At 63.6% G+C, this 360,043-nt stretch carries 292 protein-coding genes, 7 tRNA genes and 7 pseudogenes; 204 read left to right on the forward strand and 102 right to left on the reverse strand.

The window, feature by feature from the left end; genetic code table 11:
• Nucleotides 1-53 precede the first annotated feature (53 nt).
• On the reverse strand, nt 54-932 hold the full coding sequence (locus tag AB4Y34_RS11150; protein WP_368716054.1) for a hypothetical protein: 879 nt from the start codon (nt 930-932) through the stop codon (nt 54-56).
• A 728-nt stretch (nt 933-1,660) separates the two neighbouring features.
• Between AB4Y34_RS11150 and AB4Y34_RS11155 the strand changes: the two genes are divergently transcribed.
• The 4 genes from AB4Y34_RS11155 to AB4Y34_RS11170 all read left to right on the forward strand — a co-directional run bounded on the left by AB4Y34_RS11155 (nt 1,661) and on the right by AB4Y34_RS11170 (nt 5,672).
• Complete coding sequence (locus AB4Y34_RS11155; RefSeq protein WP_368716055.1) at nt 1,661-2,680, forward strand: beta-propeller fold lactonase family protein; 1,020 nt, start codon at nt 1,661-1,663, stop codon at nt 2,678-2,680.
• 81 nt (nt 2,681-2,761) lie between these two features.
• Nucleotides 2,762-3,760 (forward strand): sterol desaturase family protein, encoded by a 999-nt coding sequence (locus AB4Y34_RS11160; protein WP_176382030.1) that lies wholly within the window; start codon nt 2,762-2,764, stop codon nt 3,758-3,760.
• 210 nt (nt 3,761-3,970) lie between these two features.
• Nucleotides 3,971-4,804, forward strand: a complete 834-nt coding sequence (locus AB4Y34_RS11165; RefSeq protein ID WP_176382028.1) for an EI24 domain-containing protein — start codon at nt 3,971-3,973, stop codon at nt 4,802-4,804.
• A gap of 19 nt (nt 4,805-4,823) precedes the next feature.
• Nucleotides 4,824-5,672, forward strand: a complete 849-nt coding sequence (locus AB4Y34_RS11170) for a competence/damage-inducible protein A (protein WP_368716056.1) — start codon at nt 4,824-4,826, stop codon at nt 5,670-5,672.
• Nucleotides 5,673-5,849: 177 nt separating this feature from the next.
• On the opposite strand, the gene AB4Y34_RS11175 is transcribed toward AB4Y34_RS11170, so the two are convergent.
• On the reverse strand, nt 5,850-6,314 hold the full coding sequence (locus tag AB4Y34_RS11175) for a rhodanese-like domain-containing protein (protein WP_368716057.1): 465 nt from the start codon (nt 6,312-6,314) through the stop codon (nt 5,850-5,852).
• A gap of 456 nt (nt 6,315-6,770) precedes the next feature.
• Between AB4Y34_RS11175 and glnA the strand changes: the two genes are divergently transcribed.
• From glnA to AB4Y34_RS11195, 4 genes are all read left to right on the forward strand, one after another.
• Complete coding sequence (gene glnA, locus AB4Y34_RS11180) at nt 6,771-8,186, forward strand: type I glutamate--ammonia ligase (protein WP_176108159.1); 1,416 nt, start codon at nt 6,771-6,773, stop codon at nt 8,184-8,186.
• 199 nt (nt 8,187-8,385) lie between these two features.
• Nucleotides 8,386-9,528, forward strand: coding sequence for a nitrogen regulation protein NR(II) (gene glnL, locus AB4Y34_RS11185; protein ID WP_018435399.1), 1,143 nt, complete (start codon nt 8,386-8,388; stop codon nt 9,526-9,528).
• Between the two features lie 36 nt (nt 9,529-9,564).
• Entirely contained in the window at nt 9,565-11,103 is a 1,539-nt protein-coding gene (gene ntrC / locus AB4Y34_RS11190) for a nitrogen regulation protein NR(I) (protein WP_176382024.1), read from the forward strand.
• A gap of 140 nt (nt 11,104-11,243) precedes the next feature.
• Nucleotides 11,244-13,361, forward strand: a complete 2,118-nt coding sequence (locus AB4Y34_RS11195) for a prolyl oligopeptidase family protein (RefSeq protein WP_368716058.1) — start codon at nt 11,244-11,246, stop codon at nt 13,359-13,361.
• Between the two features lie 51 nt (nt 13,362-13,412).
• Here the strand turns inward: AB4Y34_RS11195 and xth are convergent, their stop codons facing one another.
• Nucleotides 13,413-14,189: an exodeoxyribonuclease III gene (gene xth / locus AB4Y34_RS11200; protein ID WP_368716059.1), complete on the reverse strand. Its 777-nt coding sequence runs from the start codon at nt 14,187-14,189 to the stop codon at nt 13,413-13,415.
• A gap of 260 nt (nt 14,190-14,449) precedes the next feature.
• On the opposite strand from xth, the gene AB4Y34_RS11205 reads away from it, so the two are divergent.
• Nucleotides 14,450-14,526, forward strand: a tRNA-Met gene (locus tag AB4Y34_RS11205).
• Nucleotides 14,527-14,671: 145 nt separating this feature from the next.
• Here AB4Y34_RS11205 and AB4Y34_RS11210 read toward each other — a convergent pair.
• Nucleotides 14,672-15,373: an aspartate/glutamate racemase family protein gene (locus AB4Y34_RS11210; protein WP_176382020.1), complete on the reverse strand. Its 702-nt coding sequence runs from the start codon at nt 15,371-15,373 to the stop codon at nt 14,672-14,674.
• A 163-nt stretch (nt 15,374-15,536) separates the two neighbouring features.
• Between AB4Y34_RS11210 and AB4Y34_RS11215 the strand changes: the two genes are divergently transcribed.
• On the forward strand, nt 15,537-16,838 hold the full coding sequence (locus tag AB4Y34_RS11215; RefSeq protein WP_368716060.1) for an amidohydrolase family protein: 1,302 nt from the start codon (nt 15,537-15,539) through the stop codon (nt 16,836-16,838).
• Between the two features lie 74 nt (nt 16,839-16,912).
• Here the strand turns inward: AB4Y34_RS11215 and AB4Y34_RS11220 are convergent, their stop codons facing one another.
• The 4 genes from AB4Y34_RS11220 to fixL form a co-directional block, all read right to left on the reverse strand.
• Nucleotides 16,913-19,018: a M3 family metallopeptidase gene (locus tag AB4Y34_RS11220; protein ID WP_368716061.1), complete on the reverse strand. Its 2,106-nt coding sequence runs from the start codon at nt 19,016-19,018 to the stop codon at nt 16,913-16,915.
• 325 nt (nt 19,019-19,343) lie between these two features.
• Nucleotides 19,344-20,207 carry a bifunctional methylenetetrahydrofolate dehydrogenase/methenyltetrahydrofolate cyclohydrolase FolD gene (gene folD / locus AB4Y34_RS11225; RefSeq protein WP_176108183.1) on the reverse strand — a complete coding sequence of 288 codons (864 nt, stop codon included), beginning with the start codon at nt 20,205-20,207 and terminating at the stop codon, nt 19,344-19,346.
• 439 nt (nt 20,208-20,646) lie between these two features.
• Nucleotides 20,647-21,291 (reverse strand): oxygen response regulator transcription factor FixJ, encoded by a 645-nt coding sequence (gene fixJ, locus AB4Y34_RS11230; RefSeq protein ID WP_008922736.1) that lies wholly within the window; start codon nt 21,289-21,291, stop codon nt 20,647-20,649.
• Complete coding sequence (gene fixL, locus AB4Y34_RS11235) at nt 21,288-23,804, reverse strand: PAS domain-containing sensor histidine kinase (protein WP_217710116.1); 2,517 nt, start codon at nt 23,802-23,804, stop codon at nt 21,288-21,290. The genes fixJ and fixL overlap by 4 nt, the downstream gene beginning before the upstream one ends.
• A 275-nt stretch (nt 23,805-24,079) precedes the next feature.
• Here fixL and aceE point away from each other — a divergent pair, with 275 nt between their 5' ends.
• The 3 genes from aceE to lpdA all read left to right on the forward strand — a co-directional run bounded on the left by aceE (nt 24,080) and on the right by lpdA (nt 30,089).
• Complete coding sequence (aceE, locus tag AB4Y34_RS11240; RefSeq protein WP_368716062.1) at nt 24,080-26,785, forward strand: pyruvate dehydrogenase (acetyl-transferring), homodimeric type; 2,706 nt, start codon at nt 24,080-24,082, stop codon at nt 26,783-26,785.
• 20 nt (nt 26,786-26,805) lie between these two features.
• On the forward strand, nt 26,806-28,185 hold the full coding sequence (gene aceF / locus AB4Y34_RS11245; protein ID WP_368716063.1) for a dihydrolipoyllysine-residue acetyltransferase: 1,380 nt from the start codon (nt 26,806-26,808) through the stop codon (nt 28,183-28,185).
• Between the two features lie 131 nt (nt 28,186-28,316).
• On the forward strand, nt 28,317-30,089 hold the full coding sequence (gene lpdA / locus AB4Y34_RS11250; protein WP_368716064.1) for a dihydrolipoyl dehydrogenase: 1,773 nt from the start codon (nt 28,317-28,319) through the stop codon (nt 30,087-30,089).
• Between the two features lie 325 nt (nt 30,090-30,414).
• Here lpdA and AB4Y34_RS11255 read toward each other — a convergent pair whose 3' ends face one another.
• Nucleotides 30,415-30,990 carry a phasin family protein gene (locus AB4Y34_RS11255; RefSeq protein WP_013089827.1) on the reverse strand — a complete coding sequence of 192 codons (576 nt, stop codon included), beginning with the start codon at nt 30,988-30,990 and terminating at the stop codon, nt 30,415-30,417.
• 778 nt (nt 30,991-31,768) lie between these two features.
• On the opposite strand from AB4Y34_RS11255, the gene pbpG reads away from it, so the two are divergent.
• Nucleotides 31,769-32,983 carry a D-alanyl-D-alanine endopeptidase gene (pbpG, locus tag AB4Y34_RS11260; RefSeq protein ID WP_368716065.1) on the forward strand — a complete coding sequence of 405 codons (1,215 nt, stop codon included), beginning with the start codon at nt 31,769-31,771 and terminating at the stop codon, nt 32,981-32,983.
• 154 nt (nt 32,984-33,137) lie between these two features.
• Here the strand turns inward: pbpG and AB4Y34_RS11265 are convergent, their stop codons facing one another.
• Nucleotides 33,138-33,971, reverse strand: a complete 834-nt coding sequence (locus AB4Y34_RS11265; RefSeq protein ID WP_018435412.1) for an IclR family transcriptional regulator — start codon at nt 33,969-33,971, stop codon at nt 33,138-33,140.
• 179 nt (nt 33,972-34,150) lie between these two features.
• On the opposite strand from AB4Y34_RS11265, the gene AB4Y34_RS11270 reads away from it, so the two are divergent.
• Entirely contained in the window at nt 34,151-34,873 is a 723-nt protein-coding gene (locus AB4Y34_RS11270) for a (Fe-S)-binding protein (RefSeq protein WP_176108189.1), read from the forward strand.
• 121 nt (nt 34,874-34,994) lie between these two features.
• Nucleotides 34,995-36,410 carry a lactate utilization protein B gene (locus AB4Y34_RS11275; RefSeq protein WP_368716066.1) on the forward strand — a complete coding sequence of 472 codons (1,416 nt, stop codon included), beginning with the start codon at nt 34,995-34,997 and terminating at the stop codon, nt 36,408-36,410.
• Nucleotides 36,411-36,500: 90 nt separating this feature from the next.
• Here AB4Y34_RS11275 and AB4Y34_RS11280 read toward each other — a convergent pair whose 3' ends face one another.
• A complete protein-coding gene (locus AB4Y34_RS11280; RefSeq protein WP_368716067.1) occupies nt 36,501-37,007 on the reverse strand; it encodes a hypothetical protein in 507 nt (168 codons plus the stop codon).
• 277 nt (nt 37,008-37,284) lie between these two features.
• Between AB4Y34_RS11280 and AB4Y34_RS11285 the strand changes: the two genes are divergently transcribed.
• The 10 genes from AB4Y34_RS11285 to iscX all read left to right on the forward strand — a co-directional run bounded on the left by AB4Y34_RS11285 (nt 37,285) and on the right by iscX (nt 44,522).
• Entirely contained in the window at nt 37,285-37,524 is a 240-nt protein-coding gene (locus AB4Y34_RS11285) for a hypothetical protein (RefSeq protein WP_176379974.1), read from the forward strand.
• A gap of 155 nt (nt 37,525-37,679) precedes the next feature.
• Nucleotides 37,680-38,177: a low molecular weight protein-tyrosine-phosphatase gene (locus AB4Y34_RS11290; protein ID WP_368595179.1), complete on the forward strand. Its 498-nt coding sequence runs from the start codon at nt 37,680-37,682 to the stop codon at nt 38,175-38,177.
• A 197-nt stretch (nt 38,178-38,374) separates the two neighbouring features.
• A complete protein-coding gene (iscR, locus tag AB4Y34_RS11295) occupies nt 38,375-38,905 on the forward strand; it encodes a Fe-S cluster assembly transcriptional regulator IscR (protein WP_013089819.1) in 531 nt (176 codons plus the stop codon).
• Between the two features lie 83 nt (nt 38,906-38,988).
• Entirely contained in the window at nt 38,989-40,212 is a 1,224-nt protein-coding gene (locus AB4Y34_RS11300) for an IscS subfamily cysteine desulfurase (protein ID WP_176108193.1), read from the forward strand.
• Between the two features lie 72 nt (nt 40,213-40,284).
• Nucleotides 40,285-40,698, forward strand: a complete 414-nt coding sequence (iscU, locus tag AB4Y34_RS11305) for a Fe-S cluster assembly scaffold IscU (protein ID WP_013089817.1) — start codon at nt 40,285-40,287, stop codon at nt 40,696-40,698.
• A gap of 81 nt (nt 40,699-40,779) precedes the next feature.
• Nucleotides 40,780-41,103, forward strand: a complete 324-nt coding sequence (gene iscA / locus AB4Y34_RS11310; RefSeq protein ID WP_129959361.1) for an iron-sulfur cluster assembly protein IscA — start codon at nt 40,780-40,782, stop codon at nt 41,101-41,103.
• Between the two features lie 138 nt (nt 41,104-41,241).
• On the forward strand, nt 41,242-41,769 hold the full coding sequence (gene hscB, locus AB4Y34_RS11315) for a Fe-S protein assembly co-chaperone HscB (protein WP_176379972.1): 528 nt from the start codon (nt 41,242-41,244) through the stop codon (nt 41,767-41,769).
• A 181-nt stretch (nt 41,770-41,950) separates the two neighbouring features.
• A complete protein-coding gene (gene hscA, locus AB4Y34_RS11320) occupies nt 41,951-43,822 on the forward strand; it encodes a Fe-S protein assembly chaperone HscA (RefSeq protein WP_368716068.1) in 1,872 nt (623 codons plus the stop codon).
• A 145-nt stretch (nt 43,823-43,967) separates the two neighbouring features.
• Nucleotides 43,968-44,309: an ISC system 2Fe-2S type ferredoxin gene (fdx, locus tag AB4Y34_RS11325; protein WP_013089813.1), complete on the forward strand. Its 342-nt coding sequence runs from the start codon at nt 43,968-43,970 to the stop codon at nt 44,307-44,309.
• Nucleotides 44,310-44,324: 15 nt separating this feature from the next.
• A complete protein-coding gene (iscX, locus tag AB4Y34_RS11330) occupies nt 44,325-44,522 on the forward strand; it encodes a Fe-S cluster assembly protein IscX (protein WP_008922031.1) in 198 nt (65 codons plus the stop codon).
• Nucleotides 44,523-44,634: 112 nt separating this feature from the next.
• On the opposite strand, the gene AB4Y34_RS11335 is transcribed toward iscX, so the two are convergent.
• The 5 genes from AB4Y34_RS11335 to AB4Y34_RS11355 all read right to left on the reverse strand — a co-directional run bounded on the left by AB4Y34_RS11335 (nt 44,635) and on the right by AB4Y34_RS11355 (nt 51,461).
• On the reverse strand, nt 44,635-45,384 hold the full coding sequence (locus AB4Y34_RS11335; protein WP_368716069.1) for a glycine zipper 2TM domain-containing protein: 750 nt from the start codon (nt 45,382-45,384) through the stop codon (nt 44,635-44,637).
• A gap of 343 nt (nt 45,385-45,727) precedes the next feature.
• Nucleotides 45,728-47,269 (reverse strand): lysine--tRNA ligase, encoded by a 1,542-nt coding sequence (gene lysS / locus AB4Y34_RS11340; protein WP_176379968.1) that lies wholly within the window; start codon nt 47,267-47,269, stop codon nt 45,728-45,730.
• A 135-nt stretch (nt 47,270-47,404) separates the two neighbouring features.
• Nucleotides 47,405-48,509, reverse strand: a protein-coding gene (gene prfB / locus AB4Y34_RS11345) for a peptide chain release factor 2 (protein ID WP_013089810.1) whose coding sequence is annotated in 2 segments (ribosomal slippage) — nt 47,405-48,427 and nt 48,429-48,509 — 1,104 coding nt in all. Because the reading frame shifts where the segments join, the coding sequence is not laid out codon by codon here.
• A 110-nt stretch (nt 48,510-48,619) separates the two neighbouring features.
• Nucleotides 48,620-50,326: a single-stranded-DNA-specific exonuclease RecJ gene (recJ, locus tag AB4Y34_RS11350; RefSeq protein WP_368716070.1), complete on the reverse strand. Its 1,707-nt coding sequence runs from the start codon at nt 50,324-50,326 to the stop codon at nt 48,620-48,622.
• 16 nt (nt 50,327-50,342) lie between these two features.
• Nucleotides 50,343-51,461 (reverse strand): regulator, encoded by a 1,119-nt coding sequence (locus AB4Y34_RS11355; protein WP_368716071.1) that lies wholly within the window; start codon nt 51,459-51,461, stop codon nt 50,343-50,345.
• A 306-nt stretch (nt 51,462-51,767) separates the two neighbouring features.
• Between AB4Y34_RS11355 and AB4Y34_RS11360 the strand changes: the two genes are divergently transcribed.
• From AB4Y34_RS11360 to ftsB, 9 genes are all read left to right on the forward strand, one after another.
• Nucleotides 51,768-53,021, forward strand: a complete 1,254-nt coding sequence (locus tag AB4Y34_RS11360) for a lipoprotein-releasing ABC transporter permease subunit (RefSeq protein WP_368595172.1) — start codon at nt 51,768-51,770, stop codon at nt 53,019-53,021.
• Nucleotides 53,014-53,769, forward strand: a complete 756-nt coding sequence (gene lolD, locus AB4Y34_RS11365) for a lipoprotein-releasing ABC transporter ATP-binding protein LolD (RefSeq protein ID WP_368716072.1) — start codon at nt 53,014-53,016, stop codon at nt 53,767-53,769. The genes AB4Y34_RS11360 and lolD overlap by 8 nt, the downstream gene beginning before the upstream one ends.
• A gap of 137 nt (nt 53,770-53,906) precedes the next feature.
• Nucleotides 53,907-54,695, forward strand: coding sequence for a TatD family hydrolase (locus AB4Y34_RS11370; RefSeq protein ID WP_176108202.1), 789 nt, complete (start codon nt 53,907-53,909; stop codon nt 54,693-54,695).
• A 113-nt stretch (nt 54,696-54,808) separates the two neighbouring features.
• Nucleotides 54,809-57,439, forward strand: coding sequence for a DNA internalization-related competence protein ComEC/Rec2 (locus AB4Y34_RS11375; RefSeq protein ID WP_368716073.1), 2,631 nt, complete (start codon nt 54,809-54,811; stop codon nt 57,437-57,439).
• A 117-nt stretch (nt 57,440-57,556) separates the two neighbouring features.
• Nucleotides 57,557-58,360 (forward strand): alpha/beta fold hydrolase, encoded by an 804-nt coding sequence (locus AB4Y34_RS11380; protein WP_176108204.1) that lies wholly within the window; start codon nt 57,557-57,559, stop codon nt 58,358-58,360.
• A gap of 143 nt (nt 58,361-58,503) precedes the next feature.
• Nucleotides 58,504-60,165 carry a CTP synthase gene (locus AB4Y34_RS11385; RefSeq protein ID WP_176108205.1) on the forward strand — a complete coding sequence of 554 codons (1,662 nt, stop codon included), beginning with the start codon at nt 58,504-58,506 and terminating at the stop codon, nt 60,163-60,165.
• On the forward strand, nt 60,162-61,016 hold the full coding sequence (gene kdsA, locus AB4Y34_RS11390; RefSeq protein ID WP_368716074.1) for a 3-deoxy-8-phosphooctulonate synthase: 855 nt from the start codon (nt 60,162-60,164) through the stop codon (nt 61,014-61,016). Before AB4Y34_RS11385 ends, kdsA begins: the two co-directional genes overlap by 4 nt.
• A 215-nt stretch (nt 61,017-61,231) precedes the next feature.
• On the forward strand, nt 61,232-62,515 hold the full coding sequence (eno, locus tag AB4Y34_RS11395; protein ID WP_176379959.1) for a phosphopyruvate hydratase: 1,284 nt from the start codon (nt 61,232-61,234) through the stop codon (nt 62,513-62,515).
• Nucleotides 62,516-62,628: 113 nt separating this feature from the next.
• Nucleotides 62,629-63,066 (forward strand): cell division protein FtsB, encoded by a 438-nt coding sequence (gene ftsB, locus AB4Y34_RS11400; protein WP_368716075.1) that lies wholly within the window; start codon nt 62,629-62,631, stop codon nt 63,064-63,066.
• Nucleotides 63,067-63,161: 95 nt separating this feature from the next.
• On the opposite strand, the gene AB4Y34_RS11405 is transcribed toward ftsB, so the two are convergent.
• The 3 genes from AB4Y34_RS11405 to AB4Y34_RS11415 form a co-directional block, all read right to left on the reverse strand.
• Nucleotides 63,162-63,524: a hypothetical protein gene (locus AB4Y34_RS11405; RefSeq protein ID WP_176379958.1), complete on the reverse strand. Its 363-nt coding sequence runs from the start codon at nt 63,522-63,524 to the stop codon at nt 63,162-63,164.
• Nucleotides 63,525-63,728: 204 nt separating this feature from the next.
• Complete coding sequence (hslO, locus tag AB4Y34_RS11410) at nt 63,729-64,679, reverse strand: Hsp33 family molecular chaperone HslO (RefSeq protein WP_176108210.1); 951 nt, start codon at nt 64,677-64,679, stop codon at nt 63,729-63,731.
• A gap of 63 nt (nt 64,680-64,742) precedes the next feature.
• Entirely contained in the window at nt 64,743-65,267 is a 525-nt protein-coding gene (locus AB4Y34_RS11415; RefSeq protein WP_176379956.1) for a gamma carbonic anhydrase family protein, read from the reverse strand.
• 273 nt (nt 65,268-65,540) lie between these two features.
• On the opposite strand from AB4Y34_RS11415, the gene AB4Y34_RS11420 reads away from it, so the two are divergent.
• From AB4Y34_RS11420 to AB4Y34_RS11465, 10 genes are all read left to right on the forward strand, one after another.
• Nucleotides 65,541-66,443, forward strand: coding sequence for a ferritin-like domain-containing protein (locus AB4Y34_RS11420; RefSeq protein ID WP_368716076.1), 903 nt, complete (start codon nt 65,541-65,543; stop codon nt 66,441-66,443).
• A gap of 72 nt (nt 66,444-66,515) precedes the next feature.
• Nucleotides 66,516-67,400, forward strand: a complete 885-nt coding sequence (locus tag AB4Y34_RS11425) for an alpha/beta fold hydrolase (RefSeq protein ID WP_368716077.1) — start codon at nt 66,516-66,518, stop codon at nt 67,398-67,400.
• A gap of 175 nt (nt 67,401-67,575) precedes the next feature.
• On the forward strand, nt 67,576-68,406 hold the full coding sequence (locus AB4Y34_RS11430; protein WP_368716078.1) for a 3',5'-nucleoside bisphosphate phosphatase: 831 nt from the start codon (nt 67,576-67,578) through the stop codon (nt 68,404-68,406).
• A gap of 113 nt (nt 68,407-68,519) precedes the next feature.
• Nucleotides 68,520-69,155, forward strand: a complete 636-nt coding sequence (locus AB4Y34_RS11435) for an L-threonylcarbamoyladenylate synthase (protein WP_368586061.1) — start codon at nt 68,520-68,522, stop codon at nt 69,153-69,155.
• A gap of 56 nt (nt 69,156-69,211) precedes the next feature.
• Entirely contained in the window at nt 69,212-69,874 is a 663-nt protein-coding gene (locus tag AB4Y34_RS11440; protein ID WP_176108214.1) for a site-2 protease family protein, read from the forward strand.
• 6 nt (nt 69,875-69,880) lie between these two features.
• On the forward strand, nt 69,881-71,083 hold the full coding sequence (locus AB4Y34_RS11445) for a tryptophan--tRNA ligase (protein WP_176108215.1): 1,203 nt from the start codon (nt 69,881-69,883) through the stop codon (nt 71,081-71,083).
• Between the two features lie 28 nt (nt 71,084-71,111).
• Nucleotides 71,112-71,714 carry a class I SAM-dependent methyltransferase gene (locus AB4Y34_RS11450; protein WP_368716079.1) on the forward strand — a complete coding sequence of 201 codons (603 nt, stop codon included), beginning with the start codon at nt 71,112-71,114 and terminating at the stop codon, nt 71,712-71,714.
• A 43-nt stretch (nt 71,715-71,757) separates the two neighbouring features.
• Complete coding sequence (dapA, locus tag AB4Y34_RS11455; protein ID WP_176379951.1) at nt 71,758-72,675, forward strand: 4-hydroxy-tetrahydrodipicolinate synthase; 918 nt, start codon at nt 71,758-71,760, stop codon at nt 72,673-72,675.
• Nucleotides 72,676-72,798: 123 nt separating this feature from the next.
• Entirely contained in the window at nt 72,799-73,938 is a 1,140-nt protein-coding gene (gene bamC / locus AB4Y34_RS11460; RefSeq protein ID WP_176125664.1) for an outer membrane protein assembly factor BamC, read from the forward strand.
• Nucleotides 73,939-73,945: 7 nt separating this feature from the next.
• A complete protein-coding gene (locus AB4Y34_RS11465; protein WP_368716080.1) occupies nt 73,946-74,719 on the forward strand; it encodes an MBL fold metallo-hydrolase in 774 nt (257 codons plus the stop codon).
• 149 nt (nt 74,720-74,868) lie between these two features.
• Here the strand turns inward: AB4Y34_RS11465 and AB4Y34_RS11470 are convergent, their stop codons facing one another.
• Nucleotides 74,869-75,567: a Bax inhibitor-1/YccA family protein gene (locus tag AB4Y34_RS11470; RefSeq protein ID WP_018417558.1), complete on the reverse strand. Its 699-nt coding sequence runs from the start codon at nt 75,565-75,567 to the stop codon at nt 74,869-74,871.
• Between the two features lie 269 nt (nt 75,568-75,836).
• Here AB4Y34_RS11470 and ndk point away from each other — a divergent pair, with 269 nt between their 5' ends.
• The 17 genes from ndk to AB4Y34_RS11555 all read left to right on the forward strand — a co-directional run bounded on the left by ndk (nt 75,837) and on the right by AB4Y34_RS11555 (nt 95,381).
• Nucleotides 75,837-76,262, forward strand: coding sequence for a nucleoside-diphosphate kinase (ndk, locus tag AB4Y34_RS11475; RefSeq protein ID WP_008923116.1), 426 nt, complete (start codon nt 75,837-75,839; stop codon nt 76,260-76,262).
• A 218-nt stretch (nt 76,263-76,480) separates the two neighbouring features.
• A complete protein-coding gene (gene rlmN / locus AB4Y34_RS11480) occupies nt 76,481-77,632 on the forward strand; it encodes a 23S rRNA (adenine(2503)-C(2))-methyltransferase RlmN (protein WP_368716081.1) in 1,152 nt (383 codons plus the stop codon).
• Between the two features lie 213 nt (nt 77,633-77,845).
• Nucleotides 77,846-78,973, forward strand: a complete 1,128-nt coding sequence (locus AB4Y34_RS11485; RefSeq protein WP_368716082.1) for a helix-turn-helix domain-containing protein — start codon at nt 77,846-77,848, stop codon at nt 78,971-78,973.
• Nucleotides 78,974-79,058: 85 nt separating this feature from the next.
• Complete coding sequence (gene ispG / locus AB4Y34_RS11490) at nt 79,059-80,375, forward strand: flavodoxin-dependent (E)-4-hydroxy-3-methylbut-2-enyl-diphosphate synthase (RefSeq protein WP_368716083.1); 1,317 nt, start codon at nt 79,059-79,061, stop codon at nt 80,373-80,375.
• 21 nt (nt 80,376-80,396) lie between these two features.
• Nucleotides 80,397-81,737 carry a histidine--tRNA ligase gene (gene hisS / locus AB4Y34_RS11495; RefSeq protein ID WP_368716084.1) on the forward strand — a complete coding sequence of 447 codons (1,341 nt, stop codon included), beginning with the start codon at nt 80,397-80,399 and terminating at the stop codon, nt 81,735-81,737.
• A 66-nt stretch (nt 81,738-81,803) separates the two neighbouring features.
• Nucleotides 81,804-82,433 carry a tetratricopeptide repeat protein gene (locus AB4Y34_RS11500; protein WP_176379946.1) on the forward strand — a complete coding sequence of 210 codons (630 nt, stop codon included), beginning with the start codon at nt 81,804-81,806 and terminating at the stop codon, nt 82,431-82,433.
• Between the two features lie 78 nt (nt 82,434-82,511).
• Nucleotides 82,512-83,657, forward strand: coding sequence for an outer membrane protein assembly factor BamB (bamB, locus tag AB4Y34_RS11505; RefSeq protein WP_176108225.1), 1,146 nt, complete (start codon nt 82,512-82,514; stop codon nt 83,655-83,657).
• A 467-nt stretch (nt 83,658-84,124) separates the two neighbouring features.
• Entirely contained in the window at nt 84,125-85,462 is a 1,338-nt protein-coding gene (gene der, locus AB4Y34_RS11510; RefSeq protein ID WP_013089777.1) for a ribosome biogenesis GTPase Der, read from the forward strand.
• A gap of 175 nt (nt 85,463-85,637) precedes the next feature.
• A complete protein-coding gene (gene hfq, locus AB4Y34_RS11515) occupies nt 85,638-85,874 on the forward strand; it encodes an RNA chaperone Hfq (protein WP_006051315.1) in 237 nt (78 codons plus the stop codon).
• A gap of 58 nt (nt 85,875-85,932) precedes the next feature.
• Nucleotides 85,933-87,120 carry a GTPase HflX gene (hflX, locus tag AB4Y34_RS11520; protein ID WP_368716085.1) on the forward strand — a complete coding sequence of 396 codons (1,188 nt, stop codon included), beginning with the start codon at nt 85,933-85,935 and terminating at the stop codon, nt 87,118-87,120.
• Nucleotides 87,121-87,169: 49 nt separating this feature from the next.
• Nucleotides 87,170-88,576, forward strand: coding sequence for an FtsH protease activity modulator HflK (hflK, locus tag AB4Y34_RS11525; protein ID WP_368716086.1), 1,407 nt, complete (start codon nt 87,170-87,172; stop codon nt 88,574-88,576).
• Between the two features lie 15 nt (nt 88,577-88,591).
• Nucleotides 88,592-89,497, forward strand: coding sequence for a protease modulator HflC (hflC, locus tag AB4Y34_RS11530; protein ID WP_176379943.1), 906 nt, complete (start codon nt 88,592-88,594; stop codon nt 89,495-89,497).
• 43 nt (nt 89,498-89,540) lie between these two features.
• A complete protein-coding gene (locus AB4Y34_RS11535) occupies nt 89,541-89,732 on the forward strand; it encodes a DUF2065 domain-containing protein (protein ID WP_176108229.1) in 192 nt (63 codons plus the stop codon).
• Nucleotides 89,733-89,950: 218 nt separating this feature from the next.
• Nucleotides 89,951-91,102, forward strand: coding sequence for an ATP phosphoribosyltransferase regulatory subunit (locus AB4Y34_RS11540; protein ID WP_176108230.1), 1,152 nt, complete (start codon nt 89,951-89,953; stop codon nt 91,100-91,102).
• Between the two features lie 220 nt (nt 91,103-91,322).
• The gene (locus AB4Y34_RS11545) at nt 91,323-92,669 is read left to right on the forward strand and encodes an adenylosuccinate synthase (RefSeq protein WP_368716087.1); all 1,347 of its coding nucleotides are present in this window, start codon (nt 91,323-91,325) and stop codon (nt 92,667-92,669) included.
• Nucleotides 92,670-92,687: 18 nt separating this feature from the next.
• Nucleotides 92,688-93,260 (forward strand): phosphoribosyltransferase, encoded by a 573-nt coding sequence (locus tag AB4Y34_RS11550; RefSeq protein WP_013089770.1) that lies wholly within the window; start codon nt 92,688-92,690, stop codon nt 93,258-93,260.
• Nucleotides 93,261-93,494: 234 nt separating this feature from the next.
• Complete coding sequence (locus AB4Y34_RS11555; protein ID WP_176379942.1) at nt 93,495-95,381, forward strand: potassium transporter Kup; 1,887 nt, start codon at nt 93,495-93,497, stop codon at nt 95,379-95,381.
• A gap of 153 nt (nt 95,382-95,534) precedes the next feature.
• On the opposite strand, the gene AB4Y34_RS11560 is transcribed toward AB4Y34_RS11555, so the two are convergent.
• Nucleotides 95,535-97,886, reverse strand: a complete 2,352-nt coding sequence (locus AB4Y34_RS11560) for a Tex family protein (protein ID WP_176379941.1) — start codon at nt 97,884-97,886, stop codon at nt 95,535-95,537.
• Nucleotides 97,887-98,160: 274 nt separating this feature from the next.
• Between AB4Y34_RS11560 and AB4Y34_RS11565 the strand changes: the two genes are divergently transcribed.
• The 3 genes from AB4Y34_RS11565 to AB4Y34_RS11575 all read left to right on the forward strand — a co-directional run bounded on the left by AB4Y34_RS11565 (nt 98,161) and on the right by AB4Y34_RS11575 (nt 101,852).
• Nucleotides 98,161-99,168: a hypothetical protein gene (locus AB4Y34_RS11565; RefSeq protein ID WP_368716088.1), complete on the forward strand. Its 1,008-nt coding sequence runs from the start codon at nt 98,161-98,163 to the stop codon at nt 99,166-99,168.
• A gap of 148 nt (nt 99,169-99,316) precedes the next feature.
• Nucleotides 99,317-99,535, forward strand: coding sequence for a DUF465 domain-containing protein (locus AB4Y34_RS11570; RefSeq protein WP_013089766.1), 219 nt, complete (start codon nt 99,317-99,319; stop codon nt 99,533-99,535).
• Nucleotides 99,536-99,599: 64 nt separating this feature from the next.
• On the forward strand, nt 99,600-101,852 hold the full coding sequence (locus tag AB4Y34_RS11575; protein ID WP_176379940.1) for an ATP-dependent DNA helicase: 2,253 nt from the start codon (nt 99,600-99,602) through the stop codon (nt 101,850-101,852).
• A gap of 201 nt (nt 101,853-102,053) precedes the next feature.
• On the opposite strand, the gene AB4Y34_RS11580 is transcribed toward AB4Y34_RS11575, so the two are convergent.
• Together AB4Y34_RS11580 and AB4Y34_RS11585 are read right to left on the reverse strand one after the other, a co-directional pair.
• The gene (locus tag AB4Y34_RS11580) at nt 102,054-102,302 is read right to left on the reverse strand and encodes a hypothetical protein (protein ID WP_035491217.1); all 249 of its coding nucleotides are present in this window, start codon (nt 102,300-102,302) and stop codon (nt 102,054-102,056) included.
• Between the two features lie 231 nt (nt 102,303-102,533).
• The gene (locus AB4Y34_RS11585) at nt 102,534-103,787 is read right to left on the reverse strand and encodes a cupin domain-containing protein (protein WP_368716089.1); all 1,254 of its coding nucleotides are present in this window, start codon (nt 103,785-103,787) and stop codon (nt 102,534-102,536) included.
• A gap of 32 nt (nt 103,788-103,819) precedes the next feature.
• Here AB4Y34_RS11585 and AB4Y34_RS11590 point away from each other — a divergent pair, with 32 nt between their 5' ends.
• Nucleotides 103,820-104,362 (forward strand): peptidylprolyl isomerase, encoded by a 543-nt coding sequence (locus AB4Y34_RS11590; protein ID WP_129959440.1) that lies wholly within the window; start codon nt 103,820-103,822, stop codon nt 104,360-104,362.
• Here the strand turns inward: AB4Y34_RS11590 and AB4Y34_RS11595 are convergent.
• The 4 genes from AB4Y34_RS11595 to AB4Y34_RS11610 all read right to left on the reverse strand — a co-directional run bounded on the left by AB4Y34_RS11595 (nt 104,342) and on the right by AB4Y34_RS11610 (nt 110,854).
• On the reverse strand, nt 104,342-105,757 hold the full coding sequence (locus AB4Y34_RS11595) for a hypothetical protein (RefSeq protein WP_368716199.1): 1,416 nt from the start codon (nt 105,755-105,757) through the stop codon (nt 104,342-104,344). The genes AB4Y34_RS11590 and AB4Y34_RS11595 overlap by 21 nt on opposite strands.
• Nucleotides 105,744-108,431 carry a DNA mismatch repair protein MutS gene (mutS, locus tag AB4Y34_RS11600; RefSeq protein ID WP_368716090.1) on the reverse strand — a complete coding sequence of 896 codons (2,688 nt, stop codon included), beginning with the start codon at nt 108,429-108,431 and terminating at the stop codon, nt 105,744-105,746. The genes AB4Y34_RS11595 and mutS overlap by 14 nt, the downstream gene beginning before the upstream one ends.
• 107 nt (nt 108,432-108,538) lie before the next feature.
• Nucleotides 108,539-109,837 carry a lysophospholipid transporter LplT gene (gene lplT, locus AB4Y34_RS11605; protein WP_368716091.1) on the reverse strand — a complete coding sequence of 433 codons (1,299 nt, stop codon included), beginning with the start codon at nt 109,835-109,837 and terminating at the stop codon, nt 108,539-108,541.
• A 213-nt stretch (nt 109,838-110,050) separates the two neighbouring features.
• The gene (locus tag AB4Y34_RS11610) at nt 110,051-110,854 is read right to left on the reverse strand and encodes an inositol monophosphatase family protein (RefSeq protein ID WP_176379936.1); all 804 of its coding nucleotides are present in this window, start codon (nt 110,852-110,854) and stop codon (nt 110,051-110,053) included.
• Between the two features lie 335 nt (nt 110,855-111,189).
• Here AB4Y34_RS11610 and AB4Y34_RS11615 point away from each other — a divergent pair, with 335 nt between their 5' ends.
• Together AB4Y34_RS11615 and cysE are read left to right on the forward strand one after the other, a co-directional pair.
• Nucleotides 111,190-112,020, forward strand: a complete 831-nt coding sequence (locus AB4Y34_RS11615) for an RNA methyltransferase (RefSeq protein ID WP_368716092.1) — start codon at nt 111,190-111,192, stop codon at nt 112,018-112,020.
• Between the two features lie 262 nt (nt 112,021-112,282).
• The gene (cysE, locus tag AB4Y34_RS11620) at nt 112,283-113,125 is read left to right on the forward strand and encodes a serine O-acetyltransferase (RefSeq protein ID WP_176379934.1); all 843 of its coding nucleotides are present in this window, start codon (nt 112,283-112,285) and stop codon (nt 113,123-113,125) included.
• A 45-nt stretch (nt 113,126-113,170) separates the two neighbouring features.
• On the opposite strand, the gene AB4Y34_RS11625 is transcribed toward cysE, so the two are convergent.
• The 4 genes from AB4Y34_RS11625 to AB4Y34_RS11640 form a co-directional block, all read right to left on the reverse strand.
• The gene (locus AB4Y34_RS11625; protein WP_176379933.1) at nt 113,171-113,968 is read right to left on the reverse strand and encodes a UDP-2,3-diacylglucosamine diphosphatase; all 798 of its coding nucleotides are present in this window, start codon (nt 113,966-113,968) and stop codon (nt 113,171-113,173) included.
• A 63-nt stretch (nt 113,969-114,031) separates the two neighbouring features.
• Complete coding sequence (locus AB4Y34_RS11630; RefSeq protein ID WP_013089755.1) at nt 114,032-114,526, reverse strand: peptidylprolyl isomerase; 495 nt, start codon at nt 114,524-114,526, stop codon at nt 114,032-114,034.
• A gap of 138 nt (nt 114,527-114,664) precedes the next feature.
• Nucleotides 114,665-115,246 carry a peptidylprolyl isomerase gene (locus AB4Y34_RS11635; protein ID WP_176379932.1) on the reverse strand — a complete coding sequence of 194 codons (582 nt, stop codon included), beginning with the start codon at nt 115,244-115,246 and terminating at the stop codon, nt 114,665-114,667.
• A gap of 50 nt (nt 115,247-115,296) precedes the next feature.
• On the reverse strand, nt 115,297-116,088 hold the full coding sequence (locus AB4Y34_RS11640) for a tetratricopeptide repeat protein (RefSeq protein WP_176125686.1): 792 nt from the start codon (nt 116,086-116,088) through the stop codon (nt 115,297-115,299).
• A gap of 250 nt (nt 116,089-116,338) precedes the next feature.
• Here AB4Y34_RS11640 and cysS point away from each other — a divergent pair, with 250 nt between their 5' ends.
• From cysS to AB4Y34_RS11670, 6 genes are all read left to right on the forward strand, one after another.
• Entirely contained in the window at nt 116,339-117,736 is a 1,398-nt protein-coding gene (gene cysS / locus AB4Y34_RS11645; protein WP_368716093.1) for a cysteine--tRNA ligase, read from the forward strand.
• Nucleotides 117,737-117,783: 47 nt separating this feature from the next.
• A complete protein-coding gene (locus AB4Y34_RS11650; protein ID WP_368716094.1) occupies nt 117,784-118,887 on the forward strand; it encodes a DNA-3-methyladenine glycosylase in 1,104 nt (367 codons plus the stop codon).
• Nucleotides 118,888-119,015: 128 nt separating this feature from the next.
• Complete coding sequence (locus tag AB4Y34_RS11655; protein ID WP_090800690.1) at nt 119,016-119,987, forward strand: acetyl-CoA carboxylase carboxyltransferase subunit alpha; 972 nt, start codon at nt 119,016-119,018, stop codon at nt 119,985-119,987.
• 53 nt (nt 119,988-120,040) lie between these two features.
• Nucleotides 120,041-121,513, forward strand: a complete 1,473-nt coding sequence (tilS, locus tag AB4Y34_RS11660; RefSeq protein ID WP_176379929.1) for a tRNA lysidine(34) synthetase TilS — start codon at nt 120,041-120,043, stop codon at nt 121,511-121,513.
• Nucleotides 121,514-121,928: 415 nt separating this feature from the next.
• Nucleotides 121,929-123,179 carry an aspartate kinase gene (locus tag AB4Y34_RS11665; RefSeq protein WP_018435472.1) on the forward strand — a complete coding sequence of 417 codons (1,251 nt, stop codon included), beginning with the start codon at nt 121,929-121,931 and terminating at the stop codon, nt 123,177-123,179.
• A gap of 180 nt (nt 123,180-123,359) precedes the next feature.
• A tRNA-Ser gene (locus tag AB4Y34_RS11670) sits at nt 123,360-123,453 on the forward strand.
• Between the two features lie 133 nt (nt 123,454-123,586).
• Here the strand turns inward: AB4Y34_RS11670 and AB4Y34_RS11675 are convergent.
• The 3 genes from AB4Y34_RS11675 to AB4Y34_RS11685 form a co-directional block, all read right to left on the reverse strand.
• Nucleotides 123,587-124,771, reverse strand: a complete 1,185-nt coding sequence (locus AB4Y34_RS11675) for a porin (protein WP_368716095.1) — start codon at nt 124,769-124,771, stop codon at nt 123,587-123,589.
• Nucleotides 124,772-124,867: 96 nt separating this feature from the next.
• Nucleotides 124,868-127,303: a TIM-barrel domain-containing protein gene (locus AB4Y34_RS11680; RefSeq protein WP_368716096.1), complete on the reverse strand. Its 2,436-nt coding sequence runs from the start codon at nt 127,301-127,303 to the stop codon at nt 124,868-124,870.
• Between the two features lie 19 nt (nt 127,304-127,322).
• Nucleotides 127,323-128,609 (reverse strand): MFS transporter, encoded by a 1,287-nt coding sequence (locus tag AB4Y34_RS11685; protein ID WP_368716097.1) that lies wholly within the window; start codon nt 128,607-128,609, stop codon nt 127,323-127,325.
• A 460-nt stretch (nt 128,610-129,069) separates the two neighbouring features.
• On the opposite strand from AB4Y34_RS11685, the gene AB4Y34_RS11690 reads away from it, so the two are divergent.
• The 6 genes from AB4Y34_RS11690 (at nt 129,070) to AB4Y34_RS11715 (ending at nt 136,138) form a co-directional block, all read left to right on the forward strand.
• On the forward strand, nt 129,070-129,417 hold the full coding sequence (locus AB4Y34_RS11690) for a hypothetical protein (protein ID WP_176379925.1): 348 nt from the start codon (nt 129,070-129,072) through the stop codon (nt 129,415-129,417).
• A 182-nt stretch (nt 129,418-129,599) separates the two neighbouring features.
• Nucleotides 129,600-131,516: an extracellular solute-binding protein gene (locus tag AB4Y34_RS11695; protein WP_368716098.1), complete on the forward strand. Its 1,917-nt coding sequence runs from the start codon at nt 129,600-129,602 to the stop codon at nt 131,514-131,516.
• 49 nt (nt 131,517-131,565) lie between these two features.
• The gene (locus AB4Y34_RS11700) at nt 131,566-132,603 is read left to right on the forward strand and encodes a microcin C ABC transporter permease YejB (protein ID WP_176126412.1); all 1,038 of its coding nucleotides are present in this window, start codon (nt 131,566-131,568) and stop codon (nt 132,601-132,603) included.
• Entirely contained in the window at nt 132,603-133,709 is a 1,107-nt protein-coding gene (locus tag AB4Y34_RS11705; protein ID WP_368592691.1) for an ABC transporter permease, read from the forward strand. The genes AB4Y34_RS11700 and AB4Y34_RS11705 overlap by 1 nt, the downstream gene beginning before the upstream one ends.
• A complete protein-coding gene (locus AB4Y34_RS11710) occupies nt 133,706-135,337 on the forward strand; it encodes an ABC transporter ATP-binding protein (protein ID WP_368716099.1) in 1,632 nt (543 codons plus the stop codon). The genes AB4Y34_RS11705 and AB4Y34_RS11710 overlap by 4 nt, the downstream gene beginning before the upstream one ends.
• Before the next feature lie 135 nt (nt 135,338-135,472).
• The gene (locus AB4Y34_RS11715) at nt 135,473-136,138 is read left to right on the forward strand and encodes a C40 family peptidase (protein WP_368716100.1); all 666 of its coding nucleotides are present in this window, start codon (nt 135,473-135,475) and stop codon (nt 136,136-136,138) included.
• Between the two features lie 112 nt (nt 136,139-136,250).
• Here AB4Y34_RS11715 and AB4Y34_RS11720 read toward each other — a convergent pair whose 3' ends face one another.
• Nucleotides 136,251-137,195, reverse strand: coding sequence for a patatin-like phospholipase family protein (locus AB4Y34_RS11720; RefSeq protein ID WP_368716101.1), 945 nt, complete (start codon nt 137,193-137,195; stop codon nt 136,251-136,253).
• A gap of 489 nt (nt 137,196-137,684) precedes the next feature.
• On the opposite strand from AB4Y34_RS11720, the gene gltX reads away from it, so the two are divergent.
• From gltX to AB4Y34_RS11755, 7 genes are all read left to right on the forward strand, one after another.
• Nucleotides 137,685-139,094, forward strand: a complete 1,410-nt coding sequence (gltX, locus tag AB4Y34_RS11725; RefSeq protein WP_176108256.1) for a glutamate--tRNA ligase — start codon at nt 137,685-137,687, stop codon at nt 139,092-139,094.
• A gap of 119 nt (nt 139,095-139,213) precedes the next feature.
• Nucleotides 139,214-139,289: transfer RNA gene (locus AB4Y34_RS11730), tRNA-Ala, on the forward strand.
• A 189-nt stretch (nt 139,290-139,478) separates the two neighbouring features.
• A tRNA-Glu gene (locus tag AB4Y34_RS11735) sits at nt 139,479-139,554 on the forward strand.
• A gap of 90 nt (nt 139,555-139,644) precedes the next feature.
• A tRNA-Asp gene (locus tag AB4Y34_RS11740) sits at nt 139,645-139,721 on the forward strand.
• Nucleotides 139,722-139,782: 61 nt separating this feature from the next.
• Nucleotides 139,783-139,858 (forward strand) — tRNA-Glu (locus AB4Y34_RS11745).
• A gap of 80 nt (nt 139,859-139,938) precedes the next feature.
• Nucleotides 139,939-140,015 (forward strand) — tRNA-Asp (locus AB4Y34_RS11750).
• 150 nt (nt 140,016-140,165) lie between these two features.
• Nucleotides 140,166-140,630: a GNAT family N-acetyltransferase gene (locus tag AB4Y34_RS11755; protein ID WP_176379191.1), complete on the forward strand. Its 465-nt coding sequence runs from the start codon at nt 140,166-140,168 to the stop codon at nt 140,628-140,630.
• Between the two features lie 47 nt (nt 140,631-140,677).
• Here the strand turns inward: AB4Y34_RS11755 and AB4Y34_RS11760 are convergent, their stop codons facing one another.
• Nucleotides 140,678-141,580: a helix-turn-helix domain-containing protein gene (locus AB4Y34_RS11760; protein WP_176379192.1), complete on the reverse strand. Its 903-nt coding sequence runs from the start codon at nt 141,578-141,580 to the stop codon at nt 140,678-140,680.
• 182 nt (nt 141,581-141,762) lie between these two features.
• On the opposite strand from AB4Y34_RS11760, the gene AB4Y34_RS11765 reads away from it, so the two are divergent.
• Nucleotides 141,763-142,164 (forward strand): gamma-glutamylcyclotransferase, encoded by a 402-nt coding sequence (locus tag AB4Y34_RS11765; protein ID WP_176379193.1) that lies wholly within the window; start codon nt 141,763-141,765, stop codon nt 142,162-142,164.
• Between the two features lie 131 nt (nt 142,165-142,295).
• On the opposite strand, the gene aceB is transcribed toward AB4Y34_RS11765, so the two are convergent.
• Together aceB and AB4Y34_RS11775 are read right to left on the reverse strand one after the other, a co-directional pair.
• The gene (aceB, locus tag AB4Y34_RS11770) at nt 142,296-143,888 is read right to left on the reverse strand and encodes a malate synthase A (protein ID WP_176379194.1); all 1,593 of its coding nucleotides are present in this window, start codon (nt 143,886-143,888) and stop codon (nt 142,296-142,298) included.
• 77 nt (nt 143,889-143,965) lie between these two features.
• Nucleotides 143,966-144,784 (reverse strand): haloacid dehalogenase type II, encoded by an 819-nt coding sequence (locus tag AB4Y34_RS11775; RefSeq protein WP_368716102.1) that lies wholly within the window; start codon nt 144,782-144,784, stop codon nt 143,966-143,968.
• A gap of 162 nt (nt 144,785-144,946) precedes the next feature.
• Between AB4Y34_RS11775 and AB4Y34_RS11780 the strand changes: the two genes are divergently transcribed.
• Nucleotides 144,947-145,849 carry a LysR family transcriptional regulator gene (locus tag AB4Y34_RS11780; protein WP_368716103.1) on the forward strand — a complete coding sequence of 301 codons (903 nt, stop codon included), beginning with the start codon at nt 144,947-144,949 and terminating at the stop codon, nt 145,847-145,849.
• A gap of 127 nt (nt 145,850-145,976) precedes the next feature.
• The gene (locus AB4Y34_RS11785) at nt 145,977-146,411 is read left to right on the forward strand and encodes a universal stress protein (RefSeq protein WP_018435495.1); all 435 of its coding nucleotides are present in this window, start codon (nt 145,977-145,979) and stop codon (nt 146,409-146,411) included.
• A 270-nt stretch (nt 146,412-146,681) separates the two neighbouring features.
• On the opposite strand, the gene aceA is transcribed toward AB4Y34_RS11785, so the two are convergent.
• The 3 genes from aceA to AB4Y34_RS11800 all read right to left on the reverse strand — a co-directional run bounded on the left by aceA (nt 146,682) and on the right by AB4Y34_RS11800 (nt 150,693).
• Nucleotides 146,682-147,986, reverse strand: coding sequence for an isocitrate lyase (aceA, locus tag AB4Y34_RS11790; RefSeq protein WP_026228698.1), 1,305 nt, complete (start codon nt 147,984-147,986; stop codon nt 146,682-146,684).
• 400 nt (nt 147,987-148,386) lie between these two features.
• Nucleotides 148,387-149,997, reverse strand: coding sequence for a DEAD/DEAH box helicase (locus AB4Y34_RS11795; RefSeq protein WP_368716104.1), 1,611 nt, complete (start codon nt 149,995-149,997; stop codon nt 148,387-148,389).
• 426 nt (nt 149,998-150,423) lie between these two features.
• Nucleotides 150,424-150,693 carry an acyl-CoA-binding protein gene (locus AB4Y34_RS11800; protein ID WP_368716105.1) on the reverse strand — a complete coding sequence of 90 codons (270 nt, stop codon included), beginning with the start codon at nt 150,691-150,693 and terminating at the stop codon, nt 150,424-150,426.
• A 166-nt stretch (nt 150,694-150,859) separates the two neighbouring features.
• On the opposite strand from AB4Y34_RS11800, the gene tsaB reads away from it, so the two are divergent.
• Genes tsaB through AB4Y34_RS11820 form a run of 4 tightly spaced genes read left to right on the forward strand, consistent with a single transcriptional unit; the run spans nt 150,860 to nt 154,188 of the window.
• Complete coding sequence (gene tsaB / locus AB4Y34_RS11805; protein ID WP_176379199.1) at nt 150,860-151,696, forward strand: tRNA (adenosine(37)-N6)-threonylcarbamoyltransferase complex dimerization subunit type 1 TsaB; 837 nt, start codon at nt 150,860-150,862, stop codon at nt 151,694-151,696.
• Nucleotides 151,693-152,187 carry a ribosomal protein S18-alanine N-acetyltransferase gene (rimI, locus tag AB4Y34_RS11810; protein ID WP_176368941.1) on the forward strand — a complete coding sequence of 165 codons (495 nt, stop codon included), beginning with the start codon at nt 151,693-151,695 and terminating at the stop codon, nt 152,185-152,187. The genes tsaB and rimI overlap by 4 nt, the downstream gene beginning before the upstream one ends.
• Nucleotides 152,174-153,160: a uracil-DNA glycosylase family protein gene (locus AB4Y34_RS11815; RefSeq protein ID WP_176379200.1), complete on the forward strand. Its 987-nt coding sequence runs from the start codon at nt 152,174-152,176 to the stop codon at nt 153,158-153,160. The genes rimI and AB4Y34_RS11815 overlap by 14 nt, the downstream gene beginning before the upstream one ends.
• Nucleotides 153,157-154,188: a DUF1853 family protein gene (locus tag AB4Y34_RS11820; protein ID WP_368716106.1), complete on the forward strand. Its 1,032-nt coding sequence runs from the start codon at nt 153,157-153,159 to the stop codon at nt 154,186-154,188. The genes AB4Y34_RS11815 and AB4Y34_RS11820 overlap by 4 nt, the downstream gene beginning before the upstream one ends.
• 6 nt (nt 154,189-154,194) lie before the next feature.
• Here AB4Y34_RS11820 and thiD read toward each other — a convergent pair whose 3' ends face one another.
• On the reverse strand, nt 154,195-155,001 hold the full coding sequence (thiD, locus tag AB4Y34_RS11825; protein WP_368716107.1) for a bifunctional hydroxymethylpyrimidine kinase/phosphomethylpyrimidine kinase: 807 nt from the start codon (nt 154,999-155,001) through the stop codon (nt 154,195-154,197).
• A gap of 61 nt (nt 155,002-155,062) precedes the next feature.
• Nucleotides 155,063-156,370 carry a lysophospholipid transporter LplT gene (lplT, locus tag AB4Y34_RS11830; protein WP_176108269.1) on the reverse strand — a complete coding sequence of 436 codons (1,308 nt, stop codon included), beginning with the start codon at nt 156,368-156,370 and terminating at the stop codon, nt 155,063-155,065.
• 218 nt (nt 156,371-156,588) lie between these two features.
• Here lplT (AB4Y34_RS11830) and alr point away from each other — a divergent pair, with 218 nt between their 5' ends.
• The 3 genes from alr to AB4Y34_RS11845 all read left to right on the forward strand — a co-directional run bounded on the left by alr (nt 156,589) and on the right by AB4Y34_RS11845 (nt 159,470).
• Entirely contained in the window at nt 156,589-157,659 is a 1,071-nt protein-coding gene (alr, locus tag AB4Y34_RS11835) for an alanine racemase (RefSeq protein ID WP_176379202.1), read from the forward strand.
• A 3-nt stretch (nt 157,660-157,662) separates the two neighbouring features.
• Complete coding sequence (gene radA, locus AB4Y34_RS11840; RefSeq protein WP_176379203.1) at nt 157,663-159,039, forward strand: DNA repair protein RadA; 1,377 nt, start codon at nt 157,663-157,665, stop codon at nt 159,037-159,039.
• A gap of 152 nt (nt 159,040-159,191) precedes the next feature.
• Nucleotides 159,192-159,470 (forward strand): DUF2866 domain-containing protein, encoded by a 279-nt coding sequence (locus tag AB4Y34_RS11845; protein WP_176108271.1) that lies wholly within the window; start codon nt 159,192-159,194, stop codon nt 159,468-159,470.
• 10 nt (nt 159,471-159,480) lie between these two features.
• Here the strand turns inward: AB4Y34_RS11845 and AB4Y34_RS11850 are convergent, their stop codons facing one another.
• Nucleotides 159,481-160,536 (reverse strand): CaiB/BaiF CoA-transferase family protein, encoded by a 1,056-nt coding sequence (locus tag AB4Y34_RS11850; protein WP_176379204.1) that lies wholly within the window; start codon nt 160,534-160,536, stop codon nt 159,481-159,483.
• Nucleotides 160,537-160,660: 124 nt separating this feature from the next.
• Nucleotides 160,661-162,616 carry an ATP-binding cassette domain-containing protein gene (locus tag AB4Y34_RS11855; RefSeq protein ID WP_368716108.1) on the reverse strand — a complete coding sequence of 652 codons (1,956 nt, stop codon included), beginning with the start codon at nt 162,614-162,616 and terminating at the stop codon, nt 160,661-160,663.
• Between the two features lie 152 nt (nt 162,617-162,768).
• Here AB4Y34_RS11855 and AB4Y34_RS11860 point away from each other — a divergent pair, with 152 nt between their 5' ends.
• On the forward strand, nt 162,769-163,248 hold the full coding sequence (locus AB4Y34_RS11860) for a glutathione peroxidase (protein ID WP_013089718.1): 480 nt from the start codon (nt 162,769-162,771) through the stop codon (nt 163,246-163,248).
• A gap of 11 nt (nt 163,249-163,259) precedes the next feature.
• Here the strand turns inward: AB4Y34_RS11860 and cls are convergent, their stop codons facing one another.
• From cls to dapC, 6 genes are all read right to left on the reverse strand, one after another.
• On the reverse strand, nt 163,260-164,747 hold the full coding sequence (gene cls, locus AB4Y34_RS11865; protein ID WP_176379206.1) for a cardiolipin synthase: 1,488 nt from the start codon (nt 164,745-164,747) through the stop codon (nt 163,260-163,262).
• Between the two features lie 281 nt (nt 164,748-165,028).
• Nucleotides 165,029-165,913 carry a 50S ribosomal protein L3 N(5)-glutamine methyltransferase gene (gene prmB / locus AB4Y34_RS11870; RefSeq protein WP_176124959.1) on the reverse strand — a complete coding sequence of 295 codons (885 nt, stop codon included), beginning with the start codon at nt 165,911-165,913 and terminating at the stop codon, nt 165,029-165,031.
• A gap of 14 nt (nt 165,914-165,927) precedes the next feature.
• Nucleotides 165,928-167,067 (reverse strand): succinyl-diaminopimelate desuccinylase, encoded by a 1,140-nt coding sequence (gene dapE, locus AB4Y34_RS11875; protein WP_176379207.1) that lies wholly within the window; start codon nt 167,065-167,067, stop codon nt 165,928-165,930.
• 128 nt (nt 167,068-167,195) lie between these two features.
• A complete protein-coding gene (locus AB4Y34_RS11880) occupies nt 167,196-167,561 on the reverse strand; it encodes an ArsC family reductase (protein WP_018435509.1) in 366 nt (121 codons plus the stop codon).
• A complete protein-coding gene (gene dapD / locus AB4Y34_RS11885) occupies nt 167,561-168,388 on the reverse strand; it encodes a 2,3,4,5-tetrahydropyridine-2,6-dicarboxylate N-succinyltransferase (RefSeq protein ID WP_176379208.1) in 828 nt (275 codons plus the stop codon). Before dapD ends, AB4Y34_RS11880 begins: the two co-directional genes overlap by 1 nt.
• Before the next feature lie 62 nt (nt 168,389-168,450).
• The gene (gene dapC / locus AB4Y34_RS11890; protein WP_368716109.1) at nt 168,451-169,671 is read right to left on the reverse strand and encodes a succinyldiaminopimelate transaminase; all 1,221 of its coding nucleotides are present in this window, start codon (nt 169,669-169,671) and stop codon (nt 168,451-168,453) included.
• Nucleotides 169,672-170,044: 373 nt separating this feature from the next.
• On the opposite strand from dapC, the gene AB4Y34_RS11895 reads away from it, so the two are divergent.
• From AB4Y34_RS11895 to def, 5 genes are all read left to right on the forward strand, one after another.
• Entirely contained in the window at nt 170,045-171,094 is a 1,050-nt protein-coding gene (locus AB4Y34_RS11895) for a DMT family transporter (RefSeq protein WP_368716110.1), read from the forward strand.
• 179 nt (nt 171,095-171,273) lie between these two features.
• Nucleotides 171,274-174,792, forward strand: a complete 3,519-nt coding sequence (gene smc / locus AB4Y34_RS11900; RefSeq protein WP_368716111.1) for a chromosome segregation protein SMC — start codon at nt 171,274-171,276, stop codon at nt 174,790-174,792.
• Between the two features lie 113 nt (nt 174,793-174,905).
• A complete protein-coding gene (locus tag AB4Y34_RS11905) occupies nt 174,906-176,222 on the forward strand; it encodes a cell division protein ZipA C-terminal FtsZ-binding domain-containing protein (protein ID WP_368716112.1) in 1,317 nt (438 codons plus the stop codon).
• Between the two features lie 167 nt (nt 176,223-176,389).
• Nucleotides 176,390-178,453, forward strand: coding sequence for an NAD-dependent DNA ligase LigA (ligA, locus tag AB4Y34_RS11910; RefSeq protein ID WP_176379213.1), 2,064 nt, complete (start codon nt 176,390-176,392; stop codon nt 178,451-178,453).
• On the forward strand, nt 178,453-178,986 hold the full coding sequence (gene def, locus AB4Y34_RS11915; RefSeq protein WP_368716113.1) for a peptide deformylase: 534 nt from the start codon (nt 178,453-178,455) through the stop codon (nt 178,984-178,986). Before ligA ends, def begins: the two co-directional genes overlap by 1 nt.
• A 96-nt stretch (nt 178,987-179,082) precedes the next feature.
• On the opposite strand, the gene AB4Y34_RS11920 is transcribed toward def, so the two are convergent.
• The 3 genes from AB4Y34_RS11920 to map are packed head-to-tail and all read right to left on the reverse strand — an operon-like array spanning nt 179,083 to nt 184,529.
• Complete coding sequence (locus AB4Y34_RS11920; RefSeq protein ID WP_368716114.1) at nt 179,083-181,029, reverse strand: pseudouridine synthase; 1,947 nt, start codon at nt 181,027-181,029, stop codon at nt 179,083-179,085.
• Nucleotides 181,030-181,035: 6 nt separating this feature from the next.
• The gene (locus AB4Y34_RS11925) at nt 181,036-183,615 is read right to left on the reverse strand and encodes a [protein-PII] uridylyltransferase (protein WP_368716115.1); all 2,580 of its coding nucleotides are present in this window, start codon (nt 183,613-183,615) and stop codon (nt 181,036-181,038) included.
• Between the two features lie 29 nt (nt 183,616-183,644).
• A complete protein-coding gene (gene map / locus AB4Y34_RS11930) occupies nt 183,645-184,529 on the reverse strand; it encodes a type I methionyl aminopeptidase (RefSeq protein ID WP_309235153.1) in 885 nt (294 codons plus the stop codon).
• A 482-nt stretch (nt 184,530-185,011) separates the two neighbouring features.
• On the opposite strand from map, the gene rpsB reads away from it, so the two are divergent.
• The 16 genes from rpsB to AB4Y34_RS12010 all read left to right on the forward strand — a co-directional run bounded on the left by rpsB (nt 185,012) and on the right by AB4Y34_RS12010 (nt 201,287).
• The gene (gene rpsB, locus AB4Y34_RS11935) at nt 185,012-185,764 is read left to right on the forward strand and encodes a 30S ribosomal protein S2 (RefSeq protein ID WP_013089705.1); all 753 of its coding nucleotides are present in this window, start codon (nt 185,012-185,014) and stop codon (nt 185,762-185,764) included.
• A gap of 217 nt (nt 185,765-185,981) precedes the next feature.
• Nucleotides 185,982-186,863, forward strand: a complete 882-nt coding sequence (gene tsf, locus AB4Y34_RS11940; RefSeq protein WP_176108287.1) for a translation elongation factor Ts — start codon at nt 185,982-185,984, stop codon at nt 186,861-186,863.
• 222 nt (nt 186,864-187,085) lie between these two features.
• Nucleotides 187,086-187,799, forward strand: coding sequence for a UMP kinase (gene pyrH / locus AB4Y34_RS11945; RefSeq protein ID WP_013089703.1), 714 nt, complete (start codon nt 187,086-187,088; stop codon nt 187,797-187,799).
• Nucleotides 187,800-187,896: 97 nt separating this feature from the next.
• Complete coding sequence (gene frr / locus AB4Y34_RS11950; protein WP_013089702.1) at nt 187,897-188,457, forward strand: ribosome recycling factor; 561 nt, start codon at nt 187,897-187,899, stop codon at nt 188,455-188,457.
• A 61-nt stretch (nt 188,458-188,518) separates the two neighbouring features.
• Entirely contained in the window at nt 188,519-189,301 is a 783-nt protein-coding gene (gene uppS, locus AB4Y34_RS11955; protein ID WP_176108288.1) for a polyprenyl diphosphate synthase, read from the forward strand.
• The gene (locus AB4Y34_RS11960; RefSeq protein ID WP_176379216.1) at nt 189,295-190,116 is read left to right on the forward strand and encodes a phosphatidate cytidylyltransferase; all 822 of its coding nucleotides are present in this window, start codon (nt 189,295-189,297) and stop codon (nt 190,114-190,116) included. Before uppS ends, AB4Y34_RS11960 begins: the two co-directional genes overlap by 7 nt.
• Before the next feature lie 11 nt (nt 190,117-190,127).
• Complete coding sequence (locus AB4Y34_RS11965; protein WP_176124973.1) at nt 190,128-191,333, forward strand: 1-deoxy-D-xylulose-5-phosphate reductoisomerase; 1,206 nt, start codon at nt 190,128-190,130, stop codon at nt 191,331-191,333.
• 7 nt (nt 191,334-191,340) lie between these two features.
• A complete protein-coding gene (rseP, locus tag AB4Y34_RS11970; protein WP_176379217.1) occupies nt 191,341-192,735 on the forward strand; it encodes an RIP metalloprotease RseP in 1,395 nt (464 codons plus the stop codon).
• Nucleotides 192,736-192,802: 67 nt separating this feature from the next.
• On the forward strand, nt 192,803-195,115 hold the full coding sequence (bamA, locus tag AB4Y34_RS11975) for an outer membrane protein assembly factor BamA (protein ID WP_176108292.1): 2,313 nt from the start codon (nt 192,803-192,805) through the stop codon (nt 195,113-195,115).
• An 89-nt stretch (nt 195,116-195,204) separates the two neighbouring features.
• Nucleotides 195,205-195,726 carry an OmpH family outer membrane protein gene (locus tag AB4Y34_RS11980; RefSeq protein ID WP_026225318.1) on the forward strand — a complete coding sequence of 174 codons (522 nt, stop codon included), beginning with the start codon at nt 195,205-195,207 and terminating at the stop codon, nt 195,724-195,726.
• A gap of 85 nt (nt 195,727-195,811) precedes the next feature.
• Nucleotides 195,812-196,924, forward strand: coding sequence for a UDP-3-O-(3-hydroxymyristoyl)glucosamine N-acyltransferase (lpxD, locus tag AB4Y34_RS11985; RefSeq protein ID WP_176379218.1), 1,113 nt, complete (start codon nt 195,812-195,814; stop codon nt 196,922-196,924).
• A 185-nt stretch (nt 196,925-197,109) separates the two neighbouring features.
• Nucleotides 197,110-197,574 carry a 3-hydroxyacyl-ACP dehydratase FabZ gene (gene fabZ, locus AB4Y34_RS11990; protein WP_176108294.1) on the forward strand — a complete coding sequence of 155 codons (465 nt, stop codon included), beginning with the start codon at nt 197,110-197,112 and terminating at the stop codon, nt 197,572-197,574.
• Between the two features lie 100 nt (nt 197,575-197,674).
• Entirely contained in the window at nt 197,675-198,463 is a 789-nt protein-coding gene (gene lpxA / locus AB4Y34_RS11995; RefSeq protein ID WP_176108295.1) for an acyl-ACP--UDP-N-acetylglucosamine O-acyltransferase, read from the forward strand.
• A gap of 3 nt (nt 198,464-198,466) precedes the next feature.
• Nucleotides 198,467-199,636 carry a lipid-A-disaccharide synthase gene (lpxB, locus tag AB4Y34_RS12000; RefSeq protein ID WP_368716116.1) on the forward strand — a complete coding sequence of 390 codons (1,170 nt, stop codon included), beginning with the start codon at nt 198,467-198,469 and terminating at the stop codon, nt 199,634-199,636.
• Nucleotides 199,633-200,382, forward strand: coding sequence for a ribonuclease HII (rnhB, locus tag AB4Y34_RS12005; RefSeq protein WP_176379220.1), 750 nt, complete (start codon nt 199,633-199,635; stop codon nt 200,380-200,382). Before lpxB ends, rnhB begins: the two co-directional genes overlap by 4 nt.
• A 116-nt stretch (nt 200,383-200,498) precedes the next feature.
• Nucleotides 200,499-201,287: a TrmH family RNA methyltransferase gene (locus AB4Y34_RS12010; protein WP_368716117.1), complete on the forward strand. Its 789-nt coding sequence runs from the start codon at nt 200,499-200,501 to the stop codon at nt 201,285-201,287.
• Between the two features lie 57 nt (nt 201,288-201,344).
• On the opposite strand, the gene AB4Y34_RS12015 is transcribed toward AB4Y34_RS12010, so the two are convergent.
• Nucleotides 201,345-202,160, reverse strand: a complete 816-nt coding sequence (locus tag AB4Y34_RS12015) for a pyruvate, water dikinase regulatory protein (protein ID WP_013089690.1) — start codon at nt 202,158-202,160, stop codon at nt 201,345-201,347.
• 493 nt (nt 202,161-202,653) lie between these two features.
• On the opposite strand from AB4Y34_RS12015, the gene ppsA reads away from it, so the two are divergent.
• From ppsA to AB4Y34_RS12030, 3 genes are all read left to right on the forward strand, one after another.
• The gene (gene ppsA / locus AB4Y34_RS12020; protein WP_176108300.1) at nt 202,654-205,056 is read left to right on the forward strand and encodes a phosphoenolpyruvate synthase; all 2,403 of its coding nucleotides are present in this window, start codon (nt 202,654-202,656) and stop codon (nt 205,054-205,056) included.
• Between the two features lie 117 nt (nt 205,057-205,173).
• Nucleotides 205,174-205,629 carry an NfeD family protein gene (locus AB4Y34_RS12025; RefSeq protein ID WP_176379223.1) on the forward strand — a complete coding sequence of 152 codons (456 nt, stop codon included), beginning with the start codon at nt 205,174-205,176 and terminating at the stop codon, nt 205,627-205,629.
• A gap of 147 nt (nt 205,630-205,776) precedes the next feature.
• Nucleotides 205,777-206,724: an SPFH domain-containing protein gene (locus AB4Y34_RS12030; RefSeq protein WP_176379224.1), complete on the forward strand. Its 948-nt coding sequence runs from the start codon at nt 205,777-205,779 to the stop codon at nt 206,722-206,724.
• Between the two features lie 102 nt (nt 206,725-206,826).
• On the opposite strand, the gene smpB is transcribed toward AB4Y34_RS12030, so the two are convergent.
• On the reverse strand, nt 206,827-207,273 hold the full coding sequence (gene smpB / locus AB4Y34_RS12035; RefSeq protein ID WP_013089686.1) for an SsrA-binding protein SmpB: 447 nt from the start codon (nt 207,271-207,273) through the stop codon (nt 206,827-206,829).
• A 100-nt stretch (nt 207,274-207,373) separates the two neighbouring features.
• Here smpB and AB4Y34_RS12040 point away from each other — a divergent pair, with 100 nt between their 5' ends.
• Entirely contained in the window at nt 207,374-207,811 is a 438-nt protein-coding gene (locus tag AB4Y34_RS12040) for a type II toxin-antitoxin system RatA family toxin (RefSeq protein WP_013089685.1), read from the forward strand.
• The gene (locus AB4Y34_RS12045; protein ID WP_018435533.1) at nt 207,808-208,140 is read left to right on the forward strand and encodes an RnfH family protein; all 333 of its coding nucleotides are present in this window, start codon (nt 207,808-207,810) and stop codon (nt 208,138-208,140) included. The genes AB4Y34_RS12040 and AB4Y34_RS12045 overlap by 4 nt, the downstream gene beginning before the upstream one ends.
• A gap of 70 nt (nt 208,141-208,210) precedes the next feature.
• Here the strand turns inward: AB4Y34_RS12045 and AB4Y34_RS12050 are convergent, their stop codons facing one another.
• Nucleotides 208,211-209,197 carry a DMT family transporter gene (locus AB4Y34_RS12050; protein WP_368716118.1) on the reverse strand — a complete coding sequence of 329 codons (987 nt, stop codon included), beginning with the start codon at nt 209,195-209,197 and terminating at the stop codon, nt 208,211-208,213.
• A 98-nt stretch (nt 209,198-209,295) separates the two neighbouring features.
• Between AB4Y34_RS12050 and AB4Y34_RS12055 the strand changes: the two genes are divergently transcribed.
• The 5 genes from AB4Y34_RS12055 (at nt 209,296) to AB4Y34_RS12075 (ending at nt 214,984) form a co-directional block, all read left to right on the forward strand.
• Entirely contained in the window at nt 209,296-209,442 is a 147-nt protein-coding gene (locus AB4Y34_RS12055; protein WP_368716119.1) for a hypothetical protein, read from the forward strand.
• 51 nt (nt 209,443-209,493) lie between these two features.
• Complete coding sequence (gene guaB, locus AB4Y34_RS12060) at nt 209,494-210,954, forward strand: IMP dehydrogenase (RefSeq protein ID WP_176368962.1); 1,461 nt, start codon at nt 209,494-209,496, stop codon at nt 210,952-210,954.
• Between the two features lie 6 nt (nt 210,955-210,960).
• A complete protein-coding gene (locus tag AB4Y34_RS12065; protein ID WP_368716120.1) occupies nt 210,961-211,680 on the forward strand; it encodes a hypothetical protein in 720 nt (239 codons plus the stop codon).
• Between the two features lie 215 nt (nt 211,681-211,895).
• On the forward strand, nt 211,896-213,479 hold the full coding sequence (gene guaA, locus AB4Y34_RS12070; RefSeq protein WP_176368964.1) for a glutamine-hydrolyzing GMP synthase: 1,584 nt from the start codon (nt 211,896-211,898) through the stop codon (nt 213,477-213,479).
• A 221-nt stretch (nt 213,480-213,700) separates the two neighbouring features.
• Nucleotides 213,701-214,984 (forward strand): tyrosine-type recombinase/integrase, encoded by a 1,284-nt coding sequence (locus AB4Y34_RS12075; protein ID WP_368716121.1) that lies wholly within the window; start codon nt 213,701-213,703, stop codon nt 214,982-214,984.
• Between the two features lie 1,820 nt (nt 214,985-216,804).
• Here the strand turns inward: AB4Y34_RS12075 and AB4Y34_RS12080 are convergent.
• Nucleotides 216,805-217,074 (reverse strand): DUF1488 family protein, encoded by a 270-nt coding sequence (locus AB4Y34_RS12080; protein ID WP_368716122.1) that lies wholly within the window; start codon nt 217,072-217,074, stop codon nt 216,805-216,807.
• 150 nt (nt 217,075-217,224) lie between these two features.
• A pseudogene (locus AB4Y34_RS12085) lies at nt 217,225-217,404 on the reverse strand (integrase); the annotation flags it as partial.
• Between the two features lie 260 nt (nt 217,405-217,664).
• Between AB4Y34_RS12085 and AB4Y34_RS12090 the strand changes: the two are divergent.
• The 6 genes from AB4Y34_RS12090 (at nt 217,665) to AB4Y34_RS12115 (ending at nt 224,299) form a co-directional block, all read left to right on the forward strand.
• Nucleotides 217,665-219,308, forward strand: coding sequence for a fatty acid--CoA ligase (locus AB4Y34_RS12090; protein WP_368716123.1), 1,644 nt, complete (start codon nt 217,665-217,667; stop codon nt 219,306-219,308).
• 36 nt (nt 219,309-219,344) lie between these two features.
• The gene (locus AB4Y34_RS12095; RefSeq protein WP_368716124.1) at nt 219,345-219,809 is read left to right on the forward strand and encodes a MaoC family dehydratase; all 465 of its coding nucleotides are present in this window, start codon (nt 219,345-219,347) and stop codon (nt 219,807-219,809) included.
• Nucleotides 219,810-219,855: 46 nt separating this feature from the next.
• A complete protein-coding gene (locus AB4Y34_RS12100; RefSeq protein WP_368716125.1) occupies nt 219,856-221,562 on the forward strand; it encodes an alpha/beta fold hydrolase in 1,707 nt (568 codons plus the stop codon).
• Nucleotides 221,563-221,627: 65 nt separating this feature from the next.
• Complete coding sequence (gene phaP / locus AB4Y34_RS12105; RefSeq protein ID WP_368716126.1) at nt 221,628-222,050, forward strand: TIGR01841 family phasin; 423 nt, start codon at nt 221,628-221,630, stop codon at nt 222,048-222,050.
• Nucleotides 222,051-222,176: 126 nt separating this feature from the next.
• Nucleotides 222,177-222,980, forward strand: a complete 804-nt coding sequence (gene phaZ / locus AB4Y34_RS12110) for a poly(3-hydroxyalkanoate) depolymerase (RefSeq protein ID WP_368716127.1) — start codon at nt 222,177-222,179, stop codon at nt 222,978-222,980.
• Between the two features lie 140 nt (nt 222,981-223,120).
• A complete protein-coding gene (locus AB4Y34_RS12115) occupies nt 223,121-224,299 on the forward strand; it encodes a DUF445 domain-containing protein (RefSeq protein WP_368716128.1) in 1,179 nt (392 codons plus the stop codon).
• A 13-nt stretch (nt 224,300-224,312) separates the two neighbouring features.
• Here AB4Y34_RS12115 and AB4Y34_RS12120 read toward each other — a convergent pair whose 3' ends face one another.
• Nucleotides 224,313-227,084: a LuxR C-terminal-related transcriptional regulator gene (locus AB4Y34_RS12120; RefSeq protein ID WP_368716129.1), complete on the reverse strand. Its 2,772-nt coding sequence runs from the start codon at nt 227,082-227,084 to the stop codon at nt 224,313-224,315.
• Nucleotides 227,085-227,350: 266 nt separating this feature from the next.
• On the opposite strand from AB4Y34_RS12120, the gene AB4Y34_RS12125 reads away from it, so the two are divergent.
• The 4 genes from AB4Y34_RS12125 to AB4Y34_RS12140 all read left to right on the forward strand — a co-directional run bounded on the left by AB4Y34_RS12125 (nt 227,351) and on the right by AB4Y34_RS12140 (nt 231,529).
• On the forward strand, nt 227,351-228,310 hold the full coding sequence (locus tag AB4Y34_RS12125; protein ID WP_368716130.1) for an FAD-binding protein: 960 nt from the start codon (nt 227,351-227,353) through the stop codon (nt 228,308-228,310).
• A 14-nt stretch (nt 228,311-228,324) separates the two neighbouring features.
• On the forward strand, nt 228,325-230,109 hold the full coding sequence (locus tag AB4Y34_RS12130; RefSeq protein WP_368716131.1) for an acyl-CoA dehydrogenase C-terminal domain-containing protein: 1,785 nt from the start codon (nt 228,325-228,327) through the stop codon (nt 230,107-230,109).
• Between the two features lie 59 nt (nt 230,110-230,168).
• Nucleotides 230,169-230,930 (forward strand): OmpW family protein, encoded by a 762-nt coding sequence (locus tag AB4Y34_RS12135; RefSeq protein WP_368599509.1) that lies wholly within the window; start codon nt 230,169-230,171, stop codon nt 230,928-230,930.
• Nucleotides 230,931-231,085: 155 nt separating this feature from the next.
• Nucleotides 231,086-231,529: a hypothetical protein gene (locus tag AB4Y34_RS12140; protein ID WP_368716200.1), complete on the forward strand. Its 444-nt coding sequence runs from the start codon at nt 231,086-231,088 to the stop codon at nt 231,527-231,529.
• A 47-nt stretch (nt 231,530-231,576) separates the two neighbouring features.
• On the opposite strand, the gene AB4Y34_RS12145 is transcribed toward AB4Y34_RS12140, so the two are convergent.
• The 4 genes and pseudogenes from AB4Y34_RS12145 to AB4Y34_RS12160 form a co-directional block, all read right to left on the reverse strand.
• On the reverse strand, nt 231,577-231,912 hold the full coding sequence (locus tag AB4Y34_RS12145; RefSeq protein ID WP_368716132.1) for a hypothetical protein: 336 nt from the start codon (nt 231,910-231,912) through the stop codon (nt 231,577-231,579).
• A complete protein-coding gene (locus tag AB4Y34_RS12150; RefSeq protein ID WP_368716133.1) occupies nt 231,909-234,236 on the reverse strand; it encodes a nitric-oxide reductase large subunit in 2,328 nt (775 codons plus the stop codon). The genes AB4Y34_RS12145 and AB4Y34_RS12150 overlap by 4 nt, the downstream gene beginning before the upstream one ends.
• A gap of 434 nt (nt 234,237-234,670) precedes the next feature.
• Nucleotides 234,671-234,966, reverse strand: a pseudogene (locus tag AB4Y34_RS12155) (ATP-binding protein).
• A 14-nt stretch (nt 234,967-234,980) separates the two neighbouring features.
• A complete protein-coding gene (locus tag AB4Y34_RS12160; RefSeq protein ID WP_368716134.1) occupies nt 234,981-235,373 on the reverse strand; it encodes a histidine kinase dimerization/phospho-acceptor domain-containing protein in 393 nt (130 codons plus the stop codon).
• A 240-nt stretch (nt 235,374-235,613) separates the two neighbouring features.
• Between AB4Y34_RS12160 and AB4Y34_RS12165 the strand changes: the two genes are divergently transcribed.
• A complete protein-coding gene (locus AB4Y34_RS12165) occupies nt 235,614-236,132 on the forward strand; it encodes a TetR/AcrR family transcriptional regulator (RefSeq protein WP_368716135.1) in 519 nt (172 codons plus the stop codon).
• A 38-nt stretch (nt 236,133-236,170) separates the two neighbouring features.
• Here the strand turns inward: AB4Y34_RS12165 and AB4Y34_RS12170 are convergent, their stop codons facing one another.
• On the reverse strand, nt 236,171-237,115 hold the full coding sequence (locus AB4Y34_RS12170) for a LysR family transcriptional regulator (RefSeq protein ID WP_368716136.1): 945 nt from the start codon (nt 237,113-237,115) through the stop codon (nt 236,171-236,173).
• Between the two features lie 527 nt (nt 237,116-237,642).
• Between AB4Y34_RS12170 and AB4Y34_RS12175 the strand changes: the two genes are divergently transcribed.
• A complete protein-coding gene (locus tag AB4Y34_RS12175; RefSeq protein ID WP_368716201.1) occupies nt 237,643-238,350 on the forward strand; it encodes a response regulator transcription factor in 708 nt (235 codons plus the stop codon).
• Here AB4Y34_RS12175 and AB4Y34_RS12180 read toward each other — a convergent pair.
• Together AB4Y34_RS12180 and AB4Y34_RS12185 are read right to left on the reverse strand one after the other, a co-directional pair.
• Complete coding sequence (locus AB4Y34_RS12180; protein ID WP_368716137.1) at nt 238,344-239,363, reverse strand: AraC family transcriptional regulator; 1,020 nt, start codon at nt 239,361-239,363, stop codon at nt 238,344-238,346. The genes AB4Y34_RS12175 and AB4Y34_RS12180 overlap by 7 nt on opposite strands.
• A gap of 134 nt (nt 239,364-239,497) precedes the next feature.
• Nucleotides 239,498-239,869, reverse strand: coding sequence for a response regulator transcription factor (locus AB4Y34_RS12185; RefSeq protein ID WP_176365831.1), 372 nt, complete (start codon nt 239,867-239,869; stop codon nt 239,498-239,500).
• A gap of 257 nt (nt 239,870-240,126) precedes the next feature.
• Here AB4Y34_RS12185 and AB4Y34_RS12190 point away from each other — a divergent pair, with 257 nt between their 5' ends.
• The 9 genes from AB4Y34_RS12190 to AB4Y34_RS12230 all read left to right on the forward strand — a co-directional run bounded on the left by AB4Y34_RS12190 (nt 240,127) and on the right by AB4Y34_RS12230 (nt 251,016).
• Nucleotides 240,127-240,999: an enoyl-CoA hydratase-related protein gene (locus tag AB4Y34_RS12190; RefSeq protein ID WP_368716138.1), complete on the forward strand. Its 873-nt coding sequence runs from the start codon at nt 240,127-240,129 to the stop codon at nt 240,997-240,999.
• Nucleotides 241,000-241,089: 90 nt separating this feature from the next.
• Nucleotides 241,090-242,319, forward strand: a complete 1,230-nt coding sequence (locus AB4Y34_RS12195; protein WP_368716139.1) for a CaiB/BaiF CoA transferase family protein — start codon at nt 241,090-241,092, stop codon at nt 242,317-242,319.
• Between the two features lie 43 nt (nt 242,320-242,362).
• Nucleotides 242,363-243,112: an acetoacetate decarboxylase gene (locus tag AB4Y34_RS12200; protein WP_368716140.1), complete on the forward strand. Its 750-nt coding sequence runs from the start codon at nt 242,363-242,365 to the stop codon at nt 243,110-243,112.
• Between the two features lie 75 nt (nt 243,113-243,187).
• Nucleotides 243,188-244,336: an acyl-CoA dehydrogenase family protein gene (locus AB4Y34_RS12205; protein WP_368716202.1), complete on the forward strand. Its 1,149-nt coding sequence runs from the start codon at nt 243,188-243,190 to the stop codon at nt 244,334-244,336.
• Between the two features lie 18 nt (nt 244,337-244,354).
• Nucleotides 244,355-245,287: a 3-hydroxyacyl-CoA dehydrogenase NAD-binding domain-containing protein gene (locus tag AB4Y34_RS12210; protein WP_368716141.1), complete on the forward strand. Its 933-nt coding sequence runs from the start codon at nt 244,355-244,357 to the stop codon at nt 245,285-245,287.
• 61 nt (nt 245,288-245,348) lie between these two features.
• The gene (locus AB4Y34_RS12215) at nt 245,349-246,902 is read left to right on the forward strand and encodes a phospholipase D family protein (protein ID WP_368716142.1); all 1,554 of its coding nucleotides are present in this window, start codon (nt 245,349-245,351) and stop codon (nt 246,900-246,902) included.
• A 126-nt stretch (nt 246,903-247,028) separates the two neighbouring features.
• Nucleotides 247,029-247,763 carry a TrkA family potassium uptake protein gene (locus AB4Y34_RS12220; protein WP_368716143.1) on the forward strand — a complete coding sequence of 245 codons (735 nt, stop codon included), beginning with the start codon at nt 247,029-247,031 and terminating at the stop codon, nt 247,761-247,763.
• Entirely contained in the window at nt 247,760-249,511 is a 1,752-nt protein-coding gene (locus AB4Y34_RS12225) for a SulP family inorganic anion transporter (RefSeq protein WP_368716144.1), read from the forward strand. The genes AB4Y34_RS12220 and AB4Y34_RS12225 overlap by 4 nt, the downstream gene beginning before the upstream one ends.
• A gap of 176 nt (nt 249,512-249,687) precedes the next feature.
• The gene (locus AB4Y34_RS12230; protein ID WP_368716203.1) at nt 249,688-251,016 is read left to right on the forward strand and encodes a DUF2252 domain-containing protein; all 1,329 of its coding nucleotides are present in this window, start codon (nt 249,688-249,690) and stop codon (nt 251,014-251,016) included.
• 39 nt (nt 251,017-251,055) lie between these two features.
• Here the strand turns inward: AB4Y34_RS12230 and AB4Y34_RS12235 are convergent, their stop codons facing one another.
• Nucleotides 251,056-256,587: an AAA family ATPase gene (locus AB4Y34_RS12235; protein WP_368716145.1), complete on the reverse strand. Its 5,532-nt coding sequence runs from the start codon at nt 256,585-256,587 to the stop codon at nt 251,056-251,058.
• Nucleotides 256,588-257,154: 567 nt separating this feature from the next.
• Between AB4Y34_RS12235 and AB4Y34_RS12240 the strand changes: the two genes are divergently transcribed.
• The 10 genes from AB4Y34_RS12240 (at nt 257,155) to AB4Y34_RS12285 (ending at nt 268,012) form a co-directional block, all read left to right on the forward strand.
• Nucleotides 257,155-257,817 (forward strand): response regulator transcription factor, encoded by a 663-nt coding sequence (locus AB4Y34_RS12240; protein ID WP_368716146.1) that lies wholly within the window; start codon nt 257,155-257,157, stop codon nt 257,815-257,817.
• 33 nt (nt 257,818-257,850) lie between these two features.
• Entirely contained in the window at nt 257,851-260,451 is a 2,601-nt protein-coding gene (locus AB4Y34_RS12245) for an ATP-binding protein (protein ID WP_368716147.1), read from the forward strand.
• A 306-nt stretch (nt 260,452-260,757) separates the two neighbouring features.
• Nucleotides 260,758-261,711 (forward strand): 3-hydroxyacyl-CoA dehydrogenase NAD-binding domain-containing protein, encoded by a 954-nt coding sequence (locus AB4Y34_RS12250; protein WP_368716148.1) that lies wholly within the window; start codon nt 260,758-260,760, stop codon nt 261,709-261,711.
• A gap of 245 nt (nt 261,712-261,956) precedes the next feature.
• Entirely contained in the window at nt 261,957-262,397 is a 441-nt protein-coding gene (locus AB4Y34_RS12255) for a hypothetical protein (RefSeq protein ID WP_368716149.1), read from the forward strand.
• Nucleotides 262,398-262,416: 19 nt separating this feature from the next.
• Entirely contained in the window at nt 262,417-262,713 is a 297-nt protein-coding gene (locus tag AB4Y34_RS12260; RefSeq protein WP_176365842.1) for a hypothetical protein, read from the forward strand.
• A 49-nt stretch (nt 262,714-262,762) separates the two neighbouring features.
• On the forward strand, nt 262,763-263,023 hold the full coding sequence (locus tag AB4Y34_RS12265; RefSeq protein WP_368716150.1) for a hypothetical protein: 261 nt from the start codon (nt 262,763-262,765) through the stop codon (nt 263,021-263,023).
• 3 nt (nt 263,024-263,026) lie between these two features.
• A complete protein-coding gene (locus AB4Y34_RS12270; protein ID WP_176123046.1) occupies nt 263,027-263,314 on the forward strand; it encodes a YtcA family lipoprotein in 288 nt (95 codons plus the stop codon).
• Between the two features lie 19 nt (nt 263,315-263,333).
• The gene (gene mdtN / locus AB4Y34_RS12275; RefSeq protein ID WP_368716151.1) at nt 263,334-264,392 is read left to right on the forward strand and encodes a multidrug transporter subunit MdtN; all 1,059 of its coding nucleotides are present in this window, start codon (nt 263,334-263,336) and stop codon (nt 264,390-264,392) included.
• 9 nt (nt 264,393-264,401) lie between these two features.
• Nucleotides 264,402-266,528 (forward strand): FUSC family protein, encoded by a 2,127-nt coding sequence (locus tag AB4Y34_RS12280; protein WP_368716152.1) that lies wholly within the window; start codon nt 264,402-264,404, stop codon nt 266,526-266,528.
• Nucleotides 266,525-268,012: an MdtP family multidrug efflux transporter outer membrane subunit gene (locus tag AB4Y34_RS12285; protein ID WP_368716153.1), complete on the forward strand. Its 1,488-nt coding sequence runs from the start codon at nt 266,525-266,527 to the stop codon at nt 268,010-268,012. Before AB4Y34_RS12280 ends, AB4Y34_RS12285 begins: the two co-directional genes overlap by 4 nt.
• A 92-nt stretch (nt 268,013-268,104) precedes the next feature.
• Here the strand turns inward: AB4Y34_RS12285 and AB4Y34_RS12290 are convergent, their stop codons facing one another.
• From AB4Y34_RS12290 to AB4Y34_RS12305, 4 genes and pseudogenes are all read right to left on the reverse strand, one after another.
• A complete protein-coding gene (locus tag AB4Y34_RS12290; RefSeq protein ID WP_368716154.1) occupies nt 268,105-269,484 on the reverse strand; it encodes a glutamate decarboxylase in 1,380 nt (459 codons plus the stop codon).
• Nucleotides 269,485-269,607: 123 nt separating this feature from the next.
• A complete protein-coding gene (aspT, locus tag AB4Y34_RS12295) occupies nt 269,608-271,299 on the reverse strand; it encodes an aspartate-alanine antiporter (RefSeq protein WP_368716155.1) in 1,692 nt (563 codons plus the stop codon).
• Nucleotides 271,300-271,656: 357 nt separating this feature from the next.
• Nucleotides 271,657-272,067: pseudogene (locus AB4Y34_RS12300) on the reverse strand (hypothetical protein); the annotation flags it as partial.
• A gap of 7 nt (nt 272,068-272,074) precedes the next feature.
• Complete coding sequence (locus AB4Y34_RS12305; protein ID WP_255214966.1) at nt 272,075-272,203, reverse strand: hypothetical protein; 129 nt, start codon at nt 272,201-272,203, stop codon at nt 272,075-272,077.
• Between the two features lie 587 nt (nt 272,204-272,790).
• Between AB4Y34_RS12305 and AB4Y34_RS12310 the strand changes: the two genes are divergently transcribed.
• The gene (locus AB4Y34_RS12310) at nt 272,791-273,408 is read left to right on the forward strand and encodes a response regulator transcription factor (RefSeq protein WP_368716204.1); all 618 of its coding nucleotides are present in this window, start codon (nt 272,791-272,793) and stop codon (nt 273,406-273,408) included.
• A gap of 61 nt (nt 273,409-273,469) precedes the next feature.
• Here AB4Y34_RS12310 and AB4Y34_RS12315 read toward each other — a convergent pair whose 3' ends face one another.
• The gene (locus AB4Y34_RS12315; RefSeq protein WP_368716156.1) at nt 273,470-273,859 is read right to left on the reverse strand and encodes a response regulator transcription factor; all 390 of its coding nucleotides are present in this window, start codon (nt 273,857-273,859) and stop codon (nt 273,470-273,472) included.
• A 426-nt stretch (nt 273,860-274,285) separates the two neighbouring features.
• On the opposite strand from AB4Y34_RS12315, the pseudogene AB4Y34_RS12320 reads away from it, so the two are divergent.
• From AB4Y34_RS12320 to AB4Y34_RS12340, 5 genes and pseudogenes are all read left to right on the forward strand, one after another.
• A pseudogene (locus AB4Y34_RS12320) lies at nt 274,286-274,678 on the forward strand (PAS domain S-box protein); the annotation flags it as partial.
• On the forward strand, nt 274,661-276,130 hold the full coding sequence (locus AB4Y34_RS12325; protein ID WP_368716205.1) for a PAS domain S-box protein: 1,470 nt from the start codon (nt 274,661-274,663) through the stop codon (nt 276,128-276,130). The pseudogene AB4Y34_RS12320 and the gene AB4Y34_RS12325, both read left to right, overlap by 18 nt.
• Nucleotides 276,131-276,161: 31 nt before the next feature.
• Nucleotides 276,162-276,614, forward strand: coding sequence for a response regulator (locus AB4Y34_RS12330; protein WP_368716157.1), 453 nt, complete (start codon nt 276,162-276,164; stop codon nt 276,612-276,614).
• On the forward strand, nt 276,611-278,164 hold the full coding sequence (locus tag AB4Y34_RS12335; RefSeq protein WP_368716158.1) for an ATP-binding protein: 1,554 nt from the start codon (nt 276,611-276,613) through the stop codon (nt 278,162-278,164). The genes AB4Y34_RS12330 and AB4Y34_RS12335 overlap by 4 nt, the downstream gene beginning before the upstream one ends.
• Nucleotides 278,165-278,251: 87 nt before the next feature.
• Nucleotides 278,252-279,460 carry a PucR family transcriptional regulator gene (locus AB4Y34_RS12340; protein WP_368716159.1) on the forward strand — a complete coding sequence of 403 codons (1,209 nt, stop codon included), beginning with the start codon at nt 278,252-278,254 and terminating at the stop codon, nt 279,458-279,460.
• Between the two features lie 353 nt (nt 279,461-279,813).
• Here AB4Y34_RS12340 and AB4Y34_RS12345 read toward each other — a convergent pair whose 3' ends face one another.
• Nucleotides 279,814-279,939 carry a hypothetical protein gene (locus AB4Y34_RS12345; protein ID WP_368716160.1) on the reverse strand — a complete coding sequence of 42 codons (126 nt, stop codon included), beginning with the start codon at nt 279,937-279,939 and terminating at the stop codon, nt 279,814-279,816.
• Nucleotides 279,940-280,794: 855 nt separating this feature from the next.
• Between AB4Y34_RS12345 and AB4Y34_RS12350 the strand changes: the two genes are divergently transcribed.
• Genes AB4Y34_RS12350 through AB4Y34_RS12360 form a run of 3 tightly spaced genes read left to right on the forward strand, consistent with a single transcriptional unit; the run spans nt 280,795 to nt 282,754 of the window.
• Nucleotides 280,795-281,259, forward strand: coding sequence for a hypothetical protein (locus AB4Y34_RS12350; RefSeq protein WP_368716161.1), 465 nt, complete (start codon nt 280,795-280,797; stop codon nt 281,257-281,259).
• Between the two features lie 9 nt (nt 281,260-281,268).
• Nucleotides 281,269-281,961: a protein mobD gene (locus AB4Y34_RS12355; protein WP_368716162.1), complete on the forward strand. Its 693-nt coding sequence runs from the start codon at nt 281,269-281,271 to the stop codon at nt 281,959-281,961.
• Complete coding sequence (locus tag AB4Y34_RS12360) at nt 281,954-282,754, forward strand: hypothetical protein (RefSeq protein WP_368716163.1); 801 nt, start codon at nt 281,954-281,956, stop codon at nt 282,752-282,754. Before AB4Y34_RS12355 ends, AB4Y34_RS12360 begins: the two co-directional genes overlap by 8 nt.
• 268 nt (nt 282,755-283,022) lie before the next feature.
• On the opposite strand, the pseudogene AB4Y34_RS12365 reads toward AB4Y34_RS12360, so the two are convergent.
• The 4 genes and pseudogenes from AB4Y34_RS12365 to AB4Y34_RS12380 form a co-directional block, all read right to left on the reverse strand.
• A pseudogene (locus AB4Y34_RS12365) lies at nt 283,023-283,856 on the reverse strand (DUF932 domain-containing protein).
• Nucleotides 283,857-284,849: 993 nt separating this feature from the next.
• The gene (locus AB4Y34_RS12370; protein WP_176379811.1) at nt 284,850-285,107 is read right to left on the reverse strand and encodes a DUF4242 domain-containing protein; all 258 of its coding nucleotides are present in this window, start codon (nt 285,105-285,107) and stop codon (nt 284,850-284,852) included.
• Between the two features lie 57 nt (nt 285,108-285,164).
• Nucleotides 285,165-288,788: an adenylate/guanylate cyclase domain-containing protein gene (locus tag AB4Y34_RS12375; RefSeq protein WP_368716164.1), complete on the reverse strand. Its 3,624-nt coding sequence runs from the start codon at nt 288,786-288,788 to the stop codon at nt 285,165-285,167.
• Nucleotides 288,789-289,120: 332 nt separating this feature from the next.
• Nucleotides 289,121-290,491, reverse strand: a complete 1,371-nt coding sequence (locus AB4Y34_RS12380; RefSeq protein WP_368716165.1) for an FAD-binding oxidoreductase — start codon at nt 290,489-290,491, stop codon at nt 289,121-289,123.
• Between the two features lie 2,424 nt (nt 290,492-292,915).
• Between AB4Y34_RS12380 and AB4Y34_RS12385 the strand changes: the two genes are divergently transcribed.
• The 8 genes from AB4Y34_RS12385 to AB4Y34_RS12420 all read left to right on the forward strand — a co-directional run bounded on the left by AB4Y34_RS12385 (nt 292,916) and on the right by AB4Y34_RS12420 (nt 304,314).
• The gene (locus AB4Y34_RS12385) at nt 292,916-296,044 is read left to right on the forward strand and encodes a PAS domain S-box protein (RefSeq protein WP_368716166.1); all 3,129 of its coding nucleotides are present in this window, start codon (nt 292,916-292,918) and stop codon (nt 296,042-296,044) included.
• Nucleotides 296,041-297,801 carry a sigma 54-interacting transcriptional regulator gene (locus AB4Y34_RS12390; RefSeq protein ID WP_368716167.1) on the forward strand — a complete coding sequence of 587 codons (1,761 nt, stop codon included), beginning with the start codon at nt 296,041-296,043 and terminating at the stop codon, nt 297,799-297,801. Before AB4Y34_RS12385 ends, AB4Y34_RS12390 begins: the two co-directional genes overlap by 4 nt.
• Before the next feature lie 271 nt (nt 297,802-298,072).
• The gene (locus AB4Y34_RS12395; protein WP_368716168.1) at nt 298,073-298,369 is read left to right on the forward strand and encodes a hypothetical protein; all 297 of its coding nucleotides are present in this window, start codon (nt 298,073-298,075) and stop codon (nt 298,367-298,369) included.
• 14 nt (nt 298,370-298,383) lie between these two features.
• Nucleotides 298,384-300,078, forward strand: coding sequence for an AMP-binding protein (locus tag AB4Y34_RS12400; protein ID WP_368716169.1), 1,695 nt, complete (start codon nt 298,384-298,386; stop codon nt 300,076-300,078).
• Nucleotides 300,075-300,737: a hypothetical protein gene (locus tag AB4Y34_RS12405; protein WP_368593964.1), complete on the forward strand. Its 663-nt coding sequence runs from the start codon at nt 300,075-300,077 to the stop codon at nt 300,735-300,737. The genes AB4Y34_RS12400 and AB4Y34_RS12405 overlap by 4 nt, the downstream gene beginning before the upstream one ends.
• Before the next feature lie 258 nt (nt 300,738-300,995).
• Nucleotides 300,996-301,835 carry a sulfite exporter TauE/SafE family protein gene (locus AB4Y34_RS12410; protein ID WP_368593963.1) on the forward strand — a complete coding sequence of 280 codons (840 nt, stop codon included), beginning with the start codon at nt 300,996-300,998 and terminating at the stop codon, nt 301,833-301,835.
• Between the two features lie 782 nt (nt 301,836-302,617).
• Entirely contained in the window at nt 302,618-303,001 is a 384-nt protein-coding gene (locus AB4Y34_RS12415) for a hypothetical protein (protein ID WP_368716170.1), read from the forward strand.
• A 293-nt stretch (nt 303,002-303,294) separates the two neighbouring features.
• Nucleotides 303,295-304,314 (forward strand): PQQ-binding-like beta-propeller repeat protein, encoded by a 1,020-nt coding sequence (locus AB4Y34_RS12420; RefSeq protein WP_368716171.1) that lies wholly within the window; start codon nt 303,295-303,297, stop codon nt 304,312-304,314.
• Nucleotides 304,315-304,782: 468 nt separating this feature from the next.
• Here AB4Y34_RS12420 and AB4Y34_RS12425 read toward each other — a convergent pair.
• From AB4Y34_RS12425 to AB4Y34_RS12435, 3 genes and pseudogenes are all read right to left on the reverse strand, one after another.
• A pseudogene (locus AB4Y34_RS12425) lies at nt 304,783-305,207 on the reverse strand (IS5 family transposase); the annotation flags it as partial.
• A 76-nt stretch (nt 305,208-305,283) separates the two neighbouring features.
• Nucleotides 305,284-305,583, reverse strand: a complete 300-nt coding sequence (locus tag AB4Y34_RS12430) for a group II intron maturase-specific domain-containing protein (protein WP_368716172.1) — start codon at nt 305,581-305,583, stop codon at nt 305,284-305,286.
• Between the two features lie 347 nt (nt 305,584-305,930).
• Complete coding sequence (locus AB4Y34_RS12435) at nt 305,931-306,275, reverse strand: hypothetical protein (protein WP_176379229.1); 345 nt, start codon at nt 306,273-306,275, stop codon at nt 305,931-305,933.
• A 163-nt stretch (nt 306,276-306,438) separates the two neighbouring features.
• Here AB4Y34_RS12435 and AB4Y34_RS12440 point away from each other — a divergent pair, with 163 nt between their 5' ends.
• From AB4Y34_RS12440 to AB4Y34_RS12490, 11 genes are all read left to right on the forward strand, one after another.
• Nucleotides 306,439-307,038 carry a 2'-5' RNA ligase family protein gene (locus AB4Y34_RS12440; protein ID WP_368716173.1) on the forward strand — a complete coding sequence of 200 codons (600 nt, stop codon included), beginning with the start codon at nt 306,439-306,441 and terminating at the stop codon, nt 307,036-307,038.
• Between the two features lie 514 nt (nt 307,039-307,552).
• Nucleotides 307,553-307,951 carry a DnaJ family domain-containing protein gene (locus tag AB4Y34_RS12445; protein ID WP_368620749.1) on the forward strand — a complete coding sequence of 133 codons (399 nt, stop codon included), beginning with the start codon at nt 307,553-307,555 and terminating at the stop codon, nt 307,949-307,951.
• Nucleotides 307,948-308,679, forward strand: coding sequence for a tRNA adenosine(34) deaminase TadA (tadA, locus tag AB4Y34_RS12450; protein WP_368716174.1), 732 nt, complete (start codon nt 307,948-307,950; stop codon nt 308,677-308,679). The genes AB4Y34_RS12445 and tadA overlap by 4 nt, the downstream gene beginning before the upstream one ends.
• A gap of 26 nt (nt 308,680-308,705) precedes the next feature.
• The gene (ldcA, locus tag AB4Y34_RS12455; protein WP_368716175.1) at nt 308,706-309,632 is read left to right on the forward strand and encodes a muramoyltetrapeptide carboxypeptidase; all 927 of its coding nucleotides are present in this window, start codon (nt 308,706-308,708) and stop codon (nt 309,630-309,632) included.
• Between the two features lie 319 nt (nt 309,633-309,951).
• Nucleotides 309,952-310,665, forward strand: coding sequence for a GntR family transcriptional regulator (locus AB4Y34_RS12460; protein ID WP_368716176.1), 714 nt, complete (start codon nt 309,952-309,954; stop codon nt 310,663-310,665).
• A 368-nt stretch (nt 310,666-311,033) separates the two neighbouring features.
• On the forward strand, nt 311,034-312,515 hold the full coding sequence (locus AB4Y34_RS12465) for an NCS1 family nucleobase:cation symporter-1 (protein WP_368716177.1): 1,482 nt from the start codon (nt 311,034-311,036) through the stop codon (nt 312,513-312,515).
• A 55-nt stretch (nt 312,516-312,570) separates the two neighbouring features.
• Nucleotides 312,571-313,365: an aspartate/glutamate racemase family protein gene (locus AB4Y34_RS12470; RefSeq protein WP_368716178.1), complete on the forward strand. Its 795-nt coding sequence runs from the start codon at nt 312,571-312,573 to the stop codon at nt 313,363-313,365.
• A 210-nt stretch (nt 313,366-313,575) separates the two neighbouring features.
• The gene (puuE, locus tag AB4Y34_RS12475; RefSeq protein ID WP_018435546.1) at nt 313,576-314,526 is read left to right on the forward strand and encodes an allantoinase PuuE; all 951 of its coding nucleotides are present in this window, start codon (nt 313,576-313,578) and stop codon (nt 314,524-314,526) included.
• Nucleotides 314,523-315,044 (forward strand): 2-oxo-4-hydroxy-4-carboxy-5-ureidoimidazoline decarboxylase, encoded by a 522-nt coding sequence (uraD, locus tag AB4Y34_RS12480; RefSeq protein WP_176379236.1) that lies wholly within the window; start codon nt 314,523-314,525, stop codon nt 315,042-315,044. The genes puuE and uraD overlap by 4 nt, the downstream gene beginning before the upstream one ends.
• A 67-nt stretch (nt 315,045-315,111) precedes the next feature.
• Nucleotides 315,112-316,122, forward strand: a complete 1,011-nt coding sequence (gene alc / locus AB4Y34_RS12485; protein WP_368716179.1) for an allantoicase — start codon at nt 315,112-315,114, stop codon at nt 316,120-316,122.
• Nucleotides 316,119-316,631, forward strand: coding sequence for an ureidoglycolate lyase (locus tag AB4Y34_RS12490; protein ID WP_368716180.1), 513 nt, complete (start codon nt 316,119-316,121; stop codon nt 316,629-316,631). Before alc ends, AB4Y34_RS12490 begins: the two co-directional genes overlap by 4 nt.
• 95 nt (nt 316,632-316,726) lie before the next feature.
• Here the strand turns inward: AB4Y34_RS12490 and AB4Y34_RS12495 are convergent, their stop codons facing one another.
• The 4 genes from AB4Y34_RS12495 to uraH all read right to left on the reverse strand — a co-directional run bounded on the left by AB4Y34_RS12495 (nt 316,727) and on the right by uraH (nt 320,323).
• Nucleotides 316,727-318,073: a type II toxin-antitoxin system HipA family toxin gene (locus AB4Y34_RS12495; protein ID WP_368716181.1), complete on the reverse strand. Its 1,347-nt coding sequence runs from the start codon at nt 318,071-318,073 to the stop codon at nt 316,727-316,729.
• The gene (locus tag AB4Y34_RS12500; protein ID WP_008920757.1) at nt 318,070-318,336 is read right to left on the reverse strand and encodes a helix-turn-helix transcriptional regulator; all 267 of its coding nucleotides are present in this window, start codon (nt 318,334-318,336) and stop codon (nt 318,070-318,072) included. The genes AB4Y34_RS12495 and AB4Y34_RS12500 overlap by 4 nt, the downstream gene beginning before the upstream one ends.
• A 269-nt stretch (nt 318,337-318,605) precedes the next feature.
• Nucleotides 318,606-319,799 carry a urate hydroxylase PuuD gene (locus tag AB4Y34_RS12505; RefSeq protein ID WP_176379241.1) on the reverse strand — a complete coding sequence of 398 codons (1,194 nt, stop codon included), beginning with the start codon at nt 319,797-319,799 and terminating at the stop codon, nt 318,606-318,608.
• Between the two features lie 170 nt (nt 319,800-319,969).
• On the reverse strand, nt 319,970-320,323 hold the full coding sequence (uraH, locus tag AB4Y34_RS12510) for a hydroxyisourate hydrolase (RefSeq protein ID WP_184227198.1): 354 nt from the start codon (nt 320,321-320,323) through the stop codon (nt 319,970-319,972).
• Between the two features lie 499 nt (nt 320,324-320,822).
• Here uraH and AB4Y34_RS12515 point away from each other — a divergent pair, with 499 nt between their 5' ends.
• Nucleotides 320,823-322,211, forward strand: a complete 1,389-nt coding sequence (locus AB4Y34_RS12515) for an 8-oxoguanine deaminase (protein ID WP_368716182.1) — start codon at nt 320,823-320,825, stop codon at nt 322,209-322,211.
• A gap of 81 nt (nt 322,212-322,292) precedes the next feature.
• On the opposite strand, the gene AB4Y34_RS12520 is transcribed toward AB4Y34_RS12515, so the two are convergent.
• Complete coding sequence (locus AB4Y34_RS12520; protein ID WP_018435555.1) at nt 322,293-323,225, reverse strand: LysR substrate-binding domain-containing protein; 933 nt, start codon at nt 323,223-323,225, stop codon at nt 322,293-322,295.
• A gap of 272 nt (nt 323,226-323,497) precedes the next feature.
• Here AB4Y34_RS12520 and AB4Y34_RS12525 point away from each other — a divergent pair, with 272 nt between their 5' ends.
• The 4 genes from AB4Y34_RS12525 to AB4Y34_RS12540 all read left to right on the forward strand — a co-directional run bounded on the left by AB4Y34_RS12525 (nt 323,498) and on the right by AB4Y34_RS12540 (nt 328,424).
• Complete coding sequence (locus AB4Y34_RS12525; RefSeq protein WP_368716183.1) at nt 323,498-325,096, forward strand: ABC transporter ATP-binding protein; 1,599 nt, start codon at nt 323,498-323,500, stop codon at nt 325,094-325,096.
• A 93-nt stretch (nt 325,097-325,189) separates the two neighbouring features.
• A complete protein-coding gene (locus AB4Y34_RS12530) occupies nt 325,190-326,296 on the forward strand; it encodes an ABC transporter permease (RefSeq protein ID WP_176108324.1) in 1,107 nt (368 codons plus the stop codon).
• Nucleotides 326,297-326,336: 40 nt separating this feature from the next.
• Nucleotides 326,337-327,266 carry an ABC transporter permease gene (locus tag AB4Y34_RS12535; protein ID WP_368716184.1) on the forward strand — a complete coding sequence of 310 codons (930 nt, stop codon included), beginning with the start codon at nt 326,337-326,339 and terminating at the stop codon, nt 327,264-327,266.
• A 63-nt stretch (nt 327,267-327,329) separates the two neighbouring features.
• Nucleotides 327,330-328,424 (forward strand): BMP family ABC transporter substrate-binding protein, encoded by a 1,095-nt coding sequence (locus tag AB4Y34_RS12540; RefSeq protein ID WP_368716185.1) that lies wholly within the window; start codon nt 327,330-327,332, stop codon nt 328,422-328,424.
• Between the two features lie 113 nt (nt 328,425-328,537).
• Here AB4Y34_RS12540 and AB4Y34_RS12545 read toward each other — a convergent pair whose 3' ends face one another.
• Entirely contained in the window at nt 328,538-328,747 is a 210-nt protein-coding gene (locus AB4Y34_RS12545) for a dodecin (RefSeq protein ID WP_176125571.1), read from the reverse strand.
• A gap of 247 nt (nt 328,748-328,994) precedes the next feature.
• Here AB4Y34_RS12545 and AB4Y34_RS12550 point away from each other — a divergent pair, with 247 nt between their 5' ends.
• Both AB4Y34_RS12550 and AB4Y34_RS12555 read left to right on the forward strand, forming a co-directional pair.
• Nucleotides 328,995-329,936 (forward strand): NAD(P)-dependent oxidoreductase, encoded by a 942-nt coding sequence (locus AB4Y34_RS12550; protein WP_368716186.1) that lies wholly within the window; start codon nt 328,995-328,997, stop codon nt 329,934-329,936.
• A 93-nt stretch (nt 329,937-330,029) separates the two neighbouring features.
• Nucleotides 330,030-331,622 (forward strand): ABC-F family ATPase, encoded by a 1,593-nt coding sequence (locus tag AB4Y34_RS12555; RefSeq protein ID WP_176379248.1) that lies wholly within the window; start codon nt 330,030-330,032, stop codon nt 331,620-331,622.
• A 102-nt stretch (nt 331,623-331,724) separates the two neighbouring features.
• Here the strand turns inward: AB4Y34_RS12555 and AB4Y34_RS12560 are convergent, their stop codons facing one another.
• From AB4Y34_RS12560 to AB4Y34_RS12570, 3 genes are all read right to left on the reverse strand, one after another.
• Nucleotides 331,725-332,501 carry a uracil-DNA glycosylase gene (locus AB4Y34_RS12560; protein WP_368716187.1) on the reverse strand — a complete coding sequence of 259 codons (777 nt, stop codon included), beginning with the start codon at nt 332,499-332,501 and terminating at the stop codon, nt 331,725-331,727.
• A 152-nt stretch (nt 332,502-332,653) separates the two neighbouring features.
• Nucleotides 332,654-332,857 carry a DUF1289 domain-containing protein gene (locus AB4Y34_RS12565; RefSeq protein WP_090800501.1) on the reverse strand — a complete coding sequence of 68 codons (204 nt, stop codon included), beginning with the start codon at nt 332,855-332,857 and terminating at the stop codon, nt 332,654-332,656.
• A gap of 124 nt (nt 332,858-332,981) precedes the next feature.
• Nucleotides 332,982-334,283 (reverse strand): Nramp family divalent metal transporter, encoded by a 1,302-nt coding sequence (locus AB4Y34_RS12570; RefSeq protein WP_176379249.1) that lies wholly within the window; start codon nt 334,281-334,283, stop codon nt 332,982-332,984.
• Between the two features lie 533 nt (nt 334,284-334,816).
• On the opposite strand from AB4Y34_RS12570, the gene AB4Y34_RS12575 reads away from it, so the two are divergent.
• The 5 genes and pseudogenes from AB4Y34_RS12575 to AB4Y34_RS12595 all read left to right on the forward strand — a co-directional run bounded on the left by AB4Y34_RS12575 (nt 334,817) and on the right by AB4Y34_RS12595 (nt 339,089).
• Nucleotides 334,817-335,917: a polyamine ABC transporter substrate-binding protein gene (locus tag AB4Y34_RS12575; protein ID WP_368716188.1), complete on the forward strand. Its 1,101-nt coding sequence runs from the start codon at nt 334,817-334,819 to the stop codon at nt 335,915-335,917.
• Between the two features lie 168 nt (nt 335,918-336,085).
• Nucleotides 336,086-337,174 (forward strand): annotated as a pseudogene (locus AB4Y34_RS12580) (ABC transporter ATP-binding protein); the annotation flags it as partial.
• Nucleotides 337,171-338,103 (forward strand): ABC transporter permease subunit, encoded by a 933-nt coding sequence (locus AB4Y34_RS12585; RefSeq protein ID WP_176379252.1) that lies wholly within the window; start codon nt 337,171-337,173, stop codon nt 338,101-338,103. The pseudogene AB4Y34_RS12580 and the gene AB4Y34_RS12585, both read left to right, overlap by 4 nt.
• The gene (locus AB4Y34_RS12590) at nt 338,100-338,918 is read left to right on the forward strand and encodes an ABC transporter permease subunit (protein WP_176108333.1); all 819 of its coding nucleotides are present in this window, start codon (nt 338,100-338,102) and stop codon (nt 338,916-338,918) included. Before AB4Y34_RS12585 ends, AB4Y34_RS12590 begins: the two co-directional genes overlap by 4 nt.
• A gap of 45 nt (nt 338,919-338,963) precedes the next feature.
• On the forward strand, nt 338,964-339,089 hold the full coding sequence (locus AB4Y34_RS12595; RefSeq protein ID WP_255208739.1) for a hypothetical protein: 126 nt from the start codon (nt 338,964-338,966) through the stop codon (nt 339,087-339,089).
• 27 nt (nt 339,090-339,116) lie between these two features.
• On the opposite strand, the gene AB4Y34_RS12600 is transcribed toward AB4Y34_RS12595, so the two are convergent.
• Nucleotides 339,117-340,607 carry a flavin-containing monooxygenase gene (locus AB4Y34_RS12600; RefSeq protein ID WP_368716189.1) on the reverse strand — a complete coding sequence of 497 codons (1,491 nt, stop codon included), beginning with the start codon at nt 340,605-340,607 and terminating at the stop codon, nt 339,117-339,119.
• A 211-nt stretch (nt 340,608-340,818) separates the two neighbouring features.
• Between AB4Y34_RS12600 and AB4Y34_RS12605 the strand changes: the two genes are divergently transcribed.
• Nucleotides 340,819-341,487: a TetR family transcriptional regulator gene (locus tag AB4Y34_RS12605; protein ID WP_368716190.1), complete on the forward strand. Its 669-nt coding sequence runs from the start codon at nt 340,819-340,821 to the stop codon at nt 341,485-341,487.
• A gap of 93 nt (nt 341,488-341,580) precedes the next feature.
• Here the strand turns inward: AB4Y34_RS12605 and AB4Y34_RS12610 are convergent, their stop codons facing one another.
• From AB4Y34_RS12610 to AB4Y34_RS12620, 3 genes are all read right to left on the reverse strand, one after another.
• Complete coding sequence (locus AB4Y34_RS12610; RefSeq protein WP_368716191.1) at nt 341,581-342,765, reverse strand: tetratricopeptide repeat protein; 1,185 nt, start codon at nt 342,763-342,765, stop codon at nt 341,581-341,583.
• A 179-nt stretch (nt 342,766-342,944) separates the two neighbouring features.
• Nucleotides 342,945-343,625: a PspA/IM30 family protein gene (locus AB4Y34_RS12615; protein WP_018417715.1), complete on the reverse strand. Its 681-nt coding sequence runs from the start codon at nt 343,623-343,625 to the stop codon at nt 342,945-342,947.
• Between the two features lie 459 nt (nt 343,626-344,084).
• Complete coding sequence (locus AB4Y34_RS12620) at nt 344,085-344,747, reverse strand: hypothetical protein (RefSeq protein WP_368716192.1); 663 nt, start codon at nt 344,745-344,747, stop codon at nt 344,085-344,087.
• 558 nt (nt 344,748-345,305) lie between these two features.
• Here AB4Y34_RS12620 and AB4Y34_RS12625 point away from each other — a divergent pair.
• Nucleotides 345,306-347,807, forward strand: coding sequence for a penicillin-binding protein 1A (locus AB4Y34_RS12625; protein WP_176379257.1), 2,502 nt, complete (start codon nt 345,306-345,308; stop codon nt 347,805-347,807).
• Nucleotides 347,808-348,213: 406 nt separating this feature from the next.
• Here the strand turns inward: AB4Y34_RS12625 and AB4Y34_RS12630 are convergent, their stop codons facing one another.
• Genes AB4Y34_RS12630 through AB4Y34_RS12640 form a run of 3 tightly spaced genes read right to left on the reverse strand, consistent with a single transcriptional unit; the run spans nt 348,214 to nt 354,086 of the window.
• Nucleotides 348,214-349,788, reverse strand: coding sequence for an efflux transporter outer membrane subunit (locus AB4Y34_RS12630; protein WP_368716193.1), 1,575 nt, complete (start codon nt 349,786-349,788; stop codon nt 348,214-348,216).
• A gap of 24 nt (nt 349,789-349,812) precedes the next feature.
• Nucleotides 349,813-352,941, reverse strand: a complete 3,129-nt coding sequence (locus AB4Y34_RS12635; RefSeq protein ID WP_368716194.1) for an efflux RND transporter permease subunit — start codon at nt 352,939-352,941, stop codon at nt 349,813-349,815.
• Nucleotides 352,938-354,086, reverse strand: coding sequence for an efflux RND transporter periplasmic adaptor subunit (locus AB4Y34_RS12640; RefSeq protein WP_368716195.1), 1,149 nt, complete (start codon nt 354,084-354,086; stop codon nt 352,938-352,940). The genes AB4Y34_RS12635 and AB4Y34_RS12640 overlap by 4 nt, the downstream gene beginning before the upstream one ends.
• 217 nt (nt 354,087-354,303) lie before the next feature.
• Here AB4Y34_RS12640 and AB4Y34_RS12645 point away from each other — a divergent pair, with 217 nt between their 5' ends.
• Nucleotides 354,304-354,921 (forward strand): TetR/AcrR family transcriptional regulator, encoded by a 618-nt coding sequence (locus AB4Y34_RS12645; RefSeq protein ID WP_368716196.1) that lies wholly within the window; start codon nt 354,304-354,306, stop codon nt 354,919-354,921.
• A 77-nt stretch (nt 354,922-354,998) separates the two neighbouring features.
• Here AB4Y34_RS12645 and AB4Y34_RS12650 read toward each other — a convergent pair whose 3' ends face one another.
• Nucleotides 354,999-355,211, reverse strand: coding sequence for a hypothetical protein (locus AB4Y34_RS12650; RefSeq protein ID WP_368716197.1), 213 nt, complete (start codon nt 355,209-355,211; stop codon nt 354,999-355,001).
• 266 nt (nt 355,212-355,477) lie between these two features.
• On the opposite strand from AB4Y34_RS12650, the gene AB4Y34_RS12655 reads away from it, so the two are divergent.
• A complete protein-coding gene (locus tag AB4Y34_RS12655) occupies nt 355,478-356,545 on the forward strand; it encodes a LysR family transcriptional regulator (RefSeq protein ID WP_176379262.1) in 1,068 nt (355 codons plus the stop codon).
• 31 nt (nt 356,546-356,576) lie between these two features.
• Here AB4Y34_RS12655 and AB4Y34_RS12660 read toward each other — a convergent pair whose 3' ends face one another.
• From AB4Y34_RS12660 to AB4Y34_RS12675, 4 genes are all read right to left on the reverse strand, one after another.
• Nucleotides 356,577-356,807 (reverse strand): DUF2795 domain-containing protein, encoded by a 231-nt coding sequence (locus AB4Y34_RS12660; RefSeq protein ID WP_176379263.1) that lies wholly within the window; start codon nt 356,805-356,807, stop codon nt 356,577-356,579.
• Between the two features lie 192 nt (nt 356,808-356,999).
• The gene (locus tag AB4Y34_RS12665; protein ID WP_176379264.1) at nt 357,000-357,254 is read right to left on the reverse strand and encodes a hypothetical protein; all 255 of its coding nucleotides are present in this window, start codon (nt 357,252-357,254) and stop codon (nt 357,000-357,002) included.
• Between the two features lie 215 nt (nt 357,255-357,469).
• Nucleotides 357,470-358,807, reverse strand: coding sequence for a C45 family peptidase (locus tag AB4Y34_RS12670; RefSeq protein ID WP_176379265.1), 1,338 nt, complete (start codon nt 358,805-358,807; stop codon nt 357,470-357,472).
• Between the two features lie 153 nt (nt 358,808-358,960).
• On the reverse strand, nt 358,961-360,043 hold a 1,083-nt coding region (locus AB4Y34_RS12675), incomplete at its 5' end, for a ClcB-like voltage-gated chloride channel protein (RefSeq protein ID WP_368716198.1).

Consider the following 360,043-nt stretch of genomic DNA (forward strand, 5'->3'; position numbering starts at 1 on the left):
GATGATCCTCAGGAAGCTGAGGCTTTTTTACGCCGCTGTTCTGGCCGCTTTGCTCAACCGCTCAATCGCTGTCGAATACCAGCCGTGAGGGCAAGCGCCGTCCAAAACGAATTATTCAGACCCGACTCATTATTCGCCGAGCCAAGTGAGACTTCGCCTGTCGCGATGGGGGCCGCGACGGGGGTAGCGCCCGCTCCCCCGGGCACAAATGCGCTTTGCGACAGATCCGTCGTGGTGCTGGCATTGGCGCCCAGCGCGACGCTATTGTCGGCGCTCGCGTTTGCGTTGCTGCCGAGCGCGATCGCGCCGGCTCCCGCTGCCGTTGCGCCGAAGCCGATTGCGCTGGCGTAGGCGCCGCTCGCCTGCGCAGCGACGCCGAGGGCGATGGCGCCGACACCGCTGACGAGGGTGTTACTACCAAGCGCGACGCTCGAGTCCGCCAGTGCCGAGGCCCATGCTCCGGCGGCAAGCGAGTTGGCGCCTCCGGCCTGCGCGACATAGCCGAGCGCGGTCGATCCGACGCTGGTTGCCGTGGATTGGGAGCCAAACGCGGAGGCGGCCGAATTCGCCGCCATTGAACCGGAGCCCGTTGCGACCGAGTCGACACCGAGCGCCGACGCGTCCAGACCGACCGCGGTCGCGCGTTCCGCCTGCGCATTCGCATAGGGCCCAAAGGCGCTTGCGCCTTCGCCTTTTGCGGAAGAGGAGAGACCCACGGCGACTGCGCTGTCGCCCTGCGCCGTGGCGCCTGCCCCTACCGCGAGCGCGCCGTCGTTTTGCGCGTTCGCCTGCGAGCCGATCGCCAGCGATGAGTTGCCGCTTGCGATGGCCTGTGCGCCTATCGCGACCGCGGCGTCGGCGGGCGCGCTGGCCGTGCCTACCTCGACGGAATCGACGCCGGCGCCGTTCGCTTCCGTGACGCACAGGGCCACCGCTATGGCAACACCCGCAGTACGTCGAACTGCTCGGGCGATGCTTTTCTGGCGCGCGGAAGCACGGTGTGTTTGCAGGCAGGCAGTTTGCGCCGCTGCGACATTTCTTTGAGATGTGGTACGGCCAATTATAGAAATGTTCTTGTTAATCAATTTAAAATCCTCCGCATTATTTCAGTTCGTGGCGTGTGGTGCGTAATTCGAGATTGGCGTGACGTTATTGCCCAGGTAAGTTTGAAAATCTCGAAAATAAAAACGCTGGCCATTGGTGAAGCTTGCGCTATTTGGTCGAGCGCGCGTCGTCCCCGCGTTATACGCGTGGTTCCCACGGATGAGGCGCTGGCGGGACGACGCGCAGGAAGAATTCTCCGACGCCCGCGCGCAATTCAGATATCAGCGAACTCCGAAATTCAATTGGGCTAAAAAATATATTAATACAGGTAGATTTATTGACGCGAAAAAAAGCATATTCCTATTGTTTTGATTATTGCTTTGGGCGATATTGGCGTGTGGCTGATGCATGATTGATTCTGGCAAGGAGAGCACATTGATTCCTCACTCGAAAACCCGCGGCGCGAGCATCAAACGGGACGTGGCAGACGAACTTTCCCGCGCGCGGCCGCACTTCATCGCATCCGTCATTTTTCGCTCGTCGCCCGGTGACTTACGTCAACCGCTCGGACCGGCAAACGTTCTACAATGACCGTTGTTCTCCGAAGCGAGTTTTCATGCGTAAATTTCTTCTTCCCGGCTTGACTGCCACGTTCGCCGCAACTGCGGTGCTGGTCGCCGCCGCAGGCTTTTTTTCTCCGGCGGCGCACGCCAATAACGTGATCGTGCTCAATTCCGGTGAGGCCACGCTGAGCCTGATCGACGAGAACAGCCGCCAGGTCATCGGCACCGTGCCCACGGGCAAGGAACCGCATCACCTGATGGCCACGCCGGACAATTCCTCGCTGATCGTCGCCAATTCGGTGTCGAACAGCCTGATGTTCGTCGATCCGAAAACGGGGCAGTTGCAGCGCTGGGTCGAGAACATCGAAGATCCCTATCAAATCGGTTTTTCGCCGGATCGCAAGTGGCTCGTCACTACGGGCTTGCGGCTCGACCGCCTCGACATCTACCACTACGACAACCAGAAAAACCAGATGACGCTGGCTTCACGGCTGCCGCTCGCGGTGATGCCCAGCCATATGGCGTTCACGAATGACAGCAGGACGGTGTTCGTTTCGCTGCAGATCTCGGGCGAACTCGCCGCCATCGACCTGCCCACGCAAACCGTCAAATGGAAGATGAAGGTCGGCAAGGTGCCCGCGGGCCTGTGGATGACGCCGGGCGAAAAGTACCTGCTCGTCGGCATGACCGGCGAGGACTACGTCGCCGTCGTGGATTGGCGGAACCAGAAAGTCGTCAAGACGATTCACACGGGCAAGGGCGCTCACAACTTCCGCTCGCTCGCCGACGGCAAGCATGTCGCGGTGTCGAACCGCGTCGCTAGCACGATCAGCATCATCGACGAAGACACGCTCACCAACGTCGGCGATATCACCGGCCTGATGCCGGGACCGGACGACATGGAGCTTTCCGCCGACAAGCGCTATCTGTGGGTGACCTTCCGCTTCGCGAAGCACATTGGCATCATCGATCTCAATACGCGCAAGCTGGTCCAGACGATTGCGGTCGGCCGCTCGCCGCATGGCATCTATTTCTTCAACCGCGCGCCGGTCACGGCGCCGAACGGTGCTTGAGGGGTCTCAGGGGTGCCTGGGAGCAACGCAGCAGAGCCCCGGCGCCACGAGCCACCAGGGATGAAGTAACAGGCCAGCATCATGTTCCATCTGATTTTCTCGACACTCGACAGCTTCGTTTCAGCCACGCAGACGTGGCTGTACGTCGACGTGGTACAGCCGCTGCTGTTCCGGTTCAATCTGATGGACTACGACGAGGACACGTACGACAGCCTGTACTGGGTCATCGTCGGTGTGCTCGAGGTGCTCGCGATGTACGCGATCCTGCGTCCGCTCGAGGCGCTGCGTCCGGTCGAGCAATGGGAGAACCGCAAGGCAGTGCGGGTCGACGTGCTGTACACGTGGATCGCCAAGCTCGGCATTCTGAATCTTTTCTTTTTCTTCGCACTGCAGCCGTTCTTCGACAACGTGCAAGGCTGGCTCAGGCTTCACGGCATCGCGAACCTGAACTTCGACAACCTGTGGCCCGGCGTGACCACGCAGCCGCTCGTCACGTTCGTCATGTATCTGTTCGTGCTCGATTTCGCCGGCTACTGGTATCACCGCGGGCAGCACCGCTTCGGCGTGTGGTGGGAACTGCATGCGGTACACCATAGTCAGCGGCAGATGTCGCTTTGGTCCGACGATCGTAACCATCTGCTCGATGATTTGCTGCAGGCGTCGTTCTTCGCGGTGATCTCGCTCGCGATCGGTGTGCCGCCGTCGCAGTTCGTCGTGCTGGTCGCGATCACGAACCTCGCGCAGAGCGTGCAGCACGCGAACATCCGGCTGTATTACGGCTGGCTCGGCGAGCGGCTGCTCGTCAGTCCGGCGTTCCATCGCCGTCACCACGCAATCGGCTTAGGTCATGAAGGGCTCAAGCACGGCTGCAATTTCGGCGTGCTGTTCCCATGGTGGGACATGTTGTTCCGCAGCGCGTCGTGGAGCCGCGACGTGGAGCCGACCGGTATCAGCGATCAGCTCGAAGGCCGCCGCTATGGCGATGGCTTCTGGGCGCAGCACTGGTTCGCCTTCGTGCGCATCGCGCATCGCCTGGTATCGAAGCGCCGCGCAACCGGCAACGACACCGCTGCCGTTTGAGTCCTTTCAGAGTCCATTCAGAGTTCAGTCTGAGTCCATTGCGAATCCTCTCGAGCACGCGCTCCGCCCCGCCGCCCACTTCCGTCGGCGGCGTGTCGCTTGGTTTATGCTGTGCACGTTCGTGCGCACCTCCAGTGCCCCACCAGCATGCCAGGCCGGCGCGCGGCGCATTTTTCCTGTCCATCGTTCCGTTCGCAGGCATTGGCTCGCATGAATGATCTGTTGCGCTCGTTTGGGCGTGCACTCGCAAGCGCGGTGCATCCGCGCATGCTCTGGCTGACCTTCAAACCGTTTATCGTCGCGACGGTCGGCTGGGGCTTGCTCCTGTGGTTCTTCTGGCAGACGGTGACCGGCGCGACCCGCACGTGGCTCGACGACTGGTCTTTCACCGCCACGCTTTATCATCTGTTCGACGTGCTCGGTTTCTCGACGCTGCACGCGGTCATCGCGCCGTTCATCGTAATTGCAATGGCGATCCCGTTGATCGTCGTCACGGTGCTGCTGCTGATCGCCATGCTGTCGATGCCGGCCGTGATCCGCTTTCTCGCGGCGCGCCAATTCGCCGGGCTGGAGATACGCCGCGGCGGAACATGGTACGGTAGCCTCGGTCAGGCGCTCTGGACCACGCTGCTGTGTCTCGTGCTGCTGATCGTCACGTTGCCGCTGTGGCTCGTACCGCCGTTCTTCGCGTTGATTCCTCCGCTGCTGTGGGGCTGGCTCACGTATCGGGTGATGACCTACGACGCGCTCGCGTTGCATGCGACGCGCGACGAGCGGCGCGAACTCGTGCGGCGCCACCGCTTGCCGCTGCTGCTGATCGGTGTCGTGAGCGGCCTGCTAGGCTCGCTGCCGACGCTGCTGTGGGCGTCGTCGGTCTGGCTGGTCGTGCTGTTCCCTGTGATTACCACGGTGACGATCTGGATTTACGCGTTCATCCTGGTGTTCTCGGCGCTATGGTTCGGCAACTACTGCCTGCGCGCGCTGCAGCGTATGCGGGCGGAAGCGTCTGGCGGCGCGCGCGAGGTCGCGCCGGTTCCCTATTGATCAAACGAAAGAGGCGGCAATGGCATTCGGCGTCATCATCATCGGCGATGAAATCCTGTCGGGCAGGCGCGTCGACAAGCATCTACCGAAGGTCATCGAGTTGCTCCGGGCGCGCGGGCTGTCGCTCGGCTGGGCGGAGTACATCGGCGACGATCCGGAGCGCATCACGGCGACGCTGCGTCGGACGTTCGCGTCGGGCGACATCGTTTTCTCGACGGGCGGCATCGGCGCGACACCTGACGACCACACGCGCCAATGCGCAGCGGCCGCGCTCGGCGTGCCGCTCGAGCTGCATCCGCAGGCCGCGAAGCTGATCCAGGAGCGCATCCGCGACATGTATCCGGCGACTTCAACGACACCGCTGGATCTGAACTCGCCCGAGAACCGGCATCGCCTGAACATGGGCACGTATCCGCAGGGCGCCGACATCATTCCGAACGGCTACAACAAGATTCCGGGTTTTTCGATCCGCCAGCACCATTTCGTGCCGGGTTTCCCGGTGATGGCCTGGCCGATGATCGAGTGGGTGCTGGACACGCAGTACGCGCATCTGCATCACACCACGCCGCACGCCGAAAAGTCGCTGCTGGTGTTCGAGCTGCCGGAGTCGCGCGTAACGCCGCTGATGGAGAAAATCGAGCGGGATTTTCCTGGCGTGCGGGTGTTCAGCCTGCCGAGCGTCGGGGATGCGGAGCGCGGCGGCGTGTATGCGCGGCATCACATCGATCTCGGGGTGAAGGGTGAGCCGGAAGCCGTCGCCGCGGCTTTCGTGAAGCTGCGCGAAGGGGTGCATCTGCTCGGTGGCGACATCGTCGAGCCTGAAGTCGCGGCAGCGGCGGCGGCCGCCACGCGTAAGCCGCGAAGCTGAGAAGGCGACAGCGGTTCGCGCCTGAGGGTCGGGTTGGCGCGAGCCGCGACATCGCAGTGTCACAACCCGCGCCGACGATGCAATCAGTGCATGGTCGGCGCGTCCTGTTTTCGATTAGCCTGCCTCAGCCCCGCTAGACCGGACTTGCGCATGTGACGACAGTGCGCCAGTCCGCCATCAGGCGCCGATCCACGGCAAGCCGCGAAAACACCATCCCGACACCGTCTTCCGATGCCCCTGGCCGTCCTTGTCGCCTTCGAAGCCTTCCAGCAGGTCGTACGCCTTCGTGAAGCCGGCCTGGGTCGCGGCGATCGCGGCGAGCTTCGAGCGCGCGGCGCTGCGGCACAGGAACAGGACGGGCGTGTCGGGCGAGGCGACCTGCGCGAGTTGCTGCATGAACTCCTGATTGGGCACGGCGCCCGGATAGCGCGTCCATTCGACATGCGCGTATTGGCCATCACCGATCACCGGCCGGCCGACCCAGTCGAGTTCGGCGCGGGTACGCACGTCGACGAGACACGTGCGCGGATCGAGTTCCAGCAATTCGAACGCCTCGGCCGGCGATACCGCGCCCGCGTAGGGCAATTGGTTCTCGGCGCGACGGGCGTCCGCCTTCGCGTAAAGCTGTTCGAGCGTGCTCATGAGCGTCAATCTCCTTCGGACCAAATGATCATTCTAGCGCGCGGCAGGCACCGCGCAGACCTGGGTAGACTGGGCGTCGTGGGGGCAATCGGCGGGCGCTGCCCCAATCTCGATGCGCAAATATGGTGCACTTTCGTCGGAATGCACCAAAATGGAAGATAACGCGATTTCCAAAGCGGTGAATGCACGAAATTGGTGCACAAGGATGCTCGGGCGTTTCCTTGTAGCGCAGCCCGCGCTCCGCGCGTAGCCCGCACACGTAAGCGCAGTAACGATGTGCGCCGAATTGGCTCATCGCGGGACCAGAGGTGGCACATTATCTGCTTTATTGGTGCCGATCGATTGGTCCCGCAGAATTTTCCGCCTGCGACGCCGTATAAGTGGACGTTCCGGGACGGGTCAGCTAGATTGGGCGGCGGCTGAAATCCGCCGAAATTGTTAATCAGGAGATAGGTTATGAGTAAATCCGTGGCCGACGTCGTTCAACTCGTCAAAGACGAAGACGTCAAGTTTGTCGACTTCCGCTTCACCGACACGCGCGGCAAAGAGCAACACGTTTCGGTGCCGGTGTCGGCATTCGATGAAGACAAGTTCGAAAGCGGCCATGCGTTTGACGGTTCGTCGATTGCCGGCTGGAAGGGCATCGAAGCATCGGACATGTTGCTGGTCCCGGACGCGAACACGGCCTTCATCGACCCGTTCTTCGAAGAATCGACCCTCGTGCTGACCTGCGACGTCGTCGAACCGGCTGACGGCAAGGGCTACGAGCGCGACCCGCGCTCGCTCGCAAAGCGCGCCGAAGCGTACCTGAAGAGCTCGGGCCTCGGCGACACCGCGTACTTCGGTCCGGAACCGGAATTCTTCATTTTCGACTCGGTCCAGTGGAATACGGACCAGTCGGGCTGCTTCATCAAGATCGGTTCGGAAGAAGCACCGTGGTCGTCGGCGAAGGAATTCGAAGGCGGCAACACCGGCCACCGTCCGGGCACCAAGGGCGGCTACTTCCCGGTCGCGCCGGTCGACACGTTCCAGGACATCCGCTCGGAAATGTGTCTGCTGCTCGAACAGATCGGCATTCCGGTCGAAGTGCACCACCACGAAGTGGCGGGCCAGGGCCAGAACGAAATCGGCACCAAGTTCTCGACGCTCGTGCAGCGCGCGGACTGGCTGCAGCAGATGAAGTACATCGTCCACAACGTCGCGCACACGTACGGCAAGACGGCGACGTTCATGCCGAAGCCGGTCGTCGGCGATAACGGCTCGGGCATGCACGTTCACCAGTCGATCTGGAAGGACGGCCAGAACCTGTTCGCGGGCAATGGTTACGCAGGTCTGTCGGAATTCGCGCTGTTCTACATCGGCGGCATCATCAAGCACGCTCGCGCGCTGAACGCGATCACCAACCCGGGTACGAACTCGTACAAACGTCTCGTGCCGCACTTCGAAGCGCCGGTCAAGCTGGCTTACTCGGCTCGCAACCGTTCGGCATCGATCCGTATTCCGCACGTGTCGAACCCGAAGGGCCGCCGTATCGAAACGCGCTTCCCGGATCCGCTGGCGAATCCGTACCTGTGCTTCTCCGCGCTGATGATGGCGGGTCTGGACGGCGTACAGAACAAGATTCACCCGGGCGAAGCTGCCGACAAGAACCTGTACGACCTGCCGCCGGAAGAGGATGCAAAGATCCCGACCGTGTGCGCCGGCCTCGACCAGGCTCTCGACGCACTCGACGCGGACCGCGAGTTCCTGACGCGCGGTGGCGTGTTCACGGATTCGATGCTCGACGCGTACATCGAACTGAAGACGGGCGAGCTGCAACGCTATCGTCAGTCGGTGCACCCGATCGAATTCGAAATGTACTACTCGCTGTAAGCGGCGATGGCGCTTCGCCCTTCACGCGGCGAAGCGCTTTGCCCGACGCTCGCGATCGGTCACGAAGGGACGGCGGCGCCGTCCCTTTTTCGTTAGGCCGTACGCACGGCCGGCCGCGCGCGGGCGACATGCATTGCGACGAATCACCAACAGGCCGCACTCCTGATTTATCACCATCTCCTACCGGCCACATTGCAAGATGGTTCTCAAGAATCTGATCAAGGCAAGGAAAGGACACGAACAGACGCTGTCGGATGACGTGCAGCTCGTGAGCTCTGGCTTGCTGCCAGGCTTCGAGGCGTTGCCCACCGTCGTGCTGGTGCTCGAGAAGCGCACGCTGCGCGTCGCGTTCGCGAATCCGTCGGCGGAGTCGATGCTGGAGATGTCGCGCAAGCAGCTCACGCAGATGGCGTGGCCGGACATCTTCTCGAATGCGGACGAACTGGTCGCGACGATCACCGCGATCGCCGCGCACCGTTTTCACGCGACGCATCTGGACGCCGTGCTCGAGCGTCCCGGCCACGAGCCGCTGCACGTGCATGCGATCGTCGGCTTTCTGGAAAGCGCGCAGGACTACGTGTTGCTCGAACTGTTCGAGAACGAGCGGCATCTGCGCACCGACCGTGAAGAGCGCATCAACGACCTGACGGCCGTCAACAAGCATCTGATCCGCAATCTCGCACACGAAATCAAGAATCCGCTCGGCGGCATTCGCGGCGCCGCGCAACTGCTCGAATTCGAACTCGGCGAGCGTCAGCGCGACGAGTTGCGCGAGTACACCCAGGTCATCATCAAGGAATCGGACCGCCTGCAGACGCTGGTCGACCGCCTGCTCGAACCGCACCGTCATCCGCATATCGTCGGCGACGTGAATATTCACGAGGTGTGCGAGCGCGTGCGTCAGGTGATTCTCGCGGAATTTCCGCGCGGCCTGACGATCGAGCGCGACTACGACGTCAGCGTGCCGGATCTGCGCGGCGACAAGGAGCAGCTGATCCAGGCGCTGCTGAACATCGTGCGCAATGCGGCCGAGGCGTTGCGCGAGCGGATCTCGCAGGGCGATGCGCGCATCGAGTTGCGTACGCGCATCGCGCGCAAGGTCACGATTTCAAAACGCCTGTGCAAGCTGGCATTGGACTTGCATATCGTCGACAACGGCCCAGGCATTCCGGAAGAGATTCGCGACCGCATTTTCTATCCGCTCGTATCGGGGCGCGAGGACGGCAGCGGTCTCGGTCTAACGCTTGCGCAGACCTTCGTGCAGCAGCACGAGGGTCTGATCGAGGTGGACAGCCGGCCGGGCCATACCGAGTTTCAGATTCTGCTGCCGCTCGACCTCTAGATACCACAAGCACCTCAAGACTTCTGACCGAACCATATGAAGCCGATCTGGATAGTAGACGACGATCAATCAATTCGCTGGGTGCTCGAGAAAGCGCTGGCGCGCGAGAACTTCGCGACGCGCAGCTTCGCCAACGTGCGCGAAGCGTCCGCCGCGCTCGATCACGACAGCCCGCAGGTGCTGGTCTCCGATATCCGCATGCCCGGCGGCTCCGGGCTGGAGCTGCTGCAAACCGTCCGCGACAAGGTGCCAGGCTTGCCGGTCATCATCATGACCGCGTTCTCGGATCTCGATAGCGCGGTGGCCGCATTCCAGGGCGGTGCGTTCGAGTATCTGGCGAAGCCGTTCGATGTCGATAAGGCTGTCGAGCTGATTCGCCGCGCGGTCGACGAAAGCATGCGTGGCGAGCAGACGTGGGACGAGCGCGTCGCCGAAGCGCCCGAGATGCTCGGCCAGGCACCCGCGATGCAGGACATGTTTCGCGCGATCGGTCGCCTGTCGCATTCGGCGGCCACCGTGCTCATTACCGGCGAATCAGGCACCGGGAAGGAACTGGTCGCGCGTGCGCTGCACCGACATAGCCCACGCGCGAACGGCCCCTTCATCGCGTTGAACACGGCCGCGATTCCGAAGGATCTGCTGGAGTCCGAACTGTTCGGTCATGAGCGTGGGGCGTTCACCGGCGCGCAGGCGATGCGCCAGGGACGCTTCGAACAGGCCGAGAACGGCACGCTGTTTCTCGACGAAATCGGCGACATGCCGTTCGATCTGCAGACGCGCCTGTTGCGCGTGCTGTCGGACGGACAGTTCTATCGCGTGGGCGGCCATAATCCGCTGCGCGCGAATGTGCGCGTGATCGCGGCGACACACCAGAATCTCGAAGCGCGCGTGCGGCAGGGGCTGTTTCGCGAGGACCTGTATCACCGTCTGAACGTGATCCGCTTGCGCTTGCCCGCGTTGCGCGAGCGTAGCGAGGACATTCCTCTGCTGACGCGGCATTTCCTGCAGAAGAGCGCGCGTGATCTCGGTGTCGAACCGAAGCGCGTGTCCGACGAGGCGCTCGCGTATCTGGCGTCGCTGCCGTTTCCGGGCAACGTGCGGCAACTCGAGAATCTCGCGAACTGGCTCACGGTGATGGCGCCCGCGCAGACGATCGAAATCAAGGATCTGCCGCCCGATCTCGGGCCCGCGCACGGCGGCGGGAGCGAGCCCGGTGCGGGCGCCGCCGCGGGCGCGACGACGGATGGCGCCGCGATGACCAATGCGGGATTCACGGTCGGTGCGCCGCTCGCTGGCGCGAACGCCAGCACGCTCGTGCATCCGGTCGGTGCGGGCGGTGCGTCGGTCGCCACCGCGCTGAGCGCATGGGAAGGCGGCCTGCGCACCGAAGTCGCGCGCATGCTGCGCGAGAACGCGGCCGACGTGATGGACGAACTCGCGCGCCGCTTCGAAGCGGCCGTGATCCGCGAGGCGCTCGACTTCACGCGCGGCCGCAAGGTCGAGGCGGCCGAGCGGCTCGGTATCGGGCGCAATACGATTACGCGCAAGATTCAGGAGCTCAATCTCGAGCCTTGATGCGGTCCTATTGAGCGATCCTGCATCGCAGGCGAGGGCGGCTCAGGCCGCCTTCGTCGTTTTTGCATCGCGCGTTACGGCAAACCGGCAACTGTCGTGCACGAGGCATAATCAACGCTGTTCCGATCCGACAGCCGACGATGCCAGCTTCTCCCGCTTCTCCCGCCCCGTTCGAGTGGCCGCTTTCCCCCGATCCTTTCCTGTCGCTCGAAGAGTTGTACGACACCGACGCACTCGCATGGGTCGACGCGCAGAATGCGCGCACCCGCGCGGCGTGGTGCAGCGGCGCGTCGTTCGACGCGCTCAGACGCCGGCTCGCCGATGCCTATCTGCCGCGCGAGCGCCCGGTGATTCCGGATCGCTGGAAGGACTGGGCCTACGATCTGTGGCAGGACGCGAGCAATCCGCGCGGCCTCTGGCGACGCACCGCGTGGGCCGCATGGCGCGCCGGCGCGCCGGTGTGGCAGAACCTGCTCGACTTCGACGCGCTCGGCGCGGCCGAAGGCACACCGTGGGTGTGCGTCGATCTCGACATCCTTTATCCGGACGGCGACCGCGCGCTGATCACGATGTCTCCGGGCGGCTCGGACGCGCTCGTCGTGCGCGAGTTCGATCTCGACGCGCGGCGTTTCATTAACGATGGTTTCGCGATAGCAAAGGCGGGCAAGCACACGGTGTCGTGGATCGATCGCGATACGCTGTACGTCGGCTGGGACAACGGGCGCAAGACGCTGACGCGTTCCGGTTATCCACGCGACGTGCGGCGCTGGACCCGTGGCACCGCGCTCGCCGACGCGCCCGTCGTGTTTCGCGGCGAGTTTGACGACATCGGCGTGGAGGCGAATTACGATCCGCTCGATCGCCGGCATACGGTGACGAGCAGCGTCGACTTTTTCGATTCGCACACCTATTACCTCGACCACGTCAGCGATGCCTGGCATCGTTACGACGTGCCGTCGCATGTCGCGGTGGGGGCGTGGCAGGGCTGGCTGCTGCTAGAGCCACGGCTCGACTGGGACTGCGAGTGGGACGGCAATCGCGCGCGCTATCCTGGCGGCGCGCTGCTCGCGATTCGCGAGGACGCGTTTTTGCGCGGCGAGCGCGACGTGACGCCGCTTTTCACGCCGACACCGCTGACCTCGGCCTGCGACTGGTCGCATACGCGCCATCATCTGATCGTGTCGTATCTCGACGACGTACGCGCCAAGACGCTGATCTGGACGCCTTCGCAGCGCGAGGACGGCACGTGGCACTGGCGCGAGCGCGTGTTTGCGGCGCACGGCGATGCGCAGGTCGATGTGTCGCCGGTCGAGTCGACGCTGAACGACGAAGTGTTCGTCGACACCGACGATTATCTGCAACCGCCTGCCTACTGGCTCTCCGATCTCGCGCGCGACGAGCCCGGCGAATGGGAGTTGCTCGACCGTTGGCCGACGCAGTTCGACGCGACGAGCGTTGCCGTGACGCGCGGCCATGCGGTATCGGCCGATGGCACGCGCATACCGTACACGGTGATTGGGCCGAAGGAAGCACCGTCATCGCCGGGCGATCGACAACCGACGCGTCCGTGTCTGCTGAGCGGCTACGGCGGCTTCGCGATTCCGCTGTTGCCGAGCTATCTGACGGGGCAGGGCATCGGCTGGCTCGAACGCGGCGGCGTGTACGTGGTCGCACATATTCGCGGCGGCGGCGAGTTCGGCACGCGCTGGCACACGGCGGCGCAGGGAGAAAATCGCCAGCGCGCGTTCGATGATTTCATCGCGGTCGCCGAAGCGCTGATCGCGAGAGGCGTGACGAGCGCCGCGCAGCTCGGCATTCAGGGCGGCAGCAACGGCGGTCTGCTGGTGGCCGCCTGCATGGTGCAGCGGCCGGAGCTATTCGGCGCGGTCGTGTGCGAGGTGCCGTTGCTCGATATGAGCCGATATCACCTGCTGCACGCGGGCGCATCGTGGATCGACGAGTACGGCGACCCGGACGAACCCGATGAAGCGCGCACACTCGCCGCGTATTCGCCGTATCACAACCTCGCGGCGGGCGTCGCGTATCCGCCGGTGCTATTCATGACGTCGACCGCCGACGATCGCGTGCATCCCGGCCACGCGCGCAAGATGGCCGCGCGCATGCAGGCGCTGGGCGCGCAGAACGTGTGGTACCGCGAGAATACGGAAGGCGGACACGGCGGCTCCGATGAACTGGAGCAGGCCGAGCATGATGCGATGGTGTTCGAGTTCTTGTGGGGTGTGCTGGGCGACGCTTGAAGCAATAGGGGAGCGAGGCCGCACTGCCTCGCTTCGTGGCTGTGTTCCGGATCAACCGAGCTGCGCGAACACCGGCGCGTGATCCGACGGCTGATCCCATTTGCGCGGCACCTTGTCGATGTCGCACGCCTTGCAGATGTCGGACAGCGCCTTCGACAGCAGGATGTGATCGATGCGCAACCCCGCGTTGCGACGGAACGCCATCATCCGGTAGTCCCACCACGAATAGATCTTTTCCTGCTGCTCGAACTGGCGGAAGGCGTCGAGCAGACCGAGGCCGATCAGCCGCACGAACGCGGCGCGCTCTTCGGGCGAGACCAGATTCTGACCTTCCCATGCCTTCGGGTCGTGCACATCGCGATCTTCGGGCGCGATGTTGTAGTCGCCGAGCAGCGCGAGCTTCGGATGCAGTGTCATCTCGGTTGCGAGCCAGTCGTGCAGCGCGTCGAGCCAGCGTAGCTTGTACGCGAACTTGTCGGTGCCGGGCGCCTGGCCGTTGGGGAAATACGCGGAGATGATGCGCACGCCGTCGACGGTCGCCGCGATCACGCGCTGCTGCGGGTCCTCGAAACCGGGGATGTTGCGCACGATGCTGGCTTCGTCGACGTTCAAACCTTCGCGCACCAGAATGCCGACACCGTTATACGTTTTCTGACCCGCGTACCAGCTTCGATAGCCGACCGCCTCGAGTTCGGCGCGCGGAAACTTTTCGTCGGGGAGCTTCAGTTCCTGCAGGCACAGCACGTCGGTGCCGCTGCTCGCGAGCCAGTCGATGACGTGCTGCTGGCGGACTTTGAGGGAGTTGACGTTCCAGGTGGCGATTTTCACGAAAATATCCGGTGCGTGCGTGATGAGAGCGAGGCCGATTATAGCGGGGGCCTCGCCGGTCAAAGTCGGCGACATTCTACTTGCTGTGTGCGTCGCGCCATGCGTGGAATACGAGGCTGCGCCGCATGTCTTGCGCTCACGGCGCATGCTCATGCGTGTTCATCGAGGCTCGAATCTCATCGCGACGACATCGTTCGATAAATGTTCTGCGCATAGGTTTGACGTTTTGCTAGCAAGCTTATATAATCTTTTTTCTCTGACGCGGGGTGGAGCAGTCTGGCAGCTCGTCGGGCTCATAACCCGAAGGTCGTAGGTTCAAATCCTACCCCCGCAACCAAAGCATTGTTGAAAGCCCGCATCGCGCAAGCCATGCGGGCTTTTTGACTTTCAGCGCTTCGTTTCGCTTGTGGCGCTCGCTGCGTATGCCGCGCGCGCGTGAACAGACGCAACAGGATTCGCGCGCGATCGAAGCCTCTAACCCATCAGCGCTCCGCTCCAATCGCCCACTCCACCGCGGCCTGCGCATGCAACGCAGTCGTATCGAACACAGGCAGCAGCGAATCTTCCGGCTTGATCAGCAGCGTGATCTCCGTGCACCCGAGTATCACCGCCTGCGCGCCACGCGCGGCCAGATGTTCGATCACGCGTTGATAGACCTTGCGCGACGCGTCGTCCACGTTACCGTGGCATAGCTCGTCGTAAATGATGCGGTGCACGTCCGCGCGTTCGTCGTCATCAGGCACGAGCGTGTCGAGTCCATAGCGTTCGCGCAGCCGGCCCGTATAGAACGTCTGCTCCATCGTGTAGCGCGTGCCGAGCAGGCCCACGCGCTCGACGCCCGCCGCGCGCAACGCGGCGCCGGTCGGATCGGCGATGTGCAGGAACGGCACCGTGATCGCCCGCTCGATCGATTCGTACACGCGATGCATCGTGTTCGTCGCAAGAATCACGAGATCGGCCCCACCGCGTTCGAGCTGGCGCGCGGCGTCGGCCATCTGTTCGCCGAGCGCTTGCCAGTCGCCGGCGCGCTGATTCGCCTCGATCGACGCGAAATCCACGGTCAGCAGCAGACTGCGCGCGTTGTGATGACCGCCGAGCCGCACCTTCGCGTGGCGATTCAGCAGCCGGTAATACTCGCTGGACGACTCCCAGCTCATTCCGCCGATCACGCCGATCGTTTTCATCTGGACGCTCCGTCAATGCATGGCCGAAACGGCGAGTATAGGCGCGTCGCATCGCGCGCAGCCGATACGGATTGCGGCGCGTGCGCCGGTACGCATCGGCGCCCGCATTATTCTGGCGCCGATAGAATCGTAGCGAGTCCAAACGCGATCAACCGGAGCGAACATGGATCTGATCATCCGCCGCGCGGCGCTGCCGCGCAGTGCCGCACAGCTGTCCCCGCATCACCCGTCGCCAGTCGACATCGGCATCGCCGCGGGTCGCATCGTCGCGGTCGAACCGCACCTGGCCGCGAGCGCGCGCGACGAAATCGACGCGGCCAGTTCGCTCGTCACGCCGCCTTTCGTCGATCCGCATTTCCATATGGATGCGACGCTGTCGTACGGTTTGCCGCGCGTGAACGCGTCGGGCACGCTGCTCGAAGGCATCGCGCTATGGGGCGAGTTGAAGCCAGAGCTCACGCAGCAGGCGTTGATCGAACGGGCGATGCAGTATTGCGACTGGGCCGTCGCGCGCGGCCTGCTCGCGATCCGCAGTCACGTCGACGTGTGCGATCCGCGTCTGCTCGCGGTCGAAGCACTGCTCGAAGTGAAGCGCCGCGTCGCGCCGTATCTCGATCTGCAACTGGTCGCTTTCCCGCAGGACGGTCTGCTGCGCAGCGCCGGCGCGTTCGACAACCTGAAGCGCGCGATCGGCATGGGCGTCGACGTGGTCGGCGGCATTCCGCATTTCGAGCGCACGATGGCCGACGGCGCCCAGTCGGTGCGCATGCTGTGCGAGTACGCGGCCGGGCAGGGTCTGCGCGTCGACATGCATTGCGACGAATCGGACGATCCGCTGTCGCGCCACATCGAAACGCTCGCGGCCGAAACCCATCGGCTCGGCTTGCACGGACGCGTCACCGGTTCGCACCTTACGTCGATGCATTCGATGGACAACTACTACGTGAGCAAGCTGTTGCCGCTGATGCGCGAGTCGGGCGTCGCGGCGATCGCCAACCCGCTCATCAACATCACGCTGCAAGGCCGCAGCGACACGTACCCGAAACGGCGCGGCATGATGCGAGTGCCGGAAATGTTGGCAGCGGGCATCACGGTCGCATTCGGCCACGACTGCGTGATGGACCCGTGGTACAGCCTCGGCTCGGCCGACATGCTCGAAGTCGCGCAGATGGGCCTGCATGTTGCGCAGATGACCGGCGTCGACGGCATGCACGCCTGTTTCGACGCGGTGACCGTGAACGCCGCCCGCATTCTCGGTCTGGAAGACTACGGCATCGCGCCCGGATGCGCGGCCAATCTCGTCGTGCTCGATGCGCGCGACGAGATCGAGGCGATCCGCCTGCGCGCCGCACGGCTCGCGGTGGTGAGCCGGGGCAGGGTGGTGAGCCGCGCGCCGGCCGCGCGCGCGTCGTTATCGCTCGAAGGGCGGCCTGAACAGGTCGATTTCAAGCTGCATCGCGCGTAGCGCGGTGTTTCGCGGATGAATGAAAAAACCGGCGGCCTGCTCGCGCAGACCGCCGGTTTTTCTATTGGCATCGCTCAGTGTGCGGCACCCGGCGCCATGCCGTTATGCCGCAGCAGCGCATCGATATTCGGTTCGCGGCCGCGGAACGCCTTGAACGATTCCATCGCCGGACGGCTGCCGCCCACTTCGAGAATCTCACGACGATAGCGCATGCCGGTCGACTGATCGAGCACGCTGCCCGCGGCTTGCGCGGCTTCTTCGAATGCCGCGTACGCATCGGCCGACAGCACTTCCGCCCACTTGTAGCTGTAGTAGCCGGCCGCGTAACCGCCCGCGAAAATATGGCTGAACGTATTCGGCCAGCGCGAGAACGGCGCTTGCGGCACGACGTGGAAGCGTTCGTTGATTTCGCGCGCGAGGTCGTTGGCGCTCTTCGCACCGTTCGCATCGAAGCCGGTATGCAGTTGCATGTCGAACATCGAGAACACGATCTGCCGCAGCGTGCCGAGACCGCTCTGGAAGTTCTTCGCGGCTAGCATCTTGTCGAACAGATCACGCGGCAGCGACTTTCCGGTATCGACGTGCGAGGTCATGTCGGACAGCACGTCCCATTCCCAGCAGAAGTTCTCCATGAACTGCGACGGCAGTTCGACCGCATCCCATTCGACGCCGTTGATTCCCGACACGCCGAGCTCATCGACGCGCGTCAGCATGTGATGCAAGCCGTGGCCGAACTCGTGGAACAGCGTGATCACTTCGTCGTGCGTGAAGCAGGCGGGCTTGCCGCCGACCGGCGCTGAAAAATTGCACGTCAGGTACGCGACCGGCGTTTGCACCGCGCCGTGCGCGAGCTTATGACGGCCGCGCGCGTCGTCCATCCAGGCGCCGCCGCGCTTGCCTTCGCGTGCATACAGGTCGAGATAGAACTGCGCGACGAGGCCGCCGTCCTGATTTTCGACGCGGAAAAAGCGCACGTCCGGATGCCAGACCGCTGCCTCGTCGCGGCGGATGCGCACGCCGAACAGCGTCTCGGTGACCTTGAACAGACCCTTGAACACCGCGTCTTCCGGGAAGTACTGCTTCACTTCGTTTTCCGAGAACGAATAGCGCTTCTGGCGCAGACGCTCGGCGGCGAACGTCATGTCCCACGGCTGCAGATCGGTCATGCCGAGATCACTCGCGGCGAATTCGCGCAGCTCCTTCCAGTCCTGCTCCGCATGCGGACGCGCGCGCGTCGCGAGGTCTTCGAGGAAGGCCATCACCTGAGCCGGCGATTCGGCCATCTTCGGCGCGAGCGACACTTCGGCGAAGTTGCCGTAGCCGAGCATCTGCGCTTCTTCGGCGCGCAGCTTCAGTTCGTCGGCGAGCACCTGGGTGTTGTCCCACTCGGTCTTGCCGTTGCCGTATTGCGCGCCGAGCTCGGACGCGCGGGTCACGTACGCGCGATACATCGCTTCGCGCATCGGACGGTTTTCCGAGTACTGCATGACCGGGAAATACGACGGGAAGTGCAGCGTGAACTTGTAGCCGGTCTTGCCGTCGCGCTCGGCGGCTTCCTTCGCGGCTTCGATCACGTCTTCGGGAAGGCCTGCCAGTTGCGCCTCGTTGCCCGCATCGACGATGTACGCATACGCGTTGGTCGCATCGAGCACGTGATCCGAAAACGCCTTCGACAGCGCCGCCTGGCGCTCCTGCAATTCCGCGAAACGCGGCTTCTGGTCTTCCGGCAGCTCCGCGCCGGACAGGCGGAAGTCGCGCAGCGCGTTGCTGAGGATCTTCTTGCGTTCGCCGTTCAGCGATGCAAACTCGTCGCTCGCGTTCAATGCCTTGTACTTCTCATAGAGCGCGAGATTCTGGCCGACGCTCGACCAGAACTCGGTCACGCGCGGCAGGTTGTCGCCGTACACGGCGCGCAGCTCGGGCGTATCGGCGACGGCATTCAGATGGCCGATCACGCTCCACGCGCGCGACAGCGGCTCGGTGGCGCGCTCGACCGGTTCGACGACGTCGGCCCACGACGCGGGCGTGACCGGCAGCGCGGCACGCTCGACGGCGGCTGCCGCGTCGGCGAGCAGCACGTCGAGGGCGGGCGTCACATGCTCGGGTCGGATGGAGCCAAAGCGCGGCAGATCGGAAAAATCGAGGAGCGGGTTGTCTTGAGGCGTGGCGGTAGTGGACATAGGGCTTCCTGTCTGACGCGGGTGAAGGGGGCGGTGCGGCGGCGCTCGCGCGAGCCGTCTCGTGGCGTGTCGCTCGACGATCGGCGCACGGCGCGCGGCGGCACCGGCAACGGACAGTATTGGGGCGGGAGGCGCCGATTCCAATCCATCGGCTGACAAATTAACAGATGTTGCGGTGCGCTGGCGCGCGTTGGGGCGGGGTGTCGGCCGCGGGATCTGGCGGCGCGGTGATGAGGGCGGGCTGCGAGAGAGGGAGGGTGGGTGATGAGCCCGTGGACGAGACGGATGAGTCGCCTCACTCCGCCTCGCACTTATCGCCCGGCGCTTACGCCTTGGCCGCGTCCGCCTCGCGCTCGGCCGCTTCGATCGTGTTGACGAGCAGCATCGTGATCGTCATCGGGCCGACGCCGCCCGGCACCGGCGTGATATGGCCAGCCACTTCCTTGACACCCGCGAAGTCGACGTCGCCGCACAGCTTGCCGGCGTCGTCGCGATTCATGCCGACGTCGATCACGGTCGCGCCCGGCTTCACCATGTCCGCGGTCAGGATGTTGCGCAGACCGGTCGCGGCGACCACGACATCGGCGTTGCGCGTGTGCGCGGACAGATCGCGCGTCTTGCTGTGGCAGATCGTGACGGTCGCGCCCGCTTCGAGCAGCAGCAGCGCCATCGGTTTGCCGACGATGTTCGAGCGGCCGATCACCACCGCGTTGGCGCCCTTCAGCTCGATGCCGTAGGCCTGGAACATTTTCATCACGCCGTACGGCGTGCACGGACGGAACAGCGGCTGGCCGGTCAGGAGCGCGCCCGCGTTGGCGACGTGGAAACCGTCGACGTCCTTCTCGGGCGCGATCGCCTCGATCACCTTGTGGCTGTCGATGTGCTTCGGCAGCGGCAGCTGCACGAGGATGCCGTGGATGGCCGGGTCGCGGTTCAGCTCGTCGATGCGCGCGAGCAGGTCGGCTTCGGGCAGGTCGGCCGGATAGCGGTCGAACGACGAGCCGAGGCCGTTGTCGTGGCAGGCTTTCACCTTGTTGCGCACATACACTTCGCTGGCCGGATTGTCGCCGACCAGAATCACGGCGAGGCCCGGCTGATGGCCGCGGGCGGTCAGGGCTGCGGCGCGCGCCGCGACGTCGGCGCGCAGGGTCTTGGAGAGGGCGAGGCCGTCGATCAGTTTGGCAGTCATGGTCGGTCGAACGTTGAGTCGAGGTTGGGATCGGGAATCGATTCGGGGCAGGGCGGTTTTGGCTGGCGCAGGCGAAGCGCTCGCGCGGAGGGGGCGCGCGACGGCGTGCATCGGCTGCTTGACGAAGTCGGGTCGCCCTGCGACAGGCGCGTTACCGGTTCGGGCAAGGCGCCGCTGCAAAGTCCGACATTATACCGGCGCGGAAGGCGCGCTTCCGCAGCGGATTCGGGGCCCGTGTCGCGCGTGGAAGCGTACGGGAGGGGAGGGGGCGGGACGTGTGACGGCAAGAAAGCGCCACGCGGGCGGCGGCAGGCCGCTCGCACGCCACGCGCACGCCGGACCCAGCGACGCTCACGCCGTCACGAACGGGCGACGCAACTGCCACTCATGGCGGTCACGCAGAAACGGCCCTCCGGGCGAAGGGCCGTCCATACCGATGTTACTGCGCCGTTTGCGGCTTGTTCGACAGCGCGAGTCGCAGCAGATCGGCGACCGTGTTGACGTTCAGCTTTTCCATGATGTTCGCGCGATGCGCTTCGACCGTCTTGATGCTGATGCCGAGGTCGTCGGCGATCTGCTTGTTCAGGCGGCCCGCGATGATCCGCTCGAGCACCTGATGTTCACGCGCGGTCAGCTTGCCGAGGCGCTCGGCCGCGGCACGCTGCTGCTGGACGCTGGTGCTTTCGCTGCGCGCCTTGTCGAGCATGCGCTCGACGAGCTTGCGCAGTTCGGCTTCGTCGAACGGCTTTTCGATGAAGTCCATCGCGCCTTTTTTCATCGTCGACACGGCCATCGGCACGTCGCCGTGACCCGTCACGAAGATGATCGGCAGCGAAGCGTTGTCGGCGATCAGGCGTTCCTGCAACTCGAGCCCGCTCATGCCGGACATCCGCACGTCGAGGATCAGGCACGCGATCTGGCCCGGATGCTGATGCGGCTGCCATGCGTCGAGGAACTGTTCGGCGCTCAGGAAGCATTGAACGCGGTAGCCGTTCGCCTCCAGCAGCCAGCGCAGCGAATCTCGCACGGCCTCGTCGTCGTCGACGACAAAGACGGTTTCCTGGGTGGTGACTGGGCTGTTCATAGCTCTCCCGTAACGGTTTGTGGTGTCGGCGCCTCGGACCCGCCGTTGCTCGGGCCGTCAGGCTCCCCAATAGGCAGACTGCAATGGAACGTGGCGCCCGTAATGTGGCCGTCGGATTCGACATTATTGACCACCCACAGACGCCCGCGATGCGATTCGATAATCGAACGGCAAATGTTCAGCCCCATGCCCATACCATCGGACTTGGTGCTGTAAAACGGTTCGAACAGACGCTCGGCGGTCGTTTCGTCGACGCCCGGCCCCTGATCGACGACGCTGATGCAAACGAAGCCGCTCTCCAGTCGCACGACCACCCGGATCACTGGGTCGACCGCATTCGGGCGCGCTTCGGCCATCGCCTCGACGCCGTTCTTCAGCAGGTTCACCAGCACCTGCTCGATCAGCACCGGATCGACGTAGATCACCGGCAGCCGCGAGCGCAGATCGGTGACGATGCGAATCCGCCGCTTCCTTGCCTCGATTTCGGCGAGACCCACCGCGTCGGCGACGATATCCGCGACCCGCGTGGCCTGACGCTTCGGCTCGCTGCGCTTCACGAACTCGCGGATGCGCTTGATGATCATGCCGGCGCGCACCGCCTGCTGTGCGGTCTTTTCGAGCACCGGCAGCAGATTGTCGGGCGTCGTCCGACCGGATTTAACCAGCGCGACGGTCCCGGAGCAATAGTTATTGATCGCGGCGAGCGGCTGGTTCAGCTCGTGCGCGAGCGACGAGGCCATTTCGCCCATCGTCATCAGGCGGCTCGTGAACTGCAGCTTCTCGTCCTGCTGGCGCGCCAGCTCCTGCGCGCGCTTGCGAGTCGTGATGTCGGTCGCGATCTGCATCTGCGCGAGATGGCCGTCCACCCACTGGATGTACTGGCGCCGCACCTCGAACCACTTCTGGATGCCGGGGATGTAGATTTCCTGCGCGTCGGCGGTGCTTTCGGTCAGCGCCGCGGCGGGCAGGCCGACGAAGGTGTCGACCATGTCGATCGAATCGGACGACGCCTGCGAGCTGTCGAAGCCGCCGCCCGCGAGTTCGAGGTGGCCGTCCGGGCGGATGCCGAACAGATGCCGGTAGTAGCGGTTTGCGAACAGCAGCTCGGCTTCGTCGGCGGCGAGCACGGACACCGCGGCATCGAGGCTTTCGAGCACGGTCGTGAAGCGTTCGTGGGCAGCGGCGAGTTCTTCGCGCGCGCGCTTCGGCTCGGTGATGTCGGTCATCGACGACATCCAGCCGGTCTGGCGGCCCGAGCTGTCGATCAGCGGCGACACGTAGAGCCGTGCGTGGAACGTCGAGCCGTCTTTGCGCCGCACGCGCAGCTCGAAGCCGGACGAGGGCGCCTTGCCGCGCAGCGTCATGTCGAGCTGGCGCTGCATCTCGGGGTACGCGTCGCGCGGCCAGTAGGCGAACGGCGCGCTCTTGCCGACGAGGTCGCTTTCGTCCCAGCCGGTCATGCGGCAGAACGCCGGGTTCACGTGCGTGATGCGGCCGTGCATGTCGAGCACGCGCATGCCGATCAGCACCGAGTTTTCCATCGCGCGGCGGAAAAACGCTTCCGCGTACAGCGCCTGCTGCGCCTCGAAGCGCTGCCGGGTGTGCTTCCACAAACTCCACAGGCTCCACAGCACGAAGCAGGACAGGCCGGCCACCAGCCACACCAGCGTGTTGTTCGTGAAGTTGGTGATCTGCGGGAACGCGTACACGCGCACCGAGATGCCCTGGCCCGGCGGGTCGAGCGGCAGGTCGTAGAACATGTCGCGCGGCAGGCGCGGGCGGGTCGACGTGGTGGTCAACTCGCGGTTGTTCACGTCGATGATCGAGATCTTGTATTTGGCCGACAGCTCGGGCGGGATGTCGCGCTTCAGAATGCCTTCCACCGAGAACACCGCGGCGATCGTGCCGAGGAAATCGCGGTCGCGGAAGATCGGCGTTTGCAGCGTGATGAAGCCGTTGCCGAGGTCGTCGTAGATGAGCGGCGAGTACACCTGGCGGCGCGTGTTGCGCGCCTCGGCGAAGCCGGCTTTGACCGCTTCGTCCATTTGCGCGTCGTTCGGGCGCGCGAGCCGCTGGCCGAGCACCGGCGGCGCGGCATTGGGCCAGCGCGGCTGCTGCTGAGCGGTGTACCAGTTCATGTAGAGGATCTCGGGGTGCCCCTGCATGATGTCCGTGGTGTTCACCTGGAACGAATGCTCGTCGGCATGGCCGGCGGCGAGGTCGCGCGCGAGCGCCTGGATCTGTTCCTGCGCGCCTGTCATTGACAGCCGGATCTGCTGCTGGGCCCACGCGACGTTGCGGTACAGCGTGTCTTCCTGCTGCTGCTGTTCGCGCCGGTTCAGACTCCAGAGAATCAGGCTCATGACGACCAGGAATACCAGGATCGACAGCAGCGGCGTCAGCAAATAGGAATTGGACCACCAGGGTCCGTGGTGCCAGCGCGGGGACGGCGACGAATCCGCCGGCGAACCCGCGGTGCGCGCCGAGCGAGAGAAAAGCCGTTCGGTCAACATGCGTGGCATTGTAGCTCAGCACGTCCCCGACAAATGGCGCAAAAAAGCGCGGAAAGTGCAGTTAATCGGCGCAAACTAACCGACGGATCAGTCTAACGGCAGTCAAACCAGGTTGCGCTGCAGCAATTTTCCGCATTGTGAGAATTGATCTCGTAATTTGAAAATTTGATTGCGTTGACGTCGGGACCCTTATTACAATCAGCCGGTGCTGCCGCGGCCTATCCTGCGTCCGCGTGGTCTGTTCAAAGTGCGTTCCCCATACCCAGGAGACGAGCATGTCCGCTGTACCCGACGAAGTCATGAAATATGTCGCCGCCGAGAAAGACGACGATCCCCAGGAAACCGGCGAATGGCTGGAAGCGCTGGATGGCGTGATTTCTGCTGTAGGCCCTGACCGTGCCCACTACCTGATCGAAAAGCAGATCGAGTTTGCACGCGTGCACGGCGAACATCTGCCGTTCTCCGCCAATACGCCTTACATCAACACGATCCCGGTCGCGCGCCAGGCCAAGAACCCCGGCGACCAGGACATCGAGCACCGCATCCGCTCGTACACCCGCTGGAACGCAATGGCGATGGTGCTGCGCGCCGGCAAGGAAACCAACGTCGGCGGCCACATCGCATCGTTCGCGTCGGCCGCCACGCTGTACGACGTCGGCTACAACCACTTCTGGCACGCACCGTCGGCCGAGCACGGTGGTGACCTCGTGTTCGTGCAGGGCCACTCGTCGCCGGGCGTCTACTCGCGCGCGTTCCTGCTCGGCCGCCTGACCGACAAGCAGCTCGATAACTTCCGCCAGGAAGTCGGCGGCGAGGGCATCTCGTCGTATCCGCATCCGTGGCTGATGCCGGACTTCTGGCAATTCCCGACCGTGTCGATGGGCCTCGGCCCGATCATGGCGATCTACCAGGCGCGCTTCATGAAGTACCTGCAGGCGCGCGGCATCGCGAAGACCGACGGCCGCAAGGTCTGGGCCTTCCTCGGCGACGGCGAAACGGACGAGCCGGAATCGCTCGGCGCGATCGGCATGGCCGGCCGCGAGCGGCTGGACAACCTCGTGTTCGTGATCAACTGCAACCTGCAGCGTCTCGACGGTCCGGTGCGCGGCAACGGCAAGATCATCCAGGAACTCGAAAGCGAATTCCGCGGCGCCGGCTGGAACGTGATCAAGGTCATCTGGGGCAGCCGCTGGGATGCCCTCTTCGCGCGCGACAAGTCGGGCGCGCTGATGCGCCGCATGATGGAAGTGGTCGACGGCGAGTACCAGACGTACAAGTCTGAGTCGGGCGCGTTCGTGCGCGAGCACTTCTTCAACACGCCGGAACTGAAGGCGCTGGTCGCCGACTGGTCCGACGACGACATCTGGAATCTGAACCGCGGCGGCCATGATCCGCACAAGATCTACGCGGCGTTCACGGAAGCGACCAATTCGAAGGGCCAGCCGACCGTCATCCTCGCGAAGACGATCAAGGGCTACGGCATGGGCGAGGCCGGCCAGGCGATGAACATCACCCACCAGCAAAAGAAGATGCAGGTGGAGCAGCTGAAGAAATTCCGCGACCAGTTCCGTCTGCCGATTACGGACGAGCAGATCGTCGACGTGCCGTACCTGACCTTCGACGAAGGTTCGAAGGAACTCGAATACATGCGCCAGCGGCGCATGGACCTCGGCGGCTATCTGCCGGCGCGTCGTCAGAAGGCCCAGTCGCTGCCGGTGCCGGAACTGTCGGCATTCGAGCCGCTGTTGAAGGGCACGGGCGAAGGCCGTGAGATCTCCACGACGATGGCGTTCGTGCGGATCCTGAACATCCTGCTGAAAGACAAGGCGCTCGGCAAGCGCGTCGTGCCGATCGTGCCGGATGAATCGCGTACGTTCGGTATGGAGGGTCTGTTCCGTCAGATCGGCATCTGGAATCAGGACGGCCAGAAGTATGTGCCGGAAGATTCCGACCAGCTGATGTTCTACCGCGAGTCGGAAACCGGTCAGATCCTGCAGGAAGGCATCAACGAAGCCGGCGGCATGGCCGACTGGATCGCGGCCGCGACGTCGTACTCGACGCACGGCGAGATCATGATCCCGTTCTACATCTTCTACTCGATGTTCGGCTTCCAGCGCATCGGCGACCTCGCATGGGCCGCAGGCGACATGCGCTCGCGCGGCTTCCTGCTGGGCGGTACTGCCGGCCGCACGACGCTGAACGGCGAAGGTCTGCAACACGAAGACGGCCACTCGCTGCTGTGGGCGGCTTCGGTGCCGAACTGCATCAGCTACGACCCGACGTTCGGCTACGAACTCGCGGTCATCGTACAGGACGGTCTGCGCCGCATGGTCGCCGAGCAGGAAGATGTGTATTACTACATCACGGTGATGAACGAGAACTACGAGCACCCGGCGATCCCGCAGGGCCCGGGGCTGGAAAGCGTAGCCGAGGACATCATCAAGGGCATGTACTCGTTCAGAAAGACCGCTGCCGATAAGAAGGCGCCGCATGTGCAACTGATGGGCGCGGGCACGATCTTCAACGAAGTGATCGCCGCGGCCGACCTGCTGAAGAACGACTGGGGCGTGAACGCCGACCTGTGGAGCGTGCCGAGCTTCACCGAGCTCGCGCGCGAAGGTCACGAAGTGCAGCGCTGGAACCTGCTGCACCCGACCGAAGAGAAGAAGCTGTCGCACGTCGAGAAGCTGCTGAAGGATGCGCCGGGTCCGGTCATCGCATCGACCGACTACGTGCGTGCGCTGACCGAGCAGATCCGCGCGTTCGTGCCGCAGAAGTTCGTCGTGCTGGGCACCGACGGCTACGGCCGTTCGGACACGCGCGAGAAGCTGCGTCACTTCTTCGAAGTCGATCGCTACTGGGTCACGGTCGCCGCGCTCAACGCGCTGGCGGACGAAGGCACGATCGAACGCAAGGTGGTCGCCGAGGCGCTCAAGAAGTACAACCTTGATCCCGCCAAACCCAACCCGATGACCGTCTAAGGCATCACCCGTGTGCCACGATGCACGCGCCTGCTCCTCGTCGCGAGGGGCAGGCGGCGTGCGCGGCCCAGGAGACACTAACAATGAGTCAAGCGATCGAAGTCAAGGTGCCGGACATCGGCGATTACAATGACGTCCCTGTGATCGAGGTGCTGGTTAAGGCGGGTGACACCGTCGAGAAGGAACAGTCGCTCGTCACGCTCGAATCCGACAAGGCGACGATGGACGTGCCGAGCTCGGTGGCCGGCGTCGTCAAGGAAGTGAAGGTCAAGGTCGGCGATACCGTGTCGGAAGGCTCGGTCATCGTCGTGATCGAAGCGGAAGGCGGCGCTGCTCCAGCACCCGCGCCCGCACCGGCCGCGAAGGCGCCGGTCGAAAAGCCGTCCGACGCACCCGCCACGCCGACCCCGGCGCCGGCCGCGCCGTCCGCGCTCGCGCAGGCGCCGCTGATCCCGGCGGGCGAAGGCGGCACGCGTCATCCGAGCCACGCTTCGCCGTCGGTGCGCAAGTTCGCGCGCGAACTCGGCGTCGACGTGAGCCAGGTGAAGGGCACGGGTCCGAAGGGCCGCATTACGCAGGCCGACGTGACCGCGTTCGTGAAGGGCGTGATGACCGGGCAGCGCGCGGCGCCGGCAGGAGCCGCCGCGCCGGCCGCCGGCGGTGGCGAACTGAATCTGCTGCCGTGGCCGAAGGTCGATTTCACGAAGTTCGGTCCGATCGATCCGAAGCCGCTGTCGCGCATCAAGAAGATCTCGGGCGCGAACCTGCATCGCAACTGGGTCATGATCCCGCACGTCACGAACAACGACGAAGCGGACATCACCGAGCTCGAAGCGCTGCGCGTAAAGCTGAACAAGGAACACGAAAAGGCGGGCGTCAAGTTCACGATGCTCGCGTTCGTGATCAAGGCCTGCGTGGCGGCCCTGAAGAAATTCCCGACCTTCAACGCGAGCCTCGACGGCGACAACCTGGTGTTCAAGCAGTACTACCACATCGGTTTTGCCGCGGACACGCCGAACGGCCTCGTCGTTCCGGTCATTCGCGACGCGGACAAGAAGGGTCTCGTCGACATCGCGAAGGAAATGGCCGACCTGTCGAAGGCCGCGCGCGAAGGCAAGCTGAAGCCGGACCAGATGCAGGGTGGCTGCTTCTCGATCTCGTCGCTGGGCGGTATCGGCGGCACGCACTTCACGCCGATCATCAATGCGCCTGAAGTCGCGATTCTCGGCCTGTCGCGAAGCGCGATGAAGCCGGTGTGGGACGGCAAGCAGTTCGAGCCGCGCCTGACCATGCCGCTGTCGCTGTCGTACGACCATCGCGTGATCGACGGAGCGGAAGCCGCGCGCTTCAACGCATACCTCGGTTCGATTCTTGCCGATTTCCGGCGTGTGATTCTTTGACCGGCTGATGAGGTCCGCCGGCGCGGGCGCGGATAGTTCCGACCGTTCCGCGTCGCGCCGTCCGCGCGTTCGCGTGCCCCATGCGCGCCGAACGCGCCGCTCATCATCGATCAATAAGAGAAGGGGACACCATGAGTCTCGTCGAAGTAAAAGTGCCGGACATCGGTGACTTCAAGGATGTCGACGTTATCGAAGTCAACATTAAGCCGGGCGACGTCATCGAGCAGGAGCAGTCGCTGCTGACGCTCGAATCCGACAAGGCGTCGATGGAAGTGCCGAGCGATACCGCCGGCACCGTCAAGGAAGTGCGCATCAAGCCGGGCGACAAGGTTTCGCAGGGCACGGTGATCGCGCTCGTCGAGGCAGCGGCGGGCGGCGCGGCCGCGGCCGCGCCGGCAGCGAAGGAACCTGAAAAGGCGGCGCCCGCGCCGGCGCCTGCCGCGCCGAAGGCCGCCGCACCTGCGCCGCAGGCCGGCAGCTATTCGGGCAGTGCGGACATCGAGTGCGACATGCTCGTGCTCGGTTCGGGCCCCGGCGGCTATTCGGCCGCGTTCCGCTCCGCCGACCTCGGCATGAAGACCGTGCTGGTCGAGCGTTATCCGACGCTCGGCGGCGTGTGTCTGAACGTCGGCTGTATCCCGTCGAAGGCGCTGCTGCACACCGCGCTCGTCATCGACGAAGCGGCTGATCTCGCGTCGCACGGCATCACGTTCGGCAAGCCGCAGATCGACCTCGACAAGCTGCGCGATTTCAAATCGGGCGTGGTCAAGAAGCTGACCGGCGGTCTCGCGGGCATGGCCAAGATGCGCAAAGTCGAAGTGGTGACGGGCACCGGCGCGTTCGTCGATCCGAACCACATGGAAGTGCAGACCGAGGGCGGCAAGAAGGTCGTCAGGTTCAAGCAGGCAATCATCGCCGCAGGCTCGGAAGCGGTGAAGCTGCCGTTCATTCCGGAAGATCCGCGGGTCGTCGATTCGACCGGCGCGCTCGAACTGCGCCAGATTCCGCAGCGCATGCTGGTGATTGGCGGCGGCATCATCGGCCTCGAAATGGCGACCGTGTACTCGACGCTCGGCGCACAGATCGACGTCGTCGAAATGCTCGAAGGCCTGATGACCGGCGCGGACCGCGATCTGGTCAAGGTCTGGGAGAAGTACAACAGCCAGCGGTTCGCGAACGTGATGCTGAAGACCAAGACCGTCGCGGCCGAAGCGAAGGACGACGGTATTTACGTGTCGTTCGAGGGCGAGAAGGCGCCGGCCGAGCCGCAACGCTATGACCTCGTGCTGGTGGCCGTGGGCCGCTCGCCGAACGGCAAGCGGATCGGCGCGGAAAAGGCCGGGGTCGCGGTGACGGATCGCGGCTTCATCGAAGTCGACAATCAGCAGCGCACGAACGTGCCGCACATCTTCGCGATCGGCGATATCGTCGGTCAGCCGATGCTCGCGCACAAGGCCGTGCACGAAGGCCACGTGGCGGCGGAAGCCGCGCATGGCGAGAAGGCGTACTTCGACGCGCTGCAGATTCCGTCGGTGGCATACACCGATCCGGAAGTGGCATGGGCCGGCAAGACGGAAGACCAGCTGAAAGCCGAAGGCATCAAGTTCGGAAAGGCGGTATTCCCGTGGGCCGCGTCGGGCCGCGCGATCGCCAACGGCCGCGACGAAGGCTTCACGAAGCTGCTGTTCGATGAGGAGACGCATCGCGTGATCGGCGGCGGTATCGTCGGTCTGAACGCGGGCGACCTGATCAGCGAGGTCTGTCTCGCGATCGAGATGGGCGCGGACGCAACGGATATCGGCAAGACGATCCATCCGCATCCGACGCTCGGCGAATCGATCGGCATGGCGGCCGAGTTGTATGAAGGCGTCTGTACCGATCTGCCGCCCGTCAAGAAGAAGTAAAGCGGTGCGCTGGGAATGCATGGCGACATGCATTCCCGGCGAAGTGGGTCAGGCTGTGGCGCAAAGAAAAACGGCGCGCTCCATGTCGGAGCGCGCCGTTTCTGTTTTCTTGGCGGCCGGTAGGCGGGCAAAAAAATCCCGGCTTGGCGGCCGGGCAAACGATACGTCAATTGCAACGTATCGGAGCGTTCGGCCCATCAAACCGTATAAGCGGCAACGGCACGACGCTGTTGCTTGCGATAACGCCGGCGCAGCGCGTAGGCTGGGCCGGCGTGAAAGACGACGACGCCAGGTGTTTAACGCCTGGCGTGTTGATGCGTAAAGCTTAGACCGCCTTCTTGGCGGCAGCGCGCGATGCTTGCGCAGCGGCTTGCGAAGCCGCCTTCGAAGCGGCCGTTGCAGCTGCATTGAAGTTGCTTTCGGCGATTTCGACAGCCTGACGGGTTGCCTTGTGGACCGTTTCGTACGTGGTGTTGGCGGCGGTGATAGCCGACTTCATCACGGCGACAGCGGTTTCCGAACCAGCCGGCGCATTCTTGGCGACGTTTTCGACGAGCGCCTGAACCTTGCGGTTTTGCTCTTCGAATTGCGCTTCCGCGACGCGGGTGAATTCACCTTGCGTTGCCGAAACGATTTCGTACACGTGGCGGCCATACGACAGCGCCTTTTCGGCCACCGGCTGCGCGAGGCTTGCTTGCAGTGCCAGCAGTTCCTGCGCGTCCTTCACGGACAGCGCGCGTTGGGCATTTTCCTGGCTTTCGGCGAGCGTCGACTTCACAACTTGCAGGTTCAGCTCAACCAGCTTTTCGACGCCTTCAAATGCTTTGGTCGTCAGGCCGAACAGGGTTTCGAAGTTGGCTTTCTGGGCTGCGGCGAATTGCTCAGGGGTCAGCAGAGTCATGGTTTACGCTCCTGGATCGCGGCCGGTCTGTGCGGACCGCATTGGGTGGGTGGCAAGACGCCGATTGATCGTCCGCCTGGACCGCGATGTATTGTGCATCGCAGCAATGGTTCCCATTTTAGGATGGCCACAAGGAATGTCAAGCGTTTTTTGTGCGTTGCACAATATTAAGAAAACGCCGACAAAACAACAGGTTATGCAGTAGGCATGTCATTAATATGGCGCGGAACGATTGAGTCGCTGTACCTAGCTGGTGCGAGATAAACGACCCCCGCAACGGGCGGTCGGGAAATATTTTTCGCCGTCAAAGCCTTTATAGGGGCTGAGACGGTTGGATCGCAGCGATTCGCCCCTGAAAAACCAATCATCATCAATTCGATGTAAACCACCCGATGACAAGGAACGTTAAAGAACGAAGGCAGTCGAACGCGCGTTGGCGACTTTCGTCAGACACTTAAAAGTCTGTCGCACGCTCGCAATGCCCTCATGGCGCGGCGCAGTAGTTTCCGCCGGCGCTCTGACAGTATTTCCCCGGATCAAGGTTGTCTCAAAATTGCCGTTATCCTGCAAGGATCTGCTCGGTTGGGCTGGGCGGCAGCAATGGCGAGGCTTGCTGGCGACGATCGTTTTTTTCGATCGAGGCGCGGCACTTATTCGTGTTTTCGCGATCGGAGCTGACAAGCCGGTTTAAGGACCGCGTATAAGTGCTTCAAATTGCTAATTTTTCGTTGCTTTACTACACTTGCGGAAACCTCTCGCCGCTCCCTATCGAACACCCATGAAAACCGACATGTTTTCGTCGCTAAAGGCGCTCCACGGCGCGGCGCGCAGCACCGCTCTGTCGGTGGCCGTCTCGCTGGCCGTCGCAGCGGCGTTCGCTACGCCTGTCAGCACTTTTGCAGCTACGTCTGCTGCATCCGCAAAAACTTCCACACACGCAAAAACCGCCAAAAAGCCGTCGCAAGCGGCCGCCACCGAAAAAGTGTCGAGCCGTGCGGCGAAAGCCGGCAAAGCTGAGGCAGCGAAAGCCGGCAAGGGCGAGGTCGTGAAAGCCGCTGCCGCAGACGAAGATGCGCCGCGCGCCGGCGTCAAACGCAAGCGCGTGACATTCGCGGCGAACGGCCGGCACCATTCTGTGATGCGACGCGTCGCGTACGAGCCGCGCCAGCCGAGCGTCGGCCAGGCGTTTGGTTTGCACGAGACGCCGGACGCGCTGATGCTGCGCTCGAGCGTCGCCTACGTAATTGACCAGAACAGCGGCGAGACGCTGTTCGACAAGAACTCGCGTGCTGTGGTACCGATCGCATCGATCAGCAAGCTGATGACCGCGATGGTGGTGCTCGATTCAAAAGAGCCGATGACCGACCAGATCGAAGTCACCGACGAAGACCGCGACTACGAGAAGAACACCGGTTCGCGTTTGGCGGTGGGCTCGGTGCTGTCGCGCGAAGACATGCTGCACATCGCGCTGATGGCGTCGGAAAATCGCGCGGCGGCGGCGTTGTCGCGCTACTACCCGGGCGGCCGTCCGGCGTTCCTTGCGGCCATGAACGCGAAGGCCAGGCAACTCGGCATGAACGACACGCACTTCGAGAACCCGACCGGTTTGACGAGCATGAACGTGTCGAGCGCGCGCGATCTGGTGAAGATGGTCAACGCGGCGTATCAGTACCCGCTGATCCGCAAGTTCTCGACCGATCACAGCTACGAGGTGTACACCGGCAAGCGCACGCTCGCGTATAACAGCACGAACGCGCTGGTGCGCAACCCGACGTGGGACATCGGTCTGCAGAAGACCGGCTTCATCAACGAAGCGGGTGAGTGTCTCGTGATGCAGGCGACCATCCACGGCCGGCCGATGATCCTGGTGCTGCTCGATTCGTCGGGCAAGTACTCGCGTTTCGCTGACGCGACGCGTCTGCGTACATGGCTCGACAACGGCGGCGACCAGACACGTATCACGAGCGCCGATGCCGGCGGTCCCGGTACCTGAAGCAGCCGGAACGATTAGTCACCCGATCGTATTCAGGCCGGCTGCAGTTGTCGTGCCAAGAAAAAGCCTCGCGGATGCGAGGCTTTTTTCGTTGGCGTCGAAGACGGCGAGCGCAACGGTGCAACGGCGGTCAGGCGGCCCCTGTGCGTGTGGCCTACGAATGCTGGCCGTGCGAACTGTGCGAGCCGTGCGAGCCGTGCGAATGATCCTGCTGCGCCTGCGGCCGGTAGCCTAGCGACTCCGAAATCATCAACGCGGTCTGACTCAACTGCCCCAGCCACGAATCCTGCAAGCGATCGGCCGGCGCCGACAGCGACAGCCCCGCGACCAGCTTGCCCGTATCGTCGTAGATGCCGGCGGCGATGCAGCGCACGCCCAACTCCAGTTCCTCGTTGTCGCGCGCGCAGGCCTGCTGGCGCACATGCGACAGCTCGCGCTCGAGTTTCGCGAGATCGGTGATGCTGTTTTGCGTGTGGCCCGACAGGCCGGTGCGGGTTGCGTAGGCACGCACGCGGGTGGCTTCGTCGGCGGCGAGGAACAGCTTGCCGACCGAAGTCAGATGGAGCGGTGCGCGCCCGCCGATCGCCCGCACCACCTGCATGCCCGAGCGCTCCGAATACGCGCGTTCGATATAGACGATTTCGTCGCCCTGACGCACCGACAGGTTCACGGTCTGTCCGGTCTGACGGTGCAGCTCGCGCATCGGCGTGAGCGCCGCGTCGCGCACGGACAGGCGCGCCTTGACGAGATTGCCGAGTTCGAGCAGGCGCATGCCGAGACGGTAGGTGCCGGGGTCCGAACGGTCGACCAGCCGGCACATCACCATATCGTTCAGGATCCGGTGCGCGGTGGATGGGTGCAGCTCCGTGCGGAGGGCCAATTCTTTCAGGCTGACCGGGTCGCTATGTGCCGCCAGTGCGTCGAGCAGGCGCATCATGCGTTCGATCACCTGGATCGAGGTTTTGGGATCCGGGTTCGTATCGCTCATATGAGAATCGGTGGATGCGTCAAACAGCGAAAACTGATTGTATCTCGTATTGTGAAAAAAGCGAACGCGCTTCGAGGGGCGCTTCCAATCCGACGGTGCTGCTTCCTATGCCTTCCGGCCGTTGGTATTGCACCAGCAAACAGCGGATAATCAGGGACGTTTCCCCGAAAGGAGGGTTCATGCGAGTCGGATTGTTCGTCACGTGCCTGATCGACCTGATGCGTCCCGAGATCGGTTTTTCGGTCATCAAGCTGATCGAAGGCGCCGGTTTCGAGGTCATGGTGCCGCCTGCGCAAACCTGTTGCGGGCAACCCGCGTACAACTCCGGAGACCGCCGGCTCGCGCGCGAACTCGCTGAGAAAACGCTGCGCGAGTTCGAACAGTTCGACTACGTGGTGGTGCCGTCGGGCTCGTGCGGCGGCATGATCCGCGCGCACTACGGCGACCTGTTCCGCGATGATCCCGAACTGATGAACCGTTTCGGCCGCCTGCGCGGCAAGGTGTTCGAACTGACGGACTTCCTCGTCAACGTCGCGAAGGTGCAGTTGCAACCGGGCGAGTTCGCAGGACAGGTGACTTATCACGACTCATGTTCGGGCCTGCGGGAACTGGGCGTGAAGGCGCAGCCGCGCGAACTGCTCGCGCAGGTCGGCGTCGCGGTCACCGAAATGAACGGCTGCGAGCATTGCTGCGGCTTCGGCGGCACGTTCGCGGTCAAGTACGGCGATATCTCGACCGCGATCGTCGACGAAAAGTGCGCCAACATCGCCGCGAGCGGTGCCGGTACGGTCGTGCTCGGCGACCTCGGCTGCATGTTGAATATCGAAGGGCGGCTGCGCCGCCAGGGCGACTCCACGACGCGCGTGCTGCATATCGCGCAGGTGCTGGCCGGCGACGTGTAAGCCCCGCGCGGCGAACACGGCGATTGTTCGCGTCGCGTCTCTCGCGTCTCTCGCGTCTTTCACGCATTGCGTCGCGCGCGGACGCGCCGCGCGTTTTCAATCCGATCTCCTCAGGGCCGCCATGCAAGTCCAATCGATGCAGTTCAAGGCTCGCGCCGGTCAGAATCTCGCCGACCAGCGCCTGCAGCAGAACCTGACCAAACTGTCTACGAAGTTCGTGTCGGCGCGCGCCAGCGCGATCACCGCGATCGACTTTCCCACGACCCGCGCGGCGCTCAAGGAGCGTCGCAATCGCGCGCTCGAGAATCTCGACGTGTGGCTCGAAACCTTCGAGCGCGAGGCGACCCGGCGCGGCGTGACGATGCTATTCGCGGAGACCACGCAGGAGGCTGCGCGGCTCGTCGGCGACATCGCGCGCAAGCACGACGTAAAGAAGGTGATCAAGACCAAGTCGATGGTCACCGAGGAAATGCGCCTGAACGAAGTGCTCGGGCAGATGGGCGTGCAGTCGATCGAAACCGATCTCGGCGAATACATCCTGCAGATCAACGACAACGAGCCGCCGAGCCACATCATCGCGCCGGTCGTTCACAAGGATAAAGACGAGATCGCCGATCTGTTCGCGAAGACCCACGGCCGGCCGCGGCTCACCGAGATTCCCGACATGACGCGCGAGGCGCGCGAGATGCTGCGGCCGCATTTTCTGAGCGCGGACATGGGCGTGACGGGCGGCAATTTCATCATCGCGGAAACGGGCTCGGTGGTGGTCGTGACCAACGAGGGCAACGAGGGCATGTGCACGGTGATGCCCCGCGTGCACGTCGCTGTCACCGGCATCGAGAAGGTGTTGCCGACGCTCGAGGATCTCGCGACAGCGATGCGCCTGCTGCCGCGTTCGGCAACCGGGCAGGCCACCTCGAACTATTTTTCGGTGCTGACCGGGCCGCGTGGCGCGGGCGATCAGGACGGGCCAGAGCATATGTACGTGGTGCTCGTCGACGGTGGCCGAACTGGGCTGATCGGCGGCGACTTTCAGGAGATGCTTCGCTGCATCCGCTGCGGCGCGTGCATGAATCATTGCCCGGTGTATCAGAAGGTCGGCGGACATGCGTACGGCTGGGTGTATCCGGGGCCGATGGGCTCGGTGCTGACGCCGAGCTATGTCGGCATCGACAAGGCGCTCGATTTGCCGCAAGCAGCAACGTTGTGCGGCGAATGCAACAGCGTGTGCCCGGTCGGTATCCCATTGTCCGATCTGTTGCGCAAGCTGCGCGAAAAGCAGATGGAGCGACACCTGCGGCCGTGGAAGGAGCGCGCCGGGTTGGCGGCGTGGGGTTGGCTCGCGCTGCATCCCGATGCCTATGCGCTCTTTACGAAACTCGCCGTGCGCGTGCTGGAGCGCATGGGTGGGCGCAATCGGTCGATTGCAAAGCTGCCGCTCGGCGGCGCGGGCTGGACCGCTACGCGCGACATGCCGGCGCCGGTGGGTCGTACGTTCCGGGAGTTGTATGCCGCGCAGCGCAGCCATATTGGCTGAGCCGGCGGCAGTGGGAGTGGTTTGACGGCTGCGCGCTCACACAGCTGTCATCCTGGGCGCGGGCGGGACTAGCTCGACGTCGGACGGTCCTCAATGTTCCGTCGGTTGCCCCGGGCTACGGGCAGGCGCATTTCTCACCCAGTCGTTGCCCCGTCCGCCGTTGCCTGCTTGCGGCTGCGGCTGCGGCTGCGGCTGCGCCGGCGGCGGGCCCCCTGCGCCGGGGCGCGGGCCGCCATTCGCCCCGCTCGGGCCGTGCGGACCGCCCGCTGCGCCCTGCGGCGGTGGCCCGCCGTGCGGCTGTCCAGGACCGCCACCATTGTTGCCACGATCGTTGCCGTGATTGTCGTGGTCGTTGTCGCCCGGATGACCGCGGAAGCCACGGCCCGGCGGCGGGCCGTAGTGGCGTCCCGGACCGTAATCGCTGTAGCCGAGGTACACATTGGATTGCGGCACGACCGCTACGCCCGGCGCGTAATCGTCATAGCCGCTATAGGCGCCGTAGCCGTTGCCATACATCGGCGTGCCGTCGGGATAGACCGCGCAGCCGCCGAGCAGCGCGGCGGCCACGAGGCCAGCGAGAGGTGCAATGCGTTTCATTTTGTGGGACCAGTTGCAAGTGCAAAGAAATGTCGATGTAAGAATAAGACCATCATTATCGCTTTCCGTCGCGGCGGCTTTGTATAAGTTTGTAAGGTCTTCTTTTTCGTGCCAGCGATTGCGCAATCGCTCATGGGAAAACCTGTCAATTGACTGTTCCATTTCGAGCAACGATGTATCCCGTGTGCGCGGGTTTTTCCTGATTGTGAATTCCTATAGCATTTCGACTTGGCATAGTGCGCCAAAAGCTCATGCGCCCCTAATTGGAAAACACATCATGAAAAAGACAATATCGGTGTACTGGCCTCTGGCCATCGTTGTGTCGCTCGCGGTGCTCGCCTATTTGCACGTCAACGGCCAAACCTCTTCGCGCGCTTCGCAGATGCCGCTCGATGCCAACCATCTGACCGCCGAACTCGCACGCGCGGTGTCATACGGCATGATCGACACAGCGTCGGCATTGCCCGCTAAACCGATGCCTGCCGCCGCGGCGACCCCGCTGGCCGAGGCATCGTAGGCAGTCGCGGCGGCCCGCGGCGGTACGAAGCCCGCTGCGCTTGCGCGGCTGTACCACGCCCGGCGCGAATCCGTCGACGTTTGTATAATCGCGGCGCAGTCCGCTGACTGTCTGATGACCTCACGCGCGGCGCCTGGAGCGCCGAAGAATCCCTGATGAAAACTGTGTCCATCTGTTTCGTTTGCCTCGGGAATATCTGCCGTTCACCGACGGCGGAGGGCGTGATGCGTCATCTAGTCGACGAGGCGAAGCTCGCGGATCGCATTCTGATCGATTCGGCCGGTACCGGCGATTGGCACATCGGCGCGCCGCCCGACGAACGCGCGCAACACGCGGCGCGCCGGCGCGGTTATGCCCTCGACACGCTGCGCGGCCGCCAGATCACCGTCGCGGACTTCGAGCGCTTCGATCTGCTGATTGCAATGGACGACCGCAACGTCGCCGCGTTGCGGCAACTGTGCCCGCCTTCTCAGCGGGACAAGATCCGTCTGCTGATGGAGTTCGTGCCGGAGTCGGATGGCCGCTGGAGCGGCGCGCGAGAGGTCGTCGACCCGTATTTCGGCGGCGCGGAAGGCTTCGAGTTGGTGCTCGATCAGTGCGAAGCAGCCTGCCGCGGGCTGATCGCCGCGCTGCGCCCGCAGTTGCTCGCGTAGGTATCGGCGAAGAGCGCGGGCGTATCCCTCGGGTGACAAATGCAGCCTCATGCCGCGTGTGCCGCGCATGTGAATCTGGCGTCGAAGTATGGCGATCAATTAAGCAGATGACACAAAATTTGCCGCCCATACTTGACTAAATCGGTCATGTATTTATACTTGACAAAACTTGTCGAGAATTGCGGTTCCCACATCATATGAGACTCACCACGAAAGGCCGTTTCGCCGTCACGGCGATGATCGACCTGGCGTTGCGCCAGGAGCAGGGCCCGGTGACGCTTGCGGGTATCAGCCAGCGCCAACACATCTCCCTGTCATATCTCGAGCAGCTGTTTGGCAAGCTGCGCCGTCATGAAATCGTCGAGTCCGTGCGCGGGCCGGGCGGTGGCTACAATCTCGCGCGCCGTGCCGAAGAGGTGACGGTGGCCGACATCATCATCGCGGTCGACGAGCCGCTCGACGCCACCCAGTGCGGCGGCAAGGGCACGTGCGAAGGCACCAAGCAGCACGATGGCCACTGCATGACGCATGAGCTGTGGTCGACGCTGAACCAGAAAATGGTCGAATACCTCGATTCGGTTTCGCTAAAGGATCTCGTCGACCAGCAGCGTTCGCGCGAAGGCGCGCCGGCGGTGCTGCGCGACAGGCGCAGCGACGCGCCGGCGGTCGAACCCGTCCGCGTGGCGCCCAAGGGTCCCAATTCCGTTTTCAACATGGCCGGTTCGTGAAGCGCGGCACGCGATAGAAATCTTCCGCCGCAGCCCCATATCGAATCCAGAAGCCAGAGCACATGACGTCCCCGGAGCAATTGATGAACAACGACTCTCTCCATCTGCCCATCTACATGGACTACAGCGCCACGACGCCGATCGATCCGCGTGTGGTGGACAAGATGATCCCGTATCTGCGTGAACAGTTCGGTAACCCCGCGTCGCGTAGCCACGCTTATGGCTGGAACGCCGAACGCGCGGTCGAGGAAGCGCGCGAGCAGGTCGCAGCGCTCGTGAACGCCGATCCGCGCGAAATCATCTGGACCTCGGGTGCGACGGAGTCGGACAACCTCGCTCTGAAAGGTGCCGCGCACTTCTACAAGAGCAAGGGCAAGCACATCGTCACGGTGAAGACCGAGCACAAGGCCGTGCTGGACACCACCCGCGAACTCGAGCGAGAAGGCTTCGAAGTCACCTATCTGGATGTCAAGGACGACGGTTTGATCGACCTCGACGCATTCAAGGCGGCGCTGCGCCCGGACACGATTCTGGTGTCGGTGATGTCGGTCAACAACGAGATCGGCGTGATCCAGGACATCGAGGCGATCGGCGAGATCACGCGTGAAAAGGGCATCATTTTCCACGTCGACGCGGCGCAGGCCACCGGCAAGATCCAGATCGATCTGCAGAAGCTGAAGGTCGACCTGATGTCGTTCTCGGCGCACAAGACCTACGGCCCGAAGGGCATCGGCGCGCTGTACGTGCGTCGCAAGCCGCGTATCCGGATCGAGGCGCAGATGCACGGCGGCGGCCACGAGCGCGGTATGCGTTCGGGCACGCTCGCGACGCACCAGATCGTCGGCATGGGCGAAGCTTTCCGCATCGCGCGTGAAGAGATGGCGACCGAAAACGAGCGCATCCGCATGCTGCGTGACCGTTTGCTCAAAGGCTTGTCGGAAATCGAGGAAGTGTATGTGAACGGCGACATGGAAAAGCGTGTGCCGCACAACCTGAACATCAGCTTCAATTTCGTCGAAGGCGAATCGCTGATCATGGCGGTGAAGGACGTCGCGGTGTCGTCGGGTTCGGCGTGCACGTCGGCGTCGCTGGAGCCGTCGTACGTGCTGCGCGCGCTCGGCCGCAACGACGAACTGGCGCACAGCTCGATCCGCTTCACGGTGGGACGCTTCACGACCGAGCAGGAAATCGACTACGTGATCAACCTGCTGAAGACGAAGATTTCCAAGCTGCGCGATTTGTCGCCGCTGTGGGAAATGCACAAGGACGGCATCGATCTGTCGACCATCCAGTGGGCCGCGCACTGACGCGCCCGCGGAACGAAACCGACATCGAACGTTCATCGGATTGCAGGTTGAAACGAATCAAGGAGTGTAATCATGGCTTATAGCGACAAGGTCCTCGACCACTACGAAAACCCGCGCAACGTCGGTTCCTTCGCCAAGGACGACGACACGGTCGGTACCGGCATGGTCGGTGCGCCGGCCTGCGGCGACGTGATGAAACTGCAGATCCGCGTCGGCGCGGACGGCATCATCGAAGACGCGAAGTTCAAGACCTACGGCTGCGGCTCGGCCATCGCGTCGAGCTCGCTCGTCACCGAGTGGGTGAAGGGCAAGACGCTTGACCAGGCCATGTCGATCAAGAACACGCAGATCGCCGAAGAACTGGCACTGCCGCCGGTGAAGATCCACTGCTCGATCCTCGCGGAAGATGCGATCAAGGCAGCAGTCGCCGACTACAAGCAGCGCCACGGCGAAGCGGCGGTCGCCGAAGACGGCAAGGCCGCCTGAGCAGCAACAAGGTAAGAACGAAGCAACCGGTGAGCGCGGCGCGAACACGCGCGCCAAGCACACCGGCAACTGAGAAACGTTATGGCAATTACGTTGACCGAAAAGGCAGCACAGCACGTCCAGAAGTATCTGACCCGCCGTGGTAAAGGCATCGGGTTGCGCGTCGGCGTGCGCACCACCGGTTGCTCGGGCCTCGCCTACAAACTCGAGTACGTGGACGAACTCGCGCCGGAAGATCAGGTGTTCGAGACAGGCGGCGTGAAGGTCGTGGTCGACCCGAAGAGTCTCGCGTATATCGACGGCACGGAGCTCGACTTCGCGCGCGAAGGGCTGAACGAAGGCTTCAAGTTCAACAACCCGAACGTGAAAGACGAATGCGGCTGCGGCGAGTCGTTCCGAGTCTAGATTCGTTACTTTCCGCGTGCGGCGGATCAAAGGCGGCGCGGGCCGCCTTTTTAGTTTGCTCCGTGCGCGCGTGAAGAGCTCACGCCTGACACGGCCCAACGTTTCCACACCAGGTTTTCATCAACGGACTTTCATCCGATGGCATCGCTGAACGACAGCCACTTCGATCTGTTTGGTCTGCCGGCGCAATTCGCGCTCGACGCGAGCACGCTCGATCACGCGTACCGCACCGTGCAGGCGCAGGTGCATCCCGACCGCTTCGCGGCGGCCGGCGATGCGCAAAAGCGTATCGCGATGCAATGGGCGACGCGCGCGAACGAGGCGTATCAGACGCTGCGCGATCCGCTCAAGCGCGCGACCTATCTGCTGTCGCTGCGCGGCATCAACGTCGGCGCGGAGAACAACACGGCGATGGAGCCCGCGTTCCTGATGCAGCAGATGGAGTGGCGCGAGAACATCGAGGACGCGGCCGCGGCGAAGAACGTCGACGCGCTCGACGCGCTGCTCATCGAGTTGCGCGACGAGGAGCGTCAGCGCTTGGACAAGCTCGGCGCATCGCTCGATAGCGGTGCGAATCAGGCGGCGGCCGAGGCGGTGCGGCAGATGATGTTCATCGAACGCGTCGCGTCGGAAATCGACGCGCAGATCGAGCGGCTCGAAGGCTAGCCCGGTTTCGTGCGGCGCGCGCGAAAAGCGCGGCGCCGGCAAGCAGCAACACGCCGAAGCAGCACCGGCAGGCAGCGATGTAGCAAGCGACAAACAAAAACCAGAGCGGCCGCGAGCCGTGGCATCACCCCCAGCAACGCGAACATTCAGGACGGGGCACAACGTCCCCGAGAAGATCCAGATGGCCTTACTGCAAATCTCCGAACCCGGCATGGCGCCGGCGCCTCACCAGCGGCGTCTGGCGGTCGGCATCGATCTCGGCACCACCAACTCCCTCGTCGCCGCCGTGCGCAGCGGCCTGCCCGATGTGCTGCCCGACGAAGACGGGCACGTGCTGCTGCCCTCGGTGGTGCGCTACCTGGAACAGGGCGGCCGTCGCATCGGCCGCCGGGCGAAGGCCGAAGCCGCCAGCGACCCGCGCAACACGATCGTGTCGGTCAAGCGCTTCATGGGCCGCGGCAAGGCCGAGGTGGAGGGCGCCGAAAACGCGCCGTACGACTTCATCGACGCACCCGGCATGGTGCAGATCCGTACTGTGGACGGCGTGAAGAGCCCGGTGGAAGTATCAGCTGAAATTCTCGCGACGCTGCGCCAGCGCGCCGAAGACACGCTCGGCGACGAACTGGTCGGCGCGGTGATCACGGTGCCCGCATACTTCGACGAAGCGCAGCGCCAGGCGACGAAAGACGCCGCGCGCCTCGCGGGGCTGAACGTACTGCGTCTGCTGAACGAACCGACCGCGGCCGCGATCGCCTACGGTCTCGACAACGGCGCCGAAGGTCTGTACGCGGTCTACGACCTCGGCGGCGGCACCTTCGACTTGTCCATTCTTAAGCTCACCAAGGGCGTGTTCGAAGTGCTGGCGGCGGGCGGCGATTCCGCGCTCGGCGGCGACGACTTCGATCATGCGCTGTACCGCCATGTGCTCGAACAGGCCGGCATCGCGCCGCAGACGCTCGCGCCGCACGACGTGCGCCTGCTGCTCGATAGCGTGCGCGAGGCCAAGGAGGCGTTGTCGAGCGCGCCGCAGGCTAACCTCAAGCTCACGCTTGCCAACGGCACCGCGCTCGATCTGACGATCGACGAAGCCACTTTCGAGACCATCACGGCCGAGCTCGTGCAACGCACGCTGGGTCCGACGAAGAAGGCGCTGCGCGACGCGAAGGTCACTACGAAGGACATCAAGGGCGTCGTGCTGGTCGGCGGCGCGACGCGCATGCCAGTGATCCGCCGCGCGGTCGAGGCGTTCTTCGGCCAGGCGCCGCTCGTCAATCTCGATCCGGACCAGGTCGTCGCGCTCGGCGCGGCCATCCAGGCCGATCTGCTGGCCGGCAACCGCGGCGCGGAAGGCGACGAGTGGCTGCTGCTCGACGTGATTCCGCTGTCACTCGGCGTCGAGACGATGGGTGGCCTCACCGAGAAGATCATTCCTCGCAACTCGACGATTCCGGTCGCGCGCGCGCAGGATTTCACGACCTTCAAGGACGGCCAGACCGCGATGGCGATTCACGTCGTCCAGGGCGAGCGCGAGCTCGTCAGCGATTGCCGTTCGCTCGCGCGCTTCGAGCTGCGCGGCATTCCGCCGATGGCCGCGGGCGCCGCGCGCATTCGCGTGACCTATCAGGTCGACGCCGACGGCCTGCTGTCCGTGTTCGCGCGCGAGCTCGCGTCGGGCGTGGAGGCGTCGGTCGTCGTGAAGCCTTCGTATGGCCTCGCCGACGACGACATCGCGCGCATGCTCGAAGACAGCTTTTCGACCGCTGAAATTGATATGCGGGCGCGCGCTTTGCGCGAGGCGCAGGTCGAAGCGCAGCGTCTCGTCGAAGCGACCGACGCGGCGCTCGCCGCCGACGCCGAGCTGCTCGACGACAGTGAACGCGCCGAACTCGATGCGCTGCTCGCCGCGCTGCGCAACGTCGCGCCGGGCGAGGACGTCGGCGCGATCGAAGCCGCGACGAAGGCGCTCGCCGAAGGCACCGACGAATTCGCCGCGCGCCGCATGAACAAGGGGATTCGCCGCGCGCTGTCGGGCCGCAAGCTCGACGAGATCTGACGGGCGAACGAACTGCGAACGTCGCAGGAATCAATGGAGCGCGCCGGCTGGACTTAAAAAGTCCAGCCGGCGCCAGTAAAATGGTACGGAGCCTGCACGCGGCATTGCTGGCAGCCGCTGTGCCTCAGACCCAAACGGAAACTGTATGCCTCAAATCGTTGTGCTGCCTCACGTCGAACTGTGCCCGGAAGGCGCGGTGATCGACGCCGTTCCCGGCAAGAGCATCTGCGACAACCTGCTCGATAACGGTATCGAAATCGAGCATGCGTGCGAGAAGTCGTGCGCATGCACGACGTGTCATGTGATCGTGCGTGAGGGTTTCGCCGCCTTGACGCCGTCCGAGGAAGACGAGGACGATCTGTTGGACAAGGCATGGGGGCTCGAACCGGCTTCGCGTCTGTCGTGCCAGGCGATCATGCCGGACGAGCAGGATCTGGTCGTCGAAATTCCGCGTTACTCGATCAATCACGCGAAGGAAAACCACTAACAGGAGGGCGCCGCCATGAAGTGGACCGATACGCAAGAAATCGCGATGGCTCTGACCGACAAGCATCAGGATGTCGATCCGCAGCAGGTGCGTTTCACCGATCTGCATCGCTGGGTGATGGAGCTCGAAGGCTTCGACGACGATCCGAACCGCTCCAGTGAAAAGATTCTCGAAGCGATTCAGGCGGCGTGGATCGAAGACGCGGATTATTGATCGCGCGTTCGAACTGGTTCATTGAACTGCAAAGAAAAGGCGATTCCGATGGAATCGCCTTTTTTCATGGCTGCGTCGACGAGAGTGGAGCGCGTGAGTGAAGCGGCCGATGTCAGTCGGCGACGAGACCGCCGTTCTGCACGCGCACGCGCTCGCCGTCGTGGAACGGCGGCGCCTCGTGATAGGTGAAGTAGCGCGTCTTGCCGTCTTCCATGTGCACGCGCACCGAATACGACGTCGTGCTGCGCAGATGTTTTTCGACCGAGTTGCCGGCGAGCCCGCCGCCGAGCGCGCCGAGCAGCGTCATCGCGGTACGCCCGCCGCCGGCCCCGAACTGGTTGCCGACGACGCCACCGGCCACCGCGCCGCCGACCGCGCCGATACCGGTGCCATGTCCTTCATGCCGAACCGCCGAGATCGCGACGACCGTGCCGCAAGTCGAGCAATGAGCGGCTTGTGGCGCCGGCTGCTGCGCGTACTGGGGCGCTGCTTGCGGCCCGGGTTGTTGCGTGTACTGCGCCTGAGGCGCGGCCGGCGCCTGTTGCTGCTGCGCGTATTGCTGTTGCTGCGCCGGAGCGGGGGCCGGGGCTGGGGCGGGCTGCGCAGCTTGCTGAGCCTGCACCTGCTGCGGTTGCGCGGATGGATTGACCGGTGCGGCCGAATCGACGACGCCCGGCACTTGCGTGCTGACCTGCGCGGCCTGTGTCTGATCGTTCTGTGCGCCGTTGCCCGACGCCTTCGGGAACACGCCGGTGATCGCGGCGGTAGCGACGAGACTTGCAACGAGCACCGCGCCGGCGGCGACCGCGATCAACGGATGAAGACGACGTGGCTGCGTGGGTTGATGAGTAGGGATGTCCATGTGGGGCCTCCGCTTCTGACAGAGCCGACTGCCTATGAGACTGAGTGTCGGGCAATTCGATCCCGGCAGCGTTTCCATTTGTAACCGGCTCGATGGCGGCCTCGGGCGTGGGCCGGTGGCCTCTGCGCGGCGCGCCTTGTGTCAGCAAGCTTTCAAGACCGTTGCGACCACGGCGATTTGCGCGCACTGGCGCGGCTTTTACCGCCGGTTACAAAACGACTGCTCGCAGAAACCGGTCCCGCCAAGCGAAAACGCGCATAAAAAACGCCCGGCATCGACCGGGCGCTCTTCAAAACCATCACATTGCACGCGAAGCGCAACGACTACCCGCGCTTCGCGTCGCTCAATCTTCGCGACGCAGATGCGGGAACAGAATCACGTCGCGGATGCTCGGGCTATCGGTCAGCAACATCACCAGACGGTCGATGCCGATACCGCAGCCGCCCGCCGGCGGCATGCCGTATTCGAGCGCGCGGATGTAGTCGGCGTCGTAGAACATCGCTTCCTCGTCGCCGGCGTCCTTCTGATCGACCTGCTTCCTGAAGCGCGCGGCCTGATCTTCCGGATCGTTCAGCTCGGAGAAGCCGTTGGCGATTTCGCGGCCGGTGATGAACAGCTCGAAGCGCTCGGTGATGCCTTCCACCTTGTCCGACGCACGCGCGAGCGGCGACACCTCGATCGGGTAATCGATGATGTAGGTCGGCTCCCACAGTTGCGACTCGGCGGTCTCTTCGAACAGCGCCAGCTGCAGCGAGCCGATGCCCGCGTTCAGGAACTGCGGCTGCGACGCATCGACGCCGAACTTCTTGAGTTCGGCGCGCAGGAACGTGCTGTCGGCGAGCTGCTCGTTCGTGTATTGCGGCGCGTATTTCTGGATCGCCTGCGTGATCGTGAGGCGATGGAACGGCTTCGACAGATCGAGCTCGCGGCCCTGATAGGTGATGGTGGCCGTGCCGAGCGCATCGATCGCGGCCTGGCGGATCAGCTGCTCGGTGAAGTCCATCAGCCACTTGTAGTCGGTGTAGGCCGCGTAGAATTCGATCATCGTGAATTCCGGGTTGTGGCGCACGGACACGCCCTCGTTGCGGAAGTTACGATTGATTTCGAACACGCGCTCGAAGCCGCCCACCACGAGACGCTTCAGATACAGCTCCGGCGCGATGCGCAGGAACATCTGCATGTCGAGCGCGTTGTGGTGCGTCGAGAACGGCTTGGCCGCCGCGCCGCCCGGAATCGGGTGCAGCATCGGCGTTTCGACTTCCATGAAGTTCGCGTCGGCCATGTACTTGCGGATCGACGAAATCGCCTTCGTGCGCGCGACGAAGGTGCGGCGCGTTTCCGGCGTGACGATCAGATCGACATAGCGCTGGCGGTACTTCATTTCCTGGTCGGCGAGACCGTGGAACTTGTCCGGCAGCGGACGCAGCGACTTCGACAGCAGACGCAGCTCCGTGCAGCGCACCGACAGCTCGCCCTTGTTGGTGCGGAACAGTACGCCGCGCGCGGCGACGATGTCGCCCATGTCCCACTTCTTGAATGCGTCGTAGGTTTCCTGGCCGACGTCGGCGGGCGTGATGAAGAACTGGATCTGACCCGAGCCATCGCGCACGGTCGCGAAGCTCGCCTTGCCCATCACGCGTTTGAGCATCATGCGGCCGGCGATCGCGACTTCGAGCGGATTCGCTTCGAGCGCTTCCTTGTCGGCGTGCTCGTACTGCGACTGCAGATCTTCGGCGTGGTGCGTGGGACGGAAATCGTTCGGATAGGCGACGCCTTGCTCACGCAGCTCGCGCAGCTTTTCGCGGCGCTCGGCGATGATCTTATTGTCGTCCACTTCGGGCACGACAGTTGGCTGGGCCGCATTCGGCTGGGTCGGTTGAGTCATGATGATTTGGTATTCGGTGGCCCGCCGCGGCGTGCGCCGCAAAGCGGAAAGCCAGTCAGTGTAGAAACCTCAGGCGGTACTGGAAAACGAAGCAAGCGCGGCCCCGATCACTGAACGTGGCCGCGCCGTGCGCGCTTAGACGCCCTGTTTCAGGCTCGCGCTGATGAACGGATCGAGATCGCCGTCGAGCACGCTCTTCGTGTTGCTGATTTCGACGTTGGTGCGCAGATCCTTGATGCGGCTGTTGTCGAGCACGTACGAGCGGATCTGATGGCCCCAACCCACATCGGTCTTGCCGGCTTCGAGCTTGTCCTGCTCGGCCTGACGCTTGCGGATTTCCGCTTCGTACAGGCGCGATTTCAGCATCGCCATCGCTTCGGCGCGGTTGCGGTGCTGCGAGCGGTCGTTCTGGCACTGCACGACGATGCCCGACGGCATGTGCGTGATACGCACCGCCGAGTCGGTCTTGTTGATGTGCTGACCGCCCGCGCCGGAAGCACGGTACGTGTCGATGCGCAGATCGGCCGGGTTGATCTCGACTTCGATCGAGTCGTCGATTTCCGGGTACACGAACACCGATGAGAACGAAGTGTGACGGCCGCCCGATGAATCGAACGGCGACTTGCGCACGAGGCGGTGCACGCCGGTTTCGGTACGCAGGAAGCCGTACGCGTATTCGCCTTCGATCTTGATCGTCGCGTTCTTGATGCCGGCGACGTCGCCTTCGGTCTGCTCGAGCACTTCGGTCTTGAAGCCCTTGCGTTCGCAGTAGCGCAGATATTGGCGCAGCAGCATCGACGCCCAGTCGCACGCTTCGGTGCCGCCGGCGCCGGCCTGGATGTCGAGAAAGGCGTTGTTGGGGTCGGCCGGGTTCGCGAACATCCGACGGAATTCCATGTCGGCGACGCGCGCCTCGATGGCCTGGGCATCGGCTTCACAGGCGAGCAGCGTTTCGTCGTCGGCTTCTTCGCGCGCCATGTCGAACAGGTCTTGCGCGTCGTTCACGTCGTTGGTGATCGACGTGAGTTTGCCGACCGTGTCGTCGAGCAGCTTCTTTTCCTTACCGAGTGCCTGGGCGTGCTTCGCATCGTTCCAGACGTCCGGGTCTTCGAGTTCCCGGTTGACTTCGATTAGACGCAGTGCTTTGTCGTCGTAGTCAAAGATACCCCCGTAGGTCGTCCGCGCGCTTGCGCAGGTCGGCCAGAGAGGCTTCGATCGCGTTGAGACGTTCCGCTTCCATGTCGATCTTTTATAGCTTCGTAAAAAGGAGAAATTATAGCCGATCGGCACGCCGCGCCGGAGCCCCGCGGGCGATCCGGCGCGTGTTCGCAATTGATTTTGCGGAAGATTTCAGCTCGCCGCGTGCTCGACGATCAATTGCACGCGCGACACGCCGTTCCATGTGTCGCTCGCGAGCCGGTAGGCGACGGTGGTGCGCGCGGGCAGCGTATCGGTGTGATTGAACCAGATCGCGTTGAAGCGCTGGCGGCCGCGCAACAGTTGCAGCTTCAGGTGCTTGTCCTTCACGAGCGCCTGCGACGCGACCTCGAATTCGCCCGAGAACACCGGCGCCGGAAAGCCTTGGCCCCACACGGCCGCGTCGAGCATCTCGACGAATTGCGGCGTGAAGTACGCGTCTTCTAGCTCGCCGTCGGTTTCGACCGTGCGCGCGAGCGCCTCCGCGGACAGCCATTCGCGGCCGACCGCCTCGAAGGCGGCCGTGAAGCGCGGCACGTTCGCGGCGGCGATCGTCAGGCCCGCGGCCATCGCGTGGCCGCCGAATTTGACGATCAGGTCCGGTTCGCGCTTCGAGATCAGATCGAGCGCGTCGCGCAGATGGAAGCCCGGGATCGAGCGGCCCGAGCCTTTGACGAGCACGCCGGTATCGTCGGCGGGCGCGAACGTGAACGACGGGCGGTGGAACTTTTCCTTCAGCCGTCCCGCAACGATGCCGATCACGCCTTGATGCCAGCCCGGATTGAACAGCGTGATCGTGGTCGCGCCGTCGGGATCGACCGTCGACAGGTCGTCCAGTGCCTGCTGCTGCATGCCGGCCTCGATTTCGCGGCGCTCGCGGTTCATCGTGTCGAGCTGCTGCGCGAGTTCCCACGCGCGGCCGACGTCGTCGGTGGTCAGGCATTCGATGCCGAGCGACATGTCCGACAGCCGTCCCGCCGCGTTCAGGCGCGGTCCCAGCGCGAAGCCTAGGTCGAAGCCGGACGCGTTGCGCGCGTCGCGCGCGGCGGCGCGAAAGAGGGCGGCGATGCCCGGCTGCATGCGACCCTTGCGGATGCGCTGCAGACCTTGCGCGACCAGCACGCGGTTGTTGCCATCGAGCTTGACGACATCGGCGACGGTGCCGAGCGCGACCAGATCGAGCAGGCCGTCGAGGCGCGGTTCGGGCAGCGCGTCGCCGAACGCGCCGCGGCGGCGCAGTTCGGCGCGCAGCGCGAGCAGCACGTAGAACATCACGCCGACGCCGGCCAGGCACTTGCTCGGGAACGTGCAGCCCGGCTGGTTCGGATTGACGATCGCGCGCGCGGCGGGCAGTTCGTCGCCGGGCAGGTGGTGGTCGGTGACGACCACGTCGATGCCGAGCGCGTTCGCGGCGGCGACGCCGTCGACGCTCGCGATGCCGTTGTCGACGGTGATCAGCAGATCGGGCTTGCCCGCCGCGCTGCGCGCCGCCAGCTCGACGATGTCCGGCGTGAGCCCGTAGCCGTGCTCCATGCGGTTTGGCACCAGATAGTCGATGCGCGCGCCGAACATGCGCAGTCCGCGCACCGCGACCGCGCAGGCGGTCGCGCCGTCGCAGTCGTAGTCGGCGACGACCAGCATGCGGCGCTGCCGCTGGAGCGCGTCGGCGAGCAGCGCGGCGGCCGCGTCGCAGCCTTTCAGCTCGACGGGCGGCACGAGCCGCGCGAGGCCGGTCTCGACCTCTTCGGGCAGGCACACGCCGCGCGATGCGTACAGGCGCGCGAGCACCGGATGCATGCCGCAGCGGATCAGCACTTCGGCATCGACGGGGGAGCAGGGGCGCGTAACGATTCGGGTCATGCGGAAGGGCCGTGGATCATTCGATGAAAAGCGAGGCCAGCACGCGCCGCCGCCAGAATTTGCGCAGATCGCTGCGCGTGACGGTCAGCGTCACCGAGCCGGTGTCGCCGCACAGCGTGAGGTCGAGTTCGGCGAGTTCGCCCGCCTGCAGCGCCGCGAGCGCCGGCTCGAACCAGTCGGTCTGCAGCGCGGCGAATGCCTGGTTCCAGCGCGCCCAGTCCTGTTCGATGTAGGGCGCGGAGAATGGATCGAGTTCGACGAGTGTCGCGCCGCTGCCGTCGGTTGCACGGCGCAGCGCCGCCGGCAGTTCGCGATACGACGCCGGCGGCGCGGCTGGCGTGATCCCCGCGCTGAGCGCGAGGCCCCGCGTCGCGGCGGCGTCGGACAGCACCTGCGCGAACGGACTGCGCACCGGCCGCGCGGCGCCTTGCGCGTAAAACCAGATCGAGTTGACGGCCGGCAACCCGCGTGCCTCGCGCGCCTCGTTGACCGGATGCTCGAACCATGCCATCTGCACTTCGTTCTGCAACTTCATCCATGCGCGCGAGCGTTCGCCGGAATGCGCTTCATGGGGCAGCCAGATCTCGATGTTGCGGCCGCTCGCGCGCAACGGCGACGCGCCCGCGAGCGTGCCGAACGCGTCGCTCGACAGATACCAGCGGGTCGGTTTCGGCGCTTCGATGCGCACGCCGAGTTCCTCGATCAGCGGACGCGCAAGCGCGAGCAGCGTGGCCGCTTCGTCGTCCGACAGATCGAGCGACGCGGGATCGATCAGCACCAGGTGGTCATGCGCGATGTGCACGTGCACCGGCTGCACGCAGGCCCACGTCGCGCTGCCGGGTTCGCCGCCGTCGGCGCGCAGCATGTAGGGCGCGAGCGGGGCTTCGTCGGCGGCGGCCGAGGCGCCCACCGTGCCATCGGGCAGCGCGCCGAATTGTCGCGCGACCCAGCGCTCGTGCGGCAGCGTGCGCTGAAAATCTTCGCCGATCACGCGTTCGATCAGCGTCGCGCGGGCGATCAGCCTGTCGAGGGCGGGGCTCTGGATGTCGTGAAGCGCGGTGGAGGCGTCGGCCGCGGCGGGCAGCGCGAAGGGCAGCAGGAGATGGAGGCGGTCGGCAGGCATGATGCTGCGCATTGTAGGGCAAACGGTGCGAGTATTTCGACGAGGCACGGTCGGTTTGTCGATCGCGAACCGAGGCATGAGCTTTGCGCGAGCCGGCGGCATTGTGTGGCAAACTTCGCGCTTGATCGCTGGACGCGGCAGTGGCGGCGCACCGTGCAGCCACGCCTCCATGCGTCGGCGGAGCCGCACGGCGGCTGGGCGGGCGAGGAACGATCCGCGCCGCCGCGAGCCCAACGATCACGACGCTCGGGCCGTTCGGCGCACGCTCGATGTCCGCCGCTCCCGACACACAGTCGAAGAACGCACAAAAGGATTCGCTTGAAATTTCCCTACGAATGGCAGATTGGCTGGCGCTACACACGCGCCGGCAAACGCACGACTGGCAACGGCTTCATCTCGTTCATCGCGCTGGTGTCGATGTCGGGCATCGCGCTTGGCGTCGCGGCCCTGATCGTGGTGCTGTCGGTGATGAACGGCTTTCAGAAAGAGGTGCGCGACCGCATGCTGTCGGTGCTCGCGCACGTCGAAATCTTTTCGCCGACCGGGTCGATGCCCGACTGGCAGCTGACCGCGAAGGAAGCGCGGCAGAACCAGCAGGTGATCGGCGCGGCGCCCTACGTCGAGGCCCAGGCGCTGCTCACGCGCCAGGATGCGGTGAGCGGCGTCGCGTTGCGCGGCATCGAGCCGACGCTCGAACCGGAAGTGTCCGATATCGGCAAGGAAATGAAGGGCGGCAAGCTGACCGACCTCGTACCCGGCGACTTCGGCATCGTGCTCGGCGCCGATCTCGCGGCCAACCTCGGCGTGCAGTTGAACGACAAGATCACGCTCGTCGCGCCCGAAGGCACGATCACGCCGGCCGGCATGCTGCCGCGCCTGAAGCAGTTCACGGTGGTTGGCGTCTTCGAGTCGGGCCACTACGAATACGACAGCACGCTCGCGCTGATCAACATCAAGGACGCACAGGCGCTGTTCCGGCTGCCCGCGCCGACCGGCGTGCGGCTGCGCCTCACCGACATGCAGCGCGCGCCGGAAGTCGCGCGTCAGCTCGCGCGCACGCTGTCGGGCGATCTGTACATTCGCGACTGGACCCAGCAGAACAAGACCTGGTTCTCGGCGGTGCAGATCGAGAAGCGCATGATGTTCATCATCCTGACGCTGATCATTGCGGTGGCCGCGTTCAATCTGGTGTCGTCGCTGGTGATGACGGTGACCAATAAACAGGCCGATATCGCGATTCTGCGCACGCTCGGCGCGCAGCCCGGCTCGATCATGAAGATCTTCGTCATGCAGGGCGTGACGATCGGCTTCATCGGCACGGCGACCGGCGTCGCGCTCGGCTGCCTGATCTCGTGGAGCATTCCGTGGCTGGTGCCGATGATCGAGCACCTGCTCGGCGTGCAGTTCCTGCCGCCGTCGGTGTACTTCATCAGCGAGCTGCCGTCCGAGCTGGTTCCGGCCGACGTCGCTCGCATCGGCATCATCGCGTTCGTGCTGTCCGCGCTCGCGACGCTGTATCCGAGCTGGCGCGGCGCGAAGGTCCGTCCGGCGGAGGCGCTGCGCTATGAATGACCGCCTCGTCCATCCCTCAACCGATTCATCCATGACCGCTCAGGACCCCGCATCGTATCCGTACGTGCTCGAAGCCACCGGCATTTCCAAATCGTTCGTGCAGGGTGGCCTGAACGTGCCGGTGCTCAACAATGCCGAGCTCGCCGTGCGGCGCGGCGAGAAGCTCGCGATCGTCGGCGCGTCGGGCTCCGGCAAGAGCACACTGCTGCACGTGCTCGGCGGTCTCGACGATCCGAGCGCGGGCGAGGTGTCGGTGCTCGGCAAGCCGTTCACGAAGCTCTCCGAGCGCGAGCGCAACGACCTGCGCAATCGCGCGCTCGGTTTCGTTTATCAGTTTCACCATTTGCTGCCGGAGTTTTCCGCGCTCGATAACGTCGCGATGCCGCTGCGAATTCGTCGCGAGACGACCGAAGTCGCGCGCCGTGAGGCGATGGCGGTACTGGAGCGCGTCGGCATGGGGCATCGCGCGAAGCATCGGCCGGGCGAGCTGTCGGGCGGCGAGCGTCAGCGTGTCGCGATCGCGCGCGCGCTCGTCACGAAGCCCGCCTGCGTGCTCGCCGACGAGCCGACCGGCAACCTCGACGGCGGCACCGCCGACACCGTGTTCAACCTGATGCTCGAACTGTCGCGCACGCTCGAGACGAGCTTCGTGATCGTCACGCACGACCCGGAATTGGCGGGGCGCTGCGATCGCATCATGCGGCTGCGCGACGGCGTGCTGCACGAAGAACCGCCGGTGCCGGTCTGAACCCGGGTTGAGCCCGAGTTGGGCCCGGGTTGGGCCGGACCCCGGCACGGTCGTTGCGGGTCATCCGCGGATGACCGACCGCCGCCGAGAACCGCCGGACCACGTTCGGTTCGGTTGCATTGCCAGTGAGACAACCCATGTGGATCGATACGCACTGCCATCTCGACGCTTCGGAGTTCGACGCCGATCGTGACGCGGTCGCGGCGTCCGCGCGCGATGCGGGCGTGTCGCGCATCGTGATCCCGGCGATCGGGCGACAGAACTTCGCGGCGGTGCGCGAGCTCGCGCACCGTGTCGACGGCGGCGCGTACGCGCTCGGCATTCATCCGATGTACACGCCAGGCGCCGTCGACGCCGACCTCGACCTGTTGCGCCTGGAGATCGAGGCGAGTCTCGACGATCCGCGCTTCGTCGGCATTGGCGAGATTGGGCTCGACTTTTTCGTCGACGGTCTCGACGATGCGCGCCAGCAATTTTTCTACAACGGGCAGTTGCAACTCGCGCGCGAGTTCGATCTGCCGGTCATCTGCCACGTGCGCAAATCGCAGGATCAGGTGATCGCGGGACTGCGCCGGCATCAGATCCATCGCGGCATCGCGCACGCGTTCAATGGCAGTTTCCAGCAGGCTCGGGCTTATATCGATCAGGGCCTGCATCTTGGGTTCGGCGGCAACCTGACGTTCGAGCGCGCGCGGCAGATCCGCCGACTTGCCGAACAGCTGCCATTCGACGCGCTGGTCGTCGAGACCGACGCGCCCGATATCGCGCCATCGTGGATGTACAGGCAGCGCAATTCGCCGGAGCAGATTCCGGCGATCGGCGCGAGTCTCGCGCAACTGCGCGGTGTCACTTCTGACGCAGCAGCCCTTGGCACAACGGCTAACGCGCTCGCCGCGCTGCCGCGACTCGCGCTTTCCTCTGCATAATCGATTCCGTTGATCGAAAGGGTTCGCGCCGGGCGACACCCATGCCCGGCGGGCTCGCTGCTGCCTGCTCGCCGGCGCGTGACGACGCCCGGCGCCAGTGGCGCGGAGGGCGGATGCGGGCAGTCTGGTGCGGGTTTGCGTTGGGCGTGATCTGGCTGCAGCAGCAGGCGGTGTTGCCGGATGCGGGCGGATGGTGGGCGTTGATACTGGCCGGCTCCACGGCGGCTGGCGTTGCCGTGTGGGGTTTGCGTGGCGATAGGGTGGGTGCGGCGCACCGGCTCGAATACGAGCGGCGATTTTCGAACCGGTTCGCTACCCGCGCATGGCGCGATGTCCGCATGCGGCGGGTCGCCGGTTGGGGCGCCGTGTGGTGCGCGGCGATCTGCGTCGGTTTCGGATATGCGGCTCTGCGCGCTCATACGCGGCTCGCCGTGAGTCTGCCGCATGAGTGGGAAGGGCGCGACGTCGAGGTGGTCGGCGCTATCAAGGGACTGCCAACGCGCGACGACAAAGGCGCGCGCTTCCTGTTCGACGTCGAGTCGAACGATGCGCGCCTCGCCGCTTTTCCGCGCGTGATCCAACTCGCCTGGATCGCGCGCGGCGCCCCCGCGCCGCGGCTCGAACCGGGCGAGCGCTGGCGTCTGACCGTGCGCCTGAAGCGCCCGCACGGCAACGCGAATTTTGGCGTGCGCGATGCCGAGGCGAGTCTGCTCGCGCGCAACGTCCGCGCGACTGGTTACGTGAGCGTGCCGGAGCATGCGCGACGCCTCGCCGGTCGCGCGCGCGGGCTCGCCGTGCTGGTCGACCGCTGGCGCGCCGCATTGCGCGCGCGTATCGACACGGTGCTCGCCGATGCGCCGCATCGCGGCATCGTCGTCGCGCTCGCGGTCGGCGCGCAGGACCAGCTGAGCCCCGCCGACTGGCAATTGATGCGCGGCACCGGCACGAGTCATCTGGTGGCGATCTCGGGCTTGCATATCGGCCTGGTCGCGGGGCTGACCGGCTGGCTCGCGGCAGCAGTCTGGCGACGCTCGGGCTGGCTCGGCCGCAACTGGCCGCTGCGCTTGCCCGCGCAACTCGTCGGCGTGACGGCCGGGGCGCTGTTCGCCGCGCTGCATGCCGCGCTCGCCGGCTTCAACGTGCCGGCGCAACGCGCGCTGTGGATGGCCGCGCTTGTCGCGCTGGCGTTCGTCGGTGGCCGGCAACTGGCGCGCTCAACGGTGCTCGCGTGGGCGCTCGGGCTCGTGCTGCTGGTCGATCCGTGGGCGGTCGTGTCGGCCGGATTCTGGCTGTCGTTCTGCGCGGTCGGCGCGATCCTGTTCGCGATGGCGGCGCGGCCGCGCGTGCGCGGTTCACAGGCGTCCCCTCGGCATGAAGACGAAGAGGGCGGCGCGGCGCATGGTAGATGGCTGGCGCTGCGTCCTGACTTGATCCGGCATCTGCGTGCCTTCGCCGAACGCTTGCGCAGCGCCGCGCACGTGCAGTTCGCGGTGACGGTCGCGCTTGCGCCGCTGACCGCCTACTGGTTCGCGCAGATTCCGCTCGTCGGTCCGCTCGCGAATGCGTTCGCGATTCCGTGGGTGAGCGCTCTCGTCACGCCGGCGGTGCTCGCGGGCGTCGCATTGCCCGCGCCGCTCGACGCGTTCGCGTGGCGCGCCGCGCACACGCTGCTCGATGGTCTCGTGGCCGGCCTGGAGCTGGTGTCGGGACCGCGCTGGACGCTGTGGTGGTTGCCGCAGCCGCATGCGTGGGCGCTCGCCGCGGCTGCAGTCGGTGTGCTGTGGTGTCTCGCGCCGCGCGGCTGGCCGTTGCGCTGGGCGGCGCCGCTGACGTGGCTGCCGCTGCTGATGCCCAGTGCAAACGGCGCACTCGCCGAGCCATCGGGCGCGTTTCGTCTGACTGCGCTCGATGTCGGGCAGGGCACGTCGGTGCTCGTGCAGACCGCGCATCACGCGTTGCTGTTCGATGCCGGCCCCGGCCCGGAATCGACGCATGCTGGCGATCGAGTGGTGGTGCCGTTCCTGCAGGCGCAAGGTGTGACGATGCTCGATACGCTGATGATCAGCCACGACGATTCGGATCATTCGGGCGGCGCGCCGGCAGTGCTCGACGCGATCGAGGTTCGTCAGCTGGTGGCCGGACTGAAGCCGGACCATCCGCTGTGGCCGAAGGCGAAGCAGCATGGCACGCGGACGCTGCCGTGTGTGGCGGGGCAGCGCTGGCAGTGGGACGGTGTCGAGTTCGCCGTATTGTGGCCGGACGCCGGGGCGCTCACCGGCAAGGCGAACGAACATTGCTGCGTGTTGAGAGTCAGCACGTTGCCCGCCGCCAATGCAGGCCAGGCGGCGTTGGTCAGTGCGAACGCGCCGCGTTTCGCGGCTCTGCTGACCGCCGACATCGAAGCGCCGACCGAACGCGCGCTGCTCGCACGCGATCGCGAGATGTTACGCGCGCAAGTATTGATCGTGCCGCATCATGGCAGCAAGACGTCGTCGACCGAACCGTTCCTCGACTCTGTCGATCCGTCCATCGCGTTATTTCAGGTAGGCTACGAGAATCGTTTTCATCATCCGAACGCGGGCGTGCTCGCGCGCTATGTGGCGCGTCATATCGAGCTTGCGCGCAGCGATCGGGATGGCGGCGTCAGGGTCGACGTCGATCCGGGCGCGCGCGCTGAGGAGGGCGCCGCGCTCACGCTTGAGCGCTATCGCGACACGCACCGCCGCTACTGGATGGAGCCCTGAGCGCGTCGCCGCTCAATGAGCGCGGCGGCGCAGACAACGGGCGCAAGCAGCGGTATAAGCAGCGGCACAGACGAAGCACCCGCCCGCGCGTAAAAAACACAACGGAGATTGCCGCAGTTGAAAAACATCATCCATTTCTCGCACGCGAACGGCTTTCCGGCCTCGACTTACCGGACCATCTTCGCCGAACTCTCCGACGACTACGAGGTGCGCTCGATCGAGCGGATCGGTCATGATTCGCGCTTTCCGGTCACGCAGGACTGGCCCCATCTGGTCGACCAACTGCTCGACGATATCGCGCGCAAGTACGAGCAGCCAGTGTGGCTCGTCGGGCATTCGCTCGGCGGTTATCTGTCGCTGATGGCGGCGCTGAAAAAGCCGCAGTGGGTGAGGGGCGTCGTGATGCTCGACTCGCCGGTGATCGCCGGCTGGCGCAGCAGCATGCTGCGCGTGTCGCAATGGACCGGGCTCGACGAGCGGCTGTCGCCGGCCGCCGCGACGCGCAAGCGCCGCACGCAATGGGCTAGCCGCGACGAAGCCTGGCGGCACTTCCATTCGAAACCCGCGTTCGCGCGCTGGGACGAGCGCATGCTGTCCGACTACATCGACTTCGGCATTCCGCAGAGTTCGCCCGACGGCACCCGCGTGCTCGCCTTCGATCGGCGCACCGAATACCAGATCTACCGAACTTTGCCGCATACGCTCGGCGCGCGTCTCGCGCGCGGCGCGGCGGTGCCGGTCGGGTTCATCGCCGGCACGCACTCGAAGGAAATCCGCCAGGTCGGTCTCGACGCGACGCGGCGCGCGACCGGCGGGCACGTCGAGTGGATCGAGGGCAGCCATCTGTATCCGATGGAAAAGCCGATCGAAACCGCGCGCGCGGTGCAACGCATGTTGCGCGAGCTGGAGCGAACCGCCTGACGCGCTGCGCGCACCAAGCGGGCCCCAAACTGCTGCGCTGGCTGCCACGCGAGGCGGCATCGGCGCGCGGCGGGCGGGTCGTTTTTTGCTGGGTCGGGACCATCCTTTACGGTATAATCCGTTTTTCCCGCGAGCATCCAGCGATGACCAAATATGTTTTCGTCACCGGCGGCGTAGTATCTTCCCTCGGCAAGGGTATTGCCGCCGCTTCCCTCGCCGCGATCCTCGAATCGCGCGGTCTTAAAGTCACCCTCCTCAAGCTCGATCCCTACATCAATGTCGACCCCGGCACGATGAGCCCGTTTCAGCACGGCGAAGTGTTCGTGACGGAAGACGGAGCGGAAACCGACCTCGACCTTGGCCACTACGAGCGCTTCATCAGCACGAAGATGCGCAAGGCCAACAACTTCACCACGGGCCAGATTTACGAATCGGTGATCCGCAAGGAACGCCGCGGCGATTATCTCGGCAAGACCGTGCAGGTCATTCCGCACATCACCAACGAAATCCAGGCATTCGTCGAACGCGGCGCAGCTTCTGCAACGTGCGGCGAGCCCGATGTCGCGATCGTCGAAGTGGGCGGCACGGTGGGTGACATCGAATCGCTGCCGTTCCTCGAAGCCGCGCGTCAGATGAGCCTGCGCCTCGGCCGCAACAGCGCGTGCTTCGTGCACCTGACGCTGGTGCCCTGGGTCGCCACGGCCGGCGAGCTCAAGACCAAGCCTACCCAGCACAGCGTGCAGAAGCTGCGCGAAATCGGCATCTCGCCGCACGTGCTGCTGTGCCGCGCCGACCGCCGCATTCCGGACGACGAGCGCGCGAAGATCTCGCTGTTCTCGAACGTGCCCGAAGACGCGGTCATTTCCGTGTGGGACGCGGACAGCATCTACAAGATTCCGCAGATGCTGCACGACCAGGGTCTCGACGCGATCATCTGCGAGGAGCTGAAGCTCACGCCGAAGGCGGCCGACCTTTCCATGTGGTCCGACCTCGTCGAGAAGCTGCAGAACCCGAAGCACGAAGTGACGATCGGCATGGTCGGCAAGTATGTCGATCTGACCGAGTCGTACAAGTCGCTGATCGAAGCGCTGCGTCATGCATCGATGCATACGTCGACGCGCGTGAACATCGAGTACATCGACTCCGAAGAGATCGAAACGCAAGGCGTCGAAAGCCTCAAGCATCTCGACGCGGTGCTCGTGCCGGGCGGCTTCGGCCGTCGCGGCACCGAAGGCAAGATTGCCGCGATCCGCTACGCACGCGAAGCGAAGGTGCCGTATCTCGGCATCTGCCTCGGCATGCAGCTCGCCGTGATCGAATTCGCGCGTGACGTGGTCGGCCTGAAGGACGCGAACAGCACCGAGTTCGATCAGGAAACGAAGAATCGCGTGGTTGCGCTCATCACCGAGTGGTACGACCGCGAAGGCCGCGTCGAGAAGCGCACCGAAGAATCGGACCTCGGCGGCACGATGCGTCTCGGCTCGCAGCGCTGCCCGATCAAGCCCGGCACGCTCGCCGAAGAGATCTATGGCACGGACGTGAACGAGCGTCATCGTCACCGTTATGAGGTGAATAACCGTTTCGTGCCCCAGCTTGAAGGCGGTGGCCTCATCATTAGCGCCCGTACGCCGAGCGAGGATCTGCCGGAAATGATGGAGCTGCCGCGCAGCATGCACCCGTGGTTCGTCGGCGTGCAGTTCCATCCGGAATTCACGTCCACGCCGCGTGACGGTCATCCGCTGTTCAAGTCGTTCGTCGAAGCGGCGCTCGCGCATCAGCAATCGAGGGTCGAGGAGAAAGCATGAAACTGGGCGATTTCGAAATCGGGCTCGACAAGCCGTTTTTCCTGATCGCCGGTACCTGTGTCGTCGAATCCGAACAAATGACGATCGACACGGCCGGCCGCCTGAAGGAAATCTGCGCGAAGCTGAACATTCCGTTCATCTACAAATCGTCGTACGACAAGGCCAATCGCAGCAGCGGCAAGTCGTTTCGCGGTCTGGGCATGGACGAAGGTCTGCGTATCCTGTCGGAAGTGAAGCGCCAGCTCGGTCTGCCGGTGCTGACCGACGTGCACGCCGAGCACGAGATCGAGCAGGTGGCGTCGGTCGTCGACGTGCTGCAAACGCCCGCGTTTTTGTGCCGTCAGACGGACTTCATCCACGCGTGCGCGCGCTCGGGCAAGCCGGTCAATATCAAGAAGGGCCAGTTTCTCGCGCCGCACGACATGAAGAACGTGATCGACAAGGCGCGCGACGCCGCTCGTGAAGCGGGTCTATCGGAAGACCGCTTCATGGCGTGCGAGCGCGGCGTGTCGTTCGGCTATAACAACCTCGTGTCGGACATGCGTTCGCTCGCGATCATGCGCGAGACCAACGCGCCGGTCGTGTTCGACGCGACGCACTCGGTGCAGTTGCCGGGCGGTCAGGGCACGAGCTCGGGCGGCCAGCGCGAATTCGTGCCGGTGCTCGCGCGCGCCGCGGTCGCGGTCGGCGTCGCGGGTCTGTTCATGGAAACGCACCCGAATCCGGCGCAAGCGAAGTCGGACGGGCCGAACGCGGTGCCGCTTAATCGCATGGCCAACCTGCTCGAGACGCTCGTCACGCTCGACCAGGCCGTCAAGCGCGGCCCGTTCCTCGAAAGCGACTTCAACTGATTCAGGTGTGCGCCGCGTGTCACGATTGCTCTCGATAATCGACCCGCGGCGTTTTCGCATAATGGTCGTCGAACGTATCGGCGCGCGAGTTGTCTGTCGGGGAGACCGGCGGGTGCTTTGCATGGGACCGGAGTAGGCGCTAAAGCACCAACTCCGGATCGACAGCGCGATACAGTGTCAGAGTAAAGAATTCAACGTCATCCTTTGAGGAAACCATGAGTGCTATCGTAGACATCATCGGTCGAGAGATTCTCGATTCGCGAGGCAACCCCACCGTCGAATGCGACGTGCTGCTCGAGTCGGGCACGATGGGCCGCGCAGCCGTGCCGTCGGGCGCGTCGACCGGCTCGCGCGAAGCGATCGAACTGCGCGACGGCGAAGCCGGCCGCTACGGCGGCAAGGGCGTGCTGAAGGCCGTCGAGCACATCAACACGGAAATCTCCGAAGCGATCATGGGTCTCGACGCTTCCGAGCAGGCATTCCTCGACAAGACGCTGCTCGAGCTCGACGGCACCGACAACAAGTCGCGCCTAGGCGCGAACGCGATGCTGGCCGTGTCGATGGCCGTCGCGAAGGCCGCCGCTGAAGAAGCCGGCCTGCCGCTGTACCGCTATTTCGGCGGTTCGGGCGCGATGCAACTGCCGGTGCCGATGATGAACATTGTCAACGGCGGCGCGCACGCGAACAACAGCCTGGACATCCAGGAATTCATGATCGTGCCGGTCAGCCAGCCGAGCTTCCGCGAAGCGCTGCGCTGCGGCGCCGAAGTGTTCCACGCGCTGAAGAAGATCCTGTCGGATCGCGGCATGAGCACGGCAGTCGGCGACGAAGGCGGCTTCGCGCCGAATTTCGGCAGCAACGAGGAATGCCTGTCCACGATTTTGCAAGCCATCGAGAAAGCGGGCTATCGCGCCGGTGAAGATGTGCTGCTCGCACTCGACTGCGCGGCCAGCGAGTTCTACCACGACGGCAAGTACCAGCTCGCGGGCGAAGGCCTGCAGCTGTCGTCGACGGAATTCGCGGATTACCTCGCGAACCTGGCGGACAAGTTCCCGATCGTGTCGATCGAAGACGGCATGCACGAAAGCGACTGGGAAGGCTGGAAGATCCTGACCGACAAGCTCGGCGACAAGGTCCAACTGGTCGGCGACGACCTGTTCGTCACGAACACACGCATCCTGAAGGAAGGCATCGAGAAGGGCATCGCGAACTCGATCCTGATCAAGATCAACCAGATCGGCACGCTGACGGAAACCTTCGCGGCGATCGAAATGGCCAAGCGCGCGGGCTACACGGCCGTGATTTCGCACCGCTCGGGCGAAACCGAAGACTCGACTATCGCGGACATCGCCGTCGGTCTGAACGCCGGCCAGATCAAGACCGGTTCGCTGTCGCGTTCGGATCGCATCTCGAAGTACAACCAGCTGCTGCGTATCGAGGAAGATCTCGGCGATATCGCGAGCTACCCTGGCAAGTCGGCGTTCTACAATCTGCGCTAAGCGTTTTCGCAAGATTGTTCACGCCGATCGATGAGCCGGTTATCCTTCGTTTCTGATTGACTTCGCCGCCCTGCGTATAGCGCAGGGCGGCGCGTATTTATTGTGCTTACTTCATGCGGCTTGTCACTGCTGTCCTGATCGTTCTGCTGGCATTGATCCAGTACCCGCTCTGGTGGGGGCACGGCGGCTGGCTGCGCGTGCATGAGTTGCAAGGCCAGCTCGCGCAGCAACTGCAGAAGAATGCCGACGCCAAGCTGCGCAACGAGCGCATCCAGGGCGAAGTTCAGGATCTGCAGAACGGCACCGCCGCGGTCGAAGAGCGCGCGCGCTACGAAATGGGCATGGTCAAGGACGGCGAAGTGTTCGTGCAGTTCGTGTCGCCGAACCAGCCGCTGCCGTTGGCGAACACGCCGGCGGCGGATACTTCGACGCGCGGTGAGGTGTCGGCCGCGCCGCTGCACGTGGTGCCGAATCCGGAGTCGCGCGCGAAACCGGATCGCAAGCATGGCGGGAAGCCGGCGGCTGCGAAGGAGAAGAAGCCGGCGCACTGAGGTTCGATATCTCGCATCGGCTTCGCCACGAAGGGCGAAAAAAGCGCGGTTCACGTCGAACCGCGCTTTTTGTTTTTGGGCTGACGTATTCGCTGCTACCAACCCCAATACGGCCCGAACCCGACGCCGACCCCAGTTCCCCAGCCACGTCCCCAGCCGCCGCTCGAGAAGCCCAAGGAAAACCTCACGGGCGGCGAGCGCGAGTAATAGCGGGACCAGGCTTGCGCGGCGGCGTCCGTGGCGATCGCCTGATTCTGTTCGAACATGACCTGTTGCTCGATCGCGTCATAGCGCGCGCGTTCCTCCGGTGTCAGCGTCTGGGTATGGCTGATGGCCTCCGCCTGATCGGGCGGCAGACGGCTCAGAATCGGCGCGGGGCCCGGCGGATCGATCGAGCAGGCGCTCAGCGCCGCGCAGCCCGTGAGGACGGCCAGGATCAACGAAAGCGTATGCTTCATGGTCGAATCTCCATCGGTCCGAGGTCCGAGGCTCGAGCAGGCGTCTTCCAACACGTGGTGACGCATCCTTCCAATGTATCAACGCCGCGCTCAAATGCAACGCGCCGCCCGAGCCGTGACGAGGCATGGGGCGGCGCGTCAGGACTTCCGTCGGAATGCGCGATCAGTTCGCGGGCACGCACTCCGCTTCAGCGAAAGCGCACTTTAGTGCCGCTGCGCGGCCGCCGGCGTCACGCCTTGTGAGAGTCCGCCGGCGACGAAAAGTTGCGCGACGTCGACCGGGTCGAACTCGTAGCGCTGATTGCAAAACTCGCAGTGAATCTCGACGTGGCCGCGTTCCTCGATCACGCCGTCGACTTCATCGCGGCCGAGCATCTTCAGCATCGCGCCGACTTTTTCGCGCGAGCACGTGCATTCGAAGCGCGCGGTGACAGGCTCGAAATGCTGGACGTTTTCCTGCCAGAACAGGCGCCGGAACACCGTCTCCGGTTCTTCCTTCAACAACTCGTCCTGTGACAGAGTGCCGCCGAGCGTGCAGACGCGCTCCCACGTATCCGCGTCGAGCGCGCCTGGATGCGGGACGATGCCGCCGTCGCCCGGCAGCTTCTGCAGCAGCATGCCGACCGCGCGCTCGGTGTTCGCCGCGAGCCACATGCGTGTGTCGAGCTGCTCGGAGTGATGCATGTAGTGCTCGAGCACTTCGGCGATCGACTTCAGCGGTCCGTTCGCGCCCGACAGCGGCACGATACTCTGATACGGCTGCTGGCCGGGCTGCTTGTCGGTCGGGTCGAGCGTGATCACGCAGCGGCCGTGGCCGCTCGCGTTCACCAGATCGATTAGCGAGGTCGTGTCGTCGATCGTATGGGCGGCTTCGCCGGACAGCTTCGCGGTGGCGCGCATCGTCAGGTTCGAGCTGCACTGCACGACCAGCATCTTGATCGGGCCATCGCCGAAAATTTGCATGACGAGCGTGCCGTCGAACTTCAGGTTCGCCGACAGCAGCGCGCACGCGGCCATCATTTCGCCCAGAATCGTTCGCACGGGCGCCGGATAATCGCGGCGCGTCAGCACGTCCTGCCAGGTATTGCGCAGGGAAACGATCTCGCCGCGCACCGGCGCCGCGCTGAACATGAATTTTTGCAACTGGTCGCTCACAACTTTTCCTCGCTGGAATGACGCGGCGTGATGCCGCGCCTTTGCGCGCCGCGCGCCGGCCGTCTAGCCGATGCGTACGAGCTGCGCCTTGAAATACTCGCGACGCCCGGCATAACTTGCCGCGGCGCGCCGCAGGTTGGCGATATCCGCTTCCGTCAGTTCGCGCACCGCCTTCGCGGGCGCGCCGAGGATCAGCGTATTGTCGGGAAACACCTTGCCCTCGGTGACGATGGCGCCCGCTCCGACCAGACAGTTGCGGCCGATCACCGCGCCATTCAAGACCACCGCCTGAATTCCGATCAACGCGCCTTCCTTGATCGTGCAGCCATGCAGCATCGCCTGATGGCCGATCGTCACGTTCGACTCGACCGTCAGCGGATAGCCCGGGTCGGTGTGCAGCACCGCGTTTTCCTGCACGTTGCTGCCGGCGCCGATCTTGATCGGCTCGTTGTCGCCGCGCAGCGTCGCGCCGAACCACACGCTCGCGTTCTCCTCGAGCGTCACGTTGCCGATGATGTTCGCGGAATCCGCGACGAACACGCTTTCATGAATGATCGGGGCGGCTTCGCCCAGCTTGTAAATCGTCACAATGTCTCCTTATCGGTCGGAGCCAGGTCTTGAGGCTGCTCCGATCCCGTGCACGATGGGTGTCTGATCGATTGCCTCGCATGGGCTGGGCGGCGTGCGCCCCGGCGCGGTGCGAGTTTGGCGGTTCTGCGTGGCCAACTGACGGGCGTGCCCGAAAGCGCGCCGGATGGTCGAATCGGGTATTGTAAACGGTTGTGTGCTTGAGCCGCTCGACCGCTCGCGGGCGGGCCGGGCGCCGTCGGCTTCATCGCTTCCATCGCCTATCCGTTCGTCATGACGTCCGTCCCTTCGCTCGTTTCCGTCGCTTCCCCCGCATCGAATTCTCACGACGAGCCGCTGTGCGCGCGCCGCGCCGCGCTCGCCGCGTTGCGCGAGCGGGAACCGGCCGCGAAGGTCGCGGCGACCCGCGAACTGTACGCTGCGGTACTCGATGGCCGCGCGCTCTGTGACGCCGGCCTCGATCTCGACGAGCCCGTTGGCCTGCCCGGCCGCCCCGAACGGCCAGAACTGGTCGAGCCGCGCCAGCTCGGCCGACGCAGCATGCAGTCGCCGCAGGGGCGCGCGGTGCTGCTCCACGCGCTTGCGCACATCGAGTTCAACGCGATCAATCTGGCGCTCGACGCCGTCTGGCGCTTCTCCGGCATGCCCGCCGAGTTCTATGCCGACTGGCTCAAGGTCGCCGCCGAAGAGGCATATCACTACTCGCTGCTCGCCGCGCGTCTCGCCGAATATGGCCACGCATACGGCGATTTCCCGGCGCACGGCGGCCTGTGGGACATGTGCGAGCGCACTCGCGGCGACGTGCTCGCGCGCATGGCGCTCGTGCCGCGGACGCTCGAAGCGCGCGGCCTCGACGCGTCGCCGCCGATCCGCGCGCGGCTGCAGCAGGCCGGCGATCACGCGTCGGCGGCGATTCTCGACGTGATCCTGCGCGATGAAATCGGCCACGTGCTGATCGGCAACCGCTGGTTTCGTCAACTGTGCGATGGGGACGGCCTCGATCCGCACCACACGTATCTGCGTCTGGCCGACCAGTATCACGCGCCGAAACTGCGTGGCCCGTTCAATTTCGAAGCGCGCCGCGACGCCGGTTTCGACGACGCCGAACTCGCCGCGCTCGCACGCGAGGACACGCTGCAAGCCACACGGGCTGCGGACGACCGGGCGTCGCCCTGATAATCCATTACCACCTCTCGCGGCGCCCACCCTATAATCGAACGACCATTCTTTTTTGCGAGTGCGCCGTTGATGAATACCTCCCACTCTGAATTCGTTAGCGCACATGGCGTGCGGCTGCACGTGCGGCGCTGGGGCCGTCCCGACGCGCCGATACTCTTCATGCTGCACGGCTGGATGGATGTCGGCGCGTCGTTCCAGTTTGTCGTCGATGCGCTCGGCGGCGACTGGCAGGTGATCGCGCCGGACCTGCGCGGCTTCGGTCTGTCCGGCTGGCCGGTTGCCGAGCGCGGCGGCGGCAGCTACTGGGTGCAAGACTATCTCGGCGATCTCGACGCGTTGATCGACCACTACGCGCCGGACGGCGAGGTGAATCTGGTCGGTCACAGCCTGGGTGCGAACGTCGTGTGCCTGTACGCCGGCGTGCGGCCGCAGCGGGTGCGGCGGGTGGTCGATCTGGAGGGCTTCGGGCTCGCGCCTTCGTATCCGGCGCAGGCGCCGAAACGTCTGCTGAACTGGCTCGACGAATTGCGCGATCCGCCGCAGTTGAAGCGCTACGCGTCGCTCGACGAGGTCGCCGCGCGCCTGATCAAAACCAATCCGCGCCTCGATCCGCGGCGCGCCCAGTTCCTCGCGCAGCACTGGTCGAAGCCGGATGGCGAAGGGCGCTTCATGCTGCTCGCCGACCCGGCGCACAAGGTCCGCGGCCCCACCTTGTATCGCCTCGACGAGGTGATGGCGGTGTGGCGCAAGGTCAGCGCGAAGGTGCTGCACGTCGAAGCCGCCGGCTCGCCGACGCTCGCGCGAATCGCCGGCGACGTGCCGCTCGACGAATTCAAGGCGCGTTTCCACGCGTTTGCCGATTGGCGCGAGAAGATCATCGACGGCGCGGGGCACATGGTGCATCACGACCAGCCGGAGCAGGTCGCCGCGTTGATCGAGGGTTTCTGCGCCTGACGCGGTGCCTGAAGCTACGGTCGCAAGAGCGCTCGCGGGTCGCCCCGACGTTAGTCTCGGCACTGCCCGTCCTGACCTTGCGGCACGCGGGCAAGTGCAACCGGCGTCGCCAGATACCCCTGCGGCCCCTTACTGCATTGCAGTAAAATGACCGCAGAACCCTTCCAGGACCACGATGAACGCCGATCTTCACTGCCACTCCACCGTTTCCGACGGCCAGTTCGCGCCGACCGACGTCGCGCGCCGCGCGCACGCGAACGGCGTGACGCTGTGGGCGCTCACCGATCACGACGAAGTGGGCGGCCAGCAAGAGGCGCGCACCGCGGCCGAGGCGCTCGGCATGAACTACCTGAGCGGCGTCGAGATTTCGGTTACGTGGGCGGGGCGCACGGTGCACATCGTCGGACTCGGCATCGATCCGTCCAACCAGGTCCTGATCGACGGTCTTGCCCGCACCCGCGACGGCCGCGCCGCGCGCGCCGAGGCAATCGGCGAGCAACTGGCCACGCTCGGCATTCCACACGCGTACCAGGGCGCGCTGCACTACGTATCGAATCCCGACATGATGTCGCGCACGCATTTCGCGCGCTTCATGGTCGAGCACGGCCACTGCGCAAACACCCAGGAAGTGTTCGACCGCTATCTCGGCGACGGTAAGCCGGGTTATGTCGCGCACCGCTGGGCCAAGCTCGCCGACGCGCTCAGCTGGATCAAGGCCGCCGGCGGCGTCGCGATCGTCGCGCATCCGGGGCGCTACGCCTATTCGCAACTCGAATTCGACGCATTCTTTGGCGAATTCATCGACCTCGGCGGCAAGGCGATCGAGGTCGTCACCGGCAGCCACACGCCCGACCAATACCGCGAATATGCGGATGTCGCGCGTCGCTATGGCTTCGAGGCCTCGCGCGGTTCCGACTTCCATGCGCCAGGCGAAGGCCGCATCGAACTCGGCACACTGCCGCCGCTACCCGCCGATCTGAAGCCCGTCTGGGAACGCTGGCTGTGACCGTGCGCCGTGCCGGAACGGCACGTTTCGCGCGCGGGCCGGCTGGCTGCGGCACGCGCTCTGCTCGCCGCAGCACATCCGCCGCAGTTCGTCTGCCGCCATCGTGAGTCTCCATGTCCCAATACTTTCGGCTCCATCCCGACAATCCGCAGCCGCGCCTCGTCAAGCAGGCCGCGCAGATCATCAACGACGGCGGCCTGGTCGCCTTGCCGACCGATTCGACCTACGCGCTCGCCTGCCGTCTCGACGACAAGGATGCGGTCGAACGCTTGCGGCGTATTCGCGGACTCGACGAAAAGCAGCTGCTGTCGCTGCTCGTGCGCGATCTGTCGGAGCTCGCCAATTTTGCGATGGTGGACAACTGGCAGTATCGGCTGCTGAAATCGGTGACACCGGGTCCGTACGTGTTCGTGCTGCAGGCCACCAAGGAAGTGCCGCGACGCGTATCGCATCCGTCGCGCAAGACGATCGGTCTGCGCGTGCCGGATCACGCTATCACGCTCGCGATTCTCGAGGAGCTTGGCCAGCCGCTGCTCGGCACGACGCTGATCATGCCCGGCGAAACCGAGCCGCTGAACGACCCCGAGGAAATCCGCGCGCGGCTCGAAAAGCAGCTCGATCTGGTGATCGACGGCGGCGCGTGCGTGTGCGAGCCGTCCACCGTGATCGATCTGACTGGCTCGGAGCCGGTGCTGGTGCGGGCAGGGCGCGGCCCGCTCGAGCCGTTCGGCCTCGAGGAAACGGCGTGAGCGGCCCGAGCGAAAGCGGACAGACACGCGCGAGCGCATTGTTACAATAGCGAGTTATGGATTCTTCCCTGATACAGACAATTGCGGTGTACGCGCTGCCGGTGATCTTCGCGATCACGCTGCACGAGGCCGCGCACGGCTACGTCGCGCGCTGGCTCGGCGACAACACCGCGTACGTGCTCGGCCGCGTGTCGCTTAACCCGATGCGGCATATCGATCCGCTCGGCACGATCGCGATTCCGTTGCTGCTGTACTTCGCGACGAGCGGCGCGTTCATGTTCGGCTATGCGAAGCCGGTGCCGGTCGCGTTCGGCAATCTGCGCAATCCGCGCTGGGGCAGCCTTTGGGTCGCGGCGGCCGGGCCGGTTTGCAATTTTGTCCAGGCGCTGCTGTGGGGTGTGCTTGGCATCGTGCTGGCGGTGCTCAATGTCAACGAACCGTTTTTTACGCGTATGGCGGGCGCGGGCGTCGGCGTCAATCTCGTGCTCGGCGTGCTGAACCTGTTTCCGCTGCCGCCGCTAGATGGCGGACGCGTGGTGATGGCCCTGTTGCCGCCGAAGCAATCGATCGCGTTGTCGCGGCTCGAACCGTACGGCTTTTTCATCGTGATGGCGCTCGTGATGACGGGTACGCTCACGCGTTTCTGGTTGAGGCCACTCGTTACGCTCGGCTATAGCGCGATCACCGCAATTCTGACTCCTCTTGTTTCGCTTTTCTAAATAACCATGTTCCCAGACCGTATCTTCTCCGGCATGCGGCCCACCGGGTCGCTGCACCTCGGCCACTATCACGGCGTGCTGAAAAACTGGGTGCGGCTGCAGTCCGAGTACCCGTGCTTTTTCTGCGTGGTCGACTGGCACGCGCTGACGACTCACTACGAAACGCCCGAAGTGATCGAAAAGAACGTGTGGGACGTGCTGATCGACTGGCTCGCTTCCGGCATCGATCCGGCGCAGGCGACGCTGTTCATCCAGAGCAGGGTGCCCGAGCATGCCGAACTGGCGCTGCTGCTCGGCATGAGCACGCCGCTCGGCTGGCTCGAACGCGTGCCGACCTACAAGGAGCAGATGGAAAAGCTGAAGGACAAGGATTTGTCCACCTACGGCTTCCTCGGCTACCCGGTGTTGATGGCGGCGGACATTCTGCTGTATCGCGGCTCGCTCGTGCCGGTCGGTGAAGACCAGGTGCCACACGTGGAGATGACGCGCGAAATCGCTCGTCGTTTCAACTACCTGTACGGCCGCGAGCCGGGCTTCGAGGAAAAAGCGAACGAAGCCGCGAAGAAGCTCGGCGGCAAGCGCTCGAAGCTGTATCACGAGCTGCGCAATGCGTATCAGCAGGAAGGCAACGACGAAGCGCTCGAACGCGCGCGGGCGATGCTGCAGGAATCGCAAAGCCTGTCGATGAGCGATCGCGAGCGTCTGTTCGGCTATCTCGAAGGTTCGCGCAAGATCATCCTCGTCGAGCCGCAGGCGATGCTGACCGAGGCGTCGCGCATGCCGGGTCTCGACGGCCAGAAGATGTCGAAGTCGTACGGCAACACGATCGGCTTGCGCGAAGACGCGGAAACGATCACGAAGAAGGTCCGCACGATGCCGACTGACCCCGCTCGCGTGCGCCGCACCGATCCGGGCGATCCGGACAAGTGTCCGGTGTGGCAGCTGCATCAGGTCTACACCGACGAAGCGACCCACGAGTGGGTGCAGAAGGGCTGCCGCTCGGCGGGCATCGGTTGCCTCGATTGCAAGCAGCCGGTCGTCGAAGGGATTCTGCGCGAGCAGCAGCCGATGCTGGAGCGTGCGCAGAAGTACATGGACGACCCGTCGCTGTTGCGCGCGATCGTCGCCGATGGCTGCGACAAGGCACGCCGCTTCGCGACCGAGACGATGCGCGACGTCCGCGAGGCGATGGGGCTTTCGTACAACTGATGCGCACTCGAGGCGCCGCCCCGCAGCGATGAGCACGCCGGCTACCCCTGGCTTGCATGGCCTCGGTGAACCGTCGCGCTGGGTGCGTCACTGGGCGCACCTGATCGCGCCGGGCGGGGCGGTGCTCGACGTGGCATCGGGGGGCGGGCGGCACGCGCGCTTTTTTGCGTCGCTCGGCCATCCGGTCACCGCGATCGATCGCGATGCCGCTGCCCTCGACCTGCTGCACGACGCTCCGCTCGTCACCCCTGTCGTGGCCGATCTCGAAGGCGCGCCGTGGCCATTACCGGACGATGCGGTGTTCGCCGCCGTCGTGGTCACCAATTACCTGCACCGACCACTTTTTCCGCAGTTGCTGCGCGCGCTCGCGCCCGGCGGCGTAATGGTTTACGAGACCTTTGCGCAAGGAAACGAAAGCGTTGGCAAACCCTCCAATCCGGCGTTTTTGCTCGCGCCTGGCGAGTTGCTCGAGATCGTGCGGGGCCGATTGCGGGTGATCGCATTTCAGGACGGATTTCTCGCCGAGCCGCGTCCGGCGTACGTTCAGCGCATCTGCGCGGTTCGGGAAGGGGCACGTGCGCATGATCCCGCACGAGCAGCAGTTCCACCTTGTTACGAGTTGGCTGGCTAATCCGCTACAATCGCGGTTTACCTGATCATATTCATGGCGTTTCATGACTAACGGCAACCACAGCGGTCACCAGGACGGCGTTCAGATCCGCGGCAGCATTCCTGCCATCATCACTCCGATGCTCGAAGACGGCAGCCTTGATCTGCCGGCGTTTCGCAAACTGATCGACTGGCACATCGAGGAAGGCACGAATGCGCTCGTCGTGGTCGGCACGAGCGGCGAGTCGGCCACGCTGTCGGTCGAAGAGCACGTGCTGATGGTCAAGACCGCGGTCGACCACACCGCCGGACGCATTCCTGTCATCGCGGGCGCGGGCGCCAACTCCACCGCCGAGGCGATCGAACTCACGCAGCACGCGAAAGACGTCGGCGCGAATGCCACGCTGCAGGTCGTGCCGTACTACAACAAGCCGACTCAGGAAGGCATCTACCGCCATTTCGCCAAGATCGCCGAAAGCGTCGATCTGCCGGTGATCCTGTACAACGTGCCGGGCCGCACCGTCGCCGACATGAGCAACGAGACCATCCTGCGCTGCGCGCAGGTGCCGGGGATCGTCGGCGTGAAGGAGGCCACGGGCAACATCGACCGCGCTGCGCATCTGATCAAATCGGCGCCGGCAAACTTCAGCATCTATAGCGGCGACGATCCCACTGCGATCGCGCTGATGCTGCTCGGCGGTCACGGCAATATTTCGGTCACCGCGAACGTCGCGCCGCGCGCAATGAGCGAGCTGTGCAAGGCCGCGCTCGCCGCGGACGCGAAGACCGCGCGCGAGATTCATCTGAAACTCCTGTCGCTGCACAAGTACCTGTTTGCCGAAGCGAATCCGATTCCGGCGAAGTGGGCGCTGCAGCAACTGGGGCGTGTGCAGGGCGGCATCCGCCTGCCGCTCACGCCGCTCGACGCGCAATACCACGAAGTGGTGCGCGGCGCGCTGCGCGAAGCGGGCCTGCTCGGCTGAACGGCCCGCCCGTCCAGCCGCTCACGCCAGACCGCCACCGGCATTTCATTAACCGACGTCGCTTCAGCCCACGTTCCCGGCAGACCGAACGAGGCATCGCGTTCCAGCATCACGAAGGACCTCATGAAACGTTCCGCACTTTCCCTCCACGCAACCCGCATGGCGGCGCTGGCGCTTGCCCTGTCGACGCTCGCCGGCTGTGACACGCTGAACGACTGGTTCGCTTCCGACCGCGTCAACTACAAGGCGACCTCGAGCGCACCGCCGCTTGCCGTGCCGAGCGACCTGAGCACGTCGCCGAACGACCAGCGCTATGTGGCGCCGCCCGCCAATCTGGCGCTCGGTGGCACGCCGACGCGCGCTGTCACGGCCGCCGGCAACGCGACCGAAGGTCAGCCGACCGCACAGGATCCGCTCGGCATGCATATCGAGCGCGACGGCGACCGTCGCTGGCTGGTGGTAGACGGCCGTTCCCCGGAACAGCTGTGGCCGCAACTGCAGGAGTTCTGGCAGGAGAACGGCTTCGTGCTGAAGACCGACGCGCCGGCCACCGGCATCATGACGACCGATTGGGCGGAGAACCGCGCGAACATTCCGGACGACTGGTTCCGCCGCACGATCGGCAAGGTGATCGACTTCGCCTATTCGTCGGGCACCCGCGACAGTTTCCGTACGCTCGTATCGCGCGGTTCGGACAGCGCGACTGATATCTCGATCACGCATAGCGCGATGGAAGAGGTGATGACCGGGCAGGACAAGACGTCTTCGCGCTGGGAAGAGCGTCCGCGTGACCCGGCGCTCGAGGCGCTGTTCCTCGCCAAGCTGATGCAGAAGTTCGGCCTGACCGAAGCGCAGTCGAAGCAGCTGCTGACCGACGCGCGCCCGGCCAGCGCGCCGACCACCATAGAGCAGAACGCGGGCGCATCGACGCTCGATCTGCAGGAGTCGTTCGACCGCGCCTGGCTGCGTGTGGGCCTCGCGCTCGATCGCACCAACTTCACGGTCGACAACCGCGATCGCGAGAAGGGCATCTACTACGTCCGCTACGCGGATTCGATGCAGGAACTGAAGAAGGAAGGCCTGTTCGGCAAACTCTTCTACAGCGGCAATTCGACGCGCAAGCCGGGCCAGGAATTCCTCGTCAACGTGCGCGCGAAGGGTGACGCGGTGACGCAGGTTGCGGTCGTCGACGCGAACGGACAGATCGATACGTCGTCGGACGCGCAGCGCATCGTGTCGCTGCTGCACGCGCAACTGAATTAGGCGGGTCGTGCGCTTCGCAAGTCTCGGCAGCGGCAGTGAAGGCAACGCGCTGCTGGTGGAAGCGCACAGCGGCGCGAGCACCACGCGCGTGCTGCTCGACTGCGGGTTTTCCGGGCGCGAAGTCGAGCGGCGTCTCACGCGGCTCGGCGCGAGCGCCGAGCAGCTCGATGCGATCCTGATTACGCATGAACATAGCGATCACATCGGCAGCGCATTGACGCTGGCGCGCAAGTGGTCGATTCCGCTGTACATGAGCTGGGGCACCGCGCGCGCGGTGGGCGCCGACGAAGCCGATGTCGACCTGCAGGTGTTGTGGGGCGACGAGGCGGTAGCAATCGGCGAGCTCAGCGTTCTCCCTTATACCGTTCCGCACGACGCTCGCGAACCGTTGCAATACGTGTTCTCGAACGGCGCGCGCCGGCTCGGCGTGCTCACCGACGTTGGCACGTCCACCCCGCATATCAGCGCGGTGCTGAGTGGTTGTGACGCACTCGTGCTCGAATGCAATCACGACGTGCAGATGCTCGCGGGCAGTCGTTATCCGCCGTCGCTGAAGGCGCGTATCGGCGGCAATCACGGGCATCTGAACAACGACGCGGCGGCTGAAATCCTGGCGTCGCTCGACCGCTCCCGTTTGCGGCATCTGGTCGCCGCGCATCTGAGCCAGCAGAACAATCTGCCGGAACTCGCGCAGGCGGCGCTGGCGGGCGTGGTTGGCGCGGCTCCCACCGAGGTGGTGGTTGCGTCGCAGAGCGAAGGTTTCGGGTGGTTGACTCTGTGACTGCGGTGCGAGGCTGGCTTCCGGTTGCGCCGCGCAGCCAGCATGTGTCAGCTGATCAGGTAATGAAAAAAGCCCATAACGAACAATCGTTATGGGCTTTTGCTTTGAGCGTCGAGGCGGCGCAGGGCACGCCTCGCGACCGGCCAAGCTTAATTGCGGTTCCCGCCGAAAATGCCGAGCAGCGCAAGCAGGTTCACGAACACGTTATACAGATCCAGGTAGATCGCTAGCGTCGCGGTGATGTAGTTCGTCTCACCGCCGTTCACGACGCGCTGCACGTCGAACATGATGTAGGCGGAAAAGATCACGATTGCCATGACCGAAACCGTCAGCATCAGTGCCGGCAGTTGCAGGAACACGTTCGCGACCGAAGCGAGCAGGATCACGATCACGCCCATGAAGAGCCATTTGCCCAGGCCCGAGAAGTCGCGTTTGCTGACCGTGGCGATGGTCGCCATGGCCGCGAAGATCACACCAGTGCCACCAAACGCGAGCATGATCAGCGACGGGCCATTCGAGAAGCCGAGCACGAACGCGAGAATGCGCGACAGCATCAGCCCCATGAAGAACGTGAAGCCGAGCAGTACGAATACGCCGACGGCGCTGTCCTTGGTGCGCTGAATCGCGAACATGAAGCCGAACGCGATCGCGAAGAACGCCAGCATGCTCATGGCGGGACTGGTGGCGGCAAACAGCGAGAAGCCGGTGGCAAGACCGACCCACGCGCCGAGCACCGTTGGGATCATCGACAACGCGAGCAGCCAGTAGGTATTCCGTAGCACGCGGTTGCGTGTTTCGACCGTACTGACCGCGCCGTTGCGGCCAAACATATATGGATGTTCGTTCATGGTCTCTCCTTACCTCGGAAGCGTGTTTCGTGATGGTGATACGGAAATTGCGAAGCGCCGGCGGGCGCACCGTTCATCCGTAAGATTAGCGCGGCGGCACGGAGTTTCAATACCCTCCAGTCGCCCCTATGGCCTACGCTACCAGTATTTTGCACCCGTTGCTTCGATCCTTTCGATGCTGTAAGGGTTCAATCGCAATGATACACGAGAACATGCTACAATAGCGGATTCATTTAAATCTGTAACCTCTTAATTTTTTGGAGTTTTTTATGGCGATCGAGCGCACCCTGTCGATTATCAAGCCGGACGCAGTGGCCAAAAACGTGATCGGCCAGATCTATACCCGTTTCGAAAACGCTGGCCTGAAGATCGTGGCATCGCGCATGGTTCATCTGTCGCGCGCTGACGCCGAGAAGTTCTACGCTGTGCACGCAGCACGTCCGTTCTTCAAGGACCTCGTCGAATTCATGATCTCGGGTCCGGTGGTTGTGCAGGCGCTGGAAGGCGAAAACGCGATCCTGAAGCACCGTGACCTGATGGGTGCGACGGACCCGAAGAAGGCAGAAAAGGGCACGATCCGTGCTGACTTCGCTGACAGCATCGACGCCAACGCGGTGCACGGTTCGGACGGGCCGGAAACGGCTGCGGTCGAAATCGCTTTCTTCTTCCCCCAAGTCAACGTCTACTCGCGTTGAGCGCCTCGCGCTGAGGTCGGGCAGTGACCTCAGCCGCGTATCGCAAGCCGTCTTTCGCGTGGCGCGTTTCGTGCGGTCGAATTGTTTTATCGCATGGATCGCGCGCGGTGCACGGCAAAAGTAGTAAGGTAAAAGCAGCAGGAATGGGCGCGAACGGCACGGCGTTCATGCAGCTTGTTGCATGAACGTAGTCTCGCACTGAAATGGCAGGATTCGATATGACGAGCAGTCCCTCCGTCAACCTTCTCGACCTCGACGCCCAAGGGCTCGTCGCTTATTGCGACAGCCTGGGCGAGAAACCGTTTCGCGCCAAGCAATTGCAGCGCTGGATTCACCAATACAACGCTGCCGACTTCGATGGCATGACCGATCTCGCGAAGTCCTTGCGCGAAAAGCTCAAAGGGCGCGCCACGATCACAATGCCTGGCGTCGTCAGCGATCATATTTCGTCGGACGGCACACGCAAGTGGCTGATCGATGTCGGTAATGGCAACGCTGTTGAAACCGTGTACATCCCCGAAGAAACGCGCGGAACGCTATGTGTGTCGTCGCAGGCGGGGTGTGCGGTCAACTGCCGATTCTGCTCGACCGGCAAGCAGGGGTTCTCCCGCAATCTCACGACCGGCGAAATCATCGGCCAGTTGCGCATGGCCGAGTTTGCGCTGCGCGCGTCGCGTGGCGATGCCGGCGGCCGCGCGGTGGGCGGCGACGGCAAGGGCGAGCGCGTCGTCACAAACGTCGTGATGATGGGGATGGGCGAGCCGCTGCTCAATTATGACGCGGTCGTGCCGGCCATGCGTCTGATGCTCGACGACAATGCGTACGGCCTGTCGCGCCGGCGCGTCACGTTGTCCACTTCGGGCGTCGTGCCGATGATGGACCGGCTTGGCGCGGACTTGCCCGTGGCGCTCGCGGTGTCGCTGCATGCGTCGAACGACGCGCTGCGCGACGTGCTGGTGCCGCTCAACAAAAAGTATCCGCTGCGCGAACTGATGGCGGCGTGCGAGCGCTACCTGAAAGTGGCGCCGCGCGATTTCATTACGTTCGAATATTGCATGCTCGATGGCGTGAACGACAGTGAGGCGCACGCCCGCGAGCTGCTCGCCGTCACGCGCAGCGTGCCGTGCAAGTTCAATCTGATTCCGTTCAATCCGTTTCCCGAATCGGGCCTCATCCGCTCGAAGCCGGAACAGATCAAGCGGTTTGCGCAGGTGTTGATCGACGCAGGCGTCGTCACCACCGTGCGCAAAACCCGCGGCGACGATATCGATGCTGCCTGCGGTCAGCTGGCCGGCGCGGTGAAAGACCGCACGCGTCTTGCTGAGCGCACCGGGAAGGCGGCGAAGGTGATCGAGGTTCGCGCCGTGTAATCGCGTGGGGCAGCAGGGCGTCGGCGTTCGGCGGAAAGCACTGCGAACGCAAAAATGCTCTGATGCCACCGGCGGTTGAAAAGAAAGTTTGCAGAATCGATCGGGAGCGGCACACAAAGCCGCACATTTTGTTATAAACGGTCTGCGATTTGGACGTGAGGCTCGAGCCCGTCCAGTTGCACGATTAAAAGAATCGACGCGAAAGGATTTGGGATGAGTGAGCCGCAGCACCCGCAGCCGCACGAGACAGACACGAACGATGGCCATCCGGCACCCGTTGCAAGGGCGGTGGTCCAGCCGGTCGTGCAGCCGGCCCTCGATTCGTTGGCAGCGGTTGGCGCGCGCTTGACCCAGTTGCGCGAGTCGAAAGGCTGGACGATCGAGGACGTGTCGGCGCGGCTGAAGGTGTCGGTCGTCAAGCTGAGCGCGCTCGAATCGGGCGACATTAGCCATCTGCCGGACACGACATTCGCACTCGGCGTCGTGCGCAGCTACGCGAAAATGCTCGGCGCCGATCCGGCGCCTTTCACGGCGGCGCTTCGTCGCGAGAGAGGGGTGCCGGCGCCGAATCTGTCGATGCCCGCGTCATCCGGCAAGGATCTGCCCCGCGGCAAGGTTTCGCTGTCGCTCGGCGATAGCGGACACAAGAGCCGTTCGTGGCTCTGGGGCATTGCGGCGATCGTCGTCGCGGTCATCGCGCTCGGCATGTGGCGCACCAACGGCGGCGATTCCTCCGCGTGGCTCGCGCGGCTGAAGGCAAGCGCAAATAGTTCGACGAGCAGCGACACGGCGGCGTCGGGCCCGGTCGCGCAAGGCCCGGCGACGGCGGAAGGCGCATCGGCGCCGGACGCGGCGGACAACGCGGGGAGCGCGGATAATGCGGCGTCTGCGTCGGCAACGCCGATGCCCGCACCGCTTGCCACCGGCACCGCGCCGGGCTCGGCCCCGGCCGCGAACACAGCGGCAACGCCGGCGCCGACGGCAGCGGCAGCGAAGGCCGGCTCGCAGGCGCAGGCACAGGCCGCCATGGAGAGCCCAAGTGCACCGGTGGTCGTGGCGAACGCATCGGCACCGGCGGTTGCGCCAGCGCCCCGCGAGTCGGTCGTCGCGCTGCGCGTGACGCAGGACAGCTGGTTCAGCGTGCGTGACAAAAACGGCAAGGAACTGTTCTCAGGCCTCGTGCATGCTGGCGATCCGAAGGAAGTGACGGGCGCCGGCCCGTTCAAGGTGACGGTCGGCAACAAGGCGGGTCTCGAGTCGGTGACGCTCGACGGCCAGCCGGTCGATCCGTCGAAATATGCGGCAGCCAAGGGCAATGTGGCGCGGTTTGCGCTGCCTTGACAGATACGGTACGCGCCGCGGCCAACCGGTCCGCGGCGCTTTTTCAATTGAGGCGCTGCGTTTTTGCATAGCGCGTGCGGCGTAAATGGGTTTTTCGATGCAAACCGAAGCTCAATCCCAATCCTGTAGCAAGATCGTTTCAGACGAGCCGGTGTTCGGCGGCCCCGCGATGCGGCGCAAATCGCATGCGGTCAACGTCCGCTGGGGCGGCCAGCTCGTGACCATCGGCGGCGATGCGCCGGTGCGCGTGCAGTCGATGACCAACACCGACACCGCCGACGCCATCGGCACCGCTATCCAGATCAAGGAGCTGGCGCAAGCCGGTTCGGAACTGGTGCGTATCACCGTGAATACGCCGGAAGCGGCGGCGGCCGTGCCGGCTATCCGCGAGCAACTCGACCGCATGGGCGTGACGGTGCCGCTCGTCGGCGACTTCCATTACAACGGCCATCTGCTGCTGCGCGACTATCCGGGCTGTGCGGAATCGCTGTCGAAATACCGGATCAATCCGGGCAACGTCGGGCACGGCGCGAAGCGCGACACGCAATTCGCGCAGATGATCGAGGCGGCGGTCAAATACGACAAACCGGTGCGCATCGGCGTGAACTGGGGCAGCCTCGACCAGGACCTGCTCGCCAAGATGATGGACGAAAACGGCTCGCGCGCTACTCCGTGGGAAGCGCAAAGCGTGATGTACGAAGCGCTGATCCAGTCCGCGATCGGCTCGGCGGAACGCGCGGTCGAACTCGGCCTCGGGCGCGACCAGATCATCCTGTCGTGCAAGGTCAGCGGCGTGCAGGATCTGATCGCGGTGTACCGCGAACTCGCGCGCCGTTGCGATTTCGCGCTGCATCTGGGCCTGACCGAAGCAGGCATGGGCTCGAAGGGCATCGTCGCGTCGACCGCGGCGCTGTCGGTTTTGCTGCAGCAGGGCATCGGCGACACGATCCGTATCTCGCTGACTCCGGAACCGGGCGCGTCGCGCACCGGCGAAGTGATCGTCGGTCAGGAAATCCTGCAGACAATGGGCCTGCGCTCGTTCACGCCGATGGTGATCGCTTGCCCGGGCTGCGGCCGCACCACGAGCACGCTGTTCCAGGAACTGGCGTCGCAGATCCAGACCTATCTGCGTCAGCAAATGCCGGTGTGGCGTGACCAGTATCCCGGCGTCGAGCAGATGCACGTCGCGGTGATGGGCTGCATCGTCAATGGTCCGGGCGAGTCGAAGCAGGCGAATATCGGCATCAGCCTGCCGGGCTCGGGCGAGAACCCGGCCGCGCCGGTGTTCATCGACGGCGAGAAAGTGAAGACGCTGCGCGGCGAAAACATCGCGCAAGAATTCCAGCAAATCGTGAGCGACTACGTCGAGCGCCGCTATGGCCGCGCCGAAGCGCTCAACTAAATACCGGCAATCGAAACACAGATGACTGAACAGAAGAAAAAGCTCGAGAAGCTTTCCGGCGTGAAGGGCATGAACGACATCCTTCCGCAGGAAGCCGGGCTCTGGGAATTTTTCGAAACCACCGTCAAGTCGATGCTGCGTTCGTATGGATATCAGAATATCCGCACGCCGATCGTCGAGCATACGCAGCTGTTCACGCGCGGTATCGGCGAGGTGACCGACATCGTCGAAAAAGAGATGTACAGCTTCACCGACGCATTGAACGGCGAAAACCTGACGATGCGCCCGGAAAACACGGCGGCGGTGGTGCGCGCGTCGATCGAGCACAACATGCTGTACGACGGCCCGAAGCGCCTGTGGTACATCGGGCCGATGTTCCGTCACGAGCGTCCGCAGCGCGGCCGTTATCGCCAGTTCCACCAGGTCGGTGTCGAGGCGCTCGGCTTCGCGGGTCCGGATGCGGACGCGGAAATCATCATGATGTGCCAGCGTCTGTGGGACGACCTCGGCTTGACCGGCATCAAGCTCGAAATCAACTCGCTGGGCCTCGCTGAAGAGCGAGCAGCGCATCGTGTCGAACTGATCGCATACCTCGAGAAGCACATGGACGTGCTCGACGAAGACGCGAAGCGCCGTCTCTATACGAACCCGCTGCGCGTGCTCGATACGAAGAATCCCGCGCTGCAGGAAGTCGCGCAAAGCGCGCCCAAGCTGATCGACTTTCTCGGCGAAGAATCGCGCGCGCACTTCGAAGGTCTGCAGCGTCTTCTGAAGGCGAACAATCTTCCGTTTACGATCAATCCGCGTCTCGTGCGCGGTCTCGATTACTACAATCTGACTGTGTTCGAGTGGGTGACCGACAAGCTCGGCGCGCAAGGCACGGTCGCGGCGGGCGGCCGCTACGATCCTCTGATCGAGCAGCTCGGTGGCAAGCCGACCGCTGCGTGCGGCTGGGCGATGGGCATCGAGCGGATTCTCGAGTTGCTGAAGGAAGAGCAGCTCGTGCCGGAAGACGAAGGTTGCGACGTGTACGTGGTCCATCAGGGCGACGCCGCGCGCGAGCAGGCTTTCATCATCGCCGAGCGTCTGCGCGATACCGGTCTCGACGTGATCCTGCATTGCAGCGCGGACGGTCAGTCGGCAAGCTTCAAGTCGCAGATGAAGCGCGCCGATGCGAGCGGCGCCGCGTTTGCGGTCGTGCTCGGCGAGGACGAGATCGCCAATGGCACGGTCGGCGTGAAACCGCTGCGCGATACCCAGGCCCATGGCGGTAAGAACGAGCAACAGAACGTGCCCGCCGAAGACTTGACCGAATATCTAATCAATGCGATGGTTGCATCCGCCGAAGACGGCGACGACTGATCGCGATGTCGTCGAGCCGGCTGGCTCGACACGCACACATAGCAAGAATGAGGAAATCGCCGGGCAATGAGTTACCACGACGAACAAGAATCGATTGAAAGTCTGAAGGCATGGTGGCAGCAGTGGGGCAATGCGACCACGTGGATCGTGCTGGTGGTGTTGTTGGCAGGCGCGAGCTGGAATGGCTGGAATTTCTGGCAGCGTCGCCAGGCCGCGGAAGCCGCGGTGCTGTATGACCAGGTTCAACAGGCCACGGCATCGGGCGACAAGGCGCAGATCGCGCGCGTCGCCGCCGACATGGAAGACAAGTTCGGCCGCACCGCCTACGCTCAGATGACCGCGCTCGGCGCCGCCAAGGCGCTCTACACCGCTGGCGACGAAGCCGGCGCGAAGGCGCAGCTGCAATGGGCGATCGATCACGCGAAAGACGACGAGTTCAAGCAGATCGCGAAGCTGCGCATGGCATCGCTGCTGCTCGACGACAAGGCGTACGACCAGGGGCTCGCGCTTCTGGCGGAGCCGCAATCCGATGCCTTCAAGGGCGTCGTGGCGGACCGCCGCGGCGACCTGCTCGCCGCCCAAGGCAAGCGCGACGACGCGCGCGCGGCCTACAAGCTCGCGCTCGACTCGCTGTCGAAGAGCGACAGTTCGGCGCGCCAGCTGATCCAGTTCAAGCTGGATGCGCTTGGCGGCTGAGCGTCCCGCGCGGCGCGCCGCGAGCCACGACCGCAAGACGGTCTCCTTTAATCCATTTCCTGAATGCTTCGTCCACCGATGAATCTGCTGAAACGTTACGCCGTGCCCGTTATCTGTGCGATGACCGTTCTCACGCTGGCGGCTTGCTCGTCCACGAAAGACGAGCGCCGTGTGCCGACACCGCTCACCGAGTTCAAACCCGTTCTCGACGTGCAGCAGTCCTGGTCGGCGAGCGTCGGCAAGGCGGGCCGCTACATGTTCTCGCCGGTTGCCGTCGGCAATGCCGTGTACGCTGCCGGCACGAACGGCACGGTCGCCAAGATCGACGCGCAAACGGGCAAGGACGTGTGGCGCGTCAAGCTGCATGACGATCTGTCGGCGGGCGTCGGCAGCGATGGCACGCTCACCGCGGTCGGCGGCCTGAAGGGTGACGTATACGTGCTCGGCGCGGACGGCAAGGAGCTGTGGACCGCGAAGGCGCCGGGCGAGATCATTTCGCCGCCGCTCGTCGGCAACGGCCTCGTGGTCGTGCGCACGATCGACGGCCAGATCGTCGCGTTCAACGCGCAAACCGGCGAGCAGAAGTGGAACTTCCGCAACCGCGCGGTGCCGTTGAACCTGCGCGTGTCATCGGGCATGACGTTCGCGGGCGACGCGGCCGTGCTGGCCGGCTTCCCGGGCGGTTCGTTCGCCGCTATCAATCTGCAGACGGGCGACGCCTACTGGCAGACGCCGGTGTCGTATCCGAAGGGCGTGACCGAGGTCGAGCGTATCAACGACGTGACCGGCCCCCCCACGCTGGTGGGTTCGGAGACCTGCGCGGTGACGTTCCAGGGCCAGATTGGCTGTTTCGACGCGAACTCGGGCCGCGCGCTGTGGGGCAAGCCGTTCTCGAGCACGAGCGGCCTCGCGCAGGATGAGCGCAGCGTGGTCGCCGCCGACGACTGGTCGGTCGTGTCCGCGTTCGACGTGAACAACGGTTCGGTGCTGTGGAAGAACGAGGCGCTGAAGAACCGCGAACTGAGCGTGCCGATGCTGCTCGGCCGCGCGGCCGTGTTCGGTGACTACAAGGGCTTCGTGCATTTCCTGTCGACCGCCGACGGCACGCTCGTCGCGCGGGTCAAGACCGACGGCAGCGCGATTACCGCCGCACCGGTGCTGGCCGGCGACACGCTGGTCATCCAGACGCGCGATGGCGGCCTGTTCGGCTATCGTCCGCGCTGATCGCTATAGATGGTGTCAGGCGCGCAGGCCGGCTTTGCCGGCCGCGCGCTTTTTAATTGAAGTCTGCGTGGGCCTTGGCGCACGGCTCCTGCCTCGGGTTGCCACTCCGTCCGTGGCGTGATCGGGCAGGCTCAATAGAAAAATCGCCGGACGGGCTGGTCCGGCAAGTCGGATCGAAGCTGCGCCCGCCGGCATCGAAGGCGGTGCGTGCGCTTGGTCGGCGGCTTCGCGAACCCCGGAAGCACTCGCGCACGAGCGTCGGCCGCCGAGCAGCCCGGTCTGAAGCAGGCGACCCCCGGTGGCGTCTGCGCAGCCACTCCCGTCCGCCTGGATGCGCGTGTCGATCGCGCCTCCGGAGCAGGCTGAATTCGTGATAATTTCGTCAAAACGCCGCCGCGTGGCGGCTGCCTGGCGTCGCTAAGCGCGCGATCGATTGCGATCCCGCGTTTCACCGTGAACAACATCAGATGAAACCCGTAATTGCCCTCGTTGGGCGCCCCAATGTGGGGAAATCCACGCTGTTCAACCGCCTTACGCGTTCGCGTGATGCGCTGGTTGCCGACCTGCCCGGTCTCACGCGCGATCGCCACTACGGCGAAGGACGGACCGGCGAGCGGCCTTATCTGGTCGTCGATACCGGCGGCTTCGAGCCTGTCGCGAAGGACGGCATCCTGCACGAGATGGCGCGCCAGACCCGCCAGGCGGTCGAGGAGTCGGACGTCGTCGTGTTCATCGTCGATGGCCGCAACGGGCTCGCCCCGCAGGACAAGTCGATTGCCGACTATCTGCGCAAGGTCGGCCGGCCCATCTTCCTCGTCGTCAACAAGGCCGAGGGGATGAAGTACACCAACGTCGCAGCCGACTTCTACGAACTCGGCCTCGGCGACCCGCGCGCGATCTCGGCCGCGCACGGCGACGGCGTCACCGACATGATCAACGAGGCGCTCGAAGTCGCGTATGCCGGTCAGCCGGAAGAGAGCGAGGAAGACAAGGAAGCGCGCGGCGTGAAGATCGCGATCGTCGGGCGGCCGAACGTCGGCAAGTCGACGCTGATCAATGCGCTGGTCGGCGAAGAGCGCGTAATCGCGTTCGACATGCCCGGAACTACGCGCGACTCGATCTATGTCGATTTCGAACGTAACGGCAAGCCGTATACGCTGATCGACACGGCCGGCCTACGCCGCCGCGGCAAGGTGTTCGAGGCGATCGAAAAGTTCTCGGTCGTGAAGACGCTGCAGTCGATTTCCGATGCGAACGTCGTGATTCTGCTGCTCGACGCGCGTCAGGACATCTCGGATCAGGATGCGCACATCGCTGGCTTCGTCGTCGAGCAGGGCCGCGCTCTGGTGGTTGGCGTGAACAAATGGGACGGTCTCGATCCGCATGTGCGCGAGCGCACCAAAGCCGACCTCGAACGCAAACTAAAATTCCTGGACTTCGCCAAATTCCATTTTATTTCCGCCGCAGAAAAAACCGGGATTGGGCCGCTGATGCGTTCGGTCGACGACGCGTACACGGCCGCGATGTCGAAGCTGCCGACGCCGAAACTGACGCGCGCGCTGATCGAGGCGGTCGAGTTCCAGCAGCCGCGCCGCCGCGGTCCGGTGCGTCCGAAGCTGCGTTATGCACACCAGGGCGGGCAGAATCCGCCGATTATCGTGATTCACGGCAATGCGCTCGACGCGATCACCGACACGTATAAGCGGTACCTCGAAAACCGCTTCCGGGAAACTTTCAAGCTGACGGGGACTCCATTGCGAATAGAGTTCAGATCGTCGACGAACCCTTACGCGGACAAAGGCTGAAGCAGGCTGAAGCTGGTCTTAAACCTGGGCTGAAACCCGCATGTATGCTGGGTTTGGCCGGTGGTCCCGGGCCCGCGCGTCGAAATGAAAATCAGCTATAGTGTAGCGGTTGGCGGCGGATCTCTTTTTCTTCGCCGTCAATTCAGTCAACCTGCAAAAAAATACGGAGTTTGCTATGAGCAACAAAGGGCAATTGTTACAAGACCCGTTTTTGAACGCACTGCGTAAAGAGCATGTGCCGGTGTCGATCTACCTGGTCAACGGCATCAAGCTTCAAGGGAACATCGAATCGTTCGACCAGTACGTCGTGTTGCTCCGGAATACGGTCACCCAGATGGTCTACAAGCACGCGATTTCGACGGTCGTGCCGGCCCGTCCGGTGAATTTCCACCCGGATTCCGAACAGTCCTAACCCTCGCCGCGGCCGGCACAGCGTCGCCCGTTGGCGATTCGCTCCCGGTCGCGTCATTTTGATACCCTCCAATTTGATCAATGCAGCGCTCGTTGGCATCGACTTCGGCAAGATCGATTTCGAAGCCAGTCTCGAAGAACTCAGCCTGCTCGCGCAAAGCGCGGGCGCGAACCCCGTAGTCACCCTCACCGGACGCCGTTCCAGTCCCGACGCGAAGATGTTCGTCGGGAGCGGCAAGGTTGAAGAATTGCGCCTTGCCTGTGAAGCGAACGACATCGAACTCGTGATCTTCAACCATGCTCTGGCGCCTGCGCAGCAGCGCAATCTGGAGCGGGCGCTTAATCGGCGCGTGGTCGATCGCACCAGTCTGATCCTCGACATTTTTGCGCAGCGCGCACGCAGCCACGAAGGCAAACTGCAGGTCGAGCTCGCGCAGCTGCAATATCTGTCGACCCGGCTGATTCGCGCGTGGACCCACCTCGAACGTCAGAAGGGCGGTATCGGTTTGCGCGGTCCGGGTGAAACGCAGCTCGAAACCGACCGCCGGCTGATCGGCGAGCGCATCAAGGCACTGAAGATCCGCCTCGAAAAGCTACGCCGCCAGCACGGCACGCAGCGTCGCGCGCGTAATCGCAACCAGACGATGTCGGTGTCGCTCGTCGGCTATACGAACGCTGGGAAATCGACGCTCTTCAACGCTCTTACCAAGGCGCAGGCGTATGCCGCCGACCAGTTGTTCGCGACGCTCGATACCACCTCGCGGCGCGTGTATCTCGGCGACGAAGCGGGGCAGGTAGTGGTGTCCGATACCGTCGGTTTCATCCGCGAACTGCCGCATCAGCTCGTCGCGGCGTTTCGCGCGACGCTCGAGGAAACCATTCACGCGGACCTGTTGCTGCATGTCGTCGATGCATCCAGTGCAGTGCGGCTCGATCAGATCGATCAGGTGAACGAGGTGTTGCACGCGATCGGCGCGGACACGATCCGCCAGGTGCTCGTGTTCAACAAAATAGATGCGGTGCCAGAGCTGGCAGCCCGTGGGGACGCGGTCGAGCGGGACGAGTATGGTAATATTTCGCGCGTCTTTTTGAGCGCGCGCACCGGGCAGGGGCTGGATGCGTTGCGCGCTGCCATCGCCGAAATCGCTACAGCCGAACCGCTTGCCGAGATGCCGCTCGATGCGTCGCAAGATGACCGCTCGGCGCAACTGCGCGAAGACCACAAGATTCCAGAACTCGGGCACTGACCCGTTCCAATTGCACTGACCCGCTGTCTACTCTGGTGAACGAACACAGGTGAACGATTACAACGAGCGGAGTGTCTGGCTGCGTATGCGCGCCTTGCTTTCACTGAACGATCCGCGTTGGGGCCGGGGCGACGGCAACGGCGACCGGCAACGGCCGAACGATCCGAAGCGACCGGGGCGCGACGGTGAAGGTCCGCCCGATCTCGACGAAATGTGGCGCGATTTCAATCGCCGTCTGTCCCGGATTTTCGGGCGCAAGGGCGGCGGTGTCGGCGGCGGTGGGCGTCCGGACAACGGCCGCGGCGCGCGCCTCGGCGTCGGCATCGTGATCGGCGTGCTGATCGCAATCTATCTCGGCAGCGGCGTGTTCGTCGTACAGGATGGACAGGCGGCCGTCGTGCTGCAGTTCGGCAAGTATCGCTATACCGCGGCGCAGGGCGTGCACTGGCGTCTGCCGTATCCGTTCGAGTCCCACGAGTTCGTCAACGTCGGCCAGATCCGCCAGGTCGAGATCGGCCGTAGCAACGTGGTGCGTCTCGCCAACGTGAAGGATTCATCGATGCTCACGCACGACGGCGACATCGTCGACGTGCGCTTCGCCGTACAGTACCAGGTGCGTAAGCCCAACGACTTTCTATTTCGCAGCGTCGATCCCGATCAGAGTGTGATGCATGCCGCGCAGGCGGCGGTGCGCGGCATCGTCGGAGCGCACAGCACCAGCGATATTCTCGATCAGGATCACGAAACACTGCGCCAGCAGCTGATCGCGTCGATCCAGCAATCGCTCGATCAGTATCAGTCCGGTCTCGGAGTCACGGGTGTGACGATTCAGAGCGTGCAGGTGCCCGAGCAGGTGCAACCCGCGTTCGCCGACGCTGCGAAGGTGCACGACGAAAACGAACGCGCCAAACGCGATGCGCAGGCTTATGCCGCCGAGCTCGTGCCGCGCGCCCAAGCCGACGTCGATCGTCAGGTCCAGGAAGCCAAGACCTACAGCCAGAACACGGTCGCGCAGGCGCAGGCCGAGGCCGAGCGCTTCAAGCAGGTCTACGCGCAATACGCGAAGGCGCCGGCCCTCGTGCGCTTCCGCCTGTACATGGAAACCATGCAGCAGATTTACGCGAACGCGATCAAGGTGTTCGTCGACGCAAAGAACGGCAACAACGTGCTGTATCTGCCGCTCGACAGGCTCGTCGAGCAGAACCGCGAGCGTCAGGCCGCGGCCGCGGGCGCCGCCGCTTCGGGTCCGGCTGTCGCGGGCGCGCCGCAAGCGGCGAGCGCGGCTGCGCCGTCGGCTGCGTCGGCCGCTGAGACCGGTGCCGCGGCGGGCTCCGCCGCCGAGGGCGCATCCGGCCCCGCCGCTTCCGCGCCTGCGCCGGCGAGCCGGCCGAGCGCCGCGTCGCTGCGTTCGCGCGAAGCGTTCCGCAATCGCATGCGCGAAGAAGACGTTCAATAAGGAGCGCACGAGAATATGAACCGAATCATTGCGCTCGTCGTCGCCGTCGTCATCGTGCTGTTCGCGGCATCGTCGATGGTGTTCGTCGTCGATCAACGGCATATGGCCGTGCTGTCTGCGCGCGGCGACGCCGTGCCCACGCTGCTCGGCCCAGGGCTGCATGTGAAGCTGCCGCCGCCGTTGCAAACGGTGACTTTCGTCGACAATCGTATCCAGTCGCTCGACGCACCCGACGAAGATCATTACGTCACGTCCGACAAAACCGATCTGCTGGTCAACCCGGTCGTCAAGTTCCGTGTGACCGATCCGCTGAAGCTGATCGCCGAAACGAAAGGCGATCCGCAGAGCCTGCCCGACCGGCTCGCGCTGCTGTCGCGCGGCGCGCTCGGCGACGCGTTCGGCAAGTTCACACTATCCGACGCGCTCGCGAAACAGCAGGCGGTCGCCGAAGAGGCGCGCGGTGCGATGGACAAGAGCGCGGCATCGCTCGGCGTGTCGGTCGTGGATGTGCAGCTCACGCGTGTCGATTTCCCGGCGGCGGTGGCCGACTCGGTGTTCAAGCGCATGATCGCCGCGCGCCAGCAGATCGCAGCGGACGAGCGCGCGAAGGGCGCCGCAGAAGCGAACCAGATCCGCGCTGACGCGCTCGCGAAGCAGCAGGCGGTGCTCGCCGACGGCCTCGCGCAGGCGCAGGGCATTCGCGGCGAAGGCGATGCGAAGGCCGCGGAGATCGCCGCCGAAGCGTTCGGCAAGGACCCGCAGTTCTATCAGTTTTATCAAAGCATGCAGGCGTACCGGAAGACCTTCAAACCGGGCGATCTGATCGTGGTCGACTCCAGTAGCGAGTTCTTCCGCTTCATGCGTAGCCCGACCGGCGGCGTCGCCCCGGACGCTTCCGCGCCTGCTGCGCACAAACGCTGATTACCGAAGGCCGCGGCATCCGCATCGCGGCCGCTTCACTCGCATGGACATAGCTGGCTCGTTATTGCTCGCGATCGCGCTGATGCTGATTATCGAGGGGATGTTTCCGTTCGTTTTTCCGAGCGCCTGGCGCGACACGTTTCGTAAAATTGCGGAACGACCGGCGCATCAGATTCGGGTCGGTGGGCTCATCGTGATGTTGCTCGGGCTGGTTCTGCTGTTCATCGCGACCTGAAGCCGGCTTGCTTGTCTGACGAACGCTGCGTGCTGCCGCGTGTTTCGTCCGCCCGAGCGAAACGCACACTGTTGCGGTCAGGCCGCAGCGCGTCGCGCGCGAGCCGCAAAACGCCGCCCGAGCGTCGGTGTCAGCCGCCAGAATCAAGCCGCTATACGCCATTCACACTCATCATCGGCGCTACAAGACGCCGTGTTCAACGCCGTAGGACTGTATCGATGTCGACCTGGTTGCTTCCTGAGAATATCGCCGACGTGCTGCCGTCGGAGGCCCGCAAGATCGAAGAATTGCGGCGTCATTTGCTGGACCGTTTCCGCTCGTACGGCTACGAGATGGTGATGCCGCCGCTGCTCGAATACCTCGAGTCGTTGCTGACGGGCGGTGGGCAGGACCTGAATCTGCGCACCTTCAAGCTCGTCGATCAACTGTCGGGCCGCACGCTCGGTCTGCGCGCCGACATCACGCCACAGGTCGCGCGAATCGACGCGCATCTGCTGAACCGCCAGGGTGTCACGCGTCTTTGCTACGCGGGCAATGTCGCGCATACGCGGCCGCGCGGCCTGCATGCGACGCGTGAGCAGATCCAGATCGGTGCGGAAATCTACGGCCACGCGGGCCTCGAAGCGGACCTCGAAATCCAGCAGCTGATGCTCGACGCACTGCGTCTCGCCGGCCTCGCGAAGGTGCGTCTGGACCTGTGTCACGCGGGCGTGCTGGCGGCGCTGATCGAAGCCGAGCCGGCCGCCGAGGAACTCGGCCAGGCGCTCTACGACGCACTGGCCGGCAAGGACGTGCCGCGCCTCGTCGAGATGACCGCGCAATTCTCGCCGGTGATTCGCGATGCGCTGCGCGCGCTGCCCACTTTGTACGGCGACGCTTCGGTGCTCGAAGAGGCCCGCGCGCGTCTGCCGAATTCGCCGGCGATCGCCCGCGCGCTCGACGACCTCGCGTTCCTCGCGAGCCAGGTCGACGGCGCCGAAGTGATGATCGACCTCGCCGATCTGCGCGGCTACGCGTACCACAGTGGCGTGATGTTCTCCGCTTACGTGGACGGCGTGCCGAACGCGGTGGCGCGCGGCGGCCGTTACGACCACGTCGGCCAGGCCTATGGCCGCGCCCGCGCGGCAACCGGCTTTTCGCTGGATCTGCGTGAAGTCGCGCGAATCTCGCCGATCGAAGCGCGCAGCAGCGCGATCCTCGCGCCGTGGCGGCACGACGAGGCGTTGCGCGTGGCGGTCGCGGCATTGCGCGATGGTGGCGAAGTGGTGATCCAGGCGCTGCCTGGCCACAAGCACGATCTCGATGAATTCGCGTTCGACCGCGTGCTGGTCGAGCGCAATGGCGCATGGGTGGTCGAACCGCGCGCTTGAGCCGCGCGTTCCGATCGACTCCGCCGGGAACAGGTTTCCGGCGCTCGCTAGAGGGCGGTGCAACCATCGCCCGAACCGGGCGCGGTCGAGCGACTTTTCGCGGCCGCGCATCCCTCGCAATACTCAACATAACGTGCATACCGTTGAGCGGAAACGGAAAAATTCCGGAAGCATCCGCGAACCTAGGTAAAATACGTTTTTAACCAGCTTACGAAACAACATGTCTGCCAGCGCAGTGAATGTGAACCCCGGGCGCAACGTCGTCGTCGTGGGTACCCAATGGGGTGATGAGGGCAAGGGCAAGATCGTCGACTGGCTGACGGACCACGCTCAGGGCGTCGTTCGCTTCCAGGGCGGTCACAATGCCGGTCACACGCTTATCATCGGCGGCAAGAAAACCATCTTGCGTCTGATTCCGTCGGGCATCATGCATGCCGGCGTCGCGTGCTATATCGGCAATGGCGTCGTGTTGTCGCCGGAAGCGCTGTTCAAGGAAATCGGCGAACTCGAAGCCGCCGGCATCGACGTCCAGAAGCGTCTGTTCATCTCCGAAGCCACCACGCTGATCCTGCCGTATCACATCGCGATCGACCAGGGCCGCGAAGCGCGCCGCGGCGCGAGCAAGATCGGCACGACCGGCCGCGGCATCGGTCCGGCATATGAAGACAAGGTCGCGCGCCGCGGCCTGCGCGTGCAGGACCTGTTCGACGCGTCAGCCTTCGCCGAGCGCCTGCGCGAAAACCTCGACTACCACAACTTCGTGCTCACGCAGTACCTCGGTGCCGCCGCGGTCGACTTCCAGCAAACGCTCGACACGATGCTGAGCTACGCCGACCGTCTGAAGCCGATGGTCACCGACGTGTCGCGCCGCCTGTACGACGTCAACGCGAACGGCGGCAATCTGCTGTTCGAAGGCGCGCAGGGCACGCTGCTCGACATCGACCACGGCACCTATCCGTTCGTCACGTCGAGCAACTGCGTCGCGGGTGCCGCGACAGCGGGCGCGGGCGTCGGTCCGCAGAAGCTCAACTACATCCTCGGCATCACCAAGGCGTACTGCACGCGTGTTGGTTCGGGCCCGTTCCCGAGCGAACTGTACGATGCGGACAATACCTCGCGTCAGGACCCGATCGGTCTCGAACTCGCCACCGTCGGCAAGGAATTCGGCTCGGTCACCGGCCGTCCGCGCCGCACCGGCTGGCTCGACGTCTCGGCGCTGCGCCGCTCGATCCAGATCAACGGCGTGACGGGTCTGTGCATGACCAAGCTCGACGTGCTCGACGGTCTCGACGAGGTGAAGCTGTGCGTCGGTTATACGGTCGACGGACAGAACGTCGATCTGCTGCCGCGCGGCGCGACGGAAGTCGCGCGCTGCGTACCGGTCTACGAAACCTTCGCGGGCTGGAAGGAAAACACGGTCGGCATCAAGGAATGGGACAAGCTGCCCGCCAACGCGCGTGCGTACCTGACGCGCGTGCAGGAAGTCGCGGGCATTCCGATTGACATGGTGTCCACCGGTCCGGATCGCGACGAAACGATTCTGCTGCGTCATCCGTTCAAGGTTTAAGTGATGCAAGGTGTACCGATGATCGCGATGAAAGATCCGCGTAACGACGACAAGAACCTGTGGGTCGGCTGGGACGAATATCACCGGCTGATCGAGGTGCTCGCACTTGCCGTGCACGAATCGGGCTGGAAGTTCGACAAGATCCTGTGCCTCGCGCGCGGCGGTCTGCGCGTCGGCGACCAGCTATCGCGCATCTACGATCTGCCGCTGGCCATTCTCGCAACGAGCTCGTATCGCGAGGCGGCCGGCACGCAGCAGGGCGAACTCGACATCGCGCAATACATCACGATGACGCGCGGCGAACTGCACGGCAACGTGCTGCTCGTCGACGACCTCGTCGATTCGGGTGTCACGCTCGCGCGCGTGCAGCAGCATCTGAAGGAACGCTATCCGGCCATCACTGCGGTGCGCTCAGCGGTGCTGTGGTACAAGGGCTGCTCGAAGGTGAAGCCCGATTATCACGTGCAGTATCTGCCGACCAACCCGTGGATTCATCAGCCGTTCGAGGAGTGGGACACGGTGCGTCCGCATAACCTCGGCGCGTGGATCAAGCGCGGCATTGCCCAGGCCGAGGAGGCGTCGGGCAATTAACGCAAGGCCGCGCGCGGCATCGCGGTGTCACAAAACGGAGCCCAGTCGGGCTCCGTTTTTTATGCGCCCCACACGCCGCGCTGGGACGCCCGCCCCGCGGCAGACGCGTCCATATCGCAGTGCTACACTGCGCGGACATCCACGTGGCGTATCCACAACAAGCCGGGCGGTACCGGATGGGCAGTTTAAAATAGCGGGCGTTTTTTCCGCCCAGGAACGGATTTCCTCGCGTCCATGACAGATAACAACCACGAACACAAACAGCCGCTTCCTTCCCTTGCGCTTGCCGCGATCGGAGTGGTGTTCGGCGACATCGGTACGAGTCCGTTGTACTCGCTGAAGGAAGCCTTCAGCCCGTCGCACGGTATCCCGTTGACCGATCAGTCGATCCTGGGCGTGATCTCGCTGCTGTTCTGGGCAATCATGATCGTGGTCGGCGTCAAGTACGTGCTGTTCGTGATGCGCGCCGACAACAACGGCGAGGGCGGCGTCCTCGCGCTGATGGCGCTGGCGTTGCGCTCGGTCGATCAGAAATCGAAAATGGCCGGCCTGCTGATGATGCTCGGCATCTTCGGCGCCTGCATGTTTTACGGCGACGCGGTGATCACGCCGGCGATCTCGGTGATCTCGGCGGTCGAAGGTCTGGAAATCGCCGCGCCGCATCTGTCGCATCTGGTGATTCCGCTGACCATCGTGATCCTGATCGTGCTGTTCTGGATCCAGCGGCACGGCACGGCCACGGTCGGCCGTCTGTTCGGGCCGATCATGACGCTGTGGTTCCTCGTGCTCGCCGCGCTCGGCCTGTGGCACATCATGCAGTCGCCGAACGTGATCCGCGCGCTCAATCCGTACTACGCGTACACCTTCATGGCCGCGCACGTGCTGCAGGCCTACGTGGTGCTCGGCTCGGTCGTGCTGGTGCTGACCGGCGCCGAAGCGCTGTATGCGGACATGGGCCACTTCGGCGCGAAGCCGATTCGCATGGCGTGGTACGTGCTGGTGATGCCGTCGCTGGTGCTGAACTACTTCGGCCAGGGCGCATTGCTGATGCACGACTCGAAGGCGATCGAAAATCCGTTCTTCCTGCTCGCGCCGGACTGGGCGCTGTTGCCGCTCGTCGTGCTGTCGACGGTTGCGACGGTGATCGCGTCGCAGGCGGTGATTTCGGGCGCGTACTCGCTGACGAGCCAGGCGATCCAGCTCGGCTACGTGCCGCGCATGAAGGTCCTGCACACGTCCGAACTCGCGATCGGGCAGATCTATGTGCCGGTCGTGAACTGGATGCTGCTGTTCATCATCCTTTGCATCGTGATCGCGTTCAAGAGCTCCGACAATCTGGCGGCCGCGTACGGTATCGCGGTGACGGCAACGATGGTGATCACGACGATCCTCGCGTGCGTCGTGATGGTGAAGGTGTGGAACTGGAACAAACTGCTCGTCGGACTCATCATCGGCGTGTTCCTGGTGGTCGACCTCGGCTTTTTCGGCGCGAATCTGCTGAAGGTCGAAGAGGGCGGCTGGTTGCCGCTGTGCATCGGCGGTTTGCTGTTCTTCCTGCTGATGACGTGGTTCAAGGGCAGGATGATCGTGAAGGAACGCACGGCCGCCGACGGTATTCCGCTGATGCCGTTCCTGCAAGGCCTGCTCGCGCATCCGCCGCATCGCGTGTCGGGCACCGCGATCTATCTGACCGGCAGCGATTCGCTGGTGCCGGTGAGCCTGCTGCATAACCTGAAGCACAACAAGGTGCTGCACGAGCGCACGATCTTCCTGACCTTCGTCACGCGCGACATTCCGTATGTGAAAGACTCCGATCGGGTGACCGTGAAGGACATGAACGGCGGCCTGTGGCTGGTGAAGGCAGCCTACGGTTTTAACGAAACGCCCGACGTGAAGGCGGTGCTGCTCGACGTCGGCCGCTCGCACGACATGACGTTCGAATTGATGGACACGTCGTTCTTCCTCGCGCGCGAAACGGTGGTGCCGACACAATTGCCGGGCATGTCGGTGTGGCGCGAGCGGGTGTTCGCGTGGATGCATCAGAACGCCGCCAAGCCGACCGACTTCTTCAGCATCCCGGCTAACCGGGTCGTGGAACTGGGGACGAAGATCGAGATTTGACGGCCCGTGCGTGACGTGCGGGAGCGCCAGCAAAAAGCCCACGCAATGCGTGGGCTTTTGATTCGTGCGCGCGTGCGTGAAAGCGGTTGAGCGCGCGACGCAGTCATGTAACGGACCGGAGCACGTCCAACGACGTGCACCGGTCCGATACGCTCACTTCTGCTTGAGCTTGGCAAACGCGGCCGCCATCGCGCCGCCCGGCTCCGGTTCGCGCGAGCGCTGCGGCGCGCCGCGTCCCGCTCCGCCGCGGTTGAGGCCGCCCGAGCCGCTGCGATCCTGCTGCGCACCGCCGCCGCTGCGCGCGGCCGCCGCGCCGGGTTCGTCATCGAGACGCATCGTCAGCGCGATGCGCTGGCGTTTCACGTCGACCTCCAGCACCTTGACCTTGACGATCTGACCGGCCTTCACGACCTCGTGCGGGTCCTTCACGAACTTCGTCGACATCGCCGACACGTGCACGAGACCGTCCTGATGCACGCCGACGTCGATGAATGCGCCGAACGCCGCGACGTTCGTCACGACGCCTTCGAGCACCATGCCCGGGATCAGGTCGCTGACCTTCTCGACACCTTCGCGGAACGTCGCGGTCTTGAACTCGGGACGCGGATCGCGGCCCGGCTTTTCGAGTTCGACCAGGATGTCGCGCACGGTTGGCAGACCGAAGCGTTCATCGACGAATTCAGTGGGTGACAGTCCGCGCAACGCGTCGCGATTACCGAGCACTTCACCAACCTGTTTGCTGATCTTCGCGAGAATGCGCTGGACGACCGGATACGCCTCGGGGTGCACGGACGAGCGGTCGAGCGGATTCTCGCCGTTGTTGATGCGCAGGAAGCCAGCGGCCTGCTCGAAGGTCTTGTCGCCGAGACGCGGCACCTTACGCAGATGCTCGCGCGACGGGAACGGCCCGTTCGCATCGCGATAGTCGACGATGTTGCGCGCGAGCGTCGCGTTCAAGCCCGAGACCCGCGCGAGCAGCGCGACCGACGCGGTATTCGCATCGACGCCGACCGCGTTCACGCAGTCTTCGACGACCGCGTCGAGCGAGCGCGCGAGTTCGCGCTGGTTCACGTCGTGCTGATACTGGCCGACGCCGATCGCCTTCGGCTCGATCTTTACGAGCTCGGCGAGCGGGTCCTGCAGACGTCGCGCGATCGACACCGCGCCGCGCAGCGACACGTCCATGTCGGGGAATTCCTTCGCCGCCAGTTCGGACGCCGAGTACACCGACGCGCCCGCTTCCGACACGACGATCTTCTGCAGCTTCAGCTCCGGGTGACGCGCGATCAGCTCGCTCGCGAGCTTGTCCGTCTCACGCGACGCGGTGCCGTTGCCGATGCTGATCAGCTCGGCCTGCGTTTGCGCGGCAAGGCGCGCGAGCTTCGCGAGCGAGCCGTCCCAGTCGCGGCGCGGCTCGTGCGGGTAGATCGTGTCGGTCGCGAGCACCTTGCCGGTGCGGTCGACCACCGCCACTTTCACGCCGGTGCGCAAGCCCGGATCGAGACCGATCACGGCCTTCGGCCCAGCGGGCGCCGCGAGCAGCAGGTCTTTCAGATTGCGTGCGAACACGCGGATCGCTTCGTGTTCGGCTTCGTCGCGCAGATTGGTCAGCAGCTCGTTTTCCAGGTGCGGCTGCACCTTCACGCGCCAGCACCAGCGGCACACATCGGAGAGCCACTTGTCGGCGGGGCGGTTCTGATTGGCGATGCCGAAGTGCCGCGCGATCAGCGCTTCACCCGGGTGCGGCACCTGCGCGTCGAGCTCTTCGCCGAGACCCAGCTTGATCATCAGCACGCCGGCATTGCGGCCGCGGAACAGCGCGAGCGCGCGATGCGACGGCACCGTGCGGATCGTTTCGGCGTAGTCGTAGTAGTCGCGGAACTTCTCTTCCTCCGCCGTTTCCTTGCCTTCCACGACCTTCGACGACACCACGCCCTGGTTGAACAGATAGTCGCGCAGCTTGCCGAGTAGTTCGGCGGTTTCGCCGAACTGCTCGGAGAGGATGTCGCGCGCGCCGTCGAGCGCGGCCTTCACATCGGCGACGCCTTTCTCGGCGTCCACGTACGCCGCGGCTTCGGTTTGCGGATCGAGCAGCGGATTGCCGAGCAGCGCGTCCGCGAGCGGCTGCAAACCGGCTTCACGCGCGATTTGCGCGCGCGTGCGGCGCTTCGGCTTGTACGGCAGATAGAGGTCTTCCAGCACCTGTTTGCTGTCGGCGCCTTCGATCGCGCTGCGCAGCTCGTCGGTGAGCTTGCCCTGTTCGTCGATGCTCGCGATGATCGCCGCGCGCCGGTCTTCCAGCTCGCGCAGATAGAGCAGGCGTTCCTCGAGATTACGCAGTTGCGTATCGTCGAGATTGCCGGTCACTTCCTTGCGGTAACGGGCAATGAACGGAACGGTCGCGCCTTCGTCGAGTAGTTCCACCGCGGCCGCGACCTGGCGCGGCTGGACGGACAGTTCGGTGGCGATGCGCTGGACGATCTTGAGTGCTACGGTTTCCGTCATAAGGTCTTGGTATTCCTGCGGACTCAGTGATGGGCCGCGCGCGGGCGGCAATTCGGGACAGGCCGGGCGTGCGCCGCGACCAGGTTGCTAGAGCGGGGCATTTTGCCATAAATGCCAAAGGGCTCAACCGCGGGGTGTTAGAATTTCGGGCATGTTCCGTTGACCCTCTACGACGTTGCCAATCTCCTTGTCCCTCAACCGCCTGGTCTCTTCGCTGGCGTCAGGTTCGCTGCCGGGTTCGTCTCGGGGTTCGTCTCAATTGCCGCTGGTTTCGTTGCGCTGGCTTAGTCCGTCGGTCGTAACGGCGGCCGCGTCGTGCGCGATCGCCGCAGCGCTTGCCGCGCCGGTGCCGGCCGCGGCGCAGAGCGCGACACCCGCGCAAGGTGCGGGTGTCGCGGCCTCGGGCCCGCGAGCCGCCGCAACGGCCGGCAGCCCTCAAAGCGCGAGTGATGCAGCCGCGCTCGACAAGTCGTTCGACGAACGGCAACAGGTGCTCAACCAGCGCACCGACGACAACAACTATCAATTCGCTGTCGCGCAACACAACTGCTACAGCCGCTTCTTCGTCAATCACTGTCTGAATCGTGCGCGCGACGCGATGCGCAGCGTGCAGGCGGACATCCGCAAGGAGCAGCTCGCGCTCGACGCCGAGCAGCGTGCGCAGCGCGCCCGCGAGCGCGACGAACGCACAGCGTTACGGCGCGCGCAAAACGAGGCGGAAGCGCCGCAACGCGCCGCCGAAGACGCGCGTAACGAGCAGGCGTATCAGGAAAAGCAGCGTCAGCACGCGCTCGATCAGGCGCAGCGCAACGCCGAGGCGCCGCAGCGCGAAGCCAACGCGCAGGCCTACGAAGAGAAGCAGCGTCAGCACGCGCTCGAGCAGGCGCAGCGCAACGCCGCGGCACCGCAGCGCGAGGCCAATGCGCAGGCCTACGAAGAGAAGCAGCGTCAGCACGCGCTCGACCAGGCGCAGCGTGGTGTCGCGCCGGCGCAGTCGGCGGCCAATCAGAAGTCCTACGACCAGAAGCAGAGCGACTACCAGCGCAAGCTCGAGGAAGCGCGTCGGCAGGGCGCGCAACAGGCCGTGGAGCGCCAGCAGAAACAGGAGAATTTCGAGCGGAAGCAGGCCGAGGCCGCGCAGCACAAGCTCGATGTCGAAGCGCGTCAAAAGCAGGCTGCCGAAAAGGCCGAGCAGAAGCGTCAGGACGAGTTGAAGCAGCAACAGCTCGAAGAGCAGCAAAAGCAGCAGCAACAGCAACAGCAACAGCAACAGCAACAGTAAGCGTGCTGTAGTGGCAGTGCCGTAGAGTGAGCCGTGGCGGTCGTGGCCACGGCCGCCGTAGTCGCCGTAATGCGTTTTGAGCCGGACAGCAACCTCAGGCATCGGACCGCGCGCACGCGGTTGGTGCCGCCGACCAGAGGAGGCGAGCATGCGCGATCGTCATCACGTCATCGACGCAAACACACTTCGCGACCGCATTCTGCAACTGGAATCGGAGCATAGTGGACTCGACCGGTTGATCGACCGGATGTCGGATGAACCCGGCATCGACGACTTCGAGTTGCAGCGCCTGAAAAAGCGCAAACTCAAAGTCAAGGACACCATCATCTTGCTGCAATTGCAGCTCGAACCGGACGCGCGCGCCTGAGTTCGCGGCCTGGCAGGTGCTGGGGCGCGCAGCGCGCGAGCCGGACTTAGCAGGAACGCTTGCCTTGAATTCATCGCATGACACTTCGTCCCGGGCCGCGCCGGACAACGCATCTGCTTCGGGCACGCCCTCGCCGCGCGCGGCAGCACCGGTGCCAGGCGTGTCGCTGAGTCGGCGCCGCGCGAGCGAGCTCGACGACATCTTCGCCGACAACGGTCTGCTCGCGCGGCAGATCGACGGTTATCGGCCCCGCGCGTCGCAGATCGAAATGGCGCGCGCGGTTGCCGCGGCGATGGAGGCGTCGGGTCGCGCGATGCCCGAGCCCGTGATGTTCGAGGCGCAGAAGCGCCCGGCACGGCGCCAGCAGCAGACGGGCGCTGAGGCCGCCTCTGAGTCGACCGACAGCAACGCCGAAGCCGACGGTGTCGAAGCGGGTGAGAACACGCTGATCGTCGAAGCCGGAACCGGCACCGGCAAGACCTATGCGTACCTCGTGCCGGCCATGCTGTGGGGCGGCAAGGTGATCGTCTCGACCGGCACCAAGCATCTGCAGGATCAGCTGTTCCAGCGCGACATTCCGACCGTGCGCGACGCGCTCGCGGTGCCGGTGTCGGTCGCGATGCTGAAGGGCCGCGCGAACTATCTGTGCCATTACTACCTGCAACGCACCGCGGACAACGGCCGTCTGCCGTCGCGCCAGGAAACCTCGTATCTGCAGGACATCGTGCGCTTCGCGAAGATCACGCGCACCGGCGACAAGGCCGAACTGGCGAGCGTGCCTGAGACCGCGCAAGTGTGGTCGATGGTCACCTCGACGCGCGACAACTGTCTCGGCCAGGAGTGTCCGCACTACAAGGACTGCTTCGTGATGCAGGCGCGCCGCGAAGCGCAGCAGGCCGATATCGTGGTGGTCAACCACCATCTGTTTTTCGCCGACATCATGCTGCGCGATACTGGCATGGCGGAGTTGCTGCCGACTGCGAACACGGTCATCTTCGACGAAGCGCACCAACTGCCCGAAACCGCCACGCTGTTTTTCGGCGAAACGCTATCGACCGCGCAGTTCCTCGAGCTCGCGCGCGATTCGGTGGCCGAAGGGCTCGGTCACGCACGCGATGCGGTTGACTGGGTCAAGCTCGGCGCGACGCTCGAGCGCGCCGCGCGCGACGTGCGGCTCGCATTCAAGGAAGACACGGTGCGTCTGTCGATCGGCCAGTTGCCCGACGATCATCCGCTATTCCCCGCGCTCGACACGCTCGAAGCCGAGCTCGACGCATTGGCCTCGGCGCTGGCGGGGCAGGCCGAGCGAGCCGAATCGCTGGGCGCGTGTCTGCGTCGCGCGCGCGAGCTGCAGGACGTGCTGAGTGGCTGGACCACGCCGCCCACGAGCGCGGAACGCGACGCGGTTGCGACACGCGAAGGCGACGCAGGTGCCGAGCGCACCGATCCGAACGAAAAGGTCCGCTGGATCGAGGTGTTCTCGCACACGGTGCAGTTGCACGAAACGCCGTTGTCGGTCGCGCCGATTTTCGCGAAGCAGCGCGCAGGGGTGCCGCGCGCGTGGATCTTCACATCGGCGACGCTGTCGGTGCGGGGCGACTTCACGCATTACGCGGCGCAGATGGGCTTGAACTCGAAGCGCTCGATGACCTTGCCGAGCCCGTTCGACTATCCGTCGCAAGGGCTTCTGTACGTGCCGCGCAATCTGCCGCAGCCGTCGTCGCCGATGTTCACCGATGCCGTGTTCGATGCGGCATTGCCCGCGATCGAAGCATCGGGTGGCGGCGTCTTCATGCTGTGCACGACGCTACGCGCGGTGGACCGTATCTCGGCGAAGCTGCGCGACGCGATCGAGTCGCGCGGCTGGGACTATCCGCTGCTGGTGCAGGGCGATGCGAGCCGCACCGAATTGCTCGATCGCTTTCGCGCGTACGGCAATGCGATTCTGGTCGGCAGTCAGAGCTTCTGGGAAGGCGTGGACGTGCGCGGCGACGCGCTGTCGCTGGTCGTGATCGACAAGCTGCCGTTTGCGCCGCCAGACGATCCCGTGCTGGCCGCGCGGCTCGACGCACTGACGAAGAAGGGCTTGAGTCCGTTCGCCGTGCATCAGCTGCCGCAAGCCGTGATCACGCTGAAGCAGGGCGCGGGCCGGCTGATTCGCGCGGAGACGGATCGTGGCGTGCTGATGATCTGCGATACGCGTCTCGTCGATAAACCGTATGGCCGCCGTATCTGGCAGAGTCTGCCGCCCTTCAAACGGACCCGCGAGATAGAGGTGGTCCGGGAGTTCTTCGAGGAACCGGTCGAACGCGGTTGAATGTCTTGATCGGTTGCTGCGCTCAGGTGACGCAGCGACCCAACGTCGTGTGCCGCGTGCGCGGTGCATCGCAAACAAAAAAGCCACGAATTTGCATTCGTGGCTTTTTTAATGCTGCTTGCCAGGGGCTGCTGGTTTGAGCAGCCTCCCGCATCGACGTTAGCTGCGACGGGAGCCGTCGCAACGTCGAGCAAACGCAGCTTACTGGCTTGCGCCTGCAGCCGGCGATGCTGCGACTGCCGGCGATGCTGCTTCAGCCGGGGATGCTGCTTCTGCGGGCGATGCTGCTTCTGCCGGGGATGCTGCGACTGCCGGCGATGCTGCTTCTGCCGGGGACGCGGCAGCAGGCGCGGACGCAGCATCTGACGGAGCAGCGGCTTGTTCGCTCTTATTGCATGCAGCGAGTGCCACAGCTGCCAACAGGGATGCTACGAGGAGGGATTTCTTCATGATCACGTCCTTTTATGGTTTAAAGGTAAGCAACAGCGCAAAATAAAACCGGTAATGTGCTCCAACACCGACCTGGGCCGCTGGTGGAGATGCTCTTTCGAGAGCTGGAATCTTCCCTACGGCTTGGGCGGAAATTATATGCACTTTCGTACTGACAGTCGATAAATCCGGGGTCAATACGTTGTCTTTCTCATACAAAATTTCACTGTACGGTATAGCACGTGGGCAGGGTTACGCAAGCTCGCCCACCTGTATCCAGCCCGCACGATACCACTCGTGTAGCAGTGATGTCACAGATGAATCGTGCGATAGTGTTACAAAGCGTTTCGCACTCATGGACCTGTGATTCGCGAGATCAAACAGCCATCTTTTCGCACCGTTCCACGTCATTTCTTCTCCATTTACGAAGAAAAAACGACGTTCATACAACAGATTGGTCTTGCGATCGAGCCGTAGACCGGATTTCGATGCGACGCCGATGAAACGGGCTTCGTTGAGCGGCCGTTGCGGCGGATCAAAGACGACACTCGGCTTCGGTTCGCTGAGATACGTACCGAGGAACGACGCAATGTCCTGCTCATTCCATCGCACTTTAGCAAGCATCGCGCCCACCCGTTCGACGAGCGCCGCGGGCAGTTCGGCCGGCCGCTCGACGGCGGCCTGCCGTGGATCGCGGTACAGAGCGCCGGCCTTGCGGGTGGCCACTCCACGCTCGGCCAGGTGGTACAGGAACTGCGCGGTCAGCTCGGTCTCGGACGGGGCGCGAAAACCGATCGAACAGGTCATGCATTCGCCCTCGGCGATGCCGTCGTGCGCGATGTGCGGCGGCAGATACAACATGTCGCCGGGCTCGAGCACCCACTCTTCATCGTGCTCGAAATGCTGTAAAACTTTCAACGGCAAGCCAGGCTGCAGCGTCAGGTCTTTTTGCGCGCTAATACGCCAGCGGCGCTTGCCTTTTACTTGCAAAAGAAACACATCGTAGGAATCGAAGTGCGGACCGACGCCGCCGCCATCGGTCGCATACGAAATCATCAGGTCGTCGAGACGCGCGTCCGGCACGAAGCGGAAACGGTCGAGCAACGCGCGGGCGCGATCGTCATGCAGGTCCACGCCCTGCACGAGCAGTGTCCACGCGCGCTGTTTGACGGACGGCAGTTCGTCGGGCGCAAACGGGCCGTGCTCCAGCTGCCATTTATTGCGGAAGTGCGTGATCAGCCGCGCTTCGACGTCGTCCTGATCGGCCAGCTCGAACAACTCGTCGCGCGACAGAGGCGCTTCGATTTCCGGAATCGCCTGACGGATCAGCAATGGCTTTTTCTGCCAATAGCGGCGCATGAATTGCGAGGGGCTCAGATGGCCGAGCAGTGCGGTCGGAATGTCGGGCGAGGGCGGAAGAATGGGCTGCGTGGCCGGCTTTGCAGCAGACGGCGAATTGCTTGCCGAACGTGCACCGGCCGGGAGGTGAGTGGGCCGCCTGGGCATCGTATAATGTGAGTTGTATTCTGGAGAATCGAATGAAAATCGCAAAGAACACCGTCGTGTCGGTCGCGTACAAGCTGTCGGATGCGCAAGGCAATCTGATCGAGGAAAGCGAAGAGCCGATGGTCTATCTTCACGGCGGCTATGATGGCACGTTCCCCAAGATCGAGGAAGAGCTCGACGGCCACGAGGCTGGCTTCGAAACCCAGATCCAGCTCGAACCGCAAGACGCGTTCGGCGAATACGATCCCGAGCTGGTGAAGATCGAGCCGCGCGATCGCTTCCCGGAACCTCTCGAAGTCGGCATGCAGTTCGAAGGCACCCCGGAAGATGGCGACGAGGAAATCGATGCGCTGGTCTACGTGGTGACCGACGTCGCGGAAGACAAGGTCGTGCTCGACGGCAACCATCCGCTCGCCGGAATGGCGCTGCGTTTCGCGTTGACCGTCAAGGACGTGCGTCCGGCAACTGAAGACGAAATCCAGCATGAACACGCGCATGGCGCGGACGGCCTCGAAGTCCTCGACGACGACGAAGACGAGGACGAAGAAGACAACTCAAAACCGACCCTGCACTGAGCTTGCGGGCGTGCGCGGTGTCGTCGCGGGGGCAGGCGGCACCGATGCCGGCAACGCCGGTGAGGCTGGCAGTATCGACCCCGGCGGCATCGAGATCGCGGGCCCGTAGTCGCCGCCGCCCTGGTCGGACGGGATGTGCGGCTGCTGGTCCTGCGACTTTCCAGGTGTCTGCAATACGGGCGGCAATTCCGACCCCGGCCCGAACCCTTCCACATTCGGCATCTCCGGCGCAGCCGGCATCGACGCGCCGGATTCGTCACGCGGCGATACGGGTGGCAAGACCGGCGGCGTGGTGGGCAGCGGCATCTGCTTCGGCACGTCGCGCACGCTGACTCTGAACGGCGGCTTCCCGGCGAAGTCCGCTTCTATCTGAATCCATTGGTTGAGACGATCACGCGGCGCGAGCGCAATGCGCGTGAGGTTCGTCACGACCATCCCCTTGTCGTTGCGTAGCGGCTGATCGATGACGAAAGCACCGGCCTGCCGTTCGTCGTCTGCATGCACGACGACCACGGGTCCGGGGAAAATCTGCGCGAGCTTGACCAGACTGCGCTTGAATTCGAGAAAGCCGTCGCGGCGCGGACTGTGCGCAAAGTGCAGCCAGGCGAACCGTTCGGGTCGCTCATAGCGCTCTGGGTCGAAATCACCCTGAATGAATACGACCATCGCGCGCGCGTCGCGGCGCTTCGCGTATTCGGCCGCGTGCTCGAGCCAGAATGCATTGGCGATCACGCGATCTTCGAACTCGCCGTTGCGGCCGCCCGCGCTCAGGTAGTGATTGTTCGGACCCGGCGCGTTCAAACCGATGAAGACCACGTCGCCGCCTTTGGTATTCGCTTTTTCGTTGACCACCCAGCGCACGTTTTCGCGAAATGGACGGAAGCGCGATACCTCGCTCTCGCGTGTCAACGAGATCGGGTTCTGTCCCATCGAGGTCGGATCGGCGAACAGCGTTTGACGCAACTGGTCGAGCCGTTCGACTGGATCGAAGCCACCGGCTTCCGCCGTGCCGCAATCGGCCCAGTCATGCTGGCCGGGGATAAAGAAGAGGGCAGTGCGCGAGCTGTCGAGCAAGGCCTGACGGCGCTCGAACAACGCGTCGCGACAAACTTCCTTCGGGCCCTTCAGATTGCCGTCGTAGACGATGAAGCGCACGTCGCGCTCGCGGCCGATCGCATCGAGCAACCGTTGCGTGGCGGCTTCGTCGGCGGGGCTGTGCATCGTGCCGGAAATCACCGCGAACCCGAAGCGCGAGGCCTCGGCGTGCGCCGACGCGCCCCATGCGCACACCATTGCGAGCACGACGATGCCGCCTGCCGGTGCGAGCACGTGACGCAGCGCCGCGCGAATCCCGCGCGGGCGCGGCGGGCGTCTGCGCATGTCAGTGGCCCGCATCCGGCGCGACGGCCAGTTCATGCAGTTCGTACAGCAGATCGAGCGCTTCGCGCGGCCGCAGATCGTTCGGATCGATGCCGCGCAGACGCTCGACGAGCGTCTGCATCGCGGGCGACGCAGGCGTTGCGTCGCTCGCCGCCTCGAGGTCGTCGTCCGCATCTTCGGCGAGCATGGCAGGCTGCGTCGCAAACAGATCGAGTTGCGGCGCGGGCTGCGCGGCCGATTGCTGCTCCAGATGCGCGAGATGCTTGCGCGCCGCGCGAATCACCGCGTTGGGGACGCCGGCGAGTTGCGCGACCTGCAGACCGTAGCTCTGATTGGCCGGTCCTTCGTTGACAGCATGCAGGAACACGATGCCGTGCCCATGCTCGACCGCCGACAGATGCACGTTGGCTGCGTGCGGAAACTCCGCGGGCAGTTGCGTCAGCTCGAAATAGTGCGTCGCAAACAGCGTGTAGCAGCCGTTGTGGGATAGCAGGTGACGCGCGATCGCCCACGCGAGCGCGAGGCCGTCGAACGTCGATGTGCCGCGGCCGATCTCGTCCATCAGCACGAGGCTTTGCGGCGTCGCGTCGTTGAGGATCGCGGCGGCTTCGGTCATCTCGACCATGAAGGTCGAGCGGCCGCCGGCGAGGTCGTCGGCCGCGCCGATGCGCGTGAAGATACGGTCGATCGGTCCGAAGGCCGCGCGCCGCGCCGGCACGTAGCTGCCAACATATGCGAGCAGCGCGATCAACGCGGTCTGGCGCATGAAAGTCGACTTACCGCCCATGTTCGGGCCGGTGATCAACAGCAGCTTGCGCTCGGTCGCGAGCGTGCAATCGTTGGCGATGAACTGCTCAACCTGCGCCTCGACCACCGGATGCCGCCCCTGCTCGATGTCGATGCCGGCGTTCGCTGAGAACGTCGGCGCAACCCAGTCGAGCGCGCGAGCGCGTTCGCCGAACGCGGCCAGCAGATCGAGTTCGGCAAGCGCGAGCGCGACGCGCTGACAGTCGGGAATGAACGGCAGCAACGCTTGCAGCAACGCGTCGTACAGCGCGCGTTCGCGCGCGAGCGCGCGTTCCTGAGCGGACAGCGCTTTGTCCTCGAAGGTCTTCAGCTCGGGCGTGATGTAGCGCTCGGCGTTCTTCAGCGTCTGCCGACGGCGATAGTCGTCGGGCACCTTGTCGGTCTGGCCGCGCGTGACTTCGATATAGAAGCCATGCACCTTGTTGTACTCGACGCGCAGATTGTTGATGCCGGTGCGTGCGCGTTCGCGTGTTTCGAGATCGATCAGGAACTGTCCGCAGTTCTCCGAAATATCGCGCAGTTCGTCGAGCTCGGCGTCATAGCCACGCGCGATGACGCCGCCATCGCGCACCATCGCGGCCGGCTCCTGCGCGACCGCGAGCTTCAGCAAATCGACGCACGCGTGCGGCGGTTCGAGCGCCGCGTCGATGCGCGCGAGTGAGTCCGCGTTCGCTGCCACCGCCGCGAGCTGCGCGCGCAAAGCAGGCAGCGCGATGAAGGTATCGCGCAGGCTCGACAGATCGCGCGGTCGCGCCGACAGCAACGCGAGACGTCCGGTGATCCGTTCGATGTCGGAAATCTGCCGCAATGCGCTGCGCAACGTATCGAGATCGGCGCTTGGCGGTGCGTCGAGCAACGCGCCGATCGCCTGCTGGCGTGTTTGCGCCACCGCCGAATCGCGCGGCGGATGATGCAGCCAGTGACGCAGCAGGCGGCTGCCCATTGTCGTGCAGCAGGTGTCGAGCAGCGAGCACAGCGTTGGCGATTCGGTGCCGCGCAGTGTCTCCGTGAGTTCGAGGTTGCGGCGCGTGGCCGGATCGAGGCCGATGTATTCGGATTCGGATTCGACCTTCAGGCTGCGCACGTGACGCAGTTGCTGGCCTTGCGTAGACGCCGCATACAGCAGCAATGCGCCGGCCGCGCCGCACGCGCAGCCGAGCGAATGCGCGCCGAAGCCGTCGAGGCTCGCGACTTCGAGCTGATCGCATAGGCGCTTCGTGCCCGACGTGATATCGAAGTGCCAGGCCGGCACGCGCTTGAGCGCGCTGGCGTTGACAGGCGGTGTCCAGCTGGTCGAATCGGCGGCGGCATCGGCGACCAGAATTTCCGCGGGACGGATGCGCTCCAGCGCGGCGGCGACCTGATCGGGAGCGACTTCGGCGAGGCGCAGCGCACCGCTCGCGAGATTGAGCCACGCGAGACCGACGCTCGTCGCGACGCCGCGGCGATTGTGCGCGACGCACAGCGCGAGCAGATAGACGTCGCTCTTGTCGGACAGCAGCGCGGCGTCGGTCAGCGTGCCGGGCGTAACCACGCGCATGACCTTGCGTTCGACCGGGCCTTTCGAGGTGGCCGGGTCGCCGATCTGTTCGCAGATCGCGACCGATTCGCCGAGCTTCACGAGCTTGGCCAGATATTGTTCGACCGAGTGATGCGGCACGCCGGCCATCTTGATCGGATTGCCTGCCGATGCGCCGCGCTGCGTGAGCGTCAGGTCGAGCAGACGCGCGGCTTTTTCCGCGTCGTCGAAAAAGAGTTCGTAGAAGTCGCCCATCCGGTAGAACACCAGCGTGCCCGGATGCTCCGCCTTGATGCGCAGGTACTGCTGCATCATGGGCGTGTGTTGTGCGACGTCGTTGGCCGCTGCGGTTTGAATGCCCATCCTTCGTGTCTTCTTGCGGTAGATGCTCAGGGCGTGAGTTTAACCCGCCGGCGCGACGAGCGGACCCTGGCCGAACGGACGATGCCCAACCCGGGAGCCGGATGCGTTCATTCCTCGATCATCGCCCGCATGTCCACTCTGCGTTCGTTCGTGGCGCTGCGGCGTTTCGCGAGCCACATCAGCAGCGTGATGAAGCTGCCGAACACGACGATGATCCACTGCGCGGGCATTTTTGCCGTGAGCAGCAGCGCGTACACGCCGAGCATCAGCAGCACCGCGAGGTTCTGGTTGAAATTCTGCACGGCGATCGAGTGACCGGCCGAAAGCAGCGTCGCGCCGCGATGCTGCAGGACCGCGTTCATCGGCACGATGAAAAAGCCCGACAGCCCGCCGAGCACGATCATCAGCGGATAGGCCAGCAGAATGTAGTAGGGCGCGACATGCGTGCCGAAGCGCAGGCCCGCGCCCGGCGGGAACAGGTTCTTGTTGTAGAAGGCCATCGCGATCGCCACCGCACCTGTGAGCACGCCGACCGGCAAAACCTTCAGCGAGTGTCGCAACGGAATCAGCGCGGCCGCACCCGCCGCGCCGATCGCGATGCCGACGCCGGTCACGCCCTGCATCACCGCGGCTTTCGACAACGACAGCCCGAGGTTCACGTTCGCCCATTTGAGCACCAGCAGCTGCATCGTCACCGCGGCGCCCCACATCAGCGTGGTCACCCACAGCGCGATCTGCGCGAGCTTGTCGGCCCACAGCACGCGGAAGCAGTGATGGAAATCGCCGAGCAGCTTGCTCGGCTCGGTCAGCCGGTTCGGATAGCGCGCGCCGGTATCCGGAATGAAGATATTGATCGCGGCGGCGATCGCGTAGGTAAGCATGACTGCGGCCATCGCGAGATCGGCGGCGGAGTGCATCAGCGGCAAATGCATGCGCGTGACGAAATGCTCGACGACGGTGCTGATTAGCGCACCGCCGAGCATCGTGCCGACGATCGTCGACAGCACCGTCGCCGATTCGAGCCACGCGTTCGCGCGCACGAGCTTTTCGGCGGGCAGCAGCTCGGTGAGGATGCCGTACTTGGCGGGCGAATACGCGGCCGCGCCGAAGCCGACCACGCCGTAGGCGATCATCGGATGAACGCCGAGGATCATCATCAGGCAACCGCTCGCCTTCAGCGCGTTGGAGATGAACATCACGTGGCGCTTTTGCATCGAATCGGCGAACGCGCCGACAAAGGGCGCGAGCAGCACGTACGAGATCGTGAAGAAGATCTGCAAGAGCGGCGTAACCCACGCGGCAGAGCGCATCACGGAAAGCAGCGCGATGGCTGCGATCAACAGCGCATTGTCGGCCAGCGACGAAATGAACTGCGCCGCGATGATCGTATGGAAGCCTTTTTTCATGGGGCCGGTTGGAGGCTGCGCCCGGGGTGAAAGTCGGACAGGGTCAAAGCGGTATGGAGCACAGAACGGTCCCGGCCGAGTCCCGTCCCGAGTCACCGCGGCTTTTTGGCGCGACGCCCCGGCACGCCGCAGCGCCGCCAACAAAAAAGCGGCCGAAGCCGCTTTTCCGCACAACCGTTATGCGTGGCCGCGGACGGGCCACGGCGGTGCGCCTTACGCCGACTGCTGACGCGTGCGGCTGTAGCGCGACAGGATCGGGATCATCTGCGCGTAGACCTTCGGGTTGCCCGCGACGACTTCGCCGACGTGCAGGAAATCCGAATCACCGGTGTAGTTGCCGACCAGACCGCCAGATTCGGTGATCAGCAGGCTGCCCGCCGCGACGTCCCATGCGTTCAGGCCCTGCTCGAAAAAGCCGTCCATGCGTCCGGCCGCGACGTTTGCCAGATCGAGCGCGGCGGCGCCCGGACGGCGCAAGCCCGCGCAGGCTTCGGTCATCTCGGCGAACTGGCGGCCGTACGATTCGAGGTTGTCCGACTGGCGGAACGGGAAGCCGGTGCCGATCAGGCAGTCGGCGAGGCGGTCACGCTTGGCGACGCGGATGCGGCGATCGTTGAGGAACGCGCCACGGCCACGCGATGCGGTGAACAGATCGTTGCGGGTCGGGTCATAGACGACGGCTTGCGTGACGATGCCCTTGTGCGCGAGCGCGATCGACACGCAGTAGTACGGGAAGCCGTGGATGAAGTTGGTGGTGCCGTCGAGCGGATCGATGATCCACTGGTATTCGGAATCGTCGTTTGACTTGCCTGATTCTTCGGCGAGGATGGCGTGATCGGGATAAGCGGTCTTGAGCGTTTCGATGATCGCCGCTTCGGACGCTTTGTCGACCTCCGTGACGAAATCGTTGTGCTGCTTTTTGCTGACCTGAATCAGGTCGAGATCGAGCGATGCGCGGTTGATGATCTGAGCTGCGCGGCGCGCGGCCTTCACAGCGATATTGAGCATGGGATGCATAAACTGATCCTTGTGCCGGGGCAGCACGGCTGCCGGCCGGTAAATAAGCGCGAAACCTGCGCTGACGGGCGCCGCAACGACGCAAAAACAGCACGGAACGGCAGCCGGCTATCCACCCGGAGCGCATTCCGTCGACGGAGACGAATTGAATAAGAACGGTGCGGCCGGTTCGACGGAAGACTTCAGCAAACGTCGGCGCCGGACGCGAAAAGCGGTATTTTACCTGAGTCCGGTCGCCCTCGCGCAGGTGCTCGCTAACGTGGAGCGGATGTGCCGCACGGGCGCCCGTTGGCGCTACCATACGCGTCTTGAGTTCTAGCCAGCCGAGTTTCATCGTGGATCACACCCACCATTCCTCCGACCCCGCCGTGGCCGATTTGCGCGGCGGCTTCACGTCGACGCGTTTCGTGCTGGTCGAGCCCAGCCATCCGGGCAATGTCGGCGCCGCGGCGCGCGCGCTGAAAACCATGGGCTTTTCGCGGCTCGTGCTCGTGTCGCCGCGCGTGCCGAACGTGCAGAACGATCCCGAAGCGATCGCGATGGCGAGCGGCGCGGACGACGTGCTCGCCTCCGTGCACGTGGTGCCGTCGCTTGCCGATGCGCTGACCGGCGTGCACTGGTCGATCGCGCTCACCGCGCGGCTGCGCGAATATGGACCGCCGCAATGGACGCCGCGTGCGGCTGCCGCCGCCGCGCACGCAGAGGCGATGCACGGCGAGATCGCGCTGGTGTTCGGCAACGAGCGCACGGGCTTGTCGAACGAGGACGTCGAGCGATGCAGCGCCATCGCGCATATTCCGGCCAATCCGGCCTACAGCTCGCTCAATCTCGCGCAGGCGGTGCAGGTGCTCGCCTACGAGCTGCGCACCGCGTATCTCGGCGCCGAGGAAGTGACCGACGGTGCGCCCGCCGCAGGGGCACGCGTAGCGCCGGCCGAATCCGCCGGTACGCGCGCGCAGATGGCAGCGAGCGACGAGATCGAGAGCATGTTCGCGCATCTGGAAAGCGCGCTGATCGCGCTCGAGTTTCTCGATCCAGCCAATCCGAAGAAGCTGATGTCACGGCTGCGGCGGCTCTTCGCGCGCTCGGGCCTCGAGCGCGAAGAGGTCAACATCGTGCGCGGCATCGCCAAGCACATTCTGCTCAAGACCGGGCGGACCGGCTGACGCTCGTCAGCGAGCCCGTCGCGGCGCACCTGTTGCGCCGCGTTCATCTGACGACAACCTTGCAGGTGACGGGGACTTCCGGCAGGTTTCGCGCAATCGCCCTACAATCCACGAAACGTTAGAAGCAAAGCTGCCGCCGTGCTAAGCGGCAGGCATGCCGTCACGCGTGGCGCGAAATGCACAGGCCCGCGCGAGCGCTAAGCGCGCGGACCCGCTCACGCAGACGGTTTTTCTTTTCCCCCAAAACAACACAGTCCCAGCCATGTTTACGAGACTTCGCGAAGACATCGCCACGATCCGCGAGCGCGATCCCGCCGCCCGCAGCGCATGGGAAGTGCTCACGTGTTATCCGGGGCTGCACGCGCTCGTGCTGCATCGGATCGCGCACGCGTGCTGGCGCGCGAAGCGCCGTTGGCTCGCGCGTTTCGTGTCGCAGATGGCGCGCTTCATGACCGGGATCGAGATCCATCCGGGCGCGACCGTCGGGCGGCGCGTGTTCATCGATCACGGCATGGGCGTCGTGATCGGCGAGACCGCGCAGATCGGCGACGACTGCACGATCTACCAGGGCGTGACGCTCGGTGGCACGTCGCTCACGCGCGGCGCGAAGCGGCATCCGACGCTCGAGCGTGGTGTGATCGTCGGTGCGGGCGCGAAAGTGCTCGGCGGTTTCACGATCGGCGCGGACGCGAAGATCGGCTCGAACGCGGTGGTGACGAAGCCGGTACCCGCGCGTGGCACGGCGGTCGGCAATCCGGCGCGGATCATCGTGCCGGCGTCGGTCGCCGCGGACGCGAACGGCGCCAACGGTGCGAACACGAATGCGAACGACGCCTCGCGCGACGCGAAGCGTGGCAGCGAAATCAGCGCGTTCTGCGCCTACGGCATCACGCCCAATGCCGACGATCCGGTGTCGCTCGCGATTCACGGTCTGATCGATCATGCGGCTACCCAGGCGCGGCGCATCGATGAAATCGTCGATGCGCTCGAGCGGCTCGGCACGAGCCTCGAAGGGCTGCAAGGCGCGGATGCGGCGTTGCTCGATCTGCGGCGCCTATCGGCGGCGATCGCGGGGAAGGTGGAAGGGGTGGCGGCGGAGCGCTAGGTAGCGGCGCTTCGACAGCGCGAAGCGCACCCGGTACTTACCAGGTCAATCCAGCGGCAACGCCCGAATCCCGTCGGCATCGATCTTCAGATAGCCGCCACGGTGCTCGCCGTGATCGAGATCCCAGTCCGGCAGAACCCAACGCGTGCCGCCCGGTTCGCGATGCCGCGCGGGCAGATGTGTATGCCCGTGAATGATCGTCGCGCTCTTCGATTTCCTGAACAGCGCGGCGACGCCTCGCGGGGTCACGTCATACTTGACCGACATCGGCCGCGTGCGGCCGTGCTCGCTCTTCGAGCGCATATTCTCGGCGAGCTTGCGACGCCACCGAAACGGCCACGCCAAAAACAGACTCTGCGCGAGTCGATTGCGCGCGAAACACCTGAACAACTGATAGCCGCGATCCGCGGTGCACAGACCATCGCCGTGGGCGAGCGCAATGCGCGTGCCGAACGCGGTGATCACGAATGGATCGGGCAGCCAGATCGCGCCGGCCGCTTTCATGAAGCGCTTGCCAAGCAGAAAGTCGCGATTGCCGTGCATGATGTAGAGCGCGATGCCGCGCTCGGACAGCGTATGCAGCAATGCGGCAATACGGGCGACGAACGGCTCGCTCAGCATGTCGTCGCCGACCCAGTATTCGAACAGGTCGCCGAGGATGAAAACCGAGTCGGCCGCTTCCGCGTTCACGCGGATGAAGTGCTCGAACGCGGCGACCGTGCGCGGAATCGCCTCGCTCAGATGTAGATCGGAGAGGAAGAAAAAAGGGCGCGCGGCGTGCGGGCGTGGGCCCTCGCCTGGCACGCCCGCGGCGATGCTTCGCAGCGGCGTCTCTTGCAGCATTGAAGGTGCCTGATTTCAGTTCAAACGAGTCGACGCCCGCATGGGGCGCGACTCACTCACGGCTTAGCCGACGACGACAGCCTTTTCGATCACGACGTCGTCGACCGGCACGTCCTGATGGAAGCCCTTCGAGCCGGTCTTGACCTTCTTGATCTTCTCGACCACGTCCATGCCTTCGACGACCTTGCCGAACACCGCATAGCCCCAGCCTTGCGGCGTCGGCGACGAGTGGTTCAGGAAGTCGTTGTCGTTCACGTTGATGAAGAATTGCGCGGTCGCCGAATGCGGGTCGTTGGTGCGCGCCATCGCGATCGAGCCGTTCTCGTTCTTCAGACCGTTGTTTGCCTCGTTGGTGATCGGCTCGGCCGTCGGCTTCTGCTTCATGCCGGGTTCGAAGCCGCCGCCCTGGATCATGAAGCCGTCGATCACGCGGTGAAACACCGTGTTGTCGTAGTGGCCGGCCTTCACGTAGTTCAGGAAGTTCTCGACCGACTTCGGCGCCTTTTCGGCGTTCAGCTCGAGTTTGATGACGCCGTGGTTCGTATGCAGTTCAACCATGATGGAATCCTTTGATGAACAGGTGGATAAAAGGCGCGTCGCGTCGTCATGCGCTGACGACAGGCCGCGCCGGGGCGTTGGTTGGGGCCGGGCTTCGGCCGCGCGGATTCGCTTGCTGGTGCGCCCGCTGGTTCGTCGTTACTTGCTCACCACCGTCGCCGACTGGATCACGACCGGTTTCTGCGGCACATCGCTCATCGGGCCGCGCGTGGTGGTGGGCGTGGCTTCGATGCGCTTCACGACGTCCATGCCGCTCGTGACCTTGCCGAACACCGCGTAGCCGTTGCCGTCCGGATTCGGGTAGTCGAGATTGGCATTGTCCACCGTGTTGATGAAGAACTGCGCGGTGGCGGAATTCGGGTCGCCGGTGCGTGCCATTGCGATCGTGCCCGCGGTGTTCTTCAGACCGTTGCGGCTCTCGAGCGGGATCGGCGCGCGCGTCGGCTTCTCGGCGAAGCTCTGCGTATAGCCGCCGCCCTGAATCATGAAGCCCGGAATCACGCGATGAAAGATCGTGCCGCTATATTGGCCGGCCTTCACGTAGTCGAGAAAATTCGCGACCGTCTTTGGCGCCTTCTCGGGGTACAGCTCGACGCGGATGTCGCCCTCCGACGTCTTCAACAGCACGGAAGGATGAGCGGCCTGCGAACCGGACTGTGCAAAGGCGGGTGCGTTTGCGATCAGGGCGGCGCTGCCGAGCGCCAACATCAACCATTTCATGAAAATCCTCGGGGTTGGAGAAAACGTGCGGCAAGCAACGAGCCCGGCGCTCAGCGCGACGGCGCCATGTACGGCGGCATGGCGAGCGAGCCGTTCGGGCCGCCGAACTGGAAGCTCGGGCTCTCAGTGATGTTCGACGTGGGGTGCGCGGCGGGCCCGGTGGTCTGTTCGGCGGCGGGCTGCGACGCCGCGGCAGCGGGCGCAGCCGGCGACACGACCTTCTGGATGTCCGCGAGACGCTGCGCGGTCCTCGGGCTAGCCTTGCCGAGGCTTTCCGCGCGACGGTACGCGGCATCGGCGAGGCGCAGATAGAGGTCGCCGAGGTTCTCGAACGCGAGCCCGTAGTTCGGATTGACCTGGGTGGCCATTTCGAGCGCGGCGCGCGCTTCGGTCAGGCGGCCTTGTCTTGCGAAGAGCGTGGCGAGGTTGTTGTACGGCTCGGGCAATTCGGGATACAACTGCGTGAGTTCGGTGAACGCGGTGATCGCTTCGTCGTCGCGATTCAGATGCACGAGCACGTTTGCGCGTTTGAATTTAGCTTGTGCGTCGCGCGGGTTTGCGGCGACGCGTGCATCGAGTTGGGTCAGCGCGGCTTGCCAGTTTTTCTGCGCGATCGACGCGTCGATTTCCGGGGTGTTGTCGCGCACGGCGGGACCTTGCGGCATCACCGCCGCCTTCTGCGCAAAAGCGCTCGCAGCCGGCACCGCGGCTAGCGCGGCAACGACGGTGATACGCCACGCGAGGGCGCGCGCCGCTTCGAAAGTAACGCCACCAACAACGTCGCCAAACGCAGTCGCGGCGAGGGTCGCAGCGCTGCGCGCGCGGCCGCTGGAGTGTTTCATAGGCTCAGGTCAGGATGTTATACTCCGAGCCATTCTAACAAAAGGTCTGCGCGTTCCGTCGAACCGCCGACTGTCTTTTCGCCACTCGTGGCCGTCTCCGCCCGGTTCGCAGTATCGTCTGCAGCCTGATCGCCGCACGAGGTGCGCCGGTTTAAGCTGTATGCGACGCACCCGTTGTCCTGTTGGTTTCGCGGGTCGCGGCGCGCATGAAGCACAATGCGGACTTCTTTCGGCCCACGCACCGCTCTCTATGGAATCTCTGCGCATCTACAACACGCTCGCGCGTGACAAACAGACTTTCGTGCCGCTGCGCGAAGGTGTCGTGCGGATGTACGTCTGCGGGATGACCGTGTACGACTATTGTCACGTCGGTCATGCGCGGGTGATGGTCGTGTTCGACATCGTGCAGCGCTGGTTGCGCGCGCTTGGGTACAACGTGACCTACGTGCGCAACATTACCGATATCGACGACAAGATCATCAAGCGTGCAGTCGAGAACGGTGAAACTATCAAATCGCTCACTGATCGCTTCATCGCCGCGCTGCATGAAGACGCGGACGCGCTCGGCATCGAGCGTCCGGACATCGAGCCGCGCGCGACCGACTTCATTCCGCAGATGCTCGGCATGATCGAGGCGCTCGAGAAAAACGGCTACGCCTACCAGGCGAGCGACGGGGACGTCAACTACGCGGTACGCAAATTCGCAGGCTACGGCAAGCTGTCGGGCAAGTCGCTCGAAGACCTGCGCGCGGGCGAACGCGTCGCGGCCAACGACGCGAAACAGGACCCGCTCGACTTCGTGCTGTGGAAGCAGGCGAAACCCGATGAACCGGCCGACACCGGCTGGGATTCGAAGTACGGGCGCGGTCGTCCCGGCTGGCACATCGAGTGCTCGGCAATGGGCTGCACGCTGCTCGGCGAACAGTTCGACATTCACGGTGGCGGCCAGGATCTGCAGTTTCCGCACCACGAAAACGAGATCGCGCAAAGCGAGGCCGCGACCGGACAAACATTCGTCAATTATTGGATGCACAACGGCTACGTACAGATCGACAATGAGAAGATGTCGAAGTCGTTGAACAATTTTTTTACGATTCGCGAAGTGCTCGCGCAGTACGATGCAGAGGTGGTGCGTTTCTTCATCGCGCGCGCGCATTACCGCTCGCCGCTTAACTACAGCGACGTGCATATCGACGACGCGCGCAATGCACTCGCGCGTTTGTACACGGCGTTGAAAGACGTGTCACCCGATAGTGCCGCGCTCGACTGGAACGAAGCGTACGCGCAGCGTTTCCAGTCAGCGATGAACGACGACTTCAACACGCCGGTGGCCGTGTCGGTGCTGTTCGAACTGGCCACTGAAGTGAATCGCACGCGCGAGCCCGCGCTGGCCCGTCAATTGCGCGCGCTTGGCGCGGTGCTCGGGTTGCTCGGACGCGAACCGCGTGCATACCTGCAGCAGGCAGCGGGTGCTGCAGCCGAAGGCGCGCTCGAGCCCGCCGCGATCGAAGCGAAGATTGCCGCGCGCGTCGCCGCCAAGCAGGCAAAAGACTATGCGGCAGCAGACCGGATCCGGGCTGAATTGCTCGAGGCCGGCGTTGCCCTCGAAGACAAACCCGGCGGGTTGACCGAGTGGCGGCGCGTGTGAGCGCACCTCGTACTTCCCTCTGAACGACTCGCCAGGCAGGAGGCAGGATGGCAACGGCCACGAAGACGCCGGCTAAACGCGCGGCGTCTCAAACCAGTGCGGCTGCCGCAGCATCGGCTGCCGCAGCCAAGTCGACGCGTGCGTCGACTCGCGCGGGCGATGGCGCGGTAGACAAAGCGTCATCGATAGCGGGCGGGGCGGCGAAAGCCGGCTCGGCCCCGGCAAAGAAGAGCGCGGCCAAACGCTCGCTCAATGGTGCGGGCGGCGCGGGCACTGAAGCCGCGCACGCGCCGGTTGCGAAGCGCGCGAAAACGGCGTCGCGGGCGAAGGGCAATGGTGCGGTGCCGGCCGAGCTCGCCGGCGACGTGCAGGAACTCGCACGCGATACGAACGCAGGCGAAGTCGTGCGCAAGACACGTGTGTCGGCCGCCTCGGCGAGCACGGTCAGCGCCGGCGGCGAAGCGGCCGGTGTCGCATCGCTCGCGAACGAAGTCGCGGTGCCGGTGCAGATCGGTGGCCTCGCGCCTGAAGTCACGCGTCCCGCGTATTGGGATAAGGCGTGTGCGGACCTCGTCAAGCGCGATCGCATTCTGAAAAAGCTGATTCCGAAGTTCGGCCCCGTGCATCTTCTGAGTCGTGGCGATCCGTTCGTCACGCTTGCGCGCTCGGTGGTCGGCCAGCAGATTTCGGTCGCGTCGGCGCAGGCGGTGTGGGCTAAGGTCGAAGCCGCGTGTCCGAAGCTCGTGCCGCAGCAGTTCATCAAGCTCGGTCTCGAGAAGCTGACCGCGTGCGGTCTGTCGAAACGCAAGGCCGAGTACGTGCTCGATCTCGCGCGGCATTTCGTGTCGGGCGCATTGCACGTCGGCAAATGGACGTCGATGGACGACGAGTCGGTGATCGCCGAACTCACGCAGATTCGCGGCATCGGCCGCTGGACCGCGGAGATGTTCCTGATCTTCAACCTGTCGCGTCCCGACGTGCTGCCGCTCGATGACCTGGGCCTGATCCGCGCGATCAGCGTCAACTATTTCAGCGGCGAACCCGTCACGCGCAGTGAAGCGCGCGAGGTTGCCGCGAACTGGGAGCCGTGGCGCACCGTGGCGACCTGGTACATGTGGCGTAGTCTCGATCCGTTGCCGGTCGACTACTGAAGAAGAACAGGAGGCGAAGCCGTTTCAAAGACTATCGTGTATATCATGTCGATAGTTGAGAAATGGTTTTGACATCGGCTCGCGCGGTTAGAATACGCGCTGCCCGGTAAGTCCAAGGATTACAACCAATGAAGACCACGTTTCTGGATTTCGAACAGCCGATCGCTGAACTCGAAGCGAAGATCGAAGAATTGCGCTTCGTGCAGGACGACTCGGCCGTCGATATTTCGGAAGAGATCGAGCGGCTGTCCAAGAAGAGCCAGCAGCTCACCAAAGATCTGTATGCGAACCTCACACCTTGGCAGGTTTCGCAAATCGCCCGTCATCCGCAGCGTCCGTACACGTTCGACTACGTGAGCGAACTGTTCACCGACTTCCATGAACTGCATGGCGACCGCAATTTCGCGGACGATCTGTCGATCGTCGGCGGTCTCGCGCGGTTCAACGGCCAGGCGTGCATGGTGATCGGTCATCAGAAGGGCCGCGACACCAAGGAGCGCGCACTGCGCAACTTCGGCATGCCGCGTCCGGAAGGCTATCGTAAGGCCGAGCGTCTGATGCGCCTCGCCGAGAAGTTTGGCCTGCCGATCTTCACGTTCATCGACACGCCGGGCGCGTACCCCGGCATCGGCGCGGAAGAGCGCGGCCAGTCCGAAGCGATCGGCCGCAATTTGTACGTGATGGCCGAGCTGAAGACGCCGCTGATCGCGACGATTATCGGCGAGGGCGGCTCGGGCGGCGCGCTCGCGATCGCAGTGGGCGATAGCGTGCTGATGCTGCAGTTCTCGACCTACTCGGTGATTTCGCCGGAGGGTTGCGCGTCGATTCTGTGGAAGAGCGCCGCGAAGGCGCCGGAAGCAGCGGAAGCGCTCGGCTTGACCGCGCATCGTCTGAAGGCGCTCGGTCTGATCGACAAGATCGTCAACGAGCCGCTCGGTGGTGCGCACCGCGATCCGAAGGGCATGGCCGCGATGCTGCGCCGCGCGCTCGCCGATTCGCTGCGCCAGTTCCAGGGCATGAGCACCAACGACCTGCGCGAACGCCGTTTCGAACGGCTGATGGCGTACGGCAAATTCAAGGAAACGACGCCGGGCGCATAAGCCCGCGCGTTGACCTGTCTTCATCGTCCACCGGCGCTTGCCGCGCTAACGACGTGACCACCACCGCCGACTCATCCGCCGAGCGCCTCGTGATCGAGGCGCTCGGCGCGGCGCTGTCCGGGCTCGATCCGAACGCGCGGATTGCGCTCGCATTCAGCGGCGGCGTCGATTCGAGCGTGCTGCTCGATGCGGCGGTGCGCGTCGCCGGCGCATCGCGTTGTGTCGCGCTGCATGTGCATCACGGTTTGAGTCCAAATGCCGATGCGTGGCTCGCGCATTGCGAGGCATTCGCGCGCGATCGTGGCGTGGAATTCGACGCGCGACGCGTGGACGTTTCGCGCGCGCCGGGCGTGAGCACCGAGGCTGTAGCACGCGACGCGCGTTATCGCGCGCTCGACGCGATGTGCGCAACGCACGGAATCAGCACGCTATGGCTCGCGCAGCATGCGGACGATCAGGCCGAGACCGTGCTGCTGCAACTGCTGCGCGGCGCGGGTCTCGCGGGGCTCGCGGCGATGGCGCCCGGCTCGCTGCCGACGGGTGCGTCGACGACACGTATGCGGCCGCTTTTGCATTTGCTGCGCGCGCAACTCGAACATTATGCGAGCGCGCGCAAGCTGCGCTGGATCGACGACGAATCGAACACGGACACGCGTTACGCGCGCAACGCATTGCGTCAGCAGGTGATGCCGGTGCTCGCGGTGCACTTTCCGGGCTTTCGCGATGCGCTCGCGCGCACGGCCGCGCATGCGGCATCCGCGCAGCGCTTGCTCGATACGCTCGCGCGCGCGGACATGAAGAGCGCGGCGCGCGATGAAGGACGCGCGCTCGCGCACGACGCGCTGCTCGCTCTCGACGACGATCGCGCGCTGAATCTGCTGCGCTACTGGATGCGCACGCTCGGCTTCGTCGCGGCATCGAGCGCACGTGTCGCGGATGCGCTGCGGCAGTTGCGCGAAGTCGGTGCGGGACAGGACGGACATCGTCTGCGTATCGATCATGCGGGGCATGCGTTGCGCAGTTATCGCGGCCTCGTCTACTGGGAGGCCGGCGACAGCAGCGAGCCCGCCGACGAAACCGCGCTCGTCGAGCGCGAGATCAGCGAACTCGCGTGGCAGGGGCAAGAGGTCTGGCATCTGCCGCAATGGCGCGGCACGTTCGTGTTCGCGGTGGTGGATGCAGCCGCTGCCTCCGACGTCGCCGACGCATTGCACGAAGCGCCACGCGGCGAAGCATTGGATACCGTTCCCGTCAGCGTCCTGCAACGTGCTTCTCTAAGCGTGCGGGCGCGCCGCGGCGGCGAGCGCATGCGCGTCGGTGCGTCGAACACGTCGAGCCGCACGCTGAAGAACCTGTTTCAGGAGCGCGGCATTCCCGCATGGAAGCGCGACGTGCCATTGCTTTACGTCGGCGATGAACTGCTGTTCGTGCCGCTGATCGGCGTGAATCGTCGGACGGTGCACGACGCATCCGAGCGCGAAACGCGCGTGAAAATCGCCTGGCGAGAAGATCTGCTGATCGCGTGAGTGCCGGTCGGGCAGTCGCGCATGCCGCGCGGGCGCATGTCGTAAAAGTGAAATAGGGTGCAAATCAACGATAAAACAGGCCTTTGCGGGCCTGATTTGACGCATTTGAAGGCTCTGTGCGTCTTGTCTTTTTGCGCCTAATCAGGTACTTTAGCTTGTTTGCCCGACCCGATTTCGCCGTCGCTTTTGTCGCGATCGGTCGTTAGTGCCGGCAGGCGTGCGTGATCCGTCGTCGCCGTTCAAATCCGATCAGCCATTTGCGATTTCATCCCGGGCAAATCCGCGCGTGCTGCACGCGTGCTGCATCTACGCCGCCACACACTTTGCCGCCGTTCACGAGACGTTGCGCCCCTGTGCTTTCTGTGCGGTCGTCTCCAGCGCGCCAGCGCGGTTTATCTTCCAGTTCAGAACGACAATGGCACTCATCGTACACAAATACGGCGGCACCTCGATGGGCTCGGTCGAGCGCATCAAGAACGTCGCCAAGCGCGTCGCGAAATGGCACAAGGCCGGCCACCAGATGGTCGTCGTGCCCTCGGCAATGTCCGGCGAAACCAATCGCCTGCTTGGCCTCGCGAAAGAAATCACGACTCAACCGAGCCCGCGTGAACTCGACATGATCGCCGCCACCGGCGAGCAGGTCAGCTCGGGTCTGCTCGCGATCGCGCTGCAGGAAGCCGGCGTCGAAGCGGTCAGCTACGCAGGCTGGCAGGTGCCGGTCAAAACCGATAGCGCGTTCACGAAAGCGCGCATCAGCGACATCGACGGCGAGCGCGTCAAGCAAGATCTCGCGGCCGGTAGGGTGGTCGTGATCACCGGCTTCCAGGGTATCGACCCCGACGGCCACATCACGACGCTCGGCCGCGGCGGCTCGGACACCTCGGCGGTCGCGGTCGCGGCCGCGCTGAAGGCCGACGAGTGCCTGATCTACACGGACGTCGACGGTGTGTACACGACGGACCCGCGCGTCGTTGAAGAAGCGCGCCGGCTCGACCGCGTGACGTTCGAAGAAATGCTGGAAATGGCCAGCCTGGGTTCGAAGGTGCTGCAGATCCGCTCGGTGGAATTCGCCGGCAAATATCAGGTGAAGACGCGCGTGCTGTCGAGCCTGACCGATCCGCTGATGCCGCTCGACGACGAAATGAAGTCGGGCACCCTGATTACTTTTGAAGAAGACGAGACCATGGAAAAAGCAGTCATCTCGGGCATCGCGTTCCAGCGCGACGAAGCTCGTATCGCCGTGATGGGCGTGCCCGACAAGCCGGGCATCGCGTATCAGATTCTCGGCCCGGTGGCGGACGCGAATATCGACGTCGACATGATCATTCAGAACCAGAGCGTCGAGGGCAAGACGGCTTTCACGTTCACGGTTGGCCGCGGCGACTATGCGCGCGCAATGGAGATCCTCACCGGCACGGTCAAGGCGCACGTGCAGGCCGAGCAGGTGCTGGGCGACCCGAAGGTGTCGAAGGTGTCGGTGGTCGGCGTTGGGATGCGCTCGCACGTCGGCATCGCGAGCAAGATGTTCCGCACGCTGTCGGAAGAGGGCATCAACATTCAGATGATCTCGACTTCCGAAATCAAGATTTCGGTATTGATCGACGAAAAGTACATGGAGCTCGCAGTGCGCGCGCTGCATAAGGCCTTTGAACTCGATCAGGCATAAATCGTGTGAAAAACGGGGCGCTCTAGAGCGCTCCGTTTGTTTTGTGGCGTTCATGTGAACGATTTGCGTCGTGAGACACCTCGTTGGCACAAAAAATGTTCGCGAGACATTGACCTTATCGGCCCGGCCCGCTATTATCTTGGCTTCGTCGCACTGACTCCCTGTGCGACAGAAAGTTTGGGAGACGTGGCCGAGAGGTCGAAGGCACTCCCCTGCTAAGGGAGCATCTGGGCCAAAACCTGGATCGAGGGTTCGAATCCCTCCGTCTCCGCCAGCAATGGTGGCGAAACCCCGCAGAGTCTAGGCTCTGCGGGGTTTTTGTTTTTCGGCGACCGCTGTTTCGTTTCCTCTCACTGCCAGTTATGCAGGGATCCTGATCACTGCATGGCGCTCTGAACCCGCGTCGCTTAGAACGCGTGCCGCAACCCCACCATGCCGACGAACTGAGACGGGCCCGACGACGGCGTCGTGTTCTGCGAGTCGCCGACCACCGCGATCGCATCGGCGATGGTCACGCCGCTGCCCGACGCGATCAGCGACTTGGCGCCCGCATGCTGATAGGCCTCGAGCGCGTACAGCGTGGTGCGCGTCGACAGGCTATAGGTCTGTTCGAGCGAGATCTGATGATAGTGCGCCGGGTCGGTGATGCCATTCGCCTGGCTTGCCTGCGTGAAGCTATAGCCGCCGCCGACGGTCACGCTCGGTGTGATCCGGTACGTCGCGATCGCGCCGTACGTGTTGAACACGGCCTTGTCGAAGAACAGCGAGCCGTGGCCCGGCGCGTACTGCACATTCGAGTAGTTGGCGCCCACCATCAGATCGTGCCACGTGTAGCGGCCCGCCGCGGCGAACAGCTGCGCGCTGCGCGCGCTCGCATAACCGTTGTTGACCGGCGAGTTGATCGCGAAGCTGCCGAGCGCCGCGCTCGTCGCGATGTCCTTCAGCTTCACGTAGCCGGCTGCGAGCGATACCGGCTGGAAGTCATAGCGCAGTGCCGCGCTGAACAGGCTGCCGTTCGCGACGCTGCCGGGCACGCCACCCAGACCGTACTGCGCACTTGCCTGCAGGCCCGCGATCGTCGGTGATAGATAGGTAACCGAATTGTTGAAGCGCAGCGTCGTGTCGAGGGCGTCGAGATCGCCCGGGTGCGCGCCGGTCGCGCCGGTCAGCACGCCGGTCGGTCCGAGCGCGCCGACCATCTGGAAGTAGGGCGTGTACTGGCGACCAAGCGTCACGGTGCCGTACCAGTCGTTCGCGAGGCCGACGTAGGCCAGGCGGTTGAACAGGTAACCCGCGGTGCTTTGCGCGCCGGTCAGCGAATTGAAGCCGCTTTCGAGCCGGAAGATCGCCTTCGTGCCACTGCCGAGATCTTCCGAGCCGAGGAAGCCGAACTTGCTCGCCTGCACATCGCCCTGGCTCATGTAGAAGTTCGAATGCCCCTTCTGGTTGCTGGCATAGGCGAACGCATTGTCGACGACGCCGTACAACGCGACGCTGCTTTGCGCAGACGCGCTGGTCGATAACGCTGCGCCCGCGAACGGCAGGCAGCAGAGGACGAACGCGCGGGTGCGCGCGCGCTGGCTGATTTTCATGATTGGGATGTCTCCAGACTGAAGGGACGGCCTGATCCCTCAGGCCGGTGCGTGTGTCGTTCAGTGCCTGGTAGCGCGAGTCGGTGCTTTTGTGTGTCAGTGCGGCAGCGAAATCGTCAGGCAGCGCCAGCCGTTTGCGGTGTGGTCGGCGTCGAGCGTGCCGTTCGTGCAGGCGATCGCGCGTGTCTCATGCATCGGCACGAACACACGCACTTGCAGCTGCGTGCGATGCTTCCATTGCGGACGCTCAAGCGTCACGCGCAACGTGTTTGCGTCACCCGTCAGGGTGACGTTCCAGCGGCCCTGCTCGCCATTGCGCCAGGCTTCGGTCTCGCCGTCGTCCTCGATCGAGCCGCCTTGCGCGGTGCCCGCGCCGGCATGTGGCACCGCGAGGAATGCGCGCTCGTCGGCGGGGCGGCCGAAATGCTGCTCGGCGATGTTGAGCGGAATCACGCTGCCTTCGCGCAGCAGGAACACCGGCCGCTCGATAGGCGCGGGCAGTGTGACGGTCTGGCCGCCGTCGAATGCTTCGCCGCTCCAGTACGACACCCAGCGCGAACCGGCGGGCAGATACACGTCGCGCGTGCTCCGGCCCGGATCGACCACCGGCGCGACCAGCATCGACGAGCCGAGCATCATGTCGTCGCCGTCGACGAAGCAGTGCGGATCGCGCGGAAACTCCGCGAACAGCGGCCGCAGCACCGGTTCGTACGCGCTATGCGATTGCCACAGCAGCTCGTACAGGTAAGGGATCAGCCGATAGCGCAGCTTGATCAGGTCCGCCACGTGCCGCGTGACTTCCGGATGCATCCACGGCTCGTTGACGGTGCCGTCGTCGTTCCACGAGTGAATCGAAAAGCGCGGCAGGAAAATGCCGAACGCGACCCAGCGCGCGAACAGCTCCGGCTGCGGCGCCGGACCCGAGAAGCCGCCGATGTCATGGCCGCTATTCGACACGCCCGACATCGCGAGCCCGAGGCCCATCTTCAGATTGAAGCGCAGCGTTTCCCACGACGTGTAGTTGTCGCCCGACCACGTCTGTACATAACGATGCATGCCCACGCCGCCCGAGCGCGATACGAGGAACGGACGCTTATCGGGCGCATGCTCGCGCTGTGCGTCGTGCGACGCGCGCATCATCAGTTGCGTTTGCAGCACCTTAGCCTGATGTGCCGGATACGGCTTGCCGAAGCCGCGCGCAATTGCATGCGGCGACCAGATCTCGAACTCGTTGTTGTCGTTCCAGGTGGCCGCGATGCCGTATTCGAGCAGCGCGTCCTTCACGCGCGCCTTCCACCAGTCGATCGTCGCGGGATTCGTGAAGTCGAGATACGCGCCGACTTCGTCCCAGAACTGCACCCATGCGGGCCCGCCATCGGGCGCTTCGATCAACAGGCCGGCCTGCGCGACGTCGTCGAACGCGGGGTGATCCTGCAGCAGACACGGCTTGATGTTCGCGCACAGACGCACGCCGTGATCGAGATAGCTCTGTACGAAGCCTTCGATGTCCGGAAACTTCTCGTGGTTCCAGTTGAACACATAGCGCTTCGGCCCGATCGACGTATAGCCCGAGGACAGATGGAACGAGTCGCACAGCACGTCGTGCTCGCGGCAGCGCTCGATGAATTCGCCCATCTGCTGTTGTGCGTCCGGTGCGTCGGTGTAGCTCATCGTCGAGCCCGAGTAGGCGAGGCCCCATTTCGGCATCCACGCGGGACGTCCGGTGAGCCACGTGAAGCGGCGCACCGCGTCGAGCGGCGAGCCGGGCGACGCGATGAAGTAGTAGTCGAGATCGCCATGCTCGGCGATGAAGTGCCGATAGTGACCGTGATAGTTGTCGAGCTCACGGCCCATGTCGAAGCGGCAATCGGCCAGCGTGTCGTAGAACAGGCCAAAGCCGGTCGACGTCTGCGGCTGCCACGTCACGTAGAACGGGATGTGTTTGTAAAGCGGGTCCGTGGTGCGTGCGCTGTAGCCCATTGCGTCGATGTTGCGCATCTCGTAGCTTTGCTGCGCGCGATCGAGCGAGCCGGCACGCTCGCCGAGGCCCACGTACATTTCGTCGCGGCGCCGCTCGACGTAGTGATAGACGCGCGAGTCCCACCAGCCGAAGTTGTACGCCTGGGTCTTGCGATCGCTCATCACGCGATGCCACGTGCCTTCGTGCAGGATGTCCCATGCGCAGGCGCCGCCTTCGAGCGCGACGCTCACGCGTACGCGCGCCGTTTCGATCGCCACGTGGCCGGCTGCTTCGTTCACCGTGAACGGCGGCGGCGTAAAGCCGCTCAGGTCGCGGCGTTCGCGGCCTTCGAGCGGCACGTCGTCCGCGCCGGGCGCGATCGCCCACGTGCGCGGACCGTGCGTTTCGCCGTCCGGCAGCACGAGCACGCGGATGATGTCCTCGGCGAGCACGAATAGCTCGATGCGGCAATTCGGCTGCGCGCTCAGCACGACCGGGTTGGCCGCGGGGTTGCGAGCGTTGGAGGCGAGTGCGAAGCGCGGCGGATGTTTGAGATTGATCTGTGAACGCATGACGAGTCTTCGAGGGAGGTCAGGCAGCGGTGTTGACGCTCAGGTCGGCGCGGCGCGCGCGGCCGTGGCGCGGCACACCGCGCATCAGGATGATCAGCAGCGCCGCGCCGATGATGTCGAACGCGCCGAGCGCGCCGAACAGCGGCGTGTAGCCGATCGAATCGGCGAGCGCGCCGACCATCAGCGAGAAGCCGAGGCCGCCGATCCACGCGGCCATGCCCGCGAAGCCGGCGACGGTGCCGACCTCGCTGGGATCGAACACGTCGGCGGCGAGCGTGTTGACGAGTGCCGAGATCATCTGGTGCGCGAAGCCGCCGACGCAGAAGAGGGCGATCGCCTGGTACGGCGACGCGACGAGACCGATCGACGCCGGGCCGAGCATCATCAGCGCGCCGAGCACCACGCCCGAGATGCGCGACCAGATCAGCGGCGCGCGAAAATGCTTCATCAGGAACGGCGACAGATAGCCGCCGAACAGGCCGCCGAGGTCCGCGGCGAGAAACGGCAGCCACGCGAACAGAGCGATTTGCTTCAGATCCATATGACGCTGCGTGGCGAGATAGAGCGGAATCCAGAAGCTGAACGTTTGCCACGCGGGTTCGGCGAAAAAGCGTGCCTGCGCGATCGCCCAGAAACGGCGCGTGCGCAGTACTTCACGCACGCTCGCGCGGCGTGCCGCGGGCGGTGCCTGGCCTTCGACGATCGCCGTGCGCTCGGCGTTACTCACGCGCTTGTGCTCGGTGGGCGAGCGGTACAGTACGAACCATGCGGCGGCCCAGAAGAAGCCGAGCGCGCCGGTCACTGCAAACGCGCTCTGCCAGCCGTAGCGCAGCGACAGGAACACGACGAGGGGCGGCGCGAGCAGCGAGCCGAACGAGGTGCCCGCGTTGAAATAGCCGACCGCGACGGATTTCTCGCGATCGGGAAACCATTCGGCGACGACCTTCATGCCGGCCGGAATCGCGACCGCTTCGGACAGGCCCATGAAACCGCGCAACGCGGCGAGCGAAAGCCAGCTGCCCGCGAAGCTATGGAACACGCCGGTCAGCGACCACAGGCACGCGAACAATGCGAAACCGAGGCGCAGGCCGATCAGATCGATGATCAGCCCGCAGACGGGCTGCATCACCGTATAGCCGACCTGGAACGCGCCGACCACGTACGAGTACTGCCGCGTGTTCATGTGCAGCAGCTTCATCAGCTCGGGCGCCATCACGCCGAGCGCGTTGCGCGACAGATAGTTGACGATCGTCCCAACGCAAACGAGGGCGATGATCCACCAGCGCAATCCCTTGATCGTTTTCAAAATCAGTCTCCATGGCGCATTGAGCGGTTGCCTCCGAGGCGGCGCTCGGAAATGCGCGAATTCGAACATTTATTGGTCTTCAATGAAGTCATCCTACCACTTGGAACCCGGCTCGATATTCGGGAAAACCATAGCGCAAGCGACATTTTTCCTTGATTTTCCGGGATAATTTGGTAATCTTTGTCCGAATTTTTGAGAGGTGATCGGATGACTGCGATCCGAAACGCGAGCGTGAATGTTCTTTCGAACATGGAATGTTCGTTTGCGGTAAGCGTGCCAGACCTCGGCCGCCGGCCCCGCCGGAAGCGTTTGTTTCACCGCCGTATGGCGGATGTAACCAGACATTACGCAGCAGCCGGTCAGGCGATTTTCAGCATCAGTTATTACAAAGTTGAAATACGCGTGTTGCTGCCTTGCGTTATATTTCCGCCAACAAAACATGTTCGTACAAAGGTGATCAATGAAGTCCGTTCGTCTTGTTCCGCTGATGCTCGGGGTGTTGACGTTGGCTGCATCGGGTGCCGCGATGGCCGCGGGGCTCAACGTCGGAGTCAATATCGGCATTCCCGCGCCGATCTACGTCGCACCGGCTCCGGTCTACGCACCGCCGCCGCCTCCGCCTCCTCCCGTCGTCTATCAGCCGGCTCCCGTGTACTACGGCGGTCCGCAGATCGTGATCGGCTGGCATGGCGATCGTTACTGGGATGGCAGTCGCTACTGGGCGCGCGACGACTGGTATCGCCATCATCCGCCGGGCCACGGCGACTATTGGCGCGGTCACTACGACCAGCATCGCGGCTGGCACTGAGCCGGCACCGCGGCGCGCTAGCTGGCTGCTGCGACATCAGAACCGCCCTTCGAGGGCGGTTTTTGTTTTCTGCGCTGAAACATCGATAACTGATGCGTTTCGTCGCAGTCCCCCGCCGGATCTCGCAAGCTAATTGGGTAGAATCCCCCACATCGCCACTGCCCACTTACCAGCACGACTCCATGACAAACGGCTCGCGACGGGTTCAAACGCCTGAGGGACTTCGACACAGCGTGCTCCACGGACCCTTGCGCGCCGCGTTCGCCGTCGCGCTGCTGTGCGCGAGTCTGCTCGCCGCGCCGCATGCGCATGCCGCCCATGCGATCGCGCAATACGGCGAGCCGAAATATCCGGCCGGCTTTAAACACTTCGACTACGTCAATCCCGATGCGCCGAAAGGCGGCACGCTGGTGCTCGCGAACCCGAGCCGTCTGACGAGCTTCGACAAGTTCAATCCGTTCACGCTGCGCGGCAATGCGGCGCCGGGCCTCGAATTGATGTTCGAGAGCCTGACGATCGGCAGCAGCGACGAAGTCGCGTCGGCTTATGGGCTGCTCGCCGACGACATCGTCGTCGCGCCCGACGGCCTGTCGGTCACGTTCCACATCAATTCGCGCGCGCGCTTTTCGAACGGCGAGCCCGTGACCGCCGACGACGTCAAGTTCTCGCTCGATACGCTGAAGAGCCCGCAGGCCGCGCCGCAGTTCGCATCGCTTTTCAGCGAGATCAAGGGTGCGGTCGTCGTCGACCCGGCCACGGTGCGCTTCGAGTTTCGCGAGCGCAATCGCGAGTTGCCGCTGCTCGCGGGCAGCATGCCGGTGTTCTCGCGCAAGTGGGGGTTGAAGCCCGACGGCAGCCGCATTCCGTTCGATCAGCTTGCGTTCGAAAAGCCGATCGGCAGCGGGCCGTATCTGATCGACAGCTTCGACAACGGCCGCACGATCACGTTTAAGCGCGACCCGAACTACTGGGGCGCCGATCTGCCGGTGCGCGTCGGCATGTACAACTTCGATCACATCGTCTACAAGCTGTATGCGGATAGCACCGCGCGGCTGGAGGCGTTCAAGGCGGGCGAGTACGACGCGCTGGTCGAATACATCGCGCGCAACTGGGTGCGGCGTGACGTCGGCAAGAGGTTCGACAGCGGCGAGTTGATCAAGCGCGAGTTTGCGCAGCACAACGGCACCGGCATGCAGGGCTTCTTCCTGAACACGCGCCGGCCGCTGTTCCAGGACGTGCGGGTGCGCAAGGCGCTCGATCTCGCGCTCGACTTTCAATGGCTGAACCGCCAGCTGTTTTTCAGCCAGTACACGCGCATCGATAGCTATTTCGCCAATACCGAATGGCAGGCGAAGGGACTGCCGTCGCCCGGCGAGCTCGCGCTGCTCGAGCCGTTTCGCGCCCAGCTCGACCCGGCGGTATTCGGGCCGCTGCCGAAGCAGCCGGATACCGATCCGCCCGGCACGCTGCGCGCGAATCTGCTAGAGGCACGCGATCTGCTGCAGCAGGCCGGCTGGACCTATCGCGACGGCGCGCTGCGCAACGCCGAGGGCGAGCCGTTCCAGTTCGAGATACTCGACGACGCGGGTTCGGCCTCGTCGATGGAGCCGATCATCGCGACTTTCACGCGCAATCTGCAGAAGCTCGGCATTACCGTGAACTTCCGCACTACCGACTTCGCGGTCTATCAGAAGCGGCTCGACGCATTCGATTTCGACGTGACGACGATTCGGATGCCCGACGTGCAGGTGCCGGGCTCCGAGCAGATCACCCGCTTCGGCAGCAAGGCCGCCGATACCCCCGGCTCGGACAACGCGATCGGCCTGAAGTCGCCGGCCGTCGACGCGGTGTTGAACGCGCTCGTACACGCGCAAACGCGCGAGCAGCTGACCGACGCTGCGCACGCGCTCGACCGTCTGCTGATGCATGGCTACTATGTGGTGCCGCACTGGTACAGCGGCACGCATCGCGTCGCCTACAAGCGCGGACTCGCGTGGCCGAAGACTTTGCCGCTGTACTATGGCGCGGAGGGCTGGATCACGACGATGTGGTGGTACGAAGATCCGCAGGCGCATGCGCACACGGCCAGCGCCGACTGATCCGCAGACCCATCGCCCCCACCAACGCGTTCGCACTGGAATACCGCCTATGTGGAGCTACATCCTCAAACGCCTGCTGCTGATGATCCCGACGCTGCTCGGCGTGCTGACGCTGACCTTCGTCGTGATCCAGTTCGTGCCGGGCGGTCCCGTCGAGCAGATGCAGCACGAGCTGCGCAAGGGCGCGGAGGGCGCCTCGCCGTTCGGTTTGCGGTCGCATAGCGGCGTCGATGCGCAGCAGATCGCACAACTGAAGCAGCTATACGGCTTCGACAAGCCGCCGCTCGAACGCTACGGGCTGATGCTCAAGCGCTTCGCGACCTTCGATCTCGGCCAGAGCTATTTCCGGCACCAGAGCGTGTGGTCGCTGATCGTGTCGAAGCTGCCGGTGTCGATCAGCATCGGCCTGTGGACGTTCTTTCTGACCTATCTGATATCGGTGCCGCTCGGCATCGCGAAGGCGGTGCGCAACGGCTCGCACTTCGATATCGCGACGAGCCTCGTCGTGCTGGTCGGCTACGCGATTCCGGGCTTCGTGCTGGGCGTGCTGCTGCTCGTGCTGTTCGGCGGCGGCACGTTCCTGCAGCTGTTTCCGCTGCGCAACCTCACGTCCGACAACTGGGACCAGCTGAGCCTCATCGGCAAAATCCTCGACTATCTGTGGCATATCACGTTGCCGATCACGGCGTCGGTAGTGGGGAGCTTCGCGGTCGTCACGATGCTGACGAAAAACGCGTTCCTCGACGAAATCCGCAAGCAGTACGTGCTGACCGCGCGCGCGAAAGGTTTGTCCGAGCGGCGCGTGTTGTGGAAGCACGTGTTTCGCAATGCGCTACTGCCGCTGATCGTCAATTTCCCGGGTGCTTTCATCGGCGCGTTCTTCACCGGCAGCCTGCTGATCGAAACGCTGTTCTCTCTCGACGGGCTCGGCTTGCTGTCGTATGAATCGGTGATGCGGCGCGACTATCCGGTCGTGCTCGGCACGCTGTATCTGTTCACGCTGATCGGCCTCGTCACGCGACTGATCTCCGACCTGTGTTACGTGTGGGTCGATCCCCGCATCCAATTCGAACAACTGGAGCGCTGATGAATCGAGCCCGCCTTTCCGCGGATGCGGCGGCACGCACCGAACCCGCGCGCGCACTGATGTCGCCGTCGCCGGCGCGTCGCGTGTGGCAGCGGTTTCGCCAGCAGCGTCTCGGCTACTGGAGCCTGATCATCTTCGTCGTCGCGTTCGCGGCGAGCCTCGTGGGGCCGCTGTGGTCGAACGACAAGCCGGTCGTCGTGCGCTATGACGGTCATCTGTATTTTCCGCTCGTGAAGACCTATGCCGAGACCACCTTCGGTGGCGACTTCCCGACGCCGACCGATTACCTCGATCCGTACATTCGTCACCGCTTCGACGCGCCGGGCAACTTCGCGCTGTATCCGCCGAATCATTACTACTACGACACGCTCAACTACTTCTCGAAGGCGCCCAACCCGGCGCCGCCGTCGCGGGAAAACTGGCTCGGTACCGACGACCGCGGCCGCGATCTGTTCGCGCGTCTGCTGTACGGCTTTGGCGTGTCGGTCGTGTTCGGCCTCGTGCTCACCGTGATCAGCACGATAGTCGGCATCGTCGCGGGGGCGGTGCAAGGTTACTTCGGGGGGCGAACGGATATCGTCGGGCAGCGGTTGATCGAAGTCTGGAACGCGATGCCTCAGCTTTATCTGCTGATCATCTTTTCGTCGATCTTCGAGCGCAGCTTCGCGCTGCTGATCGTGCTGCTGTCGCTGTTCAACTGGATAGGACTGTCCGATTACGTGCGCGCCGAATTCCTGCGCAATCGCCAGCAGGATTATGTGCGCGCCGCGCGCGCGATGGGCCTGTCGCATTGGCAGATCATGTGGCGTCATGTGTTGCCCAACAGTCTGACGCCGGTCATCACGTTCCTGCCGTTCAGCATGAGCAGCGCGATTCTCGCGCTGACGAGTCTCGACTTCCTCGGCCTCGGCGTGCCGCCGCCGACGCCGAGCTTGGGCGAGTTGCTCGCTCAGGGCAAGGCGAATCTCGACGCATGGTGGATCTCCATGTCGACCTTCGGCGTGCTGGTGGCGATGCTGTTGCTATTGACCTTCATGGGCGACGCGCTGCGCAACGCGCTCGACACGCGTATCTCCGATGCGATACACGCCGGAGGTGGCCAATGAGCGCGCTGCCGCAAATCGATCCGCCATCGACGGATATGCCGCTGCTCGAACTCGACCATCTGCGCGTCGCGTTCGGCGACACGGTGGCCGTCGACGACGTCACGCTCGCGATCGCGCGCGGCGAGCGCGTCGCGCTCGTCGGCGAGTCGGGTTCGGGCAAGAGCGTGACCGCGCTGTCGGTGCTGCGCCTGCTGAACGACGCGCAGGTGAGCGGCGCGATCCGCTTCGATGGTGAAGATCTGCTCGCGAAGAGCGAGCGCTCGATGCGCGGCCTGCGCGGCTCGGACATCGCGATGATCTTCCAGGAGCCGATGACCGCGCTCAACCCGCTGTACACGATCGGCGACCAGATTGCCGAGACGATCGTCGTGCATGACGGCGTCAGCGTGGCCGAGGCGTGCCGGCGTGCCGTCGCGTTGCTTGCGCGCACCGGCATCACCGAACCGGAGAAGCGCGTCAACAGCTATCCGCATCAGCTGTCGGGCGGCCAGCGGCAGCGCGCGATGATCGCGATGGCGCTCGCCTGCCGGCCGCGCCTGTTGCTCGCCGACGAGCCGACCACTGCGCTCGACGTGACGATTCGCGCGCAGATCGTCGAACTGCTACTGGAGTTGCAGCGCGACGAAGCGCAAAAGCGCGGCATGGCCGTGCTGCTGATCACGCACGACCTGAACCTGGTGCGTCACTTCGCGCAGCGCGTCGCGGTGATGGAGCGGGGCGTGCTGGTCGAAACCGGTACGGTCGAGCAGGTCTTCGAGGCGCCGCGCCATCCGTATACCCAGCGGCTGCTCGCCAGCCGGCCGGAGCGCGAGGTCGCGCCGGTGCTGCCGATCTCGCCGGTGCTGCTCGAAGCTCGCGACGTGTCGGTCGACTTCAAAACGAAGCTGCCGGGCCTGCGCGGCTGGTTCGGCGCGGGGCGGTTTCGTGCGGTCGACTCGGCGAACATGTCGGTACGCCAAGGCGAGACGCTCGGGATCGTCGGCGAATCAGGGTCGGGCAAGTCGACACTCGCGATGGCGCTGCTCGGTCTGCAGCGCACCGCGCACGGCGAGATCCAGTTTCAGGGCAGGGCGCTCGCGAGCTATCGCGGCGCCGAAAAGACCGCGCTGCGCTCAAATATGCAGGTTGTCTTTCAAGACCCTTTTAGTTCGCTTTCGCCGCGGCAGACGATCGAGCGGATCGTCGGCGAGGGGCTCGCGCTGCATCGGCCGCAGATGACGCCGCAGGCGCGGCGCGACAAGGTGCTCGCGGTGCTGCGTGAAGTCGGCATCGACCGCACTGCGCTGTATCGCTATCCGCATGAGTTTTCGGGCGGGCAGCGGCAACGCATCGCGATCGCGCGCGCGCTGGTACTCGAGCCGCGCTTGCTGATCCTCGACGAACCGACCAGCGCGCTCGACGTCTCGATTCAGCAGCAGGTGCTCAAGCTGCTCACCGGTTTGCAGCACAAGTACAACCTCGGCTTCGTGTTCATCAGTCACGATCTGGAGGTGATCGGGGCGATGGCGCACCGCGTCGTGGTGATGCAAAACGGATCGATCGTCGAGACCGGCGAAGTCGAGAAAATTTTTGCGGCACCCGCGCATCCTTACACTAGAAAGCTGCTGAAAGCGGCGCTTGATCGTTGATTTTTCACCGTTTCACCAATTGAGTGCGCGTCTCGATTGATTTTTTCTATTCCTTTTGACACGCAAATACTTACTGGCTAGTATCGACCAAACTTTTTCGTAGACGTCTGATTTTTTGGCAAAAACTACCGACCAATGCAGCACAGAAACTTCACCCAGGCTTGCACGCGCGTCGTCGCCGGGATGTTCATTGGCGTCTTGATGGCAGCAGCTCCCGGCGCATTCGCCGATGAAGTAAGCGGTTTTAATCAGAATGCCTCGTATCCGACCACCAACGGCTCGGATCCTCTCTCCCTCCTCACTCCCCAACCCAAGGCTGCTAGCACCGAGAGCAGCGGCGCCAGATCATTCCTTTCCGGTATGGCCGGCAAAGCGGGTGACGTGGTGGTCGGCGCGCTGAACATGATCGGCGTTCGCTACCGTTGGGGCGGCAATACACCAGATTCAGGGCTTGATTGCAGCGGTTTCGTGCGCTACGTGTTCCAGGACACGCTCGGCCTCGCGCTGCCGCGTCGTGCCGAGGAAATGAGCCGGATGGGCGAGAAGGTGCGCGTCAGCGACCTCAAGCCTGGCGATCTGGTGTTCTTCAATACGATGCGCCGCACGTTCTCGCACGTCGGCATCTATATCGGCGACAACAAGTTCGTGCACTCGCCGTCCACCGGCAGCACGATCCGCGTCGACGACATGGATGACGGCTATTGGGAAAAGCGCTTCACGGGTGCGCGTCGGATCGAGACCTCGTATCAGGCCGACGACCTGCGCAAGCGCGTGACCGCGACGATCAGCGGAAATAACTGATTCCGCGCTGAGTCCGGCGATAAAAAAGCCTGCTTCGTTGGAAGCAGGCTTTTTGCATTTGATGCGCGAATTTTGCCCTGGTGGCGCACGGCGACTGTGCGCCACCAGGTTTTCAGGCGCCCATGCGCCGCGCGGCGAGCTTGCTCTGCAATTCCGGCATCATCTTCGCGACCGCTTCCTCGCCGGCGAGGATCGCCGCGTTGCGCTGTGAGAAATCACTGCCGCTCATTGCCGCGAGATTCGGCCGGATCACCACGTCGGCGTACTTGTCGAGCTCGTAGGCCTTGATCGTCTGGCCCATGATCGTGAAGGTCTGCATCAGCACGTAGAACGAGCTCGTGGTGAGCCCGGTCTCCGGCCGCTGCGAGATATCGACGGCGATGACGAAATCCCCGCCCATCTTGCGCGCGAACGACGCCGGTACGGGGCTCACGAGACCCCCATCCACATACTCGTGACCGCCGATCTTCACCGGCTCGAAAATCGACGGCACGCTGCACGACGCGCGCACCGCGGTGCCGGTGTTGCCGCGCTGGAACAGGATCGGCTGGCCGGTTTGCAGATCGGTTGCGACTACGCCGAGGGGCCTCGCCATCTTCTCGATCGGGCGGTTGTTCAGCGTCGTGTTCAGGTAGTTCTGCAGCGCGACGCCCTGCAGGAAGCCGCGCGTACGAAACGGCATCGCCCAGTCGCTGATCGACGCTTCGTCCATCGACAGCGCGAGCTTGTTCAGCGCGAAACCGTTCATGCCCGACGCGTACAGCGCGCCGACCACGGAGCCGGCGCTCGTGCCGGCGATCAGGTCGATCTGGATATTGCGCGCCTCGAGCGCCTTGATCACGCCGATGTGCGCAAAGCCGCGCGCGGCGCCGCCGCCGAGAGCGAGCGCGACGCGAACCGGTTTCTGTTGCGCTTTTTCAGGCGGCGCAACGGCGGGCGTCGCGGTGATGGGCGTGCCATTGAGTTTGCCGTTGGTCGTGGTGCAGGCGGCAAGCACCGCGGATGCGGCCGCCAGCGAAAAGCTGCGGCGGCTCAAACTTGGGGATGAGGGTTTCAACGAGTTCTCCAGCAACGGCGCGGGCGACGCAGGCGGCGTCGCGCGTACCGCGATCAGGCTGAGGTCAGGCCGGGCGTATCGCCGGCGGCGATTCCGCGCGCTGGAGAGTGTCCCGTTCCTATCGGATCGATGTGCGGGGCAAGCCCTTATATCAGCGCGCGCACATCTTAATGCAAACGATCGGCGCGCGCGGTCCGCTGTAATGAAACGTTGCAGAGGAAGTATTCGGAACTGGGGCCGCGTCTTTTCAAGATGAGTTCGGTGAGCGGAGGGAAGGTGCCTGCGCAGGTGTCCGGACGCCGTTCGCCCATGCGCCTTAGGCCGTTCGGACGAGGGCGGCAACCCGCGGGCGGAAGGTATAATTCGCCTCTTGCATCTATTTCCCTCGTGGCCGTGCGCGACATCGCGCGCAGCATGGGCACGCTTCGCTGCCGCGCTTCGCAGCCATGTTCGCTCGAGCGCCGGCGCCTGTTTTCCGAGTAACCGCTAATGACCACCTCCGTTCGTACCCGTTTCGCACCGAGTCCCACCGGCTTCATCCACCTGGGCAACATCCGCTCCGCGCTGTATCCGTGGGCGTTCGCGCGCAAGATGAAAGGGACCTTCGTGCTGCGGGTCGAGGACACCGACGTCGAGCGCTCCACCACCGAATCCGTCGACGCGATTCTCGAGGGCATGGCATGGCTTGGTCTCGATTTCGACGAAGGCCCGTTCTACCAGATGCAGCGCATGGACCGTTACCGCGAAGTGCTGAAGCAGATGCAGGACGCCGGGCTCGTCTACCCGTGCTACATGTCGACCGAAGAGCTCGACGCGCTGCGCGAGCGTCAGCGCGAAGCGGGCGAAAAGCCGCGCTACGATGGCACGTGGCGCCCGGAGCCGGGCAAGGTCCTGCCGGAGCCGCCCGCGGGCGTGACGCCGGTGCTGCGCTTTCGTAATCCGCTGACCGGCGTGGTCGCGTGGGACGACGCGGTGAAAGGCCGCATCGAAATCTCGAACGAAGAACTCGACGACCTCGTGATCGCCCGTCCGGACGGCACGCCGACGTATAACTTCTGCGTCGTCGTCGACGATCTCGACATGCGCATCACTCATGTGATCCGCGGCGACGACCACGTCAACAACACGCCGCGGCAGATCAACATTCTGCGCGCGCTCGGCGGCGAGCCGCCGGTGTATGCACATCTGCCGACCGTTCTGAACGAGCAGGGCGAGAAGATGAGCAAGCGCCACGGCGCGATGAGCGTGATGGGTTATCGCGATGCAGGGTATCTGCCGGAAGCGGTCGTCAACTATCTGGCGCGCCTCGGCTGGTCGCATGGCGACGCGGAGATTTTCACGCGCGAGCAGTTCGTCGAGTGGTTCGATCTCGAGCACCTCGGCAAGTCGCCGGCGCAGTACGACCATGACAAGCTGAACTGGCTCAACGCGCACTACATCAAGGAAGCCGACAACGCACGCCTCGCCGAACTGGCGATACCGTTCTTCGCGGAGCTCGGCATCGACGAAGCCACACTCGCGCAAGGTCCGGATTTGACGGGCGTGGTGGGCCTGATGAAGGATCGTGCGTCGACAGTGAAGGAAATTGCGCAGAACTCCGCGATGTTCTATCGCACGCCGGCACCCGATGCGGAGTCGCTTGCACAGCACGTGACCGACGCGGTTCGTCCGGCGCTCGCTGATCTGGCCGCTGCATTGAAGACGGTCGAATGGACCAAGGAGGCGATCGCCGCCGCGCTGAAGGCTACGCTCGGCGCGCACAAGCTGAAGATGCCGCAGCTCGCGATGCCGGTGCGTTTGCTGGTGGCGGGTACGACGCATACTCCGTCGATCGATAGCGTGCTGATGCTGTTCGGTCGCGACGTCGTCGTTGGCCGTATCGAAACAGCGCTTGGCTGATCAGCTGCGGGCGTGCGTGACAGGGTTTCGCACGCCTTCGGAAAAATCGCATGTAATTGCTCAAAGGGTATTTACAAACCGCAGATCGCCCTCTAGAATCTCGTTTCTCTGATGTGCGCGGGGGTATAGCTCAGCTGGGAGAGCGCTTGCATGGCATGCAAGAGGTCAGCGGTTCGATCCCGCTTACCTCCACCAACACAGCAGAGAGAAGTTAAAGTGGTTAAGAAGTCTGAAAGTTGTAGAAAAAAAGACTTCACATATCGCTGAAACGTAGTTAAAATAGCGGTCTTCGCAGTTGACGTTAAAAAGCTCAGCGAATTAACTGAAAAGTTAGGGCGAGCTGAATAAGTCGAAAGCGAATTAAGACGGATCTGAAAAGATTTTGTCCCCTTCGTCTAGAGGCCTAGGACATCACCCTTTCACGGTGAGTACAGGGGTTCGAATCCCCTAGGGGACGCCAAACATCAGCGTCGCTTTAGTATTCGAGTAGTAGTAAAGCAGCGCAGCTTGCAGAGAATTAACCGACGCTCGCAAGCAGGGTGTAAAGACTGGAGTGGTAGTTCAGTCGGTTAGAATACCGGCCTGTCACGCCGGGGGTCGCGGGTTCGAGTCCCGTCCACTCCGCCAGACAAAGCCCGTTCACACATACCTGAACGGGCTTTTTCATTAAAGGTGTAAGCAGTACGTTGTCCCCTTCGTCTAGAGGCCTAGGACATCACCCTTTCACGGTGAGTACAGGGGTTCGAATCCCCTAGGGGACGCCAGAACATCGGCGTCGTTCGGTTGGAAGTTTGAACGGTGCAGCAGGCTGTGAGCATGGCTCGCAGACTGCGATGCAAAATCTGGAGCGGTAGTTCAGTTGGTTAGAATACCGGCCTGTCACGCCGGGGGTCGCGGGTTCGAGCCCCGTCCGCTCCGCCAGATTTGAGAAAGCCCACTTCACAAGAAGTGGGCTTTTTTTATTTCGGCTGCCCGTGGCCGGCCGCCTCGCGGAAAGCTCGGGACAAACAGCCATTGCCAGCGCGCGCGGCCTGTTTTACCGTTGATCCGACTCATCCTCGCGGTCCTGCCATGTTCGATCCAACCGAAGCCCCGTCACCGTTTCATCTGCGCACGGCAAGCATGGACGATTTCGAGTTTGCCGAGGCGCTGACCCGCAACAACATGGGCGGCTACTATCGCCGGCATCATCTGGTCTGGCGCAGCGATCTGTTTCTCGGCAGTTGGCGGGAATCGGAGAATTTCATTCTCGAAGTGGATAGGGTGCCGATGGGCGTGCTGCGTATCACCGAGGAGGGTGATTCGCTGCATATCCGCGACGTGCAGATTGCCGAAGGATATCGGCGGCTTGGCGCCGGTACGTTTCTTCTCGACATCTCGCATCAATGGGCGCGCGAGCGGGGGCTGCGCGAGTTGCAGTTGCGCGTGTTCGTCGATAATCCGGCTGCGCGGCTCTATCAGCGCAAGGGCTATAAGCTCGCCGGGCCGCGGCTCGCGCAGCTAGGCGCAATCCGTCATCTGGCGCGGCGGGTTTGAGGCCGGGTCTGCGTGGATCGCCGACGCGCACCGCCAGGCATCGACATTCACCGCTCGGCAACATCGGCCGAACCGGCTTGATCCTGTGCCGTTTCATCATCCGCTTGCGCATCATCATCATGCTCGCCGTTGCTTTCGCGATGCTCGGCGCCTCGGTCGATAAACGCGCGTGGACTCGCGCCGAACGCGCGCCGGAACATCGCGGAGAAGGCGCTTTGGCTCTGATAGCCCAGTTCCTGCGCGACATGCGACAGCGGCCGCCCCTGGCTCAACAAGGGAATGGCGCGCGCGAGGATCGCCTGCTGACGCCACTGCGAAAAACTCACCCCCAGCTCCTGACGAAACAGCCGCGCGATCGTCCGCGTGCTCGCGCCAACCGTCGACGCCCACTGTTCGAGCGGCTCGCCGTGCATCGGGTCGGCGATCACGGCCTCGCACAGCGCGCGCAGGCGCTTTTCGCTGGGCATTGGCACGGACAGCGGCAACGGCTCGGAGCGCGTCAGTTCATCGAGAGCGAGCGCGCCGAGCAGTTGCTCGCGTGCGGCGGACAGGCCAGGCGTATCGAGCGCGGCAATCACCTCGCGCAACAGGTTCGATACTTCGACGACGCGCGGCGTATCGAGCCCGGCCGGCACCGTACCCTCGGTGATGTACAGCGTGCGCAGGAACGCATCCTCGACGGCGACCACTTCGTGCGTGACATGCGGCGGCAACCAGATCGCGCGCGATGGCGGCACCATCCACGTCGTGCCCGTTGTCGCGACGCGCAGCACGCCGCGCGACGCATAGGCGACCTGCGCCCATGCGTGCGTATGACGCGCGATATGCCAGCCCGCCGGCATCGGCCGCGAGCGCACACGGATCGGATGCGTGTCGTTCGGCGCGAACTCGGGCGGTATGTCGGCGAAACGCACGCGGCTCAACGGGTTGGACTCGGCGGACGAGGGCATGGCAAATTCGGTTCGGATAACGGAGCCGGCAAGGGCGAGGCGCGGTTGAGGCCATTCACCGGCGCGGGTTCCAAGCATTGTAGATCGTGCCTGGCTGCGGATGCCGTCGGGCCACCGTTGCATAATGTCCCGATGGCCCCCGAGCCACCAACCTCACCTCTGACCACGGAGACTCAACGACGATGCAGACCGTCTTTGTCTATGGCACGCTGCGTGCCGGTGAAACCAACGACATCAGCGAAGCCGCCGCGCGCAACGACCTCCCCGCGCCAAACCTGCTCGGCAGCACCACGGTGCGCGGCCATCTGTTCGATTTTGGCGACTATCCGGGTCTCGTCGTCGACGAAGCGGGCGTCGACGTGGTCGGCGACGTCTATGAAATCGACGATGCGCTCGTCGCCGTGCTCGACGAAATCGAAGCCGTATATCCGGGTGTCGACGAGCGTTTTCTGGCCCGCGAGGTGATGGTCAAAGTAGACGGAAACGTCGTGAATTGCCGCTTCTATCCGGTTGTGCCGAACGCGGTAAAAGGGCTGCCCGAAATCCGTTCGGGAGATTGGGTCAAACATCGGCGCACGCGCTGAGCCGGTGCGCGCAAGCGGCCAATAGAGCAGCGCGCCACGTATGTCCGCGGCGCGCCGTCATTCAAGCTGATGCGATCGCCTGGCTCGAGCAGGCACGAGGCGCCCGAGCCGAGCCCGCCTCATCGACACCATCAAATCTCTTCGTAAAGCGGCAGCGTCAGAAAATCGGTGAACTGCTCCGCGGTCGACATCTGCTCGAAGATCTGCGCGGCGCGCTGATACGGCTTCGTATCTCCGCCCACCGTCTGTTTGACCTTGTCGAGTTCCTGCCCCGCGAGCTCGCGCACCAGTTCGACCGTCACCTTGCGGCCGTCATCGAGCTTGCCCTTCGGCGAGCGGATCCACTGCCACACCTGCGAGCGCGAAATCTCGGCGGTGGCCGCGTCTTCCATCAGGTTGTGAATCGGCACGCAGCCATTGCCCGCGAGCCACGAACCGAGGTAGTGGATGCCGACGTTGATGTTGTTGCGCAAGCCCGCTTCGGTGATCGGCGTTTCCGGGCGGAAGTCGAGCAGATCGGTCGCGGTCACGAGCACGTCGACGCGCTGCTTGTCGATCTGGTTCGGCCGGTCGCCGAGCACCTTGACGAACTCTTCCATCGCGACCGGCACGAGACCCGGATGCGCGACCCAGCCGCCGTCGTAGCCATCGCCGGCGTCGCGCGCCTTGTCCGAGCGCACGCCGGCCATCGCCTTGTCGTTCGCGGCCGCATCGTTCTTGATCGGAATCAGCGCGCTCATGCCGCCGATCGCCGGCGCGTTGCGGCGATGGCAGGTCTTCAGCAACAGCAGCGCGTACGCGCGCATGAACGGCGAGGTCATCGTGATCTGCGAGCGATCGGCGAGGCAGAAGTCGCGGTCGCTCTTGAACTTCTTGATCGCCGAGAAGATGTAGTCCCAGCGGCCCGCGTTCAGGCCCGAGCTATGTTCGCGCAGCTCGTACAGGATTTCGTCCATTTCGAACGCGGCGACGATCGTCTCGATCAGCACCGTCGCGCGAATCGTGCCACGCGGCACGCCAACGGCTTCCTGCGCGGCGACGAAGATGTCGTTCCACAGGCGCGCTTCGAGATGGCTCTCCATCTTCGGCAGATAGAAGTACGGGCCCGAGCCGCGCGCGATCAGTTCCTTCGCGTTGTGCACCATGTACAGCGCGAAATCGAAGATGCCACCCGACACGCGCTTGCCATCGACCTTCACGTGCTTCTCGTCGAGATGCCAGCCGCGCGGACGCACGATCAGCGTCGCGGTCTTGTCGTTGAGCCGGTACGACTTGCCGTTCTGTTCGAGCGAGATCGTGCGGCGCACTGCGTCCTTCAGATTGATATGACCGGTGATCTGGTTGTCCCAGCTCGGCGCATTCGAATCCTCGAAGTCGGTCATGTAGGAGTCCGCGCCCGAATTGAGCGCGTTGATGATCATCTTGCGCTCGACAGGTCCGGTGATCTCGACGCGCCGGCACTGCAGATCCTGCGGCAGCGGCGCGATCTTCCAGTCGCCTTCGCGCACGCTCTTCGTGGCGGCGAGGAAGTCGGGCCGCTCGCCCGCGTCGAGCCGCTTCGTACGTTCGACGCGCGTCTGCAGCAACTGCTGACGACGCGGCTCGAACGTGCGGTGCAAGGCCGCGACGAGTTCCAGCGCTTCGCGGGTGAGGATCGCTTCAAAGCCGGGCTTGATGTCGCCGGTGATTTCCATGCCTTGCGGCAACGACAGCGGATTAGCCATGTTTTCTCCTTGGTCGGTCAGATTGCAAAAGTGCGAAGGTTGAAGATGGGAGACGGTTCCCGAAAGCGAGCGGGCCGTCATACGCGCGGGCTGGCGCGCTTGCGGCCGCCACTGCCATGAGTTTTGGTTTGACGGCCGCCGCTCGAGCGCGACGACGTCGAGAGCGTCCGCAGAAAGCCCAGCAGATCGTTCATGCCGCCGCCGGTGCCATGCGGGCTCACTCCAAGCTCTTCGACGGGCAGGTTCTGCCGGTTCAGCCAGAACGTCGTGAAGCCGAACCACGTCGCGCCCGCGACGTCCCAGCCGTTCGACGACACGAACACGATCTCGCGCGCGGCCACGCCGAACGCATCGGGGCCGAGCGCATACGCGGCGGGCGCGGGTTTGTAGGCGCGCACCGCATCGACCGACAGCACATGATCGAAGAGGGCGCTCATGCCGGCGCTCTTGACCGCGATGTCGAGCATTTGCGGATTGCCGTTGGACAGAATCGCGAGCCCGAGTCTGAGCCCGCCACGCGGCGCGGCAGCGGGCTCGCGCAACGTGCGCAGCACCGGCACCGCGTCGGGAAACGCCGACAGGCACGCGTATTCGTCCATCAGACGCTTTTCGGCCGAGCGGCCGAGCGTGAGCTGCAGTCTTTTCGCGGCGAAGCGCAGTGCGTCGAGCGTGATGTCCCAGAACGGGCGGTAGTGTTCGCCGGGGGCGTCGCTGCGCGCGGCGAGCGTGCGCAGTTGCGTGTACTCGATCTGCTTCTGGCGCCAAAGCTGCGACAGCAGGTCGCCGTGTCCGGGGAATAGTTGCTCCGCTGCGGCGATCACCGAATGCACGTCGAACAACGTGCCGTAGGCGTCGAAAATCACAGCTCGCGGTGAGGGTGTCGTTGTGGCCGACATTGCCATGCGCTCCTGTCAGAGGTCGGGATCGATTGTATTGGTGACTTTAGGTGCTAAAAAATACGCTAAAGATCACTTGATCTTTTACTTTCATAAACCTAATCTCGCACACAACCCTCACTCTTGCGCCGATTTCATTGGTTCGCACGGCGCGCATCGTTCATGGACCGTTTCAAGCAGATGGAGACCTTCGCCACCGTCGCGGCCAAAGGCAGCCTGTCTGCGGCGGCGCTCGCGGAGGGCGTCGCTCCCGCGATCATCGGCCGGCGCATCGACGCGCTCGAGGAGCGCCTCGGCGTCAAGCTGCTGGTTCGCACGACGCGCAAGATCACGCTGACCTTCGAAGGCTCGGCCTTTCTCGAAGACTGCCAGCGCATCCTTCACGACATGCAGAACGCCGAGGCGAGCGTGTCGGCGGGCGGCGTCAAGGCGAGCGGCCATCTGCGGCTGTCGGCGCCGGCCGGTTTCGGGCGCCGGCACGTGGCGCCACTGGTGCCCGCATTCACTGTCGCGCATCCGGACGTGTCGATCACGCTCGATCTGTCCGATCGTCTCGTCGATCTCGTCAACGAGGGCTTCGATTGCGCTGTGCGGCTCGGCGAGTTGCCCGATTCGTCGCTGGTGTCGCTGAAGCTCGCCGAAAACCGCCGCGTGTGCGTCGCGTCGCCCGCGTATCTGAACCGGCGCGGCGCGCCGCACAGCCTCGCCGAGCTGGCGCGCCACAACTGCCTCGCGCTCGGCGCGAGCGCGAACCAGCAGCGCGGCTGGATGTTCCAGTACGACGGCAAGGTCGTGTCGATCAAGGTGTCCGGCACGATGGAATGCTCGGACGGCGCGGTGCTGCACGAATGGTGTCTCGCCGGACACGGACTGGCGTGGCGCTCCTGGTGGGAAGTCGGCGCGGACCTCGCGGCGGGACGCCTCGTCACGGTGCTCGACGAATTCGCCGCGCCGCCGATCGGCATCCACGCGGTGTTCCCGCAGCGCCGTCATCTGCCGCTGCGGGTGCGGCTGTTTCTGGACTTTCTCAAGCATACGTACGGCGAACCCGGTTACTGGGACTGACGCGCCAATCTCCAGACGGACGCAATTACCCGCATTCATACGCATTACAATCGTTCCGGGCAGCCTGCACCCTGGGCTTTGTTGGACGCTGACGCCGTGCTGCGCGCAGCCGGCGACGGAGGGCATCATGTTCCGGCACATCCTGGTTCCGACCGATGGTTCAGATCTTTCACGCAAGGCGATAGCGGGCGCGATCGATCTCGCGCAGGCCGTGGGCGCCCGCGTGACCGCGTACGCATGTCTGCCGCAATATCCGTACTCGCCGTTCTCCGATGTCGCGGTCGAACCACCCGGCGAGTTCCTGCAACGCAGCGAGCGCGAAGCGCGCGTGCATCTGCGCGAAGTCGAGCATGCGGCCCACCGCGTCGGCGTCCACGTCGAGAGCCGCACGAGCGTGCATCCGGCGCCGTATCTCGGCATCATCGAAGCGGCCGAGCAGGGCGGCTGCGACGTGATCTTCATGGCGTCGCATGGGCGGCGTGGGCTCGGCAGCCTGTTGATCGGCAGTGAAACGCAGCGCGTGCTCACGCATACGAAAATTCCTGTGATCGTCTATCGCTGAATCGCTTTGCGCCGCCGCCGGCGGCGTACCGGCATCCGCGGCCTTCAAAAAAAACGCACCGGCGGTGAAGCCGGCGCGTTCAGGTTCGCCGCACGCTTGCCGCGTGCTGGCTTCTCTCAGACCCCGGCCGCTGGCATGCGCACTAATGCTCCTGCCAATCCGGTACGGCGCGGTCCCCCCTGTGTCGGCGGCACTCTGAAGGTGCCGCTCGACATTTGCCAATCGTTGCTGCGTTCAGGCCACGGGATTGCGTGACCCGACCGGCTGGTCTCAGGCGACCTTCTTGTCGAAGAACTGCTCGTTTTCCGTCGAACCATGCAGCGCGGTCGTCGATGCTTCGCGCTCGACCGTCTGCGTGACGGCGTCGAAGTAGCCGGTGCCAACTTCGCGCTGGTGCTTGACCGCGGTGAAGCCCTTTTCGGCCGCCGCGAATTCCGCCTGCTGCATTTCGACGAATGCGGTCATCTGGTTGCGCGCATAGCCGTACGCGAGGTTGAACATCGAGTAGTTCAGCGCGTGGAAGCCGGCCAGCGTGATGAACTGGAACTTGTAGCCCATTGCGCCGAGCTCGCGCTGGAACTTCGCGATCGTCGCGTCGTCGAGGTTCTTCTTCCAGTTGAACGACGGCGAGCAGTTGTACGACAGCAGCTGGTCCGGGTACTCCTTGTGGATCGCGTCGGCGAATTTCTTCGCGAACTCGAGGTCCGGCTTGCCGGTTTCGCACCAGATCATGTCGGCGTAAGGCGCGTACGCGAGGCCACGCGAGATCGCCTGTTCGAGGCCCGGCTTCGTGCGATAGAAGCCCTCGACGGTGCGCTCACCGGTCAGGAAGGGGCGGTCGTTGTCGTCGATGTCCGAGGTCACGAGGTCGGCGGCTTCCGCGTCGGTGCGGGCGAGCAGCACGGTCGGCACGCCCGACACGTCGGCGGCCAGACGCGCGGCGGTCAGCTTCGCGACGGCTTCGCGGGTCGGCACGAGCACCTTGCCGCCCATGTGGCCGCACTTCTTGACCGAGGCGAGCTGGTCTTCGAAGTGCACGCCCGACGCGCCCGCTTCGATCATCGCCTTCATCAGTTCGAACGCGTTCAGCACGCCGCCGAAACCGGCTTCCGCGTCGGCCACGATCGGGGCGAAGTAATCGACGTAGCCTTCATCGCCCGGGTTCTTGCCTTCCGACCACTGGATCTGGTCGGCGCGCGTCAGGGTGTTGTTGATGCGCTTGACGACGAGCGGCACCGAGTTGGCCGGATACAGCGATTGGTCCGGGTACATTTCACCGGCGACGTTGGCATCGCCCGCGACCTGCCAGCCTGACAGATAGATTGCCTTCAGACCGGCCTTCACTTGCTGCATCGCCTGGTTGCCGGTGAGCGCGCCGAGCGAGTTGACGAACGGCTCGCTGTTCACCGCGGCCCACAGCTTTTCGGCGCCGCGCTTTGCGAGCGTGTGCTCGGGTTGCACCGAGCCGCGCAGACGCACCACGTCCTCGGCCGAGTAGGTGCGCTTGACACCCTTCCAACGCGGGTCCGTTTCCCATTGTTGCTTGAGTTGCTGCACTTGCTGTTCGCGGGTCATTGTCATGATGTGCTCCTTCGATGCCAGTTATGGAGGATGGGTGACTCTGTCTTCTCGAAGCGTAGGGCCAGCAGAGGCGTTCTGGTTCGTGAACTCTTATATAAGAGTCTAGGCAAATCGATGGACGCACAGTAGACGCCGCAAAGCGTTTTTCCAATATTTATTTTTTCATGAAATCAACAGGTTAAATCCTGCGTTTCGCGATGAGAAACGATATTTTCCCTGCTGCAATCGCTGTTCTTGTGCTTTGCAGCATCATTTTTTACGACGCAAAAAATTTTTTTATATCGTGAAATTTGGGGCGGGCAGCCGATAGGCGAAAAAAAACCGGCGCCTGAGCGCCGGTTTCTTCTGTTGCCACGGACGGCGCGAAGCCGCCCGTGGGTCTGATGGCTAGCGATTAGCTGCCGCGACGTGCCGAACGGGGACCGTCGTTGCGGCGCGCGCCGTAACCGTCGCGCGAACCGTAACCGTCGCGCGAACCATAGCCGTCACGCGAACCGCCGTGGCTTTCGCGCGAGCCGTAGCCGTCACGCGAACCGCCGGCCGACTTGTTGCCCCAGCCGCCGCCGTTGCTGTTGCCGTTGCCGTTGCGCGAGCCACCGTAGCCGCCCGGCTTGCCCGAGCCGCTGCCGAAGCGGCGGCCGTTACCGCCCGGACGACCGCGGCCACCGAATCCAGGACGGCCGTTGCCCGAAGGCGGCGCCTTGCGCGGCTCGAAGCCTTCGACGACGTTGACCGGCAGCGGCGTGCGCACGAAGCGCTCGATGCGCTTCAACGCGCCCTGTTCGGCGTGATGCACGAGGCTCACCGCGATACCCGAGCGGCCCGCGCGGCCGGTACGGCCGATACGGTGCACGTAGTCTTCGGCGAACTTCGGCAGGTCGTAGTTGAACACGTGCGTGATGCCCGGGATGTCGATACCGCGAGCGGCGACGTCGGTTGCAACCAGCACGCGCACGCGGCGCTCGCGCAGCGCGCGGATCGTGCGGTTACGCGCGCCTTGCGGCAGATCGCCGTGCAGCGCGGCCGATTCGAAACCGGCGTCGGCCAGACGGCCTGCCAGCTGGTCGGCGTCCATCTTGGTTGCCGTGAAGACGATGGCCTGGTCGAGGCCGGAGTCGCGCAGCAGATGGTCGAGCAGACGGTCCTTGTGATCGCGGTCGTCGACGTAGTGGACGGTTTGCGCGATGTTGGTGCGCTGCTCCATGCGCTGGACGATCTCGATACGCTCCGGGTCCTTCAACAGACGGCCGGTCAGCGAGCCGATCTTGCCGTCGAGCGTGGCCGAGAACAGCATGGTCTGACGCGTAGCCGGCGTCTCGGCGACGATCGTGTCGATGTCGTCGATGAAGCCCATGTCGAGCATGCGGTCGGCTTCGTCGAGCACGAGGATCTGCAGTTGCGACAGATCGATGCGGCCGCGCTCGAGGTGGTCGATCAGACGGCCCGGCGTCGCAACGAGGATTTCAGGGTTCTTCGCGAGCAGCATCAGCTGCTGGCCGTAAGCGACGCCGCCGAGAATGCTGACGGTGCGCAGGCGCTTGAGGTGCTTGCCGTACGTCGCGGCGGCGGTCGTGACCTGCATCGCGAGTTCGCGGGTCGGCGTCAGCACCAGCATGGTCGGACGTGCGACAGGCTGCGGACGGCGGCCGCGGCCACCGTCGGCCGGGCGCGGTTCGCGCGGCTGGCTCGCTTGGGCCTTTTGCAGCTGCGCGAAACGCTCGATGGCGGGCAGCATGAAGGCGGCGGTCTTGCCCGAACCGGTCGGGCTCGAAACCAGCAGATCGCGGCCGGCGATACCAGCCGGCACAGCGCGTTGCTGCACCGGGGTGGGGTGCTCGTAGCCAGCGGCGGTCAGCGCGGAGACGACTTCCGCGGACAGGCCGAGCGACGCGAAGCTCGGCTTGGCGTCAGCTTGTGCGACGGCTGCGGGAGTGGCGGGCGCGAGACCAAGTGCTTCGTCGGCGATGGCGTTCAACGGGCTGCTGGGTGTGTTGCTCAAAGTCATGTGAATCCTTGAAAACGATCCTGGGTGGTTCATCGGATGAAAAACGTCAACGCCAATCGGCATACCCAAGTCGTCGGATTCAGCGAGCAAAAAAGCAGCGAGCAAATCGAAAAACGGGGGCAACTCGCGACAATGAAGGCGAGTTTTTCGTTAGAAGCTGTATCGGATGCGACATGCCAACATGGCGAGTCGCCAGCCTGGGACTTGAGCCCGTAGTGGGCTAGGCAGAAGGGGACAGGTTCTAAACTGGATTGGAGCAAACGCTATGGGACGCTGCGCCGCGAGGACCGTTGGAAAAAACGGGCGAAGCAGTGAAGCGCAGGCGGCATTATAGCGACCTTTGCTGCACTGCGCCACCATTCAGGCAATTCCGACAGAAAAAAGCGCCGGAATGCAGTAGGGAAGTGAGATTGGCGCGCCGGAGACTCAGGCCGCGGCGCCGCTCTTCAGCGATTCGACGAGTTCGACGTATTGCTGCTTGGCAGCGTCCTGCGCGGTGCCCTTGAGCGCCGCCCAAGCTTCATACTTGTATTTGCCAACGATGTCGGTGAAGCCCGGCTTGTCGCCGTGCACGTCGCCTTCGCTCGCCTGCTTGAAGAGCGCATACAGACGCAGCAGCGTCAGATTGCCCGGACGCTCGGGCAACTGCTTCACGTCCTGCTGGGCTTGTTCGAACCGGGAGTTGATATCGGTCATGGTGGTTTGGCCCGCGTGGCGGGGTAGATGAGATCGGCTGAAAATCATAACAATTGACCGCCGTCGCGGGGCCGAGGGCTTATTCCAAACCGGGCTGCCGCGAAGGGGGGCAGCGTGGTCGCGCAAACCACCATTCACGCGCACCGCGCCGATTACAATACGGTCCATGACTCAAACAGTGCTCCTTGCAATCGATACTTCGACCGAATTCTGTTCGGCGGCGCTCGTGTCCGCGTCCGTCGATGCCGCCGGTCAGCCCAACGCCGAACCGCGCGTCTGGGTTCGTCACGAACAAACCGGCGCGGTGTCCAGTACCCGCCTGCTGCCGGCGATCCGCGAACTGTTCGACGAAGCCGGCCTCACGTTGGCGGACTGCGACGCGATCGCGTTCGGCTCGGGTCCGGGTTCGTTCACCGGACTGCGTACGGCGACCGGTGTCGCCCAAGGCCTCGCGTTCGGCCTGAACCTGCCCGTCGTACCGATCGGCACGCTGCTCGCGTGCGCGGAGAGCGCCCGCCTGCGCGATCCGTCGACGACGCGCGTGCTCGCCGCGCTCGACGCGCGCATGGACGAAATCTACTGGGCCGACTATGCGTGGGACGACGCGCAACACGAATGGCGCACCGTTCAGACGGCGTCGCTCGATGCGCCCGAGCGGATCGTGTTGCCCGACGTACCGTTCACACTCGCCGGCAACGCGGCCGCCGCGTTCGGCGAGCGGTTGCCGGTGGTCGCGGCCGCGCGAAGCGTCGATGGCGAGGCGTTGCCGCATGCGTTGCCGCTCGCGTACGCGGCGCTGCGCGCGTTTCATACGGGTCGCACGGTACCAGCCGATCAGGCCGCGCCCGAGTACGTCCGCGACAAGGTCGCGCAGACGACCGCCGAGCGCATGGCCGACAAAGCGGCGAAATCAGCCAAAGCGGCTCATAGCGCCGGGCAGTCCGCACAGAGTGCGCCCAACGGCGCGGCTGGCCAGCCGTCCCACGACGAGGCGCGCCCATGAGCGGCGTGTTGCTCACGGACCGCTACATGTCGCCGATGACCGAAAGCGACCTGGACGAAGTCGCCGCGATCGAGAAGCTGGCGTATGAGTTTCCGTGGAGTCGCGGCAACTTCGGCGACTCGCTGCGCAACGGCTATTTCGGCGTCTGTCTGCGTCACGTGACGGGCACTTTGATCGGCTATTGCGTGCTGATGCCGGTCGTCGATGAAATGCATCTGCTGAATCTTTGCGTCGCACCGCAAGCGCAAGGCGCCGGCGCGGGCCTCGCGCTGCTGCGCGAGGCGGTGCGCATCACGCACGCGGAGAAGCTCGAGGGGCTGCTGCTCGAAGTGCGGCCGTCGAATCATCGGGCGATCCGTTTATACGAGCGCTTTGGCTTCGCATCGATCGGCCGGCGCAAAAATTATTATCCGGCGCGGCATCGCGCCCGGGAGGACGCGATCGTGATGCGTCTGTCGTTTGGCACGGAGGGCGAAGATGGCGCTGCATGAATCGGTGCTCGAAGAATTTGGACTCGCGCCGTTGTGGGTGCGTCGCGGACTCACCGCGCGGGAGGCGGAGGCCGGGCAGGGTGATGCGTCGCAGTCGCTGCGGGAACACGCAAACGACGAGCGTCGCGCGGAACCGGCGCCGCAGATCGCGCACGAACCGCTGCGCGCATCCGCCGACGCGCAGCCGCAGCAAGCGACGCGTGAATCCGCACCGCGCTTCGACGAAACCGCCGCACGCCACGAGCCATCGCAACCGCAACCCGACTTTTCAGTCCCGCCGACTTTCGACGCCCCACCCGACGACGACTTCGCGTGGTTCGACGATCCAACCGCATCGGCCCCCGCACCCGCCGAAGCACGCCGCGACGCGCCCGCTCTGCCGGCTATCCACACGCTCGATTGGGACGCGCTCGCCGAGCGCGTCGCCGGATGCGAGGCCTGCCGGCTGTGCGAGAAGCGCACGAACACGGTGTTCGGCGTCGGCAATCGCGAGGCCGACTGGATGCTGATCGGTGAAGCGCCCGGCGAGAACGAGGACCGTCAAGGCGAACCGTTCGTCGGCCAGGCCGGCAAACTGCTCGACAACATGCTGCATTCGCTCGCGCTCGCGCGCGGCACCAACGTCTATATCGCGAACGTGATCAAGTGCCGGCCGCCTGGCAACCGCAATCCGCAGCCAGATGAGGTCGCGCGTTGTGAACCTTATCTGCAACGCCAGGTGTCGCTCGTGAAGCCGAAGCTGATCGTCGCGCTCGGCCGGTTCGCCGCGCAAAGTCTGCTGAAGACCGAGGCGAGCATTTCGTCGTTGCGCGGCCGCGTGCATGCGTACGAGGGTGTACCGGTGGTCGTCACCTATCATCCGGCCTATCTGCTGCGTAGCCTGCCCGACAAGGCCAAGGCATGGACGGACCTGTGCCTTGCGCGCGCCACGTGGCTCGCGAACGGCGGCGCGCCGTCGAACGAATCAAAGTGACGATCCCCGAGGGACCGGCGGCGCGCATGCCCGCCGCGTCTGTCAGCCGCGCGGCGCTTCTCGATACGTTGCTGGGTTTGCGTGACGATGCTTCAGTCGATGCGCTGCGCGATCCCGCCGTCCGCGATCTCGCCTGGCTGCTGCTGAGTCCCGATCTGTTACGCCCTCAGCCTCCCGCGGGCGCGCTCGCCGATCCATTCGACACACCGCAGGAATTGCAGGCCACGCTCGACTGGCTGCACGCGCTCGATGCCACTCCGGAACCTCTGCATCAGGATCTCGCGGCAACGCGCATCACGCGTCTTGGCCGCTACGCCGAACGCCTGCTGGGCTTTTTCCTTCGTCATGGGCCGGGCACGCAACTTATCGCAGCGGGTGTGCCGCTACGGCACGCGGGCGGCACGCTCGGTGAATGCGATTTCCTCGTGCGCACACGCGAGGGCGCGCGACTGCATTGGGAACTCGCGGTGAAGTGCTATCTGCATGCGGGCGATCCGAATGGGGCAGAGGCGGCGGGTCTCGCCGATTATGTCGGCCCCAATCTGAAGGACCGCTTCGATCTGAAGCTCGCGCATCTTCTCGATCATCAGTTGCCGCTCAGCGCACGCGACGAATTTGCATCGACGGGCTATACGGGCGCGTGGACGCCGCAGATGTTCGTCAAAGGCTGGCTGTTTTACCGGCATGGCGCCACGTCCGCCGATCCTGCCGAACTCGATCCCGCGCATGGCCGCGGCTGGTGGGTTACGCATCGCGACTGGCCGGCTTTCGAGTGCGCGCACAGGCACAAGTGGCGGCTGTTGCCGCGGCTCGAATGGCTCGCGCCGCAGTATCGAATGCGAGCCGGCGCGGACGACTCGAGCTATGTCGACGCAACCGCGCTCGCCGCTCGAATCTCACCGCAATACGGCCCGACGATGGTTGCCGGATTCATCGAAGACAACACGGGACGTCTGCTCGAGCGCTCGCGCGGCTTTATCGTGCCCGACGACTGGCCCGAGCACGCGCGGCGTTACGCGAAGCAATAGCGTCGCTCACCACCAGCGATGAAAGTGATGCACCGGCCCCACGCCGTGGCCGACGTCGAGCCGCTCGCTCGCCTGCAGCGCACCGGTTAGATAAACCTTCGCATCGGCCACGGCGCTAGCGAGATCGTCGCGCTGCGGAATCAACGCCGCGATCGCCGACGACAACGTGCAGCCAGTTCCATGCGTGTTCTTCACCGGCACGCGCGGACCGCCGAGACGCAACGTGCCGCTTTCCTGCACGAGCCAGTCGGGGCTATCGGTCGCGCTCAGATGGCCGCCCTTCATCAGCACCGCGCGCGCGCCGAGCCCACGCAGCGCTTCGCCTTGCTCGACCATGCCGGCTTCGCCGGTGGCGGGCTGCGTGCCGAGCAGCGCGGCCGCTTCCGGCAAATTCGGCGTCAGCAGATCGGCGAGCGGCAGAAGTTCGTCGCGTACCACCGCGACCGCATCCGGCAGCAATAGCGCGTGATTGCTCTTCGAGATCATCACCGTGTCGAGCACGATGTGTTTGGGCCGGTGACGGCGCAGCGCGTCGGCGACCGCGCGCGCGATCGGCGCGTTCGCGAGCATGCCGATCTTCACCGCGTCGATGCGGATGTCGTCGAACACCGCGTCGAGCTGCGCGGTGATGAACCCCGGGTCCGGCGCGTGGATCGCGGTCACGCTGCGCGTGTTCTGCGCGGTCAGCGCGGTGATCACGCTCGCGCCATAGGCGCCGAGCGCGGAGAAGGCCTTCAGATCGGCCTGGATGCCGGCGCCGCCGCCGGAATCGGAACCGGCGATCGTCAGCACATTGGGAATCGTTTGAGTCATGGTCGAGCGAGGAAGAAGAAGGGCGCGCTCGTGCGTGTCGCGGCCGGCCCGGCGCGGTCGATCAGTGCTTGGCTTCGCCGATCAGCGCGACCGAATCGAACGCGCGCTGGTTCGCCTGGTGGCGCCGCATCACGAGCCACATCATCACGCACACGAAGGTGCCGAACAGCACGATCACGACGGTAACCGGCACGTCGAGCCACACGAGCACCGCGTACAGGCACAGCATCACGAGCACGGACAGATTCTCGTTGAAGTTCTGCACGGCGATCGAATGGCCTGCCGACAGCAGCACGTGCCCGCGATGCTGCAGCAGCGCATTCATCGGCACGACGAAAAAGCCCGACAGGCCGCCCACGAACATCAGGAAGATGTACGCGAAGATCAGATAGCCCGACACGTGCATGCGGCCGAAATAAATGCCCCAGTGCGGGGGAAACAGATCGCGCGTGTAGAACGCCATCAGCATCACGGAGATACCCATCATGATGCCGACCGGCAAGACCGACAGCGACTTCTTCAACGGCACACGCGAAGCCGCAAAAATCGCGCCGCCCGCGACGCCCACCGCGACCACCGCCTGCAGGATCGCTGCCTCTGACAGCGACATGCCCAACGACACCTCGGCCCATTTCAGCACGATGAATTGCAGCGTCGCGCCCGCGCCCCAGAACAGCGTCGTCACGGCGAGCGAAATCTGTCCGAGCTTGTCACGCCACAGCACGAGAAAGCAATCGGCGAAATCGGTGATCAGACGGATCGGACCGTGTTCCTGGCGCGGATAGCGCGCGCCGGTGTCGGGAATGCGCAGATTGAATAGCGCGGCGACCACGTAAATGCCCATGATCACGAGCATCGCGGCTTCCGCAGGCGTGTTCACGGTGGGGACGTGCCATTTGAGAATCGGCGCGGCGATGTGCGGGCTGATCAGCGCGCCGCCGAGGACCGTGCCGAGAATGATCGAGCCGACCGTGGTGCCTTCGATCCAGCCGTTCGCGGCGACCAGCCGGTCAGGCGGCAACAGTTCGGTGAGAATGCCGTATTTGGCGGGCGAGTAGGCCGCCGCGCCGAAACCGACGATGCCGTACGCAATCAGCGGATGTGCGCCGACCAGCATCGTGATGCAGCCGACCACCTTGATCGTATTGGTGATGAACATCACGCGTCCTTTCGGACGGGAGTCGGCGAATGCGCCGACGAAGGCGGCAAGGACGACGTACGACAGCACAAAAAACAGCTTGAGCAGCGGCGTCATCCAGTTCGGAGCGTGAAGATCTTTCAGCAGTGCGATAGCGGCGATCAGAAGCGCATTGTCGGCCAGCGACGAAAAAAACTGCGCGGCCATGATGGTGTAAAAGCCTTTTTTCATCTGATGCGATGCTGTCCTCGCTGCGGTCCGTCCGCCCCGGCCGTTTGTTATGCGTCCGGGCTTATGCCGATCGAAATGGGTTGTGCGCACGGCTTTATATCATGAAAATAGATGCATTCAGACTAGCAGAATCCTTGATCGCACCGCCCAGCGGGCCGCAGAGCGCTGAAAACGCCTTGTAAGCCGCTGATTCGCAAGTGTCTTTTCGAAAAAATCCCATGCCGCGCCCCCTTTCCGCCACGATTCATACCGCTGCTCTCGCCAATAACCTCGCTGTCGCGCGGCGCTATGCGCCGAAATCGAAAATCTGGGCTGTCGTCAAGGCTAATGCCTACGGGCATGGCCTCGCGCGCGTGTTTCCCGGATTGCGCGCGACGGACGGCTTTGGGTTGCTGGACCTCGAAGAAGCGGTGAAGTTGCGTGAATTGGGCTGGGCAGGCCCAATTCTTCTGCTGGAAGGCTTTTTTCGGCCGACCGACATCGACGTAATCGACCGCTACAGCTTGACCACGGCGCTGCATTCTGACGAGCAGCTGCGCATGCTCGAAATGGCGCGCCTGTCGAAACCGGTCAATATCCAGTTGAAGATGAACACCGGCATGAACCGGCTCGGCTATACGGTCGAAAAATTCCGTGCCGCATGGGAGCGCGCGCGCGCCTGCCCAGGGGTCGGCCAGATCACGTTGATGACGCATTTTTCCGATGCCGATGGCAAGCGCGGCATTGCTCATCAGATGGAGGCGTTCGAGCGCGGCGCGCAGGGCATCGCCGGTGCGCGCAGCCTGTCGAATTCGGCCGCGACGCTGTGGCATCCAGAAGCGCATTTCGACTGGGTGCGTCCCGGCATCATCCTGTACGGCGCGTCGCCGTCCGGCGTGACGGCCGCGATCGACGGCACCGGCCTGCAGCCCGCGATGACGCTCGCGTCGGAACTGATCGCCGTGCAAACGCTCCGCGAAGGCAGTTCGGTCGGCTATGGGTCGACGTTCACCGCGCGCGGGCCGATGCGCATCGGCGTGGTCGCGTGCGGTTACGCGGATGGCTATCCGCGCGTCGCGCCCGAAGGCACGCCGGTGATCGTCGATGGCGTGCGCACGCGAATCGTTGGACGTGTGTCGATGGACATGCTGACCGTCGACCTGACCCCGGTGCCGACCGCCAACGTCGGCTCGCGCGTGGAACTGTGGGGTACCGCGCTGCCCATCGACGACGTCGCGCAGGCCTGCGGCACGATCGGCTACGAGCTGATGTGCGCGGTCGCGCCGCGTGTGCCGGTTCGGGCGGAGTAACGCGTGGCGAAAGCGAAGACGTTGTACATCTGCGGCGAATGCGGCGGACAGTCGCCGAAGTGGTCCGGTCAATGCCCGTCCTGCCAGGCGTGGAACACGCTCGTCGAATCGGTCGCCGAGGCGCCGTCCGGTCACCGTTTCCAGTCGCTTGCGAAGAGCACACCAGTGCGGCGCCTCGCCGACATCGACGCGTCGGACGTGCCACGCTTTTCCACCGGCGTCAGCGAATTCGACCGCGTGCTCGGCGGCGGCCTCGTGCCGGGCGGCGTGGTGTTGATCGGCGGCGATCCGGGCATCGGTAAATCGACGCTACTGTTGCAGTCGCTCGCGGAAATCGCCGCGGACAAGCGCGCGCTCTATATCAGCGGCGAAGAATCGGGCGCGCAGATCGCGTTGCGCGCGCAACGGCTCGCGCTGCTCGAACCCGGCTCGAAGGCGAGCGAACTGCAATTGCTCGCGGAAATTCAGCTCGAGAAAATTCAGGCGACGATCACCGAGCAACGGCCCGAAGTCGCCGTGATCGATTCGATCCAGACCGTCTATTCGGATGCTTTGACATCGGCACCGGGCTCGGTTGCGCAAGTACGCGAGTGCGCCGCGCAACTCACGCGCATCGCCAAGCAGTCGGGCACCACGATCATCATGGTCGGGCACGTGACGAAAGAGGGCGCGCTTGCGGGGCCGCGCGTGCTCGAACATATCGTCGATACGGTGCTGTATTTCGAGGGGGATACGCACTCGTCGTACCGTCTCGTGCGCGCGATCAAGAACCGCTTCGGCGCGGTCAACGAGCTCGGCGTGTTCGCGATGACCGAGCGTGGTTTGCGCGGCGTCGCGAATCCGTCGGCATTGTTTTTGTCGCAGCACGAGCAGTCGGTGCCGGGTTCGTGCGTGCTCGTCACGCAGGAGGGCACGCGGCCGTTGCTCGTCGAAGTGCAGGCGCTCGTCGATTCGGCCAACGCGCCGAATCCGCGCCGCCTCGCGGTCGGCCTCGAACAGAACCGGCTCGCGATGCTGCTCGCGGTGCTGCATCGGCACGCGGGCATCGCCTGTTTCGATCAGGACGTGTTCCTCAACGCGGTGGGCGGCGTGAAGATCTCCGAGCCCGCCGCAGACCTCTCGGTACTGCTCGCGATTCATTCGTCGATGCGCAACAAGCCGCTGCCGAAAGGGCTCGTCGTGTTCGGCGAAGTCGGCCTCGCCGGCGAAATCCGGCCATCGCCGCGCGGTCAGGAACGCCTGAAGGAAGCGGCCAAGCTCGGCTTCTCGGTGGCGGTGATTCCGAAGGCCAATGCACCGAAACAGCCGATCGAAGGCTTACAGGTCGTTGCGGTCGAACGGATCGAACAGGCCATCGACCGCGTCCGCTCGCTCGAATAGACGGAGCCGGGACGGCTCGCCGGCACTTTGTGCGCTTGCGGTCCCGTAATGCCCTGTAAATATCGCCATATTGGCTGTAACCTGGCCGCCATACCTATTTCCTAAGCTGTAACGATATGCATCCCTTCTGATGCTCGAAAAAGGATCGCGCCTTGAAACAGTCACATGAAACCGCTGCCGACCAGCACATCCAGGTGCGCGGCTGCCGCGTCTCCGCACCGATTCATCAGCCTTGGGGCGGCGCTTGCCGAATCGTCGAGTGGATCGACACCGCCGGGCAGATCTCGCGGCGGGTGGTGGCCGAAGACGTGACAGCCGCCGAAGTGCGCGCCACGATCAGCCGCCATGTGGAAGGTCGCAAGCACTTGCTGTACGACGACGAGAAATCGCCGCGTCAAACGTTGCCGCGACAGACGGCGACGCGGCGTTGACGGTGGCGGTTCAGGCCCCGTCGTCGTCTGAGTCGGCGGCGCTCGCGGCCACCGCCGCATACGCGTGCGGATTGAACAGCGGATGCTGCGCCGCTTCAGCGGGCGTGAGCACCGGCGACACGCAGCAATCGAGCGATTCCAACGATTCCACCCATTCGCCGAGCGTGCGCGTCGCGATCACCTCAGCGAGTTCCCGGATGAGCGCCAAGGCATCGGGACCGCCGATCGCCTGCCCCAGGCTCCAGTGACGCGTCGCCCATTCGGGCCGGTCGAGCGCCATGCACAGCGTTTCCCAGAACTTCAATTCGAGCGCGCCGACCGCGAGCCAGCGCTCATCGCTCGTGCGGTAAAGGTTGTAGCAGGGCACGCCGCCATTCAACAGACCACTGCCCGCGGCGGGCGCCGCCCCTTCGTTGAGCAGCGAGACCTGCGCGACGAAGTTGTGCGCATAGCTCGTGTGTGTCATCGATACATCGACGAAGCGGCCCGCGCCGCCTCGCGCGACATGCCAGAGCGCGGCGAGAATCTGCGTGACCGCGCTCAAGGCGCCACCGAGCAGATCGGCGATCTGGAAGTTCGGCAGGATCGGCGCACCGTCGCGGCTTGCCAGTTGATCGAGCACGCCCGCATAGCCGATGTAGTTCAGGTCGTGACCGGCATGGTCCGCGAATGGACCGCTTGCGCCATATCCGCTGATCGCGCAATAGACGAGCCGCGGATTGGCTGCGCTGAGCGTCGCGTAACCCAGGCCGAGTCGCTCCATCACGCCGGGCCGGAAGCTCTCGATCAGCACGTCCGCCTCGGCCGCGAGCGCGCGCAGCACGTTGCGTCCCGCTTCCGATTTGAGGTCGAGGCGCGTCTCGCGCTTGCCGCGATTGACCATCCGGTAGAACGCACCGGGCCGGCCCGCGACACGATCGCTCGACGATTGCATCATCGTGCGGGTCGGGTCGCCCGCGCCGGGCGCCTCGATCTTCAGCACATCGGCGCCGAGCTCGGCGAGACGCAGCGCGGCCGCCGGCCCCGGCAAGAGGCGCGTGAGGTCGAGCACGCGGAGTCCTTGCAACGGTGGCGGCACCTCGGTTGCCGTTGCAGCTGCGGGTCCAGACACCGATGACGCGGACGACGAGTTCGCGAGTGACAAAGCCAAGCTCCCGTGGATGCCGGCGCGGCCCGGCCGTTGCGTGCCGCTAGCCGATCTGTTCGAGTTCCTCGTGCGTCTCGAGCCATTCGGCTTCGAGCGTATCGAGGCGCGCGTTCACGTCTGCCTGACGGCGGATCGCCTCCGTCAGTTTGCTCTTCTGTTCCGGCTCGTAACTTGCGGGATCGACGACGAACGCATCGAGCGTCGTCTTCTCCGCGTTGAGCGCGTCCATTTCCTTTTCGATCTTCGCGATACGGCTTTGCAGCGGCTTCTTCAGATGCGCGAGCTTCTGCCGCGTTTCCGCTTCGAGGCGGCGCTGCTCCTTGCGATTGACGTTGCCGTCGCCATTTGCCGCGCCGCTGGACGCCGCGTCCGACGCACCGGAAGCATTCGCCTTCAACGCCGCGCGCTGCTCGGCCGCATGCTGCAGCAGCCAGTCGCGATAGTCGTCGAGATCGCCGTCGAATTCCTGCAGACGATGCTTCGCGACCAGCATGAACTGATCGGTCGTCGCGCGCAGCAGATGGCGGTCGTGCGACACCAGAATCAGCGTGCCTTCGAATTGCGCGAGCGCCATCGTCAGCGCGTGGCGCGTTTCGAGATCGAGGTGGTTGGTCGGCTCGTCGAGCAGCAGCAGGTTCGGCTTCTGCCAGATGATCAGCGCAAGCGCGAGGCGTGCCTTCTCGCCGCCCGAGAACGGCGCGATCTTCGCGGTCGCCATGTCGCCGGAAAAGTTGAAGCTGCCGAGGAAGTCGCGCAGTTCCTGCTCGCGGGTGTCGGGTGCGAGGCGCGCGAGGTGCTGCAACGGCGTGTCGTCCGGGCGCAGCGTTTCGAGCTGATGCTGCGCGAAGTAGCCGATGCGCAAACCCTTGCCTTCGCGCACGTGGCCGGAGAGCGGTTCGAGCGTGCCCGCGAGCGTCTTGATCAGCGTCGACTTGCCTTGGCCGTTCGCACCGAGCAGGCCGATGCGCTGACCGTTCTGGATCGACAGCATCACGCGCTCGACGATCGGAATCTCGCTGCCGTCTTCGGCGTGATAGCCACAGCGCACGTCTTCCATCACCATCATCGGATTCGGCGCGGAGTCGGGCGTACGGAACTCGAACGTGAACGGCGACGCGACGTGCGCGGGCGCGATCAGCTCCATCTTCTCGAGCGCCTTCACCCGGCTTTGCGCCTGACGCGCCTTGGTGGCCTGCGCCTTGAAGCGGTTGATGTAGCTCTGCAGATGCGCGACCGTGCGCTGCTGCTTTTCGTACGCGCTCTGTTGCAGCGCGATCTGCTGCGCGCGCAGCACTTCGAATTGCGAGTAGTTGCCGCCGTAGCGCTTGATCTGCTGGTTCTCGAGATGCAGCGTGACATTGCAGACGGAATCGAGAAACTCGCGGTCGTGCGAGATCACGATCAGCGTGCCGGCATAGCGATTGAGCCAGTCTTCGAGCCAGACGATCGCGTCGAGGTCGAGGTGGTTGGTCGGTTCGTCGAGCAGCAGCAGGTCGGAGCGGCACATCAGCGCCTGCGCGAGATTCAGCCGCATGCGCCAGCCGCCCGAGAAGCTCGTGACCGGCTCACGGGTCTGGTCGAGCGTGAAGCCGAGGCCGAGCAGCAACGCTTCGGCGCGAGCCGGCGCGGTGTAGCCGTCGGCGTCGGCGAACGCGGCGTGCGCTTCGGCTTCGGCCGCGCCGTCGTGCGCCGCGGAGGCCGAAGCGATGCGCGCCTCGATGTCGCGCAGCGCGGCGTCGCCGTCGAGCGTGTAGGCGAGGGCGGTTTTGTCGACGGCGGGGGTTTCCTGCGCGACGTGGGCGATGCGCCAGGTCGGCGGGATCGAGAAATCGCCGCCGTCCGCATGCAGCTCGCCGCGCAGCACGGCGAACAGCGTCGACTTGCCCGCGCCGTTCGCCCCGACGAGGCCGGCTTTTTCACCGGGGTTCAACGTGAACGTGGTGTTGTCGAAAAGCGGCTTGGTGCCGCGCGCGAGGCTGAACTGATTGAAGCGGATCACGACGTGGCCGGCTGAAGAAAACCGCTATTTTAGACTGCCCGGCGGGTTGCCGGGCGCGCGGCTGTCACATCGAGCGCAGCCGCCATCGGCCATTCGGCTGACTGTATCGGCAGCGCTTTTGGCATAGACTGACGGCTTTCACGGGAGGGCACATGACATCGATCTATTCGTTTTCGGCACGCACGCTCGGCGGCGAGGAAGCGAGTCTCGCGAAGTACCAAGGCAAGGTGATGCTGATCGTCAATACCGCGAGCGAATGCGGGTTCACGCCGCAGTACGCGGGCTTGCAGAAGCTGTACGACGCCTATGCGGCGCGCGGGCTCGCGGTGCTCGGCTTTCCGTGCAACCAGTTCGGCAAGCAGGAGCCGGGCGACGCCGCGCAGATCGGCAGCTTCTGCGAGAAGAACTACGGCGTGACGTTCCCGATGTTCGACAAGATCGACGTGAACGGCCCGAACGCGCACCCGCTGTTCCGTTACCTGACGATCGAAGCGCCGGGGCTGCTCGGCCTCGAGGCGATCAAGTGGAATTTCACGAAGTTTCTGATTGGCCGCGACGGCAACGTGGTCAAGCGCTATGCGCCGCTGACGAAGCCCGAGGCGATCACCGAGGATATCGAAGCGCTGCTGTAACAGGAGCGCTTTTACAGGATCGGCGAAAAGAGCCGCGCGACGTGCATCAGCATGCGTCGCAGCGCGTTCGCCTTGCGGTACTCGTCGCGATCGATTTCACGCGACTCGGCGAAGTCGTCGAGCAGCATCGTTTCGACTTCGAGCGCGAAGCCGCGGTCGACGGTCAGCACCATGATCTCGAAGTTCAGACGGAACGAACGGTTGTCGAGATTGGCGCTGCCGATCGCGGCCGCGCTGCTGTCGATCAGCACTACCTTCTGGTGCAGGAAACCCGGCTGATAGCGGAAGATGCGAATGCCTGCGCGCAGCGAGTCGTATGCGTATAGCTTCGACGCCTCGAACACCACGCGGTGATCGCGCCGGCTCGGAATCAGGATGCGCACGTCGACGCCGCGCAGCGCCGCGAGCCGCAGCGCGGCGAACACCGCCTCGTCGGGCACGAGGTAGGGCGTCGTGATCCAGATCCGTTCGCGCGCCGCGTTGATCGCTTCGACGAAAAACAGCGAGCAGGTCTCCTGTTTGTCGGCCGGGCCGCTCGGCAGCACGATGCAGTGCATGTTGTTCGCTGGGCGTTCGATGGTGTCGCGGGCGTCGTGCTGTTCGACGGATGGGACGGCTGATTCGGCGGCCGGCAGGTCGAACTCGGGCAACTGCTGCGTGGCCCAGTACCAGTCCTCGATAAAAACGAACTGGATGCTGGCGACCACCGGGCCGCGCACCTCGATGTGCGTATCGCGCCACGGCGACAGCGGCGGCTTCGCGCCCAGATATTCGACGCCTACGTTGTGACCGCCAACAAACGCGCGCTCGCCGTCGACCGCCACGATCTTGCGGTGATTGCGGAAGTTCAGTTGCAGACGGTTGACGAAGCGGCGGTTCGTCGCGAACGGCTGCATCTCGATGCCGGCCGCGCGCAGTGCCGCGACGTAGCGGTGCGGCAGATCGAAGCTGCCGATGCTGTCATACAGAAAGTACACGCGCACGCCTTGTTGCGCTTTCGCGATCAGCGCGTCTTTCAGCATGTCGCCGAGCGCGTCGGCGCGCACGATGAAGAACTGCACGATTACATAGCGGCGCGCGTTCTGGATCGCGTCGAAGATCGCCTCGAAAGTCGCCGTGCCGTTGATCAGTGTGCGCACGGTATTGCCGGGCAGGAACGGCATGCCGCCGAGGCGCGTCAGCGACTGCACGAGCCGCGAGCCGAGCTGCTGCGTCGGCAGCCCGGCCGACGACGCGTGCGTGTCCCACACCTGCGGATGCGCGCGTGTGCGCAGCAGCTCGTTCTCGACGCGGCGCGCGTCCGCGTAGCCGGCGAACTTGCTGCGGCCAAGGAACAGGTAGGGCACGAGCGTCAGATAAGGCATCGCGACGAGCGACACGGCCCACGCGATCGCCCCTTGCGAGGTGCGGGTATGGAGGATCGCGTGAGCAGCCGCGATGATGCCGAGAATGTGGGCAAGGAGAACCAGCGGGCCGACGTGAAGCAGGTCGAATGTCATAAGCTCGCGAACAGTTGGCGAAGCGCCGTGATTCAGGAAACGGAGGCGGGCACGGGCTCGCTTCGTGGTCTGCGGCGAACGCGTCGGGCAACGAATTCAGACTGCGGCTGCGGCGCCTGGGAAAGCGCCAAAAACGGGCTAAAAACCCGCGCTAAAAAATAGCGCAAAAACTCGTACGAAGAAACCGTGTGTGCTGCGGCGCGCGGCGCGGGCGTCACTTGCGAAATCCGCTGCAAGCGGCGCCGCGCACGTCGCGCGATCAAACGGACAGCACGCCGCACTCAGACCGGCAAGTCGCTGGCCTGAATCAGGAACACGTTGTCGTCGCCGGCGCTGGTGGACAGCCACACGAGGTCCAGACCGCCGAACGCCGCTTCGACGTGCTCGCGTTCGTTGCCGATCTCGATGACGAGCACGCCGTCTTCGGTCAGCCAGTTGCGCGCGTCGGCAATGATCCGGCGCACGATGTCCATGCCGTCCGCGCCACCCGCGAGTGCCATCTCCGGCTCGTGCTTGTATTCGGCCGGCAACTCCTGCATCGACTTCGCGTTCACGTACGGCGGGTTGCTGATGATCACGTCATAGCGGCGCTCGGCGAGCGGCGCGTACAGATCGCCTTCGAACAGCGCGATGCGGTCGTCGAGGTGGTAGTCGAGCACGTTGCGCGTCGCGACTTCGAGTGCGGGCGCGGACAGATCGACCGCGTCGACGTCGGCGTTCGGGAACGCGTGGGCGGCGAGGATCGCGAGACAACCGGAGCCGGTGCACAGCTCGAGCACCGCGCCGACCTGCTCGGGGTCCTCGACGTACGGCTGCAGGCCGTCCTGCAGCAGCTCGCCGATGAACGAGCGCGGCACGATCACGCGCTCGTCGACGTAAAAGCGATAGCCGTGCATCCACGCTTCCTGCGTGATGTACGCGGCCGGCACGCGTTCGGCCGCGCGTCGCTCGATCACGTTCAGCACCGCCTCGATTTCGGCCGTGGTCAGGCGCGCATCGAGAAACGGCTCGAGCAGGTCGAGCGGCAGGTGCAGCGTGTGCAGGATCAGATAGGCGGCTTCGTCGTAGGCATTGGCCGAGCCGTGGCCGAAAGACAGCTTGGCCTCGCTAAAACGCGACACTGCATAACGCAGCAGGTCGCGGACGGTGCAAAAAGGAAGCGTCATCGCAAGGTTCCTGGTTATGCGATCAGTTGTTCGAGCACGCGGCGATACACGTTCTTCAGCGGCTCGATATGGGCGACTTCGATATGTTCGTCGATCTTGTGGATGCTCGCGTTAAGCGGACCGAACTCGATCACCTGCTTGCAGATGCGCGCGATGAAGCGGCCGTCCGACGTGCCGCCGGTGGTCGACAGCTCGGTGTCGACGCCGGTCTCGTCCTTGATCGCTTGTGCGAGCGCGCTCGACAGCTCGCCGCGCGGGGTGAGAAACGGCAGGCCGCTCACGGTCCAATGCAGTTCGTATTCGAGGCCGTGTTTGTCGAGAATCGCATGCACGCGCTTTTGCAGTCCTTCGACGGTGCTCGCGGTCGAGAAGCGGAAGTTGAACATCACGTCCGCATGGCCGGGGATCACGTTGGTCGCGCCGGCGCCGCTGTGGATGTTCGACACCTGCCAGGTGGTCGGCGGGAAATATTCGTTGCCATCGTCCCAGCGCTCGGCGACGAGCTCGGCGAGCGCGGGCGCGAGCAGGTGCACCGGATTCTTCGCCAGATGCGGATAAGCGATATGGCCTTGCACGCCCTTGACGACCAGCTTGCCCGACATCGACCCGCGCCGGCCGTTCTTGACCATGTCGCCGAACCGCTCGCTCGAGGTCGGCTCGCCCACGATGCAGTAGTCCATGCGCTCACCGCGCTCCTGCAATGCTTCGACGACCTTGACGGTGCCGTCGGTGGCGGGACCTTCCTCGTCGCTCGTGATCAGGAACGCGATCGAGCCGCGGTGCCGAGGGTTGGCCGCGACGAACTCCTCGCTCGCGACGACGAAGCCGGCGATCGATGCCTTCATGTCCGCCGCGCCGCGGCCGTACAGCTTGCCGTCGCGCTGGGTCGGCTCGAACGGCGCCGAGCGCCATTGTTCGAGCGGGCCGGTCGGCACCACGTCGGTGTGACCGGCGAACGCGAGCAGCTTGCCCGCGGTGCCGTCGACGCCGCGCTTGACGGCCCACAGGTTGGTCACGCCGTTGGATTCGATCGTCTCGTGCTCGAAGCCGAGCGCGGCCAGGCGCTCGATCAGCAGACGCTGGCAATGCTGGTCGTCGGGCGTCACGGACGCGCGCGCGATCAGTTGTTCGGTAAGGGCGAGGGTGCCGGACATGGATTCAGTACAAGCCACTTTGAAATGAAAAAATGCCGGCTCGCGGTGAGCCACCGCAGCCGGCAACAGCCTTTGAACGACGCAACGCGAGGCCGCGCGTCTCACTGCCTTGTGCCTGAGTCTGGCGCTCAGGCAAACAGCGCCGCGTACTCGTCGGCGGAAAAACCGAGCGACTTCACGCGCCCGTTCACGACCAGCACCGGCCGCTTGATCACCGACGGCTTGTGGATCATCAGTGCGATCGCGCCCGGCTGCGTTTCAGCGGCCGCCTTCATGTCGTCGGACAGCGCGCGCCACGTCGTGCCGCGGCGGTTCAGCAGCGCGTCGAGCTTGACGTCCTTGAGCCAGTCCTGCACGAGCGGCTCGGTCACGCCGGCCTTCTTGAAGTCGTGAAACTCGAACTCGACGCCGTGCTCTTCGAGCCACACACGGGCCTTCTTCACGGTGTCGCAGTTCGGAATGCCGTAGACGACGGTTTTGGTGCCGCGCGCCATCAGTCGCCCCGCAGCAACTCGTTCAGGCCGACCTTCGCGCGCGTTTTCGCGTCGACCTTCTTGACGATGACCGCGCAGTACAGGCTGTGCGTGCCGTCCTTCGACGGCAGGTTGCCCGCTACCACGACCGAGCCCGCCGGAATGCGGCCGTACGTGACTTCGCCGGTTTCGCGGTCGTAAATCCTGGTGCTCTGGCCGAGGTACACGCCCATCGAGATCACCGAGTTTTCCTCGACGATCACGCCTTCGACGACTTCCGAGCGCGCGCCGATGAAGCAGTTGTCTTCGATGATGACGGGGTTCGCCTGCAGCGGCTCCAGCACGCCGCCGATGCCGACGCCGCCCGACAGGTGCACGTTCTTGCCGATCTGCGCGCACGAGCCGACGGTGGCCCACGTGTCGACCATCGTGCCTTCGTCGACGTATGCGCCGATGTTGGTGTACGACGGCATCAGCACGACATTCTTCGCGATGAACGAGCCGCGGCGCGCGATCGCGGGCGGCACCACGCGGAAGCCGCCGGCGGCGAAGTCTTCAGCGGTGTAGTTGGCGAACTTCGACGGCACCTTGTCGTAGAACTGGCTGTAGCCGCCGGCCGGCATCGGCGCGTTGTCTTCCAGACGGAACGACAGCAGCACGGCCTTCTTCAGCCACTGGTTGACGACCCAGTCGCCGTCCTTCTTTTCGGCGACGCGCAGCGCGCCCTTATCGAGTTGCTCGATCGCGTGGGCGACGGCTTCGCGCACTTCGGCCGGCGCGGCCTTCGGCGACAGCTCGGCGCGGTTGTCCCAGGCGGTATCGATGATGCTCTGAAGTTGTTGCGACATATGCGTGATTTTATGAAGGGTTGAAGTCTGGAGACGGGGATGCGGTGCGGCTCGGGTGCGGCTCAAGCCGCAGCGAGAGACCGGCAGAATTCGACGATCCGCTGCGCGCCTGCCGTGCATTCGTCGACATCGGCGACGAGCGCGAGGCGCACGAAATTGCGGCCGGGGTTCACGCCGTGCGCGGTGCGCGCGAGGAACGAGCCCGGCAGAACCGTCACATTATAGTCGGCGTAGAGGCGCTGGGCGAACTCGGTGTCCGTGAGGCCGGTGCGCTCGACATTGGCCCACAGGTAGAACGCGGCGTCGGGCAGGCGCACGTCGAGCACGTCGGCGAGCATCGGCGTGACGGTGGTGAACTTCAGCAGGTACTTCGCGCGGTTCTCGCGCACGTGGGTCTCGTCGCTCCACGCGACCACGCTCGCGCTCTGGTACACGGTGGAGAGCGCCGCGCCGTGGTACGTGCGGTACAGCAGGAACGACTTCAGGATCGACGCGTCGCCGGCGACGAAGCCCGAGCGCATGCCCGGCACGTTCGAGCGCTTCGACAGGCTCGATAGCATCACGAGGCGCTCGAAGCCGCGGCCGAGCTGGTGGGCCGCTTCGAGACCGCCGAGCGGCGGCTTCGACTCGTCGAAATAGATTTCCGAGTAGCACTCGTCCGACGCGATCACGAAGCCGTAGCGGTCCGACAGCGCGAACAGTTCGCGCCAATCGTCGAGCGTGAGCACGGCGCCGGTCGGGTTGCCCGGCGAGCAGACGTACAGCAGTTGCGTGCGCGCCCAGACGTCGGCGGGCACCGCCGAGTAGTCGCACGCGAAGTTGCGCGCCGGGTCGCTGTTGACGAAGTACGGCTGGGCGCCGCCGAGCAGCGCCGCGCCTTCGTAGATTTGGTAGAACGGGTTCGGACAGAGTACGATCGCAGGCTCTCCGTCGGCATCCCGGCGCGGGTTCAGCACCGTCTGCGCGAGCGCGAACAGCGCCTCGCGCGAACCGGACACCGGCAACACCTCGATCAGCGGATCGAGCGGCGGCAGGTTGTAGCGTTGCGTGACCCACTGCGCGATCGACTCACGCAGCGGCGCCGAGCCGAGCGTGGCCGGATAGGCGGCGAGGCCGCCGAGCGAAGCGATGACGGCGTCGCGGATCAGTGGCGGCGTCGGATGTTTCGGCTCGCCGATGCCGAAGCTGATATGCGCGAGGCCGGCCGGCGGCGTGACGTCCTTGAAAAGCAGGCGCAGCTTTTCGAACGGATAGGGCTGAAGGGAGTCGAGTAGCGGATTCACGGACGAGTTGGCCTGATCGGAATGGACGCGGATGAAAGTCGGGACGACCGGGCACGCGCGCCGGCGGGCGTCGGTGCATCAAACATGAATCGGCGTCCCTGCGCGCGATGGACTGGCCGGCGGCGAGCCGGCCACCAGCGGCGGCGAACGGACGATTATAGCGTGGCGCGCCCGCGGGCCAAGCGGGAGGTTGCCGCGCGGCGCGGCAGCAATCCGCGAGGCGGCGCACCGGCGCGCCGCGGCGGGAACGGCGCGAATCCCCTACGGTTCGCGTAAATGAATTTGCAGGAGCAGCAATGTACGCAGCAGAGCAGCAGACGGCCGGCTGGACCCTCATCCGACCCGCCCACGGCGCCCGTCGGAGTCCGGCCCCATGACCAACTGGCTTCGCAACGGCTGGCCGACGCTCGCGATCATGCTGGGCGCATCGGTCTGGGGGATGGTCTGGTACCCGCTGCGCATGCTCGCCGCGCTCGGCGTGACCGGCACCGCAGCGAGCGCGCTGACGAGCGGCACCGGCTGCCTGTTCGTGCTGCTCGTGCGGCATCGCGCGCTGAAGACCGTGCGATGGCACTGGCTGCTGCCGGCGCTTGCGCTGGCCGCGGGCGTGACGAATCTCGGCTTCGTGTGGGGCGCGATCCACGGTCAGGTGATGCGCGTGCTGCTGCTGTTCTATCTGACGCCCGCGTGGACCGCGCTGTTCGCACATTTCATCCTGCATGAGAGGCTCACGTGGTCGGGCGCGGCGCTGGCCGCGCTGTCGCTCGCGGGCGCGATGACGATGCTGTGGTCGCCGCGGCTCGGCATTCCGGTGCCCGGCAGTCCCGCCGAATGCGCCGGGCTCGCCGGCGGCATGGGCTTCGCGATGAGCAATGTGCTGATCCTGAAGACGAGCCGCGTGCTGCCGGACATGAAGCCCGAAATGCGCACCGCGGTGGTCTTCGGCGGCGCGGCGCTGTTCGGCGCGCTCGCGTCGCTAATCGAGCCGATGCCCGCGCCGCCCACCGGCGCGCATCTCGATACCGCGGCGCTGCTGGTGCTCGGTCTCGGTCTGCTGCTCGCGTCGAACAATATGCTGGTGCAGTACGGGCTCTCGCGCGTGCCGGCCAATCGCGCTTCGATCATCATGCTGTTCGAGCTCGTCGTGACGGCGCTGTCGGCGTGGCTGTTCGCCGGCGAAGTACCGGGGCCGCGCGAATGGGCCGGCGGCGCGTGCATCGTGCTCGCATCGGCGTTGTCGAGCTGGGTGCATCGGACGAGGACGGCGCCCCCCGATCCGGCCATCGGCGACACGGACGGGCCGAGCGGCGACGATGGACGCGGTGGCCCGTGCGGTGACCCGCGCGGTGACGGACACGGCCGTGACGGCGACAGCGACGACCACCGAAAGGGCGGTAAGAATCGTCCACGCGCGATGGTATGATTCCCCCTCATTAGCCGGCGCATGCGCACCTGTGCCTCCGATGTGCATGGGCGCACGCAGCCGGCAACAAATTGCGAAGGCTCGCGAGGTTGCGTGGGGCCGTCCCGCCGCGGCGGTGAACGACTGGCGCAACCTCGCGAGCCACCTATCACACTCTCTTTTCAAACAGCGAAATCGCCGTGCGGCTCACCTCGATCAAACTCGCTGGCTTCAAATCCTTCGTCGATCCCACGCATTTCCAGGTCCCAGGCCAGCTGGTTGGCGTGGTCGGTCCGAACGGTTGCGGCAAATCCAACATCATCGACGCCGTGCGCTGGGTGCTCGGCGAATCGCGCGCCTCTGAATTGCGCGGCGAGTCGATGCAGGACGTGATCTTCAACGGCTCGACCGCCCGCAAGCCCGGCAGCCGCGCGAGCGTCGAACTCGTGTTCGACAACGCGGACGGCCGCGCCGCCGGCCAGTGGGGCCAGTATGCGGAGATCGCCGTGAAGCGCGTACTGACGCGTGACGGCACGTCGAGCTACTACATCAACAACCTGCCGGCGCGGCGCCGCGACATTCAGGACATCTTCCTCGGCACCGGCCTCGGGCCGCGCGCGTACGCGATCATCGGGCAGGGCATGATCGCGCGGCTGATCGAGGCGAAGCCCGAAGAACTGCGCGTGTTCCTCGAAGAAGCCGCCGGCGTGTCGAAGTACAAGGAACGCCGCCGCGAGACCGAGAACCGTCTGCACGACACGCGCGAGAACCTGACGCGCGTCGAGGACATCATTCGCGAGCTGGGCACGAATCTCGAGAAGCTGGAGGGGCAGGCGGTCGTCGCGACGCGTTATCGCGAGCTGCAAAGCGATGGCGAGGAAAAGCAGCGTCTCTTGTGGCTATTGCGCAAGAACGAGGCGGCTGGCGAGCAGCAGCGTCAGCAACGCGCGATCGAACAGGCGCAGATCGACCTCGAGGCGCAAACCGCGAAGCTGCGCGAAGTCGAGGCGGAACTCGAAACGCTGCGCGTCGCGCATTACTCGGCGAGCGACGCGATGCAGGGCGCGCAGGGCGCGCTGTACGAGGCGAACGCGGAAGTGAGCCGGCTGGAAGCCGAGATCCGCTTCATCGTCGAATCGCGCAACCGCGTGCAGGCGCAGATCGCCGCGCTAACCGCGCAGCGCGAACAGTGGCAATCGCAGGCTGACAAGGCGCAGAATGATATCGCCGACGCCGAAGAGCAACTGGCCGTCGCCGAAGAAAAAGCCGTGCTGGCCGAAGAGAACGCCGCCGCTAAGCACGACGCGCTGCCCGCGCTCGAAGCGCGCTGGCGCGACGCGCAGGCGGAGCTGAACACCGAGCGCGCCGGCATCGCGCAGACCGAGCAGGCGCTGAAGCTCGAAGCCGCGCATCAGCGCAATGCCGATCAGCAGTTGCAGCAGTTGCAGCAGCGCCACGAGCGGCTGAAATCGGAAGAGGGCGGCCTCGACGCGCCCGACGAAGCGCAGCTCGAGGAGTTGCGCATGCAGCTCGCCGAGCACGAGGAAATCCTGCACGACGCGCAGGGACGCCTCGCCGACGCGCAGGAAACCCTGCCGCGGCTCGACGGCGAACGGCGTGCCGCGCAGGAGCGCGTGCAGGCCGAAAGCGCGCAGATTCATCAGCTCGATGCGCGCCTTGCCGCGCTCAAGCAGCTGCAGGAAAACGTGCAGACCGAAGGCAAGATCCAGCCGTGGCTCGACAAGCACGAATTGGGCAGCCTGCCGCGTCTATGGAAGAAGCTGCATGTCGAGGCCGGTTGGGAAACCGCGCTCGAAGCAGTGCTGCGCGAGCGCCTCGCCGCGCTCGAAGTGTCGAATCTCGACTGGGTCAAGGCGTTCGCAACCGACGCGCCCCCCGCCAAGCTCGCGTTCTACGCACCGCCCGCGGCCGGTCAGCCGGCCCCGTCCGCCGGCGCGCTGCGCTCGCTTTTGTCGCTCGTGCGCATCGAGGACGCAGGTATCCGCGCGGTGCTGACCGACTGGCTCGGCCTTGCGTTCGTCGCCGACGATCTGCAGCAGGCGCTTTCGATGCGCGCGCAGCTGCCCGAGGGCGGCGCATTCGTGGTGAAGGCGGGGCACGTGGTCACGCGCGTCGGCGTGCAACTGTACGCGGCCGATTCCGAACAGGCCGGCATGCTCGCCCGTCAGCAGGAAATCGAAAACCTCGGCCGCCAGGTGCGTGCGCAGGCCTTGCTCGCCGATGAGGCGAAGGCCGCTGCGATCCGCGCCGAAGCCGCGCACACGCAAGCCGCGCAGGCGCTCGCCGAAATGCGTCAGCAAGCCGAACGCGCGACGCAGCGGGTCCACGCGTTGCAGATGGACGTGCTGAAGCTCACCCAGGCGCACGAGCGCTACACACAGCGCAGCACGCAGATTCGCGAGGAACTCGAAGAGATCGCCGCCCAGGTCGACGAGCAGCGTGCGCTGCGCGCGGAATCGGAAGCGAACTTCGAGCGTCACGACGGCGAGCTTGCCGAACTGCAGGCGCGCTTCGAAGACCATCAGCTCGCCTTGGAAGCACTCGACGAAGAACTGACGACCGCCCGCGGCGAAGCACGCGACCTCGACCGCGCCGCCACCGACGCGCGCTTTGCCGCGCGCAACATGGCGAACCGCATCGACGAATTGAAGCGCAGCATTCAGGTCGCGCACGAGCAGAGCGAGCGCGTTGCGGGCTCGCTCGAAGACGCGCGCGCCGAGCTCGAAACGATCAACGAGCAGACCGCGCACACGGGTCTGCAGGACGCGCTCGATATCCGCGCCGTCAAGGAAGAGGCGCTGCGCGCCGCGCGCGTCGAGCTCGACGACCTGACCGCGAAGCTGCGCTCGGCCGACGAAACGCGTCTCACCGCCGAGCGCGCGCTGCAGCCGCTGCGCGACCGCATCAACGAATTGCAGTTGAAGGAGCAGGCCGCGCGCATCAACGGCGAGCAGTTCGTCGAGCAATTGACCGCGGCCGGGGTCGATGAAGCCGAGCTGCAAGCGAAGCTGACGCCGGACATGAAGCCGTCGTACCTGCAGGGCGAAGTCACGCGCATCAACAACGCGATCATCGCGCTCGGGCCGGTCAACATGGCCGCGCTCGACGAGCTGAAGGCCGCGACCGAGCGCAAGAGCTTCCTCGATTCGCAGTCGGCCGACCTGACGAGCGCGATCGAAACGCTCGAAGACGCGATCCGCAAGATCGACGCCGAAACGCGCACGTTGCTGCAAAGCACGTTCGATGAAGTGAACCGTCATTTCGGCGAACTGTTCCCGCGTCTCTTCGGTGGCGGCCAGGCGAAGCTGATCATGACCGGCGACGAAATCCTCGACGCCGGCGTGCAGGTGATGGCGCAGCCGCCGGGCAAGAAGAATTCGACGATTCACCTGCTGTCGGGCGGCGAGAAAGCGCTGACCGCGACCGCGCTCGTGTTCGCGATGTTCCAGCTGAATCCGGCGCCATTCTGTCTGCTCGACGAGGTGGACGCGCCACTCGACGACGCCAACACCGAACGCTTCGCGAATCTGGTCCGGGCGATGTCGGACAAAACCCAGTTCCTGTTCATCTCGCACAACAAGATCGCGATGGAGATGGCGCAGCAGCTGATCGGCGTCACGATGCAGGAGCAGGGCGTCTCGCGGATCGTTGCGGTCGACATGGAAACGGCGGCGGGTTTCGCCCAGAATATCGGTTGAGTTAACGCCTTCGCGGGCGTCCGCATCCAGCGCAGCGGCCTCGATGAGAGCCGCGCGGTACGTGGAGCGGACGACAGGCCCACGTGGATAGAAGAATTGCTGATGGAGCATGCATGGACGAGTTGACACTCGGTTTGATCGGCGCGGGTGCCGTGGTGGTGGGGGGCGTGGTCGTGTACAACGCGTGGCAGGGCGCGAAGGTGCGTCGCAAGATGCCGCGGCCGATGCCGGCCGACACCGCCGAGAGCTTTGCGCGGGACGAGCATGAGGAGCAGAGTCCGTTCATCGAGCCGGCCCGGCCGACCACGCGGCGCGAGCCCAGCGTGAGCGCCGAGGCGACCGCGCACCCGAGCGCCGCGCGCGTCGAGCCGACGTTCGGCGCGGGCGCGGCGCCGCTCGATACACCGGCTGATATCCAGGCCGAGATGACGTCGCCGAACGGTTATCCGTTGGCGGATTCCGATACCGCCGGCGAAGGCGAGCATGCGGCGGCTTCGGACGCCGATGTGGAGCGACCCGCGGCCGAAGCGCCCGCGGCCCACCCGGCGCCCGCCGAGCGCGAGCGGGTGGAACCGATCCTGCCGGCCGCCACGACGATCTCGTCGGCGCCACCGGCCATCGTCGATCGGCGCATCGACTGTATCGTGCCGATCCGATTGAACGGTCCCGTGGCCGGCGACAAGGTGCTGCCGCTCGCGCAGCGCTTGCGTCGCGCGGGCAGCAAGCCCGTGCATATCGAGGGCAAGCCCGAAGGCGGCGGCGCATGGGAGCTGCTGCAGAACGGCACGCGCTACGAAGAACTGCGCGCGGCCGCGCAGCTCGCGAACCGCAGCGGCGCGCTCAACGAGCTGGAATTTTCCGAGTTCGTGACCGGCGTGCAGCAGTTCGCCGACGCGCTCGACGCCGCGCCGGAATTCCCCGACATGCTAGAAACCGTCGCGATGGCGCGCGAGCTCGATGGCTTTGCCGCCCAGTGCGACGCGCAACTGTCGATCAACGTGCTGTCGGACGGCGCACCGTGGTCGGCCAACTACGTGCAGGCGGTCGCGTCGCAGGACGGTCTGCTGCTGTCGCGTGACGGCACGCGCTTCGTCAAGCTCGATTCGCGGCAAAACCCGGTATTCATGCTGCAGTTCGGCGACACCAACTTCCTGCGCGACGACCTCACGTATAAAGGCGGCGAGATGATCACGCTGGTGCTCGACGTGCCGGTCGCCGACGAAGACATTCTGCCGTTCCGTCTGATGTGCGATTACGCGAAGTCGCTGGCCGAGCGTATCGGCGGACGCGTGGTCGACGACGGCCGCCGGCCGTTGCCCGAAAGCGCGCTGCTCGCGATCGAAAAACAGTTGATGACGCTGTACGCGAAGCTCGAACAGGCGGGCATTCCGGCGGGTTCGCCGGCCACGCGGCGCCTGTTCAGCCAGTAAGTCCATTGCAGCGTTCTACGCGTTTTGACGACGGCCGCACGATGTGCGGCCGTCGTCGTTTCAGGCTTGCATTGCAGCATGGCTCGCCCGGTATTCACCGATGTAAAGGGGCACGCTTCCTGCGATAATCCGATGTCCGACTTTCATCTCGAGAAGCTTCCGACAGCATGGCCCGATCCTCCGTCCCTTCTTCCGCAACCAGCGCTCCGGCCGAACGGGCCGCGTGGTTGCGCGCGGAACTCGAACGCGCGAACTACGCGTACTACGTGCTCGATCAGCCGGATCTGCCGGATGCCGAGTACGACAAGCTGTTCAAGGAGCTGGAGCGCATCGAGACCGAGCATCCGGATCTGATCGTGCCCGATTCGCCGACGCAGCGTGTCGGCGGTAAGGCCGCGAGCGGTTTCGAGCCGGTCGTTCACGATCAGCCGATGCTGTCGCTGAACAACGGTTTCGCCGACGAAGACATCGTCGCGTTCGACAAGCGCATCGGCGACGCGCTCGGCAACAACGCGGGCGAGCCGCCGGTCCCCGTCGACTACGCGGCCGAGCTGAAATTCGACGGTCTCGCGATCTCGCTGCGCTACGTCGACGGCGTGTTCGTGCAGGCGTCCACGCGCGGCGACGGCACGACTGGCGAGAACGTCACCGAAAACGTCCGCACGATCCGCTCGATTCCGCTGAAGCTGAAGGGCAAGCGCGTGCCGCACGTGCTCGACGTGCGCGGCGAAGTGCTGATGTTCAAGCGCGACTTCGAGCGGCTGAACGAACGCCAGCGCGCCGCCGGGCAACGCGAATTCGCGAACCCGCGCAACGCGGCGGCCGGCAGCTTGCGCCAGCTCGATTCGAAGATCACCGCGCAGCGGCCGCTGTCGTTTTTCGCGTATGGGATCGGCGTGCTCGACGGCATCGAGATGCCGGCCACGCATAGCGAACTGCTCGACTGGTACAAGGAGATGGGCTTGCCGGTCAATGGCGAGCGTGCGGTCGTGCAGGGCGCCGAAGGCCTGCTCGGCTTCTTCCACGCGGTCGGCGAGAAGCGCGACAGACTGCCGTACGACATCGACGGCGTCGTCTACAAGGTCAACCGGCGCGACGAGCAGGACAGGCTCGGCTTCGTGTCGCGCGCGCCGCGCTTCGCGCTCGCGCACAAATTCCCCGCGCAGGAAGCGCTGACGAGGCTCGTCGCGATCGACGTGCAGGTCGGTCGCACCGGCGCGATCACGCCGGTCGCGCGGCTGGAGCCGGTGTTCGTCGGCGGCGCGACGGTCACGAACGCGACCTTGCACAACGAAGACGAAGTGCGCCGCAAGGACATCCGCATCGGCGACACGGTAATCGTGCGCCGCGCCGGCGACGTGATTCCGGAGGTGGTCAGCGCGCTGCTCGAGCGTCGTCCGGCCGACGCTCGCGAGTTCGTGATGCCGACGCAGTGTCCGGTGTGCGGCTCGGCGATCGAGCGGCTGCCCGACGAGGCGATTGCCCGCTGCACGGGCGGGCTCTTCTGTCCGGCGCAGCGCAAGCAGGCACTGTGGCACTTCGCGCAGCGCCGCGCGCTCGATATCGACGGCCTCGGCGAGAAGATCATCGATCAGCTGGTCGAACAGAACCTGGTCCGCACGCCGGCCGATCTGTTCAATCTCGGCTTCGCGACGCTCGCGGAGCTCGACCGCTTCGCCGATAAATCGGCGCAGAACCTGCTCGACTCGCTCGAAAAAGCCAAGCACACGACGCTCGCGCGCTTTATCTACGCGTTGGGGATTCGCCATGTCGGCGAATCGACCGCGAAGGATCTTGCGAAGCACTTCGGCTCGCTCGATCCGATCATGGATGCGTCGCTGGAAGCGCTGCTCGAAGTCAACGATGTGGGGCCGGTCGTCGCCGAATCGATCCACCAGTTCTTCGCCGAGGACCACAACCGCACGGTGATCGAGCAACTGCGTGCGCCGGGCAGAGTCACGTGGCCCGAAGGGCCGCCCGCGCCGAAGGCGCCGCAGGGCGTGCTGGCCGGCCAGACGGTCGTGCTGACCGGCACGCTGCCGAACCTGTCGCGCGAGGATGCGAAGGAAATGCTCGAAGGGGCCGGCGCGAAGGTGGCGGGTTCGGTTTCGAAGAAAACCAGTTACGTGGTGGCGGGCGCCGACGCGGGCAGCAAACTCGCGAAGGCCGAGGAACTCGGCATCCCCGTACTCGACGAAGATGGTATGCGCAAGCTCCTGGAGGGGCACTGATGATTCACGACATTCTGAAGATGGGCGACCCGCGCCTGCTGCGAATCGCCGAGCCGGTCGATCACTTCGACACGCCCGAGCTGCACCGGCTCGTGGAAGACATGTTCGAGACCATGCACGCGGCGAATGGCGCGGGTCTTGCAGCACCGCAGATCGGCGTCGATCTGCAGGCGGTGATTTTCGGCTTCGGCTCGAACGAGCGCTATCCGGACGCGCCTCCGGTGCCGGAGACGGTGCTGATCAATCCGACCATTACGCCGGTGTCGCAGGACATGGAGGAGAGCTGGGAAGGCTGCCTGTCGGTGCCGGGACTGCGCGGCGTGGTGAGCCGGTTTTCGATGATCCGGTATCACGGCTTCGATCAGTTCGGCAATCCGATCGACCGGGTCGCCGAGGGCTTTCATGCACGGGTCGTGCAGCACGAATGCGATCATCTGATCGGCAAGCTGTATCCGATGCGGATTACCGATTTCTCGAAGTTCGGCTTTACCGAGGTCCTGTTCCCCGATCTCGATCCGAATAGCGACGACTGACACGGCTGCCGCCAACAAAAAACCCACGCCTGAGTGCGTGGGTTTTTTGTTATGCCGATGCGCCCGCTCTGAGCAACGAGGCGCATTGGACGGACTTCAGAACGACTCGTCTTCCGACAGATAGCGCCACTGTCCCGGCGGCAGCGCGCCGAGCATCACGTTGCCCATGCGCACGCGCTTCAGGCCCACCACTTCGAGACCGACCAGTTCGCACATGCGGCGAATCTGACGCTTCTTGCCTTCGCGCAGCACGAAACGCAGCTGCTCGCCGTTTTGCCAGCTGACTTGCGCGGGCTTGAGCGCGACGTCGTCGAGCGACAGGCCATGGCGCAGCAGCGCGAGTTTTTCGGCCGGGAAGTGGCTTTCGACGTCGACCGTGTGATCGCCGTAGGCGACGCGCACCAGATACTCCTTGTCCACGTCCGAGTGACCGCCGATCAGTTGCTTCGCGATGCGGCCGTCCTGCGTCAGCACCAGCAGGCCCGTCGAATCGATGTCGAGACGTCCGGCCGGCGCGAGCTGGCGCAGATGCGACACCGAGAAGCGGATGCCCGAATGGTCGCCTTCCCAGCGATTTTCCGGCGTGACGAGCGTGATGGCCGGCTGATAGCCGTCCTCCGCCTGTCCCGATACGAGGCCGACCGGCTTGTGGACGATCACGGTCACCTGGCTCGACTGAAAGGCTTCGGCGGCTGGATCGATGTCGATGCGCTGATCCGGGAACACCTTGGTGCCGAGCGTGTCGACGCGCTCGCCGTCGACCATGACCCAGCCTTTCTCGATCCACTCGTCGGCCTCGCGGCGCGAGCACAGGCCGAGCTTGGACATCAGCTTCGACAGACGCAGCATGCCCGGCGCGTCTTCGCGATCGCGGCGGGGCGGGTGCGGGGTGTCGATGATGGTGTCGACCGGTTGGGCCGTTGCCGATGCCGACGTTCGCGGCTTGGCGGCGCGGGCGGGCCGGTCGTCGCCGAAGCGGCGGTTTGCGGCTGGTAGCGTGTCGTCGAAGCTGCGCGCAGGGCGCTCGCGACGCTCGGTACGTTCACCGCCGCGTGCGGCGCGGTCGCCGGACTCGCGACGCGAGGGCGTCCAGTCGCCGCGTGCACCGCGCTCGTCGCGGTCCTCACGCGTGGCGCGCGCCGGACGCTCGGTGCGCTCGCCGTAGCCGCCTTTTACGGGTTTCGCGAAGTTGCGCTCGCCTCGATCACTACCGCGACGCTGCTGCGGCTCACCGCGATCGCTACCGAAGCGCGGACGGTGGGCGGCATCGCGCTCCGGGCGCACCGGGCGGTCGCCACGCGCGCTGCCTTCCGACGGCCTGCCTGCGCCTGAGCGTGGACCGCTGAACGGACGGCGTTCGCCGTCGTCGCGGCGCGGTGAGCGCTCGCCGCGCTCCGCACTGCCCTCGAAACGACGCGGCGCGCGTTCTGTGCGCTCGCCGAATTCGCGACGGGGCGCGCGTTCGCCGCGCTCAGCGTCGCCTTCGAAGCGACGCCGTGCCGGTTCGCCACGCTCGCCGGATTCGCGCCGTGGAGCACGTTCGCCACGCTCAGCGCCGCCTTCGAAGCGGCGCGGCGCGCGTTCACTCCGCTCGCCGGATTCGCGCCGGGGGGCGCGTTCGCCACGCTCAGCGCCGCCTTCGAAGCGACGCGGCGCGCGTTCACTCCGCTCGCCGGATTCGCGCCGGGGGGCGCGTTCGCCACGCTCAGCGCCGCCTTCGAAGCGACGCGGCGCGCGTTCAGTCCGCTCGCCGAATTCGCGCCGGGGGGCACGTTCGCCGCGCTCAGCCGCACCTTCAAAGCGGCGCGGTGCGCCCGCGGCAGCCCCACCCCGTTCGCGCGGCCCCGACCCTTCGGCACGCGGCGCGCGTGCACCGGTGTCCGCCGGCTTCGCGCCGACCGGCCGCTTCGCGCCACCCTCGGCCTCGAAAGGCTTCGGCCGCGCTGGACGGGTCGGCTTACGCGCCGACGCGCTGCCGGGGCGGACAGGGGCGCGTTCGGACGACGCCGGCCGCGGATGCTTCGCTGTTAATTTGATTCGCATGAAATCTCACACTGCGATCGCGCGCAGCAGTTCGGTCTCGACCTGAATTTGCAGGCGGTTGTCCGACAGGCTGTGTCCTTCGAGCAGGAACACGTCCTCGACGCGTTCGCCGAGCGTATTGATCCGCGCCGAGGCGACGCCGACCCGGTGCTCGGCCAGCACGCGCGCGATGGAATAAAGAAGGCCCGGCCGGTCGTTCGCCGACACGGACAGGATGTAGTATTGGCCGCGCTCATCGGCCCGCAGGTCGACACGCGGCGTAATCGGGAAGGTGCGCGACAGCCGCGACAGACGGCCCTTCGACGGTCCCGGCAGCAAGGTGCCGTGGCCCGCGAGCCGCGCGGTCAGTTCCTGCTCCACCAGATTGGCGATGTCACGATAGTGCACGTCCTCTTCGGTGTGCGTGACGAGGAAGTTGTCGAGCGCGTAGCCGTGGCGCGTCGTGCTGACGCGCGCATCGAGCACTGACAGGCCGTTGCGGTCGAAATACGCGCAGATGCCCGCGAACAGATCGGGCTGGTCCTTCACGTAAACGAGCACCTGCAGCGCCTCGCCGATCGGCGACGGCCGCGCGCGCACGAGCGGCGTCGGCGTTTCGACGTGGCGATACAGCACGCGGGTCTGCCACGCGATGTCCGCCGCGTCGTGGCGCAGGAAGTAGCCGACGTCGAGCTTGTCCCACAGCGCCCGTTGCGCGCCTTCCGGCACGGTTTCCAGACGCAGCAGCGCGAGCGCTTCTTCCTTGCGCGACTTCAGTTCCGAATGCTCGTCCGGTTGAGCGCCGCCCAGCACGGCGAGGCTGGTGCGGTAGAGGTCTTCGAGCAGCTTGCCTTTCCACGTGTTCCAGACCTTCGGGCTGGTACCGCGGATGTCGGCGACGGTCAGCAGATAGAGCGCGGTCAGACGCCGCTCGGTGCCGACCAGTTCGGCGAAGCGCTTGATCACTTCGGGGTCGCTGGTGTCCTGCTTCTGCGCGACCTGGCTCATCGTCAGATGTTGCTGCACGAGCCACACGATCAGCTCGCCATCCTCGCCTTCGATGCCGTGCTGCCGGCAGAAGCGCCGCGCGTCGGCCATGCCCAGCGTGGAATGATCGCCGCCGCGCCCCTTGGCGATGTCATGAAACAGCGCGGCCACGTACAGCACCCACGGCCGGTCGAAGTTGGCAATCAATTGGCTGCAGAACGGGTATTCGTGCGCATGCTCGGCGATCGCGAAGCGGCGCAGATTGCGTAGCACCATCAGGATGTGCTGATCGACGGTGTACACGTGATACAGGTCGTGCTGCATCTGCCCGACGATGCGCCGGAAATTCAGCAGATAACGCCCGAGCACGCTGGTCTGGTTCATCAGCCGGAACGCATGCGTGATGCCGGCCGGCTGTTTCAGGATTTCCATGAAAAGCCGGCGGTTTTCCGGGTCGCGCCGCCAATGCTGGTCCATCACGTCACGAGCGTTGTAGATCGCGCGCAGCGTGCGCGCCGACAGACCCTTCACGCCGGGGGTGCGCTCGTAAAGCAGGAACGCTTCGAGGATCGCGTTCGGCTCGCGCTGGAACACGTCGTCGGACGTGATTTCGAGCATGCCCTGCTTTTCGACGAAGCGATCCGACAGCACGCGCGTGATGCCGCTCGTGTTCGGAAACAGCTGCGCCTCGATGTTCTGGATCAGGATCGTCGCGAGCTGCGTGACCGCTTTCGCGGCCCAGTAGTAGCGGCGCATCAGTTGCTCGCTCGCGCGCTTGGTCGCGGTCGGCTTGAAGCCGAAGCTTTCGGCGACCGGCGTTTGCAGGTCGAACACCAGGATGTCCTGACGGCGCCCGGCGATCACATGCAGCCGCGCGCGCAGCGCCTTCAGGAAGCTCTCGTTGCGGCGCAGCTCGCGCGCCTCGCGCTCGGTGATCAGTCCGCGCGCTTCGAGCTCACGCCAACTGCTGCCGAACCCGGCCGCCTGCGTGATCCACAGGATCAGCTGCAGGTCGCGCAGCCCGCCCGGGCTTTCCTTGATGTTCGGCTCGAGCGCGTACGGCGTGTCCTGAAACTTCGCGTGACGCTGGCGCATTTCGAGCACCTTAGCCTGGAAGAACGCCTTCGGGTCGAGCGCTGCACGGTAGCGTTGGGCGAAATCGTCGAACAGCGCGGTGCTGCCGGTGATGCGACGGGCTTCCAGCAGCGAGGTACGCACCGTGACGTCGTTGGCCGCTTCCTCGAGACATTGCGACACGCTGCGCACGCTGCTGCCGAGTTCCAGCCCGAGATCCCACGCGAGGCTGATGAAGCGCTCGATGCGCGCCTCCAGATGCTCGAGCCGCGTGTCGGGCAACAGCACCAGGATGTCGATGTCGGAGTGCGGCGCGAGTTCGCCGCGCCCGTAGCCGCCGACCGCGACGAGTGCGAGATCGTCGGGCAGTTCGCAGGTGTCCCAGGCGGCGCGCAGCGAATGGTCCGTGGTGCGCGCGAGCGCGGCCATCAACGCGTCGACGTTGGTGGCCGTTCGAAAGCGTTCCAGCAACTGGGCTTTAGCCACTTTGTAGTCCGCCTTGAGCGACGAGGCATGGGAGGGGGCGACGGCTGGAACGCTACTCATTGGCAGACGGAAGGTGAGGTCGGAATCGGTCAGGCGGTAGCCGCGACCACGGGCGGACGCGCGGGCGTACCGGCCGACACGGTCAGCACGTCGTAGCCGGTCTCCGTGACGAGCACGGTATGCTCCCACTGCGCGGACAGGCTGCGGTCCTTGGTCTTGACGGTCCACTGGTCGGGCATCGTGCGGATGTCGCGGCGGCCGGCGTTGATCATCGGCTCGATCGTGAAAATCATGCCGGCCTGCAATTCGAGGCCGGTGCCGGGGCGGCCATAGTGCAGGATCTGCGGATCTTCATGGAACACGGTGCCGATGCCGTGGCCGCAATATTCGCGCACCACGCTGTAGCCGAGGCCTTCGGCGTGCTTCTGGATCGCATACCCGATGTCGCCGAGATGCGCGCCGGGGCGCACCTGGTCGATGCCGAGCCACATGCACTCGAAGGTAGCCTGCACGAGGCGCCTCGCCATGATCGACCCTTCGCCGACGATGAACATGCGGCTGGTGTCGCCGAAGTAGCCGTCCTTGATGACCGTGATGTCGATGTTCAGCGCGTCGCCGTTTTTCAGGGCCTTGTCGCCGGGAATGCCGTGGCAGATCACGTCGTTGACGGAAATGCAGGTGGCTTTCGGGTACGGCGGATAGCCGGGCGGCTGGTAATTTAGCGGCGCGGGGACCGTGCCCTGGTCCTTCAGCATGTATTCGTGGCACAGGCGGTCGAGCTCGCCGGTGGTGACGCCGGCCTTGACGAACGGCGTGATGTAGTCGAGCACTTCGCTCGCGAGCCGACAGGCGACGCGCATCTTCGCGATGTCGTCTTCGTTTTTGATGGTGATAGCCATGGTTTCCTCGGAAGCCTTGCTGGATAAGGCTTGCTGGGTGTTGCGGTGGCCTGGCGGAGGGCGTCTGGTGCACACGGAATGCCGGTCGATCCTTGACGATCCCCCGCGGGTGGCGGAATCGAGCCATTTTACAGCAGTGGGGGCGGGCTCGTTGCGCTGGATCAGGCGGTAATGGGCTAAAAGTGATCAAAATCGGCCAATTGGTGGGCCACAGGGCGCCAAGCGCGGATTCGGAGCCCGGCTGTGCGCTCCAGTGCGCATGGCTATCCGCCGGTGGTTGGGTCGGTTGAGTCGGTCGATAGTCGCGTGCTATACTCTTTGGCTAAGTCGGTCCTAGTCCGCTTTTATTCGCGAGTCCGCAAATTCGCGCATGGCAACTGGGCGGAACCGGCTTCTCGCGGCAATCCGGTTGCTGACGTCGTGAGCTCGAGAAAGCAGTGTCAGGCAACCAATTCGCAAACCGGCGCACCCAGGGTGTCGCCGCGTTCCAGCCAAAACAAAGGCGGGCGCGGTCGATACGGCAGCCGGCTTAAGACCCAACCCTCGTGGAGAATTTCATGGCAGTTACGATGCGTCAAATGCTGGAAGCAGGTGTCCACTTCGGTCACCAGACCCGCTTCTGGAACCCGAAGATGGCTCCCTTCATTTTCGGTCATCGCAACAAGATTCACATCATCAACCTCGAAAAGACGCTGCCGATGTACAACGACGCGCTGAAGTACGCGCGTCAGCTGGCATCGAACCGCGGCACGATCCTGTTCGTCGGTACGAAGCGTCAATCACGCGACACGATCGCCCAGGAAGCGCAGCGCGCTGGGATGCCGTTCGTGAACGCACGCTGGCTCGGCGGTATGCTGACCAACTTCAAGACGCTGAAGGTATCGATCAAGCGCCTGAAGGACATGGAGGCGGCGCTGGAAGCCGGTGAAACCGAGCGCATGAGCAAGAAGGAAGCGCTGCTGTTCGAGCGCGAAATGGCGAAGCTGCAGAAGTCGATCGGCGGCGTGAAGGACATGGGCGGCATTCCGGACGCGATCTTCGTGGTTGACGTCGGCTACCACAAGATTGCCGTGACCGAAGCGAACAAGCTCGGCATTCCGGTCATCGCCGTGGTCGATACGAACCACTCGCCGGAAGGTGTGGACTACGTGATCCCGGGTAACGACGACGCCAGCAAGGCCGTCGCCCTGTACGCGGCTGGTGTGGCCGACGCGATCCTCGAAGGCCGTGCCAATGCGGTCAACGAAGTGGTCCAGGCAGCACGTGGCGGCGACGGCGACGAGTTCGTCGAGGTCAACCCGGAAGCGTAAGGCTGCCCAGTGTCCGACATAAAAGGGGGCTTTCTACAGGCCCCCTTTTTTTAAGCCGCGACGCTTGTAACAGATGTTGTAACGGACGTCTGGCAGAGTGTCCAAGGTGGCGTGACACGCGTCGCTCGCAAAAATACGCGAAAACGCTGAAACGAATTCCTGCCGCCGGCATCGAAGTGCGGGCGGCGTGTGACAGACAGAACTCAAGGAGCAAATGATGGCGGCAATTACCGCAAGCATGGTTGCAGAACTGCGCGCGAAGACCGACGCGCCGATGATGGAATGCAAGAAGGCGCTGACGGAAGCCGACGGCGATCTGGCGCGCGCTGAAGAGTTGCTGCGTGTGAAGCTCGGCAACAAGGCGAGCAAGGCGGCATCGCGCGTGACGGCTGAAGGCGTGGTCGCATCGTTCATCGGCGGCAACGCTGGTTCGCTCGTCGAGCTGAACTGCGAAACCGACTTCGTCTCGAAGAATGACGACTTCCTCGCGTTTTCGAAGAAGGTCGCCGAGCTCGTCGCGACGCAAAACCCGGCTGACGTCGCCGCGCTGTCGGCGCTCCCGCTCGACGGCTCGACCGTCGACGCAGTCCGTCTCGCGCTGGTCGGCAAGATCGGCGAAAACATGTCGATCCGCCGTTTCGAGCGCTTCGAAACCGCCAACAAGCTGGCCGCGTACCTGCACGGCACGCGCATCGGCGTGCTGGTCGAGTACACCGGCGCGGACGAGCAGGTCGGCAAGGACGTGGCAATGCACATCGCCGCGATGAAGCCGGTTTCGCTGTCGTCGGACGACGTTCCGGCGGACCTGATCGCCAAGGAGCGCAGCATCGCTGAACAGAAGGCTGCCGAATCGGGCAAGCCGGCTGAAATCGTCGCCAAAATGGTCGATGGCAGCGTGCAGAAGTACCTGAAGGAAGTGTCGCTGCTGAACCAGACGTTCGTTAAGAACGACAAGCAGACGATCGAGCAGATGCTGAAGGCGGCCAGCTCGAGCGTGCAGAAGTTCGCACTATTCGTGGTCGGCGAAGGCATCGAGAAGAAGCAGGACGACTTCGCTGCGGAAGTGGCCGCTCAGGTCGCTGCTGCAAAGCAACAATAAGCGTTAGCTAAGTTTCACAGCCGTACCGTTTGGACCCGCGGCGAGGCAAGACCTCGCCGCGGTCGGCAGCACCGCAAGGCCGCGCACGGGTTGACCCTCGCCGCGCGGCCGCCGCTGGCGAACCTTTGGGTTCGCCAATTTGGCGGAGCTTGCCCGAATCAGTATTTCACCCCTACATTAGTCCCTTGTTGTTGCCCTGTTCTGCGCGATCTGGATACCTCTATGCCCACTGCCTATAAACGCGTCCTGCTCAAACTCTCCGGTGAAGCTCTGATGGGCGACGATGCCTTCGGCATCAATCGCGCGACCATCGAACGAATGGTGGCGGACGTGGCCGAAGTGGTCCGTCTCGGAACGCAGCTGGCCGTGGTGATCGGTGGCGGCAATATCTTTCGCGGCGTCGCGGGCGGCGCGGCGGGTATGGACCGCGCGACGGCCGACTACATGGGTATGCTCGCCACGATGATGAACGCGCTGGCGCTGCAGGACGCGATGCGCCATGCTGGCATCGAGGCGCGCGTGCAGTCCGCGCTGCGCATGGACCAGGTCGTCGAGCCGTATATCCGGCCCCGCGCGATCCGCCAGCTCGAGGAAGGTAAGGTCGTGATTTTCGCGGCCGGTACCGGCAACCCGTTCTTCACGACCGACACGGCCGCTGCATTGCGCGGCTCGGAAATCGGCGCGGAAGTGGTGCTGAAGGCAACCAAGGTGGACGGCGTCTATTCGGCCGACCCGAAGAAGGATTCGAGCGCGACCCGTTACACCACGATCAGCTTCGACGAGGCAATCGGCCGCAATCTGCAGGTGATGGACGCGACGGCTTTTGCGCTGTGCCGCGACCAGAAGCTGCCGATCCGCGTGTTTTCGATCGTCAAACCCGGTGCGCTGAAGCGCATCGTGCTAGGTGAGGACGAGGGCACACTCGTCCACGTGTAAACTTCGTTTACATTACATGGGCTTTGACGCGAGCCCGGGCCGCCGCATCGCGCGTGCCGGGCGGCTCGCACCGTTTTGAAGGTTCGGAGGTTTAAAAATGTCTGTGGCTGATATCAGGAAGGGCGCTGAACAGAAGATGCAGCGCTCCATCGACGCGTTCAAGAACGACCTGTCGAAGATCCGCACTGGCCGTGCGCACACGGGCCTGCTCGATCATATCCAGTGCGACTACTACGGCTCGCCGGTGCCGATTTCGCAGGTCGCGAACCTGACGCTGATCGACGCTCGCACGATCGGCGTGCAGCCGTGGGAAAAGAAGATGGTTCAGGTCGTCGAAAAGGCGATCCGCGAGTCGGACCTCGGTCTGAACCCGGCCACGCACGGTGATGTGATTCGCGTTCCGATGCCCGCGCTGACCGAAGAGCGTCGCCGAGAGCTGACCAAGGTCGTGCGCAGCGAGGCCGAAACGGCCAAGGTGGCCGTGCGCAACCTGCGTCGCGACGCCAACGAGCAACTGAAGAAGCTCGTCAAGGACAAGGAAATTTCGGAAGACGATGAGCGTCGTGCCGGCGACGACGTCCAGAAGCTGACGGACAAGTTCGTCGCTGAAATCGACAAGCTCGTCACGACGAAAGAAGCCGAGATCATGACGGTCTGACGCCGTTCGGCTCAGTCTTTCTGATTTCCACTTCTTTACTGGCATTACTGTCCCGACGGCCATGACCTATACCAGCTCAACCGTGCGCGTGCCTGAAGTCGCCGCGGTGCCGCGACATATCGCGATCATCATGGATGGCAACGGCCGTTGGGCCACCCAGCGGCGTCTGCCGCGCGTGGCGGGCCATACGCGCGGCGTCGACGCGGTGCGGGCGGCCGTCGAGGCGTGCGCGCGGCGGGGCGTCGAATATCTGACGCTGTTCGCGTTCAGTTCGGAGAACTGGCGCCGTCCGAACGAGGAGGTGTCGTTCCTGATGCGCCTGTTCGTCACCGCGCTCGAGCGCGAGATCGGCAAGCTGCACGCGAACGGCATCCGTTTGCGCGTGGTCGGCGATCTCGAGCGTTTCGACGACAAGATCCGTGATCTGATCAAGCGGGCGGAAACCAAGACCGCGCGCAATACTCGTCTTACGCTGACCATCGCCGCGAACTACGGCGGTCGCTGGGACATCATGCAGGCCACCCGCAAGCTCGTCGAGCAGGCGGCTGCGGCCGGCAAACCGGTCGAGGTCAACGAGGACGCCTTCGCCGAGCATCTGTCGATGGCTTATGCGCCCGAGCCCGACCTGTTCATCCGTACCGGCGGCGAGCGCCGCGTCAGCAACTTCCTGCTGTGGCAGCTCGCCTACACCGAGTTCTATTTCACCGACACGTTCTGGCCGGATTTCGACGCCGACGCGCTCGGTCATGCCATCGCTTCGTACGCCGAGCGGGAACGCCGCTTCGGCCGCACCAGTGCTCAGCTCGAGCCGCAATCGCAGAACGTCGATTCGCTTCCATGCTAAAAACCCGTGTCATCACGGCGATCGTGCTGCTGGCAGTGTTCCTGCCTGTCACGCTGTTCGCGCCGGTCGGCGCGTTCGGCGCGCTGATCGCGTTCGTAGTCGTGTTCGCCGCGTGGGAGTGGGCGCGCCTGCTGAAGCTCGGCGGCGCGGGTCCGGTGCTGTACGCGCTCGTCGCGGCGCTCGGGCTCGTCACTAGCACGCGGCTGGGCATTGGCACGGAGCATGCGCGGCCATTCTTCCAGGCGGCGGCGATTTTCTGGGTGATCGGCGGTCCTTTCGTGCTGCTGCGCAAGCCGGTGCTCGCGCAGGGCGCGTGGCGCGCCTTTCTGTTTCTTGCCGGCATCGTCGGTTTCATCGCGTGCTGGCATGCTCTCGTCGCCGCGCGCATTCTCGGTGTGCCGTTCGTTCTGTCGCTGCTGCTGTTGGTATGGCTCGCCGATATCGGCGCATACTTCTCCGGGAAGGCGTTTGGCAAGCACAAGCTGGCACCCGCCATCAGTCCGGGTAAAACCTGGGAGGGCGCGATCGGCGGCTGGTTGCTGGTCATGATCGTCGCGGCGGCGGCGATCTTTTTGCACGCGTTCGAGCCGACCCTGTATTCTGCGCTGCTGGCGCAACTGGGCGCGTTACGCACGGTGCTCGCGCTGACCCTGCTGGTGGTTTTCAGCGTGGTCGGTGATCTGTTCGAATCGATGATGAAACGCCAGGCCGGCGTCAAAGACTCGAGCGGCCTGTTGCCGGGGCACGGCGGCGTGCTCGATCGCATCGACGCATTGTTGCCGGTGCTGCCGCTCGCGATGCTGCTGCTCGGCTAGAGAAAAGAGATATGCAAAAACGTCTGACATTGCTCGGTTCCACGGGCTCGATTGGAGACAGTACGCTCGACGTGGTTGCGCGCCATCCCGAGCGTTTTTCCATTTACGCGCTGAGCGCGCATCGCAACGGCGACAAGCTCGTCGAGCAATGCCTGCGCTTCGCGCCCGAAGTGGCGGTGGTCGGCGACGCCGACACGGCCGCGAAGGTCGCCGCGAAGCTGCGCGATGCGGGCAGCAAGACCGAGGTCACGTACGGGCCGCAGGCGCTCGTTGACGTCGCGAAGAGCGAGGGCTGCGACACCGTGGTCGCGGCGATCGTCGGCGCAGCGGGTCTCGCGCCCAGCCTCGCCGCGGCGCGCTCCGGCAAACGCATTCTGCTCGCGAACAAGGAAGCGCTGGTGATGTCCGGCGCAATCTTCATGGACGCGGTGCACGACAACGGCGCGGTCCTGCTGCCGGTCGACAGCGAACACAACGCGATTTTCCAATGCCTGCCGCGCGAAGCATCGCTGCATGGCGGCGTCTCGAAGATCATCCTGACCGCGTCGGGCGGCCCCTTTCGCACGCGCGAACCGGCCACGCTCGTCGACGTGACGCCTGACGAAGCCTGCAAGCATCCAAACTGGGTGATGGGCCGCAAGATCTCGGTCGACTCGGCGACGATGATGAACAAGGGCCTCGAAGTGATCGAAGCTCATTGGCTGTTCAATCTGCCCGGCGAGCGTATCGACGTGCTGATCCATCCGCAGAGCGTGATCCATTCGCTGGTGTCGTACGCGGACGGCTCGGTGCTCGCGCAGCTCGGCAACCCCGACATGCGCACGCCGATCGCGCACGCACTCGCGTTTCCGGATCGCGTCGATTCCGGCGTCGCGCAGCTCGATCTCGCGGAGATTGCGTCGCTGTCGTTCGAAAAACCCGACTACGCGCGCTTCCCGTGCCTCGCGCTCGCGATGAAGGCGCTGGCCGCAGGCGGTGTCGCGAGCGCGGCGTTGAACGCCGCCAACGAGATCGCGGTGGAGGCGTTCCTCGCGCGCCGCATCGGCTTCATGGCGATTGCGCAGGTGGTCGACTCGGTGCTGAACGCATTGCCGAACCGCAGCGCGCACGCGCTCGACGACGTCATCGAAGCGGACGCCGCGGCGCGCCGTGTTGCTACCGAATTCATCGCGCGTCTGCCCGACGGCGTCCGTCGCACGGAACGCGCCGTCCAGTGAGGCGTTTATGAATCTGCTGATCGAACTGCTCGCTTTCGCGGTTGCGATTGGCGTACTCGTGGTGGTCCACGAGTACGGGCACTACAGCGTCGCGCGTCTGTGCGGCGTGAAGGTGCTGCGTTTTTCGATCGGCTTCGGCAAGCCGCTGGTTCAGTGGGTCAGTCGGAAGACGGGCACCGAGTGGACGATTGCCGCGCTGCCGCTAGGCGGCTACGTGAAGATGCTCGACGAGCGCGAGGCCGGCCCCGGCTCGGTTGCCGACGCGGATCTGCCGTATGCGTTCAATCGCCAGTCGGTGTGGCGGCGCTTCGCGATCGTCGCGGCCGGTCCGGTCGCGAATTTCCTGCTTGCGATCGTGCTGTTCGCACTCGTGTTCGCCACTGGCGTGACCGAACCGGCGGCCGTGATCGCCACGCCCGCGCCGAATACACCCGCCGCGCTGGCGGGCTTCGAGGGCGGCGAGACGATCGTCGGTGTGCGCACCGGCCATAGCGACGAGACCGAGCCAGTGCGCTCGTGGTCGGATCTGCGCTGGAAGCTGCTCGGTGCCGCGTTCGATCAGCAGCGCATCGTGCTCAGTGCAAAAGACGCGCACGGCACCTCCGATTTTCCGATGGACCTGCGCGGCATCGGCGAGAAAGACGTCGACGACGATCTGATGTCGCGCCTCGGCTTCGAGCCAGGTGGCGGCAAGCTGACGGTGGCCGGCGTACAGGCGGGCAGCGCCGCGCAGAAGGCGGGGCTCGTCGCGGGCGACCGGCTGCGCGCGATCAACGGTAAGCCGACCGATAATGCCGCGGCCTTCATCGCCTTTGTAAAATCGCACGCCGGCGTGCCGGTCACGCTGCAGGTGGAGCGCGGCGGCCGCGGCGGACATACGGCGGGCGCGCTCGAAGAGATCACGATCGTGCCGCAACTGCAGCGCGATGCGGCGAGCGGGCAGCGAATCGGCCGCATCGGCGCGGAGCTGGCGACCGAGGTGCCGTCGATCGAAGTGCGCTACGGCCCGCTCGACAGCCTGCGCCTCGGCGCGCGCCGCACGTGGGATCTCGCGGTGTACTCGGTGCGGATGTTTGGCCGGATGATCGTCGGCGAGGCATCGCTGAAGAACCTGTCCGGTCCGGTGACGATCGCCGACTACGCGGGAAAGAGCGCACGTCTGGGTCCCTCCGCGTTTTTGTCGTTCCTGGCCCTTGTCAGCATTAGCCTTGGCGTGCTGAACCTGCTACCAATTCCGGTATTGGACGGGGGTCATCTGTTATATTATTTGGTTGAAGCTGTGACCGGTAAAGTTGTCTCTGATCGCTGGCAACTCGTTTTTCAGAGGGCGGGTCTTGCCTGCATCGTCGCGTTGTCGGCGATTGCGCTGTTCAACGATCTGGCTCGTTTAATCCATTTTTAAAGTGTCCGGCGGCGTTCTCGAGGGCGGCCGCCAGGCCTGATGCAGCTATACACACTGGGGAAGCACGTTGTTCAAACCTCATCGCTTTGGTCCAAAGACGGTTATAGCCGCGGCGTTCGCCGCGCATGGGCTGGTTGCTCATGCAACGACGCCCTTCGTGGTGCAAGACATTCGCATTGAGGGATTGCAACGCGTCGAACCGGGTACGGTGTTCGCGTACCTGCCCATCAAACAGGGCGATACCTTTTCCGACGACAAGGCTTCTGAAGCGATTCGCGCGCTGTACGCGACGGGCTTCTTCAACGACGTCAAGATCGCAACCGAAGGCAACGTGGTGGTGGTGCAGGTGCAGGAGCGCCCGGCCATCGGCACGATCGACTTCGCCGGCATTCACGAGTTCGAAAAGGATAACCTGATCAAGGCGCTGCGCGCGGTCGGGCTGTCGCAAGGCCGCTACTTCGACAAGGCGCTGGTCGACAAGGCCGAGCAGGAATTGAAGCGCCAGTACCTGACGCGCGGTTTCTACGCGGCCGAAGTCACCACGACGATCACGCCGATCGACCGCAACCGCGTCGGCATCCTGTTCTCGGTGGCCGAAGGTCCGAGCGCGAAGATCCGCCAGATCAACTTCATCGGCAACAAGACATTCAGCACCGGCACGCTGCGCGACGAAATGCAGTTGTCCACGCCGAACTGGTTCTCGTGGTACACCAAGAACGACCTGTACGCGAAAGACAAGCTCACCGGCGACCTCGAGAACCTTCGCTCGTTCTACCTGAATCGCGGCTTCCTCGAGTTCAGCATCGAATCGACCCAGGTGTCGATCTCGCCGGACAAGAAGGACATGTACCTGACCATCACGCTGCATGAAGGCCAGCCGTACACGATTTCGAACATCCGCCTCGCCGGCAATCTGCTCGACCGCGAAGCGGAGCTGAAGAAGCTCATCAAGATCAAGCCGGGCGACCGCTTCTCGGCCGAAAAGCTGCAGGCCACCACGAAGGCGATCGTCGACAAGCTCGGCGAATACGGTTACGCGTTCGCGACCGTCAATGCCCAGCCGCAGATCGACCAGAACAACCACACGGTGGACCTGACCCTGCAGGTCGACCCGAGCCGTCGCGTGTACGTGCGCCGCATCAACGTGGTCGGCAACACGCGCACGCGCGACGAAGTGGTGCGCCGCGAAATGCGTCAGCTCGAAAGCTCGTGGTTCGATTCGAACCGCCTCTCGCTGTCGAAGGACCGCATCAATCGTCTCGGCTACTTCACCGACGTCGACGTGACCACGGTGCCGGTCGAAGGCACGCCCGACCAGGTCGACATCGACGTGAAGGTCGCCGAAAAGCCGACCGGCGCGATTACGCTCGGCGCAGGTTTCTCGTCGACGGACAAGGTGGTGCTGTCGGCGGGTATCTCGCAGGACAACGTGTTCGGCTCCGGCACGAGCCTCGCGGTGAACATCAATACCGCGAAGACGTACCGTACGCTGACGGTCACGCAGGTCGACCCGTACTTCACGGTGGACGGCATCAAGCGGATCACCGACGTCTACTACCGTACCTACCAGCCGCTGTACTACTCGACCGATTCGAGCTTCAAGATCGTCACGATGGGCGGTGACCTCAAGTTCGGCATTCCGTTCTCCGAAGTCGATACCGTCTACTTCGGCGCGGGCTTCGAACAGAACCAGCTGGACGTCGATGCAAATACCCCGGCTTCATATAAGCAATACGTGAATGACTTCGGCCGGGTGTCGAACAACGTGCCGCTTACGATTGGCTGGTCGCGCGATGCGCGCGACAGCGCGCTCGTCCCAAGCCGCGGCTACTTCACGCAGGCGAACGCGGAGTACGGCACGCCGATCGGCGGCACCCAGTATTACAAGGCCGATATCAACGCGCAGTACTATTACTCGTTTGCGCGCGGCTTTGTGCTGGGCTTCAACTTCCAGGGCGGCTATGGTAACGGCCTTGCTGGCAAGCCTTATCCTATCTTCAAGAACTATTACGCGGGCGGTATCGGTTCGGTGCGTGGTTACGAGCCGAGCTCACTGGGTCCGCGTGACAAAACGACCGGCGACCCGATCGGCGGCTCGAAGCTGCTGGTGGGCAATATCGAGTTGACGTTCCCGCTGCCCGGGACCGGTTATGACCGGACGCTGCGTGTGTTCACCTTCCTGGACGCTGGTAACGTCTGGGCGGACGCGAGCACGGCAGCGACGTCGACTGGCGCGAACGGTCTGCGTTACGGCTACGGTGTGGGTCTCGCGTGGATCTCGCCGATCGGCCCGCTCAAGTTGAGCCTTGGCTTCCCGCTCACGAAGCACACGGGCGACCAGTATCAGAAGTTCCAGTTCCAGATCGGGACCGCGTTCTGATTGGGCGGCGGGCGCTCCCGGCGGCCGGCTGCGGCGGCGGGCGCTCCCGGCGGCGAGACCGGCCAAACTACAGTATCGAGAGGATGACTTTGCTAACCGGTATGTTTTCGAAACGTGTAGCGTGCGCATTGGCGCTGGCAATGACCCTCGGGGTCGGCATGGCGCACGCGCAGGAGGCGAGAATCGCCGCGGTGAATTCCGACCGCATCCTGCGCGAATCGGCTGCGGCGAAGGCCGCGCAGCTGAAGCTCGAGGCCGAATTCGCGAAGCGGGACAAGGATCTCGCCGACATGGCGCAAAAGCTCAAGTCGATGTCCGATGCACTCGACAAGAATGGCGCGACAATGTCGGCGACCGATCGCGCGCAGAAGCAGCGCGACCTGTCGCAGCTCGACTCGGACTTCCAGCGCAAGCAGCGTGAGTTCCGCGAAGACCTGAACCAGCGCCGCAACGAGGAACTCGCGGCGGTGCTCGATCGCGCGAACAAGGTCATCAAGCAGATCGCCGAAACGCAGCACTACGATCTGATCGTGCAGGAAGCGGTGTATGTGAGCCCGCGCATCGATATCACCGACCAGGTGCTGAAGGCACTGGCGGCATCGGGCAACTAAGGGCAACCGAGGGCGGCGCACGGTCGCCCCGCGCGCGTTGGCGCGCGCCCTCGCAATGATTGAACAGGTTGGAGACAGGATAGGCATGGCATTTAAGCTCGAGGACATCGTCCAGCGGTTCGGCGGTGAGGTTGTCGGTAACGGGTCGCAGCGCGTGAGCAGTCTCGCGCCGCTCGACCAGGCAGGCCCGGACCAGTTGGCGTTCCTCGCCAATCCGAAATATTTGTCGCAAGTCGAAACGACCCGCGCCGGCGCGGTGCTGATCAATGCCGGCGACCTCGCGAAGCTCGCCTCGCGCGAAGGTCGAAACTTCATCGTCACGCCGAATCCCTACGCTTACTTCGCGCGCATCGCGCAAACCTTCATCGACCTCGCCGCGCCGAAGCCCGTCCCCGGTGTGCATCCGAGCGCAACCATCGACCCTTCCGCGCAGGTCGCCGCGAGCGCGGTGATCGGTCCGCGTGTCACCGTGGAAGCGGGCGCGGTGATCGGCGAGCATGCGCGGCTCGACGCCAACGTTGTGATCGGCCGCGGCACGCGTGTCGGCGCGAACGCGCATCTGTATCCGAACGTGACCGTGTACCACGGCTGCAAGCTCGGCGAGCGCGTGATCGTGCACGCGGGCGCGGTGATCGGCTCGGATGGCTTCGGCTTCGCGCCCGACTTCGTCGGCGAGGGCGACGCGCGCACCGGCAGCTGGGTGAAGATTCCGCAGGTGGGCGGCGTGTCGATCGCGAACGACGTCGAGATCGGCGCGAACACTACGATTGACCGCGGCGCGATGGCCGACACGATCATCGAGGAGTGCGTGAAGATCGACAACCTCGTGCAGATCGGCCACAACTGCAAGGTCGGCGCCTACACGGTGATCGCGGGCTGTGCGGGCATCGCGGGCAGCACGACCATCGGGCGTCACTGCATGATCGGCGGCGCGGTCGGCATTGCAGGACACGTGACGCTGGCCGATAACGTGATCGTCACCGCGAAGTCGGGCGTGTCGAAGTCGCTGCTGAAGCCCGGCATGTATACGAGTGCGTTCCCGGCCGTGAACCACGCGGACTGGAACAAGAGCGCCGCGCTGCTGCGCAATATCGACAAGCTTCGCGATCGCATCAAGGCGCTGGAGAGCGCCGCCGCCGACAAGGCCGGCAGTGCCACTGACGGTGCTGCAGGTCAACCCGCAGGCAACAAGATCTGATAGTTGTCCCGGCGACCCACCGGCACCGCGTAAAATAGCGGTCGAGCATCAGGACGCAAAGCCAGTGGCCGTGACCGGGTGGCACGGCCACCGGTCATCCAAGGCGCCGGTCGCGCGCGTTTTCAACCCACCTGCACCAGCATCCGCAGTCATCATCGCGCAGTCAATGCGTGAGCAGAAACACCATGAGCACCGAAAAAATCAATCTCGACATTCATAAGATTCTCACGCTGCTGCCGCATCGTTATCCGTTCCTGCTGGTCGACCGGGTGCTCGAACTCGAACCGCACAAGAGCATCAAAGCGTTGAAGAACGTGTCGATCAATGAGCCGTATTTCCAGGGACATTTCCCGACGCGGCCGGTGATGCCAGGCGTGCTGATCCTCGAAGCGCTCGCGCAGACCGCGGCGCTGCTGACGTTCTCGGAAGAGCCGAGCGATCCGTCGAACACGCTGTATCTGTTCGTCGGCATCGACAACGCGCGCTTCAAGCGCGTGGTGGAACCGGGCGATCAGCTGATCCTGAACTGCACGTTCGAGCGTCACATGCGCGGCATCTGGAAGTTCAAGGCGCGCGCCGAAGTGGATGGCGTCGTCGCGGCGGAAGCCGATCTGATGTGCGCGGTGCGCCACACGGACAAAGACGCGTAACGCCGGCGTCCCGGCAGGTCGCGACGCGGCAAGGCACGTGCGCGGCGGCCCCGGCGTCAAGGCCATCCACACAACGCAACAGAATCAGAAGCGAGGACGCATGAGCAGGATCCATCCCACCGCGATCATCGAAGCGGGCGCGCAGCTCGACGAATCCGTCGAAGTCGGGCCCTATGCGGTGATCGGCGCACACGTGACGATCGGTGCGCGCAGCACGGTCGGCTCGCACAGCGTGATCGAGGGCTATACCACGATCGGCGAAGACAACCGCATCGGCCATTACGCATCGGTCGGCGGCCGTCCGCAAGACATGAAGTACCGGGACGAGCCGACCAGGCTCGTGATCGGCAACCGCAACACGATCCGCGAATTCACGACGATCCACACCGGCACGGTGCAGGATGCGGGCGTCACCACGCTCGGCGACGACAACTGGATCATGGCCTACGTGCACATCGGTCACGACTGCCACGTCGGCAGCAACGTGATCCTGTCGAGCAACGCGCAAATGGCCGGCCATGTGACGATCGGCGACCACGCGATCATCGGCGGCATGTCCGGCGTGCATCAGTTCGTGCGCATCGGCGCGCATGCGATGCTCGGCGGGGCGTCGGCGCTCGTGCAGGACGTGCCGCCCTATGTGATCGCCGCGGGCAACAAGGCCGAGCCGCACGGCATCAACGTCGAAGGGCTGCGCCGCCGCGGTTTCTCGGCTGACGCGATCTCGGTGCTGCGCTCCGCATATCGCGTGCTGTACAAGAACGGCCTGTCGCTCGAAGAAGCGAAGGTGCAATTGAAGGAACTCGGTTCGGCCGGCGGTGACGGCGACGCCCCGGTGCAGACGCTGCTCGCGTTCGTCGAAGCGTCGCAGCGCGGCATCATCCGCTAACCGATGACGTTGCAACCCAGTCCGCCGCGCATCGCGATGGTGGCCGGCGAGCCGTCCGGCGACCTGCTCGCCGCGTCGCTGCTCGACGGTCTCGCCAGCCGGCTGCCGGCCGCCACGCAGTACTACGGCATCGGCGGTCCGCGCATGATCGCCACCGGCTTCGACGCCCACTGGCCGATGGAAAAGCTGACGGTGCGCGGCTATGTCGAAGCACTGCGGCACATCCCCGAAATCCTCGGTATCCGCAACGAGCTCAAGCGTCAGCTGCTTGCCGAGCCGCCGTCCGTGTTTGTCGGCGTCGACGCGCCCGACTTCAACTTCGGGCTCGAGCATGCGCTGCGCGACGCCGGCATTCCGACCGTGCACTTCGTTTGCCCGTCCATCTGGGCGTGGCGTGGCGGGCGGATCAAGAAGATCGCCAAGGCGGTCGACCACATGCTGTGCGTGTTCCCGTTCGAAACCGCGCTGCTCGAAAAGGCGGGCGTCGCGGCGTCGTACGTCGGGCATCCGCTGGCCGATCAGATCCCGCTCGAACCCGACACGCTCGGCGCGCGCCGCGCTCTCTGTCTGGCGGAAGGCGGGCCGGTGATCGCGGTGCTGCCGGGCAGCCGGCGCTCCGAGATCGACCTGATCGGACCGACGTTCTTCGCGGCGATGGAGATGATGCAGCACCAGGAGCCCAGCGTGCGCTTCGTGATGCCGGCGGCGACGCCCGCGTTGCGCGCGCTCCTGCAGCCGCTCGTCGATGCGCACCCGGGCCTCGCGCTGACCATCATCGACGGCCAGTCGCAACTCGCGATGACCGCCGCCGACGCGATTCTCGTGAAGAGCGGCACCGTCACGCTGGAAGCCGCGCTGTTGAAAAAGCCGATGGTGATTTCGTACAAGGTGCCTTGGCTGACCGGTCAGATCATGCGCCGCCAGGGCTATCTGCCGTACGTCGGCCTGCCGAACATCCTGGCCGGGCGTTTCGTGGTGCCGGAGATCCTGCAGCACTTCGCGACGCCGCAGGCGCTCGCCGAGGCGACGCTGAAACAGTTGCGCGACGAAGCGAACCGGCGCACGCTGAAGGAAATCTTCACGGAGATGCACCACGTGCTGAAGCAGAACACCGCGCAGCGCGCGGCCGAAGTCGTGGCAAGCGTCGTCGAGCAACGGGCGGGGCGGCCATGAACCCCCCGCGCGCGCCTCGCCGCAAGACCGCGGCCGCCGTTCGGGTGGTCGCGCAAGCCGGCCTGAACTTCGAGAGCGCCGACGACATCGTCTGCGGCGTCGACGAAGCAGGGCGCGGACCGCTGGCCGGACCGGTCGTCGCGGCTGCGGTGATTTTCGATCCGACCAAACCGATGATCCGCGGCCTCGACGATTCGAAGGCGCTCACCGCACTCAAGCGTGAAGCGCTGTACGACAAGATCGTCGATCGCGCGCTCGCGTATTGCATTGCATCGGCGACGGTCGAGGAAATCGATTCGCTGAACATCCTGCACGCCACCATGCTCGCGATGAAGCGCGCGGTCGAGGGCCTGTCGGTCGTGCCGACGCTCGTGAAGGTCGACGGCAACCGTTGCCCGACGCTCAGCATCCGTAGCGAGGCGGTGATCGGCGGCGACGCGCTCGTGAAGAGCATTTCGGCGGCGTCGATTCTCGCGAAGGTCGCACGCGACCGCATGCTGCTCGAACTGCACGAGGCGTATCCCGTGTATGGCTTCGACGCGCATGCCGGCTACGGCACGCCGCAGCATCTCGCGGCGCTGCGCGATCATGGGCCGTGCGAGCATCATCGGCGCTCGTTCGCGCCGGTGCGCGAAGCGCATCTGCGGTTCGGCACAGGCGTGCCGTTGCCATCGGCGGACGCCGTCATCGTGGCCGAGGCGCTGCTGCTCGACGACGATGCATTCGGCGAGGCCGGGCTCGCGTGATCGACCCCATCAGCGCGGCTCGAACGCGGTTCGCGCTCGAGCGCCGCTGATTTGCCACTGATTTGCCACTGATTCGTCGCTGCTCCCATTTCCATTTCTCACCGCCTTCGCTGCCTGTGAAAGCCATCACCTCGCGGGACAATCCGCTCTACAAGCGCCTGAAGGCACTGGCCGGCTCGACGCATCAACAGCGCCGCAGCGGCCACGCGCTGCTCGAGGGCTTCCATCTCGCGAGCGGGTATCTCGACGTCGCCGGTCAGCCGGAACTCTGCGTCGTCACCGACGACGCGCTGCGTCACGACGAAGCGCAGGCGATCGTTTCGCGCATCGACGAGCATCGGCTCGTGACGCTGCCGGATGCGTTATTCGGACAGTTGTCGAATGTCGTGCATGGCGTCGGAATTTTGCTGCTCGTCGAGAAGCTGGATGCGCCGCTGCCCGAGCGCGTCGAGCAAAACTGTCTGGTGCTCGACGGTGTGCAGGACGCGGGCAACGTCGGCTCGATTTTGCGCAGTGCGGCGGCCGCGGGTATCGAGCACGTGTTCTGCGCGCCGGGCACCGCGTACGCGTGGTCGTCGAAGGTGCTGCGCTCCGGCATGGGCGCGCACTTCCTGTTGCAGATTCATGAGGATGTCGACGCGAGTGCGTTGATCGAACGTCTCGCGGTCCCGATCGTCATCACCGATTCGCACGGCGCCGAAGCGATTTATGACTGCGACCTGAGCAGGCCGCTTGCGTGGGTGTTCGGCAACGAAGGGGCGGGCGTGTCGCAGGTGTGGCGCGATGCCGTGTCGTTGCGGGTGACGATTCCGCAGCCTGGCGGCATGGAATCGCTGAACGTGGCGGCCGCGGCGGCCGTCTGCGTGTTCGAGCAGTGCCGGCAGCAGCGCGGCCGAAAAAAGTAGACGTCAGTGGCGTTGCGCGGGCGCTGGCCGGCAACGCTACGCCTGCTCGGCGGTCGCTCAATACGACGGCCGATCCAGCTTGATCTCCTGCAGGATCGTCGTCGCGATCTCCTCGATCGACTTGTGCGTCGACGACAGCCACTTGATCCCCTCGCGCCGCATCATCGCTTCCGCTTCGTTGATCTCATAGCGGCAGTTTTCCAGCGCCGCGTACTTGCTGCCCGGCCGCCGCTCGTTACGGATCTCCGACAGCCGCTGCGGATCGATCGACAACCCGAACATCTTCTGCCGATGCTCGAGCAGCGGCGTGGGCAGCTTGCCGCGTTCGAAATCTTCCGGAATTAGCGGATAGTTCGCCGCTTTCACGCCGTACTGCATCGCCAGATAAAGGCTCGTCGGCGTCTTGCCGCTGCGCGACACGCCGACGAGGATCACGTCGGCGTCCGCGAGATTGCGGTTCGATTGACCGTCGTCGTGCGCGAGCGAGAAATTGATGGCCTCGATCCGGTTCTTGTACTCCTCGGTGTCCGCGTTCTGGTGGCCGCGGCCCATCGCGTGACTCGACTTCAGTTCCAGCTCCTGCTCGAGCGGCTCGACGAAGGTCTGGAACATGTCGAGCACGAGTGCGTTCGAATCCTTCACGATCTGATTCGACGAGCTATCGACGAGCGTGGTGAACACGATCGGACGACGGCCGTCCTGCACGACCGCCTCGTTGATTTTTTCGAGCGTTGCGTAGGCCTTCTCGGTCGAGTCGACGAATGGCACGCGGACCAGGCGGAATTTCTGGTCGAACTGGGAGAGGATCGAATGCGCGAAGGTTTCGGCAGTGATCCCGGTACCGTCTGAGACGATGAATACGGTGGGCGGCATCAGTGGGGCTGTGAACGTGAAAGACAAATGAGCCAGCAAAGCGCGGCGCTGGAACGCGCTTGGATCAAACCGCGCAGCGGCGCGCGGCCGGCCTCGCAAAAGCCGGCTGGCTGGCCGGGGCGCGATTCGAGACGCAATTCTCGACCGACTGCCACATTTGGGGAGTCGGCACGGTAGAATAGCGGCAACCTGTTGGATAAGCAATTGCAGGCGATTGGTCGCTAAATTACCGCGAACGGTCGTTCAACCTCCCGTCATCTGGCGTAGATATGCGTTGAACGTAAGAGATCGTGCGGTAAGTGCGTTGATTGGCGTTCTTCGCCGCCGCCGTCTCGGTCACGCTCGCGGCCGGCGTTTCCATGCAACGCATCTGCCTTAACGGCGATTGCTTATCTAACAGGTTGTGCAAGACACGGGGTCGAGCTTCCAATGGGCTGCCCGTGTTCAAGCCCACTTGCACAGTCGTGAATTTCTTTCACACTTAGGGGCTTGTATGACTAACGCAGTTACCGGCGCAAAGGACAAGGCGTATGTAGTTCCGTTCGAGCAGTTGCGGATGACCGACGTGGAAATCGTCGGCGGCAAGAACGCGTCGCTGGGCGAGATGATCAGCCAGCTCGCGGAAGCCGGTGTGCGCGTGCCGACCGGCTTCGCGACCACCGCGCTCGCGTTCCGTGACTTCCTGCAGCACAACAATCTGACCGAACGCATCGCCAAACGTCTCGAGACGCTCGACGTCGACGACGTGAAGGCGCTCGCCGAAGCGGGCAAGGAGATCCGTCAATGGATCGTCGACGCGCCGCTGCAGCCGCAGCTCGAGGCTGACATTCGCGCGGGGTTCGATACGCTGCAAAAGAGCTCGCCCGAAGAGCTGTCGTTTGCCGTGCGTTCGTCCGCGACCGCGGAAGACCTGCCCGACGCATCGTTCGCCGGTCAGCAGGAAAGCTATCTGAACGTGGTCGGCATCGACGACGTGCTCGATCGCATGAAGCACGTATTCGCGTCGCTGTACAACGACCGCGCTATCTCCTATCGCGTCCACAAGGGCTTTACGCATGCTGAGGTCGCGTTGTCGGCGGGCGTGCAGCGCATGGTGCGCTCGGACGTCGGCGCCGCCGGCGTGATGTTCACGCTGGATACCGAATCGGGCTTCAAGGACGCCGTCTTCATCACGTCGAGCTATGGCCTCGGCGAAACCGTCGTGCAGGGCGCGGTGAATCCGGACGAGTTCTACGTCTTCAAGACCACGCTCGCGCAGGGCAAGTACCCGATCATCCGCCGCTCGATCGGCTCGAAGCTGATCAAGATGGAGTTCACGAAGCCGGGCGAACCGGGCCGCGTGAAGACCGTCGACGTCGCGCACGAGCAGCGCAACCGTTTCTCGATCACCGACGAAGACGTGATCGAACTCGCGAAGTACGCGGTCATCATCGAAAAGCACTACCAGCGTCCGATGGACATCGAGTGGGGCAAGGACGGCCGCGACGGCAAGATCTTCATCCTGCAGGCGCGTCCGGAAACGGTGAAGAGCCAGGGCGGCGGCAAGGCCGAGCAGCGCTTCAAGCTGAAGGGCCAGTCGAACGTGCTGGCAACGGGCCGTGCGATCGGTCAGAAGATCGGCGCGGGTCCGGTGCGCGTGATCCACGATCCGTCGGAGATGGACCGCGTGCAGCCGGGCGACGTGCTCGTCGCCGACATGACCGACCCGAACTGGGAGCCGGTCATGAAGCGTGCGTCGGCGATCGTCACGAACCGTGGTGGCCGCACCTGCCACGCGGCGATCATCGCGCGTGAGCTGGGCGTGCCGGCGGTGGTCGGCTGCGGCGACGCGACCGACGTGCTGAAGGACGGCGCGCTCGTCACCGTGTCGTGCGCGGAAGGCGACGAAGGCAAGATCTACGACGGGTTGCTCGAAACGGAAGTCACCGAAGTGCAGCGCGGTGAACTGCCGCCGATTCCAGTGAAGATCATGATGAACGTCGGCAATCCGCAGCTCGCGTTCGACTTCTCGCAACTGCCGAACGCAGGCGTGGGTCTCGCGCGTCTCGAGTTCATCATCAACAACAACATCGGCGTGCACCCGAAGGCGATCCTCGAGTACCCGAACGTCGATCAGGACCTGAAGAAGGCGGTCGAAAGCGTCGCTCGCGGTCACGCGTCGCCGCGTGCGTTCTACGTCGACAAGCTGACCGAAGGCATCGCGACGATCGCGGCGGCGTTCTATCCGAAGCCCGTCATCGTGCGTATGTCGGACTTCAAATCGAACGAGTACAAGAAGCTGATCGGCGGTTCGCGCTACGAGCCGGACGAGGAAAACCCGATGCTGGGCTTCCGCGGCGCATCGCGCTATATCGCCGAAGACTTCGCCGAGGCGTTCCAGATGGAATGCGTCGCGCTGAAGAAGGTGCGTGAAGAGATGGGCCTCGACAACGTCGAGATCATGGTGCCGTTCGTGCGTACGCTGAAGCAGGCGGAGCGCGTTGTCGGGCTGCTCGCAAAGTTCGGCCTGAAGCGCGGCGAGAAGGGCCTGCGCCTGATCATGATGTGCGAAGTGCCGTCGAACGCGATCCTCGCCGAAGAGTTCCTGCAGTACTTCGACGGTTTCTCGATCGGCTCGAACGACCTGACGCAACTCACGCTCGGCCTCGACCGCGACTCGGGCATGGAACTGCTCGCTGTCGATTTCGACGAGCGCGATCCGGCGGTCAAGTTCATGTTGAAGCGCGCAATCGAAACCTGTCTGCGTCTGGACAAGTACGTCGGTATCTGCGGTCAGGGTCCTTCGGATCACCCGGACTTCGCGCAGTGGCTGACGGACGAAGGCATCAAGTCGATCTCGCTCAACCCCGACACGATCATCGATACGTGGCAGCAACTGGCAAAGGCAAAGGCGTAACTCGCGAGGTATCGAATGCCGCTTCGCAAGCGGCATTTAGCACGCGTTAAAGGCACGTCCGCTTCGTGCTATAAACACCCCGGTAGATCCGGGGTGTTTTGCTTTGTGGAGGTCGACGTGGCGCCTGGTGGACTGTTCTGGTGGATCGGGGCGGGTGTGCTTGTCGTGCTGGAGCTGATGAGCGGCACCTTCTATCTGTTGATGATCGCGTTCGGCTTCGTCGCGGCCGCGCTTGCGCGCATTGCCGGCGCCGGGCCCGATCTGCAGTTCGTGGTGGCGGCGCTGGTCGCGCTTGCGGCGGTCGTGGCGCTCAGACGCTCGCGCTTTGCCCGTCGCAGGCGCGAGCAGGCGTCGCGCAATCCCGATGTCAATCTGGACATCGGGCAGACGTTGAACGTGCCGACCTGGCAGGGCCGCAAAGCACGCGCGACCTATCGTGGCGCCGCATGGGACGTCGAGCTGGCCGCGGGCGAGCCTGAAGACGCACAGGTCTACGAGATCAGGGAGTTGCGCGGTAGTTGTCTGGTCGTCGTCGCGAGCCGGCAGCCGAAGGCGCGCGCGAGCGCGACCTGACGATCTGAACCCGAGTGTTGGGTGCGGTGTTCGCCACACGCGCTCATCGATGTCCCTTCACAAAGTGAAGCACCAGAGCCTAATCTGAACACGCAGGCCCGACCAACCTGCGCACAACAATTCGAAGCAGAAGCGGAGGGTAGCGATATGGATTCAACCATCGTCGGGGCAGTGCTGCTGATCGTCGTGATCGTGCTCGCGTCGCAGACCATCAAGATCGTGCCGCAGCAGCATGCGTGGGTGCTCGAGCGCCTCGGCCGCTATCACGCGACGCTGACGCCGGGGCTGAGCTTCGCGTTTCCGTTCGTCGATCGGGTCGCGTACAAGCACGTGCTGAAGGAAATTCCGCTCGAAGTGCCGAGTCAGGTCTGTATCACGCGCGACAACACGCAACTGCAGGTCGACGGTGTGCTGTATTTCCAGGTCACCGATCCGATGAAGGCATCGTACGGATCGAGCAACTTCGTGTTCGCGATCACGCAGTTGTCGCAGACCACGCTGCGCTCGGTCATCGGCAAGCTGGAGCTCGACCGGACTTTCGAAGAGCGCGATTTCATCAATCACAGCATCGTGTCCGCGCTCGACGAGGCGGCCTCGAACTGGGGCGTAAAAGTGCTGCGCTACGAGATCAAGGATTTGACGCCGCCGAAGGAAATCCTTCACGCAATGCAGGCGCAGATCACCGCCGAGCGCGAGAAGCGCGCGCTGATCGCGGCCTCGGAAGGGCGCAAGCAGGAGCAGATCAATATCGCGTCGGGCGGCCGCGAGGCGGCGATCCAGACGTCCGAAGGCGAGCGGCAGGCGGCGATCAACCAGGCGCAGGGCCAGGCCGCGGCGATTCTGGCGGTGGCCGAGGCGAACGCGCAGGCGATCCAGAAGATCGCCGCGGCGATCCAGCTGAACGGCGGCATGGACGCGGTCAACCTGAAGGTGGCCGAACAGTACGTGAACGCGTTTTCGAACCTCGCGAAGCAGGGCACGACACTGATCGTGCCGGGCGACATGTCGAACATTAGTTCGATGATCGCGTCTGCGCTGACGATCGTGAACAAGGGAAGGGCGGCAGCGGAGCCGCCGCGAAGCGACCTGCGCTGACGAACTGAGCAATCGGCGCGCAATGAGCGCGTGACAAAAAGCAAATGGCCCGCACATCGATGTGCGGGCCATTTTTCTGCGTGAGCCGCAAACGAATGGCGCTTACGTCGGCGAGCGCATCAAACGCGCCTTCTCGCGCTCCCAGTCGCGCTTCTTCTCGGTCTCGCGCTTGTCGTGCATCTTCTTGCCCTTCGCGAGGCCGATCTCGCATTTGACGCGACCGTTCTTGTAGTGAAAATTCAGCGGCACGAGCGTGTAGCCGCGCTGCTCGACCTTGCCGATCAGCTTGCTGATTTCCTCGCTATGCAGCAGCAGCTTGCGCGTGCGCACCGGATCGGGATGGATGTGCGTCGACGCTTCGGGCAGCGGGCTGATGTGCGTGCCGATCAGAAACAACTCGCCGTTGCGGATCACCACGTAGCCTTCCTTGATCTGGCCGCGCCCTGCGCGCAACGCCTTGACCTCCCATCCTTCGAGCACGAGGCCGGCCTCATAGCGTTCCTCGACCGAATAGTCGTAGAAGGCTTTTCTGTTGTCGATGATGCTCATGAATGGAAAGTGCCCAACTCGTTTAAAATTACGATTTTAGCAAAGCGGGACAAGGAAAGCCCGCCGCGCTCATCCACCCTTGCCACGCGCTGTTCAATTTATGGCAGATGTCCAGAAAACCGTGTTGATTCGCCATTCGGCGGAACAGATGTTCGACCTCGTCACCGACGTCGACGATTACCCCAACTTCCTGCCATGGTGCGGCGGCATCGAAATTCGTCACCGGGACGACACCAGCATGGAGGCGCGGATCGATATCAACTTCAAGGGCATCAAGCAGCATTTCGCCACGCGCAACTCGATGGAGCGCCCCACGCGCATCGATATGGAATTCGCCGACGGTCCGTTTCGCAAGTTCACCGGTTTTTGGCGCTTCACGCCGCTGCGCGCGGATGCGTGCAAGATCGAATTCGCGCTGCACTACGAGTTCACCAGCATCCTGCTCGAGAAGATCATCGGGCCGGTGTTCAATCACATCGCCAATACCTTCGTCGAATCTTTCGTGAAGCGCGCCAATCAGCGCTATGGTCAGGCATGAGCGCGCGGCTAACGGTTGAGGTCTGCTATGCGCTCGCCGGCGAGCAGGCGTTGATTGCGGTCGAGTTGCCCGCGGGCGCGACGCTGAAGCAGGCGATCGACGCAAGCGGGATTCTGCAGCGTTTTCCGTCGATCGATCTGAACACGCAGAAGGTGGGCGTGTTCGGCAAGCTCAAGCCGCTCGATACGGTGCTGGCCGACCATGATCGCGTCGAGATTTACCGGCCTTTATTGGTCGATCCGAAGGTGTCGCGCCAACGGCGCGTCGAAAAGACGCGCAAGGCTGGGTCGATCGAGGGGCGGCGCTGGTTGAACAAGGATTCGCGCTAGGCGGCGCGAGTCGGCGGGGCGGTGAATTTTTTCGCCCGCCGCCCGTGTCACATCATCACGTCACATCACCTCAAGGCGCCGCCGTTTGCGCCGTCTTGTCCATGCCCTCGATGCGCGCCGTACCCGACGAATCGTCGTCCGAATGCCGGCGCACCGACCACCAGACCCCCGCCACCAGCAGCAGGATCGCCGCGAGTTCGAGCGGGCGCGGCAGGCGCTCGTCGTAAATGAACGCGTAAAGCAGCGCGAATAGCGTCTCGAATACGATCATCTGGCCGGACAGCGTCAGGGGCAGCCGTTTTGCCGCGGCATTCCACAGGCCGTTGCCGAGCCACGACGCGCCGATCGCGAGCACCAGGTTGAGCAGCCAGAACGTGTGCCAGCGGGCGTCGGCCAGTTCGCCCTGCGGGCCGCCGGCCGGCAGCACCGCGACCACCAGCCACAACGCGCCGCCGAGCGCGCCCGTCACGACGCCCCACAGCACCGACCACTCGTTGCCGCTGAAATGCGTCTGACGCTGCAGGTAGCGGGCGTTTTCAACCGCGAACCAGCTCCAGCAAAGGAGCGCGCCCACCGCGCAGGCGACGCCGAGCAAGCGCGTCGCGATGCTCAGCGGCGCCGCACCGGCCACCGTAAACACGTCGATATTGATGCACACGATGCCCGCCATCACGGTCGCGAGCGGCCATGCGAGGCGCGCGAGCGGCACGGCGCCGTGATCGCGCCGGCCCATCAGCGTGACCGTGACCGGCAGCACGCCGACGATCAGCGAGGCCGGCGCGATCCCGATCAGGTGCACGGCGGCCGTCAGCAGCAGGTAATAGACGATGTTGCCGGCCAGCGCGAGCTTGACGAGCGCGATCAGGTCCTCGCGGCTCAGCCGTTTGGCGAGCGAGCGCGCGATCGGCAGGGCCGCGGCGAGCGACACGACGCCGTACATCGAATAGCGGCCGGCGACGAGCAGCAGAGGGGAGAAGTCGGGCAGCACCCGCGGCACCAGAAACACCATGCCCCACAAGGCTCCGGCCATGACACCATATATGACACCGCGCTGCATCGACTGCTCCTGCTGGATAAACTGGAATGGGCGGCAGAATAGCGGGTTCGCGGACGGGGCGTCTTGTTCGATCCTGCATTCGCGTCGCTCGATCGCCAATGGCCGCCGGCCAAGGGTCCGGCGTTTGCCTGCGAACGCGCAAACGAAACCCGATCGAACTCGACGCGAAAAGCGAAGCGAAATCGGCGCGTGCCGGAGCGGTAAAAAATCGTCTGAAATTCGCTAAGCTGCTGTTCGCGCAGTGAAAACCGGGGTGGTATCGCGTATAATTCGCTTTTGCGCCTATAGGATTTGCCATGCGTCTGATCCAAACAGCACTCACGTTCGATGACGTGCTCCTCGTCCCGGCCTTCTCCGATGTTCTGCCGCGCGACACCAGCCTCAAGACCCGGCTGACCCGCAACATCTCCCTGAACATGCCGCTCGTGTCCGCCGCGATGGACACGGTCACCGAAGCACGTCTGGCGATCGCCATGGCGCAAATGGGCGGCGTCGGCATCATCCACAAGAACCTCACGCCGGCCGAGCAGGCGCGTGAAGTCGCCAAGGTCAAGCGTTTCGAGTCGGGCGTCGTGCGCGACCCGATCACCGTGCCGCCGCAAATGAAAGTGCGCGACGTGATCGCGCTGTCGCGCCAGCATGGCATTTCGGGCTTCCCGGTCGTCGAGGGTGCGCAGCTCGTCGGTATCGTGACGAACCGCGACCTGCGCTTCGAAGAGCGTCTGGACGAGCCGGTGCGCAACATCATGACGCCGCGCGAACGCCTCGTCACCGTCAAGGAAGGCACGCCGCTCGCCGAGGCGAAGGCGCTGATGCACAGCCACCGCCTCGAGCGCGTGCTGGTCGTCAACGACTCGTTCGAGCTGCGCGGCCTGATGACCGTCAAGGACATCACCAAGCAGACCGAACATCCGGACGCGTGCAAGGACGAGCACGGCAAGCTGCGCGCGGGCGCGGCGGTCGGCGTCGGCGCGGACAACGAAGAGCGCGTCGAACTGCTCGTGCAGGCCGGTGTCGACGTGATCGTCGTCGATACCGCGCATGGCCACAGCAAGGGCGTGCTCGAGCGCGTCAAGTGGGTCAAGCAGAACTTCCCGCACGTCGAGGTGATCGGCGGCAACATCGCGACCGCCGCGGCTGCCAAGGCGCTCGTCGAATACGGCGCGGACGGCGTCAAGGTCGGTATCGGCCCGGGCTCGATCTGCACGACGCGAATCGTCGCCGGCGTCGGCGTGCCGCAGGTCACCGCGATCTCCAACGTGTCCGAAGCGCTGAACGGCACCGGCGTGCCGGTCATCGCCGACGGCGGCGTGCGCTTCTCGGGCGACGTCAGCAAGGCGCTCGCGGCGGGCGCGAGCGCGGTCATGATGGGCAGCATGTTCGCCGGCACCGAAGAGTCGCCGGGCGAAGTGTTCCTGTTCCAGGGCCGCCAGTACAAGTCGTACCGCGGCATGGGCTCGGTCGGCGCGATGAAGGACGGCGCCGCGGACCGCTACTTCCAGGACAACTCAGCGAACATCGACAAGCTGGTGCCGGAAGGCATCGAAGGCCGTGTCGCGTACAAGGGTTCGGTCAACGCGATCCTGTTCCAGCTGATCGGCGGCGTGCGCGCGAGCATGGGCTACTGCGGTTGCCGCACCATCGCCGAAATGAACGAGAAGGCCGAGTTCGTGCAAATCACCGGCGCGGGCCTGCGCGAGTCGCATGTGCATGACGTGCAAATCACCAAGGAAGCGCCCAACTACCACGTGGACTAAACGCCCATGAAGCCACTGCTGCGCGTTGTACTGATCCTCGATGCGTTGGTGCTGCTGGCGTTCGGCCTGCTGTTCGTGCTGACGCCGTGGACCTCACTGTACGACGCGCTGCAACTGGTGCCAACGGAGCCGATGCTGGTCGGCCAGGCGTTCGGCGTCGCGCTGATCGGGCTCGCATGGCTCGCGCTGCATGCGTCGTTCGACGGGGCGATGACTTCGACGGTCGCGAAGGTGGTCGGTCATGTGCACTGGCTGATCGGCGTGCTGATGCTGGTCTGGCTGCTGGGGCTGCATACGCCGTCGCTGACTGGCTTCGGGCAGATGGTGGCGGTGCTGGCCGGTGTCGCGCTGGTGGTGATCGGGCTTGGCGGCGTGCGACTGTCGGGTGTGGTGCGGCGGCGCGAGAAGGGGGGCGTGGTCAAGTCGTCGTCGAGCAAGGCCGACAGCCGGGCTGATAAGCGTGCCGCGAAAGAAGCCGAAAAGGATGCCGTGCAGAAGCGCGAGCCACGTGCCTCAGCGGGCTTTCCGATCTATCAGGCGGAGCCGGTGCCAGAGCCCGTCGTGCCGGTCACGCGACCCGTCAATCCGGCTGGGGCGGCTCCCGTTGCCACTGCCGCGCCGCTTGGTCCGGCTGCAAGCGAGCCTGGCCTGAGCGAATCCGAACGCGCCGCGCGCGACACCAGCAACGACGTGCCCGGCGCACCGCGCCCGCCGTTTCATGGCTGAAGCGCCGCGCGCCAGGCCGTTTGCCGAAGCTACCCGGTTTCGTTCGCGCGCATCGCAGGCGTCAAGTTCCGTCATTGGTCGCGCCTTTGTGCTTCATCGTAATGTTTGCTGTCCGCGCCGCGCCGAGACCGTCGCCGCGTGGACCGCTTTGAATTCATCGCCGCGCCTCGTGCGCGGCATTCCGTATCCGCTCACTTCTGATTCCGTCCGCTGCCATGCATGACAAGATCCTGATTCTCGACTTCGGTTCGCAAGTCACCCAACTGATTGCACGTCGCGTTCGCGAAGCCAACGTGTATTCGGAAATCCATCCGTACGACGTCGACGCGTCGTTCATCCGCGACTTCGCGCCGAAGGGCGTGATTCTGTCTGGCGGCCCGAGCTCGGTCACCGAGGAAGACACGCCGCGCGTGCCGCAAGCCGTATTCGAACTCGGCGTGCCGGTGCTCGGCATCTGCTACGGCATGCAGGCGATGGCGCAGCAGCTCGGCGGCAAGGTCGACATCGGCCATCTGCGCGAATTCGGCTACGCCGAAGTGCGCGCGCGCAACCATACGAGCCTGCTCGAAGGCATCAGCGACTTCACCACGGCCGAAGGCCACGGCATGCTCAAGGTGTGGATGAGCCATGGCGACAAGGTGCTGGAAATGCCGCCGGGCTTCGCGCTGATGGCATCGACTGAATCGTGCCCGATCGCCGCGATGGCCGACGAACAGCGCCGCTTCTACGGCCTGCAATGGCATCCGGAAGTCACGCACACGGTGCAGGGCCGCGCGATGCTCGAGCGCTTCGTGCTGCAGATCTGCGGCGCGAAGGCCGATTGGGAAATGGGCCACTACATCGACGAAGCCGTCGCGAAGATTCGCGAGCAGGTCGGTAACGAGCACGTCATTCTGGGCTTGTCGGGCGGCGTGGATTCGTCGGTGGCGGCGGCGCTGCTGCATCGCGCGATCGGCGATCAGCTGACCTGCGTGTTCGTCGATCATGGCCTGCTGCGCCTGAACGAAGCCGAGCAGGTGATGGCGCTGTTCGCCGATCACCTCGGCGTGAAGGTGATTCACGTCGACGCGAGCGAAGCATTCCTCGGCAAGCTCGCGGGCGTGACCGATCCGGAAGCGAAGCGCAAGATCATCGGCGCGGAGTTTGTCGAAGTGTTCCAGGCGGAGGCCGGCAAGCTGACCGACGCGAAGTGGCTGGCACAAGGCACGATCTATCCGGACGTGATCGAATCGGCGGGCAAGGGCAAGAAGGCCGCGCAAACCATCAAGAGCCACCATAACGTCGGTGGTCTGCCGGAGACGCTGAACCTGAAGCTGCTCGAGCCGCTGCGCGAGCTGTTCAAGGACGAAGTGCGCGAGCTTGGCGTGAAGCTCGGTCTGCCGCACTCGATGGTGTATCGCCATCCGTTCCCGGGCCCGGGTCTGGGCGTGCGAATTCTGGGCGAAGTGAAGCGCGATTTCGCGGACCTGCTGCGCCGCGCGGACGCGATTTTCATCGAGACGCTGCGCAACACGATCGACAAGGAAACCGGCAAGTCGTGGTACGACCTGACGAGCCAGGCGTTCGCGGTGTTCCTGCCGGTGAAGAGCGTCGGCGTGATGGGCGACGGGCGCACCTACGAGTACGTCGTCGCGCTGCGCGCGGTGCAAACGCTCGACTTCATGACCGCGCATTGGGCGCATTTGCCGCATGAACTGCTTGGGCATGTGTCGAACCGGATCATCAACGAAGTGCGCGGGATCAACCGGGTTGTCTATGACATCTCGGGCAAGCCGCCTGCGACGATCGAGTGGGAGTGATTTAGACTGCTCCCAAGTCGTTCCGGGAGTTCCGGTTTTCCCTGTTTCTCCTTTAAAAACAGATGGTTGCTGTCCGACGTGATCCGCGGTGATCCGGACAGTGCCCGAAGGAATTGTCGGTACTGTTGACGGTATTGAGATTCCCTCCTCGGACGGCCTCGTCCGATACCGTCACGACAGTGTGACGGTATCGGCTGACGGTACACGTTCGAGGAGTTCTTATGCTCACCGACCTGCAGTTGCGAGCATTAAAGCCTGCCGAAAAAATCTATAAGGTCGCCGATCAACGGGGGCTATATGCGGCGGTGATGCCGTCAGGCGCGGTGAGCTTCCGGTACGACTACCGGGTAAACGGTCGTCGGGAAACCCTGGTTATCGGCCGATACGATCCATCACTTTCTGCGCGAAAAGTACGCAAGCCAGGCGAGCTCGAATTTGGAATGGCGGTCAGCCTCCCGGAAGCCAGGCTACTGCGCGACCACGCTTACGGAAGCATCCAGCACGGACAAAGTCCGTCATGTGCGAAAGTCGAGCGGCGGGTCGAGGCGGTCGAGGCGCTGACGTTTGGAAAATGGGCGGGGAAATACTTTGCTGAGATCGCCCTTGCGGATTCCACAAGGGCGATGCGTAAATCAGTGTACGACCGCAATCTCGCGTCGGAGTTTGGGCGACTGAAGTTGGAAGAGATCACGCCCGCACGACTGATGGCGCGCTGCGAAAAAATCAAGGAGCGCGGAGCGGCTGCACAAGCGGTTCACGCGAGGGAAATCGTACTGCAGGTTTTCCGGTTCATTGAGGCTCGGGGAATTAAGGTCGACAATCCTGCGGTCCCAATTCGTCCAAGCGCTATTGCGACGTTCAAGGCGCGTGACAGGGCACTGAGTCCGGAGGAGATACACATATTCTTCAATGCGTTGGATCAGACTGCTACGACGCCGACGTTGCGGCTCGCCATTAAATTCATGCTGTTGACCCTTGTGCGCAAATCAGAGTTCATCGACGCGACATGGGATGAGGTGGACTTCAAGACGGCTACCTGGACCATTCCCAAGGAGCGCATGAAGGCGAGGCGTCCTCATCACGTCTACCTTAGCGAACAAGCGCTAGACATCCTGGTTGCGTTCAAGACATGTTTTGGCTCGAGCTTGTACCTGCATCCCGGACGGTATGAAACTGCGTCGCCGATCAGTGCGGCTACGCTGAACCGGGTCATTGACAGTACGGTGAAGCTGATCTGTGCTAGGGGTGAAGTGTTTGAGCCGCTCACTGTGCATGATCTGCGCCGCACGGCTAGCACACATCTCCACGAAGCCGGTTTCAACTCGGACTGGATCGAGAAGTGCCTCGCCCATGAGCAGCGTGGCGTTCGCGCAATTTACAACAAAGCCGAATATGCAGAGCAGAGAAGGGTGATGCTACAAGCTTGGGCCGATATGCTGGATCGTTGGATCAAAGATGGGGCGTGCGCGACCTTTACTGCGTTGAGGGCCGAGGGTGTGGCTTAGTTTGCCAGATATCTCATGGCGATAGATAGGACTACAACAGGCATAACTTGGGTTAGCGTGCACGCGGATTGCCTCAGTCCCTATCTCGGTAAGCGCATACGGCGCGTTTCGTGTGTGCTGACTGGCTACGTAGTCGGTCCGTCGCGCGGTATGACCATCACTTCCTGACGAATCGTTTCAACAGTCGTCGTTGGTGGAAATGTCGCGTCACAAACAGTTCGTTATGCATAGTGATAACAGGCGTTGGTTAGGTGGGAGCAGGAGCGGACTCGAATCGAACGGGTAGTCTTCTGACAAGTCGCAAGAAAGTTACGCTCGGTCACAGCGGTATATGCACTTGTATACGCAAAAAGCCTAGGACTGCTGCGGCTCATTATCGCTTGCGTGGAACGATTCCGATATTTCGCTTGCGACGAGCTCACCCTCAGTTTTCCGAAGATTGAATCACTAAGCTAGCGAATAGCCTTATCGAAGTTAGGCCGCAGCGGCTTTCGGCCTCTAGGTAGTGCGAACTGAATCTCTGCCACGTTGCTTGCTTGTGATAGGAAGGATTATTTTCATAGTCTCCTTGCGCTGCAAATGTCGCGATCGAAAAGGGCGAAAGACACTGGATCTCTACGCCAGATTCGCCTTGGACGGCGACGCGGCCCGCCATACGCGTCGTGCCATACCTTGAAGACGTCTGTGGCAACAACCTCTTCGAGGCTTTTGACGGGCCGCTCCGAGCGCACCGCGAATCGACCGTGGAACGCACCAACCACATGATTCGCTTCGAACTCACACGACCAGCGAATTCCGCGTAACGAGCGTGAAGGCAACCCTTTGCCTCCGGCGGACAGTCGTTCACCACGTCGTGGACCTCGAGTTCAATATGGGTGTGTACGCAATTCAGGACGCCCCCATCATTCGTTGCATCAGCATGGCGGCTGATGTTGGTGAGCGCCTGCTGCACGATGCAGAAAACCGAGGTGCGCGGTCATCGCTCCGCCAAGGGCCACGACCCTCCAGGCGGAACGTGCAAACCGTTGCATTGTGTCGTGTGAAGTCAAGGACGAGGACGCGTCCCAGCGTCTTCCTTGGTCGAGCGAACGACCGGAAGCTGACCGAATCCGACACCAGAGCGTCACGTCGACGACACCAACGAATGACTGTCGGGGTTCCGCGTGGTACAGCCATAGGCTGTGCGTTTTTTGTACTGATCTATGTTAAAGGCAGATAGCGCCGGTAAAGCGCACAGGTAGAGTTCATGTGACGGTCGCTGTTGCCGCTACGGCTACCGCCGATCACACATCTTTCAGACACGCGAAAGGCGAAAATCTGGCAATTTCGAGCACCGGGAGGCGGCGGCGCGTCGCAGCCAGTCAATCACCCTTGTGCTCGATGACGACCCTTAGCCGCCCATCGCATGCAGTGCGATCCGGTCCGCTGCGACGTATCCATAAACACCGTGGAGGTTTCGTCACGATCGCAGGTGTTGCTTCCCTCGAGCGCGTCGGCCGTTGCGTCTGAAGAGCGAGGGTGCTGAGCGCATCGGGGCCCGTCTTTGAACGTGTTCCGCTCACGACGCGACTAACGGTCATGCACGCCCGCCATCCCACTCGGAGCTTCGCCCAAAAACCAGCTGGCAAGAGATCGCCACGCCGGATTGCCGTCGCAACGCGAGGCACTTGATTCGCGCACCTGCTGTCACGCCCCGATGAAAAGGGGTTTTCGGGTAAGCCGCGAATCCACCGCTCAGCCAACTTCCGGCGAAATGCACGCGCGGTGGGAGTCAATTCTGGGGCGAGCCGAAGATTGCCCCTGAGTCGAAAAAAGGAGTCTCAGGGGCGCGAGAAATCGTCCGGCGTCAGCTGAAGTGGTGCCGCGGGATGGGCGAGCAGTTTACGTTCGGCGATCGCCCGGATGCGGCCGTACCCATTGCGAAAGGTTTTGAGGATGCGCTCGTCGTCCGCACGTGCCTCGAGCCAGAAATACGCTTCCAGCGCAGTTTTCGTGACAATGCATTCGACCGGGCGGTTCTGGAAGACGAGAGAAAATGTCACGCCAAGGCGACTGGCGAGCACCTGCGGTTCAAGTTCGACGGTTTCCATGGTTGGAAAGGACTGCGCTTCTGACCGGATCACGAGGATTTTTGCACAGGTTATGCGTCTCGGGTCTGGGCGAAGCGGGCGTGCTCATGTGATGGCGCGTCGCTTCGAACTGCGTGGAAGCCGTGGTTCTCAGCGCCGGTTGCGTCCTCGCTACCGGCGTCTGTCGGAAATAAAAGCCTCCCCGATCTGTCGGGCCAGTTTCACGTCATCACTGTGCAGATAGATCGACGTCGTCGATACCCACGCGTTCCGCAGATTGTCCCGCACGGTGGTCAGTTCCACACCGCGCCCGAGCGCATGCGTCGCGTGGGTGTGGCGCATCCAGTGCGGGTGGCGCAAGGCACCAACAATTTCGGCTACAACGCACGCGGGTGCCGCAAGCACAGCGGCACGTCTGCGCACGCGTCCCCCGTGGGACGCCCTCGTCCGCCCCTTTCCTTTCTCGCCTCAACCCTCGCTCCCCCGTTCAGGGGATGTTCCGCCCCCTTGTCTGAGCCGAAGATGACGTTATTCGGGATGTCACTGTCCACCAAGTAGTACGACAAATCTGTGCCAGCCCGCCATCCACTTTCAGACTCAAGGAGAGATTTATGCAGGACGACGCGCAGAAAGCGGCGACTTCGGCCCATGGCTATCCGCTGTTGATCAAGCAACTGCTGCATACGCCATGCGTTCAGGCGCCGGACCAGGAGATCGTCTACCGCGGGCAGCTGCGGATGACCTATTCGACGCTTCGTGAGCGCATCGCGCGCCTCGCCAGCGGCCTGAAGGGGCTCGGCGTACAGCATGGCACCACGGTCGCTGTAATGGACTGGGACAGTCATCGCTATCTGGAGTGCTACTTCGCCGTGCCGATGATGGGCGCCGTGCTGCAGACGGTCAATGTGCGTCTTTCGCCCGACGAAATCGCGTACACGATCGACCATGCCGGCGCCGAGGTGCTGCTCGTGCACACCGACTTTCTGCCGGTCGTCGAATCGATCAAGGACAAGCTCGAGAACGTGCACACCTTCGTCTATATCGACGAGCCCGACAGTGTGGCCGCCGCACATTCGATCGACTTCGTGGCGGAATACGAAGCGATGCTGGCGCAGAGCGAAGCGCACTACGACTTTCCCGACTTCGACGAGAACACCCGCGCCACGACGTTCTACACGACGGGCACGACCGGCCTGCCGAAAGGCGTCTACTTTTCGCATCGTCAACTCGTGCTGCATACGCTCACGCTGATGGCGGCGCTGGCGAGTCCCGTGTCCGGTCAGCGCTTCCATCGCGGCGACGTGTACATGCCGCTCACGCCGATGTTCCATGTGCACGCGTGGGGCATGCCGTATATCGCGACGGTCATGGGCGTGAAGCAGGTTTATCCGGGCCGCTACATGCCGGACCGCCTGCTGCACCTGGTGCGCGACGAAGGCGTCACGTTCTCGCACTGCGTGAGCACGATTTTGCACATGCTGCTCAACAACGCCGGGTCCCAGTCGGTCGACTTAAGCAAGTGGAAGATCGTGGTTGGCGGCGGAGCCTTGCCGCAGGGTCTCGCGCGTAGTGCTCTCGAGCGCGGCATCGACATCTTCGCCGGCTACGGCATGTCCGAGACGGGCCCCGTGCTGAGCCTCGCACAACTGCCGATGGGCAGCGAGGCGCTCGATCTCGACGAGCAGGTGCGTCTGCGCTGCAAGACGGGCTTCCCGGTTCCGCTCGTCGATCTGCGCATCGTCGACGAGGAGATGAACGACCTCCCGCGCGACGGCAAGGCCAGTGGCGAGATCGTCGTGCGCACCCCTTGGCTCACGCAGGGCTACCTGAAGAATCCCGAGGCATCGGAGCAGCTCTGGGCCGGCGGCTATCTGCATACGCAGGACATCGCCAATATCGACCCGACCGGCAATCTGCAGATTACCGACCGCATCAAGGATGTGATCAAGTCGGGCGGCGAGTGGGTGTCGTCACTCGAGATCGAAAGCCTGATTTCGCTGCATGCAGCCGCGGCCGAAGTGGCGGTCATCGGCATCAAGGACGAGAAGTGGGGCGAGCGTCCCGTGGCGCTCGTCGTGCTCAAGCCCGGCGCCAAAGCGAGCGAGAACGACATCAAGCAGCACGTTATGACGTTCACCACGTCGGGCCGGATCTCGAAGTACGCCGTGCCGCAGATCGTCAAGTTCGTCGATGCACTGAAGAAGACGAGCGTCGGGAAGATCGACAAGAAGTGGCTGCGCGAGCAGTTCGCCTGATCGGTCATTGAGAAGGTTAAAAGAGGAATACTCACCATGAGCATCAAGGGATACAGCATCGCCACGATCGACGACTTCGTGGGCCGCGAGCTGGGCATATCGGAATGGGTCGTCGTCGATCAGGCACGCATTGACGCATTTGCACACTGCACGGGCGACCGGCAATGGATTCATGTGGACGTCGAGCGCGCCAGACGCGAGAGTCCGTTTGGCGGCACGATCGCGCACGGCTATCTGACGCTTTCGCTGCTGGCCGCGCTCGCCATGGAGATCGGCCTGATTCCGGAAGACGCGTCGGCGGGCCTGAACTATGGGCTGGACAAGGTGCGCTTCATGACGCCGGTGAAGGCGGGCGCCCGGGTGCGCAACCGCGTGAGCCTGGTGTCGGTGGAGAAGAAGGGCGGCGGGCGCATCATCGTCAAGACGATCAACGAACTGCAGATCGAAGGTGATGAGAAGCCCGCGCTGGTCGCCGAGACCCTCGCGATGCTCGTGGCGTAATTCGGGCGTTCAAGGACGCGCAATGCGTCACACAAGGAGCAAGAAAATGGCGGCAACCGCGAAAAACAATTCGCATAACGAACAGATCGACGATATCTCGGCGTCGGCAACGGAAGGCATGCTCGGCCCCAATCCGTTTGTCGGGCTGCGGCCGTGCGATATCCTGGCCACGGCGCAGCAGATCGGCGCGCAGGCCGTGCGGCAGCCCGCGCTGCTGGTCGAACAGGAAGCGGCGCTCGTGCGTAATCTGCTGGCCGTGCTGGGCGGCAATGCGAAAAGCACGCCGCCCGCAGGCGACAAGCGTTTCGCCGACCCTGCGTGGCAGGACAACACGTGGTATCGCATGGCGCTGCAGGGCTATCTGGTATGGCGCGACGCCCTGAGCGGTTTTGTCGACCGCTCTGCATTGGACCCGAAGAGCAAGGAGCGCGCGCAATTCGTGATGTCGCTCTTCACCGATGCGCTTTCGCCCACGAACACGCTGCTCGGCAACCCGGCTGCGCTCAAGAAGGTCGTCGATTCGGGCGGCGCGAGCCTGATTGGTGGCCTGAAGAACGCCATGTTCGACATGCTGAAGAATCAGGGCATGCCTGCTCAGGTGGACAAGAGCGCCTTCGAGGTGGGCAAGAACCTCGGCACTTCGCCGGGCGCGGTGGTGTTTCGCAACGAAGTGCTGGAGCTGATTCAGTACAAGCCGGCCACGGAGCAGGTCTATGGCCGTCCGCAATTGATCGTGCCGCCGCAGATCAACAAGTTCTACGTGTTCGACCTCTCCGAAGGCAAGAGCATGGTCGACTACCTCGTGAAGAACGAGTTCCAGGTGTTCGCGGTGAGCTGGCGCAATCCCACGGCGGCCCAAAGCCACTGGGACATGGATACGTACGTCTCCGCGCTGCTGGAGGCCATCGAGGCGGTGCGGGACATCACCGGCAGCGACGATGTGAACCTGCACGGCGCATGCTCCGGCGCGATGACGATTTCGGCGCTGCTCGGACACCTCGCGAACCGCGGCGACAAGACGGTCAGCGCCACCACGCTGATGGTCGCCGTGCTGGACAGCACCGCCGATTCGCAGCTTGGCCTCTTCTGCACGCCCGAAGCGATCGCGGCGGCCAAGCAGAACAGCCTTGCGCGCGGCGTGCTCGCGGGCGAGGAGATGGGGCGCGTGTTCGCGTGGATGCGGCCCAACGATCTGGTGTGGAATTACTGGGTCAACAATTACCTGCTGGGCAAGGCGCCGCCCGCGTTCGACATCCTCTACTGGAACAACGATACGACCCGCTTGCCCGCGCGCTTTCACGGCCAGCTGCTCGACATTTTCACGGGCAACCTGTTCAGCAAGCGCCACGCGCTTACGGTGCTCGATACGCCGATCGATCTCTCCGATGTCACGTGCGACACCTACGTGGTGGCGGGCATGACGGATCACATCACACCGTGGAAGGGTGTTTACAACACGGCGCGGACGTTCGGCGGCAAGACGCGCTTCGTGCTCAGCTCGAGCGGTCATATCCAGAGCCTGATCAACCCGCCGGGCAATCCGAAGGCGAAGTACTTCATGAACCCGGAACTGCCTGCGGAGGCGGATGCGTGGCTCGCAAGCGCCACGCCCGAAAAGGACTCGTGGTGGGGCAACTGGCGCGAGTGGCTGGCCAGCCGCTCGGGCGAGCGCCGCAGCGCGCCGGCATCGCTCGGCAACGAGCGTCACGCTGCGCTCGCCGACGCACCGGGAACGTACGTGACCGAGGCCTGATATACGACCCGTCGTTCTTACGCTGTGCATTGTTTTTTCAACGTAGTACTAATGGAGCTTTAATCGTGGAATCTACCAATCCGACTCATCTTTTCGCCGAATACACGAAGGTTCTCGGCCAGTTCCAGCTGCCGGGTGTCGATGTGGCCGCTATTCTCGAATCGCGCCGCAAGGACATCGAGGCGCTGGCCCAGGCCAACAGCGCGGCGCTCGCGGGCGTGCAGTCGCTTGGTCTGAAGCAGGCCGAGATCCTGCGCACGACCATGACCGAGCTGCAATCGCTCGTGGCGAAGCTGGGCGCGCAAGGCGCGGCGCCCGGTGCGAATGCCGGCGAAGTCGTGCAGCAGGCGCTGCATAAGGCGCTCGTCGACATGCAGGAACTCGCGGATACGGCTTACCGTGCGCAGTCGGACAGCATCGCGGTCGTGACGAAGCGTGTGGCCGAGCACGTCGAGGAGCTGAAGGCGCTCCTGCAGCCGAAGAAGTAAGAGGGTACGGCGATGCAAAACGCCGATGTTTCCAATGACGCGCCCCGCAGCGAGACACCCGTGCAAGAGGTCGAGCAGATGAGAGCAGAGGCTTGCAGTCCCGATTCGAGCGGTGGCCCGGCCAGCATGCAGATCCAGACCGTCGACATTGACGGTCAGGTCCTGCGCGTGGGCGTCCGTCACGGCAGCGACGCTTCCCCGCCGCTGCTCCTCTTCAACGGCATCGGCGCGAATCTCGAGCTGGTGGAGCCGTTCGTCGAGGCGCTGGGGGACGTGGGCGTCGTCATCTTCGACGTGCCCGGTGTCGGCGGGTCGCCCGTGCCGCTCGTGCCGTACCGCTTCTCGACGCTTTCCGTGCTTGCGGACAAGCTCCTGACGCGGCTCGGCTACGACGGTCCGGTCGATGTGCTCGGGGTCTCGTGGGGCGGGGCGCTCGCCCAGCAGTTCGCGCGTCTCTACCCCACGCGTTGCCGCAGGCTCATTCTTGCGGCGACGTCGCCGGGCGTCATCATGGTGCCGGCGCGGCTCTCGGTGCTCGCGAAGATGATCGGACCGCGCCGCTACACCGACCGCAGCTATATGAAGCAGGTGGGCGCTGAGATTTATGGCGGTGCTTACCGGCGCGATCGCAGGTTGCTGGAGGAGCATAGCCGGCATATCCATCCGCCGCGCGGCCGCGGCTACCTCTATCAGCTGCTGGCCGCGTCCGGCTGGACCAGCCTGCCGTGGCTCGGTGCGCTGCGTCAGCCCACGCTCGTGATGCACGGCAACGACGACCCCATCGTGCCGCTGACCAACGCGAAAATCCTGGCGGCCCGCATCCGCAACTCGACGCTCTACGTGATCGACGACGGTCACCTGTTCCTGATCGCGCGTGCGAAGGAAGTCGCGCCCGTAGTGCGCCGTTTCCTGCGCGAGGAACTGGCGTGAACGAGTCAGTCAGCGAACAAGTCAGCGCGATGACCGACCGCGACGAAAGCCCGATGAATGCGGCTGACCAGGCACTGGCAGCACGCAAGACGCGGCGTCTCAAACGCATGCAGCGCACCGCGACAAGTCTGCTCGCGGTCGTGTTCGCGGTGCTGCTCGCATGCGTTTTCCTGCAGGCGAAATATCCGTGGCTGGCCGGGCTTCCCTGGCTCAGGGCATTCGCTGAAGCCGGCACGGTGGGTGCCATCGCCGACTGGTATGCGGTGGTCGCGCTGTTCCGGCGGCCGTTCGGCCTGCCGGTTCCGCATAGCGCGATCATTCCACAAAACCAGCAGCGCATTGCGGAGAGCCTCGGCAAGTTCGTCGAGGCCAATTTCCTTGCGCCCGAGCTCATCACGGGCCGCCTGAGCGGTCATAACGCCGCGCAGGCGCTGGCCCTGTGGCTCGCCGAGCCGCGCAACAGCCGCGCCGTCGGCGATGTGGTGGCCGACTCGCTGCCGCGCCTGCTGAACGGCATCGACGACACACAGGTCGAGCAATTCTTCGAGCGCGTGGCCACGCCGCATCTGCGCACGCTCGACGTTTCCCGCGCCATCGGCGAGGTCCTCGAAGTCCTGACCGAAGGCAATCGTCACCAGCCGCTGCTGGACCGGGGGCTGGCAGGACTGGAGCAATGGCTCGCCGCCAACGAGGACCTCATCAAGGCCAAGTTCAGCGAAGCGTCGCGCTACACGCCCGCGCCGCTCGACGCGTATATCGTGAGGAAGTTCGTCGAGGGCATCGTCGCGCTGCTGCATGAAGTGGCCGCGAGCCCGGAGCACGAGCTTCGACACCAGTTCGACGCAGCGGTGCAGGACCTGATCGTCCAGTTACAGCGTTCGCCCGTGTACCGGCGTTTCGGCCGGTCGCTGATGCGCGACTGTCTCCGCCATTTCAGAAACGAGGCCTATGCACAGCGCTTGCTGGACCACGTGCGCGCGCGCGTGATCGCCGATGTCGAACGTGACGATTCCATCGTGCGCGGCGCGCTGGCAGGCGTGTTCGCAACGCTCGGCAGGAGCGTGAGCGAGGAGAGCGCGATCCAGCACAAGCTCAACGCGTGGTGGCTGGAACTGGCGCGCGAGCTGGTGGTGCGCTATCGCCATCGACTCTCGGCGCTGATCACCGACGTCGTGAAGGGCTGGAACGCGCAGGAGGTCAGCGGCAAGATCGAGGCGGAGATAGGCCGCGATCTGCAATACGTGCGGATCAACGGCACATTGGTGGGCGGAATGGTCGGCGTGTTGCTGCATGGGCTCGCGCTCGTCATTGTGATGTGACTCGCCGCACGATTCAGACGCTCCCGACCAACCCCAACGATTGCGCCCGCGCCACCGCCTGCGCGCGTTTGTCCACCGAGAGCTTCACGAAGATGCTCTTCACGTGCGACTTGACGGTCTCCGGCGCGATGCCGAGCGTGCGCGCGATTTCCTTGTTCGACTGGCCGTGCGCAATCAGCCCGATGATGTCGCGCTCGCGCGCACTGAGCGCCTCGCGCTCCGCATTGCGCGCGCGCTTGTCGCCTGGCTGGTACAGTGCGCGGCTGCCGTCCAGCAAACGATCGACGTAGTCCAGCAGCGCCTTCGCTTGCGCCTCGCCGCGCAGCGCTTCGCGCACGGCCTGTAGCAATGGCACGATCTGCGGCCCCTGATCGACGATGGACTGGTAGAGCCCCGCGGGCGCTGCGGCCTTCAAGACTTCGCGAAAGGTCTCGACGGCCCGCGCGCGCTCGCCTGCCGCCATCCAGACGAGCGCGAGCACCGTGCGCAGGCGCAGCGCGAGATAGCAGCCGTGCCGGCACTCGATGGCTTGCAGCGAGGCCGTCAATGTGTCGGCGGCGTCCTGCGTGCGGCCCTGTTCCATCGCGAGATACGCGCGCGCGAGCCCACGGTAGGTGGCGATCTCGGGAGCCGCGGACGTTGCGGCAGCGCTGGCCGCATCCGCAAGCCGGTCGAGCTGCGCCACGCTGGCCGCGGCTTCCACGATGCGGCCTTCGGCGAGGTTGAGCCGCGTGCGTTCGACGAGGGCGCCGGCGCTCAGGCGGTCCCATTTGCGCGCGTAGGCCAATGCCTGCGCCCGATCGATCAACGCATAGGCCTGCACGGTGTCCGAACGCGCCCCGGCGGCGCGGATCAGCATCCGGTAAGCCATCAGCGCGCTGTCGAGCAATACGGCGGCGTCGATCACGGGCATCAGGTCGCTCACCAGCGCCTCGGCTTCGTCCAGCCTGCCTTGCTCGTAGCGCAGCTGCCCGATCATCGGCGCGACCTGTGCGACGGCGATGGACTTCGGGCCGGCATGCTGCTCCGCGAGCCGCATGGCTTCCTGAAAATAGCGCTCGGCCAGCGGGAAGTGCAGTTGCTGCATCTCCACGTGGCCCAGCAGCGTGAGCCGGTAGACCGACGCGAACACGTTGCGCGAGTCTTCCTCGATCGAATACGGAACCCATGGCACCGCGTAGAGCGCTTCCAGATTGCCCGTTTTCCAGTGCGCGAAGCGCACGACGTTGGAGGCCACGTTGGTGGTCCAGATATCGGTCGATGGCCGCTCGAGGCAGGTTTGCGCAAGCGCGAGGCAGGCGTGCGCGTCGTCCTGAAGGGCGGCCACGACGGAGCGGATTGCCTGGCATTCCCAATGAACTGGCTCGGAATCGGTGCTCGATGCATCGGCGCTCGACGCATCGGCGTCTTTCTCGATCGTGTCGAGCATGGCGAGCGCTTCGTCGAAGCGCATGGCGAGCGCCATTCCCCAGGCGATGGCGAGCGTGACCTTGATCTGCGAGCGCATCAGGTGCGCCGGGAACTGCCGCTGCCAGCCGAGCAGCGTGAGCAGGTCGCCTTTCGTCACCAGCGCCATGGCGCAGCGGCCAATCAGCGTTACCGCCTCTTCGGTATCGCCCGCGGCGATGGCATGCCTGACCGCGTCGGTCCATTGCGCCTCCTGCGCGTACCACTGGCAGGCGCGGCGATGCAGGTCGGCGACCTCGTCGCGGTGCTGCGTTTGCAGGCGACGGTGCAGGTATTCGCCCATCAGATGATGGAAGCGGAACCAGCTGCCGTCGAGATCGAGCGGTTCGAGCAGCAACTGGCGCGCGGCGATCGACTCCAGCATGGCCTGGCTCGTCCTGACGCCGGTGAGCGCCTTGCACAGCGGCGCGCTCAGCCGCTCGAGTATCGAGGTGCGCAGCATGAACTCGACCATACCGCCCGGCAGGCGCTTGACCATGTCCTCCAGATAAGCCGCAAACGGGCGCGATGCGCCCGAGGCCGGCGCGACCTCCGCATACGGCTTATGAGCGGCGCGCGCCAGCACCGATGCGGAAATGCGCAATGCGGCGGCCCATCCCTCGGTGCGGGTAAAGAGCGACTTGATGCTGGATGGATGCAGCTTGCCCGGGCATTCGTGCTCGACAAAGCTTCGCGTTTCGTCGAAGTCGAAGCGCAACGTGGAGGCGTCGAGCTCCAGCAGGCTGTTGCGGGCTCGCAGGCGGCCGAGCGGCAGCGGCGGGTCGGTGCGCGTGCAGATCACCACGTGGACGTGCGACGGCGCGTTTTCGACCAGAAACGACACCGCGTCGTGGATGGCCGGCAGGCTGATCAGATGGAAGTCGTCGAGGAAGATGCAGACCTCGTCGGCGACCTCGACGAGCTCGTTGATGAGCGTCGAGACGATCGCCTGCGCGGGCACCAGCGACGCCGCTGTCGTGAGCCCGATGGCCGACGCGCCGACGTTGTCGCACGCCTGCTGCAGGGCCTGCGCGAGGTGATAGAGGAAGCGCGCGGGCTCGTCGTCTTCGCTGTCGAGCGACAGCCACGCCACCAGTACACCCTCCCTGCGCAAGCGCTCGAGCCAGGTCAGCGCAAGCGAGGTCTTGCCGAAGCCCGCCGGGGCCTTGATGACGGTGAGACGTTTGTTCTCGGCCTCCCCGGCGAGGCAGACGAGGCGCGGACGGTCGATCAGGCCCGCGGGCAGCCGGGGCGGAAAGATCTTCGTCGCGAGCAAAAGTGGAGGTCTGGCCGCGCATGGCCCTCCAGTCACCGCTCCTGACGCTTCGGTCACATGCATGGGCTGCTCCGTGTCAGCGGGTTCGCCCCGGCTGCGTCCCCTGTTTTTCGATGGGTCACCCCTGTATGGGGGATATTGCACCGCGTCAGCCTGAGAGACCATGGCATCTAATGAAGCGGACGGAAAAATGATAGCCCAACTGCTACGAAGCTGGTGCGGTTGAGCGCGACGAATTACGTTGCAGCGCACAAGGCCCCAGCGTATGAAGCACGGAGAACAGTTCGTTATCCAGACGATTGGATTGATCTAAAGGAGCGGAGCAGGCAATGAAAGTACTTGTACCAGTCAAGCGCGTCGTCGATGCAAAGGTGAGAGTGCGCGTGAAAGCCGACGGCAGCGGTGCGGATATCGCAAACGTGAGGTTCTCGATGAACCCCTTCGACGAGATCAGCGTGGAGGAGGCCGTTCGCCTGAAAGATGCCGGCGCCGCGACGGAAGTGGTCGCCGTGTCCTGCGGCGTGCAGGGCTGCCAGGAAACGCTGCTGGCCGAAAATCTCGCGGCGCTCGTCGTGAAGGTCGCGCCTGAATATAGCCACGTGCTCGCGCCAGCCACCACGACCGCAAAGAACGTGATGCCCCGCGTCGCCGCGCTGCTCGATGTCGCGCAAGTCTCGGACATCATCGCCGTCGAATCCGCCGATACGTTCGTGCGCCCCATCTACGCGGGCAACATTCTCGCGACCGTGCGCAGCGCCGACCGCATCAAGGTCATTACCGTGCGTACGACGGCCTTCGACGCCGCGAGCACGCAAGGCGGCGGCGCTGTCGTCGAACCGCTGGAGCCGGCGCCTGAAATGCCCGGGGCCCGTTTCGTGAGCCAGCAACTGACACGCTCCGAGCGGCCGGAGCTGACCGCTGCGCGACGCGTGGTTTCAGGCGGACGCGGGATGGCGTCCGGGGAGAACTTTGCGCTGCTCGAAGATATCGCCGGCAAGCTTGGCGCAGCGGTGGGCGCTTCGCGCGCGGCGGTCGACGCGGGGTTCGTGCCCAACGACTATCAGGTGGGGCAGACCGGCAAGGTGATCGCGCCGCAACTCTACGTCGCGGTGGGCATTTCGGGTGCGATCCAGCATCTGGCCGGCATGAAGGACTCGAAGGTGATCGTTGCGATCAACAAGGATGAGGAAGCGCCGATTTTCCAGGTCTGCGATTACTGGATCGTCGGCGACCTTTTCAAGGTGCTGCCCGAACTCTCGCACGAACTGGACAAACTGCAGCAAGGCTGACGGAGGAGCCGACCATGACGACCTATATTGCCCCCCTGCGCGACATGCGCTTTGTGATGAACGAACTGGCTGGCCTCGAGGCGATCGCGGCATTGCCCGGTTTCGATGACGTCTCGCCGGAACTCGCCGATGCCGTGCTCGACGAGGCGGCGAAGTTTGCGACCGAAGTGCTTGATCCCCTCAACAAGCCCGGCGACGCGCAGGGTGCGCGCCTGACCGGGCATGGTGTGGCTGCTGCCGACGGATTCGCGCGTGCCTATGAGCAGTATGTTTCGGGCGGCTGGTGCGGCCTCGCCGGAGACCCGGAATTCGGCGGACAGGGCTTGCCTGAACTGATGCATGCAGCCGCGGTGGAGATGTGGAATTCATCGAACATGGCATTCGCGCTGTGCCCGATGCTCACGGCGGGCGCAACGGAGGCGATCCGCCTGCACGGTTCGCAGACGCTGAAGGAGCGCTATTTGCCGAATCTCGTGAGCGGCGAATGGACCGGCACGATGAACCTGACCGAGCCACAAGCCGGCTCGGACCTCGCGGCGGTGCGAACGAAAGCCGTGCCTGAGGGGGAGCACTATCGTATCCACGGCCAGAAGATCTTCATCACGTGGGGCGATCACGACATGACCGGCAACGTGATCCACCTCGTGCTCGCGCGCCTGCCTGACGCGCCCGAAGGCGTGCGCGGCATCTCGCTCTTCCTCGTACCAAAGTTCCTGCTGAACGACGACGGCACGCCCGGCGCCAACAACGACGTGCGCTGCATCTCTCTTGAGCACAAGCTCGGCATTCATGCGAGCCCGACTTGCGTGATGAGCTTCGGCGAAAACGGCGGCGCGATCGGTTACCTGGTCGGCCAGGAGAACAAGGGCCTGGCGCACATGTTCACGATGATGAACGAAGCGCGCCAGAAGGTGGGTATCCAGGGCCTCGCGATGGCGGAGCGCGCCTGGCAGCAGGCCCGCGAATACGCGAAGGAACGCGTGCAGGGGCGCCTCGCGAGCGGCAAGTCGCCCAACGCGGTGGCGATCGTGCATCACCCGGACGTGCGCCGCATGCTGATGACGATGAAGGCGCAGGTCGAAGCGATGCGGGCCTTTGCCTACGTGATGGCAAGCGACATGGATCGTGCGCACCGGCATCCCGACGGCGACGAGCGTGCGGGTCACCAGGCTCGCATCGATCTGCTGATTCCGGTGCTCAAGGGCTGGTGTACCGAACTGGGTGTCGAGATCGCGTCGATGGGAGTGCAGGTGCATGGCGGCATGGGCTACATCGAAGAAACGGGCGCTTGCCAGTTCCTGCGCGATGCGCGGATCGCGACGATCTACGAAGGCACGACCGGCATTCAGGCGGCAGATCTGGCCGGCCGCAAGCTGGCGGCCGATGGCGGCGCGGCAATGGCAGCGCTGATTGCACAGCTGAGCGAAGTCCTGCCCGCACTGGAGCGCAACGCCGATGCGCAAGTCGTATCGATCGGCACGCGTTTTGCCGCGGCCGTGCAGGTACTCGAAGACGCTACCGCCTGGATGCTGGGCGCGTTCGCCAAAGACGCCGACGAAGCACTCGGCAGTTCGGCGGATTACCTGATGCTCGTGGGCTATGTGTGCGGCGGCTGGCAGATGGCGCGCGCGGCGGCGGTGGCGTCGCAGAAGCTGGCGGCGCAGGAAGATCCGGAGTTCTATCAAGCCAAGCTCGCCACCGCACGGTTCTACGCGGAAAAGATCCTGCCCAAAGCGTCTGCGTTGCTGGAGGCGATCAAGGCCGGCACATCTGGCGCGGTCGTCATCGAACAGCTGTAAAGCAGTTGCACTGAATTTTCAGAAACATTCGTTGAACTCAATTCGGAATCCATATCAAAATGAAAGTGAAGAAATTCGTATGTCTCGCCCTGATACCCGGGGCGATATGCAGTAGCGCGATGGCCCAGAGTGCGGGCAGCCTCATCACCAGCGTGGGCGGGGCGTGGCTCGACTTCGGGCAATCGTCGGCGACGCCCATGACAAGCACCACGGCGTTCGGCACCTATACTTCGCCGGGCACGGGCGGGCAGATCCACAATACGTTCACCGCCGAACTCTCGATGACGTATTTCGTCACGGACCACATCGCGCTCGATCTGGCGAGCGGCATACCGCCCAAGCTCAAGCTCTATGCGCAGGGCAGGGTGACGCCAGTCGGGCCGAGCGGTCCGGGGCTCGACCTGGGCAACCTGCAGCCGCTCGCCACCACGCGATCATGGCCGCCGATCCTCTTCGTGAAGTATTACCTTGGGGATGCGCAGTCGAAATTCCGGCCGTTCGCGGGCGTGGGCGTGAATTACACATGGTATTCCCATACCGAACTCAACTCGACTTTTAGCGGCGCATTGCAGCAGTTCGCCGGGCCGGGCAGCCATGTCGAGAGTTCCTTGAGTCCGTCATGGAATCCAGCGTTCAATGCGGGCGCCTCGTACAATTTCAGCAAGAACTGGTACGCCACGGCGTCGGTCACCTATTTGCCGCTCAAGACGAATGCGACAGTGACGGCCTATGCTGCCAATGGACAGCCTGCGCTCACGAACAAGACGCGAATCACTGCGAATCCATGGATTACGTTCGTGGGAGTTGGATACCGATTTTGATCAGACTGGATGCGCGACTCGTTCGGCCCGGCGCTCGCGCCCCTTCCATCGACATGGATAAGCGGCTAACACCATTGTGCAATTGAGTTGCGGACCGCTTTGCGCTTAAGCTTCTATTGCTGGTCGAGCCGGCGAGCCGATTGTTCAAGGAGAAGATGCTCGTGAAAGTCTCTCATTTGCCTCGATGCGTCGCCCTCGGCGCAGCGTTCGTCTCGAATACGATTTATGCACAGGAGATCGGCGCCAGCCTCGATTGCCATCTCGGTCCCCACACGTTCATCGAGCAATTGGTCGATGAAAACGAGATCGATCCTGTACCCATGAAAGTGTCGGCCAACTCGGTCAACGCGTACCGGCTCAGGCCGAATCAGAACTTGACGGCACTCGGATTCGAGGTGCGGACCGTCTTCGGATTTTCCCCGAACGATGACATGTTCACCCAGAAAATCAGCGAAGGTGAAACGCCCCATCGCGTCTATGGTGTCGTCGTCATGGCAGGGAAAGAGGCGGTCAGCGAACGCATTCGCGAAACGGGTGGCCCGGCGACGGTAAGGGAAGTCATGCCGCTCGTCATGACGGCGGTCATTTGTGACAAATAGCCTTGCCCCGAACACCTCAAACCCCCTGAATCATTCCCGCCGGCCGGTCAAAATGGCGGGTGACACTCGAAGGTCAACTCCGTTCCTTGTTGTTCCAGTTCGCGCCCGCTGCGTATGAAATCGAACCGGGTGCCGACCTGCATGCCGCGTTTGGTGCAGTAGTCACTGGCGCTGCTGACGGCCTTTCGATATGCGCTGACCCACGACAGTCGAGCGCCCCGCGTACTGGCGGTGACGGTAAACACATTCGGCTTGTCGGTAGCGGCGACATCCGAAGTGCTCGTGCAGGCCGCCAGTGATAGGACACAGGCGGCGAGCGACGAGCAGATGAGCGGATTTTGCAATCCGCTCCGGGCGATACCCAACAGGTCAAGGCTGCTCACAGCGACTGCTCGGATGCGACGGTCGCAGACGGTGCCTCGGCAATGGCCGCTGCGCGCTGCGCAAGAATCTTGACAATAAAGTCCCAGGCCATCAACAGGGCACCCACGGCGAACACGATGTCACCCGGCATGCGCATCCACTGCCAGAAGGTGGTGGTGCTGTAGAACTCGAGGCTTCGCGCATACGCATAGCCGTGCGTGTAAACCGCCAGCAGTTGCGGCCAGCCAACCGGGTAGAAGTTCATCGCGATCCACATTACGAGGCCGGCGTTGTAGAGCCAGAATGCCCACACGCCGCAGCGGTCGCTCCACGCGCGATGGCCGTTCAAATAGCGCAGGACCATGTAGATCAGACCAATGGCGAGCAACCCGAAGGCGCCGAACATCGACGTATGCGCGTGGTTCAGCGTGAGGAAGGTGCCATGCTCGTAATAGTTGACCAGCGGCGCATTGAGCGTGCCGCCGCCGAACACCCCGGCGCCCACGAAGTTCCAGAATGCAGACCCGAGAATGTAGAGATAGGCAAGTCGATACGGGAAATCCTTTTCATGCTGGATGTGACGCTGCTGCTCGATGGCTTCCAGCACCAGCAGGAACAGCGGCAAGACCTCGAGGAACGAGAACATGCTGCCGAAACTCACCCAGAGGCTTGGTTCGCCTGCCCAGTACATATGATGGCCAGTGCCGAGCACCCCGCCAACCATAATGAGGATCCATTCGAATAGCACTGCGCGCTCAACCATCTGCCGCGACACCAGTTCCAGCGCCATGAGGAAGTAGCCGGTCACCGCTGCTGCGAACAACTCGAAGGCAAGCTCGACCCAGAGGTGCACGACCCACCAGCGCCAGAACTCGGTGATCGAGAAAGACGGGTTGGGCGAGCCGAACGGAATCATGCCGAATACATAGAGCACCGTGACGCTCAGCGTGGCGGCCCAGAGAAGATGCTCGATGCGGAACAGGCCGTAGAGCGTTCCGCCGCTTTGCCTGAACAGGGCCTTGAGGGTGGGCCCGAATGCACGCAGCAACACCAGACACCAGACGGCGAGACCAGCAAAGAAGAGAACTTGCCAGAAGCGGCCCAGTTCGAGATACGACAGTCCCTGATTGCCGAACCAGAACCAGTGTGCACGGATGACGCCCATCACACCGAGGTAGTCGCCGATCAGCGCCCCAGCCACAATGACTACCAGTACCCAGAAAATGAGGTTCACCAACGCACGCTGCCCGGCAGGTTCACGCTTGCCGATCAAGGGCGCGAGGAAGAGGCCCCCGGCGATCCAGCTCACACCGATCCACACGATCGGCGCCTGCAGGTGCACGCTGCGCAAGGCGGCAAACGGCAGCCACTTGTCCACTTCGATGCCGTAAAAGCTGGTGCGATCGGTGTAGTAGTGCGCCATGATCGAACCCGCGAGGATCTGTACCAGCAGGACACCGGCCACCACCAGGAAATACTTCCAGAGCGCACGCTGGCTGGGGGTGGGTTCCCTGAAGCCTCGCAGCACCGGTTCGAAGGTTTCGGTCCCGGCCTTGGGCTCGATCCAGAGGCGAAAGATCATCAGGATGGCGCCGATCGCGAAGAATATCATCGTGAACGAAATCCACGTCCACTGGAACGTGGCAGCGGTGGGCGAGTTACCGACCAGGGGCTCGGGCGGCCAGTTGATGGTCCATGAGTAGTCCTTGCCGGGCCGGCGTGCGACGGTCGTGAGCGACGAATACAGGATGAAGCTCGCGGTTTGCGTGGCGGTGGATGCGTCGAGCGAACGTGCCCCTGTATAGCCTTGTGCAAAGTTGTCGTTGAGCAGCGCTGCGCTGATGCGTGGTCGCAGCGCCTGAATCGCCTGAGCCACGCTGTCCGGAAGCACAACCTGCTGCTGACTCAGATCGATGCCCTGAAGTTGTGCCTGCATGGTACGCGTGACGCTTGCCTGCTGATCGGCCGTCGCGGCGTCAAACGACTTGCCGTAGCGAGATAACGCCAGATTGTTTCGCACCTCCTTCGCCAGCTCGACGAGGTACCTGGCGGTGAAATCTTCGCCAAAGTAGGACCCCATGCCATACAGGCTGCCGAAATCCATCAGATCGGCTTGCTGAAATCCCGACTTGCCCGCGACGATGTCGGCGTAGCTCATCACCGGTGCGCGGTTGGGCGCGACCATCTGCTGTGGCAGTGGCGCTGCCTGCTGATAGGTGGCGCGCGTTGCCAGGATCATTCCCACCCAGCAGAGCGCGGTGACCACGATGAAAACCCAGATCAGGACCCGGCTCGTGCGATCTTGCGGACAACGATTGCCCGCGGTGAGCGGCTTTGCATTCATGGTTCCATTCCTTCGCGAAATGCCCGAGCGCAGTCTTCGGCGATCGAATACTCGTTTGCGATTCCGAGTAATCAATCCTTTGCGGCTGCCAAGTGGCGGATTGGATAGATCTGGAGTGTGATTGGTTTCAATTTCAACAAGTGATAAGGAGTCCAAATGCAGGTGATAGCAATTGACCTCCGGCGCCACGAGAACCGTGCAGCACCCGGAGCGGATATCATCATGTCGCAATTGCGAAAACAAGAAAATCGTACCAACGGCTCGCGCAGTCCCCCAGAAGGGTAGTGGGATCATACATGTGTATGTTGGGAGTCGTTCCGGGTTAGAAAAACGAGTTGCACGTTTCAGTCCGGTTGCGACGGTACGATTCGGATGGCTATGAATTCATTGCGGGGGAGTTGTCATTGCGTGGCGGCGCGCCGAGCCACCACGATTCACTCAGCGTTGGCGCTTGCTTCAATCACGGGCAATCGACATTGAAACGTTGCACCGTGCCCGGCGTTGTTGAATGCCAATATGATTCCGCCATGTGCGTCGATGATCGAACGGCACATCGCGAGGCCTATCCCTTTGCCACCGCGTTTCGTCGTAAAAAAGCGTCGAACAACCGATAGGCATGCTCGGGCGCGATTCCGATGCCGGTATCGCGCACGCTGACGATCAGAAATCCGCCGGTTTCCATGCACGATTCGATCAGGAGCTCGCGCGGCCTGTCATCGATGTCGGCCATGGCCTGAATGCCATTCAGGATGAGGTTGATGAAAACCTTCGCAGCGAGACGCGGTGGTTCGATACGTCGTGACCAACGAGGGGTATCACGTCATGAACTAGGTCGTTTAGCTCCAGTCGTGTCGCTTGCAGGGCAGACGGAGTCGCGAGGCTGCAAATGGACTGGACGATTTCGCTCGCACGCTGCCCGAGGCCAATGATGTTTTGCACGCTGGCCGTCGCCTCCTCGTATGCCGGTGTCTCGCGATTGAGCCATCGCAGGCATGCTTCACCGTGTGCGACGATCGCGCCGAGCGGTTGATTGACTTCGTGGCCGATGTACGCGCTCAGCTGGCCGAGCAGAACGAATGGATCGGCACGCTTGCGCTCGTCCTTATTGCGCATGTTCAATTGGACATTGGCGTTCATTTTTGTCTTCGCTTGACAGAAGTCCCGATACACGGGAGCGGGGGTGTCGTCGGGAGGGGCAAGGGCATTTTCGCTGTGCGGCACTACCTTCATCCTCGGTTGAATGCGGATCCGGCATGGACGCACGTAACTGAACGCGTTCCGTTGCAATAGCGCCCGCAGTTCCATGATGTCAAGAAAGACCCTGCCGGCGGTGTTCTTGCGCCATGCCGGCCCGACAACTCTCAATGAACGTACAACTTGAGCAAACGTACCCCTGGAAGCGGCAGTCTGAGCCGCGCGAAGACACCCGAAGACAAGGCGAAGGTCAGGCAGGCATTTGTCGACGCCGGCCGCCGGCTGCTGGCGCGAGAAGACGCGTCCCAGGTCTCGCTTCGCCGCATAGCGTCCGAGGCGAGCTATTCGCCAGCGTCCATTTACCAGTACTTCGATGATCAACGGGCGCTGTTCGTCGCGGTTCGCGAAGACGATCTCACGGCTGCGGCGGAATACTTCGAGGAGGTGGCGTCGTGTGACGTTGACGCGTTATTCGACGCGCTGCCGGAGCCGCCGTTACCCAATCGGTTTGCCGGGGACACCCTGATCACAGCAATCTACGATGTGGTGCTCGTGCCTCGCACGACTCCGACGAAGCGTTGGTCCGACACCTGCATGATGGTCGAACTGACCATCGACGCGATCATCGACAACTGGGTCTCTGGCAGGGGGCGAGACGGCCATACCAGACGCAGTCTCTCAATGAAGCGCAAGCCGCGGTAGGCGCTATCGCCGTGCCGGACCGCCTGTCTGCGGCAGGCTCACGCCACCTGCAAATCACTCGTGTTGTAGAGAACCAGTTGATCGTTCTTGCTGGATTCAGCAAAACTGCCTTTCAGATGTTCAACCCACGTTCTCACCTTTGCGTCGAGAAACATCTTCGACGCAAAGAGTGCGTAGATGTCAACGTGTTCAAACTGGCAGGCAGGCAGTATGTGCACGAGGCGTCCATCGCGGAACGCATCAACGGCTGCATGCAGCGGCAGTAAGCCCACTCCCATCCCAAGTTCGAGGGCATTGGCAAGCGAAGATTGCGAACTGATGCACAGCCCGGGTTGAACGGAAACCGTTTCGCAGCCGTTTGACCCTTGCGACGTCAATTCGACGTTGTCCGACCAGGAGGGGGCGAGACAAACGAGACTATGGTTCGAAAGGTCCGCGAGCCTGTTGATCATCGGATGCACGTCGAGATAGTTTGGAGACGCGCACATCACGCTGTAGGAACTGCCAAGACGCGTACCGATAAGCGAAGAGTCGCGCAGCACCTCGGTCGCCACGACGGCCATGTCGAATTCACCGGCGAGAAGGTTGACCGGAGAGTCCGATAGCGTCAGCCCAACCTGCACGGACGGATGCCGCTCCCGATAGGATCTCACTGCGGGCACCAAATAGTGTTGCGCAAGCGATTGGGAGGCGTGAACCCTAAGGCAGCCTGTTGGACTGATGTGAATCGATTTGGCTTCAGCTTCTGCTTCGTCCAGGGCTTCGAGAATCGAGTGGCAACGCGCCAGATAGCGCTTGCCCGCGGGCGTCAAGGCAATCCGCCGCGTCGTGCGATGCAGGAGTCGCGTGGCAAGATGCTGCTCGAGGTCGAAAATGAGCCGCGAGACTGAACCCGTACTCATGTTCAGCTCCCGAGCCGCCAACGTATAGCTTGCGCCGTCGGCCACACGCTCAAAAATCCGCATGCTCTTCAACAAATCCATAATCGTCTCTCCGCTCCGGACTTCAGTCCAAACCTCGATGAAAACCCTTTCGAAGGTTCGAGCCATCCATGTCGATTCGTACCGGATAAAAGGTAACGTAGAGGCGTTCTGGTTACAAATGTGGGATCGGTTGTGGAAATCACGTGATAGGCCAGGTGAATCATACGTTCGTATAAACGTGCGGAATGAAGGTTCGCTGCTATGCAGCGATTTCCCGCCAAGCGAAACGAGACACCTTGCTATGGCGCGTGTAGACCGGACTTTCGACCATGAATGGCATGCTCAGACCATCCAGACCGTGGGGGCAAGGATATTCTCACGATACCGGACCGCATTCGCCAATACGGGGCGCGGCTGCGCCCGGTAACGTGGAATCGGTTTGCCTGTGAGTGGGGATGCCGAGCGTAGCGGTTCGCAAGTCAGGGGATGAGCGATCAAGTTCGGTAAGCGAACGGCGTGACTGTCCCGAGGCCGCGCCGGGTCTGCGTTGGGCCGTATCACAGTTGCTGCCGGTGCGGGAGAACGAGATGCGTGCTGAGCCGGTTTCGGCTGTTACGAACATGAACCCTGCCGACGGTCTGGTCTCGATGGTATACGTGATCGACGACGACGAGGCGATGCGCATTGCGCTCGTGGACCTGTTGCATTCAATAGGGCTACGCGCTCAGGCGTTCCCGTCCTGCCGCGAATTTTCGGCATGCCATAAGGAGGGCGTACCGAGTTGCCTGATTCTGGACGTCAGGTTGCACGGTGAGACTGGGCTCGCATTCCAGGATGAACTCGTGAAGAGCGGTATTCGGATGCCAATCATCTTCATGACCGGGTATGGCGACGTCGCCATGTCGGTGAAGGCGATGAAAGCCGGCGCAGTGGACTTTCTCCCTAAGCCTTTCCGCGACCAGGACATGCTGGACGCGGTCACCGATGCGTTGGCTTGCGATAACGAACGGCTCGCGTCCCAACGGGCGCTAGCCGCGCTACGCGCTTGCTACGATTCATTGAAGCCTCGGGAGCAGCAGGTGATGCTGTTCGTCGTGGATGGACTGATGAACAAGGAAATTGCCAGCCAGTTGAAGCTCAGCGAAATCACCGTCAAAATTCATCGATCTCAGGTCATGAGAAAAATGGCCGCGCGCTCGGTCGCGGATCTCGTCAGAATGAGTGCAGCGCTTGGCATAGAGACGCCAAAAGGCAAGCCTGCATGGGTGGCGTGGGACGCGCAGGAAAGCTATTGATCTTCATCGCTTTTAGCGGCATTTCGGGCCGCTGTGTCGCTCGAATCGGTGCCTCTGTGCATACGCAATTGTTGCGGCGTAACACCCATTCTTCTGCGCATCACGCGGGTGAAGTGCGACGCATCCGCGAAGCCAGCGCGGCGCCCAATTTCACCCACCGTCATCCGCGAGAAAATCTTCGATTCGAGCATCCGCAGCGCACAAATCATCCTCGCGTCGAGCAATTGATCGGCGAAGGTCTGCTGGCATCCCGCCAGCGCTCGATGTAGTGTGCGCACGGAGATGCCGAGCGAGTCGGCAACAGCTTCGGCGGTCAGACCATGCTCGTGGCAGCGCTGGGCGAGGCAGTCGCTCACGCGATCCCGCAACGATCGCTCGGCAGGCTTGCTGTGGGGCTCTTGACCGCTCATCTCATGGGCGATGAGCGCGAGCAGGGCGCCCACCTGATCGGCGAGCACGCTGTGCGGGATAGGCGCGTTCGCAACCGCATCAGGCAACAGCTGGACCAGGTAGGCGGCAAGGGCGGCGCCCCAGTTGGAATTACCCGGAATGCGCCGACCAACAAGAGAGCCAACGTCGGGAATCCAACGTTTGAGCCACTCAACGGGAACGCCGATGTTGAGAAATTCGTACCAACGCACGAGATCAATGCCGCAATTGAGGTCCGAATCGACGAGTACGAGGTCGCCGGGCGCGAGGCACAGATCGTTGCGATGCGAGACGTGATAGGTGTTATTCAGGCTCATCATCAAGTGATACTGGCGCTTGCCGCTGCGCGCCAGTTCGCTGCGTCCCCGGCCGCAGGTGTGCGGAGTGCCCGACTGCCGCACGACCGTCAGCGGACCACAGGCCACCACAGTCATGTTCGCTTCGAACTCGCGTGGATTGCTTGCCCGGACATACAGGGGGATCATTGCCGAGGTCAGCACATCCGCCCAGACGTCAAGGCGTTGGGGGGCAGGCAGGTCACGGGTCGACCACCGCGCGACCTCTGCAATTCCACTGCCGTTCATGAGCGAATCCCCTAGGTTGGGTGGGAAAAGGGCTGCCACGCCGCCACAAGAAGTATAGGCGCTAGCCTCGACGAGGTTGCGTAGCGGATTGCGGCGTTGTAGCGAAATCCTTACTACAGGATCGCGAGGAAAGGCTAAGGCTGACGTAAAGCATGGTTCAGCCACCGCTCCAGCTCGTCGGGGTCCATCGGCTTTTCGAGCAAGGCAAACGCGCCGGTCGCGAGAACTTCGGCGCGCAGAGAGGCAGTTGGACCCGCGGTGATGAAAACGACGGGAGGCGCGAGTCCCAGTTCGAGAAGGCGGCTATACATCGCCAACCCGGACATACCCGGCATCTTGATGTCCGAGATGAGGAATGCCGTGTTGTGAACGTCCTCTGAATCCAGGAATTGCTCCGCGGAATCGAATGCCCGCACGATCCACCCGAATGCTTGCACGAGGCGCGCAGTCGCCGAGCGGAAAGGCTCATTGTCATCGACGATGGAAACGACCTGGGGCGCACGCATGCAGCGATCCCTCAACTAGCTTTGCTCAGTGAGCGCTACGCAATCGTGCATCAGTACCAGGCTGCGAGCCAAGCAATGAAGATTGTTCGTTGGTGTGATCGGCTTACACCAAAGTATGACTCGCCTGGCACATCGTATGGGCAGCGCTGGTGCATGCCATCGAGACTTCGCCCGCGGAATTGCAGTCCGTTCGATTCTCCTACCGTCGAGTTGATCACGGTACGGGAAAATCGGGCGGATTAGTGCGTAGATAGTGAGTGACCGGCAATCGCGGTGGTGGTGAAATTGTCCACGAGTTGAACAATTCGTGTGGAATCCACAGACTCATGGAAAAGACACTTGCACAACAATCGTTCGAAACGATTGTCTATGAACAGCGCAACGCTGCCGCTGTCATCACGCTGAATCGCCCCGAGGTCCTCAATGCGCTGAACCAGAAAGCCATCCGTGAATTGAAAGCGGCATTCGAATGCGCGCGGGACGATGCGCGCATTGGCGGCGTCATCGTGACCGGTGCAGGCGATCGTGCATTCATTGCGGGAGCGGACATCGGCGAACTGGCCACCGCAACGCCTGTCGAGGCCGTGCATGCAGCACGCGCCGGACAGGCTTTGCTCGATCTCGTCGATAACCTGGGTAAGCCTGTCATCGCGGCAGTCAATGGTCTCGCGCTCGGCGGCGGATGTGAAACGGCGTTGGCGTGCACGATCCGTCTGGCAACCCCTAACGCGAGATTCGGGCAGCCCGAGATCAGGCTCGGTCTCATTCCCGGCTTCGGCGGAACGCAGCGCCTTCCTCGCGTGGTGGGCAAAAGCGTTGCCCTGCAACTCATCCTCACTGGCGAAATGATTCCGGCAGAAGAAGCACTGCGCATCGGGCTCGTGAGCGAAATCGTCGAGCCATCGAAATTGATCGGCCGCGCGCAAGAGATCCTCGCGAGGATCAACGCGAATGCGCCGCTTTCGGTGCGCCATGCGATCGCGGCTGTCAATCGCGGTCTCGATGGCTCGCTCTCCGAGGGACTTGCGCTCGAAGCGGCCTTGTTTGGGGTATGTGCCTCCACCGACGACAAGACGGAAGGCACGAAAGCCTTCCTGGAAAAACGGCCTCCGAAGTTCACAGCTCGATAAAACGCGGCTCTCGCCACTCCGTTCGCCATCGGCTGCGCCGCGCGCGCAAGCTATGGGAAGCGGGCAGATCAAAATCATGGAGGTGACTCGATGAACGTCGGCAATCACATCTTCTCCGGTTTGAAGGTGCTCGACCTTGCGAGCTACATTGCGGGCCCTGCCGCGACGACGATCCTTGCCGACTTCGGCGCCGACGTGATCAAGGTCGAACCGCCGGGCACCGGGGACGTCTACCGCTACTTTTCGGCGATGCCGCCGAACCCGACGAGTGACGTCAACTATGCATGGCAACTGACGAACCGCAACAAGCGCGGCATTGCGATCGACCTGAAGAAGTCCGACGCCAAAGAAGTGCTGCATCGCCTCGTGCGCTGGGCCGACGTGGTCGTCGTGAACTTCCCGCCGCGCGTCAAGGCGTCGCTCGGCTGCACTTACGAGGACTTCGCGCCGCTCAACGACAAGCTCATCTACGCCGACGTCACGGGGTATGGCTCCGAAGGCCCGGAGGCCGACACGCCCGGATTCGATGTCACCGCATACTGGGCGCGCTCCGGCCTGATGGAAGTCACGCATGACGCCGGCAGTCCGCCGACGCTACCGATCCCGGGCATTGGCGACCACGCGACGGCCACGACGCTCTATGCGGCGATCGTAACCGCGCTCTACGTGCGCGCGACGACCGGCAAGGGCAGCCATGTCTCGACCTCGCTGATCGCCAACGGCATCTGGGCCGCGGGCGCGTGGGTCGAAGGCGGCCTGAACGGCGGCCACTTCTTCGCACAGCACGACCGCAAGTCGCCGCCCAATGCGCTGCTCAATCCTTACCAGACCGCCGACAAGCGCTGGATTCTGCTCGTTGCGGCGCAGCGCAAGGACTGGCCGGGCTTCTGCAAGGCGATCGGCAAGCCCGACTTGCTGGAGGACCCGCGCTTCCTCGACGAAAACCGCATCGCCAACTCCGCACATCTGGTCGAGATTCTCGATCCGATGTTCGCGAGCCGGCCGCTCGCGTACTGGAAGCAGGTGCTCGGTGCCGGCCGCGTGATCTTCGGTGTCGTTCAGGTCGCGAGAGAAATCATCGACGACCCGCAATTGCCGGCCAACGGGATCGTCGTACCGCTCGCGCAGCCCGGCGGGAAGGAAGCCCGCACCGTCAGCAGCCCGTTTCAGGTGTTCGGCTCGCCGAAAGTGAAGCCCACGGCGGCCCCGCAACTCGGTGAACACGGTGCGCAGATCCTGCAGGAACTGGGGTTCGGCGAAGCCGATATCACACGGCTGAACGATGCGGGCGCGGTCGCACGATTCAAGGGCGCGTCGTGAGCGAGGCACGCCTTCCACCCCGCACGGCGACTAGGAGCGTTCCATGACTGAAGACGAAGTGCGCGCATCGGCCTACGCGATGCCACTGACGAGCCCCGCCTATCCTAAGGTGCCGTACCGGTTCGTCGATCGCGAGTTCGTGATCATCACGTATCGCACCGATCCGGAGGCCCTTGCGCGAGTGGTCCCGGCTCCGCTCAGGCCTGTCGAGCCGATCGTCAAGTACGAGTTCATCAACATGCCCGATTCGAGCGGGCTTGGCTCCTACACCGAATCCGGCCAGGTGATACCCGTTACGCTCGATGGCGTTGCCGGCGGCTTCACGCATGCGATGTTTCTCGACAGCGAGGCCGGCATCGCCTCCGGTCGAGAACTGCTGGGCTTTCCGAAGGTGCTGGCACAACCGAAGCTGGAGGTGCGCAACGACGCTCTGGTTGGCACGCTCGACTACAACGGCGTGCGCGTGGCCACGGCGACGATGGCCTATAAGTACAAGCCGCTCGATCTCGCTTCGGTCAGGAAAACCCTCGAGGCGCCGGGCTATCTGCTGAAGATCTTGCCGCACGTGGACTGCACGGCGCGCGTGTGCGAAATCGTCAGGTACTACATCGAGGACCTGACCGTCAAAGGGGCGTGGACAGGTCCGGCGTCGCTGGAACTGCATCCGCACTGCTTCGCACCGGTAGCGAAGCTCCCGGTGCTAGAAATCCTCTCAGCCGTGCATCTGCTGACCGACCTGTCGCTAGGCAGGGCAGAAGTGGTCTACGACTACCTTGCCCATACACCGTCCTGATTCACCTGTGCGAGACACACCATGCCAGAGACAAAGCCTCCCCGCGCGCTGCCGGCCCCCGATAGCGACTTCTACATGATCCACCAGGTCTTGAGCGAAGACGAGCAGGCACTCCTCGCAAGAGTGCGGAGTTTTATGGAACGGACCGTGGCGCCCGTCATCAACCAGTACTGGGCGGAAGACAGGTTTCCGTTCGATCTGATACCGGGCCTTCGCGATCTGAACATCGTCGGCATCGGCTTCAAGGGGTATGGTTGCCCCGGCGGCAGCGTTCTGCTCGGTGGCTTCATCGCCATGGAGCTTGCGCGCGTCGACGCTTCGATCGCGACGTTCTTCGGTGTGCAAAGCGGCCTCGCGATGGGCTCGATCTACCTCGGCGGTTCGGAAGAGCAGAAGCAGAAGTGGCTGCCGCCTATGGTTCGCCTCGAAAAGGTCGGCTGCTTCGGGCTGACCGAACCCCTCGTCGGCTCGGGCGCCGGTGGCGGGCTCCTCACCACCGCGAAGCGTGAAGGTGATACCTGGGTACTCAACGGCCAGAAACGCTGGATCGGCAATGCGCCGTGGTGCGATCTCTCCATCATCTGGGCCCGCGACGTCGACGACGAACAGGTGAAGGGATTCATCGTCGAAAACAGAACGACGCCGGGATTTTCGGTCGCGAAGATCGAGCGCAAGGTCGCGTTGCGGGTCGTGCAGAACGGCGTCATCACGATGGAGAACTGCCGCGTGCCTGAGGAAAACCGCTTGCAGGGCGGTTCGACCTTCCGCGACACGGCGCGCGTGCTGCGCCTGACGCGCCAGTATGTGGCCTGGGAGGCGGTGGGCTGCAGCATGGGCGCCTATGAGCACGCGCTCAAGTATGCGCAGACGCGCGAGCAGTTCGGCAAACCGATCGCGTCCTTTCAGTTGGTCCAGGATCTGCTCGCAAAGATGCTCGGCAATATCACCGCCTCGCAGTGCATGGTCGTACGCCTCGCGCATCTCCAGGACCAGGGCAAGCTCAAGGACGAGCACGCCTCGCTCGCCAAGGCGTTCTGCACGGTCCGCATGCGCGAGACGGTCGGCTGGGCGCGCGAGGTACTGGGCGGCAACGGCATCGTGCTCGACTATAGCGTCGCGCGCTTCATGGCCGACTCGGAAGCGCTCTATTCCTATGAGGGGACGCGCGAGATGAATTCACTGATCGTCGGCAAGGCGGTCAGTGGGTTCAGCGCGTTCGTCTAACGTCACGGAGTCCGAACCATGAGCAAGACAATCGAGCGCGTGACGATCATCGGAACTGGGGTCATCGGCGCGAGCTGGGCGGCGCTATTTCTCGCCAAAGGTCTGGATGTGGTCGCGACCGACATCGCCCCCGATGCAAAGCAGAAGCTCGACGAGTTCATCGCGACTGCGTGGCCGGCGCTGGAGCAACTGGGGCTCGCGCCCGGCGCATCGCCTTCGAAGCTTCAGTTCACGGACAACTTCGAAGAAGCCATAGCTGGGAGCGATCTGGTCCAGGAAAACGGACCCGAGCGTATCGCCTTCAAGAAGGACCTCTACCGTCGTCTCGACGAAGCACTGGCGCCCGAGGCGATCATCGCATCGAGCTCGTCGGGCCTGACGATGAGCGAGATTCAATCCGCCTGCCCCAATCATCCCGAACGGTGCGTGATCGGTCACCCGTTCAACCCGCCGCACCTGATACCGCTGGTCGAGATCGTGGGCGGCGCGAAGACCTCGGAAGAGACCATCGAACGCGTCAGCGTGTTCTATCGCGGCCTCGGTAAGCGGACGATCCGCTTGCGCAAGGAGGTTCCGGGCCACGTCGCCAATCGGCTTCAGGCCGCCCTGTTTCGCGAAGTGGTTTACCTGATCGCGGAGGGGGTCGTCAGTGTCGGCGATGCGGACGCCGCGGTTTCGTGGGGCCCAGGTCTGCGTTGGGGGATCATGGGACCTAGTCTTCTCTATCATCTCGGCGGCGGACAGGGCGGCATCGAGCACTTCTTCGATCAGTTCACCGGTCCACTGACTGCCTGGTGGCACGTGCTCGGAACCCCGGAACTCACGCCGGATGTGCGGGCGAGCATCATCAAGGGTGTCCGCGAGGAAGTCCAGTCGCGCTCGCTGCAGGAGCTCGCAACGTATCGCGACGAGGTTTTGATGGGGCTGCTTCGGCTGCGGAATAAGGAGTAGTGCCTTTTCGCGCCCGAGAGCCAGGTGTGATCCCGCTTCGACGTTCGAGCGAGGTGCGAACATGAAAAATCTGCAGCGTCTCATTGCAAGCGTGCTCGTCTTCATGCTGGCCGCGTGCGCCGGTTTGCCTCCACAGACGAACCGGCCGCAGACTTTTGCACTTCAAGACACGCAAACTACGCGGCTCGGCGCGCTAGTCGCGCCCGAAGAGCAGAAGCATCCGGGCGAGACGGTGTTTCATCTGCTGCCGGACCCTACCGATGCGATCGTGGCCCGCATCGCGCTCGCCGAAAAAGCCGACCGTTCGCTCGATCTGCAGTATTACATCTGGCACGACGATCTGGTCGGCCGAGAACTCGCGGCGGCGTTACTCGAGGCAGCGGACCGGGGCGTCCGCGTTCGTGTCCTCCTCGACGACCTGGGCACCAACCCGGACGACCAGGTCCTGCTCGCGCTCAACTCGCATCCAAATGTGAAGATCAGGCTGTTCAATCCGGTCGCGAGCCGGAGCTTCAAGTCGCTTGCTACCGCTCTCGAATTATCGCGGGTGGACCGGCGCATGCACAACAAGGCAATGGTCGCGGACAACGAAGCCGCGATTCTTGGCGGGCGCAATATCGGCGACGAATACTTCGGTGCCTCGAACGTGGTGGCCTTCGGGGATCTGGATGTGCTGGTGCACGGTCCCGTCGTCCGGAAAGTCTCGGAGGCCTTCGACCAGTTCTGGAATTCCGAAGCGAGTTATTCGATCGAGCAACTGGCAGGGCATCCGGCGGAATCGTCTGCGCTGCCCGCCTACCGCGCGAAACTGGATGACTACATCAAATCGGAGCATGACTCTGCGTATGTCGCGCAGGCGAGAGAACGGCTGGCCACGGTCTTCGAACCGGGCGACACCGAATTTGCCTGGGGAGAAGCCACGCTTCTGTACGACGATCCAGCCAAGATCACCCGCGACCCGACTGACACGCAAGGCCACTTGATGACGCGGTTCAAGGCCCTGAACCTGAAACCCGCACAGCAGATGCTCATCATCTCGCCTTACTTCGTGCCGGGCAAGGAAGGAGTCGCCTGGATAAGCGATCTGACCGCGCACGGGGTACGCGTCACGGTGTTGACCAATTCGCTGGCGGCAACCGACGTCGTCGCCGTCAATGCCGGATATGAGCACTACCGCGAAGCGCTCCTCGAGGCCGGGGTGCACCTCTATGAGCTGAAGCCGGTCGGCTCGGCCGACGTCAAATCACAACGGAAGTTCTTCGGTTCCTCAAGGGCCTCGTTGCATGCAAAAACGTATGTGTTCGACCGGCAAAGCGTTTTCATCGGCTCGATGAATCTCGATCCTCGCTCGAGCCATCTCAACACGGAAATCGGTGTGCTTTGCAATAGCCCGGCAATTGCCGGCCAGGTGGTCGACGACGTCGAGCCGCACCTGGACCGGATTGCCTGGCGAGTGGAGCTCCGTGCCGACGCGAACGGCTCGAACCGGATCGTCTGGATCGATACCACCGAAAACGGCGCTGTAACGGAATTGGACTCGGAGCCGGACGTCTCTCTTGGGCGGCGTACGAGCGTCTGGTTCATGGGCCTGCTGCCGATCGAGTCGCAGTTATGAGCGCAATGGCGCGCTGCTCGCCGAGTGGCGACAACCGGCGTTTGACCGTATGAGGTAACCATGTGGATTTTCCGTGTCGATGAGCCGCGTCTTGGACGTATCCGCGTTCGGGAATGGCGCCGCCGTGTGCGACATACCCTCGGACTGCTCCTGCTGCTTCTGGGCGGCGCCACCACCGGGCTGATCGTGCTCGACCGTTCGAATGACTCTTTTCTCAACAGGCTGTTCACCGCGCTTTGGGATGGGGTCAATCTCGTCACGACGATCGGCGACTTCGCCGAGTTGAACGAACGTCAAAAGGTTTTCATGCTGCTGGCCATGTTCGCGACGCTGGTGGTCGGCGGATTCGCGGTGTCGAAGCTGACCGGCATGTTGTCTGGCGACGATGTGATGGCCTATCGGGAGAACAGGATCATGGAACGCAAGCTCGAACAGCTCGCCAATCACGTCGTCGTGGTTGGATTCCATTCCCTCGGCATGCTGGTCGCCGATCGATTGCGTGATGCGGGGCAGTTGGTCCTCGTCCTCGTCGGTGATGAGGGGCAGGCCGAACGTGCGGCAGATCATGACCATATGGTCGTGCTCGGCTCGCCCGACGCGTTCGACGACGTGCTCAGGGATGCACGGCTCGATAGCGCCAGCGCGCTCGTCGTCACGACACCCGACAGCAACAACAATCTGGCAATCACCTTGCTCGCGCATACGCTGAATCCCGCACTCCCGATTGCCGTCCCCGGTGAAAATCCATTGAGAAAAGGGCTGTTCGAGAACGCGGGCGCATCCAACGTGATCATCGGCGATGTGATCATCGCGGATGCACTGGTCGACAAACTCACAAACCGAGTGGAGGCGACAACATGAAACCTGCTGCTTCGATGGAACCTCTGCTGCATCGCATGCCTTTCTTGCAGGGCCTTTTACCGATCAACGCCGCACAGCTGCCGCACGACGTCGTTGCCGGAATCACGCTGGCGGCGCTCGGCATTCCCGAAGTGATGGGGTACACGAAGATTGCCGGCACGCCTACGGTCACCGGCCTCTACACGATCCTGCTGCCTCTGGTCGCATTCGCCTTCTTCGGGGCATCGCGCCAACTGGTGGTGGCTGCGGACTCCGCCACGGCGGCCATCCTTGCCGGCATGTTGAGCGCCGTCGCCGCGGTGGGCAGCAAGGAATATGTCGGCCTGACCAGCACCGTTGCGCTGATGGTAGCGGTAATGCTCGTGATTGCGCGCGTGTTCCGGCTGGGATTTCTCGCCGACTTCCTTGCCCGAAGTGCGCTGATCGGCTTTCTGACAGGCGTCGGCGTGCAGGTCGCGGCGGGCGAGTTCGCCGGACTGCTCGGGCTCCCGAAAGCGGGGCATGGGCCGATCATGCAAGTCGTGTCCGTGTTTCAGCGCGTCGCTGAGACGAACACACCGACGGCGGCGTTGGCCATTGCCGTGCTCGCCGTGATCGTCGGGTGCAAACGCTTCGCGCCGCGCGCCCCAGGCGCGCTGATTGCCGTGATCGGCTCTATCGTGGCGAGCGCGATGTTCGGTTTTTCCTCGCACGGCATTGCGGTTACGGGTGACGTGCCGGGCGGCTTGCCTTCGTTGTTCCTGCCGCCGATGCATACGAACGCGATCAATCAGGTGCTCGCCACGGCCGCATCGTGTTTCATCGTCATCATCGCGCAGAGCGCCGCAACCGCGCGCGCGTATGCCAACCGCTACAACGAGAAGGGCGACGACAATGCCGACATCATCGGCCTCGCGGCTGCGAATGCTGCGGCGGCGTTCACGGGCACGTTCGTCGTCAATGGGAGCCCGACCAAGACGGAGATGGTGGACGAAGCGGGCGGCCGCACACAGGTCGCTCATCTTACGACGGCAGCAATCGTCCTTCTGGTGTTGCTGTTTCTCACGAAGCCGCTTGGTTTTCTGCCTGCCGCGGTACTGTCGGCCATCGTCTTCATGATCGGTGTGAAACTGATCGACGTTAAGGGGATGGCCGAGTTGTACCGCATGCAGAAGGACGAGTTCGTCGTGGCGTTGCTGACGGCGGGCGTCGTGGTGTTCGTCGATGTGATGCACGGCATTCTGGCTGCCGTCGTACTTTCGCTGATCGCGCATGCGCGGCATAGCTACCGGCTGCGCACGCGTGTGCTGACGCGCGGCCCCGCGGACCGGTGGCTATCGCATCATGTGGCACCCAATCTGCTCGCGGCACCCGGCATCGTTGTTTACCGGTTCGAGGCCGATCTGTTCTACGCGAACGCCGGCCGCTTCACTGAGGAAGTGCTCAAAGTCGTGACCGAAGCGAGCCCACCCTTGCGCTGGATCGTGGTCGACGCGACCGAGATCTACAACATCGACTACACGGCGGGCAAGACCTTGGTCCAACTGGGCTCGGAACTTGACAAGCGCGGTGTCGGTATTGCCGCCGTCGCGCTTGCGACGGGCGTGCGACACCAGATCGAACGGTATCCGGCACTGCGTGCGCGCGGCGCGCATCGCGAGATCTTTGCGACGGTCGACGCTGCAGTCGACACGCTGCGCGATCTGGCGCCCACGCCATCGACATCCGAAGCGGAATCCGCGCCTGCTTCGGGCACCAAACCGGCATGAGGCAGGCAATCTGACGAGGCGGCCTTGACGCTGAATTGAAAGGAAGGTGGCACATGCTCAATACCGTTGCTGCGAATCATCCTGGGCCCGCTACGGAACGCATCGATCGGAAGACCATGGCGGTACCAGGCGATCCTTCCACGATGTTTGCGGGCCGCGGCACGCTGGCCATGAGAATGGAGCGTGGCAAGGCGGCGCGCAAGGCGGTCTCGCGTGACAGGCTCGCCGACTGCAGGATCGAAGATCGGGATCCGCTCGCGCTACTCGAAGCGTCCAACGCAGGCCGGGTGACGGAGCTGATTCCGATCCGCTACGGGCGTATGGTCCAGAGTCCATTCGCGTTCTATCGCGGCGCGGCGCCGCTGATGGCGTTCGACCTGTCGAGGCTGCCGCACTCCAACGTGAACGTGCAACTCGGCGGCGATGCACATCTGGCCAATTTCGGACTGTTCGCGAGCCCGGAGCGTCGCATTCTGTTTGGGCCAAATGACTTCGATGAAACGTTGCCGGGCCCCTTCGACTGGGATGTGCGCCGGCTAGCGGCCTCGTTCGTGATCGCAGCGCGTGAGCGCGGATTCGCCACTCGCGACCAGCGCAGCGTCGTGCGCCGGTTGTGCGAGACGTTCCGGCACCGGATGGCGGGGTTCAGCCGCATGGACACGCTCGACGTCTGGTACGGCCAGTTCGGGACCGGCAGCATGCTGGCCATGGCCGATTCGGAACGGGAACGAAAAAAGGAACGGGCCGTCATCGACATGGCCCGGCTGCAGTCGTCGCGCTCCGTAATGAATCATTCGACCGAGTTGGTTAACGGCAAGCTGCGCATCAAGGATGTGCCGCCGCTCGTGTATCACGTTCCTCTGGAAAGCCCGCACGACCAGAAGCACTACGATGCGCTGGTACGGCACTTTTTCGCCGACTATCGGCTGACGCTTCCGGACGACAGGCGCGCCCTGTTCGACCGCTATGAACTGGTGGATGTAGCAATACGCGTCGTGGGAATTGGATCGGTGGGCACGCGCTGTTATGAGGCGCTTTTCATGGCCGATGGCGAGTGTCCGCTGTTTCTGCAATTGAAGGAGGCGAGGGCTTCGGTTCTGGAGGACTATTTGCCGCCGAGTCGCTTCCCTAATCACGGCCAGCGCGTCGTGAACGGGCAGCGCCTGCTGCAGTCGGCCAGCGATATTTTTCTCGGCTGGTCGAAGATGCAGCATACGGGCAATGACTTCTACGTGCGGCAACTGCGTGACATGAAGGGCGCCTTCGACTTCACGACCTTCGATGCCGAAGACCTCAGCGAATACGCGGCCTCCTGTGCTCATGCGCTGGCGCATTCGATGGCGAAAGCGGGCGATCCGGCGCTACTCATCGGATATCTCGGCAAGTCGGAGCAATTCGACGAAGCCATCGAGCGGTTCGCCCTCGCGTATGCCGATCAGAATGAGAAGGACTGGTCGGTCTTGAAGGCCGCAGTCAAGGGCGGTCGTGTTCAGGTTCTGACGTGATTCAGAGGGGCGGCCCCCCAGAGGTCGCGGTTCTGAAGCTCAGTCAGCGAGATCTTCCGCGTCGCTGGTCGGAAGTACGATTTGAAAGACGCTGCCGCTAGACGTGTTCGCGTCTGCCCACATGCGTCCCCCGTGTGCCTCGACGATCGATCGGCAGATCGACAGCCCCATGCCCATGCCGCCTGACTTGGTGGTGTAGAACGGGTCGAAGATTCGCTCGATATTCTCCGGTGCGATGCCGGGCCCCGAATCCCGCACCGTGACGCGTACGCCGCCTGACCCGTTCTGCGAGGTTTCGATCAAAAGTTCGCGCGGCGCGCCGGTCTCGCTCGTCATCGCTTCGAGAGCGTTGAGTATCAGATTGAGCATCACCTGTTGCAATTGAACGCGGTCTCCACGGACCATCGGCAAGTTTTCCGAAAATGCCAGTTGCACCGATACGTCGTTCTCCGTCAGATCGCCACGGCTCAGTTCGACGACCTCGACGATGGCTTCGCTGATTCGCAGGGTATCTTTGTGCTGGGGGGCCTTCGTGACGAGTTCGCGGATACGGGAGAGTACGTCCCCCGCCCGTATGGCATCGGCGACGACTCGATCGAGCGCCTGCTGTGCCTCTCTCAGCCTCGGCGGCTCGGAGCGCAGCCACCGCATGGCCGCCTGCGCGTTAATGGCCGACGCAGCGATCGGCTGCTTGATTTCGTGGGCGATCGAGGCGGTGAGCTGGCCGACCGTCGCCAGGCGGTTCGCACGCGCGAGCGAAGATTGCATCTCGCGATAGCGCTGTTCGGCTTCGCGTGTTTCGGTCTCGGCTCGCTTGCGCTCAGTCAGATCGATGACGAAGGCTACCCCCTCGTCGGACTGCTCGCAAAAGGCGGCAAAGCCGATCAGGATCGGCACCCGTAGGCCATCCTTACGGGTGTATTCCTTTTCGAACGGTTGGACGATGCCGGCCGTCTTCAGCTCGACGAGCGTGCGCAAATCGCGCTCGCGCCATTCGGGTGGGCTGAGGTCTTCCCGTTTGACCCGGCCCGCGACGATATCGGTCCGGTCATAGCCTACCATCTGAAGAAACGCATCGTTGGCCTCGACGATCTGGCCATCGAACCGCCAAATGAAGATCCCGATGATGTTGGCCTCGACGAGGCGCCGGATCTTTGCTTCGCGTTCCGCCAGGTCGAGATACAGGCGGGAATTTTCGAGCGAAATGGCCGCTTGAGACGCCAGCAGTTTCAGCATGGCGATCCGCGCTGCGGTAAACACGTGGGACGCGAGATTGTTTTCGAGGTACAGCACGCCGAGCAGTTTGGCGCCGTTGATCAGCGGAAGGCAAAGTATCGACCGTGCGCGAAACCGGGCGATATACGGGTCGGAGGAAAACGGGTTCCGGGCCGATGCATCGGCGAGGATCACGGTTTCAAGGGTTCGCGCGACGTAATGCACGATGGATTCCGGCAGCGCAGCGCCCGATCGCGGCTGCGCGACGACCATGTCGCTGCCAGCGAAAGCTTCTGCCTCGGCCTGTAATTCACCGTCTCGCGGTGTGATCAGGAGGCCGCGGGCGGCACCCGCATATTCGATCGCGTGGCGCAACAACGTATCGATCAGACGCTCTGGAACAACCTCGCCGAAAACGGCCTGCGAGACCTTGATGACGGCGGACAGATCGAGGTGCTCCGCAGGTGCGCCGATCGTGATCGCCGGCCGCACGCCCGATTCCTCCTCGAGAAACTGCGGGAATCGCTCATCGAGTTGCCGCACTTTTGCATCGGCACCCCAGCGAAGATAACCTGAACGGGCCTCGCGCATATGCAGACGCGCGACGGCTTCGAACCCACGTGCCGCGTAGAATTGTGCTGCCGTTTCGCAGGCGAGCGCTTCGTTATGGACGAACCCGCTCTCGCGTGCCGAGCGGATCGCCAACTCGTAAAGGCGCATCGTTTCTTCGAGTTCCATGCCGTCGAGACGCGCTATTTCGGCCGCCACCAGCGCTCTTCGGCTTTCGAAATTTTCCGGGCAGTTTGCGGCCCATGCCTGTAGTTTTCTGTGATCGACAGCCATCGCGTCCAGATGCTGCCTGCGCTGAAGCGGTGACTCCATCTCGCAGATCGCAGCGCGCGAAAGGGCGTCGAAAAAGTGATATTCCACTATCTCGAGTGATCCGGAATGCTTCGTCAGAACAGATTCAGCCTTCGATGATGCCTCGAGGGCTATCCGATAGTCGCCCGCAAAGAAGCGGGCCTGGAGCTTTCGAATCCAATACCAGCATGCCACCGCCGCTAAAGCCGGCTTGCTGGAAAAATTCAGCTCGAACTGGTGTTCATTGAACTGGTTATCATCGAACGATCCGAACTTTTGCGTGAGTCCCCGAAGCGTCCTGACAAGTTGAAGCTGCGGCGTGATGAGATCGGCGCCAAATCCGAATCGAACCGCTCGCGCGAAATCGAGGCCATGTTCGGCGCCACGTTGCACCTCGACGAGTGGATCGCCAGCTAGCAGAAGATTGGTGTTCAGGTGGGCGCAGCTGTATGCCGCATAAGTGCAATCGCCGATCTGGCTGGCAACATCCATGGCGCGATGCAGAGGTTCACGGGCCATTCGGACAGGATTCGTCCATTGCGCGACGAGACCGAACGTCTCATAGGTCCGCGCCTGAAAGTGTTTCATCGCGCGTCGTTCGACCAGTTCATAGCCGAGCCGCGCAAATCGGAATCCGGCCGCATAGTCGCCGAAATAGACGCCGGCTATCAGACCGAGCCGTACGTAGGCGGCGCACGACGCATCGCAAATGCCGCGCTCGAGGCTGAGATTGACCGCTCGACAGATCAACAGGGCATAGAGGTGGATGTCTGTAAACAGCGCGGCTGGAAAGAGCCTGGTCAGCACGTCAAAGGAGGCAACGCTCGCGGCGTCGCTCATCACGGGCAAATCGACGAGCTCCTCGATCGTGCGCTTGCCCAGCAATGTCCAGATCCGCGCGTATTCGACTTGCACCTGCGCTTCCGTTGGATGCGCTGAGCAGTCGACGCCCTCATGACGCAGATAATCGAGTGCGGCGGCGACGGTGCGATCACTCTGGCCGAGCATGACGTAGACATCGGCTTGCTGGCTTGTGACCATCGCCCGTTCGACGTTATCGGCGGCGCGTGTCGACAACATCGCCAGACGGTTTTCGGCTGACTTCAGATGGCCCGTCAACATTTCGCATTCGGCGCGGTGAATGGCGAGGGAGAAGGCGAGTCGATGCTGGCGCGCCCAACCGTCTTCCGTCAGCAGCTCCGCGCCTGCCTTGAAGTAATTGAGCGCTGACGCGTAGGCCGCCGACATCATGGCGTACTTGCCGGCGAGCAGGTTCAGCTCGGCGACCAGTTGACGCTCCTCTGGTGTCACGATCAGTGCATTCGCACGATCGAACTGGCTGACGATATCGAAGACCGACTGCTCCCTTTTCGCCGGTGCAAGTCGAGCCGCGAGCAGCCGTCCAATGCGCAGGTGCATGTCTGCCCGGCTTGCGACTGGAATCAGCGAATACGCTGCCTCCAGTATCCGGTCATGAGCAAACCGGTAGGCGCCCTCCTGACGGATTATCAACTGTTGGCGGACCGCCTCCCACAGATTGGCGCTGACCATTCGCTCCGAGCTCTCGCACACGGTTGCAAGTGTGGCCGCTTCGGCGATGTTGCCGAGGCATGCGAGTAACTGAAGGGTTTTCAGGGTTCTGGCGGGCAGACGGCTGAGCTTCCCGACCATGAGCTCGACGACGTTTTCCGTATGGTCCATGGCGGCGATCTGGCGCAGATCCCACGACCAGCACTCGAGCGCATGATCGAAGCTGAGCAAGCCCTCGTCGACGAGCGCCACGAGAAACTGGAGCGTGAAGAAAGGATTGCCGCCGGTCTTCTGTTGTAGCAAACGCGCAAGCGGTGCTGCGCGCTCCGGTGCGCAGCGCATTGAATCGGCGATCAATTGCCCAAGCGTGTCGGGCATCAGCGGCTTGAGCCTGATTTCATGCACGGCCGCGCCCATCCCATGGATTGCAGCGAGCTTGCCGGTGAGCTCATCAGTCGCATCCACTTCGTTATCGCGGTAGGCACCGATCAACAGAAAGTGCTGCAAGCCCGATCGTGTCAAAAGGAAATCGAGCAGATCGAGCGTCGCCGCATCGAGCCACTGGAGATCGTCGAGAAATAGCGCGAGCGGATGTTCAGGCGTGGCGAAGACCTCAATGAAGCGCCGGAACACGAGCTGAAAGCGGCGTTGTGCATCTTCAGGCGGAAGCTCGGGGACCGGTTTCTGTTCGCCGATCACGGTAGCGAGGGCCGGCACCAGGTTTAGGATCAAGGCCCCGCCCGGATCGAGTGCTGCGCAAAGCGCGGCACGCCAGCGGCCCAGCTCGGCTTCCCGGCTACCGAGGAGCGGCCGAATCAGGCGTTGCAACGCCTGCGCCAACGTCGCGTAGGGGATATCACTCTTGTATCGATCGCACTTCCCAGCGGCGAAGATGCCTCGCGAGGAGCCGAGCTTCTTCTGCAATTCGTGTACGAGAGCCGACTTGCCGATGCCTGAGTGGCCGGTGATAAGCACCAGCTCCACTTTGCCGTCGCTCACGCGATCGAAAGTGCGCAGCAACGTATCGAGTTCGCGCTCCCGGCCGTACAGCTTCTCGGGGATCAAAAGCCGGTCGGGTGTATCGCACACGCCGAGCAGGAAGTCGTCGATGAGTTTCGCGGTTTCCCACTGGACCAGACAACAGCGCAAATCGTGCTCGACGCCGAACGCAGTCTGGTACCTGTCTTCTGCTGACTTGGCGAGCAGCTTCATGACGATCGCCGAAACTGGCCCCGGTATCGACCTGTCGAGCTCCGCTGGAGGCACCGGCTGCCGCGCGATATGGCAGTGCACCCATTCCATCGGGTCGGACGCGCTGAACGGCAAGACGCCCGTCAACATCCTGTAGTAGGTCACACCCAACGAGTAAAGGTCGCTACGCGAATCGACCGACCGGTTCATTCGGCCGGTCTGCTCAGGCGCCATGTAGGCGAGGGTCCCCTCGATGAATTCGGGCGGCTTCGGCGTTTGATGCTCGCGCGGTAGTTGCATGGCGATGCCGAAGCCCGTCAACCTTGCCGCGCCGGTCGCGTGATTCACGACGATGTGGGCGGGCTTCACGTCCTTGTGGACGAGCCCCCGCGCGTGAAGCTTGCCCAAGGCAATAACAATGCCGGTGGCGATCCGAAGAAAGTCTTTCGTGTCCATTGGCGAGGTGAACCGCTCGAGCGGTTCGCCGCCAGGATCCTCGAGCACGAGCGCAGCGTGGCCATGTTCGCGCAGCAGCATGAGCGGCCGCACCGCCGCCGCTTCGTCGAGTTCGTCCGCGAGCGCGTACTCATGCGCAAGGCGATCGACGACAGCCTGACTGGGATGAGGGTCCGCAGGCCGCACTATCAGCACGGACTCGCGGATGCCATCCGCGCGGACTCGCGATCCCCGGTAGAACGCGCAGTCGCCGTCTTCCCACACGAACTGAAGCGGATCGCTCGTATCGATATCAACCGAACCGAATGAGACACTCAACTCGCTCCCTCCCGTATCAGGTGGTCTGGCCTCGCTTGAGTCGGAAGTGGCTACCCAAGCCGATGCGCCCCCGTCCTGGGATCGTATGACTATTGGGCTGCGGATGATCTATACCACCGGATCGCCGTCGTCAGTGACGTCAATCATTCTGCAATCGTACTCCTGGCGAAAGCGTTGCTTTCGGATTTAGGACCTTTACGGCCGCCAGGCAGGTTTAAATATCGCATAACTTATTGTTAAAGCGCTCGCCCTTAACGGCGCCCAACTTTGCGCGCGGCTCTGTGAGCGTTGTTAAGCGACTAAGGAATTCATTGCCGCGCTGGTACTTGGTGCCCGGCCCTGCCTTTCCTTCGGTTTTTCGGACGGCACTATACTTAAGCATTGCTGTTGCGAGCGTTTATTGGATAAGATCCGGGGCGTTAAAGCAAATTTCTCTACCAGACGACACAAGCTCGAACACAGTAGGACCACGGTGTCGGCCGATGTTCGTCGCTTTGGGGTGGCGCAGTATCGCATCCGGTAGTTGTAGCAGACTCACCAGGCAGCGTTCCCACACGGAGAAAGAAGATGAGTGCGATACCGGTTTCGACTTCGATCGCCGGGACGGGCAGGGGCGCACAATCGGTGGTCTATGTCATCGACGACGATGAGTCGATGCGCATCGCGCTGACGAACCTGCTGGATTCCTTCGGCCTGCATGTCGAGACTTTCGCCTCGCCCCGGGAATTTCTCGCGTTCCCCAAGGCCGACATACCTTCCTGCCTTATTCTCGACGTCAGATTACGTGGCGAAAGCGGCCTTGCCTTCCAGCAGGAAGGCGCAAAGAGCGGCCTGCGCATGCCGGTCCTGTTCATGACGGGGTACGGCGATGTTCCGATGTCGGTCAGAGCAATGAAAGCCGGAGCACTGGACTTTTTCACCAAGCCATTTCGTGAGCAGGACATGCTGGATGCCGTTGTCCAGGCACTGGCGCGCGACCATGAACGGCTCGTCGCGGAACAATCGGTGGCATCACTTCGCAACGCTTACGAATTACTTTCGTTGCGCGAGCGAGAAGTCATGGGTTACGTCATAGCGGGTTTGCTGAACAAGCAGATCGCCTCCGAGATGGACGTCAGGGAAGTGACAGTGAAGATCCATAGGGCGCAGGTGATGAGAAAGATGGCGGCACGCTCCGTGGCGGAGCTTGTCAGGATGGCGGCGGCCTTGGGGGTCGAGCCAGAAGCCTGAGCGACGATGTCTTCGGCCCGGGGTGCGTTCTACATGGTAGATCTCTCTACTTATCGGTTGACCACGCTGCGGACCGGCGAGTACACGCTGCGCCGCGGCACTCGCGACGGGCTGAATCCTATTTTGCTCGTCACGCCGGCCGCATCAGAGCGTGCGGAACTGGTCAAACGGCTAGAGCATGAATATTCCCTCGAATCCGAGCTCTGCTCCGACTGGGCGGCGCGGCCTATCGCGCTGTTGCACTTCGAAGGCAGTACGACGCTTGTGCTCGAGGACCCGGGCGGGGAGCCGCTTGATTGTCTCGTCGGTCATTCGTTGGACATTCCAAGCTTTCTGCGTGTTGGGATCGCGCTCGCGCAGGCGCTTGACCGCATGCATGAGCGAGGGCTGATGCACCTCGACATCAGGCCCGCGAACGTCGTCGTGGACATGGTCCGTGGCCACGCATGGCTGACCGGGTTCAGCATCGCTTTGCGGCATCCGCCTGAGAATCGGCTTCCTGACTGGCCAGAAACCATTGCTGGAACGCCTGCCTATATGGCGCCTGAGCAGACGGACCGGATGAACCGCTGCGTCGATTCGCGCAGCGATCTCTACGCGTTGGGCGTCACGCTTTATGAAATCCTGACCCGTGCGCTGCCGTTGGCCACGAAAGATCCGATCGAATTGATCGATTGCCACGTCGCGCGCCAGCTCATGTCGCCCAGCGACGTTCCGACCGGGGTACCCCTGCAGATTTCGAGCGTGTTGATGAAGCTTCTGGCAAAGACTGCCGAGGAGCGCTATCAAACTGCCGCTGGGGTGGAGGCAGACCTTAGAAAGTGCCTCGCAGCATGGGAGGCCGCCGGCCAGCTCGAAACGCTCGATTCTGGTCAGCGCGGCCCCGGTCTCGCGCTCGCTGCCCAGTTCGAAGAGCGGCACCCTGAATCGCGCGAGCGTGCGCCCGCTGCATTGCTGCCGACAATCGAAGCTTCGACCGAGCAGATCGATCTTGGTACCGTCGTCAGGATGTCTCAAGCCATAGCCAGCGAGATCGTTAGCGACAAGCTGATCGAAACACTGATGGTGCTGGCCGTCGAGCACGCTGGAGCAGACTACGGGCTGCTGGTTTTCCCCCAGGAGGGGAAACTTCGCGTCGAGGCCGAAGCGAGTGTCGATCGCGGGGCCGTGCGGGTGCACATCGTGCGGGCGCCGGTCAGGTCGGCGCAGGCGCCGGTATCCATCCTCGATCAGGTCGCGCGCAGCAAGCAGCCCGCGATTCTCGACGACGTGCGAACACTCGGCGCCCAGGCCGCCGACGCGTACTTCAGTCACAAACCCGTGCGCTCCATCCTGTGCCTGCCGCTGATCAAGCAGGCCGAGCTGATCGGCATGCTGTACCTCGAGAACAGTCTCGCCTCGCACGCTTTTCCGGCCGCCCGGATCGCGGTGCTGGAACTCCTTTCGTCGCAGGCGGCGATCTCGCTGGAAAACGCACGTCTCTACGCCGAGCTGGTTCACGAAAACGCGGATCGGCGCGATGCCGAAGAGGCGCTCAGAGCGAGCGAGGCATCGCTCAACGAGGCACAGAAGATAAGCCACACCGGCAGCTGGCGGTGGCGGCCCGAAACCGGCGATGTTTCGTCTTCGGAAGAGCTGCGGCGCATCTTCGGGTTCGAAACGAAGGCGCAGGCGTCATATGAGTCGTTCCTGGGGCGCATCCGTCCTGAAGAACGAACGTCGTTCGAGCGGGTGCTTGAAGGCGCCGTACGCGAAAGACGGCGGTTCCGGCACGAGCATCACATCGAACTCCCGGGCGGAGCCGTCAGATATCTGCAGGTGGTGGGGCAGCCCGATATCACGGCATCTGGGGCACTGGAATTCATCGGCACCGTAATGGACATCACGGAGCGCAAGCGTGCGGAGGAGGCGCTAAGAGATGCGCAAACGGAACTCTCGCGCATCGCCCGCCTGACGACCATGGGCCAGCTGGTCGCTTCGATTGCCCACGAAATCAATCAGCCGCTGGGTGCGATCTCCGCCAACGGCACCGCATGCATGAACTGGCTCAACCGCGAGAATCCCGATCTCGCTAGCATGCGCGGCGCGATGGCCCGCATCGTTCACGACGCGCACCGCGCGGGCGACGTGATCCGCGGATTGCGCGCGCTCGTATCGAAGTCGGGGCCGCAACTGACGAAGGTCGACATCAACGACGCCATCGCGGACGTGCTGGCGCTGACCCGGGTCGAATTGCAAGAGCAGGGCGTGGCGCTTCGCACCGACCTGGCGCCGGACGTCGGTTTCGTATTTGGCGACCCGGTGCAACTGCAGCAGGTGCTGCTCAACCTGATCATGAATGGGATCGAAGCGATGGCCGCAGCGACTCCCGACCCGAAAGCGCTCACTATCACGTCACAGGCCGCGGAAATGGGCGGTATCCGCGTTGCCGTTCAAGACACCGGCGCAGGGCTCGACCCGGCGACGTCCGACCGGCTGTTCGAGCCGTTCTTTACGACGAAGCTCGTCGGTATGGGCATGGGACTATCGATTTGCAAGTCGATCGTCGAAGCCCACGGCGGCCATCTGTGGGCGAGGCAGAATGCGCCGCATGGCGCAATCTTTCAGTTCGTGCTGCCGAACTGCGCCCCCTAGAGTCCGTTCACATTAATAATGGCCTGGTGCCGGCGCTCTCCGATCGTAGCGATGTGCCGTACGACCGTTCAATTTTCCCTTCCTGCATGTCAATTCGCAGCCGTTCAGCTTCGCCGGGATGCGATTGTCGAAATGCACAAAGACTCTCGTTGGATTCTCCAATGTTTTGCGGTCTTGACATTGGTAGATTGAATTAACTTCTGCCTGAATACCCAGGCTGGCCGCCAGCATGGCGTTCGAGCGACAGCGGGGTCCCTCGCGTTCGTGACGCCGTGCATTGCACATCTGACTATAAGGAACGTCTCAGTGGCGAAGCAAATCAACCGTGTTGCGGTGATTGGCACGGGCGTGGTCGGCGCGAGTTGGACCGCATTATTTCTCGCGAAAGGACTCGACGTCGTCGCAGTGGATCAGGGGCCGGACGCCGAGCAGCGCTTGCAGCACTATGTCGACGCGGCGTGGCCGGCGCTCGAAGCACTTGGCCTCGCGCCCCGAGCCTCGCGCTCCCGTCTCACCTTCACGCGCGAGTTGCAGGGCGCCGTGGCGGACGTTGGCTTCGTCCAGGAAAATGGTCCCGAACGGATCGACTTGAAGCGCGCGATATATGAAGGGCTTGACGTTCTCCTTCCACCGGACGTACCCATCGCTTCGAGTTCCTCCGGCCTCACGATGAGTAACATCCAGGTGGGTTGCAAGTCGTATCCACAACGCTGCGTGATCGGGCATCCGTTCAATCTGCCGCATCTCATTCCGCTCGTCGAGATCGTTGCAGGCGAACAGACGTCAGAGGAGACCGTCAACAAGGTCACGGCCTTCTATACGTCGCTCGGCAAGCGCACGATCCGCGTTCGCAAGGAGGTGCCTGGTCTTGTGGCGAACCGGCTACAGGCAGCATTGTGGCGGGAGATGGTGCATCTCGTGGCAGAGGGCGTCGTGAGTGTGGCGGATGCCGATACCGCGGTGTGTCATGGCCCCGGACTGCGATGGGGATTGATGGGACCGACCATGCTGTTTCATCTCGGCGGCGGGAAAGGCGGCATCGAGAACTTTCTCGATCAGTTCACCGGACCGATGACCGCATGGTGGAAAGCGCTGGGGTCGCCCGAACTGACGCCGAACATGCAGCAGGCGATCATCGACGGTGCGCGGCGCGAGGCAGCGGGCCAGTCTGTTGGCGACCTTACGGCGCAATGCGAGCGCATGCTGCTTGACCTGCTGAAGCTGCGGCAGAGTGCGGGCTCGGAGGCAAGTACCTCATGAAAAATGCGCGTGCCTGATAAGCGCTGTTTCCCCCGTTCGTTCGTGTCCTGCGCCAGCCCCTGGGTTATACCAAAGGATGAGTCGGACAAACAGCGAGTCAGGGCCACAGACCGTTCGTACAATAGATTTCTTCGCGTTGCCGGGCTACCTTGCAAGCATGGACGGTACAGTTTCGCGGCTCGCGTTCGATGCCCCAATCACTGGCGCCGGTTCGAGAACGAAGGTGCGACGCGAAGAGGCGGGAAATGTTCAGGCAAGCCGAAAATGATTTTGGATCCCTGATTCAGGCGACTTCGGGGCACGTCGTGCACGGTGGAGCCCAGCCGCCTGCGGGTCACGCCCTCACGATCGCGACGCTGCTGATCTGCTGGTGGACGCTGGTGGAGACGGCGCTGGACTTCTTCACGGGAAATGGCAACTGGGACTTTGCTTCCGCCATTGCCGCCAACCTTATCGTGGGGATCGCCGGACTCGCCGTGGTCATGAATGTCCGCTTTGCTCGCGAAATTTTTGCGTTTATCTGCGGCGTCGGCATTCTGGCACTCGGCTCCGGCCTTCCGCTTGCGTTCGGCGATTCGCTGTGGATTCCGCTGATCTCGGTGGTCGACTGCGGAGGCAAGCTCGTTTTTCTGGTTTTTGCCTGTGCGCCGCCCCATGAGAATGGCAGGCGGGCCCTGTCGCTGTGACAGGTCAGGGGCGTTTGGAATGAGACGTACCGAGCGATTCGTATGGGCGTTGCTTGTCCTGGCGGTGTGCTGGATTCTGGAAATGTCGACGCACGAACGACACCGAGCATTTGATGAACGATTGTTCCACGAGCAGTGCGACGCCCGCGACTACGTCGTCGAGATATATCGCACTGCATGGACACCAAAGGATACGAAAGCAGCGGGCGACGAAGACGTGTCACCACGGCTGCCCCTCGCGCGCGCGAACGACGATAACGCGTGCGATCCACTGCAGGACGGCGCTGAATCGTCCATAACAAAAGCTGCGCAATGAAGACATTGCATATCGCCGCTTGCGCGTGATTGGCCATGAGGAGAATCGTATGAATGAGTCGCAAGGTTCGGTGGATAACAGCAGTGCCGATGGGTCATCCGACGTTGCGGTGGCGGCACTGGTCACCGCGATCGAAGTATCCGTTCTCGACGGGACGCTCGACAGCCGGTGCGCCGCCAGCCTCATCTGCCGATTGAAGGGAGAGGCGACTCACATCATCGAGAGCGGCTATTCCGCGCCTGCAGGACGTTCAGAAATGGAGCGCGCTTTTGGTGCCGTCGAGGCTGCGCTGCTAAGACATGCGGAGTGACATATGCCACTCACCACGGGCGGAGATCCAAAGCGTCCAATTGGCGCCGCCGTGATAGCAACGATTTCCGTTTCAGGGTGCGCAAACTACTCGCCGTCGCTCAACGTGCTCGGCGCGTACTTTCCCGACTGGCTGTTTTGCATTGTCGCGGGCGTCGTGCTGACGGTCGTCGTCTATCTGGTTCGGAAGCGCTTCGGGGTGGACCACCTGCTGGCGCCCTCCGCCGTGGTGTATCCCACGCTGGTCGCATTCCTGTCACTCGCCCTCTGGCTGGCGTTGTTCCAATATTGAATCCGCTTCAGGTGAGCTAATGGCGACAGGTGCGAGCAAGACCGGGAAGAAGGCATGGCCGGCGGTCCTCCTGGTCGTGGCGACGCTGTTGCTGCTCTTTCTCGTGATCCGGCTGCTGGACCGCTCACCTCGCACCGACGATGCCTATGCTTATGCGGATACCATCGACGTCGTGCCCGAGGTCAACGGCCGCATCGTCGAACTGGCGGTGCGCGACAATCAGGCGGTAAAGCAGGGAGATCTGCTGTTTCGCATCGATCCACGCCCGTACGAGGATGCGCTGGCGAGAGGCAAGGCATCGCTCGTCGCGCTCGATCGTCAGATCGAGCTGACTCAACGCACGGTCAACGCGCAGCAGTACAACGCACAGTCGGTGCGCGCGGCTGTCGAACGCTCCCGTGCCGCGGCGAATCAGGCGTCGGACACCTTGCGCAGGATGGAGCCGCTGCTCTCGCACGGCTATGTGTCGGCAGAAGATGTCGACCGCGCACGCACGGCGCAGCGCGCAACCGAGGCCGAACTCAGCGCCGCGCAGCTACAGGCCCAGCAGGCGGCAGCGGCGGTGAGCGGGGTGGACGCGCTGGTCGCGCAGCGTGCCGTCATCATGGCCGAGATCGCGATTGCCGAACTGCACCTCGAATATGCAACGGTACGCGCACCATTCGACGGACGCGTTGTCTCGCTGAAGACATCGACGGGGCAGTTCGCTTCCACACTCAAATCGGTCTTTACGTTGATCGACACGCGCCACTGGTATGTAGTCGCGAACTTTCGCGAGACCGAACTCAAGGGTGTGCGCGCAGGCACCCCCGCCACCGTCTACCTGATGAGCGACACCGGGCAGCGCTTTGACGGCGTAGTCGACTCGATCGGCTACGGCATCGCTTCGGATGAGGCCGGCCTTGCCCTGCCTGGCGGTCTGCCGCGCATCGAGCGCACGCTGAACTGGGTGCACGTGTCGCAACGCTTTCCGGTGAAGATCCTCGTGGGCAATCCGAACCCGGAGCTGTTTCGCGTCGGCACGTCAGCTGTGGCCGTGTTGCGGCCTGGGCGCGGCAATCACGGCGAAGGCCATTGAGGAGCACGGATGGCCGCTGCCGACTACCTGCCCGACACGCTGCGCGAGGCCGGCGCATTCTTGAAGCAGGAGCTAGCGTCGTTCCCCGGGCGGATGAACGTGACGCTGCGCTGCATGCTCACGAGCGCGATCGTGATCGTCGTGTCGATGGCGCTCGAAGTGCCTGAGCTTGCGTTGTCGCTGCTGGTGGTGTTTTACGTCACGCAGTCGAACGTGGTGTTCACGCGGCTCGTCGGCATCATGTTCATTCTCGGATCGACGCTCGGCATCGGCCTGTCGATCCTGCTGCTGAAGTTCACGTACGACTATCCTTTGGTGCGCATCGTCATTGCGAGTCTGATGTTCTTTTGCAGCGCGTACCTGATTCGCGTGCTGAAGATCGGCGTGGTGTTTTTCATTGTCGCCATTGTCGTCATCTACGTGCAGAGCTTCGTCGACCGGACCGACCAGGCCGACCTGCTGATCCGCGCAGTATTGTGGGTGTGGGTGGCCGTCAACTATCCGATCGCGCTGACGCTACTGGTCAATACGCTGCTGTTGCCCGCGGAACCGCAACTGCAACTCAAGGCGGAGATTCATCGGCAACTCGAGGCGCTCGATGTCCGGCTCGTGCAGCTGATCGAGGGCGGCGCGAGCGACGCGCCGCTTACGTTCCTCACGCCCGCGGACGTCCAGCAAGGCGCGCTGACGCTGCAAAAACTGCTGCGGTTCGCGACGATGCGCGACGCCCACTATCGCGAGCATCAGGCGACGCAGCTTGCATGTATCGCGACGGTATCGCGTCTTTATCGCGCGGCGAGCGAGCTGCCGCAAGAGTGGCGAGGCGCGTCGGCGGCACAACTGAAGATGCTTCGCGAACTGCAAGCGAACGTGCGCGCGCTCGACGAATCGGTGGCGCTGGGCGAGCCGTATCGTTATGTGAGCACCGCCAGCGTCGTTGAACGCAATGCCGCCGACACGATGCCCGCAGCCACGGAATTGCAGCGGGCGCTGCACGCCTACGCCGAACTCTTCGCGAGCGGCACGACGCCAGGCGCTTCCGCTCCGAGCGAACCGATGGTCGCGCCCGACGCCTGGACCAACCCGGCCTATGCGCGCTTCTCACTGAAGACGCTGCTCGCGGTGTTGATCTGTTACGTGTTCTACAACGCCGCAGACTGGCAAGGCGCCCATACGATCATGCTGACCTGCCTGATCGTGGCGCTGCCAAGCCTCGGCGCATCGGCACAGCGTGCGTTGCTGCGGCTCGCCGGGGCCGCGATCGGCAGCGCGCTCGCGCTTTTCATGGTCGTGTTCGTCGTACCGCGCCTCGACGAAATAACGGGTCTGCTGCTGATGACGCTGCCCGTCATCGCGTTCGGGGCGTGGATTGCGGCCGGCTCGGAGCGAATCGGCTACGCCGGCATCCAGCTGGTGTTCACCTTTTCGCTGGCATTGCTCGCGCGATTCGGCCCAGTCATCGATCTCACGGAAATCCGCGACCGCATGGTGGGCATCCTGCTGGGCGTTGGCGTCGCGACCTTCGTGCAGATGTCGTTCTGGCGGGAAGGCGAGGGCGACGTGCTGCGGCAGAAGCTCGCCACCATGCTGCGGGCGATCGCCGCTCAATGGCGCCCACCGCAAACCGGTGTGACCGGGCCCGACGAATTGCCCTATGCGCAGCGCCAATTGCAGGCGTGGGCCGTGCTGGCCGATTGTGAGGCGACGCTCTCCCGTGTCGCACTCGAGCCCGACTGGCGGGAAACCGACCAGCCGCAACTGACGCTGCGCGCGCAAACCGTTCTCGCACAGGGGCGCGAGATCATGCTGGCGGGCGACGCGCTGCGTACGCTGGCGGCGCAGGCCGAATTGTCCGACCCAGGAACCGCCGAAGCCGTGCGTTCGGCCCAGGACCAGGCATCAGCCGAGCTTGCGCGATATGCGGAGGAACTGGCGGCGAATCCACCGGTAGCCCGCGCACCACGACGCATCGCGATCGTCGCGCAAGCCGGCGAACCGGCGCTCGCGACCGGCGGACCACTCATCGAGGCCGCGGACGACCTGACGCGCCAGGTCGCGGGGTTGCCGGAATGGGCTGCTGACGCCGGCCTCCCGGAGCCCGCCGCAGCGCCATCGTCACAGGCCTTGCGATCATGAACGCGCGGGCCCATCGGCGAGGCGTGTCGTGGCACCGACGCTGCCTGTGCATCGCGTGGATGGCGTCTATGCTGCCGGGCTGCGCGCTGATTCGCGATGACAGCCCGCCGTATACCGAGATCCCGCCCACGCAGATCAATCTCGCGAACGATATTCATCTCGCGCGCGACGGGTGGCCCGCCGCCCGCTGGTGGACGCGCTACAACGACGCGCAGCTCGACGCGCTAATCGACCAGGCGCTCGCCAATGCCCCGACGATGGTGATCGCGCGCACTCGCGTGGCGCAGGCCAAGTCGGACGTGGACCTTGTCAGGACGGGATCGAGCCTGCAAGTCAGTGCGATTGCCTTGCTCAATCGCGAGCATGTCTCGGCGAACGGGTTTCTTGGGCCGTTCGCGCAGAACGAACCGGCGTTGGGTCTCACGGGCCCGTGGTACACGGAGGGCGTGGTCGGACTGGGCGCGAGCCTGAACATCGACATTTGGGGCAAGCAGCGCGCGCAGATTGCGGCTTCGATTGGCGTGACGAACGCGAGGCTTGCAGAGACATCGGCGGTCGAACTCGAAATATCGACCGATGTCGCGCAGATCTATTTTGGTATCCAGACGAATTACCAGCTTATCGATCTATTGAACGAATCACACGAGATCGCGCAGTTTGCGGTGCAGGCGCACGAGGCGCGCGCGGCGCGTGGCCTCGAGCCCCGAACGCAGTTCGAAGAGGCCCGTGCGCAGCAGTTGGCCATCGAACGGCAGATCGTATCCACGCAGGCACAGATCAAGCAGTTTCGGGAATCGTTGCGGGCGCTGGCGGGCGCGGGGCCCGACGGCTTGCCGGAGATCAGGCCCGTTGCGCTGTCGGCCTCGCAGGCTGCCTTGCCGGCGACGCTCTCCTATGAGCTTCTTGCCCGGCGCCCCGACTTGCAGGCTATGCGCTGGTATGTGCAGTCGTCCTTCGACCGGATCGACTCGGCCAAGGCCGCCTTCTATCCGAGTTTCGACATCAAGGGGTTTTTCGGCTACAACGCCTTGCATCTCGCCGATCTGTTCACGCACGCAAGCCGCCAGACCAACCTGATTCCGGGCCTGTACCTGCCGATCTTCGATGGCGGCATGCTTAATGCGAACTTGAGCGGCGCGCGCCAGGGGAGCAACCTGTTGATCGAGCAGTACAACGAGGCCGTACTCAATGCGGTTCGCGATGTCGCGCAGACGGGCAGCCGTTTGCAGGCGCTCGACGCCGAAACCGAATTGCAAAAACAGCGCATCGAATCGGTGACGTTCACGAGAGACAGTGTCGAAGCGTCCTGGCAGCGCGGACTGACCAGCCAGCTCGCGGCGCTCGAGGCGCGCCAACCGGTGATTGTCGAGCAGGTCGCACTGCTGGCGCTGAACGGGCAGGTGCTCAGTCAGGAGGTCGCGTTGACGAAGGCGCTGGGCGGTGGCTATCGCGCCGATGCGCCCGTCGAACTAAAGCCTCGCTGAGGCTTGGTGTCAGTGCAGTGCGCCCCGAGGAAACCGAGCCCGGGGCGCCAAGGAAGAGCAATCAGTGGAAGGCAGATTTCCGGCACGACCCTTCAGCACTTGGCCGGCGACCTGTTCTCCGGCAGGTGCTGGTGCAGCTTCGGTGCGGTCGCGCTACCGCCGTGAGTCTCGAGGTACTTGCACGCATTGACGATGTCACGCGCCAGCATCTGAGCCACATTGTGATTGATGTGCGGGCGGACCACCACGCGCAGGCTCTTGACTTCCTCGGCGTTGGCTGGCATCGAATACGCGGAAAGCACCCAGCCCTTTTCACGGACCTTGTTGGACACATCGAATTCGTTGAACTTCGTGACGCTCTTGTCGAGCGTGACGGCCACCACCGGAATGCGCTGCTCCTCGTTCATGATGGTGAAATAGCCGCTGTCGACGAGTGTCTGACGCAAGGCGATGGCGTTGTCCAACGTCTGGCGCATGATCCGCTGATACCCGTCGAAACCCAGGCGCAGGAACTGATAGTACTGAACGGCGATCTGGAAGGCGTTGCGGCTGAAGTTCAGCGTGGCCGTCGGCATTTCGCCGCCGAGGTAGTTCACGTAGAACACGAGATCCTCGTTGAATACGCTGCGTTCACGGAAGATCACCCAGCCCAGTCCCGGCGGCGTGAGCCCGTACTTGTGCCCCGATGCGTTAATGGACTGGACGCGCGGCAGCCGGAAGTCCCAGCGGTAGTCGGGATACAGGAACGGATTGACGAAGCCGCCCGACGCGCCGTCGATATGCATCGGAATCGAAATGCCTGTCCTCGCTTCATAAGCGTCGAGCCAGTCGTGAATCCCCTGGATGTCGTCGTCCTCGCCGGTGAAGGTCTGCCCGGCGATGGCAACGACAGCGATCGTATTTTCGTCTACGTACTTTTCCAGTTCGTCCGCCGTTAGCCGATAGTTACCGGGCTTGAGCGGAACGATCCGCGGTTCCACGTCGAAATAGCGCAGGAACTTCTTCCAGACGATCTGGACGTTGCCGCCCGTTACCATATTGGGGCGTGTGGCGTCCTTGCCGTCCCGTTCCCGCTTCTGACGCCAGTTCCATTTGTGGGCGAGACCGGCGAGCATGCACGCTTCCGATGAGCCGACCGTTGCGGTGCCGTACGGTTCGACGCCCTCCGGTCCGTTCCAGAGCTGGTGCAGCCATCTCACCATGCGCGTTTCCATGGCGAAAAGCTGCGGATACATGTCGTGGTCGATATAGTTCTTGAACATGTTTCGCCTGGCGATCTCGACCGCTTCAGGCTCAGCAAAGGTCGTGACGAACGACGACATGTTCAGCATCGGGTTCGTGTCGGTCCATTCCTGACTGAGGACGAGTGCTTCTGCTGCCCGTGCAGCGATGCCGTGTTGAGGAAACCCGTTTTCCGGCACGTTGATATTGAACTCTTCATACGACGACACTGCTGCAATTGGCGTAGCCATTGACTATCTCCTGGGGTTGAACATGCCATCGGCAAGATGTGCATTGCCGGGAAATGCAACTGTTGAAGCGGCGTGACAGGACACGCCGAGCGCGCTTCATTTAATGCGTAGGGCGTGGTGGGGCTATTTGATTATCATGACGACGACCATCCCCCAGATCGTCAGCAGCGTGTTTCCGACCGCGTATGTGACGGTGTAGCCGAGCCCTGGAACCTGGCTTCTCGCGGCGTCGCAAATCATTCCCAGGGCTGCTGTTGTCGTGCGCGCGCCGGCGCAACAACCCAGCACGATTGCGGGATGGAACCTGAACACATACTTCGCGATGAACATGCCTAGAATCAGCGGGACTGCGGTCGCGAAGATGCCCCACAGAAAGAGGCTGACGCCGAGTTGCTTCAGGCCGAGCACGAAACCGGGTCCCGCCGTAATCCCCACCACGGCGATGAACACATTCAGTCCAACCGAGTTCATGAACCAGATCGTAGGCTCGGGGACACGTCCGAACGTCGGGTGGATGGCGCGCAACCAACCGAACACGATGCCGGCGATCAACGCTCCGCCCGCCGTGGAGAGTGTCAGCGGAACGGCCCCGATATTGATGGTAATCGCGCCAACGAGCGCACCGATCGTGATCGCCAGCCCGACGAAGGCAACGTCTGCCGCATTGGTCGCCCGGTCGAGCGTGCCCAGTGCTTTGGCTGCTGCAGTCGTGTCCTGGGTCCGGCCAACGAGCGTGATCGTGTCGCCGCGGTGAAGCTGCGTGCTCGGAAGCACCGGAATTGGCGTCTCGGTCGGGCCGCGCTTGATCTTGCGGATGAATACGCCGCGCGCCGCGGGAAGCGTGGACAACTGCTGAAGTGTCTGGCCGTCAACATCCTTTGCGGAGACATAGACATCGACTCCCTCGGCAGGAACCGCGAGGAGTTCGGCGTCGTCGATCTCGGATCCGTTTGTGCCCAGCGTGGACACGAGCTGGTCGCGGCGCCCGGCGACAGCCACGACGTCACCCGTTGCCAGGACGTAGTCGAGCCTTGCTTCCTCTATTGCGGTACCGCGCCGGATACGTTCGATAAACAGACGCATGCCCTCGGTCTCCAGGGCTTCGACCTGGCGGACGGTCAGACCGACGAAAGGGCTCTCGCTCGCAATGCGAAACGCGCGCAGTTCATACTGGTGCCACGCGCTACCCGCGCTGATGATCTGCTGTGTGCCGCCGAGGCTGGCTTCGTATTCTTTGCACGCCTTGACGAGATCGATTCGCAGGAGCTTCGGGCCGAGTTGGGCGAGGATGATCGCGGAGCCGACCGTGCCGAATATGTAGCTCACGGCATAGGCGGTCGGCATGGCATCGAGCAACGCCTTCGTTTGCGAGGCGGGCAGTCCGAGTCGGCCGATGGCGTCCGTCGCCAGCCCCATCGACGCCGAAATGGTCTGTGAGCCAGCGAGAAGGCCGGCGGCTGAACCGACGCCGTAACCGGCGATTTTGGCGGCGGCAAGGGGGGCGGCAAGACACAGGACGCACTGGACAACCGAGAAAAGCGCCTGAGGAATGCCATCCTTGGCGATGCCTCTGACGAACTGCGGTCCCACTCCGTAGCCTACGGCAAAGAGGAACATCAAAAAGAATATCGACTTGACATTAGCGGAGATGGGAATGCCCAGTTGTCCGATGGCAATCGCCGCAAGCAACGTCGAGGTGACGGCGCCGAGACTGAAGCCCCGATAACTCTTTCCCCCCACCCAATATCCGATCCCTAGCGACATAAAGATCGCTATCTCAGGATGGCTGCGCAGCGTTAATACCAGCCAGTTCATTTTGTGATCCTCCGTAGCATGTGCTTCAAGAAGTCAATGAAAAGAAAGCAATGTTGCATTCCTAAGTAAAATATCGAAAACATTTGTGCCTCACTTCGATTGCGGCGGCGGTGATCACGTTCTCCGCCGACTTCTGCGTCACATGTCACGGGGGCGTCATACAAGCCGCTGCCCCGCGTCAGATGCCAAGTGCGGATCGTGGGCGCCTCGCGGCAACATCTGCACAGCGGGAGGTGGCGGGGAGGTCGAGCGCTTTCGTGGGGAATCGCGAGCGTGCGTTGTCCGCGTACGAGGTGGATGCTTTGCCGGAGAGCGCGCGTTGTAATCAGGAGTCGGACAGTCCTCCGGCACCGAAAGGATGCATTCACTGCTCAGGCCGTATTCACGCGCGATCGATAGCAGCCTGTCCGCCCAATCCCAGACGCTGTATATATCGTGAACGTTTTGCAGACAGACCAGCAGTGCGACAGTGCGTTTATCGTAAATATCGATCCCGGCGTTCAACAAGGCTTTGGACAATGCGGCAACGCCGGCGTCCATGTAACGGGGCCAGCCGGTCCCGGACCCGGGAAGGTAGCGTACCGGAACGCCCTCCATCGTGGATCGGTAATCGGACGGCCGTATGAAGCTGCCAACCGGACACCCGCCGCATGGGCCGCGGTACGCAGCGCCTCCGTTTGCGAGAATGCCCGTGCGGCGTTGCGAAAGGAGGTGATTGACGGAGCGGTCAAAGATTTCCTGATCGCTCAAAAAATGGATGGTGCGCATGGCTGACCTACTGAACACAGATCACGTTGAGATCGATGGTTCTGCGATAGACGCTCTTGTTGAGCCACGGGACGAACGTGTACTCGACATACGCGTTACTGCCCACAAAAATCCATGTATGTAGCGTAGTGAACATGGTGGACTCCTAACAGTTACTGGATATCATGAGGTCATCGACTGTGCGGTGGTGGAAGCTCAAGTTCTTTCCGTCGATGACACCAAAGGTACGCGTGCAAGGCGAGAAAAACCATCGTACGAACGGGTGGCGTGGTTCTTCATTCGCGTGAGCGGTTCATACAGGGGTATGCTCGGGTTATCTGGATGCTGGCACCGCAAGGGAAACGGCGGGAGCGGTGCGAAGGAGGTCGTCAGGAAGCGCGAAGTCGTTCGCTGAGGGCGAGTAAATACGCGCCACTCGCGTTGGCTATACGAAGATATAGTCGTCCTGGACCAACGCCTTAATCGGGCAACCACATGCACGTTTGCCGATATGCAGCCGCTGCGGTATTTTTCACTCGTCGCTATTTGTCGGGCGTCGTTCGACTCGCCCGCGCAAGCTTTCAAAATGCTTCTGAATCTCCGATGCCCCATTTGGCCGCAATCAGAATTGGGCGGCAACAATCGGCCGAGAGGGCCGAACGAAAGACCTGGAATTGGGAGAAGCCGTTGAGTTCAGGATCTGGCTTGACTTCGACGAAGGGCGCGTCTGATGGTCCGCCGTCGATGGTGTACGTAATCGACGATGATGAAGCTGTGCGAATCGCACTTAACGCTCTCCTGCGCTCGGCCGGATTGCATGTGGAGACTTTCTCAGCCTGCCGCGAGTTTCTGGCGTTCCCGAAGAAGGCTGTGCCGAGCTGCCTGATTCTCGATGTGAGGCTGCAAGGTGAAACCGGGCTGGCATTTCAGAAGGAGTTTGCAAAAAGCGAAATCCGGATGCCCATTGTTTTCATGACCGGATACGCCGACGTTGCGATGTCGGTCAGAGCCATGAAAGCCGGTGCCTTCGATTTTCTCGCCAAGCCGTTTCGGGACCAGGAGATTCTCGACGCCGTTACCGACGCATTGGCGCGCGACGGCGAACGTGTCCAGGCCGAACAGGCGCTTGTCGCGCTGCGCGCTGCCTATGCTTCGTTGACCATTCGCGAACAGGAGGTCGTCCGTTATGTCATCTCGGGCCTGATGAACAAGCAGATCGCGGCGCAGATGAAACTGAGCGAAGTCACCGTCAAAATTCATCGAGGACACGCAATGAGAAAACTGGCTGCGCACTCGGTTCCGGATCTTGTCAGAAAGGCGGAAGCACTTGGCCTTAAGCCGCAAGTGAACGGACCTTCTTGATAGCGTCGCCGTGTTGGGGACGTCCCGGCGCCACCGTGCGGGGCCGGGTGCACCAGAGCGCTTACAGATTGCCTTGCGGAGGCGGCTCCCGCAACGCGAGGCTGAGCCAGCGCACCACGTCGTCGGCGGCAACGGGTTTCTCGAGCAAGACCAGTGCGCCATTTTCAATGACTTCGGCGTGCAGGTCGGGAGTTGGAAACGCGGTGATAAAAATGGTGGGTGGTGCATTACCCTGGCTGCGAAGCCGGGCGTGCAGCGCGACACCGGACATGCCAGGCATTCGTACGTCGGAAATCAGGCAGGAGGTGTCTTCCACTTGTCCAGATTCGAGGAACTCCTCGGCAGAGGCAAAGGTGCGGACGTTCCAGCCCAACGAACGAACAAGGTTCGCAGTCGCGATACGGACTGCCTCATCGTCGTCAACGATCGTAACTACCTCAGACGTATCCACAAGAAGGACCCCGATCGTCGAGAAAAAGGAAGATGTGCGGATGATATCGGCAGTGCATTGCGAAGAATAGTACGTTGATACCGGAACAGAAATAATACGGATGTATGTAGCGCACGTGATGGAGTGCCAGGAATTTGCCGAATACTTCTCTTATTAGGATGTTCGTGCTGCGAGCCTTGCCGCTTGTAACGGCGGTGACGCGTAGCGGAAGTGAGCCGTAAGGCACATCGGGAAGGCAGCATCCTTGCTGCGCGCGACGCGTTTGCTAGTATAAAAACCATACCCAGTCGCGCAGCTAGAACTACACGGAACCCGCAACGCCTCGACTCGCGAAATCGGACTGACGATCTGGTGGAACGGTCCAGGCAGTGGACCGCCGGCTTTACGCTCCAAACTTGAAAACGAGAATTTTTGTTAGGAGGTCAGATGGAGCAACGCAAAGAACTGAGCGGCCTGACTAACGAGCTCTTTCGGCAAGTCGTGGAGGCGGCTCCCAACGCCATGGTGATGGTGGACCGTGCTGGCAAGATCGTTCTCGTGAATGCGCAGGCGGAGAAGCTGTTCGGTTATGCGCGTGAAGAATTGATGACGAGAGGAATCGAAGCGCTCGTGCCCGAGCGTTTCCGGGTAGGTCATCCGGATTTCCGGAGCGCATACTACACCGACATGAGGAGCCGGCCGATGGGGACGGGCCGCGACCTCTACGCAATGCGTAAAGACGGCTCCGAATTTCCCGTTGAAATAGGACTCAACCCGGTCTCAACCGACGAAGGTACGTTCGTCCTCGCGGCCGTCGTCGACATCACCGAGCGCAGGAGGCAGGAGGAACGTTTCCGGCAGGTCGTGGAAGCGGCGCCTAATGCAATGGTGATGCTCGATCGCGACGGCCGGATCGTCCTCGTAAATGCGCAGACCGAAAAACTATTCGGCTATCCGCGCAATGAATTGGTTCGCCAGAGCATTGAGGTACTCGTTCCCGAACGTTTTCGCTCGCGCCACCCGGACTACCGTGACGCGTTCTATAGCGACCTGAAGACACGTCCGATGGGTGCGGGCAGGGACCTTTACGCGCGGCGCAAGGACGGTTCGGAGTTTCCTGTCGAAATCGGCCTCAATCCGGTCTCGACCGACGAAGGCATGTTCGTGCTGGCCGCCGTCGTCGACATTACTGAGCGCAGGCGTCTGGAGGAGCGCTTCCGGCAGGTTGTGGAAGCGGCGCCTAACGCAATGGTGATGGTGGACCACGGTGGCCGGATCGTTCTCGTTAACGCACAAACGGAGAAGCTCTTTGGCTATCCGCGCAACGAATTGATCGGTCAAAGCATCGAAGCGCTCGTCCCGGAGCGTTTCCGTGCGCATCACCCGGCGTATCGTGCGTCGTTCTACAGCAATCTGACGAGCCGCCCGATGGGAGCTGGCCGTGACCTCTACGGGCTGCGCAAGGACGGTTCGGAATTTCCAGTCGAGATCGGCCTGAATCCGCTCTCGACCGACGAAGGGAAATTTGTCCTCGCAGCAGTGGTCGACATCACCGCGCGCAAGCAAGCGGAAGAGGAGTTGCTTAGGAAAACAGATGAATTAGCCCGCTCTAACAAGGACCTCGAACAATTTGCCTACCTTGCTTCCCACGACTTGCAGGAACCGCTTCGAGCAGTCGCCGGCCCCTTGCAGATGCTGCAGATGCGATACAAGGGGCAACTGGACAACCGTGCCGATGAATTCATTACACACGCGGTCGACGGCGCCACGCGGATGCAGGCGCTCATTAACGATCTGCTCGCCTATTCTCGGGTTGGCCGCTCCGACGACGCGCGCCAGTTGACTGACTGCGCGCAGATACTCGCTCAGGCGCTCAAGAGTTTGAGCGTCATGATGGAGGAGAGCGGCGCCGAGGTGAGGAAGGAAACTTTGCCTGCCCTGGTGGCGATTCCGACGCACCTTACGCTCCTGTTCCAGAATCTCATCGGCAACGCCGTCAAGTTCCGCGACAAGTCACGCCCTGTACGGATCGACGTGGGTGCGAAGCGCCAGGGCGAGGGGTGGCTATTCTGGGTCAAGGACAACGGGATCGGCATCGATCCGCAATACTTCGAACGCATTTTTCTGGTCTTTCAACGCCTGCACACGCGCTCAGAGTATCCAGGCACCGGGATTGGCCTGGCGCTTTGCAAGCGGATAGTCGAACAGCACGGCGGCCAGATCTGGGTCGAGTCTGTTCTGGAAGAGGGCGCGACGTTCTTTTTCACGCTGGGCGTCAAGAACACAATCTGAAGCCGAACACGAAAGAGAGGAGACAACTACGATGCTTTCCGAAAATAGCGAGCAGATGTTTCATATCCTGATGGTGGAAGATAGCCCCACGGACGTGATGATGACGCGCGAGGCGCTGGAATACTACAAGGTGCTCAATCCGCTACACATTGCGGAGGACGGCGTGGAGGCAATCGAGTTCCTCAAGCGCGAAGGGAAACATGCAAACGCACCCCGTCCCGGCCTGATCATCCTGGATCTCAACTTGCCACGAAAGAGCGGCCAGGAAGTCCTTCAAGAGCTGAAAAGCGATCCGGCATTGATGAACATTCCGGTCGTCGTGCTGACCACCTCCAAAGCCGAGGAGGACGTGGCGAAGTCATATGGCCTGCACGCCAACTGCTACATCACCAAGCCCGTGGACTTCGAGAAGTTCGTTCACGTCGTGCGCAGCATCAACGACTTCTGGCTTGGCGTCGTGACGCTACCCCCGGTTAAATCGTGAACATCGATCATGAAATACATATCCTGCTGATCGAGGACAGCGCGACTGACGCACTGTTGATCGACAGGGTGCTCGAGGACGTGGTGGAGTTCAAATACCACGTGGCGCGCACCGAATCCATGGCGGAGGGCGTCGCGCGCGCGCGGACCGCGAATTTCGACTTGGTGATCCTCGACCTCGGGCTGCCGGACGCAAAAGGGGGGCTCGACACCTTCAGGAAATTCCAGCAGATGGTCCCCGACATGCCGGTGCTGGTTCTCACCGGACTGGACGATAATTCGGTCGGACTGCAGTCCATCCAGCACGGTGCACAGGACTATCTCCTCAAGAAGGATATCCGTGCTTCGGAGCTGAGCCGCGCGATCCGTTATGCGATCGAACGTCACCGCGTTGCGGTCGAGCTAAGGGCGAGCGAGGAACGCTTTCAGCTCGCGGTGAGGGGCGCGACGGCGGGCTTGTGGGATTGGAATCCACAGACGGGAGCAATGTACTTTTCGCCGCATTTCAAGGCAATCATGGGCAATGCGCAAAACAATCTGCCCAATGAAGCGAGCGTGCATCAGGAGGCCATTCATCCAGAGGACATCGATAGGGTGACCGCGTGCCTCACGGCGCATCTAGAGCACAAGAACGCCTACGACGTCGAATATCGCATCCGCACAATGTCGGGAGAATACCGATGGGTTCAGTCTCGCGGACAGGCACTGTGGAACATCTCCGGTCAGCCCTATCGGATGGTTGGCTGGATCATCGACGTGACGGAGCGAAAACTCGCCGAAGAGGCACAGCGCGATTCACGTGAACGGGCGGCGGAGGCATTGCAGCAAACCCAGGCCGATATGGCGCGCCTGAACCGCGTCTTGATGCTCGGCGAAATGGCGGCCTCGATTGCGCACGAGGTCAAGCAACCTGTGTCTGCCGTTGTCATGCATGCTACGGCGGGATTGCGCTGGCTGGATGCACAACCTCCGGAACTGGAGGAGGCACGGCAATCGCTGAGTCACATTCTCAAGCAAGGCAACCGGGTGGTGGAGGTCGTCGGCCACGTGCGATCGCTCGTCAAGCAAGTGCCGCCGCGCGAGGACCCGGTCGATATCAACGAGGCCATTGTCGAAGTGCTGGCCCTGATCAACGCCGAGTTGCAGAGAAACAGCGTGCGGTTGCAGACATGCCTTTCCGCAAACCTGCCGCCTGTGCTCGGGGACCGGGTCAAGATGCAGCAGGTGATCGTCAATCTTGTCATGAATGCTTCGGAGGCGATGAGCGCAGTGAGTGACAGACAGCGCGAGTTGACGATCGTCTCTGAGCGGAGTGACTCGAACGCTGTGATAGTCGAGGTGTGGGACACCGGTTCAGGACTTCCACCTGGGAGTACAGAACAATTATTCCGCTCGTTCTACACCACCAAACCCAGTGGAATGGGCATGGGACTCTCCATTAGCCGATCGATTGTCGAAGCCCATGGCGGGCGACTGTGGGTCACGCCTCGTGAGCCGAATGGCACGGTGTTCCGGTTCACACTGCCGATTGAGGCGAATATCGCACAATAGCCGAAATCCGTGCTGTTGCCAGTTGCAGGTCCTTCTACAGGGAAGAGTCTACTCATGATAGTCAGCATCCCGACGATCAGCGCGAGCTTGCGTGAACGCACGGCTTTGCTTGCAGCGAACCCGACGGCCGTGAATGAGCGCATGTATGAGACGCTGATGAGCGTCGAAGGTTACGAGAACCTGATGCCATCAGTCAGACAGGACATTGCAGCGTCGATCGACTTGACGGCCGGTTTGTGGTTCCAGTCGCTTCTGACGGGTCGCCCACCATCGGCGGACGACATGGATCGCTTCGGGGAATTCGGCCGCCGACGCGTTCACCAGCGCGTACCGCTGCAATCCGTGCTGCGTGCCTTCCGGCTCGGATCGCGCGAAATCTGGCGCACTTACATTGCACAGGCAGAGGACGACGGAACTCTCGTCGACGAATTGCTGTTCGCCATCTCGCCGTACCTTTTCGACTTTTTTGACGTCATGGCGCAGAGCATCGCGCAAAGCTATCTCGAAGAGCAGTATCAACAAGCGCGCTGGCGTGAGGCGTTGCGTCATCAGCTTTACAACATTGTCTTTTATACACCGGATGATCACGATGGCTTTCGGGAAACCGTGGAGGCGCTGGGTCTCGATTCCACTGCGCCACGGGTGGCGCTCGCCATCGATCTCGAACTGCCCGATCACACGTCCTACGAGCGTGAACGGGAACTGGACCGCATCGCGCTTGCGTCAGCGCGTCATCTTGCTGCCGCGCCGAGCGATCTGGTACGGGCGTGGCATCGTGGCCGGCTGATTCTGTGGGCTCCGTGCCTGCGAGGCGATTCGATCAATCGTATCGATCGTTTGACGGCAGAACGGGCCAGTGCTCTGGCGGGTGCAGTCCCGGAGCTTCGTCGTATCGGCGTTGGCCTGATGAACGAAGGCGCGTCGGGCTGGGCGGCAACGGTCGACGAAGCGATCAGGGCATTGGACTTCGCGCCGAAAAGCCAGGGCCGGCCGCAGGTCGCAATGTATTCGAGCATCCTCATTGAAGAAAGCGCGCGTCATGCAGCGAATGCGCGGCGCTATCTCGTTTCTCTGCTCGAACAGCTAGCCAACGAGCCTGAACTGGTTGCGACGCTGCAGACCTATTTTGAACAGGGACAGCGGCGCGGACAATCCGCGGCCGAACTTGGCATTCATCCAAATACGTTGAACTACAGGATTGAGCGCATTGAAGCGCTGCTTGGTGCGAGGCTGGACGACGTCGGCTGGATTGAGAAGCTCGATATCGCTCTGAAGCTGCGTCGGGTGCCGACGTGAGTCCTCAGCTTGCAGGCCACTGTCGTCACGTCGTGGGCTGGCGATCGTGAGCCGGAAGATTAGATTGGGTTACGAACCGATGTGCGGGTAGAAGTCACTGTGGCCTTTGAAGGCATCGATGGACCGATAAATGCGCACGTAAGAGGTCAACGCACTTCGTGGATGACTCTGCTTATGCATTCGCACTGCTCTTCTTCTCGACGGACGCGGAAATGAAGGTGCGGCGATTACCGGGGTCGACGTCAGTGCATACATTCGTGGCTCCGGTTTCATCCAGTCAGCATCCATGCCAGGCCGCAAGATGACCGGCGGATTTACATAAAAGAAATTGCCAACACGAGTTAATAAAATAGCTAAAAAATGATTAAAACTGTTATGTCGATATAAACGACCGCACCCGGCAGCAGGTCTGGCGCGATCAGGTCGGCCGGCTTGAGCGCTGCCATGATCTGCCCGATCGAATACTGTCTGCGTTTCATCGCCAAGCGCTCACTTCACTATACGGCCATGACGTGTCTGGCAAAGTTGCATTCGAAAGAAGGTATGCATTAGCAGCTATTCGAGTTCTTCAGTGAGCATTGGCCGCTTGGGCGCCCAAAACCGGCGATAGCCTATCCTGCCATCCTTCGTTTTAATATCGTTTTTTTGTCTGACGGCTAAGCGCTTTCAGCGAGGTCGGCCGGGAACTATCTGTAAGGTGGCTAGATGCGTCTGCGGGATGCACCTATCAAGTCCGCACGTCTTCTTTTGCTCGACCGCGAACCGTATCTCGTGTTGCGGGATGTCGATCGATCGGGGCGGCATACTTGGCAGGGTGATTTCTCTTTAGTGATCCGGTCCACTGCGGCTACCTGAAAGACAGATGTCTGCGCGGGTGACGGCTGGAGTCGGTAATCGCATGCGCTGAATCGGCAACGTCAATCCGCTTCGGGCGGCTGTTGCTTTCCAAAATCTGCTGAGTCTTTCCCGGAGGCATGCAGTCACGGCTATCGGCAGTTTGCAAAGCAAGAGATATGGTCCGCGAAACTATCGTGTCTCTGTCGGCTCGCAGTTCCAATGTGTGAATCCTGATGGCCAGAGCGATTCAGCCCCTTGCCTGTAATCGTTCTGCTCCTCCGCCGTCGTAAGGTCTGCCCAGAATCCCTTCGCTACGTTTTCTGAACATCGGCGCGGTCCGTTGCTTGGGGCAGACGCGTCCAAAATATTTCTTTTATTCCAGCGCGATCCGGCTGATTCCACGACGTCCCGATAGCGAAAGTCCGGCTAAAAACAGGTGTTGACGGCGTCTTCGTGAGTGAACAAGATGGGATGAAGAGAGCACGAAGGAGCGAGCCATGCCAGTTGCGAAAATCTATACCCGGGCGCAATGGGATGAGCTTGTCCGCTCTCTGGAATCACTGCCGGTCAAGCCAGAGGCCGAGCAGCGCCTCTCTATTACCGATGCGATGAAAGAGATGCGTCTCGTGATCGGTGCGGTGAGGAAGAAGGGATATACGCTGGAAGAAATCGTTGAACATGCAAGGAAGAAGGGCGTCGATTTTAGTGTTGGCTCCGTCAAGTACGCGCTATACCCGTTGAAGAAAGACAGGCCAGTTCGACAGGCTGCAAAGGAATCGGGACGAGGCAATGCCGCGCCATCGCCCCGTGCGAAGAGGGCAAGCAAGGACGATGTACCGCGCGCGGAGGCTTCCAGAGAGAATCAAAAGCAGGATGGGGGAAAGATGGGTAGCAGGCCGGGAACCATGGTTATGCGTGACGCGTTCTCATTCGAGATCCGGCCAGATACCGAGAGCCTTTAGAGGATTCAAATGGACATGACGACTTACCCCATTTATCTCGTTGGTGGCAGCAAGGGCGGGGTGGGCAAGAGCTTCGTTGCGCTCGCGCTGGCCGATTATCTGCTACGGCGCGATATTCATGCGGCGCTGGTGGAGACCGATACCGGCAATCCGGACGTAATGAAAGCGGTTCAGGATGAGATGCGTTGCATCGCCTATAACCTGGACGATGCAGACGGCTGGATCGGCCTCGTCAATTTCTGCGACGAGCAACGAGACGCGGCGATCGTTGTCAACACGGCGGCGCGGAGCCAGACTGGTGTTGAGCAGTTCGGCGCGACACTGGCCGGAGCGCTTGGCGAGCTTCGGCGCCGGCTTGTTGTCCTGTGGGTGATTAACCGGCAACGCGACAGCCTCGAACTGCTGAGCGCTTTCAGCGAGACGTTCCCGGACGCGGTAACGAATGTCGTGCGTAATGGCTACTTCGGTCCGGCGCACAAGTTCGCACTGTATCAGGGATCGCAGCTTCGCCGTTCCGTCGAATCGCGCGGTCACTCACTGGACTTTCCCGACCTTGCGGATCGGGTTGCGGACGAGCTTCGCAGTCAGCGCATGTCGATCCGCAAGGCGGCGGCGACGATGCATATCGGTGAACGCGTCGAGCTATTGCGTTGGCGTTCGTTGTGCGATGCCATGTTCGCGAAGGTAACGGTCGATGGATAACAGGCAGGGCGGACCGGTGGATGCGCTTGCCTGTCTGTTTCTCGACGTCACGGGTGAATTGCCTGACAACGCCAGTGTGCTGCGAATGCGGCGGGTATCGAGTGCGCTCAACCTCCGCGACAACGATGCGTTGTGGTCTGTGCTGGTCATGTTCGAATATTACGGGCAACTCTACGAAGCCATGCCGGAGCGTATCCGGCAGGTGGGCGCGGGCAGTATGGATGCCGTGCGGACGGAGGCGCGCGCAGCGACGGATGCGTTGATGATGCAGCATCGAGACGCGCTCGCGCGCTGCAAGGCCACGATCGAACTGGCTGAGCAAATGACCGCCGAGCACGAAGCGCGCTACCGGGCCGCGCTTGCGGCGCTGAACGACGAGGCGCTGGCTACACTCACGCAGCGGGCAGCGAACCGCATTGCCCGCGTTGCTGGTAACCGGCTCGTGGGGGCGACAGCTGTCGCCGTACGTGACCAGCAGAAACGGATCGATGCGGCGCTCACGCTATTCGGGCACGTCGCCATGCGGCGACTCGTGCGGGCATGCTATGGGCTGGACGTCGGCGGGCTGGTTGTGATGCTGGCGGCGGGTGCGGGCGCGCTGGTGGGATGGTGGGCAGGCGTCCATTGGGGGCGGGCAGACGGCTTGCCGTCTACCCGCATGAGTTACACCTCATCGGTATCGCCTTTCATGAATTCGGCGGCTAGCACGTCTGCTGCCGCGTCGTTCTGGTCGAAGGCAATCACCGGTGGCCGGCAGCCTTTATCTTCGGCGCGGGCAAGGGCTATGTCGTAGTGCTGACCTTGAGCGGCGAGGGCCCCAGGCTGGAATATGGCACGGTAGCGACCGGCTGTTCGTTGCCAAAATTGGTTTCGAGCGGCGAAACGGTTTCGTCTGTGGTTGCCGCAGGGGTTTCGGGTTGAGATTGCGTGACTGACTCCAGAAAACTAAAAAGAAGGGTCCGGGTTGGGTGCTCGCGGATTCCATCAGAACATGACCCGGATGGGAGTCCTGATGGAACGAGGTGGGGCGGGGCGGAGGGACGTTGCTGCTCCTGAGGCGCTTATGCTTTCATCTGGCGCATGGCGTCAGCGAGCATCCACAGCGCGCGGTTGAGCTTCACGTTCTGGTCAATGCCGGTGATGGGGCGAGTCGACATGGCGCGTCCACTGCGCGAGCGTCCATGCAGCCCGCCATTCATGAGGTTTTCCTGCACGCGGTTGAATACGGTCCAGAGGTCGTCGCGGCGGTCCTCGAAACGGCGCGGCACCAGTAGCTCGCTTTCAGTGACGGGGGCCGGTGCCTCGACGTCGGTCGGGTCGTAGCGCAGCGCAAGGGCGGAGCGGGCGAATGCATGCTGCTCGTCGCGGTTCAGCTCGACGGCGCGCATGCCGTCCTTCTGCTCGTGGATCAGGTCGAAGCCGTCGAGCACGTCGAATGCGCCATTGATCACGTTCTGGATGACTTTCCTTTGTGTGGCACGCGGATATCGGCGATGTTCTCGCCCGCGACCATGCCGTTCTGGCAGACAAACCGGAATGTGCCCGCCAGCATCTGGTAAGTGCTGGGTGCCGTCGTGCGAGTTCAGCAGCACGATTTCGTCGGCTTCCTCGCCGGAGATCTGGTCGGCGTGGCGAAGCCGCAGCATGTGTTTGGTGAATTCGCGCTTGCCCTGATCGCGTACGCGGGTCTGGCAGATCATGAACGGCTGAAAGCCTTCGTTGCGCAGGCCGCGGAGCACATCGATGGTGGGAATGTAGGTGTAGCGCTCGGAGCGGCTTTCGTGCTTGCCGTCCGCGAAGATGGAAGGGGCAACGTGGGGAATCTGGTCGTCCGAAAGCGGCGAGTCAGCGCGCAGCATCGGGGACCCGTAATGGAAAGAGGAAGCGAGTTGCATGGCGATCTCCACAGTCAAGGTTGAGGACCTGAACCGGGCGAGGGGAGGGGAGGTGCTTTGCTATTGCGGCTGGACACTTCCCGGTGGAACTCGGGGTTGGCGTTGCTACCGCCTGGCTCCCGGGTTCCCGCCCGTGCGACTGGAGGAGCCGATAGCGGGCGGGCGTCAAGGAAAAAGGCGAGGGAGGGGTGCGGGCAACACGGTCCCTCGCCCCTTGATGCGCGGCCGCTATCGGCTACGGTCGCGGGTCAAGGGCGGGAAGCTGGGAGCCGGGTGCATGCCATGCCTCGGGTTGACCGGGCATGAAGGTGCGGTCCTAATGGCATCGGGGTATAGGCCACCCCTTGATAGGAAGCGACGCGGTTGACTGTTGTGCTAGGAGTTGATGGGCGACAAGCGGCGCCGTCAGGCGATTAACAATCGTGCGCGAGTGCAGGCCAAGATGCCCCCGTAGTCCTCGAACTGACGGCAGTCATGTAGCCTTCCGCTTCCACGGCCGCGCGGCCGCCAGCCTCTCTTAGAGAAGGGATCGGGAGCTTGCCGACATCGCGACGGGAGGCAGGTTTTCGGCCAAAGCCGACATTAGAGGGGGCTGGGTTGTATGTCAGGAATTTGGCGGCTTGCCGACGGTGGAGGCATCGAGCGGCCACGCGGCAGCTGTCCGCAACAGCGAACTCACACGAACGACCCATTGCCGCCTTCAGCCTGACGACAGGCTAAGGGCCGCTTTCGACGTGCACCTGTCATTGTCATACGCGTCTTCGGAGCCGGCGAGACGGCCCAGGCATTTTCTTCCTTTCGGCATTGCGTCCTCAACGGCTCTGCCCTGTCCTCGCTTTGAGCATATGCGAGTTATGGCTAAGGGACGGGCTGCTGCCTCCGGCAGCCTCGAACGAGCCTATTACTGGTTGTCGCCGGTGCCCGATGAGGTTGACGACACATCGTGTCGTTGCAAATTCTCGGCCATTGGGCGATGCGTCCGTTCCCCGTTGTCTAGTTAAACATTTCCGGCCGCAAGTCGCTTACCTCGATGATCACATCGGCCGGCAGATTTGCCCGGCGTGCTGCGGCACGGATGGCGTCGGCGCTGGGTGCCTCATACAGGCAATAGGTCTTCTTCTTGTCCGCGCTGAGAAACGAAAAGAGCCACTCGACGCCTTCCTCGTCGTTGATTCTCTTCACAGTTGCAGCACTTTCGCCGGTGACCTCGAGTTGTTCTGCAAAATTACGTTCAATCATAAACCGCGGCATACGATTCTCCTTGAATAGCGACTGCACATTGGCCGTCAAACTGTGCGATAGACTGCGCTAACTTCTGGGCCCTGTTCTTGCCAGCGCACCACCAATGCGCTCGGCGAGTGCGAACATCTTGAGTTTTTTGGCTGCGACGGCCGCCATCGAGAGCAGATCCTGCGCACGTGCTCTATCTCCGACGCCATTGCGTGCCGCCAGCATGAGCGCGTACTCGTGCCGGCTGTGCGCGAGCCAGGGCCACGCTCGCAGGCGCTCGTCCATGCGCAGCGCGTATTCGAAATGCTGTTCGGCGGCTGACCAGTCGCCGAGAGCATGGGCCAGCATGCCAAGAAACCGTGCCGCCGATCCGCCGCAAAGCGTAAAGACTGGAACTGTGACGACCTGATCCCGGAACGGCAGGAGAAGGGCATAAATCCGTTCGGCATGCTCGACGTCCCGCAGGCGGGCAGCAACCTCCGCCAGATATGTCAACGTGACAAGCCGCTTGCTGTCCACGGGGATGCCGGATTCCGATTCCGCAAGCCGACCGAGATTGTCGCGGGCCTGCGCCTCGAAGCCGAGATCACTGCAGATCAACATGAATCCTGGCCGCCACGTGGCGTCCTCGGAATGCTCGTCGACAAACCGTTTAAATATCGGCGCGACCTCGGCGAGCCGGCCCTGTTCGCGACGTATAGCGAACATCTGCATGCCGTAGACACCGGTAGCGAGATTCGCGTCGACGTTCTGCGCCATCTGCAACGAGTCACGCGTCTTGTGCTCCGCCTCGGCGAAGTCACCAACGAGTATGGCCCGCATCGCCTGCGCCCCCGTCACGCACCACTTGTCGACGAAGTGCTGTCCGCTGGCGGCGATCTGCCGATACCGTTCCAGCGCGCTCTCGAAACGGTCCACCTCACCGATTTCCAGGTAGCCGGCGAGACATCGGGCGCATGCATGACCGATGGTCTGGGCATCGCCGAGATCTTCCGCCATCTGCCTCAACTCCAGCAACACGCTTGCACGCTCCAGAAACCTGTTCGCAGCTAAGGGGAGAGCCCCGACATGCATCAACTCGCACGCCAATGCATCGAACAGGCTCGGCAGATCGTTCAGGCGTCTGGCGAGAGCGACGGCCTCCTGGGCAAATTCACTACTTTGTTCGCGTGCACCCGTCATATGAACGGTGCGAACGAGGCGACTCAACAGGCGGCAACGCTCGACCGATTCCTCGGTGCCGACCAGGGCGAGGGCCTCTTCCAGCAAAGAAAGCGATGCATCGCCGGAACCTTCGAGGAAGGTCTCGGCGGTGTCAAACTCCAACGCTGCCTGCACGAGATACGATGTGAGCTTCCGTTCGCGGGCAATTCGCGCGGCCTCGCGGAAGGTCGCAATCGCCTCGCGTTGGGCCAGTCTGAACTCTGCCCTGCCTCTTGTCAGCAGCAGAGGCAGCAGATGAGCGGCCCGATCCGGCTCGCTGTAGGAGCATCGGTTGACCAGTTCAAGTCCGCGCTGCACATGGGCGATAGCCTCATCGTAGGCGGCACCCGCAAGCGCCCGTTCTCCGGCACGCTGCCAATAGCCAATCGCGCGATCCGGCAGGTCGGCCGCGGCGAAGTTCTGAGCGATCAATTCGGGTTGCCGCTCGACGATGTCCGGATAATGTTCTTCGAGAGCAGCGCCGATTAGCGCGTGGAAGTGGCGGCGACGCGCAAGCAGCAGGGATTGGTATGCGATCTCCTGGATCAATGCATGCCGGAACAAAAAGGCGTCTCCTTCACCGAGTTTCCCTGAAGCAGGAACAATGATTTCGGCTGCAATCAGGCGGTCGAGCGATTCCTGCAGTTCGTCCTCTGACCTCGAAGCAATCAGGCCAAGCAACGTCCTGCCGAACTCACGTCCCACGGTGGCCGCGACCTGCGCAGTTTCCTTGACGGCTGGCTCCAGCCGGTCGAGCCTCGACAGCAGCGAGCCCTGCAGCGTGTCCGGAATGGCGATCGTCTGCGGCGTGCCTTTCAACTCGTAGCTGGCGCCGGCATCCAGCAACAGATCGCCCTGGAGAACGGCCTTGGTCAGTTCCTCGACAAATAGCGGCACGCCGTCCGTCTTGGAGACGATCTGATCGAGCATGATATCCGGCAGCCGCTTGCCACCCGTCAGCCGCTCGACCATCGCAACGCAATCGCGGCGCGATAACCGATCGAGACTGAGTTGTACGAGATGAGGGTAAGTCCACCCCGGTTCAAACTCGGGCCGCGCCGTGATAAGTACCATTAACCGGGCGGACAGCAGCCGTTCAACCACGAGCCGAACGAACTCGAGGGATGACGGATCGATCCAGTGCGCGTCTTCGACAACGAAAAGCACCGGCTGAACGCGCGTCATCGTTTCGAGCACGGCCACCAGCACGTCCAGCGTCCGGCGCTTGAAGGAGGGAGAAGATGTGTCAATTGGCGGATGGCGCGCGCCTGTCGGAATCCCAAGCAAGTTTGTAAGGACCAGGAGTGCCTCGTCGACATCGACCCCAAGTCTTGCGATTCCGGCCTCTATCCGTTCCGTATCCGACGCATCTGACGTGCCGGCCCCGACGCCGAAAGTTCGCTGTAGCCAGCGCTGTACCGGCGAAAATGGGCTGTTGCGATAGTACGAGGAACAGTGAAGCGAAACGATCACATGCGAGTCGTCACTGATGCCGTCGCAGAGCGCGCGCAGCACACGAGATTTTCCGATTCCCGGCTCGCCGGTCAGCAGCACGCAGCGCATTTCGCCATCGACGCTTTGCTTCCAGCGCCGCCAGATCATCTCGAGTTCCGCAGCCCGACCAATGAGCGGCGTCATCCCATGGACGGCTCTGATTTCGAAGCGGTCGATCATGTCCGCTTGCGCCAGCACACGTTGGACCCTGACCGGATTAGTGACCCCTTTCAGTTCACGCCGGCCAAGGTCTTCAAGCTTGAATGACCCTTCGATCAGATGTTGGGCGGCCGGACCCACGACGACCGCGTCGGGCGGAGCGAGCGACTGCAGCCTTGCAGCGATGATTGGCGCCTCGCCGACGATTGCCTGGTGATCCAGCGAAGATCCAGCGCCAATGGCGCCGGCGACGACAAGTCCCGTTTCGATCCCGATCCGCACATGCAGGCGCACGCCGTACTCAGATTCGATCAGATCGTTTGCCTCGCGAAGCGCCGCTATGGCTGCGAGCGCCGCGAGTACTGCACGTACGGCATCGTCTTCGTGCGCATTCGGATAGCCGAAATAGACGAGCAGGCCATCGCCGATATAAAGCGCGATACGGCCTTCATGAGCTTCGATCGCGCACGCACAGGCTTGATGGTAGACCCCCAGCAGACGTCGCATATCCTCTGGATCGAGTCGCTCCGCTAGCGCTGTCGAATCGATGAGGTCGACGAACATCACTGTGATTTGCCGCCTCTCGGCGTCGATGGCTGCGGATGCAGGCGACGACGGCGGGTCGCCGCATTCCCGTACCCGCTCAAGCGAATGTGCGTGGGCTTCGTTTAGCGCTGCAAGTCCTTTTGCGAGCCGCTTGCGGTCGCCAAGCGTAAGGCCTAGTTCCTTCAGGTCACCGTCGGAAAGATCGCTGAGCACATCCCAGTCGATTCCTTGGGAGGTGAACTTCGCAGTGTGGGCGCCGAGGCCAATCTGCGCTAACCATGTCGACAGATCGTCGGTCATTGCTGAATCTCTGAAGTACCCATCCAACATTATCATCGGTGTGCCAGCGCAACTTGTCCAGGCGTCTTCGCGCCTCGTGACGGCGCGTGTCCAGTCAGGCACGTGCTTGGGACTACTTCCGGTCATGCTGCAGAGCAGCCATTCAAGCGTCGGTTCGGATTAGAAACCGGAGCTTGTTAAGTAGGCGCAGTGAACATTGCACCGCATGGTGACTTGACTAGTCAGGCTCCTCGCCGTCCGTGACCGCTGAGGAGCCGCCCCTCCAGTTGCTCGGTCATTCATCGGTCTATTCGGCCCGTCCAGTTCGCGACCGACTTCCTGCTCGCGTAGGTTCACGCTTTCGGCTTAATGTTCTGGTTGACTTGAAACAGGTTATTGGGATCGTACTTCGCCTTGATCGAGGCAAGGCGCGCGTAGTTCTCGCCGTAGCTCAATTCGACTCGGTTCTCGGCCTCGTCGGCGTCCATGAAGTTGACGTAGGCGCCTTCCAGATTGAACGGGTGGACAGCCTGCCAGTAGGTACGGCCCCAGGTCTTGAGTGCATCGGCGTCCTTGGGATCTGGGCTGATCGCGGCAATTACCATCCAAAAGGACGCGTCCCGTGCGCTCCACGGCGTGGCATCCTTGCCGACCCGCCGAACGGCGCCGTCTATGGGATAAAGGTGCATCAGGCAAAAAGGGGTGGGCGCCTCGAGCGCGTTGGCGATGTGCACGTCGATCGCCTCGTCAGGCAGCGCCTTGACAAAGTCACCCTTCCAATACCACTGCAAGCCTTTAGGAAAGAAAGGGTCGAACAGACTGTTGATGGCGGTCCACGGCATCTCGCCCATCCAGTTGAACAGCGGGGCGGGGAGTTTCTCGAGCAGCCGGGCCATGACCTTCTCGCCCTCTTCGATCGGCCCGTTGAAAGCACCGATGAGAGCACAGGCGCGCTTGTTCCAGTGCTCCCTCGGGAAGGGATCGGTCGGGGGCACGGTTTTGAGGCCGACAAACAGGCCAAGTTCTTCCGGGGCGTGTGCGATGAAGTCGCGGTACATCGCCACAACTTGCCTGGCTTCCCTGGCGTCCCAGAAGATCGACCAAGCGAACACCATTTTGGCCGGGTGGGCCTGAAATAGAAAACTTGTGACCACGCCGAAGTTACCGCCGCCACCGCGCACCGCCCAGAAGAGGTCAACGTGCTCGTCCTTGTTGGCGGTGACGAAAGAACCGTCGGCCAGAACTACATCCACCTCCAGCAAATTATCGATCGTGAGGCCGTGCTTGCGCGTGAGGTAGCCGGTTCCTCCGCCCAGAGTCAGACCTGCGACGCCCGTGCTCCCGACAATGCCCAGTGGCACGGCGAGGCCAAATGCGTGGGTCGCGTGATCCACATCGGCGGCAGTGCAGCCCGGATCGACGCGCACTGTTCGGCTGGTGGGGTCGACACGCACGCTGCGCATCTGCGACAGGTCGATGACCAACCCACCCTCGCAACTACCCAAACCGGGGCCGTTGTGTCCGCCTCCGCGGATTGCGAGAAGCAATTTGTTATCGCGCGCGTAGTTGACCGCCGCTATGACATCGGCGGCATCGGTGCAGCGCGCAATCACCCTGGGCCGCTTATCGATCATGCCGTTATACAGCGCTCGCGCGTCATCGTAGTCCTCGTCCGACGGACCGATTAGCCTTCCTCGAAATTCCTGAATCGCGAACTCGCTCATAACGCTACCTCCTTGAACAGTTAATTCATCGCGCGCCAGCGCGACGACGCGCCGCCGTATCAAGAAGCCTCGCGCTGACCTGTCGACAAGAACGACGTCTGGCGCGCGGGATCAAATCGGCATCTCGCACCTATCCCGTAGCCATTCGCGAGCGTAGCCTCGCACCTCACTTGATGAAAAGCATAGTGCTCTGACACAACTGCCGGAAGGAACTTGCGATTTGACGACACTGACAGCAAGACGAGCGAGGGTCCGGCCGAATGAAACCCGACAAAACGGGGGTCGCTCCGTAGTTAAAAAAGGCGCGTCCAGCCAAAGACTTGACCGGCAACACGCCTTTGAGCGTGCGGCGCAGCCTCAAATGTTCATTTGAATGGCCGCTAAGGGGAATTCAGGATCTTTTGGGTCGCAAGTATGCAAGTCGCTTGCAGTGAAGGCTAACGTTCGCAGCTGCCGTAGGCCGAATGTCGGGAACCCGACTCGTAGGCCGCCCGAGGTATGCGGTACCTGAATGTCGGGTATGGCCGAGGGTCGGGCTGTGCCGGTTGCGCGCGCAACGACTCAACTTCGGCCAAAGCCGACACTCAGGTACCAATCTCGATAAGGCGGCTACAGATCGGCTTTCCGGCCATTCGCACCTTTGCACCAGCGAAGTCAACTATCACCTCAAGCGGATACGTACCTGGGACCCTCAATGGCCTTACTCGGCCGCAAAAACGCGGCGGCGGTTCATTAAGTACAACGGCCATTGCCCTTCATGTGGCTGTAAGCGGCGGGTTGTCCCCGGTGCTGCGACGTCGCATGAATCCAGGGGTACTGAGCGAACTCATTTAACGTAAAACACATCGCCGGTCGAGCGACAGCATTAAGCGTAAAACGGTATGTGGAGTCGGACGCCGTCGCGCTGCTTCTCTTGGCGAAGCCGGAAAGCGCCTCGGCAGCATGAAGACGAAGAACCGTTTAGAGGGATGCAGGCTAACCGAAACTTCGAATGCGATGCCGGACGAGTCGATATATCTCCGCACAATCTCCTAGGAGCGCTGCCTGTCACCCTCCGAAAAAGATCGGCATGTCCGCCACGCCCCGGCCATAACGTGCTTCGACGAGGGAACTGATAAGCGTGCCAGGTTTCTCGCGTGCTGCCTCGGGCACATCAACCTCCGCGATACATGGGATCGATGGAGTCGCCCCCCGGGGCGCGCTTGGCGGACTGCGACGGGACCGACACGCTGACGCTGACGCCGCCATGGTTCTTGTGAACCATGCTGCCGTGGGGCCGCGGCATCGTTTGACCGCCGTGCGTTGCTGTCGCTCCGCTGTCGGAGCGACAGTCGGATGCAGGTACGTAGGCGCCTGCGAAAGCAGGCGCAGCCAGCGATGCTGAGCATGCAACCAAAAGGGCGGCGATAGTTTTCGCGTTCATGGGGACTCCAATGATTGAGTTGAGCATTCAAATGCACCCGAATCGGGTCTATTGCGGCGCGCCATGTTCAACTTGATCGGACGACATCAAGGCAGTGCTGCGCGCTAACTGATGCACTAAGTCGCGACCGCACTATCCCGCGGCGGTGGTCGGATAGCGACGGCGCGACATGCGAACGTCTTGGTGCGAGAACTGTGCCAAAGCCCCGACGGAGGCCCCACTGGATGCCAAGTGCCTGAAAATTCGACGCTTTTGCGCTGGCGACGTGTGGGCCAGGGCGCTGCGTATGCGACACCCATGCGTATGCGCTCACGATCTGTCGGGAGTGTCCCGACAGATCGTGAGATCCAGTCGAACCTGAGCAAATCTTGAAGCCTTACGGGCAAGGCTGTGCGGGCTAAACCGTGTTGAAAACACCTCAAGAAGACGTGCTGCATGCGACCGGCCGTCGAACGGCTAGCTCGTGACGCGTAGCAATCACCCAAATGTCCGACTCGTGGTACGAGCAAAAGGCTCTTCGTGGCCGATCCCGGTCGCACGTGTTCGGCTCAGTTCGACCCGGAGCGGTCTCCGCATTTAGCGTCGAGTTGTATCGATGGTGAAACGGTCTCCCTTGCGCACTCGCCCATAGCTTTCAAGCGATACCAGTCGCGACATGAGCAGCAGCAACACTTACCAAGAGACGGTGTTACTCGCACCCCGATTCGAGGATGTCTCCTTCGCCACAAGCGCGCATCGCACTCAGTATTGCATCATGCGTTTAAAGAAACGCTTCGCTACTGCGCCGTTTGCCGTTTCGTGGCCAACTTGCTTGACGGTGGCACGGTGGGCTGGACCATCGTCCTGTCCAGGACAACACGGACGGTGTACAGTAAAAAAATTGAAAGTCCGCGATGTTCGAAAGCCGCTTTGACAGACCGGCAACACACAAATGAACGAATAGCCCCCGTTTCGAACCGGCCTCTGTGAAGCCTTTCTGCAGAGTCTGAGGAGTAGCCAAAGTGACGACGTCGGAGCGACCATTCGCACCGCCGGGCCGACGCGAACGATTACTCGAGCAGCAAACGGCGCTGGCGGCACTGACCCGGATGGATGGGCATCAGGGCGGCAGTCTCAAGGAGAGGCTGCAGTTCGTCACGGAGACCGCAGCCCGGTTGATGGGTGTCGAACGTGTAGGCCTGTGGCGCTATACGGAGACACGTTCGGCCATTCGTTGTCTTGATCTCTACGAGAGCCGTCACAACCGCCACACCGACGGCGTTGAGATCCGGGTTGAAGACTATCCAGCCTATTTTCAGGCACTTGTGACGAGTGAAGTTATCGTCGTGGATGACTCTCATGCGGATCCTCGGACTCAGGAATTTTTCAAGACCTACCTGATGCCGCTTGGCGTCACGGCGATGCTGGACGTTCCGATTCACCTGCACGGCCGTGTGGACGGTGTGCTGCGTCTCGCACAGCTCGGGCCCCGGACGCCGTGGACGCCCGAAGATCGCCTGTTCGGCATCGCGCTCGCGAATCTGATCGCGCTCGCCGTCGAGCGCGATGAACGCATACGTGCTGAAGAAGCGCTGCGTGAGAGCGAGCAGCGTCTCGCCACACTGGTCGCGTACGCGCCTGACGCCATTCTCGTGTTTGACGTGGACGCCGACCGCTACATTCAGGTGAACAAGCAGGCCGCGTTGCTGTTCGGCTACGACTGCCAATCGCTGCTGCAGATCGATCCGACCAGACTCAGTCCCGAACGGCAGCCGGACGGCCGTCTATCGAGCGTGGCCCGGCGCGAATACCTTGACGTAGCGCTCCAGGGGGGCACGCCGGTGTTCGAGTGGACGCATCAGAATGTAAGGGGCGAACTGATTCCCTGCGAAATCCGGCTGGTTCGCCTGCCGCACACCAGTTGCAGGCTCGTCCGCGGCAGCATCATCGACATTGGGGAGCGCAAGCGCACGGAGCAGGCGTTGCGGTCGAGTGAGCAACGCTTGTCCACGATGCTGGCCTATTCGCCCGATGCGATCACGCTACTGGACGTCGATACACTGCGCTTCGTCCAGGCGAACGAGCAGGCGGCGCGTCTTTACGGATACGATCGCACGACGCTGCTTCGCCTGGGACCCGTCGAGCTGAGCCCCGAGTGTCAGCCCGATGGCCGGCCCTCGGCCGTCGCGGCGCGGGAGAAGGTTCTGGAAGCGCTCGACGGCGGTGTGCCTGTATTCGAGTGGACGCATTTGAACGCCGCGGGCGCGCTCTTTCCTTGCGAGGTCCGCCTGGTGCGGTTACCTGATGCGTCACGCAGGCTGGTGCGCGGCAGCATCATCGATATCAGCGAACGCAAACGTGCCGAGGCAGCTCTGCGAGAGAGCGAGGCACGCATGCGCGGCATTCTGGATGCGTCGATGGACTGCATCATCAGCATCGACCACGCCGGACGGATCATCGAGTTCAATCCCGCATCCGAGCGAACGTTCGGCTACCAGCGCGAGGGTGTAATCGGACGCGAACTGGCTGAACTGATCATCCCGCCATCCCTTCGCGACGCGCACCGTCGGGGGCTGGCGAAATATCTCGCGACAGGAGAGGGTCCGTTATTGGGCAGACGAATCGAGGTTCAGGCGCTGCGTTCCGACGGCACGGAGTTTCCGGTCGAAATTTCCTTGACACCGATCCTCGGCGACCCGAAGCTCGTCACCGCCACGGTCCGCGACATCACGGCGCGCGAGCGCACGCAAGCAGAGTTGCACGAGGCGAAGGAGGCGGCGGAAAAGGCCAGCCGCGCCAAGTCCGAATTTCTCGCCAGCATGAGCCACGAATTGCGCACGCCGCTCAACAGCGTTCTCGGCTACGCGCAACTATTGCGGTGCGAGGAGGAACTCTCGCAGCGACAACGCAAGGCACTCAACGTCATCCAGCAATCCGGGGAGCATCTGCAGCGCCTGATCGAAGAGATCCTCGACATGGCCAAGATCGAAGCCGGGACGCTGGACATCGTTGCCGAAAACGTCGATCTGCACCGGATGCTGGACAGCATCGTCGAGATCACGCGCAGCCGCGCCCAGTCGAAAGGCCTTGCATTCACGTTCGCGCCGGGCGCCGACGTTCCGGCAGTGGTTTGCGCCGATGAGCGCCGCCTGTGTCAGGTGCTGATGAATCTTCTTGATAACGCGATCAAATACACGCGGCACGGCGAGGTCGTCTTGCGTACGAGCATGCACGAGCGCGCCGTCTGTTTTGCCGTCGAGGATACGGGCCTTGGGATCTGGCCGGAACACCTGTCCGAGATCTTCGACGTGTTTCATCAGGTTCGCGATCCGTCGATGATCGCGGAGGGTACGGGACTTGGACTCGCGATCAGCAAACGGCTCGTGCACTTGATGGGGGGCGAACTGCAGGTCGCCAGCAAGCCACACGAAGGCAGCCGCTTCTGGTTCGAGCTTGAACTGCGGCCAGTTTCCGCGCCGACGCCGGCAGCCACGAACGGGCCCGTAACGGGGGTGGCGGGCGCGAGGCGCCGCATATTGGTCGTCGACGACGACCAGGACGGACGCGGCCTGCTGAGCGACTTGCTAATTCCGCTCGGCTTCGAAGTGCATGAGGCCGCTGACGGCCTCGAGGCGGTCCACGAAGCCGCGCGCCTGAAACCTGACGCCATCCTGATGGATATGCGGATGCCGCGCCTCGATGGTCTTGCCGCAACGGCACAGATTCGCACGATGCCGGATCTCGCGGGCACGGTCATCTTTGCGATCTCCGCAAGCGCCTTCGAACACAACCGTGCACGCTGCATCGAATCGGGGGCAAACGAGTTCATCCCCAAGCCATTCAGGCAGGAAAAGCTGCTTGAACTGCTATGTGAGCATCTCGGACTCACGCTGCTTCGTGCGCCGCCCAAAGACCCGAACAGCGAGCGTGAGCGGCTGGCACCGTTGATCGCACCGCCTTGCGGACGACTACTGACGTTCATCGACTTCGCCTCGCGCGGTGACGTCAGGCAACTATTGATCGAGGCGAACGCACTGGCGAACGAAGATCCGATCTACGCACCATTCACCGAGCGCATCATAGCGATGGGCGACGCGTACCAGATGAAGGAACTGCGTCGATGGCTCAAGAGTTTCGCAGGCACACCATGAGCTCGGCCGATGTACAGAGGGCGCCGATTCTCGTCGTGGAGGACGTCCCGGCCAATCTCTCCGTCTTGCTCGATTTGCTGAGCGGCGCGGGCTTCACCGTTTCGGTCGCCGAAGACGGCGAAAGCGCGCTCGAGCAGATCGCCTATGCCCAACCGGCACTTATCCTTCTCGATGTGATGATGCCGGGGCTCGACGGATTTGCGACCTGCCGGCAGTTGAAGGCGAATCCCGCGACCCGCGAGATTCCGGTGATCTTCATGACGGGCCTCACCGACACGATAGACAAGGTCAAGGGCCTCGAGCTCGGCGCCGTCGACTACATCACCAAACCGTTCCAACACGAGGAAGTGCTCGCGCGTGTCAATACGCATCTCGAGTTACAGCAGCTCAAATTGCGCCTCCAGGAAAGCGAGGAGCGGCTGTCGCGGATCATCGAATCGGCGACGGACGCAATCGTCGCGTTTGACAGCGACGGCCGCATTACACTTTTCAATCGCGCTGCCGAGCGGATGTTCCGCTGTCCCGCGAACTCCGTCGTCGGGCGGCCTTGCAAGGCGTTCTTCTCGCCCTCGTTGTACGACCTGGTTGGCGACTTCATGAGAGGCAATCAACGGCGTGCGCCGATCTGGCTGCCGGATGGGCATAGCGCCGTGCGTGCCGACGGCGAGTCCTTTCCGATCGAAGCGAGCCTGTCATCTGCGGAGGCGTGCGATCAGCCGATCTACATCCTGTTCATACGCGATATCGAGGAACGCAGGAAGGCGGAGGTGGAGGTCGGTCAGTTGCGCGGCCTGAACCGCTACCTTCAGGACGAATTGCTCGAAGCCGAGGCGGGCGCGAATCTCGTCGGCACGGCCGGCCTGCAAGGCGTCCTGCAGCACGTGCGTCAGGTGGCCGGGACCGACGCCTCGGTGCTCGTGACCGGCGAGACTGGCACAGGCAAGGAACTGATCGCCCAGGCTGTCCATCGTATGAGCGCACGTGGTGGCAAACCGCTTGTCAAGCTCAACTGCGCGGTGCTTCCTGCGAATCTTGTCGAAAGCGAATTGTTCGGGCATGAGAAGGGCGCGTTCACCGGCGCGCTGGCGCGCAAGGCCGGCCGCTTCGAACTGGCTGACGAAGGCACGCTGTTTCTCGACGAGGTGGGCGAGCTGGCGTTGGACCTGCAGGCGAAGTTGCTGCGCGTGCTTCAGAATGGCGAGTTCGAACGGGTCGGTAGCAACCGTACGCAAAAGACGGATGTGCGAATCATTGCCGCCACGAACCGGAATCTTGCCGAAGAGGCTGCGACGGGCCGGTTTCGCGCAGACCTGTACTACCGCCTCAACGTTTTTCCGATTGAACTGCCTCCGCTTCGCGCGCGGCCCGAGGACATCGAGCCGCTCGTAGAGCATTTCGTGCGTCACTATGCGTCGAAGTATGGGAGACACATCGACCCTGTCGGCGACGCGCAGTTAAACCTGCTTCGGGCCTATCGATGGCCGGGCAATGTGCGGGAGCTGCAGCACGTCATAGAACGCGCGGTCATCCTGACGCAGGGCAGCCAGCTTGCGCTTGGCGACTGGTTCAGGGACGCCATGCCCCCGGCCTGCGAGACGGTTACCCTCGAGGAGGCCGAGCGCGCTCATATCCTGAAGGTCCTGGAGCAGACCGACTGGCGCGTCAGCGGCAAGGCTGGTGCGGCCGAACGCCTCGGGCTGCCGCCCACGACGCTGGAGTCGCGCATGAAGCGGCTCGCGATCATCCGGAAGGTCTGAGAGTCACGATATATCGAGAAGGTCACGAAATATCGTGACGGCATGCGCTTGCGCACGCTGGATGCGTGCGCCTCCACTGACATTGTTCCGCCCGAAAAAATTCGAATTATCAAACACTTGGCACCGGATTTCACCCACGGGGCGGCGACTGGCACGGCTTTCGCCTAAAGACGGTCGCAAGACGCGCCGCGGCGTTTTGGCAGCAGCCGCTGCAGGATTCGCGTGCGGTCGCGACTTGTGTTTCCTCACGGACCGTTAAAGGAAATCTGTAATGAGCACAACCTTACGCGTTTGCATTGCGATCGCCGGCGTTGCATTTTTGCTCGCCGTCGCTATCCGGACCGATTCCGCCGTCATTTCGCTAGAGCCAACGGCCACCGAGGCCATCATTGCCGCCGCCACCGACACGAATACACCCACAGACGCGAGCAGCACGTGCGGCGGCTCGGGCGCGATGGCGTCTGCCGCCGCGCCGGCGGTTCCGAGCGCGCGCGAACGCACGACGCTGACAGGTTCCGGCGCATTGTGCCCACCCGCCGAGATCGACGAAGTTCAAGGTGCCGACTAGGACGAGGAATGGCCATGCAAACGAAGGAAAGCTATGTGGTGGGCGCGACGGACGTACCACTGACGGACGACACGCTGGGCGCATATATCGACAGGGTCGCCGCACGGCATGCCGACAACGAAGCTCTGGTGGTCGTTCACCAGAATGTGCGCTGGACGTGGCGCGAATTCTCGCGCCGGGTCGATAACCTCGCCGTCGGGCTGATGCATCTCGGTCTCGCACCGGGAGATCGCATCGGTATCTGGTCGCAGAATTGCTCGGAGTGGGTGTTGACACAGTTTGCTGCGGCAAAGGCGGGGCTGATTCTCGTCAATATCAACCCGGCCTATCGTCAAGAAGAACTTGAGCACGCACTCAACAAGGTGGGCTGCAAGGCGCTGATCATGTCGGCTCGCTTCCGAGGTACCGACTATGTCGAGATGCTGCGCGACGTGGCAAGCGAAGTTGCGCACTGCGCACACGGTCAATTGAAATCCGCTCGCTTGCCAGACCTCAGGCTCGTGATCATTCTGGGTGGGCAGGCGAGCGCGGGCATGCTGAACTTCGAGGCGCTCCTCGCGCCTGCGAACGAGTGTGATCTGTGCGAGCTTGCGGCTCTCGGCGCGACGCTGCGCTGCGACGATCCGGTGAACATCCAGTTCACGTCGGGCACGACAGGTTCGCCGAAGGGCGCAACGCTGACTCACCGCAATCTCCTGAACAACAGCTTCTTTGTCGGCGAGGCAATGAAGCTGACCAGTCAGGACCGGCTGTGCATTCCAGTGCCGCTGTATCACTGCTTCGGCATGGTGCTTGGCAATCTGGTCTGTGCGACGCACGGCGCGACGATGGTCCTTCCCGGCGAGGCGTTTGACGCGAAGGCAGTTCTTGAGACAGTTGAGGCAGAAAAGTGCACGGCTCTGCATGGTGTGCCGACGATGTTCATTGCGCTCCTCGCACACCCGGAATTCGGACGCTACGGTTTCGACACGTTGCGAACCGGGATCATGGCCGGATCGCCATGCCCGGAAGAAGTCATGAAGCGCGTGATGGAGCGCATGAACATGCAGCAGGTGACCATCGCCTATGGAATGACTGAAACGTCGCCGATTTCCTTTCAGAGCGCCCTCGACGATCCGCCGGGGAACCGCGTATCAACGGTGGGGCGGGTGCAGCCTCACCTCGAAGTGAAGATCGTCGACGAGCGGGGACGCACCGTGTTACGCGGCGCAATGGGCGAACTGCTCACTCGCGGCTACTCGGTTATGCGCGGCTACTGGAACGATCCCGAGAAAACGTCGGAGGCCATTGACGAGGAAGGGTGGATGCATACCGGCGATCTGGCGACCATCGACAATGAAGGATATTGCAGGATCGTCGGCCGGTCGAAAGACCTCATCATTCGCGGTGGCGAAAACATTTGCCCGCGCGACGTCGAGGAATTCCTCTATCGCTATTCGAAGATCCAGGACGTGCAGTGCGTTGGCGTGCCGGATTCCAAATACGGAGAGGAGCTGTGTGCGTGCATCATCCTGCATCTAGGCGCCGCGGCGGACGCCGAAGAGATCCGCTCGTTCTGTCGCGGGCGGATTGCTCACTACAAGATCCCCCGGTACGTGGCGTTCCTGGACCGCTTTCCGATGACCGTGACCGGCAAGATCCAGAAGTTTGTTTTGCGAAAGCAGATGGCCGAAGCTTTCAAGCTCAACGAGGAAGAGGCAGCATCGTGAAGTGGCTCGATATCGATGAAATGGCGGCCGGAGTCCCGCTGCCAAAGGGGTACCGCTTTGAATTACTGAAGCGATGTGACATTTCCGAGGTCGTTGACTCGATCAAGGAATGGTTTCCTGACATTAGCGTTGGTAGCGCGAGCGTTTATTTGCGAGGCGATTTTTTCGGTGAAAAGGTCAGTCTTGTCGATGAAGCCGACAAAGATGTCCTCGTCGTGCTGCTCAGGGCAGGCCACAGCCTGGCAGGGCTTTTCTCCTGCGAACGTGACCTGGACACGTTGAGTCTTTACGGCCGCCTGGTAGTGGTCGCCCCGAAGCATCGGGGCGTAGGACTATGCCGCAAATGCATCATGCTGGCCGAGCTCATCGGGCAACGGATCGGAATGGGAATGATCTATGGAATGGCTACCTTGAAAATCCCGAATGTGCAACTGGCGTTTGAAGCGTTGGGATGGCGGCTCATCGGCATCGCTCCGGGATACGACCGGGAGATGGTTGCGCCCGGTGTGGTGAAGCGCGTCTATGAGGCGGTGTATGCGAAGGTCCTGGTGTCCGAGTGTGAAATGTTGCGCCCGCAGACACGGAATCTCACGCGAGGCACCCGCAGGATTTTTTGCCAGATGTTTCCGGACCAGCTGCTTGCACAAGGGGGTGACTGAGAGACCAGACACCCAATTCGCAAGAGTTCAGGTCCGTCGGAACTGCACAATTCCGCACCTTTTCCTTGATGTATACCGGTACCAAGCGTCATGGCAATCATATTGCATTCGTCCGTATGAAGATCGTTTTTGCATTGTGCCGCCGTTGATGAGCTAGAAGCGATTGAACTGGAGACGGTGCTCTTTCACGGAGATACCTGATTGATGAGTTATTGAATGTCGCCGATCAACGTTCCAGCACGTGCATACTGAATCGAGATGAGCTCCCTTTCCCTTTCCCTGTCGTCGTATGGAGAAGCGACTATCGCATTTCTTCTCTCCATACTTGGTATTTCGGCTGTCACGAGCGGACTATCGGGTTTCGGTTTCTCCGCGATTGGCGCGGCCAGCCTGTGGATTCTGCCACCTCAGGTTGGCGTTCCTCTGCTGATGGCCTTGTCCACAGCAAACCAGACAATGTCGCTCAGACAGCTTCGCACGGAACTCAAGCCAATACGCGAATGGTGGCCCGACGGTCCCGCGCCTTTTATATTGGGCGGCATCGTTGGCATCCCGATCGGACTGCACATCCTGCGTGCGTTGCCAACATCGGGTTTGATGGTTGCCTTTGGGACTTTCCTTGTAGTGTATGCGCTGTATTCCACTTTTGCCTCGCCTACTCATCGTCAGCCCATTGCTGGATGGTGGTTGCCCGTTTTCATCGGTGTGCTGGGCGGGATCGTCGGCGGATTCACCGCTTTTCCCGGCGCAGTCGTTGTTTTGTGGATCGGTCGTCAGCGCCTGCCCAAACAGGAATCGCGTGCAATCGTGCAACCCTATATTTTTGCGATGCAGTTGCTCGCGTTAGCCATGCTAGCGATCCATCGCCCGTCAACGTTCGATGCGCAATTCTGGAGTTTGTTCGCCGCGGCGGTCGTAGTCGTTTTGCCGGGTACCTTCCTCGGTGTACGTATCTATCGATCGCTCTCTGACATTAACTTTCGTCGCGTGTGCTTTGCTCTTCTCGGGATATCGGGTCTTGCAATCCTGTGCAAGGGCGTGGTCTCGTCAGGCATCGGCGCGGTCCTGTCTCGCCTGTTGATTGACCGCGGTCTGTAGCCTTTCTCTCATCTACGAGTTCCAGTCACGCGCCCGTAATGACAGCGGGGTCGCCACACGGTGACTGCTCACAAAGATGGGGTGCGCCGGTAACTGAGGTTTGCCAGTGCGCCTTGCGCGCATGCTGCATGAGGTGCTTGCCGTTTCGCGTGCTGCACGGATAGGGGCGCCGCCCGAATGCTCGTCGCACTCGACCAGGATGAGGATCAAACGGCCATGCGCATCGGACAAAATCAGATCCGGGTTAATAGGGAGTTGTCCACGGTCATTCGGAGTAACCGGTGGTCTGACGACCGCAGAGCAACCCATAGCGGCCCTCGGCCGGCGATCGGCCCAATGACCGCAATGGCCGAATTGTGCACGTAGCCCCGTCTGTCAGCTTGCGGGTAGTAATGCAGCCGCTCCAACGGCATGTTTCCCTGCTCGCTGACCGGCAGGAGTTAAACGCGATCACGCGCACATAGCTTCGTAAGACAGGAATCTGGAGGGCCACAAATCAGAATGCCGGTCACGCGATCACGGCGACTGTTATCGAGGAGAACCCATGAATAGCTGACCAATGGCGGGAGGACAAAGCGGATCGTCCAGTCCTGGAAACCTACACCCAGCTTGTTTTGAGCCGCCGCGATTCTATAAGCGCCTGTTTGTGCTTATCGTCGTGACTGTTCTGCCTTACATGAAGGCCGCCCGGTACCGCCGAGAGCGGCGAAAGCCTCATCTTATGGGTGTCTTACACAGTCATCGAAGAACAGCGTTGCGACACGCTTTGGCTTCTGGAGGACGTGTCCGCCCCTGACAAGCCAGTTTGGACTAACGATGAGGGCACCACCGGATATACGTTGTTGGAGGCGTTCGTTCATTATGCCCGCGACAAACTACTCGCCAGTTCGCTTGTGGCGAAACTGAAAGTGCTTGGCTTACGCGTCGGTTCCGACCGCGACAACTCGCTGGATTCCGATGCGCTTGATTGGTCTCCCGAGTGGCATGCCTTCGCTTCTGACCCGATACTTGCGACAAAGGAACTGGGCTGCGTGGCATCGTCGCCCAGGAAAATCGAAACGCTCTATCGCATGCGGGAAGTCGGTCCCGCTCATGCCGGAGAGACCGACGGACCCCGACCTGGCTACGCGCTATTCGGCTATCCATTGTGGATAGCTGCAGTTTGAAATCCGAAGCGGCTTTCGCACTCTGTGCCTCTGGAGGGCGACTGTTCGAACGAGTGTGACGCCCGCCCACCGACAGACGTGTACCTGCAGCACTAACGGAGTGCGCCACGTTCGCCAGGATCCAGCGCCAATCCGTCCATCTCTCTCTACTCCGTCGAGAATGACCTATCCTGAGTGCAGCCTAGTCTTTGCTCCAGCCGAAGGGAGCGTTGAATTACTGTACCGTCGATTCGCGAGAACCGTAACAATGCGTCGGAAGTATTGAGTGACGTTAGCAGGCAAGGAGAGCGATTATGGCGCATATATCCGGCTTTCTGTATGTCACGAGCGGTCGCCTTTTTCTGGACAACGTCGACTTTGGCGATATTCACGCAAGCAACGACTTTGGGCTTGTTGCGTCACCTCGCCCTGTTGGACGATCGAGCGAACCGTACCATCGGGTCTATGCCGGTGCAGCCGATGGCACGATCTATAAGTTCGGCCCTCCTGTTATTACCGAACTGGTGCCCGGGGTCCCTCTATCGGATCCTGCGATATTTAGCGTTGGCGAGGCGATGACGGGCGAGTCGGCGCACGCGGATGGCGTTCTGTACGTCGGCACAGGCACAGACTGGACACCACCCGGACAGGGATCGATGTTCGCACTTGACGACGACACCGGCGCCGTCAAGTGGGTGAGGCAAATGGGCGGTAGCGTGCAGTTTCGAGCATCGCTTGCCTTCCAACTGGGCCAACCGTATCGCTTGATTGTCGGAACGATCAAAGCACCATCTCTTCAGGCCTTGGACCCGCAAACGGGTGCGCTGATTTGGAGCCTACACGAATATCCTCTCACCGGACATACTGTAATTGGTGAGACCGTCTACTACGCCGACTTGAATACCAACAGTTTGCGCGCCAGGTCTGTCGTCGACGGTTCGCTAGTTTGGGAGAGCGTCAACGTCGCCCATGACAATTTCAATCGCCCGTTCGTCGCCGGCAATGTTGTTTATGCCACAGGTTTCGACAGCAACGTCTACGCCTTTGATGCGACAGGGGGAGAGATTTTGTGGAAGGTCTCGTCCCCAATCGTTTTTCCTGGCGTCCCCCTACTTCACAACCCAAGTTACGAACCAAAAGTGGTCGTTTTCGCCGCTGGACAAGGCAGCACGGGAGACGTCTTTATGGTGGGGCTCGATGCGAAAACGGGCGCTCATGTCTGGACTTCGGGCTCGCTCAACACTGGATCAGGCGAGACGGTCACGGATCCGATTGCATATGGCTGGGGGGGGCGTGGTCGTCGGAACACAAGACGGCCGACTGATTTTTGTTGACCCAGAGACGGGCGCGCTCAATGAGACTCAGTTGTCGCCATCGGGGATACTCAACAGCCCTAGGTTCGCGTGGTTTTGACGAACCGCGTCAGCCCGCCCAAGGTTCTCGCCCTGCCGGTTTTTGCTCGTTGCCGAAGGTCGCCCAGTCCTCAAGGCGGTCGCTATCTCGCTGAGGGCGCGCTCATGGCGTTGTACCAGTTCGAGAATGAACGAACGGATGATCTACAAGCTGTAGTCGCCCCTTCATGCGGCGCCGGGATCCCAGAATCAGGCAAACGATAAACGGCGATGGCCATGAACGAAGGGGCAAAGTGCTAAGGAAGTTCTGCACAACTCGTTTTCGGAGCACTGATCTTTTGCCACTTTGGTCGTATCTGCCGTAAGAGTCTGCTGGCAGGTTGGGCGTCCGGCTTTCCAAGCATGACGACCTCGGTTTGCCGAGACTCGCGGCCTTAATCCCCGAGCGTTTCAAGCTTTGCGTAAAGCCTTGCGTGCCATCCACAGGTTGCCCAGCGCAAACAGTGTCGTGATCTGCGCGGTGTTCTTCATCAACCCTCGGTACCGGGTCTTCGTATAGCCAAACTGCTGCTTGAGCACGCGGAACGGATGTTCAACCTTGGCGCGGATGCCGGCCCGAATATCGCGTCCAGACGATCGTTCAGGTCCAGTTGTCTACGCCTGCCTGGTCGCATCGCGACATGCCAGCGAACCGGGTTCTCCTGGCAGCGCTTTTCGATACCTCGGTAGCCGGCGTCGGCGGACACATCCGTTTCTCGGCCGTGCAACAACGCTTCGGCCGCATTGATGTCATGAACGTTGGCCGCTGTGCCGATCACGGTATGGACCAGGCCCGACTCTTGGTCCACACCAATGTGCGCTTTCATCCCAAAGTGGTGAGTAGGCTCGGGGAGTCCCACCCCGAGCCTCTCGCAGAACCGTACGTGACACTCTCGCGTCATACGGCTCCCGTTATCCAACCTTTGGTCCGGCGACACGCCAATGATGGAACAACGTTGGGCTGGCGACCTGCATCTTGCGCACGCACTCCACACTACGTCGATGGCGACCGTGAAGAGCCTTGTACTTTCGCCGCGCCCAACGTTCAAGCGCAGGATCGATGTGCTGAAAGAAACGAAGCACGGCCGTCTGGTAAAACGCACCATAGTAGTTCCACCACCCTTGTATCACTGGGATGTATAGCATCGCCAGGTCGGCAATCGGGACATGGGTCTGTCTATTCAGCCGCCACCTTCGCACAGTCTGCCGCATCCTCTTCAAGGCGCATCAACAGAGGTCAGCAAAGCGGCCTGGACCCGCCGCACACTGCCGGTTCGGCGAGCGTCGGCTCTGGCCGATCAGCCGCCGGCCGTCTCAGTCAGGCAGTTGTGACCTGACGGTATCGCTGACGGTATCAACCTCCGAAGTCATCTCGAGATGCGTGGCTTAGACGATCTTTCTTAAGCAGGCCGCGCCGATTTTCCGACGCGGCCCACCTAAGGCCGTTGAGTGCCGAGCGGGAATGCCGGTATCGCTGACGGTATCGGCGGGCGCTATGGGATCCGAGTCAGGCCCAGCGTTGGGTTTGCGGCGGGTGGTTGTCAATCGAGTGGGAGTGATCAGCCGTCCCGACCGTACCGGCACGACCTGGCAACACAACACATCAAAGCCCGCGTTTTCGCGGGTTTTTTTGTTTTGGGCCGCTGGATTCGCAGGTTTTGAACGGCGCCGCGATTGACGCCGGCATCAGACCAGATCGAGCCGCGCCCCATCTCGACGACACGATTCGGCGGTAACCCCAGGTGGGCGGTCTTGGCATCGCGATTTTTCCGGGTATTCCGCTGGCGTCGTTTCCGCACCGCGATCTGGTCGCGCACCGGCTCGAAGCGCCGCTCGTTACGCGCGACGTGAATCTGATCAAGACGCGCCGAGCATTCGTTGTCGCCGGCTGCTAAGTCGTCCATCGAGCTTTGGTACAAGCGCATCGGCAAGCCGGCCGGCCAGTGGCGCGCTGTGATTGCGCATGGCCTGTCATACTGTATGAATATACAGTAACATGGCTGCAATGGGCCGCTTGTGCGGCGGTATGCGAATCGGCAGAAAAATTCAGCCAGGGAACGAGGCGCGATGCCTGAACAACTGTGGTTGCCCGGGCTAGAGGCGCCGCCCCCGCCCACCGACGGGCTGTTTTTCGCGATTTATCCCGATGCCAATACCGCGGCCGGCATGGCGAAGTTCGCGCAACAGCTTTGCGCGGAGGTACGCGGGCGCAGCGGCGTGCGCGGCAAAGCGCTCGCGGCGAACCGTTTGCACGTGACGCTGAGGCATCTCGGCAATTTCACGGGCGGCTTGCCGGCGGATGTGGTCGAGGCGGCGAAACGGGCGGCCGCCTTGGTCAGCATGGCGCCGTTTACGGTCGAATTCGACGCGATCGCCAGCTTCGCGAAAAAGCCGCGGCTCGGGCCGGCGGTGCTCGTCGGCGAGCACGGTGTGCGCGGACTGCAGGCGCTTCACGATGCGCTCGAAGCGAGCTTGCGGGACGACGGCATCGAGCCCGATGCACGTTTTACGCCGCACGTGACGCTGGCGTACGGGATGCCGTGGATCGAGCGCCGTCCGGCCGAGCCGGCATGCTGGAACGTGCGCGAGTTTGTGCTGATGCACAGCCTGCTGGGACGATCCAAACATATCGTTCTCGCGCGCTGGCCGTTGGTGGGGCGAAGCTGAGGAGCGGGGGGCGCGCCGGACACCGCGGCGTCGAATGCGCGAGTGTATCGCCTGGCATCCGTTAGAACCGCACGCTTGTTCCGCAGCCTCCGGCATAGGCGCCACCGCTTGCCGCGGCGCCGCCGCAAAAGACGCCGCAGCCGCAAAGCAGCAAGGCCGCGGCAATCGCCGTCAGCGCGGTACCCACGCCGATGCGCCGACACGTGTGCGGGCTCCCTCGCACCGGCTGCACGGCGCCGACAGGACGCGGATGCGCAACGGGAAAAGTACTGGGACGGTTGATCGGTTTGAATGACATCGCGGCATCGGCTTCGACGAGAGGAAAAATCAAGGTTTGCCGCGCCAGTCAAGCGCTGCGCGCGTCGTACGGCTCGATGACCTACTCTAAGTCGACGCTGAAGCACCGTCAAACGCCGAATAGCCGGCAAATCGGCGCTTTTATGCCGTCGGGGGAGCACTGAACGCGCGTGCACTCCCTGATAGAATGCTCGGGCCGCAACGTAGTGGATTGCAGATGAAATTGCTTGATGCGCTTGTCGAACAGCGTATTGCCGCCGCCGCGCGCGGAGAGTTCGACGACTTGCCGGGCGCGGGCGCGCCGCTGGCCCTCGATGATGATGCGTTGGTGCCGGAAGAGGTGCGCGTCGCCAACCGGATTCTGAAAAACGCGGGCTTCGTGCCGCCCGCCGTCGAGCAGCTTCGCGCGTTGCGCGACCTGCAAACGGAGCTGAATGCCGTGAGCGATCAGGCGACCCGTTGCCGTCTCCAGGCCCGCATGCTCGCGCTCGACATGGCGCTCGAATCGCTGCGCGGCGGCCCGATGGTCCTGCCGCGCGAATATTGCCGCCGCATCGCCGAACGTCTGTCGGAACGCGTGGGCAATGTCGATGTGGCGGGAGCAGGTTCACAGTGAACGAGCCGCTCGCGTGTCCCGCCTCGATCGGCTCTTCGGCGCAAACCGAGGACGGCGAGAAGTCCGTTGACGCTAGCATCGGCGCAGTGTCCGCGCCGGCGGCTGATCGACCTGTGGCCGGTCCTGCCATCCCTCCCGGAAATTCCGAAGCTCCCATCGTCTCCGAACGCGACTTGCGCTTCATGGCGCTCGCTCAGGCCGCCGCCGAAGAAGCGCGCGCGGCCGGCGAAGTACCGGTCGGCGCGGTGCTGGTGCGCGGTGACGAAGTCATCGCCACGGGCTTCAATCATCCGATCGGCGCGCACGATCCGTCCGCGCACGCCGAAATGGTTGCGCTGCGCGCCGCCGCGCAGTCGCTCGAAAATTATCGTCTGCCGGGTTGCGAGCTCTATGTGACGCTCGAGCCTTGCCTGATGTGCGCCGGCGCGATCATGCACGCGCGCATCGCGCGTGTCGTGTTCGGCGCGCGCGATCCGAAAACCGGCGCGTGCGGCAGCGTGGTCGATGCGTTCGCAAATCCTCAGCTGAACCATCACACGACGGTCAGCGGCGGTGTCCTCGAAGCCGAATGCGGTGCCGCGCTCAAGTCGTTTTTTGCCGAGCGGCGTCGCGCGAGCCGCACAGCGCGCGCGGCGGCTCGTGGTGAAGTGGCTGAAGGGTCCGTTGGCACCGCCACTGACCCCGCAACACCCCCGAGCGACGAACCGCTCCCAACCACGCCGCTCTAAAACAACAACGCCCAAGGGGTCTCGCCATGACCGCTCATCGCACCATCGAATTGATTGCGCCATCCGGCTATCCGCATGATCCGGAGGTGTTGCATCGCGCGTTACATCGGCTGCGGGCGCAGGGGCATCGTGTCGACGGCGAGGCGGCCGCAAAGCGGCGCTACCAGCGCTTCGCCGGCACCGACGGCGAGCGCGCGGCCGATCTGAACCGGCTCGCCGATCCATCGCGCGGGTTGCCCGATGTCGTGCTGGCCGTGCGCGGCGGCTACGGCGCGGTGCGGATTCTGCACGGTCTCGACTACGAAGGCCTGCAGCGGCGGCTCACCGATCAGCCGATCGCGCTCGTCGGTCACAGCGACTTCACCGCGATCCAACTGGCGCTGCTCGCGCGCGCCGGCTTGAAGACCTTTGGCGGCCCGATGCTGATGAGCGATTTCGGCGCCGAGGAGCTCAGCGAATTCACGGTGCGGCATTTCTGGTCGGCATTGACGCAGCCGACCCTCACGATCGCGAGCAACACGCCGCAAGCGCAGAACGTCGATGTGACGGGCACGCTGTGGGGCGGCAATCTGGCGGTGGTGGCGTCGCTGGTCGGCACGCCGTACATGCCGCCGGTGCAGGGCGGCATCCTGTTCGTCGAAGACGTCAACGAGCAGCCGTTCCGCATCGAGCGGATGATCTATCAGCTGCATCTGGCCGGCATCCTCGCGCAGCAGCAGGCGCTCGTGCTCGGCGACTTCACGGGCGGCAAGCCCTACGACTACGACAATGGCTACGACCTGCAGGCGATGGTCGAGCAAGTGCGCTCGCTGATCGGCATTCCAGTCGTGACGGGGCTGCAGTTCGGGCATGTCCACAACATGGTGACGCTGCCGGTCGGCGCTAATGCGCATCTGGTCGCGAATGCGCATGGCTTCAGGCTGACGGCATCGGGCTATCCGAGCCTTGGCTGAAGCCCGCGTGGGTGGGACAGAGGCGGGCGGATCGCCCGTTTTTTTTCGCGTTACCAACGCAACTAACTGTCTGCAGTATGCAGCTCACCACCACTCAAACCCGTCACCAATGTTTTCAGTTTTTGTTGACAAAAACCCGGCCGCCAACAGTCGGCTTCGCGCGGTGAAAACGGGTAATATTTCCGCCAGACAGCCGCGCAGCTTGACTTGCAGGCCTTTCCTGACGCACCGCAGCGCGAGAACTGTCGAAAATCGACGCAAAAATTGTTGACAATATTTGTGTCCGTCCTATGATGACCAACATACCGAGACGCCAATCATGTCCGACACCGAATCAGTCGCGAACAGTTCGAAGCCTGAAGCAATCGCCGAGCGCATCCGCGCGGCGATCCTCGAGCATCGGCTGGCACCCGGCGCGAAGCTCACCGAAGCTCAGCTATGCGAAGTATTCGGCGTGAAGCGCGGTCCGATCCGTCAGGCGCTGTCGCAGCTGGCGGGTGAGCGGCTCGTCGATCTCGAGCCGAACCGTGGCGCGTTCGTCGCGAGTCCGTCGTTGCAGGAGGTGCACGAGGTGTTCGAAATGCGCCGCATCATCGAGTTGGCCGTCGTCGAAAAGATCTGTAGCGGACACGGCATGCGGCGTCTGAAGAGCATCGGCGGCATGATCGGCCGGGAACGCAAGGCATTCGAAACGCGGGATTTTCCGGCATGGATCCGTTTGTCGGGCGAGTTTCATACGGAGCTCGCGAACCTGACCGGCAACTCGGTGCTGTGCGATTGCCTGAACGGGCTGGTCGCGCGTTCCACGCTGATTTCCGCGCTGTACGAGTCGCTCGGACGCAGCCCGTGCTCGTTCGAGGACCACGAAGCGATTCTCGCCGCGCTCGACTCCGGCGATGCGAAGCAGGCGGCCGCGCTGATGTCGCGCCATCTGCAAAGCGTCGAGTTGAAGATGCTGGAGCGCCCCGCGCGCGGTGCAGCGGATCTGCACGAAGTATTCGGTGCGATCGCGCCGAAAGAAACATCAACGTAAAGAGCCGAAGCCAACTCCACCCCAGGCTGAGGCAGGTAGCAGGCGAGCGCCCGTTGCTGGTGCGCGCCGCACTGAATTGAACTGAACCGATAGATGCACGGCAGGGCGGCCTCGCGTGAGCGCCGCCGGCCTGAACACGCACGTCCGTCGCGAGACGACGGACCTCAGGGTAGCGACGCATCGCCGGAAATCCGCGGCGGCCGGCGATGCGACAACCACAAGTACGTCAGTACGGAGACACGCGCGGCACGGTCCGGGACCACGACGCCGACTTCTGCGACCCATACAGGGCAAGAAGCGAGCAACTGGCATGGCCGATGCAATGTCCGTCGATGCGCTTTCGACGGTCCCTATCCAAAGGAGGAATCATGGCTCAGTTCAGTGCAGCGCCAGGCAGTCACCCCATCTCCAACTACCCGGACGGCACGGCCCAGACCGATCCGTCGATGCCGGCCGGCTACAGCGAGCGGCTCTACAACGCGGACCTCGCGCCGCTGCGCGCGCAGAACTGGACCGCGTACAACATCTTCGCGTTCTGGATGTCGGACGTGCACAGCGTGGGTGGCTATGTCTTCGCGGGGAGTCTCTTCGCGCTCGGCCTGACGAGCTGGCAGGTGCTGGTCGCGTTGCTCGTCGGCATCACGCTCGTGAACGTGCTGTGCAACCTGATCGCGAAGCCGAGCCAGCTGAACGGCGTGCCGTATCCGGTCGCGTGCCGCGCGACCTTCGGCGTGCTCGGCGCGAACGTTCCCGCGGTGATCCGCGGCCTGATTGCGGTCGCGTGGTATGGCATCCAGACCTATCTCGCGTCGAGCGCGCTCGTGATCGTCGTGCTGAAGTTCGTGCCTCAACTGCTGCCATACGCGGACGTGCATCGGCATGGCCTGCTCGGTCTGTCGACGCTCGGCTGGGCCGGCTTCATGCTGCTGTGGGTACTGCAGGCGCTGGTGTTCTGGCATGGCATGGAGACCATCAAGAAGTTCATCGATTTCGCCGGACCGGCCGTCTACGTCGTGATGTTCATTCTCGCCGGCTACATGGTGTATCGCGCGGGCTGGCGCAACATTGGCATCAACCTCGGCGGCGTCAAATATCACGGCATGGAAGTGCTGCCGGTGATGATCACGGCGATCTCGCTGGTGGTGTCGTACTTCTCCGGACCGATGCTGAATTTCGGCGACTTCTCGCGCTACGGCAAGAGCTTTCGCAGCGTCAAGCACGGCAACTTCTGGGGCCTGCCGGTCAACTTCCTCGCGTTCTCGCTGGTGACGGTGATCACGACCGCGGCCACGCTGCCGGTGTTCGGCGAGCTGATCACGGACCCGGTCGAAACGGTGGGCCGCATCGACTATCCGATGGCGGTGATTCTCGGCGCGCTGACCTTCACGATCGCGACGATCGGCATCAACATCGTCGCGAACTTCGTGTCGCCGGCCTTCGACTTCTCGAACGTCGCACCGCGCCTCATCAGCTGGCGTGCGGGCGGCATGCTCGCGGCGGTCGCGTCGGTGTTCATCACGCCGTGGAACCTGTTCAACAATCCGGCCGTGATTCACTACACGCTCGACGTGCTCGGCAGCTTCATCGGACCTTTGTACGGCGTCCTGATCGTCGATTTCTATCTGGTCAAGCGTCAGAAGATCGTGCTCGACGATCTGTACACGGTTGCGCCGAACGGCTCGTACTGGTATCGCAACGGCGTCAACTATCGCGCGGTGGCCGCGTTGCTGCCGGCCGCGGTGATCGCGGTGATCTGCGTGATGGTGCCGGGCCTCGACGGCCTCGCGAATTTCTCGTGGTTCATCGGCGCGGGACTCGGCGCGCTGTTTTACCGGATGCTCGCGCGCTGAGCTTCATGGAGCGCCAGGTTTTCGCCGCTGCAATATGAGTCGAACAGGAGTCGCCATGCGTATCAAACTGATCAATCCGAACACGACGTGCCGCATGACCGAGGCGATGGGGCGCTGCGCGCGCGAGGTCGCCGCGCCCGGCACCGAAGTGATCGCCGTCAATCCGACGATGGGCCCGCCGTCGATCGAAGGCTATTACGACGAAGCGCTCGCCACGCCCGGTCTGCTCGCCGAAGTCGCGGCCGGCGAGCGCGAAGGCTGCGACGGCTACGTGATCGCGTGCTTCGGCGACCCGGGTCTCTACGCGGCCCGCGAGTTGGCGCGCGGGCCGGTGATCGGCATCGCCGAGGCGGCGATGCACGCGGCGAGCGTGCTGGCGCCGGGCTTTTCGGTCGTGACGACGCTCGCTCGCACCTGCGGCATGGCCTGGCATCTGGCCGAGCGCTACGGCATGAAGCGCTTCTGCCGCAACGTGCGTGCGACCGACGTCGCCGTGCTCGATCTCGACAAGCCCGGCTCGGCGGCGCGCCGCATCATCCTCGACGAATGCCGGCGCGCGCTCGACGAGGATGGGTCGGACGCGATCGTGCTCGGTTGCGCGGGCATGGCCGAGCTATGCGCGGAGATCGAGGACGCGCTCGGCGCGCCGGTGATCGAAGGCGTGACGGTGGCCGTCAAATGGACCGAGGCACTGGTGGCGCTGCGTCTCGCGACGGCCAAGCGCGGCGACTATGCACGGCCGCTCACGAAGCGCTACGACGGCGCCCTCGCGTCGTTCAGCCCCGGCCCGCTGCGGGTAAACGCCGACTCGGCGGAGACCCAGGCGGACGCGCACATACACTCGCTGTAACACGCACTATCTGCCCGGCCGTATGGGCTCACCGGGGCGTTTTCGCTACACTGGGTCAACTCGGTGCGGCGGCTTCGGCCGCCGCTGAAGCCGCCGAACGAGCGCTTGCAAAGGTCAGTTCCGGCGTCGTTGCCGAGGAGTTTCGAGCTCGAGCTTCATGCGCGAGCTTCACGCGAATTCCTGGTCCCGTCACTACGCATCCGTCAAACCATGCCACTCGACCCGAACTACCCACGCGATCTGATCGGCTACGGCCGCCACCCGGTGCACGCGAACTGGCCGGGGCGAGCGCGCGTTGCGGTGCAATTCGTCCTCAACTACGAAGAGGGCGGCGAAAACTGCGTGCTGCACGGCGACCCCGGTTCCGAGCAGTTCCTGTCGGAGATCGTTGGCGCGGCGGCGTATCCGGCGCGGCACATGAGCATGGAGTCGATCTACGAATACGGCTCGCGCGCGGGCGTGTGGCGCATCCTGCGCGAATTCGAAAGACGTGATCTCGCGCTGACGGTATTCGGCGTCGGCATGGCGATCGAGCGGAATCCGGAAGTCGCGCGGGCGTTCGTCGAACTCGGGCATGAGATCGCGTGCCACGGCTATCGCTGGATTCACTATCAGGACATGTCGCCGGAGAAGGAAGCGGAGCACATGCGCCTCGGCATGGAGGCGATCGAGCGCGTGACCGGCGTGCGGCCGCTCGGCTGGTACACCGGCCGCGACAGTCCGAATACCCATCGGCTGGTCGCCGAATACGGCGGCTTCCTGTACGACTCCGATTACTACGGCGACGACCTGCCGTTCTGGATGGACGTCGAGGTGGCGGGTGGCAAGAGCGTGCCGCAACTGATCGTGCCGTACACGCTCGACACCAACGACATGCGCTTCGCGACGCCGCAAGGCTTCAACACCGCGGACCACTTCTTCACCTACCTGCGCGACGCGTTCGACGTGCTGTACGAAGAGGGCGACGAAGTGCCGAAGATGCTGTCGATCGGTATGCACTGCCGGCTGCTCGGACGGCCGGGGCGTTTCCGCGCGCTGCAGCGCTTTCTCGATCACATCGAACAGCACGATCGCGTATGGGTATCGCGGCGCGTCGATATCGCGCGGCACTGGCACGAGACTCATCCTTACCAACAGGACAACCGCGAGGCTGCGGCATGAAGGCGATGCAATACACCCTGGACCAACTCAACAGCCTCTCGACCGACGCGTTCGTTGCGACGCTGTCGGGCATCTTCGAGCACTCGCCGTGGGTCGCGGAGATTGCGGCGCGGCAGCGGCCGTTCGCGAGCATCGACGAGCTGCATCAGAGCATGTCGCAGATCGTCGAAACCTCGGGCGAGGACAAGCAGCTCGCGCTGATCAACGCGCACCCGGAGCTGGCCGGCAAGGCCGCGGTGCGTGGCGAGCTGACCGCCGAATCGACTCGCGAGCAAAGCGGCGCCGGGCTCGCGCAATGCACGCAGGAAGAGTTCGACAAGCTGCATGCGCTCAATCACCTGTATCGCGAGAAGTTCGGCTTTCCGTTCATTCTCGCGGTGCGCGGCTACGACCGCCACGGCATCATCGCGAACTTCGAATCGCGCATGAACAATAGCCGCGCCGACGAGATGCGCGCGAGCCTCGATCAGATCTATCGCATTGCACGTTTGCGGCTCGACGACCTGATCGGCGTGTGACGCGCACCGCGTCGCGCGGCGAGCCGCAACGTTTTTCCCGCACCAATCGATATCAAGGACGACAAAGATGGCACTTCCGATTCTCGACCCCAACGCACCGGAGTTCACGCGCCGTTACGTGAATCTGGCGGACCCGCGTCTGGGCGCGCAGGCGCTCGAGTCTAGCGACGAATTCTTCGCGCCGAAGGACCGCATGCTGAATCCGGAACCGGCCGTCTTCATTCCGGGCAAGTACGACGACAACGGCAAGTGGATGGACGGCTGGGAAACGCGCCGCAAGCGCACGACCGGCTACGACTGGTGCGTCGTCAAGCTCGCGCGGCCCGGTGTGATCAAGGGACTCGACCTCGACACCAGCCACTTCACCGGCAACTTCCCGCCGGCGGCGTCGGTGGAAGCGGCGCGGGTCGTCGATGGCGAGCCGAACCAGTCGACGCAATGGACCGAGATCGTGCCGTCCACCACGTTGCAGGGCAATAGCCACCACTACCTCGAAGTCGCCGACGCGAACGCGTACACGCATCTGCGCGTGAACATCTATCCGGACGGCGGCATCGCGCGTCTGCGTGTGTACGGTCAGCCGCAGGTGGACTGGGCGGGCGCGAGCCGCACCGAGCAGTTCGATCTCGCCGCGATGGAAAACGGCGCGTATCTGGTCGGCGCGAACAACCAGCATTTCGGCGCGGCCTCGACGCTGCTGATGCCGGGCCGCGGCGTGAATATGGGGGATGGCTGGGAAACGCGTCGTCGTCGCGAGCCGGGCAACGACTGGGCGATCATCGCGCTCGCGCAGCCGGGCGTGATCCGCAAGATCGAAGTCGACACCGCGCACTTCAAGGGCAACTATCCGGATCGCTGCTCGATCCAGGCCGCGTACGTGAAGGGAGGCACCGATAGTTCGCTCGTCACGCAGGCGATGTTCTGGCCGGTGCTGCTCGGCGAACAGAAACTGCAGATGGACAAGCAGCATTTCTTCGAAAGCGAGATCGCGGCGCTCGGGCCCGTCACGCATGTGCGCTTCAACATCTATCCGGACGGCGGTGTGTCGCGTCTGCGTCTGTGGGGTACGCTCGAATGAAAACGCTCGCCATCCAACCGCTGACGAAAAAGGCGTTCGCCGCATTCGGCGACGTGATCGAACTCGAAGGCGCGAAGCAGATTCCGATCAACCGCGGCACGACGATCCGCTATCACGACCTCGCGAAAGTCGACGTGACCGACGAGCACGGCCGCACGCTGCTCAATCTGTTTCGTGGCCAGCCGCGCGCGCTGCCGTTCGAAGTGAAGATGCTCGAGCGTCATCCGCTCGGCAGCCAGGCATTCGTGCCGCTGAACGACAAGCCGTATCTGGTCGTCGTAGCGCCCGCGGGCGAACTCGACGCGGCGAAGATTCGCGCGTTCGTCACGAGTGGTTGGCAGGGCGTCAACTACGCGAAGGGCGTATGGCACCATCCGCTGATCGCGTTGGGCGAGATGAGCGACTTTATCGTCGTCGATCGTGGCGGCGAGGGGCTCAATCTGAACGAGCAGGATCTGACGGAGTCGCTCTGGCTCACGGAAGATGCGTTGAGCGCGGTGGCGGTTTGATGGCAATGCAGCTGCCGGGTAGCCGGTAGCGTTGCGGTTGAAAAGAAAAGCCCGCGACGTGCGTTACGTCGCGGGCTTTCTTGCATGGATCACGATCACTTGCGCCTGCCGAGCAGCGGCGAATGCCCGATGACTTCTCTTGACCGCTCGGGCGGCTCCGGCGCCGAAAATCCCGCTGCTTCGATGGCCGGCTTGAGCCCGCTGAATTGCAGGCTCTTCTTTGGCGAACGCAGCGATGTCATGCCGTCGTCCCACGCATGCAGCATCTGCTTGGCGACCGTGCGCCACTGCGGTTCGTTGCGCGCTGCCTCGATCAACTCGTGACCGACGTCGACAGCCGAGTCGCACAGCGCCTCGACCATTTGCGCATATTGCCGCGGAGCGATGCCCATGCGCGTGTTGAAAAAGCGTTCCAGCGTTTTACCGGCTGCCCAGGTCTTGCGGCCGTCGATGGCGAGGCCCGGCGGATTGGCGGCGAAGCGCGGATAAGCCTGGGTCGTCACGACATCGTAGACGGGCGTGAACGCGACATCGTCGACCGACGTATAGAACAGCGCGACGTTCTTGGTGTGGCAGTCCGCATTGCGCACGACGTAGTTGGTCAGCAGATGCCAGCCGAGCTGCTGGAGCTGCACCCGCATGGTGTCGCGATCGAGCAAATACGCTCTTGCCGCGTTGAGCATTTTCTCGCTGGTCGAATTGTATTTTTCGTGCGGCGGCAAACCGAGCAGGCCGCACAGGTCTTCGACGCCGTACGCCGGCAGTCCTTGTGCGTCGACATCGAAGCGCTCGACGACGAGTGCCCGGCCATCGTCCGACATCTGCGTGCGCGCAACGGGCGCCACCCCGAGCCGCTCCAGCACCCGCATCGAATGGAACTCGTTGAAACCGAGAAAGGGCGTGTTGTCGTCCGAACCTTTGACGATGTGACGGCTCGTTCGAATCGTCGGCTTTCCGAGCTGCAACGGTGTCGATGCGGCAGGCTGCGCTTCCGGCGCGATGAACTTCGGCACGACGCCTGAAATGGCCGCTCGCGCGTATTCACGCACCAGTTGCGCGAAATGTTCGGCGGTGTTGTCGCCGTGCAGAATGTGCTGGACGTCGAGCGCCTCCAGTTCGGTGCCCGGCGCCACGCCTTCTGGCGTGACGGTGACCCGGCCGATCCCCATCGAGCCCACGACGGCGAGCAGCGACAGATCGGTTCCGTCGAGCAAGGGCCCGAATTGCTCGCGGATCAGATTCAGCAGATAGCCCTCGGGCAGGTTCTGCCGGAAAAACGGATGCAGGTCGCGCGGCCAGCGCCAGGCCTCTTCGCGCACCGGCATCGTCAGACTGACGAAGTCGGCCGCGCTCGCATCGCGGTTGTATTTGAGGACATAGTCGTCGCGCTCGCGAAACAGCGTGGCAACGTTCTTGCCTAGTACCTGAACGTCGAGCTTCATGGCTGCGCGTCCGGACTGCGCTGTTCAGCGAGGATGTCTTCGAGCGTGCGGCCATGTCCATGCGCGACGAACTTGAGGTCGTAACCGGCGGCTTCGAGCAGGCGCACCAGCACGGACACGCTCATATCGTTTTTGGCGAGCGTCTCCATCCGCGCGACGGTCGTGCGGGCCACGCCCGCGCGGCGCGCGAGCTCTTCCTGCGATAGCTTGCTGTCGCGGCGTACGGCTTTCAGCATGTCCGAGACATCGGCGAGGTTGGTCATTTGTGGCCTCAGTGCGTCAAATTCAGCGTATTTGCCATTTATTGTAGCCCAAAAGGCACAATAAGGTTGTTTGTTTTTGTGCCTTTAGGGCTACGTTATATGCATCTTTGGCCTATTTTGTAGCCCACGGGCGACAAATTTAATGAATCGATGCGACTGCTTGCACCCGCCATCCTCCCCAAACGACAACGGGCTTGCCGCTCTCGCGACAAGCCCGTACACACACCAGCCTCTACCTCGGAACCGGATCCTGATCCGGACAGACGTCTTTACTTCGCCGCGCCGCCTTCGAACCACGCGGCGATCTTCATCCGCTCGTCGTCGGTCATGTGCGTGACGTTGCCGAGCGGCATCGCTTTCAACGTGACCGCCTGCTGGTAAATGCGCTGCGCGTTCTGCGAGATTTCGTCGGAGGTATCCATCAGCACGCCGGCGGGCGCGCTGCCCATCATCGTCGGATGCGAGGAGTGGCAAGCCACGCAGCGCTGCTGCAGCACCGGTGCGATGTCGGCGACCTTCAGCGTCGGCGCGTTGGCGGCCTGCGCCTGCGGCACCACCGGACGCGGCATGGTCCACACGAGCGCCGTGCACATCAGCGCGACGCCGACGAGCGGCAGATACCACAACACCTGGCCGCGATGCCGCATCACGAAGAACTGACGGATCAGCGCGCCGGCCAGCATGATGACGACGAGCACCGCCCAGTTGTACGGATGCGTATAGGTCATCGCGTAGTGGTTCGACAGCATCGCGAACACGACCGGCAGCGTGAAGTAGGTGTTGTGCACCGAGCGCTGCTTGCCGCGCTTGCCATAGATCGGGTTCGGCGTGTCGCCCTTGAGCATCGCGTCGACCATCTTGCGCTGGCCCGGAATGATCACGAAGAACACGTTGGCCGACATGATCGTCGCGAGCATTGCGCCCATGATCAGATACGCCGCGCGGCCCGCGAAGATATGACAGGCGAGATACGCCGCGATCAGCACATACACGCCGACACAGATGCCGAGCAGTTTGTCGCGCGTGCCGAGAATGCGGCACAGCGAGTCATAGACGATCCAGCCGGCCGCGAGGAAACCGATCGCCGAGGAGACCGCGACCACCGGTCCCATGTCGAGCACGTTCTTATCGATCAGGTAGGTGCTCGGCGAGAACAGATACAGCACGGTAAAGAGGCCGAAGCCCGACAGCCACGTCGTGTACGACGGCCATTTCGACCAGTGCAGGTCTTCGGGCATTTCCGGCGGCGCGACCGTGTACTTCTGCATGTTGTAGAAGCCCCCGCCGTGCACGTGCCACAGCTCGCCGAACACGCCGCGACGGCGCTGGTTCGGATCGGTCGGCGGTTTCAGGCTGTTGTCGAGCGCGACGAAATAGAACGATTCGCCGATCCACGCGATGGCGGCGATGACGTGGAACCAGCGAATCGCGAGGTTCAACCAGTCGGTGATAAAGCCTTCCATGAAACTCCTCCACTTCTGATTCGTTGTGCGCGCGATGACGTTCGACGTCGCCGGTCATCGCGCCGACTGCGGATAGAAGACGCAGCGCGGCTTGTTACGGGTATCGCGGGGCGCTTGTGCGTATTTGTGTCTGTTCGTGCCGAAGCGGACGCGGCTTGCATCCGGTAGGGCTAGCTGCCCCGATACGTGCTGTACGAAAACGGCGACACCAGCAGCGGCACGTGATAGTGCGCGCTGGCATCGGCGACGCCGAAGCGCAGCACGACGCGATCGACGAAGCGCGGTTCCGGCAAGCTGGTGCCGAGCGACGCGAAGTAATCGCCCGCGCCGAACACGAGTTCGTACTCGCCAGCGACGAGCGCGTCGCCCTCGAGCAGCGGCTCGTCGCAGCGGCCGTCGTGATTGGTGACAGTGGTTTTGAGCGCGCGGCGCGTGTCTCCGGCGAGCGCGAAGAGTTCGACCTTGATGCCTGCGCCGGGACGGCCATTCGCGGTGTCGAGCACGTGGGTAGTGAGCTTGCCCATTCGCAATTGTCCTTGTGTGAATGCGAGGTGTCGGCGGCGGCCCGATCCATTACGTTTTGCGGCGGATCGAGGCTCCACGTCAGTGGCTACATACCCGTCGGCGAATTGAAGCGAGCGCCGTGGCAGCCATTGTAAAAAGGATGCCCCGTTCAACGCGCGAGCGATAGGAAAGATAATAGTTCGCGCATGATGGACAGCAAGTCGAAAGCCGCGCCGGCTCATCGACCGATCGTACCGGCGCCAAAAATGCACCACTATATTGGCGGTGTGAAGGTGGGTATCGCAACCGCGCGAGTTGCCAGCGGGATTTTGGCTACCGAAGGTAAGCGCTGTGCGACACACCCGTGCAAAGGCAGGCCTTTGCACGGCAAACCCCGAAGACGGCGATTCACGCTGGGTAACCGGGCCCACGGCGTTCAACCGAACGCGGCGGCACGGTGGCGTGCCGCCGCATCGCGTTCGAACGGCTTTGCATGCAGGCAATCAGGCGGACAGACGAATGACGATGAATGAAGCACTGAAACAACCCGGCAAAACGATGCTCGTGAAGCACGCGGACGTGCTCGTCACGATGGATGGCGAGCGGCGCGAATTGCGCGACGCCGGGCTATTTATCGAGGACAACCGGATCGTCGCGGTCGGGCCGACCGCGCAACTGCCGCAAACGGCCGATCAGGTACTCGACCTGCGCGGCCACCTGGTGACTCCTGGCCTCGTCAATACGCATCACCACATGTACCAGAGCCTCACGCGCGCGATTCCCGCCGCGCAGAACGCCGAGCTGTTCGGCTGGCTGACGAATCTGTACAAGGTGTGGGCGAACCTCACGCCCGACATGATCGAAGTATCGACGCTGACCGCGATGGCCGAGCTGCTGTTGTCGGGCTGCACGACGTCGAGCGACCATCTGTATATCTATCCGAACGGCAGCCGTCTCGACGACAGCATCGCCGCGGCGCGCCGCATCGGCATGCGCTTTCATGCGGCGCGCGGCAGCATGAGCGTGGGACGGAAAGACGGCGGCTTGCCGCCGGATTCGGTGGTCGAGCGCGAAGCGGACATTCTGAAGGACACGCAGCGTCTCATCGAGACGTATCACGACGACGGCCGCTACGCGATGCTGCGCGTCGTCGTGGCGCCGTGCTCGCCGTTTTCGGTGAGCCGTGACCTGATGCGCGAATCGGCGCTGCTCGCGCGCCAGTACGGCGTGTCGCTGCACACGCATCTGGCGGAGAACGTCAACGACGTCGAGTACAGCCGCGAGAAGTTCGGCATGACGCCGGCCGAGTATGCGCACGATCTCGGCTGGGTCGGCCGCGACGTATGGCATGCGCACTGCGTGCAACTCGACGATGCAGGCATCGCGCTGTTCGCGCGCACCGGCACCGGCGTCGCGCACTGTCCGTGCTCGAATATGCGGCTCGCGTCGGGCATCGCGCCGGTCAAGCGCATGCGGCTCGCGGGCGTGCCGGTTGGACTCGGCGTCGACGGCTCGGCGTCGAACGACGCTGCGCAGATGATCGCCGAGGTGCGCCAGGCGCTGCTGCTGCAGCGCGTCGGTTTCGGGCCCGATGCGATGACCGCGCGCGAGGCTCTCGAAATCGCGACCCTGGGCGGCGCGCGCGTGCTCGATCGCGACGACATCGGCGCGCTCGCGCCTGGCATGGCCGCGGATTTCGTCGCGTTCGATTTGCGTGCGCCGCACTTTGCCGGCGCACTGCACGATCCGGTGGCGGCGCTGGCATTCTGCGCGCCGTCGCAGGTCAGCTATAGCGTGATCAACGGCAAGATGGTGGTGAAAGAGGGGCGCTTGGCGACGCTCGAACTCGGGCCGGTGATCGAGAGGCATAACGCGCTCGCGCGGCAGCTTTACGAGGCGGCGGCTTGAGCTCGAGTGGAAGGGCGGCACTCACGCTCTGATGCGCGGATGCCGCGAGTCGTTGATATCTAAGCGGCGCCGCATGCGGGCTCAGGGCTTGTCGATCAACGTCCGGGTCGCCTCGCCGACCAGCCCGCGCAGCCAGCGCACTTCGTCGGAGTAGTGCACGCGCTCGTGCCACAGCTGGTAGTACTGCATCGGCGGGAAGTCGAGCGGCGCGGGCACCACGGTCAGCGGCAGGAACTTCGCGTAGTAGTCGGCAAAGAGGCGCGTCGTCGTGAAGATCAGATCGGATTTGATCAGCACGTACGGCGCGAGATTGAAGTAGGGCAGCGTGACGACCACATGGCGCTTGAGCCGCTCGCGCGCGAGATGCACGTCGATCGCGCCGCGCTGGCCGACCGAGTACGGCGTCGGCGCGAGATGCGGTGCGTTCAGGTACTGGTCGAGCGTGAGCCCGCCACGTTTGGCGAACGGATGCGAGTTGCTCATCAGGCAGACGATCTGATCGACGAACAGGTTCGACAGATGCAATTGCTCGGGCGGCTCCGGCCAGTTGCCGACCACGATGTCGAGCTTGCCGTCCTCGAGCGCGAGTTCGTAGTCGAACGCGGGGCCGAGCGAATGGAATTCGAGCGTCGCGTTCGGCGCGGCCTGGCGAAAACGTTCGACGACCGTCGGCACGAACAGCACGTTCAGGTAGTCGGGACAGCCGATCCGGTAGCAGCGGATGGATGTGGCCGGATCGAAGTTGTGCTGCTGGAACTTGATGCGCTCGATTTCGCGCAGCGCGTTCTGCACCGGTTCGAGCAGGCGCAAACCGTATTCGGTCGGCACCATGCCGGACTTGCCGCGCACCAGCAGCGGGTCGCCAGTGATGTCGCGCAGACGGCGCAGCGCCGCGCTGATCGCGGGTTGGGACTGATTCAGTTTGACGGCGGCGCGCGTGACGCTGCGCTCCATCAGCAGCGTGTGCAACACGCGCAGCAGGTACGTGTCGATCGCCTCGCGTTGCTGGCTCATGGATTCTCCGAAATATATGTGCTGGCTGATCGAACGGACGTAGGGGTATATGCGTTTTAATATGGACGAAAAACGACGTCAAGGGTGACATACCCGCAGAGCTCGTAGCGGCGCGGGTTTGCGGGAATTTTGTCAACTCGACTGAGTGGGTCGAATTAGGTATCGTCATTCGGTTGTGGTGACGGATCGCCCGTCGGCACGGTGGACGTCATCGACGTCGACCCGGCGGTATTCAGGCAGCAAGCGGCGTCTCAAACGCACTACGGAATCTCATGAGCGACACTCCACTTAGCGACGGCGCACAATTCACCGGCCAGGCGGTGCCCCGGCTCGCGCTGACGGGCATCACGAAGCAGTACCCGGCCGTGCGCGCCAACGACGACGTCACGCTCGTCGTCGCGCCCGGCGAAATCCACGCGGTGCTCGGCGAGAACGGCGCGGGCAAGAGCACGCTGATGAAGATCATCTACGGCGCGGTGCGACCCGACGCCGGCGAGATCCGCTGGGAAGGCGAGACGGTCGACATCGCGAGCCCGGCGGCCGCGCGCAAGCTCGGCGTCGGCATGGTGTTCCAGCACTTCTCGCTGTTCGAAACGCTGACGGTCGGCGAAAACATCGCGCTCGCGCTCGATGAACCGTTCGATCTCAAGTCCCTTGCGAAACGCATTCGCGAGGTGTCGGCCGACTACGGGCTCGACATCGATCCGCAACGGCACGTGCACAGCCTCACCGTCGGCGAGCGCCAGCGCGTCGAAATCGTGCGCTGCCTGCTGCAGAATCCGCGTCTGCTGATCATGGACGAACCGACCTCGGTGCTGACGCCGCAGGCGGTCCGCAAGCTGTTCACGACGCTGCGTCGGCTCGCGGCCGAAGGCTGCAGCATTCTCTACATCAGCCACAAGCTCGACGAAATCCAGGAGTTGTGCGACACCGCGACCGTGATGCGAGGCGGCCGCGTGACCGGCAATGTGACGCCGAAGAACGAGACGCATGCGTCGCTCGCGCAGTTGATGGTCGGCCACTCGCTGCCCGACTACACGCGGCGCGAGCACAAGCCGGGCGCGGTGCTGCTCGACGTCAGGCAGTTGTCGGTCGCGAGCGACGATCCGTTCGGTACGTCGTTGCGCGACGTGTCGTTCAGCGTGCATGCGGGCGAGATCTTCGGCATTGCCGGTGTCTCGGGCAACGGCCAGGCGGAACTGCTCGCGGCGTTGTCCGGAGAAAAGCGCGCTGAAAAACGCAGCCTGCCGGCCGACGCGATCACGATCTGCGGCAGACCGGCCGCGCGCCTCGGCGCGGGCCGCCGGCGCGCGCTCGGCTTTGGCTTCGTGCCCGAGGAGCGGCTCGGCCGCGGCGCGGTACCGGCGATGAGCCTTGCCGACAACGCGTTGCTGACCGCGCATCGGCAGAGCATGGTCAAGTCGGGCTGGATCAGGGCGGGTGCGATGCGCGCGTTCGCGAAGCGCTGCATCGACGCATTCGACGTGCGCTGCGGCGGCCCCGACGCGCTCGCGCAAAGTCTGTCGGGCGGCAATCTGCAGAAATACATCATGGGCCGCGAGATTTTGCAGGCGCCGAAGGTACTGGTGGTCGCGCAGCCGACGTGGGGCGTCGATGTCGGCGCGTCCGCATTCATCCGTCAGCAACTGCTCGATCTGTCGGCGCGCGGCGTCGCGATTCTGGTGATCTCGGAGGAACTGGAGGAGCTGTTCGATATCTGCGATCGCATTGCGGTGCTCGCGGGCGGGCGGCTCTCGCCGGTGCGCGCGACCGGTGCGACCAACGCCGAGGAAATCGGCCGCTGGATGGCGGGGCTATTCGGCGACCGCGAGGGCGCGGCGCCTGCGGCAGACCAACCGGCGCATGCGTGAGGCGAGGCGTTGCCCGCCGGCCACGCCAAAACGCTAAGCACGCACTCGAATGCGGACCCTGAAGAACAGAACCCGAACAAACCCACGCCACCCATGATGCTTCCTTATCGACTCGAAGCCCGCACCACGCCCTCGCGCACGATGCAGCTCGCCGTGCCGCTGATCGCCGCAGTGCTGACGCTCGCGATCGGCTTTCTGATTTTCGGCCTCGTCGGCCGCGACCCGTTGCAGGCGATGCACGCGTTCTTCATCGAGCCGCTGTCGAGCATCAACGGCTGGTCGGAGCTATTGCTGAAGGCGTCGCCGTTGTGCCTGATCGGCCTCGGTCTCGCGATCGGTTATCGCGCGAACGTGTGGAACATCGGCGCCGAAGGGCAGATGCTGCTCGGCGGCATCGCGGCAAGCGGCGTCGCGATTTATTTCGATCAGGCGAGCGGCTGGTGGATCCTGCCGACGATGATGCTCGCGGGCATCCTCGGCGGCATGGCGTGGGCTGCGATTCCCGCGTTCCTGAAGAGCCGTTTCAATACCAACGAGATTCTCGTGAGCCTCATGCTCACGTACGTCGCGACCCAACTGCTGATCTACCTGGTGAGCGGCCCGTGGCGCGATCCGCAGGGCATGAACTTCCCGCTGTCGGAGATGTTCAGCGGCGACGCGCTGTTTCCGACGCTGTATGGCGACTGGCACTGGAAATTTCTGCGCGGCACGCGCCTGAACGCGTCCGTGTTCCTCACGCTGATCGCGATTCCACTCGTCTGGCTGTTCATGCGCAAAAGCTTCGCGGGCTACCGGATGAACGTCGGCGGACTCGCGCCGCTCGCCGCGCGCTACGCCGGCTTCTCCGACAAGAAGACGATCTGGACCTCGCTGCTGATTAGCGGCGGCCTCGCAGGCCTCGCCGGCATGGGCGAGATCGCCGGTCCGATCGGCCAGTTGCAGGCGACATGGTCGCCGGGCTACGGCTTCACCGCGATCATCGTCGTGTTCGTCGGCCGGTTGCATCCGCTCGGCATCGTGCTCGCCAGTCTGCTGATGGCGCTGCTGTATCTCGGCGGCGAAGCGGTGCAGACCTCGATGCAATTGCCGCAGGCGCTGTCGGGCGTATTTCAGGGGTTGCTGCTGTTCTGCCTGCTCGGCGCCGACCTGTTCGTGAACTACCGCGTGCGGCGCCGCTCGGCCGTGGCAGTGGGTCATTGAGCTTGCCAATCAGCTCGCTAAACCGCTTTCAGAACTCGATATGGATATCCAGCAAGCCAGCGCGCTCACGTCGAGCGCGATCACCGCGTCGATCCCGCTGATGTTCGCGGGCGCCGGCGAACTCGTCGCCGAAAAATCGGGCGTGCTCAACCTCGGCGTGGAAGGGATGATGCTGATGGGCGCGGTCAGCGGCTACGCGGTCACGTCGATCACCGGCAGCCCGTGGCTCGGCGTGCTCGCCGCGATCGGCGCCGGTCTCGCGATGTCGCTGCTTTTCGCGTTCCTGACGCTTACGATGCTCGCCAATCAGGTCGCGACCGGCCTGTCGCTGACGATTTTCGGCATCGGACTGTCCGCGTACGTCGGCAAGCCGTACACGTCGGCCGCGGTGCGCGCGACGATCGACACGTGGACGATCCCCGGCCTGTCGAAAATCCCGGTGCTCGGCCCCGCGCTGTTTACGCTCACGCCGTTCGATTACCTCGCGTTTCTGATGTTCGGGGCGATCGGGTGGTTTCTGTATCGCACGCGCGCGGGGCTCGTGCTGCGCTCGGTCGGCGAATCGCCGCAGGTCGCGCACTCGGTCGGCTTTCCGGTGGTCGGCGTGCGCTATGGCGCGGTCGCGTTCGGCGGCGGCATGGCGGGGCTCGCGGGCGGCTACTATTCGATCGTCAATCTGCACCTGTGGCAGGAGAACCTGACCTCGGGCCGCGGCTGGATCGCGCTGGCGCTCGTCGTGTTCGCGACGTGGCGCCCGGGCCGTCTGCTGATCGGCTCGCTGCTGTTCGGCGCGGTGACGGGGCTGCAGTTCTACGCGCAGGCGATCGGCGTGCCGGTGCCGACACAGTTCCTCGCGATGCTGCCCTACGTCGCGACGATCGTCGTGCTGGCGCTGATCTCGCGCAATCCGAACACGATTCGCCTGAATGCGCCCGCGTCGCTCGGCAAGCCGTTTTTTTCGGCGGGCTGACGGCGACACAGTTTTTTTGTCGATCCGCTCACTACTATTCGCTCATCACGACAGGGGAAAAACATGAAGAGAAGAAATCTGCTGACCGCTTTCGCGTGGGGTGCGGCGTCGCTGGCACTCGCCGCGCCGCTCGCGCAAACCGCGCAGGCCGCCGATGTGCCGGGCGTCGCGTTCGTCTATCTCGGCAATCCGGGCGATGCCGGCTGGACCTTCGCGCACGATCAAGGCTCTCGCGAAGCCGAAGCGAAGTTCGGTAACCGGATCAACGTTACGCGCGTCGAGAACGTGCCGGAATCGGCCGACTCCGAGCGCGTGTTCCGCGATCTCGCCAACAAGGGCAACAAGATCATCTTCGGCACGAGCTTCGGCTTCCAGGACTTCCAGCTGAAGGTCGCGAAGGACTTCCCGGACACCATCTTCCTGCACGCGACCGGCTACAAGAAGGCGCCGAACTTCGGCACCTACGACGTGCGCATGTACCAGGGCGCATATCTGGCCGGCGTCGCCGCGGGCTACGTGACGAAGAGCAACACGCTCGGCTTCGTCGCGTCGGTGCCGATTCCGGAAGTGGTGCGTAACATCAACGCGTTCACGCTGGGTGCGCGCTCGGTGAACCCGAAGGTGCATACGAAGGTGATCTGGATCAACAGCTGGTTCGATCCGGGCAAGGAAAAGCAGGCCGCCGAAACGCTGATCGGCCAGGGCGCCGACGTGCTGCTGCAAAACACCGATTCGAGCGCGACGCTCGCCACAGCTTCGGAGAAGCACGTGCACGCGTTCGGCTGGGATTCGGACATGAAGAAGTTCGGTCCCGATGCGCATCTCGGCTCGGTGGTCGCGCACTGGGGCGTGTACTACAGCGCGGTGATCCAGCAGGTGCTCGACGGCAAGTGGAAGAACGATCCGGTGTGGTGGGGCATTCCGCAGAAGGCCGTCAACCTCGAAAACCTGAACACGTCGGCGATTCCGGCCGATGGGCAGAAGCAGGTCGCCGCCAGGCGCGAAGAACTCGCGAGCGGCAAGCGCGACGTGTTCACTGGCCCGATCAAGGATCAGTCGGGCACGGTGAAGGTGCCGGAAGGCAAAACCCTGACCGATGCGGAATTGCAGCGCCTGAACTGGTACGTCGAGGGTGTCGACGGGTCGCTGCCGAAGTAAAGCGGGCGGTCCGCTGTTGAAAAAAAGCTGCGTCCAGCCTGGGCTGGATGCAGCTTTTCTGTTTGCGGCCTGCGCGTGGCAGCGCGCAAGCGTGCGTGTCGTGCGCTCGCCGCTCAGTCCTCGATGCGCAGGCCGACCTTCAGCGTCACCTGCCAGTACGCGACCTTGCCGTTCTCGATCTGGCCGCGCGTTTCCGTGACCTCGAACCAGTGCAGATTGCGCAGCGTTTCCGACGCTTTGGCAATCGCGGTGGTGATCGCGTCGTCGATCGATGTCTTCGACGAACCGGTCAGTTCGATCTTCTTGTAAACGTGTTCTGACATGAATTCCTCCTTGGTGTGCGCCGCTGGTCGGTAAAACGCTGCTCGGAAACGCGCATGGAAAAAGTATAGGCAACGGTTCGCGCAGTCCGTCGGACATATGCGTGCTCGCGAGCGTCATCGCCTGCGCGGCGGATCAAACGTCTTTGCCCGGACCATCGATGCCGCACGTCGCGTGCCCGGTATCGCATGGTCGTTATCATGTGTACGCAACATAATCCATTCAATCTGATAGCAACGAGGTTCGAACGTGGAAATTGGTTTTTGCGGCCCCGGTCTGATGGGCGCGCCGATGGTCCGGCACCTGCTGCGCGCGGGCCATACCGTGCATGTGTGGAACCGCACGCGAGCGAAGGCCGAGGCGTTGCGGGCCGAGGGCGCGCACGTCGTCGATGCGCCGCGGGAGCTGGCCGCGCGCTGCGACGCGGTGCTGCTGTGCGTCGCGGACGCGGCGGCGGTCGAACAGACCGTGTTCGGCCCGGCGGGGCTGCTCGATGGCGATCCTTCGACTCCGCGCCGTGTGCGCTGGATCGTCGATCATTCGAGCATTGCGCCTGCCGCGACGCGCGCGCTGGCGCGACGGGTGGCGGATTTCGCCGGGCAGGGCGGGGCTGCGGGCACCGCAGCTTCCGCGGATGGCGCTTCGATCGGCTGGATCGACGCGCCGGTGTCGGGCGGCGTCGCCGGCGCCACGGCGGGCGCGCTCGCGATCATGGCAGGCGGCGCGGCCAGCGACCTCGCCGCGGTGCGCCCCTTGCTCGATGCCTATGCCGCCCGCGTCACGCACATGGGCGAGGTCGGCGCCGGGCAAACCGCGAAGCTGTGCAATCAGGCGATCGTCACCGCGACCGTCGCCGCGATCGCCGAGGCGGTGAGCCTCGCGCAGCGCAGCGGCATCGACGCCGCGAAGCTGCCCGAGGCGCTCGCCGGCGGCTGGGCCGATTCGGTGCTGCTGCGGACCTTCGTGCCGCGGATGACGCAAAGCGATCTCGCGCCGATCGGCGCGTTGCGCACGTTCCAGAAGGACGTCGATACGGTTGCGGCGGCCGCCTATGAGACCGGCACGCCGATGCCGGTCGCGTCGACGGTCCAGCAATTGCTGCGACTCGGTGCCACGATGGGGCTCGCCGACGCGGATTTTTCGGCCTTCATCGACATTCTGCAGACGCCGCGCGACGGCTCGAACGGGTGACGCGGGCCGGGGCGGGCGAACTGTCGGGTTGAAATCTCTAAACCTGCTAAAATATTGGGTTTTTCGCCGATATCACATTCAAAGGGACGCGCCGTGCTGTCTACTGCCAATATCACCATGCAATTCGGGCCGAAGCCCCTCTTCGAGAACATTTCGGTCAAATTCGGGGAAGGGAACCGCTATGGCCTGATCGGTGCGAACGGCTGCGGTAAATCCACCTTCATGAAGATTCTCGGTTCGGATCTGGAGCCGAGCTCGGGCAACGTGATGCTCGAGCCGAACGTGCGTCTGGGCAAGCTGCGTCAGGACCAGTTCGCATACGAAGACGTGCGCGTGCTCGACGTCGTGATGATGGGCCACACCGAAATGTGGGCCGCGATGACCGAGCGCGACGCGATCTACGCGAACCCCGACGCGACCGACGACGACTACATGCACGCGGCCGAACTCGAAGCGAAGTTCGCCGAGTACGACGGCTACACGGCCGAAGCGCGCGCGGGCGAACTGCTGCTCGGCATCGGCATCGCGATCGAAGACCACAACGGTCCGATGAGCAACGTTGCACCGGGCTGGAAGCTGCGCGTGCTGCTCGCGCAGGCGCTGTTCTCGAAGCCGGACGTGCTGCTGCTGGACGAGCCGACCAACAACCTGGACATCAACTCGATCCGTTGGCTGGAAGATATTCTGAACCAGTACAACTCGACGATGATCATCATCTCGCACGACCGGCACTTCCTGAACCAGGTATGCACGCACATGGCCGACATGGACTACGGCACGCTGAAGGTCTATCCGGGCAACTACGACGACTACATGCTCGCGAGCACTCAGGCGCGCGAGCGTCAGCAGGCCGCCAACGCGAAGGCGAAGGAGCGTGTGGCCGATCTGCAGGACTTCGTGCGCCGCTTCTCGGCGAACAAGTCGAAGGCACGCCAGGCGACCAGCCGTCTGAAGATGATCGACAAGATCAAGATCGAGGAATTCAAGCCGTCGTCGCGGCAGAATCCGTTCATCCGCTTCGAGTTCGAGAAGAAGCTGCACAACATCGCGGTGGTCGCCGAGAGCATTTCGAAGAAGTACGAGCGCTCGATCTTCAATAACTTCAGCATCAGCGTGCAGCCGGGCGAGCGTATCGCGATCATCGGCGAGAACGGCGCGGGCAAGACCACGCTGCTGCGCGCGCTGCTCGGCAATCTGCAGCTCGATCACGGCACGGTGAAGTGGGCGGAAAACGCGAACGTCGGCTATATGCCGCAGGACACGTACGAAGAGTTTCCGAACGACGTCACGCTGATGGACTGGATCGACCAGTACCGCAAGGAAGGCGACGACGAGCAGATGGTGCGCGGCACGCTAGGCCGCCTGCTGTTCAATGCCGACGACATCCGCAAGTCGGTCAAGGTGCTGTCGGGCGGCGAGAAAGGCCGCATGATCTGGGGCAAGCTGATGCTCGGCCGCCACAACGTGCTGCTGATGGACGAGCCGACCAACCACATGGACATGGAGTCGATCGAGTCGTTGCAGATCGCGCTGGACAAGTTCGAAGGCACGCTGATTTTTGTTTCGCACGACCGTGAGTTCGTCAGCGGCCTCGCGAACCGGATCATCGAAGTGCGCACGGACGGCACGCTGAACGACTTCGGCGGCAACTACGAGGACTTCCTGACCAGTCAGGGCGTTCAATAAGCGCTGGGTCGCTGGTTTTCAGCGATCCCCCAGAGGCCCATGCTGGCAGTTTGCCGGCGTGGGCCTTTTGTTTTGGTGGCTAGCCGGTGTGCAGGCGCTGGACTAATGCCGGCTCAGCGCGAGCCGTCGAATGACTTCATCCAGCGTACCCATGGGGCGATTCTTCGCTTGAACCGCGCTATTTGCAGGTTTCGCCGCTCTAGCAGTAGGGTGCCTCACGAGTTCGTGCAGCGGCCGCATCGGGTGACTGAGCAGCGCGCTTTCCGCTTCCCGTCCAAGCGCAACGAACCGCACGTTTGGAGGGAACAGGCCGATGAAGTCAGTCAGAATCTGGACTGTCGCATGTAGCTCTGGATTCGTTGGGCGGCGGTTGCTTTCGGTGTCTTCGTCTGCGAACGGATGAAACGGGAATGCATTCCATAGCGCAAACTCGGTTGGATCGAAGCCGTTGGAAAGCATCGTCTGCCAGACGACCGAGGCCGTTCTCTCATAGACACCATATTCGCGGTCCGTCATTCGAGGCAGCGCATCGCGGCAACTGGTGCGGGTTGCCGAACCCGGCAGATAGGCCGGTAGCGGGCCGCGCTCCGTTCTCCTGGCGAAGCCGTTGAGCTTCGCATCGTTGCCAAGCAGAATCCGCTCGGAGGTCATCGCGATGCCGGTGAAACGTCCGCCGCGGCAGCTCAGCGCTTCCGCAATCAGGATCACCTTGACGCTCGTGCGGCGGGCTTGCAGGTAGGCGGCGAGCTGTTGCTGGCGAATCAGGGGCGCGTTGATGCCGGGCTGATCGCGTTCATCGGTCTCGGACCACGGATTGAACACGTGGGCCATTCGGCGCCATTGCGCGAGGCACTGAACGAAGTCCCTGGTGGTGGTCATGGAGCCGAAGTTTTCCGAAGCGTTCTCGGGTTTGGATGCATGCGCTTCCAACGCGCATAGAGGAAAACACAAACCAAAAAAAATGCCGGGACATCCCGGCATTCTTCATGGTCGCAAGCAACCTCGAACTGCGATGCGTGCAGACGACCGGCTCACACCTTGTCGTTCTGAAAGCGCATCGCCGTGCCTTCCCGTTCGATCCGGGTCCAGATCGCGCGCTTTTCCTCGTCGCTGAGGAACACCCAGTTCGACACTTCGGTCGCGGTGCGGCCGCAGCCTTTGCAGACCTCGTCGAAGAGCGTGGAGCAGACGCCGATGCACGGGCTGTCGGGAAGATCGTGGAGATTCGAAGTCATCGGAAACCTTGGGGCGGGGAGGCAAAGTTCCGCTATGTTAACCGATGCGCGGAGCGTGCCTTGCAAGCGGCGTCAGCGCGATGCGAAGTTCACGACGACCGCGCGCCGACGTGCGCGGCCGCCGTCATGGCCCGGTCGCCAGCTGCCACAACAACGCGCCGTTGAGCGCAATGATGAACCACGCCGACAGCCAGGCCAGCACGAGCGGCAGGCCGTGCACGCGCCAGCCGCGCATCAGCGTCGGATCGGACGCACAGCGGATCAGCGGCACGACCGCGAGCGGCAATTGCAGGCTCAGCACGACCTGGCTCGCGACCAGCAACTGATTCGAGCCATGCTGGCCGAACATGCCCACCGCGAGCAGGGCCGGCCCGATCGCGAGCGCACGCGTGAGCAGTGCGCGTTTCCAGCGCGGCAAGCGCAGCCGCAGGAAGCCCTCCATCACCGCCTGACCGGCCAGCGTGCCAGTGACGGTCGCGCTGAGTCCGCACGCGAGCAGCGCCGCCGCGAACAGGATGCCGGCCCAGCGATTGCCGACGAGCGGCGCGATCAGCCGATGCGCATCGGCCAGATCGGTGACGTCGCGATGGCCGCTGGCATAGAACACGGCGGCCGCGACGATCAGCAGCGCGGCGTTGATCACGAACGCGAACGCAAGCGAGCCGAAGGTGTCGATATTGACGACGTGCAGCGCGGCCTTGATCTGCGCGTCGCTGCTCTCGGGCGCGTGATGCTTGACGAGCGCCGAATGCAGATACAGGTTGTGCGGCATGACCGTCGCGCCGACGATGCCCGCCGCGAGCCACAGCATGCCCGCGCTTCTGATCAGCTCGATGCTCGGCGCGGTGCCGGCCAGCGCCGCGTGCCAGTCGGGCCGCGCGAGCGCGAGCTGCACGACGAAGCACAGGCCGACGAAGCCGATCAGCGCGGCGATCACCGCTTCCAGCCTGCGGCCGCCTTTCTGCCGGAGCGCGAGCAGCGCGAACGTGCAGACCGCCGACATCAGCACGCCGACCGTCAGCGACACGCCGAGCAGCAGTTGCAGCGCGACCGCGCTGCCGACCACCTCGGCGACGTCGACGGCGATGATCGCGACTTCGCTAGTCAGCCATAAGAACAGCGTCGCGCGCCGGCCATTGCGCTCGCGGCACAGTTGCGCGAGGTCGCGCCCGGTCACGACGCCGAGGCGCGACGACAGCCACTGCATCAGCATCCCCATCAGGCTCGCCAGCAGGACGATGCCGAGCAGGCGGTAGCCGTAGCCCGCGCCGGCGCCGAGCGCGGTCGCCCAGTTGCCGGGGTCGATATAGCCGACCGCGATCAGCGCGCCGGCGCCGAGGAACGAGAACCAGTGCGCCGGACGCGTCGGCTCGCCCGGCAGACGCCGGCGCCGGTTGGGACGCATCGCGAAAGGATTGGTGTTCATCTGCCAGAGCTTCCGGGAAACGCAGCCTGTTGCAAGTCGTATGCCCACCGCAGGCGCGCAGCGGCTGGCCGGCCGTCGCGCGGCGACGTCGCGCAATCCGCATCAATGGATCATGATAGGAGCATTCGAGCCGTCGTGGCGAAGCCGGTGTGCGTGAAAGGTGCGCTGCCGCGCCGACGCGGCTCTGCACCGGCATGCAGCGTCCGGCACCCGCGCGGGCGCGAGCGGCGCCCCGGCCAGGTGCGAGCCGACGCCGACCTGACAAGCAGATAACAGCGACGCGACGAAACCCCCGCAACCTGCGCCAGAGCGGGGAAAGCGCGACCGCGGCGCGCGTATTTTCCGGTAGACACGCGCCGATAACCCGTTAAAATTGCGGCCATTTTGCAAGGGTGCGGCCAGAGCCTGTACCGTTTGCGCGACAGCTCCGGGTTTTTTTTGGAGTGGGCAATAATTGGTGGTAGTTTTCGGGGTTTTCAGGGGGCCATGCGCGCGAGCGCGCGGCTTGAGTGACGACGGGAGCGGAGAACGGGATGAACAAACGGATAGTGGGGCAGGTGGCGGCGCTGATCTTGTGCGCGGCGCCGTGGTTGACGGCCGCTGCGAAAGATACGCAGCTGAACGTGTATAACTGGTCCGACTATATCGCGAAGGATACGATCCCGAACTTCACGAAACAGACCGGCGTTCAGGTCAAGTACGACAACTACGACAGCGACGACACGCTGCAGGCGAAGCTGCTCACCGGCAACTCGGGCTACGACATCGTCGTGCCGACCAGCAACTATGCGGGCAAGCAGATCGCCGCGGGCATCTTCGAGCCGCTCGACAAATCGAAGCTGCCGAACCTGAAGTACCTCGACCCGTCGCTGATGGCGCTCGTCGCCGGCGCCGATCCGGGCAACAAGTACGTGGTGCCCTGGGCGTACGGCACGACCGGCCTCGGCTACAACGTGACGAAGGTCCAGCAGATCCTCGGCAAGGACGTGCCGCTCGATAACTGGGACATTCTGTTCAAGCCCGAAAACATCTCGAAGCTGAAGGCCTGCGGCGTGTCGGTGCTCGACGCGCCGGACCAGATGTTCGCGGCCGCGCTGCACTACATGGGCAAGGACCCGATGAGCACGAACCCGGCCGACTACCGCGCCGCGCTCGAAATGCTGAAGAAAATCCGTCCGTACATCACGCAGTTCAACTCGTCGGGCTACATCAACGACCTCGTCGGCGGCGACGTGTGCTTCGCGTACGGCTGGTCGGGCGACGTCGTGATCGCCAAGCATCGCGCGCTCGAAGCGAAGAAGCCGTACAAGATCGAGTACGTCGTGCCGAAGGGCGGGGCACCGGTGTGGTTCGACGTGATGGCGATTCCGAAGGACGCGAAGCACAAGGAAGCCGCACTCGAGTGGATCAACTACATCGAGACGCCGCAGGTGCACGCCGCGATCACCAACGCCGTCTACTACCCGAGCGTCAATATGGAAGCACGCAAGTACGTGGACAAGGACGTCGCGAACGATCCGGCCGTGTACCCGTCGCCGGAAACCATCAAGACGCTGTTCCTGTTGAAACCGCTGCCGCAGGAAATCCAGCGGCTGCAAACGCGACTGTGGACCGAGTTCAAGTCCGGCCGCTAAGCGCGGCAACAAACAGATAAGAAGCCTATGAAGCCCTCGGTGTTCACCGGGGGCTTTGTTCGTCAAACGCCGGAGTGAAGCAGCATTATGATGAGTAGTGACCAGCCGGGCGTGCTGGCCGGGACGGCCGTGCCGTCGACGGGCCCGAGCGCCGTTACGGGAGACGCGGCGGAGCAGTTCATCCAGATCGTCGACGTCGTGAAGAAGTTCGGCGAGACCGTCGCGGTCAAAGGGGTCAACCTGACGGTAAAGAAGGGCGAGCTGTTCGCGCTGCTCGGCAGTTCGGGCTGCGGCAAGTCGACCCTGCTGCGCATGATGGCCGGGCTCGAAACCGTGACGTCGGGCAAGATCCTGATCGATGGCGAAGACCTCGCGCAACTGCCGCCGTATCGCCGGCCGGTCAACATGATGTTCCAGTCGTACGCGCTGTTCCCGCACATGACGGTCGAGGCGAACGTCGCGTTCGGCCTGAAGCAGGAAGGCGTGCCGAAGGCCGAGCTGAAAGACCGTGTGCACAACGCGCTCGAACTCGTGCAGATGGGCCGCTTCGCGAAGCGCAAGCCGCATCAGCTGTCGGGCGGCCAGCAGCAGCGCGTCGCGCTCGCGCGCTCGCTCGTCAAGCGGCCGAAGCTGCTGCTGCTCGACGAGCCGATGTCGGCGCTCGACAAGCAGATCCGCCAGCGCACGCAGATCGAGCTCGTCAACATTCTCGACCAGGTCGGTGTCACCTGCATGATGGTCACGCACGATCAGGAAGAAGCGATGACGATGGCCAACCGCCTCGCCGTGATGAGCGAAGGCCAGATCGTGCAGCTCGGCACGCCGCATGAAGTCTACGAGTATCCGAGCAGCCGTTTCTCGGCGGAATTCATCGGCTCGACCAATCTGTTCGAAGGCCGCACGGTCGAGGACGAACCCGATCACGTGTTTATCGAAACGCCGGATCTGACCTGCCGTTTGCACGTCAATCACGGCATCACCGGTCCGCTCGGCATGCCGGTGACGATCTCGGTGCGGCCCGAACGCATCGCTCTCACGCGCAAGCCGCCCGAGGGCGCCTACAACTGGGGCAAGGGCGTCGTCACGAATATCGCGTACATGGGCGGCTATTCGCTGTATCACGTGAAGCTCGAGGGCGGCAAGACCGTCATCGCGAACGTGACGAGCCTCGCGCTCACCGAAATCGATCCGCCGTCCTGGGGCGACGAAGTCTACGTGCGCTGGAGCGCATCGGCCGGCGTGGTGCTGACGTCATGAAAGAAGCGCTTCGCTCGTTTTTCGCGTGGCCCGTGCGTCGTCTGAAGCTCACGGGACGCACCGCGGTGGTGGCGGGACCGTTCATCTGGCTGCTGCTGTTTTTCCTCGTGCCGTTCCTGCTGGTCGTGAAGATCAGCTTCGCCGATTCGCAGCTCGGCATTCCGCCTTACACGCAGCTCGTCACCTTCGCGGAAGGCGCGCTGCACATCACGCTCGATCTGTCGCACTACGCGTTTCTGCTGACCGACAGCCTGTACTTCGCGACCTATGTGAATTCGGTCGTGGTCGCGGCGATTTCGACCCTGCTGTGTCTGCTGATCGGCTATCCGATGGCGTACTACATCGCGCGCTCCAATGCAGCCACCCGCAATCTGCTGATGATGGCCGTGATGCTGCCGTTCTGGACTTCGTTCCTGATCCGCGTGTACGCATGGATCGGCATTCTGAAGAACAACGGGCTGCTGAATAACTTCCTGATGTCGGTCGGCCTGATACATTCGCCGATCGAGCTGTATCACACGAACACGGCGGTCTACATCGGCATGGTCTATTCGTACCTGCCGTTTCTCGTGATGCCGCTTTACGCTCACCTCGTGAAAATGGACCTGACCTTGCTCGAAGCCGCCTACGACCTCGGCGCGAAGCCGTGGAAGGCGTTCTGGCAGATCACGCTGCCGCTGTCGAAGAACGGCATCGTCGCGGGCTGCCTGCTGGTGTTCATTCCGGCGGTCGGCGAGTACGTGATTCCGGAACTTCTCGGCGGCGCGAACACGCTGATGATCGGCCGCGTGATGTGGAACGAGTTCTTCGACAATGCGGACTGGCCGATGGCGTCCGCCGTCACCTGCGCGATGGTGTTGCTGCTGCTGGTGCCGATGGCGCTGTTCCAGCATGCGCAGGCGAAGGCATTGGAGGAGGGCCGCCAATGAAACCGAATCGCATGCTGCAGCTGATTGCTCTCGGCATCGGCTTTCTGTTCCTGTATATCCCGATCGTCAGCCTCGTCGTGTATTCGTTCAACGAATCGCAACTGGTCACGGTGTGGACACGCTTTTCGACACGCTGGTACGCGGCGCTGTTGCGGGACGACGAGCTCATCACGTCGGCGTGGCTGTCGCTGCGGATCGGCTTGCTGACGGCGTTCGCGTCGGTGATCATCGGTACGTGGGCCGGCTTCGTGCTCGCGCGGATGGGCCGCTTTCGCGGCTTCACGCTGTACACGGGCATGATCAACGCGCCGCTGGTGATCCCCGAAGTGATTCAGGGCATTTCGCTGCTGCTGCTGTTCATCGAAATGGCGCGCTGGATCGGCTGGCCGGCCGAACGCGGCATCTTCACGATCTGGATCGGCCACGTGATGCTGTGTATTTCGTACGTCGCGATCATCGTGCAGTCGCGCGTGCGGGAGCTGCATCCGTCGCTCGAGGAAGCCGCGCTCGACCTCGGCGCGACTCCGTTGCGCGTGTTCTTCTCCGTGACGCTGCCGCTGATTTCACAGGCGCTGGTGTCGGGCTGGCTGCTGTCGTTCACGCTGTCGATCGACGACCTCGTGCTGTCCGCGTTTCTGTCGGGTCCCGGCTCGACGACCTTGCCGCTCGTCGTGTTCTCGCGCGTGCGTCTCGGCCTGAATCCGGAGATGAATGCGCTCGCGACGCTGTTCATCGCGGTCGTCACGGTCGGCGTGGTCGCGGCGAACTTCTTCATGCAGCGTGCGGAGCGCAAGCGGGCCGTGATGGCGGTTTGAGGTCGAGCGACGCGTTGGGCGCCTTCATTTCTTCTGGCGATAGCGATGTTCGAGTCCCTTCTGCGCGTGCTGGACTGGCAGCCGCTTTATCGGCTGTGGGAACTGATCGTGATCATCGTGAAGTTTCTATGGGAGCTGTTGCGATTGCTGAGCGGTGGCGGAGGGCAGTGATTGCGCCTGCCGCCGCGCGAGGCCGATTCAACGCGCGAAGCGGTAATCCTGCGGCCGCACGCGCCGCGTACGCTTGCGAAAGCTGAACGTGAAGCCGGGCCAGATCGCGGTGACCTTGCCGCTCTGGGTCTGATACCAGCTATGGCAGCCGCTCGTCCATACCGCGTGCCGCATCTCCTGCTGCAAACGCGCATTGAAATCGCGCTGCACGTCGGCGCGTAGGGTCATCGTGCGCGCATTGCGTTTGCGCAGCACGCGCAGGCAATCGCCGATGTAGCGCAGTTGCGACTCGATCATGTAGATCATCGAGTTATGGCCGAGCCCCGTGTTCGGGCCGACGATCATGAAGAAGTTCGGGAAGTTCGCGATGCTCGTGCCGAGATAGGCCTCCGGGCCATCGCGCAGCCATAGCGCGCTGAGGTCGGTGCCGTCGAGGCCGGTCACTTCGAACGGCGCGGGCACGTCGTTGACTTGGAAGCCGGTGCCGCAGATGATCGCGTCCGCGTGGTGATGCACGCCGTCCTCGGTCACGATGCCATCCGCGACGATCTCGCGAATGCCGCTCGTCACGACATCGACGTTCGGCTGGCACACGGCCGGGTAATAGTCGCTCGACAGCAGCACGCGCTTGCAGCCGAGCCGATAGTTCGGCGTGAGCTTCGCGCGCAGCGCCGGGTCCTTGACGCGTCGCTCCAGATAGCTGAGGCCGAACTTCATCGGCATCTCCATCAGCTTCGGATTGACGACGAACGCGATCCCACGCGATTCGAGCTGCCAATAGATCGCGCTGCGAACGAAGCGTTGCGTGAACGGCAGCGTACGGAACAGCCATTGCGCGCGCGGGCCGATCGGCTTGTCGCGCTTCGGCATCACCCACGGCGCGGTGCGCTGGAACAGGTCCAGATGCGCGACGCGCGGCTGGATTTTCGGCACGAACTGGATCGCGCTCGCGCCGGTGCCGATCACCGCGACGCGTTTACCGTCGAGCGGATACGCGTGATCCCAGCGCGCCGAGTGAAACAGCTTGCCTTCGAAACGTTCGATGCCGGCGATGCGCGGCAGCGCGGGACGCGACAGCGGACCGTTCGCGGCGATCAGCACGTCGGCCTCGATTATTTCGCGCGCGCCGTTCGTGTCGAGCTCGACGAGCCAGATCTGCCGCGCTTCGTCGAAGCGCGCGGCGCTCACTCTCGCATTGCAGCGCACATAGCGATCGACGCCGTACTTGCGCGCGCAGTGCTGCAGATACGCGAGAATTTCGACCTGGCTGCTGAACGAGCGCGACCACGCCGGATTCGCCTCGAACGAAAACGAATACAGATGCGAGGGGACGTCGCAGGCCGCGCCGGGGTAGGTATTGTCGCGCCACGTGCCGCCGATGCCGCTCGCGGCCTCGTAGACGGTAAACGATGTGATGCCCATCTGCTGCAGACGGATCGCCATGCCGATGCCGGCAAAGCCACTGCCGACGATCGCAATGCGCGGCGCGGTGGATGAGGGGGAGGGGGCAGGCGTCACGGCGGTCTCCGGCACGGGCGAAAGCGGGGGTGAAACGACAGCGGCTACCGAGCGGCGGGCTCGCGCGGCGCGTACGGCCGGGGCCGAAATCGCGCGTCAACACCTGTCTATACATGGCTTACCGCGCAGGGTAGACAACCGTACACATCGCGTCAAGATCGTTTAGAGTGCAGCTATTGAACGCGTATACCGCGCGATGATTGAACGCACGATGACCACTGTCCCCGAAGCATCGTCCGTCGCCGGCCCGGAGTTGCCGCCCGGCAAGCGCAAGCTGATCGAAGCCGCGCTGCGGTTGACCGCCGGCGGCCGCAGTTTCGCGAGCCTCGGCTTGCGCGAGCTCGCGCGCGAGGCGGGCCTCAATCCGAACACGTTCTACCGTCATTTCAGCGCGCTCGACGAACTCGCGCGCGAAGCCGTCGCCGCCGTGAGCCGTCGGCTTCGGCCGATGCTGCGGCGCGAGCGCTGGCTCGGCGCGCATGACGAGCCGCACAGCGTGCCGCGGCGCGCGTGCGTCGCTTTTTTCGCGTTTGCGCTCGCGAACCGCGAGGCGTTCCTGAGCGCGCTGGCGGAGTACCACGGCACGTCGCCGGCCTTGCGCGAAGCGGTGCGGGCGAACCTGCACGAGGTGTCGGCGGAAATGGCGGACGACGTCGTGCAACTCGAACTGATGCCGCGACTTGCGCGCGAAACCGTCGACGAAGTCTGCACGCAGATCGTGCTGCAACTGTTTCATCTATCCGCTGAATACATCGACGCGAACGACGCGCGCCGCGACGCATTGATCGATTACGCCGAGCGTTTCATCGTGCGGCTGTTCGCAGGGGCGGTCGTGCTCGTGCAGCACGAGGGTAGCCAGGCGGAATCGGCGCGGGCCTGAAATAAGCGCAAGCGCTACACAAAACCGGCAGGCAAAAAACAGGCTCCGCGAAGGAGCCTGTGTTTTCATTCGACGCGGATCGATCGGGTGAGATCAGGTATCGGTCCAACCGCCGGAATCCTCGTTGCTGCCCATGTCGATGCCGCCGCCGCTGCCGTCATCGTTCCAGTCGTTCGAACCCTGACCGAAGTCGAGGCCGCCGCCGTTTCCGCCGTCGTTGCCGCGCCGGCGCAGTTCGTCGGGGTCGACGACCACGTCGCGCTCGATCACGCGGTCACGCCCATGACTGAGCGCCTCGCCAAGCAGCACGCCGGTCAGCAGACCGCCCATGCCGCCACCCATGCCACCGCCTTGCTGCACGATGACCTGCGGCTGCTGCTGCACCGGACCCTGTTGCGGATAAGGCGGCTGCGGATTGCCGAAGCGCTCGGCCTCCTGCGCATACGCCGATTGCTGGCCGGTGCCCACCGACGCGGCGGTCGGATCGGGCCGGCCGTCGGCGCGCGCACGCAGGCTCGCGATGCGTTGCTCGAACTCGTCGAGTGCATAAGGCGGCAGCGGATTCTTGCCATTCGACAGCGTTTCGACAGTGCCGCGCAACTGCTCTTCGGTCGCTTCGACGTCTTTCTCGAGCAACTCGTGACCCGGCGCGGTGGACAGCTTCACGTCGAGCTTGATCGAACGCACCGTGTTTAGCATGTCGGTTGCACGCTTCAATTGCGCGCGACGGTCCTCGTCAGCGCGAGTGTCTTCCTGGCCGCGCGCGCGGCGCAAGGTCCAGCGCAGCACAAACGCGATCGCCACGATCAGAACAACGATACCGATCCACATACCCACCCCCGGACCATGCCGTAATTGCGCTTGCGACGCCATTGCCGACTGTTGCTGCACAGCAGGCGCATTCTGCTGCGCGAACGGATTCGCGGCATGACGGGTGACGTTGTTGCCCGCGCGCTCCGCGTCGCGGCGCAGGCGCGCTTCGGTTTGCGCGAAGCGGCTCGGGTCGGTGAAGCGGATCTGCGGATCGAGCGTCTTCGCCTGCTGGAGTTGCGCGAGCGCCTCGGCGGAACGGCCTTCGCGATCGAGCACCTGGGCGTACAGATAATGCGCGTGTGCGTTGTTCGGATGCGCTTGCAACACTTCGGTAAGGCCGGCGTCGGCCTGCTGCCAGTTGCCCTGCGCCATCGCCGATTCGATTTGCTGAGCGGTCGGCACCGCGAACGCCGCGGCCGACACGAGCAGCAGCGAAGCGAAGGCGGTTGCGAAAAGTTTTTTCATTTGCGGACCGGGCGGGGCGCGCCCGTCTCCATCAGTCGATTGCGGTGGCTGCCTGTGGCTGCCGATATGCCGGTGCGTTCAGGGGCGAGCGCACCGGCATGTACTGCTACTGCTGTTGTCACTGCCGCGTGTACCTGCTTCGCGTACTTGCCATGAGGTGGTACACACGCATCCAGCATTTACTGCGCCGGCGTATTGAGCTGCTTCTTCAGCGCTTCGAGCCGGTCGTCGACGGACGGGCCGCGGTTCAGGTCCGCGAGCTTGTCGTCGAGCGCCTTGCCGCTTTTCTCGTCGGCGGAGTTCAGACGCGCGTCGGAACGCGCGTTCGACAGCGCGACTTTGTCTTCGAGCTTCTGGAAATCTTCGGACAGGTTCTTGCCGCCGATGCCGCCGAGTGCCGTGGCCGCCGTATCTTTCGCCTGCGCGATCTGCTGCTTGGCTTGCAGGATGTTCGAGCGTGCGTTCAGGTCATTGCGGCGCGTGCGCATGTCCTCGATCTGGCTCTTCAGTTGCGCTACCGACGGCTCCAGCGAGGTCAGCTCTTTCGTCAGTGCATCGCGTTCGGCTTCGGCGGTGGCCTGCGCGCCGAGCGCTTCACGCGCGAGCGCTTCGTCGCCGGACTGCAGCGCACGACGAGCACCGTCTTCATACTTCTTCGCCTTGTCCGCGGCAACATCGCGCTTGCTTTGCTGGGTGGCGACCTGCGCCTGAATCTCGATCAGCGAGTTCTCGGCCTTGCCGATGCTGTCGTCGAGTTCGCGCACGATCTGGCGCGAGTCACGCGACGGATCCTGCACCGAGTCGGCCGCATCGTTCAGAAGACCCTTGAGCGTGCGCGAAATGCTGTCAAAAAGCGACATGAAAACCTCCAGAGAATGTGAGCGGCGCCGACGATGCGTGCGCGCCTGACTGCTTTGAACTACTGCTACTTTACGCCGCCGCGCGCGATGCTGCGCAACGTTCGGACCGGAGTTCGGGGCGTACTTGCCAATTGCAATAGCGCGGTCCGTTTTTGTTGGGGCGCAATGCCGGGTCGAGGCTTGCGTGGATGATGGAAAGCCGCGACGGGCATGGACTTGACGGCGGATATTACACCATCGGCTGTCTTAAAGATGGCTTGAACGATGCGGCCTTCCGGAGGCTGAAGCGATGCTGGAAAGCCACTGTTTGCAAGCGTGTGCGGGCATTATCGAGCAGCGGTTCATACAGGTGTCACTGATGTAACGATATGCAACGCGGACTCGTTGCACACCTCCGCCTGTTCGTTCGGATGCAGTGATCGCGGCTCGATGCGCGGTAATTTTCCGTCACGCTTTCGGTCACGCGAAGCGGCCGCCTTCGGCGCTCGGGTCGCTGTGCGGTTCGTCGTCGTCGGGGGCCGGCTCGTTGGGGCGGCGCTTCAGAGAGTTGCGCAGACGCGCCGAGGTGCCGGACAGCCGTTGCGACGCGGCATGTTCGATGGCGTCCGTCTCCGTGTTTTCGGCGTTGTCGGCGGCTCGTGCCGCGGTTAGACGCGCGACGGCTTCGGCGGTGGCTGCGGCCTGTTCGTCCTGCTCGGCGGCGAGCGCGGCGGCGACGCCCGCGGGAAGCAGCGGGGCGGGGGAATCGGCAGTGTCCGTCGCGACAGCGGGGCGACCGGCTTGCGGCATTGCGGGCGGGTCCGCGGCATCGGCTGCGCCTGCAGCCGCGCTTGCCGCGTCTTTGTCAGGCGCTTGCAGCGACGCCGGCAGGGCGGCGCGCGCATAGCGCGTACCGCGCGCGACGCGTTGCAGCGCCGCGTTCAGCGCATCGGGCGCGCGGGGCGCGCGCAGCCGGTCGACGATGCTCGCGGCCTTGACCTGCTCGCTGGTCGCACCGAAGCTCAGCACCGCGCGCCGCATCAGTTCGCTTACGCTGATGCCTAGTTCCTCCGCGGTCGCGGTAATCGCACGTTTCTGCGCAGTCGTGACGAATACGACGATGCGCTCGCTGGGCTTGGACATGATCGACTCGCAGTCTTGTTGGCATGGGCGGGTCGGCGCGTGCCCCCGGATACGGTGTCGCACCCGTCAACGGAGCTGCCGGCGGAACCCGCCGCTGGGTCCCCGTCGCGCGCATCGAAAGACGTGCGCGGGGTTCATCATATGACGAGTTGCGCCGCCACGGAATAAGCGTGATGCGAAAATCCCGTGACATCAATGAGTTGTAGTGATTGCGGCCGGTTTGTCCACAGCCCTTTCAACAGAAAATGTTGATAACCCCGCATAAGCCGCGCTTCGCACGCACGCTGCGATCCGCACTGCGCGAAATTACAGCCCCTTACCAGGAAAAGCCGGCCGTCGAAGGGAATTCTTACAAAAAAACCGCGTTGGAACGCTGCTGATTTCTTTAAAATGCGCTGTTACGTTGCGCCGGACATGGTCCGAGGCGTGCCGTGCGGCCGGCCGGGGGCAAGGTCCGCAGGGCGGCGTACGTCCCCGGCCAGGATGTCGATCACGACCCATGCGCGCGCCGTGTGCGCGTGCAGACAGGCGCGCAGTTGCGGGCCCATTACTCCAGTCATGCCAATCATCAAACGACCGCATTCCTCGAATTCTCCGGCCGGTGAAGACCGGGACTCCCAGCAACGCACCCCAGGACGCAATGCTGCTTCGCGCGACGCCGAGTACGGCCGTCGTTCGATCGGTGCGTCGCTCGTGCTGTGGTTTATCGGCCTGATCGCGACCGTCGCCGTGATCGGCGCGCTGATCGTCGGCTATGCGCTCGTCGTGATGGGGCCGCAGTTGCCGTCGCTCGACGCGCTCACCGACTATCGCCCGAAGGTGCCGCTGCGCGTCTACACCGCAGATCACGTACTGATCGGCGAATTCGGCGAGGAGCGCCGCAGCCTCGTGCGCTTCCAGGACATCCCCGACCAGATGAAGAAAGCGGTGCTCGCGATCGAGGACTACCGCTTCTACGAACACGGCGGCGTCGACTTCGTCGGCATTCTGCGCGCCGGTTTCGCCGACCTTGCGCATGGCGGCGCATCGCAGGGCGCGAGCACGATCACGATGCAGGTCGCGCGCAACTTCTTCCTCTCCAGCGAGAAGACCTACACCCGCAAGGTCTACGAAATGCTGCTCGCGTACAAGATCGAGCGAGCGCTGACGAAAGACCAGATCCTCGAGCTGTACATGAACCAGATCTACCTGGGCGAGCGCGCATACGGCTTCGCCGCGGCCGCGCGCGTGTACTTCGGCAAGGACCTGAAGGACATCTCGCTGGCCCAGGCCGCGATGCTCGCGGGCCTGCCGAAGGCGCCGTCCGCGTATAACCCGGTCGTCAATCCGAAGCGCGCGAAGATCCGTCAGGAGTACATCCTGCGACGCATGCTCGAACTGCGCTACATCACGCAGCAGCAGTATGACCAGGCCGTGAAGGAAGAGATTCACACCAAAAATCCGGGCAACGAGTACAGCGTGCATGCCGAGTACGTCGCCGAAATGGTGCGGCAGATGATGTACGCGCAGTACAAGGATGAAACCTACACGCGCGGCCTGAACGTCACGACGACGATCGATTCCGCCGATCAGGACGCCGCGTACCGCGCGGTACGCAAGGGCGTGATGGACTACGAGCGGCGCCACGGCTATCGCGGACCCGAGGGCTTCGTGCAGTTGCCCGAGGCCGGCGACGACCGCGACCAGACGATCGACGACGCGCTGACCGATCACCCGGACAACGGCGAGATCATCGCCGGCGTGGTGACGGCCGCGAACGCGAAGCAGGTGGTCGCGCAACTGGTCGACGGTACGCAGGTGACGGTGTCGGGCGACGGCCTGCGCTTCGTCGCCGCCGCGCTGAGCCCACGCGCGAACCAGACGCTGCACATCAGGCCGGGTTCGATCGTGCGCCTCATCGCCGACGACAAGGGCAACTGGCAGATCACGCAGCTGCCGCAGGTCGAGGGCGCGCTGGTGTCGCTGACGCCGCAGGACGGTGCGATCCGCGCGCTGATCGGCGGTTTCGACTTCAACAAGAACAAGTTCAACCATGTGACGCAAGCGTGGCGCCAGCCGGGTTCGAGCTTCAAGCCGTTCATCTATTCGGCCGCGCTCGACAAGGGTCTCGCCCCGGCGACGATCATCAACGACGCGCCGCTGTACTTCCCGCCGAGCACGCCGGGCGGCGACGCGTGGGAGCCGAAGGACGACGACCAGCCTGATGGTCCGATGTCGATGCGCCTCGCGCTGCAGAAGTCGAAGAACCTCGTGTCGATCCGCATCCTGTCATTCATCGGCACCAGGTACGCGCAGGACTTCGTCACGCAGCGCTTCGGCTTCGACGCCGACAAGACCCCGCCGTATCTGCCGATGGCGCTCGGCGCGGGCCTCGTCACGCCGCTGCAGTCGGCGGGCGCGTACTCGGTGTTCGCGAACGGCGGCTACCGGATCAATCCGTATCTGATCAACGAAGTGACCGACGCGCGTGGCGTGGCGATCTCGCGGGCGCAGCCGCTCGTCGCTGGGCACGATGCGCCGCGCACGCTCGAGCCGCGCAACGCGTACATCATGAACAGCCTGTTGCACTCGGTCGCGACCGCGGGTACGGGCGCGGGCACCAACGTGCTGAAGCGCTCGGACCTGCAGGGCAAAACCGGTACGACCAACGATGCTAAGGACGGCTGGTTCGCCGGCTATCAGCAGTCGCTGGTGGCGGTCGCGTGGATGGGCTATGACCAGCCGAAGAGTCTCGGCAGCCGTGAATTCGGCGCGCAGCTCGCGCTGCCGATCTGGGTCGAGTACATGCAGCGCGCGCTGCGCGGTGTGCCACAGGCCGAGCCGCCGCAACCCGACGGCGTGACGGCGATGGACGGTGAGTTGTTCTTCAGCGACAAGTTGCCGGGGCAAGGCTTCGTCGCGAGCATCGGTCTCGATTCGAGCAATCCGATGGCCGGCGCGACCGATGCGGTGGGCGGTGTGGGGCCGGCGGGCATGACGCCGCCGGTGGTGCCGCCGCCGAGCGTGTCGACGACCGAGAAGAAGCAGATCATGGATCTGTTCGAGTCGAACAAGCCTTGATGTTTTTGACAGCGCGTACGCGGTCGGCTTCGGCGGGTCGCGCACGCGTTCACCCCTTCGGGTCGGATTCCTGACCTATCCTTCCTTCTTTGCGCGATGCGTGCGCGAATGCATCGGCGGCTGAATCCATCGCGCGCTCAAGCACTTGGGCGCGATCTGCAGGCCTTATCAACAGGTCTTTCAACACATTCTGTGGATAACGGCGCTGGCCGTTTTTTTCCCGTCGTGACTCCGCTTGATCGCGTCGTTGCTTCGAAATTGCTACGCCCGATAACACGCGGGACAAAGCGATTCGCCTCAAGCACTTAGACGCTTCGCCCCTGGCTTATCAACAAGTCTGTCAACACAAACTGGGGATAACACGAACTGGGGACAGGTGCTCGGCGTTCGGTAGGGAATCCCAGGTTTAGTTGGATGCGGTTGTGTTCGGTGTACCGACGGGCGCCGACGCAGACGCAGCAGTAGAAGCGGCCGCCGCCGGTGCGGACGACGTCCGGCCCTGATCGAGCGGCGGATTCCCCATCGCTTGCAACAGCGCAGCCGTGTCAGTCAGCCGCGCACTCCTATAGCGGATCTCGTCGAGCTGCGCGTTGCGCCATTGCTGCTCGCTCGAACGGGTCGCCGCGACGGGCAGCGAGCCGAGCCGATAGCGCGCCGACGTCTCGTTGAACACGCCCTGTGCCGAACGCGCGGCGATGTTCGCGGCATCGAGCGACTGCGCGTCGTGCTCGAGCGAGGCGAGCGTATCGGCGACGTTCTGGAACGCGGCCAGCACGGTCTGTTTGTACTGCGACACGCTCGCTTCGTAAGTGTGCTGCGCCGCGCGGCGCTGCGCGAGCAGCGCGCCGCCATGAAACAGCGGTTGCGATAGCGACGCGCCGATGCTCCAGATCGCCCCCGCACCGGACATCGCGACCGGCCAGCTAAACCCGCCTTGTCCCATCGATGCCGACAGCGACAGACTCGGGAACATCTGCGCGGTGGCGACGCCGACATCGGTCGCAGCGGCCTTCAGCGCGGCGTCGGCGGCCTCGATGTCAGGCCGCGTGCGCAGCAGCTCCGACGGCACCACGACCGGCACCTGCTCGGGCAGATGCAATTGCGCGAGATCGATGTCGTCCGGCGCGGCATCGGGCGTGCGGCCGAGCAGCACCGCGAGCGCGTGACGCGTGGTGAGCCACTGTTGCTTCAGCGCCGGCAGATTCGCCGACACGCTCGCCGCGCTCTGCTGCGCGTTCAGCAGATCGGCATGCGAGACCGCGCCGAGCGCGAAGCGCCGTTCGGTATCGCGCGCCTGATCGTTGGCGAGGACCACGAGCCGCTCGGTCGTATCGATCTGTGCATGCAGCGCGGCGCTCGTGATCGTCGCGGTGACGATGTTCGCCGCGAGCGCACGCCGCGCCGCCTCGAGCTGGTAGACCTGCACGTTCACGCGCGCGGCGAGCGCCGCGTTCGCGAGCCGCGCGGAGCCGAATAGATCGAACGTGTAATGCGCCTGCAACTGGCCGACGAACACGTTGTACAGAAACGTGTTCGGTCCGATCTCGGGGATCGCGAGCGCGCGATTGCGGGTGGCCTGGCCGCCGGCGTCGATGGTCGGCAGCAGCGAACTGCCGACCTGCGCGCGCAACTGCTCGCGCGCGGCGGCGAGACTGCGGTCGGTCGCGTCGAGCGTCGGACTATTGCGCAAACCTTCGTCGACGAGTGCGTTCAGCGCCTCCGAGCGGTACAGCTTCCACCATTCGGGCACCGGCTGCGCGCCGGTCACGAACTGCTGCGTGATGCCCTGCGCGGGCACGGTTTGCGTCGGCAGCGGCTCGGCACCGTAGTGCGCGGGCTGCGGCATCGCGGGCGCGTCGCCGTTCGGTCCGAACGAGCAGGCGCCGAGCATGCAGGTGATGCTCGCGATGCCGGTGGCCAGCGTGGTGCGGGCCAGCGCGTCGAAGCGCGTGCGGCGGCGGGATAGGGCGGGAATAGTCATGCTCGTGCTCATGCTCAGTTGCCCTCAGTTACCCGTATGCGTGGCGCCGGAACCGGACGGCGTCTGCGCCTCGCGCTCGTCGGTACGCACGCGGAACGACGCGGCGTACAACGCGGGCAGATAGAACAGCGTCAGGATCGTCGCGCTCGTGATGCCGCCCATCAGCGCGGTCGCCATCGGCCCGAAGAAGTTCGAGCGCAAGAGCGGGATCAGCGCGAGCACGGCGGCGGCGGCGGTCAGCGTGATCGGCCGGAACCGCCGCACGGTCGCGCCGACGATCGCATCGAAACGCTTGTGCCCCGACGCGATGTCCTGCTCGATCTGATCGACGAGAATCACCGAGTTGCGCATGATGATGCCGAACATCGCGATCACGCCGAGCATCGCGACGAAGCCGAACGGCTGGCCGAACAGCAGCAACGTCAGCACGACGCCGATCAGGCCGAGCGGCGCGGTCAGCACGACCATCAGCACGCGCGCGAAGCTTTGCAGCTGGATCATCAGCAGCGTCAGCACCGCGATCACCATGATCGGAATCTGCGCGTTGATCGAGGTTTGACCCTTGGCGCTTTCCTCGACGGAGCCGCCGATCTCGATCCGGTAGCCGACCGGCAGCGTCGCGCGGATCGGCGCGAGCGCGCGGTCCACCGCGTGGGTCACGTCGATGCCTTGCGCGCCGGCCGACACGTCGGACTGCACGGTGATGGTCGGCTGGCGGTCGCGTTCCCAGATCACGCCGTATTCGAGGTCGTTGCGCAGATGTCCGAGGGTGCCGAGCGGCACCGGGCCGTTCGGCGTCGGCATCGCAAGCGCGGTCAGCTGCGACGGGTCGACGCGTTCGGCGCGCGGCGCGCGCAGATCGACGCTGATCAGCTTGTCGCGTTCGCGGTACTGCGTGACCGTGTAGCCGGACATCGTCAGCGCGAGGAAGCTGGAGATGTCTTCGGATGTCACGCCGAGCTCGCGCGCGCGTTTCTGGTCGATCTCGAAGCGCACCGAGCGCTCGGCGGGTTCGTCCCAGTCGAACTGCACGTTGCGCGTGCCGCGATTGGCGCGCATTGTCGCGGCGACGCGTTCGGCGATCGAGCGCACAGTCGCGATGTCGTCGCCGCTCACGCGGAACTGCACCGGATAGCCGACCGGCGGGCCGTTCTCGAGGCGCGACAGGCGCGTGCGGATCGCCGGGAAGTTGTTGCGCAACTCCGGTTCGAGCCACTGCGCGAGCTTCTCGCGATCCTTGACCGACTTCGCGGTGATCACGAATTGCGCGAAATTCGGCTGCTGCAATTGCTGATCGAGCGGCAGATAGAAGCGCGGCGCGCCGGTGCCGACGAAGCTGACCGAGTGATCGATTTCCGGCCGCCCCTTGAGCGCCTGTTCGAGTCGCTGTGCCTGGCGCAGCGTGGCATCGAACGACGCGCCTTCGGGCAGCCGCACATCGACCAGCAACTCCGGCCGGTCCGAGCTCGGGAAGAACTGCTGCGGCACCAGCGAGAAGCCGGCCATCGCGAGCACGAACAGCAGCACGGTGATCGCGAGCACCACGAAGCGCCGTTCGATGCACCAGCCGATCCAGCCGCGCAAACGCGTGTAGAAGCGCGTGTCGTAGATGTCGTGTTCGTGATCGTCGGGCTCGTGCGCGTGGCGCTTGCGCTCGGGCAGCATGTGATAGCCGAGCAGCGGAATCAGCACGACCGCCGCGAGCCACGACGCGATCAGCGCGATCGCCGACACCTCGAAGATCGAACGCGTGTACTCGCCGGTGCTCGATTTCGCGAGCGCGATCGGCAGGAAGCCGGACACGGTCACGAGCGTGCCGGTCAGCATCGGAAACGCGGTGCTGGTGTACGCGAAGGCCGCGGCGCGCGTGCGGTTCCAGCCTTGCTCGAGCTTCACCGACATCATTTCGACCGCGATGATCGCATCGTCGACGAGCAGGCCGAGCGCGAGCACAAGGGTGCCGAGCGATACCTTGTGCAGGCCGATATCGAACAGGTACATGCACAGCGCGGTGACCGCGAGCACCACCGGAATCGAGATCACGACGACCATGCCGGTGCGCACGCCAAGTGACACCAGACTCACGATCAGCACGATCGCGACCGCTTCGGCGACCGCTTCGAGGAAGTCGTTCACAGAGCGCGCGACCGCGTGCGGCATGCTCGATACTTCGACCAGATTCAATCCGACGGGCAGCGCGGCGCGCAGTTGGGTCATCTGCTGATCGAGCGCGCGGCCGAGGCGGATCACGTCGCCGCCCGGCTGCATCGTCACGCCGATGCCCAGCACGGGTTTGCCGCCGAAGCGCATCTGCGTGACGATCGGGTCGTCGTAGCCGCGCCTGATCGTCGCGATGTCGCCGAGACGGAACGTGCGGTTGTTGATGCGGATCAGCGTGTCGGCAAGCGCGTTGACGTCGTTGAACTGGCCGCTCGGGCGCACGAACACGCGGTCGTCGGTGGTGGTGAGCGTGCCCGCGGGCGCGATCGCGTTCTGCGCGTTGATCGCCTGGCCGAGCTGTTGCGGCGAGATGCCGAGACGCGTCAACTGCGTGTTCGCGATCTCGATGTAGATGTGCTGATCGGGGTCGCCGAAATAATCGACCTTGCCGACGCCCGGCACGCGCAGCAGCACCGAGCGCAACTGGTCCGCGTAATCATGCAGTTGCGCGGCGGAAAAGCCGTCGCCTTCGAGCGTGTAGATGTTGGTGTAGACGTCGCCGAATTCATCGTTGAAGAACGGGCCCTGGATGCCCGGCGGCAAGATCGCCGAGATGTCGCCGACTTTCTTGCGCACCTGGTACCACGTCTCGGGCACCTGGCTCACCGGCGCGGAGTCTTTCATCGTGAAGAAGATCAGCGATTCGCCGGGGCGCGAGTAGCTGCGCACGAAATCGATGTACGGCGTCTCCTGCAGCTTGCGGCCGATGCGATCGGTCAGCTGCTCCTGCACCTGGCGCGCGGTGGCGCCGGGCCAGAACGTGCGGATCACCATCACGCGGAACGTGAAGGGCGGGTCTTCCGATTGCGCGAGCCGCGTGTAGGCGAGGATGCCGAACGCGGTGGCGAGCGCGATCAGGAACACGACCAGCGCCTGATGACGCAGCGCCCACGCGGAAAGATTGAAGCGGCCTTCTTCTTGCGCCGTGCTCATGAAGCGAAGTCCTCGGGATGCAGCGGCGCGATCGCGCGGACTTTCTCGCCGGCGCTCACGGTGTGCACCCCTTGCAGCACGACGCTTTCGCCGTCTTTCAGGCCCTCGCTGACGACAAACGTGCGCTCGTAGTAGCGCGTGACGGTCACGCGACGCAGCTCGAGGGTGTTGTCCGCGGCGCGCACGACCCACACGGCCGGTTCACGCCCCTCGTGAAACAGCGCGGTGACCGGCAGCGTGAACACGCCGTGCTGCGCGGCCGCCGCGGTGAGCGGCACGGCCGGCGTGACGTCGGCGGTCATGCCGAGGCGCACGTCGGCGCCGGCATCGACGAGCGTCAGACGCGCACGCCATGTGCGGCTTTGCGGATCGGCGGCCGGCGACAACTCACGCACGCGCGCGCTGAGCTTGCGGCCCGGCAGCGCGGCGAGCGTGACGCTCGCATTCTGGCCAACCGCGAATGCGGCGAGCGCGCTTTCGGGCACGTCGCACAGGACGTCGACGTCGCCGCTCCACGCGAGGTTGTAGACGGCCTGGCCCGCCGACACGTTTTGTCCCGTGTCCGCCTGTTCAGCCGTGATGACGCCCGCATGACCGGCGGTGAGCGTCGTGTACTGCAGTTGGTTCTTCGCGAGCGCCGCCTGCTGCTGCGCCTGATCGCGCTGCGCGAGCGCGGAAGCGTAGGCGTTGCTGGTCTGTTCCAGCTGCGCCGGCGCGATCAGGTTTTCTTTGGCCTGCGCCCTGTCGCGTTCGAGCTGTTGCTGCGCATAGACGAGGTTGTGCTGCGCGGCTTCGACCTGCGCCTGCGTGCTCGCGGCGTTTTTCTGCGCATCGGCCGGGTCGAGCAACGCGACGACTTCGCCGCTTTTTACCGTATCGCCGAGCCGCACCCGCCGCTCGATGATCTTGCCGGCGACGCGAAACGACAGGGGCGTCGAATAGCGCGCCTGCACTTCGCCGGGCAGCGACGCCGCCTGCAGCGCGTGACCGTCCGCATGCACGGCGAGCGCGACCACCGGGCGCGGCGCGGGTGCCGCGGCTTCCTTCTTCGAACAGGCCGAAAGCGCGAGCACGCCTGCCAGCGCAAGTGCGCAGGTCTGCATGGCAAAACCGCGGTGATGGGATGGGGGGGACTGCTGGCGCATCGCTGACGATGCAGGAAAACCGGGACGCTTCACAATTACCCCAATTGGAGACAGCGAACGAACACGGCAAGCCGCGCGGCCCGCCAGCGAAGACCTGCACGCCGTTCATGCTAATGGCATACAGATATGGCTTTGGATGACGAAATGCATTCTAATACACTCATGTATCTGAATGTATAGATGGATTTGAATTCTTTTGGATGCTAGGCTTGCGGCCATGAAACGTCAAAGACTGACACGAGAGCAGAGCAAAGACCAGACGCGCGGGCGGCTGCTCGATGCTGCGCAGGCAACTTTCATGAAGAAGGGCTTCGTCGCGGCGAGTGTCGAGGACATCGCGGCGGCGGCCGGCTATACGCGCGGCGCGTTCTATTCGAACTTCCGCAGCAAGACCGAGTTGTTTCTGGAGCTGTTGCGGCGTGATCACGAAGCGATGCAGGCGGGACTGCATGCGATCTTCGAAAACGCGGCGTCGCGCGAGGAGATGGAGGCGCGCGTGCTGCGCTACTACAGCTCGCTGCATCGCGAGAACAAGTGTTTTCTGCTATGGGTCGAGGCGAAGCTGCTGGCAGTGCGCGACGGCCGTTTCCGGCTGCGCTTCAACGCGTTCATGCACGAGAAGATCGAACAGTTGAGCGCCTATGTGCGCGAGTTCTCGCAGCGCGTGGGCACGCCGATGTCGATGCCGCCCGAGCAGCTCGCGATCGGACTGATGGGGCTATGCGACGGCGTGCAGTTCTTCTACACGGTCGATCCGCAGAATGTGCCGACCGAAATGGCCGAAATGGTGCTGGCGGGGTTTTTCTCGCGCGTGGTATTCGGGCGCGATGCGTGACAGTGGGCGTTGAGCCCGGATGCAAGAACACGCGACCCCGGCGGATCGCGCATCAGATATGGCTGGAACCGCAAAAATCAGTCGACCGGCAGTTGCGCGCAGGCTTCGGCGGCAGGCGCCGTGCAAGCGAACGCGTATTGGCCGCTGGCGTCGAGGATCTTTGCCCCTGCGTGCAGGGCGACCTGGATATCCGGGCAGCGCTCATAAGCGATATATGCCGAGCTAGCGGCGGCCGACCAGCAAACCAGCGAAAACGCGATTTTTTCGAGCAGATGAAAACGATGTGGCATGGCGATGTGGCGGTAATTTCTTTCGGCCGCTATTTTACCAATAGACTAGGGTTTATACCTAGTTAAAACCCACAATAGACGCCGCAAGAGTGGCGGGATCGACACGCCGCCTCGAATCTGACCGGAATGTCATGTCTGGGTCAGGGTTGGGACATGTCCGATAGCTAGAATCGGTTGGGTTGGGCAGGCCCGCGCGCATGCCGCGCGGGTCCACACAGGCGGCAACCATTGCGCCGGCCCGGCTTTACCGAGGCAGGAGTCGTCCCATGAATCAACTGCAGTCGATGCGCGTGTTCGTCAAGGTGGCGGATCTCGGCAGTTTCGTTGGCGCGGCGGGCGCGCTGGATCTATCCACCGCGGTCGTCACGCGGCACGTCGCGGATCTCGAAGCGCGGCTCGGCACCCGATTGCTGAACCGCACGACCCGCCGTCTGTCGCTGACCGAATCCGGCGCGACCTATCTGGAGCGCGTACGTCACATCCTCGCCGATCTCGAAGGCGTCGAGCAGATGGTGGTGGCGCGCAATCACGAACCGGTCGGCACACTGCGCATCGTCGCGCCGGTCGTGTTCGGGCTGCATAGTCTCGCGCCGGTCGTGCAGTCGTACGCGGCGCGCTATCCGGACGTCGTGCCCGACGTCACGCTCGCCGACCGCCACGTCGATCTCGTCGAAGAGGGCTTCGACGTCGGTATTCTGGTTGCGCGGCAGATGCGCAGCGCAAGCATCGTCACGCGGCGGCTCACGACCGGCTATATGACAGTGTGCGCGACGCCCGAGTATCTGGCGCAACACGGCACGCCGAAACGCCCCGAGGATCTGCTCGGGCATTCGTGCCTGAGCCGGCCGGCCGAGCAGGGCGGCGGCGAGGAGCGCGTGTTCAGCGGGCCGGACGGCGAAGTGAGGGTGCGGCCGACCAACGCGATCGCGGCGAACAACGCCGAGATGCTGCGGCAGTTCGCGCTGCTGGGCATGGGCGTGGCGATTCTGCCGAGCTACCTGATCGGGCGGGATCTGGCGGCGGGGCGGCTCGTGCGTCTGCTCGACCAGTACAGCCTGCCGCCCATCGAAATCACGATTGCGTATCCGAGCCGGCTGCATCTGCCGGCGAAGGTACGGACGTTCATCGATCATCTGGTCGAGCATTTCCAGCCGGAAAGCGCACAGGCGCGGGATTCGCGCAGTGCGGCGCTGGTGCGGGCGGTAGCGCAGGTGAGCGGGTCCGACGATCAGGTCGCGCGCGAGATGGCCGAAGACGCGCTCGAACGCACCCGCACGACACGCCGTGTGACAAGGGTGCCGCGCACGCGGATCGCGGCGTCGTCGCAGTTCTGAAGGGTGAGGTGACGCGTGTCTGAATCCGGCTTCAGATGCCTAAGCCCGGACCATAATTGCCGCCGATCAGGCGCGTGACCGACTCGATGTCGACATAATCCTGCTCCGGCATGCTATCGAGCATCGCCAGCACCTCGTTGCTCGCGCCGGCTTCGCGCGCCGCGTCGACGAGCGCATCTTTGTTGGTCGGAAATTCGACTTCGCTGAGAAGATCGGCGATCTGCAGATCGATCGATTCGCCGGGGATGTCCGAGGCCGTCATGCGCATGCTCCTGTCGAGCTCGAGTTAGTCACGTTGTTATTGCCGCCGCGAAAAGACAGCGCCTCGCCGCGATGAGTTTCTCGCAGTGTGTCGCAAACCCGCGCGCATCGCCACCCCATCTTCATGACAGCCGGCGCAAGCCGGGCCAGCGCGCCGTCGGGGCCGCGCCATCGCCCGCCGTTGCGGCCGCCATCACGTGGTCAGATGCTCGTGCTGTCCGGTCAGGCTGCGTTCCAGATGTCGGGACTTTGGCAGCGCAATATGCTCCCAGTGCTGCGGACGGTCCGAGTCGGCGCTCGCCACGTCCGGGGCAGGAGGCGCGACCGGCGCGGCGTCCACGCGTTGCGCAAGCCTAATGGAATCCGTGCTGTCCGGCGCGGTATGAACCGGCGCGGCGAAACACGAGGCTGACAGCGTCACCATGATTAACAGTGTCGAGGTTTTCATCGCCCGACCTCCTAAAGCTCATGCGGCGCTGACAATCGAGCAAACCATGTGCCGTCCCGCGTCGAAAGGACGGTGCAAGCCAAGGACGGCGTGGCGCTGCGCGACCCGGGCTCTTTACATCTTAGATGGCAAATACTGCAAAGCGCGCACATTTGCGACAAAACCGTTTTGTGGATTCCATCATCGCACGAACCGCCGCGCGCGTCCGCCATGCGTTAGCGCAGCACGTCGAAGCGCGTCCACGGCCATGACGGACGGTCGCGCATATAGCCGTTCAGCCAGTTCCACTGCGGATGCCGCTTCATGAACGCCTGCGCGTCGAACGGCCGGCCGCATGGATGCCCCCAGCGCGCGGTGAACGCCATCTCGCGCGCCATTTCGCTATCGATCACCTTGCCGTCGTTCGCGCCCCACGGATTGAACGGGCCGTGATCGGTCCCGCCGAAGCGCGCGTCGTCGAGCTCCAGATGTCCGCAGATCGTGCGCGAGCACGGGTTGTCGTTGCGATCGAGATAGACGTCGTGATGATCGGCGATCATCTGCTTCGCGAGTTCGACGTCGATGCTGCCTCGATGCATTTCCTCGAGCTGCATGAAACGCAGACGCCGCGCGCCGTTCTTGCGCACGTCGGTATAGTCCTCGCCTTCGCCGATGCATTCCTGGTTGCGGATCTTCAGATCCGTCGCGGTGTTGTAGCCGCTGTAGAAACCGTCCCTGGTGGTCTCGAAGCCCGAATAGTGCAGCCCGAGTTCGTAACGCGCGATCTCGCCGGTCTTCGTGTCGCCGAGCAGCCAGCTGTTCGCGTAGCCGCCGTTGTTCGCGAGCGAGAACATCTCGCACCATTCCTTGATGCTGTTCGCGTATTGCGACGCGCGCCGCGAGCGATAGAACTCGGGCGCGCCGGCCGGGTTGTAGCCCGCGAAGTTCGAGATCGTCGTTTCGGTGATCATCAGGCCGGCCGCCGTGACCCAGAAATCGGTCAGGCTCGAGATGCAGCCCGGCAGGCCCTGCATCAGGATGCGGTTGCCGCGGTCGGGCACGATGTCGAACACGACGTTGAACGCGTCGCCGGCCGCATAGCGGTCCCACGAGTTGTGCGCCATCACGATGCGGCCGTCGCGCGTCGCGCTGCCGGTCGCGATGAACGCGCTGCAGTGGTGACCGCGCCGGCCGCGCCACAGTTTCGCGCCCAGATGCGGCTGTGCCTGCGCCGCATGTGTCGGCCACCAGCTTTGCAGCAGATCCATGTAGCCGTTCCACGCGAGCACTTCGGCGAACGGCAGCTTCGCGCCATCGGCGATGCCATGAATTTCGTCGGCGAATTCGGTGTCGAGCTTGCTCGCGAACTGACTCGTTGCGGCGTTGACGAAGGTGTCGAACTCCTCGCCGGTGTCCCACCTGGCGAGATATCGCGCGGTGCGGATCGCGTTTCTGATTTCGTCGGCGAGCAACTGGCCGTGCTGCTCACCGCGATCGTACGGCTCGCCTTCGATATGCACGAAAATCCAGCCGGCCTGATCGCGGCGTACGGCCTCGGGGGACGGTTCGCTCATCTTCGGCTCCGACGATACCGCGTATAGGGTGGGCGCTATCGCCGCGCCCATGCTGGGCTCACGCGTGCCGGCCGCATGAAGGGCCGGCGGTCTGTTCATTGTAGAGAATCCGCGGCGCTTTGCATCGCGCGCCGCGAAGCTTGCGCGAAGGCCCTAGCGCGACGGATTCATGCGGAAGTACGCGTCGAGCAGCGAGGTCTTGTAGACGACCCCGGCAAGCAACGGACGCGCGGTGCTTTCGATTACCGGCAGCCGCTCGCCCTGAAACGCCATGAAGTGCTGCAACGCGACGGCGAGCGACATGTCCGGCGTCAGCACGTCGAAGTGCGGCTGCAGATAATCGGCGGCGGTTTTCATCGACGTGTCGGTCCGGTCGAGCAGATCGGACGTGATGTCCTTCAGCGCAACCACGCCGAGAAATGCGCCCGAGTCGTTGGCGACGTACAGGTACTTGACCGGATATTCGAGAAAAACGCGCGTCATGTCGTGCACGGTCGCGTTCGGCGGCACGACCGTTTGCGCGGGGCGGATCAGCTCGCGCATCTGCGTCGCGAGCAGTCGCGTTCGTTCCTGCTCCTCGCGATTGCGGCGCAGCGTGATCTCGTACATCGAGGTCTTGCCGATCGCGCGCGCGATGAAGTACGCGACCACGCACGACACCATCAGCGGCAGCACGACCTGATAGCTCAAGGTCATCTCGAAGATCATCAGGATCGCCATCAGCGGCGCCTGGGTCGCGCCCGCGAGGAACGCGCCCATGCCGACCATCGCATACGCATAAGCGGCCGACGTCGCGTGCGGCCACAACGCGTGCATGCCCTGGCCGAACAGTGAGCCGACCGCCGCGCCGACGAACAGCGTCGGCGTGAACACGCCGCCGACCGCGCCGGAGCCGGCCGTCGCCGCGGTCGCCGCGAGCTTGCAGACGAGCACGAGCAGGAGCGCGGACCACGTCCACGGCGAATGCAGGATCGAGTTCACGACGCTGTAGCCGTTGCCCCACACCTCGGGCTCCGCGACCGAGATGATGCCAACCACGAAACCGCCGATGCCGAGCCGCACCGGCAGCGCCACCGGCAGCTTGCGAAAGGCCTGCTTCGAGGCATCGAGCAGCCGCAGGAACTGCGGCGCGGCCGCGCCGCACAGCGCGCCGAGCGCGACGAACAGCAGCACCTCGGGACCGGTCACGGTCGGAAACTCCGGCATCTCGTAGGGCGGCTTGTAGCCGGCGAATTC

The sequence above is a fragment of the Paraburkholderia sp. BR10954 genome, assembly GCF_040965775.1.
GTDB classification, from domain to species: Bacteria; Pseudomonadota; Gammaproteobacteria; order Burkholderiales; family Burkholderiaceae; genus Paraburkholderia; species Paraburkholderia youngii.

Coding starts and splice junctions, on each gene's coding strand:
- def (WP_368716113.1), top strand. CDS start 178,453: ATGATTCACGACATTCTGAAGATGGGCGACCCGCGCCTGCTGCGAATC.
- AB4Y34_RS11485 (WP_368716082.1), top strand. CDS start 77,846: ATGAGTGAGCCGCAGCACCCGCAGCCGCACGAGACAGACACGAACGAT.
- AB4Y34_RS11895 (WP_368716110.1), top strand. CDS start 170,045: ATGACCAACTGGCTTCGCAACGGCTGGCCGACGCTCGCGATCATGCTG.
- iscU (WP_013089817.1), top strand. CDS start 40,285: ATGGCTTATAGCGACAAGGTCCTCGACCACTACGAAAACCCGCGCAAC.
- AB4Y34_RS12645 (WP_368716196.1), top strand. CDS start 354,304: ATGAAACGTCAAAGACTGACACGAGAGCAGAGCAAAGACCAGACGCGC.
- frr (WP_013089702.1), top strand. CDS start 187,897: ATGTCTGTGGCTGATATCAGGAAGGGCGCTGAACAGAAGATGCAGCGC.
- AB4Y34_RS11960 (WP_176379216.1), top strand. CDS start 189,295: ATGCTAAAAACCCGTGTCATCACGGCGATCGTGCTGCTGGCAGTGTTC.
- AB4Y34_RS12095 (WP_368716124.1), top strand. CDS start 219,345: ATGAGCATCAAGGGATACAGCATCGCCACGATCGACGACTTCGTGGGC.
- recJ (WP_368716070.1), bottom strand. CDS start 50,326: ATGACCCGAATCGTTACGCGCCCCTGCTCCCCCGTCGATGCCGAAGTG.
- AB4Y34_RS11535 (WP_176108229.1), top strand. CDS start 89,541: ATGGACATAGCTGGCTCGTTATTGCTCGCGATCGCGCTGATGCTGATT.
- AB4Y34_RS11440 (WP_176108214.1), top strand. CDS start 69,212: ATGGATTCTTCCCTGATACAGACAATTGCGGTGTACGCGCTGCCGGTG.
- AB4Y34_RS12545 (WP_176125571.1), bottom strand. CDS start 328,747: ATGTCAGAACACGTTTACAAGAAGATCGAACTGACCGGTTCGTCGAAG.
- AB4Y34_RS11640 (WP_176125686.1), bottom strand. CDS start 116,088: ATGAAACACTCCAGCGGCCGCGCGCGCAGCGCTGCGACCCTCGCCGCG.
- AB4Y34_RS12500 (WP_008920757.1), bottom strand. CDS start 318,336: ATGACCAACCTCGCCGATGTCTCGGACATGCTGAAAGCCGTACGCCGC.
- pbpG (WP_368716065.1), top strand. CDS start 31,769: ATGAAAACCGACATGTTTTCGTCGCTAAAGGCGCTCCACGGCGCGGCG.
- AB4Y34_RS11760 (WP_176379192.1), bottom strand. CDS start 141,580: ATGCCCTCGTCCGCCGAGTCCAACCCGTTGAGCCGCGTGCGTTTCGCC.
- AB4Y34_RS11375 (WP_368716073.1), top strand. CDS start 54,809: ATGCGGGCAGTCTGGTGCGGGTTTGCGTTGGGCGTGATCTGGCTGCAG.
- AB4Y34_RS12125 (WP_368716130.1), top strand. CDS start 227,351: ATGAAAGTACTTGTACCAGTCAAGCGCGTCGTCGATGCAAAGGTGAGA.
- AB4Y34_RS12395 (WP_368716168.1), top strand. CDS start 298,073: ATGAGCACAACCTTACGCGTTTGCATTGCGATCGCCGGCGTTGCATTT.
- hscA (WP_368716068.1), top strand. CDS start 41,951: ATGGCCTTACTGCAAATCTCCGAACCCGGCATGGCGCCGGCGCCTCAC.
- AB4Y34_RS12625 (WP_176379257.1), top strand. CDS start 345,306: ATGCCAATCATCAAACGACCGCATTCCTCGAATTCTCCGGCCGGTGAA.
- ispG (WP_368716083.1), top strand. CDS start 79,059: ATGGGTTTTTCGATGCAAACCGAAGCTCAATCCCAATCCTGTAGCAAG.
- AB4Y34_RS12390 (WP_368716167.1), top strand. CDS start 296,041: ATGAGCTCGGCCGATGTACAGAGGGCGCCGATTCTCGTCGTGGAGGAC.
- AB4Y34_RS12575 (WP_368716188.1), top strand. CDS start 334,817: ATGAACAAACGGATAGTGGGGCAGGTGGCGGCGCTGATCTTGTGCGCG.
- hscB (WP_176379972.1), top strand. CDS start 41,242: ATGGCATCGCTGAACGACAGCCACTTCGATCTGTTTGGTCTGCCGGCG.
- AB4Y34_RS12230 (WP_368716203.1), top strand. CDS start 249,688: ATGGAGCGTGGCAAGGCGGCGCGCAAGGCGGTCTCGCGTGACAGGCTC.
- AB4Y34_RS11905 (WP_368716112.1), top strand. CDS start 174,906: ATGGACGAGTTGACACTCGGTTTGATCGGCGCGGGTGCCGTGGTGGTG.
- kdsA (WP_368716074.1), top strand. CDS start 60,162: ATGAAACTGGGCGATTTCGAAATCGGGCTCGACAAGCCGTTTTTCCTG.
- AB4Y34_RS11925 (WP_368716115.1), bottom strand. CDS start 183,615: ATGAGTAGCGTTCCAGCCGTCGCCCCCTCCCATGCCTCGTCGCTCAAG.
- AB4Y34_RS12055 (WP_368716119.1), top strand. CDS start 209,296: ATGGCCGCCGGCCAAGGGTCCGGCGTTTGCCTGCGAACGCGCAAACGA.
- AB4Y34_RS12310 (WP_368716204.1), top strand. CDS start 272,791: ATGGTGTACGTAATCGACGATGATGAAGCTGTGCGAATCGCACTTAAC.
- iscX (WP_008922031.1), top strand. CDS start 44,325: ATGAAGTGGACCGATACGCAAGAAATCGCGATGGCTCTGACCGACAAG.
- bamC (WP_176125664.1), top strand. CDS start 72,799: ATGAAACGTTCCGCACTTTCCCTCCACGCAACCCGCATGGCGGCGCTG.
- AB4Y34_RS11170 (WP_368716056.1), top strand. CDS start 4,824: ATGGCATTCGGCGTCATCATCATCGGCGATGAAATCCTGTCGGGCAGG.
- AB4Y34_RS11435 (WP_368586061.1), top strand. CDS start 68,520: ATGTCCCAATACTTTCGGCTCCATCCCGACAATCCGCAGCCGCGCCTC.
- AB4Y34_RS12175 (WP_368716201.1), top strand. CDS start 237,643: ATGCGTGCTGAGCCGGTTTCGGCTGTTACGAACATGAACCCTGCCGAC.
- fixJ (WP_008922736.1), bottom strand. CDS start 21,291: ATGAACAGCCCAGTCACCACCCAGGAAACCGTCTTTGTCGTCGACGAC.
- AB4Y34_RS11965 (WP_176124973.1), top strand. CDS start 190,128: ATGCAAAAACGTCTGACATTGCTCGGTTCCACGGGCTCGATTGGAGAC.
- ligA (WP_176379213.1), top strand. CDS start 176,390: ATGGCCCGATCCTCCGTCCCTTCTTCCGCAACCAGCGCTCCGGCCGAA.
- AB4Y34_RS12225 (WP_368716144.1), top strand. CDS start 247,760: ATGAAACCTGCTGCTTCGATGGAACCTCTGCTGCATCGCATGCCTTTC.
- alc (WP_368716179.1), top strand. CDS start 315,112: ATGGCACTTCCGATTCTCGACCCCAACGCACCGGAGTTCACGCGCCGT.
- AB4Y34_RS12240 (WP_368716146.1), top strand. CDS start 257,155: ATGAGTGCGATACCGGTTTCGACTTCGATCGCCGGGACGGGCAGGGGC.
- AB4Y34_RS11165 (WP_176382028.1), top strand. CDS start 3,971: ATGAATGATCTGTTGCGCTCGTTTGGGCGTGCACTCGCAAGCGCGGTG.
- AB4Y34_RS11220 (WP_368716061.1), bottom strand. CDS start 19,018: ATGTCCACTACCGCCACGCCTCAAGACAACCCGCTCCTCGATTTTTCC.
- AB4Y34_RS12535 (WP_368716184.1), top strand. CDS start 326,337: ATGGATATCCAGCAAGCCAGCGCGCTCACGTCGAGCGCGATCACCGCG.
- AB4Y34_RS11765 (WP_176379193.1), top strand. CDS start 141,763: ATGCAGACCGTCTTTGTCTATGGCACGCTGCGTGCCGGTGAAACCAAC.
- lplT (WP_368716091.1), bottom strand. CDS start 109,837: ATGAAAAAAGGCTTCCATACGATCATCGCGGCGCAGTTCATTTCGTCG.
- AB4Y34_RS12245 (WP_368716147.1), top strand. CDS start 257,851: ATGGTAGATCTCTCTACTTATCGGTTGACCACGCTGCGGACCGGCGAG.
- guaA (WP_176368964.1), top strand. CDS start 211,896: ATGCATGACAAGATCCTGATTCTCGACTTCGGTTCGCAAGTCACCCAA.
- AB4Y34_RS11570 (WP_013089766.1), top strand. CDS start 99,317: ATGCGCGATCGTCATCACGTCATCGACGCAAACACACTTCGCGACCGC.
- folD (WP_176108183.1), bottom strand. CDS start 20,207: ATGACTGCCAAACTGATCGACGGCCTCGCCCTCTCCAAGACCCTGCGC.
- AB4Y34_RS12515 (WP_368716182.1), top strand. CDS start 320,823: ATGACGATGAATGAAGCACTGAAACAACCCGGCAAAACGATGCTCGTG.
- AB4Y34_RS12375 (WP_368716164.1), bottom strand. CDS start 288,788: ATGACCGACGATCTGTCGACATGGTTAGCGCAGATTGGCCTCGGCGCC.
- AB4Y34_RS12075 (WP_368716121.1), top strand. CDS start 213,701: ATGCTCACCGACCTGCAGTTGCGAGCATTAAAGCCTGCCGAAAAAATC.
- AB4Y34_RS12520 (WP_018435555.1), bottom strand. CDS start 323,225: ATGAGCCAGCAACGCGAGGCGATCGACACGTACCTGCTGCGCGTGTTG.
- AB4Y34_RS12305 (WP_255214966.1), bottom strand. CDS start 272,203: ATGTTCACTACGCTACATACATGGATTTTTGTGGGCAGTAACGCGTAT.
- dapA (WP_176379951.1), top strand. CDS start 71,758: ATGACTAACGGCAACCACAGCGGTCACCAGGACGGCGTTCAGATCCGC.
- iscA (WP_129959361.1), top strand. CDS start 40,780: ATGGCAATTACGTTGACCGAAAAGGCAGCACAGCACGTCCAGAAGTAT.
- AB4Y34_RS12285 (WP_368716153.1), top strand. CDS start 266,525: ATGAACGCGCGGGCCCATCGGCGAGGCGTGTCGTGGCACCGACGCTGC.
- AB4Y34_RS12045 (WP_018435533.1), top strand. CDS start 207,808: ATGAGCGCGCGGCTAACGGTTGAGGTCTGCTATGCGCTCGCCGGCGAG.
- AB4Y34_RS12530 (WP_176108324.1), top strand. CDS start 325,190: ATGATGCTTCCTTATCGACTCGAAGCCCGCACCACGCCCTCGCGCACG.
- AB4Y34_RS12470 (WP_368716178.1), top strand. CDS start 312,571: ATGCGTATCAAACTGATCAATCCGAACACGACGTGCCGCATGACCGAG.
- AB4Y34_RS11175 (WP_368716057.1), bottom strand. CDS start 6,314: ATGAGCACGCTCGAACAGCTTTACGCGAAGGCGGACGCCCGTCGCGCC.
- AB4Y34_RS12670 (WP_176379265.1), bottom strand. CDS start 358,807: ATGAGCGAACCGTCCCCCGAGGCCGTACGCCGCGATCAGGCCGGCTGG.
- AB4Y34_RS11775 (WP_368716102.1), bottom strand. CDS start 144,784: ATGTCGGCCACAACGACACCCTCACCGCGAGCTGTGATTTTCGACGCC.
- AB4Y34_RS12065 (WP_368716120.1), top strand. CDS start 210,961: ATGAAGCCACTGCTGCGCGTTGTACTGATCCTCGATGCGTTGGTGCTG.
- uraD (WP_176379236.1), top strand. CDS start 314,523: ATGAAGGCGATGCAATACACCCTGGACCAACTCAACAGCCTCTCGACC.
- ftsB (WP_368716075.1), top strand. CDS start 62,629: ATGCGGCTTGTCACTGCTGTCCTGATCGTTCTGCTGGCATTGATCCAG.
- AB4Y34_RS12280 (WP_368716152.1), top strand. CDS start 264,402: ATGGCCGCTGCCGACTACCTGCCCGACACGCTGCGCGAGGCCGGCGCA.
- AB4Y34_RS12615 (WP_018417715.1), bottom strand. CDS start 343,625: ATGTCGCTTTTTGACAGCATTTCGCGCACGCTCAAGGGTCTTCTGAAC.
- iscR (WP_013089819.1), top strand. CDS start 38,375: ATGAGACTCACCACGAAAGGCCGTTTCGCCGTCACGGCGATGATCGAC.
- guaB (WP_176368962.1), top strand. CDS start 209,494: ATGCGTCTGATCCAAACAGCACTCACGTTCGATGACGTGCTCCTCGTC.
- AB4Y34_RS11595 (WP_368716199.1), bottom strand. CDS start 105,757: ATGCGGGCCACTGACATGCGCAGACGCCCGCCGCGCCCGCGCGGGATT.
- AB4Y34_RS11880 (WP_018435509.1), bottom strand. CDS start 167,561: ATGGCGCGCGGCACCAAAACCGTCGTCTACGGCATTCCGAACTGCGAC.
- AB4Y34_RS12255 (WP_368716149.1), top strand. CDS start 261,957: ATGTTCAGGCAAGCCGAAAATGATTTTGGATCCCTGATTCAGGCGACT.
- AB4Y34_RS11385 (WP_176108205.1), top strand. CDS start 58,504: ATGACCAAATATGTTTTCGTCACCGGCGGCGTAGTATCTTCCCTCGGC.
- AB4Y34_RS12195 (WP_368716139.1), top strand. CDS start 241,090: ATGAACGTCGGCAATCACATCTTCTCCGGTTTGAAGGTGCTCGACCTT.
- AB4Y34_RS12430 (WP_368716172.1), bottom strand. CDS start 305,583: ATGCGGCAGACTGTGCGAAGGTGGCGGCTGAATAGACAGACCCATGTC.
- eno (WP_176379959.1), top strand. CDS start 61,232: ATGAGTGCTATCGTAGACATCATCGGTCGAGAGATTCTCGATTCGCGA.
- thiD (WP_368716107.1), bottom strand. CDS start 155,001: ATGACTCAAACGATTCCCAATGTGCTGACGATCGCCGGTTCCGATTCC.
- der (WP_013089777.1), top strand. CDS start 84,125: ATGAAACCCGTAATTGCCCTCGTTGGGCGCCCCAATGTGGGGAAATCC.
- phaZ (WP_368716127.1), top strand. CDS start 222,177: ATGCAGATCCAGACCGTCGACATTGACGGTCAGGTCCTGCGCGTGGGC.
- AB4Y34_RS11795 (WP_368716104.1), bottom strand. CDS start 149,997: ATGACTTTGAGCAACACACCCAGCAGCCCGTTGAACGCCATCGCCGAC.
- AB4Y34_RS12205 (WP_368716202.1), top strand. CDS start 243,188: ATGATCCACCAGGTCTTGAGCGAAGACGAGCAGGCACTCCTCGCAAGA.
- AB4Y34_RS12260 (WP_176365842.1), top strand. CDS start 262,417: ATGAGACGTACCGAGCGATTCGTATGGGCGTTGCTTGTCCTGGCGGTG.
- AB4Y34_RS11665 (WP_018435472.1), top strand. CDS start 121,929: ATGGCACTCATCGTACACAAATACGGCGGCACCTCGATGGGCTCGGTC.
- AB4Y34_RS12465 (WP_368716177.1), top strand. CDS start 311,034: ATGGCTCAGTTCAGTGCAGCGCCAGGCAGTCACCCCATCTCCAACTAC.
- uraH (WP_184227198.1), bottom strand. CDS start 320,323: ATGGGCAAGCTCACTACCCACGTGCTCGACACCGCGAATGGCCGTCCC.
- AB4Y34_RS12135 (WP_368599509.1), top strand. CDS start 230,169: ATGAAAGTGAAGAAATTCGTATGTCTCGCCCTGATACCCGGGGCGATA.
- AB4Y34_RS11275 (WP_368716066.1), top strand. CDS start 34,995: ATGCAAGTCCAATCGATGCAGTTCAAGGCTCGCGCCGGTCAGAATCTC.
- lpdA (WP_368716064.1), top strand. CDS start 28,317: ATGAGTCTCGTCGAAGTAAAAGTGCCGGACATCGGTGACTTCAAGGAT.
- hfq (WP_006051315.1), top strand. CDS start 85,638: ATGAGCAACAAAGGGCAATTGTTACAAGACCCGTTTTTGAACGCACTG.
- ldcA (WP_368716175.1), top strand. CDS start 308,706: ATGACCGCTCATCGCACCATCGAATTGATTGCGCCATCCGGCTATCCG.
- AB4Y34_RS12605 (WP_368716190.1), top strand. CDS start 340,819: ATGACCACTGTCCCCGAAGCATCGTCCGTCGCCGGCCCGGAGTTGCCG.
- AB4Y34_RS12660 (WP_176379263.1), bottom strand. CDS start 356,807: ATGACGGCCTCGGACATCCCCGGCGAATCGATCGATCTGCAGATCGCC.
- AB4Y34_RS11755 (WP_176379191.1), top strand. CDS start 140,166: ATGTTCGATCCAACCGAAGCCCCGTCACCGTTTCATCTGCGCACGGCA.
- AB4Y34_RS11420 (WP_368716076.1), top strand. CDS start 65,541: ATGACGTCCGTCCCTTCGCTCGTTTCCGTCGCTTCCCCCGCATCGAAT.
- lpxD (WP_176379218.1), top strand. CDS start 195,812: ATGGCATTTAAGCTCGAGGACATCGTCCAGCGGTTCGGCGGTGAGGTT.
- ndk (WP_008923116.1), top strand. CDS start 75,837: ATGGCGATCGAGCGCACCCTGTCGATTATCAAGCCGGACGCAGTGGCC.
- aceF (WP_368716063.1), top strand. CDS start 26,806: ATGCACGCGCCTGCTCCTCGTCGCGAGGGGCAGGCGGCGTGCGCGGCC.
- AB4Y34_RS12030 (WP_176379224.1), top strand. CDS start 205,777: ATGGATTCAACCATCGTCGGGGCAGTGCTGCTGATCGTCGTGATCGTG.
- AB4Y34_RS12180 (WP_368716137.1), bottom strand. CDS start 239,363: ATGAACGGCAGTGGAATTGCAGAGGTCGCGCGGTGGTCGACCCGTGAC.
- glnA (WP_176108159.1), top strand. CDS start 6,771: ATGAGTAAATCCGTGGCCGACGTCGTTCAACTCGTCAAAGACGAAGAC.
- dapD (WP_176379208.1), bottom strand. CDS start 168,388: ATGTCGCAACAACTTCAGAGCATCATCGATACCGCCTGGGACAACCGC.
- AB4Y34_RS12170 (WP_368716136.1), bottom strand. CDS start 237,115: ATGGATTTGTTGAAGAGCATGCGGATTTTTGAGCGTGTGGCCGACGGC.
- AB4Y34_RS12665 (WP_176379264.1), bottom strand. CDS start 357,254: ATGAAAACCTCGACACTGTTAATCATGGTGACGCTGTCAGCCTCGTGT.
- AB4Y34_RS12090 (WP_368716123.1), top strand. CDS start 217,665: ATGCAGGACGACGCGCAGAAAGCGGCGACTTCGGCCCATGGCTATCCG.
- AB4Y34_RS11800 (WP_368716105.1), bottom strand. CDS start 150,693: ATGACCGATATCAACTCCCGGTTCGAACAAGCCCAGCAGGACGTGAAG.
- AB4Y34_RS11540 (WP_176108230.1), top strand. CDS start 89,951: ATGTCGACCTGGTTGCTTCCTGAGAATATCGCCGACGTGCTGCCGTCG.
- AB4Y34_RS11690 (WP_176379925.1), top strand. CDS start 129,070: ATGAAGTCCGTTCGTCTTGTTCCGCTGATGCTCGGGGTGTTGACGTTG.
- AB4Y34_RS12505 (WP_176379241.1), bottom strand. CDS start 319,799: ATGGAAGGCTTTATCACCGACTGGTTGAACCTCGCGATTCGCTGGTTC.
- AB4Y34_RS12655 (WP_176379262.1), top strand. CDS start 355,478: ATGAATCAACTGCAGTCGATGCGCGTGTTCGTCAAGGTGGCGGATCTC.
- AB4Y34_RS11405 (WP_176379958.1), bottom strand. CDS start 63,524: ATGAAGCATACGCTTTCGTTGATCCTGGCCGTCCTCACGGGCTGCGCG.
- AB4Y34_RS11675 (WP_368716095.1), bottom strand. CDS start 124,771: ATGAAAATCAGCCAGCGCGCGCGCACCCGCGCGTTCGTCCTCTGCTGC.
- AB4Y34_RS12570 (WP_176379249.1), bottom strand. CDS start 334,283: ATGAACACCAATCCTTTCGCGATGCGTCCCAACCGGCGCCGGCGTCTG.
- cysS (WP_368716093.1), top strand. CDS start 116,339: ATGGAATCTCTGCGCATCTACAACACGCTCGCGCGTGACAAACAGACT.
- lpxA (WP_176108295.1), top strand. CDS start 197,675: ATGAGCAGGATCCATCCCACCGCGATCATCGAAGCGGGCGCGCAGCTC.
- AB4Y34_RS12630 (WP_368716193.1), bottom strand. CDS start 349,788: ATGACTATTCCCGCCCTATCCCGCCGCCGCACGCGCTTCGACGCGCTG.
- lplT (WP_176108269.1), bottom strand. CDS start 156,370: ATGAAAAAAGGCTTTTACACCATCATGGCCGCGCAGTTTTTTTCGTCG.
- tsaB (WP_176379199.1), top strand. CDS start 150,860: ATGACTCAAACAGTGCTCCTTGCAATCGATACTTCGACCGAATTCTGT.
- AB4Y34_RS12650 (WP_368716197.1), bottom strand. CDS start 355,211: ATGCCACATCGTTTTCATCTGCTCGAAAAAATCGCGTTTTCGCTGGTT.
- AB4Y34_RS11470 (WP_018417558.1), bottom strand. CDS start 75,567: ATGAACGAACATCCATATATGTTTGGCCGCAACGGCGCGGTCAGTACG.
- AB4Y34_RS11255 (WP_013089827.1), bottom strand. CDS start 30,990: ATGACTCTGCTGACCCCTGAGCAATTCGCCGCAGCCCAGAAAGCCAAC.
- AB4Y34_RS11710 (WP_368716099.1), top strand. CDS start 133,706: ATGAGCGCGCTGCCGCAAATCGATCCGCCATCGACGGATATGCCGCTG.
- AB4Y34_RS12360 (WP_368716163.1), top strand. CDS start 281,954: ATGGATAACAGGCAGGGCGGACCGGTGGATGCGCTTGCCTGTCTGTTT.
- fabZ (WP_176108294.1), top strand. CDS start 197,110: ATGAGCACCGAAAAAATCAATCTCGACATTCATAAGATTCTCACGCTG.
- AB4Y34_RS12290 (WP_368716154.1), bottom strand. CDS start 269,484: ATGGCTACGCCAATTGCAGCAGTGTCGTCGTATGAAGAGTTCAATATC.
- AB4Y34_RS12540 (WP_368716185.1), top strand. CDS start 327,330: ATGAAGAGAAGAAATCTGCTGACCGCTTTCGCGTGGGGTGCGGCGTCG.
- dapE (WP_176379207.1), bottom strand. CDS start 167,067: ATGTCCGGCACCCTCGCCCTTACCGAACAACTGATCGCGCGCGCGTCC.
- AB4Y34_RS12490 (WP_368716180.1), top strand. CDS start 316,119: ATGAAAACGCTCGCCATCCAACCGCTGACGAAAAAGGCGTTCGCCGCA.
- puuE (WP_018435546.1), top strand. CDS start 313,576: ATGCCACTCGACCCGAACTACCCACGCGATCTGATCGGCTACGGCCGC.
- rimI (WP_176368941.1), top strand. CDS start 151,693: ATGAGCGGCGTGTTGCTCACGGACCGCTACATGTCGCCGATGACCGAA.
- AB4Y34_RS12590 (WP_176108333.1), top strand. CDS start 338,100: ATGAAACCGAATCGCATGCTGCAGCTGATTGCTCTCGGCATCGGCTTT.
- aceA (WP_026228698.1), bottom strand. CDS start 147,986: ATGACCCGCGAACAGCAAGTGCAGCAACTCAAGCAACAATGGGAAACG.
- AB4Y34_RS12150 (WP_368716133.1), bottom strand. CDS start 234,236: ATGAATGCAAAGCCGCTCACCGCGGGCAATCGTTGTCCGCAAGATCGC.
- fixL (WP_217710116.1), bottom strand. CDS start 23,804: ATGTTGACCGAACGGCTTTTCTCTCGCTCGGCGCGCACCGCGGGTTCG.
- AB4Y34_RS12410 (WP_368593963.1), top strand. CDS start 300,996: ATGAGCTCCCTTTCCCTTTCCCTGTCGTCGTATGGAGAAGCGACTATC.
- AB4Y34_RS11680 (WP_368716096.1), bottom strand. CDS start 127,303: ATGCGTTCACAGATCAATCTCAAACATCCGCCGCGCTTCGCACTCGCC.
- smpB (WP_013089686.1), bottom strand. CDS start 207,273: ATGAGCATCATCGACAACAGAAAAGCCTTCTACGACTATTCGGTCGAG.
- AB4Y34_RS12380 (WP_368716165.1), bottom strand. CDS start 290,491: ATGAGCGAGTTCGCGATTCAGGAATTTCGAGGAAGGCTAATCGGTCCG.
- mutS (WP_368716090.1), bottom strand. CDS start 108,431: ATGGGCATTCAAACCGCAGCGGCCAACGACGTCGCACAACACACGCCC.
- AB4Y34_RS11650 (WP_368716094.1), top strand. CDS start 117,784: ATGGCAACGGCCACGAAGACGCCGGCTAAACGCGCGGCGTCTCAAACC.
- AB4Y34_RS11160 (WP_176382030.1), top strand. CDS start 2,762: ATGTTCCATCTGATTTTCTCGACACTCGACAGCTTCGTTTCAGCCACG.
- AB4Y34_RS12100 (WP_368716125.1), top strand. CDS start 219,856: ATGGCGGCAACCGCGAAAAACAATTCGCATAACGAACAGATCGACGAT.
- ntrC (WP_176382024.1), top strand. CDS start 9,565: ATGAAGCCGATCTGGATAGTAGACGACGATCAATCAATTCGCTGGGTG.
- lysS (WP_176379968.1), bottom strand. CDS start 47,269: ATGACTCAACCGACCCAGCCGAATGCGGCCCAGCCAACTGTCGTGCCC.
- AB4Y34_RS11715 (WP_368716100.1), top strand. CDS start 135,473: ATGCAGCACAGAAACTTCACCCAGGCTTGCACGCGCGTCGTCGCCGGG.
- AB4Y34_RS12210 (WP_368716141.1), top strand. CDS start 244,355: ATGAGCAAGACAATCGAGCGCGTGACGATCATCGGAACTGGGGTCATC.
- AB4Y34_RS12120 (WP_368716129.1), bottom strand. CDS start 227,084: ATGCATGTGACCGAAGCGTCAGGAGCGGTGACTGGAGGGCCATGCGCG.
- rseP (WP_176379217.1), top strand. CDS start 191,341: ATGAATCTGCTGATCGAACTGCTCGCTTTCGCGGTTGCGATTGGCGTA.
- AB4Y34_RS11860 (WP_013089718.1), top strand. CDS start 162,769: ATGACATCGATCTATTCGTTTTCGGCACGCACGCTCGGCGGCGAGGAA.
- AB4Y34_RS11695 (WP_368716098.1), top strand. CDS start 129,600: ATGACAAACGGCTCGCGACGGGTTCAAACGCCTGAGGGACTTCGACAC.
- mdtN (WP_368716151.1), top strand. CDS start 263,334: ATGGCGACAGGTGCGAGCAAGACCGGGAAGAAGGCATGGCCGGCGGTC.
- rnhB (WP_176379220.1), top strand. CDS start 199,633: ATGAACCCCCCGCGCGCGCCTCGCCGCAAGACCGCGGCCGCCGTTCGG.
- AB4Y34_RS12560 (WP_368716187.1), bottom strand. CDS start 332,501: ATGACCACCACCAGGGACTTCGTTCAGTGCCTCGCGCAATGGCGCCGA.
- AB4Y34_RS11705 (WP_368592691.1), top strand. CDS start 132,603: ATGAATCGAGCCCGCCTTTCCGCGGATGCGGCGGCACGCACCGAACCC.
- AB4Y34_RS11590 (WP_129959440.1), top strand. CDS start 103,820: ATGAAAATCGCAAAGAACACCGTCGTGTCGGTCGCGTACAAGCTGTCG.
- AB4Y34_RS11815 (WP_176379200.1), top strand. CDS start 152,174: ATGGCGCTGCATGAATCGGTGCTCGAAGAATTTGGACTCGCGCCGTTG.
- aspT (WP_368716155.1), bottom strand. CDS start 271,299: ATGAACTGGCTGGTATTAACGCTGCGCAGCCATCCTGAGATAGCGATC.
- AB4Y34_RS12355 (WP_368716162.1), top strand. CDS start 281,269: ATGGACATGACGACTTACCCCATTTATCTCGTTGGTGGCAGCAAGGGC.
- cls (WP_176379206.1), bottom strand. CDS start 164,747: ATGACATTCGACCTGCTTCACGTCGGCCCGCTGGTTCTCCTTGCCCAC.
- AB4Y34_RS11780 (WP_368716103.1), top strand. CDS start 144,947: ATGGACCGTTTCAAGCAGATGGAGACCTTCGCCACCGTCGCGGCCAAA.
- AB4Y34_RS11555 (WP_176379942.1), top strand. CDS start 93,495: ATGACAGATAACAACCACGAACACAAACAGCCGCTTCCTTCCCTTGCG.
- AB4Y34_RS12130 (WP_368716131.1), top strand. CDS start 228,325: ATGACGACCTATATTGCCCCCCTGCGCGACATGCGCTTTGTGATGAAC.
- AB4Y34_RS11610 (WP_176379936.1), bottom strand. CDS start 110,854: ATGCATCCCATGCTCAATATCGCTGTGAAGGCCGCGCGCCGCGCAGCT.
- fdx (WP_013089813.1), top strand. CDS start 43,968: ATGCCTCAAATCGTTGTGCTGCCTCACGTCGAACTGTGCCCGGAAGGC.
- AB4Y34_RS12215 (WP_368716142.1), top strand. CDS start 245,349: ATGAAAAATCTGCAGCGTCTCATTGCAAGCGTGCTCGTCTTCATGCTG.
- AB4Y34_RS11370 (WP_176108202.1), top strand. CDS start 53,907: ATGTGGATCGATACGCACTGCCATCTCGACGCTTCGGAGTTCGACGCC.
- AB4Y34_RS11265 (WP_018435412.1), bottom strand. CDS start 33,971: ATGAGCGATACGAACCCGGATCCCAAAACCTCGATCCAGGTGATCGAA.
- AB4Y34_RS11290 (WP_368595179.1), top strand. CDS start 37,680: ATGAAAACTGTGTCCATCTGTTTCGTTTGCCTCGGGAATATCTGCCGT.
- AB4Y34_RS12595 (WP_255208739.1), top strand. CDS start 338,964: ATGTTCGAGTCCCTTCTGCGCGTGCTGGACTGGCAGCCGCTTTATCGG.
- AB4Y34_RS12265 (WP_368716150.1), top strand. CDS start 262,763: ATGAATGAGTCGCAAGGTTCGGTGGATAACAGCAGTGCCGATGGGTCA.
- AB4Y34_RS12585 (WP_176379252.1), top strand. CDS start 337,171: ATGAAAGAAGCGCTTCGCTCGTTTTTCGCGTGGCCCGTGCGTCGTCTG.
- AB4Y34_RS11270 (WP_176108189.1), top strand. CDS start 34,151: ATGCGAGTCGGATTGTTCGTCACGTGCCTGATCGACCTGATGCGTCCC.
- AB4Y34_RS11550 (WP_013089770.1), top strand. CDS start 92,688: ATGATCGCGATGAAAGATCCGCGTAACGACGACAAGAACCTGTGGGTC.
- AB4Y34_RS12330 (WP_368716157.1), top strand. CDS start 276,162: ATGCTTTCCGAAAATAGCGAGCAGATGTTTCATATCCTGATGGTGGAA.
- pyrH (WP_013089703.1), top strand. CDS start 187,086: ATGCCCACTGCCTATAAACGCGTCCTGCTCAAACTCTCCGGTGAAGCT.
- AB4Y34_RS12080 (WP_368716122.1), bottom strand. CDS start 217,074: ATGGAAACCGTCGAACTTGAACCGCAGGTGCTCGCCAGTCGCCTTGGC.
- AB4Y34_RS11630 (WP_013089755.1), bottom strand. CDS start 114,526: ATGGTTGAACTGCATACGAACCACGGCGTCATCAAACTCGAGCTGAAC.
- AB4Y34_RS11545 (WP_368716087.1), top strand. CDS start 91,323: ATGTCTGCCAGCGCAGTGAATGTGAACCCCGGGCGCAACGTCGTCGTC.
- AB4Y34_RS12015 (WP_013089690.1), bottom strand. CDS start 202,160: ATGCCGCCCACCGTATTCATCGTCTCAGACGGTACCGGGATCACTGCC.
- AB4Y34_RS11560 (WP_176379941.1), bottom strand. CDS start 97,886: ATGACGGAAACCGTAGCACTCAAGATCGTCCAGCGCATCGCCACCGAA.
- AB4Y34_RS11285 (WP_176379974.1), top strand. CDS start 37,285: ATGAAAAAGACAATATCGGTGTACTGGCCTCTGGCCATCGTTGTGTCG.
- AB4Y34_RS12640 (WP_368716195.1), bottom strand. CDS start 354,086: ATGCGCCAGCAGTCCCCCCCATCCCATCACCGCGGTTTTGCCATGCAG.
- AB4Y34_RS12635 (WP_368716194.1), bottom strand. CDS start 352,941: ATGAGCACGGCGCAAGAAGAAGGCCGCTTCAATCTTTCCGCGTGGGCG.
- AB4Y34_RS12495 (WP_368716181.1), bottom strand. CDS start 318,073: ATGAAGCTCGACGTTCAGGTACTAGGCAAGAACGTTGCCACGCTGTTT.
- AB4Y34_RS11210 (WP_176382020.1), bottom strand. CDS start 15,373: ATGAAAACGATCGGCGTGATCGGCGGAATGAGCTGGGAGTCGTCCAGC.
- AB4Y34_RS12620 (WP_368716192.1), bottom strand. CDS start 344,747: ATGTCCAAGCCCAGCGAGCGCATCGTCGTATTCGTCACGACTGCGCAG.
- AB4Y34_RS11155 (WP_368716055.1), top strand. CDS start 1,661: ATGCGTAAATTTCTTCTTCCCGGCTTGACTGCCACGTTCGCCGCAACT.
- AB4Y34_RS12350 (WP_368716161.1), top strand. CDS start 280,795: ATGCCAGTTGCGAAAATCTATACCCGGGCGCAATGGGATGAGCTTGTC.
- cysE (WP_176379934.1), top strand. CDS start 112,283: ATGTTTACGAGACTTCGCGAAGACATCGCCACGATCCGCGAGCGCGAT.
- AB4Y34_RS12460 (WP_368716176.1), top strand. CDS start 309,952: ATGTCCGACACCGAATCAGTCGCGAACAGTTCGAAGCCTGAAGCAATC.
- AB4Y34_RS12370 (WP_176379811.1), bottom strand. CDS start 285,107: ATGCCGCGGTTTATGATTGAACGTAATTTTGCAGAACAACTCGAGGTC.
- AB4Y34_RS11430 (WP_368716078.1), top strand. CDS start 67,576: ATGAACGCCGATCTTCACTGCCACTCCACCGTTTCCGACGGCCAGTTC.
- AB4Y34_RS12440 (WP_368716173.1), top strand. CDS start 306,439: ATGCCTGAACAACTGTGGTTGCCCGGGCTAGAGGCGCCGCCCCCGCCC.
- AB4Y34_RS11655 (WP_090800690.1), top strand. CDS start 119,016: ATGAAGACCACGTTTCTGGATTTCGAACAGCCGATCGCTGAACTCGAA.
- ppsA (WP_176108300.1), top strand. CDS start 202,654: ATGACTAACGCAGTTACCGGCGCAAAGGACAAGGCGTATGTAGTTCCG.
- aceB (WP_176379194.1), bottom strand. CDS start 143,888: ATGGCTAATCCGCTGTCGTTGCCGCAAGGCATGGAAATCACCGGCGAC.
- AB4Y34_RS12525 (WP_368716183.1), top strand. CDS start 323,498: ATGAGCGACACTCCACTTAGCGACGGCGCACAATTCACCGGCCAGGCG.
- AB4Y34_RS12185 (WP_176365831.1), bottom strand. CDS start 239,869: ATGCGTGCGCCCCAGGTCGTTTCCATCGTCGATGACAATGAGCCTTTC.
- AB4Y34_RS12565 (WP_090800501.1), bottom strand. CDS start 332,857: ATGACTTCGAATCTCCACGATCTTCCCGACAGCCCGTGCATCGGCGTC.
- AB4Y34_RS11920 (WP_368716114.1), bottom strand. CDS start 181,029: ATGCGAATCAAATTAACAGCGAAGCATCCGCGGCCGGCGTCGTCCGAA.
- AB4Y34_RS12445 (WP_368620749.1), top strand. CDS start 307,553: ATGAAATTGCTTGATGCGCTTGTCGAACAGCGTATTGCCGCCGCCGCG.
- AB4Y34_RS12420 (WP_368716171.1), top strand. CDS start 303,295: ATGGCGCATATATCCGGCTTTCTGTATGTCACGAGCGGTCGCCTTTTT.
- AB4Y34_RS11215 (WP_368716060.1), top strand. CDS start 15,537: ATGGATCTGATCATCCGCCGCGCGGCGCTGCCGCGCAGTGCCGCACAG.
- tsf (WP_176108287.1), top strand. CDS start 185,982: ATGGCGGCAATTACCGCAAGCATGGTTGCAGAACTGCGCGCGAAGACC.
- rpsB (WP_013089705.1), top strand. CDS start 185,012: ATGGCAGTTACGATGCGTCAAATGCTGGAAGCAGGTGTCCACTTCGGT.
- AB4Y34_RS12435 (WP_176379229.1), bottom strand. CDS start 306,275: ATGGACGACTTAGCAGCCGGCGACAACGAATGCTCGGCGCGTCTTGAT.
- AB4Y34_RS12140 (WP_368716200.1), top strand. CDS start 231,086: ATGCTCGTGAAAGTCTCTCATTTGCCTCGATGCGTCGCCCTCGGCGCA.
- alr (WP_176379202.1), top strand. CDS start 156,589: ATGCCGCGCCCCCTTTCCGCCACGATTCATACCGCTGCTCTCGCCAAT.
- hisS (WP_368716084.1), top strand. CDS start 80,397: ATGACTGAACAGAAGAAAAAGCTCGAGAAGCTTTCCGGCGTGAAGGGC.
- uppS (WP_176108288.1), top strand. CDS start 188,519: ATGACCTATACCAGCTCAACCGTGCGCGTGCCTGAAGTCGCCGCGGTG.
- AB4Y34_RS11700 (WP_176126412.1), top strand. CDS start 131,566: ATGTGGAGCTACATCCTCAAACGCCTGCTGCTGATGATCCCGACGCTG.
- AB4Y34_RS11585 (WP_368716089.1), bottom strand. CDS start 103,787: ATGCCCAGGCGGCCCACTCACCTCCCGGCCGGTGCACGTTCGGCAAGC.
- AB4Y34_RS12050 (WP_368716118.1), bottom strand. CDS start 209,197: ATGCAGCGCGGTGTCATATATGGTGTCATGGCCGGAGCCTTGTGGGGC.
- AB4Y34_RS11425 (WP_368716077.1), top strand. CDS start 66,516: ATGAATACCTCCCACTCTGAATTCGTTAGCGCACATGGCGTGCGGCTG.
- AB4Y34_RS11195 (WP_368716058.1), top strand. CDS start 11,244: ATGCCAGCTTCTCCCGCTTCTCCCGCCCCGTTCGAGTGGCCGCTTTCC.
- AB4Y34_RS12345 (WP_368716160.1), bottom strand. CDS start 279,939: ATGAAACGCAGACAGTATTCGATCGGGCAGATCATGGCAGCGCTCAAG.
- AB4Y34_RS11635 (WP_176379932.1), bottom strand. CDS start 115,246: ATGAAATGGTTGATGTTGGCGCTCGGCAGCGCCGCCCTGATCGCAAAC.
- AB4Y34_RS11355 (WP_368716071.1), bottom strand. CDS start 51,461: ATGCGCAGCATCATGCCTGCCGACCGCCTCCATCTCCTGCTGCCCTTC.
- lpxB (WP_368716116.1), top strand. CDS start 198,467: ATGACGTTGCAACCCAGTCCGCCGCGCATCGCGATGGTGGCCGGCGAG.
- AB4Y34_RS11450 (WP_368716079.1), top strand. CDS start 71,112: ATGAGCACGCCGGCTACCCCTGGCTTGCATGGCCTCGGTGAACCGTCG.
- AB4Y34_RS11300 (WP_176108193.1), top strand. CDS start 38,989: ATGAACAACGACTCTCTCCATCTGCCCATCTACATGGACTACAGCGCC.
- aceE (WP_368716062.1), top strand. CDS start 24,080: ATGTCCGCTGTACCCGACGAAGTCATGAAATATGTCGCCGCCGAGAAA.
- lolD (WP_368716072.1), top strand. CDS start 53,014: ATGAATGACCGCCTCGTCCATCCCTCAACCGATTCATCCATGACCGCT.
- bamB (WP_176108225.1), top strand. CDS start 82,512: ATGAATCTGCTGAAACGTTACGCCGTGCCCGTTATCTGTGCGATGACC.
- hflC (WP_176379943.1), top strand. CDS start 88,592: ATGAACCGAATCATTGCGCTCGTCGTCGCCGTCGTCATCGTGCTGTTC.
- AB4Y34_RS12610 (WP_368716191.1), bottom strand. CDS start 342,765: ATGAAAAAACTTTTCGCAACCGCCTTCGCTTCGCTGCTGCTCGTGTCG.
- AB4Y34_RS11500 (WP_176379946.1), top strand. CDS start 81,804: ATGAGTTACCACGACGAACAAGAATCGATTGAAAGTCTGAAGGCATGG.
- AB4Y34_RS11445 (WP_176108215.1), top strand. CDS start 69,881: ATGTTCCCAGACCGTATCTTCTCCGGCATGCGGCCCACCGGGTCGCTG.
- gltX (WP_176108256.1), top strand. CDS start 137,685: ATGACCACCTCCGTTCGTACCCGTTTCGCACCGAGTCCCACCGGCTTC.
- AB4Y34_RS12270 (WP_176123046.1), top strand. CDS start 263,027: ATGCCACTCACCACGGGCGGAGATCCAAAGCGTCCAATTGGCGCCGCC.
- AB4Y34_RS11785 (WP_018435495.1), top strand. CDS start 145,977: ATGTTCCGGCACATCCTGGTTCCGACCGATGGTTCAGATCTTTCACGC.
- glnL (WP_018435399.1), top strand. CDS start 8,386: ATGGTTCTCAAGAATCTGATCAAGGCAAGGAAAGGACACGAACAGACG.
- AB4Y34_RS11280 (WP_368716067.1), bottom strand. CDS start 37,007: ATGAAACGCATTGCACCTCTCGCTGGCCTCGTGGCCGCCGCGCTGCTC.
- AB4Y34_RS12160 (WP_368716134.1), bottom strand. CDS start 235,373: ATGAACGCCAATGTCCAATTGAACATGCGCAATAAGGACGAGCGCAAG.
- AB4Y34_RS11335 (WP_368716069.1), bottom strand. CDS start 45,384: ATGGACATCCCTACTCATCAACCCACGCAGCCACGTCGTCTTCATCCG.
- AB4Y34_RS12400 (WP_368716169.1), top strand. CDS start 298,384: ATGCAAACGAAGGAAAGCTATGTGGTGGGCGCGACGGACGTACCACTG.
- AB4Y34_RS12040 (WP_013089685.1), top strand. CDS start 207,374: ATGGCAGATGTCCAGAAAACCGTGTTGATTCGCCATTCGGCGGAACAG.
- rlmN (WP_368716081.1), top strand. CDS start 76,481: ATGACGAGCAGTCCCTCCGTCAACCTTCTCGACCTCGACGCCCAAGGG.
- AB4Y34_RS12200 (WP_368716140.1), top strand. CDS start 242,363: ATGACTGAAGACGAAGTGCGCGCATCGGCCTACGCGATGCCACTGACG.
- prmB (WP_176124959.1), bottom strand. CDS start 165,913: ATGACGCTTCCTTTTTGCACCGTCCGCGACCTGCTGCGTTATGCAGTG.
- AB4Y34_RS11580 (WP_035491217.1), bottom strand. CDS start 102,302: ATGAAGAAATCCCTCCTCGTAGCATCCCTGTTGGCAGCTGTGGCACTC.
- AB4Y34_RS11625 (WP_176379933.1), bottom strand. CDS start 113,968: ATGCTGCAAGAGACGCCGCTGCGAAGCATCGCCGCGGGCGTGCCAGGC.